Consider the following 461,373-nt stretch of genomic DNA (forward strand, 5'->3'; position numbering starts at 1 on the left):
GACGACGTGCTCACGGCTGCACTCCAGGCGATGCGGTGGACGGCCCCGTGGTGACAGGGTTGGTCTGCACAGCGGGGTTCACCTGTACCGCGCCACCGTTCATAACCGGATTCGTCTGCACGGCGGGATTTGCAGGCACGGCGCCACCGTTCATGACCGGAACAGGGGCGGAATTCGCCGGCGGTGCGATCTGCTGACGCCGCATCTGGTCGAGATTGAACAGATTCATCGCCGGCGATCCACCCTGGCTCGGACCGAGCGGCATCGGCGGGACCACTGGATCGTCGTTGTCCTTGATCAGGTTGTTGTCCGATTTGTACGCGCCCGTCACGCCCTGCACGTAGTCATAGCGGTTCGCCGTCACGGCCTGCGCGGTATCGCGATCGCTGATGATCACGGGGCGCAGAAACACCATCAGGTTGGTCTTCTGGCGGGTCTTCTGCTCCGAGCGAAACAGCTGGCCAAGCCACGGAATATCGCCCAGCAGCGGCACCTTGCTGTTGCTGACCTGGTAGTTGTCCTGCATCAGCCCGCCCAGCACGATGATCTCGCCGTTATCGGCAAGCACCGTCGATTGCAACGAACGCTTGGTGAACTGCGGGCCGGCCGGATTGGTCGCGACATTGGTCGTGCCGTTCACGATCGCCGAGTCTTCGGTGTAGAGCTGCAGCTTGAGAATTCCGCCCGAGGTGATCTGCGGCTTGATGTGCAATGTCAATCCCACGTCGACGCGGTCGTAGGTATTGAATGCCGAACTCGCGTTGCCGCTCGTGAGATTCGAATAGGAGCCCGTCTGGATCGGCACGTTCGTGCCGACCACGATCTTCGCTTCCTCGTTGTCGAGCGTGATGAGGTTAGGCGTGGACAGCACGTTGGCATCTGCGGTCTGCGAGAGTGCCTGCAACAGCGCGCCAAGCCCCTTCACGCCAAAAATGTTGTGTACCCAGCCGACGTTGAGACCCTGCTGGATACCCGAGCCGTTCGCGAGCGCGCCAACGAGTCCACCGGTGGCGCCAGTCGCCGCGGCCGCCGCCGTCAGATTGACGATGCTGTTGCCGTTGCCCGTCGCCAGATTGGTGCCGGCGAACACCTCGTTGTTCGCCACCTGCCATTGAATGCCGAGATTGGCGTTCGTATTCGAGTTCAACTCGACGATCAGCGCCTCGATATAGACCTGCGCGCGCCGTGCGTCGAGCTGGTCGATGACGTTGCGAACGCTTTGGTAGACCGGTTCAGGTGCGGTAATGATGAGGGAATTCGTCGACGGGTCGGCCGCGATCATGCCGCTCGAGCCACTGTCGTCGCCACCGCGCGCGTTGGCGATCAAACCGCCACCCTGGCCGACCGCGCCGCCGCTCGCACCCGACCCTGATCCCGATCCTCCCAGGCCGCTGCTGCTATTCGTCGAACCAGGCAGCGGTGGCACGCCCGGTGTGCCGGTCGAGTTGCTGCTGCCGGAGGAACCACCGAGGCCATTGCCGTTACCTTGACCGAAGCCCTGCGCACTCGATTTGTCGCTCGAAGCGCCTGTGTCGCCGCCGGCTTGCCCCAGCATGCCGCGCAGCACCTTCGCCAGATCGACCGCGTTCGCATTCGCCAAACGCACCACATGCATGTTGCCCGGCACTCGCGTGGCCGAATCGAGCCGTGCGATCAGCGCTTTCGCATCCTTGATACGCGACGCATTGGCCGCGCGCAGCAGCAACGCGTTGATGCGCGCATCGGCCGCGACCGACACCTTCAGCGTTGCGTCCGTGTTGCCGATGCTCGTGGGGTCGAGCATCTTCTGCACGATCGGTGCGAGATCGATCGCGCTTTCGTGCATGAGCGGCACAACCTCGACCTGCTGCGACTCGCCCGAATCGATGCCCGCGATGATCGACGCGACGCGGCGCACGTTGTCCGCGTAATCGGTAACAACCAGCGTATTGTCGTTCGCATAGGCGTTGATCGTATTGTTCGGCGTGATCAGCGGTCGCAGCACCGGCAACAGGTTGGTGGCCGATTCGTGCCGCAGACGAAACACCTGAGTGATGACGGTGTCGCCACGCGCCTTGGGTGCGTTGCCGACATAGGTAGGGACGCCTTGCAGCTTCGCGTCCGCTTCGGGCACCACCTTCAGGATGCCGTTGTCGGTCAGCAGCGCGAAGCCTTGCATGCGCAATGCGGCCTCCAGGGTCTTCAATGCCCGTTCCTTGCTGACCGGATTCTCGGAGACAAGATTCAACTGCCCCTTCACACGCGGGTCGACGATGATCGTCGTATCCGTTGCCGAGCCAATCGCCTTGGCTACCTGTCCGATATCGACGTTGGCGAAGTTCAACGTGACCTGGGCATGGACCGTCTGCGATAGCGCCGGAATCAACAAACCGAGCGTAAATGCGATGCGAGATACAGCATGGATACCGGAACGAAAACGTGTCATGGATCTGGTTCTATGCCGCTGTGCCCAATTTATAGGAAGCAGGCTCACCTCGTTGAGCACGCACGCTATCACCCGTTTCATGCGCGATAGGTATGCGGCCTTGAGCCTGCACTTTCGTCTGTTACGGTGCGGCAGCGTGAGCCCGTCCGTAGACAGCGAGGCAAGATTAAGCGGCCAAATAGCGACGACGTGTGACAAATCCTCAGCACAATTTTTTTGCATCGGTCGCAGCGCACGCTTCAAGCGTGTACGTACTGACAATCGTTCACCGAGTCGACTTGAGCGGCCGATAAGCTGATAAAGATCTTCATTCGATCCATCGCCGTGCTGCATCATTCGCGTACCGCACACGAGCGCCGACAATAACGACGACATCGAACAACATACGGCCAGCACATGACAGAGAAGCCGCTAGTCGATCATGCATTCCATCCGGAGCAAGACCGCCTGTTGACGGTTGAAGACTATCTGCGTGAATTTCCTGGCGACGAACAGACTGAGCGGCCCCTCGCGCGTTGTCCTTTGTGCGGTGAAGCGCTGCAAGTCATGCAGTCGCGTGGACGAAAGCATACGCACTACTTTTCGCACGCCGAAGGGGCGCTTGCACATTGCCCTCTGGTGACCGACGGTCTGCCGAATCCGATTCTGGTCACCGCGCAGCCGCCCAATATCGAACTTGAACGCAAACAGCGCGATATGTTCTCGCGGCACTGGCGCGCGCATTTGCATGCGATGCGGGAACACGTTCCGGAGTTGAGCGTCATACGCTTCATGCGTATTGTCGAACACGCCGACGTACTGCACCTATGGGCATGCCCCACGCTGATTCAGGCCGACGTGCCGTATATTTTTCTTGTTCTCGCCGAGTTCATTGCAAGAACGCCCGGCGCGCAGCACTCGGCATGGGTAAGGTTCTGGTTCGATGCAACGGTGCAGCGGATCGACGATCTGCGCAAACCGCGCGCAACGCCTCCACGCCTTTTCCGCTTGCACTACCGGGCCACGCGTTCTTCGATGTTTCCTGGCAGACGGCACCTGCTTCGATACAGTGAAGTGCCTATGACTGGCGATTTTCTGAATGCCTCGACACGTCTGATCCGGTCAGATGTACTCACCTTCGAGACATTTCTCGCGCAATCGGAAACGCAAGGTACGACAGTAACGAGCCAGGTGCGCTGAGGCGATGGTTGCATAGACACAAAACGGATATGAATAGTATTCCAGCCGCTTAAGATGCCTGATTGTTCGTTAGTTCATTAACGCAAATGACTTGAACGGTGTCGAATATTCATCATGCATTCGAATTCGATATTGGGTATTAATTCTCCGTACCATTTGTTGCCATTTCGACTCACGCAATTCACGGACACTTCACCGTCCGCGAGGGAACTCGAATCTATATTGATCAGGCGGTCAGGTTCCCTTCCGGCTGCGAAAAAATCCCTGGTTCGTTTTCCTTAAGGAATTGCGATGAAATCTAGCAAGCGTATCGTTTGTCAAGCTGTCCTGGCCGCCCTGTCGGCACTCGCAGCCTCCGCTGCAATGGCACAGACGGCACCGGCTCTGGTCGGTGGCGGCTCGTCGCTGGTTGCTCCGTCGATCGGCGCAGAAATCTCGATTTTCCCCGCTGCTGATGGTACGGCTTCGTACGCATCGGTTGGCTCGGGCAAGGGTCAGACTGCTTTCCTGAACAACGATGCTACCCAGTTCAGCCTTGCTTCGGGCACGGTTGTTCACTTCGCCAATAGCGATGCAGCGCTGTCGTCGACGCAGATCAACAACTACAAGTCGAGCACAATCGGCGCCAGCAGCGGTCCGCTGATTCAACTCCCGTACATCGTTACGCCGATCACGATTCCGCTGGTCAATGCACCGGCCGGTACGGGTCCGCAAACGACGACTGGTCAGGCTAACAGCGTCGCGCTGAACGACAACGACCTGTGCGGCATTTTCTCGGGCAAGCTGACCGACTGGAGCCAGGTCACGAACCCGGACAACAGCTCGGTCTATGCTGCCGGCCCGATCACGGTTGTGGTGCGCGGTGACGGTAGCGGCACGACCGATCTGCTCACGCGCCACCTGGCATCGGGTGTTTGCACGACCGGCACTGGCGGCAACTCGAACATCGCGTTCACGGAAACCCAAACGTTCAAGGCAACGCTGTTCCCGTCCGGCCTGCCGACCAACTTCGTCGAAGCGACGGGTAGCGGCGGCGTGGCTAGCGAACTTGCGACGCTGAAGACCGCAGGCAAAGCAGGTGTGGGTTATCTGAGCCCGGACTACACGAACTCGTTCCTCGCAACGTCGACGAGCGCACCGGCTGCGACGAACGCACTGGCTGTTGCCAGCCTGCGTAACACGTCGACGGGCGCTGACGTGGTGCCGACGTACGCGGCCGCTACCACGGCGCTAGGCACGGTCACTCCGCCGACGGGCACCGCCGCGGCCGACCAGACGCAGTGGGTGCCGAACTCGGCGAATCCTTCCGCAGGCTACCCGATCTCCGGCACGAGCCAAATCATCGTTAGCCAGTGCTACGCGAATCACAGCAACAGCCCGACGGTCAATGCTTCGGTCGTGGACTTCCTGAACCTGCACTACACGAACGCCAGCAACGCCGCAATCCTGCACGCCAATGGTTTCGATACGGTACCGACAAGCTATCAGTCCGCCATCAGCGCAGACTTCCTGAGCAACAGCAGCGGTCTGAAGCTGAACATCGGCAACAACTCGGTCTGTAGCGCAATCGCCGGTCGCTAATGGGTCGCTAGTGGTTTGAAGAGTTTCACCTTGTGAATATGCCGTGGCCTGGATTCATCGGGCCACGGTTTTCTTCATCGAGAATGCTCCGCCACGTGCCTGCATCTCCGCGGTCGAACTCGCCACGTGTCCCCGCGGTTCCGAACACTTCTATCCCACGTTGTCGAGTGTCTCGTGATTATCTTCAACCCGCCGCTCCCATATCCCGCCGTGAACGGTTTCCATCGAAGGTGTCTCGAACCACTGTTTTGGCGCAAGAATTTCAGCGCGCCGAACGCCCGGCAACACCTGTACATCGAAGATTTCCTCAACACCGTTGTAGAACTCCAGGATGCCCAGCAGCTTTCCACTCGCCAGTTCAATTGCGGCGACGCCAGCGACAAGCTTGCCCGCTTCTTCGATAGGCAATCCCTGCGGCCCGCGCTTCATGCGCAGCTTCGATAAGCCGACAAACAGCACGCCGCCGTACGCGGCCAACCCGTGCGTGAAGCCAGGCAGTTCTGCGACGACCCGCCTCGCGCCACTCACTTTATCGATGTGCAGCACATGACCACGGCCACCCTCGAGGACGTAAAGCTCGCCGTCGATCACACGCGGTGAATGTGGCATGGACAGTCCCGACGCAACGATACGGCCACTCGGCACCTCCATGACGATTCCTGAGTGCGCCATGCCCTCACGCCACCCGTAGGGCGCGTCAGTCTGACCCAACGCGGTGACAAACGATGCCTTGCGGTCGTGAAACGCCATCCCGTTCAGGTGACAACGGTCATCGCCAGAGAAGGCGCTGATGAACGGTGGCCGCCAGATCGGTGTGAAATTGAAGAAGCCATCGATCACGCAAAGACAGGAGAAGCGCGTGTTCACCGCGATAACACGCGGCCCGTCGAGCGCCATGTCGTGCAGATCACAATAGGCGGTGTAGTGCGACGTGCGAGGGACAAAAACGCTATCGTAGTAATCGGGGCGTTCGGGATATTGCCGGGCGATTGAACGAGCATTTGAAAATACCATCACTTCCCGCTGCGTCGCGATTGCCAGCCGATCGCCTTCGACGGCGAGCCCCATCGAGCGCGGCAACAGACAGGCCGATAATGTCGGGACACCCTGGTCGACACCGAGTAACGCAACACCCGATGGCCGCCGGCTCAAAGCCAGCGAACAATCAAGCGTTTCGAGTGTCGCGAGGAAGCGCCCCGTATCGCGCAAGTCGATCAGATCGGGCTGGTCCTCAACCCCGTTGCATTGCACCTCATCCTTCAGATCTGCTGCCGCCACTGTGAACTTCCTCTCTCAGGTTGAAGCGTTGTTTCAAAGGTTATATATGGCCGTGGTGTCCACCGTTCGCGCCCTCTGTCCGCCGCACGCCACCGCAATAGCCATCTGTTCATTGGCCTCGTGACTTCCGCTTCTTCTTCGAGTCATCCGAATCGTCCGAATCGAAGGAGTTCGAATTATCACCGAAACCCTCCACTTCCACCGATATCACCCAGCGCCGTCCCGACCCACCTGACGCATTGTTTCTCGCAAGGTCCTGCGCCATCTGGTTCGCCGCCGATGCAGTCGAACTCGCCGCCGTCAATGCGCCGGGATTGACCGATTGACTCACCGGCACACCGATGGATGTCCCTTGCACCTGAATATTGTCCGCGTTGACAACATGCAGCGCCGCGATGTTCAGATTTCCCGACACGCGAATGCCCGCGTCACCGGCATCGACCGTGCCGCGTGGCGCGACCAGCGTGGCGTCGCCCGTCGGCACGCCCGGCACGGTCTGCAATGTCGCGATGCCCGCGCCGGTCACCTCGCCGCGCGCGTCCACCGTGCAGTAATGGTTCGGGTCGCACACATAGTTCGGCGGCGGCACATCGGCCACCGACTTGGAGCCCTTGCCCGCATTGATGTCGCCATTCGAGCTCCAGATGGTCATGTTGCCACCCTGCTCGGTGAAAATCCGGCTTTGCGCGAGCAGGATGCTTTCGTCGGTGAAGATATTGACGTCGCCTTTCTCCAGCGTCAGGATGCCCTGTGTGCCGGGACCGGCAAGCACCAGACCCTTGCTATTGACGATCGCGGGCGGTGCCGACACGCTGCCAATCAGCGCCTCGCCGCCGGGTCCGAGAATGCTCACGTTGCCGCCCTGCTGGGTCTGGATGGTTGTGCTGCGAATGTCCAGATTGCCCGTGTGAACCAGCTTGGTTGCGCCGTTACTGCCACCCGTAAGATTGTTCTGTGTGTACCCGAATGAAGCCGGGAATAACGTGTTGAGTGCATCGTAGCCGCGCGAGTATTTCTGATAGTACGGACTCGCCGGATTGTTGTAATCCTGCCCGACCGTCGTCAAGACATTGAAGAGAACCTGCTCCGCGAACTGCTGCTGCACATAGGTCGGCAGCGCCTGGAATTGAGCCCATGCCGCCGCAGCCGTCAGCGTGCCGACGCCCTTCTGCGCCGCAGCTTTGTCCGCGGCCAGACCGGTATCGACGATCTGTCCGGCATCGTATTGCTCCATGAACGTGATCAGTGCCGCGGTGGAACCCGGCACGCCCGGAATCGAACTGGCCGGATTGATGTAGCCGGAAATGAAGGCGGCATTGTCGACGCCTGGGCCGATGCCGAACAACACCTGCACGTTCGCACTTTCATGTGGCAGGTTTGGATTGTTGGCATTGCCAACTGCGTCGATACCGGTCACCGGCGGGACAAACCCGTCGTTTCTCCCCGTAGAAATGAACGCCTGCTCCTGATTCGACAATGGCCCAATGTTGCGGCCCGCCTCTACGTCGAAGGTACCCGGTCCACCAAGCACCAGACTCGGGACAACGGGGTTAGTGGAAAGTGGCAGCGGCGTGTCATAGATATCACGCCCCGCGACAATGCGAGTGAGGTCGGACGACCGCAGGTTTTGCCCCAAAAACGCCAGATCCACGATGTCCAGGCCGGCCTGAATCAGCGCGGGTTTGTCGATCACAACGCTCACGTTCTGGTCGTAGAATCCTGCGTTTCTCGCTCCGGCCGGCTCAAGCACGCCATCGACGATGCTGCCGTTCACACTGTAGATGTGTGCCAGCTGGTTGTCACCGGCGTGCAACGGAGTCTGTGCGTGATCCGCGCTGTTCGTACTCGTCAAGCTGGGCACGGACGCCATCTGATTGGTCAGCGACGGCATGAGCGACGGATCGACGTCGAGCAAGCCAAATGCCGCCGGCGAGCCAGCGACGGACCCACTCTGATTCGACACGTTGATAGACTGGTCGGCGAGCAGATTCAGGTTGCCGGTAGCGGACGGAAATAGTTCTCCACCCGACGCGATTGTGATGCCGCCGGAAAACGCTGTCATCGCAATCGTTGCGGGCAACACCTGGGACTGGTCGAGCCCGCCACTCACCCCGCCGCCGATCAGCGACTGCCCTGCCACCAGGGAACCCAGTGTGCCGAGCTTGACGTCACCGGTAGTGGATGCGACGTTGACCGCCGAGTTCGCTGAGTAACTCTGAAAATCCGCATGCTGGCTATATTTGCCAATGACACTGTCTATGTACGACGGATTGTAAATGCCACCAATATCGGCGCCTTGCCGGGCGGTCACGTCGAGCGTGCCGTCCTGCGTCGCCAGCAGTGTTGAAACCGGAGCGATGGGCATGTTGACGGGGCGTTTGGTCCCAACGTTGTTTGCGATAAATTGCGTATAGGCAACCCCATCTGATGCGATCGCACCACCCGCCGTAATGGTGCCCGTGCCTTTGGCGACAAAGTAGTTACCGCTCAGAATGCTGCCACCCGCTGTCACGCTCAGATTCCCGCCACCCACGGTGACGGGTGCATTGTTGCTGTTCAGATACCATGTGGTCGGCAGCGACACAGCGAGATCGGTGATGCTGCCGCCCGCGTTCACGGAGATGTTGCCGCCTACGCTCATCACACCCTGGTCGAACGATCCAAAGTCGATAGATGTCGCCGCAAGCGGGATTGACGTCGTCTTGCCACCGCTGGATGTGACCGTCGGATTCGCCGTGATCTGCATCCATTGCCACCAGAACTGGCTGATGTTTGCACCCGCCACGCCCGTGACCGCGCCAGTCGCATCGATCGCATTCTCAATGCCGGTTATGTTGCCCTGAGCATGAATGGAAATGTCGCCGGCGGAATCCGGATTGACTGTGGGGGTAACGAGAATATCCGGGAGCGCTTGTGAAGGATTGCCTGTGACAATTGCTGCGCTGCTGCCAACGGTCGTATCTTTTGCCGGAGCACCCGCTGTATAGATGACGCCCGGAGCGGTGGAATCCAGCAATGCAATGTTGTTGCCCGCGGCGATATCGATTGAACCGGTGCCGGTGCGGATCATCGTCGGAGCGAGCAGCGCTACCTTGTTCGTATCGACATAGGCGAAATGGCCGTCAAGCGTCACGTCGCCACCGCCACTAGCTGTGTTGAACATCGAAGCCGCCTGCACCGAAAGCGGATTGGCGCTGGCGAGACTCGCACCGGACACGACCCGGAACGATGAGCTCGACCCACCGTTTAGCGACGCTGTACCAAGTGGCAGCCCGTTGCTGGACGTTGCAACAGGCGACGGGGTGTTGTCAGTCGGCACTGTGCCGACAGTAACAGTCGAAGGCGTAATCAACGCTGTAAGAACGACTGGAGGTGCCTCGATAGGTAATACCTGATATGGGAGCGCTCCATTGCCGGGAATAGCAAGCCACGTCGCGAGCTGTGTAACGAACGTATTGTACTGACTTAAATAAGCTTGATATGCACCTGGATTCTGCTGTTCCTGGGCTTTCGTCGGGACGGTTGGTGCAACAGGCTGGCCCGTGACTGGTGCATTACCACTGCGGGTGATGGCAGCCCCTGTCATCAAACTCCGCACCGATCCACCGGGAGTCGTCGCTTCTTCAATGTATTCCTTGTACATCCCATAGTACTGCGCGATTGCAGCAGGATCCCCTCCGGAAAATACGCTCGCTGCCGCTGGCGGCGTCAGCCCGCCGGCAAAGTACCGTCCATTTTCCTGAGCGATACTGTAGTACCCGTTAACCACCCCATAAGGGTCGACGAAGAATTCCGTGTACTCCGCCCCGGCACTCGAAGGCGCCGGTGGCACGACCGTAATCGTCTGCAAAGGCGGCGCCGTCGGATTCACAATCTGAAAGAACCCATCCGTCAAACTCGCATCCACCTGCACATCGTGCACAGCCCGGAACGTAATGTCCGGCGCTTGCCCATTGAAACGGAACGCGAGATTCGTCGGCGATGCGCCCGCGCCCAGATTCCAGTTCGTCAACACGGAGATATCGCCGTTGTTGATCGCTGTACTCGGGTTGTCGAGTTCGATGCCCGGCACCACATGAAAATTCGCCACATTCGTCGTGGCGAATTGCGCCGCGACACCGGTCAAGCCATTTTCGACGAAGCTCATCAGGGTACCAGGCACCGCCGCAGTGGCGTCGCCGTTCACATACCCATAGAAGCCCTGGTGATCGGCATTGGCCGTCGTCGGTGTAAAGAAGTCGTTTGCCAGATAGGTTTTCAGTTGCTGCGCGCTCGTCGGCGCAGCGAGCACGTTGCCGCTCTGATCCTTCCACGTCCCTGCAACCATGCCCGGTTGCCCCGCTCCCGCGACGCTATCGCCATACCATCCCGCCGGATCGACAACGCCGTCGAAGTGCTTCGCCCCCGTACTCGGATCGGTCGTGCTCCATACTGCGTACGCTTCCAGATTGACGCTGCGCGCATCCTTGATCTGCACGCCCGGTGTCAGCGTCACGTTCACGCCGCCGTTGTCCAGCAACGGCGCACGGAAGCTCACGGTGCCACCGGACAGTCCACCCGCCGTACCGCCCGTGACATCGATCACCGCGTTGCTGCCCAGTTTGATGACGCCGGAATTCGCTGCGGAAATATTCTCGTAGCCGTAAGTCGGATTCACCGTCACCGTGCTGCCCGGCGTGCCGGTCGTGTCGATGACAATGGTGCCGCCGCGCTGGGTCGCGCTCGAACCGGTCGCGATGAGCGAACCCTCGACGTCCACACCGCTCTTGCCGTACAGGCCGATTTGCCCACCGGCAACACCCGCAGCATTGACGGTACCGAGAATCTGCACATTGCCGTTGTTCGGGTCTTGTCCCCCTGCACCGCCATCGGCAGTCAACGCCACCTGATGCGCCGTCAGCGTATTCCCCGCCGACAAGATCAGATTTCCCGCCCCTGCCTGCACCGAAATTGCGCTATTCACACCGCTCGACGCCAGCGTGTGCGCAAGGTTGTCGAGATTCACGGCGCCGCCGGTGTCGAGCGAAAACGACCCACCCGCAAAGCCTGTGGCCGCGCCGCCCTTCAGCGTGCCATTCAGATTGACCGCCTGTTGCGGCGCCGACAAAGTCAGACTGCCCGCCGCCCCACCACCGCTCGCGCCCGAAAAGTCGAGCGTCGAACCGCTCAGCACGTTCACCGATCCAGCGTCGGCCGTCAGCGTGATCGCCCCGGCAGGCGCGTATTGCGTGACATCGAAAAACGCCTTCGAGACCCCCGCCGAACTGACCGTCGCGCTGCTGCCAATAGTCAGATCGCCGCTGGTCGCTTCGAGACTCACGTTGCCGGCAGGCGCGGCAATCTTCGCGCTATCGTTGAGCGTGCCGCCGATGAAGCTCCACGCGCCGCCCATCGACGTATTCGTCAACGCCGTGCCCGCCGCGCTATTGATTGTCAGCGCTCCGCTTGTCTTCAACGTAGACGCCGAACCGGTAGCCGCCAGATAAACCGGTGCATTGAGCGTGACCGGCAGCGCGCCGAAATCGAACGTGCCGGTGTTCTGCCCGACGATGCCCCCCGTCGCGTTCATCGTCACGTTGCCGAAGCCGGACACGGTCTTGTTGCCCGTACCGAGGTCGATCTCCTTCGCGTTGACGGTTAGTGTGCCGCTGCCGCTCACACCGCTCGGAACCGGCGCCACCGCTTCATTCGTGAACGCGACGGTCGTTCCATTAAGCGTGACCGAACCGCCATTGCTATTGAACGTGCCCGCGCTCAGATCGACGTTGTTGCCGAACGTCGCGTTGATATCGCCGACAAAGTTCATCGCCCCCAGGCTGCGCAACGTCAGTTGCTGTGCATTGGCGAGTTGCGCGAGACCGGCCGCGCCGATCACGAAACCGGGCAGGTTCGCGGCCGCGGCGCCCGTTGCGTTGGTGAACGTGATGGCGGAACCCGCGGCCGTGATTGCCTTGCCAGACAGTTGCGCGGTCGGGTCGACTTTCAGATTGCCCGACGAATCGAGCGTCAACGACTGCCCGCCCGTGAGCGTCGCGCCGGCACCGACGCTCAACACCCCGGTGCCCGAGGTATCGAGCCGCGAGACCATCACGGACGCGCCGTTCGAGACGCGCAGCAGCGCGCCGTCGCCGGAAATCGCAGCCGCGCCTGTCGTGCTGTTGGCAAGCTGGCCGATCGTGATCGGCACATCTTTCGCTGCCGGATAGTTGCCGCTCGCTGCAATCACGCTGCCCGCGTCCACGCGCAAACCGTTCGCCGCGTTCGGGTCGGTGCCGGTCGGGTCCGTCTTTGTCACCAGCAATACTTCCGGTCCCTGCAAGGCACTCGACGCGTTGTTCGACACCACCACGCTGTCGGCGATCGGCGTAATCGTGATGCCACTGCTGGTCTGGGTCCGCGTACCGCCGATCAGCAAACTGCCCGCATTCAGCGAATCGAGATCGCTGGCGCCGATCTGCAGATAACCGGACAACGCCGGGGCGCCGTTTCCGGTGATCTGAATGTCCTTCGACGCGATGTCGACTTCGGCAGGCGCACCGCCCGCCCCGGCCGCCGTGTTCAAGGTCGCGCCGAGCGTCAGTCCGCTGATTGCCGCAAGCGCCAGGCGGCCGCCGTCCACGGGCAGCAGCGGCGTTACTGTGCTGGCACCGGCACTCGCCGCGAGTGTCGGGAAGAACGCATTGGCGCCGCTCAGCGTGTATTGCGAATACTGCTGCCACACCTTGCCCGATTGCACATCGAACAGAAGCGGCGTGGCGCTGCGCGCGCCGCTGAGCGCATCGACGGAATAGCCCGCCACCATCGCCGTGCCGTCGGGAAGAACCTGCGCGGCGTTCGGCGTGACGGCTCCACTCGCGCTCGCCAGTGTGACCCGATAGGCACCCGGCAAGGTGGCGTATTTGCCGGGCAGCAACGTATAGACTCCCGCCGCCAGTCCCGGCACGCCTGACAGATAAACGGATTGACCCACCGCGCCGTTAAGCGCTGCCTGACCGACACCCGCGCTGAGCGTCGTGGTGCCCACGGTGCCGTTCGCATTCGTCAACGGTTGCAGGCTTTGGGCAAACGTCGGATCGTACGCGGCGACTGGCGACTGCGGGCCTGGCAGGATCGCGTAGACATTGCCGGCGTTGGCGTTCACCGGCAAAGCAACGCCGCTCGCCGTGCTTGCGTAGCTCACGTTGTATTGCGACAGCACATCGCGGCTGCCGCCGGTACCCGGCACCCATTCGGCCGCTTGCAGGTCGCCCCCGCCAGAGAGGTCGATCGACGCACCTGAGTTGAGCGCGACTTTGCTGCCGTTCACGCCGATGAACTTGGTAGGCGGCGCGCTCAGATCGGGCGCCGCGCTGCGGCTTGCGACCGGATTGAACTGCCACTCCACGCCGTCGACCGTCGTGCCGAACGGAATGATCGTACCGTCGTTGGAAACCGAGGTTACGCTGCCGTTGCCGAGCGTAACCGAGTCCGTCGCCACCAGCGGAAGACCGTTGAACTGCGCAACCGTCGTCGTGTTAGTCGGGTCGCCAACGCCGAATACCAGCGAGCCTGAAGGCGCGCGCACCGTTCCCGACTGCACGATCTGGTTCGCGTCGACAACGAGGCTGCCGCCCGCCGACAACGGTATGCCGGACGTGCCGTTGGGGAGGAACGTAATCGTGGTCGGCGCCGGTTTGCCGGTGGATGGATTGTTGGGCCCAACCGCGTCGATAATGAACGTGCTGCCCGTGGACGGATAAAGATCCGCCGCTTTGAAGGTCAGGTTGCCGGCGGTATAGAGCTCCCCGTTTTCCAACGCGTTGGGCGAACCGTTCGCGATGCTGGCAGTGGTCGAGCTCAGGCGGATATCGCCGCTGCTCGTGAAATTGGCTTGCGCGAAGTTGTTCAGCTGGAGCTGGTTTTCCAGATCGATGAACGACGCGTTGATATTCAGCGTGCCGTCGGCCAGCGCGGTGACCGGAGTCAAATCAGTGGCCTGGGAAGACTTGAGCGGGCCGTTCAGCACCACGTACGGCGCGTCGATCGTGACCGTCGGCGCGCCGATTGTCTGGGTGCCGCTGGCAAGCAGCGAGGCGAGCGTCGAGCGTTTGGCCGGATCGGACGCCACAAGCGTGGCAAGCTGGGCGCTGCTCAGCGCCACGATCTGGCCTGAAGTGACGGACACAGCGCGGCCCAGATTCAAATCTACATTGCCGACGAATGCGACCGGCACGGTTGCGAGCGTGCTGTTTTGACTGCCCAGCGCCAGCGTGGATATCCCCGATCCATCCAGACGATCCACGGAGAATTGCAGCACGCCGGTTTGGGTTCCGTCGAATTTCTGACCAGGAGCGAGACCGGTCGGCACGAGCGAGCCGCTCTGCTGCAGCGCGATCAACGAAGCACCCGGCTCGGAAAATTTGGCACCGCCACCCGGCTGGCTGGCGTTGCTGACCGGTTGCTGTTGTGCAAGCAGCGTCAGCGTTCCACCCTGCGCCTGCGCGGCACCCGGCTGCGCCTTCAGCGTGCCATCAAAATACAGCGCGCTGGACCCGACCAGCGTGATCGAGCCTGCATCGCTCCAGACGCTTTGCGGCGCGTACACGCCGGACGCCTGCGGTTCATCGAAAACCGCCGACGCACCCGAGACGTTGATGGTCGAGCCTGCCTGCGCAACAATCGCACCGGAGTCGTTCGAGATGTTCACGGTGCCGCCCGCCAGCACCTTGCCCGTGGTCGGCACTGCCGTGGCGAGTCCGGTCTTCACCGGTGCGGCAAGCGGATTGGTCAAGGCGACGCCGGACACGTCGAGCAGCGCATTCGCGCCCAGCCAGACAGACTTGGTCGGTGAAACGTCATTGCCGTTTGCAAGCTGGCCGCTCTGCACATACGGCGCCCCGGAAAACGTATCGCCGCTCAGCGTAATCGTGCCGCCCGGGGCAATGATCGATCCGAGTACCGTGACCTGTGCAGGCGAACCCAGACCGACGCTCGCGCCGGCGTCGGCATGGATCGATGCGCCTTCGCCGACTGTCACCGCGCCGCTCACGCCCGGGTAGCTGGGCAGAACACCGGACGGGCTCTGCCAGGACAGATAGCTGCCGGCCGTCATCACCAGACTGGTCGGCTGACGATGGAACGGATCCAGCACGCCCAGCGTGGTCAAACCGTTCGCTGCGAGATCCGCGCCGCTCACGGCCTGTTGCAAGCCAACCGCGTTAGGTACGCGGTTCAGTTGCGTAAGCTCAACGGTTGTGCCCGGCTCGATAGTTGCATCATAGGCAGCATTCAGCACGTACTTGCCGAAGCCTTGCTGCGAAAAGAAGTTCGCCGGCAGGAACAAATCCCACGCAGGCACCGCCGTTGGGTCGCCCCCTACCTGGAAACCCAATGCCTGCAGCGTCAACGTCCCACCGCCCGAGAAACCCTCGCTTCTGATCGTGCCGTCCATCGTGATGCGGCCCGCCGTGGGCTGCGAGCCGGGCAGCGTCACCAGCGTCCCGGGTGTGCCGAACTGCGTGCCCGTGTACGTCAGCAGCGATACATTGCCGCCGCGCCCCTGTGCGATGCCGTTCTGCATCAGCATTTGACCGTTGGCCAGCATTTCGCCGCCGCTCGACACGTCGAGCACACTGCCTTGTTGCAGGTCGATTGAGCCGGTTACATCGGTGAAGCTCGGATTCGAGGTCGAGCCGGACCGCGCGCTCGTCTCCACCGTCGATAGCGTAATGCTCCCGCCGTTGATGAACTGGCTGTTGCCCGATGTGGTGCCGGGTGTGCTTTGGGTATCGTTGTTGACCCACTGCCCTGCCGCGCTGATCAGCGCATCGGGGCCAACAACAATGTTGCCGCTGCTGGAAATCGTAATCGTACCGGCCGGTGCAACCAGTTCCCCCAGCACGTTGACCGTGCTGCCCTGCGCCGGGCTGGTCAGCGTAATCGAGCCACCGGGCTGCACCTTCAGTTGCGCGCCCTGCGCCACGACGATACCCTTGCCGCCGGTGCTATCTTCCGCAACGCTGACCTTCGCGAATCCGCCGTTGCTCAACGTGTCGACCGGCACCACTTTTGTGGCAAGCACATTGTTCGGATCGGTGCTGGCGAGTGTGGCAAGCGCACTCGTATTGAGCGGCGTGTTGCTCGAGAAACCAGGCGTGAGACTGTCCAGCGACGGCGCGCTGCCCTGAAGAATGACCGTACCCGATTCACCGGTGGTCGACGAAAGCACGGCCCCCTGGGTCGCCTGCGCGCCGACCACGCCAAGCGTAAACGCGCCGCCAGTCGGCTGCGCATTGCCTTGCACCTGTTTCGCCCCGCCGAACGCCTGCGCGCTGATATCGCCGTTGAGCACCATCGCGTCGGAGGCGAACACGTTGAGCGTGCCCGCATTGCCGCCGACGATGTAATCCGCCTGATACGCCCCGCCGGTCAGCAGCGGATTGCTCCAGGTATTCGTGACGCCCCAGCGCGGATGACGCTCGACGAACTGCCCCGCGATACCCACATACGTATCCAACGGATTCGCCTGGCCAATCGGCACGATCGCGCCGTTCGCATCGACAAGGCGCGTGGTATTGAGCATGCCGCCGTCGTAATGGACATACCCGCCGTTCAGGTTCATCGACGAACCGGACGCCGTCATCACCTGGGCACCGGCCAGGTTGATCGTGCCGCCGTTCGTCAGCAATTGATCGACCGAGCGGGGAATCAGGCTCACGTAGCCGGCCAGATTCAGGATCGGACTGCCGACCCATTGCAATCCGTCGGCATTGGTGCCGGACAGTGTGCTGTCGAACACCACGTTCTTCAAACCGAACAGGAAGCTGTTGCGCAACAAGGGCGAGTCGGCCAGCTCGTTCTGGCCGATCCGCGGCACGGTGACGAGCGTGGACGAGATCGGCAACTCGACGTTCGCAAGACCCGAGACGTCGATCGTGGCGCCCGTGTCGAGATAAATACGGCCCGCAACCGACGTATCCCCGGCAGGCTGACTGTCTCCTGCCGCTTTCGGCGTAAGCGCCGTGATCGACACGGTCGATCCGGGCGCTTCGATCAATGAACCGGACTGCAACCAGACCGACCCCGCCTTCATCGCGATGCTGCCCGCTGTGAAGGTCGTGCCCGGGCTGGAAGTAGCCGTTGCGCCGTCGGTATCAGGCAGGATCGCGGTGAGCGAGCCATTACCGAATACCAGTTGGCCCGCACGGTTCGTAGGGTCGCCGTTTGATCCCGTCACCACCGGCAATGCACCGGTATAAGCGGTTCCAGTTGGCGTGTTCGCGTTGTACTCATCGACCGTTGAAATGGTGATGCTGCCCGCCTGGTTGACGCTGGTCGTCGCAGCCACCACCCCATTCTGCGCGACGCTACTGCCAAGCAACGTGACATTGCCGCGTGCCGCCTGCACGATACCCGTATTCACCAGGCTGCCGGCCGGCGTGACGTCGACCGAATTGCCGTTGGTGGTCGGCACCCGCAGCGCGCCAGTCAACTCAGGCAGCAGCACCTGTGGGTTGGCCGGGTTCGGCGTCAACGCCACGCCGACGCCTGCCGCGAGTATCACCTGACCGCCCGTCGCCGTGATGCTGCCGCCGTTGGTCACATTGGGCGCCGCCACCAGCACGAAACCACCGTCGCTCGCCGTGCCGTTCGTGGCTGTCGAAATCGACGCGCCAGGCGCGATCATCACGGCGCCTGGCGTTTGATACTGGCTCGCGTTGGGTTCGGTAACCGTATTGCCAAGCCCTAATACTTCGTTCGGGCTTTGGTTGCCGCTTGCCTGCGGGTTGGTTCGCCCCGCTTCCAGCCCTGCCAGGCCGCCTGATTGCTGCAGAAACAACTGGTTGCTCTGAGCGATATCGGCAGGTGTCTGAAGCAGATGATTGTTCGTGTTCAGAAAATCCAGCGACGACGCTACCAGCGAATGCACGTTGACCTGCGAGCCCGCGCCGAACAGGATGCCGTTGCGGTTGATCACATACACCGAGCCTTGCGCTTTCATGTTGCCGAGAATCTGGCTCGGCGCGCCGCTCGGATCGTTAATGCGGTTCAGCACGACCCAGTTGTTCGCACCGTTGGTTTGCGCGCCGCCGGATTGATCGAAGTTGAGCGTGGTCTGTTTGCCGACGTTCATGGTCTGCCACGTCAGCACCGCGTTCTGGCCGGTCTGCTTCACGTCGACATTGACATGGCCGCTGCTATCGACGCTCTGTTGCGGCCCGTACGCATTGATCCACAGCACCGGATTGGAGGTATCGGTGTTCTGACTGACCAGGTTGCCGTTGCCGTCCTTCGCGAAGCTCACACCGGGCGCGACCTGCAGACCGCCGGCCGCCAGACCGTTCGGCACATTGGCGGCAGCGCCGGCTGCCGCGGCCGCCTGTTGCGCGGCGACTTGCGCCGCAATCACCGACGCGGCGCGGCCCAGATTCTGAATCGACGGCTTGCTGGCCTGCAGCGCCTGCTGTGGCGACACGCCCAGGTTCGGCACGCCCGCACCGCCCGCGCCGGCGCTACCGCCTGCGGCCATGCGCGCGCCGACCTGCCCCAGATTCACCATCCCCGCTGCGTGTGCATTCGCTGCCGCGCCGGCCGCTATCATCAGCGCCACGGCCTGGCAAATCGGCCGCAGAGCGATTCGCGATGCTTCGCGCGTGCGTGATGAACGTGAACGATGATTGGGCACGCTAGCTTTCATTGTCTATCCCTGAGCACTCTTGACTTGACGACCGTCCGCACAGCGCCTGGCTCGGCGCCAGTCCCCGAAACGGTCCCCCCGTATGCGGCACGCACGGCCGCATTGATCCACGGGAGGATAGGGATGCAGCGTGGCAGCGATATTTACGATGATCAGGACAATTGACAATGGCTTAAAGGTACGTACCTTCTGTCACTCTGCGTTAATCCGGGCGCGGCGCGTTCAAGCCCATATCAGTGACCGGTTTCATCGATTACGACGCACATAGATTGGCGAGCTCGCGTGCTGCGCGCGCGACGACCTCCCCCCAATCGCCTGGTTTGCGTTGACGAAAAAGTCGCGCGTGCGGATACCACGGGCTGTCTTCGCGTTCGAGCAACCAGCGCCAATCGGGCACGCCAGGCAGTAAAACCCAGAACGGTTTGCCCAGCGCGCCGGCCAGATGAACGACTGACGTATCGACCGAGATCACGAGATCGAGTGCATTCACCAGGGCGGCTGTATCCGAAAAGTCCTTCAGTTCGGTGCCGAAATGAATCAGGCGGCTGTCGGCCAGCGCCTGCGCGTCGCGCTCACGCACGAACTGATGCAGGCTGAAGAAGCTTGCGTGTTGCGTATAAAGCGGCGCGAGCATCTCCAGCGGAATCGAACGGTTCTGATCGTTGTTGTGCGCCGGATTGCCCGACCACGCGAGTCCGATTCTGAGTGTGCCGGGCCGAGCCGCGGCGTCGACCTTGCCGGCCCATATGCGGCTGCGGATCGTGTCCGCATGCAGGTATGCCGTGTCAGCGGCGGGAATGGTTTCGAGTTGCGTGCCGAGCGCGAACGGCACGCTTAGCAGCGGGCATTGCAGATCGAATGGCGGCAGCGGGTCACCGCTTGCAACCACTTCGCCCGCACCGTGCAGCGATTCCATCAGCGGCTTCAATGCAGCGGGCACCTCGAGGACGACACGAGCACCCCGTTCGGCAACCAGCCTTGCGTAGCGGCAAAACTGCAGCGTATCGCCATAACCCTGTTCGGCATGCAGCAGCACTGTCTTTCCCTCGACGGACGCCTCACCGCTCCAGAACGGTTGCCGCTCATGACGCCGATGCCGCGCAATCGCCGGATCGCGCCAGCGGTTTTCGTGCTGTTGCCATCCCGCTGCGAAGTCGCCGGTCAGCAGCAGGCAGAACGCTTCGGCCGCCTGTGCCGCGACCAGCTTGGGATCCAGTTCCTGTGCACGCCGATAGCATGTAATAGCCTCGGCGTGACGCTGCAACTGCTGCAGCGCGGAGCCACGCCTATACCATGCATGCCCCGTGTCGGGAGATGGCACGAGCGCCTGTTCGTAGCTGTCGAGCGCATCGTCATGGCGTCCGAGTTGCTGCAGGACGTTGCCCCGGCTCCACCAAAGTTCGGCGCTCGGCCCGGCGGCGGCAAGCGCCCGATCGTAGCTTTCCAGCGCGTCGGCATGACGCGCCATCAGATGCAGTGCGATGCCGCGGTTGCTGCTCGCGGCATCTAGCCCGGGCGCGCGCGCAAGCGCGCCGTCGAAGGCAACCAGCGCATCGGCATGCCGTTTCAGGCCTTCGAGCGCGTTACCGCGGCCAAGCCACGCAAGCGCATGATCCGGTTGCAGCGCCAGCAGGCGATCACAGCGCGCGAGCAAGGCGTCGTAGCGATGCAGATTGTCGAGCACTACACAGCCGTTATAGAGCGCGGCAACGTCAAGTGGATTCGCTTCGAGTATCTCGTCGTAGCAGGCGAGCGCATCTTCTTCCCGGCCCTGCAACTGAAGTACCCCGCCGCACGCGAGCAATACTTCGGGCGTCCCTGGGCGAATCACGAGTGCAGAGCGATACGCCTGCAATGCGCGTTCGTATTGTCCGAGGTCGCGCCACGCATGCGCGCTGTTCAGATGCGTGGCGTACTCATTCGGCGTGAAGGCCAGTGCGCGGTCGTAGCTGATCAACGCATCGGCCGGCCGGTTCAACGCGCGCAGCACATTGCCACGATTGCTCCACGCTTCCGGCAACGCGCTCGACACGGCGAGCGCCGCGTCATACGCGCTCAACGCTTCCCGGTACTGCTCAAGCGCCAGTCGCACATTGCCCAGCGCCACCAGCGCCGGTGCAAGCCGTGGTTCGAGCCGCAGCGCGCGATCGAGCACCGCCAGTGCTTCGTCGTTGCGGCCAAGCCGCACCAGCACCGCGCCGTGATTGCCCAGCGCCCATCCGTAACCGAGCCCCAGACTGAGCGAACGCGCAATCAACGGTTCGGCCGCCTCTGCATCACCATTGTGCAAATGCGCGACGCCCAGCAGATGCAACGCGTACGCGTTCGCGGGATCGATCGCCAGCACGGCACGATACCCGCGCTGCGCTTCCTCCAGTTGCCCACGCTCGTGCCGGCCCCGTGCGAACTGCAGCATCTGGTCGATCACCGGTTGTCCCGGCGTCGCGGCCGGTGACGTTAGCGGTTCCGCATGTTTGAATACCATAGCTTCACTCACGCGATGATGCGTTACCCGCCGCCACGGATCGCAGCGCTTCGCTCACACGCGACAGCACGCTGCCCCACTCGCCCGGCTCGGACTGCCGGAAAAGCCGCGTGTGCGGATACCACGGACTGTCGTCGCGATCGAACAGCCAGCGCCAGTCGGGCCAGTGCGGCAGCAACACCCAGCAGGGCTTACCGAGCGCGCCAGCCAGATGGGCGACCGACGTATCGACGCTCAGCACCAAATCCGTGAGTTCGATCAGCGCCGCGGTATCGGAGAAGTCGCGCACCTCGTCGCCGAAGTACCCAATGCCGAGCGAATCGAGTACCGCCCGGTCATCGTCACGCAGCGGTTTTTGCAGACTGATCCACTCGTACTCATCGGTGAGCAGGGGCCGCAATTGTTCCAGCGCGATCGAGCGGTTGTGGTCGTCCAGATGCTTCGGGTTGCCAGCCCACACAATGCCGATCCGCGGACGGTGCGCGGTGCCGAGTCGTGCGCGCCACTTGTCGACGAGCACCGGATCGGCCTGCAAATACGAGGGACTCGCTGGAATCGTGTCGAGCTCCGTCTGAAAGGCGCGCGGCAAGCTGAGCAGCGGACAATGCAGATCGAAAATCGGCAACGCATCGTCTTGCGCAACCAGTTCATCGACACCGTCGAGCCCGCGAAGCAGCGACTTCAATGCCGGCTGAACTTCGAGAACGACATGCGCGCCCAATGCTTTCACGAGCGGCGCATAACGGCAAAACTGCAGCGTGTCGCCGAAACCCTGCTCGGCATGAAGCAGAATCCGCTGATCGGCAAGCGATTGCGTGCCGTCCCATGTGGGATGCGCGAAGTCGCGTTTCTGCGAGCCGACCTGCGGCTCGCGCCAGCGCCATTCATATTCCGGCCAGCCGCGCGCAAAATCACCGGTGATCAGATACACGAAGGCTCGCGAAAAATGCGTATCGACGTCGTCAGGATCGATTTCGAGTACGCGTTCGAACGCTTCCAATGCTTCGCGGTGACGCTTCATCACCCGTAGCGTGTTGCCACGCTGAAACACCACCATCCGCTCGCGAGGCGCAAGCGCCACCGCCCGATCATGAGCGACCAGCGAGTCCTCATAACGCAATAGCCGATGCAACACGATCGCGTAACTGGACCATGCGGGGCCGTACTCCGAATCCAGTGCAAGCGCGCGTTCGCTGCTCTGCAATGCGTCGTCGATTCGCCGAAGCTGGCACAGCACGCGCGTGCGGTTGCATAGCGTCTCTACCGAGTTCGGCTCGATCAGCAACGCGGCGTCATAGCTCGCCAGTGCCGCGTCGAACTGCAACAGCTTCTGCTGGGCATTGCCACGATTGGCGAGCGCGAGCGCGTGGCCCGGTTGCCACGCAAGCACCCGCTCACAGCGGACTATCGCTTCGTCGTAACGTCTCAACCGCTCCAGCACGACTGAGCTGTTGTACAACGCGTCGATGTAATCGGGTTGCCAGGCGATCGACTCGTTGAGACCCGCGAGCGCCTCGTTCAACCTGCCGAGATCCGTCAGCACCATGCCGCGCAGGAACAGCAAACGCGCGTTGCCAGGCGAGATCCTCAGGGCGCGCTCGCACTGCTCGAGCGCCGCGTCGCTGCGTCCCATTTGCCTGAGCACGTCGCCGCAATATCCCATCACCTCCGGCGACGCCGGCTGCACTGCCCGCGCCCGCTCGAACGATGTCAACGCCTCCGGCAGTTGTCCCAGGGAAAGTGCGAGCGCCCCATGTCGGCAGAGCGCATCGACCAGCGTCGGCGCAACCTCCAGCACATCGTTCCACGCCGACAGCGCATCCTCAAGCCGGGCCATTTCTTCCAGCAGGCTTGCGCGCTGGGCGAGCGCTCGCAGATGAGCCGGGTTGAGCGTCACGGCCTCGGTCAGACAGTTCAACGCCTCGTCACGGCGCCCGAGATTCGTCAGCACTGAAGCGCGATTGGCTAACGCCAGTGCGGTGGGCGCAAGTTCAATAGCGCGCTCGAACGACACGTCGGCTTCTTCGATCCTGTTCTGCTGGAATTGCAGAACACCGAGACCGTGCCACGCCGGCGCATGATCCGGTGCATCGGCGATCACAATGCGATAGCCGCTCTCCGCCTCCGCGAAACTTCCGCGTTCGTGAGCGGCATGCGCGGCGCTGAAAACGTCCTGTGTGGCCGCACGCTGCGCGCTGTCCGGCAGATTCGTTTCCACGTCAACGGCCATGGCGCAGGCCCGTGGTGTCGTCGATCGCTCGGGACGTTTCTTCGAGCAGCGCCTGGGTGACGGATTCGACCGCCGAGGCCCAGTCACCCACTGTGGTTTGGCGGAACAGGCGCGCCGTCGGGTACCACGGGCTGTCGGGTCTGCCGCTCATCCAGCGCCAGTCGGAAGGCTCCGGCAGCAGCAGCCAGAGCGGCCGCCCTAATGCGCCCGCCAGATGCGCGACACCGGTATCGACCGCAATGACGAGATCGAGGCCGCTTACCAGCGCGGCCGTATCGGAGAAGTCGCGGATCTCGTTGGCCAGGTTGCGCAACGGCAGCGCGGCGAGTTCGGCCTTGTCGTCATCTCGCACGATTTTTTGCAGGCTGATCCAGTCGACGTCCGGCACCGCCTTCACGAGCGGCGCGAGACTCGCCAGCCGGATCGAACGATTCCGGTCGTTCAGATGCTGGGGATTGCCGGACCACACGACACCTACGCGTAAGCGCAGATCGTCGCCCAGCAGGTGCCGCCACTTCTCCACCATCTGGGGATCGGCGGCAAGATAAGGCGTGTGCGCCGGCAGCGTGGTCAGATCGGTGCCGAGCGCCAACGGCACGCTGAGCAGCGGGCAATGGAAATCGTAGGGCGGCAAAGGCTCGCCTTTCGAAAAGATCTGCGAGGGGCCGCGCAATGACGGCATCAGCAAGCGCAATGCCGGTTGCACTTCAAGCAAGACCTTCGCACCGCGTGCCACGATCGGCTCGACGAAGCGGGAGAACTGCAACGTGTCGCCGAAACCTTGCTCCGCGTGCAGCAGGATGGTCTTGCCGCTCAGGTCCTCGGCGCCCGACCAGCGCGGCGCGCTCAGATCATGACGTGCGTCCTTCGAAGCCGGATCGCGCCAGCGCCATTCATACTCGGGCCAGCCGCGCTCGAAGTCGCCTTGGCGCAGATAGACAAAGGCGCGCGCGCCATGTACGTCGAAGTGATCCGGCTCGATTGCAAGCGCCCGCTCGTAGGCTTCCAATGCTTCCTCGGGCCTGGCTACGTTCAGCAGCACGTTGCCGCGGTTCAGCCATGCAATCGTCGAACGCGGGTCGATCTCCAGCATGCGTTCGTTGGCCGCCAATGCCTCGTCGAACCGATGCAGATCCTGCAGCACGTTGCTGCGATTGCCCCATGCCGCAGCGAATGATGGATCGGCGGCAAGAACCCGGTCGAGGTCGGCGAGCGCTTCGTCGTAACGGCCAAGATGGCGCAGCGCCGTGCTGCGATTGCATAGCACGCTAGTGGATTGCGGATCGAGTAGAAGCGCAGCGTCGTAGTCGGCCAGCGCCGCCTTGTAGTCCTTCAACGCAAGCCGCGCATTTGCGCGGGTCGCCAGCGCCCTCGCGTGTTGCGATTGCAGCGCAAGCACGCGATCGCATCGCGCCACGACTTCCTGAACGTGACCCAGATGTTCGAGCGCCACGGCACTGTTGTAGAGCGCATCGATTAGATCCGGCTGTCCGGCGACTGCTTCATTGAAACTCGCCAAGGCCTCCCGTGCGCGTCCCATGTCGATCAGCAGCATGCCGCGCATGTTCAGAATGGCCGGGTGATTAGGCGCAATCTCCAAAGCGCGGTCATACGCGGCCAGCGCTTCGGCATGCCGGCCCAGCAGCTTGAGCACGTTGCCGCGATTGGTATGCGATTCGAAGGAACGGGGATCGACCGTCAACGCTGCCGCATAAGTATCCAGCGCCTCCTGATAGCGGCCAAGCACTCGCAATGCGCTGCCGCGATTGCACAACGCATCGAGCGTCATCGGTGCGACGGCGAGAGTCTGGTCGTAGGCGGTCACGGCTTGTTCGTAACGCCCCGCTTCGATCAGCGTATTGCCACGGCGCACCAGCGCGTGCAGATTGCGTGGATCGAGCTTAAGAGCCGCGTCGAAACATGCCAGCGCTTCGTCCACCTTGCCGCCGCTCGCGAGGACAGAGCCGAGATTGGCAAGCGCCAACGGTTGCGGCATGAGCTGCGTCGAGCGCCGCAGCAACGTCAGCGCGAGTTCGAGTTGTCCCTGCTGGGCGTGCAGCACGCCATACAGATGCAATGCTTCCGCGTCGTCCGGCTGGTCGGCCAGCAATGCTTCATAGGCCCGTTTCGCGTCGTCGAGGCGGCCGGTCTCATGCAAATGCGTCGCCTGCACGAGCGTCATGCGCGGTTCGGCATAGCCAACGTCCGTCCCTTCGTCAATCCGCGCGCCTGCCGGCGCCGGCTGGGTGGCCACGCCTTGCTGTCCGTTCTGCATTGTTTGCCTCGCTATTGCGGTGGGTTCGCGGTGGGTTGGCGATGCGTCTCAGGGAAGTCCGTTACGGCCTGACGCAGCGGCGACGTATTGCGATCAGAAAGATCGGCCATGATCGACTCGCAGGGCCGTTGCTCGTCGACAGAGATTAGCCGAGCTCGCATAACGGGCGTATGACGCAAGGTACGAACACCTTGGGTGCCGCGATTCGGATGGGCCGCGCATTGTTCAGTACATTCCGACACGTACCCTGCACATCTCGCGGCTACATTCAAGGTGTCCTGGCGCCGGGAGACCAATCCTTTGCGATCACACAAGCACACGCCTGGACATACGTCGAAACACGTCTGTTCTTTTGCACGACGCATTGCAGCTGCATGAATTGATCCAACTACCCGACCTATGGCCCGACTACGCGACGCGAGAGTGAAACGAAGCGGCAGGCATGCGTCAGGTTTTACGCTAATCGAAGTGCTGATCGCGCTCGCGATCGTCGCTATCGCACTGGGCGCCACGCTGCGGGCAATCGGTTCGTTGAGCAGCAACACCGAAGCCGCACGCACGCGGATGCTCGCGCTGTGGAGCGCGGACAATGCCTTGAGTGAACTGTTGATCACGCGGCAATGGCCGGACGTGGGCCGCCGTGTTTTTGCGTGCCCGCAAGGCGGGCAGGCGTTTATCTGCCGCGAAACCGTTTCGGCATCGGAAAGTCCATTGATCAGGGCAGTGACGGTTGCGGTCTATCCGAACGCGTCGACGGACGCCGAACTGGCGGCCATGGCGACCGTGGTCCAGAATGAAACTCGCTAATGAAACACGCTAGGCGAACCGGTCGTATCGGCAATCCAGGCTCCCGCGCTGGACAGTCTGCTTTCACGCTCATCGAGATGCTGGTCGCGATTGCACTGCTCGCGCTGGTAGCGGTTTTATGCTGGCGCGGTCTCGATGCCACGATCCGCACGCGCGAAGATGTCGTTTCGCACCTCACCCGCACACGCAATCTCGCGCGCTATTTCTCGCAGCTTCAATTCGATACGTTGAACATGGCCGCGCCGCAGGAGATCGGCGGTGCGCCCTTGCGCATTCTGCCGAACGAACTGGTGATCGTGCGTCATCTCGGCATTGGCAACGGTCCGACACGGTTGCAGATCGTGCGCTATCAACTCAAGAATCGCCAGTTGCTCCGCAGCGCATCGACCCCGCTCACCACGCTGACCGAAGTGAAGGACGCGGCGCTGCACATGGACGGCTTCGCCGGCGTGGTCGCGCTCGACGATGTACGTTCGATGAACGTCTTCGTGTGGATGGCGCCCGCGTGGACCGATCAGCAGCAGATCATCACCGACGCTTACGCACGATTTCTCAGACAGTACGCGGTCGGGACAATCAGCACTATCGGCATGCCGCTGCCGCGCGGCATTCGCTTTTCGATCTCGACGGGCAGTCCGGCGGTGGGGTTTGTCAGAACGATGCCGCTTGCGCAGTAAGCGCCGTGCTTTGCTGCACGGCGATCAGTTGCCGTGCGATGTCCCAGGCCATCATCGCCGAATCCGGACACCCGGAAATCTGCGCCGTTACCGTCGCGCCATCCACCAGGATCAGCAACTGCGCCGCGAGCCGCGCCGCGACCTCCAGCTCGAACAGATCCGCGAGCAGTTCGCCCAGCAGTGCCGTGACGTGCTGCTTCTGCGCCGCGGACGCACGATGAATCGCATCGCCATGATCGGGGAATTCGGAGGCGGCGTTAATGAACATGCAGCCGCAGAACGTCGCCTCCCTGAACCACGCCTCGTGCCAGAGAAACACCGCTCTGATTCGCTCCAGCGGTTGTTCATACTGGTTCACGTACGCGCGTAAGGATTCGGCCGCGCTTTCCTCACGCTGCTTCAGAACGGCCAGTACCAGCTCGGACTTCGACGCGAAGTGGTTATAGAGCGTCATCTTCGCGACGCCCGATTCCATGATGATCCGATCGACGCCCACGGCATGGTACCCCTCCTTCGCGAACAACTCGGTCGCCGTGTCGATCAACCGTTGCCGCTTGCCCGAGGGCGTCTTTTGCGTCAGTGACATGCTTCGATGAGTGGAGACAATGAGATCGGGCGAGATTCCTGAATTCACTTCGCGCTCATCGCCTCAGCCATGACCAGATGGGATTCGGACAGTAAATGTACCGCACGGCTCATTTCACACGAGTGAATCTGCAGATCGACCTGCGCGATGCTGGTATTCATTTCGATGTCTTTCAGCTTGCCAATCAGCTCTGCCCATTGCTCGATGGACACGAGACACGCAACAGGCCTTTGATGCCGCATCACGATCAAAGGCCGCGCGCATGCATCGCGCAGGGCCTTCGACGGATTCTTGCTTAGATCACGTGTGGTGATGGACAGTGCACCAAGTGTCGCCAGGTTTTCCATTTCAGCCCTCATAGCAATAGTCCGGCAGCAGCCGACGGATTGCGTCGTCTGCCGTGGTGCTTGCTGCTCTCTATGTTCTGATTTGTGTGGTTTTTTTTCGCCCGTTACCCGGTAAGGTCCGGTAACGAATTGAAACAACGCCGAGGCATTCTATACAGATGGGTCTGTTTAAGCGACAGGGAAGTTTGAGATTTTCGTTGAAATATTTTTTGCAGTTTGCTTTCTATCTGCCTTCAGTTTTTCAAATCTCGCCAGCTAAAACACATAGTGGGAAAAGGGTGCTCAAGTATGCTTTCAGCATGTTCTTCACCCGTCGGTTGTACGAACAATTTTTCATCCAGGTGCCATGAAAACGGCAGCCTGTCTCGGCGAACAAGCTGTTGTCATGGCTGCGCCACATCACCACGTCACGCTGTGTATGAGCCAATCCGTCCTCGCCAGGGAGATATGTCATGCTGACCGCTTGTGCTGGAATCGTGCCGCAATCCGCCACCGAACCTTACACCAGCGATAGCGATATCCCGCCGGCTTCAGCCGCTCAAACGCCCCCTGAGTCCACGCCGATCGACATTCAGGCAGTGCTCGGCGCGCATGCCGATTCGTTCCGGCACGCGGGCGTGCTCTCCGTGCGCAGCGGTTTGCAATGGCCGGTATCTGGCGGTGCTGCCACGCGTGCCATCGTCGTGACCGTCATGGCTGACAGATTGGCTGCGTTGCAAGCCGCGCTGCCGGAACAGATAGACGGCATCCCCGTCGACGTACGCGCCGCGGACGCGATGGAATCGATGCAGGCGCTGGACCCTTCACGATATTGCGCACTGGCCGATGCGCGTCACGAATTGCGCCAGCCCTATTTCGCGGACCAGGTATTCTTCGACAAAGAAGGCGCCCCACTCGCCAGTGCTCCGGCACCGCTCCTCGCATTCGCCGCTGCCCGGGCGCACAAGGAAGAGATTCCGTACACGCCCGCACCCGGCGCGAATCTCGATCCGGTGACCGGCCAGGTCACGCTGGTGCTGCATGCGAGCCCTGATGCCGGATGGGCTGAGCTATCGAATTTCATCGCCGGTGTTCGCGAAGAGCTGGTGGTGGGCATGTACGACTTCACCTCCGCGCACATTCTCACCGCGCTCGAGGACGCGCTTGCCGATGGCAAAAAGCTGACGCTGACGCTCGATCATCCCGCGAAGAATCCCACCGCCGATCAGACCGACGAGCAGACCCAGACCGATCTCTCGACCCGGCTCGGCGAGCGCTTCGCCGGCACCTGGGCCCTTACCAATGCCGACCCGAAGGCGCCCGTCTGGATCTATCCGAACGCGTACCACATCAAGGTCGCCGTGCGCGAAGACGATACCTTCTGGCTCTCCTCGGGCAACTGGAACAACAGCAATCAGCCGGAGATCGATCTGTCAGACGTGGCAGCCGCGCGCAAGCTCGCCGAGACGTCCGATCGCGACTGGCATGTGATTGTCACGAACAAGGCGTTGGCCGACACGTTCCGCGCGTTCCTGCAGCACGACTATACGGTCTCTCACGACGCGATCACGCAGGCCAGGGAGCAGCACATGGCTATTCAGGGTGCTGGAGCCGCGGGGCTCGAAGTGCCGATCGAAGCGTTCGCGACCGGCAGGGCTCCACATCAGTTCTTCGCGCCGAAGACATTGACCGAGAACGTGACGATACAACCGCTGCTCACACCCGATAACTATCAACCCAATGTTCTCGCGCTGATCGAGTCGACGCAGCAGCACTTTTACATGCAGACGCAATATATCCATCCGAGCGGACGCCCTGACGATGCGGAACATGACGCGCTGATTGCCGCGCTAAAGGCACTTGTCGAACGCGATCTGGACGTGCGCCTGATCACCAGCCAGTTTCAGAATGACGCATGGGTCGAGAAATTGATCGCGGCGGGCGTGCCGTCGTCCGTCCTGCGCCGGCAGGCGAACGTTCACAATAAAGGCATCGTCGTCGATGGAAACGTGGTTCTGGTCAGCAGCCAGAACTGGTCGGCGGACGGCACGCTGCGCAATCGCGATGCGGGCCTGATCATTCACAGTTCCGAAGCCGCCGCTTATTTCGAGCAGATTTTCCTGCACGACTGGAATTATCTGGCTTCACCGGTGGCGGGGAACTGAGGAGACTGGCAGAGCGCCAGGCCGGTACTGGAAATCAGCTCTGCAGAACAGATACGGCACAACGTGGCAACCCGCGTGCCACGTTGTGCCGTACAACACGCGCGATTCAACCGATCGCGAGCAGTCGCTCATGGAGCGCGTCATAGTACGCCGCACAGGTATTCAGACGCCACTGCGCGCCCGCATAGATGTCGTTCATTTGCGAAGGGTACTTGGTGGCGAGCGGCACGATGACGTTCGACAGCCAGCCTTCGGCATGCACCACGTCGATGGAAACGTGTTCGTCGTAGTAGTCCAGCTCGCCCTTCTCGCCCAGGCCGAGACGCCGACATCCGCGCGTGAGCTTTTCGTATTGCGTCGGGTCGAGCAGCTCGGTCACGGCCATCACGCCCAGCGACTTCAGACCCTGGCTGCGGTTCAGACCCGTCATCATGAACAGGTTGTAGCCGGCCAGTCCTTGCCAGCCGAGCAAGGACGCGTGATCGTCGTCGGCATGCGGAATGTCCACCGTGTGCAACAGGTGACGAAACAGGGAGACGTGGCTGCGTTGCGGATCGCCCTTGCCCGCTTCGTCCCAGAAGTTCTGTGACAACTCACCGCGCACGGCAGGGTCCGAGCCCAGCAGCGCGAGCACGATAAGATCGAAGAAGCGGATATTGAGCGCGCTATCGCTGCGGAAAAACGCCGACAGTTGCACGCGCGTGGCGTCTTTCTCAAGGAAATCGAATAGCGGATGCTTTGACGCGCGATGCTGCGCGGACACCGAGCAGATGGCCTCGGTCAGATCGCGTGCGGTACGCACACTGGGGTCGAGCCGCGTCGTGCCTAGCGCATCGGACGCGAGCCAGCGCCGTTCGATCGCGCCGCGCAAACGGATCAGATAGGGATTGAACTGGTTTGCACAGCGCTCGCTTGCGGCCGGCGCAACGTGGAGTTCGTACAGCGCGAAGAGCGTGGCGTGCACGTCCGCCAGCGCATCGTCCTCGCCGCGCTCGAATGCGGCCTCGAGCACCTCGTCGACTCGATGACGCAGCGCCGCGAATTCCTCGGGTTGGTCGTCGAAGTACAGCTCCAGGTCGGCCTCCTCAATCATGCTGCGAATGGCTGAGGCGAGATCTTCTGATTCAGCCAGACGGATCGGGGTGGATAACGATGAAGGTTCACGAAAAGGCAAACGGATCGCGTGTTCCGATTCGGCGTGGACGCTAAACATGGGGGCACTCCAGCGAGACATGTTATTTATGCATCCACGCGCACGCGATGGACGGCCTGACGCGATGTCAGGCCGACATTAGCGTGCGGTAAGCGTCAGTGCTTACGGATTGTCTCGGCGCCGCGTTGCGCTCGCATGTCTAAATGTACTTACAATCCGATTTCATCACCCTACCCGTTGCCGGGTCTTCAGATCGTCGAGATGAAAACCGGCGACGCTCTTGTACTGGTTCGCGATCTGACTCAGCTCCTCCGTGCTGACCACGTCTTCGATCCGCTCGAAGCGCTGTCCCTGCGTGCGCTCGTGGACCACCTGCAAAATCCGGTCAGGTGGCGCCTTGCGGTTCATCAGCACGACGTCGCCTGTTGCCTTGACGCGCGCCTGATCGTAGGCAAGCAGTGCCTCCTCGCAGACGCCCAGTTCCGCGCAACGGTCCGCCAGAAAGCGGGCGTCCAGAATCGCCTGCCCCGCGCCGTTCGAACCACGCGGAACCATGGGATGCGCCGCGTCGCCCAACAACGTGATGCGGCCGAAGGTCCAGCGCGGCAGCGGATCCTGATCGACCATCGGATACTCCAGGATCGTTTCCGTAGCTTCGATCATCGCGGCCACGTCGAGCCAGTCGAAATGCCAATCCGCGAAGGCCGGGAAGAAATCGGCGAGACGCCCTTTGCCGTTCCAGTCGCGACGCGCGGGTTGCGGCGCCTCGATCTCGGCAACCCAGTTCACCAATTGATTGCCCGCGCCATCCACGTTATCGCGGATCGGATAAATGACCATCTTGCCGTGCGTCAGCCAGCCGGCGCGCACCATGCTGCCACCGCTCAGGAACGGCGGCGCGACGATCGTGCCGCGCCACATGTTGAAACCGGAATAGCGCGGCGCGCCTTCGTCCGGATAGAACTGCTTGCGAATCGCCGAGTGAATCCCGTCGCACGCCACGATCGCCGCGCCGCTGGCGAGATGCTCGTGGCCGGCGCTATCGGTAAAACGCGCGCTCGCGCCGGTTTCGTCCTGGGTCGCGCCGATACAGCGGCGGTCTGTCACGACACTGTCCGGTCCCAGGCGCTCAAGCACCGCCTTGAGCAATACGCTCTGCAGGTCGCCGCGATGAATCGAGAATTGCGGATGCTCGTAACCGGCGAAACGCCCAGCCGGTTCGCGGTAGATCAACTGGCCGTGGCGATTGAAAAACACCGATTCCTGCGTCGTCACCCCCACTGCAGCCAATTCGGCGAGCAGATCGAGCTCCGCCAGTTCGCGCGTGGCATGCGGCAATAGGTTGATGCCGACCCCGAGCGGTCTGATTTCAGGCGCGGCCTCGAAAATGCGGCTCGCGATGCCTGCCTTGTGCAAGGTCAGCGCCAGCGTCAATCCGCCAATCCCAGCACCCACGATGACAACTTCACTGTCCTTTTTCATCTGTCTCCTCTTTCGTGTTGAGCGCGACGTGGCGCGCCGTTGAATCCGTCTCCCGCGCTGCCCGTTTATTCATCATTTGCGCAGACGTCTGCCTAAACCGTTTGCCGAAATATAGTGAGCCGTTTCTGCTTCGTCAAGCAGTTCATCCGGACAACCGAATTCATTTGACACGCTGATCAAGATTCAATATCTTTTGACATACGTCTGCCGATTATTTGCCAGAACGCATCAGACAAGCTCACGCATCGCCGGATAGACACACATCGTTCGGCGAGACGCGGCGGTTCCAGAAAAGGACAGGAGACATGCAATGAATACCGGCCTTCCCACGTCGGACAGAAAAGCTTTTTACGAGCAGATCCGCGAACTCAATATGACACCCCTATGGGAGTCACTCAGCACGCTGGTGCCGCATCAGCCCAATGGGCCCTGCGTGCCCGCGCTGTGGAAATGGCGCGACGTCCTGCCCTATATCGAACAGGCCGGCACATTGATCACGGCGGAAGAAGCCGTGCGCCGCGTACTCGTGCTGGAAAACCCCGCCCTGCCCGGCTACGCCAGCGTAACGCAATCGCTCTATGCCGGGCTGCAGCTGATTCTGCCGGGCGAGGTCGCGCCGGCTCACCGCCACGTGCAATCGGCGTTGCGCTTTATCGTCCATGGCCGTGGTGCCTATACAGCGGTCGACGGAGAACGCACCACCATGATGCCGGGCGATTTCATCATTACCCCAAGCTGGACCTGGCACGATCACGGCAACGACGGCATTGACGGTCACAGCGAACCGGTGGTTTGGCTCGACGGGCTGGATATTCCGATGATCCGCTTCTTCGACGCGGGTTTCGAGGAGAAAAGCGCGGCGATGTCGCAACGTGTGACGCGCCCGGAAGGCAATGCACTCGCGCGCTACGGACACAACCTGTTGCCGGTCGACTATCAGCCTTCATCGCCCACCTCGCCTATTTTCAGCTACCCATACGAGCGCACGCGCGAAGTGCTCGACCGGCTCTATCGCGACGGTGAAATCGACGCCTGGCATGGCGTCAAGCTGCGCTATGTCAACCCGGCAACCGGCGGCTGGCCGATGCCGACGCTTGCCACCTTCATGCAGTATCTGCCGGCCGGTTTCTCAGGCAAGCCGTTCCGCAGCACCGACGGCGCCGTGTATTCGGTCGTCGAGGGAACCGGACACGCGCTCATCGACGGCCAACGCTTCGAGTTCGGCCCGAAGGATCACTTCGTCGTGCCGTCGTGGAAAACGTTCACGCTGCATGCGAACGACGACGCGGTGCTGTTCAGCTTTTCCGACCGGCCGGTGCAAACCGCGCTCAACATCCTGCGCGAAGAAAAACTGGACGCGTGAGCGCGGCTCAGGCGAACGTACAAAACACAATCACCCATGGAGAATATTCAATGAGTCTGGTCTTTGAGTCCGCGCCCGCGGTAACGGTCCCGGTTGCCGGTTCGGACGACGCGTTTCCCGTGCGTCGCATTTACTGCGTCGGGCGCAACTACGCGGCCCATGCGCGCGAGATGGGCTTCGATCCCGACCGTGAGCCGCCGTTTTTCTTCTGCAAGCCGACCGACGCCATCGTCTATGTCGCACCGGGTACCACGGGCGAGTTTCCGTACCCGTCCGAAACGGACAACTGCCACTACGAAATGGAACTGGTGGCCGCAATCGGTAAGGGCGGCAAAAACATCGCCGTCAGCAGCGCGCTCGATCATGTGTTCGGCTACGCGCTCGGGCTCGATATGACGCGCCGCGATCTGCAGATGGAAATGCGCAAGATGGGCCGCCCATGGGACATCGGCAAGGCGTTCGATCACTCCGCGCCGATCGGCCCGTTGCATCGTGCCGAACAGACCGGACACCTGAAAGACGGCGCGATCTGGCTGAATGTCAATGGCACGTCGAAGCAACGCGCGGACGTCTCGCAACTGATCTGGTCGGTCGCGGAAACGATCGCGTACCTGTCGCGCTTCTTCGAACTGGTGCCGGGCGATCTGATCTATACCGGCACACCCGAAGGTGTCGGCGCGGTGCTCAAGGGCGACACGATGCACGGCGGCATCGACGGTCTCGGCGAACTCAAGGTCAAAGTAGTCTGAACGACTCAAGTCACAACGGAGCGTAATACGGCTTATGCCCGTTATGCTCCGTTCATCGAGGATATTCCGTGCAGCTTCACAATTTCTTCCGCAGCTCCGCTTCGTATCGGGTACGGATTGCGCTGGGCCTGAAAGGCCTGCCGTTCGACTACCTGCCGGTGCATCTGTCGCGCGACGGCGGCGAGCAGTTCGCGCCCGCCTATCGCTCGCTCAGCCCGGAGGCGCTCGTCCCCGTGCTCACAGATGGTGAGGTATCGCTTCATCAGTCGCTCGCGATCATCGAGTATCTGGACGAACTGCATCCCACGCCGCCGCTATTGCCTGGTGACCCTCTCGGCCGCGCCACCGTGCGTGCGCTGGCGCTCGACATTGCGTGCGACATCCATCCGCTCAACAATCTGCGTGTGCTCAATTACCTTGGCAACAAGGCTGGTTTGACACAGGAAGCGCGGGACGCCTGGTATCACCACTGGGTTCACACCGGTTTTTCCGCGCTGGAAACACGGTTGGCCCAGAGTCACACGACGGGTGAGTTCTGTTACGGCGACCAGCCCACGCTAGCCGATCTCACGCTCGTGCCCCAGGTTTTCAACGCGCAACGTTTTAACGTCGATCTGGGTGCCTATCCGGTGCTCGATCGCATCACGCAGCGCTGCCTGCAGTTGCCTGCGTTCGCCGCGGCTGCCCCGGCGCAACAGCCAGACGCACAGTAAGCTGCGCGGATGACGCCCGTCATCCGCCGTGCGTTGCTACCCACCGCTCACACTGCGCGATAATATCGGCCAGTCACGTTTGCCGCCCGAGCACGGGCGGCCCACTTCCAGATACGAGTCCATGGCAAAAAACTCCGTGGCGCGCGATCCGCGCCAGACTCCGCTCGACCGTCTGTACGCCCGCCCGGGTTTCATGATCCGGCGTGCCCATCAGATCTCGACCGACCTGTTCATCGAAGCCTGCGCGGCGCTCGACATGACGCCCAGCCAGTACGGCGTGCTCTATATCCTGTTCCACAGCGGCCCGCTCGAACAGATTGGCATTGCCCGCCTGATCGGCCTCGACCGCTCAACCACGGCGCTCGTCGTCAAGATCCTGAGCGAGCGCGGCCTGCTCGAAAAAACAAAAAGCGAAACCGATCAGCGCAAAGTGGAAATCTCGCTGACCGAAGCGGGCCGGCAGTGCTTTCGCCAATGCGAGCGCTACGCCCAGAAATCGGTCGATGCGTTGCTCGCACCGTTCGAGCCTGCCGAGCGCACGCAGTTTCTTGCGTTGCTCGACAAGTTCGTTTCGCACTTTAACGACAACACGCGCGTAACGCTGGGGTAAAACGGATCGGCGAGTTCTTACCCGCCGACCCGTCTATTACTCACGCCGCTCGTTGGAGAAACACGGCGGCGCCCACGGATTACTTCGCCGGTGCGGCGTCAAACCCGTACATCTGCGAATCGACACGCGGCACGATATGAATCCCGTTGCGTGCGGCGAACGTCGAAACCTGCAGATGAGTGGGGATGATCCCCACTTCGTCGTGCAACACCTTCGACGTTTCCTGGTAAAGCGCTTCACGCTTCGCATCGTCGACCGTTGCCAGCCCCGCATTCAGCGGCTTCCAGAAGTTCGGCGAATCGTACGTCTGGATGTTGATCTTGCGGAACGGATTGTTGGTCGGATTCGAGAACAGCGATTCGAGCTGCACGCCCATGTCGCCCGCATCCGCGCCCCAGCCGATCATGAAAAAGCCCAGTTGCAGCTGATTCACGCGCGAGATGAACGTGCCCATCGGTTGCGTCTCGACCTTGGTCTTGCAGCCAATGCGCGTCAGCATTTGCGCGACACCCTGGGCCAGTTGCGAATCGTTGACGTAGCGGTCGTTCGGCGCAAACAGCGTGAGCGAGAAGCACTCGGGGTAGCCTGCTTCGGCCAGCAGTTTCTTCGCTTCGTCCGGCTTGTACGGATCGGGCGGCAACGCCGGGTTGTAGCCGAACATCGTGCTCGGCACACTGTTCTGCGTCGCCACGCCCAGGCCTTGCAGAACACGATCGACCAGCACCTGGCGATTGATCGCGAGCGAGAACGCACGGCGCACGCGCACATCCTTGAACGGATTCTTGCCCAAGGGCTTGCCGTTGTTATCCGTGACGTACGGCGCGTTGTCGTTTAGCTGATTCATCACCCAGAAAACCATCAACGTGCTGGGTTTCGTGTAGACGGCAAGCTTCTTGTCCGCCTTGATCCGCGCAACGTCCGCGCTCGGCACGTCGATCACCGCATCGACGTCGCCCGACAGCATGGCTGCCACGCGCGCCGCCGCATTCGGCAGGATACGCACCGTCACCTTGTCATAGGCCGGCTTGTCGCCCCAGTACGCGTCGTTGCGGACGAGTTCGACGCGATCACCGCGCAAAAAGCGGGAAAACTTGTACGGCCCGGTGCCGACCAGACCCTTGCCGGTTTCGAAGTCGTCGCTCTTGAGCCCCTGCGTGTCTTTCTTCGACAGCATGAAGATCATCGACAGATAGTTGGGCAACACGGCCAGCGGTCGCGCTGTAGTCAGCTTGACCGTGTACGGATCGACCACCTGCACCTTGGTGATGTCTTTCGTGAAGACGCCGAAGGTAGCCGGCGAATTGGTCAGCGTATCGGGGCGCGCGAGCGAGTAGACCACGTCATCCGCCGTGAAAGGCGAGCCGTCCTGGAACTTGACGTTCTTGCGCAGCTTGATTTCCCACGTCTTGTCGTCAAGCGGTTTCCACGACTCGGCAAGCCCGGGTTGCAGGCGGCCGTCTGGCGACATGTCGATCAGCGGCTCGAACACATTACGCGCAACGTTGCGGTTGCCCGGCAAGTTGGCGAACTGCGGGTCGAGCGACGTGACGTCCGCGCTCACCCCATACTTGAATTCCGCTGCACCTGCATTCTGCTGCACAAATACGCTCGCGGCCAACGCACCAGCCATTACCGCCAGCCGGCCCAAGCCCCGCAATGTTGTTCCCATCTCCGTCTCCTATATGTGCAGAACCCGCAAGGGTACCCGCTTTATTGAGGGAGCCCTCAATGACTTGACGGCTCCCCTCTGAAAACAGCGCACCGAACTGAAACATCCGCGCATTAACGGCAACTGCGCGACTGCGTCACTTCGTGTTTACGAGCATCTTCGCCGCGCCAAATTTCTTTCTGTATAACTATATTATCGTTATACACTTCTATCGAAGTCAAGCACTGCTCAAGTTGATGACGGGCGATGCAGGACCGCCGTGCAGCCTTTCGTTTCCACAACGAAATGGTTGCGCGTGCAACACGTTGCGAGGCGGGAACAACTGCGAACGAAGCCTCGCAAAACATGCGGCATCTTCAACAAAACTGGCGCAGACTATTCATGGAAAGGAGACAAACAATGAGAAAAACCCTCGCGGTACCCCTTGCTGCGGTTTCACTTTGTACTTTTTCAGCGGGTGCGCAGGCGCAGAGCAGCGTAACGATTTACGGGATCGTCGATTCGGGCATCAGCTACGTAAGCAACAGCAACGGTCACTCCGCCTGGGTCTTCGATACGGGTGTACCTCAGGGCAACCGGCTCGGCTTCAAGGGCACCGAAGATCTGGGTGGTGGCCTGCAAGCGCTGTTTCGCCTTGAAAACGGTTTCAACCTGAACGACGGCAGCATGGGCCAGGGTGGCCTCATGTTCGGGCGCCAGGCTTACGTGGGTCTCGCGAACCAGATCGGCACGCTGACGCTCGGCCATCAATACGATTTCATGGGCGACATCATTGGCAACTATTCGATCGCCTACATTGCCGGCGTGTATGCGTTCCATCCGGGCGACTACGACCGCGTATCGGGCGACCGGCTGGATAACACGGTCAAATTCGTCAGCAACAATTTCGGCGGCTTCACCGCTGGCGCGATGTACGGCTTCGGCAATACGGCGGGCAACTTCCATCAGAACAGCTCGATGAGCTTCGGCCTGACCTACGATCATGGCCCGCTCAGTCTCGGCGCGGCCTATACGGACATCAATAACTTCCGCATCAATCCGACCAACGATCTGGGCGTCAACACGCTATTCGGCCAGCCGCTAACGGGTAGCGCGATCGTGGCCGACAGCATGAAAACATGGGGGCTCGGCGGCAGCTATTCGATCGGCAATGTTGGCATCATGGCGAACTACACCGGCACGCGGATCTCGTACATGGGCAATTCGGCGACACTGAGCACCGTGGAAGGCAGCTTGCTGTACCACTTCACACCGGCGCTGGTCGTGGGCGCGGGGTACGCCTATTCGAAGCTCGAGAGTTCGCACTGGGGCCAGACGTCGGTTGGGATCGACTACTTCCTGTCGAAACGCACCGACCTGTATGCTCAGGCGAACTATCAACTGGCGAGCGGTGACGGTACGCGCGCGGTCATTCTGGCACTGCCGACGTCGAGCACCAACAAGCAGCTCGTCGCTGGTGTTGGCATACGCCACAAGTTCTGACACGGGTTCAAATCGATTGATCGCGAGACGTGCCGCTCGATAGCGAGAGCCGAGCGGCACAATTTGATGCCGGCGCAAGCCGGCTTTTTTGCGCCGGCACACTAGAACTCATGCGCACAGATCGGCTCACATTTGTGCGGCCCACGAAAAAGCCCGGTGTGAATCGCACAGCATTGCTGCCATGCAATTCACACCGGGCCAGGCTTCAGGCGTGACGCGCCGTTAGTCGATCAGATCAGATCAGATGACAGGCCGCGAATTGTCCGTCGGCAGCGCGCTTCAGTTCGGGCACGGCCTCTTTGCAAACCGGCAACGCGTGTGGGCAGCGCGGATGGAAGTAACACCCCGAAGGCGGATTCAGCGGCGACGGAATCTCGCCCTTGATGGCATAGAAAGTCTTCTTGCGCTTGTCGAGCGACGGCACTTCCGCCAGCAATGCCTGCGTGTACGGATGCCGCGGATTCTGATAGACCTGCTCGGTGGGCCCCGATTCGACTATCTTGCCCAGGTACATCACGACAATGCGATCGGCGATATGACGCACCACACCCAGATCGTGGCTGATGAACAGATAGGTCAGCCCGAGCTCTTCACGCAGCTTGATAAACAGATTCAGCACCTGTGCCTGGATCGATACGTCCAGTGCCGCGACCGATTCATCGCAAACGAGAAACTTCGGATTCACCGACAGCGCCCGCGCGATACCAATGCGCGCGCGCTGGCCGCCGGAGAACTGATGAGCGAAACGGTCCATTGAATCCGGATCGAGACCCACCCGCTCAAACAGCGCGCCGACGAAGTCGCGCGTATCCGCCTTGCGAATGAAACCATGCACGTGCGCCCCTTCCGCCACGATATCCGCGGCCCGCATACGCGGATTCAGCGACGCGTACGGGTCCTGGAAAATCATCTGGATATCGAGTTCGGCGCGATTGCGCTCGCGCCGTCCGAGCGACGCCATGTCCGTATCCTGCCAGTAGCGTTGGCCGCTGGTCGGCCAGTAGACGCCCGCCGCGAGACGGCCGACCGTCGACTTGCCACAACCGGATTCGCCGACCAGACCGACCACCTCGCCCGCGCTGACGCTCAGGCTCAGATCGGTGACCGCATGCACGCCTTTCGGCGCTTGCCGTCCAGTGACTGCCCGGACAAAGCGGCCGGTCGCATCCTGTCTGGGCGCGAACGTCTTCGTAACGTTGCGCAATTCGAGCAGCGGGGTCATGCAATCTCCTCGTGTTCGTCGACGACGGGCCGGATACAGCGAACCATGTGGCCGTCGTGGTCAATCGATTCGGCAATCTCGTGCGCGCATTCGGGCACCGCGGATGAGCAGCGCGTACGGAACGCACAGCCGCCGCCCAATGCGAGCAGCGAAGGCGGTGCGCCCGGAATCTGCCGCAACATCACGCCTTTGGGATTGCGGCTCGGAATCGAATTCATCAAGCCGCGCGTGTACGGATGGCGCGGCGTATCGAGCACCTGATCGACGCTGCCGTATTCGGCAATCCTGCCGCCATACATCACGCACACGCGATCCGCGAGCCCCGCGACCACCGAAAGATCATGCGTGATCCAGATCAGCGCTGTGCCCGAGTTACGGCAGAGTTGCTGGATTTCGCCGAGAATCTGCGCCTGAATGGTGACGTCGAGCGCGGTGGTCGGTTCGTCGGCGATCACCACCTCGGGCCGGTTGATCAGTGCGATCGCAATCGCAACGCGCTGACGCATGCCGCCGGAGAACTGATGCGGATAACACTTCAGACGCTCGTCCGGTGCGGGGATGCCCACTTGCGCAAGCGCGGCGCGCGCTTCGTCGAGTGCCGCGCGACGGCTCATCGGCCGGTGCGCGAGCACCGCCTCGACCATTTGCGTGTCGATACGCAGCACGGGATTGAGCGTCATCATCGGATCCTGAAAGATCATCGAGATCCGGTTGCCGCGAATCTTGCGCCACTGCGCTTCGGTGCAGCCGGCCAGCTCCTCGCCCGCAAGCTTGATGCTGCCGCCCACCACCTTGCCGGGGGGATCGATCAAACCGAGGATCGAATAACCGGTTTGCGATTTGCCGGACCCCGACTCGCCCACCACGCCCAGAATCTCGCCGCGCGCGACGCTAAAACTCACACCGTTCACCGCTTTCACGATACCGCGCGGCGTCGTGAAGTGGGTGCACAGATTGTCCACCTGCAATGCGGGCTGAGTCATTTCTTCAACCTCGGGTTAAGCACATCGCGCAGGCGATCCGCCATCAGGTTCAGGCACAGCATCAGCAACAGCAGCGCGACGCCGGGGAAAACGCTGATCCAGTAGGAACCGGACAGCAGGTAGTTGTAGCCGTTCGAAATCAGCAGCCCGAGCGACGGCTCCGTAATGGGCAGCCCAAGGCCGAGAAACGACAGCGTCGCTTCGAGCGAGATCGTGGTCGCCATTTGCACGGTGGCGACCACCAGCAGCGGCGGCACGCAATTGGGCAGCACATGGCGGAAGATAATCCGCGTGTCGCTGAGCTTCAGGCAGCGCGCCGCTTCCACATACTCCTTGCGCAGCTCGACGAGCGCCGAGCCGCGCGCGGTACGCGCATACACCGCCCATTGAACCAGCACGAGTGCGTAGATGATCTTGTCGACGCCTTTGCCGAACGCCGCGATGAATACCAGCGCAATCAGAATCGAAGGAAACGAAAGCTGGATGTCGGCGAGCCGCATGATCAGCGCATCGACCTTGCGTCCGTAGAACGCGCCGACAAGACCCAGCGCGACACCGATCACCAACGCGAGCACGGTACAGGCGAGGCTCACATATAGACTCGTGCGCATGCCGAAGAGAATCGCGGAAAGCATGTCGCGTCCCTGGTCATCAGTGCCGAGCCAGTAGATGTGCGACCCCATCGACGCATGCGCGAGCGGCGGCAATTGCGAATCGCTCAGGTCGAGCTGTGCGAGATCATAGGGATTCTGCGGCGCAATCCACGGCGCGAATACCGCCAGCGCGGCAATCGCAAGGAATAGCACGAGCCCGATGAGTGCAAGTTTGCTCTGGCGGAATTCGCTCCACAGCGCGTTGAGTTGACCGCCCATGCGGGCAAATCGATGCGGGCGTTTCGCCGGCTTTACGGCGGAAACCGTGGAAACTGTGGAGTCTGCGGAATTGGCGGGTACAGCCGATTGAACTCGCGGTTCGGCCATGGTCGTTCCTGTAGTGGGTCCCATGTCAATTCACCTCCGTCGTCACCGAGATGCGCGGATCGAGCAGCGAATACAGAACGTCGACGACCAGATTGATCAGCATATAGATCGCCCCGACGGTCAGCAGATAGGCAATGACCACCGGGCGGTCGAGCGCGTTGATCGAATCGATCAGCAGTTTTCCCATGCCTGGCCACGCGAACACGGTTTCCGTGACGATCGAAAACGCGATCAGCCCGCCCAGGTTGATGCCGATCACCGTGACGAGCGGGATCATGATGTTCTTCAGAATATGCACGCCGACAATGCGCGATGCGCTCAGTCCTTTGGCTCGCGCGAATTTGACGTAGTCGGTCAATGCGGTTTCGCGCGTCGACGAATACGCGAGCCGGATAATCAGCGCGATGTTGAAGAGTGCGAGATTCAGCGCCGGCAGCAGCAGGTGCTTCCAGCCGTCGAGCGTCAGAAAGCTCACCTGCATGCCGAGCCATGACGTCGTCGTGCCGCGTCCGCCTGAAGGCAGCCAGCCAAGCAGCACCGAGCAGACCAGGATCAGGATCAGCCCGACCCAGAACGTCGGCAAGCTGAAACCGATCGTGGACGATGCGGTAATGAGGCGCGAGGAAAGTTTCTCGGGCCGCAATCCCGCGTACATGCCAAGCGGAATGCCGATGACGATGGCCATCAGCATGGCGATCACCGACAACTCGAGCGTCGCGGGCATACGCGTGACGATCATCTGCGCAACCGGCGCCCCGGTCAGGAACGACGTGCCGAAGTCACCGTGCAGCGAATGTGTGAGGAAGCGCCAGTACTGGAGCCACCACGGCTGATCCAGTCCGAGCGACGCGATGATGCGTGTGCGCATCTCGGGTGTGGCGCTGTCGGGGACCATCAGCGCAATCGGATCGCCCACCACGTAGACGCCGGCAAACACGAGCAGCGACATCGCCCAAAGCGCAAGGACGCTCTGGAACAGTCTCCGCAGAATAAACTCAAGCATGAATTGTCTCGCTCCAACGGGGGATCACTTCAAGCGACAGGACTTGTATTTGCCTGTTTGTGGCCACGGATGCTGCGGGCAGTCCGTGGCCGGGCTTTCTCGATAAGTATAATATAGTTTAATTTAGGTGAGTTTCCATCTCACGCGTTGACGACCACCAGTTCGCGCAGCGCCGTGAAGAACCGTTCGTTTTCCTGCGGCAATCCAACTGTAATGCGCAACCACTCGCCGAGCCCGTAGTCCACCACCTTGCGCACGATAATGCCGCGCCTGAGCAGTGCGTCGAACAGCTCGGCCGAATTCCCGACTTTGATCACGACGAAATTGCCCTGGCTTTTCACGTATGGGAGCCGCAGCGCGTCGCAGACTTCGTAGAACCGCTCGATGCCTTCACGATTCAGGCGATACGATTCGTTCAGGTAGTCGTCGTCGTTCAGCGCGGCGATGGCGGCGGCCTGCGCCAGTGAATTGACGTTGAACGTCTGCCGCACACGATTCAGAAGATCGGTGACGTAAGGCGTGGCGATTGCAAAGCCGACTCGCAAACCGGCAAGGCCGAACGCCTTCGAGAAGGTGCGCGACACAACGAGATTCGGATAACGCCGCACAAGCTCGGTACTGTCGTAGCGATGATGCGGTTCGAGATACTCGTTATAGGCCTCGTCCAGCAGCACGACCACGTTGGCCGGAATACGATCGAGAAACGAGGTGAGTTCGCCGACGCTGAAGAACGTACCGGTCGGGTTGTTCGGATTCGCGAGGTAGACCACGCGCGTATCGGCGTTGACCGCCTGCGCCATGGCGTCGAGATCGTGGCCGTAGTCTTTGGCGGGCACGGCGACCATGCGCGCGCCGGTTGCCTTGACCGCGTTCTGCCACGCCATGAACGCATATTGCGACGACACGGCATTGCAATCGCTACCCGGTTGCGCCGCTTGCAGGAACGCCCGCGCAACGAGTTCGAGAATGTCGCTCGAACCGTTGCCAAGCGTGATCCAGTTCCGTTCAACGTTGTACTTCTGGCCCAGCGCCACTTTCAGCGCATGACCGTTCGGATCGGGATAGCGAGCGCCGCTGTTGATGATCGCGTCGATTGCCGCGCGTGCTTTCGGCGGCATGCCGAGCGGATTTTCATTCGATGCGAGCTTGATGATGCTGGCTTCCGGCAGCCCGTATTCACGCGCCGTTTCTTCGATAGGCTTGCCTGCCTGATAAGGCTTCAACGAGCCGACGTAGGCCGGAGCGACAGGACGCAATTCGTTTGTCATGGGAATACCTTTGCTGACTTCGATAGAGGAATGAGAATGCGTGGCGCGCCGCCGGCGCGCCATGTTCGGCCACCGGGCGACTACAGGAACTTCGTCGGCCAGATCATCGTGCGCCAGATATGCGCCGACGGACTGCCGTCGAAGCCGAGCCCTTCCTTCGGCTGCCGGAAATTGCGTCCGATGATGTCGACGAAATCGTCGAGACTCACCACCGCGTTCGGATCGAACGAATAGATGTCGTGCAGCGTGATCGAGCGGCTCGACATGTACCACTTGTGATTGCGTGCGTACTCGTAGTCGCGTTTGATATATGGCTCGGGCTCGTAGTCCTTGCCGAAATAGCGCAGATACGCATCCGGGTACCCATAGCCCACCGATTCGTCCGCGAAAAACCGCAGCGCCTGGTGATACTGGATGGCCCAGCTGACCTCTTCGTCCACATACGGCGCGATCATCTGCGCGCCCCAGTAGCCATGATCGCCGCGAATGAAACCGGCCACGCTGATGTCGTGCAGCAGGCAGGCCAGCACGATTTTCTCGCTCTGCCCGGCTTTCAGCGCGTGCGTCGCACTTTGCAGCACATGATTGGCCGGCCCGAAGCGGTACTTGAAAAAGTCGATCAAGGTGGGTTTCGCCGGCATCTTCTGCAGACGCGGATCGTCACCCATCATGAAGTGGCCCGTGCCCGGCGGCGGCGCAATAGCCTGGGTCGGATCGCGGTCGCCCGAGGTGTAGATCACCGATTTCACCACGCGCCGGTCCAGCTCCGCGATCATCTTGTGTTCAAGCGCGTCGGCGCGCTCGGAAAGCGTAGGCTCGTGACCGCCTGCGGTTTGATTGCTCATTGCGTTTTGCTCCTCTGTCTCTTCTGTCTCTTCTGTCTCTTCTGTCTCTTCGGTGTCGAACCGTGCGTCTAGCGATTCCAGCCGTAAATATCGAGCGTCAGCTCGCCTGCGGCGATGCGCGCGAGTATTTCCGCTTCCTTGTCCTCGCGTTCGCGCGCGGCGCGCAAGGTCGCTTCGACCGATTCCTGCGCGAGCACCACTACGCCGTCCGCGTCGCCCACCACCAGATCGCCCGCCCGCACGGCGACATCGCCGATCCGCAACGGATGATTGATCCAGCCGCGTGCCGCGAAATCCTTGGTCGTGCCGCGAATACACAAGCCACGCGAGAACACCGGGAAACCGATGCGCGTGAGCAATTCGGCATCACGAACGCAGCCATCGATGACAAGACCCGCCACACCGCGCTCCTTGGCCGCCGTCGACATGACTTCACCCCAGTAGCCGGCTTCGTAGTAGTCGCTCGTGTACACCACCAGCACGTCGCCCGGCTGTGCGAGGACCAGCGCGCGATGCAGCCAGAGATTGTCGCCGGGCGGCGAATGCACGGTGAGCGCCGGGCCGCAGACACGGAACGCCGAACTGACCGGCTTGATCGCCGAAGGCAGCGCGCCCCGTTTGCTGGCGGCTTCAAGCAAGGTTGCCGAGGGAAAAGCGCGGGCCGCCTCGATCACGTTCGCGGCCGGCCGCTCAATCGATGCGGTGACCAGCGGCGAATCGATAAAAGGGTAGGACATGGTGTCTCCTGATGGATATTCTGATGAATCGCGCGACGTGGCGTCTTGAGTGTGGCCGCTCAGGCGCTCACTTTGGTCTGCAGCGCGTGATAGCGATGCTGCTTGCGCGCCTCGTCGAGCCGCATGCCTTGCCGCGCCGCTTCGCGAATCGCATGCTCCGCCGCGTGAATCTCTTCGGCCGCGGCCAGCACGCGATCTTCGTGAACCCGCGGAATCACGATCACGCCATCCGCGTCGCCGATCAGCAGGTCGCCCGGCAATACACGCGCGTTGCCGATATTGACCGGCACCTGGGTACTTTCGACCTGCACGCGGTCTTTACCGGTACGCATCCAGTGTCCCTTGCTGAACACAGGGTAACCCAGCGATAAACACAGGCTCACATCGCGGCAGATACCGTCAATGACGGTACCGGCAATTTTCCGCCGATGGGCGATTTCCGTGAGAATGTCGCCCCACACCGTGCAGTCTTCACGGCCCGCGTTATCCAGCACGATCACACCGCCTTCCGGCACGTCGTCGATATAGTCGCCGACAGTGCCGGGCGGCGTCGTCGGCGGCCCGTAAAGAATCGTGAAGGCGCGGCCGCACAGCCGGAAACTCGCATCGCGCGGCTTGATCCCGGTACATTGCCCGACAATGCCGAGGCGATCCAGCGCATCGCTCAGTGTCGCGGTATCGAGGCGCTGGGCGCGCTGCGCATTCCTGTCGTTGGCCTGGTTCGCGTTGTTCGCGTTGTTCGTCTCGCTCATGTTTATCCCCTGTCCTGCAGCATATATTCGTAGTCCGCACCCATCACCTGTGCGATGGGCACGCCATTGAGCAGCTTTTTCGCCATCGCCGCTTCCTTGCCGGCGATCTGCTCGGCAGCGGCAAGCACGCGTTCGGCGTCCGCGGCGGCGATAAAGATCACCGCGCTGTTGTCGGCGATGACGTAGTCACCCGGATAGACGCATACCCGCGCCACCATGATCGGCACATTGGTGCCGGCCTCGGCAACGCGATTGCGTGCCGTAAAGGCCGTCAATGCCCGCGCGAAAACCGGGAAATCGTATTGGCGCGCTTCATCGATATCGCGTACGGGGCCATCCGCAATCACGCCCTCGATGCCGCGCAACGAGGCGCCGAGCGAGAGAATGCCGCCCCAACTGCCCGCGTCGAGCCCCGTGTGCTGTTCGACCACGATCACATCGCCCTCGCCGGCGGATTCGATGGCCGTCGTGCCGAGATGGCGCGGCGCCCCGCCATGAGCGGCGGCGCTCACTTGCGCGGCTTCCACCAGCTTCACGGTCACGACCTTGCCGGCGATGCGGCGCGAGGTCGAACGCTGCGGCAAACCGGTAACCGTGCCGGTTAAACCGAGCTTGTCGAGTGCATCCGATACCGCGCAACAATCGAGCCGCTGCAGGCGTCGGGTGATGTCATCTGCTTGTTTCATGCGTGTCTGCTCCGTTCCTCATATTCGTTTTGTCTGCTACTGCCGCCCTGCTCGCTCATTCCCAGCAGGCAAACGCCATCCCCGAACCCGTGCCGGCTTCCGAGCGATAACAGGCGACATAGTCGATCAGCGTCATCTCGAGCGACGCGCTCGCGGCAAGACCGACAAGCGGCAACCAGCTCTTGATTTCTGACGTATTGCCGTTGAAATACGCTTCCGGAATATCGCGCAACGTGGCCTCGTCGCGCTCGGCGAGCGCGCCCAGCACGTGGCGATCGAGTGCTTCGTCGACCACGAAGTGACTCATGCCGCCAGATGCGACCACCACCACGCGAAGCGCCGACGGCAAGCGCCGGATCGCCGCGCCGAGCGCGTGACCGAGCGCGAGGCAGCGTGCGACGCGCGGCTGATTCGGCGGCACGCCCACGTTCAGAAACACGGGCACCGACGGCGGCGGCGCATCGCGCATCACGCGGCGATAGACGAAGCCGAACGCATGCGGAATGCCATGCTGGCGATCCTCGCTCTTCGGCAAGCGGTTCGACACGGCGATATCGAAACCGTCGTCGACGAGCGAGCGCACCAGCGTCGACGCATGATCCGGTGCGCCGGGATAAACCGCGCCTTCAGGCGGACAGTGGCCATCTTCCGCCTCGGCGATACCCGGCGGCAAACGGCGGCGCTGCTCGTCCGACAGCGGCAGGTTTTCGATCTGCTCACCGCCGAAAATCGTGATCGCCGGGGTCAGATCGTCCTTGAACACCTCGCGCTGATCGTTGCCGAGCACGATGACGAGATCGGCCTTCATCGCGTGGAAGCGTTCGGCAAGCGTATCGAGCGCGCGCTGGCAAGCCGCGTAGCGTTCCTGCCTGGACGCTTCGGTAACTGCCGCAGCAAAACCGGGGGCTCGTGCTTCCAGCAACGCCGCGTAGTCGTATGAACGCCCCTGAAACCAGTGCGATGGATTCTTCATATCCGCGCCGGCCCGCAAATGCCAGAGTTCGGGTGGCATCGACAGCAAGGGGCCGTGCGATGTGGCGATTGCCCCGATCATCGTTGCCATGCCGCGCTCCCATTGAGTGTGGTTTTCATCGCCAATGCGTTCAACGGGCCCCGGCTGTGCCAGCCGGTTGGTCGAGACGGAACACCTTGCGGGCGTTGCCTTCGAAAATCATCCGTTTCTCGTCGCCGCTCAACCACTCGAAACCTTCAATGATCGGACGAATGTCATCCAGCCAGCGGCCCGTCTGCGGATCCTTCACCGTGCCGACTCCCGGCCGCTCCGCACCGAAGATGCAGCGGTCCGCGCCGACCGTCTTGATGAGCAGACGCAACGCTTCTTCCGAGTACAGCACCGTGTCGTAGTAGAGACGGCGCAAGCTGTCGAGAAATGGTTCGCTCGCACGTCCAGGCCGCAGCGAAGGCGCCTGGAAGCGGCCGAATTGATACGGCACCGCGCCGCCGCCGTGCGAGACAACGATCTTCAACTGCGGGAAATCCTTGAAGACGCGCGAACGGGCGAGCGCCATCACCGCAATCGTTTCTTCATTGATGAAGTGCAGCGAATAGTTGTGCCGCTCCGAACGGCATCCAGCCGAATGCAGGTACGCGGGCACATCGAGCTCGACGAGCTTCTCATAGAGCGGATACCAGTATTCGTTGCCGAGGTCAGGCACCTCGTTGGTCGCAAGGCCCTCACTCGGGTCGGTATTCAGCAGCACGCCAACGAGACCGAGTTCCTTGATGCAGCGTTCGAGTTCAGGCAGCCATCCGCGCACCGGCTCGCCCCACGCCTGCGGCAAGCCGCCAATGCCGCGAAACGTCTGCGGCATCAGCCGCGCCTGTTGCGCGATCATGTCGTTGGTTTCCTCGGTGAACCAGTGGACGATCTTCGCGGGTTTTTCGCTATGCATCATCTGATACGGGCGCGGCGAGATCAGTTGCAAGTCCGTGCCGATGTCACGCAACTGCTCGACGTGCGACTTGGTGCCGAATGTCGGCGCATTGAGCACCGCCATCATTTCGTCGTCGCTGATCTGTGCGGTGCCACGGCCGTGCGCGCCGCGATGGGAAACAAGACCGGACTTCCAGACGTAGAGTGAATCCGGCGCGGTAACGTGCGCGTGCGCATCGATGATCATGAATGTCTCCGTTAATTAATGTGAGTTCAGGCCCGGATCGCTTGCGGATCGGGCTGCATGTATAGCGTCGGCGTCATCGGGATGAAGCTCGTGCGAACGATCTGGATGCGCTCCTGCATCAGATGGCGCGCCAGTTCGACCTCACCTTGGCACACCGCATTGAACAGGCGCCGATGCGAAGCGATCACACGATTCGCCGTGTCCGCACTCGTATAGGTGGCAAGCAAAGGTGTCAGCACAAAACGCAAGGCCTTGAACTGCGCGAGCAGAACCCGATTGCCGGAAGCCTCAACGAGTGCTTCGTGAAACCGCAGCGATGCATCGGTAAAGGTATCGAGTTGCTTGCGCGCGTCTTCCACACCATGCAACGTGTCACGCAGTGCTGTACGGTGCGCGACCGTCAGATTTTCGGCCGCTTTCTCCGCGGCCAGCACCTCGATCGCCATTTGCGCGTCGAACACTTCACTCGCGCCGGCACCGATGAGGCTCAGTTGTATCGAGAGTGCGTCGGCAAAACGCTCCGGGTTCGCACCGGCAATCCATACGCCGCCCTTCGCGCCCATGCGGATTTCCACGATGCCGACCGCTTCCAGCGTTCTCAACGCGTCGCGAGCAGCAGTGCGGCTCACATTGAATTGCTGTGCAAGCGATGCCTCGCTGCCCAGAAAATCGCCCGCCTTCACCTGCTTCGAGAACAGCGCCGCTCGCACTTGCGACGCGACACGCCATGAAAGCTTTTCCGTTTGCACGGACTCCCAGACTGTCGAAGTCCGAGCGGGTCTGGCATCGTGCGGAATATTCTCTTTCATCAGTCGTACGAATCGTATTGGCTAGTCCATGAGCAGGTTCTAAACCATGCCCGGCGGCTTCACTGCTTCGGGGGAATGTTGTTAACTATAATATATATAACTTTTCTGAGATTGGCCAGCGGCGATCGAGGTTCCGACCGCCGCTTTCGCGGCCCACTCAGGACACGGCTTGCTGAACGAACTTTGTGACCAGATACGCCTGCAAGCCTTCAATACCGTTTTCGGAGCCAATGCCGCTCTCCTTGACGCCGCCGAAAGGTACTTCCGGCCCTGAGACCAGCATGCTATTGATACCGATCATGCCGGCTTCGAGGCCATTCGACAGTTGCAGCGCGCGTCGGTCCGAGCCAGTGAATGCATAGGCCGCGAGGCCGTATTTCAACCGGTTGGCGCGCTCGAGCACTTCTTCGACGGTCTTGAAAGAACTGAACGGCACCACCGGACCGAACGGTTCTTCGTTCATGATCCGCGCCGTTTCGGGCACATCCGCGAGCACGGTCGGCGCGTAGAAGAATCCGGGGCGATTCAGACGCTGGCCGCCGAGCAGCAGGCGCGCACCGTGCGACACCGCATCCTTGACGAACTCGTCCGCCGCGGTGAGCCGGCGCGCGTTGGCAACCGGGCTCGCCTGGGTATCGGGCTCGAAGGCCGAGCCGACCTTAAGCTTCGCAGCGACCTCGACAAACTTGTCGATGAAGGCGCCGTAGACGCCCTCCTGAATGTAGAAACGCGTCGGCGAAATGCAGGCTTGCCCGGCCTGGCGAAACTTGGCATTGGCGGTCATCGTAGCGATACGCGCGACGTCGACGTCGTCGCAAACGATCATCGGCGCATGGCCGCCCAGTTCCATCACCAGCTTCTTCAGACCGTGCGCCGCGGCCAGCCCGGCGAGATGCTTGCCGACCGGAATCGACCCGGTGAACGCAACGGCCTTGATGACGTCCGACGCGATCAGATATTCCGATATCTTTGCCGGCACGCCGAACACCAGATTCAAGACGCCCGGGGGCAAACCCGCATCCTGAAAGCATCGCACCATCGCCGTGGTGGAGCCGGGCGTTTCTTCGGCCGCTTTCAGAATCACCGAGCACCCTGCCGCGAGCGCGGCCGCCACGGTGCGCGCCGGAATTCGCACGGGAAAATTCCAGGGCGTGAACGCCGCCACCGGTCCAACCGGCACCTTCAGCACGAGCTGGCGCGAATTCGGCAACGGCCCCGGCACCACACGCCCATAGGCGCGACGCCCTTCTTCCGCGAACCATTTGACGATATCCGCTGAGCTGTGCGCTTCCTGCAGGCCGTCGGCCAGCATCTTGCCGTGCTCGAAACTCATCAGCGTGCCAATCTCCTCGGCGCGTTCGTGCATCAGTGCAGCGGCCTTGTCGATGATGGCGGCCCGCTCCGCGGCACTCATGCGCGACCACGTGGCGAATCCGGCCGCCGCTGCGGCGAGCGCGTCGTCGAGGTCGGACTGGGTGGCAAGCGGCAACTGGGCGAGCACCGTTTCGTCAGCAGGATTGACGACCGGCTGCGTATCACGCCCTCCGGTGCGCCACTCCCCGTTGATGAACAGGCCAAGTTGAACGTCGTAACTTCTGGTTTGCATCTGCGTCTCCGATATCTGATGTCCGGTCGGCGCAAGGCGCCGCCGTGTGCTGTTTTCGCACCGTTACTGTAGCGCGGACCTCAGGGCTCCATGCCCATTGCATCGAGAAAAGCCTTCCTGACATGCTCCGGCTGGCCCGCCTGAAAGCGGAAATCCCGCAGGTGATGCTTCCACAAAGGATGATTCGCGATCTCCGCGCGCGTCATGCCCTCAACGAACGTGGCGCGCGCGGCAATCGGCAGTTGCACGCATTCATTGAGCTCCGGATCGCGGATGATGCCCTTCGGCTCGCCGCCGTTGGCGATCACGTCCAGTTCCTCGAAGAAGCGCCGGCGCAACATGACGATGCCGCGATCGCTGCTGCCCAGGTTTTCTTTGGTGCGATCGGCCACCACGCCCTGTCCCGCCCACGCGACAAAATCCTGATTCATCACGTGGCTTGTGATCCAGCGGCCGGTTTGCGGATCGGTCACCGGACCGTGCCAGGTCGGCACGCTCTTTTGCTCGTACGGCTCGCTCTCCTTCGGCACGCGGGTGAAAGCCCACGTCACGCTCAAGGTGCGCGAATCGTCCACCGGCACGCGCCACTCGAAATGTTCGCCGAGAAAGAATGCATTCGGCCACAGGCAGACCCGGCCGATCGACCAGAGCGGATCGTTCTCGTCCGCATCGCCGCGCAGGCGCTTGTAGATGAACCCATAGTCGAATTCGTCGAAATCGAGTTGTTTATGCGCGGGCGAGTACGGGCCCATCGCCCCATTCAGGCGCGTGGTCCAGTTGTTGTGCATCCATTCGAAGTGGATGGGATCGATCGAGTTCTCCTGGCATTGCAGCCAGTTGCACGGCACTTCGGAAATCACGATCTGCACGAAGCCGTTCTTCCAGGAGAACGGCTCCCAGTTCGGCACGAGCGGTGCAGGTTGCGGCCCAAGGTAGGCCCACAGCAGACCCGCCTTCTCCTCGACCGGATACGCCTTGATCTTCACGCGCTCTTTGAGTTTCAACTGCGGATTCGCCACGTCCTCGTACGGCTGCTCCGTGCATTTTCCGCCCTGGTCGTAGAGCCAGCCGTGATAGTTGCAGCGCAGTCCGCACTTTTCGACAAAGCCATAGGCGAGATCGGCGCGACGATGCGGACATTGACGGTCGATCAGGCCGAAGTTGCCGCTCAGGTCCTTGTACAGCACGAGGTCTTCGCCAAGCAGGCGCACCGGCTTGACCGCCACTTCGTCGAATTCGCTCACGCCGGCAATCGGCATCCAGTAACGGCGCAGCAACTCGCCCATCGGCTCGCCCGGCCCAACCTTCGTCAAGAGTTCGTTCTTCGCTTGGGACAGCATTCTTCAAGTCTCCATTGTTATCGCCCGGCCGGTGCATCGAGCTTACGAACGCTTCGGCAGCCTCGGCCGGCCATCATTTCTGTCGCGTCCAGCATCATGCTAATGATAATACACATTAGACATTATAGAAGCATCCATCCGTTCAATCGGTTCCTGCTTCACGCTTGTCGGTGCTGTTTCGATAATATATATTACACATCAAAGCACGCGCAACAGAATTTGCGTCTGCGCGGCGAGACAACTCCAGACGAGTCAACATGAAGAACGCTATGGACACACTAAAGGTGCAGCTTCGCGCGATCAGATACGAGGCGCCGACCATCAATACGTATGAATTTCACGCACCTGATGGCGCGCCGCTGCCGGGCTTCACGGCCGGGGCTCACATCGATCTCCACCTGCCCAACGGAATGATCCGCAGCTATTCGCTGTGCAATTCCCCGCAGGACACGCACCGCTATGTGATCGGCGTGAATCGCGATCCGTCGAGCCGCGGCGGCTCCGCCTGGGTGCATGAGACGCTGCGCGTGGGCGCCACGTTGACGATCGGTGCGCCCGCCAATAATTTCCCGCTGGTAGAAGATGCCGCGCATACGGTGCTCATCGCGGGGGGAATCGGCATCACGCCGCTCATGGGCATGATCCGTCGCATGGAAACACTGGGGCGATCGTGGGAGTTGCATTACTGCACGCGAACCCGCGAGGCCACCGCCTTCGTTGCTGCGTTGCGTCAGTACGGCTCGCGCGTCCAGTTTCATCACGACGGCGAGCCAGGTGGAGAGCGGCTCGATTTCGCCACGGTCCTGAAGCAGCACGACGAGCGCACGCACTTTTACTGCTGCGGCCCTTCGGCGATGTTGAAGGCGTTCGAGACCAGCGCTGCGAACTGTGGCGGCGGCGCACGTTTTCATGTCGAGTACTTCGCGGCCGGCGAAGCGCCCGCAACATCAGGCGGCTTTAACGTGCAACTCGCCCGCTCGGGCCGCATGATTCAGGTGAGCGCCGGCAAGACGATTCTCGACGTCCTGATCGCCGAAGGGATCGACATCACTTACTCCTGTTCGCAGGGCGTGTGCGGCACATGCGAAACGCGTGTGCTTGCGGGCGTGCCCGACCATCGCGACATGGTGCTGACGAAGAGTGAACAGGAGGCAAACCGGTCGATGATGATTTGCTGCTCGGGCAGCAAAAGCGAATGTCTGGTGCTCGACTTATGATCGCCGGATAGTGCAGCAGGAGATGCGAATTGTATAACCGTATGATTATTCAACGGCTATGCTAACATCGCGATCAGTCTTTCGGGGTCGCACCACGCCTTTCGTGCATGCGGCCTCCGCTCACCCCGTCGCAACGCTCAGGTCCGGAGATCCGAATTGAAAAAAGGTACTGTCGAAACTACGCCGCTGTGGGAACCGGTGCAGACGGAAACCTTATCCTGGCGCATCGTTTCACAAGTGCGCGCAGCTGTGTTTTCCGGTCAGATCAAGACGGGGGATTTTCTCGGCAGCGAAACGTCGCTGTCCGCCCAGTTCAACGTCAGCCGCATGGCCGCTCGCGATGCGCTGCGCACGCTCGAAGCAGTCGGCATTGTGGAAATCCGTATGGGCGCGAAAGGCGGCGCATGGATTGCGGAAGGCAATCCGGAGCGCTTCGCAGACGCGCTGGCCATTCAACTGCACCTGATCGGCGTGACGGGCGAGGAAATCTTCGACGCGCAAATGGCAATCGAGGTCACGTCGGCAGAACTTGCGGCGCAAAACGCCACCGGGGACGACCTCGGAAAGCTGAGCGCAATTCTGGCCGAACTCGACAAGCTGCGCGACGATCCGCTTGCGTTTACAGACGCGTCGCTGCGCTTTCATGAAGCGATTGTGGAGTCTTCGCACAACCGGGTGCTGCTCGCGCAATTCCGTGCGCTGCGGTTCGTGCTGCAACCGCTGCTCGCGCCGAACACCACGCATGCCATCGCCGCGCGCGTGATCCGCTCGCACAAGTCGGTACTCAATGCGATCGAAGCGCGAGACGGCGCCAAAGCACGCGAAATCATGCAGCAACGGGTGAAAGTGATCCGTTCACGCGTGTTGTCAGGCACCGCCGCTCAACACGCAGCCGACGACGAATAAAGTTCGCCCGTCACCGTCCGGCAATATGCCGATGCCATGATGATGCTTCGTACCCGCCCCTGCGGCTCGAGAACGTGCAGCCGGATGCGCTGCAGTCCGACACCGCCCGGGCGGGCGCGCCTCCCGCGCAAGCTTGCGCGGGAATCGTGACAGCCGGGTTTAGCCCTTCGCGGGACGTCCCGTCTTCACCGTCTCGAGCGACGACACGGCGGCAAGCAGGCGCTGCGGCGCTGCCGATTCCAGCATCATCAATCCTGCGCGCAGCAACTCGCTTTTCTTGACCGACACGCCGGCCTCAAGGCACTTCTGCTTGAGAGACGCGATCCTGTCGTAATCCGATTTCGGCATCGTGAAGCTGTCGCGCACGACTTTCTCTTTCTTCGGCGGCTTGGCTTTCCTGGCTTCAGGAGCAGCGGCCGGCGCAGTTTCGGCAGTGGCAGTACGCTTCGGCTTAGCCGCCTTCCTCGCGGCAGGCTTCGCTTCCGCTGCAGCCGAACTCTTTGCTTTAGCTTCTTTCTTAACAGCAGGCGCTGCTTCCACGGCAGCCGAACGCTTCGCCTTAACGGCCTTCTTGACCTCGGGCGCTGCTTCCGCCGGCGCTGGGCGCTTGGCTTTGGCGGCTTTCTTGACGGTCGGCGCTGCGTCCGCGGCTGCCGCGCGCTTCGCCTTAGCTGCTTTCTTGACGGCCGGCGCCGCTTCCGCCGCCTGTTCCGGTGCGGCTACCGGCTCCGCGCCATTCGCCGCGTGCTTAGCCGAGCTCTTCGGGAAATGGAACGCTTTCTTGGTGTGCTCTTTGGTGACAGGTGCCGACATGCTTACCTCCGCAGTAATAATGGTATAAACAGTATATACCGTTTATTGACTATCGGAGCAGACAGCACAGTGCCTTACACCCGATTCAGGATGCACTGAGCGGAATCAACCTCGGCTTCGTCAGGCTGTATGCGATTTGCCCGAACAGCGTATTCAGGCTGTTGGTTCCACCGGCGGCATTCGCACAGGTGTCGGAATAGAAATACGACGAGTTCGTCGCGATAGATTCCATCGTATTACAGGCCGTGAGTTTATCGTTGCCGTCACCGCAGCTCGGCGCCGACGCGGCCTCGCCACCCAGATATGCCACCGTGTAAATCAGGGTGCCCGTGTTGTTCTTGATGGTCGATGCCGCGTTGATGGCCGCCTGACACTCGCTTCCGTAGGTACTGCTATAGGTGCTGCCCAGCTGGCTCGTCGTTGAAGTCGCTATGCCGTCGCTAAGCAGAATGATCACGTTCTGTCCGGGTGGACTTTCCGTTGCCGCCGTGGCAGCCAGCGACGTTTGCGCCGCCGTGATCGCCTGCGCGTAGAACGTGCCCAGCCCGCCAGGCGCCGGCAGACCGCCGCAACTGCCGCCGCCCAGTGCCTGCACGATCGCGGAGCCGGTATTCGCCTGCTGGTTGCTGCCCAGATAGCCCGAACTCGCGGAGGCGTACTGATAGCTCGCACCGGAGGCCGAATAACTGCCGGCAATGGTCGGCGAATTTCCGCTGCACGAAAAATTGTATGTCGACGATGTTTGCGGCGGAAATGCCATCAATCCCACCTTGTCGCCGGCGTTCGTCAGGCCGGTCAGCAGTTTCAGCGCGCCCGCCTCGGCACACTGCAATCTCGTCTGCGCCACGCCCTTTGAGTTCGTGCAGTTACTGTCGGTAGTGGTGCTCATCGATCTTGTGGTGTCGAGGATGATCATGACGTTATAGAGCGCGGGCTCCGCCCCGCCGCCTGCCCCCGCCACGGAAGTTGCACTGATCGTTTGCGAGGTCATACCGAAGACCTTCGCGAAGAAAAGCGGCACCGTCGCTTGCTGGGTCACCTTGATGCCGTTGTATCCGGATGCCGCCTGTTTGTACGGCAGCGTGATGCTGGACAAGGTCAGGCCGGTTACCGTGGCGGTCGCCGGGTTGACGCCGCCGGGCATGGTATTGCTCTGCCCCGCCGTGAACGCTTGCGCGTCGCTGGCGGCCGTGGCCCATGGCTTGGTCCAGAGATCCACCGCCCCGGCCAGCGCTGCGGCGTCGGTTGCGCTCTGCAGGCGCCGTTGGCTGTACGCCAGATAGCCGTAGTCGACGGCCAGCGCCGCGAACCCCAAAAGAACGATCAGAGAAATCGCCACCACAACGGAGACGGCCCCGCGCTGGCGCGTCGGCGAGGCGTGATGCCCAAGGTTGTTTCTCATGATTGCATGCCCTCCCGGACGATTGAACCGCTCACGCTATTGCACGCGCTCCACTGCCGTGGCATTGAGCGCGGCCGGCATCATCGAATAGAGACCGGCCAGCGCTCCCTTGAACAGGGGAGAAAAATTACTGTAGGTAACGGTAACGGCCGCGGTTGCCACGGCCGTCCCGCTTGCGGCACTGGTCAGATCCGACGCACAAGCGGTGTCGCTGGTGCAGTTGCCGCCGTTGACCGTTGCGGTGATAGACAGGTTTCCAGTAGTCAGCACGGATGCCGATGCCTGCACCTGGGTTTGCGTTCCCGTATAGGGATTGGCGGTGCCACGCTGTGACGCAAAATAGCGCGCACCCGCCGATGCCGCGTTGGCGACCATCACGTAATTGCCGAGCAGCCAGCCGAACTGTGCAAGGCCGAGCGCAATCGCGAGGAGTATCGGAACGAGCAGGGCAAACTCGACCGCCGCGATTCCTTTCTGTTTCTTCAACGTCATGGCCGCACCCCACTCGCAAATTCGCGGTGATTGCCTACGTGACTCGCGCATTGCCGGAAGTCGTGCTTGCGCGGGTTTCATTGCACGAGCTCCGACATCCGCGCGCTCAAGCTGGACGGCATGATGGACTTGAGACCGTACAGCGCGCCGCTGAAAAGCGGTGCGAACGAGTAGCCAAGCGACACGCTCGCCTCGGTGCCCGCCGTCGGCGCCTGGGTCGACGTCCCCAGCGCGCTCGCGCACGTGCTGTCGCTGGAACAGGTTGTGCCGCCCACGCTCATCGTGATGGTCAGCGCGCTCTTCAATGCCGCCGTCGACGCGAGTATGGCCTGTTGCGTGTCCGTATAAGGCGTGGCGTAGCCGCGCTCCGATGCGAGCTGATGCGCTCCGAGCGACGCCGCATTCGTCAGCATCACGTAGTTATTCATGAGCCAGCCGAATTGCACCGTGCCGAACAGACACGCCAGCAGAATCGGCAATACAAGGGCAAACTCGACGGCTGCCCCGCCACGCTGATTCTTCCGTTTCATAGGTCCTCCCCGATCACCGATGAACGCGTCAAGACTTCCGAGCCCTGGCCGCTTCGTGGAACGCCGCGGGCTGTGATTGCGAACGCGCCGCCGTCATCCCCCCGAGCCCATCATGCTGGGCAGCAGAACCCGGTAGATATGAATCATGGCCGGCCCCATCAGGACCACGAGCAGCGCCGGGAAGATACAGAAGATGAGCGGAAACAGCAGTTTCAGCGCAATCTTGGCGGCCTTTTCCTCGGCGCGCATCCTTCGCCGGGTACGCAGCGTGTCGGACAGCACCCTCAGCGAAGTCCCCACGCTCGTGCCAAAGCGTTCAGCCTGAATCAGCACCGCGCTGAATGAATCGATATCCTCGACGCCCGCGCGCAAGGAGAAATTGCGCAGCGCTTTTTCTTTGGAAAAACCGGAGCGCATTTCAAGCAGCATCAGCTCAAGCTCGCTCGCCACCACCGGGCTGCGCATCCTGATCTCGTCGCCCACCTTCATGAGCGACGCGTCCAGACCGAGACCCGCCTCGACGCAGACGGTCAGCAGATCCAGCGTGTCGGGAAAGTCTTCCACCAGCACGCGTTTGCGCCAGGCAATGCGTTTGCTCAGCACCAGGTTGGGCAGGTACAGGCCGATGGCGCCAAGCGCGGTCAGAAGTATCAGACGCTCAAAGGTCGTCGCGGCACCGGACATGCTGACCAGCCCGAGCAACGCGAGCAAGGGCAACGCGATCGCCAAAGCAGTCTTGGCGGCGAAATAGATCGGCGCGGCACTGGGCGAGCGCCAGCCGGCATTCGCCAGATGCAGGCGCAGCGCGGACTGCTCCCAGCCGTCCTTCGGCACGGACAGTTTCGAAATGGGCTGGGAAATCTCCGCGATTTTCTCGAACCAGGACACATCCGGCGATTCGGTCGCCTGGTCGGCCCCGAAGGCGAGATTCGTGCCGCCGGCCTGCTCGATGCGGCGCCGCAGATCGCGCGGCGCGACAAGATGCATCGCGCCAAATGCGGCGACAAACACAACGGCGAACACACCGGCCAGCAACAGAATCTGTGTGGCGTTTAGCGTCTGCATGATTTCTCCCCGATAACGTGTCGTGTGCTGTGTCGCAAACCGGTGGCACTAGACCCGGATCTTGACGATGCGCCGCATCCAGAACGCACCTAACACCATGGATACGAGTACTGTTCCCAGCATTCTTACGCCCACCGGGTCCTGCCAAAGCACATCGAGAAAGCCCGGATTGCCCAGCATCATCAGCACGCCCGTGCCGAACGGCAGCAATCCGAGGATCCAGGCTGACAGCCGGCCTTCGGCAGAAAGCACACGCACCTTGTCGAACAGCTTGAATCGCTCGCGAATCAGCGCGGCGATCCCGTCGAGCACCTCCGAAAGATTGCCGCCGGTCTCGCGCTGAATCACCACCGCAATCACGAAGTAGCGCAGATCGCGGATCGGCACACGCGTGGCGAGATTCGTCAGGGCTTCGCTAATCGAAACGCCGTAGTTGATCTCGTCGAACGTGATGCGGAACTCACCGCTCATCGGCTCCGCGAACTCGGTGCCAACCATGTCGATCGCGCCGGTAAAGGCGTGCCCGGATCGCAGCGCGCGCGCCAGCATGTCGCAGACGTCCGGCAGTTGCCGCTCGAGCAGGCGCACGCGCTTGTTGCGCCGGCGCTGCACATACATGATGGGCAACAGGGTGGAGAGCGCGGCGCCAATCGCCGTGAAGAGCAGCGGCACCGCGAACAGCGTGCCCACGAGGAGCACGAGCGGCGGCAGAACGGCGCAGGTTCCAATGAGCCGGGCGACCGTCCATGTCACACCCGATTGCTGGAGAAACAGATCGATTGCATGCACGCGCGGCATCTGCAGCAGCAGCCTTGCGGGCAGCGACGAGCCGGCCAGCATGCGCGTCTTGAGAATCGAAAGCCGCTCCACGCTGACCTGTCCGCCCGCGGAAACCGCGCGAATTCGCGAATCGACCCGGCGCGCAACCGGTCCGTGCCGGCTGTTCCAGTACTCGTACGCGCCTTCCATGGCCAGCGCCACGGCGACGAACAGCAGAATGATCGACGCATAAAAGATCGGTGTCATGCGAGTCTCCTGAAACACAGGACAATCGGGTTACGCTCAGAAAGCATGGATGTCACGTCGTTTCGAAGCGCCGGGCCGGATCGTAGACATGGTCCGAAGGCGCGACGCCGAACGCCTGCAATCGCTCGGCGAATTTCGGCCGCACGCCGGTCGCGCTGAAATGCCCGCGAACACATCCCTTCGAATCGACACCGGAGCGCTTGAAAACGAAGATCTCCTGCATGTTGATCATGTCGCCTTCCATGCCGGTCAGCTCCGAAATGCTGACGATCTTGCGCCGGCCGTCGGTCAGCCGCGTGGCCTGCACGACCACTGAAATCGCCGAGGCAATCTGCTGGCGCATGGTTTTGGTCGGCAGCGAAAGACCGCCCAGGTTGATCATGTTTTCGAGGCGCGTCAGCGCGTCACGCGGGGTGTTGGCGTGGATCGTGGAGAGCGATCCCTCGTGCCCAGTGTTCATTGCATTGAGCATGTCGAGCGCCTCCGCTCCGCGCACTTCGCCCAGAATGATGCGATCCGGACGCATCCGCAGCGCATTGCGCACCAGCGTGCGCTGCGTAATCTCACCGCGCCCTTCGATGTTCGGTGAACGCGTTTCCAGTCTCAGCACGTGCTCCTGGCGCAGCTGCAGCTCCGCGGCGTCTTCGATCGTGACGATGCGTTCGTCGCCTGGAATGAAACCCGAAAGAACGTTCAGCAAGGTGGTCTTGCCGCTGCCCGTGCCGCCTGACACCAGAATGTTCACCTTGGCGCGCGCGAGCGCATCGAGGACCTCCGCCATCGGCGGCGTCAGGCTTTGCAGTTCGACGAGGTCGGCCACCTGAAGCGGATTGGCGGCGAAACGGCGGATCGACAGCAAGGGGCCGTCGACAGCGCATGGCCTGATGATCGCGTTCACGCGCGAACCATCTGGAAGACGCGCATCGACCATGGGGCTCGACTCGTCGATATGCCGCCCGACACCGGAGACGATTTTCTCGATCACCTTCATCAGGTGCGCGTCGTCGTAGAAGGTCACGTCGGTGGCTTCCAGGCGCCCTCTTCGCTCGACGTAGGTATGGCGATACGTATTCACCAGAATGTCGGACACGGTCGGGTCGCGCAACAGCGGCTCCAGTGGTCCGAAACCGAACATCTCGTCATGCACGTCGACAACGAGCTGCCTGCGTTCGAGATCGTTCGCCGGGGCTTTCTGATCCTCGAGAATGCGCCCGATCAGCGCGGCGATTTCCTGCCGGACCTGCTCGGGAGGCAAACGCGACAGGCGCTCCAGTTCGACGCGGTCAAGCACGGCCTGATGAACCTCGCGCTTCAGCTTCTGGTAGGCGGCGCGCATCATGCCACCCTGCAGATTCGCCGGGTCGGAAGCATCGCCCAAGGGTTGAGTGCGTTGCGCGGAAATCTGCTCACGAAGCGACATGATGGTCCCCTTTGTCCCTTTGGCCTTACATCATTTCAAGTTTCGGCGTGGCCTGACGGCCCAGCAGCCGCGAGAACACCGACGTGCGATTGGCGCGTCCCCGGCCCGGCGTCGATGCACCGCTGACGATGTTTTCCGCGAGCGTCTGCAAGGCGCGCGATACGCCGCTGTTGTGGGCCGTCTGCGATATCGGCAGTCCCTGGTTCATGGCGTCGGATACGACCACCGGGTCTTCCGGAATGACTTGCCATGCCTGCATACCCAGGACCTGTTCGAGCGCCGCGCGGGCGCGTTGGGCCTCACGCCCGTAGCGGTTCAGCAGCAAGCGCATCTGGTCGGGCGCGTACCCGAGCGAGCCGAGAATTTCCTGCAGCCGGCGGCCGGCCCGCACATGAGGCATGCTCGCCTGCAGCACGATATGGATCTGCTCGCTGCTGTCGAGCGCATGCATCGACAGTTGATTGATGGTCTGTCCAAGGTCGAAGAGCACGAAGTCGTAACGCGGCACGGCAACGCCCAGAATCCATTCGAGACGGTCTTCCTTGAGTTCGGCGGCCTTGATCGGGTCGCCCGCTCCCGCCAGGATGTGAAAGTTGTCGGTCACGTGTACGAGGCTCGCGTCGAAGAACGCGAGATCCATCCGCTCGATCTGCGAACAGACTTGCGGCAAGGTCGACGGCGGTGTTTCCTCGGATACGAGAAAGGCCGCGTCGGCGAACTGCTGGTTGAGGTCGATCAGCAAGACCCGCTTTTGCGCGAGGCTTGCAATCGCGTGCGCGACATTGCAGGCGATAAAGCTCGTGCCCGCACCGCCCTTGCACGACATGAACGACAGGATTCTGGTTTCGCGTGCATTGCCGGATCCGCCCTGGGTCTGCGCACGCCGCAGGGCGTCACCCAGCGAGCGCGGATCGACCGGCCAGCCGAGCACGTCGCGAAAGCCCGCACGCATCGCCGCGATCAAGGTCTGCGACGACGGATCGGGAATCACCAGGATGCAGGTGAGCCGCGCGTGAGCGTGGTGGAGTGTCTCGACGACGGAGAGTTCGACGTCGCTGAGCGACGCGGCGTCGACAATCAGGACATCGAAGGCATCGAGACTATCTCCCCGCTCGCTGAGCCGCGATGGCTTGCCGGTTGCCCGGGTGGCCCGGCAACCGCCACATTCGCCGATCAGACGCACGATCTGGGCGAGCCGCGTGCTGTCTTCAGAGAGAGCCAGGACATTGATCATGATGTTCTCAAATGGACAATCGAAGGTGACTGGCGACGGTTGCCGTCAGCCGGTAGTGCAAGCCCTGCGAACCCTGCAAGCTGAGCAGGCGCGAGGCAAGACGGCCGCCCGCGCCGAAGGCGGTCACTGACCACTGGCCCCGCCGCCATTGCCGCTGCCAATGCCGATCACGAATGCATTCGGCGTGGTGACAGGCGCCTGGAACGACTTGTCGTACGCGTCTTGCGCCGCCACGGCCGCCTTGCCGTCGACGCCCGGTGCCGACGGCGCATGCTCGCCCGCGTGCGGATCGATGATCTGCATCTGGGCGGCCGCGCGCGCCGCTTCGCCGAAATGTGCGTCCCACACCGGCGTGCTGGTCATGCAGCCGCCGAGCGCCGCGCCCAGTGCCAACATGAGTGCCGCACGACCCGCCAAAACGAAATGTTCGAGTTTCATGAGATTCCCCTGATCGCGCATCACTGTTGGTCGGCAAGATGGGTTTCGCCCGCTTTGGCGACCATCTTCTGGCCGGCCGGCACGGTGCCCCTGGCCGTGGTGGCAGTCGCTCCCATGCCCGTGACGGAGGGCGTTGCGGCAGCCGGCAGCGGCGTCGTTACGGGTACCACCGCGGGTACCGCCGCGGGTACCACGCCACCGTCCGGCGGACCGATCACGACCGGCGCCGGCTGGCCGGCCTGCGTATCGCGCGGCGGCAGCGCGGCCGGCGTGTTCGACCCCGCAGCGGGTGCCGGAGCAGGCGCTTGCGGCGCGTTCGGCGTCGTTGCAGCCGGCGCGGCGGGTTGAGGCTGACGGCCTTCCATATTGCCGGTGGCATACACGCCGGCATCCGAGGTCTGCCTGAAGCTGTCTGTCGGCAACGGATAGTCGTTGCTCGGCAGCGGTTTCACAAGATGCACGGTGATGATGAAAACGAGCTCCGTGCGATCCTGCTGGAATGACGTGCTGCGGAACAGCGCGCCCAGCACCGGCACTTCACCGAGGCCGGGAATTGCCTTGAGCGACCCCGTGATGTTGTTCTGGATCAGGCCGCCAATCGCAAAGCTCTCGCCGTCGTTCATCTGCACCGTGGTCGACGCGCGGCGCGTTGTGATGAGCGGCAGGATCGCCGACCCGCTGACGTTGGAGGCGGTGACCGTCACCCCGGTTGGCGAGAGTTCGGAGACTTCAGGCGCCACCTTCAGGTTGATCCGGCTGCCCGCCAGCACAGTCGGCGTGAACTTCAAACCCACACCGAACTCCTCTTCCTGCAGCGTGATCGTCGAGCCGCCGGTACCGTTGCTTTGCGGTACCGGAATGAAGACCCTGCCACCCGCAAGGAACGACGCCTCCTGACCGCTGAGGGTCACGAGGTTGGGTTCCGCGAGAATCTTGCCGAGGCTATCGGTCTTCTGGGCGTCGACCGCTACATTGAACGGCAGTTTGTTCGCCTTGCTGACGGCAATGCCGTTGCCCACCCCGGCCAGCAGGCTGCTTACCAGCGCGCCTGTCCACGAGCCGAAACCGCCCTGGATATTCACCGCTGCGCCGAGCTGGTTGAGCAGGGTCTTCGAGACCTCGGCGACCTTGACTTCGAGCATGACCTGTTGGGGCGAATCGACCGTCATCATGTTGATCACTTCGGATGCCTTACTGACGCTCGTGCTTTGCTGAGTGAGACTTGAAGCCCCGTTGCCGAAGTTCGCCGTACTCGCCTGCTGCTGTTGGGTAGGCTGCGCGCCCGCATAGGCGTTCGCGATCTCCATCGCCTGCTGGGCGGCTTGCGCGCCTGACACGCGGCCCGCCAGCACGAGGTTGCCGGCGGCAGTCGATACCCTGATGCCGCGCTCGGCGGGCAGCAGTTGCTGCAGGGTTCGCTGCAAGCCGTCCGCGTCGATATTGACGATCACATCGATGATCTGGCATTGGCCGCTGCGCCCCTGGACGATCATGTTGGTCGTGCCGACCGTCATGCCGACCAGATAGAGCGTGCGCGGCGAAACCAGCGTGGCCTGCGCGACAGTCGGATTGCCGAGCGTGCGATTGCGCGCCGGCTCGGCGAGCGGCACGAGGACCGACTTGCCCACGGCCACTGCAACGCTCGATTCGTCACGAATCTCCCCGCTGCAGTTGGGTCCGCTCAATGGCACCGCGCCGACCGACTTGCCGCTCGCCGTAGGACCCGACGGCATTGGCGACATGCTGATCATCATCGGCACCGGCCCGCGGCCCACCGGCAACGCTGCGTTCGCGCCACCTTTGCCCGGCGCGGGCATGCCGTTGATCTCCTGCGCGGCACCCTGTTGCGCGACCGCCATGCCGGCGCACAGCGCCGCGGCGAGTACCGTGCCGCTCAGCGAGCGGCGACGCGCGTAGCTGCCCGACGAGAACCCCAGTTCTGTTTTCATGTCTTTATGCCCCCGTTGCTCGATGCGTGTAAGCCGAGACTTTCGTTCTTGCCTTTGTCATGCCGGTCGCGATGCCTCGTTAAAAGGCACGCCACGGCCGGCCTAAAAACATTCGACGCTACCCGTCACGCCCGACAGCACGCCGACACAGTCGCGCTTCGGAGCCGGGCGGGCGGTATAACGCGCCCGCACCGGATGCACCGGCTCGACCACCGGCGCGGATGCAGGCACATCGAGCAAGGTGAGTTTGGTTGCGCCATCGGTCGAAGGTGTCTGCTTGTCGACCTGATTGCGCAGAACCAGCGACAGCGTGCCCACGCTGCGCGCGAGGTCGAGTTTCTCGGCCTGCTCGGGTGTCACTTCGAGCGTCACTGCATTGACGACCTTCGGCGCCGTGTCGTCGCGGCTCACCTGTTGAGCTACGGCGAGCACGAGGATCTGTTCCAGCACGATCTTCGAGATGCTCTGCTGGGCGTCGCTCGAGCCGGGTTTCTGCGTATTCACGATCACGTCGACGTAGTTGCCAGGCAACGCGAAACCGGCCACGCCGACCACATCGTTGACGCGCACCGTAATCGCCCGGCGGCCTGAGCCGATCACCGCAGAGAGGCCGCCCTTCGTGCCGATCGGTGCAAGCTTCGAATCGAGCACCGGTTCTCCCGGCGCGAGACTCGTCAGCACCACCCGCCCTTCAAGCGCCTTCTCGTCGGTGAAGGCGCCGGGTGGCACGCTGCCTGACGGCCAGTTGATCGTGCGGATAAGGGCGGGTGTCAGCGGCTCGCCGAGATTGACGACGCCCGCCGCCACGGCCACCGGCGTGACAGCGCTCGACGACGTCTGCAGCAGCCATCGCGAGGCCAGAACCACGGCAGCGAGACCCGCCAGCATGGCAAACGCAAGCATGACTAAAGCGCGACGATTTTTCATGGCAACACACTCCTGCATGGTTCATAAACACTTCCGGATTGACCGGATGCCCGCGTTCGATACGGCTGCCTAAAGTGATCGCGGCTGGCCGCGCACCACCTTTACGTCTTCTGCCTTCCTCACGCGGCTAGAAGGTCGCCGCGAACAACACACCCAGCGTGCCGGCCGCCATCGCGACACCGTAAGGAATTGCGCCCACCGATTCGGGTAGCGCGCTGCCGCTCGCCAGAACCTGTCGCGGCGCAGAACGCCACGAACCCACGATCTGCCGCAGATTGGCGATCAGTTGCCGGAAGCGCCCACGCCCTACCGCCAACCCGACCGACCACACGCCGCCGATCAGAAAGGTGGCGAGCGCAATACGGAAAGTCATGGCGGGGCCCACAAATGCGCCGATCGTCAGCAGCAGCTTCACGTCCCCTGCCGCCATGCCGCGCAGCAGATAGAACGGCAACAGCAGCGCGAAGCCACACGCGGCGCCCGACAGCCACGCCAGCCCACCGCTCGACGGTCCCTGCAACCCCACCTGTACGCAGAGCGCCGCGGCGAGGCCGATCGCAATGACACGATTCGGTATCCGGCGCGCGGCAATATCCGTGCTGGCCGCCACAATGACCAGCACGATCACGCATAGCGGCACGGGTTGCGGCGGCAGGGGTGGCAGTGTCATGAGAGGCCTCGCTCCATCGGACTCGTTTTTTTACTTCATGGCGGCAGCGACGACATCCGCTGCGCACCGAATAGAACGGGCCGTTCAGGTGGCCCGGTGCGATCTGCGCGCCCGGTCGCAAAACCAGGCCGAAGATCGGCGGACGAACATCGGGTTCGTCCGCCGGCGGACGCCCTAGACCGATCCCGCGATATCGCTGAAAACCGCTTTGAGGTTCGTGCCGAGCGTGGTTACCGTCCCGATGATGACCAGCGCGATCAGCGCGGCGAGCAGACCATATTCGATGGCCGATACGCCGTCTTCGTCGCGAACAAAACGTGCTGCCTGGGCGATGAAATTTTTCATGACAGACTCCTTCGTATATCTAAATAAAAACCCTTAACCACGATTGGTTTGAGGGGACGTACTGCCGGCACTACGAAAAACTGGCGATCAGTCGACAACCGCCGCTGTCCTGCCTGCGTTCACACTGCCGTTTTAAGTCCGCAGCTTCGAACCAGGCGAGACAAGCTTGCGGGTTGCCAGCGTGGCGATTCTTTTCCGGTCCGGCTGCTGCTTCGAATCGTCCGGCCGTCACGTCCTCGACTTGCGCCCCCAGTCCATAGCAAGGGTGGGGCCAGCAACACGGAAAGGCAGGAAATACAAGGCTCCCGGGCGAACGGCTTGCGGCACGGATTTAACACTCGCGCACGGAATGTCTCGCGGCCGCGACGTTTTTCAGCCTCGGCGAAAAATGGCGGGATCGCTGGAGAGGCGCACTGGCCGTGGTTTTGAGGAATTTGCTCAGGACATACCCTGATTCAGCACAGGCCTCAATTCCCCCGCAAACGGGCACGCCTCGCGAAGGGCATTTGCACAAACTGTCGCAGCGTTGAGACCGGTTAGCGCGCTTGCGCACATAAGCGTGTCCAATTTCGCCTCCGTGAAGCGTCTTTGATCGCCCTTGCCTCTCACGATGGAAAACGCCCTCTTGCAAGTCGATTAATTTTCTTCCAACAATGAGTGAACAAAGAACGCATGAACGAGACTCCCTAAGCGGACTTCCAGACCAGCGCTTAGGAATCTGAATCAACAATCTGAATGACCGGGTGCTTCACGGAATCTCATCCGGACAACACAGAAGGCGGGGATCATGTATGTTTCACAGCCTGGCGCTCGCGGCGGCGATCGCCCTGTTCACAATCTGCTCACAGCCGAACGCGTGCTTGTGTACAGCGCCGCGATGCTGGTGCTGTATGTGGTATTTCTCGCGATCTGGGCATGGGCGAGCAACGGCTTCACTGCCGGAGATGTCACGACACCAGGTATCGATTTTTCGGTTTTCTGGTCGGCCTCGTATGCGATGCTGCATGGCCCGGCATGGCAGGTTTACGACTACGCCTACTTCCAGAAAATCGAGGCGGCACTGTTCCAGCTCCCTCGCGCCAGTTTCCTCCCCTGGCTGTACCCGCCAACCTTCCTGGTGTTCATCAAGCCACTCGCGCTGGTGCCGCCTGTCGTTGCCTATTTCCTGTTTGTCGGTGTCAGCGCGCTGCTGTTCATCGTCGCCACACTCAAGCTTTCCCGGCTCACTGCCAGCATGGGCGGTTCACGTCGTGCCGGCTTGCTCGTTGCAGCCTGTCCGTGCGTCTTCGTAGCGGCCGTCTTCGGACAAAACTCGCTTCTGACCGCCGCGCTTGCCGTGCTCGCCGTCCACTGGCTCGCCCGGCATCCGGCGCGCGCCGGACTGTGTATCGGGTTGCTGGCCATCAAGCCGCAAATGGCCCTGCTGTTGCCGTTCGTGTTGATCGCGGCGCACGCGTGGCGAGCCCTTGGCGTTGCCGCGCTGAGCGCGGCCCTGTTCGGTGCGCTTAGCGTCGTGATCTGTGGTGTGCAGTCACTGCATCTGTTCATGCTCAGCACCTCGCTCGCACGCGAACTCATACTCGAACATGCTCGTCGTTACTGGCTGTCCTCGCCTACCACGTTTGCCGTTCTGCGTGAGGGCGGTGCACCGCTCACCGCAGCCTACGCAGCGGAAGCAGGCGTGGCGCTGATCGCCGTGGCGGCAGCCTGGCACATCTGGAAGACCACTCGCGACACCCGTCTGCGCGGCGCGACGCTGGCCGTTGCCACCCTGCTCGCGAATCCCTACGTGTGGCACTACGAACTGGCATGGCTCGGCATCGCTATCGCCTGTCTCACCGCAATCGGATTCGATCAGGGCTGGCGGCGCGGCGAACAGGCGGTGCTGGTGCTCGCCTGGCTACTGCCGGTGTATGAGTTCTTCAACCGTCTGGCCGGATTGCCGCAGATCGGACCGGTTGTCCTGTTACTGATGCTGTTGCTTATCCTGCGCCGCGCGCGGATCGCCGAGGAGGTGACGTCATGAACCCGCAGTCGTCGAACACGTTGCCATTGGATAGCCTGGCAGAACCGGCCGGATTGGCGCACAACCACGCCGCAAGCGGCGCACACTGGCTCGACCGTCGGCGCCTGGCGCTCTATTCGATGGCAGCTCTCGCCTGCTACGCCGTTTTCCTCGCGGTCTATCTATACCGCGTGATGTGGCAGCAACGCGCCGATTTTCCACCTCTGGCGATGGACTTCCTGCCATTCTGGAGCGCATCGTTCCTCACGCAGCACGGCCACGCCGTCGACGCCTACAACCTCAAGGCGCTGACCGATGTCGAGATGAACGCCGCGCCATATTTCCGCACGATGGGCAGCATTCTGCCGTGGCTGTATCCGCCCAATTCGCTGCTGATCATGTCGCCGCTGGCCCTCCTGCCGTTTCAGGCGGCCGCTGTGGCTTTCATTGCCGGCACGTTCGCGCTGTTCGCCAAAGCGATTCACTCGATCGTGCCGCGCCGGCAAACCGTACTCGTCACGCTGGCCTTCCCCGGCGTCGCGCTCGTTGCGGTGATGGGACAAAACGGCATGCTTACGGCGGCGCTGGCCGCGTCTGGACTGCTTGCGCTGAGGCGCCGGCCGGCGCTTGCGGGAGTATGTTTCGGATTGCTATGCATGAAACCGCATCTGGTCCTGCTATTTCCCTTTGCTTTGCTCTGCGCGCGTTCCTGGCGCGCATTGCTGGCGTTCACGCTGACAGCCGCGTCGACACTCGCGCTGGCTGCGCTCTTGTTCGGCCCCGCTACGTTTGCCGCGTTCCTGCACAACGCCGGCATGGCCGCCGGCTTTGTCGAGTCGGGGCGCGCCGCCATGGCGCGTGTGCCAACGGCCTTCGCCCTCGCGAAACTCGCGCACGCCCCCTCGACGCTTGCCTACGCAGCCCAGGCAATGAGTGCCGCGCTGGCAGTGGCTGCTGTCTGGTATGCGTGGCACCGGCAATGCGCCTATGCGCTGCGCGCCGCCACGCTGGTCTGCGCCAGCCTGCTTGTCAGTCCATACCTGTACGACTATGACCTCGCCTGGTACGGCGTGCTCATCGCCTGGTATTGCCGCTACGGCATCGGCCACGGATGGCGGCGCGGCGAACGCGAATGGCTGGTCGTTCTGTGGCTCGCGCCGTTGGCGGGCATGCTCATCATCACCCGCTTGCCGTTCCAGTTCCTGCCGCTTCTCACCGTGACGACGCTCGGCATGCTGGTACGGCGCATTGCACTCGAACGCAACCGTGCAGTGCCAACACGTTGCACCCAATACAACACATGAACGGAAGAAAATCGGGGAAATGCCATGTCCACTCCTGTCAGCAAACCATTGATCTCACTTGTCGTGCCGTTCTACAACGAGCATCAGGCAATCGACCACTTCTTCGCCGCCGTCGTGCCGATACTCGAATCGATCGAAGGCACGCGCTTCGAAATTGTCTGCGTCAACGACGGCAGTAACGACGGGACGCTCGACAAACTGGTCGCCGCCTGCGTGCAGGACAAACGCATCCGGGTTATCGATCTGTCACGCAACTTCGGCAAGGAAGCGGCTTTAACGGCCGGTATCGACGAAGCGGTCGGCGACGCCGTCATACCGATCGATGCGGACCTCCAGGATCCGCCCGGCCTGATCCCCGTGATGGTGGAACACTGGCGCGCGGGGGCCGAGGTCGTGGCCGCCAAACGCACCAACCGGGCCTGCGACACCTTCGCCAAACGCACGGCGGCGGGGCTCTATTACCGCGTGCACAATGCGCTTTCAGCTGTAAAGCTGCCCGAGAACGTCGGCGATTTTCGTCTGATCGACCGCCAGGTTGTCAACGCGCTGCGCAGCCTGCCTGAACGCCGGCGTTTCATGAAGGGCCTCTTTGCATGGGTCGGCTATCGAACCGTCATCGTCGAATACGAACGCGAGCCGCGCAGCGCGGGCCACTCGAAGTTTTCCGGGTGGAAACTGTGGAATTTCGCGCTCGAAGGCATCACGAGTTTCAGCACCGTGCCGTTGCGAAGCTGGACCTATATCGGTCTGTCGATCGCCACGCTGGCATTTTTCTACGGTGGTTTTATCGTTGCGCGCACGCTGTGGTCGGGCAATCCGGTCCCCGGCTACGCGTCGACGATCTCCCTGATGCTGTTCATGGGAGGGATCGAACTCATCGGTATCGGCGTGGTGGGCGAATACGTCGGCCGCATCTATGACGAGTCGAAGAAGCGCCCGATCTATCTGGTGCGGCGCCGCTATCAGGAGAAGACCAAGGTCAGTGTGCTGCATCGCGAGCGCCCACAGACACGCACCATCCACGCACCGCGTCCCGACGTCGTCCGCAGGCGCGTGGCGCCGGTCGCGCGAGTCGTTACGAACCGTCTCGATCGGCAAACAGGCTAGCAGCCGATCAGCGTATCGCCTGCCAACGCAAGGAGCCCATGATGTCCCCTGACGCGTATCTGGAAATGGCCGAAACCGAAGCGGAACACTGGTGGTTCCGCGGCCGGCGCGACGTATTGCAAACCGTACTGCGAAGTCTGGCGCTGCCGCCCGGAGCGCGCGTACTCGAAGTGGGTTCCGGCACGGGTGGCAACCTCGACATGCTGGCCGAGTTCGGCACAGTGAGCGGCCTCGAAATGGACGGCACGGCGCGCACGCTATGCTCGCAAAAAACCAGTGGACGCTTCGACATTCGTGCGGGACGCTGCCCGGAAGATGTCCCGTTCGGCGTTGAATCCAGCGAACGCTTCGATCTGATCTGCTTCTTCGATTGCCTCGAACACATCGCCGACGACGTTGCCTCGCTCGCGCGCATGCAGTCGTTGCTGGCGCCAGGCGGTGTCATCGTCGTGACGGTGCCGGCCTGCCAGTCTCTGTGGAGTGCTCACGATGTGTATCTGCGGCACTATCGGCGCTACAGCCGTGCTTCGCTCACGCAATGCATCCGCGCGGCGGGTTACGAAGTCGAGCGCCTGACGTATTTCAATTCGCTGCTGTTCCCCCTCGCCGTAGCCGCGCGCTGGTTCGACCGCGTGCTCAGGCGAAGCAGATCGACGGGTGACGCTGTTCCGGCCTCTGCACTCAATGCCATGCTCTATCGTCTGTTCAGCGCCGAACGTCATTGGCTTGCACATAGTTCGCTACCCTACGGAGTGTCCTTGCTCGCCATCCTGCGCGAACCGCGGGGAGAACGGCGGTGAACAGGGCCGAGCGGATCAAGGTACTGCGCTTTGGCGTGTCCGGCCTCTTTGCAACCGGCCTGCATGTCATTGTCGCCATGACGCTGATCCGGCGCGCCGGCACCGAGCCCGCGCTCGCAAACGCGCTCGCCTTCGCGTCTTCGACGGGATGCTCCTATCTCCTGAACACCTTCTGGAGTTTTTCGTCGTTTCCGGCGCTCGCGAATATCGGGCGCTTCGCGATGGTTTCTCTGGGCGGTCTCACGCTGACCGCGCTCGTCGCTCATGCCACGCAGGTCGCTGGAGGTGCTCCCGGATTGGGCATCGCCATGGTGGTTTGTGTGGTGCCCCCGGTTACGTTCATCGCGCATCGGGGGTGGACCTACCGGTGAGACGGTCGTTGCCGCAACCTTGCCGCAAGCTTTGCGGCAAGCCGCCGCCAGCGAGGCACGCAATCAGCGCCGTGCTCAGGCCGCCGCAACCGTATCGCCTGCGCAGACCACGCAATTTCTTCCGTTATGTTTAGCCGCGTATAGCGCCTGGTCCGCGGCATTCGTCAGTGCATCAAGTGACGCGGGACGTAAGCGCCGGCCGGTGGCGCACCCAATGCTCACGGTGAAACAGGGAACCGGCTCTGCAGACACGCCCGGTTGCCCATGCTCCACTTCGTCACGGATGGCTTCAGCAATCTCGGCGGCACCTCTTTCGTCAGTGTCCGGCAACACGACGACGAATTCCTCACCGCCATATCGCGCCGCGAGATCGCCGCGACGGCGCGTGTGCCGGCTGATGCACTCCGCGAGATGCTTCAATGCAACGTCGCCCTGGGCATGGCCATGCCGGTCGTTGTACTGCTTGAAGTTATCCGCATCGACGAACAGTACCGACAGGCAGTCATCGTTGCGCTGCAGCCTTCCCCACTCGTTTTCGAGGACCTCGTCGAGCGCGCGGCGATTTTTGAGTCCTGTCAGCGAATCGATTTGCGTCAGCTGCATCAGCAGCACCTGTGCTTTTGCGTAGTCCCGCAGCGCAAATGCGAGCAGCCAGACCACCGCGCAGAATGCAAGGCTGACCGACGACGCCGCGATCCCGACGATCCATGACAAGCGCCTCCACGAGGCCAGCACATCGCCTTGCGCCGGCGCCACGACCGCAATGAGCGGCGTGCCGGGAACGCGCTGGAACGTGTACAGACGAAGTATCCCGTCGGCGGTCGAGGGCGCGGCATAGAACCCGGAATCATGATTGACCATACGCGGAAAGGTCGGCGACGCACCGAAATTGACCGGCCGGGATGGGCTGAAAGGCGGATTTCTGGCGACCAGGGTGCCGTCGGTACGTACGATCGCCGTGATGCCGCGCGGCCCCACGTCCAGGTTTGCAAGAAGCCGCTTGAAATAGTTGGCGTCGATCGCGACGATCATTACGCCGCCGAATGTCCCATCCGGCCGGTTTATCCGTCTGGTCAGCGCAATCGACTCAGCGCCCGCCCGCGTTCGAGCCTGGTAGATATGTGAGACGTAAAGGCCAACATTCGGCGAGTCGCGATGAACCGTGAAATAGTCCCGATCGCTGAAATCCGCGTGGAACGCATTGGAACAGCAGCCATCGATCAGACGTCCGCGGTCATCGGTCACCCCCATACCGATGACGTACTCGGCCGCAGTCCGGTCAAACAGCAATTCGTGCCGCAAGCCGGGATCCATGTCCTGGATCGCGGGCTTGTCCAGCGCGGCAATCAGGCCGAGCAGGGAGTTGTTCGACGTATCGACGGTCCGGGCAATGTTGCTGACCAGAACGGCGGTGACGTTCCTGGACGTTTCATGAACATGTGCGATCGCTCCGTCGCGCGCCGCCATCAGTGTGACGAAGCTGATGGCCATCACGCCCAGCGACATGAGGGTACCTAGCGCACCGACGATCAAAGGATAGCGGCCTGCGAGCACCGCCAGCTTTCCTGTGGACAGAGAAACAGACACGGTAATGTTCTTGTGGATGCACTCGGTCCGGACCTCGCCGCCCCGCGGCCGTAGCAATGGGAACGAACAACGGTCGCGGATCCGGCGGCAAAGGATTGCCCGAGTGCCGTGAAAAGCCGATGACCGGGTTAACGGCAATGCCCGGGAAAAATCCAGCGCACCGACGCCCTCACACCGCCGCCACGCCCTACCTGTACCGGACACCATCCCCAAAACCGTACAGGTACTGTACCGGCATGCTTCGTTAAAATGCTCCAAAGGTTTTACTGACCGCCACCGGAGCCATCCATGATGTCTTACCTCAGCCTCAGCGCGCTGCCCGCCGGCATTCTGTTCGCGCTCGTCACCACGATCACGCCCGGTCCGAACAACACCATGCTGCTGGCCTCGGGCGTCAACTTCGGCTTTCGCCGCACGCTGCCGCATCTCTCCGGTATCAGTGCCGGGGTCGTCCTGTTGATGCTGTCGGTGGGAATCGGTCTGGGCGAAGCTTTCGTGCACTTCCCGGTGCTGTACACGGTGCTTGAAGTCGCGAGCGTCGCGTATCTGCTGTATCTCGCGTGGAAAATCGGCACGTCGGGAGAATTGAAGGTCAAGAAAGGCGATCACCGGCCCATGAAGTTCCATGAAGCCATCGCGTTTCAGTGGGTCAATCCGAAAGCGTGGATGATGGTGCTGACCGCCGCCACGACGATTCACCTGAGCCAGAGCACCAGCATGAACGCCATCGCGATGGCGGCGATCTTTTACGTGATCGGTTTTCCGTGCATCTGCCTGTGGGCCGGCTTCGGCACCGCGATGCGGCGCGTGTTGTCGGACCCGAAGCGGCTGCGCATTTTCAATGTGGCAATGGCGCTGCTGCTGGTGCTCTCGCTGTATCCCATCGCGCTGAAGCTGCTCGGTCTGTCCGCCTGAAAGCGGGCACGGCCGGCTAGATCTCGCCCCGCCCGATCCGTTCGATGAAACGCCATAATGCGTCGTCGGTCGAGTACGGCGCGTTGAAACGGAACCACGCGCTTGGGGCATCGTCGGGACGGAAGTAGGAGCCGGGCGCAAGCCAGATGCCATGCGTGAGCGCGGCGGTCGCCACTTCACCCGCGCGCTCCGCTTCGATCGGCAGCCGCGCCCACAGAAACAGGCCGGCTCGCGGCCGGTGGAACAGTTCAAGGCCAAGCGAATCGAGCCGCTCTTCGACGCTCGCATGCGCGAGCTTGAGCCGCTCGTTCACGGCTTCGACGTGACGCGCATAGCGCCCTTCAAGCAACACCTTGTCGACGATCCGCTCGATCGCTTCGGACGAGGTCAGCCCCACCGCCATTTTCGTGCGCGCCAGTTCACGCAATACCGCGCGCTCGGCGACCACGTAGCCGCAGCGCAATCCGGGCGTCACGGTCTTCGAAAAACCGCCCACGTAGAGCACGCGCTGCAAGCCCTCCATCGCCGCGAACAAAGGCGCGCCGGGCGGCGCCAGTTCGCGGCTGACGTCGTCTTCGATCACCCACATGCGCTGACGCTCGGCGATCTGCAGCAAGCGGAATGCCGCCGACATGCCGAAAGTCACGCCGGTCGGATTCTGCAACGTGGTGTTGACGAAAATCGCTTTCGGCTTGTGTTGTGCGACCAGCGTTTCGAGCACGTCGGTGTCGACACCCGCCGGCGTGCGCGGCACGCCATGCACCACCAGCCCCGCGAGCTTGAGAATCTGCAGCAGATTGCAATAACCCGGGTCTTCGACGATCACGGCGTCGCCCGCGCGCAGCAACGTGCGCACGATCAGATCCAGCCCTTGCGTCGCGCCCTGCGTGAGCAGCACGTTGGAGACGTCGACCGGCAAACCGCGCCGGTCGAGCTGCTCGGCGATCCGTTCGCGCAGCGGCGCAAAGCCGTACGGATGCCCGTAGTCGCCGAGACGCGCCGCCGGCACCCGGCTCATGGCCCGCAGCGCGTGCTGCAAGCCTGTTTCGTTGATCCACTCGTTGGGCAGCCAGCCGCCACCCGCCTTGATTGGCACCGAATGGTCGGCAAATACGTCGGACAGCAGCCAGGTCGCCGTCAGGCTCGGCGGTTGCCAGTCGGTTGGAGCGGCCCGCGCGGACTGCGAACGCGCCGCCACGCGGTAACCGGAGCCGCGCCGCGCCACGACGAGGCCCATCGAAACAAGACGGTTGTAGGCCTCGGTGACCGTGAAAGTGCTTAGTTCGTGGCTTTGCGCCAACTGCCGCACCGATGGCAACAGTGCGCCGGCACGCAGCGACTGCGCCTCAATCGCGCTCGCGAAGCCCTGCACCACCTGCTCGACGAGCGTGGGCGCGGCGCGCCGGTCGCGCTCTAGTTGTAGTTCGATCATGGTCGGGAATGAGGAGTCGGCACAGTTATCGCGTTTCCACCAACACAGTTAGCGCCACACCGCGTCAACTGTTTATGCCGCCATTAAACCGCGAACGCTACAGTTTTGGCTATGCCCCAAAGGAAGTCCCTTGGGGGACCACTTCGAGGAGAAAACCATGACTTCGCGCCCCGTCATCGACGACCTGTCGTCTTTCTGGATGCCCTTTACCGCGAACCGCCAGTTCAAGGCTGCGCCGCGCCTGCTGGAATCGGCCAAGGGGATGTACTACCGCACGACGGATGGGCGTGAAGTGCTCGACGGCTGCGCGGGTCTCTGGTGCGTGAACGCCGGCCACGGCCGTGACGAAATCGTCGCGGCGATCACCCAGCAACTGTCGACCCTCGATTTCGCGCCGACCTTCCAGATGGGCCACCCGCTGGCATTCGAAGCGGCCACGAAAGTCGCCGAACTGATGCCCGACGGCCTCGACCGCATCTTCTTCACGAACTCCGGCTCGGAATCGGTCGACACCGCCCTGAAAATCGCACTGGCGTACCACCGTTCGCGCGGCGAAGGCCAGCGCACCCGCCTGATCGGCCGTGAGCGCGGCTATCACGGCGTGGGCTTCGGCGGCATTTCGGTCGGCGGCATCGCCCCCAACCGCAAGACGTTTTCCGGCGCGCTGCTGCCGGCGGTCGATCACCTGCCGCACACGCACAACCTCGAACACAACGCGTTTTCGAAAGGCCAATCTGCCTGGGGCGCGCATCTGGCCGACGAACTCGAGCGCATTGTCACGCTGCACGATGCGTCGACGATCGCCGCCGTGATCGTCGAACCGGTGGCCGGCTCGACGGGCGTGCTGATTCCGCCGCAAGGCTACCTGCAGAAACTGCGCGAGATTTGCACGAAGCACGGCATCCTGCTGATTTTCGACGAAGTGATCACCGCTTTCGGCCGCGTCGGCAAGGCAACGGCGAGCGAATATTTCGGCGTGACGCCGGACCTGATCACGATGGCCAAGGCGATCAACAACGCTGCGATCCCGATGGGCGCGGTGGCCGCGAGCCGCACGATCCACGACACGATCGTCAACGGCGGCGCCCAGGGCGCGATCGAGCTGTTCCACGGCTACACGTATTCGGCTCACCCGGCTGCGGCCGCCGCCGCGGTTGCGACGCTCGACCTGTATCGCCGTGAAGGCCTGTTCGAGCGCGCGGCGACGATGGCGCCGAAGTTCGAAGCCGCCGCTCACTCGCTGCGCGGTGCGAAGCATGTGAAGGACGTGCGCAACCTCGGCATGATCGCGGGCGTCGAACTCGAGCCGCGCGACGGCGCGCCGGGCGCGCGTGCTTACGAAGCGTTCGTGAAGTGCTTCGAGGCGGGCGTGCTGGTGCGCTTTACCGGCGACATCCTCGCGTTCTCGCCGCCGCTCATCATCGACGAAGAGCAGATCGCACACATCTTCAAGACCGTGGGCGACGTGCTGGCGACCGTGCAGTAAGTAAGGCTCGTGGAAAGATGCGGCGCGCGTGGGTGCGCGCGCTGCATCGCTGCTCACGCCCTTGCTTGCCGTCTTCTTGCGTCGGCATCGCCGCTGACATGGTCGAGCTTCGGCAGGCTCGCTGCGGTGCAGCGAAACCTTGGGAGATTATGCGGTAACGCTCGCGCGTGGCGTCTGGACGGCGTATGGTGGTGGCAAGGGTTGGCGCCGTGGTCCGGCCCGACGGGAGACGTCCATGAAGATACCTACCGTTCGCGCGGGCGCGCATATCGAAGGCGTGCATTGGGTTGCAGAATACGCTGAGGATGTTCACGAGATTCGTGTGTTTCGTGAAGGTCAGGAAGTGGATGTGCATAATGCGCCGTCGGCGTTGTTTGGGGATGAGGAAAATGCCGGGTCAAAGAGTACTGCCGACCATCGGGGGGTGGAGGCCGCGGTGCTGGCTTATTTGAGGCGGTTTGTGATTGAGCATGATGCTGAGGAATGAGAGTCAGGTTTGGGGCCTGCTCGGCGGGTTGTTGTTTGTTTGTGGGTTTGGTTTTTTCTTGTTTTGTTAGTGGTTTGTTTTGGTTGTGGTTTTGTGGTGTTGGCCTTTCCTTGCTCTGGTTTCTTTGGCCTTTCCTTGAATTGCTAATGGTCTATTAGCGTTGCCCCTGTGCGGGGCGGCACTTACTTTCTTTGCCGCCGCAAAGAAAGATAAGCAAAGAAAGCGGCTCACCCCGCCAGCTCATAAGCGGGTCCCCCGCACAGCCACAGTAGTGGTGCATCTGGAATCTGTGTTCTCGCACACTCCGCGTTAGCGACACAGCGCTCATTCGCTCCCACTCCGCACTGCGTGCGTCGCGGATGGGTCTGCATGGGAAACCCGAGGCTTCGTCTCGCGTGGCGGGGGCCATCGGCTTCGCCTCGGCGAGATGCTCCCGCACTCATTGGCGAACCCCACTTGGAATGAAATGGCGATGCACTGCATACGTTGCAGCGCGCGCAATTGTGCCCGCCGCGGCGATGCAACAACTAGCCAGGGAACTGTGCAGACCGTGGGGTGAACGCTTGAACTGTCGATGCCTTGCATTCATGGCAGGGCCACAGTCTCACCAGCGGCCGCGATGCAACGACGAATCAGGGATCCACACAAACCGCGCGAGCGCCAACTGGTTTTATGAAGTACCGTTCGGCGCGCGCAGCGCCGCCGGAAGTATGACGCCCTTGTCACGAGCGCCGAATGTGCGAAAACACAGATTCCAGATGCACCACTACCGCGGCTGTGCGGGGGACCCACTTATGAGCTGGCGGGGTGAGCCGCTTTCTTTGCTTATCTTTCTTTGCGGCGGCAAAGAAAGTAAGTGCCGCCCCGCACAGGGGCAACGCTAATAGACCAATAACACAACAAGGAAAGGCCAAAGAAGTAAGCGCACAGACGAGTAAGCGCCGCGCAGGCAACCAGATGAAGAAAAGGCCAACGCCATAAGCAAACAACCAAAGCGCCGCGCAGGCCCAAAAAAAACTACTCTGCACCCCTCATCTTCTTAACCTCCGAATCCGACGGCTGCACACTAGCCCCATCAACATACCGATAAGAAGTCATCACCCCCTTCCCATCCTTAAGCCCGGTAACACCGACAAAAGCCCCCATCGTCGACTGATTATCCTGAGCCCGATAAGTAATCGGCCCGAAGGGCGTATCCACCCCTAACCCCTTGAACGCGGCGGCAAGCTTATCCGGATCAGTCGAGCCAGCCTTCCTGATCCCATCCGCAATCGACATCAACGCCGAATACCCCACCACCGACCCAAGCCGCGGATAGTCGTGGTACTTCGCCTGATACGCATCCACAAACTTTTTGTTCGCCGCCGTATCGATCGAATACCACGGATAACCCGTCACGATCCAGCCAGTCGGCGCCTCCGCCCCCAAGGGATCAAGGTAATCCGGCTCGCCCGTCAGCAACGACACGACACTGCGGTCCTTGAACAAGCCACGCGTATTGCCCTCACGCACAAACTTGCCGAGATCGGCGCCAAACAGCACGTTGAAAATCGCATCCGGCTTCGCATCGGCAATCGCCTGCGTGACCGCGCCCGCATCGACATTCCCCAACGGCGTCGCCTGCTCGGCGACAAACTGCACGTCCGGTTGCGCCGCCGTCATCAGCTTCTTGAACGTCGCCACCGCCGATTGCCCGTACTCATAGTTCGGATACACGAGCGCCCAGCGCTTCTTCTTCAGCTTCACCGCCTCCGGCACCAGCATCGCGACTTGCATGTACGTCGAAGGACGCAGACGGTAGGTGTATTTGTTCCCATCGGCCCAAACAATCTTGTCGGTCAACGGCTCGGCCGCAAGGAAGAAAATCTTCTTCTGCTTCGCGAAGTCGGTCAGCGCAAGACCCGTGTTCGACAGGAAACCGCCAAACAGCAATTGCACCTGCTCACGCGCAATCAACTCCTGCGCGACGCGGATCGTGTCGCCCGGATTGCCGTTGTCGTCGCGCGACACTACTTCGAGCTGTTTGCCGAGCACGCCGCCCGCCGCATTCACCTGGTCGAGCGCAAGATTCCAGCCGTTCTTGTAAGGCCCGAGAAAGGCGGGCTGCGCCTTGTAGCTGTTGATTTCGCCGATCTTGATCGTCTGCTGGGCGCTCGCGCCAAAGGCCGCGAACGATACAAGCGTTGAAACCGTGAGGCGAGAGATCCATCCTGCGCGCGTAGTCATGCGTTTCTCCGTTATCAAAAGGATTGCGGGAATGCGGTCGTTTTTATCAAGCGTTCAAGCGTATCGCGATGCTTCGGCGAGCCGTGTTGCAACCTGTACTGCAAGTGCTGCTGTGAATGCCGCGGCAAACCTTGCTGCAATGCGTGCGGCGGCTTCACTCCGCCCGCGGCGTCGCGCGGATTCTGGCGACGCTTGCTGTGACGTCCTGCCAGGCCGGTTTGCCGCCGGCGAATTGCTGACGCAGGTATGAGACAAGCTCGGCGACCTGGGCGTCGTTGAAACTGTCGCGGTAAGCCGGCATCGTACCGAGTTCGGGGCGCGCAGGCGAGCCGATACCATCGAGAATCACACGAATCAGATTATCAGGCGTCGTGCTGTGCAGATTCGTGTTAAGCGCCAGCGAGGGATGCGCGCCGAACAGCTGCGGCCCGCTGCCCGTGTGATGGCAGGCGGCACACGCGCCGTCGAATAGACGTGCGCCGAGCCCGCTTGCCGTACCCGTTATCGTACTGGCCTGTTCGTATTGACGCGCCATCGCCGCCGGATCGGCGTTGGCCTCGAGCGGATTCAACGAAGCCAGATACGTGGCCATCGCGCGAATATCGCTGTCGGGCAAGGCCGTCAGATCGCCGACGACCGGCGCCATCGGCCCGGCCGCGACACCATGCAGCGGCGCGTGACCGTAGCGCAGATAGCTGAACAGTTCGTCTTCGCTCCAGGGAACGGGCGCGTTGGAGAGCGCCGACAGCGCGGGCGCTTCCCACCCTTCGGCCATGCCGCCGCCCATGAACGCGGTGCCGGTTTTCTCGGCGCCGAATGCATTGCGCGGGGTATGGCACGCGCTGCAATGGCCGAGGCCGTTCACGAGATACGCCCCGCGATTCCATTGCGCGCTTTGCGCCGCATCGGCGGGCAACGGGTTACGGCCAAGGAAAAGCCCATTCCATGCGGCCATCAACGGCCGCAAGCTGAACGGATACGCCAGCTTCGTTTCCGGCGTACGGGCGCGCACCGGCGTTTGCGCCATCAGATACGCGTAAAGCGCCTTGAGGTCGTCGTCGGAAGTGTTTTTGAACGACGTGTAGGGAAACACAGGATACAGACGATGCCCGTCGCGGCTGATACCTTGCCGCATCGCTCGCACGAATGCGTCGAGCGACCATGTGCCAATGCCCGTCTGCCCATCGGGCGTGATGTTTGTGCTGTACACGGTGCCGAACGGCGTATCGAGCGGTTTGCCGCCCGCGTTCGGCACGCCGTTGTGCGCGGTGTGGCAAACCGCGCAATTGCCGAGCGATGCGAGCAGTTTGCCGCGCGCCACCAGTTCGGGTGCGAACGCACTCGCGAGCGGTGGCGTAATCGGCGCCATGGCTTGCGGCGCCATGGCCAGCACGCCCAACCAGCCGGCTGCGCCCGCGGCGATGGTGCCGAAAAAACCAAGCCGGCGGCGCTTCTTCCGACGCGCCGCGGCTTCCTCGGCTTGCGCATCGGCAAGCGCGGCGCGAATCGTCTCGGGCGTGAACGGCGGCCGGCGAAAACGCACGCCGGTCGCGTCGTAGAGCGCGTTGGCGATCGCCGCCGCGCCAGGCAGCGAAGCCGATTCTCCGGTGCCCATAGGCGGCTCGCCGTGACGCGGCATCATCACCACGTCGATCACCGGTACTTCGCGGAAAGTCAGAATCGGATACGCGCCCCACTCCTGACTCGTCACCGCGTTATCGCTGAACGTCACGCGTTCTTTCAACGCGCGGCTGGTTGCCTGGATCACATTGCCGTGTATCTGATGACGTACGCCATCGGGATTCACCATTATGCCGGTGTCCTGCCCGACCACCACACGCGTCACGGCAAGCTCGCCGCTCTTGCGATTGACTTCGACATCGGCGACCCAGGCGGACCATGCCGCGCCGAACCCCGGGAATTTGCTGTGCACATAACGGGCGTAAGCAAAGCCTCTACCGCGTGCAACGTCGCCCTCGTCCTGAGTTTCCTCTTTCGACGCGCTAGTACGCGCTTGCCAGCCGGCTTTCTCGGCGACCGCCTTGACGAGATCGATCGCACGCGGATCGGTAAGATGTTTCAGCCGAAACTCAACGGGATCGACGCCGGCTTCTGCCGCGAGTTCGTCGATGAAAGACTCATGCGCGAACGTATTCGGCAACGCGGACACACCTCTTAGCCAGGACGCGCGCACGATCGGCGGCGTGTCGTCGCAGACAATGCGCATGGTCCGGTAGTCGTATGGCGGCACCGACGTGCGGTCGCCCATTTCGAGGACCTGCGGCTCTGCAGAGAGGGTTCCGGTGAGCAATAGCGCCAACGTAGGGGCGTCGTTCGATGGATAGCGCGTGGCGAAATCATATGCCGCGAGTTCGCCCTGCGCGCTCAACGCGCCGCGCACATCCATCAACTGCGCAGCGCCTTTGGGCTCCCAGGCATGCTCGTCTTCGCGCGATAGTTGCACACGCACCGGGCTGCCGGTCGCGCGCGAGAGCAGCGCGGCATCGGCGGCAACATCGTCCGCACAATTGCGCCCGTAGCACCCTGCCGCTTCCATGCGCACGATTTCGATGTGCGCTTCATCCAGTGCCATCAGCAACGCGAGATCGGCGCGCAACGAATGAGGATTCTGCGTGCCCGACCAGACCTTCAGCTTCGCATCCCGGTAATCGGCCACCGCGCACGAGGGCCCAATCGACGCATGCATCTGAAACGGCCATACATAGGTGCGTTCCAGCGTTCGGGCAGGATCTTGCGCGAGCACTGCGTCGACATCGCCCTCGATCACCAGATCGCGCCGTTTGGCCGGATTGGCCCTTAGTGCGGCTTCCACTTCCTCGCTGGTTTCTAGCGGCGGCAAACCCTCTACGGTTTTCCACCGTACATTCAATCGCTTCACAGCCTGCTGCGCGATCTCTTCGCGCCCAGCGACGATACCGACGAAATCGCGAATCACCACTACCTTGACGATGCCGGGCAAGTCACGAATAGAATCTTCATCGACATGCAGCAAGCTATTGCCGATGAACTCGCCCTGCGCGACACCCGCATACGGCGGCCGGACGACTCGGCCGTGCAACATGCCGGGCACGCGCACGTCGTGCACGAAGCTCAATTCGCCCGTGGCTTTCGCGGGGATATCGACACGCGGCGAGCTTTTACCGACGATCCTGTACGTGTCGGGTGATTTCAAGGGCGCATCGGTGGCGAGCGTCAATTCGATGCGCCGGCCGGTTATCAATTCGCCGTAGCTCAGGCTTTTGCCCGTATCGCCGTCGCGCTGAAAAACCACGCCGTCGCGCACATCGAGCTGCTCCGCGCTGACCTCCAAACGCGCCGCCGCTTCCGTCAGCAGATATTGCCGCGCTTGCGCCGCTGCGTGCCGCAACGGCACCGCCGATATCTGGATCGTCGCGCTCGCGATCGTGGGCCCCTGATTCGGCACTTCATTCGTATGGCCAAGCACGATCGACACGCGCGTCAACGGCACATCCAGTTCTTCCGCAACAATCTGCGCGAGCGCCGTGCCAATACCCGTACCGAGATCGACGTGACCGTTGAACGCCACCACGCTGCCGTCGTCGCGCACAACAAGAAACATGTCCGCTTCGGTCGGCACGAACGAAGAGCGCGACCCCGGTTGCCCCGCCGCCGCGCGCACCGGCGCTTGCGGCGGCCGCGTGACGATCAGCACATTCTGCGCGTCGTAGAGTTGCTGCCGCGACGGCGGTGCGGACCGGCGATCGACACTGAAATCCGGCCCGGTCATACGCGCGCTCCCTGATCCGGCGCCGGTTGCGCGGCGAGCAATTGCGCAGCACGCTGCACCGCACGCACGATCTCGACGTGCGTGCCGCACCGGCAGAGGTTGCGCGACAACTCCCGCCGAATCGTCTCGACACCTGGATTCGGATCGCGATCGAGCAACGCTTTGGCGGTCATGATCATGCCGTTCAGGCAATAGCCGCACTGCGCGGCCTGTTCTTCGATAAAGGCCTGTTGCACCGGATGCAGCGCGGCACGCGTACCCAATCCCTCAAGCGTGGTGATCTCGCGGCCCAGCGCAACCTTCGCGGTCGTCACGCACGAACGCGTCGGCACGCCGTCGAGCAACACCGTACACGCACCGCATTCGCCGAGACCACAGCCGAACTTGGGCCCATTCAACGCGAGGTCGTTACGCAGCAGATACAGCAGTGGCGTGTCGGCAGCGGCGCCGACCAGATAGATCGCGCCGTTGACATGCAGCGCAAGCGGTGTCGGGCGGTTCATGACCATGCCGGCCACGCCGTGCGGCGCGCGTTCAAAGCACCACCGGCACTTCGGTCGCCGGTGGTGTATTGCGGCTGCGCCGGCAGCGGATCAATCCGTCGATCATCACCATGCCGACGCCAGGAATATCGCCGAGTTGCACACTTTCCAGCAGCGTATCGGCCGCCGTGTGCTGCGCACGGTCCATGAAGACGAGGTCGGCGGGACGGCCCACTTCGATCAACCCCTGACGCAGATTGCGTTGCCGCGCGGTGTTGCCGGTCGCGAAACAGAAGGCGATTTCCGCGGGGACATCGGCGAGGCTCGAAATCAGCGCGATCATCCGCAGAATGCCGAGCGGCTGCACGCCGGAACCCGCCGGGCTATCCGTGCCGAGAATGATCCGATGCGGACACTTCAACTCGATCGCATGGCGCGCGGTAAGCAAGGCGATCCGTTCGTTGCCGTTGTGAACGATCTCCAGCGCGCGGCTCGATTGCTCGCACAGATCGCACACGTGCCGGTAGGACAGCGACGTATGGCCGCCGTTAATGTGGCCGATCACGTCCGCGTCGGCGGCGAGCACCACGTCGCGATCGATCAGACCCGAGCCCGGAATCGACGGACCGCCCGTGTGAATCGTGCTTTGAATGCCATACTTGCGTGCCCAGGCGACCATCTGTGCCGCTTCCTCGCCGCCCTTCACACTGCCGAGACCGACTTCGCCGAGCAGCTTCACGCCCGCTTCCGAGAGCTCCTTGAAGTCCTCTTCGACCATGCCCTTCTCGATCACCGGCGCGCCCGCCATCACCTTGACGCCGCCACCGACACCCGCGCCACGCATCCCTTCAAACGAACGTTGAGCGGTAATCGCGAGCGCTTTTACGCCGACCACATCTTTCGGACGACCAGGCAAATGCACCTCGCCGGCGGAAATCATGGTCGTCACGCCGCCGTTCAGATTCGATTCGATCCAGCCCATCTGATTCTGCCGCGGCGTCCAGTCGCCGAACACCGGGTGCACGTGAGAATCGATCAGACCCGGCGCGACCGTGGTGCCTTTGCAGTCGACGGTCGTCCGCGCGCCCTCGAGGTCGCAATCTTTTTCGCGGCCGAGCGCGACGATCACGCCGTCGTCGATCACCAGCGTGTTCGCGTCGAGAATCGGCTTATCGATGTCGCCGGATAACAGCAGACCGATGTTCGTTACGGCGACCTTGCCCGACAAGCCTGTCAACGTCTCTGCTGCCATCTGCCTCTCCTTTCGCAACGATTGCCCGGCACGGCTTGCGCGCACACCTTGCACGCTTCATGCGCCGATGGAATCACACGCTCAGATAAGCGCGCCTCACTGTTTCGTTCTTTGCGAGTTCGCCGATCGTGCCGCTAAAGCGGATCTGCCCTTTTTCGAGGACATACGCGCGGTCACTGACCAGCTCGGCGAAATGCAGGTTCTGTTCGGATAACAGAATCGACAGCCCTTCGCGCTTGAGTTCGAGAATCATGTTCGCCATCTGTTCGACGATCACCGGTGCGACGCCTTCGGATGGCTCGTCGAGCAGCACCAGATACGGATTGCCCATCAGCGTGCGCGAGACGGTAAGCATCTGCTGCTCGCCGCCGCTCATCTGGCCACCGGGGCGTTTCGGCATTTCACCGAGATTGGGGAACAGGCGGAACAACTTTTCCGGCGTCCATTGCGGTGCGCCTTCGCGCGGCGGCTGACGGCCGGTGTCGAGGTTTTCCATCACCGTCAGATCGGCAAACACGCGGCGGTCTTCCGGCACGAACCCCATGCCCATGCGAGCGATACGATAAGGCGCTAGCGCAGTGATGTTTTGCCCGCGAAAACGCACTTCGCCCTGACGGCGCGGCAGCAGGCCCATCACCGCTTTCATCGTCGTAGATTTGCCGGCGCCGTTGCGGCCCATCAGCGCGACCACTTCGCCGCGGCCGACTTCGAGGCCCACGTCGAACAGAATGTGCGCGCGGCCATAGAACGCATTGAGGCCGGAGACCTTGAGCATCGGCTCGCTCATTGCAGCGCTCCTTGTCCGTGCTGGCCGCCTGCCGCTTCATGCAGCGGCGCACGAGGCTGGAAGGTTTTGCCGGTGCCGAAATAGACTTCCTGCACGCGTGCGTCGTTGCGGATCGTTTCGGCGTCGCCTTCGGCGATCAGCTTGCCGCGCGCGAGCACGATCATGCGATCGGCGTAGGCGAATACGACGTCCATGCTGTGCTCGGTAAACAGCACGCCGATTTTGTGCTCGGTGACCAGACGCTTGGTCAGCGCCATCAACTCGTTGCGTTCCTTGGGCGCCATGCCGGCGGTGGGTTCGTCCATCAGCAGCAGCTTCGGGCGGTTCGCCAGCGCGATCGCGAGTTCCACGCGTTTGACGTCTCCGTACGCGAGCACGCCGCAGGCGCGCTTCGCGTCGGCGCCCATGCCGACCTGTTCGAGCAGCGTCATGGCTTCATCGGCATAGCGCGAGCCCGCGGATTTCCACAGACCGAATGTCTTGCGTTCGCGTGAAACGAGCGCCATCTGCACGTTCTCGAGCACGGTCATCGAATTGAAGGTCGCGGCAATCTGAAACGTGCGGCCGACGCCCAGCCGCCAGATATCGCGTGGCCGCATGCCGACCAGTTCGCGATCGTCGAGGCGAATCGAGCCGGACGAAGGCTGCAGTTGCCCGTTGACCATGTTGAAACAGGTCGACTTGCCCGCGCCATTCGGCCCCAGCAGCGCCAGCAGTTGACCTGCTTCAAGATCGAAGGACACGTTGTCCACCGCCTTCAGACCGCCGAACGACCTGGAAAGGCCGGACACGCGCAGCAAGCTCATAGCCCCTCCTTGATCGCCGTACCCCGGGATGGCGATGGAGCACGCTCTTCCGCCTTATCCACCGTATCGTCGCCAAACCGCTCACGAATAAAGCCGACGATACCCTGCGGAAACGCGATCACCAGCAGCAGGATCGCGAAGCCCAGCAACGCCTGCCAATAATCGGTTTGCCGCGCGACTGTGTCCTGCAGCCACGTGAACACGGCAGCGCCGACGATCGGCCCGGTCAAGGTCTGCAAGCCGCCGAGCAGCACCATCACGAGGCCATCCACGGAACGGCTCACGCTGATCACCTCCGGTGAAATCGTCCCTTTGGAGAAGGCATAAAGCGATCCGGCAAGCCCGCAAAACAGCGACGCAACGACAAACGCCGCCCACTGCACGCGTTTCACGTCGATACCGATCGCCTCGGCACGCAGCACCGAATCGCGCGACGCCCGCATCGCGTAGCCAAGCGGTAAGAACAGCATCTTGCGCAGCAGCCCTACCCCCAATACCGCACAGGCGAGCGTCAAATAATAGAAAGCCACCGGCGAGGACAACCAGTTCGACGGCCACAAGCCGAGAATGCCGTTGCTCCCACCCGTTACATCGTCCCATTGGAATACCACCGACCAGACGATCTGCGCGAACGCGAGCGTCAGCATCGCGAGATAGACGCCTGAAAGCCGCACGCAAAACCAGCCGAACACGAGCGCGCCCGCCACCGCGAGCAAGGGGCCGAGCAGCAACGCGGCTTCCATCGGCAGATTCAACACCTTGAGAAACAGCGCGGCGCCGTAAGCGCCCAGGCCGAAGTACGCGGCGTGGCCGAACGAATGCATGCCGCCAGGGCCCATGATGAAATGCAGACTCGTTGCGAAAAGCACAGCGATCAGAATTTCGACCAGCAGCACAGGCATGTAGGGAAACGCATTGGCCGCAAGCGGCGCGAGTACCAGCACGAGCAAGGCAATCGCCGCCAGCCATTTCAGACGCTTGCCCGCGGGCCTCAACGGCGCTTCAGGCGCGGCCATGCCGCGCACCGCGGCGCTCGCCTTGCCTAGCAGGCCCCAGGGCCGCACCACCAGCACCACGGCCATCACGACAAATTCTGCAACGAGCGTAAAGCGGCTCAACGAGAGATCGACCCCGAACACCGACACATGGCCGATGCCGATGCAAAGCGCCTTGATCTCGGCGATCAGCAAGGCCGCGACGAACGCGCCCGGAATCGAGCCCATGCCGCCGACCACGACGACCACGAACGCATTGCCGATCGTCTCCAGATCCAGCGACAGATTCGCCGACATCCGCGGCCCTTGCAGCGCTCCGCCCAAACCAGCGAGAAACGCGCCGACGAAAAACACGCCGGTAAACAGCCATGCCTGATTGATGCCGAGCGCGCCGAGCATCTCGCGGTCCTGTGTCGCGGCGCGCACCAGCGTGCCCCAACGGGTACGCGTCAACGCATACCAGAGCAGCAGCAACACCACCGGCCCGATCACGATCAGCGCGATGTCGTAAGTGGGCAGCGGATGCCCGAGAAATTCGACCGCGCCGGCCAGATGCGGCGCGCGCGGTCCGAACAGGTCCTCCGGGCCCCACAGCCATAGCGCGGCGTCGCGAAAGATCAGCACCAGCGCGAACGTCGCCAACAGATGAAACAACTCAGGGGCCTGGTAGATGCGCCGTAACACGATCATTTCGACCAGCGCGCCGAGCACCGCCACCACCAGGGCGGCAGCCAGCACAGACAGCCAGAACCCGCCCGCCGTATGACCGAAGCGGCTCGTAATGCTATACGCGACGTAAATGCCGAACATATAGAACGAGCCGTGCGCGAAGTTGACGATGCGCGTCACGCCGAAGATCAGCGACAAACCGGCGGCAACGAGAAACAGCGTCGACGCGTCGGCGAGTCCGTTGACCAGCTGTACCAGCAAATTCGAAAGCATCGCGACCCTTGAAAAAACTCAGCGCAAACCGTCTTCGCCCTTGATCTCACTTACCTGCAGGCCGCCGATGCGCGGCAGCGGCCGGCCCGAGGCCGTCACGGCGACGGCCACGACGATCTCGTTGGCGCGTGGCGCGTCCGAGACCCGCGCCTCGATCGCGTCGAAATGACTGCGCACGAAGGCGGCGTCCTTGTGGCCGAGCGGCACGTCGATCGCCGTGCCGAGCGTACCCATTTTCTTCGCCGACGGCACGAGCGCCGCGCCCTTTTCGACGGCGGCTCGCAGCGGCGCACCGAGTTTGGGATGCAGGATCGCCGCCGCATGCTCGAGTTCGCCCGCTTCGCCGACAATCGCGGCCTTGCCATAGCTTTGCGCCTCGCCCGGTTTAATGCCCAGCGCGTCGACGCATTTGTTGCCAAGCAGCGCCCCCAGTTCCTCGCCCGCTTCGATCAGCGCGTCGAGCTTCGCCTCATAACGGCCCGCGTAGGGATTATCGATCACCGCGATCGCGACCGCGCGGCGGGCCGGCGGATCGATAGTCTGCCCCATTTCAATGCGTGTTTCATCGACCTGCACGATCAGCTTGCGAAGCTTGATTGCCATTTCATTCTCCGGGTTTCGATGCGTGTTCTGCCTGACTGCATCGGCTCATTGCACGAGCGCATTGCGTCAACTTGATGTCTCACCACCTTGGATGGATCAAGCGCCGCTCAGCGCAAGCCGTCCTTGCCCACAATCGCCTCCTTCGCAAGCCCGCCGACCCGCGCATGCACGCGCTGGCCCGTGCTCATCACGAGGATATACACCAGTTCGTCCGCGGCAGGGGCGCCGGGCACCCGCACTTCGATTGCATCGAAATGACTGCGCACGTAGCTCGCGTTGACATGCGTCAGCGGCACGTCGAGCGCGGTGGACGGCGCGCCGACTTTCTTGGTCGACGGCACGATGGCGTTGGTCGGTACGCCATTTTTCTCGAGCAATTCACGCATCGCATAGCCGCCGGGCACATGCCACAGCGCGCCATGCTCGAGTTCGCCACGCGAGCCGACGATTGCACCCTTACCGTAGCTTTCAATCGACGCATGCGGCACCGCCATCGCCGCCAGCAGCCGTTGCGCCATGTCGAAGCCGATCGGCTTGAGCGCTTCCATGGCGTGTTCGATTCTGGCTTCGTAGCGGCCGGCGAACGGATTCGTCATCACCGCGGCAATCGCGCCGCGCCGCAGCGGCTCTGCGGGTGCGGGGCCGAACTCGTGAAAAATGTCTTCGACGTGCGTCAGCACGCGGCGTATTTCGAACACGGAGCCTCCATTGTCATTTCAGCGCGATTCCCGAACAACGCGCCCTGGTAATGCGTACCCGCCACACGCGCCCGTCCTTGCAGGAACAGCGCGGCGCCTTCGATCAAACCTTGTTCCAGCAACCGCCGCGCCGTATCGACACCACGGGCCAGCGCGAAATCGATCAACGGTTGGGGCAAGGAGGGCACGTCGACCGTCACGAGCATGTCGCCCAGATCGCTGTCGTCCTTCAAAGAGGAGGCCGGCCGGCGCGCGATGCGCGCATGGTCGAGATTGACCGCGTTAGCGATTATCGTCGCGGCAGCGTCGGCGGTGGCGGCGTTGCGGGCGAGCACCGTCACGCTGTCGGCGATACCAAGGCTGAAGCTGCGCCCGCGCCAGCCGCTGGTCGCGATGCCGCGAATCGGCAAGGCGGCCCCAAGCGTCAGGTTGGCGTCCAAAGCCAGATCGTCCGAGAGCCGCGCACCGGAGAACGCCGCCAGATCGGCGAACACGCCCACGCGGTACTGTTGCCCTTCAGTCATATGGAGGGCGATGTCGCCGCCGTTGTTGATGAAGGCTCGCGCTATGCCTTCGCGCGCGAACGCCGTGATCAGCTCATCCGCGACGCTGCCGGCAACGGCCGCCATCGGCGTGATGTAACGCGCACGGTGAGGGTGGCACGCGTTCCACATGCGGCGCGCAACGGGTCCCTTCAGCGCGCAGTCAGCTGGCGACACATGGCTCGGTACAGGCTGCCGCAGCAGCGTCAACTCGCCGACCAGTTCAGGCAACAACTCGACAAAGCGCGCCCAGCAGACCTCATACGCGGCTTGCACCGCCGAGGGCTCGCCGTCCGCGCTGAGGATCAGATCGATCGGCCCATGCTGCCAATGCCAGCGGGCCGCGTCGAGCTGGGTGCGAGTTGCGTTCATGGGGTTCGTCGGGTTTGTCGTACCGGTCATGGAGTGGCAGTTAGCCGAGCGTCGGCGGCATGGCAGGTGGCCACGGATTGTCCGGATTGCGCGCCAGCGTTCTGCGCGCGAGCGGCGCCCCTTCCGTATGATCCGGCCCGTTCGCCAGGACGCTTGCCAACGAACGCACCGCGTCGAGATGGCCGCCGAGATCGCGATACGCGTCGTACGTCATGGTGAATTCGATCGGCGCGACGATCGCGGGCGTCGGTACGGTGCCAAACGATCGGTCCGGCATGCGCGAAACATCCACCATCACGGTGATGCCGCCGCCCGGCCATACATAGGCGGGCGCTCCGCCACAGGTGACGTTGACCCGTTTCTGTTTGATGGCGCGCGTGAGCAGGACCGGATTTTCCGTTGCGCCCGCTCGCAAGCTGCCGCCCGCGCCGCCGAGAAACAGCACCGTCGCAAGTGAGGGCTCGCAGTTCTCGCCGATCCGTTCGACCGTGCGGCGCACGGCGTCCGGCATGGCCGCGATACGCGGCACGAGGTTCTGATCGAGCTCATACCACTGCGCGTGTTCGCCGGTGGTGGACACCATCAGTAAGCGCATACCCGGCTTCGCCACGGCAGGATCGAAACCTTCGACAATGGCGAGCGGGTCCTGAATGTCGGTGCCGCCCCAACCCGTGCCAGGATTGGCGACCTGGAAATAGCGGCCCGGCGTCGATTTGCGTCCGCGAATCTTCAGACCTGAGCGCGTCATGCCGAGGCAGCGGCCCGCCTGGTGTTCAGTCAGCACGCCGGTGATGTGATCGTCGACCACCACCACTTCGTCGGCGTGACCGAACCACTGCTTGGCGAAGATACCAATGGTGGCAGACCCGCAGCCCACCCGCATGCGCTGCTCTTCCACGCCGTCGACAATCGGCGCCGCGCCTGCCCGGATCGCGAGACTCGCCCCGCCGTCGATGGTCAACTCCACCGCTTCCTTGTTGCCGAGCGCGAGCATCATGTCGCACGTGACACGGCCTTCTTTCTTGCTGCCGCCGGTCAGGTGATGAACGCCGCCGAGGCTCAGCATCTGCGAGCCGTATTCGGCCGTGGTCACATGGCCGACGATCTCGCCGTGACAGCGCACGTTCGATTGCTCCGGCCCAAGAAAGCGGTCGGTATCGATCTTCACCTTGAAACTGCAGTAGCTGAAAATGCCCTCGGTAACGACCGTCACCATGTCGACGTCGTCGAGCTTCGAGGCAACAATGAAAGGCGCGGGCTTGTAGTCGGGATACGTGGACGATGCGCCAACGCCGGTAACGAACAGCCCCTGTTGCGCAGCCAGATCGTGTACTTCAGACGATGCACCAAATTCGACCGTGGCCTGTGCGCTGCTCGCGCTCGCCTCGGGCAGAGGGACGCGCGACAGAAACACCACGGGGTCGACACGAATCAGCCGCCCGTCCGCATTCGCATAACGATCGCACGCGCCCGTGCGGCCTGCCGATATCTGGCACAACACCGGACATGCATTGCATTCGATCTTGTTCGACGCCATGCGCTCGCTGCGCGGCATCGCTTTCTCGAGCACGGTCGGACCTGGTGTCGAGGCGGTTTCGCCGTCGACGCGCTCCGCACCGAAATCGACCTTCGTATGTTCTGTCATGGTGGGGTTCCCATACGACGACATTACAATCGATCCTGCCCGGCTGACGAATCGCCCCTGTTCAAAGGGACTTTCGCGTGATCCGCATTTTTTCCATGTTGCGGTCACTCACCGTTCGTGTAGTATCTGCTACACCAAACTTGCATGAAATCTACTCGATCAAAATAGACTGCGCAACGAGTTTCCCGGTGAAGGCCCGAATGCTGCGACGCGGCATAGCCATACGAATCGCGCTTCAAATCTACGCCGAAGCACGTGATCGTGCCGGGCATTTCGTCACGCCTGATCTGGGCTGTATGATGAAGACGCGCCGTGTTCGAGCGTACCTGAGTGTGACTGCGTGTGACTGTGATTGACTTAGCGGTTGCGGCACATGCCGTTCAACCCGACGCTAACAAAGAGATCCGAGACCGCCATGAGTCCCACTGCTGCCCGTAAGCCGGGCGCTATCGGCATCCGAGCGAAACAGGCGCAAGACACCCGCGCCAAGATACTCAAAGCGGCCATCAAGGTCTTTGCCAAGCAAGGCTTTGCAAGCGGCCGGGTTGAAAGTATTTCGAAGGCCGCGCGTTCGCACGACCGGATGATCTATTACTACTTCGGCAGCAAGGAGCAGTTGTTTGTCGAGGTCCTGGAGACGATCTACACGCAGTTCAACGAAGCCGAAAGCAGGCTCGATCTCGATCTGGACGATCCCGTGCATGGCCTCGAACAGATGGTCGAATTCGTCTGGCAGTACTACCTGGATCATCCCGAGTTCGTCACGCTGCTGTCGAGCGAGAATCTGCACCAGGGCAAGCACGCGAAGAAATCGTCGAAGCTGAAGGAGATTTCCGGCTACGCGATTTCGGTCGTGCAGAAGTTGCTGGACGCGGGCAAGGCGCAAAACGTCTTTCGTGACGACGTCAAAGCGCGTGATGTGTACCTGATGATCGCGTCGCTCGGCTATTTCTATAACGCCAATCAATACACGCTGGGTGCGTTTCTCGGTGAACCGCTGATGGACAAGGCCGCCCTCGCGCATTGGCACGAGGTCATCAAGGACACGGTGTTGCGCGCGGTGCGCCTGCAGTTGCCGGCCGACACCGCGGTGAAAAAAGAGAGCAGGATTGCCTGAAGCGCGTTTCGTCTGACGTACGCTTCAGGCTGCCATTAAGGCTTCGCCGCTGCGGCGTCGTCTTCGCGGAACAGTTTATCGGCCAGGTGGAAGGCCGAGTTGGCTGCCGGCACGCCGCAATAGATCGCGGTTTGCAACAGGACTTCCTTGATCTGCTCACGCGTCACGCCGTTGTTTTTCGCGGCGCGCAGATGCAATGCGAGCTCTTCGCTGCGATTGAGCGCGACCATCATCGCGATGGTCAGCAGGCTGCGCGTGTGCCGCGGCAAACCTTCGCGCGTCCAGATTTCGCCCCATGCGTAGCGGGTGATCAGATTCTGGAACTCCTCCGTCAACTCCGTGCGATTCGCAAGCGAGCGGTCTACGTGCGCGCTGCCCAGCACCGCGCGACGCACGCCGAGTCCGGCTTCGTAGCGGTCTTCGTCGTTCATTTCTGCTCCGTCAGGAAGTCGAGCACGGTCTTCGTGAAGATCTCGGCCTTCTCGATGTTGGAAATGTGCGCGGCGTCCAGTTCGACATAACGCGCGCCCGGAAGCGCTTGCGCCAGTTCACGGCCCTGGGCCGGCGTGGCGGCCAGATCGTGCGTGCCGCTGATCACCAGCGCGGGCACCTTGATGCCGGGGACCTCGGGGCGCAGATCGGTGGCGTCGATGGCCTCGCAATTCGATGCGTAGCCTTCCTTGTCGGTGTGAACGAACACGTCGCGGATCATGGCCAGCACCACCGGTTCGCGTTCGATGTACTCGGCGGTGAACCAGCGCGGCAAGACCGCGTCGGCCAGCGCGAGCATGCCTTCCGTGCGGGCCCGCGCGGCGCGCGGCACCCACACTTCCGGCGACCCGATGCGCGCCGCCGTGTTGCACAGCACGACGCGCTCGAGACGGTTCGCGTGACGCGCGGCCAGGGCGACGCCGGTGAGACCGCCCATCGACACGCCGCAGAAATTCGCGCGTGTGATTTTCAGCGTGTCCATCAGACCGAGCACGTCGCCGGCTAATTGTTCGATCGTGTACGGCCCCTTCGGCGCTTCCGAATGACCATGACCGCGCGTGTCGTAGCGCAGCACGCGGAAGTGTCTGGACAGCGCCGCGACCTGCGGCGTCCACATCGACAGATCGCTGCCGAGTGAATTCGACAACACGATCCACGGCGCGTTGCCGTGGCGGTCACCGTCGATTCGATAGTGCAGCTCGGTACCGTTGACTGCGGCGTAAGGCATGCCGGTTACTCCCTGGAAGTGGCGCGTTTGGCGCGCGTGTGATGAAGTGCCAGCGCGGCGTCCACGTAAGCGTGGGCCTGGCCGACGTATTGGGCGGGATCGAGCAGTTGCTGCAGGCGTTCGATCGAGAGATGTTCGGTCACGGCGGGGTCCGCCGCGAGCACGTCGAAAAGCGTCTTGTGTTCGGCGATCGCCGCTTTCGAGGCCCGCTCGACCAGATGATGCGCCTCGAGCCGGCCGATGCTGTCGCCGAGCGCGAGCATCACCGCTTCGCCGAGGATCAACCCGTGCGTGACGTTGAGATTGACGGCGAGACGCGGCACATTCACGTTGAGTCCCGCAGCAATCTGTTCGATGTTGGCGAGCGCGCCGCCGGCGAGGCGCGCGAGGTCCGGCAGCGCGTCCCATTCGGCTTGCCAGCCGCCGAGCGCGCGCTCATGCTCCTGCACCATGCCGGCGAATACCGTAGCCACCAGGCCCGGGGCGCGCGTCGCGGCCGTCAGCACCGCGGCGCAGCCGACCGGGTTGCGCTTGTGCGGCATGGTCGACGAACCGCCCTTGCCCGCTGCGGCGGGCTCGGCCAGTTCGTCGATTTCGGTTTGCATCTGCAGGGAAATATCGCGCGCGATTTTGCCGAGCGTGCCGATCAGCATGCCGAACAGCGATGCGGTTTCGGCGATGCGATCGCGTTGCGTGTGCCATGGCAAGGTGGGCACCGCAAGTTTGAGTTCCTGAGCCAGCGATTGCGTCACAAGCGGCGCCGCGTCGCGCAGACTCGCCAGCGTGCCGGCCGCGCCACCGAATTGCAGCACCAGCACGCGCGCACGCAATGCATCGAGCCGCTCACGATGACGCAGCAGCGCGTCGAGCCACTGCGCGAATTTCAGGCCGAGCGTGATGGGCAGCGCCTGCTGCAACCAGGTGCGGCCGATCATCGGCGTCGCGCGATGGGTAGCCGCGAGTTTCGCCAACGCATCGCAGGTGGCTTGCAAGCCGTTGTCGAGTAAATCGAAGGTGTCGCGCAATTGCAGCACCGTCGCCGTATCGATGATGTCCTGACTCGTCGCGCCCCAATGGACATACTTGGACGCTTCCGCATCCACCGCTTTGACACGCGCGGTGAGTTGTTTGACGAGGGGAATCGCGAGATTGCCACCGAGCGCCGCGTCGCGCGCCAGCGCGTCGGCGTCGAGTTGATCGGCCTGACAGGCGCCCTCGATTGCGGCCACGGCGCGGTGCGGAATCACGTTGTGCGCAGCCGATGCGCGCGCGAGCGCGGCTTCGACGTCAAGCATCCGTTGCAGCGTGGCACGCGGCGCCCAGATGTCGTTCATCGGCTGCGTGCCGCAAAGAAGGCCGGTGAGACGGGCGCTGGAGTCGAGCATGATGGCGTCGATGAGGGAGTCGAAAGTAAAGGTTTCGCCGGAGCTGCCTGGACACCTGGTGCGGCGTGTCCCGGCTCGCTATCTATCGAGAGCGTACCGCACACGGCGTTGCGGCGCATTGGGCGCCAAACATCACCACGACGGCGGAGTGGATACGCATCGCTGCCGTATCTGGCGTATGGGCGTATGTGCTGCGCCTATGTGTCGTGCCGGCGTGCCGTTGTGCCGTTGTACTGTCGTGGCACGTGCCATGTGCCATGTGCCATGTGCGGCAAGCGTGCTCCATACGCGTTCCGGTGGACGGCGCAGGGAGCGAGCGCGTTCGCTGCCTCGCCAGCGTTCCGGCTTCTCTGCACAAGGCCGGCGTCTGCACGCCTGCCTTGTGCAGCGATGCTCAGGCCGCGCGAGTTGCTTGCGTGCCGTCGATCAACGGTACGCCGGTCAGTTTGTGCAGCGCGTCGAAGTCGATATCCGAGAAGATCTCCCGCACGACAAGACCCTTATCGGTGACGTCGATCATCGCCAGGTCCGTATAGATGCGGTCGACGCAATTCACACCCGTGACCGGATACGAGCATTGTGCCGCGATCTTGCTTTCGCCCTGCTTGGTCAAATGTTCCATCATCACGTAGACCTGCTTCGCGCCGATGGCGAGGTCCATGGCGCCGCCTACTGCCGGAATCGCGTCGGGCGCGCCGGTGTGCCAGTTCGCCAGATCGCCTTTTGCCGACACCTGAAACGCGCCGAGCACGCAGAAATCCAGATGGCCGCCGCGCATCATCGCGAACGAGTCCGCGTGATGGAAGTAGGCACCGCCCGTGAGCAGCGTGACGTGCTGCTTGCCGGCATTGATCAGTTCGTCGTCTTCCTCGCCCTTTGCGGGTGCCGGGCCCATGCCGAGCAGGCCGTTTTCGCTGTGCAGGAAGATTTCCTTGTCGGCGGCGAGATGGTTGGCCACCAGCGTGGGCACGCCGATGCCGAGGTTGACGAAAGCGCCTTCAGGAATATCCTGGGCAACGCGCTTGGCCATTTCATCGCGGGTCAGTTTTTTCATGTCGGTCTCCTCAGGCGGCGGTCGCGGATGCAAGCTCGGCTTGATGCACGGCTTGCGGCACTTCGATGACGCGTTGCACGAAGATGCCCGGCGTGATGATGTTTTCCGGATCGAGCTCACCGAGCGGCACCACTTTCGACACCTGCACGATGGCTGTTTTTGCTGCGCTCGCCATGATCGGGCCGAAGTTGCGCGCGGTCTTGCGATACACCAGATTGCCCCAGCGGTCGCCTTTGAACGCCTTGATCAGCGCGAAGTCGGCATGGAGCGGCCACTCCAGCACGTAATGCTTGCCGTCGATCAGACGGGTTTCCTTGCCTTCGGCGAGTTTGGTGCCATAGCCGGTGGGCGTGAAGAACCCGCCGATGCCCGCGCCTGCTGCGCGAATGCGTTCCGCGAGGTTGCCTTGCGGCACCAGTTCGAGTTCGATTTCGCCGGCGCGATAGAGCGCGTCGAACACATACGAATCGGTTTGACGCGGGAACGAGCAGATGATCTTGCGCACCCGTTTGGCTTTGAGCAGCGCCGCGAGGCCGATATCGCCGTTGCCGGCGTTGTTGTTGACGATGGTGAGTTCGCGCGCGCCCTGTTCGATAAGCGCATCGATCAGTTCGGACGGCATACCGGCCGTGCCGAAGCCGCCGATCATGACGGTCGCGCCGTCGTGGACATCGGCAACCGCCGATTGAAGTGACTCGAAAATTTTGTTGATCATGTCGAATTTCCTTTGGGGGCGCTGCGTACCGGTGGGCTTTTTGCCTTGGCAGGCAGGGGCTTGTACGGGACGGTCTCCGGGCCTGGGCTGGCGATGGCTCGCTGGTAGGTGGTGCGGGCTGGCGCCTTTGGTTTGTTTGCTGTCGAATTTTGTTCTATATGTGAACATGGATTCGATTAGCGAACGTTCTGGCAATTATGGTTGCCCTTTGGGCAGGTTGTCAAGGCGGGGGATTCCCCGTAAGGATTGGGGGTTTTTGCCTGCGTGGCAGGGGTGAGTTTGGTTTTTTTTGGGGCTGATTGCCTGCGCGGCGCTTTGGTTGTGGTTTTATGGTTTTGGCCTTTCCTTGTTTTGTTAGTGGTTTATTAGTGTTGCCCCTGTGCGGGGCGGCACCTACTTTTCTTTGCCTGCCGCAAAGAAAAGATAGGCAAAAGAAAGCGGCTCAAACCGCCAGCTCATAAGCGGGTCCCCCGCGCAGCCACGGTAGTGGTGCATCTGGAATCTGTGTTCTCGCACACTCCGCGCTCGCGACAAAGGACTCATCCGCTCCCACTCCGCACTGCGTGCGTCGCGGATGGGTCTGCATGGGAAACCGGGGGGTCGTTTCGCGTCGCGGGGGCCATCGGCTTCGCCTCGGCGACGCGCCCCCGCCTCATTAGCTACCCCTTCAATTAGCTACCCCCTTCAATGAGTGGCGATGCGCTTCATTCACTGTGCAGCCGCAGTTGTGACCGCTGCGGCATGCAGCGACGAATCGGAGAACTCAGCAAACCGTGGGAGCGAGTGCTTGAAATGGCGCTACCGCGCCTTCACTACACGGCCGCAGCTATGCCAGCGGCCGTGATGAACGACGAGCCTGGGAACTCGATAAGCGTCGGGAGCAAACGCGTAGCAGGCGGTTTTATGAAGAACCGTTCGGCGCGCGCAGCGCCGCCGGAGGTATGACGCCCTTGTCACTCACGCCGAATGTGCGAGAACACAGATTCCAGATGCACCACTACCGCAACTGTGCGGGGGACCCGCTTATGAGCTGGCGGTTTAAGCCGCTTTCTTTTGCCTATCTTTTCTTTGCGGCAGGCAAAGAAAAGTAGGTGCCGCCCCGCACAGGGGCAACGCTAATAGACCACTAAGAAAACAAGGAAAGGCCAAAGAAGAAGCCAAACCAAAGAAAGCCCAACACCCAAAGAACACAAACAAAAAACCGCCGAGCAGGCAAAAAAACCACTATCCAAAACCAAGATTATTAAACTACCCTCTATCCAGATTCCCAATACCCCCCCAAAAAGCGCCGCAGGCAAAAAACCAGCATGCCCGACACAAACCTGGATCTAAACCTGATCCCCTACCTGGTAGCGATGGAGGACACCCGCAATGTCAGCCGCGCAGCGGACCAGCTCGGCGTCAGCCAACCCCGCGTCAGCACCGCGCTAGGCCGCCTGCGGGAATACTTCGACGATCCGCTCTTCGTCAGAACCTCCAAGGGCATGGAACCCACCCCGCGCGCGCTCGCCATTCTCCCCGCCGCCCGTGACGCGCTTCTGCGGATCGAGAAAGGCATGCTCGACGTGCAGGACTTCGATCCGGCCACAAGCACCCACACCTTCTCCATTGCCCTCTCCGACGTCGGCGAAATCGTCTTTCTGCCGCGGCTGCTGCAACTCTTCGCCGAACGCGCGCCGCATGCGAATCTGCGCTCCGTCTCGCTCCCGCCCTCGCACGTGGAACGCGGACTCGAATCGGGCGACGTCGATCTGGCGGTAGGCTATTTTCCCGATCTGTCAGGCAACAACTTCTTCCAGCAACGGCTTTTCACCCATCGATTCATCTGTCTGATGCGCACGGGGCATCCCCTTTCAAAGGCGCCGCTCACGCTGCCGCAATACGTGGCGTCGGGCCACGCCGTAGTGCGTGCCGAAGGTCGCAGCCAGGAAGTCCTCGAGCACTACCTGGAAAAGAAACGGATCAAACGCCGCGCGGTACTCGAAACGCCGCACTTCATGAGTCTGCCGTTCATCCTCGCGCGCACCGATCTGCTTGCGACCGTGCCGCACGCCATCGGCTTCGCGTACGTGTCGGAGCACGCGTCGATCACGCTGGTCGAGCCGCCGCTGCCGTTGCCACGCTTCGATCTGCGCCAGCATTGGCATCGCAAGTTCCATAACGATCCGCGCGGAAGCTGGCTGCGCGGCATCGTCGCCGAGCTCTTCAACGACGATATGGACGAGTGGCCAAAGTAAGCCCACGCCCCGTCAGCGGAAGGGACATCGACACGATACGGCGTAAAACATGGAACAATGGCCGCTACTCATTGAACCCGCGCGCTGCGTTTAGCGTCGACGCGCGCCCCGGAGGAACGACGGATGGCCAGCAGCAAAGCAAAGAAAACCAAATCCACGGCCGCTGTGGAGCGTCCCAGCCGCGAAGAGGCTGAAGCAGCCGTACGCGTGCTGCTGCGTTGGGCCGGCGACAATCCCGAGCGCGAAGGTCTGATCGATACGCCATCGCGCGTAGTGCGCTCCTATGAGGAGTTCTACGCGGGTTATCAGGTCGATCCGCGCGAGATCCTCGCCCGCACCTTCTCCGAAGTGGACGGCTACGACGAAATGATCGTGCTGAAAGATATCCGCTTCGAAAGCTATTGCGAACACCACATGGTGCCGATCATCGGGCGGGCACATGTTGCGTATCTTCCCGAGCATCGGGTGGTCGGCATTTCCAAGCTCGCACGCCTTGTCGATGCCTTCGCCAAACGTCTGCAGATCCAGGAAAAGATGACCGTGCAGATCGCCGATACGTTGAACGAAGTGCTGCAGCCCGCGGGCGTCGGCGTGATTCTCGAAGCCGCGCATCAATGCATGTCCACGCGGGGCGTGCACAAGGCCGGTGTCACGATGGTCACCTCGCGCATGCTGGGCACGTTCCGTACCGATCCGTCGACGCGTCGCGAGTTTTTGTCGATCGTGGGCAATCCCGGGGTGGTGGCCGTCGCCAACACCTGAATTGCGATCCGGTCGCGCCGCACAGCAGGCTGCGGCGTTGGCCCCCCAGTTCGCACCTTTCCGCACCGCGCCGTCCCCGCGGCTCAGGCCGCCGCTCCACCGCCTCTTCAGGCCGTGCCGCGAGCAGTACGGCGCGCAGTACGCATCTGGCCGAAGGTGGCCAGCAAGACTGCGCCCAGCACACACGCGACACCCGCAAGTTGCGCCGTGCTGACCGGTTCCCGCAGCACGGCAGCGGCCAATGCCACCGCGCTCACCGGCACAAGTGCGGTCATGAGTCCGGCTTCGGCGCCGCTGATGCGCGCCGCACCCGCATACCAGAGAACGAAGCCGGCCACGGTCGGCACAAGTGCGTAGTACAGCACACCGCTTAGCGCATCCGCACTGAATGGCACGCTCCAGGGCCGCTCGAAGCACGCCGGTACGATCGCCACCGCGAAGCCGATGCCGCACATCAACGCCGACAGCGGCAGCGGCGCGACCGGTGTGCGCAACTTGCGGTTGAGCAGAATGAAGAGCGCCTCGCAGACAATCGCCGCAAACACCAGCGCGTTACCGGCCAGCGAACGGGCCGCATGCGGCGCGGTGAAATCGTCGATATGCACGGTACACGCCAGCACGCCCAGGGTCGCAAGCACGATCGCACCGAGCAAGGCGGGCGCGGGGCGCTCACCCAGCGCGAGCATGGCCACCACGCCGGACACGGCAGGCAGGGTGCCCGCAATCACGCCGGCATCGGCGGCCGAGGCGAGCTTCATCCCGCTGATGAGCAACACCGTATAACCGACACTGCCCGCTCCCGCCTGGGCAATCACGAGCGCCGTATCGTGCCGGTCGAGACGGGGCCAGCGCACACCACGCCAGCGCATCACCAGCACAAACAGGGGAAAAGCGATGGCAAAACGCAACGCGGTCGCGCTGAACGGCGGCAGCCCGCCGGCGATCGATTTGCTGACGACAACGGTGCTGCCGACCCCGATCATCGCCAGCGCGCAATACACATAGCCGAGATACCGTGAATTCATGTTGCGGTCCTGTTCCTGTGAACGAACAGGCAGATTAGGGGCGGCCAACACCTGTGGTCTTGAACGAAATTGCAGAGAACGCATCTGCCGGCGCCCCAGCGCGGGCCGTCAGCTTGACAAAATACTGGCTCCGGTCAGGCATGAATCCGGCTTACAGTCAGGTGGCAACAACGGCGTTCCAGCAACGCCCATCGAGTATCCTGATCAAAATAGAATCCCGTCACAGCGGCGAGTCGACCGCAAACAACAGGAGTTCCGCAATTGGTAGCGTTTCCGTCGGCGGCGGTTTCAACCTGGGGCGGCGCAGTCGTCTTTCTCAACGTGCTGTTGACACGCCTCGGGCTGCCAATCCCGGCGGTCCCCGTGCTGCTCTTCGCGGGCTCCGCGATTGCCGCCGGCACGCTGTCGTTCTGGCCGATCCTCGTGGCCGCCGTACTCGGCGCGCTCATCGGCGACGGCACGTGGTTCGCCGCTGGCCGTATCTATGGACGCAAGTTGATCGCCGCCTTGAGCCGGATCTCCCCGGCGGTCGACTCGAGGCTCGAGACGGCCCGCTCGCTATTCGAGCGCTTCGGCGTGCCGCTCGTGTCGATCTCGAAGTTCGTCCCCGGACTCGGACTCATCACCCCGCCGCTCATGGGCACGACCGCCGTGGACAGCCGCATCTACGCGATGTGGGACCTCATCGGCGCTCTGGCGTGGGCCACCTTCTGGCTGCTGGGCGGCGCCGCGGCGGAACGGCAGTTGCATATGCTGCTCGCCTTCGTCAGAGCGCGCGGCGGCACCGTGATCGACGTCCTGCTGGCCGCGGCATTGCTCTATCTGCTGTACCGCCTGCACCAGCGGCGCCGCGAGCGGCGCCGTCTCAGAGCCTCCGCCTCCGCGCCCGCCTCGCAAGCAGCGGCAACCGCCGCCGGATGGCGCCGCATCATGCCGCGCAAGATCCTGGATGCCCGTCCCGCCCCAGTGGCAGATAATGCGCTGCGCCCTCTTCCCGGCGTGCTGGCGCTCGACCCGCGCTCGCCTGAACAGATCGACGCCGCGCTGCTCGCTTATGACATGGTGATTTACTGCATTTGCCCGGATAGCGCGACCGCTGTCGAGATCACGCAACGCATGCGCCTGAGCGGCTACACGCGGATTCGCGCCCTGAGGGGCGGCCTCGATGCCTGGCAAAGGCGCGGATTTCCCGTCGAACCACCGGTGGCGGCGAATGAATCGACCACCGGCAAACGCGCGCCGGCACGACGCGGTGAGGCAGGCGGCACGGTGACGCTGCGCGGGTTCGCGCCACGGCGCGGCAAAAGCGCGTGCGAAGTCCCTGAATGATCACCAGCCCGGCGCTCAAGCGCCGTCACATGTGAGGCGTTGCCATCGCAAGCCGGGGTTCATGGCGGCGAACCCTGCGCCACCGGCCGCCCCGCCGATATGGCCGAGTTGACCCGGTTGCGCCCTGCTGCCTTGGCGGCATACAACTGCCGGTCGGCAGCGGCCAGCAGATCGAGCGCATTCGCACCGTCCGCCGGCACACAGGTCGCGCAACCGATGCTCACCGTGACAGCGACCGCCTCACCAGCGCGATGCACGACGCGCAGACTCTGCACCTTGCTGCGAATTAGCTCGGCGACGTTCAGCGCGCCTTCGGCGTTTGTATCCGGCAAGATAACGGCAAACTCCTCGCCGCCGTATCGCGCCACCAGATCCACCGGGCGCAGCACCGTGGCGGAGATGCATTCGGCCACGGCGGTCAACGCCTCGTCGCCGCTCGCGTGACCGTACACGTCGTTGAAATGCTTGAAATGATCGATGTCGATGAACAGCGCCGATAGCGATTGCCCGGAGCGCCGCGCGCGTCGCCATTCTTCGTCGAGGCGCTTGTCGAGCACGCGGCGATTACTGAGTCCGGTAAGCGGGTCAGTGGCGGCCAGACGCATCAGCGCCGCCTGCGCGCGCGACTTGTCGCGCAAGGCGAAAGCGAGCAGCCACGAGACCATGACGAATACCGCGCCGAAGGCGAGCGTCAACACGCCGGCAATCGTGCTGCGGCGGCGCCATGGCGCGAGCACCTCATCCACGGAAGGTGCCACGGCCGCAATCAGCGGTGTGCCCGGCACGCGTGCATAGGTGAACATCCGGCGCACGCCATCCACTGCCGAGTTCGCGATATACGAGCCCGAACTATGGGCGGCCATTACCTGAAAAGTCGGCGACCTCGCGATGCTCGAGCCGATATCGTGCGAAGAAAACGGCTTGCGCGCAAGCAAGGTGCCGTCGTCCATCACGATGAACACAGAACCCAGTTCTCCAGTATTGATCCGATCCAGCAGATGCTGAAAGTACTCGATGCGAATCGCCAGAAGCGCAACGCCGCCAAACCGCCCATCGGCTTCGTTGATGCGCCGTGTGAGACCGATCGAGAGTTTGCCGTCGCGCAGCCGTGAGCGATACGGATGGGATAAATACAGCCCGACAGCAGGACTGCGTTGATGCACCACGAAGTAGTCACGGTCGCCCAGATTCACCGAGGCGTCGATCTCGTCGTTCTGCGAGGCGATCACCCGACCGTCCGGACCGAGCACATAGGCGCCGCCGAGGTAGCCCGCGGTGGTGGCGCGGTCGAATAGCACGGCGCGCCGCAAGCCGGGCGGCAGCGCCCATGTGGCAGGATCGCGTGCCCCGTCCACCATCGCGTCCAGCGACAAATCGTAGATCTCGACATTTCGCTCGAGATCGGTGGAAATGATCGAGACGAGGTTTTGTGCCGTTTCGCGCGCATGATCGAGCGCGTCGGCACGGCCGCTGCTGAGCGTCAGCAACGTCAAACCGGCCATCGCCACGGCGACCAGAGTGCCCGCCACGCCCGCGAAAAACGGGTGGTTGCCGACGTAGCGCGCCACATCTGCACCACCGGCGCGCGTCATGAATCGCAACCGTCGGCGCAGCGAAAGCGTTTGATGTGCCACGTGCGCATCGCCTCCTTCGCAAAGCGTCCGCCTGACGCATCAGATACGGACGTACAGCCAATCGGGTTATTCGCGCCGCTTCGCCCAAGCGTGCGGCCGCCCTTTACGCCTGACTACAGTTTGCGCAGCAGTCCCGCCGCGGCGCGCATCCGGCGTTTGCGCTCTTTCCTGAACCAATCGAGCGCGGCATCGGTGTCGCCGGATCCGGCCAGCAAACCCAGGTTATCGCGCAGCAGCATCTCGCTCGTGACGATATCGTTTAGCGTACCGAAACGCTTCTGAATCTGCTTTAACCGCTTCAGGACTGCTTTATGGTTGCCGCTCAGAACCGGCTCGAAAAACTCGAGCAGATAGCGCACCTTTTTTCCCGCCTTCCTGACCTCGTGAAACGAGGCGTAATTCGAGCGCTTCGCGCGAGACGCCCGCTTGATGCGCTTTTTCAGCGAACGCTCAGAAGCGGCCACGCGCTGATCGACGAATGTTTGCAACGGTACGCGTTCGTGAGCCGTGTTCAATTCCTTACTGGCGCTGGTCAGCGCGTCTTGCAACAGACGTTTGACGTCCGCGTTCGAAAGCGTTTCACGGCTTGTCTCCAGCGCGCCGCCGCGCGCCTCCTCGAGCTTCGGCGCCAGCTCGTGCGCAACGCGCTCACCCCCGGCACCCTCGGCAATCAGCTCGATGAGAATGTCCCAATCCCGCGTCTTGCCGGCCGCCGTAGCCAGATACTTATATAGCGCCCGCTGGCGCGTATTTTCGCCTTTGTCCAGCAGGGGCTCGAACGCCCACCACAACGAGCGCAACCGCCGCAGCGATACGCGCAGTTTGTGGAGCGCTTCGGGTGAGGTGTCTTCATGCACCTCATGGGCTTGTTCAATCGCCGCATCGACAAGGGGCGCCGCGTACGAAGCAAATGCCGCCTGCGCCGAAGGCACTGCTTCGGCCGGCTTGCCATGCGCAGCCTGTTTGTCGACCTTGCGACTAGCTTGCATCACCGGACATCCTTCGAAGGTCCATTTATGTCAGCCTAGCAAAAAAAGGTCCCAGTGGATATCGGCCGGCGCGTCGCCTAAACTGCACGAGGATGACCCGGGAAAATGCACCATGCATGGGATGCAATCCGCCGCACGTCGCCACGGCCACCGGATCATGCAATGCCATACGAGTCCCATGCGACCCTTGCAGCAGTTGAACCTGTCAGCCCATTCCGTGGCGCGAATGTGTTTCGCGTCTAGTTTTTTTCGGACCACTTATCATTACTGAACGCCGCGCAAGTGGCAGCCGATCCCGTAGCGCCAATCTCCACGCACTTCCCGCAAACGCCCGTCCCGCATAGTTGTCACGCCATTGTCATCATTACGTCACACAGGCACCGCAGGATCGGCAGTTCCGCGATAACTTTTTGGGGCTTATGCCATGCCGGAACTTTCGTACCCGCAACCGGGCGCCGCCAGTGGGAAAGGGCGCAATATAGGCCTGATCGTCTTCCTGGTCGTGATTGCGATTGGCGCCATTTATTGCGCCATGCACCTGGCAACCGATCTACAACCGGTTCGCGAAGGCTCCGCCCTGCCCTATTTCCTGCTCGGCGTTGCGCTCCTGATCGCACTCGGCTTCGAATTCGTCAACGGCTTCCATGACACGGCCAACGCGGTCGCCACCGTGATCTACACACATTCGCTCGCACCGAACTTTGCGGTGATCTGGTCCGGCACCTGGAATTTCCTCGGTGTGCTGACCTCAACGGGCGCGGTTGCGTTCGGTGTTCTGCAACTCCTGCCCGTCGAGCTGATTCTGCAAGTGGGCAGCAGTGCGGGTTTCGCGATGGTCTTCGCCCTGCTGATCGCCGCGATCATCTGGAATCTGGGCACCTGGTATTTCGGACTGCCGTCGTCGAGTTCGCATACGCTGATCGGCTCGATCATCGGCGTAGGTCTGATGAATCAGCTGATGCACGGCGCGAACGGCACGAGCGGCGTGGACTGGAATCAGGCGCTCGGCGTGGGCAAGTCGTTGCTGTTTTCGCCGCTGGTCGGCTTTCTCGCGTCCGCCTTGCTGCTGCTGATCCTCAAGGCCGTGGTACGCATTCCCGCGCTGTATGCGGAGCCGAAGGGCAAGAAGCCGCCGCCGTTCTGGATCCGCAGCCTGCTGATTCTGACCTGTACGGGCGTTTCGTTCGCACACGGTTCGAACGACGGGCAGAAAGGCATGGGTCTCATCATGCTGATCCTGATCGGCACGGTGCCGACGGCGTACGCGCTGAACAAGGCGGTCACGCCGGCGGAAACGCAGACCTTCATCGCGGTGGCGCAACACGCGTCGACCGTACTTGGCAAATACACGCAGGGCGTGGCACCGTCCGCCAATCCACGCGCCGAAGTTGAAGCGTACGTACGCAGCCGCCAGTTGACGCCCGCCACCGTGCCGGCCTTGCAGCAACTCACCACGCTGATCGGCCAGCAGGTCGGCGCATCCGGATCGATGGCAGCCGTGCCGCAAAACATCGTCGATAACGTGCGCAACAATATGTATGTTGCGTCCGAAGCGATTCGCCTGATGGACAAGAGCAAACAGCCGGCCTTCGCCCCGGACGACGCCAAAGCGATCGACAACTTCAAGGCGCAAACCGATCACGCCACCAAGTTCATTCCGACATGGGTCAAGGTTGCGGTCGCCATCGCACTGGGCCTCGGTACGATGGTCGGCTGGAAACGCATTGTGGTCACGGTCGGCGAGAAAATCGGCAAGCAGCATCTGACCTACGGACAGGGCGCCTCGGCTGAAGTGGTGGCGATGCTGACCATCGGTGCAGCCGACATGTACGGCTTGCCGGTCTCGACCACGCACGTGCTGTCCTCAGGTGTAGCCGGCACGATGGCGGCCAACGGTTCCGGCTTGCAATGGGGCACCGTGCGCAGCCTGATCCTCGCCTGGGTGCTCACGCTGCCGGTTTCGATCGCGCTGGCAGGCGGCCTGTACTGGGTGTTCCGGATGGTATTCTGAAACGGCTGAAACGGCTGAAAGCGCCGGAACCGCTATAGCCGGCCGCAAGGCCGGCCACTGTGAAGACAAAAAAAGCGCGGCTCCACGCCGCGCTTTTTTCATTCCACCGGGCCGAAACCCGGAACACCGAGCTCGATCAATACACCTCGGGCACGATCATCGACGGCGGCACCGGCTGGCGGCTGTATTCGTCGTGATAGACCCGCGCCGGCAATTCGACTGTCGGGTGTTCGATCTCGTGGTACGGCACCTGGCTCAGCAGATGGTGAATGCAGTTCAGGCGCGCGCGTTTCTTGTCGACCGCCTGCACGACCCACCACGGCGCTTCGGGAATGTGCGAGCGCTGCAGCATGACTTCCTTCGCCTGCGTATACGCTTCCCAACGGCGCCGGCTTTCCAGATCCATCGGACTGAGTTTCCACTGCTTCAGCGGGTCGTGGATACGGTTCTGAAAGCGGATTTCCTGCTCTTCGTCGGTAATCGAAAACCAGTACTTGAGAATCTGCACGCCGCTGCGTGCCAGCATCTTTTCGAATTCCGGCACCGAGCGGAAAAACTCTTCATACTCGTCGTCGGTGCAGAAATTCATCACACGTTCGACGCCCGCCCGGTTGTACCAGCTGCGATCGAACAGCACCATTTCGCCGCCGGCCGGCAGATGCGACACGTAACGCTGGAAATACCACTGCGTGCGTTCGCGGTTGTTCGGCGCCGGCAGCGCCGCCACGCGGCACACGCGCGGATTGAGCCGCTGCGTGATGCGCTTGATCGCGCCGCCCTTGCCGGCTGCGTCGCGCCCCTCAAAAATCACCACCAGGCGATGGCCAGTCTGGACAATCCAGTCCTGCAGTTTGACGAGCTCGCCCTGCAGGCGGAACAGCTCGCGGAAATACATTTTGCGCGCCTCGCGGTGCTCGGGCGTGAAACCGTCCGCACCGTCGATGATACGGTCGTCGACCTCCATTTCGAGCTCTTCGTCGTACGCGTCGATGAGATCTTCCTCGAAACGGCGTTGCCGTTCTGCCATGACTTCGGCCTCGGGTCTCGGATCCAGCTCTTTCATTAGGACTCTCCTGGCAACGGAAATGATTAGGCGCGCGGCGCATACGCGTCGCGAACGGGTTCGATTATCGAAGCGCGAGGTGTCAGCCGTGTTACCAGCGCGGCGGCCAGAAATCCTGCGGCGCGCGCTTCACCTGCGGCCTGCGCGCCTTCTGGTAAGCCATCATAGCGAGTTTTGCGCGGCCGCCCAGTGCTAACGCAATGGCTTCGCGAAGCTGAGTTCGTGCCCGTCAGGATCGGTAATGTGAAAATAGCGCTCGCCCCACGGCGCATCGGACGGTTCGAGCGACGGTTTCAAACCCGCCGCGAGTGCCTTCCGGTAGAGCGCGTCGACATCCGACACATAGACGATCACGCGGCCCCACCAGCGGACCGGCGCGCGCGTGTCGACAATCAGGTTCAGATACGAACCGCCAAATGCGAATGACGTGAACGCTTCGTGCGAACCGCCGAATTTGATCGGAAAGCCAAGCGCTTGGTAAAACAGCACCGCGCGCGGCATATCGTGAGTGGCGAGCGTGATGGCGCTGAGCGACTCGATGCGTGGAGCCGGCTCCGCCGGATCTGTCCGCACACCTGACGAGGCCGCGGCTGACGTGGTAGGCGAGTTCATGGCGGCTACCTCCTTGTTGGCATGGTAACGCCGGACGGGCGTGCATGGGGTTCGGGCATGGGCGCCGGCGTGGCCCGACCCAGGAACGTATTCCGCCGCCGGCCCCGGCCTCGCCCCCCGCCGCGCCCGCACTTGAAAACCCTTCCACCGCCCTGCATCTGGATTCCCGTTTATCCGGAGCATCGCCATGGGAAGCCGTCCACGCTTCATCGATGACCTGTCGCGCGCCGCATCCGACGCCCCCGGGCCCGATCCCCTCACCGTTTTAACCGACGACGCCCTGCTCGACGCCTATTCCCGCACCGTAGTCGGCGCGCTGGAACGCGTTCAGCAGGCAGTCGCCTTCATTTCCGTCGAACGCCGGCTGCCCGGCGCGCCCGCCGGGCACGATCGCCGCGGCACGCGCGGCGGCACCGGCTCGGGTTTTCTGTTCACGCCCGACGGCTATCTGCTCACCAACAGCCACGTCGTGCATGGCGCCACGCATATCACTGTGACGCTCGCCGATGGCGCGAAATTCGACGCCGACCTGGTCGGCGACGATCCCGGCAGCGATCTGGCCGTCCTGCGCATCGGTTCGCCGGAACCGTTGCCGCATGTCGAACTCGGCGAATCGTCGAAGCTGCGGGTCGGCCAGATCGCGATCGCGGTGGGCAATCCGCTCGGCCTCGCGCAAACCGTAACGACCGGCGTGGTCTCGGCGCTTGGCCGCTCGTTACGCTCGAACTCGGGCCGTATGATCTACGACGTGATCCAGACGGATGCCGCGCTCAATCCCGGCAATTCGGGCGGCCCATTGATCAATTCGGCGGGCCAGGTGATCGGCGTGAACACCGCGATCATTCCCGGCGCACAGGCGATCTGTTTCGCCACCGCGATCGATACGGCCAAGTGGGTAATCATGCAGATCTTCACGCACGGCCGCGTGCGGCGCGCGTACATCGGCGTGGCTGGCACCACGCGGCCGCTGTCGCGCCGCGTGCAGCGCTATTTCAGCCTGAACTCGGAGAGCGGCGTGCACGTCATGGAAATCGTCAAAGGCAGCCCCGCCGCGCTCGGTGGTCTGCGCACCGACGACACGATCGTCGCAATCGATGCGCTTGCGGTGCAAGACGTCGATGGACTGCAACGCACGCTCGACGCCTCGCGTATCGACAAACCCGTCAACGTGACGGTGTTGCGCGGCGCGCAACGGCTCGAATTGACCTTGACGCCGGTCGAACAGACAAGCTGACCAGGCGCTTGTACAGCGGCTCAATCAAACTTCACGCGCCGTTCGTCTCGCGAATAAAAAAGCCTCACACTCAAACGAGCATGAGGCTTTTTTTCTGCATGCGGCGCATCAGTAAAGATGCGCCGCGCAGATGCACTCAACCGATCTGACTCAACCGATTTGACTCAACCGTTCACTGGATCACCCGTGCAACACCACGGCCACGCGGATCGCTTGCGGCTTCCGGCGTATTTCCATTCACCTTGATCGCCTGAATGTCGCCGCTGAAATCCTGCCCCTCCAGCTTGTAGCCCTTGGCTTCGATCTGCTTGGCGAGCTCGCCGTCGATCGGCTTGTACGGCTCCCAGAAGATCGTGTTCGGCGGCAACAGTTGGTGATGGAAACGCATCGCAGCCACCGCGTCCTGCAACGGCATGTTGAAGTCGTAAATGTTGTTGATCACCTGGAAGATCGACGTGAAGATGCGCGAGCCACCCGGCGTGCCGATGACGAGCGATACCTTGCCGTCCTTGGTCAGAATCGTCGGCGTCATCGACGACAGCGGGCGCTTTTTTGGATCGATCGAATTCGCGTCGCTGCCCACCACGCCAAACTGGTTCGCGACGCCCGGCTTCGCGGAGAAGTCATCCATCTCGTCGTTCAGCACGATACCCGTGCGATCCGCCACTACGCCCGAGCCGAAGTAGCCGTTGATGGTGTACGTGTTCGACACGGCATTGCCCCACTTGTCGATCACCGAGAAGTGCGTGGTTTCCGCTTTCTCCGGCATCGAGGTGCCGAGCCCCGGCTGGATGCTCTTCGTATCAGACGGCGTAGTGGGGTTCACTTCCGCGGCACGCTTCGCGATGTACGCGTCGTCGGTCAGTTGCGCGACCGGCACCTTGTAAAAGTCCGGATCGCCGAGATACTGCGCACGATCGGCGAACACGCGTTTCTCGATTTCCGCGATCAGGTGGACATATTGCGCGGAATTGAGCGTGACGTCCTTGAAGTCGGGCGCAATGTCGGCCTTCATCTTCAGCAACTGCACAAGACCGATACCGCCCGAGCTCGGGGGCGGCGCGGTAATCACGTGATAGCCGTTCCAGTCGGCCTGGACGGGCTGTCGCCACACCGCCTTGTACTGCTGCAGATCGGCCTTCGTAATCAGACCGTGGCCGCGCATGGACGCCGCGATCAGATCAGCCGTCTTGCCCGAGTAGAAGTCTTTCGCGCCCTGATCCGAAATGCGCTGCAGCACCGCGGCGAGATCCGGTTGCTTGAAGTTGACGCCCTGCTTCAGATTCCCGAAGTAGGTGTCGAAGTTGGTCTTGCCGGCAAAGTCTTTCGCCGCGTCGTCACGGCGTTGCTGCAATTGCTCGCTGACTATGAAGCCGTCGCGTGCGTAGTGAATGGCCGGCGCGAGCACCTGCTTCCATTTGAGCTTGCCGAAGCGGCGCTGCGCTTGCCACATGCCGTCGACGGTGCCCGGCACGCCTACCGCGCGATAGCCGAACAGGCTCATGTTCTTGATGACCTCGCCCTTGTCGTCGAGGTACATGTTCTTCGTCGCGGCGAGTGGCGCGCGTTCGCGATAGTCGAGGAAGTACGGCTTGCCGTCGACATACAGCGTCATGAAACCGCCGCCGCCGATGTTGCCCGCTTCCGGATACGTCACGGCAAGCGTGAAGGCAATCGCGACTGCCGCGTCGACGGCGTTGCCGCCTTCCTTGAAGATCTGTTCCGCGGCGTCGGCGCTGTACTTGTCGGCGACCGCAATCGCGGAAGCCGTGAGAATTGCCGGCTGCGCTTTTTCGGGCGCTTTGGCAAAGGCCGGTGTGGCTTCGAGAAAACTGCTTGAAACGGATACGAGCGCGACCAGCGCGAGCCCGCTAACGGACGATTTGGCATTGTGCAACAACTTCATTAGCTCTCCTCCATGACGGCTTCTTCATCTGACGAAAACACAAGCTGTCTTGGGCTTATAACACGCGGAGCAATCGTTTGCGAAGCCGTTGCACGAACATGGTGCATGCTGCAGCACACAAAAACCGCGCTACAGGATGACGACAATTGCCATGGGTAACTCTGTTCGAATCGGCCTTGAACGCAGTTAATGCGCCGCACCACAAGTCGCAGTGCGGCGCGAACTGGTCACTCAGGCGGACCCTCTGCTGCCGCGCGCGATTTCATCGCCGGCACCTTGCGGCAAACGCGCGGTCACCGGAATCGACAGGAACGAGAAGAGGCCGACCACGATGAACGCGGGCCAGAAGTCAGAGAACACGATGCTCGAATGTCCCTGCACGTTATGCGAGATTTGCAGCACGATGCCGGCAATCGTCACACCGAGTCCCAGGGAAATCTGCTGGATCACGCTCGCCACACTTGTCGCGCGGCCGACGTCGCGGCTCGGAATATCCGCGTACGCCAAGGTATTCAACGAGGTGAACTGCAACGACGGGAAGAAGCCGCCGAACAGCACCACACACCAGATCAGCCAATGCGGCGTGCCAGGAAAGAACAGCCCGTAGACGGCAATGGCGAGACCCGCGCAGCCGGCATTGAACATCAGCACCGTGCGAAAACCGAAGCGGCCGAGAATGCGCGACGCGGCCGCCTTCATGAAGATCGAGCCGAACGCGGACGCACAGGTGATCGACCCCGACTTGAACGCGGTCATGCCGAGGCCTTCCTGCAACGCAAGCGGCAACAGAAAGGGCACCGCGCCGAGACCGATGCGAAACAGCGAGCCGCCCACCACGCTGGCGTGAAAACTCGGAATACGCAACAGCCGCAGATCTAGCACCGGCAGCTCGACGCGGTTCGCGTACAGCACGTAAATCACCAGAAGCACCACGCCGATCGCGCACATGCCGACCGATACCGTGTTCGACACCAGTTCGCCGCCGACCAGCGAGAGCCCCAGCATGAACAGCGACGCCCCGCTCGCGGACAACACGAACCCGGTCCAGTCGAGCCGGCCGGGATGCGCTTCGCGCACGTTGGCAATGTGCTTGTTCGCGAGCCAGATGCCCAGCAGGCCAATCGGAATGTTGATGAAGAAAATCAGGCGCCAGTGCAGATACGTCGTAATGAAGCCACCGAGCGGCGGGCCCACTACCGGCCCGAGCAGCGCCGGTACCGTCAGATAGTTGACCGCGCGGATGAAGTCCGACTTGGGTACCGAGCGGAAAATAATGATGCGCCCCACCGGCACCATCATCGCGCCGCCGACGCCTTGCACGAAGCGCGCAACCACGAAGGTACCAAGCGACGTGGACGCCGCGCACATCAGCGAACCCGCCATGAAGATGCCGATTGCCGTGCGAAACACCGTACGCGAACCGAAGCGGTCGGCGACCCAGCCGCAAATGGGAATGAAAACACCGAGGCCGATGACGTAGGCCGTCACGGCAAGCTTGAGGGTGATGGGGTCCTGGCCGAGATCGCGTGCCAGAACTGGCAGCGACGTCACGATGACCGTGCCGTCCATGTTTTCCATGAACATCGCACATGCGACGATCAGCGGAACAATGAAAGTGCCTAAAGCGAGAGGCATTGGCATGACGACGGGTTGCAAGGCCGCCGGTGTAAAGGGGCAATTATCGCACCGCAACGACAACAGATGTTGTTGAACGAAGCCCTTTCGTAACCGCGCTACCCACATTAATCGCGCGTTGTTATCCGGCTCCCATTAATTGAGCGTGCAACGAAGCGGCGCGAACTACGGAAAACAGGAATGGATAAGGAGGGAGAACGCGACGCGATGGTGAGCCGGCCTGAAACCGGCTCACCATGCAATTCAGAAACAAACCTTAGCGCGATGCGCTGACGAGCGGTTGCAGCAGCGGCAGAATCTCAGTGCTTGCGCGAGCGACGTCGTTCGGGAAGTCGATCTCGATCCACGGCGAGCCGGTCACGTCGGCCGTATCGAACACCTGGCTGCGCTCCAGCAGCAGGTCGCGCACCGCTTCTTCGTGCGGCATGTTGGCCCGGCCGCTATCCACGTAGCCCGCAACGATCTGCGTGAAACGTTGCGCGGTTTCCTGGCGGAAACGGAAGAAGCCCACCGATTCGCCAATCGTGTCGTACTCGAGATTGACGGCGAGCTGCTTGCGCAATTCGACCGGCACGCCGTCTTTCAGGCACAGCTTGACGGGCTCGTCGCCCGCTTCGAAATCGCGGTCGATCAACAGGCGGTTGACTGTCTCGCCGGCCACCAGCGCGCTCAGAATGCGCTCGTCGTAAAGCACGTCGGCGTCCATCAGGAGCACGTCGCCGCCGCGTGTCAGCGCCTCGGCCACTGTGTGCACCGTCAGCACGCTGCCCAGGTCGTAACGCGGGTTCAGCACGGTTTCCACCTTATGCGGCCAGTTGATCCGCTCCAGTTCCGCCTGCACCGATTCCGGCTGAAAACCCAGCGCCAGCACGACGTCGGTCACGCCGGCTGTTTCAAGCATCTGCAAATGCCGTTCGAGCAGGCTCATGCCGTCGAACTGCAACAGGCACTTCGGGAACTGTGCCTGCGGCGGTTGCTGGAGACGCAGGCCTAGGCCCGCTGCGAGGATGATGGCACGCATGCGCAGTCCTTTGAAAAAAATCGGAAATTAATCGACAACCGGTACGCGCCCCGTGGCGCGCCGCCGTTGCCAGTTTCGTTCGCTGAAGTGCAACACCAGGAGCCCCGGCAAACCCAGCAGGATTTCACGTGCGCGCTTGGCGAGCGACAACGCCAGCGCCGCATCCGGCGGCAAGCCCACGAGCGGCGCGAGCAGCAGATAACCGCCTTCCTGCACGCCGAGCGAGCCCGGGATCATGAACGCTGCGCCACGAATCGCCTGGCCGAGGCTTTCGAGCAGCAGTGCGTCGACCCAGTCGACCGGATGGCCGAGAAACCGCAGCGCGAGCCACACTTCCACCGTGCCGACGATCCAGCCCGCCAGACTCAGCGCAAAGCTCGCCGCGACGCGGCCGCGCTCGCGGTAAAGCCCCTGCACGGCGGCGTCGACGGCTTCGGCGCGCGTCATCAGCGACGACCAGTCGCGCTTGCCGAACACCTTGGAGAGCGCGCCCAGCAGACGGCCGAACAGACCACGCCGCTGCGCATAGTAGAAGCCCGCGATCAGCGCGCCCAGCACGCCGGTGGCGATCAGCATGGCCGCTCGCAGATCGTGAAGCGCGCCATGCGTGGCGTAAGCACTGAACAACAGCAACCCGAGCAGCGCGAAGACGATTTGTGCAAGCGCCTGCGCGGTGGTGCTGACGGTAAGGGCGGCGGCCGCGTCGCGCATGCGCATGCCGCGCTGGGACAGTTGCCGCACCATCACTACCGGGCCGCCGATCTGGCCGGCCGGCAACAGGCTATTCACCGATTCGCCGATCCAGCGCGCAAACAATGCATCGCGCAGCGTGACGTCGTGATGCACGCCGTCGTGCCGGCGCCGGAACAGCACCGAGATCGCGCCGGCATCGAGCGCCAGCGGCACGAGGTGAAACGCCGCGACGAGCACAAGCCCCCAGCCTGCCGCGGCCAGCGCCGAGGCAACAGAACCGAAACCCTGCCACGCGAGCAAGCCGACAAAAAGCGCCGTCCCGATCGACAGCAGAATCAGGGCCACGCGTGTCATGCGTGGTCCTTGCCGCGATTCGTCATTTGACGGAAGACCTGACGGAAACCGAAGTACGCGATCGCGTCCTTCATGTTGGAGATGAAACGGCGCCACGGCCGCATGTTCGGATCGGTGACGTATTCGAAAGTCAGCGATACGCGCATTTCGTTCGCGCCAGCCGGCGTGATGCGATGACGCAGCTTGTCGCCGTCGAAAAACACCAGGCCGCCCGGCGGAATCTGCACCGAACCCGGCTGATCCGGCACGTCCGGATTGCACGTATGCAATTCGTAGTCGAGCCGGCACGACGATTCGTCGATCACGCCGAGCAGCAGCGTGTAGCGGCGGCCGTCATAGTACGAAGTATCGTAGTGCCAGCCGATGTGATCGCCGGCGCGCGTGTAGTAATACAGCGCATACGCATGCGGATCGTCCACGGGCGACACCTGCAGCTTGTCGCCGCTGAGCTGCTCGAGCCAGCCGATCAACTCCTTCGAGCGATACAGTTCGGCGATGAACGGCGCGAGCCGGTCAATCGTATGGCGGCTCACGCTGCCGCCCTGCTTGTGGCCCGGCAGATAGTTGCGGTTCACTTCGTCGAGCAGACCGCGCGCACTCTGCACGAGCTGGGCGGTGACTTCGGGCGCGAGGAAATCTTCCAGATACAGGAACGCGCCCTGACCGGTGAAATCCTTGGCGAGACGTGGCGTGTTGAAAGTCCGCGTGCGGCTTGCCACCGCGCGATCGGCATTCGGCGCAGGCGTGGCCGATGTGGCCGACGTGGCCGGCCCGCCCGGCAGCGAGGCTGGCGAACGTTCAACTGAGACTGCTGGGATCACGTCGTCTTCGGCGTGCATACTCATTCACTGGCCCACATTTGACTGGTTTCAGACGCCGTGGCGGCGACAGCCGCCGAGTGCGCTGTGCGGCGCGAGACGCGCCAATAGTCGACCACGACCCAGGCGGCAAAGAGCGGCGCACCGATCGACGCCACCACCACGAACGGCGTAACGACGCTCGTGAGCGTGACGATGGGCAGCAGATACAGCACGTCTTCGGTTTCGAAACCGCCGACCGACGCCTGCTTGGTACCGGCCTTACCCGCCATGTCCTCGATGCGCATGCGCAGGAAGAAAATCAATGCAACCGCGACGCCTGCCACGGCACCGAGCCATCCCGGCGAAACTTTCAATGAGCCGACATGCGCGCTACCAACGCCCATGCCGACGAACAACATGACGGTCACGAGCGCGTCGCACGCCAGATCGTAAAAATGACCGATGCGGCTCGATTTTCCGCCGATGCGCGCGAGCTCTCCATCTGTGTGGTCGACGAAGTTCGACAGCACGATCAGAAAGGCACCCGCATTGGTCCACGCAAATCCGCCATGTGCGAGGCAAAGTGCGCCAGCTACACCAATTAGCAGGCGCAGCGTGGTCAGATGATTCGGGGTGACCCAGGTGTTGACGAGCGGCGTGACAAGCCGGCGGGCGAGCCTCGCATCCCAGGTCCTTGGGGCCGGAACGTTCAATGGAATTTTTGGTCGGGAATTCATAACCCGGAAATATATACGGGATCGCGAAAGCGTGCTTCGTTCCTTAACGTTTTCTTAAGGACCAACGGTGGCTATCACGGGCTGGTCGCCGCGCAAATTATGCCGAATCACGTTACAGTGCGATTCCAGTTGCGCCTGTCACGACGAATCACCTCGATGCGCAACGTCTTTCGGGTCGCGACATTTGGCCGCCACCCGTTGCGAACACACTACATCGAACGCGGGTCGTTATTCACGCCTATGAAATGCCTGTTTTTCTCCGCACTCCTTGCACTGACCACAGCGGTGCTGCCGCTAACCAGCCACGCCGCTGTCCTCGACACACCGCTCACCTGCAATGAGAGCGGTCATCAGTTCATTGCCGATCTCGCCGATCAGCAATTGATCGACCCGAAACCGACACGGGTCGAAAGCAACTCCATCAATGCGTTTTCGCCGACACGGGGCGCCGATCTGAGCGCCTTCGGCTTTCACGTTTTCGCGGTGGTCGGCTACGAAAAAGACGATCCGATGTTTCGCGTCGGCGACGGCGAACCGGTAGCCCGCTCGGCCTATGGCGTCGTGGTGTTCGGCAGCGAATCGAAGGTGCAGAGCGCGCTCACGGCGGCCGGCAGCACGGCGATCGTGCACCGGGTCGCGCCGCTCATCACGGCGATCTTCTGTAAACGAAGCTGAGGCGGCACCGGGCCGTTCGCCCAATGCCGCCTCGCTGCCCTGCTCCCCCTTACAGCTTGATGCCCGCAGGGTCTGCCGTCAGATACCCCACCGTCGCGCCGAAGCGGTCCTTATAGTTCGCCCGCACGAGCGGGTCGAGCGTCGATTGGACCTTATCGTGCAACGGTGTTTCCCAATCGCCGACGTGCTGGAAGTTGCTCATCACGTAGGTCCAGCCGTTGATTTCGTCAACCGCGTGCAGGCCCGTCGACTCCGCGCCCGCCGGGCACGACAACACGCGCGCGAGCGTCTTCGTGTCGACGTTATAAGCCCACAGGAAATTGTTGACGTGCATGCCGCTGTCTTCGCCGATAAAGAGCGTGCGCAGTTTCTCGGAGAACTTCAGGTTGTCCGGATTCGCGATGCGATCCGGATTCGCCGTGTTGCCGAGCGCGTCGGCGGTCGACAGGTCCTCGCCGACCAGCGCCGCGGGCGCGGCCATGTCCACCGGCACCCAATCGCTGTTGATCGCACTGCCGCTGCGGTCGCGCTGGCCGCCCTTCATATTCAGCGCGTAGACCGCACCGGCGTTGATGGCCTTGTCGACCGCGACATCGGTCGAGGCCGCGTTGCCGCGCACCATCGATTTCTCGACACGCGACATCGCCGAATACAGCACCTTGTCCTTGATATTGACCGTCGTGCCTTCGAGCTTCGTGAAACCCATGCTGCCGCCCGCCAACGCCGCGTAGCGGTGCGTTTCGAGGAAGGTCGCGGCCTTGGTCATACCCGGTTTGACGCGTACCCAGTTGAAGGTGCCGTTGTAGTTGATCCTGGTGTATGTCGAATCGGCCGGATCCTTGGTCGCGATATCCATGATGTCGCTCGCGCGCAACTGGTTGGCGAGCGCTTCGATTTCGTCGCTGGTCGCGTGGCCCAGATTGATCCAGGAGAGCGTCGCGGCACCCGCGCCGGTCGACGAAGTCTGCGTCCACTTCGCGACATATAGCGTACCGGCCGACAGATCGGCCTCGCGATCGGCGATGAACATGAAAAGGCCGCCATTGGTGGCATCGTCGCCCATCAGCACGGTGCGCTTGTCCGGCATCACCTGAATCAGCTCGTGCGAGATGCGGCCGAGGCAGTAGTGCTTCCTGATCGTGCCGGTGCCGTCGGGATTCACGGTCACTTCCGGCAGATGACCATAGTGGTACGGGTTGGCCGTGGTTTCGTTGCCGAACAGGCTGCGGCTGAAGCCCTTGAACTGGCTATTGGTCGCGATCGTGGAAGCGTCCGGCTCGTACTCTTCGCTCGACAGATGCGTATTCCACGGCGAGAGGCTCGCGCCGCAGGTGATCCACAAGCCATGTGCCTTCGACGTATCGACGTTGGAGTAGCCCACCAGCGTGAGCTTGCCGGTAGCCGGATCCTGATCGAGCGTGAGCACGGCAATCGGCGAAGGCAGTTGACCGTACATCGACTTCAGACTCTGATCGCGGGTCGTGTACTCGAACTGCACGACGGCGAATACCGCATTGCCCTTGAGTCCCTTGACCGTCGGCTTGTCGAGGCGGATCAGCGAACTGCCGTCCGGACAATCCGAGTAGAACTGACGCTCCTTACCCGCAACCGATTTATCGATGATCGGCTGATTGTTGATGTCGAAGTAGCCGCCGGCCAGGATCGTCCCGCCCTTGATGTTCGGCACCATATCGCCGGTCACGAAGAACGGCTGGTAGGCGAGCTTGAACGAGCGGCTGCTGCCGTCGCTCAGTTGCACCGTGAGGGTCGAGCCGACCGTGGTTGTCGCCATCGCGGCGGGGTTCGCCAGCGTCGGCGCCGCCATGGCGTTGAATGCCGCCGAAACGAAGTTGGCCACCGGTTTGGCCGGCGTCACCGGGTCGCTGCCGCCGCCGCAGGCGCTCAGCATCGACGCTGTGGCGAGACCGCCTAACGGCAGCATCGGCACGCCAGCGAATATTTTCAGGGCCTTGCGGCGGGAAAGGTCGAACGGCTCTGCCATGTTGTCGTGATCCAGTGTTTGGGTAGCGTGGGTGAATGCACAGCCGGCACGCACTCAGACCCAAAACCACATGGTTCACGCTCGCGCCGCTATGACGCGAGGATTTTATGAAGTCAATGTGAAAGTATATTGACAGGCTTTAGTAATATTTTGTTTGGCTGCCTGTCAGCAAAGCTTTGCTATCGCCGGCTTAGCCCGGGCGGCGAAATTCGTTCTCGACCCACGCAGCGGCGCTCGCCTTGCTCAGCTTGAAGTTCGGCGCGACCTGCACTTGCGCGAGCTGTTCGCCGAATGTGTCGAGCGCGGTTAGCAGGGCGTACGGCTCGTCTTCGTCGGGGACGATGTCGAGTGTGATGTCGAGTTCGTCATTGCCATCCGCGCTGGCCACGCGCACTTCTTTATGCAACTGGGCGCGCAACTGCTGCTCATGGCGGCGCAGCACCTCAGACGCGGTTTTCACGAGCGTGTTGAACGCCGATGTGTCGAGCGGCTTCGGATCTTTCTTGTTGCGGCCCATCGTCCACGGACCGACGAGCGCCGGTTCCGCTTCGCCGTCCTTGATCATTTCGACGGCCCAGCCTTCATCGTCTTCGTTCTTGATGACGCGTGCGGTCCAGCCGTCGTCGCGCCACAGACGCGCTTCGTGCAGGACTTCGGGCTGAATGTCGTCAAGGTGCCCGGGCGTGGCTTCGTGGATTTCGGGCGCGCCTTCCGTCGTGGGGATAGCAGTGGTGTCGGACGAAGGAAGGGGGGTATCGGTCATTACAGGTTTACTCACGTTCGCGGGGCGGAAACACATCTCAAGCCTGCGATTCTACCCGTCCCACGCACGCCGAATCCGCCCTCTGACGAATGGATAAGCCGGGGCAAGCTCCCCGCCACCCGAAATAATGCATTTCGTTACGTACGGGAACTTATTAATCCATTATGCAGATTTCAAAAAAAAACGCGGCCCGAAAGCCGCGTATGAAAAGATGAAAAAGACACCCCTGGTCAAGGGGTAAGCTGAATTGTAGATCCCTAAATAACCGATATATATCGCACTAACTGGAAGAGTGCATTGCAGAAAACAGAACAAATAAAAGTTCACGAGACAATACCCTAAAAGCCTTACCGGATATGACACAGCCAGATCGTCGCGATCGAGCAACATCCGCAATTTGACAGATAGTTACAGCACGATCCGATTCAAAGATTTTTTCTTTATTTACTCGCACTTACGAAATTACAAGTCAGTCATTGCGAATTAGAAAAATCATTGTTGTGCCATACGCGCTTAAAGATATTAATAGCAGGAATACACTGCCCAGCGGATCGTCAGGCAGCCGGGGCAATCGGCTGCAAACACTGGAATGCGATTCTCTACGCACTGTCCCGGAGTTATCTAAACATGAAAAAAACCCTCATCGCAGCAGGTCTCATGGGCGCGTTCGCCATCACCGCTCACGCACAGAGCAGCGTGACGCTGTACGGCACACTGGACGCAGGCCTCGTCTACTCGAACAACCAGGGCGGCCACAGCAACTGGCAACAAGGCAGCGGTTCGGTGTCGAACACCTACTTCGGTCTGCGCGGCAGCGAAGACCTGGGCGGCGGCCTGCATGCCATTTTCACGTTGGAAGACGGCTTCAATCTGAACAACGGCCAGTTCTCGGAAAGCAGCACGATGTTCAACCGTCAGGCTTTCGTCGGACTGAAGAGCGATCAATACGGCGCGCTGACGCTCGGCCGCCAGTACGATTCCGTGGTCGATTACCTCGCACCGCTGTCCGAAGCAGGCGCGGGCTACGGTAACAACCTCGCCGCTCACCCGTTCGATAACGACAATCTCGACAACTCGTTCTCGATCAAGAATGCCGTGAAGTACACGAGCGCGAACTATGCCGGCCTCAAATTCGGCGGCTTGTACGGCTTCAGCAACTCGGCCGGCCAGTTCTCGAACAACCGCGCATGGAGCGCCGGTGCTTCGTACGACAACGGCCCGCTGAGCGTGGCCGCCGCTTACCTGCAACTGAACAACTCGGGCAGCTCGAATCTGAGCGGCGCCGTGTCGCAAGGCGACGGCACCGCGGCTGTGGCGGCGAACCTGCAGCGCACGTTCGGCGCGGGTATCAACTACACGTACGGTCCGGCAACGGCCGGCTTCGTGTACACGCATACGCAACTGGACGGCATCAGCGGCGTCGACGTCGGCGGCGTGACGCTGCCCGGCGTGGCGGGCACGAACCTGCATCTGGACAACTATGAGTTGAACGGTAAATACGCACTCACGCCGGCATTGAGCCTTGCCGCATCCTATACGTTCACCGACGGCAAGATGTCGGGTTCGAACGGCTCGGGTGACCCGAAGTGGCACACGGTGTCGCTGCAAGGCGACTACTCGCTGAGCAAGCGGACCGACGTGTATGTGGAAGGCGTGTACCAGCACGCGTCGGGCGAGCTCGGCAACTTCGGTGCGAACGTGGCGGCGATCAACACGCTCGCGCCGTCGTCGACCGGCAACCAGGTTGCCGCGGCCGTCGGCCTGCGTCACCGCTTCTAGGTTTTTCTCTTTGCTCTGATAGAAGAACGTGTAGAGCGGCGCACCCATCCGCTCTGCAGCCAAAGCCGCGCGTGACACGATCACGCGCGGTTTTTTTCATGGGGCTTACGTTCTCACATTTCCGCGTAGTCATGGTGACGGAGGAAGCGCGCCGTGGGTATACTGAGCCCGGCTGCCTTCCTTGCCTCAACGTTGTTATGTCGTTACGTCGTAACGTCGTTGCGGTTGAACGGCGGTTTCGTCGCGAAGCATGACGTCGCGTTCAAGCGCGTCGCGTTTCGCCCGCGCCCCAAGTTCCCGCGCACCACCGGGGACGCCGACGACCGAACCATGAAAAGACTTCTCCTGCTTGCTCCCGCTGCTGCCGTCACTGCTTTTCTCGCTGCGTGCGGTTCCTCCAGCGGTCCCGCGCGCGACGCATCCCAACCGATGATGTACGTGTCTTCACAACGCGCCCCGGCTTATATCGCCGATTGCCTCGAAGGCAAGCTCTCACGCATGCGGATCTCGCGCGTAGGCGAGGCGACCGAGATCGCCGTCGGCTCCGATTCGAACAACTCGTATTTCGTCACGCTCACGCCGTTCAACGCCGGCTCGGTCATCAAGGTGATGCACCCCGCGAATGCACCGGACGATCCACCTGAACCGGAAATGCGCTTCGATATTGCGCGCTGTGCGACCTCCTGAGTTTTCGGTCACACGGCTGCGTTGCTGAAGACCACACTGAAGGCCACGCCGATGCGCGATTTTTTATGTCGTGCGTCGGCTATTTTTTTATCCGCTCATCTGCGAACATAGCCGCCCTTTAGCTTTTATCCGGCGCACTGCGTCGTGAGCTTCGATGGCATCTAACAAGGCACATCACGCGACCGGGTTCGCAGCCGGCGTTATCGCGGCGGCGGTTGTCGCGCGCATCGGCGGTGGCGGTTCGTTTCATATCGGCGTGGTGTTGAGCTTCATCGCCGGGGTGTCAGGGAGTACGGCGCCGGACTGGCTGGAGGTGGCGTGGTGGTCGCGCGCGCGAAGGCTGTGGATTACGCATCGCACGTTGACGCATTGGGGGGTGGCGTGGGTCGCGTTGCTCGCGGTTTCCTATCATTGGCTTGGGCGGTCTGGGTATGCTGCGCCCGCGTTTGGGTTTGCTTGTGGTGGGGTGATGCATTTGCTGGCCGATTGGCCTAATCCTCTTGGGGTGCCGTGGGTCGCTCGGCGGCACTCATTGAATCTTTGGAATAGTGGGCACTGTGATTTGATTGTTGTTGCGGTTTCGTGGGTTGTGGCTTTTTTTGTTGGTGAGCATTTCTGGTTGCATGGGGTTTCGGTTTTGCGGTTTTTGAAGGTGGGGTGAGGGTTTGTTTTTTTTTGCCTTCGCGGTGCTTGTTTTGTCTGTGTTCTTTATGGTGTTGGCCTTTCCTTGCTTTGTTAGTGGTCTATTAGTGTTGCCCCTGTGCGGGGCGGCACCTACTTTTCTTTGCCTGCCGCAAAGAAAAGATAGGCAAAAGAAAGCGGCTTAAACCGCCAGCTCTTAAGCGGGTCCCCCGCACAGCCACGGTAGTGGTGCATCTGGAATCTGTGTTCTCGCACATTCGGCGTGAGTGACAAGGGCGTCATACCTCCGGCGGCGCTGCGCGCGCCGATGGGTTACTCACTTGTGCCACTGGTTGGTTGTGTGGGCGCCAACGGGTTATTCGCTTGTGTCGTTGGTCGCTTGTGTTGTTGGTCGCTTGTGTTGTTGGTCGCTTATGCGCGCGTCGCAGACGCGTAGTTCGCGGGGGTGATGCCCAGCAATCGGACGAATGCCCGGGTCATGTGGCTCTGGTCGGCGAATCCCGCGGCGGCGGCTGCGTCCGCCAACGGTGCGCCGCGCGCGATCAGTTGTCTCGCAAGGATCACGCGGCGCTGCATCCGGTATGCGTGCGGTGGTAGTCCCATCTCGTGCGCGAAACCGCGCAGCATCTGGAAACGGCTCATGCCACTCTCCGCCGCGAGATCGGCTAGCGTCAGCGGGGATGAAGGGTCGTCGTCAATGCGAGCCCTCGCTCGTGCAATCGGACCCAGTTGCTGCGTCAACCGTGAACATGCCCGCGTGGTCGCGTGAGTTCGGATCAGATACCCCAGCAACTCAAGCATCGCCTCCTCCCGCACCAGATCGTCCGGCACGGTGTGCGCTTCCACCGATACCGCGAAGAGACGCTCGAACAGCACGTTCAGCAACGGGTCGTGGACCGCCGGTTGCGTCAGTTCAATCTCGCGCGCAGCCGCACCGTTTAACTCGACTGCAACGTCGGATAACATCGCCGGCTCGAAATACAACATGCGCCATGCGCGGCCACGCTCGTCCAGCGGGCTGCCGTCGTGCACCTCCCCCGGATTCACCATGATCGCGTCGCTCGCCCGCGCTTCGACCACGCCGCGCCCGCTCGCCGAACGATGCCCGCCAGCCACGATTACGCCCACACCAAACCGGTCGTGCGAATGGCGCGGAAACGAATGCGCCGTCTCGGCCACCGTCGCTTCAACGCCGGCAATCGCGCAACGAGGCATGTGGACGCGGCCGCGCAACATGGTTCGCCTTGTCAGAAGGTCAGACGTGAAGGAGCAGGCCGCGCGGCACGATACGCGCGCTTCTGCGCAGCGATAACGCGCCTCGCGTTGCATGGCGAACCGCTGAGCGCTACGCGCGCCAATTCACGCGGCACAGCGCGCAACGACACGCGAGCCGGGCCGCTCATCAACCACGCCCCTCGTCCGTGCGCTCGCCTTCGCGGATCTTGCCCTGCGACACGCTGCTGCCCGGCGGCACGCTATGCGTGAGCCACACGTTGCCGCCGATCACCGAGCCGCGCCCAATCGTCACGCGGCCGAGAATCGTCGCGCCGGCGTAAATCACGACGTCGTCTTCAACGATCGGGTGACGCGCGTTGCCCTTGATCAGCGTGCCGTCAAGGTCGGCGGCGAAGCTCTTCGCACCGAGCGTCACCGCCTGATAGACCCGCACACGCTCGCCGATGATCGCGGTCTCGCCGATCACCACGCCCGTGCCGTGATCGATAAAGAAACTCGGCCCGATGGTCGCGCCAGGGTGAATGTCAATGCCGGTCGCCGAATGCGCGATCTCGTTGATGAAGCGCGCAAGCAAGGGCACGCCGAGGCGATGCAACGCGTGCGCCAGACGATGGTGCGTCATCGCCCACACGCCCGGATAACACAGCAGAATTTCCGTGATGTGCTGGGCGGCCGGGTCGCCCGTGAAAGCCGCCTGAATATCGCTGACCAGCAACGCGCGAATACCGGGCAACTGCGTGCCGAATTCCCGTGCGACGTTGTACGCGCGTTCCTTCAGATCCGCATCGGGCGTCTCCCCGAACTCGGGCAAAAATCGCAAGGCGCGCCGTATCTGCTCGGCAAGCAGGCGCAACGTGCTTTCGAGTGTATGGCCAACGTAGTAGTCGACCGTTTCGTCAGTCAGATCGGGAGCGCCGTAGTGCGTGGGAAACAGCGCCGCGCGCAAGCCGGTGACAATCGCGATCACCGCTTCGCGTGACGGCAACTCGCGAATGCCGAGCGGATGCCGCGTGCGATGCAATTCTTCACGCGAAGCGCGCAAGTCGGCGACGATCTGTTCGAGGCCCCAGTTGTGGGCAGGCACGTTAGGCATAAAAGGACAGCGCCGTGCGCGAGGCACGGTTCAGAGTGATTGTCCCGAGAGATTACCGCGTTTTGCCGCGGCCCGCGCAGCGCCGCTTCGCGCGGCCGCGCGGCATGGTGGCTGCTTCAGATGGTCACGCTGCTCGCGTCGATCCAGCGCACCGCCCAGTCGCGCGCGTGCGCGATAGCGGCCACTTCGTCAGGAAAACGCAAGTCGGTGGGAAAAAAACGGTTAGCAACCAGTTCGCCGTCGCTCGAGCGGGAAATCACTACATAAGGTTGCCAAGTACCATCGCCCGCGCGCGCAGGCGCGCAGTTCAGCAAATAGCCGCGATGTGTGAATGCAGCATCAAAGTGCATGTGTCACCCGCCCTGACGGCCCCGTAAGATGTTCTGAGTAGCGCTGATGTTCATTGTCGGCCATGTAAAAACAACCGGACGCATGTCGCTCACACATGTCGTCAATTTAACCGCGCTTCACTTGTCGGAGTAAGATCATACTCTGTAGAAAATAGGCGTCCATTAAAAAAAAACGAAAGGATTCCTCGACGCAATCGCCAGGCGAAATGCCCGCATACGTCAGTGCACATAACCGCGAGGCAACCGCGGCGCGCGCATTACAAACTCACCGCACGAAGACATTGTGCGGAGCAGGAACGGAGTTTGCCGCACTTCAACCATGTCCTCTTCAACGGAGAATGCATGATGAACAGCGATATCAACAAGCCAGCAGACGCCGGCAACCAGCCGCGCACCACCGGTCCACGCACGACTGAACTGCACAACGACCGCACGCATGACAGCACCGTCGACACCGACGGCAAAAACCTCGAGGCCGCCCGCATCGCCGGCCACAGCCCGATCTCGCCAGACGAAATCACCACGAGCAATGCCACCCTGATCAACAGCGTGCCCGAGGCACACGACGGCATGGCCGGCTTCGACAGCCGGGTTGGCGGGAACCACCTGCTGCTGGCGCTCGAACCGGGCTGCACGGTCATCGACAAAGGCATGGTCGAGCCGCTAGGACTCGATTCGGCCGACGATCCGTTCGACGACCCGCGCTCGATCCGCAGCCGTCGCGAACGCGGCCGCATTCACTACGCCCTTAATCATTTACGGCCCACTCGCGTAATCGAATTACATCGGTCGAAATAGGTATTGGAACTGCGGGTATTCCAAGTACCGCGCCTCTGCGTTTGAATTGCGCCGCCCGCGCCGATTAATCAGTCAATTCCAAAGCGCGCGCCGTTTGAATGACGGTGCGCGTTTCTTCATGGATTAGAAACTCCGGGTTGCAGGACCTGCAAGCCGAACAGACTATTTCCGCCCGTCGAACGCCGACACAATCGACGGCAGATTCACTACCCAACGGAGCAGCAGATGAAAAAGATCGTCGTGATTGGCGCAACAGGTACGGTCGGCCGCGCGGTCAGCGCAGCATTGAAAGCTCGCCATGAAGTTATCGAAGTAGGCGCGACGCGCGGCCAGTATCGCGTCGACACTACCGACCCGGCCAGCATCGAGCGCCTCTTTGGCGAGATCGGCAAGGTCGACGGCATCGTCACCGCGACCGGCAAGCTGCATTTCGGCCCATTGCCGGAGATGAGCGTCGAGCAATTCTGGGTCGGCCTGCGCGACAAGCTGATGGGTCAGATCAACGTGGTGCTGGGCGCCCAGCGGTACGTCAACGACGGCGGCTCGTTCACGCTGACGAGCGGCATTGTCGGCGACGAGCCGATTCGCGAAGGCGCGAACGCAACCACCGTCAATCTGGCCCTGGAAGGTTTCGTGCGCGGCGCCGCGATCGAATTGCCGCGCGGCATCCGCATCAACGTGGTGAGCCCGACGGTGCTGACCGAAGCGCTCGACGCATTTGCACCCTACTTCCGCGGCTTCGAGCCGGTGAGCGCCGAACGCGCTGCGCAGGCTTATCTGCGCAGCGTTGAAGGCGCGCAAACCGGCCGGGTGTATCGGGTGGGGTATTGAGCCTGCTGAGCCCGCTGCAGGCTCGTTGAATCCCGGGCTTGCCGCCTGCCTGCGCCCATGTCGGTCTATGTCCGTTTGCGCGCCGCAGCACCGGGATTCGGCGTCTCAGTGTTTCTGTTCCTTCACACGCGACACGATCTGCGTCGGGCTGACGAATTGCAGTGCGATCAGCACCCAGATCAGCGTGATCGCCATGTAGATCATCGCCATCGCATCGATCGATTGCGGGGCGCGCACGCCGGTTGAAAACACCGCGTAGTACAAGGCGACCACGAGCGTTTGCGTCGCGGGGCCCGCCGTAAAGAATGTCAGCTCGAACATGCCGATGGTGCGCACCAGCACGAGCAGCCCGGCGGCCAGCATGCCCGGCACCAGCAAGGGCAGCAGGACATAGCGGAAATAGCGGAACGTGTTGGCGCCGAAAATGCGCGCCGCCGCTTCGAGATTGGGATCGATCTGCTCGATGAACGGGGTCATCACCAGGATCACGAACGGCAGCGCCGGCACGAGATTCGCCAGAATCACGCCGCCCAGCGTGCCCGCGAGACCGACCTTGTACATCACCGTCGCCATCGGGATGCCGTAGGTGACGGGCGGCACCATCAAGGGCAGCAGGAAAATCAGCATCGCCACGCGTTTGCCAGGAAACTGCACGCGGGCGAGCGCATACGCCGCGGGCACGCCGAGCACAACCGACAACACCACCACCGCGCCAACCACTTCGACGGTGACCCACAACACGCTCGCCAACTGGAAATCGCTCCACGCCTGCGCGTACCAATGTAGCGTAAAGCCTTGCGGCAACAACGTGCCGAACCAGCGGGTCGCCACCGAATTCACCGCGACGGTCGCAATCAGCAACACCACGTTGACGAGAAAAAACACCATCGCGCCCCACACCAGTACACGCCAGATGCGCCCCGGCACACTGGCGCGTTGTTGTGCTCGCTTGCCGGGTTGCTGCGCGCCACCGTTGTTTCCGTTCGATGTGAACGCGAAGTCCGCAGTAGCCTCGGCGCGGTGATCGTCAGCCATCAGCCTTTGCCTCCCGTCGTCGGACCGCTGTAGAAGAAGCGGCGCGCGCCGAGCATGGCGGCAACCACCAGCAGTTGCACGAAACCCATCACCATCGCGATCGTGGAAGCCAGAGAATAGTCGTAGCTTTCGAACGCGGCTTCAGCCGCGGCTATCGACATCACACGCGTCGGGCCGGCGGGCACCCCGAGCAACACGGCCGATGGAAACACCGAGAACGCCTGTACGAACGACAAACACGCGGCCATCGTTAAACCCGGCACCAGCAGCGGCAGATAGATGCGACGAAACTGCTGCCACGGACTCGCGCCGAGTGTGGCAGCGGCGCTCGCGAGCGTCGGATCGATGCCGGTCACGTATGACAGCGTCAACAGAAACGCAAACGGAAAGCCCGATACGATCAGCGAGATCAGCACACCCCAGAAGTTATGCGTCAGACGCACTTCGCCGGCGTAGAGATGCAGACCTTGCAAGGCCTGCGAAAACCAGCCGTTCGGACCGAAGTATGTGAGCATGCCGTCGGCGATCAGCACGGTGCCGAGCGTGACGGGAATCACCAGCAGCGTCGTGACGAGTTTCTGGTAGCGCGAGTTGCGGCGCAACGCGAACGCCACCGGAACCGACACGCCGACGTTGATCAGCGTGGCGGGCACAGCAAGCTTGAGTGTGACGAGAATGGTCGGCCACATCGACGTGTCGGTGAAGAACGTCAGATAGTTGGCCCACAGGCCGCCACCGTTCATCGGTTTGAACGACAGCATCAAGCCGTACGCAAACGGGTAGATAAACAACGCGGCGATAAAGATCAGAGCCGGTGCGACCAGCCATGCTTTAGCATCGCGCGGCGCAACGGGTACGCGTGGCGGCGACAGCGTGGGCGTGTTCATGCAGCCTCTGCGTCATAGACCAGCGTGCGCGACGGCGGCACACGCAGACTAATGCGTTCACCCTCCTCGAATTCGCCGGCGATGCGCGCCCACACATCGCCGAACGCGGTCTTCACCCGCAGCAGCGAATCGTGCCCGCCGTATTCCACAGTGCTCACGAGAGCCTCGAAGGCGTTTTCCGAGTCCGGTGCCGTGCGCTCCATGTCCTCCGGGCGCAAGGCGACGCTCACGCGCTTGCCGTTGAAACCGACCATCGGCGTACCGGTCAGACGCACGCCATTCGCGCTCACCGCAACCCTATCGCCTTGCGTGCCTTCGAGCACAAATTCGGCCACGTTGCGATAACCCATGAAACGCGCGACATGCAAATTCCGCGGCCGCGTGTAGACCTCTTTCGGCGTGCCGATCTGCTGCACCACCCCCTCTTTCATCACGACGATGCGATCGGCCATGGAAAGCGCTTCGTCCTGATCGTGCGTCACGTAGAGCGTCGCGCGTTCGAGCTGGCTGTGGATGCGGCGAATCTCGGCACGCATTTCAATGCGCAGTTTCGTATCGAGATTCGACAGCGGTTCGTCCATCAGAATCAGCGGCGGTTCGATCACGATCGCGCGCGCAATCGCCACGCGCTGCTGCTGACCGCCGGAAAGCTGTCCCGGCAATTTGCGCTCATGCCCGACCAGTTGGACGAGCTCCAGCGCTTCGCGCGCACGGCGCATGGCTTCGCTCTTGCCGACACCGCGCATCTTCAATCCGAAGCCGACGTTGTCGAGCACACTCATATGCGGAAACAGCGCGTAATTCTGGAACACCATGCCGAAGCCGCGTTTTTCCGGGGGCAGCACGTCGATGCGTTGATCGTCGAGCCAGATGCCGCCGCCGCTCAATGGCTGCAAACCGGCGATGCAATTGAGCGCCGTTGATTTACCACAGCCCGAAGGTCCGAGCAGCGCGATGAATTCGCCACGCTGGATATTCAGATCGAGACCTTGCAACGCCGCGACCGCCTGGCCCTCCGCATTCGTGAAACTGCGGCTCACCGAATCGAGCCGCAACTGCTCAAAGTGATGGTTCATCGGGATTTCCTGATACGCGTGGCGCCTCGTGCACGAATCGCGGCGACGGCCTGAACGAAAGGATCCGCGTGCTCACGCGCCGCCTGCCGCGCGCTGCCTACCGGCTCTTCTGCGCGCCGATATCGCTGTCCCATTTCCTGAAAGCCGCGACCATCGCGGTGGCGCTGAGCGGCACAACATGCGGACGCTCGGCCAGCAGTTTCGCGTACTCCGGCCGGCCATACTTCTTCAGCACGTCCTGGCTGTGTGCGGGCGCCTGCTCGACGCTCACACCCTTGATCGCCGGTCCGGGGTAGAAATAACCGTCGTCATAGGTCATGGCCTGCTGCGCGGGTTCGAGCATGAAGTTCATCAACTTGTAGAGCACGTCGAGCTTTTCCTTCGGCACGCCCTTCGGAATCACCATGTAGTGCGCGTCGTTCACCCACGTCATGTTGTCGAATGCCTGCACGCGGAATTCCGCCGGCACGATGCCGAGCGCACGCGGATTGATGTCCCAGCCCGTCACGGTAACGGTCATGTCGCGTGAGCCTTCACCCAGCTCCTTCATCACCGCCGACGTGCCGCCCGGATAGTAAGGAATGCAATCGTTCAGCTGCTTGAGGAAGGCCCATGTCTTGTCCCAGCCGTGAACCGGGTCCTGCGGATCCTTGTCGCCGAGCACGTAAGGCAAACCCATCAGGAACGTGCGGCCTGGACCGGAGTTCGCCGGCCGCGCGTAGATCAGCTTGTCCGGATGCGCCTTGCACCATTGCAGGAGTTGTTCAGGTGTTTTGGGAGGATCGCTGACTTTGGCGGGGTTGTATTCGATTAACGGACCCGCCGGCATATACGCAACTTCGAGACCGAAGCCCTGTGCGAGATCCTGCATCTTGCGTGGGCCAGGCGCGTACTTGTCGAGCACGCCGGGGAAAGCCGCCGCATTGTCCGGCAAGAGCTTCATCCAGAGATTCTGTTCGATACCCGCGGCCAACGCGTCGGTGCCAGTCAGCACGAGATCGATATCGGAGCGGCCGGCAGCCTGCATTGCCTTGATCTTGCCGGGCAACTGCGGCGCGGGTGCATTGGTGAACGTGAGATTGGCGACGAGATTCGGATACTTCGCCTTGAAGGCCTCGAAGCCCTTCTGCGTGAGTTGAAGATCGCCGGCCACGTCGACGATATTGAGCGTTACCGGATCGGCCGCGTGCGCGACAGATGCAAATGCGGCAATTGCCAGGAGACTTGCGGACACCAGCCTGAGCGCCACCCTGCCTGAAACAGTCATTGCGTCTCCTCGCTTCTTGGTATGGAAGTCCGCCGGCCAGATGTGCTGCTGGCGGTGTCTTTCTACCCATGGAACATAGCGAAGCGGAACTGCCGATGTCAAGCAAATACTCGCCACGGCGCTTTGCCCGTCAATCTGGTTATTCCGGCAAGGAACCCTTGTGGCTCAATGGTTTGCGTGATTTATCCAAGGGCAAACCCGGAGTTTGACCCTCGGTCGATCAACGAGTTGTCAGGCAACGTGAAGTTGCATAGCGCATCAAGCGGCGCGCACTCATCCGCCCTGCACACCCTGCGTGTTCACGTAGAGCGAGTACAGGCCGTGACTTGCCGCCATGAACAAGCGGTTGCGATGGCGTCCGCCGAAGCACACGTTCGCGCAGCGCTCCGGCAACGCGATATGGCCGATCGGCTCGCCTTGCGGCGTGAAAACGCGCACGCCGTCGAGTTCGTCGGTACCCATGCCCCAGCCGCACCAGAGATTGCCGTGCGTGTCGACGCGAAAGCCGTCCGGCGTGCCCGCGCCGGCGTCGATCAGCACGCGGTTATTCGACAGCACAGCGCCATCGCGACCAGTTTCGACGTCGAACGCACGGATCTTGCGCGGCTCGCCACGCGATTCGACGACGTACAGCAACGACTCATCCGGCGAGAATGCGAGACCGTTCGGACCCAGCACGTCGTCGGCGACCATGGTCACCTCGCCAGTTTGGCCGTCGATGCGGTACACGCACGCCGGCAACTCCGATTCCTGGCGCTCGCCCTCATAAAAACTGTCGATACCGAAGGTCGGATCGCTGAACCAGATCGAACCGTCCGACTTCACGATCACGTCATTCGGCGAATTGAAGCGCTTGCCGCGATAGCGGTCGGCGAGCACGGTAATCGAACCGTCATACTCGGTGCGCGTGACGCGCCGCGTGAGGTGTTCACAGCTGACGAGGCGCCCCAGGCGATCGCGCGTGTGGCCGTTCGCATTGTTCGACGACTGGCGAAACGTGGTCACGGCGCCGTTCGTTTCATCCCAGCGCAGGATGCGGTCGTTGGGAATGTCGCTCCACAGCAGATAACGGCCATCGCCGAACCAGACGGGTCCCTCCGACCAGCGCGCGCCCTGATACAGACACTCGACGGAAGCAGACGCAAGGATCAGCGATTTGAAGCGCGGATCGAGCAGGCGGATGGAGGGATCGGGATAGCGTCGGCTGATGTCGGTCATGCTTGGGCTTTGGATGATGGAAGTTGATAGAAAAGCAACCGATGCGCGGGGCCTCGTGCACGCCGCACGCGGGGCCGCGACCCTACTGGATGTTCAAGCTAACACCAGCGTCGCAATGTCGTCAAACAACCTGAATGTGAGCGGCATTGCGTAACCTCGACCCGAAGCCGATATGAAACCGACACGAAGCAGACGAAGTTAGCGAAGTTGGCAAAGCCAGCGCGGCGCTTTTGTAAGACAATAGCGCGGCAGCGCGTACATGGGTGAATAACGGTGGGCTAAACGGAAATTGACGATCTGGAAATCAGAGTCGTTTGGCGTGGGATTCCGGCTAAACGTTACCCAGAGTGGTTTGACAATAATGTTGTCAATCAAAAGCATCAAAAACGACACTACGAGAAAATTACCCACTTTTTCGACCCGTGAATGTTAATCGGGCCAAAGAAATCCGTTATAAAGAGTAATTCGTTCGCCTCTTTACAGACCCCGCGCGGGTGGCGTTTCTTTAGAAATCGCCCCTGGCTCGCGGGATAATTTTGGTGATAGATTGTGAAGATAAAAACAGCCGGGCGGATCACCGCACCGCAATTCACCGCAACGGGACGTTTGCGAGTCCGAGAGAACACAAATTGTCGCTACATTTTATCGAGGAAATGGCGCCACTACTGAACGCCGCGGATGAAGCGGAATGGTTCGGTGCGATCGCGGGCCTTGCTGAAACGTGGGGTTTCGACAAGCTGCTGATCGCCATGTTGCCGCGCCCCACCATTCGCCTTGAAGACGCCTATGTGAGGAGCACCTACTCCCCCACGTGGCGGCGCACGTACGACGAGCAGGGACTCGTCCACATCGACCCGACAGTCTCGCATTGCGCAACGCGCGCCACGCCGCTGATCTGGTCGCCGGACATTTTCACCACGGCCCAGCAACAGTCGATGTATGAGGAAGCCCGCGCGCACGGCCTGCGCGCCGGCGTGACTTTGCCGATTCATGGACCGAACCAGGAAGCCGGCATGATGTGCTTCGTCAACGACAGCAATCCGAGCGACGCATTCTGGCGTCATGTCAATGTTGCGTTGCCGAATCTGGTGTTATTGCGCGATCTGGTGATCGATACCAGTCAGCGCCATTTGAATACGCACACTCAGAGTTTATTGCCCAAGCTCACGCCTCGCGAACGCGAGTGCCTGAAATGGACCGCCCGCGGCAAATCCACGTGGGAAATCTCCCATATCCTGAACTGTTCGGAAGCCGTGGTGAACTTCCACATGAAGAACATCAGGACGAAATTCGGTGTGAATTCGCGGCGCGCGGCGGCCGTAATCGCCGCGCAGCTGGGGCTTATTGACCCGGGTTGAGCAAAGCGGCAGCGTCGCGGCTGTACAGGACCCGTTCGGCCCGGCCAAGATCCGCGTCCGAAACGGTCTTGGTGAAATAAAGGCCCAGCAGGATCGATACGGGCGCGGGGATTTCAGCGCCCGATTCGAACCGGCTGCCACGCGACTGCGTCACGCCAAAGCGTGCCCAGAAGCGGCGTTGGCTCTCTTTTTTCTTCTTGCGGTAGGCAATGATCAGAACCCGATCTACCACCGATGAAGGCTCCGCCGGGCGGCTTTGGACGGAGGGTTGCACCTGCCAGTGATTGTCGAGAAGTTCCATTTTTCGGTCCGGTCGGTTGAGTACTGCTGCTTGTCTCGAATTCTGCGTTATCCGATAAGCATCCACACCTATCCAGGTAGGTAGGTGGCAGAACGATTCAAAATGCATAAGTTTTCTTGCGTATTGGGTACCCCAACACGTTCAGGAGAACGTCATGCAAACAGCGATTCGGATTGGAATGCGGCAAGAATTTGACAATGCGGACATCAACGAGATGTATCGCCTGCGAGCCCGGGTGTTCCACGGGAGGCTCGGATGGGACATCCCGACCATTGCGGGCATGGAGATTGACGGCTACGACGCCCTGGGGCCGCACTACATGCTGATTCAGGGCGATGATCGGCATGTGCGGGGCTGTTGGCGCCTGATGCCCACCGAAGGGCCGAACATGCTGAAGGACACTTTCCCGCAATTGCTGCATGGCGCGGACGCCCCGGTCGGACGGCATATCTGGGAGCTGAGCCGGTTCGCGATCGAAACCAGCGGCGAGGAGCAGTCGTTCGGTTTTGCGGACCTGACCATGCAGGCGATTCACGAACTGGTGACGTTCGCCGACCGGATGGGCATCACACGTTACGTCACCGTGACCACCACACCGATCGAACGGCTGCTGCGCAAGACGGGCATCGACATCAGCCGGCTCGGGTCCCCTCTGCAGATCGGCGTGGAACGGGCCGTGGCGCTCGATATTGCGGTTAGTCCGAAAACCCGCACCGCCCTGTTCGGGCCAATGGCTGCTGCCGCCTGACGGCTGGACGCGGCATTGGCGCCGGCTCGCGGTTGCGTGCCTGACCAGCCGGTGTTGCCCTGGCGCGACGGAGGAGCAGCGGTTATCTGTTAGTTGCGGCCCGCTGGGGGAGACGCGCGGGACATCAGGAGCCGAACATCCGGTCGAGCGCATTCTCGAGATGCGTGCGCATCGCCCTTGCTGCAGCGGGACTGTCCTTGCGGCGGATCGCCTCGAGCACGGCCAGATGCTCGTCCTGCACGAGCCGCTGGCGCTCCACCGTCTTCACGAGCGACAGATTGCGTGACAGGTTCATGCTGAACAGAATCTGTTCTTCGATAAACGACATGACCGTGATGAAAAACGGGTTCTTCGAGGCGCGCGCCACCGCCAGATGGAACATGAAATCGTCCTGCGCACCAATTCCCCGGGTTTCCACGATGCGCTCCAACTGGTCCCACGCATGCTGGATTGCGGCAATGTCGTCGGAGTCGGCCTTGAGCGCCGCCTGCCCAGCCGCGCCCGCCTCGGTCACGATGCGAAATTCATAGCAGCGGCGGATGTCGGACAGCGTTTCGAGCGGCGCGAAGCGGCGCACATCCGGATCCGGCCGCCGCGCAACCGTGGTGCCTGAGCCGTGCCGCGTCATGATGATCCCGTCCGCCCGCAAGCGCGCGAGCGCCTCGCGCACGGTCGGCCGTGAAGTCGCAAAGCGTTCGGCCAGCGCATGCTCGGTAGGCAGCCGCTCGCCTTCCTTGTACTCGCCTTCAAGGATGCGATTCAGGATGTCGCCGTAGATCTTGTCGGGCAAACCCGTTGTTTTGCGCTCGTTCATCAGCGGTGCTGAAGCAGCTTGTCTGAATAGGTTCCGATTGTAAGGCAAACCTGGCCCTATCTTGATTTGATATATGCGCTTTGGCTCGACAGGAATGCCGCAAACGCGCACTGCGCGGTGCTCATCGCGCGAAGCATCACCATCTCAAAATTTGACAAAAGTTTGATTTACATCCTGTCTCAATACATCTTTTTCAGCGATCATTTAAGCTCGCATCAGTAATCCAATCGTCAATGAGCCCGGCCAGTTGTATGGCCGCGGCATCCGAATCCTTAGACGCGGAGTCGATATGTACACACGCATCCTTGTAGCGGTCGACGGCAGCCACACCTCGCGCCGTGCGTTCGAAGCAGCACTCGCGCTCGCAAAATCCACCGGTGCCGTCATGCAGCCGTTCTACGTCGTCGAAAACACGCCGATGTATTTCGAAGCGCCCGGCTACGACCCTTCCGTGCTGCGTAACCGCCTGGTTGAAGAGGGCAAGGAACTCGGCGCGGAGTTCGCCGCGGCCATGGCCGCGCAAGGCGTCAAGGGTGAGCTCGCCGTAAGCGAAGCGTCCTCGCTCGACGACGTTTCGGTGGTTGTACTGAAAGCTGCTGCAGACTTCAACGCCGATTTGCTGGTGATGGGCACGCATGGCCGCCGTGGTTTTCAGCGTCTGATTCTCGGCAGCGTCGCCGAGCGCTGCGTGCGCCAGGCAACCTTGCCCGTTCTGCTGATTCCGTCCGCGGCAGGCAAGACCGGTGAAGGCACCTGAACGCGTAGCGGCGCGCTGTGCATCTGCATGTGGTGCCTCACGCGGCAGCACATGTAGCGCACCATCTCAAAAACTAGAGCGGACTACATAGCAGTCCAAAACCACAAGCAGCAACGCAAGGGTGATATCGCTCAAGAGGACTAACTGCGCGAACGCGTCATTTTGTCGCTAAACGGGGGGCATGGGCGGTGGGACAATCAGTTATCACCCTTACAAACGGCTGCAAACCATGCTTACTCCTACCGCTATGACTCACTCGGCCGGCGCTGCCGATTCCACTGTGATTTCGTCGCCGGCGGGTGGCCTCCGTCGTGCCGCGCCGACTCGGGCAACAGCGCGCACCGCCGCGCGCTGCTCGAGCTGTTCGATGCGGGCGCTCTGCATGCCACAAGGGCTCTCGCCTGACGAACTCACCAAACTCGAAGCGCTCATCTGCACCGCGCGCTCGGTGCGGCGCGGTGAAGCGCTCTATCGCAGCGGCGATCGTTTCGACAACATTTACGCGGTCCGTTCCGGTTCCATGAAAACCGTCATGGCGCACCGTGACGGCCGCGAACAGGTCACCGGGCTGCGCCTCGCCGGCGAAGCACTCGGCCTCGACGGCATTAGCGAAGACATGCACGCATGCAGCGCCGTCGCGCTTGAAGACAGCACCGTTTGTATCGTGCCCTACCCTGCCCTCAAGTCCCTGTGCCGCGAAATCAGCTCCATGCAGGAACGCCTGCACAAGCTGCTGGGCGAACAGATCGTCCGCGAAGCTGGGCAGATGATGGTGCTCGGCTCACTTTCAGCGGACGAACGCGTGGCGGCATTTCTGCTCGACGTGTCGGAACGCAATGCGCAGCGCGGCTATTCGTCGGCGGAATTCAACTTGCGCATGACACGCGAAGACATGGGCAGCTATCTGGGCATGACGCTCGAAACCGTGAGCCGTACCCTGTCAAGATTTCAAAAGCGCGGTCTGATCGACACACAAGGCAAACACATCAGGATCGTCGACCTGGAAGGCTTGCAGAAAGTGTAAGCCACAGGCGCGGGGCCCGGCCCGCGCCGCCACCTCCGCGTCCATCTGCTTTTTGACGCGCATTCGCCTTGGCATGGCTCCTGCGAGCGGGTACAGTCTTTAGTCCGTCCCCCGCAAGGAGACCTGGCGAAATGAATCGCGACCCCGCCCCGCATCACCCGCTTGTCCAGCGCCTGATCGAAGCGCGTCAAGTGACCGACGCGCTGTTTTCCATCGTCAAACCCGAATTTCTGTATGACCGGCCGATCCGCGAGCGCCACCGGATTGTGTTTTATATCGGCCATCTGGAAGCTTTCGATCGTAATCTTTTCGATCAGCGCCTGTGCGATCTGCCGGCGTTCGATCCGCACCTCGACCAGCTATTCGCGTTCGGGATCGATCCCGTCGACGGCGGCTTTCCGACCGATCAACCCCGTGACTGGCCATCGCTCGAAGCCGTACGCGGTTACGGATTGCGCGCCCGCGAGCAGATCGACCGCGAGCTCGCTGCACTGAGCGACTCAGCGGGTGTCGAGCGCCACCGTGCGCAAGCGGGCACGGCCGAGCAGTTGCTGAACGTCGCGATCGAACATCGCCTGATGCATGCTGAAACGCTTGCGTACATGCTGCATCAGTTGCCGCTTGCACAAAAGATCGCCCCATTGCACGAAACGGCGCTGAGCCGTTCGGAACCAGGTGAGGCGTTATCCTCGATGGTCAGCGTGCCTGCGGGCCCAACGGTGCTCGGCATGACGCGTGAGAGTGGGCGTTTCGGTTGGGACAATGAGTTCGGCGAAATACGCGTCGACGTGCCGGAGTTCGAGATCGATCGCCACATGGTGACGAACGGCGCATTTCGTGCATTCATCGAGGCAGGCGGCTATCGGGAATCGAAGTGGTGGAGCGCCGCAGACTGGGCCTGGAAGGAAGCAGAACATATCGAGCACCCCGCCGGCTGGTCGCAACGAACCGGAGGCGATCAGGACGGCGCATGGATGCTGCGCACAATGTTCGACGAAGTGCCGCTGCCGCTCGACTGGCCGGTTTATGTGAGTCACGCCGAGGCGAGTGCCTACGCGCGCTGGGCCGGCAAGGCGCTGCCCAGCGAAGCACAGTGGCAACGCGCGGCACATGGCGCGCCGCACGCGGCGTCAGGCAATTTCGATTTTCGCAGCTGGAATCCGCAGCCGGTCGATGCGTATCCCGACAACGTCAGCGCATTCGGCGTAGAAGGCCAATTCGGCAATGGCTGGGAGTGGACCTCCACGGTGTTCGACGCCCTGCCGGGGTTTGAGGCGTTTCCATTCTATCCGGGCTACTCCGCGAACTTTTTCGACGGACAGCACTATGTGCTCAAGGGCGGCTCGGCGCGCACCGCGCAGTGCATGTTGCGGCCGGCTTTCCGCAACTGGTTTCAAGCGCACTATCAGCATGTGTATGCGGGGTTCCGATGCGTCAAGGGTTGAGCATACTATCGCCGGGACCTCGTGCCGGCGTCCCGGTCGCCCATCCGTCTACTCATCAGAACCGATGCCGGATCCCTGCCGCAATCAGCAACTGGTTGCTACCCGTCGACGGCGCAGGCGTGTTAATGACCGCAGGTGCGCCCGCGGACGCACCCTGGTAGAGCGTCTCGACATACGTGTCGGTACGCTTCGAGAGTTGGTAGTCAGCCTGCAGCGCGCCCTGATTCCAATGCGCACCCGAGCCCTTCGTGTATGTGTACATGCCGGCCAGCGACACGGTGGGCGTCAACTGATACACACCGTTCACCTCATAGTTGCTGAACCCCACCGACGGCGCGGCCGCTCCGGAATCAGCGTTGCTCACGCCGCTATACGTCGAACGCGACCACGCCGCGCCTAACGTGAACTGGCCAATCGCATAGCTGGCCCCCACGCCATAGGTATTCTGCGTCTGCACGTTCGCCTGGAACACGTCGTGATTGACACCCGGCAGGCCGACCGCGTCATACGCGCCGCCCGCCGTGTTGCCCCGGCCGTTGACATGCAGCCACGCCGCGCCGGCGTTGAACGCTCCATTCTGGTAGTTCGCACCCAGGCTGTACGCGCGGTTGTTCGCGAACTGGCCGGCACCATTTGAAAACGCATACATGCCGCCGAAACTCAAACCGCCGAGTGTCGGGCTCGCATATTTGACCGAATTACGGGCGAGGTATGAGTTGTTGGCATTGTCATTGTCAAACGGGTGGGCAAATGCAGTCCCGCCGTTGGCGCCCGTCAGCGTGAACGGCGCGAAATAGTCATGGATTGAATCGTACTGGTGGCCCAGGGTGACCGTGCCGTACGTGTCGTTTCCCAGACCGACATAGTAGGGGTGATCGTTGAGCGCCGCGCCTGTCTGCGTCGAGAACCCATGTTCCAGACGGAAAATCGCCTTGGTACCGCCACCGAGGTCTTCTGAACCCTGCAAGCCCCAGTAGCTCCCATCGATCAGTCCCGAGGTGGCCTGGTATTGCGCATGGCCGCCCACGTTGCTCAAATACGCGAGACCTGCATCAATTTCACCGTACAGCGTTACGCTGCTTTGCGCCTGCGCATACCCGCTTACAAACGTAAGCACTGCTGCGCAGATCGAGGCACGGAAAAATGGATTGTTTTTGTTGTTCGACATGTGGGAAACCTTTTTAAAATTGATTAGTTAAACGAAGGGTGATTTGTCGCTGGCTCCCGCCAGCGACAACACAGGCAAATGGCTCAGTACCACCGCCCATAGCGGCGGATGTAGACCGTCTTGACGATCTGGGTGAGCATCATGTAACCCACCATGGTGGCGATGAACCAGGCCCAGTAGCTGGGCGCCAGTGCGGTGAAACCGAGCGTGTCAGCCAGCGGCGAGAACGGCAGCCAGCAGCCGACCGCGATCGCCGTAAAGGTCGACAGCAACACGGGCAATGCGGCCGTGCTCTGCAGGAACGGAATCTTTTGCGTACGCAGCATGTGTACGACGAGTGTCTGGGACACGAGACCTTCGACGAACCAGCCCGAGTTCATGATGATCTGGCCGCCGTTGCCACCGTGAGCGTGATACAACGCACCCGCGCCGAACACGGTCCACATCAGGATGTAGGTCGTAATATCGAACACCGACGACGTCGGCCCAAGCCAGACCATGAAGCGTCCAATGTTGCCCGCTTCCCATTTACGCGGCTTCTTCAGGAATTCGGGGTCCATCTTGTCCCAGGGCAGGAACATCTGGGACAGGTCGTAGATCAGGTTCTGGATCAGCAACTGCATTGCAAGCATCGGTTCCCACGGCAGGAATGCGCTCGCCACCAGCACCGAGAACACGTTGCCGAAGTTCGAACTCGCTGTCATGTTCAGATACTTGAGGATATTGCCGAAGGTCTCACGGCCCTTGATCACCCCCTCCTCCAGCACCATCAGGCTCTTCTCCAGCAGGATGATGTCGGCGGTCTCCTTGGCAATGTCCGCACCGCTATCAACCGAAATCCCGACGTCGGCGTCCCGTAGCGCAGGAGCATCATTGATGCCGTCGCCGAGAAAACCCACCGTGTGGCCATTCGCCTGCAACGCCTTCACGACACGTGCCTTCTGTAGCGGCGCGAGCTTCGCGAACACCGTCGTGCGTTCGACCACTTCGCCGAGCCGGTCGTCATCCATGTGCTCGATATCGCGCCCGAGAAGCGGCGTGCCTGGGTCGAGACCCACATCCCGGCAAACCTTCGACGCGACGATCGGGTTGTCTCCCGTGAGCACCTTCACGGCAACGCCGTTTTCGTGCAGTGCGCGAATCGCAGGCGCCGCGGAATCCTTCGGCGGATCGAGGAACGTCAGGAAACCGCGCACCACCAGCCTTGCCTCGTCCGACGTCCGGTACTGCAGTTTTGCCTGTGTCTGAGGTATCTCGCGCGTGGCGACAACCAGTACCCGGTAGCCGTCCTCGTTGTATTCCTGCGAACGCGCGATCAGGTTTTCGCGCTCCTTCGCACCCAGCTCGCGAATCGCGTCGCCGTCCTGAATGTGCGTGGAAACCATCAGCATTTCCTCGACCGCACCCTTCGACACCATCAGTTGAGCGCCGCTAGCGCGCCCGACGATCACCGACAAACGCCGCCGGACAAAATCGAAGGGGAGTTCGTCGACCTTCGAGTAATGAGTCAGTTTCGCAGCGGTGCCCGCATCGTTAGCATGATTGACGACCGCAATATCGATCAGATTCTTTTGTCCGCTCTGATGAAAACTGTTGAGCCAGGCGAGCTCCAGGATGTGTGGGTCCTTGTCACCATGAATATCGAGGTGATGTTCAAGGATGATCTTGTCCTGCGTGAGTGTGCCGGTCTTGTCGGTACACAGCACATCCATTGCCCCGAAGTTCTGCACGGAATTCAGACGCTTGACCACAACCTTGCGGCGCGCCATCGCAACCGCCCCTTTCGCCAGGTTGGCCGATACGATCATGGGCAGCATTTCGGGAGTCAAGCCCACCGCGACCGCAAGCGCGAACGTCAGCGCGGAAAGCCAGTCGCCCTTTGTGAGGCCGTTGATCATGAATACGACCGGCACCATGACCAGCATGAAACGGATCAGCAGCCACGACACGCTGCTCACGCCGCGATCGAAACTGGTTTCGATCCGCTTGCGGCTGGTCACGTTCTGCGCGAGTGCGCCAAAGTACGTGTCGGCTCCCGTGGCGACCACAACCGCGGTCGCCGTACCGCTCACAACATTCGTACCCATGAAACAGATGTTGGCCAACTCGAGCGGATCGGCCTGGCCACCCGAACCGGCATCCGCCGATTTCTCCATGACGGCGCCAAGCGTGTCGTACTTTTCGACCGGCAGCGCTTCGCCGGTAAGTGCCGCCTGACTGATGAACAGATCGCGTGACTGGACGAGGCGGATATCGGCGGGAATCATGTCGCCGGCCTGCAGGCTGACGATATCGCCGACAACCAGATTGGACATCGCAATTTCGCGCTTTTCGGGCTTCCCCGATTGCGATGCGCGGCGCACAACGGTTGCCGTCGTACGCACCATGGATTTGAGTCGCTCAGCCGCTTTGCTCGAGCGGTATTCCTGGAAAAATCGCAGCAGACTGCTGACCGTCACCATGGTGAGCAGAATGCTGATGCCGGTCCAGTCGCGATCGTCCGGAGCGGCGAAGTAAACATCGGTCAGGTAACTGATCCCCGCGAGTACGAGCAGTACGATCACGAACGGATTCTTGAAGGCCAGCAGCAACTGCACAAGGACATGAGGTGGCTTGTCATGTGCGACTTCATTCGGCCCATTCTGATGCAAACGCTCCTCAGCGTCGGTCTCGACAAGGCCATCCAGCGAGCTTTGCGTATGCAGCAGCGTGGTGTTGATACTGTTGTTGGCCTCAGTGACGATGCGCGCGGAATGCTTGCGCTCGTTAGCAGTGGACGTGGTGATAAATCCCCGCTGCTTACGCGGGGACGGGTGAGAACGGTAAGAATGCTTGGACATAGTTTTCCCCGTGTCGGGCGACCACTGGCCGCCGCGGCACTTCTTTTTTCAAGGTGATTTTCTATGGCTGAGTGACCTGGCCCCGGAGTACGACGGAGCAGGCACTGGCACGTGCCGGATCGCTATCCGGCACGAAGCGACGTCAGCGCGCGCGGCTCCAGAACCCAGTCCACCAGCGGGCAATAGCCGTTGGCGTTTTGTGTTCGTGGATACGCGGCGTCAGCGGTGAGTCGTGGTGCGTGCGAGCCTCACGAATGCGAGGCAACTCGGGTACGAGAAGAGCGAAATGCATGATGTTCCTCCGTCCGGGCAGTTGCCCGGAGGTCGTTCAGGTGCACCGGCTGGAAGGCCGGCACCACGACGCCAAAGCTCAAGGAGAGAAAGGCGAGGAACGGTGTGGACTTCCTTCAGGCGGAAAGAAAGCTTGAATCGTGTAAGGGGCAAGAGTCACTGTCGGGCATGAGTTCTCCTTTCTCGCGCTGTCTGCACGAGCATGTCTTTTCAACCACGCGCTACGCGAATTGCGCAGGCGTGAGCAATCACCGTCGCGAGTCAGGCTCATGACGTCCTTCAAGCGGACGAGCGAAATCACGCGCGTCGACGCGGTACTAAATAAGGTGCGTGGGAAGTATTGCGAAACTACGGCGCGCACCATCCTGCCTGCTGGCGGGACGGCGGCTAAAAGAGGCGGGCGTCCTGTCGGTCAGGCAGACAAACTTTTCGAAGATCGACTACTGCTACTGTCCAAGGCATTAGCCCCTTAATGAGAACGGACGAATGGTAATAGTCGTGCCAGTCGATGTCAACCCGGAAAACGTCATTTTGAAATGCCTGTTGGCCGGAAAAAATGGAGCCGGAAAAGTGCGGCTTCAAACGCTCTGTCGCCGAGTGGCGCTGCCGGTGAACGAATGCTTACGGCGTACTGTGCAAATCGCGATGCCGAGCTACGGATACAAATCGATGATCGGCATATCATTCGGCATCCTTAGCTTGATGACCGGCTGAATGGATACCGGGACCAGCACCGCTGCCCTCAGTGACTCACGCCGGTCACCAGTTGCAACGGCGTTTCAATCACCGGCGACAGTTCGCTTTGCTTTCTCTTTTCGGTAACCGCCTTCAACGCCACGTCCACGCCGAACACAGCCTGGCGATCCGCAAACTGATTCATCGTCGCCAGCACGCGGCCGTCGGCGAGCAATGGTTTGATCGCATCGCCGTCGTTATACCCGGTGACATAAACGCCGCCGGTTCTCCCCGCATCACGAATGGCATCCACCGCGCCCATGGCCATATTGTCGTTTCCACACATCAGCGCACGGATCTGCGGATAGTCGCCCAACATCTTCGACGCGACGTCCCGTCCCTTCCCATAGTCCCAGTCGCCGGACTGTATGGCGACGATCTGCATGCCGGCCGCCGTCATTGCGTCTTTGCTGCCGGCTGTACGTTGCTGCGCATTGCGATCGTCGGAACTCCCTTCGATGATCCCGACCTGATCGCCCGCCTTGAGCCGCTCAGCAAGATAATCGCCCACCTGCTTCGCGCCTTTGCGGTTATTCGGGCCGACGAAAGGCACGCGGATGTGGGCCGCATCCTGCGACGCGTCGTCGAGCGGGTTGTCGATAGTGACCATGATGATGCCGGCTTTGATCCCCCGCGCCACGACCGCTGTCAGCGCCTTCGAGTCAGTGGGCGCGAGGACAATGGCGTCCATCCTGGCTTTGATCAGTTCGTCCACCATTCGGATCTGTGCGGCGGTGTCGCCTTCCGTTGCGGTTCCCAGCATGGTCAAGCCGAACTGCGATGCATAGTGCTTCTGATAGTTCTGCGCAGCGTTCACCATCGCCACCGTGAACGGATCGGACATCGACTTCAACACGAGGGCGATCTTCAGCTTGCCGCCCTGCATTGCATCGACACGAGCCGTACCTGTCAGGCCTGCCGCGGCCAGTGTGGCGGCAACCAGCACGCGGCGGCGCATCCTCTGCGTCATTGAATTTCTCTCCTTGGGCTACACGCACGATTGCTTGCACCACGTTCGCCCACAAAACGGATCAAACCGCCGCCAATGATGCTATGCCCCAATCGCCGACGCCCGTTAGCTGCCGCAACACGGCAACGATTTCGTCGAACAACGGCCGGTTGTCAATATCCTCGCTCAGACAACGCTCCTTTAGCACCACCAACTTCGCCGCCATGTCCGCGTTCGCATCCAATTCGTTGCATCGCTCAATCAGTTCCTCGAGCAGACAACCATACGCCCTGACTTCGAGGCGCTGCAACGCAATACTGAAGTCCCGATCTTCGGCGCCATGGAACGACGCCGCGCCAAAATCGCCCAGCAATGCGCTGCCACACCCGCGGTGCAGAATATTGTGCGCGTACAGGTCCCCATGCATCACACCTCGACGATGCAGATGAGACGCCGCCGACGCGATGCCGCATGCAATGCGTAAAACCGCAGCCAGCTCGAAGCGCGTGCCCGCGCCATAGACATCGCGCGTGCACGACTCGAGGCTCGGTGGGCCGCCGAGGTTGGTGAACTGCGGATCGATCAGTTCCATCACCAGGCCATGTGTATCAGCCGGATGATCCTTCACCTTGCCCACTACCGGAATAAGGTTCGGATGATCGCCGGCACGGATGCAGGCCGCCATCTCGCAGTCGGGCAAGCCATCGCTCGTTACCGCGCCCTTGAACATTTTGACGGCCACCGGCCTCTTCGTATCGTCATGGCGGGTAGTTAGCGCCGCGCGATAAATGATGCCGGATGCGCCCTCGCCTAACTGCGCTTCCAGTTTCAAGGCATCCCACCGAATATCCGCAATCGGCGTATCGGTCAGCGCCGCCGTCTCCAGCGCTTCGCTGAATGGATTGCCGGCGTACGCCAGCCACGAAAGCCTCGGCAGGCGCAGCAACCAGGCGGGCAGTTCGCCGAGTTGATTGGCCGCGAGACGCAGCAGTTCGAGCCGCGAGCAGGTTGCCAACGCCTCGGGCAGTGCGCGCAACCGGTTGCCGGCAAGCATCAGCTTCTGCAGTTGCGAACAAGCGCCGATTTCAGGCGGCAGTACCTCGATTTCGTTGTCGGTGAGGACCAGCCAACGCAACAAGGGCGGCAACGATTTGCCTGAAACCTCGTGGATGCGATTGGCCTTGAAACCGACCATGCTCAGCTGCGAACATTGCCCGAGGACCTCCGGTAATTCAGTAAACAGGTTGTCGGAAGCAAAGATGATGCGCAGCTTGCTCAGCCGGGGCAAATCATCGGGCAGCGTCGAGAGCGCGTTACCGGACAGATCGAGAATCTCCAGCGTGTCGGCCAGATCGAAAATCTCACGCGGAAATTCGCTCAGGCCGCACGCCAGTGTGAGTCGGCGGGTACCCGCAAGTTGTCCGGCTCGCAGTTGTTCTAGGGTGGTGGTCACAGTCGTAGAGAAAATATCCGGCCGCCGGTGGGCGAAGCGTCGAGGGTATCAATTCTACTGAGTCCCAGGCCGCGCGCGGAATTGGATAGCAAGATCCGGCGTGACCTCAGCGGGAACAATGTTTAAGCTGTGAGGTATCGGAGTGTCGAGGCGCCGCGAGTTCGCAGCCTCGCGTCAAGCCGTCCCAAGCTCCAGCCAGCCAGGAACCCAGCACCATGACATACGCCTACAAGTTGATGAATTCACCCGTCGGCGAGTTGAAGCTCGTTGCGAGCGGCAACCGGCTCGCCGCCATTCTGTGGGAGAACGACAAACCGAACCGGGTGCGTCTGCCGGACATGACGGAAGCAAATGATCGCCCGGTCCTGCTCGAAACCGAGCGGCAACTGAACGAATATTTTGCGGGCACGAGAGAACGGTTCGACCTCGAACTGGACTTCCAGGGAACGGAGTTTCAGAAGAAGGTTTGGGCGGCGCTCCTCACGATCCCGTTCGGCGAGACACGCAGCTACTCGGACATCGCCACGCAAATCGGCAACATCAACGCGGTGCGGGCCGTGGGCGCGGCAAACGGCAGAAATCCGATCTCGATCGTGGCGCCGTGTCATCGCGTGATCGGCGCATCCGGCGATCTGACCGGCTTTGCCGGCGGGCTGGCAAACAAGATGTTTCTTCTGTCGCTAGAAGCCGGGCAGACTTCGCTGGAAGCTGCGGCGGATTCAGCGACGGCTTCGGTGGCGGCTTCCAGCACTGCTGCAATAGCGGCCGGCCAGGAACCGCCGGCGAAACCGGCACGCCCGGCACCAGGCCGCGGGATGCAGACCTCGCTATTTGGAAACTGAGCGAAAACTGATCGCCAGCAGAGCGGCAACGAAGCCGATGCGAGGACACCCCGTTGGCTTCAGGCGGTTGCGTTGAATGCCTCGTGATAGGTCACATTGCCCGCGGGCCAGACGCCGCCCAGTAAAATCGCCTGAAAATACTCGGGCGGCACACCCGGCAGCACCAGGCGAGGCGTGGCAGTGAAACCGAAACGTCCATAGTAGGCGGGGTCGCCGAGAACCACGCAGCCGCTGGCACCCAGCCGCTGCAATTCGGCCAGCGCCGCCTCCATCAATTGCGATCCGATACCCTGCCCCTGGTGATGGGGCAACACCGAGACCGGACCCAAACCGTACCACCCTGCTGCACCGTCGGAGATGGAGACCGGCGACAGCGCAATGTGTCCGACGATCCCCTCTTCATCTTGCGCGACCAGCGAAATCGACAGTTGCCGGGCACGCCGTAACGCATTCACGATGAAATGCTCGGCGCCATTCGTGTGCGGGGCATGCTCAAACGCGGCGATCGTGAGTTGCTCGATTGCCGGCACATCGGCGGGCAATTCGGCTCGTATCCTGAGTGAGGGAGTGTGGGAGTCTTTGTTCATGTTGAAGCGAGTCTCGTCGTCGATCATCGCGCGAAGCGCCTTGAACAGCGCCGTTGCGTCCGTGTACTTCCTGCCATATCCGAGATTGAATTCATAATCGAAATCTTCAGGGTTTTTCCCCTGATTGTGCTGAAGCAGCGTTTCAAGTTTATCCAATGCCTTAACGGCCCGTGCCTCCGGTGAGGCGGCGTTATCGTACTCGTCCCATAGCGACAGGATGCCATCCTGTGTCGATGCATCGAGCGCGCGGGTCAGTATCACCAGATCGCGCCGCTCCTGTTCGCTCTTGTTCGGACACGCATGCTGCTCGGTCGCCGGAACGTCCCCATGAAGTGCTTCGCCCAGATCGTGGATCACGCACATCTTCAGAACCCTGACGAAATCCAGATCGCCCAATTCCGCTTCGAAGGTGATCGCCATCAGACACAAGCGCCAGCTGTGTTCCGCGGTGCTCTCATTGCGGCCCGACGAAGTGTGCGCAGTTCTCAGCACGTCTTTGAGTTTTTCCGCTTCGCGCAGAAACGCGAGTTTTCCCTGCAGATTTTCGATGCTCACGTGACTCTCTCCGGCAGTCGCCTATGCGACCTGTCCTGTCGATTCAACACACTGGATTAGCATGATGTCCCGCTACCGATCGTACCGGTATGGCGTTTCGCAGTACACGCATAAGATATGCGCCGCGCGAGAGCGACAGTTTGGCGATGAATTCAGCTAGAGCGTTTCGACAAGACGCACGGCTTTGCCGTCGGAGAGCGTCATACGGGTCCAGCGGCAACGGCTTTCGAGAATCGGCACATGCGGCGAATGATTCACACCGCTGCCGAACTCCAACGGCGCTGGCGCGAGCACGCTGCGCCAACCCAGATCGTCTAGCAAAAGCTCTTGCGCCACGATCTCCGGCGTTGCGTAGCGCCACAATGAACGCCCAAAAAGAGCGCCGGGAGGAATACCGAATTGAGCGGCGCGTGCCGACGAACATGCCAGCAGACGATGCGTGAGATCGCAGACCAGATGTACTTCACGCGGGCTTTCGGTGACAAGTCGCTCAAGCGCGCGATCCGCGGCTGATTCGAGACGCGCCGCCAGCAATCTTTCCACCCTCGCTCGCTCTGCCGGCTCCATCTCCTGAATGCCGGCTTCCCATCGCGAGATGGTCGATTGGGCCACACCGAACATCTCGGCCGCGTGCGTTTGCTTCACGCGATGCAGCAAGCGCCAGCGCTTCAGTGCGATTCCGAGTGCGAGAGGAGTGAGGGTCAGGCTGTCCATACTCGTGAGATTGTACCCGTCGGCCAAATCGTCCCGAAGCTGGCGAGACACTCGACACCGACACCGGCGCATAAAGCGCCTATTCTTAAGATGCCCATTGGGCATCAACCAGGGAGAACAACATGCGCATGCTTCTCAACGTCAGGATACCGCACGAACCATTCAACACGCTGGTGCGAGAAGGCACCGCCGGCGCAGTGATAGGGAAAATACTTGAGGAATTGAAACCGGAAGCCGCTTACTTCACCAATCAGGATGGAGCGCGTGGCGCAGTACTCGTGGTGAACCTCGAGGATCCATCGGGAATCCCGGCACTAGCGGAACCGTGGTTTCTGCAATTCAACGCCGATATCGAACTGCGCGTCGCCATGGTGGCGGAAGATCTCATGAAAGCCAATCTGGACAATCTCGGGGCGAAATGGAAATAGCGTACCCACGTATCAAACGGCAGGTTTGCGGCCAGCGGCTCATCAAATACGCCGCTGGCGGCACCACATAAACAGTCTCGACGATCGCGCTCTGCTCAGAAGTTGCTGAAGAAAGCCCGGGCGGCGAGCATGCAGAACGACGCGACCAGTTCACCGTGATAGGCCTGAAGCACCGCTGAGGCGCCGCCATCGGTTGCGCCGCCCGCAACGGCCTGATTGGCGAGCGTCGCTTTCGCACTGGCAAAACCCTGCTTGATCGGTGCGTATGGATCATTGGGCCCAGCGATTGGCGAGTCCACATCCAGCACGGAGGTGAGGCTCGCCGGCACTTTCGCGTTCTGCCAATAGGCCTGCTCGATGCGAGCATTGAAGAAAAACACCGTGGGATCCGAGCCGCCGCCGCACAGCAGAACCGGCGCGCGCGGCAACCAGTTGCGCAAGTCATTGCGCTTGAATGCCTGGCGCAGCGGTTGCATGGGATTTGCCGCCGGCGTCATGGCAACCGTGGTGTTGGGAAACGCGCCATCGGGATTGGCCGCGGCGTCCTCCAGAAGACTCAGACGATAGGCGTTGCGCACGAGATTGGCGTTGCCGAAGCCCGCGGCGAACACGGGGGTGAGCGACGGCGGTGTGAGCGGCGGCGAGGTCGGCGGCGTCATCGATGCATATTGCGGCGCGGGAGGAACGCTGTTGAAGAGTTGCGCCGAGGGCAGTTTGCCTTTCGCAAACAGCGTGTCGAGCGGCTGCACGTTGGGCAGGAGATTCTCGATACCCGCGGCATAGGCCGCTTCGTAGAAATCGCCCGGTTTGCGATAGATGTTCTCGTACGCATGCTGATAGCTGGTCACGATCAGGGGCGTGAATAGCGTGGAGCCCAGGTTCACCTCGCCTTCGACGAGCGCGTCGGCGGTGGCGGCTAGCGCATAGGGACCCGATCCCGGCGCGGATGCCGTGACCTTGACACCCGCTGCCTGCAAAGCACGATGCGTGGCCAATGCCACGAAACCGCCCTGCGAATAACCGGTGACGAAGAGCTTACCGTTCTCGCGCGCCCTTCGTTCAGGCCTCATTTCCCCCAACGCCAGCCGTGCCGCGCGAAGCGAATCGATCACATCGGCGGATTGCTGATCGGCGTTCAGGTAGGGGTGGTACGTGAGATCGGAGCCCGCATAGCCCGCGTAGTTGGTTGCCACCACGACATAGCCCTGGGCCGCATACATGGCGGCCACGCTGATGCCCTCGCCCGCACCATCGCTATTGCCCGGATCGGTCTGCGTGATGTCGGCGATGTTGTAGTTGCGGTATGCGGTCGTGCCGTGCGCGTAGAGCATCAACGGACGCGGCCCGCTGCATGCCGCCGACCGTCCACCCGGGATCATCAGGGCGCCGCTGGCGGTCGTGGGTTCGCCCGCGCCGCCGATGGTCCGGTAGCGGAAGGTCACGATCTCCACGTTGCAGGCGGGCGCGCCGGCGATCTGCTCGAGTTGCTGACCGGATGCGTTCGATGCAAGCAATTTCGAAAACGCCGCGGCACTGAGCCGTAGCGTGACTCGATGATCGAGCAGCTGTCCGCGGGCGTTGCACCCCGCTTCGCAAGCGGAGCCCGCTTGCACATAAGCACTGACGCCCAACGTGGAACATGTCAGCAGCACAAGGGCCGCGTTTCGCATCGCTACAGGCATGTGAGGCTCCGTCTTGTTGGTATTGATTACGGCGGTTGGGCTGCCTTCAGAGTGAATTGAGTATAGGTAAACAGATTGGCGATCAGGTCGCGACTTGCGCGTATTGAGCCGGCGCTGCCGGCGCTCGCCGTACAGCGCCGGCGCGCCTGTCTTTGTGCCTGTCAGTTCTTCCAGAGCGTGCGGCCGAAGAACGTCAGCGTGCGGTCCCAGGCCTGCTGCGACCAGACCGGATCGAACTGGGTCCGGGAGATACGGCCCGGCCCGACTGCCGTTTCATTGGCGAACGAGTGCTGCGCAAGATAGCGATGAAATTCGACGTCGACATTGGCCGCGATCAGCTTGGCCTCCAATGCATCGACCGTCTCAGCGGCGAAGAACTCGTCTTGCGTCGCCCAATGGCCCATGACGGGAACCTTGATCTTCGACGCGTCGATGTACTCGAGCGGAGGGAAGCCGTACCACACCACGGCAGCCGCCACGTCGGGGATATTGCATAGCGCAAGCCAGGTGAGTGCGCCACCCATGCAATAACCGGTCACGCCGACGCTCACCGCCTGCTGCTTCAGATACTCGACGGCGCCCCGCACGTCCTGCGCAGCGGCGTCGCCGAAGTTGAGCCCGCTCATCAGATGGTGCGCCTCCTCTTCTTCCACCGTGGATTTGCCGCGGTAAAGATCGGGCACCAGCGCCAGATAGCCGGCTTGCGCGAGCCGGTCCGCCACGCCGCGGATCTGGTCGTTCAACCCCCACCATTCCTGAATCACGACAATGGCAGGCGCGCCTTCCAGCTTCTGCGGCCTGGCCAGATAACCCTGAACTTCCTTGCCGTCCGGGCGGCTAAACGTGATCATCGATCCGCTGGTCTGTTTCATCAGTTGCTCCTCGAGGTAGGCGAAGCCGTTAGCATAGCGCCAGTGCGACGGGCACTGCTGAATTCAGGTTTTGCTTAAAACCACTCACAATATCTCGTGCAATGTTTTCACGAGCGTGCATAGGCACCTCTGCATTCGGCCCGGTTTTCCTCCCGGCCGCATGCTTTCTGGATCGCCTATTCGCAAAGTATTGTCACTAACCGGTGAGTACAGCTTCTGCAGGACTTGTTACTAGCCGACAATAACGCCCAATTGACTCTCTACGTGATCACAACATCCCGCATTAGCATGGAATGAAATTCAGCCAAGGAAATCCCTACATCAACGTCAGGATTTCCTGACGTTGAATTGGGTGACATCCGATCAACAAATTTTTTTGGTGCATTTATGCTCAACCGAGGCTTTTAGTTTATGATCTCTCCCCAGCGAAGTCGGCCAACTAAAAAGAGAACCCTGTTCTGCAAAGCCCCGGCGCGAAATTGTTAAATTTTAGTATGCGGCAAAAATGCCCGCCACTCGCACTGAATTCGTAAAATTGACTGACTACCGTCTCTCAGGTTCTGGCATGCAATCCTCGGACGCCAGAGTCTTTTCAGCCGACACACTGTGTCGGCTTTTTTTTTGCGGATTAGCCGCAGAAATAAACTCTCCCATCCGGCTGATTTCCGAAAGCATTAATTAAACGGAAAAATTAAATCTCCCGCAAACCTTTGCGAGATTAAATTATTTTCGGAGAAGCCCAGCCATATGGGCTTCATGCGAACGCCACGAAACTCGACAAAAACCCGACAAATCTACACACTGGAATTAAGAGATAAGAAAGAGTTATCTTTCCTGTAAAAAGACGCGGGGCATCTATTTGTATTATGAATAGATCGATGCCAGTTAGAGCGGCGCCTGATCGGTTTTCCATACTGACTAAAGCTTCAGTTGTGACCGTTCAGACGCCTTGCCTGAGTCAACACGATGATGTCTAGCGTGGGAATGCCGCCAGGAATCCGGATACTCTCGCAAGCCCCGCTTCAAGCACATGCCGATTATTCGCGTACCCAATGCGCACGTAGCCTTCCATATCGAGCGCACTGCCCGGTGTGAACATCACGCCGGTTTGTTCAATCAGCGCAGTGCAAAATTCCAGCGACGAGATCGGCAAGTCGTACCTCAGCAGCGCGGTCGTTCCCGACTTCGGCTTGATGTACGACATAGCCGGCTCCTGCGCCACCCAGGCGTCCAGAATCGCCAGATTGGTGCGTACGATGTCATGGTTGCGGGCAAGAATCGCCGCACGGTTTTCGAGCGCGATCGAAGCGAAATGATCGTCGATCATGCCGACACTGATCATGTTGTAGTCGCGATGAATCGCAACGGCACGAATCAGATCCTTCGGGCCGGCAATCCAGCCCAGCCGGAGACCGGCGAGCGAATACGTTTTGGACATGCTGCCGGTACTGATGCCACGCTCATAGACGTCGGCAATCGAAGCCGTGTAGCCAGTGCCGACCTGATCCGTCCCGCGATAGACCTCGTCGCAAAGCACATAGGCACCACAGGACCTCGCAATCTCGCCGATCTCCGTCAGAAACTGCTCGCCCATCAACGAACCGGTTGGGTTGTTCGGATTGTTGATCGCGATGAGCCGGGTTTTGTCGTTCACCAGACGCCGGAGCTCGGCAAGATCCGGAAGAAAACCGTTTTCTTCACGCAGCTTCAGAATCCGCACGTCCGCGCCGTAGCTCTCGGGAATCGAATAGTGCTGCTGATAGGTGGGCAGCACGGAGATCACCGTGTCGCCGGGTTCCACCAGCGTCTGATAGACCAGCGCATTGCCCCCGATCGCGCCATGCGTGACGATCAGGTTGGCGGGCGTTTGACGCGAGTACATCGCCGCGATCGCCTCACGCAGCCGCGTCGAGCCTTCAATCGCGCCGTACGTCAGTTTGAGCGGCCTTAGCTCGTCGAGAATGGTGTCCTGCTTGCCCGCGAGCGTGAGCAACTGGTCCATGGTCAACGATTCGACACAGGTCTCGGCCAGGTTGTACTCGCATTGGTTCTCGTAGAGATCCATCCAGCGCTCGACACCGAAGTCTTTGATCTTCATTTCAGTCTCCTTCGTGATTCGGCTCAATAGTGATTCATCGACGGAACGGGCCCGCTACAGCCGCTTACCGGAACCGCTCAGGGCGAAACGGATAGGGGTCGGCGCAAGGCGCGGCGCCCGTCATCATCTCCGCCAGCAAACGGCCCGTCACGGGACCGAGTGTCAATCCGTGGTGGTTATGGCCAAACGCGAACCAGAGTCCCCGATGGCGAGGCGCGCGTCCGATCACGGGCCGCATGTCCGGCGTACAAGGACGCAAGCCGAGCCATGGCGCGTCGTCCAGGCGGCGGCCCAGACCGAATACCGGCCGGGCGGCGCTTTCCGCGCGCGCGAGTTGAATCCCGGTTGGCGGCGCATCGCGGCGGGCGATTTCGACGCCTGTCGTCAAACGCAAGCGGCCTTCCATTGGGGCCACGACGTACCCTCTTTCCGTGTCCACGAGCGGTACCGAGAGCATCGGCTTCGTGGCCGCGTAGTGCATGTGATAACCGCGTTTCGCGCGCAGCGGTATGCGATAGCCGAGTGGCGCAAAAACTTTATCGGACCACGGGCCAAGCGCCACGACAACCTCATTGGCGCTGATCCTGCCTTGCTCGGTCTGCACAGTCCATGCATCTGCCTCCAGACGTAACGTGCTTGCCTGTGCGCTCAGAAACGTGCCGCCGCCCTCCTCGAACAGGCGCGCATAACCCTTCGTCAACGCGCCCGGATTGGAAATACTCTTCGGGTCCTGCCAATGCAAGGCGCCGCAAAAACCGGCGCCTAAACCCGGTTCGTGCGCCAGCAGTTGCGCGGCATCGAGCTGCGTCATGCGCAATCCGTGTGCCCTCGCCGTGACTTCGGCCGCTGATGCCTGCCGTTCATATGCCGCGGGCGTGCGGAATGCCTCGAGCCAGCCGCCGTCGTGCGCGAGGTTCTGGAGGCCTGCACGCTCGATCAGCACGTCGTGTTCGACGACGCTTTGCCGGATCAAGGGCAGCATGTCGCGGGCGGCCGCTTCCACCCGCTCTGGGGACGACTCCCACCAGAATCGCGCGAGCCACGTGGCAAAAGACGGCAAGGCCTTGTAGTCCCAGTACAGGTCGGTCGAACGATTGCGCACGTAGCGCAGCAGCGTTCCCAGATCGCGTGGAAAGGCATAAGGGAGCACCGACGAACGCTCGATCAGACCTGCATTGCCGAAACTGGTTTCCTCGCCGGGGCCGCGCCGATCCACCAGCGCCACGCGGCGTCCGCGATCCTGCAGATGCAACGCTGACGACACGCCGACGATCCCGGCGCCCAGCACGATCACATCGAAATCCATAAGTTACTTCGCGATGATGTCGCGCTTGAAATACTTCTGCGAAAGATTGCTGAGCGTACCGTCCTTCTTCAAAGCGTCGAGCGCGGCGTCGATCTTGCCCGCCAACGCCTTGTCGCCCTTACGCAAACCAAAACCCGTCCCTTCGCCAAGCGTTGCCGGATCGCTGAGCGGCTGGCCGACAATCGCATAGTCCTTGCCTGAGGGTTTGTTCAGAAAACCATCCTCAACGGTCTGCGCTTCCTGGACGGCGGCATCCAGTCGTCCGGCAACGAGGTCGGCATACACCTGATCCTGGTCCTGATACGAGACGATCGATACGCCTGCATTCGCCCAGTGGCGCTTGAGGAAATCTTCCTGCGACGATCCCTGCAGGACACCGACATGTTTGCCCTGCAGGTGCTTCACATCCGGCAGTAAGGACGAACCACGCTTTGCCACCATCACGATCGGCACCACGTAGATCGGCGGCGTGAAATCAATGGACTGTTTGCGCTTGTCCGTGATGTTCATTGCGGAGTTGATCACATCGAATTTGCGCGCCTGCAGAGCGGGAATCAGACCGTCGAACGCGTTTTCCACCCACTCGCATTTCACACCCATCTTTGCACAAACCGCATTGCCGACATCAACGTCGAATCCCTGCAGTTGCCCTGTCGGCGACTTGCTCTCGAACGGCGGATACGCCGCCTCGATGCCGAAACGCAAGGTGCTTTGCGTCTCCGCGCTCACGGTGCCGACCGAACCGATTAACGCAGCCGCGACGAGAAGTGACAGTGAAAGCTTCAGAGGCATGATGGTTCCCAGTATGGTTGAAGGGTCGCGAATTCAGGGCGAGAGCGGTCGCAAAACGTCGCAAAACGTCACACACGGCGCAGCGCCGGGAGACCGCGTGAGAAGCAAATGAGACCGGCTTCTCACACTCTCTCTGGAACAACAGTCTATTCTGGACATTGGCAATTGCAAGCAATTTTCAAAAATAAAAGTCCAGACTGGACTTTTTTGACTTTAGAATCGTGCTGACGCCGCACGCCGGCAACGATCTGGAGAGCAAGCCCATGAGCAGCACAGACCAAGTATTCCCGTTGATCGTCCAACAGGACGCAGTGCGCAAAGCCCTGCCCCACCTCGATGTGCGCGGCGCGCTGACACGCATGTTTCTCGCGCTTGCCAACGACGCCGCGGTGCAACCGCCTCAGACCTTCACCCCTTTTCCGCAAGGGGCTGGCGATTTCATCACCTACCTCGGGGTCATGGCGCAAGCCAAAGTGTTCGGAGCCAAGTTGTCGCCGTATATCGTGACAGAATCGAAACCGGTCATCACGGCGTGGACTGCGCTGATGTCGATGGAAACAGGGCAGCCCTTGATGTGGTGCGATGCCGGATTGCTCACCGTCGAGCGTACCGCCGGTGCGAGCGCACTAGCAGTGGATCATCTTGCGGCACCGGATGCGCGCCGGCTCGCCATCGTCGGTGCGGGCGCGGTGGGACAGGCCCATCTGCGCCATCTCGCGGCGCTAAGGCCGTGGGACCTGATCAGTGTGTTTTCACCCGAGCTTGGTGGAAACGAGGCACGGCGCGCGGCAATCGGCGCTCTCGATGAGCGTGCGCTGGTTTGCGCCACGCTTGAAGATTGTTTGCGCGATGCGGACGTGGTGGCGTTGTGCACGTCCTCAGGCACACCGGTCCTTTCGCAAGGCATGCTGACAAAGCCGGCGCTCATTACGTCGATCAGCACGAACGTCGCGAATGCTCACGAAATTCCGCCTGCATGGCTGCCGAACATGGATGTCTATTGCGACTACCGGCCAACCACGCCTGCCAGTGCGGGGGAAATGAAGCTGGCGGCGCAGTTGCATGACTGGTCGCCGGAAAACGTGCTGGGCGATCTGCCTGAACTGGTGTCCGGCATCGCCAGAAAACCCTCCGGGCAACGGCACGCTTTCTTTCGCTCAATTGGACTCGGACTTGAAGACGTGGCGATTGCCAACGAACTATTCAGACACCTGGCTGGGCGGCGCAGCGACATGGCAGAATGACGCACAACATGCGGATTAGCAGCACCGTGATGCAACACGTTGCAGACTTTCCGCCCTCTGGAATCTCCCCGTCCCTATGCGAAAGACTAAGACAACAGCCGCACGCAGGCTCCTTCTGGATCGATACGGCCGCGTCGCCGACGGTATCGCGCTGCTCTTTTTCCCCTACGTTGAAGTCGTGATTCATGACTTGCAAAGCCAGACGGTTGCTTACATCGCGAACAACCTGTCCAAGCGCGAACTGGGTGACGAATCGGCACTGGAAGAAATCGACCATTCGGTGGAGTCAGGCACAGTCGGTCCATACGAAAAGATCAACTGGGACGGCCGGCGGATGCGCTGTGTCAGCACCGTACTCTTCGACGATGCAGGTGCCGCCGTTGGTGTGATGTGCGTGAACTACAACATTGCGGTCTTCGAAGACATGAAGCATGTCATCGACCGGGTGATCTCCGGCGCGGGCGTGGTCAAGCAGCCCGAGGAGTTGTTCAAGGACGACTGGCAGGAACGCATCAACACGTTCCTTCACGCATGGCTTCAGGAACGCCAGCTGGCATTGAACTCGCTGACCCGCGACCATCGCAGGGAACTGGTCGAAGCTCTTTGGGAAGAAGGCGCGTTCAAGGGAAAGAGTGCCGCCAACTACGTGGCAAACGTGCTGGGAATGGGGCGCGCAACCGTGTATCAGCACATCAGAGATCTGCGAGATGCCGCAGTCTGAGTGGATCGGCGCGCTACCGTGTCACCCGTAGCGCGCCGATACTAGCCGGCCTTATTGGCCCGTATAGCCGACTGGAACAGTCGCGTTGGCCTTGGCGACCGTCGCGTTGTTCGACACGATGTACTGCGGCACTTCGGTGAGGGTCAGCGTGACCTGGCCGTTGGTATAGGCAAGCGTGCTGGTATTGCCGTAGCCATCGATCTTCGTCACATTGCCCGACGTACCGGCGCTGTCGACCTGAAGCGTATAGCTCGTCGAGTAGGTCTGGCTATAGAGACCACCGCTCGCCGGCCACTGCGCATTGCTGTGCGCCCATGCAGCCGTCACCACCTTGCCGTTGCCGAGTTGCTGGAACGCATACGCAAAGGTACCGGATGGCGCACTCGTGATCCGGCCCAATGTATTCGTGCCGTCCAGCACACGCGTCATCGTGGCGAAGGCCATCGCTTCGGGCTTCGGCGAAAGGTTCGACGCACCGTACGCGCCTTGAGCGTCATTCAGGTCGAAGAACGTGCCGTATCCCACTTCGCCGGGATAATCCGCACCGTAGAAGAGCGTCGTCAACTGTGCGCCACCACCCAGCACAATGATGTGCGAGCGCACGCCAACCGCGGCCTGGGCAAACAACTGGTTCTGCGACGGTACCGTCGGACCATAGTTAAGACCCGGATCGTAACTCGTGCCCTGTTCGGTGACGAACAGCTTCATGTTCGGCTTGCCGGCCTGCATCACCGAACGCAGCTGCGTCATCTGGTTATCGAGCGCGTTTGCCTGGTTCGCCGTGCTCGGATCGGAGTCCTGCAATTCAGGCGGATGAGCCGGATAGGTACCCGCATTCCAGTAGCCATGCGTCGAGACCGCATCGATGTAATTCCACAGGCCGAGCGCACCGAACGTCTGCAGATAACCCGTTGTGCAGGTGGTGCAATTCGCGGGGAACGGATTGGTGGGACCCATCACGACGGCATTCGGATCGGTCGAATGAAGGCCCTGGTACGCGGCCTTGTACATGGCGACGAAGTTAGCATTGCTGTCCGCCCAGCCGAGGCTCGGCTCCCACGTCACCTGATAGTAGTTGCTCTGCTGGTTCGGGTAGTTTGCCGCGCGAATCAGGCTCGTATCGGTACCGACCTTGGCCATGAAGCTCTGGAACTCCGGCATGTTCGACGGTGCATAGTAGCTGTCGTTGAATTGACCCGTCTTCGAATCCCAGGCAGGCAATCCATCGAGACGCACGATGCGCATCTGATCAGGATTCGCCTTGTAGAACGGATCGAGATCGTTCACGCTCGGCGTGTACGTGTTGGGACCGTTGGGCTCCATCGCCGAAACTTCACGGTCGTCGATGGTCCATGAGACGCCCATATCGTGCAGCGCGGCGATGTTCCCATTGAAGCCCTGCATGCCGAAGCGGTGCTGATCCTGATGGGCATACGTGACGGTACCCAGTACCGGCGTCAGGTTCGGCAACACGCCGAACGTCGCGATACCCACCGGACGCGTACCGCTGTTTGGCAACGTGCCGCCGTTCGAGCGCAGTGTCGCGGTCAGCGCGCCATAGCCGGACCATGTCGACGTGCACGGAATCGAGTTGGTTTGCACGCCCGCGCTAACCGCAAAACTGCCCTGCGTCTTGATCGCGCCATTCGAATCTGCCACGGACCAGACGACCGTATCCGCGCCCGGCGCGTTTGTCGTAATCGCGAGCTTGAACGGTGTGTTGTTCTGGAAAATACGCAGACCGTCGGTGTTGGGGGTGTCGGCGCTGATCACACCGTTGGCGGTTCCGCCGGCGGTATGTGTTGGCGTGCCGCAGGAGAGCGTGGAGCTGCCCGGCGTTGGCGTTGGCGTTGGCGTCGGCGTTGGCGTTGGCGTTGGCGTTGGCGTTGGCGTTGGCGTTGGCGTTGGCGTTGGCGTTGGCGTTGGCGTTGGCGTCGGTGTCGGTGTCGGTGTCGGTGTCGGTGTCGGTGTCGGTGTCGGTGTCGGCGTCGGCGTCGGCGTTGGAGCCGGCGTCGGGCTAGCGGCAACCGCTCTCACCCAACACGATTTGCCATAGCCGAATGCGGGATCCGTCTGCGAGACCGCGCCGACATAGCATCCCACCCCGTTGCTGAATGTAGCGGGGGCCGTCAGCATGGTCGACGGCGCATTGGGCGGAACTGCACCGAACACCACCGAGCCTGTCCCGAGGAATTTGCAGGTGCCGTTCTCTTGCGCGCACAACTTGTATTGCAGTCCGGCGACGGTGATGGTGCTCGTTGCTGCCTGCACGTTTTCCGCGCCGAACCATGCCAGCACGGTTGCTGCCGCAACTCCTAGAAGTTTGAAGTTTCTCGTCATTGTCGATGTGTGTCTCTGAAAATCAGGTTATCCCCGAGGATTGAGCAGGATCGAACCAGGCCGTCCCGCCTTGACGTTGTTTGTGTACAGAGAGAGTTGAAGCGGCGAACGCCATGAAAGCGCTCATTGCTGATGAAGCTGATGCTTCCGATGTGCTGTTACCCGCCGGCAGACACGGCCAGGCATTCGAACGTGCGCCGGGCGCCGCCATGCCACAGCGCGCTCAACGTTTTCGATCTGCCATCCATCAACGGATAATTATTACGTATTACTTACTATTAACAAAAAATCTGCGCGATGAAGTTCTATCAGTGATTTACGGAGAACCTGGTCGCCCGATATCAGCCGAGGCAAATCCAGAACACGACAGGTGCGTCCGGAATACGAAATTAATTAGGTTTCGAGCCCAATTCCGGCACTGCAAAACCTGTGAAAGTCGCTGACAGGTAGCGTCAAAGTCGCTCGACTCATTCGCAACCCATTTGTTTGAGAGGCACTGATCCAGTGCCGCGAAAACGCCTGCCCACGCAACCTTTACTTGATCGACGCAGTTCTCGGCGCACGTCCGGCATTACTTACAGCCAGTTCTTTGGCAGACGAATTATAAACGTTTCATCTGCGTAACATCACCACGAACGGGGATGATAAGTAGTAGTTCAAAGAATCTTCCGGAAAACGTCCCGACGATTTTCCAAAGGAGGGGAAACGGAAAATCTCTGCCTCACCGGGAGGCGGAAAACGCAAATCTTTGACTTCGATTGAAGAAAAATAAATCGGTAAAAGAGAGAACGGCGTCCGCCATTTTTATATTATTAATATCAATAGGCGTGAGAGATAAATGCGCGGTCAGCGAGAACCAGGCGGTGCGAATTCAACGAGGCGTAGAACGCGCACCGCCTCTTTTCATCTGATCATAGTCTTCAAAGTAAACCGGTCAAGGCGTCCAGCGGTAAACAATGACGCTCGATCCGTTGTAGTTGTCTTTCGTGATCACGTACTCACCGGCCGATCGAAGGTACGCCCTGAGGCCATACATCGAATCCACGTCGTTGCCCACGTCCACCGCACCCGCGCTCGAGTTGATCAGCGTCGTATCGAGATTGCCCGTGGTGAGATTGAAGGCGTCGATGTTGGGCACCGTATGCACGTAGCCAACAAAAAGGTAGTTCCCGGCAGCCGTGATCGACTTGGGATTGGCACTCGTGAGATTGATTACCGGATTGGGCCGCGTCGTGTTGCCCGCACTCCAGCCGTGATACACCTCGATCCTCGATTGCATCGCCGTCCAGTCCCAACTCCCGGCAATACCTTGCGCGAGGATCATGGTGTCGCTCTCCGGCAAGTAGATGATGCGCGCCAAAGGCCGGATGCTCTGCGGAATGGAGATGGCGATTCCAGGTCCCCATGTCGGCTTGCCTTCGCCATCGAAACTCGTCAACGGGTAGTGGTAGATGTGATTGGTCCTGTCCAGGCCGGCCCACACGTCTCCCCTGCTATCGATGCAAAATCCGCCTGTGACCGATCGGGTCGTGTTGAACGCCGGACCAGGAATCGACGCGTCCGGAATGGCGATATAGCCACTCGCCGCGTTGAAATGGAAGAAGTAGAAGATGCCGGGATTCTGGCCGGACGCCACGAGAATCCGGTTTCCACCAACGCTGACGAGCTGACCGAAGTGCTCATCGCGCTGCGTATCGTTCATGTTGAGGCGCGGATCGGACGGATAGGTGAACGGATCGACGGTATTCGCAACGAATGTGCCTCCGGCAGTGCCGGTATAAATGTTGGTGCCGCCATAGAAGTAAGCAGCGTCCGTAAGCGGATCCGGCGCGGCGACAGCCTCGAAGTTGAGGGACTGCAGCTTCCATTGCAGATTGCCGCCACTGTCATACGCGTGGATGTCGGTGCCGCCGTTGCGGCCGAGGTCCCAGCCACCGCCCCACGGATTGTTGAGCACATACAGATTGCCGGCTGCATCTTTACCGATACCGACAACACGCGTGAAACGCTTGTCTCCAACCTGACCTTTGATGCCGGCGGTGCTATCAAGATAGCCGCCCTGAATGCCGAACGTGCCGGCCAGCGTCGGCGTACCCGAGATGTTGTAGCGCTTGATGTTCATGTCGGGACCCTGATCCCCAACCATCAGCTGTCCTGAGGATGCATCGAAATACAGCGCGGATGGTTGCGAGGCCGCGGGCATCTGGATCGTGTTCAGCAAAGCGCCGCCGGAACTGAATTCGACGATCGCTCCTGCGCTTTGCTGCGCCACCCAGAGATTTCCCGCACCATCCAGGGCGAGTGCGCCGGGACTCGCTACGTTGATGTCCTGCTGCCATACGCCGTCGGTCGTATAGACCCGGACGCGATTACCCAGAAAATCGCTCGCATAAAGGAGTGAACCGGTTGTCGCGAGTCCGGTGATGACGTCGGCTCGCTTGACGGCGGTCCACGTGCTGACAGGAATGAGGAGATCGCGCTTCTGAGTCGCGCGGTTGTATCGTCCTACCGCGCCGCTGCCGTATTTGGTGCTGTACTGCAGCGCGGCGAAGATCGACGTGGCGTTCCCCGTGATGGCGCCACCCTGAAACTCGCTGTTGATCCCGATGGAACCGATGCTCTTGCCGTTCTGGTAGATCGCGACCCCACCCTCGTTTTCATCCCACATGGAGGCCGTGTAGATCACGCCTTCGGGCGCGACCCACATTGAGCGCGCGGTGTTGCCCACATGCGTGGCGAGCGTTCCGAATGTGTTTGCCAGCCAGTCGGTGCTGTACTGTGCCTGACATGCTGGCGCAAACACAATCGTCACAGCGATCACTGCGATTGCCACGCCATGCAGCGCGGCGCGAATTCGTTTTTTAACCATGGGCAATGCTCTCCTGACAGTAGTCCTTCGATAACATTGCTCACCGTATCATCGAGTAAAGCGTGAAAAATGCGGTCAGCATTTTTTTCGACTATTTGCCAGGTTTGCGAGGGTCGTTCAAGCTGGTGCCGCTACGTATCGCACAGTCACGGTGCATGCCTGTCATGCTCCGGAAACAATCAGTCAGGCCCTGACGGAGTCCGGCTTCAGCATGTCCATGAAGGCCCGGACTTTAGCGCTCAGCAGACGGCGCGAACTATAAAGCGCCCAGATCTCCACAGGCGCCCCCACTTCCGCTCCCCAGCAAACGAGCCGTCCCGCTCGCACATCCTGCTCGACCAGCAAGCGCGGCAGGAGCGCTGCGCCTACGCCCTGCAGCACCGCCTCGCGCACCATCAATAGCGACGACATCCGCAGTACCGGCATCGGCTTGATGAGCCTCGCACCACCGCCTTCCGTCCGCACGTTCCAGAGGACCCCAGGTGGCGTCGCAATGAACATGGCGGCCGGCACCTCAAGCGCCTCAGTTTCGCTTGCGGACGTCGACGGTATCGACATGCCCGGCGAAGCGACCAGGAGACGCTCGTCACCCAGAATGCGCCGCCCCACGAGTTGCTCGTCATGCGGTGGATCGATACGGATCACCAGGTCATAGCCGTCCTCCACCGGATCCGCGACGCGGTCTTCCGCGATGATCTCGAGTTCGACCTGCGGATAGGCCAGCGCAAAACGCGCGGCGATCTGGCACAGCAGGACATGCGCGAACACAACCGGTGCGCTGATACGCAAGCGCCCGCGCGGCACCGGCGCGCGCGACGCAACCGCTTCGCCCGCTTCCTGAATCTCCGTCATGAGTCCGCGCGTGCGCTCGTGGAGCGCGAGGCCTTCCTCGGTGAGACGCAATCTGCGTGCGCCGCGCTCGATCAGCCGCACGCCGAGGTCTTCTTCCAGCTCGGCCACGCGCCGCGACAGCGTGGCCTTGGGACGGTCGAGCGCGCGGCTGGCCGGTCCGAAGCCGCCGTGCAATGCAACGGCATTGAAATCCGCCAGCGAGGTCAAATCCATGATCGTTCCATTTATGAGACGAGGCGTCCTGATTCTGTCACTTTCGGCCACTCAATGGAACGACTATTGTTCGTCTCACGGACTAACCCGGTCCATTCAACCCCAGGAGAAAATCATGGCAATCCTCGTAACTGGCAGCACAGGCGTGATCGGCAAGCAGGTTCTCGACCATCTGAACGGCAGCGGCGTCGAAGTGCGAGCGCTGACCCGCTCGCCGGAAAAGGCCCAATTCCCCGCTGGCGTCACCGCGGTCAAGGGCGACCTGTCCGACATCGACGCAGTACGGCGCGCGATGAACGGCGTCAGCACCGTGTTCCTGCTCGCCCCCAACGCCGCGGACGAGCTGACGCAGGCTCTGCAGTCCCTCAGCGTCGCGCGGGAAGCCGGCGTGAAAGGCATTGTTTATCTGTCGGTCTTCAAGGGCGCGGAATATGTCGACGTGCCCCACTTCACCGGCAAGCACACGGTGGAGCGCATGATCGAGCACACCGGTCTGCCGGCGACGGTGTTACGCCCCGCCTATTTCATCCAGAACGATGTCCGGCAGAAAGACCCATTGCTGACGCACGGTGTCTACGGCATGCCGATTGGCAACAAGGGGATTTCGATGGTCGATGTGCGCGATATCGGCGAGGCCGCGGCACGTGAACTCCTGCGCCGCGAGCGCGCTGCCAGTCCGCTGCCGCGTGAGACGTACGAACTCGTCGGCCCCGACGCGCTAACCTCCGACACCATCGCCGCGATCTGGGCCGAGGCGCTGGGGCGTCCGGTCCGCTACGGTGGCGACGATCTCGATACCCTCGAACAGCGTCTCAAGGCGGTCGCACCAGGCTGGCTCGCCTACGACATGCGTCTGATGATGCGCCGGTATCAACTGGACGGCGCGGTCGCATCGCACGCTGAAGTGGAACGCCTCGCCGCGCTGCTCGGCCGGCAACCGAGATCGTATCGGGACTTCGCGGTTGCCACGGCCGCCGCATGGGCGAAGGGCTGATTGATCGGGACAGGTGAACGTCGCTATCCGAGGAAAGGCTCGCGTGTGAACCGCGGGCGGGGCTGAAAAGTCCCGCCCGTTTGCACGCCTGTGTTGAGTCGGGTCCGGAGTCATCGCCTGGAAACCGAACGCTTTGGCGTTATCGGGCGCGGCCTCAATGCCCGCCGCAGAAAACGGCGGTGAGAAAAAGCGGCACGACTTCACGAATGCTTGCATTGCTGCCGGCCTGTCGCACGCTCGCCTCGACCGACGTGGCAGAGCCTCTCACCACCACGCCATAAGTTGCGGCCTTGAGCGGCTGGCCGCTGCCCTGTTTGAAGATTGGATCGTTCTGCGCATACCCGAAAACGGCCGAGACGTGAAAGCCGAACGCCGTCAGATTGCTGCCACGCGCGGGACGAAATGCGTTGACCGAGTTCGCCTCAATGCGCATTGGCTTTGGATCGATCGACTGCTCGTCCAGAAGCGGAGCAATGAAATCGTGCGGGTTCGACTGGCAGTTCAGTTGAGTATCCAGCGCGTAGGCATTGCACACGGCTGAAGATAATCCCACGCCCAGCGACGCAAGGGCGATTAGCATGCGGAGAGCGGACGGTTTCATCGTAGTAGCGCGATCGTTCTGCTGGATTGCCTCGAGAGAAGCTCGAGAACATAAGGTAGCAGATCGTTGAGATTTCAGAATCGTACCGCTCGCCCGGCGAGTCTGTGCGGTGACGCTCAAACCGCTCAAACCGCTCAAAGCCGGCGAGCGGCAGGCGGCATCCCCCGCAGCACGACTCGCGTGGCCGGCGGCTGCGCGCACCCTGCTATGCTTTACGCGAAGCCAGTCTGCCACGCGAGGACCCGACGCGCGGGGCTATTGCCCTCCCGCGCCAAACCAGACCCACCCATGACCCGCTCCTCACATTACGACCTCCAATCATTACGCGTTTTCATCGTCGTCGCGGAACTCGGCAGCCTGACAAAAGCGGCCGAGCGTACCTGCCTGACGTTGTCGGCGGTCAGCAAACGCATGACCGATCTGGAACACAGCATCGATTGCACGCTGATGCTCCGGCAGCCGCGTGGCATCGAACTGACACCCGCCGGCCATGGGCTGCTCGCGCATGCGAGGCAGGTTGTCGAGCGCGTGAACCGCATGGCCAACGAAATGAGCGACTATGCTGCCGGCGTGCGCGGACATGTGCGGGTCTGGGCCAACACGTCATCGGTCATCCAGTTCCTGCCGCAAGACGTCGAGGCGTTTCTCTCCAGCAACCCCGGCGTGAAGATATCGCTCGAAGAGCGATTGAGCGACGAAATCGTCGCGGCAATCCGCAGCGGCGACGCCGACATCGGCATATTTGCGGACAACGTGCTCTCGCCGGCTATCCACAAGGCCAGGTATCGCGAGGACAGACTCGTGCTGCTGGTGCCGGCCGGCCACCCCCTCGCCTCGCTCGAAGAAGTCCCCTTCGCCGATACCCTCGACTTCGAGTACGTCGGCCTGAACGAAGGCAGTTCGCTGCTCGCGCGGCTGCTAGACGCCGCATTCAGCGCGGACCGGGTGCTCAAGCTGCGCATCCAGGTACACAGCTTTGACGGCATCTGCCGGATGATCGAACACGGGCTCGGCATCGGCATCTTGCCCGAGGGCGCCGTGCGTTCGGAACTTCTCGCGGCAGGTCTGCGCGCCGTGAAACTCACCGACGCATGGGCGCATCGAGCGTTGTGGATCGGCACGCTATCGCGCGAAACGTTGTCGCCTGAAGCGTTGCGCCTGTTCGACTTCATGTCCGGCCACACCGAGGCTTAAGTTCGCCGACCCTTTCCATTCTGGAAAGGGTCGTTGAGAATCCATTGATTTTCAGCACGCGCGGGTTGTCGCACAGTGAGCGTCAAGAAACGACGTTTGCAAGGAGACAACCATGACGAAGCCGCTCGAAGGCGTTCGCGTGCTCGAAATGGGCCAGCTCATCGCGGGCCCCTTCGCTGGAAAAATGCTCGCCGAGTTCGGCGCGCATGTCATCAAGATCGAACCGCCCGGCACGGGCGACCCGCTGCGCAAATGGCGCCTGCTGCATGAAGGCACGTCCGTCTGGTGGGCAGCGCAATCACGTAACAAGGAATCCGTCACGCTCGATCTTCGTTCGCCCGAAGGTCAGGACGTGGTTCGCCAGTTGGTCATGCAAAGCGATGTGCTGATCGAAAACTTTCGTCCCGGCACACTCGAGAAATGGGGCCTCGGTTGGGATGAACTGCATACCCTGAATCCACGCCTCGTCATGCTGCGCGTCTCGGGCTATGGGCAGACCGGCCCCTACCGCGACCGTCCGGGCTTCGGCGTCATCGGCGAAGCAATGGGCGGCTTGCGGCATCTCAGCGGCGAAACTGGCCGCACGCCCGTGCGCGTGGGCATATCCATCGGCGATTCCCTGTCTGCCTTGCACGGCGTGATCGGCATCCTGCTCGCGCTGCGCCATCGCGACCAGCACGGCGGCGCTGGCCAGATGATCGACGTCGCGCTCTACGAGTCGGTGTTCAACATGATGGAAAGCCTGCTGCCTGAGTACTCGGCGTTCGGTGCCGTGCGTCAGGCGGCGGGCAGCAGCCTGCCTGGGATCGCGCCGTCGAACGCATACCGCTGCAGCGACAGCAAATATGCGCTGATCGCCGGTAATGGCGACAGCATCTTCCGGCGTCTGATGGAACTGATCGGCCGTCAGGATCTCGCCGACGATCCCGCACTCGCTCAAAACGACGGCCGCGTAAAGAACGTCGAGCGGCTGGATGCCGCGATCGCCGAGTGGACCGGCCGCCACACGCTCGACGAAGTGCTAACCGCACTCAACGAAGCACGCATTCCCGCCGGAAAAATCTACGACGTCGCCGACATCGCGAACGACCCGCACTACCACGCACGCGACATGATTCTCGACGCCCAGCTCTCCGACGGCACACCGGTGCAGGTCCCCGGAATCGTGCCGAAGCTGAGCGCAACGCCGGGCGCAGTGAACACCTGTGCGCCCACGCTCGGACAGCACACCGACAAGGTGCTGGAAAACCTCGGCATCGGCACGGCGACCCGCGACACCTGGCGCGCGCGCGGCATCATCTGAACAGGAGCACGGCATGAGCAGCAAACGTCTGTATATCCAGGAAGTCGCGACCCGCGACGGCTTCCAGAACGAGGCGAAGTTCGTCGACACCGACGCCAAGATCGAACTGATCGATCGTCTGAGCGCGTGTGGTTACGCCAGGATCGAGGTGACCTCGTTCACCTCGCCGAAAGCGATTCCGGCTTTACGCGACGCCGAAGCCGTGATGCAACGGATCGCACGGCATCAAGGCGTCGTCTACACCGTGCTCGTGCCAAATCTGCGCGGCGCCGAGCGCGCGCTGTCGTGCGGTGTCGATGAAGTCAATCTCGTGATGTCCGTCAGCGAGCATCACAACCGCGCGAACCTGCGCATGAGTCGCGAGCAGTCGTTCGCACAGTTGCGCGACGTCATCGGCGTGGTCAGGCAAACGAACGTGGCCATCAACGTGTCGCTGTCCACCGCGATGGGCTGCCCGATGGAAGGCGATATCGAACAGTCTGACGTGCTGGACTGGATGCAACGCTTCGCCGATCTCGGCGTGCATGGCGTGACCTTGTGCGACACCACCGGCATGGCTTACCCGTCGCAGGTCGGCGCGCTCTGCGCCGCCGCGCGCGAGCGTTTCGCCGCGCTCGAACTCACGCTGCACTTTCACAGCACGCGCGGCATGGCGCTCGCCAACACGCTCGCCGCGCTGGAGGCCGGTATCGACCGCTTCGACGCCTCGCTCGGCGGCCTCGGCGGGTGCCCCTACGCGCCAGGCGCAACGGGCAATGTCTGCACCGAGGAGCTGGTGCACATGCTCGAACTCGACGGCTACGACACGGGCGTCGATCTCGCGGCAGTGTTGTCCGCCTCCGCCCTGCTTCCTGGACTGATCGGCCACGACGTGCCGAGCCAGTTGCTCAAGGCCGGACGGCGCCTGGACCTGCACGCGATGCCCTGCATCGCGGCCGACGGACAGCCGGAACAACACGCACTTTCTTCAGGAACATGACATGGCGCTCATCGACCATCTTGACCACCTCGTCCTCACTTGCGTCGACTTCGCTGCAACGAAGCGGTTTTATACCAAAGTCATGCAGATGCAACTTGAAACCTTCGGGGAAGGACGGACTGCATTTCGCTTCGGCAATCAGAAGATCAACGTTCACGTGCGCGGCGCCGAATTCGAGCCGAAGGCTCATGTTCCCGTACCGGGCGCGCTCGACCTGTGCTTCATCGCCACGGTGCCGCTCGACGACGTGATTGCGCATCTCGCGCGCTGTCAATGGCCGATCGTCGAAGGCCCGGTTGCGCGTACAGGCGCCACGCAAAAGATCCGCTCCGTATATGTGCGAGACCCCGATCTGAATCTGATCGAGATTTCCGAACTGGTGGGGTGACGTGATGATGCCCCGCCACTCACGATCCGGCGATTTGCACGCGCCGTCCAGCGGACTGAACGGCATGCCTTTATGTCCGGCGCGGCTTGGCTCGGAGGGTCGATGAACATCGTCCTGCTCGACAGCGGCACCTTGCCCGTGCCGCTCACGCCACCTGCCTGGGCGAGCGAGTGGTCCGCTCGCCCGGCCACGCGCGCTGCCGAGGTGGTCCATGCGCTCGAAGACGCCGTCATCGCGATCACGAACAAAGTACCTATCCGCGCGGCCGATCTGAAACGTCTGCCGAAACTCCGCTTTATCTGCATCGCCGCAACGGGCTTCGATTGCATCGATATCGACGCCTGCCGCGAGTCCGGCGTGGTCGTATCCAACGTGCCGGGCTATTCGGCACAGAGTGTGTCCGAGTGGGCACTCGCGTCGATCTTCGCATTGCGGCGCAATCTGTTCGCTTATCGTGAGGCCGCTCGCATTGCCTGGCCCGGGTCGCCGAATTTCTGCGTGCACGGTGCGCCGATTCTCGACATCGCCGGCTCGACGCTTGGCATTATCGGGCGCGGCGCGATCGGCAATTCGCTCGCCCGGCTGGCCCGCGCGGTCGGAATGAACGTGGTGTTTGCGGAGCACCGCGGACGGACCACGATTCGCGAAGGCTTCACGTCATTTGACGACGTGGTGCGATCCGCCGACGTTATCTCGCTTCATTGCCCGCTGACCGACGCAACACGCAACCTGATCGACGCAGCCACGCTGCGCACCATGAAACGCGGCGCACTGCTCGTGAACAGCGCGCGTGGCGGTCTTGTCGATTCGGCAGCACTGGCCGAGACGCTCATGAGCGCTCACCTCGGCGGCGCGGCGCTCGACGTACTCCCGCAGGAACCGCCCGATCCGCATGAGCCCCTGCTCACGTGCGCGCATCCCAACCTTATCGTTACGCCGCACATCAGCTGGGCGGCGACACATGCCGCGAACCGGCTCAATGCCGGCATCGAAGCCAACCTCGCTGCGTTCCATGCGGGCGCACCGATCAACGTGGTGAACGGCGCATAAGCCGACCCGGAAATAAAGTAACGGAGACAAGCATGACCATCAGCAATCTGGACGTGGGCGCAGATGCAAGCGCCCATTCGCGCAATGCCTCAGCGCAACCGGCCGCCGCCGACGATATTCCCTCTCATCATGTTCAAGCCAACACCCTGGGCGGCTGGATGGACAACATGCCAGCGGGCTCGCTGCATCGATTTGTCGTGTGGGTTGTCGGCATAGGCTTGTTCTTCGATATGTTCGAAATTTTCCTGGTCAGCTCGATCGGCGCGGCGTTGCAGGGGGAATACGGTATCGACAGGCACAGCACCGACTTCAAGTTGCTGCTGGCCTCGGCGTTTATCGGCATGTTCTTTGGTGCATTCTTTCTGGGCAGCATGGCCGACCGGATCGGCCGGCGTAAAGCGTTCCTGTTCAACCTCATCTGGTACAGCGGTTTTTCGCTGATCGGCGCATTCTCGGTCAACGCCGAAATGCTGGTTATCTGCCGCTTTCTCACCGGAATCGGCGTAGGGGCGATCTATCCGGTTGCCGATAGTTTCCTGTCCGAAATTCTGCCCAAGGAACGACGCGGGCGAATGGCCGCCTGGGCCTACACGGCATCGTACGTCGCGGTGCCGCTGGTTGGGTTCCTCGCGCTTTGGCTCAATCCTCTGCACTTTGGCGCCGTGGCGGGCTGGCGCGTGATTCTGGTGATCGGCAGCCTGGGCGCAGTGCTGGTTCTGCTCGTGCAACATAAGTTGCCCGAAAGCCCGCGCTGGCTATTGGCGCAGGGCCGCGTAGACGAGGCTCACGCGATGCTCCGGCGTTTTGCGCACAGTGCCGGGGTTACCGTGCAGGTCATCGCGCCTGAAACGACCGTCAAGCGCAATCCGATGCGATTGACCGAGCGCATTGCCTTGCTACGCCGTCCGCCCTACAACAAGCGCTACCTGATGTTGACCATCTTCCATCTGCTTCAGGGATTTGGCTACTATGGGTTCGGCACACTGGCGGCCACGGTGGTGAAAAGCCGCGGCTTTGACGTCACGGACGGAACGCTTTTTATTGCTCTATCGTTTCTCGGCTACCCGGTCGGGTCTCTGTTGTCGATTCCGCTACTCAACTGGATCGAGCGCCGGACGCTGGTTATCGGCGCCATATTGTCAATTGCGGTTTTTGGGCTGGGGTTCGCCTACTCCAACAATTCAGCGCTGATCGTTCTCTTCGGCGTGTTGACGACCTGTGCTTCGAATGTGTTCAGCAATGCGTACCATGTCTATCAATCCGAGATCTTTCCAGCCAGTGTTCGCTCAACCGCGATCGGCAGCACCTATTCGTTGTCCCGCATTGTTAGCGGCATGCTGCCATTCATATTGCTTCCCGTATTGAACCAGCAAGGAGCCGGTGCCATGTTCGGTATCATCGCGGCGGCCCTGCTAGTCGTGGCATTCACGGTGCGAATCCTCGGCCCTCGCACCACACGGCGAAGCCTGGATGAAATCAACCCGGGTTGAGCCAGCCGTCGTATGTCGCTTCATTCCTGAAAGCCGCGCCGAGCCTTCGATGCGCGCCGCAATCCCGGCCGATATTCATCGGACCGGGGTCGACGGGCGCGCGTCGACCCCACACCCGCATCAGGAAAGATGGTGTACTTCCTGGAGGCCATAAACCGGCGTCGCGATTCCCTCCATGCGCGCCTTCAACTGCAGCGATAAATACTGGGAGTAATGGCGGGACTGATGCAGGTTCCCGCCGTGGAACCACAAGGCGGCCTGCTGCGTGGGTTTCCACATGTTCCGTTGCTCGCCTTCCCACGGTCCCGGGTCTTTCGTCGTATTCGAACCGAGCCCCCATACCTTGCCCACCTTATCCGCCACTTCCCGCGAGATGAGATCGGCGGCCCAGCCGTTCATCGATCCATAGCCGGTCGCATAGACAACGAGATCCGCCGCAAGCTCGGTGCCGTCGCTTAACACGACAGAGTGCTCCTTCAATTCGGCCACATCCACGCCGCTCTTCAGTTTGATCTTGCCGTCAGCCACAAGGTCGGCGGCGCCCACGTCGATGTAATAGCCCGACCCGCGCCGCAGATACTTCATGAAAAGGCCCGAGTCGTCGTCCCCGAAGTCGAGCATGAAGCCTCGTTTTTCCAGACGATCATAGAACGCCGCGTCGCGCTCCCTGATCGCGTCGAACACGGGCTTCTGAAACGTGTGCAGGATCTTGTACGGGATCGACGCAAACGTCAGATCGGCTTTCGAGGTCGTCATGCCCGACGCCACCGCGCGCTCGGAATAAAGGTCCCCGAGAGCAAGCTCCATCAGCGAATCTGACTTGACGATATGCGTGGACGAACGCTGAACCATCGTGACGTCGACGCCCGCCTCCCATAGCGCCGCGCAGATATCGTGCGACGAATTGTTCGCGCCGATCACCACGACTTTCTTACCCTTGTACGCGTCCGGCCCGGGATGTTTCGACGAGTGATGCTGTTCGCCCTTGAACACGTCCATGCCTTTGAACGAAGGGATATTCGGCTTACCCGACATGCCCGTGGCCAGCACGAGCTGTTTGGGCCGCAGCGTCAGCGTCTCGCCGTCGTGCTCGACCTCGACCACCCATTCGGCCGCCGCTTCGTCATAGCGCGCGGACTTGCAGGTGGTCGACCCCCAGTAGTTCAACTCCATGACCTTGGTGTACATCTCGAGCCAGTCGCCGATCTTGTCCTTGGGTGTGAAAACCGGCCAGTTGTCCGGGAACGGCAGATAAGGCATATGGTCGTACCAGACCGGATCATGCAGACACAGTGACTTGTAGCGGTTGCGCCACTGATCGCCAGGACGGGGATTTTTATCGACGATGATCGTCGGCACGCCCAACTGCCGCAGACGCGCGCCCAGTCCAATCCCACCCTGCCCGCCCCCCACGATCAGGCAGTAGGGTTGTTCCGCACGCCCTAGCGCCCGCGCTTCGGCTTCACGGCGTTCCTTCCAGCTGATCCGATCCGTGCGTGCGCCATGTTCCGCGCCCATCGGACGGCGCTGGCCCTTGGGTTCCTCATGGCCTTTCAGTTCAGCCATCGTCGTCAACAAGGTCCAGATGAGACCGTCTTTCAGGCGGATAAAACCGCTGCCGCGGGCAACCTCAGTCTCGAACGTGATCCACGCCTGTGCGATACCGTCGGCTTCGGTCGGCGCTTCGTTTTCGGCAATCCTCAGCCGCGTGGGTTTAACGGCGTCGAGTTGAGCGTCGAGCATGGCGCCGATCTGATCACGGCCCTCCATGGTTTTAATATTCCACGTGAAAGCAACCAGGTCGCGCCAGTAGCACTCCGGTTGAAACAACGCGACGGCCGCAGCGGTATCGCCGCGTTTAAGCGCCGATTCCAGGGACTCCAGAACATGTGTAATGGTCTGGCTTGCATTATTTTCAGGCATGGTTGCTCCTCCATTCGATACGGATTAAAGAAACGTCGAAGTAATGCGCGGGTTCTTTGCCCGCTGGATAAGCGCGGACCGCTATCGCCGGTGTGGCGGGACAATGCCGAACTTCGCGATCCGTCTGTAAAGCGTCGCGCGCGAGATGCCGAGAGTCCGGGCGGTCTCGTCGGGGTGCCATTTCGCATCCGTCAGGGCGACGACGATACGCTCGCGCTCAAGGGCGTCGATCTCGGTGAGTGTGGGTTGGGCCGCGCGGGCGGGATCCCGGGGCTTCGGCGCCGCTTGCCGTTGCGCCCGGATGACGGGTGGACGAACACGTGCATGAAGCGGCGAGCCGCTGCCCACCAGCTTCATCGAAACCATGTCGCGGCCGGGCCTGACATCGAGCAGACGTTCGGCGCGAACATCGAATAGTTCGGAGACGGATCGCGGCAGCTGGTCGAGACCCGGCACACACTCCTTGGCCCGGCGGTTTGCCGCGACCGCATTTCCATGCACGTCGAAGGCGATCAGAATCTCCGGCTGAGCCTCCACGTAGTGGCGATTCCGGTGCGCCAGCAAAACCCAGTAATGCGTGGTCGCGTTGAGGAAAAAACTATCCTCGATCAACACCGCGCTGTGACGCACGATGTGGTTGATCAGGCGCTGGCTTTCGCGTTCGTCGGGTGAGCGGATCGCCGACGCATCCAGCACGCCGATCAATTCGCCTTCCAGGCCGAAGATAGGCGAGGCGCTGCAGGTCAACGTGGTAAACGCGGCGCGAAAATGATCTGTCTTGTGAACGGTGATCGGTTGCGAATCGAGCAGCACGGCCGCCACGCCACAGGTTCCCTCTTCCTGTTCGGACCAGCAGGAACCCCAATAAAGACCCGCGCGTTTGAAGTCGTGGCGCCGATCCCGGTCGACGCGATAATCTATCGTCACGCCTTTCGCGTCGGTGAGCATCACGCAGTAGTCCGCTTCGCGTACTGTCTCGTGCAGACGCGAAAGGCATTCGCCGGAGGCCCGCAAAACCGATTCTTCCCGGTGTTGTACGTCGCGTAGCTCCGGCGCGCTCAGAATGCGCGGACCTTTTGTCAGACCAGGATCGAGATGATATTGCTCGAGCGAGCGCCAGTACGATGAGGCCAGTCGCGCGGTATCGCCGCCGCGATCAGGCGTTCGGCCTTCGATCAACCTGCGGATCCGGTCGATGTGTCTCACCTGCGGAACATAAGGCATGAATGTCTCCGGTCTGCTCTGCGCACATCGTCAGGTGGCGCGCTCAGGATGACTTTTAGCATGCGTGTTCCGGAAGATCACACCGCAGTGCAGCATCACATCGAATGAGACTTTTGTCTCAGCGCTTTTATTGTGGGGGCGGAGTGCGGTTCGATTTCCGCCGTACTGAAGAAGGGGCGGCGTGGTGCCCCCTGCTAGAATGCATGCCCCTTTTCTCTGGAGACGCATATGTCCTGGTTCATCTATGAAGTGCCCGAATACAATGAAGACGGGGCGCGCATCGAACCCTTCAGCGACCTGCGTAGCCGCGTCCAGAAAGTGAGTGGACAGGCAATGGTCGACGAGCTGGAAAGCGTCCGCGAGAACGCCGCGAAGACAGCGGATACACCAGCGCACCCGCTACGCGCCGCGGACAATCCTCACGTATTTCCGATCCCGTACGCCGACTCCATGATCCTGGTCGGGTTCATTTTCGAATTGAAACGGGAAGCCCGGGCCCTGGTGGTGTCGCCCGTGGAAATGCCCTGGCTGAAAGACGCCTAAGCATACGTCGGCCACACGTCGGCAGCGCGCCGCCCGCGCGTGATGCATGAAGCGTCACGTGTACCGCGCGAGAAACATATCGGCGGCCGATTCCGCGACGTGCCGTTGTTTGTCCGCACCAAGAGGTGGCTGGCCCATCGTTACCTGGGGCCAGAAGGCGAACGCTTTTACGAGGGCCTGCAACTGCTGCGAAGCACATACCGGGTCCGGCGTCTTGAGACGGCCGTCGGCAGCGGCCGCGCGAATCCACACCGTCAAGTCCTCCTCCCGCTCGCCCATGCGGGTCACCATCTCCCGCGCACGCTCCGGCGAATGAATGCCTGCCGCGATCGCAACGCGCGCGAGGGCCAGGAACGCCTCGTTATTCAACAGGCTCAACTTCTTGAACAGAAGCTGGAGCAACTGCGCACGCAGTGGATGCACGGCGGAATAAGCCGGCGCCTCCCCCGTGTCACTCGATTCCCACAACTGCCGCAGAATCGCGGCGAATAGCGCTTCCTTGCTGGGGAAATGGTTGTAGACCGTCCGCTTCGAGACGCTCGCGCGCGCGGCGATGCGGTCCATGCTGGTCGCGTCGAAGCCGGCCGCGAGAAATTCTTCGATCGCCGCCGCAATGACGGCGGCCCGCTTGCGGTCGGTCAGGCGAATGGGGGGATCACTGGCGTTCATGGCTAAATTTTACACCGGGCAGTTTACTTTTCTCGAAAATAAACTACACTCGACAGTCTACTTTCTGCATCGAGGCGGTCTGCATGACATCGTTCACCGGTTCTATCCGCCGCATCTTCGGCCTGACGGCGGCGCAACGCGGGCGCGAATTGTTCGACATGTCGGCTCAGCATGACGGCGAGCGCTTCCGGAACGTCAAGCCGCGTCCCGTTGAAGGTGTCGGCAAGACCCTGGGCATCGCGTGGAATCTGCTGTTCAGGAAGCCGGACGGCACGGTGCCGGCGGGCGCGCTGCCCGTGGACCCGTTATCGCGCGAGCAACTCGACGCCGCGCCGGACCGCAGCCTGTATCGCCTCGGGCATTCGACCATGCTGCTCAAGCTGCGCGGCCAGTTCTGGCTGACGGACCCCGTCTTCTCCGAGCGTGCCTCGCCGTTCCGGCGCTTCGGCCCGAAGCGCTTCCACGCGCCGCCCATTGCACTCGAAGACTTGCCGCCGTTGCGCGGCGTGATTCTGTCGCACGATCACTACGACCACCTGGACCGCGAGACGGTCCTGGCGCTCGTCGGCAGGACGAGCGTGTTTCTGACGCCGCTGGGTGTCGGCGACCGTCTGATCGAGTGGGGTATCGAGGCGTCGAAGGTCCGTCAGTTCGACTGGTGGCAGGGCGTCGAAATCGACGGCCTCGCATTTACCGCGACACCGGCGCAGCATTTCTCGGGCCGCAGTCTGTTCGATGGCAACAGCACGTTGTGGGCCTCGTGGGTGATCGTCGATGACGCGCTCCGCGTATTCTTCAGCGGCGACACGGGTTACTTCGACGGCTTCAAGGCCATCGGCGAACGGCTCGGTCCATTCGACGTGACGCTGCTCGAAACCGGCGCCTACGATCCTCAATGGCCGTACGTCCACATGCAGCCCGACGAGACCGTACAGGCACACGTCGATCTGCGCGGCCGCTGGCTGGTGCCGGTTCACAACGGCACCTTCGATCTGGCGATGCATCGCTGGCAGGAGCCGTACGAGCGCGTGGTCGGGCTCACCGCGGCGCGTGGCATTGCGCTCGCGACGCCGCGCATGGGCGAGCGACTGGATCTGGGCGCGCCACATCGCGGCGGAAAGTGGTGGCGCGAGGTTGCTGACGTTGCGCAGGCCCCCGCGGCGTCACGGCGCTGGTTCTGCCGCGAGAGCCGGCAAGCGAACTCGTAAGGCTCGCGGCTCATCATCGGCGATTGACCATGGGCGCTCGCGGCCGCTTGCGTCGCCATCGACCGTCATGGCGAGGGAATGAAAACGGTGCGCTGACGGCTATCGGGAACGCCCCAATGTGCGCCGAGATCAGCGAGAGGAACAGCCTCGGTCGCGATCTGCAAACCCGCGCGTGCGGTCGCATCGAACACCTGCTGCATCGTGTGCAGCACGCGCGGTAAAGGCAGGCTGCCGATACCGCTGCCCAACAGCGAAATCGGCGCCGAGCGCAGCACGGCGGCGGGCAGAAGAAGATCGGCGCCGCTGATCGCGCCGATCTGGACGAAGCGCAGCGGTGCATCTTCAGCCAGGGTTCGCGCCGCGGCGATCAGCAGCGAGAGCGCGCTGGCGCCCCACACATAATCCAGCACCACGTCGACGCCCTCATGGAATTGCGATGCGAATGCATGGCTCAGCGCGTCGGCGTCCTGCTCCAACGAAATCGCGACATCCGCGCCGGCATGCTTGAGCGACGCCAGCACGGCCGCGTTACGACCCGTTGCGATGATTTTCCCAGCGCCAAGATGCTTTGCGATCTGGACAGCAAGCCGGCCCGACGTGCCCGTCGCGCCGTTGATCAGCACGGTCTCGCCCGCCACGAACCTGGCCCGCTCGACAAGTGCCGCCCACGACGACATGCCCGGAATAGCGATGGCGGCAGCCGTAACGTCGTCGACCGTATCGGGCAACAGCACGCAATTCGCTTCGGACACGAGGCACTGCTGCGCCATCGCGCCGAACGGCGCCTGCGGCCAGAAGAAATACACGCGTTGGCCATCTTCGCAACGCCCGGCGCCGTCGAGTCCCGCTACGAACGGGAACGTCCCCTTCGATGAATAGTGCGAGCCCGACGCTTTGGAGCGCGTGACGTGACTCAGCGCGGACGCCGTCACGTCGACGACACGGTGACCCGGACGGGGATCGGGGCGATCGAAATCGGCGTAAACAGGCGGTTCGCCCGCCGCTTTGACGACTGCAGCTTTCATGTTGTTGATTCCTTGAATTCGAAGTGAAACCGGCGTGCCGCTCAGCGGGCGCCGCCCTGAATGTTGATCGATGAGTTGACCGATGAGTTGATCGCTGAGCTGATCGCTGAGCCGATCCATTCGCGCAGCCTGGCGTCGCGAATCTCAAGTACATCGAACAGACCCACGGCGCGCAGCGCCGGCAGCGCCGCGACGATGTCCGTGGCGGCCACGGCGCGCGCCGCGTCAGTGCTGGCCGGATCGGTCCAGACTCGTGCATTGGCCAGAAAAGCGGCGACTGTACCCTTGCGGACCGTCGCACCATTGATATCGACCTGATCGACGTGGTCGGGGAGAACGTGTTCGGCTCGCATCGCGCGGCACTCCGGTGTTGTGTAAGTAGAAGCCAGTCTAGTGGTGCAGACCCGGCCCGTCTCCGGTATAAAGGTCATTCGATACCGGATTCCTGCCACGCTCTCATCATGACTACCCGCCTGATTCGACCGGATCTCGTGACCTCGCCCGACGGCCCGTTCCTTGCCGCGGCCGAACTGACGCAAAGCGAATCGCGCACGACGTCGTTGCACAGTCATGCGCGCGGACAGCTCATGGGTGCGTTGAGCGGGCTCGTATCGGTCGGGCTCGACAAACAGCAATGGGTCGTGCCCGCCACCCACGCGATCTGGATTCCACCGCATTGCGCCCACTCGGTACGCTCTTACGGCCCCTTCTCGGGGTGGAGCGTTTTCATTACCGAGGAGCGCTGCGAGTCGCTGCCGCGCCAGGCCCGCGCAATCAAGGCGACGCCCTTGCTGCGCGAGGCGGTGCGGCGCGCAGCAAGCTGGCCGGGCATCGAACTCGATCAGACGCAGACGCGCATTGCGGAGGTCATCGTCGATGAGCTCGCTGCGTCGAAAGAGGAATCGCTAGGCCTGCCGAGTCCCACCGATGCGCGGCTCGTCCGCATCACGGACGCGCTCGCCAGCGACCTGGCAGACAACCGCCGCCTCGAAGAGTGGGCGACATGGGCCGGTCTCGCGCCGCGAACGTTGAGCCGTCGTTTTCTGAGCGAAACAGGCATGACTTTCGCGCAATGGCGCCAGCAGGCCCGCCTGCTGCGCGCGCTGGAGCTGGTTGCGGACAGCGTTCCCGTCACCACGATTGCGCTCGAACTCGGCTACGAGAACGTCAGCGCCTTTATCGACATGTTTCGCCGGGCACTGGGCACCACACCCGGGCGCTACCCGGCAGTTGCCGCGCCAGAGCATCACCGTAGTGGCTAATTCGAAGCCGTATTCGCGACGCAGACAATATTTCCTTGCGTGAATCGTCTACAGACGTATGGAACCGCCGCGCACCCCAAACTCGACGATCGAACGCGATAACGACATCACCGCAACTGTGTTGCGTGAGCGGTCGAAACTCGGCAATTTCATCCGGCGCCGCGTGCACGATCAGGGCGAGGCCGAAGACATCCTGCAGGATGTCTTTCACGAGTTCGTACAAGCCTACCGGCTCCCCGCACCGATCGAACAGGTCAGCGCGTGGCTGTTCCGGGTGGCGCGAAACCGCATCATCGACCGCTTTCGCAAGCGTCGCGAGCAACCGTTGGCCGACATCGCCGACAACCAGGACGACCCGGACAACCTCGACTACCGGCTGGATCTCGCCCTGCCTGCCACCGACGCCGGCCCGGAAGCGGTCTATGCAAGGTCGAGGCTGCTGGAAGCCCTGCAAGCCGCGCTCGACGAATTGCCGCCGGATCAGCGCGACGTCTTCGTCGCTCATGAACTCGAAGGGCGCAGCTTCAAGGAGCTGGCATCCGGGAGCGGCGTCGGCGTGAACACACTATTGGCACGCAAGCGCTACGCGGTATTGCATCTGCGCGTTCGCCTGCAGGCCGTCTACGACGAACTGGATATCTAAAAGGAGCAACTAGATGAGATTCAAACTGAGATGCTTCGGCAAGGCACTGTTGGTTCTGGTGGGTATTGCCGTGCTGGGATGGATGGTGATGACGCTATGGAACTGGGTTGTCCCCGCGCTATTCATCAGTGCCCGTGCGATCGACTTTCCGCACGCGCTAGGCCTGCTGGTCCTGAGCCGGATTCTGTTTGGCGGATTTCGCGGGCATGGCGGCTGGCATGGACGCCGCCATTGGCGCCGTTGGGAACGGATGACGCCGGAGGAACGCGAAAACTTTCAGAAGAACCTGTCGTCCTTTGACGGCAAGCGCCACGAGGATCAAGCATGAGCCACACCTCTACATCCGCCTGCAAGCAGCCTGCGGGCGTGATTGCGCCAGTGGTCAATCTCAGGCGCTGCGAAGGCAAGGGTGATTGCGCGGTTGTCTGCCCCGAAAACGTGTTCGAAATCCGCCGGATCGACACGGCCGACTATCAGGAGTTGGGTGCGTTGAACAGATTCAAGCTGCGCGTGCACGGCATGAAAGTCGCGTACACGCCCAACGCCGATGCATGCCGGGCATGTGGCCTGTGTGTGACCGCATGCCCCGAACGTGCCATTACGTTAGCCAGGATCGGGGCGCCGTAACGTCGCGCATTGCCGCGCATCACTCAGGAAACCGCGAGACGGGACCGCAAGCGCCGCGGTCTCAACTCAGTGAATCCATTCCCGATTGCTGATAATTCTGAATCCCGACTTTATCGATCAAGGCCAGATTCGTTTCGAGCCAGTCGATATGATCTTCAGTGTCGTCGAGAATATGAGTGATGATGTCGCGCGAGACAAAGTCGCGAACCGTCTCACAGTATGCGATCGCTTCCTTACAAGTGGTCTGCGACGCCTGCTCGAGCTTGAGGTCGCACTCAAGGATTTCTTTCGTGTCCTCACCAATCAGCAACTTATGCAGGTCCTGCAGATTGGGTAAGCCGTCCAGCATGAAGATGCGCTCGATCAACAGGTCCGCATGCTTCATCTCGCCGATCGATTCGTCATACTCGTGCTTCTCAAGGCTTTTCAGGCCCCAATGCCCGTACATTCTGGCATGCAGGAAATACTGATTGATCGCGCTCAGTTCATTCTTCAACTGAGCGTTCAGATACTCGAGAACCTTGGGGTCTCCTTGCATATCGCCTCCTTGAAGGGTGACGTCCCGAGAGAAATGCGCGGGGCGTTGCCCAGGCATCCTGTTCCGTCTGATGCGAGCTGGCGCTTAAGCGTCGACGCGCGAATGGCCGTTGCCACCAGTCCAGCATAGTGTATTGCCTCAGCAACGTTAAAAATGAGAACCGGAATCGTTAGCAGTAGATTCGTTCGCCGTTGATACTCGCGAAGACATGGGATTGCGCATCAATCACGATCCGGGCGAGCCTCCTACGGCTGGAGAGATCACGTTGCCGGCCCGGTTGCGCGTGGGCTAACGTTGTGTGTCGTAGAGCCGGTCCGGGACGAAGAACGCGGTGACGCCGCTCAGAAAGAACACTCCGCCGACCACCAGAAATCCGGCGCCGATAGACAGCTGGGTGGCAATGTAGCCAATCACGATTGGGGCCGCGCCTGCGCAGAAGCGCCCGAGGTTATAAGAGCCACCCACGGCTGTCCCGCGGATAGCGGTAGGGAAACTCTCGGACATGAAGGTGCCGATCGTACCCAGCGGCACGCCATACAGAAACCCGAAAATGAGCATGAGGTAGGCAATGTTGTCGCGCGTATGCCAGAAAATGATCACCGGCAGGAAGAGCGCGGCACCCACACAGCCGAGCACATAAACACCACGCCGGCTCCAGCGGTCGCCTAGCCATCCCGCAACGATCTTGCCAATGAAGGCGACCACGAAAGTGCCAATCATGTAGCCCGCCATCGCACCGAATTTGATGTGCAGTTCCTTTTCCAGGTATGTCGGCAGCCAGTTGTTCAGGCCGTAAAATCCGGAAAGTGCGAACACGGACGCCAAGGTCCACAGGATGAACAAGCTTCGCGATTGACGGTTACTGAAGATCAGATAGTAGCGGTTGGTGCGATGTCCGCGCTCGTCCTTCCCGCCAGTCGCGCGGCTCGCCTGCCATGCCGCCGGTTCGGGCACGGCAAACTTTATCGCCAGCGCCAGCAGCACCGGCAGTGCCGAAACGTAATAGAGCGTGCGCCAGCCGTAGTGCGGCAAGATCCAGTTGCTCAGCGAAATGACGACGATATAGCCCGCGGAAATGCCGGTTTGCAGAACGCCGAGAATCAGTGAGCGCCGCTCGGTGGGCACGTATTCGGCAACCAGCGTGGAAACCAGCACCATGCAACCGATCCCCAACGAACTGATAAACCGCACCACCGCAAACTCGAGAAAGCTGTGCGTCAACCCGAGCAGCCCCGCGCCGAGCGAAAAAAGCGCCAGCGCCCAGGCCACCACCCGAACCCGTCCGAGGCGATCACTGGCCCAGCCGCCGAGAATGCCGCCAATGGCCATGCCAAGCAGCGTCAAGCTGCCCAAGGCGCCCGCTTCGACATTGCTCAAACCAAACTCGTCCTTGATCCGCGTGAGCGTCAGACCGTACATCATGACGTCCGCACCATCGGCCAGTAAGGCCAGGTAGCTGAGGACGAAGACCAGCACCCAGGTGTTCGAGGATTCGGAGGATTGGGTCAAGATTGTTCTTGCCGGTAAGTGATCGTCGTGATGTCAAAGGTGCGTGGCGCTACCGGCATATGCCCTGGCTTGTGCCCGATTGCACCTGATCAGCGCGGGCGCAAGGAAGGCGCCGATCAGCAGGCCTATGTTTTCGTGCTGGCCCGTGTACCACCCTTCCTTATGGGTGAGGTTCATCGTGCCGACGCATACCCCGTCGTACGCGACCGGAATATTCAGGATCGACCCGAGGCCCATGCCGGTCATTACCGCATGATCGTCGAACGCTTCCCGGATGCCCTGGGTCGTTTCCGCGCGAAATGGCCTGAGATCCCGCAATACCTGGCTTGCCCACACGGTGCCGGTTTTTTGCTTACGGCCTCCAACTGGGTACACGTCCGGCATGTTTGTATAAACGCGCTCGACTTCCTCGCGTTGCGCGTCGTAGGACATGATCGTGAAAAGGCCGAAACCGATTACGCTCGCAGCCAGGGCGTGAACCGCACGAAAAATCTCCATGGGCTGGTTTCGCAGCCGCATGACGACGGCAAGCCGTTCAAGGTCTGAAATGTCCAGTGCATGTGGAACTGGCACGATTGGATCGATCGGATTGGCTAGCATGATCGCGCTGTCAATGGGTTGCGATGGGTTGCAATCGGTTGCAATCGGTTGAAATGATGGACACTACTCAGCCGCGCATTTCGGTGGAACCGAGCGAGCCATGCAAATCCAGCGGCTGGTCCGCGCCGCCCTCCTCGATCTCTTCGAGCGACCGGTTACGGGTCTCGATACCCAGGAAGAACACGACACAGGCTCCCACGAGCAACACCGTGGTAGTCATGGCAAACACGCCCAGGAATCCGAATACCGGATAGACAAGGCCCACCAGAATGGGGGCACTCACGGAGCCGATGCGGCCGAACGACGAGGACGATCCTGTACCGGTTGCACGCACGGCAGTCGGAAAGACTTCAGGGGTATACGCATACACGCCGGCAAACGCGCCGTTCATGAAGAACGACAGGCAAATCCCCGCAGCCATGATTTGCAAGCTGGTGTGGGAAAACGCAAGCGTGATCGCGGCAATCCCGCCCAATAGCATGTATGACGCCACCACACCTTTGCGGCCGAGCCGTTCGTTGAGCCATGCGGCCGAGAAATAGCCGGGAATCTGCGCCCCGTAGATTGCGATCGAATAACCAAAGCTTTTCGTCATGGTGAGCCCCTCCTTCAGGAGCAGGCTCGGAATCCACGAGAAAAACGAGTAATACGCGAACGCGACCGAGAACCACATCAACCAGCTCACGGTAGTCGTACGCGCCAGCCGCGGCGACCACAGCGTCAGCACATTCCCAAGCGCATGGCCCTTTGCAGGCGCGGATGCAGGCGTATTACCGGAGAAGGCAACGGGTGCCAGACTGATTCCCTTACCTGCAAACCACGACTCGATTGCACTCACAATGGTGTTCGCCTCAGCGACCCGCCCCTGGCTTTCAAGCCAACGCGGCGATTCAGGCAAGGTTCTTCGCCACCAGAGGAGCATGACGACAGGCAACGAAGTCGCCACCGCCAGGTAGCGCCAGCCGTCCGCAAAGTTACGCACGACGGTGAAGCCGAGAATGGATGAGCCCAGATAGCCGAACGACATGAAACCGACCAGCGCGCCGCAAAAAATGCCTCGATAGCGCCGTGGCACGAACTCGGCCAGAAACGGTGCGATCACGACGGTCTCGGCGCCTGATCCAAAGCCCGCGACAACCCGCAACGCGAAGAACGTGTGCCAGTCTGTGGCCGTCGCGCTCGCGAGCGATGCGCAGCAATAAATCGCCAGCGCGCTCATCATGATGCGACGCCGGCCAATCACATCCGCGAGCACGCCCGATAGAAAGGCGCCAAAAAAATACCCAATGTAAGTACTGCTCGCGACGAGCCCCGTCTGCGCACTCGTCAGGTGCCAGAGCTTGCTCACGACGGGTAGCAGAAACGCAAGCGACGACGAATCGAGCCCGTCGAACATATATCCGAGCCCGCCAATCAGCAGAAGCTTGCGATGAAAACCCGACAACGGCAATCGCTCGAGACGGGCAGCAATAGCAGACACGACTGTTCTCCCTGACGGAAATGAATACGGTTTCCGGGCTTCGAAACTTATCGCCCGATTGCGTATGCCTGCATTTGACGCGGTGTTGCGGCGCCACGCATCAGACCGTTTCTGATCCCGACCGCACACACGCGGCCGAGCGACCAGGGTTCGGCCAGGCTCAGGTCATGCCCACGCTCACGCAATTGCGCAAGCGTGTGCTCCGGGAAACTGGACTCGGCGGACATCTTGCCCAGTTGCATCGAGCGCGGATAAAACGAACCGGGGAAATGCGCGGTCTGAAACGAAGGCGAATCCACGGCCGCCTGGAAATTCATGCCGGCGTGCACGTGCCTGAGAAACAGCTGGATCGACCACTGATCCTGCTGGTCGCCGCCCGGTGTGCCAAACGCCGCGTAGGGTTTGCCGTCACGCGTAACCAGCGTGGGCGAGAGCGTGGTACGGGGGCGGCGTCCCGGGCCGAGCGAGGACGGCAGCCCCTCCTCCATCCAGAACATTTGCGCGCGCGTGGTGACGTTAAAACCGAGACCGGGCACGGCAGGCGAGGCTTGCAACCAGCCGCCCGATGGCGTTGCCGAGACCATATTGCCCCAGCGATCCACCACATCAAGATGAACCGTATCGCCACGCAGTTCCGGCAGGGGAGCAAACGTCGGCTCGCCCTGGCCGAAGCCGCCGGACTGCTGCCGCCCTGCGTTGGCCATGATGAGTTCGGCACGTCGCGCGCTGTCGCCGAGGGCGCCAGGGCGGAATTCGAACGACGCCCGGTTGGGATCGATCAGTCGGCGGCGTTCGTCGTTGTAGGTGTCACTCAGAAGCACGTCCATGGGCACATGCGCAAAGGCCGGGTCGCCGTAAAACACTTCACGATCGGCGAACGCAAGCTTTGAGCATTCGATGATGGTGTGTACGAAATCGGCGCCCATCGGGTCCATCGCCCCGAGATCGAAACCTTTGAGAAGCGCGAGCTGCTGCAGGAACATCGGCCCCTGGCCCCACGGGCCGGTCTTGTGAACACGCAAGCCCTCGTAGTCGTATGAAACCGGATCTTCATAGGACGGCTCCCAACGCGCGAGATCGTCCGCGTTGAGCAAACCATGGTTGCGCTGGCCCGAGGTGTCGAGCACTGCCGTTGAGCGGAAGTATTGGTCGATAGCGTCGGCCACGAAGCCGCGATAAAAGACTTTGCGCGCAAGCTCGCATTGCTCGGCACGATCGCCATGCGTGTTCGCCTCCGCCAGAATGCGCCGGTATGTCTGCGCAATCGCGGGATTCGCAAACAACCGGTTCGGCATAGGCGCGTCCCCGTCGTGCAGCCATTGCTCAGCCGAAGTCGGCCATTCGGTCCGGAAAAAGTCCTTGATTGCCAGGATCGACGAGCTCATGCGCGGCAGAACCGGATAGCCATTTTCCGCATAGCCGATCGCGTAGCTCAGGACGTCTTCGAGCGGCAGCTGGCCATAGTCGCGCAGCATAAGCATCCAGGCGCCAAATGCGCCAGGCACTACGGCAGGCAGCAAGCCCGTGCCGGGAACGACTTCGAGACCCAACTCACGCATGCGCGCGATCGTCATTGCCGCCGGCGTCACGCCCTGCCCGCACAAAACGCGCACACGTTCTTCGCGGGCACTGTAGAAGACGACCGGCAGCTCGCCGCCAGGACCATTCAGATGCGGCTCCACGATCTGCAGAACGAAACCTGCAGCGGCGGCCGCATCGAACGCATTGCCCCCTTTCTCCAGAACGGCCATGGCCGATGCACTCGCCAGCCAGTGTGTCGAGGCCACCATGCCGAATGTGCCAATCAGCTCCGGACGGGTTGTAAACGACATGCGCCACTCCTTTTGCAATGATCAAAGATCGATCACGGTTGAACCAATTCATATTGGTACCAACATCTCAAGCCATGAGATTACGGCGAACGGTTCCAGGTTGCACCAAGCGTTAACCCGATAATCAGAATAGAATAACAATAAAAAAGAATCGACTGCCATCACCTCAACCGGGTCAGGCATGGTATCGTTTGAACCAATGTTTATTGGTTCAAACGGGAAAGATGGAAAAATCGATACTGGACAGGCTGCTGGACTATATTGCCGACCATCGACTCAAGGACGGCGATGCGCTGCCCCCTGAAAGAAAACTCGCCGAAGATCTGAAGGTCAGCCGCAGGGAACTGCGTTCGTCGCTTGCCTCGCTGGAGGCTTCCGGACGTGTGTGGCGCGGCGTCGGCCGCGGTACCTATCTGGGCGCTAGGCCGCTGAAGTTCGCCCCGACGCTGCGCGGACTTCGCGCGGGCGCCAGTCCGGCGGACATTGCGGAAATGCGCCTGCTGTTCGAACCGGCGCTCGCGCAGCTAGCCGCGACGAAAGCCAGCCGGGACGACCTGCTGGAACTTGAAAAATGCGCACGAAAAAATGCCGCGGCAAAAAATGATGAAGAGTGGCAACAATGGGATCATCGATTTCATTTGCTCATCGGGCAGGCCACACGCAATCCCGCGCTCATCTCCCTGATGGAAGTGATCAATGGCATGCGCGTCAAACCTGACGTGCGCGAGAAGACGTCCGCCCAGGAAACACGGGGGTTTTTTGCCCAGCAGCACCAGGATATTGTGAGTGCGATGAAGGCTCGCGACGGCGAAGCCGCGGCCCGCTGCATGCGCGAGCACCTGCTCAGCGTTCAATGGCGCGCTTCCGCGAGAAGCGACGAGGCGGCGCGCCGCCACGATTGAGCAAGCCGCGCGGCCTGTCTTCGATACCGATCGATCAGCTTGCCGTACCTGAACCTACGTTTCTCTCGACACTTATGGTCGACTGGCCTTGCGCCCGGTGCCTGGCACTGAACAGACTGACGAACTGTTCAAAACCCTGGATCGGCAGCGGCTTGCAAAAGAGGAAACCTTGATAGGCATGGCATCCCGCTACCGCAAGGAAATCTCTTTGCGCTTCGGTTTCAACGCCTTCGGCGATGACACCCAGATTAAAGCTTCGCGCAAGCGCCACGATGGTTCGCGCGATGTCGGCGTCGTTGGGGTCGACCAGAATGTCGCGCACAAACGACCGGTCAATCTTCAGTTGATCCAACGGCAATCTCTTCAGATAGGCGAGCGACGAGTAGCCCGTCCCGAAGTCGTCCAGCGAGAACGTCACGCCTCGAGCACGAAGCGCACTCATTTTTTCAATAATGTCCTGTACGTTCTCGACCAGAACGCTTTCGGTCAGTTCAAGCTTGAGCCGGTCCGCCCTCGCCCCAGTCTGATTGATGACCTCGAGTACGCCGTCCACGAAGTCAGGCTCGCGAAATTGCCGGGCGCTGACGTTCACTGCCACGGACAGATGCGCCATCGACGGGCACGTCGCCCACACCGCCAGCTGAGCGCATGCGGACGCCAGCACCTTTCGCCCCATCTCGAGAATCAGTCCGGACTCCTCCGCGAGCGGGATAAACTCGCCCGGAGGGATCAGGCCGCGCTCAGGATGCGCCCAGCGCACCAGCGCTTCCGCACCGGTGATGTAATTGCCGTCGACAACCTGCGCCTGATAGTGAAGAACAATCCGGTTCTCCTCGATGGCATTGCGCAGCCCGACCTCCAGCTCGGCACGTTTGAGCACCGCCGTTTGCATCGCGGGGTCGAAGAAACACATGGCATTGCGGCCGCGCTCCTTCGATTGATACATGGCCAGATCGGCCTGCTTGAAAAGCTCGTCGATGGAGGTCTGCTCCCCGCTGAATACCGTGACGCCTATGCTGGCGGTGCTCCGGAACTGGACACCGTTGAGCTCGTAGGCGAATCCCAGCACGGAGAGAATTCTTTCCCCCACCGCCTCGGTTTCCATTGTCGCCACGGCCTCGTCCGGACTCAGATTGCCCAATACGACAACGAACTCGTCGCCGCCGACGCGGGCAACCGTGTCTGCCTCATTGACGCTATTCGACAGACGATGTGCGACCTGCCGCAGGAGCAGATCGCCTTTGTCGTGCCCGAGCGTGTCGTTCAGCGTTTTGAAGTGGTCGAGATCGATGAACATCAGGGCGCCGCAGACCCTGTTCTCGCGGCTGACCACCATGGATTGCCTTAGCCGGTCCAGCAGCAGCGCGCGATTGGGCAGGCGTGTGAGCGTGTCATAGAAGGCCAGCTCGCGGATTTTCTCCTCCGACTTCTTGCGCTCGGTGATATCGCGGCCGCTGGTACGGAAACCGATGAAGTCTCCCCGCTGATTGCTGATCGGAACCCAGGAGACCGACAGCCACAGCAGCGAACCATCCTTGCGCACGCAACGAAACTCGAGATCCTCGCCGCGAGAGCCCTGCAGCCCCTTCTTGAATTCCGGCGCAACGCGAATCAGGTCCTCCGGATGAATCAGCGTGCGGGCGAAGTCGGACATCGCCATGCACTCGGCGACGGTATACCCCGTGTAATACTCGACCGAAGGATTGATCCAGCGAGGCTTGCCGTCCTGCCCCCACCAGATCTCCAGGTTCACCGTGCAGTCGGCAATGGCACGAAACTTCTCTTCGTTCTCGCGCAACTCCCGCGTCATCGCCGAGGCTAGCCGCATAGCGCGCTCGCGCCCCGTCATCATGAGCCAGGTCAAAAGCGCCAACAGGAGACTCAAACCCGTGCCGGTGCCTGCAATCAACACCTCCGCATTGCGTCCCAGGCGGGAGCGAAACTCGTCGGAGGCGCTCATCAGGAGCGTCCAGTCATGCCCGTCCACAACGAGATATTCGTTTGCGCTGATGATCGCGGGCGCGCGCCGGTTGCCTGGTTCGGCAGTGCGATGCAGCAGCGCTGCGTCCAATGGCTCAACCCCGTCGTAAATGGCCAGCGAGACGCCGGGCGGCTGTTCGCCGTAGAGACTGGCCATCACGTCGTGCATCTGGAACGAGGCATAGACCCAACCGACAATGTTCGCCCGGCGTTGCGCGAGGTCGTCCTGCGCCTTGCCGGCGGCGTAGATCGGCAGGTACATGATGAAACCTGGCCGGGAGTCCGGGTCCACGTCGATCGTGAGGCGCACTTTCCCCGACAGGGCCGCCATGCCGGAATCGCGGGCCTTCTCCATCGCGGCGCGGCGCACCGGTTCGTCCCAGGCGTCAAGACCGGGCGAGCTGCGCGCGATGCCGATAAAGGGCTCACGTTGAATGATTGGGGCATAAGCCGCGCGTGGCCCGTCGGGACGAATCGCGTAGTCGGCAACGCCGCTCTGACGCATGCCCGCTATGTGGGCCGCCTTACGCGCCGCGGGCACCCATTCGATCACACCGACGCCGTGGATCCCGGAAAAGTTCGCGTCGAGATTGAGCGCGTTCACATAACGCCGGAACCTGTCGCGATCGATCGTTCCGTTCGCGGCAAACAGGCTCTGCACGCCGCGCAACATCAGCTCATAGGTCGCCATGCGCTGCTCGACGCGGCCTACCGCATCACTCACGGTGTACTCAAACTGGCTGCGAAGCTCTTTGCGACTCGCCTGCCGTTCGTGATTCCAGACGATCCAGGTCACGCAGAGCGATGCGGATAAAACCAGCAACGGCAGCAGGATGGCGCGCACCCGGATCACGGTGACGCCTTGAAGTTGACCATGGAATCGGCCAGATCCGGCCTGAAGTACTTTTCGAAGATCCGCCGCACCGTTCCGTCCGCACGCATTTCATCTACCAGCGCCCGCCACTTCTCCCGTTCGCCGGCCGGGAGCGCCTTCTTCGACATGATCAGGCCGTGCGGCACCGAGGGATCGTTAAACTCGACGATCGTCGTCATGTCACGGATCTTTTTCTCATCCAGCGCGGGGTAATCGAAGGGTTCGATAATCATGCCCTGGATCTGTCGAAGAATAAGCGCCTGGTAGAGCGGCTCGAGCCCCCCCGCGAGGCTGACCCGGTTTTCCGCCGTCAGCCTGTCGACCAGTTCGTTGGCCGACGCGCTATAGCGAAAACTGCGGATTACGCCGAGCTGGGCTTGCCGGTTGCGCTCGAAGTCGGCGACGTTGCGGATGCCGGCGTCCTTGCGTACGAGCAGATAGTATTTATTACTGAAGTACCACGCAAACGACGCGTATTGATTGCGCTCGTCGTTCGCGATTCCAGACAGGCTGAAATCGAGCGCGCCCGACTCGATCAGTTTCCAGATACGTGCCCGTGACATCAGACTGACCTTGATCTGGCAACCGCTGCGCCGGATCAGCTCGTCGGCAAAGTCTTTGTCGATGCCGCTGTCGGTGTCGAGCGAATAGAGCAGGCCATGGTCATGCAATCCGAGCGTGAACGGCCGGGAGCAATCCGGGCCGCCCGCAACGGCATTGCTTACGAAACACGCTGCCAACAAGACCCCGCCAAGCCAGTTTCGAATCACAACGCCTCCGTAGCGGAATGACGCCTGGTTATATTCTCGCCGGGCCATAATCCGCCGGCATGTTCAGGCAGGTCTATTTTGCTCATACCCTACTTTTATCACAGAATCCGGGACACTTTTCTGACCCAATGCGCGGCCGGTGTGCGACGCCCCACCCAACTATCCAGGCGAAATCGGACCGGACGTACATGACATCCATTGACCGTGCAGCCCCGCCACTCAAAGACGAAGTACAGGCAGCCATCGAAGGCGATTCTGAAAGGTAGAGCCGGTAGCATGCGAAACACGCTTGCGAACCCTCCTTTCAATCACGCATCACTTACATTTCATTTTCCATGGCTACCTACATCCTACTCGGCGGCGGCTTGGCCGTGGCTTTGCTGATTGCGGCATGGGGCATCTGGAAACTCAGATAGCGGAAGATCGCTTACGCGCAAGACGTTGCGGCAGGACGCGAAGGGCTTCGCCCTGCGCCCGCGAGTCCCGCGGGTTGGCCCGGGAGTTTGCCCCTGGTTCGCTCGCAATTTGCGTCAAACGCAGCAGTCGCTGTCATCAATACGCCGCGCGCCTACGGAAATATCCGTAGACCGCGCGTCCGCGGCAACCCTCAACCTGAATCCCCTATGTCCTCCACTGCTCTCAGCGCAGCCTCCTCTGCAAAAAAAGCTGCGCCCGGCCTTGTGCTCGGCGCCATCGGGGTCGTGTTCGGCGACATCGGAACCAGCCCGCTCTATACGCTGCGCGAATGCCTGAAGGCAGCGGGCGGCATCACGCAAACCAATGTGTTCGGTATTGTGTCGCTGATTCTGTGGTCGATCATCATTGTCGTCACGCTGAAGTACGTCAGCTTCGTGATGCGTGCGGACAACGAAGGTGAAGGCGGCATCCTGGCGCTCACCGCGCTTGCATCCGGCGTCGCGCCCGCACGATTGCGCAACGTTCTGCTAACGCTTGGGGTGTTCGGCGCGGCCATGTTCTACGGCGATTCGATGATCACGCCGGCCATTTCGGTGATATCCGCCGTGGAAGGCGTGACGCTCGTGGACCCGCATCTGACCGAATGGATTGTTCCCATCTCGCTCGTCATCCTTACCGGCCTGTTCAAAATCCAGAAACGCGGCACGGGCGCGGTCGGCCAGGTTTTCGGACCGGTGATGATCGTATGGTTCGTCACGCTGGCGGTGCTCGGCATCTCCCATATCGTCACGCATACGGCTATCGTGCGGGCCGTGTCGCCGCTCTATGCAATCGCATTCGTCGCGCACGCGCCGGCCACCGCCTTCGTGGTGCTGGGTTCGGTCTTCCTCGCGCTGACCGGCGGCGAGGCGCTCTATGCCGACATGGGTCATTTCGGCAAGAAGCCGATCACGCTCGCGTGGCTGTTTCTCGTGCTGCCGAGCCTGGTGCTGAACTATTTCGGTCAGGCGGCACTGGTTCTGGAAAAGCCCTCAGCGATTGCTCAACCGTTTTTTCAGTCCGCGCCTGACTGGGCGCTGGTGCCGCTGGTCGTGCTCGCCACGGCGGCCACTATCATCGCGTCGCAGGCCGTTATCTCGGGCGCTTTTTCGATGACCAAGCAGGCCGTGCAACTCGGTTTTCTGCCGCGCATCCCGGTCGTGCACACGTCGACGCACGAGATCGGCCAGGTGTATGTCCCGTTCATCAACGTCACGCTTTACGCGGCCGTGGTTTTTCTGGTGGTGTTCTTCAAATCCTCTGACAATCTGGCGGCGGCTTACGGCATTGCCGTGGCATCGACCATGCTGCTGACCACCTTGCTGATGTACTTCATCACTCACTGCCTGTGGCATTGGAAGCCGCTCGCAACGGCGGCTGTCATCGGGCCCCTCGCTCTCGTCGACGCGGTGTTCGTGTCGAGCAACATCAGCAAGGTGCTTGAAGGCGGCTGGTTTCCGCTGCTCGCCGGGGGCGCGCTGTTTACCGTAATGACAACCTGGCACAAAGGACGTGAAACGGTTGTCGACCGGATGAAAACCGACAATATGCCGCTGGTGGCCCTGATCCAATCCCTCTGCGGCGGCGAGCACTCGCCACCCCGCGTGAACGGCACGGCCGTCTTTCCGGGCGGGGTCGTGGACATGGCGCCCTCCGCGTTTCTGCATAACCTGAAGCACAACGGCGTCATGCATCAGGTCAACATCTTCCTTGCGGGCACGACGGACAACGTGCCTCATGTTCCTGACGAGCGCAAAGCGACGGTAGTCGACCTTGGGCACGGCTGCTACGCCGTCACGGTTCACTACGGCTTCATGGAGATTCCGAACGTCCCCTTCATTCTCGAACTGGCGCAGAAACAGATGCCGAACTGGAACTACGAAGCCGCAGATACGTCGTTCTTCCTCGCGCGCGACACCGTCATGGCGACCGGCGAAAGCAAATCGATGCCGCTCTGGCGCGAGAAGCTGTTCGCGTTTCTTGCCAGAAACGCGGCACAGGCGGCCGAGTACTACAGCCTGCCCGCTAACCGTGTGGTGGAAATGGGCGGTCAGATCAATATCTGAGCACCGGCGTCTCCTTGCCGTTCAGCATGGGCCGACCTCGCTCATGAACGGACACGGCAAGGAGTACGACTTGATCGGTACAGCGAACTTCTCCGCCCAGTCATCCCGCGTCCAGCATTCGCAATACGGCATTGCCTTCGTCCGTAATCGCGAACCTGGCTTCACCCGGTTCCGAGCCGACCAGCCGGGCCAGCCCGGCTTCGCGAAGCGCGAGCACATCCTCAGTTGCGGCCCTCACCTCAACCGGTGTTTGAAGCAGCACCAGCAGCGTCGCCAGTTCATGTGCACTCAGGCAACGCCGTGCCTCGGGCGTGTCGTTGCGTTCAATGACCTTCATGGTCAACCTCCTGTCCGGCGCAGACTCTTTTCAGGTTTCACCTGCGTGTCGTCCTTACGACGGCATGCAGATGTGACGGTGGCCTGACGCGGCAGCGTCAGGAGAACCACCAGCTAAGCCGCAACGAGCGGCCCAACTCATCGGCGATGGAAGACGTGCACAGCATCGCGACCAGCGCGAACGCGGCTACCGTGACGGCGACAATCGCGTACCCGGTAGGCGTGAGCGGATTACCTGCATAGGCCACGCGAAGGGCGGAGCGCGCGGCCAGTTTCCCGGCGCGGCGCAGATGACTTACCGCTGCCGACCGACGGCTTGCATCGGCAACGCCGGCGCGCGCTGCTGCCGGAGCCGGCGTGGAAACAGCCATCAGATGCGCGCGGGCGGCAACCCGCAGTGGGTGTGGCGCACGCACGGCGCCACCGAAAAACACAACGAATGATTTGACGAACATAAGCGCACCCCCGTCCTGCCCGGACATAGCGGGCGACGTGTGACGACGTGACTGCATCTCGCAAGCGGACTGGCGACGACTGGCGAAAAGCGGCCAAACAAAGGGAGCGTGCTGCTGACGGACCGGCAGGGAGCCAGTCGGTAATGAAGCGCGCTAACCCGACAAAAGCGAGTTAGCGGCGAAGGAGTGATCCTGCGGCGGCTATCTCGCGGTGACTTCGCCGGTGCAGACCGGCATCGAACTTCCACTACTAGAGCATGTGTCCACGAGGGACTCCTTTTGATGAGACGGGCGGATTGTATTCGGCTCTCGCCAGAAACTGCAAGTAAAAAAACCTGCAGGAAATCGCAGCCCGAATCGCCTGACCAGAGTCGCGCGCCAACCGATTCTGTTTCCGGCATCCTTTTTTCAAATGCCAATCACGCCCCGCAACGGCGGCTCTTTCCTGTCAATTTTGAAAGGAAGTGAGGCTAAAAAATTATATTGGCTCTGCTTAGCGAATCATGTTGACTTCAGATTCGCACGACGCCTAAAATTCAAAAATCTTGACAAACGGGGCTAATGCCTTGGACACCTGCAGTAGTCGACCTTCGAATAGTTTCGCTGCCTGACCGGCAGGACGTCCGCGCTCTCTTCATCCAGCCGCCGTCTTGCCTTCAGGCAGACGGTGCGCGCCGTAGTTACCTTCTCCGTGCACCTTTGTTAGCGCCATACAGCTGCGGCATTGTCGCGTCCTTTCGCGTCCTTCCGTATCCATATGGCACCGCGTCGCGAGCATCGACTCGCGGCAGCGTCCGTTCGCGCCTTGCCGATTTTCAGTGGCGCAGACGGACGCGTGAATAGGCACGCCCGTCACAAACATGCGTGCCAAAACGTAGACAAGGAGCCGCCATGCCGGACAGTGACAGTTATCCCTTATGCCGCACACCTCACCCTTTGCCTGAGGAAAGCGAGTAGACGTTCGTCGGTACGCGCATAGCGCGCCCGGCCTCCAGGTCTGCTGGCTTTCCGCGAACCGCGTTAAGCCAAACGCATGGAGAAATATCATGAACTTCGGCCTCCTTCTGTCACAACTGCCGCACGTCGAAGAATCGCGCGTCCACTACGACGCCATGCTGGCGCTGCATGCCAACGAACCGCACAAGCTCGCTGCGTTCTGGCAGCGCCTTAAAGCACTCGTTTCTTAATCTCCCGCGCCCTTTCCGCCATACGCAAGCGACGCCGTCGATCGACGACACACGCCCTTACGTATGCCGGAGGTGCGCAATTTCATCATCGCCCTTTTAATAACCAGAATCAGGGAAGAAAGAAAAATGGCCACTCCAGCTACCAACGTCTCACCACCACGCAGCGCCGTGCTTGACTCGGCGCATATCGGCGACATCAAGGGCGCGCTGGGCACGATCGCCCACCACGACACCGCGCCGCGCACCAACTGGTGGGCGCGCTTCCGAACACTGCTCGCGATCCTCGGTCCTGGCCTGATCGTGATGGTCGGCGATAACGACGCCGGCGCCTTTGGCACATACACCCAGGCCGGGCAGAACTACGGGACCACGTTGCTGTGGACCATGCTGTTGCTGGTGCCGGTCCTGTTCGTCAATCAGGAAATGGTGCTGCGCCTCGGCGCGGTCACGGGCGTGGGTCATGCCCGTCTTATCTTCGAACGCTTCGGCAAGTTCTGGGGTGCGTTCAGCGTCGTCGATCTGTTCATCCTCAACGCGCTGACCATCGTGACCGAGTTCATCGGTATCACCTTCGTCCTCGACTTCTTTGGCATCTCGAAGATTCTGGGGGTCTGCATTGCCGCGGCGCTCACCATGGCCGCCGTCAGTACGGGCAATTTCAGGCGCTTCGAACGCTTCGCGGTCGTACTGTGTCTGCTGAGTTTGCTGCTGGTGCCCGTGCTGGTGTCGATTCACCCGCCGGTCGGTCAGATGACGCGCGATTTCTTCATTCCGAACTGGCCCGCTCATTCGAAACTGAGCGATGTGATGCTGCTCGTCATCGGTATCGTCGGCACGACGGTCGCACCGTGGCAACTGTTCTTCCAGCAAAGCTACGTGGTCGATAAGCGCATCACGCCGCGCTTCATGAAGTACGAAAAAGCCGACCTGTGGATTGGCATTGTGTTCGTGCTGATCGGCGCAGTGGCGATGATTTCGTTCTGTGCCGCGCTGTACGCCGGCAAGCCTGAGTTCGGCAATTTCACGGACGCAGGGGGCGTGATCGCCGGTCTGGAGAAATACGCAGGCCGCACCTCGGCCACGCTCTTCGCCGTCGCACTCCTCGACGCGTGCATCATCGGCGCAGCCGCGGTGTCGCTGTCGACCGCCTACGCTATCGGCGACGTGTTCAAGATTCGCCACTCGCTGCATCGTCCCGTGTCGGACGCCAAGGGTTTCTATCTGGTCTACTTCGGCATTGTTGCGGCCGCGGCAGCGCTGGTGCTGATTCCCGGCAGCCCGCTCGGTTTGCTGACTGAAGCCGTGCAAACGCTCGCGGGCGTCCTGCTGCCTAGCGCCACAGTGTTTCTGCTGCTGTTGTGCAATGACCGCGCCGTTCTCGGTCCGTGGGTCAATTCGAAGAAGCTCAATCTGTTTACAGGCGCCGTGATCTGGGTGCTGGTGATGCTCTCCATCATCCTCACCGCGTCGGTCGTCTATCCGGACATCACCGGTGAAACGATTCTGGAGACACTCGCTGGCGGGACACTCCTCGCGGTCTTTGGCTATGCCGCCACGATCGGAGTTCGTCGAGTCCGCCGCGAAGCCTCGGACGCAAACGTGCAGCAGTATCCGAAGAATGCCCGCGATACGTGGCGCATGCCGCCGCTGGAAGAACTGCCGCCGCCCAATCTCACGCTGACCAAGCGTGTCTGGATGGGTGTGCTGCGAGGCTATCTGGTCGTGGCCGTCGGCCTTGTCGTTCTGAAGGTCGTGCAGATGACGCTGCTGAAGTAAAGCAAGCGTGAGTCCGAGCCGTCTGCGGATCGGACTCACGCAGACCAACCGGGCACGCTGCAATAAACCGCTTTCCTGCACGCTCCGACCTTTTGCGTTGAACCCTGCATCTTTCCGGACAACACGAACGGACGTGGGCGTCGCTCACAGGAGGTGCCGCGATGAAGCGCTCATACGTCAAACGCGCTGTTGCACTTGTTCTGCTTTCGACCGGGGTGATGACACTGCTGGCACTCGCGTCTCCGTACAAGACCTGCCTGCCCCCCGTTGTGAATACCGCGTCCGTCTCCACGGACAGCCCGCCTGCCAGCACAATGCCACGCAAGGTGTCGTCGCACTGCCTCATCTACGGGAAGTACTGCGTGGGAGAGGCGCTTCGTGGCCGATAAGCGTCGAACGTCTGTGAAACGCTGAATAAATAGTCATCAACAGACGTCATATATCAACTTGCATCGACTCTGCCGTGCCCGCGTGCACGGCATTTTTTCGTCCTGAGTGCCTTTAAATTAGTCACGGATAGGGGGAAACCCGTATAATTCAGGATAAGAGGTCAGACAACTAGTGGACTCACTCGCCGTCAAGACCCTGGCCCGCATGCGCGGCGCCTGCCCTGAAAAGCCCTCCTTTCCCAGACCCGTGAACCCGACTGCGACTGCCCTGCCGTTCCGAAACGCCCTGCTAGCGATGCTCGGCATCGGCCTTGTCAACATGCTGGTCGCGCTCGACCAGACCGTGGTCAGTACCGCGCTGCCTTCGATCGTCGCCGAACTGCACGGCTTCGAGTACTACGCATGGATCGCCAGCGCGTACCTGCTGGCTTCGGTGGTGACCGTTCCTGTGTTCGGCCGCCTCGGCGACTACTTCGGCCGCAAGCGTTTCGTGATCGCCGCGGTCATCACATTCACGGTGGCGTCGGTGCTCTGCGGCGTCGCGAACGACATGCTGTTCCTCGTGATCGCGCGCGGCCTGCAAGGCGTCGGCGGCGGGATGATGGTGGGCACCGCGTTCGCGTCGATCCCGGATCTGTTTCCCGATCCACGCGCGCGGGTGCGCTGGCAGGTGGTGATGGCAGCCGCGTACGGGATCGGCACCGCGGCGGGTCCGTCGCTGGGCGGCTGGATGAGCGAGCATTGGGGCTGGCGCTCCACCTTCCTGATCAACCTGCCGGTCGGCATCGCGGCACTCTATTTCATCTGGGCGCATCTGCCCAACTTCCAGCGGCCCCACGAGGGCGAGGTCAAGATCGACTGGCTCGGCGCGGCGCTGGTCGCCATCGCGCTGGGCGGCCTGCAGGCTTTCATCGAAGCCGTGCCGAAACACGGCCTGACGACCGGCAACCTGGTATTGGCGGCCTTCGTGATCGCGAGCGCCATTGCGTTGCTGCTGTGCGAGAAGCGCGCCACCCATCCGATCATTCCGCTCGACCTGTTCAAGGATGCGCAACTCGTCACGCTGTTCATACTCGGCTTTCTGTCCGGCTTCGTGATGTTTTCGCTGATCTTCTTCGCGCCGCTGCTGCTGCAGGGCGGCTTCGGGCTGTCGCCGCAACAGGCCGGCCTGCTCGCCACGCCGATCGCCGCCTGTATCGCGCTCGGCAGCCTGCTGAATACGCGCATCGTGATTCACATGAAGAAACCCACGCGAATTCTGTCGATCGGCTTCGCGCTGCTGCTGTTCGCGGCGATCGCGCTGGCGTTTGCCAATCCGGACACACCGCACGTGTGGATCGAATTGCCGATGGCGGCCGTCGGCATCGGTCTGGGTTTCATCCTGAACAATCTGAATGTGTTCGGCCAGGAGATTGCCGGGCGCGAACGCTTCGGCATCACGACAGCACTGCTGCAGTCCACGCGGATGGTGGGCGGCATGCTGGGTACCAGCATCGTGGCCACCGTGGTGCAGCATCACTATCGCGACGTGGTGACGCGCACGATGAGCGTGCTCGGCGAGCCGGCCGTATCGCAGTGGCAGCCGCGTTTCGTCGATCTGCGCATCCTGATCGACGAAGCGTCGCGTCTGAAACTGATTGCGGATATGAAACCGTCAGGCCTCAATACCCTCGCATTGATCGACACGGCGCGCGATGCGCTAGTGCAGTCGATTCATATCGGCGTGTGGCTGACGGCAGTGGCGGCACTGGCGGCCGCACTGCTCGTGCAGCGCATTTCGCACGTGGTGTTTCGCAAGAGCTGAGCGCGACGAAGCTGCGATCGTCAATCGCGGCTCTGCCTGTTCCGCTTATTGCATCGCATATTGCATCGCTTGCTGCATCATTCACTGCGCGCCGAGCTTCCTGATCAGCACGTCGAGTTGCGCCATTTCTTCTTCGGTCAGATCGGTCAACGGCGCGCGCACCGGACCCGCGCTGTGGCCGACCAGCTTCGCGCCTGCCTTCACGATACTGACCGCATAGCCCTGGCGGCGATTGCGGATCGCCAGATACGGCAGGAAGAATTCGTCGATCAGCCTGCCGACAGTCGCGTGGTCGTCCGCGGCAATCGCGCGATAGAAATCCATCGCCGTCTTCGGGATGAAGTTGAAGACTGCCGATGAGTACACCGGCACACCCATCGCCTTATAAGCCGCCGCGTAGATTTCCGCGGTCGGCAGGCCACCAAGGTACGAGAAGCGATCGCCGAGCCGCCGGCGAATCGTCACCATGTTCTCGATTTCACCCACGCCGTCCTTGAAACCGATCAGGTTCGGGCAACTGTCCGCGAGACGTTCGAGCATGTCCGCATTCAGCTTCGAATTCGCGCGGTTATAGACGATCACGCCGATGTTCTTCACCGCCTTGCAGACCTGCTCGACGTGCGCGGCAATCCCCTCCTGCGACGCCTCGGTCAGATAATGCGGCATCAGCAGCACGCCGCTTGCCCCAAGACGTTCGGCCTCCTGCGCATAGTCGATCGCCACGCGTGTCGGGCCGCCCGCGCCGGCGAGAATCGGCACCTTGCCTCGGCACGTCGCGGTCGCCGTGCGCACCACGTTCGTGTAGTCGTCTCGGGTCAGCGAAAAAAATTCGCCCGTGCCGCCTGCTGCAAACAATGCCGTCGCGCCATACGGCGCGAGCCATTCGAGGCGCCCGGCATAGGTATCGGCGCGGAAATCGCCCTGCTCGTCGAAGTCGGTCACCGGAAAGGACAGCAGGCCTTCGGAGACGATCGCTTTGAGTTCTTGAGGTGAAGTCATGACGTGTATGGCGTGATAGCGTGAATTGTCGGTGAAAACGGGCGGCCGCACGGCGGGCCGCTCAAATCATGAAAGCGTGAAAAACTCAGCGCACCAGACACGGGCGCTTGTTATCGAACTTCCAGTTCGGAATCAGGTACTGCATGGCCACGCCGTCGTCGCGCGCGCCAAGACCGTGTTGCTGATACAGCGCGTGCGCTTTCTCGATCTCGTCCATATCCAGCTCGACACCGAGGCCCGCGGTCTGAGGCACCTTGACCTTGCCGCCGACGATCTGCAGCGGCTCGCGCGTCAGGCGCTGACCGTCCTGCCAGATCCAGTGCGTATCGATCGCCGTGATCTTGCCGGGTGCCGCAGCCGCGACATGCGTGAACATCGCGAGCGAGATGTCGAAGTGATTGTTCGAGTGCGAACCCCAGGTCAGCCCCCACTCGTTGCACATCTGCGCCACCCGCACCGAGCCCTGCATGGTCCAGAAATGCGGATCGGCAAGCGGAATATCCACCGACTGCAACTGGATCGCGTGACCCATCTGACGCCAGTCGGTCGCGATCATGTTGGTCGCCGTCGGCAAACCGGTCGCCCGGCGGAATTCGGCCATCACCTCGCGGCCTGAATAGCCGTTTTCCGCGCCGCACGGATCTTCCGCGTAAGCCAGCACGTCGTGCTTGTCGCGGCACAGGCGCACCGCTTCCGCAAGCGACCATGCGCCATTCGGATCGAGTGTGACGCGGGCGTTGGGGAAACGCTCGGCAAGCGCCGTGACCGCTTCGATTTCAGCGTCGCCGGGCAATACGCCGCCCTTGAGCTTGAAATCGTTGAAGCCGTAGCGCGCCTGCGCCGCCTCGGCGAGCCGCACGACTGCCTCGGGCGTCAGCGCTTGTTCAGTACGCACGCGCTCCCAGTCATCATGCCCATCCGCGCCGCTCGCATAGGGCAGATCGGTTTTCTGGCGGTCGCCGATATAGAACAGGTAACCGAGCATTTCCACTTCGTCGCGCTGCTGGCCTTCGCCGAGCAGTGCCGCAACGGGTACGCCCAGGTGCTGACCGAGCAGGTCGAGCAAGGCGGCTTCGAGCGCCGTCACCGCGTGAATGGTGGTGCGCAGATCGAATGTCTGCAGACCGCGGCCACCGGCATCGCGGTCGGCGAACTGGGTCCGCGCTTTGTTCAGGATAGCTTGAAGATTACCGATCGACTGACCGACCACCAGCGGACGCGCGTCGTCGATGGTCTGGCGGATGCTCTCGCCGCCCGGCACTTCGCCGACGCCGGTATGTCCTGCGCTGTCGCGCAGAATCACGATATTGCGCGTGAAGAACGGGCCATGCGCGCCGCTCAGATTCATCAGCATGCTGTCACGGCCGGCGACGGGCACAACGCGCAGCTCGGTCACGATCGGCGTGGCGTTCGATTGGGATGAGTTCGTGGACATGATAGGAAGACCAGGTAAGTTAGTGAGCCGACTGGCGGTGGTCGATCGACATTTCAATGCGCTTTGCTATGGAGCGGCTCCGGCAACGCGTCGCGGTTCACACGGCGATTGCGGGTCAGGAAGCCGGCCGCCGCCGCGATCAGCGAAGCCACGCCCAGGCCGTACAGTCCGCCGGTGATCGAGCCGGTGTGCTGTTGCAGATAGCCGAAGGTCGCCGGCGCGAAGAAGCCGCCGAGGTTGCCGACCGAATTGATCAACGCGATCACGGCAGCGGCAACGCGTGCGTCCAGATAACCCTGCGGAATCGGCCAGAAGAGCGATGACGCGGCCTTGAAACCGATCGCCGAGAAGCAGATAGCCACAAACGACACAACCGGATTCGCCGACGTGGAGGCGAACAGCCCGCACGCCGCAATGACGAGCGCTACCGCCAGCCACGCCTGCTGGAAACGCCATTTCGCCGACAACACCGCGAAGCAGTACATCGCGACCATGGCGATGAGCCACGGGATGGTATTGAACATGCCGACTTCGAAATCCGAGAGTCCGCCCATCTTGCGGATGATGGTCGGAAGCCAGAAGGTCGCTGCGTAGATCGTCAGTTGAATCGCAAAGTACAGAAAACAGAATAGGAGAATCTGCGGGTCTTTCAGCAGCTTCATCGGGGGCAGATGCGCGCCGCCGTGCGCCTCGCGCTCGGTCTGTTCCGCGGCGATCGAGCTTTCGAGGACGGACTGCTCCTCGGCCGTCAGCCACGAGGCATCGCGAATACGGGACTTCAGCAGCATCCAGCTGACACCGCACAGCACGATCGAAAAGCCGCCTTCAATGAGAAACATCCATTGCCAGCCCTGCAAGCCAAGACCGCGAATGGACAGCAGACTGCCGGTGATCGGCCCGGACAGCACCGACGCAAGCGCGGAGCCCGAGAGAAAAACCGCCACGGCCTTGCCGCGCTCCTTCTGCGGCAGCCATTGGGTGAAGTAAAACACCACACCGGGAAAGAAGCCGGCTTCAGCGATACCGAGCAGGAAGCGCAACACGTAGAAGGAGGTATCGTTCCAGACAAATGCCATGGCGCCCGCGACCAGCCCCCAGGTTCCCATGATGCGGGTCAGCCAGGCGCGCGCGCCATACTTCTGCATCAACACGTTCGACGGCACTTCGAACAGCGCGTAGCCGACAAAGAACAAACCGCTCCCCAGCCCGTAGGCGGCAGCGCCGATGCCGAGGTCCGTCTGCATGTGCGAATTGACGAAGCCGATGTTCACGCGGTCGATATAGTTCGCGATGAACATGATCAGAAACAGCGGCAGGATGTGCCGCTTGACCTTCGAGACCGCGGACTCGAGCGGGTCGGCGGCGGTGGTGAGAGCAGATGTCAAGGTTGTCTCCAGTTCCGGCCACTCTGGCGGCCCGCTTCGACACATGTGATATGTTGTCTGACGACAGTCTACCCGCTTCTTTCCATCGATTCCAACAGGGTGTTTACCCTGCTACACGATACGCATCCACGCTCTATGTGAGGGAAAACGGCAGCAGGCGCGGCATTTTACTGCCGTAGGGAGCAGATCAAAATAAGACGTCCGACAACAAAGCCGAGTCCTACGCCGGGAGACCCATGCGCTATCCCACGCCTCACCCGCGAACGCGAGATTCGAGTCGTGATCATTCTGACTGACGCTATGATGGCTATGTCGAGCCGTCATATGACGTCACTCGCACCCGCAACGTGTGTATTTTCAGCCGATTAGTCAACAAGCCTATAAATGAGCAGCCTAACTGAGAAGGTGGTGGCCACCCTTTCCGATGAAATCCGCCGCGGCGCCCTGAGGCCCGGAGACCGCATCCCGACAGAAGTCGCCATGATGAAGCAGCTCTCGGTGAGCCGCTCGGTGGTTCGCGAGGCGATCTCGCGCCTGCAAGCGGCCAAGGTGGTCGAGACGCGTCACGGCATCGGCACGTTCGTTCTGGCGCCGGCTACGGAACAGCCGATGCAACTGGCCGCAGCCGATCTCTCCAGCATGCTGGACGTGATGGCAATCATCGAATTTCGCATCGATGTGGAGGCTGCTTCGGCCGCGCTCGCGGCGGCGCGGCGCACCGAGCAGAATCTCAAACAGATTCGCGCGGCGCTGGAACGCTTCGAATCCGAACTCGAACGGGGAAGTACGGACACGCTCGCGCACGACATCGAGTTTCATCTGCAGATCGCCCGCGCGAGCGGCAACCGCTACTTCTTCGACGTGCTCAGTCAACTCGGCCGCGCGGTGAGCCCGCGCACACGGCTCGGCTCAGCCGAGATCGCGGAACTCGACCACATCGAGACGCTGCGCACCGTGCTCAGCGAGCATCAGATGATTTACCGGGCCATCGAACGTCAGGACGCCGACGACGCGCGCGCCGCGATGCGCATGCATCTGAGTAACAGCCGCGAGCGGCTGCGGCGGGCGCACGCGTTGAGCAAAGCGGGCGGCTGAGCCGAATGCCCGGTTTGTCCGACAGCCTTTGCCGGCTCGCCGCTTCAGCCCGCCCGAGAACGCGGACAATTTAAGGGGCCGGCGCGGTTCCACCCACCGCCGGGGCCTCCAGGTCCAGCCCCATCAAAGCCGAACTCAGTGATTTGCCATGCGCATCCAGCGCCAGCGAACGCGTCACCCCTCCCCCGAGCGCCTGGCCGAGCACGAAGTTGAACGCGGCGATACCGGGCAATTCATAACGCACGACTTCGCCGCGCACCACCTCGGCGAGATGCGCCTTGACACACTCCGCGGTCAACACCGCTCGCAGATGCTCGTAGTGCTTCGCGTCATAACAGATGACCGAGATATTCAGCGTATTGCCTTTGTCGCCGGTCCGCGAATGAGCAAGCTCACGTAGTTTCATGTCACGCCTCCACGAGCGAGAAGGTGGGTTTGGCGTGCTCACGCGGCAGCAACACCGATTGCACCGCGACGACTTCGCGCGCCGATTTGGTCACGCCACCGCCACCGGCCGGGCCATTGGTGTAAAGCGTCTCCACTTCATTGCCGATCCGCACCGCTTGCGCGAGCGAATCCGTGCGTCCCGCGACCCGCGCGCGCACTTCATAGGGTTCGGCATAACCCCCGCCCAAGGTTTCGCCATGCAAGGCATTCACACCGATCAGATCGAAGCGCAATTCGCGCGTATCCACCCCGGTCAGGCTGAGCCTTTCCCGCACGATATCGAGCGCGAGCCGGGCACGCGCCAGCGCGCCGGGACCGCCATATGAAATCTGCCCCTCGCCGATATAGCCATCGAAGTAAGCAACCGACACCTTCAGCGTATCGGTACGCGGCGTGCCACGTCCGCCGCTCACGCGAACACGATCCGGCGCTTCCTGCGCGACACGCACCTGCGTGAAATCGGCGACCACGTCCGGTTGCAGATAGCGCCGCGGATCGTGAATCTCATACAGCAGTTGTTCCTTGCAGGTGGCTTCGGTCACCCGGCCGCCGGCTTGGGCAAGCTTGGTGATGACCACCGAACCGTCCTCGTCCACTTCGGCAATGGGAAAACCGAGCTTCGCCAGATTCGGGACGTCCTTGAAACCCGGGTCCGCAAAATAGCCACCGGTGATTTGTCCCGCGCATTCGAGCAGATGGCCGGTCACGGTCGCCTGCCCAAGCGTCTGCCAGTCGTCCATGCGCCAGCCGAATTCATGGATCAGCGGCGCGACGAACAACGACGGATCGGCGACGCGTCCGGTCAGCACGATCTGCGCGCCGGCCGCCAGCGCCTCGACAATCGCGGCCGCGCCAAGATAGGCATTCGCGGACACGAGGCGATCCTTATATGCAGCGACGCTGTCCCCTGACTCCTCGAAACGGAAATTGCCTTGCCGCACGACGTCGAGTACATCGTCGCCGGTGACAGCGGCAATCTTCACCGGACCGAGACCGAGCGAGCGCACGATCCCGGCAGTCTTCTTCGCCGCTGCAAGCGGATTGGCCGCGCCCATGTTCGAGATGATCCGCACGCCGTTGCCCGGACCCCGCATGGCAGCGGGAAGCACGGCCGCCATGCGCGCTTCGAGCAACGGGTCGTAGCCCTGTTCGGGGTCTTTGCTGCGCGCCTGCTGCGCGATCGCGATGGTGCGTTCGGCGAGGCACTCGAATACCAGGTAATCAAGCGCGCCGTATTCCGCCAGTTCGACCGCGGGTTCGATACGGTCGCCGGAATACCCCGCACCCGCGCCTATTCGTACGGTTCGCACCGTTCGCTTATGTGGAGTCGCTGTCATGATGGTCGCATCCGTTCAGTGAGGCCACGCGGCTCACAGTGAAAATATCCCCAGCACGACGCAGGCAATCGTCATCACGATCGAGGCGCCGAACAGCAAGGGGAACGTAAATTTCTGGTGATCGGCGAGATCGATGCCGCACAGGCCGACCACGAGAAACGTCGCCGGCGTGAGCGGGCTGACCGGAAAGCCGGTCGTCATCTGGCCGAGCAGCGCGGCCTGGCCGACATGCACGGCCGGCACGCCGAGCTGGCCGGCCACTTCCGCAATCACCGGCAGCACACCGAAGTAAAACGAGTCCGGGTCGAATAGCATGCTGAGCGGCATCGACAGCAAGCCGAGTGCGACCGGAATGTGGCCCGCCATCGCGGGCGGCACGAAGCCGACGGCCGCCTGGGCCATCGCCTTCAGCATGCCGCTGCCCTGCATCACGCCGGTGAACACGCCGGCGGCCAGCAGAATGCCGGCCATCATCAACGCGGCGCGCGCATGCGCGTCGATCCGCTTACGCTGCATGTCGACGTTCGGGTAGTTCACCATCAACGCGATGCAAAGCCCGACCATGAACATGATCGCCGGCGGGATCTTTTCGCCCATCACGACCATCGTGCCAAGTACGACCAGCGTGAGGACGATGTTGAACCAGAAGTTTTTCGGCCGGCGCAGGGCTTGCTCCTCGGGCGTCAACTGGCGCTCCGGCATCGGCACGGAAGTGCTCGCGGCGGTGAGGCCGAGCCGTTTTTCCTCGCACCGGCCGAGCCAGAACGCCATGCCGAAGACGAACACGAGTCCGATCAGCTGCACCGGGATCAACGGATTGAACAGCGCCGAAATCGGCAGATGCAGCGACGCCGACGCGCGGATCATCGGCCCTGTCCACGGCAGAAAGTTGATGCCGGCGGCCATCGAAACGGCCGCGGCCAGCACGCGCCGGTCCATCTCCAGACGATCGTAAAGCGGCAGCATCGCGGGAATCGTGACGAGAAAACACACCGCGCCGGAACCGTCCAGGTGAATCAGCAGCGCCAGCAAGGTGGTGCCCATCACGATCCGCGTGGGCCGCGTGCCGACGGCACGCAAGATTCGGTCGATGATCGGATCGAGCGTGCCGGCGTCGGTGATGGTGCCGAAGTAAAGAATCGCGAAGACGAACATCCCGACCACGGGTGCGAGACTCTTGAGCCCGTCGATCACGAACTTGCTTGTCTGAAAGCCGAAACCGCCGAGCAATGACGCCGCAATCGGCACGATGATGAGCGCTACCAGCGGCGACATCCGTTTCGACAGAATCGCGCCCAGCAGCACGGCAATGGTAGCCAGCCCCAGTAGTGGCAGCATGTGCTTGTCTCCAGTGTTGTTTTTTACTGCGATCGAGCGTAAGTTCGAGGCAACAATAAATCAATTGAAATGAATTGATCGCAGCAATTACAAACCATTATGGATTTGAATCTTCGGGACATCCGCGCGTTTATCGCCGTCGCGCAAACGGGCAGCTTCACGCGTGCGGCGGCGCGCTTGCACCTGTCACAACCGGCCTTGACGGTGCAGATTCGCCGGCTCGAGGAAACCGTCGGCATGCGCCTGTTCGATCGCAACAGCCGCAATGTCGCGCTCACGCCGACCGGCCGCGAGCTGCTGCCGCTGCTGCAGAAGTCGCTGCACGATATGGAGCATGTGCTGATCGACGCGCGTGCGCTCGGCGAAGGAAGCAGCGGCACGGTGCGCATCGCGTGTCTGCCGACTTTCGCGGCCAGTGTCTTGCCCGAACTCGTGCAGAACATGAAGAAGGCCGTGCCGCGCGTGAGCTTCCATGTGCGCGACGTGGTCGCCAGCATGGTCAACACGCTGGTGCGCAACGAGGAGGTCGATATCGGGCTGACCGGCGGCGAACTGGACGATAGCGCCTTCGAGGTGCTGCACGCGGGCATCGATCGCCTGGTGGCGGTTTTTCCGAAGCGCCACGCGCTGGCGCGGCGGCGGCGCATCACGCTGGCCGACCTCGCCGCGGTGCCGCTCGTGCTGACGGCGCCAGGCACGAGCGTGCGGGCGGTGGTCGATAGCGCCTTTGCCAACGCCCGCTGTGCGCCGGAGATCGCCTGCGAGCCGACCTACATGATGAGCGCCGTCGCAATGGTGCGCGCCGGGCTCGGCGTGACCATCCTGCCGGCATCGGCTCGCGAGGTCAGAGCGGAGCCTGAACTGGTGGTGCGTCCCGTCGACGATCCCGCGTTCACCCGCCCGATCGCGCTCATCAGGAAGCGCGGCAGGACCCTGCCGCCGGTCACGGAAACCTTCGTCGCCATGCTGATCGGCAAGCTCGATTGACCCCCACACGCATTCAATGATCCAATCGACCATGCAACCGGACTAAGACAAAGTCTTATGCAGCACGCCGGATGAACCGGCCACCCAGGGGGAGTCAGGCACGTGTCGAATGGACAGGTTCTTACCTTGCGCTACCGGTCGGCCAGGTGGTTTGGCGGGACCCGCAAATGGATCGCGTGGACGATCGGCCGGCATCCCTTGCTAGCGGGCCTGTGCGGCATGCTCGCCGCCACCGTGCTGGCCGCCCTGACGTTCGTCGCGCTCTATAACAGCCGCGAGGACGAATTCCGCCATGCCATGGACAATTCGCGCAACCTCGTCGCGATTATCAGCCGTGACCTTGCGCGCAATGTCGCCCTTTACGACCTGTCGTTGCGCGGCGTGGCGACGGAGGCCGAGCGCCCGGAAACATGGACCCTGTCGCCCTATCTGCGTCAGCGCGTGCTGTTCGATCGCGGACTGGGTTCGCCGATCTCGGGCGATGCTTACGTCGTCGATGCGCAAGGTCATGTCAAAGCGTCGAAAAGCGGCAACACCTATCCTGGCCTGTCGTTCGCGGATCGTGACTATTTCACCGTGCAACAGAAGAACCCCGCGGTGGGCCTCTACATTTCGCACCCCTATCAGTCGCAAGTCCGTGACGGCGCGCTGGCGGTGGCACTGTCGAGGCGCATCGATACAGCCAATGGCGCATTCGACGGGATCGCGCTAGTCAGCGTCCGGATCGAATACTTCGAGCATCTGCTCGACAACATCGACCTCGGTCCCAACGGCGGCGGCTTTATCGTGCTCGACAACGGCACCCTCCTCGCGAGCCGGCCGCCGGCGCGTCTCGGCATCGGCTCGAACTATGCGAATACGGCGAATTTCCCCGGCATTGCGAGCCACCAGTCCGGCAGCTTCGTTTCGGACGGCTCACTGGATGGCGTCTCACGCCTGTACACCTATGCGCACGTGCCGGGCACGCCGCTGATCGTCGGCATCGCGCCGGCGGTGGAAGACGTGCTGACCGACTGGCGCAAACGCAACATGCTGGCCGGCGCAATGACGGTCCTGTTCGGCGGCGCCTACGTGGTCGTCGCCTGGCTGTTTGCTTTCGCGCTGCGCGACAAGGTGCTGGCCGAAGCTGAATTGCAACGCATTGCCGAAACCGATGCATTGACCGGCTTGAGCAACCGCCGCGCATTCGACCAGCGGCTCGCGCAGGAATGGCGGCGTTCGCAGCGCGAGCAGACGCCGCTCTCGCTGCTCTTCATCGACATCGATTATTTCAAGCGCCTGAACGACACCTATGGCCACGCCACCGGCGACGAAGTATTGGCCGCGGTAGCCGAGCGCATCATGTCGGGCACCCGGCGCGCGGTGGATCTTGCCGCGCGCTACGGCGGCGAGGAGTTCGCGGTGGTGTTGCCGAATACATCGCTCGAAGGCGCGTTCAAGGTCGCGGAAACGATCCGCGAGCGCGTCGCGGCGGCAAGGCTCGAGAACAGGGACACGGAGCCCGGGCACGTAACGATCAGCATAGGTTGCGCGTCATGCAAGCCGCCCGAGGGCGGCAGCCCCGCCGCCCTGCTTGCCGCGGCCGATACGCAGTTGTACGCCGCCAAAGCCGGTGGACGCAACCGCGTGGCATGACAGGCGCGCACCGTGTCAGTGCGCGCCACTGGGCATTACCCGGTTTGAATATCGTTTGATTTCCGGCAGGCAGGCTTTGGGACTCGAATAGAACCCGAATCGCCTCGCTATTCATTCGTTTTAATCGAAAAGACTCACATTAATATTAGTGTTGCGCGGACGCGAGGATAACGTTCGCGCGCATTTTCCAAAAACCGCCGAAAATCCAAAAAATGATAATCAGTCGATTTCGAACGCTCGTGGTGGCCACTGCCTCGTTCGCCATGGTCGTTCCAGCATACGCAGGCTTAGGCGGCACACCGACCTATCCCGTGACCGCCAGCAGTACCAGTGCAGGGGCACTGAGTCAGGGCGGCGCCGCGGTGGCGCGCTTCGCGGCAAGCGCCAATGCGGCTACGCCGGCTTACACCGTGAGCCAGACCACGCTGCCGTCGGGCACGGTGGTGAACGAGTACATCACGGCGGGCAACACCGTGTTCGCATTGAGCTGGGAAGGCCCGACCATGCCGCCGCTCAAGACGCTGCTCGCCACTTACTTCCCGTCTTACGTGCAAGGCCTCACCGATGCGCACACAGCGCAAGGCGGCGGCTACGGCGCCGCGGTCGTGCATCAGTCGGCGCTGGTCGTGGAGACCGGTGGCCACATGGGTGCCTTCGCGGGGCGAGCCTATCTCCCGCAAGCGTTGCCGCAGGGCGTAAGCGCTGACGACATCAAGTAAGTCTGTTAAAAATCAATCGAGAGAATAAAAGTGCGCAAAATCGCATGGATCATTGCCGCGGCGCTCGGACTCAGTCTGGCCGGTTGCGGTGGGGGTGGCGGGGGTAGCAGCGGCGGTAACAGCAGCACGGCGGCAAATGCACCGGCCGCCGCCAGTTCGCCCGCAGCGCCGAGCGGAACCAGTTCTTCGTCGAACAGCAATAACTCGACGCCCAACGTACTCGCGGTGGACGCCTCGGCGGTGCCGACCCCGGTCGGCCCCGGCAATACGATTGGGGTCACGGTGAGCGGAACGGGCATCCACAATCAGCCGATGGTCAACGTCACCATCTGTGCCAACAACACTAACGCCACCGGCGCCTGCACGATCATCCCCAACGTGATCGTCGATACCGCATCGTTCGGCTTGCGTCTGGTTCGCTCCGCGATTCCGACAGCGACCTTCAATCTACTGCAAGCCGAAACCGTAGGCAGCAGCCAGCCACTCGCCGAATGCGCGTTGTTCGGCAGCGGCTACGCGTGGGGTACCGTCCATTTCGCGGACGTGGCGCTTTCGGGTGAGATCGCCCAGAACGTCCCCATCCAGGTGATCGGCGACAGCACGCTGACGACACCCGCCCCGACCGAATGCCAGGTTGGCCGCGCGCTCGTCACCACGGGCGACCTCGGTGCTAACGGCATTCTCGGCATCGGCGTGAGTCCGACCGACTGCGGCCTCGCGTGCCAGCAGGGCCCTGTGTCGACGTTCTACTACACCAACGCCGGCGTCAACACCGCGGTGCCTCTTGCCGGACAAATCACCAATCCGGTTTCCATGTTCCCGCAGGACAACAACGGCGTGATTCTGGAGATGGCCCAGGTGTCGGACAGCGGCAGCCCGACCGCTCAAGGTACGCTGGTGTTCGGCATCGACACGCAGGCCAACAACGCGCTGTCCGGCACGAGCGCCACGCTGATCAGGACGAACGGGAACGGCGACTTCACGTCGAGCTACAGCGGGACCACGCAGACCAAAACGTTCTTCGATTCCGGCTCGACGGTAATGTTCTTCCCGGACCTGACCATTCCGATCGACAGTTCGACCGGGTACTACATCCCCACTGCAACGGTGGGCCGGAGCTCGACGCTGGTGGGCGCCACCCCGGCGAGCGTGGCACTCGGTTTCAATATCGCAAACGGCGCGCTGCTGAACGCATCGGGGAACAACGCGTTCAACAACCTCGGTATCTATATGACGCGGGTGTTCGACTTCGGCATGCCGTTCTTCTATGGCCGGCACGTGTACTACGGCATTACGGGCAAGCCGTCCACGGGCGGCGGCACGGGGCCTTATGTAGCGTACGTGTCGAACTAGGCGGCGGGGAGCGTCCCGCGCGGTGGAGATCGGTGCGCGCATCGATATCCATTTGTGCGGGACACCTGAATCCGCGAACGAGCCGAAGCGCTCAAGTTCTTCATTTTTTTGCCGATATGGATGCTTGGCGCAGAATCACTCACAGCCGCGCCGGCCTCTTCACCACCCGCAAATGAAAATGAAGAACATCGTAAGCCGACGCGCGGCGGCCGTCGCCGCCGCATTGTGCCTGAGCGCGTGCGCGCATGATCCCGCTCCAGTCGCCGCAGCGGCAATCGCTACAACAGTCGGCTCGCAGTCCGGTTCGGCCGCGAGCGTTACCGCGAATGTGCCGCCGGACGTGCTCGCCACTTGCCAGCGTATTCCTGCGGCAATGGATAGCGGCCATCCGGCCGACGCGAACCGTCTCGCGAACGAATGTCTTGCTTCGCACAGCCTGCCGGTTGCGTTGCGCGAACAGGTGCTGCAGGAACTCACGCTCATCAATATGGCGCTTCGGGACGATCGGGCCGCGCTCGATTCGCAGTTGGCCGCGATCGAACTGATGCCGGCGCCAACCGACGTGCAACTGCTGTTGCTCGCCCATCTATATGGAACCAATCAGCGCAACGACGAGAGTCTCGCGACGCTCGAGCGGATTCGGGCAGCGCATGAGATCACGCACGACCTCGATTTGACGGACGGCGCGTCCTACTATCAGGAACTCGGCTCCGCGCTGGCAACAAAGAAGCGTTATCAGGAATCCATCGACGCGTTCACCAAAGGCCTCGCGTTGCAACCGGCCTTTTCGGATATCTATCACCGACGCGCCGTCGTACGCGAGGTATCCGGCGACGCCGCCGGCGCGCGGGCAGACTACGTGCAGTTCGCCCGCTGGGCGTCCGACCGGGAAATCGATGCGACGGTGCGCGCGAAACTTGCCTCGCTTGGCATCGATCTCGCGCACGAACGACGCCATCCGTTCGGCGATACTAATCCGCTCTACAACATGGCAGCCGAACAGGTCGAAAAAGGACGCCAGTCGCTCAAGTCCTCCACGACGCCACTGGCTAAAGCCGAGGCCTACAGCGACATTTCGGCATTCTCGGACGGCATCGGCCGGCATCTCGACGCACTGGCGGCGATCGACAAGGCGATCGCACTCGCACCGGACAACGTGAGCTACAAACAGTCGAAGGTCACGACACTGGTCGATCTGAATCGTATCGATGCCGCCCTCGCGTATGCCGCACCGCTGCGCAAGCGGGCCCATGAAGAAGCGGCCGCGGCGGCCAACCCTGCCGCGGTCTACAGCACGTACCGCGAGGTCTCGGGTTCGGCAGCGCTCGCCTACATACAGCAGGGCAAGTGGCCGGAAGCAATCGACGCACTGGCCGATAGCGCCAAGGGTGCGGAGCCCGCCGACCAGGACTACATGGCAACGCTTTATCTGTACGTGCGCGCAAGAAGCGCCGGCGCCGCGCCCGCCAATGCCTACTTCGACGGCTATATCCGGCATGCGTCGCAACCGGTCTTCGGGAGCTATCGCCGCTGGCTGCTGCTGTACATGCAGGGCAAACTGCCGGTCTCGCAGGTGTACATGCAGGTCGTCATGCTCACGGAGCCGGTCGCCATCCAGAACGCGCTCGCCGAGACATGGTTCGTGGCCGCGGCCTATGAGCGATACGTGAAACACGACGACAACGCTGCACGCGCGTTTGTCGACCGTCTGAACGACCTCCAGCCCTATGGAACCAACGAGTGGATGATGGTCCAGCGAGGCGGTGCGTGACAGTTGCATCCGTCAGCCGCTTTCATCGCGCGCGGCCTGTCGTATCGCGAATGCGTTCGACGCTGTCGCCGCTGTGGCGGCTCCCGTCGCTTGCGCTAACGGCAGTCGCCGCCGTGGCGCCGCACGTCGCCAACGCCATGCCGTCGATCGCTCAGGACGCCGCCCGTCCGGCGTTTTCGTTCGCAGCCGTACCGTTCGCGCCGTTCAGCGACCCGACCACGCCTTGCGTATTGCGCTTCGCCGCCGCTCAGGAATGGGCCGCCTCGCCGCTCGCGAAACCCGCGCAACTGCTCGCGGCCTGCCGGGCGGAGGCGGCTGCCGGTAATCTCGACGCGCGTCTCGTCTATGGGCAAATGGTGCTGTTCGGCTTCGCGGCACGCCCCGACGATGCCGGTCTCGCCATCCTGACGCAGACCGCGCTCGACGGTTCGCCTGCCACGCAGCGCGTGGTCGGCGCGCTTTACCACGACGGCTCGCGCGTGCCGAGGGACTATGCCAGCGCACGCCGCTGGCTCGCGCTCGCGTCGGACAATGGCGACGGCGCCGCGGCCGACATGCTCGGCCTGATGGACTACAACGGCGAAGGCGCAGCGGTCGACTTCGCCTCCGCGTACGCGGCCTTCGCGCGCTCGGCTGAAAATGGCGACCCGAGTGGCGCGACCCATGCCGGTCAATTGCTGGCGAGCGGCCGGCAAGGCGTGTCTCGCGACGTTCAGGGCAGCGTTACGTGGTTCATTCAAGGCGCGACGCACGGCGACGCCAAGGGCGCGTTTCTGCTCGGCATCGCGCTGTTGCGCGGCTGGGGTGTCACACAGGATGTCAGCAACGCAGCGGGCTGGCTCAACGTCGCGGTGACGCGGAACTACACCGAGGCGTACGCCGCGCTCGCCGATCTTTATCTGAGTGGTACAGGCGTTTCGCGCGACAACCAACGCGGCTTTGCGCTGATGTCGACTGCCGCGCGGCGCGGCTCGATCTACGCGCAGCGTCGGCTTGGCGAACTCTATGCGACCGGCGTCGGCACCACGCGCAACGCCGCACTGGCGCGCGTATGGCATCGAAAGGCCGCGCTCGAAGGCGACGCCATGGCGCAATTCGACCTGGCCGTCGAGTACCGCTTCGGGCTTGGCGGCCCGATCGATCTGGATGCCGCAATCGGATGGATGCGCGGCGCCGCGCGGGCAGGCGTGGCCTCGGCCCAGAACGATCTCGGCGTGATGCTGCAGCGTGGCGAAGGCGAAGCGCGCAATCCCGTCGAAGCGAAGCAGTGGTATGAACAGGCGTCCGCGCAAGGACTCGGAGTCGCGTCGTTCAATCTCGCGTCGCTCGCCCAAAGCGGGCTCGGCATGCCGAAGGACCTGGCGCTCGCCTTCCAGCTCGCACGCACGGGCGCTGAGCGTGGCTATGCGCCATCCGCCGTGATGGTCGGCAAGATGCTGTTCACCGGCGAAAGCGTGCCGGTCGATAAAGCGCAGGCGCTGGTCTGGTATCGCAAGGCAGCGGACCTCGGCAACGTCGAAGGTGAACGCGTAACGGGCTGGCAGTACTTTTACGGCGTCGGCACCCCGCGCGACGAAGCGCTCGGCGAACACTATCTGGAACTCGCCGCGCAAGCCGGCGATCCACAGGCGCAGACCATGCTTGGCCTCGCGCTGCTCGCGCGTCCGTCATCGACCAGCAAGGACAGCGGAAAGGCATGGCTGGTCAAGGCCGCCGCGCAGAAATTCGGCCCCGCTTACGCCGCCATGGGCAGCCTCTACGCCAAGGGCGAAGGCATAACGCCCGATCAGGCGAGCGCGGTCAAATGGTTCACACGTGGCGCGCAATCCAACGATCTCGTCTCGCAGCGCGTGTTGTGCCTCGCCTACGCGAACGGCTCGGGCGTCGCCCGCGATGCGGCAGCCGCGCAACGCTGGTGCCGCGCTGCCGCGCAGGCGGGCGATGTCCTCGCGATGCGTCAGTTGGCTGTCGGCGTGTCCACCGGCAACGACACGACCGCCCGCGAGCGGGTCTACTGGCAATGGCGCCTCGCGAATAACGGCGACGCCGTCTACGAATCGATCCTCGGTGACGCGTACGACCAGGGCGATGGCGTAACGGCCGACTTCGGTGCCGCGATGTACTGGTTCCGCCGCGCCGCGGCACAGGGCAATGCCTCAGCACAAGCCTCGCTCGCGTGGCATCTGTTCACCGGACTCGGCGGTGAGCGGGATGAACACGAGGCCTTTGCATGGGCCAGCCGGGCGGCGGACCGCAGTTCGGCTGCGATGGAAATGGTGGGCGACGCCTATCTGAGCGGACGCGGTGTCGCGCAAGACCTCTCGCTTGCACGCGAATGGCTCGAAAAGGCCGCGGCGGCGGGTTCGTGTGAAGCGGCGAACGATCTCGCGAATCTGTACGACACCGGCGCGGGCACTTCGGTGCCGCGCGACGACGCACACGCGGTCGGCTGGCATCGCAAAGCCGCCGCGTTGGGATGCGATTCGGCAACCATCGCGCTTGCCCTGCGCGCACAGGCCGCGGATGCCACCCATTCGCTCACCCAGCGCTCGACGCATTGGCTCGCCCTCACCACCGACGATACCCGAGCGGCGACGAGCAGCGGCTTACGGGCCTCTGCCGCTGCAGGCGATAGCGACGCGACATGGAGCGCACTCTCGGCGCTCAACAAGGCCCTGCTGGGCGAACCCTTGCGCCAATACGAGACCGGCATCCGTTTCCTCGCGGGCGACGGCGTGACGCGCGACGAGGCGCTCGGCGACGCGTGGCTGCAGCGTGCCCAGGCGAGCTTTGCCGCCAAACCGGGCTTGCGTGTTTATGCCGACGCCGCCAGGATTGTCGAGCAGCGCGTCGGCGCCGGGCTCACGGCGGCGCAACGGGAGCGGGCGCATCAGTTGGCGGCAAATCTGATCGCCACGGTTCCTGCCAGCGTGGCCGGGATTGAAGCGCACTGAAATCGAAATCGCGAACTATCAGTCAGCGCTGCTAATAAATCCCCATCGCCCCTTCAATACTGCGCACCATTGAAACCAGCCGCGGCCCGACATCGCCTTCCAGCTGATTCTCTTTCAACAGATAGGACGGCACCCCGCAGTTGAACACCAGGATCTCGCCGTCGGCCGAAGGTTTCATTGGCACGGCGACGGCGTGCACTTCCTGGCGCAAGTCGCCGTACGAAACGCAGAAGCCGCGCTCATAGAAGTAATCAATGCTGCTCATCACGCGCTCGCGAAACGTATTCCATTCATTCGGCGCCTTCACCGCGATCTCATTGCAGAGCGCCTCGCGCCGCTCAGCCGGGAGCGCCGCAAGCAGCGCGCGGCCCATTGCGGTTCGCACGATCGGATAACTCAGGCCGATATCCGCTGGAAGGCCCAAAGGCGTCGTGCTGCGGCTGCTTTCCAGGTAGACGACATTGAGCCGGTCGCGCATGCCGAGCGAGACCGAGCCGCGAATCTGATCCGCCAGGTCCTTCATCGAAGCTCGCGCGATCTGCCGCACGCTCAAGCTCGCGAGCAACGGATAGCTCAACGACAGCACGGCCGACCCGAGCTGAAACTTGTTGTTCATACGATTGACGCGCAAGTAGCCGAGGCGCGTGAGCGTGTAGGTAAAGCGCGAGATCGTGGCCTTGGTCATCCCCGTGCGCGCCGCCAGCTCCGCATTGCCGAGTTGCGATTCGCGCGGCGTAAAGCAATGCAGGATGTCGAGGCCGCGCGCCAAGGTGGTGGCGAACTGCCGGTCGCCTTCGAACTCGTCGGGCTCGTAGCGCGCCTTCGAATCCAGATAGTCGCTTGCCAGCGCCGCCGGCGCGGAATGCCTGCTGTTGGCTGCCATGATCGTCTCCCTTCAGATAGCCGATTTTGCGCCCGCTGTTCAGCATATCCAAACTCTGTTCTGCAGAGTCGAACAAATCATGCCGGATACCTGTAAATCTTCGATAGTGAAGTCATAAATCGACTCACATGACGGAGACAAGCATGACCAGCCATCCCACGCCTTTCGATTCGATGCTCGCCGATGTCGCGCGTTTCGTTCGTGAAGAAGCGATACCGCGCGAAAACGAGATCGAGCAGGCCGACGCCGTGCCGGCGGATCTCGTCGAGCGCATGCGCGCACTCGGCTATTTCGGCTGGAGCATTCCGCGCGATTTCGGCGGCGCGGGGCTTTCGACCGAACAACTCGTACGCGGCGCATTCGAGCTTTCGCAAGCCTCGGTGGCATTCCGCGCGCGAGTCGGCACCAATACCGGCATCGGCTCGGAAGCACTCGTGGCCGACGGCACCGCTGAGCAGAAGCAACGCTATCTGCCGCGCCTCGCGTCGGGCGAGCTAACCGGCGCGTTCGCGTTGACCGAAGCGGAAGCCGGCTCGGATGCCACCGCCTTGCGCACCACCGCGCGACGCGACGGCGATCATTACATCCTCGACGGCACCAAGTGTTTCATTACCAACGCGCCGATCGCGGACCTGTTCACGGTGATGGCCCGCACCGATCCGGCCACGCCAGGCGCTGCCGGCATTTCCGCGTTTCTCGTCGAACGCGGCATGCCAGGGCTCTCTACCAGCGCGCCTTACGACAAGATGGGTCAGGCCGGTTCGCCAGTCGGCGACGTGGTGTTCAAGGCGTGCCGCGTGCCCGCGGCCAATCTGATCGGCGGCGTCGAAGGCCAGGGCTTCCGTACCGCGATGAAGGTATTGAACAAGCAACGCATTCATCTCGCCGCGCTGTGCACGGGTCCGGCCATGCGGATGCTCGAAGAAGCCGTTGCCTACACATCGAAACGCGAACAGTTCGGCCAGCCTGTCGCCGGGTTCCAGCTCGTGCAGGCGCTGATCGCCGAATGCCAGACCGAAATCTTCGCCGCGCGCTCGATGATTCTCGAAACCGCTCGCCAACGCGATGCGGGCAAGGACGTCGCACTGGAAGCGTCGATGTGCAAGATGTTCGCCTCTGAAATGTGCGGCCGCGTCGCGGATCGCGCGGTCCAGATGCTCGGTGGACGCGGCTACCTCGCGGGCAACGCAATCGAGCGGTTCTACCGCGACGTGCGCGCGTTCCGCATTTACGAAGGCACCACGCAGATTCATCAGTTGAACATCGCGAAGATCACGCTGCGGCGCGCCGCTGAACGCAATCAGGCACAGCCCAAGGACAGCGCGCATGCCGATGCTGCGCGTGCCGCATGAACACCGCCATGAACAAAGTCATGAACCCAGCCGTGCACGCCGCAGATACGCTCGACATTCAACGGCTCGTCGAGCCGCGCTCGATCGCGATCATCGGCGCCTCGAACGATCCGAAGTCGATCAGCGGCCAGCCCATGCGCTTTCTGATGCAGCACGGTTATCAGGGGGCGCTGTACCCGGTGAATCCGAAGTATGCGCAGATCGACGGCGTAGCGTGCCACGCCAGCATCGCCGCATTGCCCGCTGCGCCCGATCTCGCGCTGATCCTCGTCGCGGCGCGCCGCGTGCCCGGCATGCTGCGCCAATGTGGCGAAAAAGGAATCCGCTTCGCGATCATCTACAGTTCCGGATTCGCTGAAGCGGGCGAAGCCGGCGCTGCCTTACAACGCGAATGCGCGGAAGTCGCGAAAGCGTTCGGCATCCGCGTGATCGGCCCGAACTGCCAGGGCCTGGTTAGCACCGGCGCGGGCGTCTACGCCGGATTCGGCGCACCGTTCGGTGTCGATTACCGGCGCGGCGGCCTGTCGTTGATTTCGCAAAGCGGCGGGTTCGGCTGCGCGCTGCTGCTGATGGCCGACGAACTCGGCATCGGCTTGCGGCATTTCATCACCACCGGCAATGAGGCCGACGTCAGCCTGCTCGATCTGGTCGATGCCTGTATCGCCGACCCGCAGACGTCGCTGATCGCCGCGTATATCGAAGGCCTGAAAGATGCGCGGCGTCTCGTCGACGTTGCCAACCGCGCGCTCGATGCCGGCAAACCGCTGCTCGCATGGAAAGTCGGCAACACCGCTGACGGCGCCAAGGCGGCCGCGTCGCACACGGCGAATCTGGGCGGCGCCTCAGCGCTCTATCGCACGGCATTCCGCCAGACCGGCGTAATCGAAGTCACCGATGTCGCCGACCTCGGCGACTACGCCCGCGCGTTCGAAGCCAAACGTCTGCCGCGCGGCAACCGGATCGCGGTCGTCACGCTCTCGGGCGGCGCCGGCATTCTGATTACCGATGCCTGCGCTGAACGTGGCATGTCCGTGCCCCCGTTGTCGGCCGCGACGCTCGAGCGGCTCAAACCCATCGTGCCCGCGTTTGCTTCGCTGAACAATCCGGTCGATCTCACGGCGGGCATCCTCGCCGAGCCGAAGATTTTTGCCGACGCGCTGCAGATCATTGCCGACGATCCGGACATCGATTCCATCGCGATCATGGCCGCTGCGGCGAGCGGCGACGTCGCCCGCGCGATGGCCGAGGCGATCGTGCGTGTCTACGACGCCACGGCCAAGCCGATGATGCTCGCCTGGAACGCACGCCGCGACATGGCGCGTGAAGCTTACGAGATGATCGAAGCGCACGGCGTGCCGCTGTACGCCACCCCCGTGCGTTGCGGACGCGCGTTCGCGGCCTTGTCGGACTATGCCCAGGCACAGCGAAAGCGTGCCGCGGCACGCCGCGCCGAACCGCTCGCGCAGGCGCGCTACGAGGTCGAACACGCGCGCGCGCTGCTGGCTGCCGGCCAGGGCGACCTGACCGAACACACGTCGCAGGCGCTGCTGCGCGACTACGGCATCGAGACGCCGAAGAGCGGGCTCGCCCATCACCGCGACGAGGCATGCGCGATCGCGCGGTCGATCGGCTTTCCGCTCGTGATCAAGGTGCAATCGCCAGACATTGCGCACAAGACGGAAGCCGGCGCCGTGCGGGTCGGCATTCGCGATGAAGCCACGCTTGCCGACGCCTTCGACGAAATCGTCACCAATGCGCGCCGCCATGTACCTCACGCGAGAATCGAAGGCGTGCTGGTGCAGGAAGAAATCCGCGACGCGTTTGAGATGATCGTCGGCATCGAGAACGATGCGTCGTTTGGGCCGGCTGTGATGTGCGGCCTCGGCGGAATCTATGCCGAAGTGCTGAAGGACGTGACGTTCCGGCTCGCACCCGTCACGCACGCCGACGCTCACGCGATGATCCGCGAACTGCGCGCCTTCGCGATGCTCGATGGCGCGCGCGGCAAACCGCCGGGCGACATCGAGGCGCTCGTCGAAACGATCGTCGCGCTCTCGGCCATGGCGCTCGACCAGCAGGCGCACCTGAAGGAACTGGATATCAATCCGCTCTTCGTGCTGCCTGCCGGCAAGGGCGTGCGGGCCGGCGACGCCTTGGCGCGCTGCCTGCCGCGCGCGGGCGCCGCGCATCGTGCGGCCGACGGCACGCACGAAAGCGAGCATTGCGCGGCGAGCGTCGTGGACGGATAGTGACGCGGTGCCGGACCGCTTTGAGATCGGACGTCGCCGGCTTGCCTCACAACACGCACGGCGACGCTCACCGCAGTGGGTATTCTTCGCGAGACCATCATGCACGGCTATTCGCATTCAGGCACAACGACTCCCGGCGACATCACCCCGGCCGAAGTCGAACGCACTTATCGCAAGATCTTTTTCCGGCTGATCCCGTTGCTGTTTCTCTGCTACGTAATCAGCTATATCGACCGCGTCAACATCAGCTTCGCCAAGCTGCAGTTCATGCACGACCTCGGCTTCTCGGAGTCGACCTACGGGCTGGGCGCGGGGCTTTTCTTCATCGGCTACGTACTGTTCGAAGTCCCGAGCAATCTGTGGATGCAGCGCGTCGGCGCACGCCGCACGCTGTTGCGCATCATGTTCGCGTGGGGACTGGTGTCGAGTCTGATGATGTTCGTACGCACGCCGACGCAGTTCTACGCCATGCGTTTTCTGCTCGGCGTGACCGAAGCGGGTTTCTTCCCCGGCATCATCTTTTATCTGAGCTGCTGGTTTCCTGGCGCGCGGCGCGCACGCGTGACCGCATTCCTGATGATGGCCACGGCGGTGGCGGGCATTGTCGGCGGCCCGATGTCCGGATTCATCATGACGCGGCTGGCGGGTGTCGGCGGCTTGCCGGGCTGGCAGTGGCTATTCCTTCTGGAAGGCGTGCCTGCCGTGACGCTCGGCATCGCCGCGTTCCTCATGCTCGGCGATAAACCGGACGACGTGAACTGGCTCGACGCGCGCGAAAAGGCGCTGGTGTCGCGCGAACTCGCCGCCGATGAGAAGACCAAACAAAGCGGTCATCTCGACGGACTGCGCGGCGCGCTCGCCAACCCACGCGTGTATTTCGCGGCGCTCGTCTATTTCGCGGTGATGATGCCCTTCAACGCGATCGGCTTCTGGGCGCCAACTGTCATTCGCGACATGGGCGTCGCGAACGTGCTCGACGTCGGGCTATTGTCGGCGCTCGTTTTTATTGCGGCGGCACTCGGCACCTATGTGGTCGGCGCCAGTTCCGACCGGACCATGGAGCGGCGCTGGCACATCGCCGCGAGCGCCTGCGTGACTGCACTCGCGTTCGCGCTCCTGCCCGCCGCCGGCCATAACGTCGCGCTCGGTGTCGGCTTGCTGGCACTGGCGGCGGCTGCGTCCTACGGCGCCTTTGTGGTGTTCTGGACGATTCCGCAGACCTTCTTGCCGCGTTCATCGGCGGCGGGCGGTATTGCGATGATCACAAGCCTCGGCGGCACCGGCGGCTTCGTGAGTCCGGCGTTCGTCGGTTGGGTCAAGACGCAGACCGGCAGCGCGCAGTTCGGACTGATTGGATTGGCCGTGGTGCTGCTGGCCGGGGTTGTGTTGATGCTCGTGGTGTTTCCCGCGCCGGGCAGGGGCGTTTCGAACGCCACGTCGGCAGGTAATTCGAATGCGTCGGCACAGCACGGACTCGGGCAGACGAATCATTGAAATACGTGGCGGTTGCGGTTGCGGTTGCGGTGACCTGATGCGCCGTTCGAGCGCGAGAATTCGTAGCCCGGTTGATTTTCTGGTGACGGCGCGGGCAACCTGATGGATCCTTGGGTTGCCACGCTCATCTGGCTCACCAGGCTCACCAGGACAACACCGCTCATGGAATTCCACGACGACGATCTCACCCATTTCGAAGCCCACGGTGCGGCCCCGCTGCCCGCTTCGAGCGATCAAGGCTACGTCGAGCACGAAGGGGCGCGAATCTGGTACGCGTCATACGGAACCGGCACGCCGGTCATCCTGCTGCACGGCGGTCTGGGGCATAGCGGCAACTGGGGCTATCAGGTGCCGGCGCTGGTCGGCTCCGGGCACCGCGTGGTCGTGATCGACAGCCGCGGCCACGGCCGCAGCACCCGCGACGCGCGTCCCTATAAGTATGAGCTGATGGCCTCCGACGTTCTGGCCGTGATGGACACGTTGCAGCTCGAGCGCGCCGCGATGGCAGGTTGGAGCGACGGCGCCTGCATCGCGATGGTGTTGGGTCACCACGCCCCCGAGCGGGTTGCGGGCGTGTTCTTCTTCGGTTGCAACATGGATCCGGGCGGGACCAAAGAATTCGTGCCGACGCCGCTTATCGACCGGTGTTTCGCGCGGCATGCCAAAGACTATGCGCAGCTCTCGGCCACGCCCGGCGACTTCGACGCATTCGTTGGCGCGGTCAGCGAAATGATGAGAACCGAGCCGAACTATTCCGCCCACGATCTGGCGAGGATTCGCGTGCCGGTTGCGATCGTCCAGAGCGAACACGACGAGTTCATCAAGCCGGAGCACGCCGACTACCTTGCCCGCAGTATTCCCGGCGCGGCGTTGCTTCTCCTGCCGGGCGTGAGTCATTTCGCTCCGCTGCAACGGCTGGCGCAATTCAACAGCGCCCTGCTCGGGTTTCTGAGGCAGATTCTTCCCTGAACGGAGCGATTCACCCGCCGCGTTTCGCCGTGCCGCGAACGCACGGCGCCCCACTATTTGGCCAGGACGCCAAAATTTCACGATGTGGCATGAGTCCTTGCTTCGTAAAAAATCGTGGTGCGTGGCACAAATTCGCCATTTCGCAATGTCGCCCCACGTTGCACATCGTAAAATGAAAGACGCAAGTCTTTATTTTTAAACAATATTTTTTGATCGAGCGAACCGTCTAACAGCCCCTTGCGCCGTGACTTGCTGACGTAGACTCTTTTACAAGAGCCGACGCTTCATAGGACGCAGCGAAAAGGGTGCAGTGAAAGACGGGACGAAGCGCAGTCGCAGCGAGTCCCCCGCCCCTACCTGAAGCCGCCACGGCACAGCGGTTTTTAATTGGCAATTGGGAGACTAAAAATGAAAGGCTTTCGCTTTGGATCGACCCAGGGAGCGTTCTACATTTTGCCGGCCCAGGATGGTTGGGAGGCAACCTACGGCAACGAGACGCTTGGTGAATTTTCCTGCCCGGAACAGGCTGCCGATGAAGTCGCACGCGGCCTGAGCTGCCCGCAACTCACGGAAGTCGACACATCGACGCTCGAAATTCCTGAAAAGCTCAGCGAATGGGAAATCGTTCACGTGTGAAGGCTGGCATGACCGATTCCGTACGCGTAGAAACGACGATGGCGCTCCTAAGGAGCGCCATCGTCTTGTTTGCGGCTTATTTCCGTGCTTGCTTCGGTACTTCGAACGGCAGTCTCAGCACCTCATGCAACGCCGCATGCAGAACCTCGATCAGAACCTCAAGCGAGCGCGTCCACGATCTTGTTCAGCGTGGCGCTCGGGCGCATGGCCTTGCTCGTCAGTTCGACATTCGGACGGTAGTAACCGCCGATATCCACCGGCTTGCCTTGCGCCGCACCCAGCTCCTCGATGATCTTCGCTTCGTTGTCGGCCATCGCCTTGGCCACGCCGGCGAACTGCGCCTGCAACGCGGCATCTTCGGTTTGCGCGGCAAGCGCTTCAGCCCAGTACATGGCCAGGTAGAAGTGGCTGCCGCGGTTGTCGATACCGCCAATCTTGCGCGCCGGCGACTTGTCGTTGTCGAGGAACTTGCCGGTTGCCTGATCCAGCGTCTTTGCCAGAACCTGCGCCTTCGGGTTGTGATACGCGCCGCTCAGGTGTTCGAGCGAAGCCGCCAACGCGAGGAATTCGCCGAGCGAATCCCAACGCAGGAAGCCTTCTTCAACCAGTTGCTGAACGTGCTTCGGCGCCGAACCACCCGCGCCGGTTTCGAACATGCCGCCGCCGGCCATCAGCGGAACGATCGACAGCATCTTCGCGCTGGTGCCCAGTTCCATGATCGGGAACAGGTCGGTCAGGTAGTCGCGCAGCACGTTGCCGGTAACCGAAATCGTGTCCTTGCCGGCGCGGATGCGTTCGATCGAGAACTTCGTTGCTTCAACCGGCGTCATCACGCGGATATCCAGACCGTTGGTGTCGTGGTCCTTCAGGTATTGCTCGACCTTCTTGATGATCTGCGCGTCGTGCGCGCGCGCTGCGTCCAGCCAGAAAATAGCCGGCGTGCCGGTGGCGCGGGCGCGGTTCACCGCGAGCTTGACCCAGTCCTGAACCGGAGCGTCTTTGGTCTGGCACATGCGCCAGACGTCGCCGGCTTCAACCGGTTGCTCGATCAGCACCTTACCTTCCGCGTCGGTCACGCGAACCACACCGCTCGCCGGAATCTGGAACGTCTTGTCGTGTGAACCGTATTCTTCAGCGGCTTGCGCCATCAGGCCGACGTTCGGCACCGTGCCCATGGTGACCGGGTCGAAGGCGCCGTTCTTCTTGCAGTCTTCAATCACCGCCTGGTAGACGCCGGCGTAGCAACGGTCCGGAATCACAGCCTTGGCGTCGTGCAGCGCGCCGTCCGCGCCCCACATCTTGCCCGACTCGCGAATCATGGCCGGCATGGACGCGTCGACGATCACGTCGCTCGGCACGTGCAGGCTGGTGATGCCCTTGTCCGAGTTGACCATGGCCAGTTGCGGGCGTTGCGCGTACTGCGCCTTGATGTCGGCTTCAATCGCTTCGCGCGTTTGCTCCGGCAGGTCCTTCAGGCGCGCGTACAGGTCGCCGATACCGTTGTTCGGGTTGAAACCCGCTTGCGCCAGCGCGTCGGCGTGCTTGGTCAGCACGTCTTTGTAGAACACCGAAACCACGTGACCGAAGATGATCGGATCCGACACCTTCATCATGGTCGCCTTCAGGTGCACCGAAAACAGCACGCCCTTCGCCTTCGCGTCGGCGATTTCCGCTTCGATGAAGCTGCGCAGCGCGTTCCTGGAGAGCACCGAAGCGTCGATGATCTCGCCGGCTTGCACGGCCGTCTTTTCTTTCAGGACTTTGGTCGAGCCGTCGGCGGTGGTCAGTTCGATCTTCACCGCGCCGGCTGCTGCGATCAGCGCCGATTTTTCGCTGCCGTAGAAGTCGCCGCCGCTCATGTGCGCCACGTGCGACTTCGAGTCCGCGCTCCACTTGCCCATCTTGTGCGGATGCTTGCGTGCGTAATTCTTGACCGACAACGGCGCGCGGCGATCCGAATTGCCTTCGCGCAGCACCGGGTTCACGGCGCTGCCCTTGATCTTGTCGTAGCGGGCCTTGACGTCTTTCTCTTCGTCGGTCTTCGCTTCGTCCGGATAGGACGGCAGCTTGAAGCCCTGATCGCGCAGTTCGGCAATCGCAGCCTTCAGTTGCGGCACCGAAGCGCTGATGTTCGGCAGCTTGACGATGTTCGCTTCCGGACGCGTGGTGAGTCCACCCAGTTCCGCCAGATCGTCGGAACCCTTCTGTTCCGCGGTCAGGTAGTCCGGAAATGCAGCGATGATCCGGCCGGCAAGCGAGATATCGCGCGTTTCAACGATCACGTCGGACGAGCGCGTGAACGCCTTGACGATCGGCAGCAGCGAATAAGTCGCCAGAGCAGGCGCTTCGTCGGTCAGGGTGTAGATGATCTTCGGCGATGTGGACATGTTTTGATGCTTTGCTAGGTGAAGTGGTAGACAGAGCGTTCGTGGCGCTGAGCCCGCGAGTTGCGACGAAGCAGCAAAAACGCAGCGCGACCCACGGCACTACTTTTTACGGCTCGACCGTGAGTATATGCGTGTTTTCCTCTACTCGCTGCTAAACAAACATATTGCCGAACCGCCGCGAACGGGGTCGAGTCCCGCCAGATAAGGCTTACAGCCATTTGCCCTATGTCTTAAGACAGATGTCTTATAGATGACCTGAGATGAAAGCATATTGTTAATGCGAATCAGATGCATTACCATTCGTGCGAAATCGAAGCCTGAACTACCTGTTTACTCACCATCCGCATCGAGCGATGCCGTTTCGCACATCTTTGGTGCGCGACGGTGCCGCGCTGCCTAACTCGAACAATATGCAGAATCTCTTTGTCGTCAGCCGCCCCGCGCGGCCAACGTTGATGCGCGGCCACCGCCGTGCACCGTCTCTACTCAGCGCGGGGCTGTTCGTCAGCGTCGGTCTGTCGTTGTCCACGCTTTCGTCATCCGGATGGGCGCAGGCCGCGGCAAGCGACGCCGCCGCCACGCTGCCGGCCGTGAGCGTCTCGGCCACGAAAGACGCGAGCGTGGAGCAGGCCGACACCGTCGGCGCCGGCGCCCTGGGCAGGCGCAAGGCAGTGGATACGCCGTTTTCGACCCGCACCGTGACGAGCGAGGAAGGCAAGGATCTGTTCGCGACAACCTCGAACGATCTGTTCAAGTACGACCCGGCCGTGTCGGTCAGCAACGACAATGCGCTCGGCGAAAACTCGATGTTCCAGGTGCGCGGCATGCCGATCGACACGCTGAACAGCATCAAGGTGGACGGCCAGACGTTCCCGTCCTGGGACACCGACCTGCCGCTCGAACCGTTCGAGCAGGTGGAATTGCTCAAGGGCCTGTCCGGCTTCATGTATGGCTTCGGCTCGCCGGGCGGCATCGTCAACTTCGTGCTGAAACGGCCGACTGACGACCCGTATCGCAGCGTGTCGGTCGGCTACCGGTCGGCCGGCGTATTCACCGAGGCGATCGATCTGGGCGGCCGCTTCGGCAACGACAACCGTTTCGGCTATCGCCTGAACCTCGTCAACGAGGACGGCAATACCGCCGAGCAGAACGGCCATATTCGCCGCCAGGTCGCCTCGCTCGCGCTGGATTTCCGCATCACGCCGGACCTGACCTGGACGGTCGACGCCTTCTATCAGAAGCGCAAAACCAACGGCACGCTGTTCGGCATGGGCTTCGCGAGCGGTCTGGGGATTCCCGACGCGAGCACCGTCACCCATGCGCTGACGCAGCCGCAGAATTACTACCAGACCGAGATGGCCTCGTTCGGCACGGGCCTCGATTACCGCCTCTCGGAGAACTGGCATGCGAGCGTGAAGTACCGCTTTGCCAAGGAGAACCGCACCAACTCGGATAGCTTCCTGTTCGTCAACGACGCCGCGGGTAACTATTCGAACACGCTCTATGCGGCGCTGACGCGCTACTTCTATCAGAACGTCGACGCGATGGTGCAGGGCAAGTTCAACACCGGCAGCATCAAGCACGACGTCGTGGCCGGCGCGAGCTACCAGACGCAAACCGCCGAGTACAGCAACAGCACGGGTTGGAACAATGGCTATTTCCTCGGCACCGGCAATCTGTACAGCAGCACCTTGCTGACCAACGACGAAGTCAGCATCGGCTCGGAGCTCTATCGCCAACAACGCATCACGCAGGCCGCGTTGTACGCGAGCGATACCATGCAATTCACCTCGCGCCTGTCGGCACTGGTCGGCGTGCGGTACACGCAATTCCGCCAGCATCAGTACGATCCGTCGAGCGCCGTCACATCGCAGTACAGCGCGAATCCGGTCACGCCGACCTTCGCGCTGATGTTCAAAACCGACCCGTATTCGACGGTGTATGCGAGCTATGTCCAGTCACTCGAACAGGGCGGCGCCGCGTCGAACACCAACCTCAACTACCCGGCCACATACGGCCCGTTGAGAAGCAAGCAGTACGAAATCGGCTTCAAGACGGATCATGCCAGGTGGGGCGCCAACCTCGCGCTGTTCCGCGTCGACCAGGGCTACAACTACACGAATACGGCCAACATGTTCGTGCAGGACGGCACCAAGCGCTACACCGGCATCGACGCGAGCGGCTGGCTCGCGTTGACGAGCGAATGGCGCGTGATGGGCGGCATGATGTGGCTCGATACGAAGGCCGTCGATATCGACGACCCGAGCATCGAGGGCAAGCGCATTTATGGCGCACCGCGCTTCACGTTCACGGGCCGCGTGGAGTACAACCCGTCTTATCTGCGTCCGCTGACGCTGGCGTTCGGCGGCAAGTATGTCGGCAATCAGGCGGTCGACGCGGCCAATACGCAGTTCGTGCCGGCCTACACCACCTTCGATCTGAGCGGCCGGTATGAGACGAAGATCGCCGGCAAGGACGTGACGTTGCGCGCGGGGATCAACAACATGTTCAACCGCCGCTACTGGACCACGGCGTGGGGCTCCTTTGTCTCGCCTTCGCCGACGCGCACGGCCGTGGCAAGCGCGACGATGCAGTTCTAGGCACTATGTGCAGATCAGGGCGCCCTCGCCGGGTGCCCTGACCATGGCGGGAATCCCGGCCACCAGCGCATCGATCGCATAGCGCGTTTTCAAGGGCAGATAGCGGCTCTTCGGCCACACCACGTGGATGTCCTGCTGAGGCCGGAAACAGTTCTCCATGACCGCGACCAGTTGGCCCGTTTGCACATAGCGGGTCAGCAACCAGCACGGCAGCCACGCCAGACCAAAGCCTGCAATCGCAGCGTCCACGATTCCCTGCATGTCGTCAAAGCCGAGCTGCGGCTCGACTTGCGCACGGCGGATTTGCCCGTCGACATCCACCACGTCCCACGGTTGAATCACACCCGCGCACATATAGGCGATGATCGCGTGTCCGCGCAACTCGTCCACGTTACGGGGCTTGCCGCGTTGCGCGAGATAGGAAGGCGCCGCGCCGATGCTCGCGTATTGCACGCCTAGCCGGCGCGCCGCAAGACTCGCGCTATCGGGCAGCGGACCAATCCGCACGACCAGATCGAAGCCCTCCTCCACCACGTCCACGAAGCGGTCGCTGATCGAAATATCGACCTTCAGTTGCGGATGCCTGCGCGCGAGTTCGAGCAGAACCGGCGCCGCGCAGTGATGGCCGAAGGCCTGTGGCACGCTGACCCGCAGACGCCCTTTAGGTTCGCGCCGCCCTGAATCCAGATCGGCTTCGGCCGCCTCGAGTTCGGCCAATGCACGTACGCAGCGGTCGTAATACGCTTGTCCGTCTTCGGTGAGACTCTGGCTGCGCGTGGTGCGATTGAGCAGGCGCACGCCGAGGCGCTTTTCGAGCCGCACGATCACCTTGCCGACCGCCGAACGCGTCAGGTTCATGCGCTCTGCCGCCAAAGCAAAACTGCCGGTTTCGACGACACGCACGAACGTCGTCACGCCATCAAGAATGTCGCTCATACCCTCACCTTATTGGTTCCCCATAAGACACATTCACGGGACTAAACAGCGTCAATAGGGACAGGAATTCCCTTCTATATTACACACTCTCTGGTGGCCAAGGCCATCGACTATCGAGGTGAATTCCTATGTCCAGCGAACCGGCGCAAACGGCAACCCGCTTTTCCATCCGCAAGAACACCCTGGCGCTGGGCGCCGTGTGTCTTGCTTCACTGATGTTCGGCCTTGAAATTTCGAGCGTGCCGGTGATCCTGCCTACCCTGGAGCGTGTGCTGCACGGCGACTTCAAGGGTATGCAATGGATCATGAACGCGTACACGCTTGCGGTAACCACGGTACTGATGGCGACCGGCACGCTCGCGGACCGCTTCGGCCGCCGGCGGATTTTCGTCATTGGTATTGCGCTGTTTGGCCTGACTTCGCTAATTTGCGGCCTCGCGCAGAGCGTGCCGACACTGATTGTCGGGCGCCTGCTGCAAGGCGCGAGTGGCGGCGCGATGTTGATATGCCAGGTCGCCGTGCTCTCGCACCAGTTCAACGAGGGCCCCGAGCGCGCCAGGGCGTTCAGCGCGTGGGGCATCATTCTCGGCATCGGGCTGGGTTTTGGGCCGATCATTGGCGGCATGATCGTGGCGGTATCGGGCTGGCAATGGGTCTTCTGGGTGCATGCGTTGCTCGCCATCGTGACCCTGGCGCTGGTTTTCGGCGGCGTGCAGGAGTCGCGCGATCCGCATGCGCATACGCTCGACGTGGCCGGCATCGCCACACTGTCGCTGGCGGTTTTCGGTCTGGTGTACTTCATCACGCAGGGCCCCGGCCTCGGCTTCACGAGCCCTCGCGCGATATTCATTATCGTGGCGACGGTGCTTGCTTTCGTGGCATTCCTGTACGCGGAGCGATTCAGCGCACGTCCGATGTTCGATTTTTCAGTATTCAGGATTCCGCAGTTTTCAGGTGCCTTGATGGGCTCCGCGGGCATGAACTTCAGTTTCTGGCCCTTCATGATTTACATACCGATCTACTTCCAGATCGGACTTGGCTACGACAGCATGACTGCGGGGTTGGCGTTGCTTGCGTACACGCTGCCGACGCTGCTGTTTCCCCCGCTTGGCGAACGCCTCATATTGCGCTATGGCTCGGGAATCGCGATTCCTGGTGGCCTCTTCGTCATCGGCCTTGGTTTCATGTTGATGAAGTACGGCAGCAGCGTCGCGCATCCGGACGCACTGACGATGTTGCCTGGCTGCATACTCGCCGGCGCCGGTCTCGGCCTGACCAATACGCCGGTCACCAACACGACAACTGGTGCGGTTCCTGCGGAGCGAGCGGGCATGGCATCCGGTATTGACATGAGTGCACGGATGATTACGCTCGCGATCAACATTGCGTTGATGGGGGCGATCCTGATAGCCGGCATCCTGTTCCACCTGAAGGCGAGACTCCCCGCGACGATCGACGCCGGGCTGCTTGCACGACTCGCCGAGAAAATTGCCGCGGGCGATGTGGAAGCGGTCAGAGCGGGAATACCGGCGTTAGCGCAAATCGATCCCACGGGAGCGGCAATTCACGCGGCATTGATCGACGGCTTCGGCTGGGTGATGTTATATGGTGGCGTTGGCGTATGGGTGCTCGCGGCGCTCAGTTTCGTGATTTCAGGCAGCGCATCGCGGCACTTAAGAAATGTAGAAACCGCCCCGCCCCAACAAGTCGCCCACTGCGACTCGCGCTAAAACACCAACAAGAACGGGCCGCACAAGGCGGCCCGCGGGCGGCCCGAGCCCATCCGGGCGCATTTACTTAAATCACGACAATACTTCGCAACCCGAACAATCGGCGCAAAGGAAGTGCGCTTCGGCGCGCGCAGCGCCGCCGGAAGTATGACGGCCTTGTCACCAGAGCGGAATGTGCGAGAGCACAGATTCCAGATGCACCACTACCGTGACTGCGCGGGGGACCCGCTTATGAGCTGGCGGGGTGAGCCGCTTTCTTTGCTTATCTTTCTTTGCGGCGGCAAAGAAAGTAAGTGCCGCCCCGCACAGGGGCAACACTAATAGACCACGAACACAGCAAGGAAAGGCCAACGCCGTGGACTCACAAACAAAACCGACCAATAAGAAAACAAGAAAAAACCAAAGAAAAAGCCAAGAACAAGAACAGACCAACAAACAATTCCCTCATCACAACTCTTGACACTTTCCCCACCACATCATAAAGTCTGCCTGCAGATCTAGATAAGAGACTATCTGTAAGATGGTCTCTTGCGCGTAAACGGAACGCATCCGAATACGCACTCGCGATTTGCTCCGCGAACAGCACCGGCCTCTTACAGAAAAACTAAAGGAGACCGATTGTGCAGACGATCGCGATTAAGATTCGTGGCATTGACGATGTTATTTCATTCATCGATTCATGTTCAGGCATTCCCGGTAGAGCCGGCGTTATCTGGTGGCTCGCGCTCGGTGGCCTGTTTCTAGACGCATTCTCCAATTCCGCTTTGAGCGCGGGCCTCGGGCCCATGACGCGAGATCTCCATCTCGGCGCGCCTCAAATCGCGCTCATGACCTCGTTTGCGTCCTGGGTTGCCATCGCCTTTAACCCGATCGGCGGCTGGATGGCCGATCGCTGGGGGCGTATCCGTCCTTTGGTTCTCGCCAAACTGCTCGCGGTGATCGGCGCCGTGCTGGTCGTATTCGCACCTGGCTTCGAAGTCATTCTGGCAGGCCGTTTCTTTGTCGGCATGGCATATGGAATCGACTTCGCGATTGCCATGGCGATGCTCGCCGAGTTCACGCCCGTCAAGCTGAAGAGCCGCCTGAATGCCTGGCAGGGCATGTGGTACACCGCCGTCTGCTCCAACCTGCTGCTCGCCCTGCTCTTTCAATCGTGGCACGTGGGCGATTCGATCTGGCGTTATTCGGTAGCGGCAACGGCCTTGTTCGGCGCCGCGATCCTCGTGCTGCAACTGGTGTTTCTGGTCGAGAGTCCGATCTGGCTGGCGCGCAAGGAACGTCTCGTGGACGCCGCCGCCGCGATGAGCCGCATCTACGGGCGCACCTTCCGCGCCGCGCCTCTCGAAGAACGCGTGCCAGTGCTGAATCAGGCCACACGCGGGCTCGCCAACGTCGCCCTGATCTTTCGCGGCATCTATCTGCCACGCACGCTGCTCGCCGCCACCGTTCAGGTCGGCCAGTCGATTCAGTACTTCGCGATTGGCTGGTATCTGCCGTTGATCAGCGCGGCCCTGTTCGGCAAGGATTTCGTCTACGCCACACTCGGCGCATTGCTCTTCAACGTGTTCGGCATCTTCGGCGGTTTCATGTCGCCGGTCATCGGCAAACGATTCGGCTTGCGGCGCGCATCCGCATTCGGCTTCGCCGCGGTGTTCGTGATGCTGCTGGTACTCGGCCTGTTCGGCTCGAAAATGCCGCTGTGGCTCGCGGTCATCGTGCCCTCACTATTCATTCTGTTTCACTCTTCGGGACCTGGCGCAAACGGCAAGAGCCTGTCTTCGTTGTCGTTTCGCAGTGAGATTCGCGCGGGTGCCAATGGCGTGATCGGCGCATTAGGTTCGATCGGCGCCGCGCTGGGCCTGCTGGTGTTTCCGCTGTTCCGTGAGCACTACGGCCTCGACAGGACCTTCCTGATTCTGGCGATCGTTCCCCTGGTGGCGAGCGTGATCTGCTTCGTCATCAAGTGGGACCCGACGCGCACCACCGTCACCCCCGACAACGAACCCGATGCGCCGCAATTCAAAGGCGATACCAAGGACGCATCCGTATTCATGACCCCGGCAATCGAGAAATCCCAGCCATGATCAGCAATCGAAACGTTATTCTCGCAATCGACGAGGGGACGTCCGGCACGCGCGCGGCAGTCGTCGACGCCGACGGGCAGGTCTCCTGTCTGGCGTACCTGCCGCTCAGCGTCGACAGCCCGCGACCGGGCGTCGTCGAGCAGGACGCCAACGCCATCCTCGAGAAAACCATCGCGGTGTGTCGCGCGACGCTGGCACTCGCGGCGAACGAGCAGCTGAACGTGGTCGCATTGGCCATTGCAACGCAACGTGCCACCGCCGTGCTGTGGGACACCCACACCGGCCGCGCGCTGGTGCCCGCGATGGTCTGGCAGGACACGCGCCACGCAAGCGAACTGGACCAACTGGCCGCGAAGTGGGACAGCACGCTGATAGAACGCGTGGGGCGCCCTGCCGGCGTACGCTCGCCGTACCTGTGGGCAGCCCATCACCTGCAGAAGACGCCCTCCGTGATCCTCGCTCAGCGCGAGCGCCGCCTCGCGTTCGGCACGATCGACACGTGGCTGCTCTGGCATCTGTCGAACGAACGCGTGTGCGTGACGACGCCGACCAACGCGACCTCGGCGAGCGCGTATCTGCTTGCCGAGCACCGCTATTGCCTCGACTGGATCGACGCGCTTGGCTTCCCGCAATCGCTCCTGCCGGAGCTTCGTCAGGACGCCGATGAATTCGGCCGCACGCGCGCCGAACTGCTCGGCATCGACGTGCCGATTCTCGCTTGCGCCGGCGATCAGCTCGCGGGCGCCGTAGGGCTCGGTTGCCTCGATCGTGGCCAATCGATGTGCGTGCACGGTACCGGCAGCTTCGTCGATCTGCTGGTGGGCACGCAGGTCCCGCCGGTTACAGACACTTCGCACGACGGCACGCTGACGATGACCGCGCGCCGCCAGCACAACGTCTCGCACTATTCGCTCGAAACCTTCGTTGCGACCACCGGCTCGGCGCTGAACTGGATCTGCGAGAAATTGCACTGGTTCGACAATCCCGCGCAGATCAGCACCCTCGCCGCGACGGTTAACTCGGCGCGCGGCGTGACCTTCCTGCCCGCCTTGACCGGTTTGCGCGTGCCGCAATTGCAGCCCAAGGCGCGCGCCTCGCTCAGCGGCATTTCCATCGCCACGACGCAAGCGGAAATCGCCTACGCGATTCTCGAAGGCATCGCGCATTCGGTCGCGCTGTGCATCGACGCAAACCAGGCGATCGCCGACGTCGAAGCCTCCGAACTGGTGGTCGGCGGCGGTCTGTCGGGCAGCGACGTGCTATTGCAGATTCAGGCCGATCTGAGCGGCATGCCGGTGCGGCGCATGCATGAAAGCGATCGCGCAAGCCTGCGCGGCGCCGCGTTTCTCGCGGGCTCGTCGGGCCTGCTGTGGAATTCGCTGCAGCAGGCGCGCGCCACCGCCGTCACCGACGCGGTGTTCGAGCCGTCAGCGGATTCAGGCGCGCGCGCAAAGCGGCGCGCCTCCTGGCAGGCAAGGGTCGAGGCCGAACTCGCCCATGCCCGTGCATTTGATAATGGTTGTGGGGACTGATACACATGTTGTTTATTCCATCCAGAAAGGCCTCGAAAGAACGCGCCGACATGACCGGCACCGAGCCCCTGCGCATGGTGCGCGGCGAGCAGCTCGACCGCCTCGGCAGTGAAACCTTCGACATCGTGATCGTGGGCGGCGGCGTAACCGGCGCCTATGCCGCACTCGACGCGAGCTTGCGTGGCTATCGTGTGGCCCTGCTGGAAAAGAGCGATTTCGCCTCGGGCACGTCGTCGAAGTCATCGAAGATGGTGCACGGCGGCCTGCGTTATATCGAGCAAGGCAATCTTGGGCTGGTGCGTCACTCGTTGCTGGAACGGCAGCGTCTGCGCAGAAACGCACGGCACCTGGTGCAACGCCTGCCGTTCCTGTTTCCCGTCATGGAGAAGGACGGCGTGTTCGACAAGCGGCTCGCCAAAGCATTCGAGAGTCTTCTGTGGACCTATGACATCGCGGGCGGCTGGCGCGAAGGCATCCTGCATCAGAAGCTCAGCAAGGCGGAAGTGCTGTCGCACTGCCCCACCTTCAACGAAGAGAACCTCACCGGCGGCTTCATGTATTTCGACGCGCGCGTAGACGACGCACGCCTTACGTTGAATCTCGCGCGCACGGCGGCGTTCCATGGCGCGGCCGTCGTCAATCACGCGAAGGTCGTCGAGATCACGCGCGACGGACACGGCAGTGTCGACGGCGTGATCGTGCATGCGGACGACCGCGAGATTCGCGTGCGCGGCGGCGTGGTGGTGATGGCCACCGGCGTCTGGCTGCGCGACTGGAACGGCCGCAAGAAAGACGATCCGGCTGCCTTGCAGATCCGCCCCGCGAAGGGGGTCCACGTCGCGATTCCGTGGCTGAAGATTCGCAACGACTGCACGGTGACGATTCCCGTGCCGGGCCGCAGCCGACGCGCGACGATCACGCGCTGGGGCAACGTGTCCTATCTCGGCACTACCGACGAAGACTATCAAGGCAATCTCGACGACGTCTGCTGCACGCGCCAGGAACTGGACTTCCTGATCGAAGGCGCACGCTCGGCATTGAAGACCGACCTGCAGGCCGAAGACGTAGTGGGCAGCATCGCCGGCTGCCGGCCGCTGGTCGGGCCGCCCGGCGGAAAGACGCTGGAAATGAAGCGCAATCATGAGATTCATACCGCGCCGGACGGACTCGTCACCATCGTCGGCGGCAAGCTCACGACCTCGCGGCACATGGCCGAACAGACCATCGACGCCGCGCAGAAAGTTATCGGCAAACGCGCGAAATGCCGCACGAAGTCGGCGTATCTGCTCGGTGCGGCGGGCTACGACGCGCAAGCGATCGTCGCCTCGGGCGGCTTGTCCGCGCAACTGGGTGAACGCTACGGCACGGAAGCGCGTTTCGTCACCGACATTCTCGAGCGCGATTCGAGCTTGCTGAAGCCGATCGTCGAAGGCTTGCCGTACACCGAGGCGGAAGTGCTCTACGCCGTCAGACACGAACTCGCCGGCAACGTGGACGACGTGCTGTCGCGCCGCATCCGCGCGCGCCTGATGGCGCGCGATGCATCGGCACGCGCCGCCGCGCGGGTGGGCGAAATTTTACAGACGGAGCTCGGCTTGTCCGATGCGCTCGTCGCAAAGCAGGTGAGCGACTACGTCGCCGCCGTCGAACACGAAAAGTCTGTTCTTATGGGAGAAACCGAATGATCAGCAAGGAAGCAATCAAGCGTGGCTATAACCGTGGCAACTATATCGTCGGCGCGCACACCCCGCCGGCTTACGCCGCCACGCTCAAGGACATCATCAAGGAATCGACGGGCGAAGCCGGTCTGCAACGCGACCCGGTCGAGGTCAGCGAACAGCACATCGGCGCACTGCGCGAGGTAGCCGACGAAGTGCTCACGCTTGCCTCCGACGTCGTCGCATGGACGCGCGACTGGTGGGCCGCCTCGATGGTGACGGAAACCGCCGGCAAACCGGCCACGCCGCACGCGGTCATCGTCCGCGTCTCGAAGGTCGAACAGATTCAGGCGGTCATGCGTATCGCCCATGCCGCTTCGCTTCCGGTGACGGTGTCGGCGGGGCGCAGCAACGTGACCGGTGCGGCGCTGCCCGTGCGCGGCGGCATCGTGCTGGACGTGTGTGAACTGAATCGCCTCGTCGGCTTCGATCGCGAGAGCCAGATCGTCGAAGTCGAAGCCGGCATGTTCGGCGACATCTTCGAGGAAACCATTCAGCGCGACTACGGTATGACGATGGGCCATTGGCCGTCGTCGTATGCGATCAGCACGGTCGGCGGATGGGTGGCCTGCCGTGGCGCGGGCCAGCTCTCGACACGCTACGGCAAGATCGAAGACATGGTGTTCGGCATGGACGTGGTGCTCGCTGACGGCAGTCTGATCAGCGTGGGCGGCTATTCGCGCGCGGCGGTCGGTCCCGATCTGCAGCAGCTTTTCATCGGCTCCGAAGGCACACTCGGCGTGATCGTGCGCGTGCGTCTGAAGTTGCATCGCCTGCCGGATTACGGCCGCGCGATTGCCTATGGCTTCCAGACCTTCGCGATCGGACTCGAAGCATGCCGCCAGATCATGCAGCAAGGCGCGAATCCGGCCGCCCTGCGCCTCTATGACGAACTCGAAAGCGGCGTGCAATTCGGGCTGCCGGAATCGAACGTACTGCTGATCGCCGACGAAGGTCCGCGCGAAATGGTCGAAGCCGTGCTGACGATCAGCGAACGCGTCTGCCAGGAACTGGGCGGGAAACTGGACGACAAGGTCATCTTCGAGAAGTGGCTCGACACGCGCTACCTTACCGGCAAGAGCGCGGAAGGTTTCAAACGCAGCCCGGGCTTTGTGGCCGATACGCTGGAAATGGTCGGCCCGTGGAAGGACCTGCCGGGTATCTATGCCGACGTGGTGGCCGCCATCAACGCGGTCCCCGGCACGCTGGCCGGTTCGGCGCACCAGTCGCATGCGTATGTGGACGGGGCGTGTCTGTACTTCTCGTTGCGCGGCGAGGTCGAAGTCGAGCATCGCGCGAAGTGGTATCGCGCCGCATGGGACGCCGCCAACGCGGTGCTCATCAAATACAATGCAGCGTTGAGCCACCATCACGGCGTCGGCCTGTTGCGCGCGCCGTATATGAGCGAATCGCTCGGTAGCGCATTCCCGGTTCTGCAGGCAGTCAAGCGCACGCTCGACCCGAAGAACATTCTCAATCCCGGCAAGCTTGGCCTGACTGACGAGCAAGCTCAAGACGCGAAGCAGTAATCACATGGATAAGTCACTTGGGGCGCGCCTCACGCGCCACCCGGTCATTGCAACGCTGTTCGGCATCGAGCAGATCGACATCTTTCTGAAAAGCGCCGCTGAAATCTCGATCGTCGCGAATGTCGAATTGCGCAAACTGCACCCGGTGGTCGCGGCCCTGACGAAAGCCGGCAAGTATGTCATCGTCAACATCGACAGCTGCGACGGGCTCTCGCAAGATAAAGGCGGCGTGGAGTATCTGGCGGACATCGGCGTCACCAGCCTCGTCTCGACCCGGGTGGCGACTATCCAGCGCGGCAATCGGGCCGGTCTCGTCACGATGCAGAAAGTGTTCGTGACGGACCGCTCGACCTGGCCGCGCAGCGTGAAGGCATTGGAGCAAAGCGATCCGAATCTGGTACAACTGATGCCGGCGCCCATGCTCTCGCATCTGTCCGCGCAAGACCGCAAGGCTTTGCCGCCGATCGTCGCCTCGGGCTTCGTCTGCAACAAGGGCGACGTGTTCGATGCGTTGAAGAAAGGCGCGGTCGCGGTCTCCACCAGCGACAGCGAATTGTGGAATCTGGATCCTGAACGTTGAACATCCCATCTAGTTGGAGTTATCGATGGCTAATGCTTACCTGCAGGTAATCGCGCATTTTTTCGCCAAACCCGGCAACGGCGATGCGATTGTGCAGCCCCTCACGGAACTCGCGGTGGCAACCCGCGCGGAGCCGAAGAATCTCTACTACGAATTCTTCCGTTCGCCGGTCGATCCCGATCACTTCGTGATTCTCGAGCAGTACAGCGAAGCCGATGGCCTCGCCGTGCATCGCGAGACGCCGCACTTCCAGCGCCTTGGCTTCGGTACGATCATTCCGCTGCTCGAACGGCGTGAAGTCACGAGCCATATGGTGCCTGGAGACGCAGCATGATGAACGCATTCCGGTTTCAAACCGTGCCGACCATGGTCCTCGAATTCGGCGCGGCACGCCGTCTCGGCGCTTTGCTGCGCGCGCAATTTCCGTCGCTCACGCGCCTGTGCGTGGTGACGGACGGTTTTCTTCACAAGAGTGGGCTGCTGAATCCGGCGCTCGCCGATCTCGCGGCGCACGGCTGGAACGCCACCGTGATCGACGACGTGATCGCCGATCCGCCCGAGCACATCGTGCTCGAAGCAACGTCGCGCGCACGCGAGGCTGGCGCGGAGATCGTGCTGGGGCTCGGCGGCGGTTCGTCGATGGACGTGGCCAAGCTGATCGCCGTGCTGGCTCCGCAGCAGGAGCAGCCGCTCAGCGAGATGTATGGCGTAAACAGGATCACTGTGTCGCGCTTGCCGCTCGTACAGATGCCGACCACCGCGGGCACCGGCTCGGAAGTCACGGCCGTGTCGATCGTGACGGTGGGCGAGGCGAAGAAGATGGGCGTGGTCGCGCCGCAACTGGTCGCCGATCTGGCCATTCTCGACGCGGAACTCACGCTCGGACTGCCGGTTGCCGCAACGGCGGCCACCGGCATCGACGCGATGGTTCACGCGATCGAGGCGTACACGTCCGCGCATTTGAAGAACCCGGTGTCGGACATGCTGGCGGTGAAGGCGCTCGAGCTGCTGTCGCGCAATCTGTTGCCCGCCTGCGAAAACGGCCAGAATCGCGCGGCGCGCGAAGCGATGTTGCTCGGCGCGGCGTTCGCCGGTCAGGCGTTCGCCAATTCGCCGGTGGCCGCGGTGCATGCGCTCGCGTATCCGATCGGCGGCATTTATCACGTCCCGCACGGTCTTTCGAACGCGCTCGTGCTGCCGCACGTGTTGCGGTTCAACGCTCAGGCTGCGGCGCATTTGTACGCCGAGCTCGCGGACGTGGTCGTGCCGGGGTTGACGGGCAGCGCCGAAAGCAAGACGCAAGCGTTGATCGAACGGCTCGAGCAGATGATCGCCGCGACCGCGATCCCGGCCCGGTTGCGCGATGTCGGCATAGAACGTAGCGGGCTCGAGCGGATGGCGAGCGACGCCATGTTGCAAACACGGCTTCTGGTGAACAACCCCCACCCTGTTACCGAGGCCGATGCGCTGGCGATTTACACCGCCGCGTTTTAATCGTCGGCGTAGCGCGTTGCCTGGAGCAGGAGTCGCCGTGCGTGGTGTTTGGCGGCGGCTCCGCGTCGTTACGCAAACAGGACACGTTACGTAGCATGCAGGTGGAACACGGCGCATGCGTTCCAGTTAAAAACGCGTTTGCGCCGCGATTAGTTCTTCAGATTTAAATTTCCTCCGGCATATATGCGCCGAATCGCAGAGATGACGCGATAACTCACATTTGGCGTGCAATTTGCAGTGATACCCCCACCAATAGTTTTTCTACGGGGACATCATGCAAAAATTCGCCGGTCGGACAGTCATCGCTGTCGCGACATCAACATTACTCGCGCTCTACGGTTGTGGATCGACCATTACTTCCCCCGGCACCGGGCTTGGTGGCGGAGGACTGGGGGGCACGTCGGGGTCCAGCTCGGGCGGCACTTCGGGCGGCTCGTCGGGATCAAGTTCGGGCGGCTCCTCCGGGTCCAGCTCCGGCGGCTCGTCGGGATCCAGCAGTTCGGGTACAAGTAGCTCTGGCACGAGCAGCTCCGGTACCAGCAGTTCGGGTACAAGCAGCTCCGGTACGAGCAGCTCTGGCACAAGCAGCTCTGGCACAAGCAGCTCTGGCACAAGCAGCTCGGGTACAAGCAGCTCGGGCACAAGCAGCTCGGGCACAAGCAGCTCGGGCACAAGCAGCTCAGGTACAAGCAGCTCGGGTACAAGCAGCTCGGGCACAAGCAGCTCAGGTACAAGCAGCTCGGGCACCAGCAGCTCCGGCACCAGCAGCTCCGGCACCAGCAGCTCGGGCACAAGCAGCTCCGGCACAAGCAGCTCGGGCACCAGCAGCTCCGGCACCAGCAGTTCCGGCACCAGCAGTTCCGGTACAAGCAGTTCCGGCACCAGCAGCTCGGGTACGAGCAGCTCCGGCACCAGCAGCTCCGGCACCAGCAGTTCCGGTACGAGCAGTTCCGGTACGAGCAGCTCCGGCACCAGCAGCTCCGGCACCAGCAGCTCGGGTACGTCAGGCACCTCCTCCACCCCGATCGGCAATGTCGTCACCCAAGGCGGCAACCTCATCACGGCCGTGGGTACGACCGTCGCCGATACCGGGTCCAAGATCACCGGCACCTCAATCCCTGGCGTCAACGGTGCAACGACTTCGAGTCTCGGCGCCGCAATCACCGATCTCGGCAACGGCGTCAAGGTGCTCGGCAACGGCACGGCCGCAGGCCTCGGCACGCTGGGCAGTTCGACCAATCCGCTTGGCCCGACCCTGACCTCCGCATCGGGTCTCGTTAGCAATACAGGCGCGGCCGTCACTGCCGTCGGCGGTGTGGTGACGAGCCTCGGAACCGGGCCGCTCGCGCCGCTCGCCCCTGTTACGTCGACTCTCGGCGCGGTTGTAGGCGGTGTCGGCAACGGCGTTGTCAAAGTTGGCGCCGGACTGAACTCGGCACTGACCAGCGCACCGGTTCAGCAGCTCGAAACCCAACTGAGCACGGTCATCAATCCGATCACGCTGGTGGTTTCGAATACGACGCAGACCATCGGCAACGCCACAGGTCTCGGCGCGCCGCTCAACGGCTTGCTGAGCACCATCGGCAACGGACTCGATTCGGCCGGCCAGAAAGTGTCGGGCGCAACCGGCGATCAGATCGGCAAAGATGTCGGCGGCATCGTAAGCCAGTTGGGCAAAACGGTCACGAGCACGGGCGGGCTGCTGACGGGTGCGACGACCAATCCGTTGGCGCCGATCGCCGGCCTGCTCGGGCCGCTCGGCGGACTGGGCGGACTTGGTGGAACAGGTAGCGGCGGCATCGGCATTCCGCCGCTGACCGGCCTGATCGGCAACCTCGGTTCGCTCGGCGGGACCGGCGGCAGCAGCGGCAACCCGCTCGCGCCAGTCACCGGACTGCTCGGCGGCCTGGGTTCGCTTGGCGGCACCTCCGGCACCGGCGGTCCGCTTGCACCGGTCACCGGACTTCTCGGCAGCCTGGGTTCGCTCGGCGGTACGTCAAGCGCCGGCGGTCCGCTTGCACCGGTCACCGGCCTTGTCACGACGCTGACCTCGACGCTGACTTCGACACTGGGCGGCGCAGCCGGCAAGACCTCGCCGCTCGCACCGGTCACGGGTGTCGTGAGCGGCCTGACCGGCGGCACTGGCAGTACGGGTAGCGGTTCGACGGGCAACGCGAATCTGCTGGCGCCGGTGACGAATCTTGTCACCGGATTGCTCGGCGGCGCACCCGCCAAATAAGCCGCAGTAAGCGGCAACTCGGCACAGCGGCCGGGACTTACAAAATCAAAAGCCCGGCCGCTCTCTATGTCATGAATACGAGGATGACATGAACTCCACTCTGGATAACGTAGCGCACGTGGAAGAACAGCGGCCGCGTTCGGCGACGCCGTTTTCCGTAGGTCTGCTTGGCATCACCATCGGCCTGTTGACGCTCTGGCTCCTGCGCGACAACACCACGCTGGACGGCGCAGCGCGCAGCACTGCCGCATGTCTCGCGATCATCGCAACGATCGCCCTATACGAACTGTTTGTCGCGCGTGCGTATTTGCGCCCAAGCGCCGGACTTGCCGGCCAGGCGGTTCGGCGGCTCAGTATCGCGCGCGTGGCGTTGCGTCTTGCCGCGCTCGCTTCCGTGTATGTCGGCATCGGTCTGCTCTACTGGCTGTTGCCCGAATATCACGGCACGTTCTACAACCCCTTCTGGTCGCTGATCCGTACGCTCGCACCGTATCTGATCGTGGCCGCGCCGTTTTACTTTGCGTGGATGGACAGACGCCAGCGCGAAGTCGACGACGCCTACATGTTGTGGGGCCGTCTCGTGTTTCTCGGGCAGCGCCCGGGCAACTGGAAGCCCGTGCGGGAAATGCTGGCAGGCTGGATGGTGAAAGCGTTCTTCCTGCCGCTGATGATCACCTACCTTTCCACCGATGCGGACCACATCGGCGCATCGCTTGCGAGCGCCATGAACGCGCCGTTCTCGCTCGCGACGTTCAGGTTCATGTACGACCTGTCCTTCACGATGGACCTGATGTTCGGCACGGTAGGCTATCTGTGCACGCTGCGCATTCTCGATACTCACGTGCGCAGCGCGGAGCCCACCACGCTCGGCTGGCTGGTTGCACTCGTCTGTTATCAGCCGTTCTGGTCGCTGATCTCGGGTCAGTACATTCACTACCAGGGCGCGATGTTCTGGGACAACTGGCTGATATCCGTGCCGATTGTCCGAATCGTCTGGGGCAGCGCGATTATCGCCCTGGTCTTCTGCTACGCGCTTTCTACCGTTGCGTTCGGCTTGCGGTTTTCGAACCTGACCAATCGCGGCATCATCACCTCGGGCCCCTATCGCTTCACGAAGCATCCCGCCTACATCACGAAGAATCTCTCGTTCTGGATGGTCTCGGTGCCGTTCATCGAACCGTTGGGCTGGCAAGTCGCGCTCACGCACTGCGCTGCGCTGACGGCCGTGAATCTGCTGTATTTCGCGCGCGCCAAAACCGAGGAGCGGCATTTGATGAACGATCCCGACTACCGGGCTTACGCAGAATGGATCGAAAAGAACGGCTTGTTCGCCAGAATCGGCCGCGCGTTTAAATAAGACGTTTATTCTACAAATGCGTTGGAGTGCATTTTCTGCAGTGCACCATTCTTCACATGAATAAGAATGGTGACTGCAATTTTTACCGCTCTCAACCGCTCACGACCGCCCACAGCCAGTTACGCATGGAGGCAGACGATAGCGCCGCCCGGCGTCCACTTTTCCGCGGGCAACGGGTGTTCGCCGCTGCGCTATTGCACTCGGGACGTTACGTAACGTCTCGCGTGCTGTTCATGATTCGCGGTTGAGCTCCAGCAGCGTGGCCAGCCCGGCTTTCGGGCGGGCGAACAGGAAGCCTTGCGCCAACGCTTGCGGCCACGCGCTCAACCATTGCAACTGCGCCTGGGTCTCGACGCCGTTCACCACGACCCGCACATCGAGCGCGTGAAGCAGATCCAGTAACGCCGACAGCACCGCACAGGCACGCGGATCACGCGGAACCGTGGCCATCAATTCAGGCGCGATCGTCACCGTGTCCACGTCGAGTGCGCCGAGTAGCGCGAGTGACGACGCGCCGTTGCCCCACCTGCCCACTGAAATGGCGGCGCCTGCGGACCGCAGTCCGGCCGTCAGGGTGCGCAAAGACAACAGACGTGCGGCATCCGCGCTGTCGGGCACGTCGATTTCGAGCAGATTGGCCGGCACGCCATATGAGCGCGCGATACGCGTGAGGTCGTCGGCAAACGATTCGCTCATGGCCACCTGCGCCGGCACCGTGATCGCGACCGGCAACGGCGCCATCTTCGAAGCGAGGCAGTCGCGCAACTCACGGCACACGCCGTCGATAACGAACAAGCTCATCTCCTGCGCGACCTGCGGGTGCTCGAGGGGCATCATGAAAATGCCGGGAAGCAGCAGCCCATAGTCGGGATGCGTCCATCTCACCTGCGCTTCGAGGCGCGCCAGCGCGCCGCCTGCCACGCGATAAGCGCCTTGAAACACGAGATGAAATTCTCCCGCGCGCAGACCTTGCTGGACGCGGCTTTCGAGTTCGCTCAGCGCCACAGGATCGTCGCGCGAGTCGTCCCAATCGGTCTGCTCGACGCAGGCGTTACGCGCGCCGAATGTAGTTGCAAGCGAGACGGGTTGTTCATAGTCGAGCGTTAGCATGGCAGAGGCGCAATTTTTTAACCTGGCTAACGCACGCACATGTCGTGCCAAGTGTTGCGTTCGCTGCGCAATCTAACGGCGGCCATGACCGATAAACCCTATGGGTCAATGGTTTAAGGCAATACAGATTGAATCTGCCGAGGCGTGATTCCCATCCCCAAACGTTTGTTTGAGTACGCGTGTTACGTAGCGTTCCGCATTGACGTTACGCTGCGTCACGCGGAGTATTGAACGTGTCGATTACCACACGAGCATTGCTCCACAACGAGAGATCGAGACATGCATCATGAATAACGATGCGATTAACGATCGGTAAAATTCAGACTCTCGCACTGCAGCAATAAAATTTGACCGATAAAAAAAGATTTACTAGTATCGGCACAAACGCAGCATGCAACGACTGCGCATTCCTCACACAGTCATTCAAGGCGGCCGATGCTTCAGATCCCCCTCACCGACGCCGATTGGGCGCGAGTTCAGAGTCTCTTTCCCACGACTTCGCCCGGTCGCGGACGTCCTCGTCGCAGCGATCGCGAGATCCTCAACGCGATACTCTGGGTGCAGCAAACAAAAGAAAAATGGCACAGGCTTCCTGCAACTTTTCCACCACAGCAGACTTGTTATCTTCGGTATATGACATGGAAAAAAACGGGCGTTCTAGATCTGGTGAATGAACGTCTCCCGTTGTGCGATCGGGCGTTGTCAACGTGCTGAATTAGCGGCAAACACTGCTTTACATACCCTATCGATTCAGAAGCGATCCGCGGTATCACGGATCGCTTCTGTGAGCGCGCGCGCCCTGCGGCGCGTCAGCTCCTGCCGTTCATTCGATCCATCACAGCCAGCAGATCGGTGAGCGACTGCTTGCACTCCGCTGCATTTGGCGTACTGGCGCGCAACGCGCTCAGCGCGCGGTCGATTGCCTTGTCGACGAGGTGCCAGTCAGCCGCGGCACGAGGCTTCAGCGAAGGCTCGGCATCGTCCCACGCGAATTCCAGGTCCTTGATGCGTGCCTTGCCACCCGCGAGATTGCCTTTGTCGACCAGTGTTGCCGTGTCAGCGACGATCTTGCGGAACGAGGACAGATCGCCGAGTTTCGACACCTTGACGGCTTCTGCCGCCTCTGCCGACGAAAGGCCGATCCCGCCCCCTTCGCGATGTCCAAAACTGATCGCCGAGATAGCGATGAAAGAAGCGATGACGGCTTTGTTGAGAGTGCGTTGATTCATGATTGTTCTCTTCTGTTTAACCCAATAGACGATTGAAAATGAACTACGTATCGAGCGAAACGCGCTCACGATTCGCGTACTGCAACAGCATTGACAGACCGCTTTTCGACGACACTCGCGAAGATCACCAGCACGACGATGGCACTCAGGAATAGAACGCTCGTATTGATCGTGCCGAGGCCAACACCGCCATAGGCACGGGACTGAGAAAGCAGGTCACCGAACGCGGCGCCGAGAGGCCGCGTCAGAATGTAGGCAAGCCAGAAAGTCAGCACCGGATTCGCACCGACGTAAAACGCGACACACACCAGCGCGATCAACGAGCCGAATACCACGGCGCCCAACATGAAGCCGAGCCCCAGGGCCTCTGTCGCGAGATCGCCGGCTGCGGTGCCCAGCGCGAACGTGAACAGCACGGTAGCCCAGTAGAAAAGCTCCCGGCGCGTCGTGTAGATGGTATGAATCGACAGGGTCCGCTCGCTGCGATACCAGAGTGCGAACACCACGGCCAGCGCGAGAGAAAATGCGATCGTGCTGTATTGCAGACCGACGCCGAGCTTGTCGGTCAGTGCATCGGTAATCTGCGTGCCGACCACACTGACCAGCACCACCGTCAACCAATAAATCCACGGTTCATACTTGCGCATGCGAAGCTGCCCAGTCAGGGCGGCAATCAACAATGTGAGCATCATCGCGCCGGTGAGCGCGGTACCGAGCCCCACGTGCACAGCCAGATAATCCGCGCCGGTTTCTCCAACGGTGGTCGCCATGATCTTGATCGCCCAGAAGACAAGTGTTGCCCCCGGCACTTTGTTGCCCATTCCGGCAACGCGATAATTCGATGTCGCTAGCAAGTGAGTTCTCCCATCGGTCAGCACTGGTTTGACGTTGCAAGCAGGCGCGTTTGCGCGCACTCAACGCGACGCATAGTGCAATGCCGATGCTTATGAAAACCTTACGTGAGATACCGATCAGATCACTGGAATGCGGGGATAAAACGAGTGGATGAGAAAACCTTAAGTAACGCTTAAGAGAGGTGCTACGTCTGCTCACCGTGGAGGCCGCCACCAGGGTGCTCTGATGCACCCAGGTAAACGGAAAACGCCGCGTGCATGTTCGATGCACGCGGCGTCTATAGCGTAAGTCTTCAGAAGCGCGTGCGGATGCCCGTCGTCAACTCCAACTGGTTCTTCGCGCCAAATGTCGTTGCCACAACATAGCCGTTGTGCAGTTTCATGTAGTCGCCGGCGACGTAAAGCTCGGTACGCTTCGACAGGTGATAGAACACCGATGCGTACAAGGTTTCCTTGTAGCCGCTGCCGGTGCCGGTATCCGGATCGAAACTCAGGTTGGCATTGGCGATGCTGCCCGAGGTGTCGAACGCGGCGTTCGACGTGTGCATCTGCTGATAGCCAAGTTCGTAGTCGAGCGGACCCTTCGGCGCCAGCTTGAACGACACCGTCCACGCATTGTCGCGGCGTTGACCCAACGCTCCCTGATCGCCGGTGTAGTGGAAATAGCCGGCATTCACGCGGAAGATGCTGTACGTGTAATTACCGCCCACCGAATAGGCCTTGTTGGTGAAGCCGTTATTGTTGACGTGGTTGTAGAACGACGACACATTGAACGGACCACCGCTATAGCCGAGCGCGACGGCATACGTGGCATTGTTGCCGAAGCTCGTCTTGTTGCCGAACGCATAGCCCGCCGACGCGAAAATACCGTTATCCCACAGCTTCTTCCAGACGAGGCCGTTCTCGTAGCGGGTGCCTGTTGCGCTACCCGCGTAGAAGATCAGTTGCTTGAAGTTGTTGGTATTGGTCCAGCCACCCTCTTCCGTACTCAACCTCGCGCCCGTGTACGGGTCGCCGTAGATCGCGGCCGCGTCGCGTGCAATCGTGTTCTGGAACCCGGCGGTGAACTTACCGAAGGTGTCGCTTTCCACGCCCACCCATGCGTCGCGATCGAAGATCTGACCCGGGTCTTCCATGGCGCCGTCGCTCACGCGGTACTCCGCTTCCAATCTGAAGATCGCCTTCACGCCGCCACCCAGATCTTCCGCGCCCTTCATGCCGAACCGGCTGCCGCTGAACCACGGCTCGCCGTTGATACCCATTGAAACCACGTGCTTGCCGTCTGCATTCGCGTTGGTCTGATAAGACACCGCGCTCAGATCCATCAAGCCGTAAAGCTGTACGTTCGATTGCGCGTGAGCGCTACCCACTGCCAATGCGCCGGCGCTCGCCACCAGCAACACGCTGCTTTTTCTTACCATCGTCTCCTCCGATCCTGCTGCGTTGAATTGATCTGTTATCCATTTGAGTAGCAGAACCAAGGATAGTCAGACCAACCCTTCACGCCTCTTTCGCAGGAGTACGGGAAACGTCGGTGAAAACACTAGAAGCAACGAAGTTGACAGAATCCGATCGATCTATTCAAGACTGCAGAATACAGATCGATGGTTTTACAACGCCTCGGCAAAAACGTCGCGAGGCACCTCCTCGCGCAAGATGTAGCCGAGCCCGCGCAAGGTCATGATTTTTGCACTGGAGCCGGCAAGATGCTTGCGCAAGCGGTGAATGTAGATGTCGATGGCGTCAGCGCTGGGTTCGTCGTCGAGCGCGAAGACTTTGTCGATCAGCGTGGACTTTGAGACTGTCTTGCCCTGCTTGAGCATCAGCGTTTCGAGGATCGCATGTTCGCGCCGCCGCAACGGCAACGGCTCATTCTGTAATACGAATTCGCGGGAATCGAACAGGTAGCGCAGATCGCCGCAGTCGATCGATTGCCCTTTGTCGCCGGCCGCCTGACGGCGGATCAACGCCTTGATGCGCGCCACCAGTTCACGCGCGTCAAAGGGTTTGACGACATAATCGTCCGCACCGGCCGAGAAGCAGGCTACTTTGTCGTCGGTCGAGCCGTTGGCGGTAAGCATCAGCACCGGCACGTTGTCGCGTTTGCGACGCAGCCGCGCCAGCACGTCCTTACCGCTCATGCCCGGCAAGCGCAGATCGAGCAGCACCGCGTCGTAGCACTGCAGGCCGAGCAACGTCTCCGCGCGCACACCGTCCTGCGCCCAGTCAATCGCGAAATTTTCGACCTGCATCAGGTTCATCACCCAGCGGGCGAGATCGGCGTCGTCTTCAACGAGCAGCAGTTTCATCTGTCTTCCCTCATTTGGCCGCGTATCAAGCCGCCGCCGACCATAGCCGCATCTCGACGGTGGCGACCAGGCCAACGCCGCCCTCTCCCGGTTCGAGCGTGACGGTGCCGCCTTGACGGTGAGCAATCTCGCGCACGATCGGCAATCCGAGACCCGTTCCGTCGGCATGACTCGACGCGCGATAGAAACGTTCGAACACGCGCGCTCTCGCTTCGGCTCCGATACCCGGTCCGTTGTCGATCACACGCACAATCGCCCGGTCATGACTGCGCTCGGCGTGTACGGTGACGCGCCCGCCGGGCTGCGTATAGCGCAACGCGTTGTCGACGAGATTGGTGACGAGCGCCGCGGTCAATGCCTCGTCACCGGTTACATGCAGACCATCGTCCAGTTCGGCGCCCAGATCGATTTCACGCGACTGCGCGAATGCAATCAGCTCCTCCAGCACGCCAGCGATCAATGCGCTCAGGTCGATCTTTTCGCGCGTGCTGGACGGCACCGCGGACTCGGCCTGAGCAAGCAGCAGGAGTTTGTTGGTCAAGGTGGTCAGCTTGCGGCTGCTTTTATGCATGCCGGCCAGTGCTTCGGTGAGCGGCACATCGCGATTCTCTCGCTGCCGGGCGAACTGGATCTGCGCCACCAGCAACGCGAGCGGCGTACGCAACTGATGCGCGGCGTCGGAAATGAATTGCCGTTGCGTCGCGGCTTGCTGGCCCATTCGCGCGATGCACTGATTGATCGCTTCGACGATCGGCCTCAATTCGACATGCAGGCGCGCCACGCGTATCGGTTCGAGTTGCGATGCGTTGCGATCCGCCACGTCGTCTTTCACCTTCATCAACGGCCGCAGTTCGAAGGTCAGCCCGAGATAGACGAACACCATGGCCAGCACCAGGGTGAGCACCTCGCCGAACAACTGCGGGCGCAACAGACGCCACAGCATCGCGTCGCGCGAGCCTTCGGTCTTCGCGACCGCTACGATGACTGACTCGGTACGCCCCGAGTCGTAGAGTTGCCGCACGTAAGCAGCTGCCCGCATGGGCCGGCCATCGTCGAGACGGGTGTAGTAGAGCATCGGGACATCGCTCACCCCGCGCGGCACGGATAACTCAGGGTTGCCGGCCACCAGCCGATGGTCGCTCGCTTCGACGCGATAGAACACACTGTCCTGCTCCGGCGACTCGAACAGCTCGAGCGCGGCCGGCGGAATCTGGATCGAAACGCTGCCGTTATCCCAATCGATGTCCTCGCCAATGATACGCATCGACGATAGCAACGCGTTGTCCTGAACGAGGTCGGCCGTGGTTTGCGCGTTGCGGTACGAAATCAGACCGGAAATGGAAACGAACGCCGCCAGCGGCAACAGGAGCCACCACAGCAAGCGTCCGCGCAAACTGCCTGAAAACACGATTCGTCGCCCCTCTTCTCTGAAAACCGGCGCACCTCACGGCGGGCTTTGATGGACGCCTGCCAAAAATTCTAGGTGCGCGAATCCTTCCCCAAGCTTTCGCGCATGCGTTTCTTGTGCCGATTGCGGGTTTGTCCCGACTCCTTCAGACTCCTTCCGACTCTTCCCGACTCCTTCCAGATCCGCCGCCTGGAGGCGGCTGATTCAATCGGGCTGCGGGCCTTCGTGCGGCGCGCGCGGAAACGAGACCGTTACATGCACGCCTTTGCCGCCTTCACCCGGTTTGAGTACGATCTCCGCGTGATGTGCATCCGCGATTTCGCGCACGATGGCGAGACCCAGCCCGGTCCCTTCAGTATCCACAGATGCCCGGAAAAACGGTTCGAATACGCGGCTGCGCGACTCGGCCGGAATGCCGGGGCCATCGTCCAGCACCGACACGGCAACGGCATCCGCACGTGCGTTGACCGCCACCGTGACGTGCCCACCGCTGCCGGTATAGCGGATTGCGTTCTCAGCGAGATTGGCGATCAGCGCCTGAAGCAGGCCGCGATGTCCGCCCACCGGTGAGGGGCCGTTCAATTCCGCGCCCAGATCGATGTTCCGGGCCTGCGCGAGCAGCGCAAGGTCTTCCACCACTTCCATTGCCAGCGCCGCCAGATCAACCGTTTCCACCGCCAGTTGCCGGTTGTCGGCAGCCTCGGCCTGCGCAAGCAACAGCAGCTTGTTGGTGAGTCCGACCATCGAACGGTTGCTGCGGTGCATTGCGGCAAGCGCTTCGTCGAGTGCGGGATTCAGGCCGTCCTGCTGACGCGCGAACTGCAATTGCGTGCCGAGCAGCGTGAGCGGCGTGCGCAACTGGTGCGCGGCGTCGGCGATAAAACGCCGTTGCGCGGCCACCTGCACACCGAGCCGCGCAATACACTGATTGATCGCCTCGACGATGGGCCGCAACTCGGTATGCAGGCGCTCGACGCGAATTGGTTCGAGCTGCATGGGGTCGCGGTCGGCGACGTCTTCCTTGACTTTCATCAGCGGCCGCAACTCGAAGGTCAGGCCGATGCAGACCAGTGCGACCGCCAGCACGATCATTTCGATCTGCCGAACAAGTTGCGGCTGCCACAATTGCTGCGCCATCGCGTCGCGCGAACGCACCGTCTTGCCCACCGTCACCCGCACCCGGTGCGTCGCACCATTGTCGTACATCAAGCGTACAAGGCTGACCGCGCGCACGGGCTGGCCATGAAATTCGGCATCGTAGTGATCGGTGAGGTCGGACGGGAGTGCCGAAGGCCGCGGGAAATCCGGTGTGCCCGCCAGCAGGCGGCCATTGTCGACCCGCACGCTGTAGAACACCTGATCGCGATACGGCGACACAAATACTTCAAGCGCGGCGGGCGGCACGTCCACGCGCAGAAAGCCGTCCACCCACTCCACTTCACCCGCAATCATGCGCGCCGACGAGATCAACTGGTTGTCCTGCACCAGATCCGCGGTGCGCCGCGCGTTGTCGTACTCCGCCTTGCCGGTAACGAACACGTACAACGCGAGCGGCACCAGCAGCCACCACAGCAGGCGCATGCGCAGGCTATTGGTCATCTTCTTTCTTGCGCAGCAGGTAGCCCAGCCCACGCAACGTGACGATCGCCGCGGAGCTGCCGTCGAGCTTCTTGCGCAGCCGCGAGATATAGATTTCGACCGCGTCTTCGCTCGGCTCGTCCGCGAGCGTGAAGATCGCGTCGACCAGCGCCGGCTTGGTCACTGTCTTGCCCAGGCGCAGGATCAGCGTTTCGAGCACCGAGCGCTCGCGCGGCGTGACATTGAGCGGCGCGCCCTTCAGCGTGAACTGACGCGTATCGATGTCGAACGTGAGATCGCCGCAGATCACCTCGCTGGCTTTGGACGGCGACTGACGCCGGATCGCCACCTTGATTCGCGCAATCAGCTCGCGCACTTCGAAAGGCTTGACCAGGTAGTCGTCCGCGCCGGCGCCGAGCAACTCCACTTTTTCGTCGATCGAACCGCTCGCGGTCAGGATCAGCACCGGCGTAGCGTCGCCGCGCTGACGCAGACGGCGCAGCACGTTCTTGCCCGACAGCTTCGGCAGATTCAGATCGAGCAGGATCACATCGTAGTGATTGGTGCGCAGCAAACGGTCAGCAGCATCACCGTCCTGCACGGCGTCGAGCGCGAACGCCTCCTGCTCCAGCATCTTCGCGAGCCAGTGCGCAAGCGTCGGGTTGTCTTCGATAAGCAGCAGCTTCATGGCGGGAACGGCGAATTGGGAAATTCAATGCGCGGCAAAAGTCAGGAGGCCGATTGTGCCGTAAAACAAGGGCTTTGCGCGCGGCTTCCGTGTTTCGCGGCCTACGTGATGGGGTTTGCCTGAGGATGGCGGGACGGTTGCGGCACATTCTCGGGTTAACACCCATAATTTGCCCCCAGCCCCGAAAGCTGCCAGAAGGTTTCCGATTTCTATAATCGCCGTCATTCATCCAGAAAGCGCCGCATCCGCAGATAGCGGCGACCAAACCTAAGGAGACTGCTTCATGCGTACCTTGCGCCAGATTGCCGCTGTGTCAGGTGTTGCGTTCACCCTTGCCGCCGCTTCGGCCGCGGCTCATGCCGAGAAACTGACGATCATGGTCGGCGGCGCCACCAAGATCATCTATCTGCCCGCCAAGCTCACGGAACAGCTCGGCTACTTCAAGGACGAAGGCCTCGACGTCGAAATCCTCTCGCAACCGGCCGGCGTGGACGCTGAAAACGAACTGCTCGCGGGCGCGGTGCAAGGCGTGGTGGGCTTCTACGATCACACCATCGATCTGCAGAGCAAGGGCAAGGAAGTCCAGGCGCTGGTGATTTTCGGCCAGGTGCCAGGTGAAGTGGAAATGGTCTCCACCAAGGCCTCCGAAACATTCAAGAGCATGGCCGACTCGAAGGGCAAGACGCTCGGCGTAACCGGCCTCGGCTCGTCGACCAGCTTCCTCACGCAATACCTCGCGCAGCGCGCGGGCGTGCCGTCCACGCAATACACGCTGCTGCCGGTCGGCGCGGACAACAGCTTTATCGCGGCCATCAAGCAGAACCGCATCGACGCGGGCATGACCACCGAGCCGACTGTCTCGCAGCTGCTGAAGACCGGCGACGCCAAGGTGCTGGTCGATATGCGCACGCTCGAAGGCACGCGCGCCGCGCTCGGCGGCACGTATCCGGCGTCGAGCTTCTACGTGCAACGGGCATGGGCCGAGTCGCACAAGGACGACGCCGCGAAACTCGCGCACGCGTTCGCGAAAACGCTGAACTTCATCGCGACACACAGCGCGGAAGAGATCGCCGCGAAAATGCCGAAGGACTACTACGGCAACAACAAGGACCTGTACGTCGGCGCACTGAAGGCCTCGCTGCCGATGTTCACGAAGGACGGCAAGATGCCCGCCGACGGCCCGGACACGGTCCTGAAGGTGCTGTCGGCCTTCAATCCTTCGGTGAAGGGCAAGCATATCGACCTCGCCAAGACCTACACCAACGACTACGTGTCGACCGCGGTCAAGACCGCGGCGAAGTAACGCCCGCGACGTCACGCCTATTCAACATCAAAGAGAACTGCGAGGCACCAGCCGATGAATCAACCCATGTCACGCGATACGCCCGCCATCGAAATGCGCAACGTATCGTGCCGTTTCATTTCTCCCGACGGCAAGGCGACTATCGCGTTGCGCGACTTCAGCATGTCGGTGGCACGCGGTGAGTTCGTCGCCGTGGTCGGCCCGACGGGTTGCGGCAAGTCGACCACGCTCAGCATGATCACCGGCTTGCTGAAGCCGACCACCGGCGAAGTGCGCGTGATGGGCGCGCCGGTGGACGGCATCGATCCGCGCATCGGCTTCGTGTTTCAGGCCGATGCGGTGTTTCCGTGGCGCTCGGTGCTCGATAACGTGGCTGCGGGGCCGCTGTATCGCGGCCGCTCGAAATCCGCTGCGTACGACGAAGCCAACGAATGGCTGCGCCGCGTGGGCCTCGACAAGTTCGGCAAGCACTATCCGCATCAACTGTCCGGCGGTATGAGAAAGCGCGTGGCGCTCGCGCAAACCTTCATCAACAAGCCGGAAATCCTGCTGATGGACGAGCCCTTCTCGGCGCTCGACATGCAAACGCGCACGCTGATGCAGGACGAACTGCTGCAACTGTGGGGCGGCGCCGGTTCAGTGGTGTTCGTCACGCACGATCTGGAAGAAGCGATTGCGCTCGCCGACCGCGTATTCGTGCTGACGGCGCGCCCGGCCACGCTGAAGAAAGTGTACGAAATCGATCTGCCGCGTCCGCGCGTCACGTCGGAGATTCGCTACGAACCGCGTTTCATCGAAATCTCGCGCGACATCTGGCATGACCTGCGCGAAGAAGTGCAGATCGGTTAATCAAGGAACGGCATACATGTCTACAACCCCTCAACAAGTGATGCCTTCGGGTATCGATCCCGTGACGCTCGCCCAGGTCGAGCGTGTCGCGCAAAAACGCATCCGGCAACGCCAGGCGCTGGTGATCGCACTGCGCATTGTCGTGCTGGTGGTTGTGCTCGGCGGGTGGGAACTGTCCGCGCGCCTGAAGTGGATCGATCCGTTCTTCTTCTCGATGCCGAGCGCGATTTTCGATCAGATCGTCGACTGGTTCGTGAACGGCACGTCGCAAGGCCCCCTGCTGACACAGGTGTGGGTCACGCTTGAAGAAACCGGGCTTGGCTTCATTATCGGTTCGGTGGCGGGCGTGTTCTGCGGCATTGTGCTCGGCCGCAACAAACTGCTCTCCGATGTGTTCAGCCTCTACATCAAGATCGCCAACTCGATTCCGCGCGTGGTGCTCGGCTCGGTGTTCGTGATTGCGCTGGGTCTTGGCATGGCTTCGAAGGTGGCGCTGGCGGTGGTGATGGTGTTCTTCGTCGTGTTCGCCAACGCGTTTCAGGGCGTGCGTGAAGCGGACCGCTACATGATCGCGAATGCGCAGATTCTGGGTGCGTCACGCCGTCAGGTGACGACTTCGGTGGTGATTCCGTCGGCGTTGAGCTGGATTCTTGCGAGTCTGCACGTGAGCTTCGGCTTTGCACTGGTCGGTGCGGTGGTGGGCGAGTTCCTCGGTTCGAAACAAGGTATCGGCTTGCTGATTTCCACGGCGCAAGGCGCGTTCAACGCAAGCGGCGTGTTCGCGGCAATGATCGTGCTGGCGGTGGTCGCACTGGCTGCTGACTACCTGTTGACCGCGCTCGAACAGCGGCTGTTGAAGTGGCGGCCCGCAGCGGTTTGAGTTGACCACCGGGTCGTATGAAAAGAAAGGGCGCCAGTGGCGCCCTTTTTTATTGCAAATTTCGCAACAAACATTAGCTGAATTGATGATTACTCCGGCCAGATCGCAAAACTACAATGCAATCACTGACTACGAACAAGAACGCTCGTAGCAACACAAAGACCGAACTGGAGGTAGTTCATCATGAAATCGCTCATTCAAGCCGTTGTTATCGCCGCTGTGCTGGCCGCTCCTGTTGCCTCGTTTGCGCAGTCCAACCAGCCCGTGACCCGCGCCCAGGTGCGTGCAGAACTGATTCAACTCGAAAAGGCCGGCTACCAGCCGGGCCGCGCCGACCCGTACTACCCGGCTGACATTCAGGCTGCGCAAAACCGTGTCGTCGCGCAAAACGGTACCGCGCAATCCACGGAAAGCAGCTTCGGCGGCGTGGTGAGCGGTTCGTCGCAAGCGGGTCACCCGGTTCCGGTGAACGGTCCGAAATCGGTTTATTTCGGCAACTAAGCTGAAACCGAGCTGCAGCCGAACCGCAAACAAGTTGTCCAGCGGAACAAACCATAGAGGCCTGGCTCCCTGCCCTATCGGCCGCTAAGCGCGCAAAACAGCCGCGCGCCCTGATGCAAAACGAACTGGCCCGCGACCGAGCATCCCCGATCGCGGGCCAGTTCTGTATTCGATACCTCCGTCATCGGGCTCCCGATGACTTCGCCTGGGCCTTCATGGTCTGGGCGCTTTTTCTATGTGTAGCGCTACATCTCGCGGGAGCGCTTCGCAGCGCCGGGCCGCCTGCGTTATTCGCGAGCGATCAGATCGCCCACCTGGCCACGCCCCGTGACAAGACAGCTCGACAGGAAATTTTCACCCTGGCTGCTGGCCCCGGCGTCACCAAAGCCCTTTTTCAATGCGTTCGCCTTGACCATTTCCGCGCCTTGGTGGCACGTTATTGTTCCCATTTCTCCGGCTTGTGCACGCATCAGCGCCCTATCCGCCATCAAATAGCCAAGCAACAGCACTACGGCAATATTGAACGCCTGTCTCATGGATCGTCTCCTCTTTTGAAGAGACTAACGCGAACCATCGACACAGGATGCTAGGGGTTTCCCGATTGCCGGCTATTCAATGATGCAGATTAAGCGAAGACGCATTTCCACGTGAATGCGCTATGCGGCGTGGCTGGATCGGATGCGGCCACATGGGTTCATGCAAATCGGAACGGCCGGGTGCCGGGTTGTACGTGCTTCGGATTCTGCTCGAACAGCAGGTCGGTCGCGAACGCGTATACGTGGAGAAAGAGGAATGAAGGACAACCGGCATGGGCGCGAACCTTCACGCGCCCTTCACCTTACTTGCTGGGCAATTTGCACGGATAACTAACTATCCATCGAGCAAGCCCGGCCACTCAGAGCCGGGCTTCGATCTGCCTGATGCGCTTTTCAACCGATGCTCGCACGAGACCATTCGAAGGCACCAGCAACAGTGACGACGCGATGATTCCATACACCTGATTGCGCCGGACCTTGGAGACCTTGGCCGGATCGAGCCAGGCATCGTTATCCACCAGCAGCAGCAGTGTGTCCAGGCCGATCAGGATCGGCCACAAACAGGCAAGACGCAAACGCACCGACCACGCGGGAATCGCGAGCGTGTAGTCGAGAGCCTCGCGGAAATGATCCAGCGCGCGGCGCACGAGTTCGATCATCAAAGGCCTCGCACGAACCGAATTAGCCGGCAGCAGGAGATCTTGCGCGCTCAGGCCGTGTTGATCGAGCATGGTCTGCGGCAGGTAACAGCGGCCGATCCGCAAATCCTTGCCGCAATCCCGCAGCACGTTGGTCATCTGCAGCGCCTTGCCGAAACGCACGCCGCGGCGCGCCATGGTTTCGGGCCGCTCGCTCAGCGTGCCGGGCATGTGCGCGTAAGTCATCGTGGTCCAGAATTCGCCCACGCAGCCCGCCACCAGATAGGTATAACGGTCAAGTTCCGCGTATTCGCGCAGCGCGGCGATCAGGCCAGAACGTTCGTCGGGAAACGCACGAAGGTCGAATTCCATGCCCTCGGTCAGCGTCGATACGATTTCGCGGACGGCCTTGCGGTCGGACTCGCTCAGTTGCGAGAGCACCTCGAGTGCCGGTCCAAGCGATTCCAGCAGAACCTTTTCATCGGACTGGACCTGCTGGCCCGCCACTTCGGCAGCCATGCGCTGGAACAGCGCGCCGTCGTCCGGCGCACCGTTCACCTGGTCGCGCAGCGACAGCAGCAACGCAAGGCGTTGCTCGGGGGAAATCAGCGAGGTGTCCGCAATGGTGTCGGCCGCGCGCGCCAGCAGGTACGCAAGGCCGATCGGATCGCGCATCCCGGCGGGCAGCACGCGCAGGGTGAGGTAGAAGGAGCGTGAAACGCCTTTCAGGAGCGGGCCGAGAAGAAAGGCCCGGGTCGGATTCGGCATGGATGGGATCGTATCGGTAGTAGGCAAAAATCAGGTGCTGCGGAATTGTATACGGCGAACCGCCTTTGCCTCATGCTCCATCCTTCGTTACATCAAGTTGAAAAACTCACCCACACGCTGGCGATCGCTACCGGCCGGTCCCGCCCGCGCACGCTCATCAACATCACACACCTATTGCACGCTATCCGCCAACGGGACGGGACGTCGGGCCTAATCCATTGCCTGCACAGCGCGGTGTCACCATGAACGGGAACGTGAATTGCTGGCATGGTGAGATTGAGAGGTACATGTTCCGCCTGATTTCAGTTGCAAGCTGTGGCTTCTCCGCGCTTTGAACGACATATCGACAATGACCCTCCACCAAACTCAGGCACCCTCCGGCCCGGCGTGGAAACGCATGTCGCCGATCCTGACGAGGTCCGGGGTCTGGTCTGCGGCAAGGTCTGTCTGCGGTAAGGCTGACCGTCCATGAAAACCATCCTGATCGTGGACGACGAAATCGACATCCTCACGGTCTGGCTCCTGTTGCTGGAGCGGCACGGCTACACCGTGCTGACGGCGATCAACGGCGCCGCGGCGCTTGAGCAGATCCACCGGACCCGGCCCGACATCGTCGTGTCTGACTGCATGATGCCGGTCATGTCGGGGCCGCAACTGTGCGCCGCATTGAACGACGACCCCGATCTGCGCGCCATTCCTATCCTCCTGTGCAGTTCGGCCGCCGAGATCCCCGCGCAGCCGAATCCCACCATCGAATACGCCCGCAAGCCGCTTTCGTTCGCCACCCTTCTCGCGACGCTGGAGCGGATCGCGGCTTGATGGCTAGGTAAAACCCCGAATTCCTGTCAGTCACGACACAGATTAATCTCGGCACATTCATTAAATAGAACGTCGTTCTGTTAGACAGAACGACATGAGCAAGAGACCCCTGAAGGAGAATTCCATGGCAAGCCTGCCGCTCGACGCACCCGGCGCGTCGCCCACTTCAAGCACCGGCGCGCAGGCGCTCACGCCGGGCATCAACGCGCGCATCGACCGTCTGCCCGCAACGCGCACGATATGGATGCTGGTGTTCCTGCTGTCGATCGGTGGCTGGTTCGAGTTCTACGACCTGTTTTTCACCGCGTATGTCGGCCCAGGTCTCGTCAAGAGCGGCCTCTATGCGACGACAACCGCATCGTTCTTCGGGGTGTCCGGGTTGGGCGCTTTCGTGGCGGCGTCATTCGCCGGGCTCTTCATCGGTACGTTCTTTCTGGCGGGTCTGGCAGATCGCTATGGCCGCAGAACCGTGTTTACCGTTTCGCTGCTGTGGTATTCCGCGGCCACGCTGATCATGGCGCTGCAAACCACCGCGCCGGCCATCAACCTGTGGCGCCTGATCGCCGGCATCGGCGTGGGTGTCGAACTGGTGACGATCGACACCTATGTCAGCGAACTCGTGCCGAAACATCTGCGCGGCCGGGCCTTCGCTTTTGTTCATCTGGTGCAGTACACCGCGGTGCCGTCGGTCGCCCTGCTCGCGTGGTGGCTGGTGCCGCAAACACCATTCGGTGTGGACGGCTGGCGCTGGGTCGTGATCATCGGCGCATTCGGCGCGGTGATTGTGTGGGCAATCCGCCGGCGTGTGCCGGAAAGCCCGCGTTGGCTCGCACAGCAAGGCCGCGCCGCCGAAGCGGAACAGGTTTTGCAGGCGCTCGAAGCAAAGGTCACGAAGCAATATGGCAAGCCACTGCCCGCACCTGTACCGTCCATCGAGCCTGCCACCACCAAGGCCGCCTTCCGCGAAATCTGGCAACCGCCGTATCGCAAGCGCGCGATCACGATGCTCGTATTTAACCTGTTCCAGGCGATCGGCTTCTACGGTTTCGCGTCATGGGTGCCGACGCTGCTGGTCTCCAAGGGCGTGACGATCACGCACAGTCTGCTGTACTCGTTCGTCATTGCGATCTCGAATCCGTTTGGACCGCTAATCGGTATGGCGATTGCGGACCGCATCGAACGCAAGACGCTGATCGTGCTGTCGGCACTCGGTATCGCCGTGTTCGGCAGCCTGTTTGCGACGCAGACCTCGCCCGCCATGCTGATGACGCTCGGTGTGCTGATCACGCTGTGCGGAACCTTGCTCTCGGTCGGCTATCACGCGTACCAGACCGAACTGTTCCCGACCCGCTTGCGGGCACGCGCCGTCGGCTTCGTTTACTCGATGTCGCGCTTATCCGCGATGTTCTCCGGCTTCATGATCGCCTTCGCGCTGCGCCACTTCCAGGTGCCTGGCGTATTCGCGCTGATCACGTTTTCGATGGTGATGGTGATGGGTGCGATCGGCTTCTTCGGACCACGGACCAACAATCGCAATCTCGACGAAATTTCGCATTGAGCGCAACTGAGCGTATTGAACAAGAGGCTTCAAAGATGACACTGCCCTTAGCTGGAGTGCGGGTACTGGATTTATCGAATGTTTTGGCGGGACCGTTTTGCGCGTATCAACTCGCGCTGCTCGGCGCGGACGTGATCAAGGTCGAGCATCCCGAGGGGGGCGATCTTGCCCGGCGTCTGGGCGCCGACAAGGAAGCGTCGATGCGCAACATGGGAGCGTCCTTCGTTGCGGTGAATGCCGGCAAACAGTCCCTCACGCTCAATCTGAAAGACCCGCGCGGCAAGACCATTTTGCGCGAGCTCGTCAAAACGGCGGACGTGCTGGTCGAAAACTTCCGGCCCGGCGTCATGACACGGCTCGGCCTCGATTTCGACGCGTTGCGCGAGGTGAATCCCAAGCTCGTGTACTGCGCGATCTCCGGCTTCGGCATGGACGGCGAGTTTTCGAAACGTCCCGCCTACGACCAGATCATTCAGGGCATTTCGGGTGTGATGAGCGTGACCGGCGACGCCGGCAGTGCACCGTTGCGCGTCGGCTATCCGGTGTCGGACACCGTGGGCGGTCTCACGGCCGCGTTCGGCATTTGCGCCGCGCTGATCGATGCCCGCGCGAGCGGCCACGGCCGCATGCTCGACGTCTCGATGCTGGAAGCCACGCTGGCGACGATGGGCTGGGTTGTCTCGAACTATCTGAACGCCGGTGTCACGCCCGAGCCGATGGGTAACGAGAACTTCACCGCCGCGCCTTCGGGCACCTTCAAAACCGGCGACGGGCCGCTCAATATCGCCGCGAACGAGAACAAGCAGTTCGCGAGCCTGTGCCACCTGATTGGCCGCCCCGATCTGCTCGACGACACGCGCTTTTCCGAACGCAACGCGCGCAAGGTGAATCGCGCGGCATTGAAGGCCGAAATCGAAGCGGCGCTGGCAAGCGACAGCGCGACAAACTGGGAAGCTAAATTCTTCGAAGCAGGCGTGCCGGCCGGGCGCGTCATGTCGGTGCCGGAGATCCTCGCGCACCCGCATCTGGAATCGCGCGAGTTCATCCGCGAATTCGCCGGCAACGGCACGACTGAACGGCAACGCGTCACCCGCGCGGGCTTTCGTCTCTCCGATGCCGACACAGCGCCGGCCACCCCCGCGCCCGTTCTGTCGGCTCACACGCGCGAGCATCTCGCCGCGCTCGGCTATGACGACGCACAAATCGACCATCTACGCTCCGAGGGAGTGATCTGAACATGACGCAAGCATTCGACCCCGCGAGGCTCGCCGCCGAGTACTGGAGCACCTCGATCATCGATATTCATCCTGGCTCGATCAAGGTGCGGGGTTTTCCGATTCAGGAGTTGATCGGCAACGTCAGTTTTCCGCAGATGATCTGGCTGATGCTGCGCGGCGAACTGCCGGATGCCGCGCAAGCGCGTTTGTTCGAAGCGGCGCTGGTGGCATCGGTGGATCATGGCCCGCACGCCCCGTCGATAGCGATCTCACGCATGGCGACCAGTTGCGGTTTGCCGTTGAACGGCGCGATGGCCTCGGCGATCAATGCGCTCGATGACGTGCATGGCGGCGCCGGTCAGCAGGCGGTCGAACTGTACGATTCGATCGCAGCACTAATGGATGCAGGCGCCACGCTGGAAGACGCCGTCGCCCAGGGTGTCGATGCGTTTACCGCTGAACGCGGCAAGTATCTGCCCGGCTTCGGACACCGCTTCCATCCAGTCGATCCGCGGGCAATCCGGCTTCTCGCGCTCGTGGACGAAAGCGTCGAACAACGAAGTATTGACGGACGATACGCCGCCATTGCGCGCGGCATCGAGGCCTTGCTCAAGCAGCGCAAGAACAAACCGGTGCCGATGAATATCGACGGCGCAACCGCCGTGATCTATGCGGAACTCGGCTTTGCGCCGGAGTTGGCACGCGGCGTGTTCTGCCTGTCACGTGCGGTCGGCATTCTGTCGCATGCGTGGGAACAACGCGGACGCAACGAGCGCAACAAAGGCCCGATGCCGCGCCAGATGAACTATACCTACACGGGCAAGCCCGAGCGTCACCTGTCCTGAACCGCGGCCGCGCGCCGCTGCGCGTTGCGCATCGCGCGCGAGTCGCCACCTAACGCATCCGTGGCGCGCGCGGCGCAATCGAACAACGCGTCGAGATTGTGTTCGAAAAACGCCTGATCGATACGCGAGCTTGGACCTGCCAGCGTCAGCACGCCTCGCAAACTTTGACGCACACCGAATACCGGCATTGAGATCCCCGCCGTTTCCCGATCGCGCTCGCCGATCGACACACAGTAGAAGTCCTCGCGAATCTTCTCGTACGGCGCGCCTGGCGCGCCGCCGAATGCCAGCAACGCATGCCCGCCCGAGCCGCTTTCGAGAGGCAGCACGTCACCCTCGCGCACGTGAAAACGCACCGCATGCGTGGAGTCGACGCGATGCAGGCACACGCGCACTGCTTCGTCACGCACATAGAAGGACACGCTTTCGCCGCTCGTTTCCGCGAGATCGCGCATCAGCGGCACGAGAATATCGCCGACGTTCAGGCTGCGCTGATACAGCGCGCCGAGCATGAAGGTCGCGGAACCGAGTTGATAGCGGCCGTCGTCCAGACGCAGCAGCAGGCGGTGCTGGATCAACGAGCCCGCGAGCCGCAACAGCGTGCTCTTGTAGAGCCCCGTGCGCGCCGCGAGCTCCGCGAGCGTGAGCGCGGCGTCGTCCGGCCTGAAGGCGAACAGGATCGCGCAGGCACGATCGATGACGGCAACGCCCTCGGTTTCCTTTGAGTTTGATTTGTCCGCAGGCGTTGGCATGAATTAGCGTCGCTCACTGGCTTCATATCGAAGCTGAAATTTTACGCCAAGTTGCGTGCGATAACGCATGCCCGGTCAACGCACGCTTCGATCAAACCGACGCCACCACCAATGCGCCGACATTGGCGATAGCTGCATTGCTGCGCGCCGCATCGCCGCTCGTGCCGGTGAGGTAGACCGTCACGAGAATCGGCCCGCGCCCTGGTGGCCAAAGAATCGCGATGTCGTTTGCCGTGCCATGATCGCCGGTGCCGGTTTTATCGCCCACGCCCCAATCCTTCGGCAGCTTCGCGCGAATCCGTTCGCCGCCGGTTTGATTGGCAGCCAGCCAGGCCAGCAGTTGCGCACGTGAGGGCGAGGACAAACGCTCGCCCAGCAGCAGTTCGCGCAGATTGCCGAGCATGGCGCCTGGTGTGGTGGTATCGCGCGGATCGCCGGGCGTCGCTTCGTTCACCGTCGGCTCGTTACGGTCCAGACGCGTGACGCCATCGCCGATACTGCGCGCGAACGCGGTCACAGCGGCGGGACCGCCCAAGCTTGCCAGCAGCAGATTGGCCGCGGTGTTGTCGCTGAGCGTAAGGGCCGCCTTGCACAAGTCGGCGACGCTCATCCCTGCGTCACCGGTGCGCTCGCGCGTGTGCTGGCCGGTGGCCGGCGAGTACGGCACCAGATCGCTGTTCGAAAACACAACGCGCCGGTCCAGATCCTCCTGACCGTGGTCCACGCGCGTCAGCACAAGCCCCGCCGCCAGCAGCTTGAACGTGCTGCACATCGGAAAGCGCTCGTCCGTGCGCAAACCGGCATGCAAGCCGGACATCGTGTCGAGAATCGAAACGCCGAGCCGCCCACCGCTTTCCACCTCGATCTGCGCGAGCCGCTGGCGGATCGCCTCCACTCCGCTTGCGCCGCCACCCTGCCTCGCGGCGCCCGTTTTTGCCACTTTCCCGAACGCGCCGCCGCTAGCAAGCGCAACCCCAGCTATCGAGACACCGAGCATCGCACCTGCGAATTTCCGTCTTGTGATCATCGCCGCTCCTTATGTGAAGCCGCAACTATCGACGTTCCCCCGCCGGTTGGCAAACGATGATAAGTTAGTCGGTCCCCTAGAAAAACTTGTGCCTTCGCCATGAGACCGAATCTCCCGTTGAATGCGCTGCGTGCCTTCGAGTCGTCCGCGCGGCATCTGAGCTTTACGCGCGCCGCGCTCGAGTTGAACGTCACCCAGGCGGCCGTGAGCCAGCAGGTCAGGACGCTGGAGGAGCGGCTCGGCACTGCGCTATTCAAGCGTTTACCGCGCGGACTGGCGATGACGGACGAGGGCCTCGCGCTACGCCCTGTCCTCACCGACGCGTTCGATCGCATCGAAGCCGTGCTCAAGCAGTTCGAAGGCGGCCACTTTCATGAGGTATTGACGCTCGGCGTGGTGGGGACCTTCGCGGTGGGCTGGCTGATGCCGCGGCTCAAGTCGTTTCGCGAAGCGCATCCGTTTGTCGAGCTGCGTCTGCTGACGAACAACAATCTGGTCGACCTCGCCACGGAAGGCCTCGACTTCGCGATTCGTTTCGGCGACGGCACCTGGCCAGGCTCGCTCGCCACCCGGTTGCTGCACGCGCCGCTCGCGATTCTGTGCGCACCTGAAATCGCCAGACGTCTGTCCGAACCGGCTGACCTCGCCAATGAAACCTTGCTGCGCTCCTACCGGGTCGATGACTGGACAAGCTGGTTCGCGGCCGCCGGCATCCCGCCCCGGCCGATTCGCGGCCCCGTGTTCGATTCATCGCGGCTGATGGCGGAAGCGGCCATGCAGGGTGCGGGTATCGCACTGGCGCCCGCGCTGATGTTCGATCACGAGATCAATACGGGCCGGCTGGTGCGCCCATTCGAAGTGGAAGTTCATGCCGGCAGCTACTGGCTGACGTGGCTGAAGGGTAAGCCGATGACACCGGCCATGCAGTTATTCAGTCAGTGGATCAGCAAGGAGGCGGCTTCGTTCGGACCAGGCTAGCAAACTGCCGCGTGGCGATAGCCATTCATGGCGGGCCGTTCGGCTTGCGGCGGAAACACATTCCATGAGCCGTCGTCATGACGGAAGAAAAAGATCGACAGCAGACCGCCGGGGCGCAATGCTTCCACGCAGACGTAGCGCTGGCGCTGAGACCCGCGGTGGCAAAACCGCACAACGCGCGCGGGCATCGACGGTGTCGGCGCGAGCCATTTATCGACGGCCCAGTGCAAGGTCTTTTCTGCCGTAACCATGATGTGCTCCTTGAATCCGTTATTCGTTTATTCCTTCAGTTCCTGAACTCGCTCTGTCCGTTCGCGTTCGCTCAGGCGAGCTGGACGGCAGTCTGACTATTCTTTGCAGCACGCTCGACAAACGCCTTCACCAGACACACCAGCGTGAGCACGCCGGCGTGCGGGTGCCTCAGGCAGCAATGCACCTGTTCGCTGCGGCTTTCGCCAAGCAGACACCACGCGCAGAAGTGCTCGCAGTTATTCGTAAGCAGGCGGTACTGGTTTTCTCCGAGGCGGGAGCGCGCACGGCGCACGGCTTCATCGCCGACATAGCGGGCGCTCGGAGTCGCGCGGATCGTCAATGCATGGCCGGCCGCGAAGCGGGTCAATTCCACCTCTTCCACCGGACCGCGATGCGCCGAACTCGCAAAGCCCGCGTAATGAACTACGCGGCCATTGCCGACGTAAATGCCGTGATGCTCATAGCCTTGCCGTTGCGTGACGAGATGTGCGCCGATCGGCAGGTCGATAGTCGGCGCTTCGTCGCATTGCGCGTCGCGCTCTTCGCTGCTCGCCGGAAGAAAGTGGGTGTTCATGGCTGGCCTCGCTTCAATATCCAACACTGTTGCGAGATCTTTTGCATCATCCGGGCCATGCGAGCGAAAGCCTTGATTTAAAGGGCTCGCAGGAATTTCCAGCAATGTTGGGCCCAGCAAGTGTCCGTTGTGAGCCGACAGAAATCGCGCCGATGTGTTGGTCTGCGTCGATCGTTCTGAAGCGCCGGCAGAGCGGTCTCGCCTGCCAGTGCGAACGTCACGAGACCTGCCTGAGGTGTTGGGTCCCACACCGGTATGCGCGCCCGGATGTTGGGTACCTCCCGACCCTTGCGCCCCCGCGTGAACCGGCGCTGCATGTATAAGCGTCTGGAATCGCCGCGCAATCAATGCGTTACGTGAAAGCGTGCGCACGCGTCGCAAATTGGCATGGCATTTGCACCATTACGCCCAATTCCTTTTCAATCACGCGCTCAACGCACGCTGCCAACCGGAGAACGACATGGCTTCCATCACGGTGAACGACCTCTCCCTCAACCTCGCGCTCGACCGTAAAGCGATGGCGGCGATCCGCGGCGGCGGCGGTGCGCCCTGGGTATACGGCTGGATTCAGCCCTATGTGCGGGAAACGCCGAGCATTGGTCCGGTTGTGAACCTGTACGACATTTCGAACAACTTCTATGCTAACCAGATGATCAACACGTTCCAGTCGGTGGATGTGCGCAACACCGGCGCGAACTCGAACATCAACGTCTCCCCGGACGCACGCAGCAGAAACGATACGGTGTAGCTCTTGTGACTTGTCCAAGCCAATTTCGATGGAAGTCGTCCGCGCGTTCCGACGTCGGACGCGTGCGTGAGGTCAACGAAGACGCCTGCCTCGACCAGCCCGAACCCGGGCGCTGGGCCGTCGCCGATGGCATGGGTGGACACGCGGTCGGCGATCTGGCGAGCCGTCTCGTGATCGACGCGCTGAGCCGCCTGACGCCGCCGCTTGCCATGAAAACCGGCATCGCCGACGCGCGCTCGCGACTGCAAACAGCCAATCGTCAGTTGCGGGATGAAGCCGCGCGCCGCCAGGTGCAACGGATCGGCAGCACGGTTATCGTACTGCTCGCGTGCGACCGCTTCTGCGGCTACCTGTGGGCCGGCGACAGCCGCCTCTATCTGTATCGCGACGGACAATTGCGGCAACTCACGCGCGATCATAGTCAGGTGGAAGAGCTCAAGTCCCTCGGCGTGATTACCGACGAACAGGCGCGGCATCATCCGGCGCAGCACATGATTACGCGCGCGGTCGGCGCAACCGATGTGCTCGAACTCGATGACGATGCAATCGAAGTTGCGGATGGTGACGTCTTCCTGCTATGCAGCGACGGGCTCAGCAACGAAGTCAGCGATGCGGAAATACTGGCGGTGCTGACCTCGGTGGCATGTGAGCGCGCGTCCGACGAGCTGGTTGAACTGGCCATTGCTCACGGTGGACGCGACAATGTCACCGCGGTGGTGGTGCACGCGGAGGATCCGTATGCGTCGGACAAGACTCTGCTGAACCCCGCGCCTTGAAGAAGGTGCTTTCAACTATCAGCGTCTTCGTCGTCTTGCTCGTCACTGCCGTTCCTGTCCGCAGGCGGCGCGTTACGGTTGCGAAAATCCTTTGAATGCAGGCCATGCTTCTTCAGCAGCATTTGCAGATGCGAGCGGTTCATATCGATGCGCCGGGCCAGTTCCGCAACGGTGCCGCTCACCTCCCGAAGGCCGCGCTCCAGGAAGGCTTTCTCGGCATCGTCGCTCGCGGCGCGCTTCGCCTCGCTTAGCGACATCAGATTCGCCACGCTAATCGGCTCCTGCCCCGTCGCCGTGCCCGCGTGGGACAGCGCCGCGGCTGAACCGGGCATGGCCGGCCGCATATCCACCGGCAGATGGTCGATATCCGCCATCTCCCCGGCCAGACACGACACGCGATACATCACGTTGCGCAGTTCGCGAATATTGCCGGGGTATGCGTAGCTCAGCAGAAAGTCCCTCAGACGCGGCGTCAATCTGACGGGCCTGCGTTTCAGCGTGCCGGCGGCCTCGTCGCCGAACCATGCAATCAGCAGTGCAATCTCATCGCGCCTCTCGCGCAGCGGCGGCAACGTCACGTGAATCACACTGAGACGGTAGAACAAATCCTCGCGGAACTTACCCTCTTCGCTGAGTTGCCGTAGATTGCGATTGGTCGCCGCGACGATACGCGTATCGACCGCAATCGTTTCATCCGAGCCCACGCGCTGGATCTCGTGAGCTTCCAGCACACGCAGCAGTTTCACCTGCCCAGCCAGCGGCAACTCGCCGATCTCGTCGAGAAAGATCGTACCGGTATGCGCGCTTTCGAATTTTCCCTTGCGGTCATTCGAAGCCCCCGTAAACGCGCCCTTGCGATGGCCGAACAATTCCGACTCCAGCAGATTGTCCGGAATCGCCCCGCAATTGACGGAGATGAACGGTTTGTCGGAGCGCGAGCCATTCGCGTGAATCACCTTCGCCATCAACTCCTTGCCCGTCCCGCTTTCGCCATCGATCAATACCGGCAAATCGGTCGGCGCCGCCTTCTCGGCAATTTCGAGCGATTCGAGCAAACGCGGATTGTCGCCGAAGGTCCCTTCGAAAATGAAACTGCGTTCGATCAACGCTTTCCTGCGCGCACCTCGCGACTGGTCGGCAGAAGCGCCAGGTTCCGCGGCCGTCGCGGCCTGGACAAAACGCTCCTTGTGCGAGAGCTGCATGACCTCGTCACGTAACGAGGTGGCTTGCCGGAGCAGCTTGTCGATATCGGCGCGTTCGAGCCGTGAGGACCAGCGCAGCGTCGAGCGCAGAATCTCGATGCGTTCGATCAGGCCCGCGTACGAAATCGCCGGGCTGAGCTCTTCTACCTGGTCGAGTATCTTCATCACGCACTCAACTGTTTCTGGACCAACTGGTAATACATGCCGCCACGCTGGATCAGTTCATCGTGACGGCCCTGTTCAACGATCGCCCCTTCGTACAGCACCAGAATCTTGTCCGCACGCATGATGGTGCTGAGCCGATGCGCGATGATCACCGCGGTTCGCCCCTGCAGAATATCGTGCATGTTGCCGAGGATATTGCTTTCCGATTGCGAATCCAGTGCTGAGGTTGCCTCGTCGAAAACCAGCAGACGCGGATCGTGGTACAGCGCCCGCGCGATGCACAACCGCTGGATTTGCCCACCCGACAAGCCAATGCCACGTTCGCCGACAATCTGCTCATAGCCGAGCGGCATCTTGCTGATGAACGCGTGCGCGTCGGCCATTTTTGCGACTTCCTCGATGCGGCGCCGTTCGGGTGCGTCGTCACCGCTCGCTATGTTCTCGGCAATCGTGCCGGAAAACAGCAGATTGCTCTGCATCACATAGCCGATCTGCGCGCGGTAATAGGCCTTATCGACCACGCCGAGGTCATAGCCGTCGATCGTCATCTTGCCCTCGGTCGGCGCGTAGAAACCGACCAGCAACTTAGCAAGCGTCGTCTTGCCGGAGCCGCTGCGGCCCACAATCGCCACCAGTTCGCCGGGCTTGATGTCGAAGCTGATATTTTCCAGCACGTACGCCGAGTCGTTTTCGCCGTAGCGGAAATAGACGCCGTTGAGGCTGATTTCGCCCTGTAACTCAGGCAGCATCACGCGTGACGGTAAGTCCTGCGGTTTCTGTTCCGGCTCGATGTCGAGCACGTCGCCAAGGCGCTCCATCGCCACGCCCGCGTCGTTCAACATGCTCCATAAACCCACCAGGCCCATCAGCGGACCCAGTACGCTGCCCATGAAGGCATTGAAAGCGATCAACTGACCGATGGTCATTTCGCGCGCCAGTACCAGATTCGCGCCCACCCAAAGAATCGCAATCGTGGTCGCCGCGTTCAGCAACTGGCTGCCAAGCCCAACCAGAATGTTGAAGGCGTGCGCCCGGTATTGCACCTCGAGTGCCTTCGCGTATTTCTTCTCCCAGCGCAAACGTACCGGCCGTTCAATACCCATGCCTTTGACGGTTTCGACACCGGCGAGCGCTTCCATCAGAAATGATTTCGATTCGGTCGACGCCGTGAATACCTCACGCGCGTAGTTCTTGATCTTCGGCGTGGCCAGCGCGGTCAGCGCCATGATCGGTATCACGAACGCGATCAGCACCAGCGTCATCTTCACGTTGTAGACGAACATGATGGTGAAGTAGATAAACACCATCAGCAGATTCAACGCGGTGGTCACCGTGGACTCGGTGAGGAAGGCGCGGATAGTCTGGTTCTCCTGAAAACGCGCGAAGATGTCGCCGGTCTTGCGTTTGGCGAAAAACGAGAACGGTAGCGACATGGTGTGCTTGAAGAACTGGGACATCATCGCGAAATCCATGTTGCGCACCATGAAATTGGCGAGATACGCGCGAATCGACGACATCAACTGCGAGAACACGTTGGCGATAATCAGGCCGCCGATCAGCAAATGCAGCAGACTGACGTTCTGATGCACGATCACCCCGTCGAGGATGTTCTGAATAATGAGCGGCGGAATCACGCCGAGCACCTGAATAACGAACGTGGCAAGGAACAGGTGGCCGAGAATCTTCCTGTACGGGCTGAGATAGCCGACAAACCGTATCCACGGCGAACGCGCGGCCGATATGTGCAGGAGATCCGGGCCACCGGTAAAGAGCAGACACGTGCCGCTCCAGCCACGCTCGAAATCCTCCACCGTCATTTTCCTGAAACCGAGCGCCGGGTCGGCGACCCACACGTAGTCTTTCGACAGCCCATACACCACGACGTAGTGGTACCCCTCCCAATGCACAATGAAGGGCAGCTCGAAACCGCGCAATGAGTCGAATGTGCATTGCACGCCGCGCGCGGTGAAGCCGAGCGATTCGCCCGCGCGTGCAAGACTGTCGAGCGTCGCGCCTTGCGTCGTCACGTTGGCGAGTTCGCGCAGCTTGCCGAGCGTCATCGGAATGTTGTAGTGGCGGCATACCATGGCAAGACACGCCGCGCCGCAATCCATTTCCTCCGCCTGCTCGACCAGCGCGAAGCGCTTGATGACCTTCTCGCCGAACTCCGGTTTGGTCTGCAGATCGAGCATCAGCGGCAACTTGCGCCGCTGTTCGAGGCGCTTTTGCCGTTGCAATTCGCGGTCGCCATAACGGATCCGCTCATCCAGAACTTCACGCAGCTTCGGATTGCGCTCCAGAATGAAATGAACCGTGCGCTCGGGGATCACCAGCAGCCGCGTATCGATCGCCGCTACGACCGACGCCATCTGCTCCTGTCGCATCAAGCAAGCTTTCTCGCCGAAGATTTCGCCTTCGCCTAGTGTCGCGAGCGTGTAGTCATGGCCCTCTTCATGACGGACAATGCGCACCTCGCCCTGCCGCACCACGTAGAGCCGCCGGTCGTCACGTCCGTCCTGCCTGAGAATCTCCTTGCCGGCGGCCACCCGTTTCACGCCGACGCTGCGCACATATTCTTCGAGTTCGGCCTTATTGAGCTTGCCGCGCAGATCGAATAATTGCGCGACGAAACCACCGGCCGAGTTGATTGCCACGTAGCTCGCGACGAATGCCAACGCGGCCTGATTGACGGCGAGCACGGGTTCGATCGCGGCGCGCGGAATGAACAACAACTCGGTTTTTGCCGACGCCCGCACCGAAGCCTCATGCACATAGGCGCGCAACATCGCAATATCGGCGAAAATTTCGCCGGTCTTGCGCACACCCATGCTGGTTTCCTTGCCATGTTCCTCGGTAAAGATGCGTACCGAACCCGAGCGGACGACGTAGAGGCCGTCGGCCGTTTCGCCTGCCGAGCACACCGTTTCGCCGAACGAATAGAAGCGTGCCTGCGCGTATTCGGCGAGACGCTCGATCTCGTCGCGCGAAAATGGCGAGAGGATTTCCACCGAGGTGAGAAACTCAGCGGTGGAGGGCGCGGTCTGGGGTGCATCCATAAGTGTGCGGGCCTCGATTCGGCTGTGCGTAGCCTTGCTTTACCTTGCGTCCCGATGTTGCGTTGCGCGTATGCTGCGATGCGCATGCGATTGCGAGGTACGCGATGAGCGCGGTTAGCGCGGTTAGCGCGGTTAGCGCGCTTCGATCACATGCTCCTGCGCGCGCGCAATCAACCAGTTTTCGCGCAGCAGCCGTCTGACTTCAGCGGCCACGTCCGCGTCGAGCGTTGCCGGATATTTCGCCGTTACGGCGAAAATCTCGAAACACGAGCGATCCGCCGACGGAAACGGTCCGAGCAGATCGCCCACCGCCGCGTTGAAAATCTTCGCTTCGATGTCCGGCTTCAACGATCCGCGCAACACTTTCCCGATCACGCCACCGGCTTCGCGCGTATCCGCAATCGAATGCTCGCGCGCCATGTCGGCAAAGCTGTCGGGATCGTCATGCAGGTACGAGATCATTTCCTTCGCCTTGCCTTCGCTGTCGAGCACGATATGGCTCACCTCGATCGCATCGAATTTCGGCGAATTCAGTGCGAAGTAGTCCTTGATCGCTGCCTCGTTGCCAACCACGTCGAGCATCTTCTCCTGATACAGCCCGTCCGTAATGAAGGCTTCGAATTCGTCGAGATTCACGCCGAGCGCATCGAGGTACTGATTCATATCCGTCGCGCGATGCAAGCCGCGCACACGGCGGAACTGATCGGCGCGCTGCTGGATGTCATCTGCCGTGACCGCAATACCCTGTTTCTTCGCCGCATGCACCGTGAGCTTGTCGCGCACGATCTGCTCGATCAGGCTTTCGAACTGGCCGGTCAATTTCAGAAGACGAATAAACTCGGAAACGTCCACGACTTCGTCGTCGATTCGCACTATCGCAGTCATGTCATCCGCTCCTTTAATTGACCTGTAACCCGCGCGCTCAACCTGCTACCTGCCTGAACGGATCAAGACCCAGATCGATCAGGCGCCGTTCGCGCACCACGATTTCCGCGCTCGCCGTCATGCCATAGCGCAGCGGATAGCGGGTGTCGGCGATCTGGTAGTAGTTCTTCTCGAGCGTCACGCGGCCTTCGTACACCGGCTGCTTGTCCTGCACGGACGGCTTGGTAGCCGGCGAAATATAGGCAAGCGTGCCGTTGATCAATCCGTAGCGCTGGTACGGAAACGCGTTGAACTTCAGTTTCACCGGCTGGCCCTCGTGCAGAAACGCGCGATCGTGCTCCGCGATTTCGATCTTCAGCACCGGTTTCGCATCTTTCGGCGCGATGCCGCCGAGCGGTGCGTTTGCCTGAACCTTGTCGCCTCGCTGCGTGGAGGTCACGTCGGTGATAACACCGGAGACCGGCGCGAGGATCAGCAAAAAATTATCCTTGTCGATGTTCTCGAAGCGGATCCGCGCGGCAGCATCGGCCACGAGACGCGCGCTCTGCAATTGCAGGCGCACCTTGTCTTCCGCGTCGGTGATGTCACGAACCGCGGAGTCGTACTGGAGCTGCAGGTCGGTGGTCTGCTGTCCGCTGGTTTCCAGTTGTGCATTGGCCTGCGCGTATTCATGGCTCAGGCGGAAATCCAGCTCCGCGAGTTTCGATTGCGCGACACGGTAGGCGTTATCCGCTTCCAGCGCGGCGGTCCGTTTCTGCTCCACCTGCAATTCGGCGATACCGCCGCCACCTGGCTGTGCGAAGAGCTGCGAATAGCGGTCCAGTTCCTGATGCGCCGCCTCACGCGTGCGGCGCGCGTTGTCGAGTACGCTGCGCGCCTCGTCGAGTTCAGCCTTCTGGCCTTCAGCGAGCTTCGTCGTACCTTCGGAAACGCGATTTTCGTGCAGATGCGCTTCCACCTCCATCTGCGCCTTCAGCGCGGCCGCCTTGCGCTCCATTAGCGCCTTCTTCTCAGGGAACTGTTTCCAGTCACGCTCGGCGTCTTCCAGTTTGAGCTGCGCCTGCAACGCGTTGCTCGCAGCCTCGATCGCGCCGCGCGCATTCAGCCGCGCCAGCACGTCGCCCTTCGATACGGGTTGCCCCTCGGCGATGTACAGGTCGGCAAGCTCACCGTCGATCGGCGCATAGATGCGGCGGACCTCCGATTCCGGCGAGAGCGTGCCTTGCGCGCTGACGATCACATCCGCCCGCCCCACGAACGACCACAGCAAGCCGGCCACCACCAGCGCGACCATCGCCCAGATCAGCGCGCGGGCGAGCCGCACCGGCTCCGCGGTCAGAATTGCGATGCCCTCGACGCTGTGATCCTCAAGCGCCTCCGACAACGGTCTAGGGTGATTGTCGCGCTTCACTCTGCTCGCCTCCAATCAACGCCAGCTTCGCCTTCAGCAGTCCAGGGTCCAGCACCATGCGCAACTCGGTCAGCGAGCGGCGTTGCAGATCCGCCTCGGCGTCGATATCCGCCAGCAGCCTGTCAAAATCGGCGGGATGATCCGCCTTCAGTTGCGTATAGATGCGCATGCCCTGTTGCGCGGCAGCTTGCGCATCGGAGAGCAGGCGCGCCTCGCTACGAAAGCCCGGCGAAATCCCTGCTTCCAGCCGTTGCGTGCCGCCGATCGGACCATTCGCCCGATACTGTTTCCAGAGGCTCTGTGCGCGCAGCAGCAGGTCTTGCGCGCGCGCCAGCGCTTTGTCGTGCAAAGCGGCGACGTCTTTCTGGATCGATTGCACGAACCACGCATCCGCCATCGGATCGAGACTGGCGTAGAACGACAGCAGGCGTTGGTCGTAATCCTTGCCGCTGCGCGTCTTCTGCAAGTCGGCGAACTGATCGAGCAGCGCTTTTTTATGCGCCAGTTCCGCTGCGACCACGTCCGACCACGGCCCAGCAGGCATGGCCTGCAAGTCACTTAGTGTCTGCTGGGTATCGCCGCGCTGCCACGCCGCGCTCGCCGCGTCATGACGGCGGATGAGGTCCGCCGACGGCAGACGGCTCGCGGCCAGGTGCTGGAACTGCGCCTGAAATGGCGGAGTACCGAACTGCACCGTTTTCAGCAACGCGAGCAACGGCGTCAATTGCCGGCCAAGCGCGGCGTTCAGCACGTCTGTGTAGTGGCGCAAATCTTCCCGTACGCGATCGAGACCCGCGAGACGCGGATAGCGCTGCGCATAATCGTCGAGGACAGCAGGCAGTGCGTCGGGTTTATCGCGCGCCAACTCGGCGCGGATGGTGCCGTTCAGGCGGTCTATGGCGGCGACATACACCGAGTCGTCGCTTTCCAGTTTGCGCAGATGACTCAGCGCCTGCGCGTAAGGCTCCGCGAAAACAGGCACATATGAGGCGATACGGTCGAGCGCGCGCTGATGGCCTCTCGCGTCGTCATCCCAGCGCTGCAGCAGGCCGCTGATGGTGGTCTCGTCGGCGTACATGCGAATTGGCGCCTCTACGCCGCCGCGCCCCGTCACGAAACGCTCCAGATCGCCTACCCATTGCAATTCACGGACCAGAGAAGCGGCGTCCGCATTGTTCGCACTCAACGATCTCATCTCCTTGAGCAGCGCGTCGGCCTGATCGAACTGCGCCTTTTGCAACACGTTCAACCACCCGGAGAGTTTCGCCTTCAGCAGCGCTTCGCTCGCCAACGCGCTGATTTTCGTGTCGGTGGGGTGGTTTGCCAGATAACCGTTTGCGAGCGTCACCGCGCTGCTGTAATCGCCGCTCGCCAGCATGTTCCTCAGATCGCGCTCGGATGAACCGCGCATGTAGAGCGTCAATGCGATGACCACCAGCGCGGCGAAGGCCGCGCCGCTCCACCACACAGCACGACGCTCCATCGAGTGATCGCCTGCCGCAAAGGCCTTGCTGAGCTCACCCGCGAGCAGGCGCCAACGCTGCGGCCGGCCTTTCGCAGCGTTCGTGCCATGTGGGCCATTCGAGCCTTGCTTGCCGTTTGTTTTGCTGGTTCTGCTGGTGCCGCTGCTTACGTTCGCACCGGCTGTCTGCGTGTCGCGCTTCGCGTGCGTGGAAGCGGCCTGTGCCGCCTCATTCACTTCGTCTTCCTGCTGCAGCCCGGGGTCGACACAGAAGATATCGAGGAACGAATGCGCCGCGCCGACGAAGGTGGTCTTGTCGGCATCGGCAGCTTCGCCGGCGGCTGGATCGAGGGATAGCTGGGTCACGGTCGGCTCGACATCAGAGAGTTCTTTCAGTGTCACCCTGTAGACGAAGTGATCGCCGCCAAATGCAAGGACGTCCCCCTCCATAAGCGGCACTGCAGTTTCGTCGAGCCGCTTTCCGCCTACGAATGTGCCGTTGGTACTGCCGAGATCTTCCAGATAGAGTTCGCCGCCCCTCAGAAAGATGTGCGCATGACGCCGCGAAATGTAATTGACCTGATGCGGATAGCGATCCTTATAGCGGGAGAAAATCTCGTCCGCCTTGCTGATAAGAAACGGAAACGCCTGCACGTCGATTGGCTGAAGCCCAAGGTCGTCGCGCTGCGGCACCAGCAGCAGTCCGGGCGCCGGCGCCACGGTCGAGGCGCAGACGATCCGCGCGCGCGGATCGACACTGACCCGATAGCAGAGCTCACCGCCGAAGCACAACTCGTCGCCGGAGCGCACTCTTGCGGGTGTTTGCCGCACCGCAACGCCGTTGAGCGTGGTGCCGTTCTTGCTGCCGAGGTCGGCAACATAGACGGCTCCGTGCTCCGTGAAAATCCGCGCATGTCGGCGCGACAGGCGAGCAATCCGCTCGGCCGGATAGTCGGTAAACGGTGTGTCGCTTCGACCGATCGCAAACAGGCTGTCGACAATCCGGATCGCGTCGAGCGCAGGACGCTGCGCGGACGCAACCGGCGACAGCACCACGTCGAACATGGCGCCTAATGTCGCGCGCATCTCAGCAATCGGAGTTTCGCCGTCTGTCATTTTATCTGCATCACTAATCGTTTACCCGCTGCGTCCATCGCACAGCAGGAACGGAAAGAAGAACTACGGCGAGCAGTGGATTTTGTAACGAACCGAGCAGCGCCCGGCTCCTTACAAATTTTAAGTCACGCATGGCCAGTGTCAATTTCCACATCGCCGCTTGCACGGGCCATTCATGCGCCATATGCAGTCGAAATACGCCACATGCGCCCAGTCCCGGATTAGCTCAGTGTTCCTTTACTTCCGCTTGCACATCCACGCTCGGCCAGCCACCACCCAGTGCCTTGTAGAGCAACACCGTGTCGGACAAAATCAACTGATGGTTGGCGAGCAGTTCCTGCTGCGCTTCCAGCAAGGTCCGTTCAGTTTCGAAAACTTCCAGTTGCGACACCACGCCGAGGCGCAACTGCGACTGAATCTGATCGGCAACGATCTGCAGCCGCGACACCTCCTGCTGCAACTCCACCCGTTGCGCCTTGTGTGAGTTCAGATTGACCAGCGCGTTTTCCACTTCCTCGAAGGCACCCATCACCGCGACCCGGTACTGTTGTTCAGCGACCGTGGACTGCGCCTGCGTGACTTTCACATGAGCCCGCACGCCGGGATCGAGAAGTGGAATGTCGATGCTGGGCATGAATCCGTAGGTGAACGACTTCAGCAAATCGGTTAGCGCGAAGCTAGCGGTGCCACCGTGGCCGGTAAGGTTGATAGTGGGCAGTTGCGCGAGCTTGGCCTCGCCGACGAGGTTATAGGCTTCCAGTACTCTGAATTCGGCAGCCACCACGTCGGGACGTCGCGCCAGCAGTTGCGCAGGCAAGCCGTCGGGCACAACCGGTAGTTGCACACGTTGCTGCAGATGCCCTTTCGGCAACTGGAATTCGCCCGCCGGCACGCCGAGAAGCGTGCACAGTGCGTTGTTCGCGAGATCGCGCGAGCGGCGCAGTTCGAGCAATTGATTCGTCAGGCGGTTGATTTCGGCCTGCTGGCGCAGCACCTGGGTTTGCGGTATGAGGCCGTTGTGGCGTTGGCCTTCGTAAATCGTGAGAATCTGCCGGTTCGTGACGAGCGTCTGTTGCTGCTGCTCGATCTGATCGTCGAATTGCAGGATCTGGAAATAGGTACTCGATACGTTCGCCACCAGTTCCAGATAACCAGCGCGCCAATCTGCCTCGCTTGCGTGAAATTCGGCCTTTTGTGCCTGCACGCCCTTCTCCACCTTGCCCCAGATATCGATGTCCCAACTCACCTGTGTCGCGACGTTGTACTGTTTGGCAAACGTCTGACCCGTACTCTTTTCGAAATCAGCACCGCCGCCGAGGTCCATGGTCGGCAACGCACCCGCTTTGGCTTCGCCGATCTGCGTGCTGGCTACGTCGATACGCGCCGCCAGTACCTTGATATCGAAGTTGCCTGCAATCGCTTTCGCGACCAGCGTGTCCAGATACGGATCATGGAAGCCTTTCCACCAGTCCGGCTCGATGGTCGCGGCCGCCGATACCGGTGAGCCTTTCTGATCTGACCACGACGCCTTGGCGGGCGTATCGGGCCGCTTGTAGTCGGGCATGCTGACGTCGATACATGCGCACAGCGACAGCGCGCAGATCGTTGCGGCGCAGAGTCCGCGCAACGCGTTGAAAGAGCGCTGATGAACCATTGAAGCAGGCAACGCTGACACGATTTTCTCCGATGACACCCGCTACGCCGCACGAGAAGAACGCGCTGTTCAAGTAAAGCAGGCCCTGCCCGGCTTCACCATCAAAGCGGTACAGGAAGGTCGGCGCGGGGAAGGAGCGGTGAGGCTGGGGTCGTGTGGAAAGGACGATTGGATGCGGAATCTTTTTGACGCACTGAGCTTGCGCGTCCCGCGGAGACCCGGAGGTCTCCGCGGCGGCCTGTGCCGTTCAATACACGTTGATGTTGTTGCTCGAGCTCACATGCGGGTCGATCGTGGTCGTCACGCCGGCAACGAACGCTGCATTGTTGCCGTTGGCATTCTGAACGTTCATCGTCGTGCTGATCAGCTGTGTGGCGTCGATGGTCTTGCTGTTGTTCGGTGCATACACGGGCGAGAAGTTGAGAAACGACGACGACGACGGATAGCCATAGCCAAGGCCGAGGCCACCACGCACGGCGCTCATGGCCTTGCTGTCGAGTTGAGCGGTGGTGGACAGATCTTTGATCATCAGCGTGTTCATGGTAAATCTCCTGGAAGGGAAACAGCACAGTCTTGCGGTTGGGTTCGAGCATCTTGTCTGCTCGAGCGTCACTAACGCATGGGCTGTGCCAGTTTTCGTTTCCGATCCTAAGAAATCTCCAGAATGGCTGTAGATAAAGGATTTCCGGGAAGGTACGCCGCTCGACACCATGCGGCGGTTACGCGGCGCAAAATCTTAACTGGTGGATCGCAGCCAACAATGCGCGCGGCGGTGTTGGCTGCGGCGTGACACGGAAGCGGGCAAGCCGCGTTGTGTCGATATCCCGATGCCCCGCTAGCGCGCAATGACCGTGATCTTCTTCGAGTACACCGGCGGATTGTGGGGCATATGCATGTCATCGCCCATCAACAGCTGCAACGTGTGCTTACCGGGCGGCAGTTGAATCATCGTTTCCGTTTCGCCCGCGCCGAAATGCAGATGGTTGCGGTCATTGGGAATTTCCTGATCCATCGGCGGCAGGTCAGTATCGATCAGCAGATGGTGGTGCCCCGTGTTCGGATACTTGACGCCTTTCGGCGCCACGCCCATATAGCGCAATCCGAACCACACCCGGAAAGGCTTATTGGCGGCCACGACCTGTCCATTGTTCGGATAGCCGATGTAGGCGTACGCGCCGGCGGGCGACGGTGTCGCGCCGGCCATCGCACTATCCGGCAATGCCAGTGACGTCAATGTCGCCAGTGCCACGAGCGCCGCGAGCGCAATAATCCTGTCCATGCTGGTCTCTCCGTCCTGAAGAACCCGTCCTGAATGAACGGGACAGCTAGTCTTTTAGTACGGTGATGGTGATCTTCTTCGAATACACGGGGGGTACGTGCGGCACGTGATTGTGGTCGCCGAGAATCAGCTGCAAGGTGTGCTTGCCCGGTGGCAACTCAATGCGTGCATCCGTCTCACCCGCGCCGAAGTGCAGGTGATTTCGATCAGACGGAATTTCCTGGTCGAGCGGCGGCAGGTCGGTATCGATCAGCAGATGGTGGTGCCCCGTGTTCGGAATCGCCACACCCTTTGGACATACGCCCATGTTGCGCAGTCCCATGCGAACCCACAGTTTTCCGCCGTGAATCACCGCGCCGTCGGCCGGCCAGATGATGTATTCCTCCGCGCCCGGCGGCGAAGGTGTTTGTTCGGCACGCGCGGAGCCAGGCAGTGACGCGACACAGAGCAGGAGAACAAGCGTGGCGAACCAGGCGGTGCAGAGCGCAGCGAGCGACACCTTCGTTTCATGACGTATGTCGACGAGCACGCCGGGTGTGAGGATTCTTCTCATTGCGCACTCTCCCGAAGAATGGCCATTGCCGCCTCGGCCGCGCACAGCGCGGGCCGGACGCTCCGGCTGGATGTCGCAAACGCCTGCGTACTTCCACGTGAGTTCACGTGACGGGTTCACGTCATTCGTCGATGAGCGGCAGCACTAATAAAACGGAAGTACTGCCCTACTTTGTGAATTAGCTTAGGACGTAACTTGCCAAAAAGATACGCCACGCTCGTTAACCGAATAACGCATTGAAGGCGTGCGGACCATTGTGACGTGCAAAGCACGTGCTATCGTTGTTCATAGGTTGTCGATGGATTGCCGATGATGGTGCCGACGCAGCAGCCGGTCCACTTCAACGGCTGCTGCGGGCTTCGTGGTCGTCGAATACCTATGTTCTGTCCGGAACAAACAGGATATGAATATGTGGCGAACATTCCTGCTGGTGTGCATGGCCGGGGTAATTCAGGCGCATTGTGGCAGCGTTTGTGTCGCGGCGCAGCGTGACGACGCGATGCCTGGCGCGACCAGTACACGTACGACAGCTACATTCAGCGCACCGCTCACATTTCAAAGGAGCAGTCCGCAGCCTGCGCGCATCGCGCTGGTGATCGGCAATGGCGCGTACGATCATCACGCGGACCCGCTCAGCAATAATGCGCCGCGCGATGCCGAAGCCATGCGCGACACGCTGCATGCGCTCGGTTTCGAAGTCATCTTGCGCATTGATGCGACGCCGCAGCAGATGCGGCAAGCCATCGGCGAATTCCGCCAACGTCTGCGCGAAGGCGGCACAGGACTCTTCTATTTCGCTGGACACGGTTTGCAGATCGGACGGCAAACGTTGCTTGTTCCCGCAGGCCTCGATGCACGCGCGCCGGCACGGCTCGTTAGCGAAGGAGTCGATCTGAATGCCATATTGCAGGCGATGGGCGCGCCGCGTCCCGACGCACTCAATCTCCTGATTCTCGATACATGCCTGAACAACCCCTTCTCCGCTGACGTATCGCTCGAAACGGTCACCTTGCCCGCCAATACCCTGGTCGCGTATGCCACACAACCAGGTGGCTTTGCGGCAGATACCGCACATCACGGCGTGTACACGAACGCGTTGCTGCACGCGCTCAACGATTCTGCTTCATCACAGGCTCTTACGCGATTGCTTGAAGGTGTAGCGGCGAGGGTAAGTGAGGTGACCGATGGCGAACAAACGCCGCGGATTGTTTCGTCGTTTGCTGAAGACGCGAACCTGAGCAACCTGCCAGGTCGCGGCGCTGGCGCGAAGGTCGCCTCCGCTACCGTCGACGATCCCATTGTCGCGCTTCACAGCAGAGGCATTCTGCCAAAGGACAGCAGCGAGCAATACGAAATCACTTTCTGGAATTCCATCAAGGACAGCAACTATCCCGGCGATTACGAGGCCTATCTGAAGGCCTATCCGAACGGGCGCTTCGCCACACTTGCCCATGCACGCATTGACCGGCTGCGAGCCGCGGCATCCGCGAGCGCGCCACCTGTTGCGCCGGCAGCCACGCCCTCTGTCGCGCCACCGGTCGCACAGTCACCACAAGCCCCGCACTCACCGCCACCCGCTAGCGCGGTAACGCAAGATCACTCGCACGCTGCCGCGCCGGCAACGACGCCGGCTGTCGCATCCACGGCATCTTCCACACCGGCGGTCGTGCAGAAAACCATCACGCACCCGCCGAGTGCCGGTGAAAGCCACGACTGTGCCACCTGTCCGATCATGATCGCGCTACCGGCGGGCGCTTTCTCGATGGGCAGCAACACGGACGACCCCTCTGAAAAACCCGTCCATCACGTGACCATCAGTGCGCCGTTCGCGATCGGCAAATACGAGGTGACTGTCGAGCAATGGAATGCGTGCGTCGCGGCGAACGCCTGTCCAAAGTTGACTCCGGAAAGCAATACGAACAAAACGGCGCCGGCACGCGACCTCAGTTGGGACGACGCGCAACAGTACGTGAAGTGGCTGGGTAAAACGACCGGCAAGCCGTACCGCCTGCCCACCGAGGCCGAATGGGAGTACGCGGACCGCGGCGGCACCACCACGGCCTACTGGTGGGGCGATCAGATGCGCAAGGGCAACGCCAATTGCACGGATTGCGGCCTCCCCTGGCACAAGGAAGGGCCCGAAACCGTGGGTTCGTTTGCACCGAATCCGGTCGGTTTGTATGACATGAACGGCAGCGTCTGGGAATGGGTGGCCGATTGCTGGCACAACTCCTACCAGGGCGCACCCGCCGACGGCCGCGCGTGGGACAGCCCCAGCTGCGACATGCGGGTGATTCGCGGCGGTTCGTGGCGCGAAGGCGGGGGCTACATGCTGAGCGCGACACGCTTCAAGTACAGCGCGAGTGTGCGCCAATCGCAGGATGGCTTCAGAGTGGTGAAGGATCTCAAGTAACGCGAAAGCGGGTACGGCAGCTTGCGTTGCCTGTCCCTAAGGGGTGCGCGGCTTCGTGGTGATCGGTGCGAAGTCGGCGACGATATGATCCTGGCCGTATTTGCCGGCGATCTGCGCGAGCCGCGTATCGAGTGCGCGCAGATAGTCGGCACGTGATTCGCTTTCGGGCCGCGGTTTGTCGAATAGCTGCGCCGGCGTAATCAGAAGCACCACCATCTCTGCTCCAAACGGCTTCGAAATAATCCAGTCACCCGCGCTGCCGATAGTGGCTGCGTAGTGAGGAGGCGCCTGATTGTCTTTGGCGCGCGGGCTCGGCACCATGTGTACGACGCTGCCGTCGAGCTGATAGTAGTCGAGGTTCACGTACGTGTCGTAACCGGGCGTCGTCACGTCGACGACCAGTGGATCGCCCTCACTCAACTGACCGCCGGGCGGCCGCACGTGCAGCGACGCGACGTGACCTGCTTGCCAGTTGCGGATCCAGTACGGGGCGAGCGCTTTGATCGTGTCGCATTGATCGTCCGCGAGCGGCTCGACCTGGAGCGTCAGCGCATCGACGCCCGGCAGTGCCGATAGTGTGTCCTGCAGATGCGCCGCGCCGTAGCGTTGCGAAATGTAGCCGCGCACAGTCAACGAGTGGTCCTGTGCCGAAGCGGATAACGCCGAGCACGGCACCTGCTCCAGCAGCGGTGTGACGGCGCCTAAGGTCAGCGCAGGCTCGGGCGCGGGCGGCGCTGAAGATGGCTCAGGCGACGCCGCTGAAGCGCGCTGGTCCGCGGATGCTTCCGAAGCACCCGCAGCCGGCTGGGTCCCGCTCTGACGATTCGGTGCCGAACGCAAGGCAAACACACTGACGATCGCGGCACACACCACCGCCAAACCCGCGAAGCCCGTCTTGACCAGGGTGCCCGACTTCTCCGCGCGCGCCTCGTCATCGAACTCGGTAATGAAACGCGCGACACTCGGCATGCGCGTGTTACGGTCGAACGACAGTGCGGCACGCAATGCGCGCCACTGCTTCGCATCGAGATCGGGTGGCCGCTGCGGCTTGAAGTCCGCATTGCGAGCCTGTGTCGCCGATAACCGGTCGAACGGATGGTGGCCGGTCAACAACTCGTATGTGATGCAGCCGAGCGCGTAAATGTCGTCGCGCGGGTCCGGCTCGCGATGCTCGATCATTTCCGGGCTCGCATAGGCTGGCGTCAACGCACCGAGACTGCCGGGGTCAAAGACCGTTGCATCGCTCTCCTCCTCCGGCCGCTGAAACACGCGGGCAATGCCAAAGTCGATGACCTTCACCTCGGCATTCGTCGTGAGAAAGACGTTGGCGGGCTTGAAATCGCAATGCACAAAGCCGTGTTCGTGCGCGTAGGCGAGCGCATTGCACATGCCCCGCACTATCGGCAGTGCCGCGCGAACCGGCATTCCCTTATAGCCTGGCGTGCGCAATAGCTGGCTCAGCGGCTTGCCGGTGAGGTACTCCATCGTCAGGTAGACGATCGGCCCGTCGCGGTCGAAGTCGTACACCGTGATGATGTTGCGGTGCGCCAGCACCTGAGCCTTGCGCGCCTCGCGCTGCAGCGCGACGAGGGAATTCGGATTGCCGCGGAACTGGACGTTCAGCACTTTGATCGCAACATGCGGCTTGCGATCCGACGCTTCGAGTTTGCGCAAATCGAGCGCCTTGTACACCGTGCCCATTCCGCCGACACCGAGACACTCCTCGAGAACGAAGCGGTTGTTCAGCGTATCGCCTGTGCCTTTAATCTGGTCATATCCCGGTGCACCGGGCGCGCTCGCTGCGCTTGCTGAACCTGCCGGGTTTGCCGCGCTCGCCGGGCGTACCGAGGATATCTCGACGGTGGTCTGTATGCCGGTTTCCTCGCCACCGGCCGCCACGTTCGACACACGCAACTGCTCGATGCGCCGTCGCACTTCGGCATAGAGATCGTCAGGCAGGGGGCTCTTGCGGTGCGCTACGCCGAGCATCTCCAGCAGCTGCGTAGGACCATATCCTTCGGTCGTCAACGTGCTGTCGAGTTGAGCGACGAACTCATCACGTGATAGCTCGCCGCTCTGATAGTCGCGAATTGCGTGCGCAAGGCTAGCCATGTGTGCGAAGCGTCCCCGCTGCCATTGGGCCGGATCGCATGCGACCGAAGCCCATCGGGCCAATAGAAAACCTGTCGTAACCAGTTACATGTGCCGCTTCGATACTAGTCCCCGACCCGCGCTTTCGCAAACCAGGATTGCCCCGCTGCGTACACCGCCTGCGAGTGTCTCGCGACATCCAACAGGATCCGGCGCGCTGTTGGGAGCGCGCCATCAGTTTGCGTTCGTTTGTTTGTGGCCGTGCTGCGGCTTCGAGGTGGCGGCATGACGCGCAAGCCTTGTACATCATGGCTTCGTCAATTTTATTAGGAGGTGCGAATAAAACTGGCACAGCCCATGCATTAGTGACGCTCGAGCAGACAAGATGCTCGAACCCAACCGCAAGACTGTGACCTTCCCTTCCAGGAGATTGACCATGAACACGCTGATGATCAAAGACCTTTCCATCACCGAACAACTCGACAGCAAGGCCATGCGCGCCGTGCGTGGCGGCCTCGGCTACGGCTTCGGCTACCCCAGCAGCACGTCGTACACGAACATCAGCCCGGTGTTCGCGCCGAACAACAGCAAGCAGGTCAGCGCCACGCAGTTGATCAGCAACGAGATGAACATCCAGAGCGCCAACGGCAACAACGTGGCGTTCGCCACCGGCCTCACTTCGACGATCAATCCCTGCGTCACGTCGAGCAACAACATCAACGTTTGAAGCCTGATTCGGCGAAGCGGAAAGGCCCTCGGCAATTTCCGCTTCGCGCCGATCACGCCCGTCTTCCGCGCACCTTTGGAGAATCACCATGTCATCCCTCACGATTCGCGATCTATCCCGCACCCGCGAGCTCGACCGCCACGCAATGTCGGCGGTGGCCGGCGGCACCGGCAGCAGCGTGCCCGGTCTGGCTTCCGTAGCCAGCCTTGGCGGCATCGCCAATGTCAACGTCAAGGTCGACCAGAACCTCACCCAGGTACAGACCGTCAACGTTGCCGCCCTCAACAACATCGGCGTGATCGGCGCCGGCTTCGTGCCGCTGAATCTGAACGTCAGCCCTTCGCTGTGGGGCGCCAATTACGCCAACGTTTAACGGCGCGCAGTAGCGAAGAACCGGGGACTTCCCTACTGCTGCCTGTTCACATCCAACAGGCGGGCTGCAAGCAGATTTCCTATACTGATACTGCGACGAGACCTGCTCACATCCAGAGACAAAGACATACCCGGGCGACGGATGGAGGATCGCATCAACCGCCAGCTCAATCGTTTCACCGGAGCCACCATGGCAAAGCTCGTTATCAAGGACCTCACCGAGAGCGTCGAACTCGACCGCCAGGCGATGGCGGCCATTGTTGGCGGCGCGCGGATCGGTGCGCGTTCGAGCATCGCCCTGCAGGTGGTACCAGCGCCCACGCGGGTCGTCGACTATCCACCCGGTTTTCCGGCGGCACGTCAGACGATTTCCGATGCTTCCGGCGCTCCGGTGCCGCTCAATTCGCCACGCAGATAGCCTTCGGCCCAGACATTCGCAGCAATGGGACGCGTCTGACGTGCGTGCGCGTTTCGTTCGATACACTTGTGCCTGTTCGGCGTGCCACTCGAATGCGTGCCGGTCGTACCGGCGTACTCCATGGCGCGCTTCGAACCAGGCTTCGAACCAGATTGGTACCGACATCGTCCACAACCGTATTAAGAGCTCCTTCCTGTAGGACGCACGAGCGGCCTGCAATTGGAAACAAACACGACTGCCATGCGCTCCCTGTGGCCGCCGGCCTGTTCGATTGGTCTGGTGAATATCCGCGCCTCGCGCTGTAGTCGCGCACTCACCTATGATGTTTAGGACGCCACGTGGTTTTGTGTCAGTTTCCGATAGCACGCGTTATCGGACAGCATCCTGGCGCGAAAGGGTTCGAAGCGCGAGCGCGTGCGGAAACGTAGCGCAGCGCGAGTGGCAATAACGGCGCACCACGAGCCGGCATCGCCAAACCAGCCTGGAGACATGCAATGAAATTTATCGTGCAATGGAATGGCTTGCCAACTGCGGAAAACGCCGTCATCGAGCGCTTCATGAAAACCGGTGGCAAGGCGCCTGAAGGCGTCAAACTGCTCGGACGCTGGCATGCGATCGGTGGATTGCATGGCTTTGCGGTTGTCGAGGCGGAAGACACCCGTGGACTGTCGGCGCTGGCGCTCGAATGGAGTGACCTGCTGACGCTGAGCGTCTGCCCCGCAATGACGGACGAGGACCTCGGCGCGGCATTGAGCGCGCATCAGGCCGCGCGAAAGTAGATACGCAACCAGGACGGCCATGACACCCAGCCTTGACACGCCTCTACCCAACGGACAACTTCTGCCGTTTCGCGAATCGCTGCTGGCGATGCTGGGTATCGCCTCTGTCTCGATGCTGGTGGCGCTCGATCAAACCATTGTCGGCACCGCGCTGCCACGTATCGTCGCCGATCTCAAGGGGTTCGATCTATACGCATGGGTCGCAACGGCTTACATGCTGGCTTCGGTCATTACCATTCCGATCTTCGGGCGGCTGGGCGATCTGTTCGGCCGTAAGCCGTTCCTGATCGCCGCGATTCTGTTGTTTACCGGCGCATCGGTACTGTGCGGGTTCGCCAACAGCATGCTGTTGCTGGTGATTTCTCGCGGTTTTCAGGGGATAGGCGGCGGCATTCTGATCGGCACGGTGTTTGCCACCGTCGCCGATCTGTTCCCCAATCCGAAGCTGCGCCTGCGCTGGCTCGTGTTCGTGACGTCCGCGTTCGGACTCGCCAATATGGTCGGGCCAACACTCGGGGGCATGCTCACACAGTACGGCGGCTGGAGGCTGGTGTTTTTCGTCAACGTGCCGGTTGGCATCGTGTCCTTGCTGTTTGTGCAGTACTTTTTGCCATCGCTACGTCATCTGCGGCGCAAGGGTCCCGTGCGTCTGGATTGGCTCGGCGCGTTCGTGATCGCAATCACGTTCGGTGCGTTGCAATTGCTGATCGAACTGTTTCCGAAGTACGGCGTCGACACGATAACGATCGTGCTGGCCGTCGTTGCAGCGAGCTTTGCATTAACGCTATGGCTGTGGGAGCGAAGGATCGCGTATCCGATCATTCCGGTGGATATGCTGTTGGATCGCAAGCTCTCCGCGCTCTTCGCGATGTCGGTGCTTGGCGGTTTCGCGCTATTTTCGCTGGTGTTTTACGTGCCGCTGCTGTTTCAAGGCGGCTATGCGATGTCCGCGCACGACTCCGGCATGCTGATCACACCGCTGCTGCTCGGCACGACGGTGGGTAGCGTGGTGAACAATCGGATCGTCACCCGGATTCGCCGCGCGAACGGCATCATGTATGCCGGGTTCGCGCTATCTGCGCTGGCGTGTCTGAGCGTGATCGTGCTTAGGGGTACCGAGCCGCATCTGGTGTGGATGTCGTGCATGGGAATCAGCGGACTCGGACTCGGTCTGGTGGCGACGAGCCTGACAGTCTGTTCGCAACAGATCGTTGCGCGCGACCAGCTCGGCGCGGCCACGGCGCTGCTGCAATCGCTGCGGACTTTCGGCGGAATGCTGGGCACGGTGATGACGGGCGCCTTGCTTGGACATCTCTACACGCAGGGCGTGCATCGCTCGCTCGCGTCGTATCAGGCGACGCAGTGGTTCAAATCGTTTGCAAGCCCCGAGCTGCTAGTGGACCGCGCGGAGCAGGCGACGTTGATCAATCGCCTGGTAAGCGCCGGGCATGCGGGCGACGCCATGATGAACTCCGCACGGGACGCGCTTGTGCAATCGATTCATATCGGCATATTGGTCGCGGGCGCGGCCGCGTTGGTGGGGTTGTGCCTTGCGTGGTTTGTGCCGCCGGTGCGGATCGGTTATCCGGAGGAAGAGTTGGAGACGGGCGCAGGAGCGGCCCAAGCTGACGAACTTCCGTCGCGGGGGCATGTGCTTTAGGCGAGGTTCGCTTTCACCGCTGCAATCATGGTGCAGGCAATGTATGGACCGGCGCCGTCAAACCGGCCCGACCATCCGCCCTCTGTTCTTCTGCCTGCGTTCTGGGGTTTGGAGGCACTAACTTGCGCTGTTTGACACCTGTCATGCCGAAGCGCTTTCGCGAATGAAAGCGACCTCGTTACCATGTCAATCAGCCAGCTTGCAAAACCCTCTGCGATAGAAATAGACCTGAAATCAAAGGGCAATTTGCTGCGCCGCCCACGCGAAATTCGATCAGAAACCTTGACCTGGCGATTCTGTTTTCTTACTATGAGCCTCGACGTTTGCGCAGCGACTATGAACTTGTACTTACAAAAAGCGCGCACATAAAAAAACCAAAGCTAAATACCGAGGTCTTTCGGGGCTCTTGCATGACAATGGATGAAGACATCGCGCACGTTGCGCGTGTGATGGCGCCATCGCTGCGCGCCTTTCGTGGTGAACCTGTACTGCCGCCATCCTATTGGCGAAAACGACTACAACGCATACAGGACGAATTTCCCCTGACTCAATTGCAGACGTTCCAGATCAAGCATTTGCTTGGAGAGTTGGATCGGTTTGAGGCGGAAGCGCAGCCGGGGACCTGCGCGAGCAGACCATATTGAAGGCGTATCCATCGTAATCAAAGCGATGGCAGCCAGCATGCTCGTCTCCCACCAAGACATGCCGGTACTCCCGAACTGATCCAGGATGGAGGCGTTCGGGTTGATCGACTATTCGCGCTTCGCAGCCAGTCTGCAAAAGAATGGCGTCAGTCATCCAGTCGCAAGAAACCGATTTACTCAACCTCGGCCTCTGTGGAACGCGCCGCGGATGTCAAGGGGTGTTCCCCTTAACCGTAACGTAGTAACACGTCCCCCCGTAACACTCCCCCGTCCCAGCCACAGCGGACGGCTCTCCCGTTTGGCTAACTCCATGTCGCCAAACGCCAAACGCGCGTAGCCAGGTCCTTGACACTTAAGAGCCGCCGATGCTCCGCCACGCGAGCAACATGGCACGCAACCTGCTTTCATCAATGACAAAGGGACGACGGGGAGTCCTTGCCAATCTGGCGATGGAAATCACTTTCCGTGGCTCGACTCAAGCGCATATCCCGTTTCCTGCAATCATTGAAGCGTGCCCATATGCATCGAGCCACTTACCTGTCCGCACAACCCGATCCTCGGCGTCACATTCGCTCACTAAGGCTTTCACGTCCAGCATGGCTTCTGATCGTGCTTTGCAACGCGGGAACGGCATACTCGCAAACGAACTGGATCTCGTCGCCTGCCGATAAGGGTTCGTACGCCGCAACGTATGGGTCGTATAGCGACGACACGTCCGACACCGCGAGCGACTACACGGCGTTGGCGACTCGTCGGTCGGGCCCGTCTTCGTCGCCCAACGCCTCGTCGGCAAGGACATATCAAGGCAGCCAGTCAAGACAATCCGCGAGTGCCGCCTCTCGCAGCACACTCGGCTCCAGCTTTCAGGGAGCGGCTTCGCGTGCGGCCCAGAACAAGAACCGCTCCACAACCGATCTGACTTCCGGCGACTACCTGAGCCGGTCGGACATGGACAGGTTCTCGTATATGGGCACGGCCCCGTCACCCGGCGCGGACGCACGCACGACCGGCGGCACGAAACGCTCATCGAAAAACATCGGCGCGGTTGCATCAGACATCTATCCGGGTGGCCAATCCTCGGCAACCAGGGCGGACGCGAGCGCGACTGGCAATAAGAGCCGCTCGCTGGACATCATTAACGCAGTGGCCCCGGGAATCTATCCGGGCGACCAATACAGCACAACGAACGACGCTTCAGCGATCTATACGCCAGCGTGGAAAGTCGACCCGTATCCCGTTTATTAATGCAAGCAGTATGGAATACGCTTCGGGATTGAATACTTTGATCTGTTCCCGCTTTAAACGCACAGGCAAAGCAATACAACGATAAAGACCATCCGATGACTGGACCAGGTAGGGCAGTCCGAATTACCAAAGAATCACCGGGGAGAGAGAAATGACACGTCAGCGTCGATACGCCCAACGCACCCAAACAAGGGTCTTCATCCGACAGCGCCCGTCATAGCGCGCTGATCGCTCAAGCGGGACGTTCAATCCGGCACACCGCCTTTCAGGCACATCACGTGTCCTGCTTTGTCATGTCCCGACGTTTTGACATCCTGAATAACCATTCAACCTGAATCTCGACCATGTAGGGCAGATGCACATCTGACCTGATCGCCAACTTATACGAAAATCGACCATGACAGACAACGCATTGCCATCCAGAAATACTCTTCAATTGCTGAGCCGCACTAATCTGCTCAGTCATGAAGATAATGTTTTCGACATGATCAACACAACACAAAGCGTTGCAGAACACCCCATTGTCGTTTCGTGGGTGAATGCGCACGCTGTGATGCTCGCCAAGAACAATCCTGCCTTTTCTGAAACGCTATCGCGATCGGATCTTATTTTCCGCGACGGCATCGGAGTCTCCATTCTTTTGCGCATGCTTGGGATCGATCCGCGCGGCAACATGAACGGTACGGACCTTATTCCCCATATCGTTCGCGCTTATCGAGGGCGGTCGATTGCGCTGTTCGGCACCGCCGAGCCGTATCTGTCGCAAGCCGCGGAAGCCTTTGGCCGAGAGGGCGCGCGAGTCGTCGCAACGATGGATGGGTTTCAGGATCCGCAAACGTATGTCGAATGTCTCAAAGGGATCGACGTGGATCTGGTGGTATTGGGGATGGGCATGCCCAAGCAGGAAGGTGTCGCCGCGTTGCTGGCCGAGCACATCGCCAGGCCTTGCGTGATTCTCAACGGCGGCGCGATCCTCGACTTCATGGCGGGGCGCTTTCCACGCGCGCCGCGCGTGTGGCGTCAGATGAAACTGGAATGGCTGTTCCGCCTGATTCTCGAACCCAAGCGACTATGGCGCCGTTATCTGCTGGGCGGTGTGAGCTTCGTCGCGCATGCGATGCAAACTGTGATTGCCGCTCGCATGGAACGCGGGTTGTAGATTGGCGGGTGCGCTGCGTCATTCCCTGTCGCTGCGCACCCAACCCACGCGGCGACCGGCAAGCAGGCTGAAATACATCGGCACCTTGCGCAGCATATACAGCGGAATATATAACGCGTCCGATCCGGCAAGCAGGTCGCGTCCGCTCGTCCACCATGCCATGACGATCGCACTCACCATCAAACACAACGATGTGCATTGAATCAGCACAGGAATCATGCTGCCACCAAATGCATAAAAACACGCGCTGAGCGCGAAGCATGCGATCTCCGCGAACACCAGCAAGGTCAGTGGTACCACAACGAGGTCAAGTGCCGACGCCAGACACGTCCACGAGCGACGTATGATCGCCGCTAGCAGCAGACGCGGGAGCATATGTGCAATCGTGCTTAGATGCCCCTGCTCCCAACGTTTTCGTTGCGCGTGGTGTCCTCTATCCGAAGGCGGCAGCGGACTGGTCACAAGCGCTTCTGGACAATAGAGCGGTGGCCGGCCGGCTAGTGTCAGGTCGATCCCAAGTGCGAGATCTTCGACGATATTCGACGTCGCGAGTTGAACTTCGGACAGCACCTTCCATGGAAACGCCATTCCGCTGCCATTTAGTGAACAAGGCGCAGCGAGCGCAAGATTGCCAAGCGGCCGAATGTGGTTTTTCAACCGCACCGCAAACGCCGATACGCGCGCACCAAGGCCTGCGGACGGATGTGCGTTCAATACATAGCGCGCCTGAACCGGGCGCGTTGTGGCATAGGCTAGCTTCGCCAACCGGTCGATTGCGCCCGGTGCGACCTGGCAATCGGCGTCGATGAAGATCACGACGTCGGGAGCGCCCGACTGTGCGAGATGAGCAACACCATAATCCAGCGCGAAGCCCTTGCCCCTGCGCTGCAAGTCGTCGCGAACGAGTACCTCCGCACCCGCGTTCCGGCCGACGTCGGCGGTGTCGTCTGTGCAGTTGTCTGCGATCACGAGGACACGATCCTGCTCACGCAGTTGCGGTAATACTGTGGCCAGCAACTGTGCAAGCATCTTCGTTTCATTGTGTGCGGGCACGACGACAGCGACTTGCGGCGGTGCGGCAAACTCGTCCACACCTGACGATCGTCGCTTGAAGGTCCCAACTATCACCTGAACGAACAGCGTCACCGAAGGAACCGCGACGATCAGAACAGCAACCGTCAACATTGCATTCACAGTCTCGCTCATCACCATCCCCTCACGCTCGACGGCTCAACGTGTCCCGCGAAAAGCCGTGCCAGCAGTCCCGCCTCCCGCGCCTGATCGTGGCGCTCCTTGATCAGGTGCCGCCCACGATTGCCCATTTCCGAATGCGTGTCTTCATGTGCGGCAATGCATTGCCGAATCGCGCCAGACAGTGACTCGACCGAGCCAGGCGAGTAAAGCCAGCCGGTTTTATCCGTCTGCACGAGTTCTGGAATCGCAGCGATATCCGCGGCAATCACAGCGCGCCCTAGCGACATGGCCTCCATGATCACGATCGGCAGGCCTTCGGCAAAACTGCCCAGCACCAGGCCACGCCCTCCAATCAGCGCATCGCGGACGCCTTCGGTGTCCTTCCAGCCCGTAATTTGCACGGCATGTTCGATCCCTTCGTGGCGAATCAACGCCTCGATTTCAGCGCGCATTTCGCCATCGCCGATCAGCACCAGTTCGAGCTCGGGAATATCGTCGATGACATTCGCCAGTGCTCTAACCAGCAACATGTGACCTTTCTGCGCCGCAAGACGGCCGACACACACGAGCCGCCTGGGATGCGCAGGCGTCGCATAGCCGCTCACACCGAACGACGCGTCGATCCCGCACCGGACAATCACCACTTTCTGCCAGTCCTCATACGCGCACCATCGATAGATCTGACTCGCGCAGAAATCGCTGATTGCTATGACGAACTTCGCATGCCGCACTTTCTTGGCGAGCTTGATGAATTCAGGCTTATCAAACTCGTCAGGCCCGTGGACCGTAAAGCTATAAGGAACACCTGACAGTGTCGACGCGTGCATCGCCAGCTCGGTCGAATTGGTGCCGAAATGCGCATGCATATGGCTGATGCCCTGACCTTTCATCAGACGCGCGAGAAGGCATGCTTCGGCCAGGGTGATGAGGTGCAGTGCAGCACTGCGATCGCTTTTTCGTACCATCCCCAGCGTGTGGCCGAACGCTCGAAAGAAACGCCCCGTATTGGCAATCAGTTGATAAAGCACAGCGAGCAGCAGCGGCAGCAGTCCACCACGAAGCAGGTATTCGGTCAGGTTGCGCTCCGCGATATCAGTGGGGTCCACCACATTCTCGGTCCATCCGCGTATCGCGTAGCGGCACACCTGCACACCCTGACTCTCCAGTGCAAGGATTTCCCGCCGGACAAAGCTATGGCTGACCTTAGGGTATTGATTGATCACGTATGCAACTTTCATTTTTATTCCCCGCCCTCTTACCTTCAGGTACAACGCCGATATCTATAAAGCTTTGAGTACTTGCAGGCGTATCGCAGCAGCAGGCCCCGGACGCTTCAGCACATGAACCGCGCAAAGCGGTGCACCGTCGCGCGGCACGGTGATCCAGTCGGTTTCGCCCGGTCTGAGCGCGCGCGTTGTTGCGAGGCGCTGCGCGCCATCTCCAGTCCTGATCTCGAACGACGCCTCACATTCGCCCGCACCGGACGCGATGACCCTGTAGACGCTTCCCGCTTGCGGGTTCGTGTACCAGCGCATCGCGTTTTGCCATTTGAACCACCCTGCCGGCAACGCGTCCACTCTCGGGTAAAGAAGTTTTCGACACACAAGTGGCTGATCGGACGCGGGTAGTGTGAGCAGTCCGCTTGCTGTGTCGAAATCACAATCGGGCCGGCCGGTGCCGTTTGCAAAGGTCCACGGTCCGCGCATAGACAGCAGGTTCATGTCCGCCCACGCTTCGGGTGCAAATCTCGCGCCGTTCGCGTCGACCCATCCTTTGACGGATAACACCGGTCGCAACGCATCGCGTATGCGTGTCAAATCCGCCGCCCAACCGCTGTCCCACGCGCCGATCGCGTTTCGCGACTGCGACCATGTACCACCGATTTCGCCATAGAACGCAAAAGTGCCGAAGGTCTGATCAACAAGGCGAGCGCCGAAAGTCTTCAGCGTGCGGGCAATAGCTCGCGCGTGCGGAAACGCTAGACCCGCTTCGTCGAAATCCTGCGGCAACATCAGCAGCGTGCCCATCGCGAACGGCCCCGTGTAACGACTGCCACCATCGCGGTCTTCCAGCGTCGCCGGGAAAATCGGTCCGCTGCGCAGCACGTTGGCATCGGCCGCTACGGCTATTGCATGAGACAGCTCAAACGATTCAGCCTCGTGAATACGTAACAGCCCTCCCGCAGTCGATACGCCTGCAGCGCGCGGTCCATCGGGTCTTTCGGGCGAACCCCAACCGCTACCGTTTGCCTCGACAACCGTGTACTTTTTGGCGCGCCACGTCTGGGCGTCGGCGTCGTACTTCATGCCGTAGAGCGAGTGAATCAGTCCGCTCACGCGATCATGAATCTCGCAGTGACCATCAGTGCCCGTGGCCGGTTGCGTACCCGCCGGAAAATGCGGAATCACCACCTTGCGATTGCGCAGTTCATCGGCCACCCACGGCCCGCGAGCGTCTTGCGCACCGGCAATACTGACCGCTGGATCGGACGACGTTGCCTCGAACACGCGACTTGAAAACTGTCCTTGCTCCAGATACGCCCGGTTATTCGTTGCGGGGATGGCCGTATTCCCAAGCACAGGACTCAACGGCTTCGCATTCCACAACGAGCGAGGCGAGAAGGGTTTTTCGAACAGATCCACTGACTTCGGTTGCGTCTTTGCGTGCGCGACCATGCTACTCAATGACGCGAACCCGCCAACCATCGGTGCAATCGCTATCGATGCCGCAACCCGCCGTCGAACCATGTCCGTTTGCACGTCACCGCTCCAGTCGAAGACCTGCAAGCTCACGTCCCTTGCCTCACGGCAAGCACGTGGACCAGCCGCTTCCTGATACCGTCGATGCGGTACCTGATCAGCACCTTGAGCGCTGCAGCCCACGCTCCGAGCGTCGCCTGAATTCGCACGGCGAAAGACAACTCAGCGCGCGAGAGGCCGTTGCGCAACGACGCAGCGGCCAACCGGTACTCAGGCATCAGTAAATAAGGCCCGGCAAAATGGCAGATCGCGGGATGCACCAGACCACCCTGCCGCTCGAAGCTGCAATAGCCGAGGATTGGATCGATACTCAGCTTGCCTTTCAATCCGGTCGGTGTGCGCATCAGGCGTCCGCCATCCCGGTACAGATTCAGGAATCCGAGTTTCGACAGCGCAAGCGCGATCACCGTTTCATCGCCCGGTCCGCCACGGTCGAATGCCCTTAAGCCGTATTGCCGATAGTCGTGGAAGTACTCACGTGCCGCTGAAAACACCGCAGTCGCTTCCGGTGAGCGCCTGAAATAGTAGACACCGCCGTTAAACTTGGGAAACGCTTCGCCGCCGACCTTCGTCAGCGCGAAGCGCAAGTCGTCGACATACTCGTCCGTGCCGTCGATCGGGGTCAACAGATCACAGATCGGCGTGATCGGATAGCGGCGAATCTCGTCGAGTTCCTTGCCGAAGTCACGTACCGCGATGCAGTCCGAGTCGATGAAAAACGTCTCTTCGAATGGCGAATAGCGATCGAGCAGCAGCTTTTGCGCGGTGGCGACCGGCATCGAGTGATCAACCGGAATCAGGACGTCGCAGTACGCGCGCATCGTTTCGCTATCGGACACAATTGCAATCGGTACGCCCGGCATATTGCGCCGCAGCGACAACGATAAGGTTTCGGCCTGCTTCAGATACCGACTCGCACCGATCGCGATCGTAATGAAACCCATGCCCTGGAATCGCGCCGCATTCCCTGTCGCGTCATGCATCGTATATGCGCCCATCACGTCACTCCAACGAGGTTCAACAGATCAACGCCCGTAAAGAACGGACTGCTCATGGCGGCCTTAAGCACGGATCGCACTCAATACTTTCAGTGCACTGTGGCGAATATTCGCGCGCAGAATTCTTAGAAACAGTGCAGGTGACGCGCGCCATTTGAACAGCCGAAACCAGTCTTCGAATGTCGGACGCGTGCCGTAGAACGGCGAGAAGATTTGCATGTACAGACGGTGATGAAGATGCCGCGGCACATCCCGATGCTTGCTCGATATCACATCGAACGCGCGTCGCAGTGAATGAGTGTTGGCGGAAATGCGGTCGCGTCGGGGGTCGACGTAGCAGACGTAGGTCGCGTCTTTCTCTCTGAGTGCGGCGCCATGCGACTGAATCAGCCGCATGAACATCTCGAGATCCTGCCAGGCCGGAAGATCCTTGTCGTAGCCGCCTATCTTCAGAATCCGCTCGAGCGGACAGAAAATCTGGTTGCCGATGAAATTATGCGTGAACAGGTCCGTGTAGCTGACTGAGTCTTTCCGGTCCGCCGTGACGGTCGCGTTGACACCATCTGTCATCACACTCTCGGTGAAAATACACGAGATGGATTGGGCCGCATCACCTAGCGACTCCCATTTCGCTACCAGCAACGCGATCCGGTCGGGCAAAAACTCGTCGTCGTCGTCGAGGCCAGTGACGTATTGCGCGTTGGCGAGACGAATCGCGAGGTTCCGCGCGGACGGCGCGCCCATCGACTTTTCCGCGTGGAACACGGTTAGACGCGGTTCACGGGCGGCGAGTGCGTCGAGGAACTGACGCGTGTCGTCGGTCGAGCCGTCGTTCACGACGACTACGGCAATGTTGGTGTACGTCTGCCGGAACACTGACGCGAGCGCTCTCTCCAGCAAAACCCGACGGTTCTTCGTCGGAACGATGATCGCAACCTGTGCGCCCGTGTTCGCGTTCAACCTCGCGACTGGCGTCCGCGCGGACCGTGATGCACCATCTAACGGCGCACCCTTGATGAGCCGTAGATTAGCGCGCATGGCTGTAGTACGCAGAGCCATACTTGACTCGCTGCTGCGGGATATCGGTCAGAAGCGCGCCCTTGATCGACACGCCCGCATGGAGAAGACGATTCGCCGTCTCCGTCACTTCGCCGAGCGGGCTATGGCCGAAACGGAACACCAGCAACGACACGCCCGCGTGCTTGCAGATGAGTGCTGGATCGGTGACGGCGAGTACCGGCGGAGTATCGATAATCACCACATCGTATGCCGCTGAACATTCGTTGAGGATCGTCGTAAAGCGCTCGCGCAACAACAACTCAGACGGATTCTTTTCGTCCGAGCCCCGCGGCAGCACATCGATACCAGGCAGCACGTCGCGAACAATGCCGCCGCGCAACTCAAGACCACGGATCACGTCCGACAAACCCGGCGAACGCGGCATGCCCAGCACGGTATCGACAACGCCGCGTCGCATGTCGCCGTCGATCAGCAATACGCGCTTGTCGCCGCTCGCAAGCACCGCAGCGAGGTTTAGCGCGATGAACGATTTACCCGCTTCGGGACGTGGGCCGGTCAGTGCGATGATGTTGTTGGACGCTTCGCCAAGACCGAATTTCAGTGCTGTACGCAGACTGCGAATGCCTTCTACCGCGATATCGTCCGGGGCAGCCAGCGCCAGTACGTTGGCGTTGCCCGGCAGGTTGCGGCTGAGTCGCCGGTTCATGCGACGCTGCGCGAAGCTTCGCGGCACCGCCGCAAACACCGGCACACCGAGCGCCATTTCGATCTCGTTCGCGGTCTCGACGCCGCCAAAGACGGCGCGTCTCACGAATGACAACCCTATGCCCACGAACAGCCCCAGTAAGGCCGTAATCGCAACAATGATCGAGCTCTTCGGCCATACCGGCGTCTCCGGCGTCACGGCGACATCGACAAGCCGCACATTGCCGAGTTGCCCCGCCTTCGTGATCCGCAATTGCTCGGCACTATCGAGCAAGTTCATATAAAGCTCCGTGTCGACACGGACATCACGCAGCAGACGCAGTGCGGATTGCTCGGTTGCCGGCAGCCCCGCGACATCTTTACTCAGCGTCTCCTGTTGACCTTGCAGCGCCGTGATCTGCGAATCGAGCGCAACGACTGCAGGATGCGTGTCCGCAAAGCGCTGACTCATTTCCAGCCGGCGTTGCTGAAGTTCGGTGAGTTTCGACTTGTTATCGACAACCTGCTGCAGCAGCAAGCGCTCTTCTTCCGAGATGTTCGCCGTGCCTTTCTTGTTGCGGAAATCGTTGTAGCGGGTCTCCGCCTGCTCCAACTCCTTGCGCAACTCCGGCAGTTGATGATCCAGAAACTCCAGTGATTTCTCCGCGTCCGCGGACTTGCGATCGATGTTTTGCTGTAAATACGCCTGAGCCAGAGAATTGACGATGTCGGCGGTGCGGGTTGCATCGGTGCCATCGAGCGATAGCTTGATGATGTCGGCCTGCTTGCTCTTCTCATCGATCTTCAATGCTTTTTGCAGCGCGGCGGTCGCCTTGAGCGGCGAAGTGCGCACCAACCGGAACTCCGTGCCCGGTCTGGCAATCAGTCGATCGACCCTCAACTCGACAAACCGGCCGTGCGCCAGCGTGCCTGCCGTGCCGTGCAACACAGGCTCACGGTCTGCGTCGAATAGATCGTATGCACCGTTTTCCCTTGCAACAAGCGTGTAACGGGTGTCGTAGTCGTCACGCGGCACGTCGAAGACGGACACGGTGATCTTCTCGCCTCCCCACGCGAATCTCGACAGTCCCGGAAGAGGTGACGCGAGCGTTTCGCTTCCGTCGAAACGTGCGATCGCTGCACCGATTACCGGGAAATAGCGCGGAGAAGCGTTGATGTCCAGATGCAGTTTATGGACGGCCTGATCGGCCACCAGCCGCGACTTGAGGACTTCGATTTCAGAGGCCGCCGTCTGCTTGGTATCGAAGATCGAGGCGAGCCCATTCAATGCACCTTGCGCGGGATTGATACTCTCTTCGATCTGGAACATCGCGTCCGCACGATAGACCGGACTCGCGAGCATCGAATACGCGAGAGCGGCGCATGCGCCCGCAATGGTCCACGCCACGATCGTCTTCCATTTCTCGCGGAGCACGGAGAGATAGTCGGACAAGTCGATCTCGTCATCGCCGGCCGGTGCGATACGGTGGGGTTTATGAATTAGTTGCATGTGCTTGAATAGGTGGAATTGCCGATCAACTCGAGCCAATGTTCGAGACCGCATTCGATCTGGCCGAGGCATGCTTCGAATGCATCACGCCCTAACCGGTAGGGATCGACAACGTCGATCTGTTCTTTGTGTCCGAGCCGGTACACCTTTCCAATCGCAAATGGATGGGCAATCTCGATGCGCTTGCATTGCGCCCGCGTCATCGCGAGCACGATCTGCGCGGATCTGACGTGATCCAGTTCGAGTTGTCGGCCAACATGCGCGCCGATATCAATCCCGCGTTCCGCCATCAGGCTTCGTGCAAGCGGATCGGCGCGCTCACCGACCAGCGCACTCAACCCCGCCGAGATCACCTCGACACCCGGCAACGCATGCGCAAGAAGACCTTGCGCCATCGGGCTGCGGCAAATATTGCCTTCGCAGACGATAAGAATTTCGCTGATCATTTGGCTATCAACGCACCGGTAAGCGCCGCATTAATGCCCGGCAGCAGCAGTTGAAGGACACGGCTAAAGCGCACCAGACCGTTACCGTCCACGTACACGACATCGCGCGGCTGCAAGTCGAACTGGTTGGCCAGCACCATCGAAACTGGGGATTGCCCATCGAGATGGAAGATCTTGATATCGCTTTGGTCCTTGCCGCGAATCACATAGATTTGTGCTGCATCGGCGCTCGCGGTGTTGATGCTGCCCGCCTGCGCAAGCGCATCGCTTAGGGTGAGCATGCCGGACTTCATCGGTACAGCCGTGGTCGGATGATTGACTTCGCCCATCACATAGACGCCGTTGTCGTCACGGGCCACCACGCGCAGCAGATCACCGCCCTTCAACACGATGTCCGCGGGGTTGATACCCTTCGCGATCATCTGCGACAGATCGAGCCGGTACTTCGCCCCGTCTCTGACGAGGATCATGCGACTCTGGTCGGCTGAGGTCGCGAAGCCTCCGGCCCGCCCGATCGCTTCATACAAGGTCATCTGGATATCGTTGACCGGCTGCGGGCCAGGCACCTTGACCTCGCCATCGACATAGACCTGCTGCGACCGGTACGACGCGACACGCACCGTCAATTGCGGCTTGACGAAGGCCTTGGCGAGCTGCGCATAAAGATCGACTCGCAATTGCTCGACCGTTTTGCCGGCCGCTGGCAGATTGCCAACATAGGGAAATTGCACGTTGCCGAGGCTGTCAATGACAAAACCTTGCGGCGGATCGTTCGGACGGTTCGCAGTAGGCGCTGTTTGCGTTCCCAACGCAGCATTGAGCTCGGGGTGGTCCCACACCGTGATCTGCAGCACGTCCCCCACGCCAAGCCGGTACGCGCCCGCCTTCGTGAACAACGTCTGACTCTCTTCGACGCTCTTTTGAGCATCGGCATCCTGCATCTGCCGAATCAACGTGAGGTCGACGGGCGTAATGGGAATACCTAGATCCGACGCGGGAGCGGCTTCGCCCGCACTGACTGCCGGCACGCTGGGCGATCTCCCCATCTTCATGCCCGGCGCAACAGCGCATGCGCCTAATGTTGCCGTGATTGCGGCGCAGGCAGCCGCGCGAGCCAACAGGCGTAGAAACGGCCTGACGCTAATCCCCGTGGATAAATAGTAATTCACCAACGCCTCGTATTTTATTTAGAGCTACTGTCTCGCCTGACCGCCAGTCGCGCGGATGGAGCAGCATCTCTTCTCTCATGCAACCCGAACGTCAAACAGCAACGATCGGCCCCCGATACACATCTTGACCTGGCAGGCGTCGCCGCCGGTGAATCGCCTGGTCAGCGTGGCAACAACCATGCGGGTATCAAATCCGTGTTTGAACCCGTCCAGCTTTTGGTCTGAAATTCTGTTTCTATCTGCATCCACTCAACCTTCCCTGTCCCAGCTTCCGTCAAACACACGTCAATGCAAGCCTGGTTGGAAGCGGAAAATTCGTTACGGTGCCCTCTAATGCAGGAAACGTGCCATCGGCACGGACATTGACAGAGGAATCGGGCGAGTAGGTCCGATCCCTCAGGGATGAGGGGCTTCGCCGATTTCTGTTCAACCCGGTATCGAAGAGATCTGATGCGGCGCTAAAACGTTACGTGACATCACTTGCGCATAGCCCACGTTGTTACGTAACCCCTTAACCGGCCTTCTCATGGCTCATCTATCACACGCGTTTCAAACGCGCTTCTGCGCAACGCTTGAATACAGCAGCCCTTCCGCCTGAACATCGTCATGCGGGTTTTCCTTATTCATTCGCACAGTTGAAGGAGCGCCTGAAAACCACGTCCGCTGGGCGAAGACAGCACAGGAAACAGATTGGTACGGATGTTGCGTACGAAGACTCAGCTTTTGAAAAGCGCTGCGTCGGGTACGTCATCAGGTTTTACGAGGGCGATGGGGTTTGCCAACCGGATGACGCACGAAGCATCCATAAATAAATATCGACACCGCGAGTACTATGAAAATAACCATTGTCGGCACCGGATACGTGGGCCTTGTAACTGCCGCGTGCCTCGCAGAACTCGGCAATGAGGTCTTTTGCCTCGATGTCGACGCGTACAAGATCGATGCGCTCAATAACGGTCATATTCCGATTCACGAACCTGGCCTCGATGCGATCATCAACCGGAATCGCTCCGCCGGGCGGATTAGCTTTTCGACCGATATCCGGGCCAGCGTCGAACATGGAGACCTGCAGTTCATTGCTGTCGGCACACCGTCCGATGAGGACGGCTCCGCGGATCTCCAGTACGTGCTGACGGCCGCACGCAATATCGGCCGCTATATGACCGGCTTCAAGGTAATCGTCGATAAATCCACCGTACCGGTTGGGACGGGTGAAAAAGTGCGACGCGTGATCGAACAGGAACTGACGCGACGCGAGATCGACGAGCCGGCGCAAACGTTCTCGGTGATTTCGAATCCGGAATTCCTCAAGGAAGGCGCGGCGGTCGAAGACTTCATGCGGCCCGACCGAATCGTGATCGGCGTCGAAGCAGACGCCGCGAACAGCCGCCGTGCCGGTGACATGATGCGTCGCCTGTATGCGCCATTCAACCGCAACCACGAACGTACGCTGTATATGGATATCCGGTCGGCGGAATTCACGAAGTACGCAGCCAATGCAATGCTCGCAACGCGCATCTCGTTCATGAACGAGATGGCCAATCTGTCCGATCGGATCGGCGCCGATATCGAAGCGGTGCGACGCGGGATCGGCGCAGATCCGCGCATCGGCTATCACTTTCTATACGCCGGCTGTGGCTACGGCGGCTCGTGCTTTCCGAAAGACGTTCGCGCATTGATTTCAACGGGGCATGAAGCCGGCGAGGATCTGAAAATTCTCAGCGCGGTCGAATCCGTGAACGAACGTCAGAAGGACGTGTTGATCCGCAAGATAACTCGCGCCTACGGCGACGATCTGTCTGCGATGACATTTGCGGTCTGGGGACTCGCGTTCAAGCCGAATACCGACGACATGCGCGAAGCGCCGAGCCGACGCCTCATCACCGATCTGCTCGCACGCGGCGCGCGGATCCGCGCATACGATCCGGTCGCGATGGTCACGGCGCGGGCCGTCCTGGAAGATGATCTCGCACGGCAGCCCGGCGCGTTCTCCAGACTGACGTTCGCGGCCAACCCCATCGAGACGGTCGAGAATGCGGACGCACTCGTCGTCGTAACCGAATGGAAAGAGTTCAGGAGCCCAGACTTCGACGAACTGCGCCGTGCGATGAAAGCGCCGGTCATTTTCGACGGTCGCAATCTCTATGAGCCGCAACAGACGCGCGAGCGGGGCTTCGTGCATCACGCGATTGGCCGCTCGGGCGCGCGGGTAGCGGCGCCGGAAGTATCGACGCACTAACGCTGCGAGAGTCGAACCATGTCCAATCTGAACCACACGATTCGCAAGAGCATCGTCGCGAACTTTGTCGGGCGTTACAGCAATACGGTTGTCCAACTGGTGGTGACTGCCGTGCTGGCGCGCCTGTTGAATCCGTCCGACTTCGGGGTGATCGCCGTGCTGACGGTCCTCGTCACATTCTTTTCGTTCATCAGCGAGATGGGACTGGGGCCAGCCATCGTCCAATTCGAACTGAAACGCGAACAGCTATCCGCACTGTTCTGGCTAACGGTGTTCGTCGGCTCAGTGCTGTCGATGATTTTCGTATTCGGCGGACCGCTTCTCGCGGCCTTCTATCACGAACCGCGCTACACACCGATCGCGAAAATTCTGGCGCTCAACATCGCGCTGTCATGCTGGGGTATCGTGCCGTTCGCGATACTTCGCAAGCAGTTGAAGTTTAAAGAGATCGTGATGGTAGAGATTGCCTCCGCGATTCTCTCCGGCTGTGTGGGTATCGCTACGGCATACGCGAACTTCGGCGTGTTCGCGCTCGCCTTGAAAGGCGCGTCCTATGCGTGCGGTATGTTCGGGTTCTGCCTTGTCGCGAGCCGGTTCAATCCGTTCAAGCGACCGATCTTCCGCGGCATGACGCAAATCCTGTCGTACTCGGTTTATCAGTTCTTCTTCAACCTGACCAACTACTTCACGAAGAACCTCGACAAGCTCATCGTGGGACGGCTGATGGGAAGCAACGCGCTTGGCCTCTACGACATGTCCTACCGATTGATGCTGCTACCCAATGCCAATCTGACGCAAATCATTTCGCCTGCGCTTCAACCCATCTATGCAGCCCACCAGAACGACAAGGCTACGGTCTTTTCTTCATACCAAACGGTGATCCGCGCGTTGCTGATCGCAGGCGGCTTTGCCGGCGTCGGATGCTTCTTGTGTACTAACGAAATCATCTTCCTGGCTTATGGCCAGAAGTGGGCGCTCGCGGCACCAATCTTTTCTATCCTGAGCCTGTCGATCGCGATACAGGTCGTGCTATCCAGCATCGGCGCGATTTTCCAGGCCATCGGACGCACGGATCTGCTTTCCTTTTCAGGAACACTAAGTGCAGCCTGCAGTATCGGCGCGATGGTGCTGGGAGCGCTATCGGGCAGTCTGGTTGTGTTTGCGTCCATGGTGTCGGCCAGCTTCGTGATCAACGGCTTGATGAGCTTCTACATTCTCGCGCGCCGCGGATTCGGCACCTCGCTGCTTGCGCTATTCCGGCCGTCGATCGGATGTCTGAGCGGAATCGCGCTGCTGCTCGTCGTATGCGCTGCGGTGAGAATGACAACTAACGCATTCGAATTCAACCCGATCCTTCTTGCCGTGAAGATCATCGGTGTAACGGGTGCTTACGCCGCGATTCTGCATGTCACGGGTGACCTCCGGTTTCTGCTGAATACGCTGTCACGCCGGCCGGCGCGCCCTTCCGCGCTCAAGCCGGACGCGGGTCAAGTTGGCGAAGTCATCTAAACAGCAGTGACGCGGACGGGCTGTGGGCCATCGGCGGCAGCAAACCGAGGACAAAAAATAAAATGACATTGATCAGACGAACGTTGTACGCAATCATCATCATCCGTTCAGCATTGGACGTCGTGTTCGAATCACTCAGACTCGACGAGGGCGGCATGTCGCCAGGCGCCGTATTAAACGGCCTCATCATCATGCTGGGACTCGTGGTGCTGCTTCGCAAAGGCCTGTCGATGCCCCGCACGCCGTTGCTCTTCTGGATTGCGTATCTTGGCTACTCGCTGCTTTCACTGCTACATTCACCGGATTTTTTCGAAGGATTCCGGTTATTTCTCGGCCAGTTCTCGGCCGCGATGATTTTCTTCATCGCAGCGAATGTGATCACGACTCGAAAGCATGCCGAAGAATTGATCAAGTACGTGATCTACTCGTCGTTTACCGTGTCTTTTTTCGCGATCATCCAGTACGTGTTTATTGACAAGCTCAGCGGCCGGTTGCAATCCACGTTCGAACACCCGAACATCCTTGCGTTCTATCTCGTGCTGGTCATTCTTGCGCTGTTCTACCTGCCGCAGATCAACCCGCAGACAAAGAACCCGCGTTGGAAAATGATCAGACTCGTCTACGTGCCCTTCTTGCTGATCATGCTTGTTCTGACCGAAACACGCAGTGCGTGGATCGCTATCATGGCAGCATTTCTTTTGTATTCGACGCTGATCAACCGGAAAATGCTGTTCTGTTTGATACTGGTGCCGCCACTGCTACTCGTGCCGGCCATTTCGGACCGACTGACTGACCTCGGCACGAGCGGCTCCGTGCAGGACGTGCAAAGCGGTGTGCAGCTCGACTCCTACTCATGGCGGCAACTGCTGTGGCAATACGCGTTGATCGATTCCAGCGACGCGCGAACGGCAGGCAAAGGATTGGGTTCGTTCAGAAGCAACTCGCAACGCTTCTTCCCGCTGGAAGATACCGCCGACGCACACAGCGCCTATATACAGACGCTATACGAAACCGGTGTGATCGGACTTGCTCTGTATATTGCGGTGTTCGGTGCCAATCTCATCACAATCTGGAAGACCCGGATAAACCGGAAATCCGCGATGATCGCGATCGGGCTGATCGTGTGCTATCTGCTGGAAAGTTACTCGGATAACACGCTCTACTACCTTAGCTACAACTGGTATTTCTGGGCGTTCATCGGATGTCATCTGGCAATTTCCGTGCGGGAGAAGCGCGCGGTCCGCGCGCTGCCGCCACCAGCCGGACCCGTGATGGAAGGGGTGTTCAGCGTCGAACAACGATCCGCCGGATAGCCATATTGCAAATGGACGACATCGTCAGGCAAGACGTGATCCAATTCGCGGGATAAGCGGCTGAGGTGAACATGCAGCTCAACGCGATTCTTCATGGTTGAGCGATGTATCGCAGGCATGTCGTGTTTGCAGCGGGCCTCTCCCGGATCGATCATCTCGTGTGCCGGCTTGAAGTGCTGCATTAGACGTATGACGTGTAAGCAATCAACTACATCGAGCGCGCGTACCGTCATACTCCTTGGCGCCCATGACGGATCACTTTGTGAAGTTACGATCCGTCATGGATTTGCGAAAAGGGTTCTCTACGATGCGGCAAACAGCGTTACTTCGTCGTAGTGCCCGTCCCGGTACTCCCCCCTGTCCCACCCGTCGCCCCATTGCTCCCACTCGGGATCGGCGACGCTGCGCCTGCCGCCAGCGCGGCGGTAACCAATGACGGCGCCGGCTGCCCATTACTCAAGATCGCGCCAGCCGTCAGCAACGTGTCGAGATCCGCATCTGCTCCCGGCGTGCCCGGTGTAAACGAAACCGTCAGGAACGAAGAGGAAGAAAGCGTGATCCCATACAGTTTTTTGATCAGTGTCGCGACTCCCGCCTCAGCATTCGCGATCACCGTGCTGTTCGACAGCGCGCTCTGATACGAAGCGTTGGAAGATATCCCCGAGAGCAATCCGCTGGAGGTCGTGCCTAACTGCCCCGCCAGATAGTCCAGCAGCAACTCCGTCAGCGGAGTTATGTTGAACGTGCCCGTGCCGGCTGCAAACGAGTGGATCGTAGTCGCGCCGCCGTTCGCCGTGATCGCGCAAGGACCGTCGAACGCGAACGTCGCCGAATAGCCACCGTTGGAATTGGCCGTCGTGCTGCCTGAGCCGTTCTTGCACGTCAGCGTGATACTTGCGTTAGACAGCGCCGCGCCGACAGCGGCAGTACCACTCACCGTTCCGCCCGGCGAACTGCCACTGTCGGTTCCACCACCACATGCGACCAGCGCACTGGCAGCAAGCACCATCGATCCGAACTGCAGCGTGCGCAGCGTGGCGCCGTTTAGAAGCTTCATCGCCTATCCCCAAAGAAAGTCATTCACAATTGACCGGCACCAATGCCCGTCCGTCGCTTACACCCTGAAAGCCACTTCCGCAGACACCGTGTGAAAACGCGGCGCCCGTCGATACAGCAGGCAGACTCGTTTGCGGCTTCGGCTTCGTCGCGTCACTGCCGGGTCGCCCGTAACGCAGATACGCATCGCGCATCCTGTAAAGCTGAGTGGAGAAGTACTCGCCGCTAAAGCGACCCTGATTCAGCAGGTATTGCTGCGTGCTGTACGGGAAGGCCATATTCTCGGCCGCGTTGGTCGCCAGATAATTCGTCGATCCAACCCGCGTGCGGAAGTCGAGCCCGAACTGTTCCGAGCCATACACCTGAGTGATCCCGGGTTTCATGCCCTGGCGCAACGTCAGCGGGAAGCTGATTGCGGCGCCCACAAACGTGCCCTGGCCGCTATGTTCGCCATGCACGCTCACCGATACATCGTCGAACCAGCGTGTCAGCGTCGCTTCCGGCCCCTTGTCCCCACCGACAAAGCGCGCCACGCCCGCTTCGATCCATAGCTTCCAGGACGGCTGCACCCAGCGATAAGTCAACTCGGCATTCTTCTCACTCGGCAATTCGTCATGGCCCGGCTCATGGTGCAAATAGGCGAGCCGCAAACGGATCAGATCGGGGCGCCCGGGCACGAACACCGTGGTTTCGTTCTGCACACCGACATACGAGTAGTCGAATTTGCCGATCGATGCCACGTTGAACACCTGCGGCATGATCCAGAAGCTTTGTGCCAATGCGATCGCGTTCAGGCCGCCGCGCAAGCGGTAATCGCTAAACACGCGGCCCTCGTCCATGTTCTTCGTGTTGTAGATCGGCGCGATGTAGCTCGCGTAGAATTCCGCGCCTCGCCATAGCGGCACGAATCCTTGAATGTTAGCGCCGAGCGAGATGTCGAAGTTGCCGTACTCGGTGCCGTACAGGTAGCTGACGATCGGCTCGATCTGAATTCGCGTCAGTCCATGCGTGTGCTCGTTGCCATGCCACGTGATCGAATCTGCGTTGTACGTCGGACGCGCGCGCATCGTCAGTGAGGCATTTGCGGCCGCCGGCGCGCCGCCCTCAACAAACTGCGCAAATGCATCACGATCAACAATGACTTCACCTACCGGCTCGTTGGCCTTCTTGATGACTACGTGAATCTTGTCGGTGCCATGCGGCGCATTCACACTCGCCACGCCAAGCACAATGCCGAGCGCGTCAGCTTCGTTCTGGTTGTAGCGGTGGTTCTCGTATTCCACCACCAGATCGCGACCGCTCACCCCAACACGCACACGTTCGAGACCGGCAGCAAAGAGTTGCGCGGCGATTTCGTCGAGCGCGGATGTGTCCAGCGCTTCCGGAATGGCAGAAGACGGCGCATCCGGCGATTTAGCCGCCGTCACGTCGCTCAGCATCACAGACGCATACGACTGCAGCGGCGGAACATACCTGATTGGCGCGGCGGCCAGTGCGGTATTGCTAAGGGTGACAGCGCGTGTATCCACCGGTTGCAGGCTGGCGAGGCGGATCGGGTCACTATCATCGGCATCCACGGTCTGGGCTGCCGGTGCTTGCGGGCGTTCGCACAAACCGCCTGCGCAACGCGCACTACTGAAACGTTTGCCCAGCGGAATCTGAATGCCAACCGAGAACGACGTGCGCGGCGAAACGCCGTCCGTCGAACGGATCGAGCGCATGAAAGTGCCGATCACGTTCGCATCGGCGAGCCAACTAATACGCGGAGACTGATAACGCACACCCGCATAGGGCGTCTTCGAATCGTCTTCTGCCAGTAGCGACAAGCCTGTGTTCCACAGCGAGACTTGCGCGCCGCCAAACAGACCGTCGAGGCGATCACCCTGTCCGTAACCGGCAGTCAACGTCACTGGCCCAAGCGCTTGCGACACCACACCGTATTTCGAGCGGAAGAAATGCGTCTGGCCGCCGATGTCGGTCACGCCGAATGCGATGCTCGGCTGATACTTGAAAAACTTCGGTACCTCTAGCTTGACGTCTGCCATCAGGTGGCGAAACAGATTGTGGTCCGCGCCGCTGAAAGGTGCCTGGACATCAGCCGGGTAATTGGCGAGTCCGCCGGACACCTCGACATAAGGCAGCAAACCCACTGCGCCCCAGTACACCTGCGCACCCGTCGCCCGTTTTCCGTAGCGCGGGTCAATGTAATTGTTGTACTGCGCCTCCACCGTCCCTTCGGGCAGTGCGAACGCATATGGAATCGCCAAACCACCCGCCTGCCCGAGCGCATTGAGCGCAGGGTCGGCTGCTCGCGCTGAAGTGCAGAACGCCAAAGCCGCAGCAAGCGCCAGCATGCTCGGTGCCGATCGGAGCTGTTGTCCGCGTAGTTTCATGGCCATATGTTTTTTATTGTGTGCAGGTGTCAGTACGCGTTGCTATGAACCAGACCCTTCGCTATCGTCGCCGCAACAATTCGCATGTCGAGCCCAAACGACCAATTGCGTAGGTAATACAGATCGTGTTCGACGCGTCCTTGCATCTTCTCGATCTGGTCTGTCTCTCCCCGAAATCCGTTGATCTGCGCCCATCCCGTGATCCCTGGCTTGATGCGGTACCGATGGATGTAGCCGTTCACCACTTTCTGATAAAGCTCGTCATGTTCAATCGCATGGGGCCGCGGTCCAACTACGGACATATCGCCCCGCAGTACATTTAAGAATTGAGGTAACTCATCGAGGCTGGTACGCCGGAGAAACGCACCCACTCGTGTAATACGCGGATCTCCCCGCGTGGCCTGTTTCAGCACGCCCGTTTCCACGGCGTGGGGGCGCATTGAGCGGAACTTGTAGATTTTGAAAATGCGCCCATCCGCACCCTTGCGCTTCTGCGTGAAAAACACCGGTCCGCGCGAGGACAGCTTGATGGCAATCGCAATCGCTATGAGTAGCGGCGCAAGCGCAATCAGCGCACACGCTGCGAACACGCGATCAAAGATATCTTTCTTCACCAGCGCATGAGCCGACACCGGCGAGGCGACGAGGTTGATCGCCGGCATTCCGATCAGATCGATCATGCCGCTATCGAACAGCGCCACACTGCGCATATCGGGTACAAAGCGCACATTCACGAGGTCGTCGCGAAACTCAGCCACAAAGCGCGAGATCGTGCGTTCTTCGGAAAGCGGCAACGCAAGCCACAACTCCTGCACATCGTGAGATCTCACGTAGGCGGAAAACTTGGAGATATCGTCGTACACCGGTACGCCTGAGCCTATCGTTCCCATCACCGGCCGCACATCAAAGGCTGCCACTGCGCGAAATCCGCTGGCCGTTGAACCCTCGATGTTGCGCACGACCTGATGACAATGCGGCCCGCATCCCACCACCGCGACCCGCCGGAGATTCATCCCTGCAAGCCGAACGCGTGCGAGCACGGCATGCACGACCAGACGCGACACAATCAGCACGCCACCCGTGATCGCCATCCAATAGGCAAACCAGAGACGCGAGATGAAATCCGTGCGATGCAGCGAGAACATCAACACCAGACCGCAGCCTTGAACCACGAGCCACGCCAACGATACCTGCCCGGCCATTCGCAGCATGGCCCGCCCACGCCATGAACTGTAGACACCGAATACTGGGAACAGAACCAACGTAAAAGCAGCGGCAAACGCAACGAACGCGGTATCGATACGGCTTTGCGTAATATCCTCAAATCGCACTTGCGATGCAGCCAGCGCCCCGAGGACGACGAGTGTCACATCGAGCAAGCGCGCGATCAGGCTTTGCAACCCCGGTATTGTTCTTTTTTGCTGCACAAAATTCGCCGTATCCATTCTTATCCCCGCGTTGGTCTCTCACGCCAAACGTTCTTGTCGAGCTGCTCAACTTGTGTTCGCTTCGACAGCTTTTCTCTCTCGTACTTCAACCACCACTCTCTTCGCGGCAGCAAGATCCCCCGGCACGCGAAGAAGCGCGCAATGCAAACCCTCTGGATTTCACTCATCCAGCGCGAAACTAAACGACTGGACGTTACTGAACGGCGATGGGGGATTTCCTGCAAGCCGCTCGCACCCGCCTAACGTGGGCACTCAGGCAAAAACGCCGCAACGACGGGATCCGGACGAAAGATCACACCGCTTGTGCGTTGAGGATACCGGCCTGATAACCCCCGACCAGGCCGGTTGCTGACTCGAACTTCACCACCACTTACTGCTCGTCTTGTCTCTCTTGTGCACTGCGCAACCTTTTAAGCAGTAAGCATGCCAATCGACAGATTTCCTCTAAACCTGGCAATGAAACAAGCGTTTGCCGTTGTTATATATGAACTTTTTCATGGCGCGAACTTCCGCCAAGGCCCGAAATAAATTGGGAAATGTGCCAGGTAACGCCCTCGTTACGTAACACCGCCCGTAACGACCCCGCCCGGTCATGCATCAAAAATGTCATCTTTGCGGAGAGTCATAAGCGTGCAATGATGGGATGTTCAGCAATCTCATACAGCGAGATCGGATCGGATTGCCAGGCAGACGTCCAGTAAGTCCCGATCGTAGACGCTCTTGCGCGGAACAAGCGACGGCGCCACAATTGCGTCCATCCAATTTCTGCACCATGCCGACGAACCTTCGATCCTTACGCCAGGATCGAGTAGTAAAAAGGCGCATACAGCAGGCAAAGTTCGCCGCCGTCAAATGGAATTGGTCGCGGTATGCGGGGAGAGTGCCCTTCTATCCGTTTTTTTCACATTGTTCGATATCCGAAACTTCAGGATAATCCACTCCAGATAGCGTTATTTTTTCGATGTTCCGCATGACCGGCGATACCGTCTTTCTGCGACGTGCGTTGACCGTGCGCGTACGATGAGGGGCTGTCCAGGACACCGAATTACGGTCGGCATTAAAATTATCGCAGAGGAATTCGTGCCACTATTTTCCGTTATCGTACCGATATACAACGTTCGTCAGTACGTGGCCGATGCGTTGAAAAGCATTTCGGACCAGTCACTTGCGGATTTCGAGGCCATTGTTGTTGACGACGGCTCAACCGACGGCAGCGGCGAGATAGCCGACGCTTTTTGCTTGAGCGATCCCCGTTTCAGGTACGTTCGCCAGACAAACGGCGGGGCGTCTGTTGCTCGCAATACTGGTATGTCGATAGCAGAAGGCCAGTTCATCTATTACATGGACGGTGACGATCTTCTGGTAGAAGACGCGCTAGCCGTATGCTTTCGCGAACTTACCACCCACGACGCCGATGTCGTCCTTTTTTGCGCGGACGTGTTTCCGGCGGAAGCTCCCGCATATGAACGCTATCGCGACTACTATCAGCGTCCACAGTTGCAGTCTCCGCTTTCGTCCGATGCGTTTGTCATCGAGTCGTTGAGACAGAATCGATATTTCGTTTCGCCATGTTGCTACGTTGCGCGACGCTCCGTTATTGGGGATCTGCGATTCGTCGAAGGCGTTATCTATGAAGATAACCACTTCTTTGCTGCCATGCTCTTGAACAGAAAATTGAAGGTCACCGTTTCATATCGCAATCTATTTCTACGTCGACTTCGGCCACATTCCGTCATGTTGTCTGGGCGGACCATGAAGAATTACGAGAGTATCTATCGCGTGGTACAGGAAATGTCCGCTTTGAGTTTTGCTGCGGTGGAGGCGGTTGCTCGGACTCGTGTGAAGACGGAACTTATCGGCGGCATGCTTCGGGAATTGTGTTTCACCAGTGCGATACTCGGTGCTGGACTTCGAATCCGCCTTAAGAATGTCAGCGCAACGTATCACGTAGCAAGACGCGTCGACCTTCGGTTGCTGACGGCAAAACGCCTGCTACTCTCGTTGCTTCCGGAATTGTATTTGCTGCGGGATAAACTCCGGCTCATCAAGGGTTCCTAACCAGGGAATTCCGCCGCCGCGTTCAGCTTTCCGAACGCGGCCGTCAACCGCACAGGACCATATGGCTCTGGTGCGTCTGAAGATACATAGCTGGTGCAAATTGTGCCGTGACACGGCATTCTCCGCTCCCGGGCACATGCCTTGCTGCCTCCACCGCATCGATACTGCCTTTCGCGAGCTCGCTCAACGGCGCGCTGCGTGGCTGTCGTGACAGGCAGGTTCTGTCAATCCAAGCGGAGGTGATGACTATGTTGGGAACTATTCTTCTGGTTGTGCTGATCCTTCTCCTCATCGGTGCGCTTCCGACGTGGCCACATAGCCGCGCATGGGGTTATGGGCCGACTGGCGGCCTCGGGATCGTGGTGATTGTCGTGATCGTGCTGGTCCTCACCGGCGTGATCTAGCCGGGTCGAAGTACTCGGATCAGCAGTTCGAACCGGGCCGGCCGCCGGATATCCATGCAGTTCGCGACCTGGATATCCGGCGGCCTCCTGATTCTGGTAGTCAATGGACGTTCACTTCGCCGGACGATAACGGCTAGCCGCCGCCATAGCCACTTACCAGTTGCTCGAACACGTCGGCATCCCCCATTTGACCGCCCTTGAGCATGATCTCCATGCCATCGAGATCGCTCCGGTCGGCATGCAAGCGGCAAACAGTGACACCCGCCGACAAGGGCGCGAGATACGACAGCCCCCATGCATCGAGTGCGCGCACGGCGAAGCTCGATGTATCCCCGCCTGCAATCCCGATGCGCTGCAGTCTCACTTTGCCGAGTACCGCTTTCAGTAGTGCGGCATTCGCGTGGGCGAGTGACGGCATCGCGCTGCGGGCATCATCGGCTGATACGTGCGCCATGTGGCGCGTCGTGAAAGCGAGTACATTGCGCCCGTCGCGCAACGGCCCGGCGATCGCGGCGACGCGCGAGGCCAGATAGTCCGGCGCCGCTTCGCCTGTCATCTTCAGCGGGTCCAGTTCCACACGCAGATAAGACTGCGCCGCAGCGATCTGCATCGCGCTTAAGGGGGAAAGACTGCCGGCCAGCACGAACACGGGACCTCGCGCGCGAGCCAGCGATGCGGGCGCGGCAGCAACGTCGCCACCTTCAGCCGTATCGGCGAGCGCATAGGCATAAGCCTGAGCCACACTGCTCGCACCAACCGCAAGCAGTGGTGCCTGTGTCGCGGCATGACGGGCGATCAGGCGGCCAATTGCCTGCAAATGCGAATCGTCGAGTACGTCGAATAGCACAGCGTCCGGGTTCGATTCGAGCAGGCAATCCAGCTCGGTTTGCAGCGCGGCGTCATCGCGCGTGTAGCAACGCCAATCGATCGATTGCACATTGTTCAATCCCTGCCGCTGCAGATGAACTCGCAAATCCGCTTCATTCATCGGCGTGACAGGGTGACGGCTCATGGTTGGGTGACGGTCGATTCTGTAAATCGACAGTTGATGCGCATCCGCGCCGCCCCCCGCGAACAGTTCGCCGAACACGCAATAGCGACGCAGATTCGGTTGACCACCCACTATGGCCACGAGTGAATTCGCGCAGTACTCGCGCAATGTGCGAATCGCCACCCCGATGCTGCCGGTCTGCGGCGCGCTATCGAAGGTCGAGCACACTTTGTAGTGCATCACACGCACGCCTAACGCGGCGAACGCCGCACCCACGCGCGCAAGCTCCTGATGCTGCGCGTGCGGCGCCATGGCCCGCGCGGCACCCGCGATACCCACCGCGTCGAGGCGGCCCAGCACCGAGAGCCGCGTGGCATCGGGCGGAGCGAAGAACAGCATGGTGCGCAAACCGGCGCGGGCGAGATGAGCGAGCGTGTCGGTCGCCCCCGTAAAGTCGTCGCCGTAGAAGCCATAAGCGGGACCCTCGCCACCCATCCCGCTCATGTCATTCGCCTCCCGGAGATCGCTCACGTACGGCCACCGAAGAATTCCAACGCACGCCGCAGTTCCGGCATGTGTTCGGCGTAGCGCTCCAGCGGCGCGCGCGCCTGCACCGCCTCCCATGCCTGTCGAACACTCGTGACGCCTGCCGCAGGGCCGTCCGGATGCGCAAGGATGCCGCCGCCCGACATGAACAGCAAGTCGGTGGAACTCACGGCGTCGAAAGTCGCCGGCACCGTGCCCGCCCATTGTCCTGACGAAAAAGCCGGCAGCACGGCATCGTCGCAACCCGGCGCGAGCGGCGCAGCACAATCGCGCGCGGACTCGATCACTTCGGTATCGCTCTGCGCGAATTTACCGGCGAGACCATGCACGTGCATATGGTCGACTCCCGTCAATCGCCAGAGCATCTGATACGCCTGAAACGACATGCCAAGCGCCGGATCGCGCGACATCATGCCGTAGCCGTTTCGATGCGCGTGCAGCACGAGCGGCGTTGCGCGGCGCAATGTCTGGATTGCCGAAAATCCGCACCAGTTGATGCTGGCCATCACGCAACTGCCGCCCTCCTGCTCGACAAGTTCCGCATGACGGCGCATGGCGTCGAGGTCATCGGTGATATTGAATGCGACCATGACGGGGCGGCCACTGCGCTCGCGATAGTCGCGCACGACCCTCATCACCGCACGCACGCGCTCGGCGAGCGGAGCATGCACGGGATTCGCACACACTTCGTCATCCTTGATGAAATCGACGCCTGCTTCACATAACTCGCGCACCAGCGCTGCGGTTTCTTCAGCGCTCAAACCAACGTTCGGTTTGATGATGGTGCCGATCATCGGTCTGCCCGCGACGTGCGTCAGCGCCCGCGTCCCGGCTACGCCATGACGCGGCAATTCGAAGCGCACGCGATATGAGGCCGGCAGGCGCAACGACAACAACCGCATACCTGTGACTTCGCCCAGGTCATACAGATTGCCGGCAACGGTCGCAGCGAGCGTCGGCAGATTCGCGCCGATGTTGGCCAGAGGAAACGACAACGTGACCCGAGCGCGCCGCCACGGTCCCGATGCGCCCTGACGCGCGAGCCAGGCGCTCGGCAAACTCGGCTGGGCGGCGGCCTCGAGTTCGTCGATGCGCACGACGCTCGCGCGGCTGCGTGCGCGTAACGCATCGGACTCATTCGCGACCCGCACAAAGGTGCCGCTCGACTGTTCACCTGCCATCACATCGGCAACGCGCGCGGGATCGAGCGGCGTCTCGATCAGATAGTCGGCTTCGAGGCAATCGTCGTTTACGGTTTGCCGTTGCAATGTCGCGTTCATAGCGTGCTCAGATCGGGAAACCGGCGCACCGGATCACGGCCGTCCCAGCCGCGTGAGGCCGCATGGATCATGTCGAACAGTTTGCCTTTCGGCCCGGCGATCTCCGACAACTCGATCACCGTGCCCGGATGATTTTCAGTGTCGAAGTAAACAAAGCGCCCGTTGCGTCCCACTTCGCCACTCATCGCGACTTTGAAACCCTGCTCCTGCAAACGGGCAAGGTCGGCGTCGAATGACGTGGTCCAGTACGCGTTGTGCTGCAAGCCGGTGTGCCCCGCGGCGAGAAAATCGCGGTACATGGATGGCGCATCGTTGCGTGTCTGAATCAGCTCGACCTGCAGCGATCCGGAGTTCGCCAGCGCCACCGAGTTATGTACATCGAACGATTGTCCGCGGTACCGGTAATTCTCGATCGGCACGCGTTCGTTGTAGAACCACGGACCTACGCCGAGTACGCGGCTCCAGTAATCCATCGCGGCCTCGATATCGCGCACCACGTAACCCGCCTGACGAATCTCGCCAAAGAAACGACTCATGAAACTCTCCCGATGCTGCCAGTTTTGAAAGACGAGCGACGCCCCGGCGCCGCGCGAACGCAGCGCCCGAATGTCGAACCTGTAACGAGATCTAAAAGAGACCTTAGAGAAAACCGATGGAAATCCAGGGAATCGCCGCGATCAGGATCAGGCCGGCGATCAAAGCCCCCATATAGCCGACAATCGGACGAATGCCCGCATCGGGATTGACCTTGCTGATCGCACACGCCGAGTAGTAGCCGACCCCGAACGGTGGCGAGAACAGCCCCACGCCCATCGACAGAATCACGACGATCGCGTAGTGCACTTCATTGACGCCCGCGATCCGCGCAATCGGAAACAGCAGCGGTCCGAACAGCACGATGGAGGGGATTCCTTCGAGCACACTGCCGAGCATCACGAACACAACGATCGACACCGCAAGAAAGCCATACGCGCCGCCAGGCATCGCGCCCATGAGCTGCGCGAGGTCCTGCGAGAAGCCGGACTGCGTCAGCGCCCAGGCCATGGCCGTCGCGCAACCGATAATGAACAGGATTGCACCAGACAAGGTCGCCGCATCCACCAGCATGCGTCCGAGACGCTTCCATTCGAACCGCCGGTAGACGAGCAAGCCGATCACCATCGAATACGCGATGCCGATGGTCGACACTTCAGTCGCTGTCGCCACGCCTTCAACCACCGCCATTCTGATCACGAACGGCAACGCCAGCGCGGGCAGCGAGACGATGAACAGGCGCCCGATCTGGCGCCTGCTGAAACGCTGCGCGCCGCTTAAGTCCTCTTTACGGTAGCGCCACCACACCACCACGCACAGAATCAACGCAAGCACGGCGCCCGGCAGCATCCCTGCGGTGAAGAGCGCGGAGATCGACAGGCCGGTCACCGAACCGATCGTAATCAGCACAATGCTCGGCGGGATGGTTTCGCTTTGCGCGCCCGTGGTGGCCAGCAGCGCGACCAGATCGCCTTCTGAAGCGCCGCGTTTTTTCATTTCCGGGAACAGCACCGGTGCAATCGCCGCCATGTCGGCGACTTTCGAGCCGGAAATGCCCGATACCAGATACATCGCACCGATCAGCACGAACGACAAACCGCCGTGCACGTGACCGACGAGACTCGCGAGAAACTCGATCATCGCTCGCGCCATGCCGGTCATTTCGATCAGCAAGCCGAGAAACACAAACAGCGGCACCGCCAGCAACACCAGATGAGACATGCCCTCATCCATGCGGCCGACCACGACTTCGAGCGGCGTAAAGGTCGAAAGCCCGAGATAGCCGAAGGTGGCAAGAGCGAAAGAGAAACCGATAGGTACACCTGAAAAAATACCGATCCCCACCACGCCGACGAAGAAGATCACCAGGTTGGTCTTGCCGAGCGTCTGCAACCATGGACCGGCGAACCCAGCCACGACACCCAATAGCGCGGCAATCACGAGCACGATCAGCACATCGCGCATGCGGCTTACCTGCGCAAGACGAATCAAGCCGACGATCAGCATCAGCGCGGCGCCGATCGGCAACGCGAGCGCGCGCCATGCATTGCTGATCTCCAGCGCGGGCGTGATGATCGCCGCCTCGCCGGATGCATAGTCGTATGCAGGTCCGATCAACAGCGCCAGCAATGCAATCGATGCAGCAATCGCGAGCGTATCGACGAATGCACGCCGCTGCGGCGAAAGACGGCTGACGAACGCCGTCATCCGCATATGCTCGCCGCGCCGCAACGCGAGTACGGCGCCGAGCATGGCGAGCCACAGGAACAGAATCCCGGCAAGTTCGTCCGACCACACCAGCGGTTGATGCAGCGCATAGCGGCAGATCACACCCGCCAGCATCACGACGATCTCCACCGCCAGCAGCGCCGCCGCACAGACTTCGACGAGCGCAATCAGGCCACGATCGAAGCTTCGCAGCCAGCGGCGCGGCATGCTCGCCACATGCGCCGCGACGGCCGCCTCGGCAGGATTCAATGCGTGATTCGACATACGGATGCCTCCTCGCGGCCGCTCGCCGCGCTTCGTCTCATGCTCACCGATGTGCCGCACGGTGCGGACTCAGCGTTCACGGCTGATAGTCAAGCCAGCTTGCCGACCGATTGTTCGAGCAGGTCCCACGCCTGCGTGCCGAACTTGCTCTTCCATTCCGCGTAAAAACCCGCTTGACGCAGCGCCGCGCGGAACGTATCCGGTGCCGGACGGTTGACTGCGAGTCCTTTGCTTTGCAGATCCGCGACGGCAGCGTCGTTGAGCTTGCGAACGTCGTCGCGTTGCTTCAGCGCGCCCTGATTGAATGCATCGCTGGCGATGCCCTGCAGGTCCTTCGGCAAACGCTGCCACGCACGCTGGTTCAAGACGAACCAGTAGCCGTCCCACATGTGGTTAGTCAACGAGCAATACTTTTGCACTTCGTAGAGCTTCGCGACCTGCACGATCGGCAGCGGATTTTCCTGTGCGTCGACGATATGCGTTTGCAGTGACGAATAGACTTCGCTGAATTGCAGGCTGGTCGGCGCCGCGCCGAGGCCCTTGAACATGTCGATGCTAAGCGGGCTCACCGGCACGCGGATCTTCAGACCGCGCATGTTCTGCGCGCTGGTAATCGGGCCGTTGCTGGTGGTGGTCTGACGAAAACCGTTGTCCCACATCTTTTCGAACGACTCGAGCCCGGCCTTCTGCATCGCGGCACGCACGTAGGCGCCGAGCTTGCCGTCCATCGCGCTCCACACCTGGTTGTAGTCGCTGAAGGCAAAGCCGACCGCATTGATCGCCACCGATGGCGCCAGCGTAGAGACCACCAGCGCCGACGGCGTGAACATCTCGATGCCGCCGCTACGCACTTGCGCGAGCATGTCGGTATCCCCGCCCAGCTGGTTGTTAGGGAATATCCGAATCTCCATGCGCCCCTTCGACGCCTCTTTGATCTGATTGGCCGCTTCCTGCGAGCGCACGTTCAGCGGATGCGTGAGCGGCAGATTGTTGCCGTACTTGAACACGAATTCCGGGCCGGACGCCGCGCGCACGATTGCCGGAAAGCCCAGCGCGCCGGCTACCGGCACGGCGGCAGCGGCACGCAGCACCGTGCGTCTCGCGAGGTTGGTCATTTGGGTGTCTCCTTGCTTATAATTGATGTGACTGTCGAATCCATCAAAAACCATCATCGCTCACCGACACCGCCTTGATTTCCGGTCACTGCGTGTCAGTCTTCGTGCGATAGCTGCAAGACTAGGCGTGCGCGGCAATCGCTGTCAAACCGCGAATCTGATGGTTTTTGATTGATTTCCACTCTGCGAAGGACGGCTATGTCCGAACCGCTTCTCCTCACGGCAGCTGCCCGGGCACGCATTCCCGACATTGCGCGTGCCGCCGGCGTCTCGACCGCCACCGTGGATCGCGTGCTCAATGGCCGCGAAGGCGTACGCGCCCTCACCGCGCAACGCGTCCTTCTGGCGGCCGCGCAGCTCGGCTATCTGCCGGCACCGGAAACGCCCTCGGCGCCTGCGCCAAAACCGATGCGCATTGCCTTCCTTCTGCCTGCCGGCACCAATCGCTATCTGCACATGCTCGGCGACTACATCGACTTCGCGCACGATCAGTGGAACGCGTTGGACATGAAATGCCGCGTCCACTACGTCGAGAGTTTCAATCCGAAAGAACTCGCCGACCGTCTGCTGCATTACGGACAACGTGCGGATGGCGTGGTGTTCATGGCGCTCGAGCATCCCGTCGTACGCGATGCAGTGAATACGCTGGCCGATCAGGGTGTGCCGGCGATTACGCTGATTTCCGATTTGTCGAATGCGCGGCGGCTGGCGTATGTGGGCATCGACAATCGTTCTGCCGGACGCACGGCTGCGTTGCTGCTGGGACGCTTCATGGGACCACGGCCGAGTGGGAAAATCGCAATGCTGGCCGGTAGTCTCAACTATCGCGGACATGAGGAACGCGAGATCGGTTTTCTGCACCTGATCGAATCGACGTTTCCGCAAGTGCGGGTCATTGGCCTGCGAGAGGGACACGACGACAGCGATCGCAACTATGCGCAGACGCGCAAGCTGCTGGAACAGCATCCTGATCTCGCGGGAATTTATAACAGCGGCGGTGGATCGGACGGTGTCGCGCGCGCGATTGTCGAAGCACGTTCCGAGCAGAAGATTCTGTTTGTCGGGCACGGACTGACGCCTGACACGAGAGCACTACTGATAGACGGAACGATGGATGCATTGATCACACAAACACCGCAGGCCATGGTGGGGAATTGTTTGCGGATTTTCCGCAACGTGCGCGAGAAGCGCGATGCGCTGAGTGACATTAAGCCCGTGCAGTTCAGCATTGTGCTGCGGGAGAATCTGCCGTAACAGGCGCGCGTTTGAAGCGAGGGTTTGAACCTTGCCCGCAGGTCCGCAACGACGGTCGAATAGCGTCAGGCACAGCGGATGCTCAGTCTCCATGGTATTCAAACATCGATACGAAAGGAGATCACATCATGCCTTACCTTCTCGGCTGGCTTCTTGGCGTCCCGCTGATCGTACTGGTTATCCTGTACCTCATTTTCCACTAACCCTTTCCCACATAGACAGTTCACCTGAAGGCATTTCCGCGCGGCGCCGCATGACCCGGCGGCCGCGTGTCCCAAGATGCGCGCACTCTGGTGCCGCCGTCTCCCGCTTGCACGACGTAACGTGCGCGCAACCACGCCTTTTCACTTGCACTGTACAAAACGGTGCGTAAAACTAGGTCCCCTAGTCCGCGAAAAATGCCATATCTGCACGCGCACGCACAGACTGCGTACGAGCAAGGAGGGACCGATGGCAAGCAACGAATACACGCTCTCACATCAGGACGTGGTGAAGGCCGTGATCATTCATCAGAATATTCATGAGGGTTTCTGGACGCTGAATATAAATTTCAACGTCGCGGCCACTCATGGTCCGCAAGTGCCGGACCCCTGCCTCGCCGTGACGATCAAGGGTATTGGCATCATGCGGGCTTCGTCTACCGATCCGCTCGCCGTCAACGCGGCGCTCGTCAATCCGGCGGTGCCTGAACGTGTTGAAAGCCCGGAGCCTGCCGTGCATATCGCGGCCGCGGTCAACGGCACGCATGAAGGCGGCATGCAGTTCTGTCGCGACGTCTATCGCAGTGTCGCGGTGCAAAGCGCGGTCAGAGCGCCGGGCAAACCCGGTTGAGCGCGATCAGCGAACCGCCGCCATCAACGCGCCCATGCCGACCAGCAAACTGCCCATCAGGCGATTGACCGCACGCAGCCGCTTCGGCCGTTGCAGCACCGTGCGCAGGCGGTGCGAAAACACCGCCGTGGATGCCACGCCTAGCGCGAACACCAGCGCAAACGTCGCGGCCAGCAAGAGATATTGCTGATTCGCGGACCAGTGCACCTCATCCGAAGGCGCACTGATGAACTGCGGGAAAAACGACGGAAAGAACAACAGCGTCTTCGGGTTGAGACCGGACGTAGCGAACCCGCGCCAGAACAGACTGCGTTGCTGATCCGCGTCAGCGGACGCCGCGAGACTCCCGCTGCGCCATTGCTTGCAGCCGAGATACACGAGATAGATCGCACCGGCCCAGCGTAGTGCGATCAGCGCACGCGCGTCGATCAGCAGCAACGAATTCAGACAGAGCGCGGTGAACGCCAGTTGCAATAGCACGGCGCAGGTGCCACCCCACACGCAGGGCAAAGCGGCTCGCCAGCCGGCGCAGAGCGCCTGACTCATCGTCAGTACATTGACCGGACCAGGGGAATAAACAAGTACGAGGGAAGCGAGGAGAAATGAAACGTACAGCTGGATCGACATCGGTAGGCCAGGTTACGGCTTTGCCAGTCGGGCGTGCCGCCGTCACGCCCGAAGATCGTTCAAGCAGGACGTGCGGACACTCGGTGCTGGCAAGCATTCGGTTAAGAAAATGCCCCATGCCCGGCGAGCGCGTCTTCCCGCGCTGGTAACGCCGGAATTCGCCCGCGTGCCGCCTCCCTGTGGAGGCGGCGAGACACCGGATGGCAGCTTGTGGCCGCGCAAGACCGCAGGCCTGAAGCCCGCGGCCCGGACGGTTGTCCCGGGCATGAATGCACCCTGAAAATATACCCGGAGGCAGGCTGGATATGCTTCCTAAAGCAATGCAATCATCCCCCACCATCAGGATAATCTTCCTTTATAATGATATTTATCTGAATAATCTTCCACAAATACCATGACCACCCGAAATCGCCCACTGGACAACCAGGATCGGAAGATCATGCGCGAGTTGCAGAAGAACGCACGCCTGAGCAATGCCGAGTTGGCCGAACTGGTCGGCATGTCGACCACGGCATGCTGGAATCGCACGCGTCAATTGGAAACCGAGGGGTACATCCGCGGCTACGTCGCGTTGCTCGATCAGCAGAAGCTTGGCTTCGCCGACGTCGTGCTGCTGGAAGTCACACTCGACCGTCACGACGACGACGCCCTTGCCCGCTTCGGCGCCGAACTAGCGCTGTTGACCGAAGTGCTGGAAGCGTACCTGGTGTCGGGCGACTACGACTATCTGGTGAAGGTGGCGGTCGACGGCACGGCGGGCTACGAGCGTTTTCTGCGCGAGAAGCTCTACAAGATCGCCGGCATCCGCCATAGCCGCTCGATGTTCGCGCTCCGTTGCATGAAGAGCATTCCGTCGGTTGCGATCTGATCAGGCGATACCGCTCAGCTTCAATGCATCGATAGTCATGTGTGCTCCGAGTGCAATCAGAACCACACCCATCGCCCAGCGTTGAACCAGAAGGAATCCCGGGCGACGGGAGAGGAACGTCGCCATGCTGCCGGAGCAGACGGCCACGAAGCCATTGACGGATGCGAACGCGACAATCAGCAACGAACCGAGCACGAGCGATTGCCTGAAAACGCTGCCGTCCTGGTAGTCGATGAATTGCGGCAGGAGCGATAGAAAGATCATCGCGAGTTTGGGATTCAACAGGCTGGTCGTTGCGCCCATTGCCAGAAGCCGGCGAGGCCGCTCGCGAGGCAGATCGCGAACCTCCAGCGGAGAGCGGCCACCAGGCTTCACAGCCTGCCACGCCAGATAGAACAGATACGCAGCGCCGGCCGCGCCCAGCACACTGGCTGCATAAGTCACGCTCAGGAAAAGTGCCGTGATGCCGAACGCCGCGCCGAACATATAGAAGAGGTAGCCGAGCATGACGCCCGCAAGCGATATCAGTCCGGCCCTGCGCCCTTGCGCGATCGAGCGCGACATCACATAGACCATGTTCGGGCCTGGCGTCACAGCAAGCATGCCGCCGACCGCCAGAAATCCATAAATCGATGCCGTACCGTGCATTTTCGCGGGCTCCCTTCTTCAAGTGCTCAGCGTGAGTGGTATCAGTATCGGTTCGATGCATACTCCAGTAAAACGAATTAAACTGAATCTATTGCTCAGATTTTCTGACGAACCTGAAAACTGATTAACGTGAAGACAACGTGAAGAAACTCGATCTGGACGTGCTGGAAATGGTGGTGGCGGTCGCCGATACAGGATCGTTTGCCGGAGGTGCGCAGTCCGTGCACCGCTCGCCCTCGGCGGTGAGCATGCAGATCAAGGCGCTTGAAGATGCGCTGGGAAAACCGCTCTTCGTGCGAAGCACCCGTAACGTCGCGATCACCGCGGAGGGCAAGACGCTTCTGGACTATGGCCGTCGAATGCTGGCAATGCGGGAGGAAGCATGGGCCTCGGTGGTTCGTCCGGAGATGAAGGGCCGCGTCACCATCGGCGTGCCCGACGACTATGCCTCATCCTTGTTGCCCCCCGTTCTGGGCAAGTTCGCGATTGCTCATCCACGTGTGGAGATTCGGGTAATCGGTCTGCCCAGCAATGCACTCGTTCCATTGCTCAAAGACAACACGGTCGACCTGGCCTGTTTCACGAAAACCAAGGGCGTGGTGGGCGAATTCATCCGCTTCGAGCCGATGGTGTGGGCCGGGTCGCCCGCAAGAAAAGTGTGGAAGGAGCGGCCACTTCCGCTTGCCGTTTTCGAGCACGGCAGTACGGCGCGCGCCTATGCCGTCAGCGCGCTGCAGCGTGAAAACATCAAGTATCGGATGTCCTACGAAAGCCCGAGTTTGCTGGGCGTGATCAGCATGGTCGAAGCGGGGCTTGCGATAGCGCCCCTCGCACGATGCAGCGTGCCGGCGCACCTCGTTCAGCTATCGCAGAACGAAGGGTTGCCGCCATTGAATGAACTTGAAGTCATCCTTGCCCGCAGTGCCCGGTCCGCGCGACCACCCTGCGATTTTCTCGCTGAACAGATTCTGGCCGGGTTGAGAATCTGAGGCGGACTACGCCGCCTTGCCGATCGGGAGCGTTGCCGCTGCGCCGGCTTAACCTGTCGCGCAGCAGAAACACCCACGTCTTCAGTGTTTATGGTGCAGCCAGTCCTTGATCGGATGCGCATGCAGCCAGCGTGCAACCGGCTGGTCATTCGGCTGGTCCTTGTGTTCCCGCCTGTAGCGTGCGGTTGTAATTACCACGAGGCAGAGCACCACCACGATTCCTACTACGAAACTCATCATCGATTGAGTCATGGCAACCTCCTTTGAGGTCAAGACCATGCTTACATTTTAGGCGATGGGAGAAATAGCAACACGCTCCAGCACGCTTATCGGCCCGAGCCCCCTGATAACTTGCATCTGCGCTGCGTCTCGCACGAAGAGCGATCCCGCGAATCCCAGCGCATTCACCGAAACGCCCTCCACGCGCTCCGAGGAACGTGGCACGAGCAGCATCCATCGCGAGGTGACAAGCAGGTTGTACGGTGCTGACGGGTGCAGTTCGCCATTCACCTCGATTGCGTGCAGGCCGGCCGCTCCGAGCAACGCGTGGTAGCAATCGAGCGCGGCGTGTGCGGCTTGCGCGGCTTGCGTGGAAGCGGCAGGACCTTGTTCCAGATAGGCAAACGCATGCCGGAAAGGCAGAGTGGGCAATTTGCCAATCGATCCGTCCATATCCGCAAACTCGAGAACAGACTCTATGGGAATCGGCGGACCGGATTCCGCAAGCGGCAGCGGCACGATCTGCAGATGCTTGTGGTTTTGACTCGCGCCGGCTTGCGCGCCGCCATTGTAAAAACCCAGACCGTCGAACTCGGCCAGACATGCAGCTAACGCAGCAAAGTCAGCGAGTTCGAGCAACGTATCCTGCGACTTGAAGCAACGGGTAACAATCAGCAGATGATGGTCGATGACGTTGAATTTGTTCAGCAATGCGACGTGTGTGTCCGAGATATCCGCCACAAAGAGGTCGGGATCATAAGGAAGGAACGGATTGAACGCGTTGCGCGCTTTCCCCTTGTCGGCTTTGTTGGCTCCGGGCACCTGCCGCGCTTGCTCCTTGCGAGCGAGGCTCGAGACCTGGCGGATCAGAAAGCGTATGCCGCGATCTTCGATTAGCGTTTGGATTGTCTCGATTGGCCGCAGCGCACCACAACGCAGCGCATGCTCAGTCTGGCGCAGAATGGCTGGCCATAGAGTGCCGGGCTGGAGCGACGGATGGTCCACGCTCAGGCAGACTGGCAAGTACTTCGTGGAATAAGCGCCATCGCAGCTACGCCTTGTACCCGATGGCACGTAACAGATCCTTGCGCCATTGAACGCCCTCCTCGTTTTCCACGCCGAGCGGCGGGAACCCGTCGACCACACCCAGGATACCGCGCCCCTGGTCGGTCTCGGCGAGCAGAACCTGTGTGGGATTCGCCGTCGCGCAGAAAATCCGGCATACCTCCGGCACAGCCTTTATCGCGTTCAGGACATTGACCGGGAAAAAACCATCGCCGAGAAAGACGACGAAGCAGTGGCCCGCGGCAATGGTCATGGCATTCTGGCAAGCCAACTCGATCAGGTCGGTGTCGGTGCCGGAGCGCCGCACGAGGCGACTACCCGACGCTTCACAAAAGGCCAAACCAAACTTGATACCTGGCACGGTACCGACCATGGCCTCATGCAGATCCTCGACGGATTTAATGAAGTGGCTTTGCCCCAGGATGAAATTCGTCGCTTCGGGTTTGACGACTGTTACCGTAAGCAGTTGCATAGCGGACCTCGCGCTGCGGCGCTGGAAACACCAAGGGGAGGCTGCTTTCGCCAGCGGGCGACTGCCTTCCACAATCAAGCCTAGTACGAACCCGCCGTCAGTGAAAGCGCGAGTCGCGGACTGCAGCGTCGTGGTCAGCAGGCATCGCGCGAGAAGTGACACATAACCGCGCATTTGCTGCACTAGAATGAATTTTCACGGTACTGGATCGTGCTGGCGAATCGTACCTGGCCAGCGCGGGTGGGATTCGTGTTGGAGGAAAAAACAATGCCGACGTACCAATATCGTTGCGAGAAGTGCGGCGAGTTGTTCGAGCACGCTGAACATCTCGCTGAACATGAGAGCGCTCATCCGCGCTGCCCGAAGTGCGGGAGCGAAACGTGCCAGCACGTACCAACGCCATTTGTCGCCGTGACATCCCGAAAGAGCTGAGCGCTCTCACCTCGCGTCAGTAGCGGCGTTCCATTTCCGCAGACGACGTGCGCGGCTAAAGTGCAGAGCCGCGCGCGGGCGTAAGCATGTGCTCACGACATACACGCGGCCGGGCGCCTGCTGCGGGCGTCTGCTGTTACCGCCGGTCGGGCAGCAGAATTCGCTCGTCCACCTGACGAATGTCGGTGTGGCCACAAAACGCCATGGTGATGTCCAGCTCCTTGTGGATGATCTCCAGGCACCGTGTGACACCGGCCTCTCCCATCGCCCCCAGCCCGTAGAGGAAGCTGCGCCCGATCAGCGTGCCTTTCGCGCCGAGCGCGACGGCTTTCAGCACGTCCTGTCCGCTGCGCACGCCGCCGTCCATCCACACTTCAATGCGCGAACCGACCTCGCGTGCGATCTCAGGGAGCGCCGCGATCGATGACGGCGCGCCGTCGAGTTGACGTCCGCCGTGGTTGGAGACGATCAACGCGTCAGCGCCGCTGTCGGCGGCAAGGCGCGCATCTTCGGCGTCCATGATGCCTTTCAGAATGAGCTTGCCGCCCCATTGCTTCTTGACCCATTCGACGTCCGCCCAACTCAGCGTCGGATCGAACTGCTCGGCGGTCCACGAGCCGAGGGAGGACAGATCGCCCACACCCTTCGCATGCCCGACGATATTGCCGAAGGTGCGCCGCGAGGTGCCCAGCATGCCCAGGCACCAGCGCGGTTTGGTCGCGAGATTGATGAGGTTCGCGGGCGTCAGCTTTGGCGGCGCCGAGAGCCCGTTCTTGAGGTCCTTGTGGCGCTGACCGAGGATCTGCAGATCCAGCGTCAGCATCAAGGCGCTGCACCCTGCCGCGCGAGCGCGTTCGATCAGACGCACGATGAAATCGCGGTCGCGCATCATATAAAGCTGGAACCAGAACGGCTTGGTGGTCTGGGCCGCAACGTCCTCGATCGAACAGATGCTCATCGTGGACAAGGTGAACGGCACGCCGAACTTCTCCGCCGCACGCGCAGCGAGGATTTCACCGTCGGCATGCTGCATGCCGGTCAGCCCCGTCGGTGCGAGCGCCACCGGCATGGCGGCCGCCTGACCGGCCATTTCCGTGTGCGTGGTGCGGCCCGCCATGTTGACCGCCACACGCTGGCGCAGCTTCAGGCGCTGGAAATCGCTTTCATTGGCGCGGTAGGTGCTTTCGGTCCACGAGCCGCTGTCGGCGTAGTCGTAGAACATGCGCGGCACACGCCGTTGAGCGAGCACGCGTAAATCTTCGATGCAGGTGATGACAGGCACGATTTCTCTCAGCGCAGGGAACAAGGGCACGAGTGTACGTTGTGGCGACCGTCGCCCGGTATTCCGGTTATTCCTAAGGACAATTCAATCAGGCCTCACGCAAAGGCTTCTGGCACGCGGCCAGCGCCGCCCCGGCCGCCAATAGCAACGCGGAATAAACGAGTCCGCGCGCAAGACCGGCGCCGTCCGAAACCCAGCCGATCACCATCGGCCCGACGATCTGCCCAAACGCAAACACGATCGTAAATGCGCTGATGCCCTTGGCCCAGTGACTGACCGGCAAATTGTGGCGCACGAAAGCCGTGGTCGACGCAACCGCCGAGAGAAAGGTCGCGCCGAACAGCACACCTGAGACGAACGCTACCCATGGTTGCGTGAACAACGCGGGCAGCAGCGTCGCCACCGCGAGCAACGCGTTGAGTATCGCGAGCGCATGGCCGCCATGCATCCGGTCGAGCAGACCGGACCACAGGCGTGCCGATACCACGGTCGCCACACCGAGCAACAGGTAGAAGCCCGTCACCACCGCCGCGCTCATGCCCGCGTTGCGCAGCAGCGCGACGATGAACGTCATGTAGCCGATATAGCCGACACCGAACAACCCGTAGCCCGCCAGCGCGAGGCTGAAGCGCGGCCAACGCGGCGCCTCGGCGGTATCGGACGCATGCGCGGCGGAAGACCCGACCGCATGGATGTTTTCGATTTTCCTCGCGGCGCCGATGGCAATCGCGGCAAATGCCGCGCACGCAGCCGCCAATGCGAACCACGCAAACTGCCAGCCATGCGCGACGTTGAGAATCGTCACGGGCACCAGCACCGACGAAGCGACGATGCCCCAGCCGGTCCCGCCGTAATACAAGCCGAGCACCAATCCCGCCTCGTGCGGCCTCGCAGACGCAAGCCGCGCCGCCAGCACGCCGCCGCTGATGAAAATCGCCGCGCTGCTCACGCCGGTGATCACGCGCAACGCGAGCAGCGAATGCGTGTCGGCCAGCAAACCGCCGATGGCCATCAGAAGCGCCGTAGCCGCACAACCGGCGCCGAACAACCCGCCGGCCGGCCAGCGGCGCGCGAGCCTCGGAAAGGCGAGCGCGCCGAGCAGATAGCCCAGCGCATTGGCGGTGTTCATCGCGCCAGCTTGCGCGAAGCTCCAGCCGAGGTCGAGTTTCATCGACGGCAACAGCAGCGCGTACGCAAAGCGGGCAAGGCCGAGCGCGATCGCACTGCCCAAGGACAGGCCGACGGCCAGCATCAAGGTGGGCAGGCGCTGCGCCGCTTCGGTGGAATAGAGCGTCGGGGCGGTGTCTCGAATTTTTGTTGGCATTGGCTAGCGTGGGTAGACAAGGATGCGGCAGGCTGGCTGCGGCATTTCGCCATCATAGCTGGGGGCGCCCCGCGCGGTTGACCGTTAGTTGCAGATCAGCGCCCGACGCGTGGCTGCAAGGCCTCCACGCCGCCCGCAGCCTGGGCCAATCCGCGGCGCTGCGGTATGTCCAATTCATTTTCTAAATGCGAATGATTTGCATTTACTGACAAATTGGCCCATCATGCGATCCATACCATCCGCCGAATACCAAAATCATGATCACGCTCGACATCAGCCGCCCTGAAACCGAAAGCGAACGCACTGCCACAGCATCACCCTCCGCCGCCGGATCCAGCACGGCAGCCGCGCTTGAAATGCTGCTGTCGCGCCAGTCCCACTGGCCGCTCACCGAGCCGGGGCCGGCTAACACCGAGCTCGATCTGATCTTCGACGCCGCCTTGCGCGCGCCCGATCACGGCAATCTGCGGCCATGGCGCTTCGTCACGATTCGCGGCGACGCACGCGAGCAGCTCGGCGACGTGCTGGTCGACCTCGCCTGCGCCCGTTCGCCCGGCGAGCCGCGCTCGGCGCATGCACACCGGCGCCAGAAGGCATTCGCAGCGCCACTCGTGATCGCGCTCGGCGCGGCGCTCTCGGTTCATTCGAAAGTCCCGGAAATCGAGCAATTGCTGGCGGTGGGCGCCGCCACGATGAACATGCTGAATGCCATCCACGCACTCGGCTACGGCGGCTTCTGGGCCACCGGACCGGACTCCTACGAACCCGGACTGCACGACGCGCTGGGCTTCGCGCCGAACGAGCGGCTGTTGGGATTCCTGTTTGTCGGCACGCCTAAAACACCGGGTCAGGCACCGGCACGTCCGGCGCGCAGCGAACACGTACGCGAATGGCTGCAGGCGCAGCCCGCAAAAACTTGAAGGACGCCCTGACGCGAATCCTGCGTCATCGCCTATCCGTCGCAAGCGACATGCGCTGGCCTGCGACGTGGCTCTCATCCGATCAGGCCGGCGCGACTCTTTGGACCGTGTCCATTCAGGAGCATCGATGAATTTCCGCTCTCAATACAGCAGCCGTCCCGAACTGGTCGACGACCACGTCACGGATACCACCGACGCGCCCGATCGCACGGTCCTCAGCGCGGTACGCACCTGGCTGCGCCCGGCCTGCGAAACGGCGCGCGGCGGCGTGCACTGGCGCGACATCTTGCGCGGCGTGGGCTTGCGTCAGGACGGCATCGAACATTTCGATCTGCTGATGCGTTCGCTCATGCACGTGTCCTACCGTCCGCTCGACATGCGATGCCGCTGCGCCAGCGACCTCGGCAAGGACGAAGCCGTGATTCTGCAAACCATCGCGCTGCTGCAAAAAACGCACAGCGGCGCAGCGTTGCGCATGTTGAACGAATGGCTGCCGGCGCCGGCCGTCAGTGGCGTGTTGAAGCTGATCCGCTGGTTCGCCATCGACCTGCTCGACGCCGGCATCGAGCTCGACGTGCAAGCGCGCCGCGTCACGTATATGCATTGAGGGACGAAGCGTATGCCGTTGGAACTCGCTTATTCCACGCCCCCGCGCGTGCGCGACAGCCTCGATCCGCAAGCGACGAAGCACGCCGGCGCCCTGCGCGCGGATCAAACTGCTCAAGGCGCACACGCTACCGTCCAGGCCATTGCGCCGGAATTCGTCTCTCATCCGCTGACCCGCCACTATCCGGCCGGCATCGCCACGCCACGCGCGGGTGAGTTGCATCTGTGGCGGTTCCGCTGTGAATGGCTGCCGGTGCCGGTCCAGGAGGGCGACGCGTGGCTCTCGAAGGTAGAACGCGAACGCGCACGGCTTCATCCGAATTCGGCGCTGCGCAAGCGCTTTATCAGCACGCGCGTGGTGACGCGCTGGATCGTCGCGAATCTGTTCGACTGCGAACCGCATGCCGTCGATTTGCAGGACGACGGCAACGAAAAACTGCGCGCACGCCACCCGCATGATGGTCGCGGCATCACGATCGATATTGCGTACGGCGGCATCTGGATCGTGATCGGCATTGCCTCGGCAACGCTGGGCTTGAGCGTCGTCGTCCCCTCGCCTGGCGCCGCGCTCGACGACACGCCAGAAGGCGCACGCCGGCGCGCCCGTTACGGCAGCTTGTGCAATGCGTTGCGCTATGCACCCGTCGATATCGATCTGGATCTGCTGTCGGGCGACGCTGCGGTCGGCGCATTCGATCTGGCCGAACATGGTCGCTGGCAGGTGCTCGATTTGCCGATGTCGGGCAAAATTCGCGCGGCAGTCGCACTTGCGCAGTGCGTCACGCAAGTGCATGCAATTGGCTGGCCGAAGGCGTTGGTGTTCGGCGAATCAGGCAAGTAGACGCTACTCGCGTCACGCGCGCCTTCTATCGCGCGAAGATGTTCGCCGACCACGCCACGCACGCGACATAACCGGCCGGAGCCGCGACCCAACGCGCGGCGATCTCGCGCATGTCATCGGGAATCTGATTGCGCAGTGTCACCTGCATACTGTCGCGCGGCAGCACCGTCAGATGCTGCAAACCGCGCGTGATGCCTACGCCCGTTGTTTTTACGAGCGCTTCTTTCGCGACCCATGCGTCGTAAAACGCAGTGATTTTCCGCTCAACGTCGAGCTGCCCGATCCATGCCGCTTCGCGCGCGTCGAGCGTTAGCGATGCAATCGAACGCCAATCGAATGATTCGCTGCGTTGTTCGATATCGACGCCGACACGCCGGACCGGTGACATCACGATCAGTCCATGCGCGCCCGCATGCGAGACGTTGAAGTCGTATGCGTCGGAATCGGCGAGACGGGGACGGTGGTTTTCATCGAGCTTGAAGCGGACTGCGTGTGCCGCGATCCCGAGATGTCGCGCGAGTTGTTCGCGTAGAGCCACGCGCACAGTGGCAAAACGCAGCGCGTCTTCGTGGCGGCGAAAGTTCGCGGCTCTGGCGCGCTCTTCGTCGCTGAGCGGCGCGAAAACGGCATCGTCCAGCAAGGTGTCGAAAGCGAAATCGACCCGCCACAACGAAACATCGGACGGACCGTCATGCGGCAATGGAACGGGTTCGATTGAATACATCGTGAAGGTTCGGACGTTGGATGCGGGCATAAAGGACCATACGCGGGACTATGCGCGACTCTACCCGATATGACGTTCAAACCGGTTCTATCTCCTGCCGCGAACAGGGGATCGCGGAGAAGATGCGCTCACCGGTGGTGGCGGACTCTTCTTCCTCCGTGTCGCGCCAATCGCACCCGACCCGGCGGCCAGCAGGATACGGCGGAAAGTAGGACATTCCATATGACTCGGTGCGGGGCAAACGGCAGCGTGCCGCAAACCATCACGCATGGCGCTCAGTTTGCGGATCGTCCTGTCCAGTTCGTCCGCCTTGGCCACGAGCATCTGCCGATCGATGCGCGGCTGGCCGTCCGGCGTGAACATCAGCGCAATCTCGTCCAGCGAGAAACCCGCGGCGCGCCCCAAGGCGATCAAGGCCAACCGGTCCAGCACGCCGGCATCGAAGAGGCGGCGCAGCCCTCGCCTGCCGGTGGACGCAATCAGCCCTTTTTCCTCATAGAATCGCAGCGTCGATGCCGGAATACCGGATTGCTGCGCCACCTCGGCGATGTCTAGCGTGATCATCCCTTGACCTCAAGTCGACTTGAACTTGCATAGTGTAGCTTCCGCTCCCCGAGGGCAAACACAGGACAACGACCATGGAAGCCAATCACCAGAACGCAAATACACAGGCGGCGCTTTGGAACGGCAGCTCCGGACGCGCCTGGGTGGCAGCGCAGCAGGTGCTCGACCAGATGTTCAAGCCTTTCGAAGATTTGCTCGTCGACGACATCGGCGCCGAGCCGGGGTTACGTGTACTCGACGTCGGCTGCGGTACTGGCAGCACGACCCTGGCCGCCGCGCGGCGGCTTGGCGCGAGGGGCCAGTGCATCGGCGCCGACATTTCAGCGCCGATGATTGCCGCCGCCCGGGCGCGCGCCGAGCGGGTCGGCTCGACGGCGAGCTTCATCTGTGCGGACGCGCAAACCTACGCCTTCGAGCCCGCGAGCTTCGACAGGATCATGTCGCGCCTCGGCGTCATGTTCTTCGACGATCCGCTCGCGGCCTTCACGAACCTGCGGCGTGCCGCCAGCGACGACGCCGAGCTGCGCTGCATTGTCTGGCGAAGTGCCGCGGACAATCCGTTCATGACCATCGCCGAGCGCGCCGCCGCGCCGCTGCTGCCGGATCTGCCGGCTCGCCAGCCGGGCGCGCCGGGACAGTTCGCTTTCGCCGACCCACGCAAGGTGTCGTCCATCCTGGAACAGAGTGGCTGGACCGGGATCGACGTCCAGCCGCTCGATGTGGATTGCACGCTGCCCGAGAACGAACTGATCGGCTACTTCACCCGGCTTGGCCCGGTCGGGTCGGTCCTTCAGAACGCGGACGAACAGACCCGCGCGCAAGTGATCGAAACTGTCCGCGCCGCCTTTGAACCCTATGTGCACGGCGCCGAAGTTCGCTACACCGCCGCCTGCTGGATGGTCGGCGCTCGGGCGCCGTCCGCGTGAACAGCGCCGCATGGAGACATGCCTTAGATGCGCTTCATTTCCTTCGGCACGCCGAGCAGCAACGCCACGCCGCTGACGAACAGCAGCGCGGTCAGCAGATACAACGCGTTGTCCATGCTGCCGGTGTGCGTCTTGATCAGACCGATCACCCACGGACTGACAATCCCGCTCGTAATGCCGATGCTGCTGATCAGCGCAATCCCGGCAGCCGCTGCCGTGCCGGACAGATAACCCGACGGCACGGTCCAGAAAATCGGCAACGCGGCAAAGATCAGCACGGCAGCCACCGAGAGAATCGCGAGCATCGCCGGAAAGCTGCTCAGATGCAGTGTCAGAAGCGAGAGCGCGATACCGCCGCCGATCGTGCAAACCGCGAAGTGCCGGCGTCGTTCGCCACGGCGGTCCGAGTGACGCGCAATCAGAATCAGGCCCACAGCGCCGACCGCATTCGGAATCACGGTGTACAGGCTGATCGCCAGCACATCGTGAACACCGAAGTCGCGAATCATCAGCGGCATCCAGAAATTCAGCGTGAGCGAGGCACAGGTGAGCGAGAAGTAGATGAACGCAAACAGATAGACCCGAGGATTGCGCAGCGCCTGCATGACGGAACGCGATGAATGTGCGTCCGATGAAGCACGCCGATCTTCATCGCGTTGCGCGATCAGTTGCGCCTTCTCGGCGGCGGTGAGCCAGCTTGCGTGCTGCGGGCCGTCGAGCAGATAGAACGCGGCGAGCAAGCCAAGTACGATAGCCGGCGCGCCTTCGATCACGAACATCCACTGCCAGCCGAACAGCCCCATCACGCCACCCATATCGCGCATGATCCAGCCGGACACGAGGCCGCCGAGTACGCCCGCCACCGCGACGCCCGCGAAGAAAATCGACAGCACAGCCGCACGCCGCCGCGCCGGGTACCAGTAAGTCAAATACAGCACGATGCCGGGAAAGAACCCCGCTTCGAACACGCCGAGCATGAAACGCAGCACGTAGAAGTGCGTGGGCTTCGACACCAGCATCATGCCGACCGATGCAATGCCCCACAGCAGCATGATCCGCGTGAAGGTCCGGCGCGCGCCGAAACGCGCCAGCAGCATATTGCTCGGCACCTCGCACAACACGTAGCCGATATAAAAGACCGCCGCGCCCAAACCGTACATGGCGTCGCTGAAACCGAGGTCGTGCTTCATCTGCAACTGCGCGAAGCCGATATTGATGCGGTCGAGAAACGACACCACGTAACACAGGAACAGAAACGGAATAATCCGCATCGAGACCTTGCGATATAACAGATCGTCGTGCACAGCAGCGGAAGCGCCCGGCGCGAGCGTAGGGGCGAGGGATTGGCTCATCGGTTATCTCCAAACGTGAGGGTCCAACGGACCCGCTGGGTCCGGCGTCTTGATGCGCCGCGTTTCTGTTTTCTACGGGAACGAAACGGCATGCGACGGTATTGGTTCGCCGCGCGCCGTGGTGAATTGCGCGCGGCTCGAACGGCCACGCACGTACAGCGTTTCTATTACTACCGCTTGCGGTAACTCGTGTTCAGGCGGCCAGCGAATGCGCCTGTGCGCCTTGCGCCGAAACGTCGGCCACACCGGCCCGCGCGTGCTGCATCGCTTCGAGCAGCGTCACGTGATCGCCAATATGGTTGGCGAGCAGCAGGATCAGCTGCGCATTGGCCGACTGACTCTGCGCGTCGTCCAGATCGCGATGCATGTCGATCAGCGCCTCGTAAAAGTCGTCGGGGCGGGCGAGATTGGGTTGCGTGTTCAATGCCATGACTGTCTCCTGCTCTTTTCTTTTGCCGATGTGCCGGGTGTGTCTGCCTTCAGGCCGTGCCTTCCACGCACAACGCACGCTTCAACGCGGCTTCCACAAAGTTCACGTCGAGTTGCCGGCGGCGCGCGCAGACGTGTTGATCCGGGCGAATCAGATAGAACGTGCCCGGTTGAGCGTCGTAACGTGCGGCGGCAAGACCGTCGACGTCGTGCACCACCTTCGCGTCCGAGGCCACCGCAACCTGCCCATCACCACTCGTCACCACGACGAGCTTCAGCGGAACCGGCCCGCTTCGCAATGTATCCAGCGCGGCTTGCGTCGGCTGATCGATGCCTTGCGCGCCGCAGAACAGCACGCCCGTGAATTGCTGGCCGAGTTGCTGCAACAGCCATGCGGGTTGCCCGGCTGCATCAACCGGCGCATCGACACACGATGCCCCCGGCACCATCGGACCTTCGAAGCTGTCGCTGTCCAATGTGTTCAGCGGAGAATCACGCAGCACCGCCGGCACCGACAGGCGGCCGCTGTTCGTCAACTGGCGCGCGAATGGATGATGCCGTGCGAGCTTCAGCACCGCATCGCGGAACACGCGGCTCACCGGACTCTTCGGCGTAATGAAATCGGTCGATCGCGTGGAGTTGCGGATGTTTTCATCCGCGGCGAATTCGCGCTCGCTTGCGTACGTGTCGAGCAAGGTGTCGGATGCTTTGCCTTCGAGCACCATCGCCAGTTTCCATGCGAGGTTCTCCGCGTCCTGCACGCCGCTATTCGCACCGCGCGCGCCGAACGGCGACACGCCATGCGCGGAATCGCCCGCGAACAACACGTTGCCGTGGCGGAAGCGGTCCATGCGCAAACACGAAAACGTATAGACGCTGACCCATTCCAGCTCGAACTTCGCATCCGGCCCGAGCAATGCGCGCACCCGCGGAATCACACGCTCCGGCGTTTTTTCCAGCACCGGATCGGCGTCCCAGCCCAACTGGAAATCGATCCGCCACACGTTATCCGGCTGACGATGCAACAGCACCGACTGATTCGGATGAAACGGCGGATCGAACCAGAACCACCGTTCGGTCGGAAACTCCGCTTCCATCTTCACGTCGGCGATCAGGAAACGGTCTTTGAAGGTGACACCCTTACTGTCGAGCCCCATCAGATTGCGCATCGGGCTGCGCGAGCCGTCGGCGGCCACCACATAGCGGCCGCATAACGGGTACTGACCATCGGGCGTGTCGATAGTCAGCGTCACGCCGGCGTCCTGTGCGCCCGGCGTGCCGCTTTGCTGCACGCCTACCACTTTGCTCTTCCAGCGGATCTCGAGATTCGGCATCTCCTGCGCGCGCTCGAGCAGAAAGCCTTCAACGTAGTACTGCTGCAGATTGATGAACGCGGGCCGATGATGACCCGCCTCCGGCTGCAGATTGAACGTGTACACCAGTTCATCTTTCAGGAACACCTTGCCGACATTCCAGCTGATGCCCTTGTCCACCATGCGCTGCCCGCAGCCGAGCCGGTCGAAGATATCGAGCGAACGCTTCGAAAAGCAGATCGCCCGCGAACCGGTGGACAACGAACAATCGTCGTCGACCAGCACGACCGGCACGCCCTGCTGCGCGATATCGATCGCGGTAGCGAGGCCCACCGGCCCTGCGCCGACCACGATCACGGGATAGGGCGCCTGATCAGCGCCGCTTTGCCCGCTTTGTTCACGGCACGGCTGGTAGTCGAACGACAGCGTCTGGTAGTTGATGCTCATCTTGTGTCTCCGTCCTTCTCTGCTCTGCTTGACGCTTTCCGGCGTTTCTTTGCGGTGATCAGGTTTGTGATCGGGCTTCTACTCAGGCTTCCAATCGAGCCTCAATCAGGCTTGCAGCGCGTCCCACATCTCCTTGTCGCGCTGCGCAGTCCAGATGCGCGGATGCGTGATGCCGCTCGCTTCGTCGAAGGCGCGCGAAACGTCGAACGGCAGGCAGTGCTCGTAGATGAACACGTGGCCGAACTTCGGATCCATGGCCTTGCGCGTGTGCGCCATTGCGGCCTTCAGATCGAGCTTCTGTTCGACGGCTTCTCGGCCTTGTTGCAGCAGCGTGGTCACGAAGTCTTTCGTGTAATCGAGGCCTTTGTCGACGTCTTGCGGCGTGGTCAAGGCAGGACCGCGGCCCGGCACCAGTTTTTCGGCCTTCAACGCACGCAGCGCTTCAAGCGTGGCCGGCCATTGTTCGAGTTGCGCGTCGCCGCAATAGCAGGCTGCGTCGTATTCGACCAGGTCGCCGGAGAACAGCACCTTTTGCGAGGGCAGCCACACCACCGTATCGCCCTTCGTGTGGCCCGCGCCCAGATGCGCGATACGCACTTCGAGCTTGCCGAGGAACAGCGTCATTTCCTTTTCGAACACCAGCGTCGGCCACGTCAGGCCCGGCACCGTTTCGACGCCGGCAAAGAGGCGCGGAAAGCGTTCGATTTCCGACTTCATGTCCGCTTCGCCGCGCTCGACGATCATCTCGTACGTGCCGCGGCTCGCAATCACTTCCTGCGCGCCTTCCTCGAAATACGCCGACGCGCCCAGCACGCGCACCGCGTGGTAGTGGGACAGCACAACGTATTTGATCGGTTTGTCGGTGACGCTGCGAATCTTCGCGATGAGGTCCTGCGCCATGGCCGGCGTGGCGGTGGTGTCGACGATCAGCACGCCGTCGTCGCCGATGATCACGCCCGAGTTCGGATCGCCTTCAGCGGTGTACGCGTAGGCGTTATCGGACAGCTTGGTCCACGTGACTTTCTTGACTTCCAGATCGGCCTGGGATGCGAATGCCTTTGCCATGCTTAGTCTCCCTCAAAAGTTGAATGTGAGGCGAGACGGCCGGCTGCGCATGCGGATTTCAAATGCGCGGGGCTGGCTGTATTGGGGGTTGTCTCGCCCCGTTTTGACTCTGTGACTGCACCGGTATGTCGGGGTGAATGCATCTTATGGCCGCGCCAGTTTATTTGTCAATAGCGAAATGTATCGCTATACGCAAATCACAGGGCGTCTAAGATGAGGACAGGATGGCGCGGGCTTTCGCGCAGGCCATCGGCTAACATGGACCCTTTTTACGGACGAGCGCGGGTGTGAGCAAAGCAGCGAAACCGGCCACCGGCAAAGGCGCGGGCGGCACCGAGACGGCAGATGGCGGCAAGACGCAGCGCGGGATTCAGAGCGTTGAAGTGGGCGGCCGCGTGTTGCTGGCGCTCGCACAGGCACGCAGTCCGCTTGCATTGTCCGATCTCGCCACCGCCGCGCAGATCGCGCCGGGGCAAGCGCACGCCTATCTGGTGAGCCTGAGCCGCCTGGGTCTGATCAAACGCGACGAGTTGTCGGGCCGTTACGAGCCCGGCCCGCTGTCGTTGCGGCTTGGTTTGATGCATCTGGAGAACCAGCCGGCGTTTCGCGCCGCCGTGCCGCGTGTGGCGGCATTGGCCGAAGCCATTGGGTTTAGCGTCGCCATCTGTATTGCCGGGCCGCAAGGGCCGACCATCGTCCGCTATGAGCACGCGGGCTTTCCGCTGCATGTGAATCTGCATGTGGGGACGGTGATGTCGCTGCCGGCCACCTCGACCGGACGCGTGTTTTGCGCTTATCTGCCACGCGAGGCGCTGGCGGTAATGTGGGCGAATCAGTCGGGCTCGCTGGATAGCGCCATGACCCCGCCTGACGAAAACGCCGCCTTCGAGGCCGCTTTGAACGAGATTCGCGCACGCGGACTCGCATTCAGCGTCGACGCACCGAGTCCGGGCATCAGCAGTTTGAGCACGCCGGTGCTCGACGCCAACGGCCACTTGTGCCTCGCGCTGACCGCCATCGGTTCGACCGGCTCGATCGACGTCGCCGCCAATGGCCCGACGGCCCGCGCGCTACTGGCCGCCGCTCATGACATCAGCGCTGAACTGGCGGCAGCGCCCTCCTTGTTTGCTTCCTCCGCATCGTGACTGATTCTCTCGACACCTCTTCTGCTGCCTCCACCGCTTCCGCCGATGCGAAACCGCAGCGCGGCATCCAGTCGCTCGACAGCACCGGTGAACTGCTTGGCGCTCTGGTTTCGGCCGCACGTCCATTGAGCTTGCGCGACCTTGCAGCGGCGGCCGGCATGCCGCCGGCCAAAGCGTTTCCGCATCTGGTGAGTCTGCTCAAGATCGGCCTGCTCAGTCGCGATGCGGCCGGTTGCTTCGAAGCCGGGCCTCTAGCGCTGGAGCTTGGCTTGATCGGCTTACAGCGTTTGTCGCCGACGCGCGAAGCCGAGCCGGAAGTGGTCGAACTGGCGGCCTCGACGGGCATGAGCGTCGCGATGGCGGTGCTCGGCCCACTCGGACCGACCGTCGTGCGGCTGGAGGAATCGGCGCGGCCGCTGCACGTGAGCCTGCGGGTCGGCACAGTGATGTCGCTGGTGAACACGGCGATTGGGCGGGTGTTTGCCGCGTATGTCGCGGACGATGTGCGCAATGGTTTGCTGGCGCAGGATCATTTGCGGCTGGCGGGGGCCGACGCGGCGCAGATTTTTGCCGGGACGGCGGACGGTTCATCCACCGTGGGTCGCCAAGACGTTGCGCCCGCGCTGCCGCAGTTGACGAGAGCCTACGCGCAGCGGCTCACGCAAATTCGCACGGACGGTATCGACACCGCCTTGAGCCGGCCGGTGCCGGGCATCAACACCCTGGCTGCGCCGGTGTTGGACCATACCGGCAGCATCTGCCTCGTGCTCGCGCTAATGGGGCCGACCGGCAGCTTCGACAGCGAGCTTGCGGGCGGCCCGGCGCAGACCCTGCTTGCCGCAACGCAGAGGTTGTCGCGGCGGTTTGGGTGGATGGCGGTGGCGGGCGGTGCCTGAAAAAGCCGCCTTAAGGGCGAGAAAGTAATCGTTTTTTTGAAAAATAGGGGTTTTGTAATCGTTTTGCGAGGCTCGTAATCGAAACGATGCGCAAACGCCGTATAATCGTTTTTTTGGAAAACAGGCATTTTGTAATCGTTTTGAGAGTCGAATAATCGAAACTCAGCGAAATAGAGTGTCCTCGCGCGCCCCAGCCACCCCAGATCGAAAATCATGCCGCAGATCGGTTATCAATGGCTATCCAACACGTACGGCGTCGTGCCGGTTCACCCTTTCGCTGTTCGTAGCGAAATCGGGCGGATCCGCTCCACGTCCACCGACGAGGACATTCGCCGGGAGGTTTACCCCGAACCTTACCGGCCGGCCGCCAGCCTGACCGATAACCTGACCTTTGCCTTCAGGTACGAGGGCATCCATCTGGAATTCCTCGCACGGCTCTATGCATTACAAGCCGTGCGGCACGAACTCGAGGCATGGATTGTCCGCGAACCCACGGGCGCGTATGCGCGCCGCGCCTGCTTCTTCTATGAATGGTTAATGCCGGAACCGTTGAACGCGCCAGGTGCCTCCCGCGGTAACTATGTCGATGCATTGAATCCCGAAGACTTCATCGTAGGCACGCCGGTCAACAACACACGTTGGCGCATACGCGACAATCTGCCGGGAAATCGTGATTTCTGCCCAGTCATTCGACGTGTCGAAGCAGTCCAGCGCGCCGAAGCTTATGACCTTGCCGCACCGTTGGCCGAACTGGAAGCGGCCTACGGCATCGATCTGATCTTGCGCAGCGCCGTCTGGCTGACGGTCAAAGAAAGCCGCGCAAGCTTCCTGATCGAACACGAGCAGGATCGAGAGGATCGAATCCGCCGCTTTGCTGCGGTCATGGAAAGCGAATGCGGACAGCATGCGAATCCGTTCGATGCTGAAACGCTCGATGTCTTGCAACGCGGCATCCTCGGGCAGTCAGCCTTGCGTTACGGCATCCGTCGCTCGCCGGTGTACGTCGGACATGTCGCGCGCTATCAGCCAGTAGTCGACTACATCGCGCCGCCTTGGGAACACATCGACAGGATGCTTGCAGGGTTGAGCCGCTTCCTGGAACGCACCGCCGAGGGGGCGCCGATCGTACGTGCGGCCGCGGCGTCGTTCGGCTTCGTCTACGTGCATCCCATGGCGGACGGCAATGGCCGCATTTCACGCTTCCTGATCAACGACATTCTGCGTCGCGACGGCGCGGTGCCCGCGCCTATCATCTTGCCGGTGTCCGCAACAATCACCCATAGCACGCGTGATCGCGCCGCTTACGACAAAGTGCTCGAACGCTTTTCGCGTCCGCTGATGAAACACTATGCGGACCAGTACTCGTTCGGCAAGACCGAGATCGCGCAGGACGGTGTCGAATACAACCTGCATTTTCAGGCCTATAACGACGCGCTGCCCGCCTGGCGCTACCCTGATCTGACCGCGCACGTCATCTATCTTGCTGACGTGATCGACGTGACGCTAACGCACGAAATGCGCGCCGAAGCGCGCTTTCTGCACGCCAACGACAAAGCACGGCGCGCCATCAAGGAGTTTCTCGAAGCGCCGGACAACGATCTGGACAGCATCATTCGCAGCGTCCGGCAAAACGACAACAGTGTGTCGAACAACCTGCGCAAGCGCTATCCGCTACTCAATGATCGGCCTGCGTTGGGTGCGCAGATCGTGCAAGCTATTACCGAAGCATTTTCGGACGAAAACGATCGCTAAGCTCTCACCGATACAAGATCACTTGCCACCACCTTCACCGCGCCGCGCCTTCACCTTCCGATAGCGCCACACGCCCACACCGATCACACCCGCGGCGATCAACAACCCGAGCAACGCCGCCCGTTTCTTATTGCGCCCAGCATCGCGCTTTACGTCGCGCCACGCCTGCGTATAAGTGAACGTCGCCGCGGCCCGGAAATCCGGTTCGGGGCACTGCGCGCCGAACGGCCCGCCGAAGTCGACGTAAGCCCCCTCCTTGACATAGCGCTGATAAAAACCGAGCGCGCGCGACGGATCGTCGTTGTGCATCCAGTCCGTCCCACGGCACAACACGGCGGCGAACGCCTGCGAACGCGGCGGCAATCCATCCGCCGCTTTGCCGATGTAGTCGGCAGCGATGTCGCGGTAGTGAAAACGCGTCAGCGGTTTGCTCTCGCTGGCCGCATAGCGGCGCTTCTCGTCAGCGGTGACGAACGGTCCAGCGAGATCCTCCTGCGCACGCGCCGCCGGCGTATCCGGCACCGCGGCCGCACTGGCCGCGCCTGCATCGGAGGCCCGATTCAGACGCGGAGCAACAACGCCTGAGCGTCCCGATCCGCCTGCGAACGCACCGTCGACGTCGTGATAGTCCGGCCCTTGCTCGTAGCCCATCAACTCCATGCCGTACTGCTTCGCGAGCGTCGCCGCGTCGAACCAGCCATGCGCGCGGTTGGTACGCATCCACGCATGCTGCGCCTCGTCGAGCGCGGCTGCATAGTCGCGTGCGAGCTTGCGAAGCTGCAATTGCTTGCGGGTCGTCTGGCCGCCTTCCCAACTGAAGGTGCTGTAGCGCGGATCGTTGTCGGCAGGAAAATACGGTAGCGCTTCGTCGATCCGGCCATCGCGCACGAGACGGCGCGCGAGCATATAACGCAAGGTATCGGCGGTGGTCTGGCGCAACGCATAGTAGGCATCCGCGCCCGTGTCGGACGCCGGCACCGGCGGCACCGCCGATGCCGGTACACGCGCATCGACGAAGTGTTTCAGTTCGTCCGTGGTGAGCACGCGCTCGGCGATATAGGCCATGTCGCTGCCGTAGGCGACCTCGGAGACGGAATCGTCATCCATGCCGCCCTTGTCCTGCCGTGACGCCGCGTCGAACAGATAGCCGAGTGCCTCGACATACTGGCCGCGCGAGAGCGTCAGCACCGCCTGCTCGCCCTTGATCAACAGCGCGCCGGCCGATTCGACGCTCGAATCGGCGGTGGGGAATGCTTTGGAAGCCTGCGCATAAGCCTGCACGGCAGCCGCCGTATCGCCACGGCGTAAGGCAAGCTTTGCGCTCACCCAGCTTGCGAGTGCGCTGTGCTCACGCGTCACCAGCGCACTGGCGAAATCGTAACGGCCGACTCGATAGGCGAGCGCGGCGAGGCGGTCGGCGCCCGCCACATGATCGATGCCCCGTTGCTCGATCGCCTCGACCAGCGACGCCAACGCCGGGTTGGCTTTGATGCGCTTGTCGCCGCGAGCGGCATCGGCATAACCGGTGGGGCCGTAACTGTTGTCGTAGCCGCCGTAGTACTCGGACGCGCTCGCCGGTTGATCGTCGACGATCTCGCCTTCACGCGCGAGCGCATACGCGACCAGAAGACGTTGCGCGACCGGGTCGTCGATCAGCGACGCGACGCGCGCCTTCCCGGCGAGAGCCCACGCAGCGATGAAGCGCATGGATTGCAAGCCGCTGCTGCCACCGCGTGCCGCCTGTTGCGCATAGAGGTTGATGGCCTGTTTCAGATTCGCCGGCGTGATCGCCGCCGCGCACGGCGTGCTATTCAGAAAACTGCGGTAGTCGCATTGTTTGCCGGTTTTCTTGTTGTGCAGATAAGTGAGCGCTTCGTCGCCGAAGCTGGCCACGGCAAGGCCTTCGGGATCGGGGGCGCCGTTCGCCGCAAGCGTGCGCGCTTTTGCGTAGGCAGCCGGTAACGCTGCCGTGAGGGCCGCGCAGGCGTCGCCGCCCGTACAGTCGTCCGCCCGTGCCTGGGCGATCGCCGCAAGCTCGGTCGCGGCGGCTACCGCGCGTGGGGCGCCGGTGGAAGCGGGTAATGCTAGGACCGCATCGAGCCGGGTCGCCGCGCGGCTGAGTAGCGGTTCGCGGGCGGCGCAGCTGGATTGGGCGGCTGGTGTGTTTGCTGCGTTGGTTGCGTTGGTTGCGTTGGTTGCGGGTGAGGCGTCGGACGCGGCCGCATCTGAAGCGGCTGCATTTGCGCTGGATGCAACCGCATCCGGCGCTGCGTTTGCCGTGCTCGTGCAAGCCGCCAGCGCGTGCGCAAAATCGACGTCCGCGGCAGCAAAGAGCCGCTGCGCATCCGGCACGCCCGCGCCCATTGCGTACGCGGTGTCACCATCCGCGGCCTTGGCCATCGCAGCGAGCGTCGCGATCTGTTCTGGCGAGAGACCCGCCAACACCGCCTTGGCAGGATCGGCCGGCTGCTGCCCCGCCGGCACGTGCACCGCTTCAGGCGCGAGCAGATGATCGGCCGGCGTCACGAGACGCGCAGCCTCGTACGCAAACGAATTGTTCGGCGTGCCGGACAGCGTACCGGCGCGATTGTCGAGCAACTGCAGCGGGAAAAACGGTCCGCACGCATGGACGATCACCGCGCCAGCCAGCAACGCGAATCCGCCACCGAACGCAAGATATTTACGGTTCAACATGAACAGAGACCTTTTTGTTATCGACTTCGCCGCAGCGAAGCCAACCGATGTCGCGGCGCATTCCGGCACGCAGCAAACCGGGTTGAACGCGGCGCAGCAGCATGCCGTGCGCGTCGTAGTCGAGTGCGTAGCCGTTGATGCCGTCGGCGGCTTCGCATGAGGCATCGGCGCGCACGACAGCGGGCAGCGGCGCGTCGGCATTGCCGCCGCTGACGAGTGAGACGTCGAAGAGACCCGGTTGCTGCGCGCTTTGGCGCACGTCGGCGGCAATGGCGGCCGTCAGCGGCGCGCGCGTAAGCACGGCACGCCAGGTGGCGAGACTCCAGGCGCGTTCGTCGGCATCGGTGGGGAGACGGAACCAGACGACGCCCTTGAGTCCGGGCAACGCATCACGCTCGATCTGAGCGACGAAAGCGCCGATCTGCTCCGGTTGCGCGACGAGTTCGTGCGAGACGCCTTGCGCGAAGCCGTTGGCGAGCAACATCGGCCGCTCGCTTTCGATGCCGGCCACGCGGCCGTCGTCGCCCCATGTCACGCGCGAACCGTAAGTCGGCAACGCGACGCGCCACGGACGCTTCGTACGCTGTGAGAACTCGCGCAGCCACGCACGCGCCTGCGTCGGATCGAACAGACCTCGCGCCGGGTTCATGACCGCGTGCACCTGCAGAATGGATTCGTCCGGTTGGGCCAGCAGCGCGTCGAGCGCGGGGCTGTCGAGCCAGGTGGGCAATGCGGTGATCGCCAGTTTGACGGCGGGATCGAGTTGCGCGCGCAGCGCGGCGAGGAATTGTGTATAAGCGGCGAGCCTGGACGTCGCGCAGTCATGATCGATTTCGACCGCCGCAAGCGGGACGCCGCGCTGCTTCCAGTCGGCGGCAAGCTTGACGATGCGCGCGACAGGCAGCGTGTTCAGGTCGTCGAGTTGGCCGTCGATCCGGATGACGGCGATTACTGGCGCATGCGTTGCGGCGAGGGTCGTCCAATCGGGCGAAACGACGGTCCAGTCATCTTTGGCGTCTTTTTCCGCGGCGAGCACATGCCATGTCTGGATCAAATCGCGGCTTTGCTCGACCGCCGACGTGACGGACGGTGTCCATTTGCGTTGCCAGAGATAGGCGTCGTTCGAGAGCGGCGTGGGCGGCTTGCTGCAAGCGCTGATGAACATCAGCGTCGACACCAGCAGCGACACAGTGCAAGCAGCGAGCGCGCCACGCACTCGCCGCCGCATCGTCGCTGTCCCGCCGTCATTCATAGTGCAAGGCTTTGGGCACGCGGTAAGCGCTACCGTCGTATTCGAGCGTGGTGGTGCTGCGCTTCGAAGAGCGATCGGTCGATACGCAGTCTTTGCTCGTCTGCTTGCTGACGCTTTCCTTCGAGGTTTCGCCGACGCGCAGTGTCGCGTAACCCGCGCTGTTGGCCGGACCGATGGCGAGCGTGCGCGTGGTGGCCGAGAATGTGCCGGCGCAATTGCCGTCCCATTCGCCGGAGTTGTTCTGGACAGCCAGATCGTCGACCACCCGGCGCAGCGTATGACCGTCCAGCACATACAGACTCAGCGCCTGACCCTCGTACGGATTGACGCGCGACGCGCCCTCGTAGGTCACGCGAACGCCGAACGCACGCAATTGCGGCGTGAGTTGATAGCGCGCCGTGTCCAGATCGATCTGACTGAAGCGGATCGCGTCCGAGCTGATCGCGGACGGTTCATAGGCATGCGCGATGATTGCACCCGACTTGCTGTCGGCGACCAGCACTTCGACGTCGTACTCGCCTTCGTCGTCTGTATTGCCTGCTTGCGGAAGTGCTTGCACGGCCAACGTCAGTGAAGGGTCCGCGGGCCAGACTTTGCATGCTGCATGCTCGGTGTCGAGTTGCCGGCCGGGATGCAAGGTCTTCATCCATGTGGACAGCTGCGACTGGCAGCCGGCGGTGGCGTCAGTACCGGCGTGGGCGAGCAGGGGCAAGCACAGCAGGGCTGAAGCAATGAGCTTTTTCATTTTCCCTTCGGGTGTCGTTTAACAATGCGTTCTTACGATACGCATCGGACAATGCGCGGTGCATTGACGGATTCAGCCAGTCCGGCGGATTTTATGGTGCGCGCGGTTCGTTGTAAAACGATGACGCGAAAACGATGCCGCACTCTGTCAATATCGTGTTGACCCGGCCCCAAGGGCCAGCCTCATGATGCGAGTGGTCAGCAAACACAGAGGTGACTCATGCATTGTTCCACTCCCTATCTGAATGCTTCCGAAGCCGCGCGGCAGCTCGGCGTCTCGACCAAGGCCTTGCGGCTCTACGAGCAGCGCGGCCTGGTCACGCCATCACGCACGGTTGCCGGGTATCGCAGCTATGGCCCGGGCGAAATGACTCGCGCGGCGGAAATCGTGGCCCTGCGCTCGCTTGGCCTTAGCCTCGCCCAGGTGGCACAGGTGCTGGAAGGCGACCCTCAAAGTCTGGAGCCCGCCCTGGCGTCCCACGAAGCGAAGCTTGAAGCGGGCATTCGCCAGCTTGTGGACACGATTGCGAAGGTCAGGGGGCTACGCGCGGGTCTCGCCGAGGGCCGGGCGCCTGCCGACGGAGAACTGACACGCCTGCTCAATCCTGGCGTCACATCCGGCACGGCCTTCGACCTTCCCTGGCCATGGGGTGGCGAGCGGTTCGAACTTCGCGAGATCCGGCCGCTGAACTACATCATTGGCCCGTTGGGAAGCGGTAAGACGCGCCTGGCACTGTGCCTTGCGGAGAAGCTGCCGAATGCCGCGTTCCTTGGCCTTGAGCGGATACAGGATGGCCATGCCGCAGCGCTAGCCCGCATGGCAGCGGACGTGGCGCTCAAATCACGAGTAGATCGGACGTTGGCGTGGCTCATCGGCGAGGGCGCTGTGGAATCGGAAGCGCTCACCACCTTGCTTGTCGAACTGGAATCCGAAGGGCCGGCCACGCTTGTCGTCGACATGGTGGAGCAAGGGCTGGATCAGGCCACGCAGGAAGCGTTGATCGTCCATCTGCGTCAACGCGCTAAAGCAGGCGGCCGCGCACTGTTTCTGATGACGCGCTCTTCCGCGATCCTGGATCTGGCCGCAATCGGCCCGGACGAATCCATTATTCTGTGCCCGGCCAATCACAGCCCGCCCACGCTCGTCGCCGCTTATCCGGGCACGCCAGGATACGAGGCCGTTGCGACCTGTCTGGCTTCGCCGGAAGTTCGAGCACGCACGGCGGGGATGATCGCATGGCGGCCTGAAGCAGCCTGACGCCTCAGGCACTTTTCACACGCGGGTCACACGCGAGTCACACGTTTTATGCACTCGCCGCAGGGCTCGGGGAGCGGACCATCCAGGTCAATCCCCTCTCGCCTCGGGCTCATGCGACGACAAGCGGGCCTTCGCATGCCGCATCTTTTCAAGCGTCTTGGGGCCGGCCTTCAACGCGACGCCGATCGCCAGCGCGTCCATGATGCACAGATGCACGAGCCGCGACACGCCTGGCGTATTCGGATCGACCGGACTCGGCACGCGCAGCAGCAACGGAATATCGACCAACCAGGCGAGCCGCGAGCCGACGTTGGTCAGTGCAATCGTCGTCGCGCCACGCTCCTTGGCAATCTGAATGCTTTCATTCACTTCGACGCTGCGGCCCGAGTGCGAAATCGCGAACGCTACGTCGCCCGGCTCCATCAGACCCGCGTAAAGACGTTGCAGATGACCGTCGGTAAACGCGGTAGCCGCGATATCCAGGCGCAAGAACCTCAACGCCGCATCTTGCGCGACGAGTCCCGAGCCCGAGCCCACGCCGAAGAAGAAAACCCGCCCCGCGCTCGACAAGGCCGCAATCGCGCTCTCGAACACCGCCGGGTCCAGCGCGCCGCATGCATGGGTAATTCCATCGACGGCGGCTTCCCCCACCTTGTCCATCAACGTACGCGCATCGTCGTCACGCGCCACCGCGGTCGACGCATACGGCACCCCGCCCGCCACGCTCTGCGCCAATTGCATCTTGAAGTCGCGCAGACCATGCGCACCGATCGCGCGGCAAAAGCGCGTGACGGAAGGCTCGGACACGTCCGCGCGCTGCGCGAGTTCAGTGATGCTCGCGCGCATCGCAAAGTCGACGTCGCTCAGCACCATGTCGGCGACTTTGCGCTCGGCGGGCCGCAAACTGGCTAGTGCGCCGCGGATGTGGGGAATCAAGTTCGGTGCGGACACCCGGTGTTCCTTAAGGGTTAAATGAATCCGCGTCGCGTCGCAGCTTCAATCAGCTTGAATCAACCTCAAGCGGCAACACGCGGTTCAGACCAGCCTGCGTCCACTCTCCGTATCGAACAGATGAATATGCTCGGCCGGCAGGCGCAGCGTGACGCGCTGACCGGGCTCGACTTTCGAGCGCTGGCGAGTCGTCACGCACCACGTGCTGCCGCCTATTTTCCCGTACAAGTGGGTCTCGGCGCCAGTCGGCTCCACCACTTCGACTTCCATCGTGGCGTCCGGCCTGTCAGCCATGGTTTCGATATGTTCGGGGCGCACGCCAAGCGTGACCTTCGCGCCGACCACCGCTGACGCCGGGGTGCCTTCCAGCACGATCTGGCCGCCGTCGGTCAGTTTTAGCGCGAAACCCTGCCCTTCCACACGATTGACCAGCACGCCTTCCGCGAAATTCATCGACGGCGAGCCGAGGAAGCTCGCGACGAACAGATTGGCCGGATGGTCGTACAGTTCCAGCGGACGCCCGATCTGTTCGATCCGCCCCGCGTTCATCACGACGATGCGGTCGGCCATGGTCATGGCTTCGATCTGATCGTGCGTGACGTAGATCACCGTATTCTTCAGACGCTGATGCAGCGCCTTGATTTCCGTGCGCATCTGCACGCGCAGTTTGGCGTCGAGATTGGACAGCGGTTCGTCGAACAGAAACAACGACGGCTCGCGCACCACCGCGCGGCCCATCGCCACCCGCTGACGCTGACCGCCCGATAGCGCACGCGGCAAACGATCCAGATAGCCGCCGAGATTCAGCATCTTCGCGGCGGCCTCGATCCGCGGCTTGAAGCTCGCCGACGACTCCTTGCGAATCCGCGGCCCGAACGCGATGTTTTCGTAGACCGAAAGATGCGGATAGAGCGCGTAGCTCTGGAACACCATCGAGATATTGCGCTGTTGCGGCGCGAGCGTATTCGCGCGCGTGCCGCCGATCATCAGATCGCCGCCGCTGATTTCCTCGAGCCCCGCCACCATGCGCATCAGCGTGCTCTTGCCGCAACCCGACGGGCCGACCAGCACGACGAACTCGCCGTCATCGATGTCGAGGTCGATGCCGTGCACCACTTGCGTGTCGCCATAGCGTTTGAAGATGCCGCTCAGTTGCACTGCTGCCATGCTGTCCTCATCGTCTTACTGCATCGTCTTGCCGCCCTGTTGCGCCGAACAGGGAACAGGCCGCGCCATCGGGTTAAAGCGGGTTAAAGCGGGTTAAATCAGGTTAAAGCGGGGCAAATCAATTCAAAGCGATTCCAGCGTCAGTTCTTCCGCCATCAAGCGGTTGCCGGCCATCAGCCCACCGTCGACCGGCAACGCGACGCCGGTAATCACACGCGCCATTGGCGAGGCGAGAAACATCACCGCATCGGCGATGTCGTCGGGCGTCGCGAAGTCGCGCAACGGGTACCACTTCTTCAGATCCTCGAAGACCTGCGGATTCTTGTCGACGCGCGCCTGCCACGCCTGCGTCTTCACCGTGCCCGGACAGACGATGTTCGCGCGGATGCCAAAGCGGCCCAGCTCGATCGCCAGCGCCTTCGTGTAGCTGATGAGCCCCGCCTTTGCCGCGCTATATGCCGGATGCCCGAGCGCGGCCATGCCGTTCACCGATCCGATCAGCACCAGCGCGCCCTTCTGCCGTTCGATCATCGAGGCGCGCACCGCTTCCACCGTGTGATACGTGCCGTTCAGATTCAGGTGGATGTCGCGCTGCCAACTGGCCGCATCGGTCGTAGCGAGCGTCATCCCCTTGGCGGCGCCCGCGTTGGCGACCAGCACGTCCACCGGACCGCGCGCCTTGACCGCAACGGCCACCGCCTGCTGCACTGCGGCAGCGTCGCCGAGATCGACCGCGATCGGCGTGACATGCGCCTCGCCGAGTTGCGCCACCAGGGTGCGAAGGGCCGTCGCGTCGATATCGAGCGCCAGCACGGTGTCGCCCTGCTCCACGAAGCGCTTGCACAACACGCTGCCAATCCCGCCGCAAGCGCCCGTCACCAACACCACACGATTCATGTCCGACCTCGCTCCTCAACCGCGTTGCAACACCGGTTTAGCGTGTAAATTTCCTACAAATCCGGTGTCGCGCAGTTGTCTAGTCATCCCGAAGATTGGATATTCGTGACTTCGCGTTACGCAGAATACCCCTGCTTTACAGCATCTTATGCACAAAACCCGCCAAGAAAAAATATGGCAGACCCTACGTGACAAGCTATTTTGCGTCATGTAGGATTTTTTCAAACAATTTCAACCAACGCGGCCGGCGACGGCAGCAGACCACCCCCACCACCATCGGATGGGACCGGAGCAAGCACTAACCCGCTAACTCCGATCGACACAGGAGAGAGAGAAATGTCGTTGCATGCCCGTGCTTCCCTCGCGCTCGGCAAAGTTGCCGTGGCGCTCGCGTTTGCAGGTATCGCCGTCGCGGCTCACGCCGACACGGTTCGCGTGACGGTCGCGCACTACAGCGATGCGACCGCGCCGTACTTCGAAAAGATGGCCCGTAACTTCGAGAAAGCCAATCCCGGCACGACGATCAAGATCGAAGACGTGAACTGGGACACGCTGCAACAGAAACTGCAAACGGACATCTCCGGCGGCGCCAACGCCGATCTGGCGATCGTCGGTACGCGCTGGCTGCTCGACTTCGTCAAGGACGACGTAGCCGAGCCGCTCGACGGCTACATGGACGCCAGCTTCAAGAGCCGCTTCATTGGTCCGTTCCTCGCACCGGGCGAGATCAACGGCAAGGTGTATGGCCTGCCGATCGCCGCTTCCGCGCGGGCGCTTTACTACAACAAGGATCTGCTGGCGAAAGTCGGCTATCCCGACGGCCCGAAAACGTGGAATGACGTGATCGACGCGTCGAAGAAACTGAAGGCACAAGGCATTGCCGGCTTCGGTTTGCAAGGCAAGGAAATCGAAACCGACGTCTACTATTACTACGCGCTGTGGACCAATGGCGGCGACGTGGTCGGCAAGGACGGCAAGGCAGCGTTCAATTCGCCGGCCGGCATCAAGGCCGCTACGCTCTACAAGACCATGATCGACCAGGGTTTGACGCAGCCTGGCGTGACCGGCTACAGCCGTGAAGACGTGCAGAACCTGTTCAAGCAGGGCCGTGTGGCGATGATGATCTCCGCACCGTTCCTCGCCAAGCAGATCAAGAAGGAAGCACCGAATCTGAAGTACGGCATCGATCCGATCCCGATGGGCACGACGCACGCCACGTATGCGGTGACTGACTCGATCGTGATGTTCAAGAACTCGAAGGTGAAGAAGTCCGCCTGGAAGTTCCTCGACTATCTGTTCACGAAGGAACCGCGCGTCGAGTTCACGACGACCGAAGGTTTCCTGCCGACCACCAAGGCCGAGGCAACCGATCCGGCATTCAACGATCCGGACACCAAAGCTTTCGTCGCGCTGCTGCCGACGGCTCACTTCGCGCCGACCGTGACCGGTTGGGAAGACACCGCGAAGGCTGTGACCGATGCAATGCAATCGATCTACCTGGGCAAGGCAACGCCCGCCGACGCTTTGAATGCCGCGGCAACGCAGGCGAACAAGTCGCTCGGCAAGTGAAACGCGTAGTCTCGTAGCGATTCGCTGAAATTTGCTGAACACGGAACGCGCGCCGCCGTTACGAAGGCGGCGCGCGTTTCGGTTGTCATGGATGTAATGCACTATCCGGCCCATCCCGTCGCGCCTCTTTTTCAATGAGGACGCGTCTTACGATCGAGCACGCATGAGCCGTTCCGCTTCTTCGCGCCTGCAGGCGCCCTGGTTGCTGATTGCGCCGAGTCTGGTATTGGCGCTTTTCATCATCAGCTATCCAATTTTCAACATCGTGTGGCAATCGCTGCACGACGTCTCGCGCTTCGGCGCGATCCGCGATTTCACCGGACTGCAGAACTTCATTACGATTTTCACCGACCCAGCGTTTCTCGCTGCTGCTAAGCGGACGATTGTCTGGACCGTGTGCGTGGTGGGCGGCACGGTGCTGATTTCGGTGCCGGTCGCGCTGATTCTGAATCAGGACTTCTATGGACGCGGCGTGGCGCGCACGATTGTGATGCTGCCGTGGTCCGTCTCCCTGACGATGACCGCCGTGGTGTGGCGCTGGGCCTTCAACGACGACTACGGCATGGTCAATGTGACGTTGCAACGGCTGGGCTTGATCAACGGTCCGATACATTGGCTCGCGACGCCGGAGCTCGCGTTTCCGGTGGAGATCGCGGTTGGTATTCTGGTGTCGATTCCATTTACGGTGACGATTCTGCTGGGCGGATTGTCGTCGGTGCCGGGTGACATTTACGAAGCCGCGCGCATGGATGGCGCCAGTGCGTGGCAGCAGTTTCGCAAGCTGACGATGCCGCTCCTGCGGCCGTTCATCAACATGACGATTCTGTTGAACGTGATCTACGTGTTCAATTCTTTCCCGATCATCTGGGTGATGACGCAAGGCGGGCCGGATAACGGCACGCATATTCTTGTCACGTATCTCTATGAGCTTGGGTTCCGGCTGGGCCGTCCCGGCGAAGCCGCGGCGGTATCGCTGATCATGCTCGTCATGCTGTTCGTTTTCTCGATCGCTTATCTGCGCCTGCAGCCCGCGAAAGAAGGAGAGACGTCATGAGTCTCAGCGTCAAGATGAAGCGCTCGCTGTGGTGCTGGTTGGCACTGTCGCCGTTGATTGTGGCGGTGCTGTTTCCGTTTGCTGTGATGCTGTTTACTGCTTTGAAGCCGGCTACGGAGATCTTTGTTTATCCGGCGCGGTGGTTGCCTGTGCATTGGCAGTGGAGCAATTTTTCGGATATGTGGGTTGCGGCTAACTTTGGGGTCGCGCTGAGGAATAGCTGTGTGATCAGCTTTTTGTCGACTGCGTTGGCGCTGGCTGTGAGCTTGCCGGCGGCTTATGCGTTGGCCAGGTTTCCGTTTCGTGGGAAAGGGTTGTATTCGCAGTTTCTGCTGGTGACGCAGATGTTGTCGCCAATCTTGCTGGTGGTTGGCTTGTTCCGGCTCGCAGCGATGATTCCTTATGGGGATGGGAATCTGGTTGACTCCAAGATTGGCGTCATCGTTTCTTATGCGGCTTTTAACATCGCGTTTGCGGTTTGGATGTTGTCTTCTTACTTTCAGACGGTGCCGAGGGATCTGGAGGAGTCGGCGTGGTTGGAGGGGTGTGGGAGGACCAGGGCTGTTTTTAAGGTTTTTCTACCGCTTGCCGTGCCAGCGATTGTTGTTACTGCGATCTTTACGTTTATCAATGCGTGGAATGAGTTTGCGGTGGTTTATACGTTGATTCGGTCGCCGGAGAATAAGACTCTTACCGTTCAAGTGACCGATATGGTGGCTGGGAAGTATGTTGTTGAGTGGCATTTGGTGATGGCCGCTACTCTCTGTGCGACTTTGCCGGTTTCTGTTGTGTTTGCCTGGTTGCAGCGGTTCCTGGTTAAGGGGTTGGCTTTGGGGGCGGTGAAGTAGGTTTTTTGAGGCGTGGTCGGGTTGGCTGCTGCTGTGAAACCGTTCTGGTGGACCAGCGCCGCCGTTCGGCGCTATCCGCAACGCAGCTTATCAAGTGGTCCCATTCGATATTTGCAAACGGCTGATATTCGGCCTTAGCCGGCGGTCGTCCGTCGAAGCGGATATGCCGGCTCTCTGAGGCTCACCGGTCGTTGGTCAAGCGCCATCGGCGAACGACCGCTACCGAGTTCAACGAATGGGTAGTTTCGACCCGATACGGACAGCCACGTAATTCGCTCTGAACGTCCGTTAGTGCGCGACAATCGCACGAATTTTCGATGTCGAGCGGAACGAAGGTCATGAAAAAGCTAGGCCCGCTACGCGCGTCTGGAGACGAGCCGGATGCACGCTGACCGAATAACTACCGTGCTGACTCCCGGCGAGAGCGATTGGCCCTACCCATCGAACATGCCGTCGCATGTGAGTTTCGTTGTTCCAATTGAGCAGCCGACTGTAGCCGTTAGGGAGGGCTGGGCACGATGGCGGCCATCGTGCCCTTATAGTGATCAAACGCCGCAATTATGTTTGCTAGCAGCGGATGAAAACCGGTCCAGTCCAACTCTTTCGCTTTGGGTGCGACAAATTCGAATGCAAATGGTGCTTTTCCGACAGATGTCGAACTGTCCGCATCCTTTGAAAAATCAAACGTCTTGCCGTTGTGTCCTTTTGCGAGATCCAACGGAGAGAATAGACCTTCGGTATCCATTTTATCCAAGCCATTTCGAGGCACTAGTACGACATAAAGATTCCCAAAGACGTGGATGAAAGGGTCATCCCGGTCGCACGCTTTACCCGAACAGTCTTTTATTGCCTTCAAGACTTCCGTGGCGCCGCTATCATTATCCACGACAAACACCACCGGTTTATCGCCGCATGGTGATTGAAATTTTTTTGATTCCTTGTGGTACGTTCTGATTAAATTGCTTAAGTTAGGGCCACCGCCACTTGCCACGCCAAGTATTGCCGCCGTCGAGAAATTCGGCATATACACATGCTCTTTCTTTTTATGTTTTCGGTCGTATTTGAAAAACTGGAATGCCAAAATATCTTTTCCAGCGTCATTCTTTTTTATTAGCTGCGGAAACACCGCTTTGCTTTGATGAACCGCACTGCTTATATAGACAATGTCGGTCTTTCCTTCACAAACTACCAATGGTGTAGTAGTTCTGTAAAAGCGAGTATAGAGCAAAAATTTTCGGTATATTGTCAAATTCCGTAGCGGCAACGGATCAGGGGTCGTTTTCCCAGACAACTGGTACGGAGGGAGATGATTGTGAGGATTGTTTTTCAACTCGGTTCGAAAAACGCTGTCGACGGAATGAATGAATCCGAGCATCCCATGCAATTGCTCCGGCGTTCCATCTTTTTCGGAAACAATTTCGTTACCGTCTCCACCCTTAAGGGTCGATCTAATTTTATAGCTTCCGCGATTAACCAAGGAAAAAACATAAGCGCGTACCAGGTGTCGATATTCAGAGGTTACATTAACCTTCTCATTGACGACGAGCCCCGTGACTTGCTGTCGAGAGTTCTTGCATTGCATCCTCGTTTTTCCATCGTTAATCACGAAGCCGCACAGCGCAACTAATCTGCGAAGCTCCTTCCCGAGTACCCATTTATCCGAAGTCGATTTATCAAGAAAGCCTATTTGCGATGGAAATTCTTTTTTATTTGTGGAAAACGTGATATCGTCCGCATATCTCGTATAATGACATCCATTCTTCTGGGCAAGGCGAGATAAATGGGAGTCTAGAATCCCAGCGATAAGATTTGAAATAACGGGAGAGCAAGGACTTCCCTGAGGTAGCACTCCGTCAACACATGCAATATGTGCTATCGTGGTCGCGACATCTCTGTGAAATTTAAAATTCCTGTCATTAATTAGAAAGCCACGAATTCTTTGCCCTGTGATTGTGGGGAAAAAATCCTGCAGATCAAGATTGAGAACATATCGCTTGTTTCGGTGTGCCGAAGCATTTGTCAATATGCTTTTATTGGGGCAAAACCCATGCGAGGATTGGTTCTCTCGGCCAGTGATTCTGCTAACATCAGAAATGCAGTTCTGAAGCCGGTTTGCAAGTCTTCGCTGGAGTGATTTAAGCTCTTTTATCGGCGCGCGAATTTCACGGGTCCCGCCGCTCCGTTTCGGAATGGAAAAGGTTGCGTACTTGCCTGCATCCTTTTTTACGTACAGAAGGTACGTAAGGTGCTGATGCTTGATATCAAGTAGGTTCGCAAGCGCTTCACGTGAATGTGCCGCTTGAAAGCGCTCTAAGGTCGTTATTTCCGGAACCAACATCGAGAAAGTGGCCTCGCAGACACTCAATCGCCAAGCGGCGATATCGTACAGGTCATCGTCTCCTCGTCAGGTGCATACGAGGGCATAGGTCCTCACATTGTTGCCAAGTGCCACGATTACATGGCAGAAATTCTGTCTGCGAGACCGAGGAAGATTGTAACGGATTATTCAGGAGCGTTCTATTTGCAGTTGAAATTACGCGCGCCAACCTAGCCTGATTTAAGAGCCGTTCCAATTCTTGGCAATTGGGCCATCAACACGAGGGCACGCAGATTCTCCCGGCAGTCTGCGAGCATGCAGTGCCCCTTGGTGCGCGAGTAAGTAATGTCTCTTACCTGCGCGAAGCGGACCTTTGAATGTCCGACAGGGTCGTTGGTCCAACGCCCGGAATTGGCCGTTAGTACGCGTCCACGCAGCTCGTCCGAAAGCTGCCGGTGAGGATCCAACGTTCACTCTGCGGGACGCTCATCGAGCCGGTACTAACGGCCATAAAGCGACGGTCGTTCGACGGCGGCTTATGATTGGAACTCGACGCGTTGCGGTCGCTTGACCCATTCGGCATCGACTACGGGGCATCACCCGCAAACGGTAGACCCTCTAGGTGCTCTTTGCTGTCGCGTCGCTTCATGGCACGATCTATGTTGCGAACAAATGGGCAGGGAGATGCCAGTGATTTCAATCGGGGATATCTACGACAAGGATATAAATTTCCTCTTCGGATCAGGGGCGTCCATTGGCCTGCTTCCGACGCTGCAGCTCCAGATGCGAACAGGCGTAGGCGAAGCGAGGTACTCGCTTGAGGAGTTGGCCACTAAGTTCGAGCAGGACGATGGTGACCGCCGGCGCCTCGTGCCGCTGTTCATGCACTACTACTCGTCTTGCATCAGACCCGCGGAACGGCTCACCCTCGAGACCGCTGTCAGCACCGAAGCGGGCGCGCAGACCATCAAAAACTACCGAACCTTCCTGACCACGGCGTTGGAGATGGTGAGTCGCCGCAAGGCACTCGACAGACGCTGCAATATCTTCACGACAAACTACGACGGGTGTTTCCCGCTGGTGGCCGACGAACTCATCAAAGAAGGGCGCACTGACTTCGTGCTGAATGACGGTGCTCGCGGTTTCAGCAAACGCATCTTGCACGCCCGCAATTTTGGGTCGTATCTGTGCCAGACAGGCGTCTTCGGGCGCTACCAAAGCAGCACTCCCCAGGTCAACCTGATCCACCTCCACGGGTCGGTCTACTGGAGCAAGGCAGGCTCGGCGATCCAGGTCAGCTACGACACGGAGGACCGTGAAGACCTGCTCGATGCCGGCACCGCCGAATTACTGCAGCCGTTCTCCGCCGCGCTAAACAACCCTGATGCCGAACTTGCTCAGTTGCCCGGCACCGGAATCGACAACGAGGTGCTGGAGGCGTTCTGGGCGAAGTACGAGCGCATGCCCATCGTAAATCCGACCAAGTGGAAATTCCACGAGACGGTGTACGAGGAGCATTACTACCAGATGCTGCGCCTGCTCAGCTATGAGCTAGAGAAGCAAAACGCTGTGCTTATCACCTTCGGCTTCTCCTTCGCAGACGAGCACATCCTCAACCTCGTCATGCGGTCCCTCTCCAACCCAGGGCTGCAGGTCTTCATTTGCTGCTACAACACGTCTGGGCGCGCAGCCATGGAAGAAAAGTTCAAAGGCCATCGCAACGTGAAGTGTTTGGCTCTGGACGGCGAGAACATGGACTTCACCGCCTTCAATCAGAGGGTGCTGGTCTGGCCGGAGGCTGTTGCCTCGACGCCAGCGGTGGCTCCGCCGCTTCCCGCGGACTCCGCTGTGCCTGCTGTGCACGGTAACGGTGAGGACTTGGTCTTATGAGCATCCGTGTTGGCGAGGTCATTGCCGTTCAAGGGACCAGGGTGGTTCTGAAGATCGACGAGCAGTCCAGCAAGGAGACACTCTTCCACGACGGCGACAAGTACAAGGGAGTCTCTATCCGAGAGTACCTGTCGATCCAGCGCGGTTTCCGCGACATCATCTGCATGGTCGAGGGTGAGTACCTGGACGAGAGCCGGGTTGAAACGCGGGACGGCAAAGCAACCTTCATTCGCAAGGTAGAGGCCAGGCCCATCGGCTTCTTCGACCGTAGCGGCTTCACGCAGGGCATCAAGTTTCTGCCGATGATCCAGGATGCGGCCTACCTGCTGACCGAAGACCGCATTAGGTCTATCTTCGACCGTAAGGCCGACAGCAGCTTCAAGATCGGGCAGATGCTCAAGGAAGAGATTGCGGTCGGGCTGCCTTGGAAGCGGCTGTTCAACAGCCATATCGGCATATTCGGGAACACAGGCAGCGGGAAGTCGAACACACTGGCCAAGCTCTACACTGTGTTGTTCGACCAAAAGCTGCCGCGCATCGCGGGGAAGAGCCGTTTCGTCATCCTCGACTTCAACGGCGAGTACGGGGGGGAACAACTCGCACCTGCGGCCCATAAAAAGGTGTATCAACTGTCGACTCAGGAGCAGCCCGGCGGCGCCAATGCTGGGGACAAGTTTCCCTTGGCACCTACAGAGTTCTGGGACCTTGAGACCCTTTCGCTCTTGTTCCAGGCCACGATGAACACCCAGCGTCCGTTCCTAAGCCGAGTTCTTACGGGTAAGGCGCGGTTTGACGATCAGCAAGGTTCGCTTGACACATACGCGAAGAGCAAATTCCGGCAGGCGTTTTGTGCGGGCGAGGTCAGGCCTGCAACGCTTGACTTGATGCGGGTCGTGGCGCGGCGAATTAACAACCAGGCTTTGGATGATTTGCTCAGGCAGGTGAACTGGCATCAGCGGGCCGGCAGATTCACGCGCAACGGTGTGTTCTTCGATGCGGAAGGGGAAAACTATCACCACCATATCGCTCCTATCGTAGACGCGCTGGATACCTCCGCACTGGATGACTTCGATCAGTTGATCGTCCGGGTCAACCTGCAACTGATGTCCGACCTGAATGCCGGGTTCGTCCAGTTCGAGCACATTCAACCCCTGCTCAAGCGCGTGGAGTCCTCGCTGAAGAGCATGCGCCGGGTACTGAGCATCGCGAATGTAGCGGTAGACGAGAAGGTCTTGACCGTGATTTCCTTGCGCCGGTGCAACAACGAGGTCAAGAAGGTCCTGCCGTTGCTGTTCGCGAAGCACTACTACAACGCCCATAAGACGACGGTGGCTAACCCTCCAGACCGCACCGTCCATCTCATAGTCGATGAGGCGCACAACATCCTTTCCGAGCAGTCAACGCGGGAGAGTGAGAGCTGGAGGGACTACCGGCTCGAACTCTTCGAGGAAATCATTAAGGAGGGCCGCAAGTTCGGCATTTTCGTAACCATTGCTAGCCAGCGTCCGGCTGACATATCGCCAACCATCGTCTCGCAGTTGCACAACTTCTTCATCCATCGCTTGGTGAACGACAGAGACCTGTTTCTCATCGACAACACCATCTCTACGCTGGACGCCTTATCGCGCAGTCTCATCCCTGGACTGTCCCAAGGGTGCTGCGTGGTCACTGGAACCGCGTTTGAGCTTCCGATGATCATCCAGGTGGATCGCTTGCCAACCGACAAGCAGCCAGCCAGCGAGGACGTTGATCTTGAAAAGCTATGGAGCGAGGCCCCGGCGGTCTAGCGCCATAAAAATCTGGTGAATTAGGTTTCTGCGGATTCCCGCGCAGGACGGGTTGTTGGATACGAGCGATTTTCGTCACTCAACTCCTTAGCGGCACCGATGACAGACAAGACGTTGCACACGAGGGATCGATTGTGGTCCCTCGATTGATTCGTGGAATCTTGGTAGCAAATTGATGGAAGAGAGTGGCCGCCAGCGTAACGATTTCAACAGCCGCTATGCGACTGTCACCGGACTTCCTCGCCGGAATATTGAACGACGGCAAAGGGTCGTGAAGACTCCCTCGTCAACAGAGATAGGAGACATTCGCTGGCACGGGTTTGCGAATGTCCGTGAAGGGAACTTGAGCCGCCGCAGAGCCGTTGATCGGCGACCATCGGCTTAGGCCGAACAACTGACTTTCATGTGGTGGTTGAATTCGGCCGCTCTTCAACGAGGCTTATCATTGACACGATGCTGCATGATTAACAACGGTCTTTTTTGTAAGCTAACCGCCGCGGCGCCGCGATGAATAAAGGATCCAGACCTGTTACCAGCTTTGCACTCGGCGGGTCAGAGTTTTTCAAAAGCTACCGGTGAAGATCATCAGCTTCATATCGAGAACTACCAAAACGCTGCGGCTTCTGAAGGGAGCCACGAACACGCCCGGCGATGCCTGCCATTAATAGGCTAGAACACAATGCAGCCGGCATACAGTATCTACCGATACAACTGAGACGAAAGATGAAGAAGCTATTGACCCTCGCCGTATCGGTTTTGCTGCTGGTTAGCGGGCTGCTTCTCCAGCAAAGAGCGTTCGCTGATAGCGCGACTCCCGACGCAAGCACGAAAGCGTTTTACGCTTGGTATATCAAGCTGGAATCCAAAGACACCTATCCTTTGCTGGACAAGGGCATCTATGTTTACGTGACCAAAACCACGGTCGACAGACTCCGAAGCGCATACCGCCACAACAGGCTGCCAGGAGACGCCGACTATTTCACGAAGGTTCAGGACTACGACGAACAGGACTGGTCGAACAACATCGCAACACATCAAGCGATCATGCTCGACGACGTTGCGGTTGTTCCGGTTACTTTCGGCTCGAAAGACAAGATCAGTGTGTTGGTGTTTCTGCGCAAGCAAGGCGACGGATGGAAGATCACGAAAGTCGATGACACGCTCGATTATCAATAGTCACGCTTAACACCCGCGGCCGGTTGCAGTCAAAAGGATTGCAGCTACCCCAACAATCCGATGTCGTCCACGCTCCGGCAACGGATATTCCCAGTCTCGTCGTACACCACGATGTCGAATCCTTCGCTTGACGCGGGCGGGACGAAATGGCGGGTGATTAGCTCATACTGCGCTTCGGATGTCTGGAACGGGTGTTCGCCTGACGCGTTCCTCGTCCTTAGACGAGCTTTGCAAACTTCATCGCTCACATCCAGATAGTGAAGCCGATGATCGCACCCGGCGGTCCGAAATAGAGAGTGTCCCCATGCACGGGTGTTGGTTGTATTAAACGGGAAATCCAGAACCACCGACGTTCCCGCCGAAAGGAGCGCTTGAATGTGGTCAGTGAGGACGGCCTTAACGCGTCCGGCACAGCGCACATAGTCTGCGAGGGTATGGATTTCGCCCGGATAAAGATGTGCCATCCATACATCTTCGCTGATCAGGATCGCCCGCTGGTCCTTCACCAGGCGGGCGGTCAGCGTGGACTTGCCCGAGGCAATTTTGCCGCAGACCATATGGAGAACGGCTGCGTTATTAGCGGCAACACCCTCAACTCCCCTGCTCTCACTCGTCATTTCCAGGCACTCCGATTAAGGCCCAGAAAGCAAAAACCCGCCTTCTGGGCGGGTTGTGATTGCGTATGGTCAACCCAATAGCTATCCCGCCGAGACTGTCGCGGCGCTAATAATCGAGTTGATCTGAGATTGGTTCATGTGTCAAAGCATACGGCAGTGGATGAATCGAGACAAGCAAGACTTGCACTGAATAGTCCAATCACCAGGAAACGACCAAAGCAAAGTGTCCCTCGTGGCTAAAGTCCGCCATAGAAAAGCCGATATCAGGTAATGGAAGCAAGCAGACGCTCGACGCCCGCGTTAAATAAATGCGATTTGATACTGATTGCGTAACGCGAGACACAACGCGGGCGCTCCTGTGTCGAAGCGAACGGTTATCGCAAGAGCGAAAATCTTGCAACCGGCAATCGAAGAGCTATGGCGTCATTTACTTCAGCTTGTCCGGTCGAAGATGCTCAATAAGCCACGTTAGAGCGAGCAAATCCGAGCGAACTTCCCGCAGCACTTTCAACAACAACGCCGGGGCGCAAAGGGCATCCAGGATGACCACGCGACCGCCAGCCACCAGATAAACATCATGCACTTTCGTCACATCGCCGCGGTTTGCGCGGCCGTCCCTTTGTTCGGTTGCGCGCCTTTCCACGATTCCCGTCCCGTCGCACAACAGCAATCCGATCTACGCGCCGCAACAGACGCATTGGTCGGCACCTACGACGTCGTCGACAGCCGGCAGAACAACCGTCACTTCACGAGCGTCGTGGTTCGCAAGTCCACTAGCGCGTACGGTCCGGACGTGACGATGATTAACGAGGCCTCTCAGGCTGCCGTCCTGCGAGGCAGCAAAAAGTGCCTCGGCTATGTTGTGCCGGCTCGATCATATGCATCCGTAATGTGCGACTCACCGGCCTACGGAGTCAATTTCTACAACCTTGGTTCGGTAACGGATTTGGACCAGACGGTCAAAGATGGTGGCGTCATCAAAATGTTTCCGGACATGACGGTCCCGCCGGGCGATTTCCTTCTGGAATACGCCGAAGACATGAACGGTCGGGTGCATTATCTCGTCCTGTCGAAGAAAACGACACCCTGAACCAAGTTCACCATCGTGTTTCTTGATGGGACGAGTCTTCCAGGAATGTTGAGATCTATATCGGCATCGCGGAGAAAGTCAAATAATCGACGGCGTGCAAGCAAGGAAACCAGAGTCGTCCGACTGTCCCCGAACTTGTGGTTAACGAGACACGTGACGTCGGAAACTGAATGTCGGTCAGGTGACTGACGTTTTCAGCCTGTCAGCGCCTAGGCAACGACGGATACAAGTAAACAGACATGACAACAACCGAAAATACAGTAGCCGAAAGCGTTGCAGCGCCCAGCGGCGAGATCGCAGGGTTTTGGCGTAGGACGGCGGCGTTTGCTATCGACTGCCTCCTGCTTGGTCTGATCGGGTTGGCGCTCGCCGTCTTATTCTTTGACCAGTTGGCCACAATCGGACAGTGGGGACGGTTGATTGGATTTCTAATTGGCTCGATCTATTTCGGCCTGATGGAAGGCCACGCCGGCAGGTGCCAGTCACTCGGAAAGCAGGCGTTAAAAATTAAGGTCGTCAGGTGTAACGCGGACGGGATTGCAACGCTGAGCGTGACACAAGCGTGTCTACGCTATGCAATTGTTGCTGTTCCGACCGTTCTCGGCGGTATAGGGTTTATCGACCTTCCAGTGCTGAGTTCGCCCAATACGGCATGGATCGTGTGGGTTAACTCATTCGTCGTATTTCTATGGGGTGCGGCACTGCTATATCTGCTTGCATTCAACCGACCAAGCCGACAATCGTTGCAAGACCTGGCGGTATCGAGTGTCGTCGTCCGACAGTCCACGCAGCAGGCACAAGTTGTTCAGGTTCGCAGGAAGCACTGGGTCGCGCTGGGTGCGTTCGCCGGCCTCATACTGCTCGCGAGTCCGCTCGCAAACCGGTTTCTAGCGTCGAAGCTAGCGGATCTGGAGCAAATCCAGCGTGCAACGTTGTCGATCCCCTCGGTCCGGCAAAGCAGTGTCACGGCGAATAGCATCGTTCATGTCGGATCGTCGGGCGATGCACCTCACACCGTCACCACCATTTCTGTTGTGAGCGGCTCGCCGATGCTGCAAACCGAACAGGGTACACATGCGATAGCGCGAGCCGCTTTTGGTGCGTCGCCAATGCTCGCAAAACAGGACATCGTTACGATTGTTTCCGTTCGCGTTGTCGACCTCGGTATCGCCTCCTGGCGAAGACAGTATTTTGAAAGTTGGCCGGGCCGCCAATGGCCATCGAAGATGAAATCCCCATGAGCGTCGCGCCGCTCGACTTACGTCCTTTACCTGACGCGCGCGCCGTAAATGATCTTCGCGCAACTTCGTGGGATGCTGTGCAGTGGTCAACGGTCAGTTGGTGCAGCGAGGAAGTTCGTCGACAATTGCGCAAACCCTCACGCGCAAAGAGACCGCGATTCTCAAGAAACGACCATTACCGGAGTAACTCGCATGAGCTTTCACACGCAAGTTTGGGTCCATCCGTTCGACGGCGAAGCGCTGGCTATATCGAGCGTCCAGAATGAGATTACGAAGTCTCTTGATGAACGTGCTCTGAGCCACGATGTCCTGAAGAATTTGTTCGAAGCGTGTGGGTCGGCGCTGCCGGCGTCATCGCCCACTTTATTCTTTCTTGATAGCTGGTCGGTTGCCGATCTGTTCGGCGAAGTTGCTCGATGTCTACCGCACGCGTCGTTTGGGGTAAAGGGAGTCGGGGAAGAAACGCGTGACGTATGGGTGCGAGAGTATGCCGATGGAGCTGCGACGTTCGAGGCTGGGCCGTTCCATGAATGAGGTAGACGTTGGCAAACCACGTTCGAACATGCGACGTGGTGACGAACGTCTGCTGTCGAATTGATCCGGTGTGCGCAGTGGGTCGCTTGACGCAGATCGCAGATCGCAGATATGCAAGCTTCGGAAAGTATACGCATCGAGTGAAGTGACGCGCGGCCAATTTCAGAATTGATGCAGGCCTGCTTTTGCAGTTCGACGTTTTTGCTCAGACGATGGTCGCGGATGAAACCGTGCGGGGGTGTCCTCGTCATAACACTTCATCCGCGGCCATTCGGCTTGCACACAGCGATATGCAACGTTCGTCGTCAACTATTGACACCCTCCGGCAATCGGAAAAGCAACAACCTCTAAATAGATTGCATTGCCCGCCAAAATGACCGGTGCACGTCTCCCGTCGGCTCCCACTGCCCCGCTTCAAATCGCCGCGATCCCTAGCCGATTGTGAATCAGCATCTAAAGCGTGAGGGAATGGTAATGAATCCGAGCGCCGCCCACGGTTCGATCTTCCCGGACGAATGGCTCCAAATTCGCCCTCACTCGGGTCAACTCGTCCCCGAACAACGTTGATATTTCCGAAAGCTTGCCCGTGCCGATAGAGCCGATTGAGGTTCCGAGTCGTAGCCCGCGGCCACCTGCGACTAACCATCGGTCGTGGATGGGCGCCTTGGCACCGTCAGCGTAAGAAACACCAATGATCTTGGTCGTTGGAAGATCTTGATCCATCATTAAATTCCAGCGCTCCCAAAACGCTTCTGCCGTTAAAGCAGATTTTTCAGCCAAAAACCGTTTTGCCGTTATAATTGTTAAACTGCTCCCCGGACAATTGGACAGGACAAGTTTAAAAATATCAATTTCATCAGGTCCAAAATAGGGATCGCACAGCCAAACATCGCTATCACATAACGATAGCCACTCCCCTATAAAATCAAGTGCAGCTTCCCTATTATTCACACCGATCTGTACGGGCTCAATCTCCGAACTAGAAGTAATCTTTTTAGTTTTTCGAGCAGTAATTCGCGAAGTAATATTTTCCGCTAGCTCACATGTGAGCAAAACCTGTTCGACCAACGAATCCATTTGCTGCGAGCCTTGCTCACTCTTTGAAAACTTGCGCGCAAGATTCTCGATATGCCAAGCTAAAACAGGATATGCGTCAGAAAGCGGCAGAGACGAAGATCTGTGTAGGTAGCCAATCATCAATTCAGGGGCCTTCGTTTCAAGTCGCCCAGTCATTAATCCAGCAACATTCATCCAAGCCGCTTCCGGCAAGTGTTTGACCTCACTCTTAGCGATATCATCCGGACTCTTAGCGTTAGCAAGTTTCTTTTTCACCTTCAAGGTGCGAAGACGTTGACGCACTTCCAATCGAGCTGTAGCGCGCGCAGGGTCTTGATCGATCAGTTCAAGTAATTCGTTTGCAAATTCAGGGCTGATTTTTTCCGCAATATCGACAATTCGACGTCGGCTTTGTTTTGCGATGTCCTCATCGTGAGCTTTAAGCGTCATCAGCATTGCCGATCGCAGTTGCTCTTTCGCAAGGTTTACACCAGCCCCTCTCGCGTTCTTAGAGACTTGAATGAGTCTATTTATTTGATCAATTGGAGAGGGTAGCGTTTTAAAAAGCTCGTTTACCTCGGTTCTCAGAAGCGACGGCAACGAGTCAAATTTTGTCGGAACTAATTCCGCAAGTTCATACAGTACGAACCCTGCATCTGCCGCGTTAGGGATCGCACGGCCTCGAGTAGCCAAAGCCTGCCATTCAGTTATTTTCGTGTCTTCGCGGAGCGTCAAAATACAAGCTTCGCACAGAATTAAATAACCGTCATGTTTAATATTCTCAACATCCGGCAAATTTTCCCTAAAAAAAGTCGACAATCGAGTAGCAAGATCCTCACGTTGATTTCGCGTAAAACTTGTTTTGTTTACTTTCGAGGTAATAGTGGAACAAAGTTCATTTATGCACCAATAAATAGAATTATCGGTTTTAAGAGTTTCAATCAACGTGCAGGTCGATAGAGCATCACCATAGGTGATGCGAAATTTGTTAACTGCTTCGTCGAGCGATGGATCGCTTTTCGTTTCCCGCCTTAGTATCAAGTCGACCGTTTCTAACGATGCTGCCTCAGCATCGGCTAGGCTAAGCTCCTTGGCATAAGTTAGGGCAAGTTGCTGTTGGGTACAATACAAACTCGGGAAAGATAATTTTATTAGATACCGATGCAAATACTCGGATGAGCGACGTGCATCTTCTATTGCAGGAAGGGATTTGCTTTTCAGTAGTTTTAATGCTATATCAGCCCGGTCAGCCGTCCAAGCTTTACTCGCAAGATCACCGATAAGATCAATGCGGGCCGGGATTGACGGCACAAGATCTGCCAAGCGCAAAAACCGATCTAGCGGATCATCAATAACACACTTTGCGTTTAACGCACCGTGAAGTGCCCGAACGGCCAATCCAAGGCAAGCCATGAGGATAACAAAAAAATCATAAGTACAATATTCACTATTGTTGCGGAACTGTGAACCCCGCCCGTAATACGCATCGGCTAGAACCGGGGCTACTTTTGCCAACGACGAGGCCATTGCAAATGCAGGATTAACTCGGAGCCATGAGGCGCTGGCGAGAGCCAAGTCAGAGTCAAAAAGATCTAAGGACGGCATCGGACCTGGACATGAGGAGTTTGCCCAGATTTCGATTAAACGCGGCGTTATCCCGACTCGGAAGTCGGGATTGGGGCATTCCGCAATCGCAACAGCAAGCAAAGTAATCGAGTGCTCTTCAAGCACATATTTACGTTTGGATATAACTCTAACGAATCGCCCAAGCGCAGTATCCCTTGTTGCTCGTGTGTGAACTCTGGCAAGAGTATCCAATACGTTGCTTACGGTATCTCCCATTACACCGTCTTCATACAGCGCTTCCGCCACTTCACCGTATGCCAAATCGCGCCTTCCCATGAGGTTTAACCTTGCGCAGATAGACCACGCACCCGGCAAGTCTGTATTGGCAAACGCGCGCAATGCACCCTTGACTATTAGAAAGTGATCCGCCGAGTTTTCAAGGACTTGAGTAAGCAAACTCTGCAGATCCAATGTGATAAGTGCGCGAAAGCCCTGTTCAGCTTCGATACGAGCGTCCGGATCCATCAATCGAAGACCCTCAAGCAAAATAGCAAAACACTCGAGCTTAACCTCGGCATTATCCACACCGGTTAGTTCGAGATAAGTATCTACGACTCGCTCTATAGCCTTTTTTTCATCACCAAATGCCATTTCAGCGTGAGCAAGCGTTACTTGCAGGGACACGGAGTCGATCGACAAAGATGAGTCTTTTATAAGGCCGCGCTGACTATCTACCCGTCGAATCAAAGTCTCGACACGCGGAGATTTGGGTGCATAAGCGAGAGGTAGTGACAAGTTTCTAAGATCGCTCATCTTCGGACTGTACGCGGAGTCGTCGATCATGTAGTTGAGCGCGTACTCGACTACTTCGATGGCGTCCACGTCCTGTCTGTGACTGGACGCCCAAAAGCAAAGAAACGGCAGACGACGAACCGCGTCGAGCATTTGTGCAGAGGAGATAACCTGTGCGCTGGACATTGACGAAACGAGCGAGATCAGTTCCGAGATAAATCCTTGCATTTTTTCGTCGGAAATCTGCTTGCTGGCTTCATTTAGCGATGCTATGTTTTTCTCACCTTGACCCTTCGTTGCCGCAATTGCGAGACGAGCTACTGCGAACTGTTTATCCATCGTGTTGCCAGCATGCTCGGTCGCACCCACAACTATCGATAGAGCCAATCCTGCATCTACCGCCACCAATTCCGAGGCGATATCGATCGCGCGATCACCCAGATCAGCGAAATCAATCAATGACGCTGATTCCTTGATGAGCCTCAGAACCTCGACGTCGCATGGCTCTCCGGATTCCACTAGCTGCCGCGCATAAGTGCATAGAAAAGCAAAACGCTCCTCTCGTACCACCGAGTCTTGCGCGAGACCAAGTGCCGCCGCCGGACGCCCAAGAGCCACCAGCGCACGAATTTCCGCCTTCGCGCCCTCGGCACCTGCAAGACTTGCAAAGAGACTTCTCTTAATCGAAAAACCAAATACATCCGTTGCTTCTTTCAATAAGACCGCTGACTTAACACCAAGCTCTGCGCGAGTGCGAAGTGAGGCTATGGAGGAAGTACTGTCAAGCAAATGACTAAAATGTTCAGATGAAAGAAGTCTTACCAACTCGCGCGTTTGGCCAACTTGTTGATAATAAGTTGGCAGAAAGCGAAGAGCCACATGACTTTGTGGATTTGCGACCAGATATTCGATTTGTGAAGTCAGCGCCTCGCTTTTCATCGATGAAAGAATGTTACTAGCAAAGCGCCGATGTGCTTCCGAAGCAAACTCGACTTCATGCGTTGAATTGTTGATACTGATAAACGAAAATGTCTCGATTAATTTATCAAGTGCCGCCTTTTCCAAGCGTGCAACCTCAAGCAACTCGATTATCGGCAATTGTCTATTTGAAAATGCGAGAATTGCCAAGAGCCGTCTGGAGTCGTGAGTCAGCTGATCTATCGGCGCATATTCAAGTCGAATAAATTCAAGATATTTTGATGGCTCAGATTGAAATATTTCCTCAACCGAGACTCCAGTGTTTACAAGCCGCTTCACCGAAGCGAGTCGCGCCGGGATTCCGTCACACAATTTATATAAGGCTCCCAACTCATCCTCAGACAAATTGATGTCACCTAGAAAATCTTTCGTCTCTCCAAGGGAGAATTTCAACTGCTGATAATAACGAGCCTGAATTTTATGGATAAATGGCTCAAAATCCACTTGCTTCCCAACAACTAAAAATTTGAAATGTTCCCAACCGATCGGCAAAATCTCTTTAAAGATTGCATCAATTGCTCGAAAATCCTCCTTGGTGATCTGATGCAATCCGTCAATTGCGAAATAAAAAGGCTTTGACCGGCTTGCTCGACGACGAAGCCTGAACTGAAGTCTGTTAAATTCACTCTCATCGATCACATCCTTGTCGAATGAGACGCCGTCAAGATAGTATGTATACTGCTCCGCCAAGACAAGCCTGATGAAATCGGCACTATACGCGATACGGCTCGCCGGCTTAATAAACAAAGCAAATGAATTTTCCGGATTTGCCATGCAAAGCTGAGCGGCGGTAGTCGTCGTGCCACAACCTTCCTCGCTTTCCAAAAATAATACTGAAGTTTCATTTAACAAACTAGCGATTGTATCGATAAACGCACGCCTACCGACCAGCTTTGTTTTCGAAAAATCGGGAAACTCCCTCGCTGCCATGTATGGAAAAAACGGTTGGCCTTCGTTTTTTTGTGCGTCCACGTACTTAACCCCAGTTTGATGTTGTGTAGTTGCTTTTCAATAAGTAATGTACCCCATCTGCAATATCTGGTGGAGACATTCACTTAAAAGAATTGTCTTTTCAGAGAGCTGAACTACTGGTGGTTGCCTGCGAAGGATGGCCCGCCGATGGTGGACGGCGGCCGCACGCAAGAGAATCTCTGTCACATGGACGACATGCGTGTCGCTGCAACAACCCAGCAACCAAAATCTCCTCCAGGTCTTGCGGAATTGGCCTTAGCACGCGTGTGTCATTTGAAGCCTTACCCAATCACTTAGCCTGCCGGGTTGAACGCTACACCGCCGCCATGACTTATAATCATTAAGCCATCGGGAAACACCCGACGGCCGGGTTTGACAGCCTGTGATCGTAACCGCACACCCGCTCAGGCGGGTCGTGCGTCTACCTCTGCACGTCTATATTTCAATGGGCGGGCCTTGGTGGGGGAGCCGCAAGGCTCGCCGGTTCGTTACGATCCCGGTCTGTCAACCTCACTTCGTGCCCGCTCACCCACTTCCCCAAGCAAGCGAGTGTCGGGCGATCCAGGAAGTATCAGGGAGGTCGCACCATGAGCAGCAAACCTACAAAAAAATCTCAACCCGCTTCACGCCCGTCTGTCGACGCGCTCCAGTACGAAAAGCTTGCGCTCTCCACCTTCGATCTATGCAACCGGCAGTTGAGTCAACTAAACACGCTGATTACACTTGCGTCCTCGATATGTAGGAATCCTGCCATCACGAGCGACGAAAGACGACGTCAGCAGACCATGCTTGAATTGCTTGTCGACACAGCAGAGCAATATCAGCGGGAACTCGAATGTGACCGCGAGCTCTACCAGGTGATCGCGCTCGATGCGAAGGGCATCCCTCAAAGTCGCATCACCGCGAACCGCGCAGCGCGTCTCCTTGCAGAGGCATCACAAATAGCGAGGCAGGAAACGCTGGCATCCACGAAGCCAAGTCTGAGCAAACAGACGTCACGCTCGACGAACGTAGAAGCAGACGCGACTCAACAATCGGTTCCCGTGCCGCACTAACCGTCGAAAACTGAACGACCTCAACCGTTCAGATTCGCAGGATGCCTGCCCGCAGCCACAAACATGATACGAACGCCACAAGCAGATGTGGGCAGGCGCCATATAAACCTAAGCACTTGTCCCGTGCCGCCTGGACCCCGCGCGCACTCGATGAACGCTGGGCGCCGGGCTGCTCAGCGTCTGGACGATCAGTTGCTGGTTCACCACCCTCTTCCGGGCTGGAATCCGGTGACGGCCACTACCCTATATAGGTAACGTTGCCGCCTTCGATCGCGTTTGCGAGGCTGCAGCGGTTCTTGGTGAAGCGGTTGGCGTTGAGGGCGTGAAGTCACGCCTTGAAATACTCCTTCGGGGATTTTTTACGAACCCGCCTTTTTTAATTACATAGCTTATTATTCCAGCAACAAAGCTGCGTTACTCTTACGGCAACTGCAGGCGCACTCCACATATCTTAAACAGCAGGCTTAATGACTCATGTCGACTGAATCTACAAGCGGCGAATCGCAGCCACCAGAAAAGGAAGAACAGACAGTTTTTCAATGGGCCGCCAAGGCCTTGGAGACCCATGCCAAAGGATTCCAGTATTCCGATAAAACAACATCGTTTGACTGCGGCGTCGCCCACGGGCTTGAAGACTTCACACGGGCTACGACCCAGACATCAATGGGAGAGGAGCATCGAACCTCTGCCGTTGTGGGCTTCATCGCAGCACATCTTTCCTGGTACAACTTGCTGGCCGAGATGTCGAAGGCTCCGCGGGCATTGAACTGTCAATGGGGTTCGTTTAAGAAAAGTGAAGAGACTCTAAATGGGTCTGATTTCGGGGTAGCGATCGAAATCGGCCCCGTCGACGGACGAGAAGGTCGCTTCTACAATCTGAGCTTTTTTCAGGCAAAAAATGGCTCTACGACCAAGCGGCCAGAGAGCGACGCGGAGGACAGGGAAGGTTTCGACATCAATCAGCCTCACACTGACTACGCGAAAACACCACGTGAAGCTGATGAAAGACTTGCAGCCTGGCTGGGAATCGACAATCAATCGACCCCATGGGAATCCTGGTTGGAAGTTCCCTCGCGGATGATGCATTCGCCGGACATCAAGCAGAATCACCAGATCGTTAAGCTGGCAGTGACAAATGCATATCTCACGCAATTGAACAATAAATCTCTGCCTCCTGCGCACCAAGACGAACAAGGCAGGACGAGCGCGGTAGAGCCTTCATACGTTCACTACGTAATATGGCGGAACTATGAACGTCCTGCGCGAATTGTTTCTCTGAACGCGATTAAATCACACCTTGCGAAACGAGAATTGAAGGATTTGACCATTGCGAGCGGCATCAAAGATCCCACATTGCATTTTGACCCGAAGCGTGCCACAAAAGCATTTGGTGATTTCCTACGTAGCGGACAAAACGCCAACGCAGTCGGCTGGGCTCTTATAGAGAAGCAGGACGTTATCGAAATGGTAAAAAATTGGCCTACCATCGGCACACGCTGGATGATTGTCGAGACACGCAGCGGAGGACTGGCCAATGAACTCGGCCTTGCATCACAGATCAATCGCGATCCCTATCGCGGCGAGCCAGTATCTATTCCCTCACCTGAAGCAACGCCCACGAATACGCCAGGAATGAAATGAGCATGCAATTCTAGTCCACTCCCCTACGCAACCCCATGCCGCAAGACCCCACCGATTCCGTCCTACCCGGCCCGCTCCTCATCGTCGAGGACGAGCCACCCATGCAAGCCCGGCTGCGAGCGATCCTCGCCACTCTCGGCTACACAGACGACATCCTGTCTTTCGCCGGCAGCATCGCCGAAGCCAACGCACTACTAGCCACCCAACCCTTCGCAATGCTGCTAGTCGACGTCGGACTCCCTGACGGTAACGGCATCGACCTGATCCGTGCCTTGCATGGGCAGGATGAGGCATTACCGATTCTGGTAATCTCCGCCTGGAGCACCGAGCAGGTGATCGTGACCGCCCTCCAGGCAGGTGCAACCGGCTACCTGCTCAAGGAACGCGACGACGTTGAAATCGCGATGTCGATCCGCAGCGCGCTGCGCGGCGGCGCGCCCATCGATCCGTTCGTTGCCCGACGTATTCTCGATCTGACCGGCTTCGCCAGGCGCCCTAACGCAACCCAGGCGAAACCGCCGACGCGCTCGCCGCTCAGCCCGAGAGAAATCGAAATCCTGGTGCTGGTCAACAAAGGGCTCACCAATCGTGAGATTTCCGATGTGCTATCCCTGTCCAGGCTAACGGTCGAATGTCACGTCAAGAACATCTACAAGAAACTGGCGGTCAACTCTCGCACGCAGGCCGTATTCGAAGCCCGTACGCATGGCTTGTTGCCCTGATCTGCACCCTCGTTGCGCTCCACGCTGGCGCGGCAACCGCCGGGCCGACGGCCCCCCCGGACACCCTCACCCATCTGCGTATCGAAGCGGCCCGCTCGGACTGGCAGGCCGATAGCCCGCCATCGACAGGCTGGGTTCCGGTAACGCTGCCCGACGACTGGTCCTCACGCTGGCCCGAGTTCGACGGCGTAGTCTGGTATCGGCTCTCATGGCAGCAAGCGGACGTAGCGCATCCTGCCGCGTTGATGCTCAACTACCTGAACATGGCCGGGGCGACTTATCTCAACGGCAGCTTGCTCACCCGCGACCGGCATCTGGTTGAACCGTTGACGCGCGCCTGGAACGTACCGCGCTACCAGGTCCTGAGCCCACCCTTGCTGCGCGAAGGCACCAATACGCTGCTCATCCGCGTGTCGGGGCTCTCGCAGTATCAACCCGGACTTGGAAACGTGTCGATTGGCGATCCAGCCGTGCTTGAACGTCGTTACGAAACCGAATACTGGCTGCGCCACGATCTGCAACTCTCCAGCCTTGCAGTAACAGCCACGCTCGGGTGCTTCTTTTTCGCGTTATGGCTGATGCGGCGGCAGGAAGCCGTCTATGGCTGGTTCAGTTTGATGTCGATCGCCTGGTGGTGGGTGGCGCTCAATCAGCTGGCAACGAGTCCATGGCCGTTTGCCAGCACGGACGCCTGGGAAAGCGCTAACTCGATCGCGTTGATGATTTACAGCGCCGCATTCACGATGTTCTCGATACGGTTTTGCGAGCGACGTTTGCCGCGCATCGAGACCGCACTCTGGCTACTCGTGGCCGCGGGCACCGCAGTCATGCTCGTGACTCCGCATAGCAATGCGGGCACCACGCGCGCTATCGTGACGATCGCGCAGGCCTGTAACTTCTTTGCGACCTGCTTTGTTTTTCTCTACGTCGCGTGGCGTCACGGCCGCACCGATCATCGCATCCTGTCGATTTGCATCGCCATTTTCCTGGCCGCCGGGATGCATGACCTGCTGACGTTCCTCGGCATCCTGCACGACAATCGCTACTACTCCGCCCTCACCTCGCAATTGCAGATGATCGGTATGGCGCTCGTGCTGGCCTGGAATTTCGTCGCCAATCTGCGCCGTATCGAGCGCTTCAACGAGGAGTTGAACATCACCGTCGAAGCGGCCAGGGCCGAACTGGCGAACACGCTGCACCGCGAGCACGAACTCGAAGTGGTCAACGTCCGGCTCAACGAACGGCTCAATCTCGCCCACGATCTCCACGACGGGTTAGGCGGCACGCTTGTCAGCAGCATCGCCACCCTCGAGCACGCGCCCCACGGCATCCCATCCGGACGCTTCCTGTCGATTCTGAAAGAACTGCGCGACGATCTGCGCATCATCATCGACACGGCCTCTAACCAGCGGCCCGGCGAGGCCTCGCTGGCCGATCAGATTGGTCCGCTGCGGCACCGGCTCACGAACTTGCTAGAGAGCCACGGCATAGCATGCCGCTGGTCGATTAGCGGTCTTGACCAATGCTATCTGCCGGCGTCGAAAAGCATCGACGTCATGCGGATTCTTCAGGAAGCGCTGACCAACGTCTTCAGACACAGCCGCGCAAGCCAGGTTGAGATCGACCTGCACAGCGACGAGCAGGAACTCGCGCTCGCCGTTCGCGACAATGGAATCGGCTTCGATCCCGCCGCGCTTGAGCAGCATGCCGGGACCGGCATGCGCAGTATGCAGGCGCGTGCGGCGCGGCTGGGTGGAACGCTGCACATTCGATCCGCTGGCGGCGTGACCGTATTGGATATGCAGGTCGCGCGAACCGAGACCGAGCGCCTTCAATAGGCAGCAAGCTCGCCCTCTTTTCATAGCGATGCTGCCTCATCGCGCGCGTACAGCATCGGCACTGACACCAGGGCGCACGTCGAATATCGCGTGCTATGCTTGACTCAGTAACCTGTCTGCAAGAAAACAACCCGCATCCGTGTCGAGAACAAGGCAAGCGCCATCCAGAACGCTGCACGGATCGGTACAAGACTGCGCCGGACACGACCGCGATCGCCGACCATGGACTACCGTCATCTGCAACAGCGCAAGAGCTTGCACGGTCGCATTGTGCAGGAGCTCGGCATGGATATCGTCGGCGGGAAAGTACAGCCGGGTCAACGCCTGCCCGCCGAGACGGTCCTGTGCGAGCGCTATGGCGTGAGCCGCCCCGTGCTGCGCGAAGCCACCCGTGTGCTGGTGGCAAAAGGGCTGGTGGTGTCGAAACCGCGTGTGGGCAGTGTGGTGAAACCTCGCGCGGATTGGCACATGCTCGATCCGGATGTCCTCTTCTGGACGATCAACAGTGTTCCCGAGGGCGAGTTCTTCGGTTCGCTGCTGACCGTGCGCCGCGTGATCGAACCCGCGGCCGCGGCACTCGCAGCCACGGCCGCGACAAGCGAGGATCTTGCGCGCATTGCATTGGCTTACGAACAGATGGAACGCGCGCAAACCGCCAGCGCGCTGCTGAATCCGGATCTCGAGTTTCACCGCGCCATCATGGCCGCCACGCATAACGACCTGCTGGCCTATATCGGCAACATGCTCTCGCTTGCCTTGTCGGAATCGATCAAGCTGACGAGCCGCCATCCCGACACGCACGCGCTGTCATTGCCGCGTCACAAGGCGATTCTCACCGCAATCCAGAGCCGTGACCCGCTAGGCGCGCGACAGGCAAGCCTTGTGCAGCTCGACAATGCGCGCGCGGACGCCGAAAGCGTTCTGGAAACCGGCGGCCAGTTTCAGACGCAACCCTGATCCGAACGCCAGGGGCCGAGCGTAACGGACGCCCCCGTCACTCCCCTTTCGTGTAGTAAGTTGATAGTCATACTATTCAACCGGCTCATCATGCAGACCGATTTGACCAGTTATGACCCGCGCATAACGAGGCCGGTCTGTTCCATCATCGTGTTGCGCCGCACCGCCGGACACGCAGACGAAAGGCCGCGCTGCACCGCAAAAATTTAATTAGTCCGACTAGTTAAGGGTATACATCGATTAGTAGGTAAAACAGCGTGATATAGCATTTTCTGGTGGGTAGTCATGCGTACGCGCGTGCACGTGGGTTTCATGAAAGGAATGATGCCCGGCTCCGGTGCTTTTCTTGCCGGGGCTTTTCCTGCTTGCGCCGTCGTGAACAGTGAAGTGTTCAATAATTGAGAGACGGGAGATTGAAATGGCGCAAGCGAAGGAAGACAAGGACGAAGTGCAAGGCACGCGTCGGGGATTGTTGCAGGGCGCGGGCCTCTCCGCGGCACTCGCGCTCATGGGCGGCATGGGTGGCATGATCACGCCGGCCATGGCGGCCGAAGGCGGTTCGTTCCCGGCCCACAAGCGGTGGAAAATCGTATTCGTCAACCACGTCACGACGAATCCGTTCTTCGTTCCCACGCAATACGGCATTCAGGATGCCACTGCCATGCTGGGAATGGACTACCAGTGGACCGGCTCGGCCAATGCCGACATCGGCGAAATGGTCAACGCGGTCAACGCTGCGATCGCCGCGAAGGCCGACGCAATCGCCGTACCGATCGTCGATCCGAAAGCGTTCGACAAACCCATCCAGGCCGCGCTCGACGCCGGCATTCCCGTATTCGCTTATAACGCCGATGCGCCTTCAGGTTCGACGAATCCGCGCCTGGCCTATATCGGTCAGGATCTCTATCTTTCTGGCTATCAGATGGGCGAGCGAATTTCGAACCTCATCGACAGCGGCCTCGTCGCGCTCTTCATCGCCACGCCGGGCCAGCTCAACATTCAACCACGGCTTGACGGCGCCGCAGCGGCGATCAAGAAATCGGGCAAGAAGATCGACGTGCAGACCATCGCAACCGGCGCGACCGTCAACGAAGAACTATCGAAGATCAAGTCCTTCTTTCTCGGTCACCAGGATCTCAAAGGCATGTTCGCGGTGGACGCGGGCAGCACCCAGGGTGTCGCCGAGGTGATGAAAGAATCCAACCTGCCCTCCAAAGGCGTGCACGGTGGTGGCTTCGATCTATTGCCGCGCACGGTCGATCTGATTCACGAGGGCTTTCTTGACTTCACGATCGATCAGCAGCCGTACGTGCAGGGCTTTTATACGGTCGTGGAGGCGTTTACCTTCCTCGCCTCCGGTGGGCTGGTTGGACCGGCCAATGTCAACACGGGACTGAAATTCGTCACCAAGGGCACCGTCGATCCGTATCTGAGCACGTCGACGCGTTATGAAGGCAAGAGCACGAAAGCCCAGATCGTGCCACACACGGGTGCAATCAAAGGGTGACCTCTCCCGTGACGGACGTTCAAAAAACCACGATACGTCCGAGGCGCTGGTCAGGCGCACTCGGACGGTCAAGCGAAATTCGCATCTTTGCGGTTGCGCTGATCCTCAGCATCTACTTCGAGAGCGTCAACCATGACTTCCTGCTGACCAGCGCAAGTCTTCAGAATCTCTCCCAGTTCATCGCGCCGGTCGCAATCATTGCCTTTGGCGAAATCATGCTGATGATCGGTGGGGAGATCGATCTTTCCGCCGGAATGGTCTTTGCATTTGCGCCGTTCATCATGTATTTCGCCATCGAGGCGGGTGTGCCCGCATGGCTCGCGATAATTATCGGCGTGATTGCAGCGGGCATCGTCGGTTTGATTAACGGCGCGGTGACGGTGTACCTGCGCATCCCCTCCTTCGTGACGACGCTCGGCACCCTGTTCTTCGTGAACGGCCTCACGCTGACGATCTCGCGGGGTACGCCGGTTTCACCGCCGGAAGATTCCGCGTTAGCGGCGTTTATGGGCGGATGGGGATACAGCGAGATCATCTGGACACTGGCCATCGCCGCCTTCATGCATGTGCTGCTTCGTCATACACGCTGGGGTTTGCATACGATCGCATCAGGAGCGAATCAGCTCGGCGCGAGCGAAGCCGGGATACAGGTTAGACGCCTGAAGCTCGGTAACTTCGTTCTTGCCGCGCTACTTGCCGGATTGACCGGAATTCTGGAAGGTTTTCGTATCACGTCGATCGATCCGCAAGCGGGCGGCAACCAGATCATGTTTCTTGCGGTGGCCGCCGCAGTGATTGGCGGCACGCCGCTCGCCGGTGGATCGGGCACGATCATCGGCGGGTTGATCGGCGCGGCGGTACTGGGCATTCTCAACGACGGCTTCACGCTGATCGGCATCAACGCCTTCACCTTCAACATGATTCTCGGCGCGGCAATTCTCGGGGCCATGATCTTCAACATCCACGTGGTTCGTCTCGCGCGCAAGGGAGAGTTGTGATGGCCGAGGTGCATGGGGTGCCGGAGGCGCTGCGCGGCGAAGATATCGTCAAGCGTTTTGGCGCTGTCACCGCGCTCGATGGCGTGTCGCTAACGCTCAGACAAGGCGAGATTCTTGGCGTGCTTGGCGACAACGGCGCTGGCAAATCGACGTTGATCAAGATTCTGACGGGGTTTCATCAGCAGACCAGCGGCAAGCTGTTCGTGGGTGGTGAGGAGACCTTGCTTCGTTCCGTCGATCACGCCCGTTCGCTAGGCATTGAATGCGTCTACCAGGATCTGGCGCTGGCCAATTCGCTGAGCATCTATCACAACATGTTCCTGAACCGGGAGATCATTCGGCGGGGGCCGTTTCGTTTGTTGAACAATCGCGCGATGCGTGAGCGCGCCGCTGAGTGTCTTGAGGAAATCGGTGTGCATGTGCCTTCGGTCGATCTGCCGGTCGAGCAGCTTTCCGGTGGACAGCGGCAGGCTATCGCGGTCGCTCGTGCGGTCAATTCGAATGCGAAGATCCTGCTGCTCGATGAACCGCTCGCCGCGATGGGTGCCCGCGAGGCTGGACTGATTATCGATCTGATTCTTCGGCTCAAGAACAAAGGCGGCTTGTCGATTGTCATGATCATGCACAACTATGCGCAGACACTCGATATCGCGGATCGGGTGATGCTGATGCAGCGTGGACGGGTGACTTATCAGCGGGAAGCGGCCAGTACGTCGGTCGAGGAGCTGATGGATATCGTGCGGCGAGAGTATCGGGCAATGCGGGCGGCGGGCTAACGGCGAACCGTCGCACCCGCCTTAACCAGTACAACGAATCTGACTGCTAGTTGCAGGTGTTAACGGTGGGGCCGTGTGCGCCGCACCGGATAACGTCCCATACCGCTTTGCTCGTAAAGTAGCCCCCGTGCGCCGACACCGGGTTTTCGACGATAAGAAAGCGAGTCGCGTTTCGCACATAGACGTTCACGAATTGCAACGGGTCGCGTTCATACTCCGGGGGAATCGACCATGACAGCAGGTCATTCGTATCACTGAACGCCACAACGTCGAGTTTGCGACTCGTATCCGGGTTCTCTTTCAACGTAGTATGCGGCGCGGACTCGGCCTTCGCTAAAGCAAGAAGGCAGATGACGTCCGTGCACGGCCCCTGATCCGCAGCCGCAGCCGCGGCCGGCTGCATCCCCACACCGACCACCGCCGGCTTGCGAGTCGCAGTCTTCGACGTATCCTGCGCCGTGATATTGGCCATTCCGAGGAATGTGAGCTGGTTGGCCATCATGTAGATGACGGGTGTATTCCCCAAAATGCCATGCACGTAATCCTTGGCGCCGGGGAATTCCAGCGTGAGCGCCGATTGATCCACACCCGGCGCGTTCTTTCCCAGCAGACCTAGCAGCGTGTCATAAAGCAGCCTGCTGCCGAGGCTATGCGTCACGAAGACATACAGCGTTCCCGGATCTACGTGCGCCGTCCTCCAATCGCATACGGGATTGGGGGCCGCCGGATTGAGCGGCGCGACCTCTTGCCCTGTTAATGCATGACACAGCGCATCCGCCATGCCCAGTTGCATGACGGTGTGGTACTGGCCCATGTAGATGGCAGCGTCCGCCAGTTTCCGATCCAGAATGTTTTCCTTTATGACGCGATTCAGTAGCACTCGTGAGGGCGGCTGCGCCGGGTCGCCACCATCGATGTTCAAGCACGAAAAAATCCCAGGCTCGGTGAAATCTTCCCGGAGCCGGTCATTCTTGACCCACTGCGTCAGCGGCGACCACGTCACCTCGATGGCTTCGAGGGGTATGTTTGCAGGCGTATACGTGAAGTGCTGCGTTCTGAGCGCAACGAAGGATTGGTCGTCGTATGGATGTGGCGTCCCCTTCGGAGGCGTCAGAAATTCGTTGCTGTATATCCAGGGCTGCGTGACAGGCTCACCTGTTCCCGGGTCGAGACCAATCTTGCGCGCCATGCCATTACCGAGCCAGCCTTCGTTCTTACTGTCGCCGCTGAGTGCGTATCCTGGGCAGAAGTCACCCACTCCGTGGACGAAGATCAGTTTGATGTTCGTTACGTCTTTCCCGACATACATACTTAGTGGCTTTACGGTGCCCGTTGGATTGCCGAATGGATCGCCAGGCAGATATACGGCGGGGGTTGAGCACGCCGAAAGCAGTACGAACGGTAACGCGATTGCACATGCGACGGCCGGGTTTTTCAAACGGATTTTGAGGCCGGTGATTCGACAAAACAGCTGGATAATCTTGTTCATTATGTCCTCACTGTTTTCAACAGATGCTGCAACGAGGTCGGCTACGTCGCGGCGTAACGCGCTGGAACGACTCGATAGCGAACGATCTGGCAGGTGGCAAACCCGGCGCATGCGGCAAGCAAAACAAAAGTGCCCAACACCGGATAGCGTTTATTCGCCACGACCTGTCTCATTCCGCCCCCCAGTGCCACCATCCACAGTCAATGTAGCGAGACCGGCCATCACGATGTGGACCGCGATGGATTACCGAAACGGTATTTTTCGAGAATCACGGCACGTTTACCGCCGTGGTGCTCCTCGGCGATTAAGGAGATCAAGTTCTTAAGCGCTCCCTGTTCGACGTCCTGTTATCGTCATTCTGTACGTACTGCCTATGGATATAGGCGACTTGAAGAGTCTGTTCAAGCACTATCTGTTATCCGGGGCTCGCGTGCGTATTTGACACGCGCTAGACCTTCGCCTACTTTAAAGAAGCTGCCGTAAGAGCAATAACTTTCCATCGAAGAACGAAAGCTCTCCGGAGACCAGAATGCCAGTCCCTACCCAGGATCCGTTCTCCAGCGACGGCAGGACCGTGTTTCGTCGTCGCCCGGCGAAAAAACGGCGGTCACGCTCCATTCCACAAATCGCAAAACGGAAAGTCCTGCCGTGGATAACGCTCGTCCTCGGCCTTCTCCTGGGTATAGGGGTCGTAGTTTCAATCTACGAGGGCGTTTACCAGCCGGATGGATTCACCATCACTACGATAGATGTGCCGAAAACGCTTCTGGAACGTGGCCTTTCTTCGACCGCTGTTTCTGAACGATTAAGCGACAACCTGCAGAAAATCGTTGCCGATGCTTCACAACAACTTCAGGGTCCACCCAGAGAACCACCCGACATTACGATTCCCACCACGGGCATGTCGACCCAGAAGTTCGTAGCATGGATAAATTCTTACCTTCCCGACAGCTGGCACCATTCAATCAATGGAGAAATCATTTCCAACGACTTAACCGACAAGTCGTTCACCGTTGCCTTCAGAATGAATGGAAGGGCGTTGCGGACACAGACCATCTATGCAAACGATATAAACCGCGGGCTCGATCATGCGATGCGGCAAATTTCCATGGACATCATGGAGAAGATCGACCTGTATCTGGCTACGACGGCTTTCATCGTAGATGGGCGCTATGACGAAGCCGAGGATCGCGTGGACGAGATCCTGTCTACGTATCCGCCGGATAGCCACAAAATCCAGGCCGCCTGGAATCTGAAAGGCTATCTTGCTGAGAAGCACTGGGACACCGTTGCGGCCAAAAAATACTACCGCATTGCAAATACCTCGACCTCAATGGACAACCTCGCCGGTATCGAATTCAATGAATGCATGAACGGTTCGGCAACCTGCGATCTGGAAGAGATAAAAAGCATTTATCAAAAGGCCGTGGATCTCAAACCAGAATCAGCCTACGCGCACTATGCGTTGGGCAACTACCTCTATGAGACGGGCTTTGTAGTATGCGATAGCGAGAAAAGAAAGAACGTGTATCTTCAGTCCGAGCGCGAACTTTCCAACGCAATTCACCTGGATGGAACAGATGCAAATGCCTATGCCGGAATGGGGCTAATAAACTATTTCAAATATGATTCTTCTGGGCGCTCCGTGTCGCTGGGCTACCTTGCGGCAGCAGTTCGACGAAACGCAACAGACGATAACCGGAAGAGCCAACTGTCACTCCTCAGAATCATCGAACAGGATCCGCGAGCGAAATTATTCGCGGCTCGAAACGGCGAGGACAACATGCTAAGAAATGTCGCGGCGCGCGACAGCACGTGCGCAAATGGTGAATCCAGATAGAAGGAGGACGATAGCGTCACAAGGCGGTTGATTGGGAAGACGTGTTCCCCAGAAATCGGTGGACTGCGCGTGCGCCACCGAGCCGACGAGCACCAGCGTCACGACGAATCCGCGAATCTTTGCTATTGCTGACTTCGTCAGATATCCGAATAATTTGTTTCCGCAGACGATCGCCGCAGCCAAACCGTACGAGCGGTGGCAGTTGACTGCTTGCATACTCCGCATCGTCTATTCGAAATGCTGCGCGGCAAAGCTACTGCAGCTTCCAGAGTATCGCCGCGATCGTGCCTTCGTCCTGGAAAGCGCTCAGCACGTCCGGAATGCCCGTGATCGGGACATTGTTCACGGTCAGAAAGAACACGATCCGCCGGCCGCTCTGCGCGTCGATGTAACCGGCGAGCGCCTGCCCTTTCAGAATCGGCGTTTTGGGCGCGGACGGGTACACGCCGACGTAGGTGCCCGTTTTCGCATGCACCTGGCCTTTCGCACCCGCCAGCGTCGCGTCGGCTTCGAAGTTCGTGATCGTCGTGAGCGATCCATCGACGCCCAGCGCGGGCATCGAATCGAAATACGTCGCAAAATCCGGCTCCGAGCGCATGCCGCGTAGCATCGCAATGACGGCCACGCCATTTGCGGTCGTGTCGCCACCGCCGCTTCCGTCGATGAAGTGATACTGGCTCGGCGAAATGTTGAACGTCGACGACAACTCGCTCTGTTCCGTTGCGAGCGAGGCGGCCATCGTCGTCGAGCCATTCTTCGCGAGCCCGAACAGCATCAGGGTCACGTCGGCGCCGATGTTATAGCTGACTTTATTCACATACCGGACATCCTGTGCGAATGGCGCGGACGTGAGTTGCGCCACCTGCTGCGCGCTCGAATACGAACCTTGCGCGGGCAGCAACTGCACCGGGTTGACCTCGACAGGCGCCGCGGTCACCGTCACGCCGGCGCGGGCCAGCGCCTCGATGAACACCGTGCGCGCATAGTTGGACGGCTCGGTCACGCGGAACGTGCGGATCAACGGATACGCATCGGTCAGAGCGGGCACCAGGCCCGCCGGTACGTTGCCGCTCACATTGCCCACACAATTCGGCGACCCGATGCACGGCGGAAGCTCCGGCGTGAGCTCGATGTCCAGCGCCGATGTCGCACCACCCGTCGTCAGGGTCGATTGCACGGCGAACGCCGTGGACTTCGGACGCCAGTCGAATGGAACGGCCGAGCCTTCCGCGCTCTGATTGAGCGTGACGTCGATCAGATCGTCGTTGACGAAGATCGGCCGCACATCGAACTCCTCGCGGAAATCGAACGGTTCAAAAAGACGGTCGTCGATCACGACATCGCCGTTGACCGTCTTGATGCCCGCAGCGGCGACCTGTGCCGCAAGCGAGTCGTACCCGGCAAGCGGGTCGGGGGTGGACAGCACCGCATTACCCAACGAATTGGCTTCGTTGTGATCGAAAGTGGTGAGTGCGATCGTGCCGTCAGGATTGGCCCGGCCGCCCATCGTCAGATCGCCGCTCGCAACCAGGATCAGATTGCCGTTGAGCGTGCCGCTCGCATCGACCGTGCCCTGCCGGTAAACCGGCGTGACGAACTGGTGCTGTGCGCCGAGTGCATTGAGCGCGTTACCGGTCGAAAAGACCTTGCGCACCGAGGCTATGAACATCTGTGCGCTGGAGTTGAGATCGTAGATCACGCGCCCGGAATCGAAGTCGACCACCTGCATCGACCAGCTCGCATTGCTATACGCAGGCTTTTGCATCACCTGCATGATCGAAGCAGGGACCGCCGTACTCGAATTGACCGAGCCGTCGCACGACACCAGCAGAACTGCAGTCGCAATCACGGCCCAGCGTTTGCACTGCAGGTTGATTGTCGCGTTCATCGCAGGTCTCCAGGTTCGATCTATCTTGTGCGATTCGAACAGATCAGATCAAGGTCTACCCTCGTCCGGCACCTCTGCAGCCTTGCTGAGCTCGCCAATCAGAATTTGCGCGATCGAATTGGCGGGCGCGCGTCCATCGGGCGATTCGGCGCTCGTGGTCCATGTGACGATGGTCGTTTGCGTCGCCGGGTCGTATCCCATGAAGGTGTTGAAGCCGGGAATCTCGCCGGTGTGGCCATAGAACGTGCCGAACCTGGCGAGACCGAGGCAGTAACTCGCAGAGTTCGGATTCGACGGCACGATCGGCGTGCAACTGGCCAGCCGCATCGCCTGCATATCGGCGTTCAGATAGCCGCCTCCGACCATCCGCTGGACGTAGGCGGCCAGCTCTTCCACGGTCGATATACCGGAGCCGGCCGTCCAGGCCCACGACGTGTTCACGCCGGTCACATCGGTTGGCTGCAGCGTGCCGTTCTTCGCGGCCGCCTGGCGTTCGGGGGACAGCACCGAGCTTGTGGCCGTCTCTGCATTCGTGCCCCACTGATAGCCATGCGGCGCCGGCGCCGGCAGCGACGTATCGTTCTGCGGCGGCATAAAGGTCTCAGTTAGACCGAGCGGCGCGAAGAGACGCGCTTCCATTGCGTCGGCGGCGCTCATTCCCGTGATTTGCTCGATGATGAGCCCGAGCAGCACGGTATTTGTGTTCGAGTAGCCAAAAGCCGTGCCGGGCGCAAAATCCTCTGGCTGGCTAAACGAGATGCCGAGCAATTCGTCAGTGGTCCACACTTTGTTCGGTTGCGCATCGAGCGTCTGATTGAAGGTGAGATCTCTCGAGTAATTGTAGAGTCCGCTTTGCATCGACAGGAGTTGCCCGATCGTGATCACGCCGCCGTTGGGCACATTCGCGACGAACTTGCTGACAGGGTCACTCAGGCTCAGCTTCCCCTCCTGCACCAGTTGCAGAATCACGGTACCTGTCCAGGTTTTGGTCACACTGCCGACGCGAAAGTGCGCGTCTGTCGGAATCGGCGTGTTGGTGCCTCGCACGGCGGTGCCGAACGATTCGAGCCAGTTGCCGCTCGGCGATTGCACGTACACGACGGCGCCGGCCGTCAACGTGTCCGCGAGCAGTTGGTTGATCTGCGGACGGGCTGCCGTGACATAAGCCGGTTCGGCGGACAACGAGCTGCCGCCACACCCGGAAAGCGTGAGTCCGATGGTCAGTGCGAGGACATGTACGCAGACTGCGAACGCAGACTCCGTGTGTAAGCACAAGCGGGAGATAGTCATTGATTTTCCCGTTTCGATCGTGCCGCAATGCCTACCTGAAAGCGGATCGACAGGTGACTGGCATCTGCCCGGCAGGCGCGTCGATTCACCAACGAGCGTCAACCGTCCGATAAAGCCGCGCGGCGCTGCCATGCCGGAATGGCAGGGCAGCGGCTTTACTCGCTTTCAGTTTCTCGCTAAACAACTATAGGATGTAGCACGCGTGTATGAATGCAGTTGATGCAAACATTGCGATTCGGGAAGGGAAATCTGACCGAAAAAGGCGATGCGAGTCGCGTCGGTCTGTCGAAGGGCCATTCGTCACGTACCGCCTCATGCAAAGAGCAATACGACGGAGGCACTAACGCGCCTTCATTTCCCGCTATTCGTCGATGGAATGCATTTCGCCCTGGCCGCGCAGCCAGGCATGATCAGCAAGCGCGAGCATTTCTCTGTCGCCTCGGCTATCGCCATACACATAGAGCACACGCGGCCGCTCGTTACTGAACCATTGTTGCAATCTCCGCACTTTCTCGGGTCCCCAACAGTTCGGCGAGGCGAAGCGGCCGGAAAAGCGGTCGTCACGAAACTCAAGCTCGGTTGCGAGCACTGCGTCGAATCCCACTCCCTTGGCCCAGGCTCTTAGATAAAGCGCAGGAGACGCGCTCACCAGCACGAGTTGGTGACCACGTCGCTTATGCGCCTGGATTCTCTCGACCATCTCAGGTCGGATAAGGGCCGGCAATCTATGCTCCACGTATTGCCGCGCGGCGTCCTCGAGTTTTGGCCGAGGCATGGCACCGATCGTCGCGGCAAGAAAACGCGCTTTCGCGACGCCACGGTCGGACATGCCGATCAGCATGCCAGCCATCCATGGTGCCGAGCAAATCGCACCATAAACCAGGCGTGGACTGCCAACCGTATAGTGAACGAAATCACGCAGGCTGTCCGATACGGTGATGGTGCCGTCGAAGTCGAACGCGGCAACAACCCGCCCCCCGCTGGATGGAGATCTCTCCAGATTGGCAGTATTGCGTTGGTCGCTTGATTGGCGCTCAGCGCGCAGTTGCACGATCGAAGCGCTTTCAGTCACGAAACGTCATCCCCAAAGAAGTTATTCCTGAATCACGTCGATCCGTTCAGCACGCTTCCGAGAAGAAGCCGCTAAACAGTGTGACGTCGATACAAAGCCAGAGACGCCGCGAGTCCAAGCAACACAGCGCCGCAAGACCGTTCGAGCCATAGCGCTCCCGCCTCCTTCAGCAAGCGGATTAGCCGCGAGCCGAGCAGCGAATAGCCGAACATGATCGCGCAATCCAGCGTCGCGAACGTTATGGCGAGTGCCACATACTGCGGCGCAAGCGGTGCGGAGGGTGCTATGAACTGGGGCAGAAATGCGGTGAAGAACAGGTATCCCTTCGGGTTCGTGACCGCAGTCAGGAAGCTCTTGAGGAAAATCGCGGAGTTGCTGTCGCGGCTCACTTCTCCCTGCACGCTGGCGATGTTCAACGAACCCTTCGACATCAGGAGCCGGACGCCAATGTAAGCGAGGTAGACCACACCCACCCATTTGACCACGGCAAACCAGAACGCCGACGCTGCCAGCAGTGCACCAAGACCAAGCGCCACCGCGAAAATCAACACGAAGTCGGATGCGACCGCTCCAGCGAACCCATACGCGGCGCGGCGAAGACCATAGCGGGAGCCATTGGTCAGCGCGAGCAGAACCGTCGGTCCGGGCGTGACGATACCGACAAAAGCCACAGCGGCAAAAATTAGCAACGTACTTTCACGCATGACCGTCTTCTCCGTTGTAAATGAGCGGGATACGTCAACTACCCAGGCATCTGCAAATCAACGCTCGACTTTCGACATCACCGCCGTCGCCGGATCATACCGATAGCCCTTCTGCGAAAGCCGCTCGGCCATCGTCGCGCCGATAAGTTTCTGCTGCGCATCCCGCGATATCAATTCGCTATCCGGCTTGAAGCGCTCGAGTTCAGCCGAGAGCTTGCGAATGAGCGCCACTTCCCCTGTGCTGCGCGAGTCGATGAACAGGAGTTTCTCGTTCGCCGAGCCGAGCCGGTCCTTGAGATCTTTCGCGTGCTCCACCCACTGTTCAGCAATTGCGCGAAGTTCGTTAAAAGCCTTCTCATGCGCTTTGGCCTGCGCCGCGATCTGGCGTTGCAACTCGGCGATCTCTTCCGTCGAAGCAGATTCGGCTGCCTGATTGGCAAGCTGATGACTGCGCCGCGCTTCTTCCGCGCGAGCCTTCTCGACTTCTGCGAGACGCTGCGCCAACATCGACGCGTGCTGCTCGGCGGCCTCTGCCCGCTCCTTTACAGCAGACGCATTCTGCGAAACCTGGGCCACTTCAGCGACAGCCGCCGCTTTCGCCGCCGTCATTGCGCCGAGCTGTTCCTTCGCCTCCTCGAGTTGACGGGCAAGGCCTTGCAGTTCGTCGCGCTGAGCCGATGCCTCGTCGCCCCGTTCGGCGCTTGCCTGACGCTCCGCTGCGAGCGCGCTGCGCGCCTCACTCAGTTCAGCCTCGATCGCGGCAACCCGCGCCAAACTTTCATTCGCCTGCGTCGCAGCCGCTTCTGCGCGCGATGATGCCGCGCCGGCCTCCTGCGACCATCGTTCCGCTTCGGCCAGCTTCGCCTGCTCGACCTCTGCGAGGCGTTGCTGCAAGGTCGCCGCATGCTGCTCCGCGGCCTCTGCCTGCGCCTTTGCCGCAGAGGCGTCTTGTGCAACCCGGGACAGTTCCGCGCTCGCTGCAGAGGCCTCCTGCGAGACACGCGCCAGTTCAGTATGGGTGGCAGCAGCATCCTGCGAAACCCGCGCCAGTTCGGCATGGGTGGCCGACGAATCCTGCGAAACCCGCGCTATCTCAGCATCCGCCGCCGCTTTCGCGTCAGTCATCGCGCTAACCTGCTCCCGCGCCGCCTCAAGCTCCCGACTCACACGCTGCAGTTCGCCAAGTTGAGCCGACGCTTCCTCGCTCCGTGTCGCGCTCGTCTGACGCTCTGTTGCCAGCGCGGTGCGCGCCTCATCCAGTTCAGCCTGCAACGCGGCGGCCCGCGCGAGGCCTTCGCTCACCTGCGTGGCAGCCGCTTCTGCCCGCGACGCCGCCGCGCTCGACTCCTGGGCCCACCGATCCGCTTCCGCCGACTTCGCCTGCTCGACTTCTGTGAGGCGTTGCTGCAAGGTCGCCGCATGCTGCTCCGCGGTCTCTGCCTGCGCCTTTGCCGCAGAGATGTCTTGTGCAACCCGGGCCAGTTCCGCGCTCGCTGCAAATGCCTCCTGCGAGACACGCGCCAGTTCAGCATGCGTGGCAGACGCATCCTGCGAAACCCATGCGAGCTCAGCATCCGCCGCCGCTTTCGCCTCAGTCATCGCGCCAACCTGCTCCCGCGCCGCCTCGAGCTCCCGATTCACGCGCTGCAATTCGTCGAACTGAATCGCGGCTTCCTCACGACGCGCCGCGCTGGTCTGGCGCTCCGCTTCAAGCGCATTGCGCGCCTCATCCCGTTCAGCTTCCAGGCCGGCGACCCGCGCGAGACTCTCGTTCGCCTGCGCCGCAGCCGCTTCCGCGCGCTGTGACGCCGTGCTCGCCTCCTGCAACGCTTTGTCCGCCTCCGCCGACTTCGCCTGGCAGTCGAAGCCCAGCAAGCCGATCTCTTGCCGAGCCTCGTCGAGCTCCTGCTTCATCCGCGCGATTTCGTCGTTCTGGTTCGACACGGCAGCGGCCAGCTCTCCACGCGCCTTGCGCTCCTCGTCAAGTTCCGCCCTGAGGTGCTCCAGCGCGGCCTGTTCCGCCGACACACGCTGCGCGAGGTCCTCGGCCCGAGCCTCGCCGGCTTCGGCTCGGCCCGTCGCGGCGGCAAGTTCCGCGCTGAGCCGCGCGGACGTACCCTCAGCGACGCTCAGTGCATTCGTCAGCGCAATGTGCCGCTCACGCTCGGTCGCCATTTCTTCGGCCGACTTCTGGTACTCGGTTAGAACCTCATCCCGTTCCGCACGAACCGCGTCCAGTTGCTGGTTCACGGCACTCAGGTGCTGACTGATCGCTCTGTCGGCTTCGCCCTGGGCGGCCATCCAGAGCCGGTCCGCAGCGCTCATCATGGTTTCGGCAATGTGCTCCGGCAATCCGGCCTGCACCTGCATGGGCGGCATAACGGGCGCAACGGGGTGTCGCGCTTCACGCCAGCGTTGTAAGGCCGCCGCGATGGCAACAATCGACCCGCCGGGAATCTCCGGCCAAACGGTCACTGCGGAAACTTTCCGGCCTTCCTCGACCATGCGATCCGCGATTTCCGCGACCCGTTCATCCGTGGTTGTGTCTGCGTCCGTGAACATAAGCGCCTCAAAGCTCAATATGGCTTGCCAGAAAATAGAGTACCCAATACGTTACTCTATTCGAGCGTATTCCCAATGAAAGGACTGCGGATTGACTCATACCGCGTGGGCAAGCAGGGCCGCGGGTTCGGTGATGGCAGTCACAAAAACCGATCATCTGCGCCTGACAAATCCCTGACGCCTCATGATGGCTGACCTGACCCATACCCTCCCGGCGCCGTTGCCGGCGCGGTCAGGTCTTCGTCCGAAGGCGGGTATGCCGCCTCCTTGCCGGCGGGTATGCCGGTCGATTCGGCAATCTCAACCCGCAAACTGCCTTGATTATTCCAGTACGCCCAGCTGGCGTCGTTGGCAAAGCAATACAGGTACCCCGAATAGGGCGCCTTGAACTCCACTTCCTTGCCGATTCTGAAGTAGAAGGGTTGAGGCGGCTCGCCGGCCTCGTCCGGTTCCCCGGGATATGAAATCGCACCGCAGAGTTCGAACCAGTTCGCCCCCTTGACCCGCTTGGACCATGCAAACAGACGTTGCAGCCAGTTACCCGGCGTTCCCTCCGCGCCCGATGCGCTATCCCCATCCAGCCACGTTTGACCTTCAGGCACCTTGAAGCGGTAACGCACCCCTGCCCTCATGAAAATACCTGTCCAGTTCCACAACGGGCTGGCGAAAACCCGCACCTGGACCTGCACTGCGGGGTTGATGTTGGGTCGATAGGGGGCCTGAAAGATGGGCGGACTCGCCTGCCGTGCCAATGCCAGCTCCGAGATCGATTCGGAACATATGCGTGAACCCTTCGCCAGATAGGGAAAGGACCGCGGACGAAAGCCGATCTTCCTGTAAAAGCCCGTGAGCGAGTTGTGCAGTACGCCATGTACCGCGGCAGGCGACAACGGGTCCGCATGGGCTAACTGCTTCAGCATGTCTGACTGGAACACGGCACCACATTTCGCGGCCTCGGAAATCATCCATTTGAGCGTGGCGTCGGAAAGGCCGGTCTCCTTGTAGCCGCCTCCAACGTCGGCATGCACGCCGGGGAACCACACTTGCGTCACGCGCACCGGATCGCAGCCATCCGCGTCGGTCCACAAGGTTGGAAAGAAGTTGTTGCGCTGCTCATCGATGGCAAGGGCTTGTACCGCGCGTTCGACCTCTGGCGAAAGCCGCGTGTCATGAAATTCGAAACGCTGTCTGCCGAGACCGAACAATTCCGCAATTGCGGGGACGCCGAGCGCGCCCACCGTCTCCCACACACCCAGGAAGCGTATGGGTGGCGGTTTGCCATGCGCGAGGCGGAATCGCTCCTGCCGGCTGAGGTTTTCCGGTACTTTTGGGTCGAGCCGGTACAGGTTCCACGCCTCCTTGACGAGCGCCCAGGTTGCCGCGTGAGGAAGTCCACAGTGATGCAGCATGCCCACCAGGCTTCGAGCCGTGAACGCGCCACGAGAGAAGCCAATCACGAAGATTTCAGACCTTTCTTCGTAGTGGTCGGACAGCCACTTGTACGCGGTTCGAATATCCCGGGAGAGACCAAGTCCTAGCACGCCATCTATGACGCGGCGTACCCGCCCCTCGTTAGCGCCGATGCCGACGTGATAGTACCGGAGCTGCTCGACACCCTCTTCCCCGTGGTCGCTCAACGCGTTGAAAAAGCGAACAACGTTGGTTGGAACGGGTACCCCCTGAAACTCATCGCTATCCGAGTTCCATGTGCCGTCACAACAAACGAAAAGTCTTTTCATGTTTGTGGTCCTTCTCGTCCTGCGAGACGTTGATCACGCAGTGCAACAACTGTCACCTCATATCTCGACACGCGAGCCCAACTCGATCACCCGGTTCGCGGTCAGCTTGAAATAAGCCGCAAGGTTGCCGATATTGTGCGCCATCACGCTGAACAGGCGCTCGCGCCAAACCGGCATGCCCTTGCCTCCGGTCGCCACCACGGTGGCACGACTGAGGAAATAGGACACCTGTGCCGGATCGACCACCAGGCCTTTCGGCTCGCAGTCGCGCAGCGCTTGCGGCAGATTCGCCTCGTCCTTGAAGCCGTAGGCCACGACAACGGTGTGGCAGTCATGGCCCAGCGGCGTGATTGTCACGCGCTGTTCGCGCGGCACATAAGGCACATCCTGATTGGTCACGTGCACGAATAGCGCACGCTCGTGCAGCACATGGTTGTGCGCCAGGTTGTTGACCAGCGCGTGAGGCACGGCGTTGACGTCGATGTTCAGAAACACGGCGGTGCCAGGCACGCGGATCGTTTCCTTCGCGAACAGACTCTCCAGGTACGTGGCCAGCGGCAGCGAACCCGCATGGGTGCGAGCCTCGTCGATCATCAGTCCACGGCCGCGGTACCAGGTGGACATGACGATGAACATGATGGCGCCCAGCAGCAGCGGGAACCATCCGCCATCCACGAACTTGAGCAGGTTGGCCGAGAAGAACGCGAGGTCGATCACGAAGAAGAAGCCCGTGGCGAGCACGCACAGCAACCAGTTGTAGTGCCACGCGTAGCGCACCACATAGAACGTCAGGAAAGTGGTGATCATCATGGTGCCCGTTACGGCGATACCGTAGGCCGAACCCAGCGCCGTGGAAGACCCGAAACCCAGCACGGCGCCCACCACCGCGATCAGCAGCAGCCAGTTGATGGCGGGTACGTAGATCTGGCCGACCTCGCGTTCAGAGGTGTAGACAATGCCCATGCGCGGCATGAAGCCGAGTTGCATGGCCTGCTTGGTCATCGAAAACGCGCCGCTGATCACCGCCTGCGAGGCGATCACGGTCGCTACCGTGGCCAGCACCACCATCGGGAACAGCGTCGCCGTCGGGAAGAGGTGAAAGAAGGGGTTGTCCACGGCCTTGGCGTCCGACAGCAGCAGCGCGCCCTGGCCCAGATAGTTGAGCGCCAGCGCGGGCAGCACCAGCGCGAACCACGACAGGCGGATCGGCGGCGCGCCGAAGTGACCCATGTCGGCATACAGCGCCTCGGCGCCGGTCAGCGCCAGCACCACCGCGCCGAGCGAGACAAACGCGCGCCAGCCGTTGCGCAGCAGAAATTCGAGGCCCATGAACGGATTGAAAGCATCCAGAATGGCCGGCGCGCGACCGATGTTCAGCAGCCCCACCACCGCAATCACGCCAAACCACAGCACCATCACCGGCCCGAACACCGCGCCGATGCCCGCCGTGCCATGCCGCTGCATCAGGAACAAGGCGATCAGCACGACCAGCGCGATCGACACCACGAAGGGCTTGAGCTGCGGCTCCGCCACTTGCAGCCCTTCCACCGCGCTGAGCACCGAGATGGCCGGCGTGATGACGCCGTCGCCATAGAACAGAGCCGCGCCGAACACACCGGCCAGCAACAGGCCGTTGCGCAGACGGGGCCGGTCCATCACCGAGCTGGAGGCCAGCGCCAGCAGCGCCATGATGCCGCCCTCGCCGTGGTTGTGGGCGCGCATGATCAGCGTCACGTACTTGAGCGTCACCACGATAATCAGCGACCAGATGATGAGCGACACCACGCCCAGCACGTTGAAGCGGTTGAGCACGAGCCCGTGACTCGAATCGAATACGGTGCTCATGGTGTAGAGCGGGCTGGTGCCGATGTCGCCGAACACAATGCCGATGGCGGCCAGCGCCAGTTTGGGCATCGACCCGTGACCGTGACCGGTTTCCGCGGAATGGCCGGCCTTGCCGCCCGCTTGCGGGCCTGAAGACGATTCCATGAATGGCTCCTTCTCAGTGAGTGAGGGCCCCCGCCAACGATCGGCGCGCCGTCGCGCGCGCCTGGCGGCCGGTCGCCCGCATGGGGCTGATCAACGGCCTGCCTATCGATAACAGCGTATAAAAAAAAGGGCGCGTTTCAAAGCACTGCTAATACGGATATCCATGAATATCGGCTGGCGGCTGTATCGGGCGGGATCCGGCGAAGTCGCTCGTGTTCTGGCGTCATGCGTCGGAGCCCGTTTGTCTTAGCCTGCTTCCGGGTCTTCATCCATGATGAGCAAAAACAGCGTCGCCTGGGATGAGATGTTCAGCTTCCTGTAAAGATTGCGCCGGTGAACCTTGGCGGTGGCCGGTGAGACGCCGAGTTGCCGAGCCATGTTTTTGGTCGAATGGCCCGCCAGAATCATCAGCGCGACTTCAATCTCGCGATTCGTCAGCGATGTATTGGAGCGCTTGCGCAACGCCTGTTCGAAGTGAAGCTGCCGGTCGGGTCCTGCGGGGGAGTTCACGGGCGGCGGGAGCGCCGCTGTCTGTGCCGACAACGCGTGGCACATCAACGGAAGCAACCATGCTCCGTATAGGCAGAGGGTGCCGATTTCGGTCGAACTGAAGCGGCGTTCGCTACCCAGCGAGACGGACAATGTTCCGCCCGTTGGCAGCGGCGCCAGGAACTGCACCTCGTCTTCCAGCACGTTCACCGAAAAATAGCGGCGAAAGTATTCGGTTTCCCTGAAATGATCGGGCGCCACTTCGTCGAGGCAATACACACCCGGACTGATCGGCCCCAGGCTGAACTGATAGAAAGGGTCCAGTAAGTAGACGCTATTCAAATACCCTTTGAACAGTTCGTCGTGCGGCGTGCGCGCCTGGATTTCCGCAATTACTTGAGGCGTTGCGTTGGGCCAGAAGATCACGACCACCCAGTTGTCGACGTGAACCACTTTGCGCAACAGATCGATCAGCGCATGCCAGAACTGTTTGTCGTCGAGTTTTTCGACCAGACGTCCAAGCCGCTGATGAAATGCGACGTCCGATACTTCAAGCTGCATGCCGGTCTCCCCCAACTACCCCCAAGAGGGTAGGCCGCATTATCGTTCTAGCCCTTCGGCCTGATTTTCACTCGCCGCACCCCACCCTACCATCTCCGTACCCCGACGCATGCGCGCCGACAGGCTTGCTCACGACGAGCAACACAGGAGAACAGTATGGGTATCAGAGACATCGGTGTTCGAGTTGGTCACGGCACGCCCGGTCCCTTTAACAGCATCACCGACGTGCAAGGCGTGCGAGTCGGTCATCGTACCCTGGTCGAAAATCGGGCAGAAGCTTCGATCCGAACCGGCGTGACGATCATCGAACCGCGCCCTGGCATCGCGCGGTTCGAACCATGTTTTGCCGGCTGTCACGTGCTCAATGGAAACGGCGATGCCACCGGTCTGGAATGGATACGCGAATCCGGCCTGCTGACCACGCCCATTGCCTACACCAACACGCACAGCGTCGGCGTGGTTCGCGATGCGCTGGTCGCCGCCGAACGTGCATCGGTCGGCAATAGCCAATACTGGTGCATGCCGGTGGTGCTGGAAACCTTCGACGGCGTGCTGAACGACATCTGGGGGCAGCACGTCAGCGCGACGCATGTCCACGAGGCACAGTCGCAGGCCCGCAGCGGCCCTGTCGCCGAGGGGTCGGTTGGCGGCGGCACCGGCATGATCTGCCATGAATTCAAAGGGGGGATCGGAACAGCCTCGCGCAAGCTCGCAGCGCAGGACGGCGGCTGGACCGTCGGCGCGCTGGTCCAGGCGAACTACGGCCGTCGCGACGCACTGCGTGTCGCCGGTTATCCGGTCGGAGACGTGCTACGCGATCTGCCCTCGCCATTCGACAGACGTCAGGCGGGCGTGCCCGGAATGGGGTCGATCGTGGTGACGCTGGCGACCGACGCGCCGCTTCTTCCCAATCAGTGCGAGCAGCTTGCCCGACGCGCAGGCATTGGATTAGCCCGGGTGGGCGGCGGCACCGAATATTCCAGCGGCGACATCTTCATCGCCTTCTCGGTTGGCAATCGCGGCATACCGCCGGCGGACTACGGCAAGGCGAGCGAACCCGTTATCACCCTGCGCAGCGTTAGTCACGATTTCATTTCTCCGTTATTCGTCGCAGCGGCTGAAGCGGTCGAAGAGGCCATCCTCAACGCGCTGGTTGCCGCAGAGGATATGCATGGACAAGGCGTTCATGTTCCCGCGCTCGGCGCCGCCCGTCTGCTGAAAGCGCTGGAACAGGTCGGCTGGCGCCGCGGCGTCGATCAGACGAACCGCCCATTCGCTGACTGACGCGTCTTCCCCCTTGCATGACTTCCTTCATTCAATCCGAAAGGTCACTATGACATCCCGCCATCTCGTCACTGTCGTCACTGGAATCCTCGTAGCATCGGGAATGCTGGCGGCAACCGCCAACCACGCCAACGCCGAAGAACTGAACGTCTACAACTGGTCGGACAATATCGCCGACGACACCGTGTCGGGATTCGAAAAGGAAACCGGGATTCACACGCGATACGACGTCTATGACGGCGACGACACCTTGCAGGCCAAGTTGCTAAGCGGCTCATCGGGCTACGACATCGTGGTGCCATCGTCCAGCTATGCCGGCAAGCAGATTGAAGCAGGTGTGTATCGAAAGCTCGACAAGAGCAAGATTCCAAACCTCGTCAATCTCGATCCCACGCTCATGAAAATGCTTGCGTCGGCCGATCCGGGCAATCAATACACTGTGCCCTGGTCATGGGGAACCGACGGCATCGGCTACAACGTCACGAAAGTGACGCAAATATTGGGCAAGGACGCGCCCTACGACAGCTGGGATTTGCTGTTCGATCCGCAATATGTATCGAAGCTGAAGAGCTGCGGCGTTTCCGTGCTCGATTCCGCGGAGGACGCATTCTCGGTTGGGTTGATCTACCTGCATAAGGATCCCAACAGCACCAATCCCGCGGACTATCAGGCTGTGTACAAGCTGCTCAAAACCATCCGCCCGTACATCACCCAGTTCAATTCTTCCGGCTATATCAATGATCTGGCTAATAACGACGTCTGCATTGCGCTGGCGTGGTCAGGCGACGTCGGGATCGCGAAGCGCCGCGCGGAAGAAGCCCACCGCGCCTATGAGATTCGCTACGTCATTCCCAAAGGCGATGGTGTGCTGTGGTTCGATCTGATGGGGGTTCCTAAGGATGCGCCTCACCCTGAAGCCGCCATGCAATGGATCAACTACATCCTTCAGCCCAAGGTTAGTGCGGCGATCACCAATCAGGTCTTCTATCCGAACGCTAACGCGGCGGCGCGTACTTACGTGAAGCCGGCCATCCTCGATAACGAAGCGGTCTACCCTCGCGGTGAAAAGATGAAATCGCTCGTTCTGTCACTGCCGTTGCCGGCCGATATCCTGCGTCTTCAGAACCGGCTGTGGACACAACTCAAGTCGGGACGATAACGTCGATGCGCATCGAGCCGCGCAAGCGGCCATTGCACGCGGCTGCCGACGACAACCCGACTCACCGCTCGATTGCGTGCGTCGGCCGGGTCGTCCTTACTGACCGTAGACGTCGAAGTCGAAATACTTTTTCGCGATTCTGTCGTAGGTGCCGTCCGCGCGAATGTCGGCGATCGCCTTGTCGATCTTCGCCTTCAGGTCGGTATCTTCCTTGCGCAAACCGATCGCGGTGCCGGTTCCCAGCGTCTTTGCATCGTAGAGCGCATTGCCGGCGAACGCGAAGTCCTTGCCGCGCGGTGTGCGCAGAAATCCGACCTCGGCCTGCACAGCGTTCTGCAGCGATGCGTCGATACGGCCCGATATCAGGTCCGAGTAGACGAGATCCTGATCCTGGTAGGACGAGATCACCGCACCAGCCGGCTCCCAGTAAGTCTTTGCATACGTTTCCTGGATCGAGCCCTGCTCGACGCCGATTCGCTTGCCTTTTAGCGCGTCCGGCGCCGGCACGATCGTCGAACCTTTCTTCGCGACAAGGCGTGTCGGAATACGGAATACCTTCGACGAAAACGCGATCTGCGTCTGACGCGCCGGCGTCATTGACATGGTCGATAGCACGCCGTCGAACTTGCGGCCCTTCAATGCGGGAATCATCCCGTCGAAGGCGTTCTCGACCCACACGCATTGCGCGTTCAGGCGGCGGCAGATCTCATTGCCCAGGTCGATGTCGAAGCCGATGAGCTTGCCGTCAGCGGCTTTCGATTCGAACGGCGGATAGCTCGCGTCGACGCCGAACCGCACGGTCGACCAATCCTTCGCGATGGCGCTGCCGGACGATACGGCGAGCAGCGCAATCGTCAGGGTTGCAAGCATGGATTTCATGTTTTTCCTTTCATCGTTCTTTAAAGACATGCGCGCGTGAATGAACAACGGCAAACATGCGGTGAGCACGCCGCCATGCCATGACCTGTTCTCAGAGCGTTATCCGGCGCGCAGCGCCCGACATTCGACCTTAATCCGTTCGTCCTTACAAATGCATTAAACAAATCACTTCATGCATACGACGCATACATTGAAGCTGCTGCGGTGTTTAAGAGCCGCGACTTCACAGCAAATCCAAACACGCGTTTCCAACACGTGGCTCGATACATCGGACTCCGTATTATGACGATTCATACTTTCGTCTGAACTATCCGCGCGGAAGGATAGCGTAACGGCGAGGTTACGTTCGATGTGGCGGGAACACGTAACGTCCGGGACGTAACACGCCCGAAGATGTGCCGTCATTGTGTTTCGCACTCCATCGGGTCTACCTCGCTCAGCAAGGCCTCGCTCCACGATACGCCACTCAATGTCGGTGCTTTCGACACGCCAATCGTGACTCGCTGGATCGCCGGCGCATTGGCTCGGAACTTGCAGCGGCAAAATGCCCGAGCAAGCCATATCCGAGCATGGCGCTACCGTAGCCGGCTCTAAAACTAAACGAAGGCGACGCACACACACGCGCTGTCGGGCTTAAAGCAACCGTTTTTGCAAGACCGATCAGCGGTTTTCCGGGGGCACTGATTACACCTTTGACCAATCAGGACGCGATTTCATCGCGAAAGGACTAATCATGGCTCCGTTCAAACGCACTCTCGTTGCGTCGGCAAGCGCACTCGTATGGTGGTCGCTAGCCACGTCAGCTCATGCTGGAGATGTCACGTCCACTCCGCCCACTTCAATGACGCAAGGCGGCGGATGGATGACCACCGGGCAACCGGGATCGGGATTCTCATGGACAGGAGGAAGCGGCACACCCACTGGGTGGACCGGCAGTGGTTCGGGTGTCAGTAGCGGGTCTGGCTTTGGCGGCAGCACGACCTGGGGCGGCGTGACGGTTTCGGGCTCGGGGTACGGCGGCGGCTTTGCAGGTGGTGGCGGTTATGGTGGTTACGGCGGTGGGTATGGAGACGGCGGCTCGGGTGGTTATGGTGGTGGCTCCGGGAACGGCGGCGGCTCTGGGAACGGCGGTGGTTCGGGTGGGTCCGGCGGCTCGGGTGGCGCTGGTGGCTCGGGTGGCTCGGGTGGCTCGGGTGGCTCTGGCGGCTCCGGCGGCTCTGGTGGGTCCGGTGGGTCCGGTGGGTCCGGTGGGTCCGGTGGGTCCGGCGGGTCCGGCGGCTCTGGAGACGGTGGGCACGGCGGTTCGGGTGGCGGCGGAAACGGCGGCGGCTCCGGAGACGGTGGTCATGGTGGCTCGGGTGGTTCAGGCGGCTCCGGTGGCTCTGGTGGCAATGGCGGCTCGGGTGGTTCTGGAAACGGCGGCCATGGTGGTTGGGGTGGCGGGAACGGCGGCGGCTCCGGAGACGGCGGCAATGGTGGCTCGGGTGGTTCAGGCGGCTCGGGTGGCTCTGGTGGCAATGGCGGCTCGGGTGGCTCTGGAAACGGCGGCCACGGCGGCGGTTCCGGAGACGGCGGACATGGCGGCTCAGGCGGCTCAGGCGGTTCCGGCGGTTCCGGAGGCTCGGGCGGCTCAGGTGGCTCCGGAGACGGTGGTCACGGCGGCTCGGGTGGCGGATACGGCGGCGGATCTGGAAACGGCGGTCACAATGGCGGAGGCACCTCGGGAGGAGGCTCCGGCAACGGCAGCGGCAACCAGACCACCAGTGGCCTCCTTGACCCGATCGTGAATCTGGTCGTCAGCGTCGGCGCCATTAGCGTGCCTATCTTGCCAATTACCGTGGGGAACAACAGCGGCAGCGGAAACGGCAACGGCGTGGGCAACGGCGCACTCGGCGGTTCAAAGGGCGTGACTGGCGGATCGAGCGGACATAGCAACGGCGGTCTGCTCGCACCTGTCACAGCACTGCTCGGCGGCCTGTCGTTGGGCTCGGTGAGCGGCAGCTCGCAAGGCAGCAGCGGTCCCCTCGCACCGGTGACCACCTTGCTCGGCGGACTGACCGGCAACCTGGGCGGCGGCACCTCGCAAGGCAGCGGTCCCCTCGCACCGGTCACCACCTTGCTCGGTGGACTGACCGGCGGCCTGGGCGGCGGCACCTCGCAAGGCGGCGGTCTTCTCGCTCCGGTGACCACCTTGCTCGGCGGACTGACTGGCGGTTTGGGAGGCGGCACCTCACACGGTTCGTCGTCAAACTCCACAAGCAGTCCGGTGGCGCCCCTGACCAACCTGGTCGGGACACTCACGGGTGCACTCGGTGGCGCAAGCGGCGGCTCGTCTCCGCTCGCTCCGTTGACGAACCTGCTCGGCGGCCTCACGGGTGGACTCGGCGGCACCAGCCCGCAGACGCCGCCCAAGCACTAAGCTCGCAACGCGTGGTGCCCCCAAAACACCACGCAAGCGACATCATGGGTGCAATACAAAGCAACCTGCCGGACCTGACCAGCATCACAATTTTGCGACGTCAGGCCCGGCACTTGCCGACGCGCCGACATGACTCAACGTAAAGAACCGCGGCCACACGTTCGCAGGTGGCGCGCACGTCATTACTCCGGTCTCGCCTTAGCCTTGTCATCAGGCATCACGAGATCGCGCTCGACCAGTTCGAGCTTCAGTGGCGCATCCGCCGACAGCTTCTTCTTCGGCACCACTCGACGCCAGCTTCCGTTCGAATCGGGGTTCCGGTAGAACGCGACAACACCCACGTACTGCGTATCCGGCTGCATCGGTTGCGACACGCTTGCGGAAGCGCCAGGATTGACTACAGTCGCGACGTTGTCCCGCAGATCCTGCGCGAGGACGGTCTTGTCGTTTTTCAGCAGATCGTCATACGAGGCTTTGTCGAAGAGATTGCGATCCTTGAGTTGGTACACGCGCACGGCAACTGACGTCGAGCGCATGGCTTCGTCGGGATTGAGCGCGGCGCGCGCGCTGAGGTCGACGTTCAGCACCTTGACCTGTTTATAGAAAACCGCGTGATACGCATTCGCGGACGAGTCCGACACCGCTTGCCATGCGCCACACCCGCCCAGAATCAGACTGGCGGCAAGAAACGTGGCGGTTATCGTAATCGGGCGGAAAGACATGAGCACTCCAGATTCAGTCAGGCGACGCAAGAAATGGGTTCGGCTCCGGCGCCGGAAACGCTTCGTAAGAACCGAGCGCGATGGTAATGAGACGTTCGTTATCCGAAGGAAGAACCGTGGTCCAGGCAAGACGTGGCGCCGGGCCCGCGCACGTCGTGCCGATCCTCGGCGCGGGTGCGACGCGCGACGAGACTTCCATGCGCAGGAACACGTCGGCCTTCGTACCGGCGTATAGCCGGATAAAAGCCATCAGTTCGCGGTGCAGCCACGCGCCAGGCAACAGGTCGTGGGCCTGTTCCGCGCTCGCTAGCCGCAATGTCACGCGCGCGGCCCGGCTTCGGTATGTGAGGCGCGTGCCCAATACGTAAGCGCCGCCGAGGCCGCGACGCCTGCACTCGCCCGGTACACTGCCCGCACTCGCGGCGGATGTGAGCGGTTGAGGCTTACCTGCCCGCTTGATGACCGGAAAGAACTCGTCGACGCGCACATCGACACCGGGCACGGCCAGCGCAACGACACCCGCCAGACCTTCAGGCGTGCGTGTGCGTTGGATCAGCAGCCCCAACAGCGCGAGGACCCGCGAGTCGGGCAGCCCGGCGCGCGCGGGCTTGCCACCCCAGCCGAAACCCGCCAGCGACAGCAGCTTGCGCGAATGCGCGTCGGTACCGCCGGGACGGAAGCCGATCGGATAGCGATACTTTTTCCACGCACGGTACAGCAGCGTGACAAACCGGTGATTGAACTGATCGAGAAACGCTTCGAGCGCTTCGTGTCCTTCCGTTCGCAACACGATGTCGTCGATCATGTGTGACGGCATAGCCGCGTCGACGCCGTACAGGCCCATGAACGTCGTGCGTACGGTCGGCGGTGCGTCGGGTCCGTACGTGAAGCCCTCCTCGTCAAACTCGACCGAGGCGATCTCACCGGCCGGAAAACCGACGCGAGCGCGCGGACGGAATCTCACCGGTTCGTGTTCCGGCGTGTCGCGCGTACCGAAGCCGGGCAGTTCCGGCACGCGCACTTCGAGCAACTGGCATAGCTGCATGAAGTTCATCATCGGCGCACGTGCCAGCAGCGCCGCGACCAGCGGCTCCAGGTTACCAGGCGGCGCCTGTGGTTTCAGCGTCATAGCGGGGAGCGCAGCGCCTTGCTGCGCGGCCATTCGGTGCGTTGCTGCGAAGGCAGGCTCACAATCGCAAGCTTCGTGAACAGGTTGATTTCCGCATACAGCGCGAAGAACCGGTGCAGCAGTTCGCCGAACAGCATCACGTCGCCGGCGCCGGCGAATGCGTGACTATCGAGCGTGACCTCGATCAGCACACCCCGTTCGACTGACCCACCCGACACCTCCTCGAGCAATTCCTCCGACACGTGCAGGATGCCCGCGAGCCGCCGGCGGTTCAGCTCGTCGTTGGTCCAGTCATAGAGCGCCAGCGCACCGCGCAGCACTTCCGCGTCCATCATCGACAGAAAGTTCGGCGCGAGGTGCGACAGCACCCGCCACTGGAAGCGGTCACCGGTTGGCGGATAGAGCGGCAGCGTGGGCGCCGCAAGATTGCGCACGGCCGAGACGTTCGGTGTGCTCTCGCCCAGCTCGTTGATGTTTGCTTCGCGCAGGCCCTTTCTCGGCAGCATGCCGTTCGTGCCCGTCACACGTAGCGACAGGTTTTCCGCCGGCAGATTCTCCATCGTCTCCCATGCGTGGCCGCCGAGGATAATCCACGTGTCGTGCAGGCCGGTCACGCCCTGCCTCACGCGCGTATGGAAGTACCGTTCCGGCGCCTCATGGCGCAACATCCCGCCGCGGTGCCGGAAGGTCGCGAACGGCACATACTCGTAACGCTGCGCACTGGCATGATCGAACGATTCGATTGCGTCGACTGAGTAAGTTTCCACATTGGCCCCCTGGTGGCCCGCGGCGACGACCCGGTACTCCGTCTCGTGATGATTGACGTCGATCGGTTCAGCGTCGAGTGGAAAGAGATTGATGACCGGCGTGCAGAAGAGTCGCACGTTCTCCACCGTGAAGCGCTGGTCAGACGGGTAGCCCTGTTTGAGCAGGATTTCCAGTTCGAAGCTAAAAGCGTTCTCGGGCAGCTTTGCCACATCAAGACCGCACAGGTCGACGAACAGAAACTTCTCGCGGAACGTGAAATATTCCAGCAGCAACTGATACTTGTACAAAGCAGTCACGAGCGGCCAGACGCTCAAATCGATCGAGATCAAGTGGTACAAGATCGACGATGCGGGCAAGGAGAAGGAATACTTCAACACCAGGCTCGATAACGTGAAGGTCGTCGCGGTCAAGCCGAAGATGCTCGACATCAAGAACCCGGCCTATGAGAAACACAACCACCTCGAAGACGTCGAACTGCGCTACGAGAAGATTACGTGGTCGTACAAGGACGGCAACATCATTCACGCCGACAGCTGGAACGAACGCTCGTAAAGCGTTTCGGACAACCGGCACCGCTCACCTGATCGTCCGGATCAGAATGCGTGCCGGTCGTTTTCGCCAGTCGCCTTGCGTGGGCTGGCACCTTGTTCTCGTCGCCCAAAACCGTTCGGGTTTCAGGCATTTTTTGTCATCTGAAGGAGCATGCAATGCCAGTGGGCCCTTCTCTATACGACAAGCTGCTGGGCCAGATCGGCGGTGAACCGCTGGACGCGCATGACGACAGGACACTTGAAATTCTGAGCGTCCAGCAGAACATCCGCCGCATTCTCAACACACGGGCAGGTGCACTCAAACACCTGCCTGCTTACGGCTTACCCGATCTGACGAACATCTATAAGGCACTGCCCGCTTCGGCGCATCTGCTCAAACAGCAGATGGAATCGACCTTGCTGGTGTATGAGCCGCGTATCCGGTCAATCGACGTGGAGTACATCGACAACGCCGATCCCGGCATCCTGGTGAGCTACGAAATGACGTGCCACCTGAAGAAAGCCGGACTGGTGCGGTTCGGAACATACTTCGAACCGCCGGGCCGCATGCGCGTGCAGCGGATTCAGGGAGAACGCTGAACCGGGCCAGTCAGTATTGAGTGCATCGGACCCGCCCACCACCGCCCTGACCCCGACTCAGCGACCGCAAAGCGCCTTCCTCGCGCTTACAGACGAGCGACATCGACGATGGCATCGGCGAATGCCTTGGGCGCTTCCTGCGGCAGGTTATGCCCGATCCCTCCGTCGATATTCCTGTGCAGATACTTGCCGGTGAACTTCTTCGCGTAGGCTGCCGGATCGGGGTGCGGTGCGCCGTTGGCATCACCCTCCATCGTGATGGTGGGCACCGAGATGGACGGCGCCTTTGCCAGACGTGCTTCCAGTTCGTCGTATTGCGCCTCGCCCTTGACCAGCCCCAGGCGCCACCGGTAATTGTGAATCACCACCGCGACGTGATCGGGATTGTTGAACGACTCGGCCGAACGCTCGAACGTCGCGTCGTCGAAATTCCATTTTGGCGACGCGGTGTGCCAGATCAGCTTGTTGAAGTCGTGGCGATTCGCTTCATACCCCGCATAGCCGCGCTCCGTGGCGAAATAGAACTGATACCACCAGGCCAGTTCCGCCTTCGGCGGCAGCGGCGTCCGGTTGGCTTCCTGGCTGCCGATCAGATAACCGCTTACCGAGACCATCGCCTTGCACCGCTGCGGCCACAGGGCGGCAATGATATTCACCGTGCGCGCGCCCCAATCGAAGCCGCCAAAGATCGCCTGATCGATCTTCAATGCGTCCATCAATGCAATGATGTCGACGGCAACCACCGCCTGCTGACCGTTGCGAGGCGTATCCGCGGACAGGAACCGCGTGGAGCCATAGCCCCGCAAATACGGCACGATGACCCGGTAGCCCGCCGCCGCCAGCAGCGGCGTGACCTCGGCAAAACTATAGATATCGTAGGGCCAGCCGTGCAGCAGGATCACTACCGGTCCATTCTGCGGGCCGGCTTCCGCATAGCCGATACTGAGTGTCCCGGCGTTGACCTGGCGAATGTTGTCGAAAGAAGCAGCGCGGGTTCCCGCTTTCGTACCGGATGGCGTGCCGCTCGACTGTGCCTGTGCGAGTCCGCTCAAACCCAACTCCATCAAACTGATACCAGCAACTGTCGTCCCAAGCAGACGACGACGTCGCGTATTGATCTGGTCCGGCATCGTTGATTCTCCTCATAGATTATCTACACAGGCGTAGTGCCGATTCGCACAAGCCCTCGATTGATATTGATCGGCCTCGCGGCCTGGCATGAACGCATGTCTGAATTGCAGCACCAGACAATCTGGCCAGGAAGTATTAGAACCCCCGAACGTATCTGACTTATGTCGGCGAGGAGCGCCAGCGCAACCCCATGTATCTGCCACCAGCGCTGATACATAGGGATACAAAGACGGCTGGGCCGCTAACGGAGTCTAGTTGAAGCCTTTCAGCACAAGCCTGGCTTCCAGGCCGCCGTCGGGCCGGTTGTGCAACGACAAAACCGCGTCCATCGCCAAAGCGAGTTGCCGTGCAATCGCAAGGCCCAGCCCGGTACCGCCGGTGCCGCGATTACGCGATCCTTCCAGCCGGTAGAACGGCTCGAACACGGCTTCGAGCGACTCCGCCGGAATACCTGGGCCACGATCGAGTACTGAAACCGTCACCTGCCCTTCCCGCGAGGCGGCGACCCTGATCTCAGCCGATCCACCGAACTTCAGTGCGTTATCGACAAGATTGCCCACGATCCTGCGCAACGCCTGAGGGCGCGTCACCAGTGCCGTGTCAATTCGCCCATGCAACGAAACGTCCTTGCCGGCATCGACATAGTCGAACACGAGGCTGTCGAACAGCGCATCCGGATCGATACGAAGCGGCGCCTCACTGGCACCGTGCATGGTGCGCGCATACGTGACGCCTTCCTTGACCATCGCTTCCATTTCCTGCAGGTCCTGCTGCAGCTTGGCCCCTTGTGCGCTGTCGTCCATCACGTCGATGCGCAACCGCATGCGGGTAATCGGCGTTTGCAGGTCGTGCGAAATCGCCGCGAGGATCTGCAGGCGTTCGGTCATGTATAGCCTGATGCGATCCTGCATGGCGTTGAACGCGCGCGCGGCGCGCGCCACTTCGTCCGGTCCGTCTTCGGGCAGGCGTTCCGCTTTCAGATCGGGGCCTAGCGTGTCGGCTGCGCGCGCCAGGTGGCTCAACGGGCGTGTCGCCAGCCGTACCGCCAGCCAGCAGCATGCGGCCAATACCACGAGTTGCAGCACCAGCACCCACGACAACCAGGGCGAAAGCGGCGCGCCAGGCATGGGGTGGTAGTCGATCGTGAGGGGCGTGCCGTCACTCAACTGCAGATGGACCTGCAGGCGGTCGGGGTCGCCCGGGACGGCATTGGCCGTCAGCGCATAGCGCTTGCCGATGCCGTCCGCAATCGATTGAGCCACTCTCGCCGAGAGTTTCGCATCCGGAGGCGCGCCGGCGACCCCCACGCCCAGATTGAAGGTGTAGGTGCGTCGTGCCAGCCTTGGCAGCCATTCGGCGCGTTCGTTAGCCGGCAAATGATCGAGCAGCGCGACGGAACTGGTGACCTCGCGTTCGATGTAACCCATCATCACGTTCGTCATGGTCTGGTCCCGTTCCGTCATGGTGAGCCAGACCGAAAGCGTTTGCACCAGTGCGAGGCTGACAAAGAGAATCAGCGCAAGCCGCGTAAACAGCGTACGCGGCCAATGCAGCAATGCCTTCGGCTTCATGCGTCGCCTTCGATCATGGTCACAGCCGCCGAGAATACATAGCCCTCGCTACGCAGCGTCTTGATGTAACGCGGCTCGCGCGCCACATCCTGCAGGCGCTGCCGCAAGCGGCTAACCAGCAGGTCGATCGAACGGTCGAACGGGTCGGCCTGGCGGCCCTGGGTCAGATTGAGCAATTGATCCCGCGTGAGCACGCGCTGTGGGTGATCGAGAAACACGCGCAGCAAGCGATACTCCGCGCCGCTCAGGGCGACCATGGTGCCCTCGGCGTCGAGCAGATGGCGTGCGGTGGTGTCGAGCCGCCAGTCGCCGAAGCCGATCATCGGCGCGGTTTCCGTCACCTGCATGCCGGGCGGCAGCATCCGCGCGCGGCGTAGCACGGAACGGATGCGCGCGAGCAGCTCGCGCACGGCGAACGGCTTGGACAGGTAGTCGTCCGCGCCCATTTCCAGTCCGACAATGCGATCCGCTTCTTCACTGCGGGCGGTCAGCATGAGCACCGGCACGGAACGGAACTTGCCCGCGCGCAGTTCCCGGCACAGCACAAGGCCGTCTTCGCCGGGCAGCATCAGGTCCAGCACGATCAGATCCGGCGCGCCCTGTTCGAGGACCGCGCGCATCTGTCGGCCGTTGGCGGCCAGCGAAACGCGCATGCCGTTCTTCTCGAGATAGGTGGCGAGCAATTCGCGGATGCCCCGATCGTCGTCGACGATCAGGACGTGGTCGGTGTTTTCCATCAATGGATCAATCCTTTCGACGATTGACGCGCACCCGGTTCACGTTGACCAGCGAACAGTGCACGGGGTGTGCGAGTTCCGCCGCCAATCCGCCCGCCAGGAAGGCGAGAATCGCCATCATCCGTCTCATGCATCCTCCACGACGGACAGGCTGGCGCCATTGGCCACGCTGGCCTCCAGCGTATACGGATCGACGCCCTCCAGGCAACCGATGTTGACCCGCCACAACTGTGGATCCCTGCGCGTCTGATGGAACGGATAAATACCGCAGTGCTTGCAGAAGTAGTGTTTCGCGGTGCGCGTGTTGAACTGGTAGAGGGTCAGCGCGTCCTCACCCTGCAGGATATTCAGTTCACCCGCGGCAAACGGCGGCGTCATCAGCGCGCCCTTGCGCCGGCACAGGCTGCAGTTGCAACGTCCAGCGGGCACGACTTCGGTACGGACTTCAAATTTCACGGTCCCGCAATGACAGGATCCTTTCAGCAATTCGGTACTCATGTGGCGCTCCGCAGTAGGTATGGCTGCTTTATAGCCCAGCACGCGCGACGCTTTGTATCCCAATGTATCTGGACGTTCCCCTGACACAAAACATTGCAGCCAGGCCCCCTCGGCGACACAAGCCAGATACGAACGGGCGTTCCAATGCAGCCATGCTCACCACTGAACTGCCCGGCGCGACGCCAAGGCCAACGGCCGGCGCGCCGCCCGGGCCCAACCCTGAAAGGACGCTGACATGCTCTCCCGACTCAAAACCACGGCTACCGTCGCCCTGTTCGCCGCAACGCTCGCCACCGGCGCCGCCGCAATCGCAACGCTCGTCGCAAGTCCCGCAGCCAGCGCTGCCGCCAGTTCCATCGCAGAGCAGGGCAACGGGAACACGAGCGCACCTGAATTCACCGGCATCGACAAATGGCTCAATAGCGATCCCCTGACCATGCAGCAATTGCGGGGCAAGGTTGTACTGGTCGATTTCTGGACCTACACGTGTATCAACTGCATTCACGTGCTGCCCTACGTCAAGACCTGGAATCAGAAATACAAGGATCAGGGCCTCGTAGTGGTCGGCGTCCACACGCCCGAATACCCGTTCGAGCGCGACACGGGCAACGTCAAGGCCGCCATCAAGCAATTCGGCATTACATACCCGGTCGCGCAGGACAACGGCTACGCAACCTGGCGCGCCTACGACAACCAGTATTGGCCCGCGTTCTATCTGGTCGATAAGAAAGGCCACGTGGTCTACACGCACTTCGGCGAAGGCGACTACGAACAGACCGAGGCGAAGATCAAGGCCTTGCTCGCGGAAAACCCGTGATTCGTATCGCAATGTATCTGGGCATCGAAGCGATACAGAACATTGCAATTAACCCGGTTTCCCGACACAAGCCAGATACGTCGGCACGTTTTAATGCATCAACGCCGGACGCAAGAGGCAAGCAATCCCGGAGATGACGGACCGAACTGCTGCCCTTGCTGCCTGAACTCCCGGCGCCTTCCTTTTATTTGACTAGTTCTCGGAGAACGACATGAAAACCTCAATGATCGCCTTGGCCTTCGCCGCATTCGCAACCGCTGGTTTGGCTCACGCTTCCGGTGCGCCGGCAGCGAGCACGGATCAAGCAGGCGCCGCACAGGTTCAGCAATGGAACCCGAACCAAACCGGCGCAATGCAGAAGACGCGCGCCGAAGTTCGCCACGAGCTGGTGCAAGCCGAGCGCGATGGCCAGCTCGCCTACCTCAGCAATCTGTATCGGGGCAGCTAACTGGTTGAACATCATCGGGTTAAATTCCGTTTTAAGTACGTTAAGTAATCCTCTTTGTTAAAGATGCTTCATCCGTTCCAGCAGACCCACGCCAGGTGCTCCCGGCGTGGGTCTGTTGCCTTCGATAGCCCGTGATGCCGTGTTGCCATTGATCGGGAATATCGCTCTACCATTGATCGGGAACTCCATGTCAGACACCGTTTTACCGCAATCATCATCTCGCCGCCGTTTTGTTGGTGCGGCAGCTGCGGCCGTTGCCGCAGGCTCGCTGAGCCAGCTCGCTCTTGCAGAAACGAATCAGGCGATGACGGAAGTCATCCCACCGGCGAACGGCGACAAAACCGCTATTCGTCCACTCCGCGTGCATGTGCCGGAATCGCAACTGATCGACTTGCGCAGGCGTATCAAAGCGACGAGGTGGCCCGAGCGGGAAACAGTCACCGACGATTCGCAAGGCGTACCGCTCGCGATGATTCAGGAATTCACGCGCCATTGGGCGAGCGATTACGATTGGCGCAAGTGCGAGGCAAAACTGAACGCCCTGCCGCAGTTTGTGACCGAGATCGACGGGCTGGATATTCATTTCATCCACGTCCGCTCGAAACATGAAAACGCGCTGCCGCTCATCGTCACGCACGGGTGGCCTGGGTCGGTCATCGAGATGCTGAAAATTATCGACCCGCTGACCAATCCCACGGCATATGGCGCGAGCGCATTGGATGCGTTTCATCTGGTCATTCCGTCTTTGCCGGGCTACGGATTCTCCGGCAAACCGGTCACGACTGGCTGGGGTCCTGAGCGCACCGCGCGTGCCTGGGTCGTACTCATGAAGCGCCTCGGCTACGAAAGATTCGCAGCGCAAGGCGGCGACCTGGGTGGCATCGTCGCGAATGTGATGGGTAAGCAGGCGCCGCCTGAACTGCTGGGTATCCACGTCAACTTCCCTGCAACCGTTCCACCCGAGATCGCCAAAGCGCTCCAGGCGGGCGACCCGCCGCCGCCCGGCCTCTCTGACGACGAAAAGCATGCTTACGAGCAGTTGAGCAGCGCGGCCAGGAAGCGGCGCGCCTATGCGCTGGAGATGGGAACACGCCCGCAAACGCTTTACGGCCTGTCGGACTCACCCGTTGCTTTGGCAAGCTGGTTGCTCGATCACGGTGACGGTTATGTTCAGCCGGCGGCAGCGCTCACCTCGGCCGTGTTCGGACGACCCGTCAACGGAGAATCCGCGGGAGACCTGACACGTAACGATCTCCTCGACGACATCACGCTCTACTGGCTGACAAACACAGGAATTTCCGCGGCGCGCTTCTATTGGGAGTCGCACTTCAACTTCCTCGCCGCCGCCGACGTGTCCGTCCCGGCTGCCGTGAGCGTCTTCCCCCGCGAAAACTATCAGGCCCCGCGGAGTTGGACGGAGCGGGCGTATCACAATCTCATCTATTACAACCGGCTCGACAAAGGCGGACATTTTGCGGCTTGGGAACAGCCGCGACTATTCGCCGAAGAGGTTCGCGCGGGTTTGAGACCGCTGCGCGGATAGCGGATCACTACACGGCCTGGACGGACGTGACGTGACGTGACGACACGAGACGCGACGGTTGCGCGGCGACGTCATCGACGCGCTACAGCGTAGCCGTCACTCCGCCGTCCACGTAAAGAATGTGGCCGTTCACGAAGTTCGACGCGTTGCTCGCCAGGAACACGGCGGCGCCGACGAGATCTTCCACATCGCCCCAACGCCGCGAAGGCGTTCGCCCGATCAGCCAACTGCTGAACGTTTCATCCTTGACGAGCGCCTCGGTCAGTTCCGTCTTGAAGTAGCCCGGCCCCAGGCCGTTGACCTGAATTCCGTGCTGCCCCCAGTCGATCGCCATACCCTTTGTGAGCATCTTCACCGCGCCCTTGCTCGCGGTATAGGCCGCAATGTTGGGACGGCCCAGTTCGCTTTGCACCGAACAGATGTTGACGATCTTGCCGCGCTTGCGGGCAATCATATGCCGCGCTACCGCCTGGCCAACCAGGAACACACTGTCGACATTGGTCTTCATCAGTTCTTCCCATTGAGCATGGGAGAACTGGTCGAGCGGCGCGCGGCGCTGCATGCCCGCGTTGTTCACGAGAATGTCGATCGCACCGATCTCGCGCTCGATATCGGCCACCGCGGTTTCGACCTCGCTCGCCGACGTTACGTCGAAACTCGCGGCATGCACGGCCGCGCCTTCGTCACGCAAACGGCTGACAGCCTCCGCCAATCTGGCCGCGCTGCGGCCATTCAGAATGACTTCAGCACCGGCGCCGGCCAATCCCCTGGCAAGCGCATAGCCAATACCCGTACTCGACCCGGTAATCAGGGCGCGCCGCCCCGACAGATCAAACATCTTCAGATTGCTGTTCAACTCAACTCCTCTTTGACTCTGCTTCGTCCGTTTTCTTTCCAGCACCGTGTGCGGCCCTTAGCCATTGCATGACATCTTTCATACTACACTCGCCGTCCTGCAGGGCAGAAAGATAGAGCACGCCGGCTTCTCCAGCGGGCGACTCGAGATTCATGAATTGATCCGCAACGAGTGTCGCTGGAAACTTGTGATCAAGCCGTCCAGCGACCCGCGCAACCGCCTCGGAGAAACTGATGTCGAGAAAGACAAATCTCAGACCTGCAACGCGTGTGCGCAAGCGCTTGCGATAGCTGCGTCTCAACGCGGAACAGGACAGCACGGCCGATCCCTGGATAGTCGTCATCCGCTCGGCAAGGCGGTCCAGCCACGGCTCCCGGTCACTGTCGCACAACGCGATTCCCCGGCACATCTTGTCCTGGCTTTCCGCTGAGTGATACTCGTCCCCCTCGATAAAATCGCCCTCGAGTGCAACGGCCAACTTGCGCGCCAGCGTCGACTTTCCCGAGCCCGAGACGCCCATCACCACTATTTTATGAATCACGTTGCACATTCCAGCCACCTTGTTCCGGCATGCAATCCGCGGAATCGCGCCGGCCATTCAACCGGCAGGCGGTGCGCAAACCAGATCGCACCGCCCCCTACACGCCTTCTGCTTCAGGACACCGGCGTGAACTTGAGCTGATCGATCGGTGTGACCTTGTCGGTTCGGATCAGACCATACGGCGTCTTCGGTCCGAGCCACTTGTTGAAGATATTGCTCATCTCGCCGCTCTGCTCCATCGACGCCAGCGCCTTGTTGACCGCACCCAGCATGGCCGTCTCGTTCTTGCGCAGGCCCACCGCGATCGGCTCGATCAGCATCGGTTCCGACGCAATCGCCACCGCGCCGTCCGTGCCATCCACCTGCTTCGCGATCTTTATCGCGGTCATCTGATTGGTCACGAAACCCTTGACCTTGTTCTGCTCAAGCGCGAGAAACGCCGAACTCGTATCGTGGAAGGTCACCGCCTGGCCATCCTTGATCGAGATGGGAATCGACTGGGCGGACGTCGAACCGTCGGCGGCACTGATTTTTTGACCCGTGAAATCGCCCAGTTTCTTGTTCGCGTCGGCTTTCTTCACGACAAGAACTTCTTTGGTGGAGTAATACGAGTCGCTAAAGGCAATCTGCGTCGCGCGAGTTTTGGTGTACGCCAGGTTTGCGACCACAATGTCGACGCGCCCCAGTTTCAGCTGCGGAATCCGCGCCTCGACAGCCAAAGGCTCGAGCTTCGCCTTCACGCCCAGTTGTTTTGCCACGGCGTTGCACAGGTCCACGTCCATGCCTTCGAGCTGACGCGTCTGGGCGTTGGGATACGAGAACGGCTCGACGTTCGAATACACGCCGCAGCTCACTTCGCCGCGGCTCTTGATATCGGCCAGTTGATCAGCATGAGCCGGCGCAACCGATGCAAGCGCACCGCCAACAACCAACATCCCCGTCAAAATCTTCTTTACCTGCATCGTGATGCTCCTGAAGTTTATGTGTAAAGCAATCAACTGCTGATCAAAGGTGGACAATCCGGTTCTATCCCGCGAAAGCCGTACCGCCTGCACCGCCCGGCCTCAATGCATGCGAAGATCGGACAGGAATCTCTGCGCGCGCGGGTGTCTGGGGCGCAAAAAGAACTCCTCCGGTTCTGCCGTTTCGAGAATCTTCCCGGCATCCATAAACCAGACGCGATCGGCGACCTCGCGTGCAAATCCCATCTCATGCGTGACGCACATCATCGTCATGCCTTCCTGCGCGAGACTCTTCATCACGCTCAGCACTTCGCCGACCATCTCCGGGTCGAGCGCGCTGGTGGGTTCGTCGAACAGCATCGCCGGCGGGTCCATCGCCAGCGCTCTTGCAATTGCAACGCGTTGCTGCTGGCCACCCGACAGTTGCGGCGGAAAAGCGCTGGCCTTGTTCGACAAGCCGACGCGCGAGAGCAAATCTGCCGCTTTGCGTTCCGCATCCGCGCGCTTCAGGCCGTTCACGCGCATCGGCGAAAGCGTGATGTTGTCGAGCACAGACAGATGCGGAAACAGGTTGAATTGCTGAAACACGAAACCGACGCGGCTGCGGTACGCATTCAGACGCAACTTCCTGTCGTGAATGTTTTGACCGTCGAAGAAGATCTCCCCGCGGTTGATCTCCTCGAGCCGGTTGACAGTGCGAATCAAGGTCGACTTACCCGACCCGGACGGCCCACAGACCACCACGACTTCGCCCTTGCGAACTTCGGCGTTCACGTCCACGAGCGCGTGATATTCGCCGTACCATTTGTCGACACTGGAAAATTTGATCATGCGAATGACCTCGAAGTAATTGAACGTCTAGTTCTCGGTTGGCAGCGGATCGGTCAGCGCAACCGCGCCGGCCTTCTGCGCCTTCGTGAATCTACCGGCCCGCCTGCGTGTCACGCGCCGCTCCAGGTACTGCGCAAGCTGCGTGAGCGCGTAACAGAGGGCGAAGTAGCTCAGCGCAAGAATCAGATACACAGGGAACGGTTTCGTCAGCAGCCGGTTATTGATCTGATCCGCCGCGAAAGAGATCTCCTGAACGTTGATGATGTAACCAAGCGAGGTCTCCTTAACCGTCGAGACGAACTGCGTGACCATGCTCGGCACCACGTTGTAAAGCGCCTGCGGCAGGATCACCGCGCGCATGGTCTTCATATAGCTCATGCCGAGTGCTCTCGACGCTTCGGTCTGCCCCTTCGGCAGTCCCTCGATGCCCGCGCGGATGATTTCCCCCAGATAGGCGGAGTCATAGATAACCAGCGCGCACAGCATCGTGACAAACCCGGTAACCGGAAAACCGGTCAGAACGGGCACGAGGAAGTACACCCAGAAGATCACCATAAGGAGCGGAATGCCCCGCACCATGTAAACGAGACCCGTAGCCGGCGCTCGCAGAATCCGGTAAGGGCTGATGCGTGCCAGTGCGACCAGGATGCCCAGTGGAAACGCGATGACGAGCGCCGAAAGCGACAGTAGTATCGTCAGCACGATGCCGCCTAGCGGACCGTGCGGATACTGTCCGATGAGCAGCAGAGTCCAGTTGTCGCGCAGAATGTCGAACATGTCACTTCACTCCCGGAATGCGGTAGTGCGTCGCGATTCTGGCGCCGCACAACATGATGACGAGGGAGAGGCCGAGATACACCACCGTCGCGACGAAGTACGATTCAAAGGACAGGAAGGTTTCATTCTCGATCTTGCGCGTGACATACGTCAGCTCGGCCGCGCCGATCGCCATCGCAAGGCTGGTGTTCTTGAACAGCAATACCGCGTGATTGACCATTGGCGGAATCGCATTGCGCAGCGCCTGCGGCAGCACGACGAAACGCATGCCATTCAGGAAGTTCAAGCCCAGCGCGCGCGACGCTTCGTACTGGCCGTAGGGAATCGCCCGCAAGCCGCTGCGGATATCTTCCGAGAGATAAGCCGCGCTGCACAAACCGATCGCCACAACCGCAAAAATGAACTGGCCGTTATAGTTGTTCAGCAGTGTCTGCAACGAGTCCGGCAGGATGTTCGAAATGCCGAAATACCAGAACAGAATCTGGACCAGCATCGGCACATTGCGGTGATAGGCCACGAACGACGCGACGAACGCCGTCGCAAGACGGTTGTTGGTCAGGCGGATCAGCGTGAGAAGAATGCCCACGGTCAGCGAGAGAAGCCACGCCAGCGCCGCCATCGCGAGGGTGAGCTCGATCCCATGGAGAAACAGCGCGCCATAGTCGCCTTGCAGCACCGTTGCCAGGTCAAAATGAAGTTTCATGTAGCACGTCCCAATGAATCGGATCGAAGCGACGATCCCGGTCTGACTCGACCTGCGGCACCATCGTTATCCCGCCGGAAGTCGTCGTTGGCTTCCGTGTTGAGTTGATACTAGCTCGCGAAAAAAGGCTGTTGCAGAGGCCTTTCTTCTGGTGCAATAAGTTTCGGGAATGATGGCTCGGGACGGCTTTCAGCCGCGGTATAGCGGTGGTTCTGCATGGTGGTTGTCTCCAGTATGCGGCGCCTCTGCGGGCGCCTCATCGGTTGATGCGCCCCCCCTTGAGCGGAGCGCTTACTGTTGCCGGATAACGGTGCAACAACGCCGGGGAGCAAGGGCGGCGCAGCGTGCCGCGCCGCTCTCCGCTCAGGCTGTCGCGGTCGGGCGCGTCAGCACCTGCGGGTTCACAGGCGTGGGCGGTTTGCCCGCCGACGCACCGAACCCCAGGGCAGCAATCAAATTGTCTGCGCAAAGCGCCGCCATCGCGCGCCGCGTACTGACCGACGCACTGCCGATATGCGGCGTCAACACCACATTCTTTTGCGCAAGCAGCGCCGGACAGACAAGCGGTTCGCCCTCGAAAACATCCAGACCGGCCGCCGCGATGCTGCCTTCGTCGAGCGCCACCGCGAGGGCGGCATCGTCCACCACGCCGCCGCGTGCGATATTGGTCAGCGTCGCGGACGATTTCATCTGCTTGAGCTCCGCCGCGCCGATCGCATGGTGCGAGCTGGCCGAGTAAGGCACCACGATGATGAGGTGATCCGCCTCGCGCAACAGCGTTTCCTTGTCAACATAGCGTGCCCGGCAATTCTCCTCGACATCCGGCGCCAGCGGCGAGCGGTTGTGATAGATCACACGCATGCCAAAGCCGAATGCGCCGCGCCGCGCGATCGCCTGCCCGATACGCCCCATGCCGAGAATGCCGAGCGTCGAGCCGTGCACGTCGCTGCCGACGAACATGTCGTAACGCCCGGTTTTGGTCCATTCGCCGGCGCGCAGAAAGTGTTCCGACTCGGTGATGCGCCGCGCGGTGGCCATCATCAGCGCGAAGCCGAAATCGGCGGTGGTATCGGTGAGGACGTCCGGCGTATTCGTCACCAGCACGCCACGCGCGGTACAGGCTTCCACATCGACATTGTTGTAGCCCACACCGATATTGCACACGGCCTTCAACTGCGGACAGGCGTCGAGCAAGGTCGCGTCGATCCGGTCGCTGCCTGCCGTCATGGCGCCCACTTTCCCTTGCAGGCGGGCAATCAGCTCAGGCTGCGTCCAGATCGTGTCGTCCGGATTGTCGGTCACGTCGAAATTCGCGCGCAGGCGATCGACGATGTCCGGAAACGACGCACGGGTAACCAGTACCGATGCATGCATGAAAAACCTCCTTGTTGGGCTCTGATGAACGATCGTCTCGCGCGAACGTCGCGCAAGGGTCAAGCGGGTTAGCCGAATGCGCCGACCTCGTGGGTCACCGCAGTCGATATTTCGCGAATGCAATCGAATAGCCGCGACATCGGCACAAAAATCTCGGCGTGCTCGCGCGCGTAGGGTCCGGTCGCGCGGGGTCCTGCCGGCTCGGCGTAGTCGAAGGCAATCGAGTGATCGGCGTTCTCCGGGAATATCTCCGCCAGCAAGGGCAAGACCGCCGGCATGTCGAGGCCGATGATCGCGCTGTGCAATCCTTCCGCCGTCACACCCGGACGCGGCGCGAACTCGGGAATGTGCGTGGCATGCAGCCAGATCCGATGAATCAGCGCGAGCCGCAGCGCGTGCAGCAGCGTTTCCCGATCGCTCATCCCCACACGCTCCGGCCATGCGGCGCGCAGGGCGAGATCGTCGGCGAGCGCGCGGCGAAACATCGCCTGTAAAGCGGCCGATGCGCCAGGCCGATCGAGCGTCGAGGCGACCGCAAGCAACGCGACGCGATGATCTTCGTCCGCGGCATGAAGCGCGCGATCGAGCCACATGCCGGGGTCCAGTGTCGAGACGACCGCTCGAAGCACTTCGATGTCCGAATGGGTGAGCGCACAGCGCGCAAAGTCGAGCGCGCGGCGAAAGCGGCGGCTGCCGTTGCGCATCTGCGTGAACACCTCGGGTTGCCGGGCGGCCGCCGCGCCGAGCCCGTGTAATGTGTTCGCGCACCAGCCGAACTGCTGCAAGATCGCGTTGTTCGGAATGGCCCGCAACTCGCGCGGATGATTGATACGCGTGCGCGCGGCCGCGCCGTCGCTCTGCCGCGCGGCGGGCCGCGATCCTGTACGGTCCAGCAGCGCCGGGCCGAATGCACCGAGAATCGCGGTGTACCCAGCGTCTTCGACGAGCTCCGTCATCGTGGCGCGGATCGAACCGAAGAAGTCGCTTGCAAAGTCCGGATCGGCGTAGATGGGATCGTCAACCGGGCCGACCGGTCGATGGAATGCGTGCTCAGCGAGGCGCGCGACAGTCGCGAGGGCCAGTTCACGCGTACCGAACAGCAGATAACCGTCGCCACCCTGAAACGCGCTTTCTTCGCGGACCGGATGGCCCGCGTCGTTGAGCGCGTGCCGTGACGCCGTTGGAGAAAGATACTTGAGACGGTCGGCCAGCGAGCCAGGATGCGCGCCCCGCCCAATGCTCTCGCCATGCGTGTCGAACAGCACGACCTCGACACCGTGAATGCCGTGCCGTGCGAGTGTCTGTGCAATCTTCAGCCGCAGCCGTTCAATCAGAAAGCTGGCGGCCAATTGGCCGACATAGCGCCCGGAGTCGGAGTAGCCGAACTGCAATGCGATACGTCCATGCAGTTGCACATAGGCGCGGTAATGCGCGCTATTGAGCGCTTCGTCGAGCACATGCGCGCCATGTTCGAGCGCTTCCGCCGTTTCGAACAGCGGGCTGATTTCGATGTGCCGTTCAACGCCAAACAGCTTCGCGAGCCACAAAGCGGTGAGCAGGGTGTAGCCGCTTTCGGTCTCCGCGATCAGGAGACGCACCGGCGTCGAGCTGTCGATATGCTTCACCAGTTGCGCGACCGTCATCATCATCCGCACCGCCGTGGCCTGCTCGACCAGCAGCGAGCCGAAGTCGACCGGAACGGCTTCCACCTTGTCGAGCGCCACATTGATTGCGGCCAGCATGGCGCGGCGATGCGAAGGTGCATCCACGGGATCGACAATGTTCAGGCGATGACGCGCTGCATTGTGCAACTGGGTGGCATTCAGGCGGACGTGCGTATGGGCGAGCGCCAAGCCATGCGCGGCGAGACCCGCGCGCGCGACGCACAAAGCGAGCCGTTCGCTGCCGGCCGCCTGTGCGATTGCGTCTTCGAACAGCGCGAGCAACGGTGCCGACGAAACGCATGCTTCGTCGCGACGCTCGATCAGGGTCCGCGCGAAATGCGACACGCGTTGCGGGTCCGGGCTCGACGGGCATGCCGCGATCTGCAAATCGAGCGCCGCGAGCGCGGTGTCGACGCGGCACGAGAGCGGCCGCGCGCTCGCAATTTCCAGCAGTTGCGTACGAAGCCGCGCCAGCTGAAGACGCTTGATATGCAGCCGCAGGCGCAAGGTATCCCACCAGCCGATGTCCGTGCGCCCATCCGTGTCGTAGCCGACCCACGTCGAAATCACCAGCGGCCGCGGAACCAGGGTTGTCCAGCGCTCGGGCCATGCGTCGCGCGCCGCCGATAACAACGCGGCGTTGAAGCGATCCAGCGCATCACGGCCGTTGGCGATCGCGACAGCAGCCTGCTCGAATTCGTCGACCAGCGTGACCGGTAGAGGCCGGTGCGATTCGAACCGCTCCAGCATGGCGCCGCACGCGTGTTCCGCGAGATGCCGCCCGACCTGCGGCGGCAGCGCAAACGTTGGATGGCCCGTAAATACCGCGGCATAGCGCGTGCGCTCCAGCTGAGCACGAAACTCGTCCCATCCGAGTTTGTCTTTCGAAGCGCCCGAAAACAGCACGTTGCGCGCAACCTCGGCCAACGCGTTTTCATTCACGTCCGGATCGACACTGCCGACGTAGCGTGCAAGACGCGCGGCACGATCCGAGAACGCCTGGTCGCGAAGGTAGCGGATCAGCGCCACGACAGCATCGTGGTCGATCTCATCGCTCTCGATCCGCCGCATGACGTCGAACGCGATCGACAGAACCGGATTGCCGAACGGATCGCCGCTCACCCGGGCGCGGGTGCGGGCTACCAGTGCGAACAGCTGGTCTGCCAGGGCGGCGGGATTCGAAGACATGCTGACACTTACTCGTCGTGGTCGGCCGGATTGCGCTTGATCGTCGTCAGGCCGCCCGGCACCTGCAGCGTGGGCAGAATCTCCATATTGCTGATGTTGACGGCGAGCGGCGCGGCGATCGCAAAGGCGATGGCATCGGCAATATCGGACGGCAGCGGCAATTCGAAGCCGTCGATAAACTGCTTGCGCGCCGCCTCAATGTCGCCGTGCACGTGGCCAAAGATATCGGTGGCGACCCGGCCCGGACAGATCTCCGTCACACGCACACGCTTACCGGTCGCGTCCACGCGCAGTTGGCGCGACAACGCATGAATGCCGGCTTTCGTCGCGTGATAAATGGAGTTGCCGTTGAAATTGTAGATCGCCGCGATCGAACTGATGTTGACGATATGACCGCGATCGCGCGCCACCATGCCCGGCATGGTCAGCCGCACGAGATGCAGAACCGCTTGCAGATTGACTTCCACCTGCACGTCGATGTCTTCGACACCCGCGTCGAGAATCGAACCCTTGCGCGATACGCCGGCGTTGTTCACGACGATATCGAACGGCACGTCCTGTGTGAGCTTCGTGACGGCCGGCAGATCGCACACGTCGATCGCGTGCGGGATGCAACCGGTTCGCTCGGCCAGCTCGTTCAGACGATCAGCGTTGCGGGCGAGCGCGTGCACTTCGAGTCCTTCGCGGCAGAAGCGCTCGACGATCGCAGCGCCCATTCCGGTCGAAGCGCCTGTCACCAGCGCGGTCTTATAGTCTGAAAACGGCATGAGTAACCTCTATCTTGTTCTGAACGGTCGCCCTTCGAGGCGTGCGATGAGCCTGTTACCAATGTATACGCCGGGAAAACACGGAGCAAAGACGGATTGGCTTTGTAGCGATAAGACTGGCTTATGGTTGGACGGCGGGTTGAACCGCGGGCCGGCCTGCGAGTTGAACCACCCGCCCTGCCCAACGCCGATTGCCCGCCGCGGCGCCTAGCGAACGAGTTGCGACACGGGCACGACCCGTCCGCCCGCCGATTCGATCACACCGCGCACCGTGCGCGCGAGTTCGACGGCGCCGGGCGTATCGCCGTGCAGCAGGATCGACTGGACCGCAACCTTGAGCTTATTGCCCGTGATCGTCGTAATCGTGCCCTCTTCGAGTAACGCTTTAACGCGCACCAGGACGGCGGCACGGTCCTTGATGACCGCGCCGTCCAGCTTGCGCGACACCAGTGCGCCCTGATCGTCGTAGGCACGGTCGGCAAGGAACGTGTTCGCCGTACGGATCCCGATGCGCTCGGCGGCCCGTTCGATCTCCGTATTCGTGGACACGCTGATGATCAGATCGCGATCGAATTCCGCAACCGCCCGCACGAGCGGCTCCGCCAGTTCATACGACGCTGCCGCCATATTGCCGAGCGCGCCGTGAAAACTCATGTGCGTGACGTGATGTCCCGCCGCTTTCGCGATGCCCGCGAGCGCGCCCAGTTGATACACCACGTAATTCGCCAGTTCGAGCGGGTCCGCCTGAATCTGCCGCCGGCCGAACCCCATCAGGTCGGGAAAGCCGACATGCGCGCCTACATCGATCTGGCGCGCCAACGCCATGCGCACCGTCTTGTCCATAATGACCGGGTCGCCCGCGTGATAGCCGCATGCGACGTTCGCAGACGAAACGATATCGAGCATCGCTTCGTCTTCGCCCATCCGGTACGGCCCGAAGCCTTCGCCCAGGTCCGCGTTCAGATCGATTTCCACAATCCACTCTCCATTCTTCAGGCGCTCCGTGCCGGTAATCCGCAGCGGGCAACGCCGGCTCAATTTCAATTGTCGATACGTCTACGCCAACGGCGAAAGCTCCATCAAACGGGTTCCATAGCCAACCGTCGCACCATGCGCGGCGGCGATCCGTTTGACCACGCCTGCCACTGGCGCGACCACCGGCACGCACAGCTGCGCAATCTGCAGCAGGCCGACGATCTCGCCGGCCTTCACCGGCACGCCTTCATTGACCATCGGCGTTGAACGCGCCGGATGCGTGGTCAGAAAGATGCCGGCCGACTTCGCGGTGATGCCGACGGACTGTTCGTTCGCCAAACTTTCCGGCGTGCCCGTGCGCCCCGTCCGGATGACAGGCGCGGCCGCCGTCGCCGCCGCGTCCACGCCCGCAACGCAGGAAACCTGCTCCATCGTCAAACGAACCGTCGCCCCGGGTTTGCTGATTTCGATGAACTCGATATCGACGGCTGCCAGCCACGACGTGATTTGCCGAAGCTCGCCGATATCCACTTCGATTTTTTGTGTCATGTTTCAGTGTCGGGAGGGACGGAACAGCGCAATAAGATTGCGCACCTTGACGAGATAGCCTTGCAGCTCTTCCAGCGCGATAACGGCGTCCGCATACGTCGTCTGAACGAAGCGAATCTTCGTACCAATGCGCGCTTGTGCAAGCCGCCACAAATCGGCTTCGATCACGGTGCCGATCTTCGGATAGCCGCCCGAAGGCTGCGCGTCCCGAAGCTGGATGATCGGCTGTCCGCTATGCGGCACCTGGATCACACCCGGCACGATCCCATGTGAACGCTTTTCGATCGCGTGCGCCGCAACCAGAGTCGGACCGGCCAGGCGATAGCCGTACCGGTCGCTCTGCGGCGTCACTTTCCAGCCATCGCGCCAGAACGCTTCCAGCGATTCCGGCTGATAGCAGTCGTATTCCGCGGCAGGCAGCACGCGCACCACGGTTTCGCCTGCGTCCGCGGCGGGCAGGGCTAATGGAGCCGGCAACGCGTACTCGGGCGGTACGGTGCCGAATCCCGTCGCGTTGGCGGGATCCTGCAGCATGGCCGGGCTTGCCGCGCCGGCCAGTCCGAGGGCCTTCACCACATCGCCCTTCTGCAACTGGCGGCCGTTGTAGCCGCCGAACTGGCCGCGCAATTGCGTACTGCGCGAACCGAGCACCACGGGCACATCCACGCCGCCCGCCAGCGACAGATAGCAGCGAGTGCCGCTAGTCGGCACGCCGATCGTCAACACGTCGCCCTGTTTCGCCTGCACGGTCCACCACGGCAGCACCGGACGGTCGCCCAGGTGAGCCGAACAATCCGCGCCGGTGACGGCGAACGCAAGGTCTTCGAGGAAGCGGATACGGAACGGAAACATCGGGATCTCTATGCCGGCCGCGTCGTCCGGATTGCCAAGCAATAGATTACCGATCGCGAGCGCGAGGCGGTCCATCGCGCCGGCCGTCCCAACGCCGTAACGCAGATAGCCTTCACGCCCCTGGTCCTGCACCGTCGCGAGTGCGGCCGAAGACAAGATCTCGATCATGGAACAATCCTCTCGACGCGAAAACGGATCATGTCGCCGGGCGCGAGCGTCGCCGGATTGTCACGCGCGGGGTCGAAAAACGACATCGACGTATGACCGATGGTGTTCCAGCCGCTCGGTCCCGCCGATGCCGAGACTCCCGTCTGCACGCCGCCGATCGACACCGCGCCGCCGGGCAGGCCCAGCACCGGCACCTTGCGTCGCGGCGTGGCGATACGCGGGTCCATTCCGCCCAGATAGCAGTAACCCGGATGGCTGCCGAGCGCATAGACCGTATAGAGCGGGGCGCAGTGCAACTGCACGACCTCGTCGACAGACAAGCCGGTGTGATTCACCACGTCCTGCAGATGCGGTCCGAACTCGCCGCCATATTCCACCGGCAACTCCACCACCTTCCCTTCGATCTGCAATTCGCTCGCCGTGGCCCATGCGCTGCGCAACGCCGTGCCGAAGGAATCCGGGTCTGCCGGCGGCGTGGAAAACGTCAGCATCAGATTCGTCACGCCCGGCACCGCTTCGCGTACGCCTGCCCAGGATTCGACCTCGCGGGCCAGCGTCCAGATGCGGCGCTGCGTGCGCAGATCGAGTGCGCCCGGTGCTTCGAACAGCATGGCCGTCGTGCCCAGCATGCTGATGCAAAGCGGCTGCTCCGATTCATCCTGTTTCATTGCAAGGGCGGTCCTCTGTGAATCCCGTCGCAGCCGTCCGACTGCGTCCGCGTGCACGATCGACGCATGTTCAACCGTCAGCGTCATGTCTGTTTCCTCTTGGCGAGCCAGCGCTCCAGATGATGAATGTCGACCCCGCCCGCAACGAATCCTTCGTCCTCGAGCATGGCCTGATGCAATGGCACGTTGGTGCGAATGCCTTCGACGCGCATCTCCGAGAGTGCGAGGCGCATGCGCGCCAGCGCCTCTTCACGGGTTGCGCCGTGCGTGATCACCTTGGCGATCAACGAATCGTAATAGGGCGGCACGAGCGCGCCGCCGCTCATATGCGAGTCCACCCGTACACCGTTGCCACCCGGCAGTTCCCACACGGAAATCTTCCCCGGGCAAGGCGCGAATGTGAATGGGTCCTCGGCGTTGATCCGGCATTCCAGCGAATGACCCAGCGGGCGAATGTCCGATTGACGAAGGGTCAACGCGTGCCCCTGGGCGATCCGGATCTGTTCGCGCACGATGTCGATACCCGAGGTCATCTCCGTCACGGGATGCTCGACCTGCAAGCGCGTGTTCATTTCGATGAAATAGAACTGGCCATTCTCGAACAGGAATTCGAAGGTACCCGCGCCGCGATAATTCGTCTGCCGGCAGGCTTCGACGCAACGCTCGCCTACTTGCCGGATCAGCGCCGGATCGATGCCAGGCGCGGGCGCCTCTTCCAGCACCTTCTGATGACGCCGTTGCAGCGAACAGTCACGCGAACCGAGCCACAACGCGTTGCCATGCGTATCGCACAAGACCTGAATTTCAACGTGACGCGGATGCTCGAGAAACTTCTCGACATAAAGCTCGGGTTTGCCAAACGCGCGGCGCGCTTCCTCGCGCGTCACCGACACGGCCTCGAGCAACTGTTCGGGGCCCGGCACGACGCGCATGCCTCGGCCGCCACCGCCACCCGCCGCCTTGACGATCACCGGATAGCCGATTTCATCGGCCGCTCGCAGGATCTGCGCCGGGTCGTCCGGCAGACCGCCGTCCGGCCCCGGAACACAGGGCACACCCGCTGCACGCATGGCCCGTTTGGCGGCGACTTTGTCGCCCATGATCCGAATGGACTCGGGTTCAGGGCCGATGAACACCATGCCCGCCGCCTCGACCTGTGCGGCAAACTCGGCGTTTTCCGAAAGAAAGCCGTAACCGGGATGAATCGCCTGTGCGCCGCTCACGTGCGCCGCAAAGAGAATCGCGCTCCGGTTCAGATAACTCTGGCCAGGTGCGGCAGGACCGATGCACAGCGCCTCGTCGGCGAGCCGCACATAGCGTGCCTCGGCGTCGGCCTCGGAATGCACCGCAACGGTTTTAAGGCCCAGTTCACGACAGGCGCGCTGGATTCGAAGCGCGATCTCGCCACGATTGGCAATCAGTACCTTGTTGAACATGGTCGATCAGCCGATCCGGAACAGTGGTTGCCCGGACTCCACTTCGCTGCCAGGCGTCACCAGAATTTCCAGAATGGCGCCGCTGAGCTCGGACTCGATCGCGTTGAACATCTTCATGGCTTCGATCGTGCAGAGCACCTGCCCTGCTTCGATCGTGTCGCCGAGGTTCACGAAAGGCGCCTCGCCGGGCGCCGGTGTCAGATGAACCACGCCGAACATGGGGGCGCACACGAGTTGCGCTTCAGTTTTTTTGCTTGCCTGGGTTGCGGGCGCCACGCGGGCCGGGTCGACTGACGACGCCGGTTCGGCGCTCAGCGCCTCGCCACCCTGAACGCCTGAGGCGGACGCCGTGGTTGCCGGCTCATCGCCCGATGGCGCATCTGCCCGCTTGCCTCGCTGTTTCGCCTTCACGAGCTTGACACGTTCCTCGCCCTCGATGACTTCGAGCTTGGCTAGCGGCGATTCCGCCAGCAGGTCGATCAGCGCCTTAATCTTCTGGAGATCCATCTTTGAGTCCGTGGCCGGTTGGACGCACGCCGGTCGACTGGCGTGCGCGAAGCGCCGTTGGGGCAGCATGACAGCCGATTCGATCTCCGGTTGCCTCGCCCGCGTAACGGCTAGCCTCGTCGCTCCGGCTCACTGCGAACCGGGCGATTGACGATGGACTCAATGTATCCGGCGCATAAAAATTGCGCCAAGACGGTTTGGCTTTGTAGCGATAAGGTGCGCTTATGTATCGGCGCCGGACTCGAAGCGCACGTCGAGCGCGAGGTCGCCGGCCAGTTCCAGCAGGATGTCCTTGACGGCCGCAGCCGGCTCGGAAAGCGGCAGGTGGTCGGACAGACAGACCGACAGAGGAATCTTGATGACGGGCGAAACGATCCGGCATTGCACGACGTCACCCGCCGCCGCCACGACCCGCGCGGTGGAATCGGGCAGGATAGTCGCGCCGATACCCGCGCTCACCGCCGCCGACAGCGTCGACGCGGATTCGATTTCAGCCACCACCTTGGGGATCATCTGCACGCGCGCGAAGCCCTCGTCGACGTACTTGCGCAGATAGTTGTACGGACGCGGCAGCAGCAAGGGCACGTCGCGCAATTCGGTCACGCCGATCTGCTCCTGCGTGATCCCCATGCTGCGCGGCGCGACGAGGAACAGTTCCTCATTCATCAGAAGCTGGAACGACAGACCATGCACGGGCTTGTCGCCGTACAGCACGGCCATGTCCATGCGCCCGTTCATGATCAGCTCGCTCAGCGTGGTGCCGAAATTCTCGTTGATGTAGAGAAGGATATCCGGATGACGGGCACGCACGGTACGTAACAGCGGCAACGACAACGCCGAGGCACCGGTGCCGGGCGCGAGTCCGACCGACACCTGGCCTGACAGCGTCTGACCGGCGCTCTTGACGTCGGCCTGGGCCTGTTCGTACTGGCGCAGGATCAACTGGGCGTGGCGATACAGCGTTGCGCCCGCCTCAGTGGCCGTAACACCCCGCTTGGTCCGCACGAGCAGTTGTTGCTGAAACTCGTCTTCGAGCGTGATCAACTGCTGGCTCAGCGCCGGCTGGGCGATATGAAGCACCTCGGCGGCTTGCGTCAGGCTGCCGATATCGACGATCTTCACGAAGTACTTCAAACGCCGCAGGTTCACGGTAGTCGCGTCTCAACATTAGGGGATGGCAACAATGATAGGGCAAGCGCCGTCCGCCGCACAGTGCCTAAAAAATCTTCCGGCGCGCCCTAGCCGCGCGGGAAAGCCTGCGTATCAGCGTATTCCCGCATGGACTCCGGTCAGCAAAAGCCAGACGCGCACGCGATGCGCCGCGTCATAAGTGGATGTTATTGCGCCAGCGGAAAGACGTCTTGGCTGGAACTTTTTCGCACGCTTAATGTGAAGCCTCATCAAAAGCCGTTGAGGAGTCCAGTGTGAGTGCATCGCGAATTGCCGCCCGCGTCCAGCGAATCAAACCTTCGCCGAGCAGCGCCGCGGCTGACCGGGCCGCGGAATTGCGGCGTCAGGGCAAAACCATCGTCAACCTCGTGGTCGGCGAACCCGATTTCGACACGCCGGCGCACATTCGCCAAGCCGCCTTCGAAGCGATGGAGCGTGGCGAAACACGCTACACGCAAACGGCGGGCACCCCGGCGCTGCGCGCCGCCATCGCGGCAAAGCTGCAACGCGAGAACGGTCTCTCATACGATCCGAAGCACATCATCGTGACGTGCGGCGCCAAGCACGCCATCTTCAACGCGCTCGCCGTCACCGTGGAAGCGGGCGATCAAGTCCTGATTCCCGCCCCGTACTGGGTGTCCTACCCGGACATGGCGCTCGCCTGCGACGGCGACCCGGTGGTCGTGCCCTGCACCGAGGAGGACGGCTTCAAACTGACGCCGGCCAACCTCGAAGCGGCGATCACGCCACGCACGCGCTGGCTGATCATCAATTCGCCGACCAATCCGACCGGCGCGACCTATAGCGCCGAAGAACTGCGCGGCCTGGCGGACGTGTTGCTGCGTTACCCGCAGGTGCTGGTGATGATGGACGACATCTACGAGCACATCCGCTTCGAAGGTGAAGCGTCGCAACACCTGCTGTCGATCGAACCCGAGCTCGGTTCGCGCACCCTGGTCGTCAACGGTGTGTCCAAGACGTATGCGATGACCGGCTGGCGCATTGGCTACGCGGCCGGCCCAGCCGACCTGATCGCCGCCATGGACACGCTCCAGTCCCAATCCACCAGCAACGCCAGTTCGATCAGTCAGGCCGCCGCGCTCGCGGCGCTGAATGGCGATCAGACGTTCGTGCAGCAATCGGTGCAGACCTACAAGGCGCGCCGCGACCGCGCGCTCGAAGCGCTCAACGCGATTCCCGGCATCAGTTGCAAAACGCCGGGCGGCGCCTTCTATCTGTATGTCAATTGCGGCGGCGTGATCGGCCGCACCACGCCGCAAGGCAAGCGCCTCGAGGGCGACGCGGATGTCGTTCTGTATCTGCTCGAGCACGCCGGCGTCGCTCTGGTTGCCGGTTCGGCCTACGGCGTTTCACCTTTCTTCCGGATGTCGATCGCCACGCGTGTCGAGACTATCGATGAAGGTTGCCGGAAGATTGCAGCCGCAGTTGCGGCACTGACCTGAGAGCATGGCGACGACGCAAATACATCGCTCAGCGTAGCGTCGTCGCTTTGCAAAAATAAATGCCGCGCCAAGAGGACGCGGCAGTCGGCTTGGAGTTTCAACTTTTCGTCAATCTGCAAGGGGATCTATTCGTGAAAAAGCATACTTTAGGCATACTAACTGGTTTTGGATTGGCAATCTCCGGAATCGCACACGCGCAGTCGAGTGTCACCTTATACGGCATCATCGACGAGGCGGTGCGCTACGACACCCACCAGAACAAGTCCGGCGGGAAGCTTTTCACGATGGGCAGCGGCGGCCAGATCCAGGGTAGCCGCTGGGGCCTGCAGGGAACCGAGGATCTTGGCGGCGGCCTGGCGGCCATTTTCCAGCTCGAAGGCGGCTTCACACCGAATACCGGTGTGACACAGCAATCCACGCCGTCCGGCACGGCGCGCCTGTTCGGCCGCACCGCGCTGGTCGGGCTGAGCAGTACCGCCTACGGCACGTTGACGATGGGCCGCCAATACACGCTGGTGCATGAAATGGGGTGGACGCACGATATCTATGCGTTCGCCAATTACACCGGCACGGTCGGCTTTCAGGGCGCCGGACTCACCGGTGGCGGGCGTCTGGACAACACCGTGCGCTATACCTCGCCGACGCTCGCCGGCTTCACGCTCAAGGGTGCCTACACGTTCGGCGGGGTAGCGGGCAGTATTCATCAGAACTCGTCGCCGGCTGTCAGCCTCTCCTATGACAAAGGCCCCTTGAGCGTCGGCGCGGCCTACCAGGTCGTCAACGACATTGGTGGCCTGACGCCTGCAACCAGCACCTATGGCAGCACCTACTTCGGCGTGACGATTCCGGACAGCTCGCAAAAGATCTTCACCGCGGGCGCAACCTATAAGTTCGGCGCGGCGAAGGTGTTCGCTTCGTACATCTACAGTCACGTCTATCCGGCCGATTATCGCAACGACTCGTTCTCCACCGCGCTCCAGTACTACATCACGCCCGCACTCGTGCTGGATCTGCCGTTCTACATCGACTTCGTCCATCACGCGGGCCAGAGCGGCACGCGTATCACCGGCGGTCCGACGTTCGATTATTTCCTCAGCAAGCGCACCGACGTCTATGTCGGCGTGGACTACAACCACCTCACCGGCGCATGGACGACCCTCGCCGCCGCTTCCGGCTCCAATCAACCGTTCTACGGCTACAACTCGCTGTTCGAAGCCACGATCGGTTTGCGTCACAAGTTCTAGGACTTGATGCGCTTTTTGCCCTGCTTTTTGCCTCGCTAACCGTCTGTCCGGTGTCCCCCGGCGCCGGCAGACCGCTCCAAAGGCCAGGCTACATCGGGACGTGAGGTCCTGTCCCGATCGTCAACGCGTGGCGCCTCAATCAGAAGGCGGCCCTCGATCCGCCCATTTCGTCCATCCATCCCAGGAGGAACACTCATGAATATCGGCATTCCTGCCGAAAGCCGCGCCGGCGAGACGCGTGTCGCCGGCACGCCGGAAACAGTCAAGAAACTCACCGCACAGGGGCATACCGTTCTGGTGCAAAGCACGGCCGGCGAGCGGGCCCATTTCCCAGACACGGCTTACGAACAGGCCGGTGCAAGGATCGTCGGCCCTGCTGAAGCATTGACCGCCGATCTCGTACTGAAGGTGCAGACCCCGACCGAAGTCGAACTTCAGCACATGAGGCGTGGCGCGATTCTCGTCGGCATGCTCAACCCGTTCGACGTGGATCAGGTCGCCCGGATTCTCGCCGCGGGCGTAGCCGCGTTCGCACTGGAATCGATCCCGCGTACCACTCGCGCGCAAAGCATGGACGTGCTGTCGTCACAAGCCAATATCGCCGGCTACAAGGCCGTGCTGCTGGCGGCGAGCGTGTATCAACGGTTCATGCCCATGCTGATGACGGCCGCCGGCACCGTCAAGGCGGCACGCGTACTCGTGCTCGGCGCGGGTGTCGCGGGCCTGCAGGCGATCGCCACGGCAAAACGGCTGGGCGCGGTGATCGAAGCGTCGGATGTGCGCCCCGCCGTCAAGGAGCAAGTCGAATCGCTGGGCGCGAGGTTTCTCGACGTCCCCTGCGAAACCGACGAAGAGCGTGAAGCGGCCCAGGGCGCAGGCGGCTATGCACGCCCAATGCCGGCCTCGTGGATCGCACGTCAGAGCGCTTTGGTCCACGAACGGGCCAAACAGGCGGATATCGTGATTACGACTGCGCTGATTCCCGGCCGCACGGCCCCTACGCTGCTCGCCGAAGAGACGGTACGCGAGATGAAACCGGGCTCGGTGATCGTCGATCTGGCGGCCGGCAAAGGGAGCAGCGTGGGCGACCGGCACGGCGGCAATTGTCCGCTGACCGAAGCGGATGCGGTGGTGCTGCGCCACGGCGTCCATATCGCAGGCTATACGAATCTGCCGGCCATGGTCGCGACAGATGCCTCTTCGCTCTACGCGCGCAACGTATTCGATTTTCTGAAACTGATCATCGATACGGACGGCAATCTGAAGATCGATACCGGCGACGATATCGTCGCGGCCACCTTGCTGGGTCACGATGCTTCGATGCTGAAAACGGCATAAAGAGACCGCCATGGAACTCATCACTCATACCACCACCAATCTCATCATCTTCGTTCTGGCGATCTATGTCGGTTACCACGTGGTCTGGAACGTAACGCCTGCCCTGCATACGCCGCTGATGGCCGTCACCAACGCGATATCCGCGATTGTCATTGTCGGCGCCATGCTGGCGGCGGGACTGACCGTGGGCGGCGCGGGCAAGGCATTCGGCGCGCTCGCCGTGGCGCTCGCGGCGGTCAACGTATTCGGCGGCTTTCTCGTGACGCGCCGCATGCTTGAAATGTTCAGGAAAAAAGAGCCTAAAAAGGCCGCCGCAAACGAAGCCCATGGAGTCTCGCGATGAGCATGAATGTCGTCACCTTGTTGTACCTCGTCGCCTCCGTGTGCTTCATTCAGGCGCTCAAAGGGCTGTCGAATCCCAAGAGCGCCCGGCTCGGCAATGCCTTCGGCATGGTCGGCATGGCGCTCGCCATTCTGACGACCGTCGCGCTGATTGCAAAACAGGCGCCCTCGCTCGGCTCCGATCTGATGCTCGGGCTGACCGTGCTCGTCGTCGCGCTCATCATCGGCGGTGCGGTCGGCACCGTGGTTGCCGCGCGCGTCGAGATGACCAGAATGCCCGAGTTGATTGCAGCCATGCACTCGTTGATCGGGCTGGCCGCCGTTTGCATCGCCTATGCGGTGGTCGCCGAGCCGTCCGCTTTCGGACTGGCCGCGAGCGGCGGCGAACTGCCCTATGGCAATCGCGTCGAACTGTTCATTGGCACCTTTATCGGCGCGATTACCTTTTCCGGATCGGTGATCGCGTTCGGCAAGCTGTCGGGCAAATACAGGTTCCGCCTGTTTCAGGGCGCACCGGTCGTCTATCGCGGACAGCATGCACTCAATCTCGCACTCGCCATCGCGATGGCCGGCTTCGGAATCGCGTTCTTTCTGACCCAGTCATGGCTGCCGTTCATCGTCATGACGGCGATCGCGTTCGCACTCGGCGTGCTGATCATCATTCCGATCGGCGGCGCCGACATGCCGGTGGTCGTCTCGATGCTCAACTCGTACTCGGGCTGGGCCGCCGCGGGCATCGGCTTCTCGCTGAACAACCCCATGCTGATCATTGCCGGATCGCTGGTCGGCTCGTCGGGCGCCATTCTTTCATACATCATGTGCCGGGCGATGAACCGCTCGTTCTTCAGCGTGCTGCTCGGTGGCTTCGGGGCGGAAGCCGCGGCTGAGGGCGGCGCAAAGCGGGAACAGCGGCCGGTCAAATCGGGTTCCGCCGACGACGCCGCGTTCCTGCTCGGCAATGCGGAATCGGTCGTGATCGTGCCGGGCTATGGTCTCGCGGTCGCACGAGCACAGCATGCGCTGAAGGAGTTGACCGACAAGCTGACCAGCAAAGGCATCGACGTCCGCTATGCGATTCACCCGGTGGCCGGCCGGATGCCGGGTCATATGAACGTGCTGCTCGCCGAAGCGGAAGTGCCGTACGATCAGGTGTTCGAAATGGAGGATATCAACGCGGAGTTCGGCCAGACCGACGTCGTGCTCGTGCTCGGCGCCAACGACGTGGTCAATCCCGCCGCGAAAACAGACCCGGGTTCGCCGATCGCCGGCATGCCGATTCTGGAGGCCTATAAGGCGCGCACCGTGATCGTCAACAAGCGGTCGATGGCATCGGGCTACGCGGGTCTCGACAATGATCTGTTCTATATGGACAAAACGATGATGGTGTTTTCGGACGCCAGGAAGGTCATCGAGAACATGACCCGCGCGCTCGAATAAGCATCCATAAGCGACGATTATCGGCCCAGACAACATCGCTCTTTGTCGAACGGGGTATCAGGCGCTACCGTATAGCGTGCTGACCCCGCATTCACCGTTATAGGTCTCTACCATGCATGCACTCGTGATTCACGCACCACTCGATCTGCGCATCGAGGACGTTCCCACGCCCGAACCGGAGGCCAACCAGTTGCTCGTACGGGTTCGGGCCGGCGGTATCTGCGGGTCCGATCTTCACTACTTCAATCATGGCGGTTTCGGCACGATTCGTATCAAGGAGCCCATGGTGCTCGGCCATGAAGTCTCGGGTGCCGTCTCGCGTGCGGGATCCGGCGTGACGGACATGCCGGCCGGCACGCGGATCTCCATCAGCCCGAGCCGGCCCTGTGGCCTGTGCCAGTACTGTCAGCAAGGGCTGCAGAACCACTGCCTGGATATGCGCTACTACGGCAGCGCGATGCGCACGCCGCACGTACAGGGCGCTTTCCGCCAGGAGATCGTGATCGACCGTTCGCAGGCGCACGTCGTGGCGGACTCGTTGAGCGATGCGGAAGCCGCGATGGCCGAACCGCTCTCGGTCGCACTTCACGCCGTTCGGCGCGCGGGTCCGTTGCTCGGTAAACGGGTACTCGTCACAGGATGCGGCCCGATCGGCGCGTTGATCGTAGCGGCCGCGCGCAGAGCGGGCGCGGCGACGATCGTGGCAACCGACGTCAATACACTGCCGCTCGACAGCGCGAAAAAGGTCGGCGCCGACCTCGCGTTCAATATCGCGGAGACGCCGGACGCGCTCACGCCGTTCGCCGCCGACAAAGGCAGCTTCGACGTTCTGTTCGAGGCAAGCGGCAACGCAGCGGCCTTGCGCGGCGCATTCGACGTGCTCAAACCACGCGGCGTGATCGTCCAGGTCGGCCTCGGTGGCGACATCTCCTTGCCGATCAATGTGATTGTCGCCAAGGAATTCGATCTGCGTGGGGCGTTCCGCTTTCACGAAGAGTTCGCAGTCGCTGTCGAACTGCTGAACAAGGGATTGATCGACGTGAAGCCGTTGATCTCCGGCATCTTCCCGTATCAGGATTCGGTCAAGGCGTTCCAGACGGCGGGTGACCGTTCGAAAGCGATGAAGGTGCTGGTGAGCTTCGATTGATCGCGGCGCGCGTCAGGCGGCGGCTAACGCGCCAAGCCGCGTTAGCCGCCGGGCGTTCATTCATGGCGCAACCACGACTGTCACAGGCCGTAAAAAAACCGACGTCTGCCATGCAGACGTCGGTTTTCGCCCTTCTGCTCCTACGCTGCTCAGTTATTGCAGCGTGCTTCGAGCGCGTCGATAAACGCGCGGTTCCAGCGGCCTTCCTTCATCGCTCGCATGGTTTCGGCTTCCGCTTCCAGAACGGCCAGCGCTTTTTCGATGACATGATCGGCGTCATCCTGCGGGATAGCCAGCAAGCCGTCCTGATCGCCGACCACGATGTCCCCCGGATTCACCACCATTCCGCCGACCGACACCGGCACATTGATCTCTCCCGGGCCGTCTTTGTATGGTCCCCGGTGCGTAACCCCACGCGCGTAAACGGGAAAATCCCGCTCGCGAATTTCCGCGACATCGCGGATCGCGCCATCGACGACCAGGCCGACAACGCCGATATGGGCTGCGTAGAACGACAGAATCCCTCCGACGACGGCATTGTTGAGATCGCCGCCCGCGTCCACGACCAGCACGTCACCCGGACGGCAAAACTCCAGAGCGCGCAGATACGTCAGGTTATCCCCGCCCCGTGAGCGCACGGTCACCGCGGTGCCCGCCATCGTTTTCTTGCCGGGCCGTTGATAGGGATGCAGTCCCACACTGCCGATGTTGCGATGCATGTTGTCGCTGAGTGCAGAGACGGGAATATCACGCAATGCGGTAAGGATCTTGCCGGCAGCCTGAGGCGCCGAGGGATTTTTCCTGATGGCTTTGTACATGGTCGATCTTCGCTTCCGGGTAGAGGGGAGCGGCTCATGCAGGTCAGAAACGAGCACGCACGGCACCGCTGTCACACGGCTATAACGGTATATCTCCCCCACTCATCGCGCCAAGACGGGTTCGCTCTTGCACGATAGGAAACGCTTATGAAACGCAATTGCCGCGACTAGACGCCGGCCAGTGCGGGCAGATCGATCTCGTACGACGCGCGCTCGCGCCGGCCGCCGATGCGCGGTTGACGTACCACCTCGCTCAGATGCGCCGCGCTCTCGACGCGCCTCGGCAGGCTCGCCGGATAGCGGGCGTTTTTCTTCTCGAGAATCGCCCGGCTCAGAAATCCGGGGCTATACGCATTGAGCAGGTGGGCGTGGTGCGCTTCGATGTAGGCCGCGATCCGCGCCTCCTCGCCATCGATCGTGGCCAGCAATGCAAGCGTGCTCGCATCCCAACGGAAGCGCAGACCGAGTTCATCGAAAGCGCTGTTGTATGCGCACAGTTGCGCTTCGACTTCCGCAGCATGCGCGCGCTCATAAGCGTCGAACTGGGACGGGTTCATGATCGTCTCCTTCAGGAAATTGGCATGACCAAGAATAGGAGGACAAATCAATAAACAATAGTTAAAGTTTTTTCGAAAAACGATAGCTATTTATGTATACATTGGTTTTCCCGCGGTGGAGCGACCGAATCGGGATACACGGACGGCTGCGCTGCGCCTCTCGCCACGCTTCAGCTAAAGGCACCAAGTCCATCCATTCGCCATGCTGAATGCAAACCATAAAATGTTTTAATTTTTACTTATCGCTGTTCGCGCGCAGCATCCCCTCAGACGCGCTCCACGCCCAACACCTGTCACCCGTTGTCGTGCGATCGGCGGCTAAAGCTTTTCGTTAGTGCAATTCCCCTGGCCGACCACTGGCGCTTCATTGCCCGCAGAACAATCGGCAAAGAAGCGATTCGATCACGTCAGTCCAACGCGCCACTCGAGCGCGACGGAACTATAGGAGACGAATGACATGGGACATTTCAAGGCATCCCAGAGCGGCAGTACAGCGTTCAGGCATCACCGCTGGGTGCAACTGGCGATCGGCATCGTATGCATGGGACTCGTCGCGAATCTGCAATATGCGTGGACCTTGTTCGTCGTACCAATGGACAACGCGCACCACTGGGGTCAGGCAGCCATCCAGACCGCCTTCACGGTCTTCATCGTCACCGAAACCTGGCTCGTGCCCGTCGAAGGCTGGCTCGTCGATAAGTTCGGGCCGCGTCCGGTTGTGATCGGCGGTTCAGTATGCGCGGCGCTCGGCTGGATCATCGACGCGCATGCGAGCAGTCTCGCCGAGCTCTACATCGCGGCAGTCATCGCCGGTATCGGCGCGGGCTGCGTCTATGGTACCTGCGTGGGCACGGCGCTCAAATGGTTTCCGGACAAACGCGGTCTCGCGGCCGGTTTGACCGCCGCAGGTTTCGGCGCCGGCGCGGCCGTCACCGTGATTCCCATCGCCGACATGATTCAACGCTCGGGTTACGAGCACACGTTCATGTTCTTCGGCATCTTCCAGGGTGTCTGCATTCTGTTGCTCGCCACCCTGCTGATACGACCGAAACCGCCCGCAAGCGCGGTCGCGGCCAAACGCGTGGTTGCCAGCAAGATCGACTACACGCCGGGCGAGATGATTCGTTCACCACTCTTCTGGGTGCTGTATCTGATGTTCGTATTCGTCGCGGCCGGCGGCATCATCGCCACCGCGCAGCTTGGGCCGATTGCGAAGGAATACGGCTTTGCCAAACTGCCGGTGAATCTGCTGGGCGTCACGCTGCCGCTGCTCACCATGACGCTGTCGATCGACAATCTGTGCAACGGCTTTACGCGCCCGTTGTGCGGTTTCCTGTCGGACCGCATTGGCCGCGAGAACACCATGTTCATGATCTTTCTCGGCGAAGGCGTAGCGCTCCTAGGGCTCATGCAGTTCGGCCATAACCCCTACGCATTCATGTTCTTCGCCGCCGCCGTGTTCCTGTGCTGGGGCGAGATCTTCTCGATCTTCCCGGCAACCTGCGCGGACACGTTCGGCAGCAAATACGCCGCGGCCAATGCCGGCACGCTCTATACCGCGAAGGGCACCGCGTCGATGCTGGTGCCGATCGCATCGGTGCTGTCGGCCAACGGCGGCTGGAGCACCGTGTTCATCTCGGCGGCGGTGATTTCGATCGCCGCGGCCGTGTCCGCGAAGTTCATTCTCGCCCCCATGAGAAAGCGCTGGATCGAGAACTCGGGCGCGCCGGCCGGCGCAGTCATCGCCGAAGCACGGTTGCAGCCGTTGCCTGGCGGTTCGCCTGAATAAACAACACCGTGAGCGCGCAACTCACGACGAATCCCACGAAGCCCCGTGACCAAGGAGACACATCATGGCAGAAGCCGATAGGCCCGCAGCAGAAGCGACCCCGACGCAACAGGCAACCGAGACGACCGATGGATTTCACCTCGTCATCGACGCGCTGAAACTGAACGACATCGACACGATCTTTGGTCTTGTCGGTATCCCGATCACCGATCTCGCGCGGCTTGCGCAAGCCGAAGGGATGCGTTTCATCGGTTTTCGGCATGAACAGCACGCGGGCAACGCAGCGGCCATTAGCGGTTTCATGACGCAGAAACCGGGGATCTGTCTGACGGTATCGGCGCCGGGTTTTCTCAACGGCCTGACCGCGCTCGCCAACGCCACCACCAACTGCTTCCCGATGATCCTGATCAGTGGTTCGAGCGAGCGCGAGATTGTCGATTTGCAGCAGGGCGATTACGAGGAAATGGATCAGCTAAATGCCGCCAAGCCGTATGCGAAGGCCGCGTACCGCGTGCTGCACGCCGAAGACATCGGCATCGGCGTGGCGCGTGCGATCCGCGCGGCGGTGTCGGGCCGCCCGGGCGGCGTATATCTGGATTTGCCGGCCAAACTGCTCGCGCAGACGATGGATGCCGTGAAGGCGCAGCAGTCGCTGGTCAAGGTGGTCGACGCCGCGCCGCGTCAGTTGCCGGCGCCGGAATCGATTAGCCGTGCGATCGACGTGCTCAGGAGCGCAAAGCGTCCGCTGATTCTGCTCGGCAAGGGCGCCGCATACGCGCAGGCAGACGCCGAAATCCGCGCGTTCGTCGAGCAAAGCGGCATTCCGTATCTGCCGATGTCGATGGCCAAGGGGCTGTTGCCCGATACGCACGAGCAATCGGCTTCGGCGGCGCGCTCATTCGTCCTGCAGGAAGCCGACGTTGTCGTGCTGATCGGCGCGCGCTTGAACTGGCTGCTCTCGCACGGCAAGGGAAAAACGTGGGGCGCAGCGCCGAAGAAATTCGTCCAGGTCGATATTTCACCGACAGAAATCGACAGCAATGTCGCGATTGCCGCGCCCGTGATCGGCGATATCGGCTCGTGCGTGGCGGCCTTGCGCGCCGGCCTCGATGCGGGATTTTTGAAGCCGGACGCGGAATGGATCGGCGCGATTGCCGGGCGCAAGAGCAAGAACCTCGCAAAGATGGCGGCCACGCTCGACCAGAACCCCTCGCCGATGAATTTCCACAGCGCGTTGCGTGCGATCCGCGATGTGCTGAAGACGCGCCCGGATATCAACGTCGTCAACGAAGGCGCGAATACGCTCGATTACGCGCGCAGCATCATCGATATGTATGAGCCGCGCAAACGCTTCGATTCCGGCACGTGGGGAATCATGGGTATCGGCATGGGCTTCGCGATCGGTGCGGCTGTGACCAGCGGCAAACCGGTTGTCGCGATCGAAGGCGACAGCGCGTTCGGTTTCAGCGGCATGGAACTCGAAACCATCTGCCGCTACGACTTGCCGGTTTGCACGATCGTGTTCAACAACAACGGCGTGTATCGCGGCACCGACGTGAACCCAACGGGCGGCAAAGACGTCGCACCCACCGTCTTCGTGAAGGGTGCGCGCTACGACAGGATGATCGAAGCATTCGGCGGTGTGGGCCACCACGCCACCACGCCGGAAGAGCTGACGAAGGCATTACTCGAAGCGATCGCCTCGGGCAAACCGACCTTGATCAATGCCGTGATCGATGAAGCAGCCGGCACCGAAAGCGGCCGCCTGACCAATCTGAATCCGCAAAGCGCGGCGATGAAAAAGTGATCCAGCGTAACCACGGAGAAACCAAAGTGACCAAACCTCTCGAAGGCATCAAGATCATCGACTTCACCCACGTGCAGGCCGGCCCTGCATGCACCCAGTTGCTCGCCTGGTTCGGCGCCGACGTGGTCAAGGTCGAACGGCCAGGCTCGGGCGACGTGACGCGCAATCAGTTGCGCGATATCCCCGACGCCGACGCGCTCTACTTCACCATGCTCAACAGCAACAAAAAGTCGCTGACGCTGGACACGAAAAAACCCGAGGGCAAGGAGATACTCGAAAAACTGGTCCGTGAATCCGACGTGCTGGTCGAGAATTTCGGACCGGGCGCGTTGGACCGGATGGGGTTTTCCTGGGAGCGCCTGAACGAACTCAACCCGAAGATGATCGTCGCGTCAGTGAAAGGCTTCAGCGACGGCCACCACTACGACGACCTGAAGGTCTACGAAAACGTCGCGCAATGCGCCGGTGGCGCGGCCTCCACCACCGGCTTCTGGGACGGTCCGCCGACCATCAGCGCGGCCGCGCTCGGCGACAGCAACACCGGCATGCATCTGGCCATCGGCATTCTGACCGCGCTGCTTGGACGCGACAAAACCGGCAAAGGCCAGAAGGTCGCGGTATCGATGCAGGACAGCGTGCTGAACCTGTGCCGCGTGAAACTGCGGGACCAGCAACGCCTGGAACGCGTGGGCTATCTCGAGGAATACCCGCAGTATCCGCACGGCGAGTTCAGCGACGTGGTGCCGCGCGGCGGCAATGCGGGTGGCGGCGGTCAGCCGGGCTGGGTACTCAAGTGCAAGGGCTGGGAGACGGATCCGAACGCGTACATCTACTTCACGATCCAGGGCCACGCGTGGGAGCCGATCTGCAAGGCGCTCGGCAAACCCGAGTGGATCAGCGACCCGGCCTACAAGACCGCCGAAGCGCGTCAACCGCATATCTTCGAGATCTTCGGAACCATCGAAGCATGGCTTGCCGACAAGACCAAATTCGAAGCCGTCGATATTCTGCGCAAGTTCGACATTCCATGTGCGCCGGTGTTGACGATGAAGGAACTGGCCAACGATCCCTCGCTGCGCGCGAGCGGCACGATCGTTGAAGTGCCGCACAAGAAACGCGGTTCGTACCTGACGGTCGGCAGTCCGATCAAGTTCTCGGATATGAAGCCGGAGGTCACCGCCTCGCCTCTGCTCGGCGAACATACGGACGAAGTACTGGCAAGTCTTGGCTACAGCAAGCAGGACATCTTCAATCTGCGTGAAATCAAGGCGGTTTAGCGATTGAACCGTGTCAGGCCGTATGCCCGTGTGTATGCTCGGGCCTGTGGATACGGCGACCTTCGCGGGCGCCGTATCCACGTAGCCAATTCAAGAATCCGTGTTTTACAGTCCGGGGCGCACCATGCAAACAAGCATCGACTTCGAGCAACTCGTCAGCGTAATCGGCGACGCGATCATCATTTCGGATGCCGACGGCAGCATCACATTGTGGAACCCCGCGGCCGAGCGCATGTTCGGCTTTACACAAAGCGAGGCGCTGGGAAATTCGCTGGACCTGATCATTCCGGAACGTCTGCGCGGCCGCCATTGGGACGGCTATCACAAGACCATGGCAACGGGCGAAACCCGCTATGGCAATGACGTGCTGCGTGTGCCCGCCGTGCATAAGGACGGGCGCGCGCTATCGATTGCCTTCACGGTTGCGTTGCTGCATTCGCCGCAAAACGAACTCACCGGCATCGTCGCCGTGATCCGCGACGAAACCAGCCGCTTCCAGGAGGATCGCTTGCTGCGCAAGCGCCTCACGGAACTGGAAGCGGCCGCACGCGCGTAGACGGCGCAAAACGCGGCCGCCGGCGGCGTCACCGCGCCGGACAGGCCGCCGCCTGACGCATCACTGCACCTGTCGTATCACTCGACAGGTGGTTCGCCTTCGCCACGCGTTCTCGCGGGCTTGTCTCCCGCTTCGTCACGTTTTGGCATCTTGCTTTTTTCGTTATCGCTGTGCTTCACCGGCTGCGGATGCCTGAGTTTTTCGTCGACGTCAATCATGATTCCCCTCCCTCGCCTTTGCTGATCACCCCGCTGTGATCAGGGGCCAACAGCGCAATGCGGCAAAAATCACGCGGCTGCGACTTCACCGGCATCAGCCACTTCGCCGCCCCGAATCAGGGCCACGCTAGTCGCCTTTGCCGGATGCCGAAATATCTCATGTTGTGATGTTCGACCGATCTCTCAGGCTCGTCAAGAGGGCCATCCGGCCATGCTGCCAGGTCAGACGTCCATATATGTCACGTCGTGATATACAATGAAATCAAAGATTCACATGAGAGTGCGCGATGGCCCCGTTCAACCGGATACTTCTCTGCTACGACGCCACACCGGAGGGGCGGCTCGCGCTGCGCTACGGTGCGGCCTTGGCGCAGCAGTTGCAAGCTGAAACCCATCTGCTCTCGATTTTCGACTGCACACACTGGTCGGGCGGATTCGACGTTCTGTCGTCGATGAAATTCGAGTTCGATGAGCAGGCGGCGCAGGAAACCCTACGCGAAGGAATTGACTGGCTGCACACGTGGGGTGTGACCGCGACGGGACACTATTCAGTTGGCAATGCGATAGATCAGATTTCCCGCCTGGCGGATTCATTGAGCGTGGACCTGATCGTCATCGGACATCATCCACACGGCTTTTTTGCGCGCTGGTGGACAGGAGAGAACCACGCCTTGCTGCTCGACCGCGTCTCTTGCGGCGTCCTGTTCAAGGTGGCCGCCTGAAAGGCCGGCATGTTTTCGAATCGGGAGGAGAAAATGATAATGGATCTGATGGTACAGATCGCAGTGTCGGCCGCAGTGCTGGTGATGGTGATTCTTTTCGTTATCGCCCAGGACAGCCGGCCCAACTCCCGTGAGCGGATTCTGCGGCATGCAGCCGGCAAGCACTGGTGGAACCGCACGCGTCACGAGCCGTGACGCGGCTGGCGGCATCAACTCGCGCGGCAGTCCAGCCTCTACAGCCCCCAGATGATGTCGGCGTTATGTTTGCTGGCTTCCCGCATCATGTCGAGAAATGGCCAGGCCCGCTGTGACAGCCCGCTGCCGGATTCCTGACGGCGTTCGCGGGAATATTGCAGCGATTCGAGGGCAATCTCCGCTTTTTCATCGTCCGAAATCGCCGCTTCAAGACGGCTGATTGCACGCGGCAGCTCGTCATGGAGGATAACCCCACGCGTATCGAGCCGCTTGCCCACAAGACCCAGCAGATACTGGGCAAGATCTCTAAGCATCACAACATCGGGCGTAGCAGGCGATTGAAACGTGATCAGCATAATGGCTCCTTGCTTCGATCTGCATCGCGCCATCGCACCGGAAAGCCTTTCGGACTCACCCAGCGGGATTAGCGCAGCGCATCTTTCGCACCATGGCGCAGCGCGACCCGGCAACCGGCGGTCATGTCCCACAGCAACGGCCGGGGCCTCCACGATGACCGGCTTTGCGCATCGGCGCGAGACACAGCATCCCCAAAGGCGTGTGCCATCCGGGTAAATCATCTTTGTAGTTTCATCCGGACTACGCCTGTTCAAGAACCGGCCACCAGAAGGCCTGCCTTCATTTTATATCACAACATGATCCAATCAAGTGGAAATTAGCGTCAGTTGGAGCACCTGCGTGTCACACGCGGAACAAGTCCGACTCGCGCGTCAGCGAAAATCTGTCGGATTACCGTGACGAGGCGCGTACTTTTATATCACAATGAAATATAATCATGACGACACGTTCTTTCGCTTCGTAGGGATTTGGCCTTAAGGTGTGGTGCCGTCCTACGTGATACCCACCATCTTTCCTACTCGAACCTTGTCCCGCACTTTGTCCCGCTCTTTGTCCCATTACGCTGTGATCCGCTGGTTTTCCGGCTTTGCCCCCCATCCCATCGCGGTCCGCTGGCCCGAGCGCTTCAGATCGTGCCTCGGCGCATTGCTTGGCATTGCGTTCACTGGCGGGACCATGCACCTCCTGCTAGGGCCGGCGGCAAGCATTCCGCTGCTCGTGGCGCCCATGGGCGCTTCGGCGGTGCTGCTGTTCGGCGTGCCGGCCAGTCCACTCGCGCAACCGTGGTCCATCATCGGCGGCAATATCGTTTCCGCGACGGTCGGCGTGGCCTGCGCAAACTGGATTGCGGATCCGGTGGGCGCCGCCGCTCTGGCCGTCGCGCTCGCAATCTGCGCGATGTTCGCGCTACGGTGCGTGCACCCGCCGTCGGGCGCGGTCGCCCTCACCGCGGTTCTGGGCGGCCCGGTGGTGCACGCACTGGGCTACCGCTTCGTGCTCGAACCGATTGCAATCCAGTCAGTGGCGCTGCTGTGCGCCGCAATCGCCTATCACGCGGCTACCGGGCACCGATACCCGCACGTCGCCCAGAGTTCGAACAGAAGCGCGGCAGCATCGGCTGCGGCGCCGAACGAAGGTTTCACGCGCGCGGATCTCGAGTCGGTGTTGAACCGGCGCGGGGAATTGCTCGATATCGACACGGACGATCTGGAATCCCTGTTGCGCGACGTGCAGCTGCAGGCCTATGCCCGCACGTTCAATGAACTGACCTGCGCGGACATCATGTCGCGTTCGCTGGTTGCGGTGTCGGCCACCACGAGAGCGTCTGCCGCCTGGAGCCTGCTGAAACAGCGCCGCATCAAGGCACTCCCGGTCACTGATGAAAGGCAGCACGTGATCGGCATCGTGACCCGCGCCGATCTCGTCGACAAACGCGCGTTCAGCAAAGTGTCCGGCCTGTCGTCGCCGCTGCAACGCTGGTTCCGGCGCAGCATCACCCCGGCGCCGCTGGTCGGCGCCCTGATGAACGTAGACGTCCACACGGTCGAGGCGGCGACCCCAATCGTCGAACTGGTGCCGGTGTTCGCGAACTACGGGCACCACCATATCCCTGTTCTGGACGCAAATCAGCGGCTTGCGGGAATGATCACGCAGGCCGACCTCATCGCCGGGTTGTATCGGCAGGCTTACGCCCAGCAACGACGCGCGGCATAGCGCGATCACGAAGTAGCGCGATCACGCAACCCTGCGCCGAACACGCGCATACATATCACGTCATGATATAATTTACATCTTGCCAATTTCTTCCCAGAACGCCGATGAAAACACTCACTCGTGGCCTGACCAAAGCGGACTTCGCACAACTGTCCGAGTTTCGCTACCAGATGCGGCGCTTCGAGCGTTTTTCCGAGCAGGCCGCCCAGGGCGAAGGCATTACGCCATTGCAATATCTGCTGCTGCTGCATATCAAGGGTTATCCGGAGCGCGACTGGGCCACTGTCGGCGAGCTGGCCGAACGGCTCCAGGCGCAGCACCACGGCGTAGTCGCGCTGGTGTCCCGCTGTGAGGCGCTCGATCTGGTCCGCCGGAAGGTCAGTGAGACGGATCGCCGCCAGGTCGAAGTTCATCTGTTGAAAGCGGGCGAGCTGGTGCTTGCCCGTCTCGCCGAAATGCACCGTGCCGAACTGAAGTCGCTCGAAGGCGCGTTTAATGTTCCCAGGATTGATTTTTGAGTCACCATGAGTCTCGATACCCATAAACGCGATTTCTCCTCCAACGCACGGCTTCCCGGCATTTCCGCACTCGCTGCGGGAATCGGCGCCCTTAGCACGCTCGCCGCGTTCGTGCTGCTGAGCCTGATTCATCTGTTCACGAATCTGTTCTTCTTCCAGCAGTTTTCGTTTGCGGACCGTTCGCCGGCCGGCAACACGCTGGGTATCTGGGTGGTGGTTATCCCGGTGATCGGCGGTCTCATCGTCGGTTTCATGGCCCGTTATGGATCGGAGAAGATTCGCGGGCACGGCATTCCCGAAGCGATCGAAGCCATTCTGTTCGGCAAGAGCCGCATGTCGCCGAAAGTGGCGATTCTCAAGCCTCTCTCGTCCGGCATCGTGATCGGCAGCGGTGGGCCGTTCGGTGCGGAAGGCCCGATCATCATGACCGGCGGCGCACTGGGATCGCTGATCGCGCAATGCGTGAAGGTCACCTCCGCTGAACGCAAGACGCTACTGGTTGCCGGCGCGGCGGCGGGCATGACCGCCGTCTTCGGCACACCCGTGGCCGCGGTCCTGCTCGCGGTCGAGCTGCTGCTGTTCGAATGGCGTCCGCGCAGTTTTCTGCCGGTCGCCCTCGCGTGCGCGGTCGCCGGGTTTGCACGCGCGGCATTCTTCGGCACGGGGCCGCTGTTTCCGCTCGAAACTGCGCCTCCCGGCGCGCTGTCGCTCGTGTCCTGCGTCATCGCGGGGCTGATGTCCGGTGCGCTCGCATCGGGTCTTTCGGCCGCGTTGTACAAGACTGAAGATCTGTTCGGCAAGCTGCCCATCCACTGGATGTGGTGGCCTGCGCTCGGCGGCCTCGTCATCGGTATCGGCGGCTTTATCGAACCTCGCGCGTTGGGGGTCGGCTACGACGTGATCGGCGATCTGCTGCACCAGCACATTGCCATCCAGATCGCGCTGGCGATCCTGGTGGTGAAAGCGATCATCTGGGTCGTGGCGCTGGGCTCGGGCACCTCGGGCGGCGTCCTTGCACCGTTGCTGATGCTCGGCGCGGGGCTCGGTGTCGTGTTCGGCCATGTGCTGCCGGGCGGCGAGCCTGCCCTGTGGCCGCTCGTTTTCATGGCAGCCACGCTCGGCGCCACGCTGGGGGCACCGCTGACAGCAATCGTGTTCGCCTTCGGACTTACGCACGACAGCAATGCCTTGCTGCCGCTGCTCGCCGCAACACTGATCGCGCACGGGTTTGCAACGGTCGTCATGAAGCGCTCGATCATGACCGAGAAGATTGCCCGGCGCGGTTATCACATTTACCGGGAATACGGCGTCGATCCGCTCGAGCGCCACCACGTCGACGAAGTGATGTCACGTACGGTCGAAACCATCGACGGCGGGATATCCGTGAGCGAAGCGCTGGAAACATACTTCGGCACAACACAGAAACATCGCGCCTATCCAGTCGTGCACCAGGGCGCGCTTGCGGGCGTGGTCGATCGCGCGGTACTGGAAAAAATTCGCAATGACGAGACAGAGCATGCACTCGACTCGCGCCTCTACGAAGTGTTGCGCCACCGTTCGCCCACTTTTGCATTGCCTAGCGAAACCTGCCGGCTCGTAGCAACGCGGCTCGCGGTACACGGCCTCGAACGCTTGCCCGTGGTCACGGATACCGCAACCTTGCAACTGATCGGCATTGTGTCGCGCAGCGATCTGGTCAAGCCGTCTCTTGCCCACTTCGACGAAGAACACAAGAAGGAACGCTTCCGGCGCTTGCGGATCTCCACCGGCAAGCGGCACTTCCCGCCGGTGCCCTGAGTCGACTGGCAATCATCTGCCGCGCCAGATAGGCGCTTCTTCCGTGCCCCTTCGGGGGCACACCCTCCTGCCTTGTCCGCCAGTTTCGCAAGCGCATATACATCACGAAGTGATATATAATGAATTCGTGCGATGCGCAGCGATGCAATCTCATCGCTGCGCTACGGCATGCATGAGCGGCGGCCCTCCGAACGGTTGAGCATCCGCCGTCAGGCTGCCGGATAGCAAGGTCTCCTGAACCGGAGCAAATAACGATATGTCTGCATTCGGGCGCATTCTCCTGTGTTATGACGCAACCCGTGAAGGGCGCCGCGCGCTACGTCATGGCGCGTCATTAGCGGAGCAGATGAAGGCTGAAACGCACCTGCTTGCCGTTCTGAACAACCCGGCGTGGTCGCAGGGGGCAGACATTGCGTCTGCCGTACCGTTCGATACGCTGGAGCAATCCGCAAGAGAGATACTCCGCGATGGTGTCGAAAAACTCGCTGCGCGAGGCGTCATCGCAACGCCCCACTTCGCCATTGGCGACCCTCTGGACCATATCCCGTTCTTTGCCCGTGAGTTGAAAGTTGACCTCATTGTCGTGGGGCATCGACCCAGCGGGCCAGTCCGTCGATGGTGGAGCGGCAAGAACGATAGATTGCTGCTGGACAGGGTTTCCTGCGCGGTACTGGTCGCCATGGACCCGGACGACGAGAATGCTTACGAGTCATCCGAGGCATTCTCCGCACATGCATAAAGGCATCGGGCAAAGCGCGTAGCCGAAAGCTTCGGGTGCGCGACATCCTTGCGATGCCCGAATTTCGCGCGATATAGCCTTCGGGTGTTACTTACCACGCCCGCTCGACACCAGCTTTTTCACACGGCGCACCATACTCACGAGCACGCCGTCGGGCTTGTTCGCCGACTGCCGTCTGTGCGGCATATGCTGAAGATCATCCCAGTCTTCTTGCAACGCACGCGCATGATCGGCCGCGTCGAATGGCCATTCGACCACCACCGCTCTCAAGACCGCCGCGCGCGGGCCCGTCTCGGCGCTGTCTATATACGCGTTAATCGCCAACGCTTCCTGCTCCGCCGTTCGCTGGGAATCGGCGACAATGAAGTCGTTAAGTCCTTCGATATGAACGCACCACAACCGTTCGCCCACGTCCTGTCTCCGCTGTTTTCGCGCTGTCTCCGCACTGTCTCCGTTTGTTCACGCCACCGCTCTTAGCCGCTCCCACTTCAAATCCGAAAAACAGGGGCCTTGCGTGGCTTCACTGAACTTCACGTCGTTGTGTTCGCCGTTCCATTCCATGACCTGAACGCTTTCGTCTGCATCGACGGTCACATCCCATCCTATGCATCGGGCAAAAGGAACCTTCTTATGAAGATCGAGGACCATCGCAACACACTGCGCAAATGCCGGAATCTTCACACCTGAAAAGCAAACGCCCGAATCTGGATGCGCAGCGATCGCGCCCCAGTCGTTCATGTAACCCTCACGCCCCAGTTCACCGGTAGTCAGATCGACCGGCACGCAGATGTCGTGATCGCTCTGAACGTGCGTGTCGTCCGCTCTTCCCAGCCGGAAAAAACAGGCTCGAATAGAGATGCGGCCGGCATCATCTACGACTGTCGTAAAGCGCAACGTGGCAACTGGCTTCGACGCGAAAGCATTGAACACGCGGTGCTGGGTGATGAACTTCTGAATAACCCCATTGCCAAGCGATTTGATGGCCTCGCGGTCGAAATGCTCTCTATCGAAGAGGTACACGCCCTTACCCTGGCCTGACCCATCGAGCTTGAACACGACTCGGTCGCACTGCGCGAACACAGCGCTCTCGAGTTCGGGCTCTGGAATCACAATGCCTGTGTCCGTAAAGAACAGACCATTGGCGAAGTAAGCGATGTCCGGGAACGCATCGCTGCGGAAGATCAGACGCGATATCGGCTTCAGATCGGATAGCTTGCCGTACGAGCCTTTCATGCTAGGCACGACCACACTCCCGTAGTAGTTGTCCGGAATCCAACCCTCCTTGAACGTGCCACTGAATGCCGTGTAGACACGCAGCCACGGCGCGTAAACAGCACTCCCGAATATATCGCGCGCGTAAGTATCGGCCAGCTTCAGATTCGCCGGATCGGCCTGTCCATATTTCTTCTGCAGAAACCGCAGCACCTGCCCAGCCTGGGCGCCATGATTCCGGTGAAACCTGAATTGAGCCGCTCTTTTCAACGACCGCCTGACCATGCGCTCGACATCGAATGACATCATCTCCATCCTTGAACCCGCTAACGCCAACCTTCGCACTACTTCCTGTACCGTATTACTGGGACCTCGATCTAAGCTCAGTAAGCATTAGGATGATGAAGCCCCTTGAATACAGTCGCGAAAATGATCTTTACGTCGAGTCTGAATGACCAGTTCCTGAGGTAATACAAATCGTGCGCGACACGACCCTCCATCTTTTCGATGCGATCGGTCTCGCCGCGAAAGCCGTTAATCTGCGCCCACCCGGTAATGCCGGGCTTGATGCGGTAACGATGGATGTATCCGGAGACAATGTTCTGGTAGAGATCGTCGTGCTCGAGCGCATGGGGGCGGGGTCCCACCACCGACATATCGCCGCGCAGCACGTTAAAGAACTGCGGCAACTCATCCAGACTCGTACGACGAAGGAATCCCCCCACCCTGGTGATGCGCGGATCACCACGCGTCGCCTGCTCGAGCACACCGCGCTTCTGTTCATGCAGACGCATGGTGCGAAACTTGAAGATGGTGAAGACGCGTCCGTCCGCGCCTTTGCGACTCTGTTTGAAAAACACCGGCCCAGGTGAACTCAGCTTGACCGCAATGGCACAGGCAAGCAGGATGGGTGACACCGCGATCAGCGCGCCCAGTGCAAAGAGACGGTCAAACAACTCCTTCTGCACCAATGCGTTGGGCGGCAACGGTGACGCGGCCAGATTGATGGTCGGCACGCCCAGCAAGTCCGTAACACTGCCCTCAAACAGCGCTAACGTACGCACGTCGGGCATGAAACGTATATTGATCAGATCGTTGCGGAACTCATTGACCAGCGTGAGAATCGTGCGTTCCTCGGTCAATGGCAATGCGAGCCAGACTTCTCCGATCTGTCGTTCACGAACGTATCGAGCAAAGCTTCCATGCTCTTTAAAGACGCGCACCGCGGTCGTGGCCACCGTCGTGGTATCGGAGCGCACGTTATACAGCGCGTTTGGCCTGAACCCCGCGGCCGGATTCACCTCCATCTTGCGAATGATCTCGTCGCAGTGGTCCCCGCACGCCGCCACGGCAACCTGCTGCAAGTTCAGGCCCGCGTTGCGCGCCCGGCCAAGCACCATGTGCGTCACTATGCGGCCGGCAATCATCAGGCCGCCGGCAATGCCCGTCCAGTATGCAAACCATAGACGCGAGACGAAGTCGATCCGATGCAGCGAGAACATCAGCGCCATCGCGCAGATCTGCACCACGAGCCAGCCGAGTGCGACCTGACCCACCAACGCTCTTTTGGAGCGTCCGCGCCACGACTCGTACACACCGAGTGCTGGAAACACAGCCAGTGAAAACGCCGCGGCGAAAGCGACGAACGCAAAATAGAAACCTCGTTGAGAAGCATCGTCGAAGCGGATCCGGGAGGCCACGAGTGCGCCGGTCAGAATCATCGCCACGTCGAACAATCTTGCCAGTAGACCAGTAATCAATCGCATCACAGCCTCTTAGTGCATGCACCCAGATACCGGAGCCGATTCAACCGCACCGTCCGTACTTATCGTCGAATCTGACGATGTCGTCCTCGCCGAGGTACGTTCCCGACTGCACCTCGATGATCTGAAGCGGCACGCAGCCGGGATTTTCCAGACGATGGCGTATGCCAAGCGGAATGTAGGTCGATTCGTTTTCGCCGAGAAGAAACTGTTCTTCCCCGCGGGTGACAAGCGCTGTGCCGCTTACGACGACCCAATGTTCCGCGCGATGGTGATGCATCTGCAACGACAGACGCGCGCCCGGCATGACGACAATCCGCTTCACCTGGAAACGATCGCCATGATCGATCGAATCGTAAAAGCCCCACGGCCGGCGGACCTTTCTGTGCGCGTCGGCCTCCGGCGACTTGTCGCGCTTGATGCGTGACACCAGACCTTTGATATCCTGCACATGCGAGCGGTCGGCGACCAGCACGGCGTCGTCGGTATCGACGACGATCATGTTGTTCGTGCCGACACACGCCACCAGCCTGCCGCCCTGCGAACGCGCATAGGTGGCGGTTGCGCCTTCGAACAGCACGCGTCCGTTCGATGCATTGCCGCACTCGTCCTTTTCCATTGCCTGCCAGACCGCATCCCACGAACCGAGATCCGACCAGCCCGCTTCGAGCGGCACCACGATTGCGCTGAATGGCGAATCGGGTTTGCCAAGATGCTCCATCACCGCGTAATCGATCGAATCGGATGGCGAACGCAGGAATCCGGCGGCATCGGGAATGACACACTCATCCGTTTTTTTGGCGCCTTGATATGCCTCGACACACGCCGCATGTATCGCCGGCTGGAACCGCTCGATAACGGCCAGCCAGACGGACGAACGGACCACGAACATGCCGCTGTTCCACCAGTAATTGCCGGATTCGATATATTGCGCGGCGAGTTCCGCAGCAGGCTTCTCGACAAAGCGCTCGATGCGATGCGCACCATCCGGCAGTGCCTCACCGAGGCGGATATAACCAAATGCTGTATCGGCTCGGTCAGGCGGAATGCCTAGCGTGGCGATCTCACCCTTCAGCGCATGACGTGCGGCAATTTCGATCGACTGGTGAAGCGCATCCAGATCCGCAATGGCATGGTCCGCGGGCATGGCGACCAGGATGGCATCCTGTCCATCAGCGCACGCCGCGAGCGCAGCAAGCGTGAGCGCCGGTGCCGTGTCCCGGCGAGCCGGTTCGACGATGATGCGCGCATTCACGCCAATCTCCCGAGCCTGCTCGTAGGTCGCGAAGTAGTGCTCGGCCCCGCACACAACGAGCGGATCCTCCGCGATCTCCCAGGTTGCGCTGAAACCCGCCATCCGACCCATCGTGGCCTGGAGCAAACTCTGGTTGCCGATCACGTCGATCAACTGCTTTGGGAACTGCTCACGCGACACCGGCCACAGGCGAGTACCCGACCCGCCGGCGAGAATCACTTGCACGAGCGGCGGAAAATCCACCACCACCTGATCGGCCGCTTCACTATCCATCTCGCCAGTAACTACCGTAACGTTGCTCATTTAAAGCTCCTTTACATTGAAACCAGCTGGTGGACGAAGTCTTAACGTCCGCGCACAGCACGCTGTACCGTCGCACGCGTCGCTGGTTTCTTCTGTGATCAATGACAGGACGACTAAGTCAGGCGGACAAAGCCAGCGGTTCAACTCGCGGCAACAAAGGCACACGCGTTGACCATCGATCTGGCCCGACCGGAAAGCGTGGATAGCATTGCGTTTCGATCGCCACTGCATGTCGTTCAATAGTCACGACATGCATCGACTTCTACCGACAAGCTAGCGCCAAAGAACAGTACTTGATGAGCTTCATCATAGTCAGGCTACGCTGCACCACAGCATTTATGGCGCGATCCGTTGAGGTTTTGGCTCAGGTCGTTGGACC

At 61.1% G+C, this 461,373-nt stretch carries 386 protein-coding genes and 5 pseudogenes; 167 read left to right on the forward strand and 224 right to left on the reverse strand.

Annotated features, from left to right (window positions below; all coding sequences use genetic code 11):
* Nucleotides 1-10: 10 nt before the first annotated feature.
* Nucleotides 11-2,425 (reverse strand): type II secretion system secretin GspD, encoded by a 2,415-nt coding sequence (gspD, locus tag BCY88_RS00005; RefSeq protein WP_120342231.1) that lies wholly within the window; start codon nt 2,423-2,425, stop codon nt 11-13.
* Nucleotides 2,426-2,821: 396 nt separating this feature from the next.
* Here gspD and BCY88_RS00010 point away from each other — a divergent pair, with 396 nt between their 5' ends.
* On the forward strand, nt 2,822-3,604 hold the full coding sequence (locus BCY88_RS00010) for a cupredoxin domain-containing protein (protein WP_120342232.1): 783 nt from the start codon (nt 2,822-2,824) through the stop codon (nt 3,602-3,604).
* 291 nt (nt 3,605-3,895) lie between these two features.
* Nucleotides 3,896-5,185, forward strand: coding sequence for a substrate-binding domain-containing protein (locus BCY88_RS00015; protein WP_120342233.1), 1,290 nt, complete (start codon nt 3,896-3,898; stop codon nt 5,183-5,185).
* Between the two features lie 150 nt (nt 5,186-5,335).
* On the opposite strand, the gene BCY88_RS00020 is transcribed toward BCY88_RS00015, so the two are convergent.
* From BCY88_RS00020 to BCY88_RS00040, 5 genes are all read right to left on the reverse strand, one after another.
* A complete protein-coding gene (locus BCY88_RS00020; RefSeq protein WP_120342234.1) occupies nt 5,336-6,463 on the reverse strand; it encodes a TIGR03032 family protein in 1,128 nt (375 codons plus the stop codon).
* Nucleotides 6,464-6,572: 109 nt separating this feature from the next.
* Complete coding sequence (locus BCY88_RS00025; protein ID WP_310796087.1) at nt 6,573-19,139, reverse strand: filamentous haemagglutinin family protein; 12,567 nt, start codon at nt 19,137-19,139, stop codon at nt 6,573-6,575.
* Nucleotides 19,140-19,392: 253 nt separating this feature from the next.
* Complete coding sequence (locus tag BCY88_RS00030) at nt 19,393-21,624, reverse strand: tetratricopeptide repeat protein (RefSeq protein WP_120342235.1); 2,232 nt, start codon at nt 21,622-21,624, stop codon at nt 19,393-19,395.
* 4 nt (nt 21,625-21,628) lie between these two features.
* Nucleotides 21,629-23,854, reverse strand: a complete 2,226-nt coding sequence (locus BCY88_RS00035; RefSeq protein ID WP_120342236.1) for a tetratricopeptide repeat protein — start codon at nt 23,852-23,854, stop codon at nt 21,629-21,631.
* Nucleotides 23,844-26,129 (reverse strand): tetratricopeptide repeat protein, encoded by a 2,286-nt coding sequence (locus BCY88_RS00040; RefSeq protein WP_259461168.1) that lies wholly within the window; start codon nt 26,127-26,129, stop codon nt 23,844-23,846. The genes BCY88_RS00035 and BCY88_RS00040 overlap by 11 nt, the downstream gene beginning before the upstream one ends.
* A 399-nt stretch (nt 26,130-26,528) precedes the next feature.
* Here BCY88_RS00040 and gspI point away from each other — a divergent pair, with 399 nt between their 5' ends.
* Both gspI and BCY88_RS00050 read left to right on the forward strand, forming a co-directional pair.
* Nucleotides 26,529-26,936 (forward strand): type II secretion system minor pseudopilin GspI, encoded by a 408-nt coding sequence (gene gspI / locus BCY88_RS00045; protein WP_120342237.1) that lies wholly within the window; start codon nt 26,529-26,531, stop codon nt 26,934-26,936.
* Nucleotides 26,936-27,613 carry a PulJ/GspJ family protein gene (locus BCY88_RS00050; protein ID WP_120342238.1) on the forward strand — a complete coding sequence of 226 codons (678 nt, stop codon included), beginning with the start codon at nt 26,936-26,938 and terminating at the stop codon, nt 27,611-27,613. The genes gspI and BCY88_RS00050 overlap by 1 nt, the downstream gene beginning before the upstream one ends.
* On the opposite strand, the gene BCY88_RS00055 is transcribed toward BCY88_RS00050, so the two are convergent.
* Nucleotides 27,588-28,199: a TetR/AcrR family transcriptional regulator gene (locus BCY88_RS00055; protein ID WP_120342239.1), complete on the reverse strand. Its 612-nt coding sequence runs from the start codon at nt 28,197-28,199 to the stop codon at nt 27,588-27,590. The genes BCY88_RS00050 and BCY88_RS00055 overlap by 26 nt on opposite strands.
* 44 nt (nt 28,200-28,243) lie before the next feature.
* Nucleotides 28,244-28,546 carry a type II toxin-antitoxin system Phd/YefM family antitoxin gene (locus BCY88_RS00060; protein ID WP_183081223.1) on the reverse strand — a complete coding sequence of 101 codons (303 nt, stop codon included), beginning with the start codon at nt 28,544-28,546 and terminating at the stop codon, nt 28,244-28,246.
* Between the two features lie 452 nt (nt 28,547-28,998).
* On the opposite strand from BCY88_RS00060, the gene BCY88_RS00070 reads away from it, so the two are divergent.
* A complete protein-coding gene (locus BCY88_RS00070) occupies nt 28,999-30,690 on the forward strand; it encodes a phospholipase D-like domain-containing protein (RefSeq protein ID WP_120342242.1) in 1,692 nt (563 codons plus the stop codon).
* Nucleotides 30,691-30,796: 106 nt separating this feature from the next.
* Here BCY88_RS00070 and BCY88_RS00075 read toward each other — a convergent pair whose 3' ends face one another.
* Both BCY88_RS00075 and BCY88_RS00080 read right to left on the reverse strand, forming a co-directional pair.
* Nucleotides 30,797-31,903, reverse strand: a complete 1,107-nt coding sequence (locus BCY88_RS00075) for an iron-containing redox enzyme family protein (RefSeq protein WP_120342243.1) — start codon at nt 31,901-31,903, stop codon at nt 30,797-30,799.
* A 165-nt stretch (nt 31,904-32,068) separates the two neighbouring features.
* On the reverse strand, nt 32,069-33,325 hold the full coding sequence (locus BCY88_RS00080) for a flavin-dependent oxidoreductase (protein WP_120342244.1): 1,257 nt from the start codon (nt 33,323-33,325) through the stop codon (nt 32,069-32,071).
* A gap of 310 nt (nt 33,326-33,635) precedes the next feature.
* Here BCY88_RS00080 and gtdA point away from each other — a divergent pair, with 310 nt between their 5' ends.
* The 4 genes from gtdA (at nt 33,636) to BCY88_RS00100 (ending at nt 36,760) form a co-directional block, all read left to right on the forward strand.
* Nucleotides 33,636-34,688, forward strand: coding sequence for a gentisate 1,2-dioxygenase (gtdA, locus tag BCY88_RS00085; RefSeq protein ID WP_120342245.1), 1,053 nt, complete (start codon nt 33,636-33,638; stop codon nt 34,686-34,688).
* 50 nt (nt 34,689-34,738) lie between these two features.
* Entirely contained in the window at nt 34,739-35,437 is a 699-nt protein-coding gene (locus BCY88_RS00090; protein ID WP_120342246.1) for a fumarylacetoacetate hydrolase family protein, read from the forward strand.
* A gap of 68 nt (nt 35,438-35,505) precedes the next feature.
* Complete coding sequence (maiA, locus tag BCY88_RS00095; protein WP_120342247.1) at nt 35,506-36,150, forward strand: maleylacetoacetate isomerase; 645 nt, start codon at nt 35,506-35,508, stop codon at nt 36,148-36,150.
* 121 nt (nt 36,151-36,271) lie between these two features.
* Entirely contained in the window at nt 36,272-36,760 is a 489-nt protein-coding gene (locus BCY88_RS00100; RefSeq protein ID WP_120342248.1) for a MarR family winged helix-turn-helix transcriptional regulator, read from the forward strand.
* Nucleotides 36,761-36,839: 79 nt separating this feature from the next.
* Here BCY88_RS00100 and BCY88_RS00105 read toward each other — a convergent pair whose 3' ends face one another.
* On the reverse strand, nt 36,840-38,429 hold the full coding sequence (locus BCY88_RS00105; RefSeq protein WP_120342249.1) for an ABC transporter substrate-binding protein: 1,590 nt from the start codon (nt 38,427-38,429) through the stop codon (nt 36,840-36,842).
* A gap of 399 nt (nt 38,430-38,828) precedes the next feature.
* Between BCY88_RS00105 and BCY88_RS00110 the strand changes: the two genes are divergently transcribed.
* On the forward strand, nt 38,829-39,911 hold the full coding sequence (locus BCY88_RS00110) for a porin (RefSeq protein WP_183081224.1): 1,083 nt from the start codon (nt 38,829-38,831) through the stop codon (nt 39,909-39,911).
* Nucleotides 39,912-40,146: 235 nt separating this feature from the next.
* Here the strand turns inward: BCY88_RS00110 and BCY88_RS00115 are convergent, their stop codons facing one another.
* From BCY88_RS00115 to BCY88_RS00180, 14 genes are all read right to left on the reverse strand, one after another.
* Nucleotides 40,147-41,133, reverse strand: coding sequence for an ABC transporter ATP-binding protein (locus BCY88_RS00115; RefSeq protein WP_120342251.1), 987 nt, complete (start codon nt 41,131-41,133; stop codon nt 40,147-40,149).
* Nucleotides 41,130-42,116: an ABC transporter ATP-binding protein gene (locus BCY88_RS00120; protein WP_120342252.1), complete on the reverse strand. Its 987-nt coding sequence runs from the start codon at nt 42,114-42,116 to the stop codon at nt 41,130-41,132. The genes BCY88_RS00115 and BCY88_RS00120 overlap by 4 nt, the downstream gene beginning before the upstream one ends.
* Nucleotides 42,113-42,988 carry an ABC transporter permease gene (locus BCY88_RS00125; protein WP_120342253.1) on the reverse strand — a complete coding sequence of 292 codons (876 nt, stop codon included), beginning with the start codon at nt 42,986-42,988 and terminating at the stop codon, nt 42,113-42,115. The genes BCY88_RS00120 and BCY88_RS00125 overlap by 4 nt, the downstream gene beginning before the upstream one ends.
* Before the next feature lie 133 nt (nt 42,989-43,121).
* On the reverse strand, nt 43,122-44,099 hold the full coding sequence (locus BCY88_RS00130; RefSeq protein ID WP_120342254.1) for an ABC transporter permease: 978 nt from the start codon (nt 44,097-44,099) through the stop codon (nt 43,122-43,124).
* A 140-nt stretch (nt 44,100-44,239) separates the two neighbouring features.
* A complete protein-coding gene (hisC, locus tag BCY88_RS00135) occupies nt 44,240-45,367 on the reverse strand; it encodes a histidinol-phosphate transaminase (RefSeq protein WP_120342255.1) in 1,128 nt (375 codons plus the stop codon).
* A gap of 80 nt (nt 45,368-45,447) precedes the next feature.
* Entirely contained in the window at nt 45,448-46,212 is a 765-nt protein-coding gene (locus tag BCY88_RS00140; protein ID WP_120342256.1) for an HD domain-containing protein, read from the reverse strand.
* A 68-nt stretch (nt 46,213-46,280) separates the two neighbouring features.
* Nucleotides 46,281-46,949 (reverse strand): 4-carboxy-4-hydroxy-2-oxoadipate aldolase/oxaloacetate decarboxylase, encoded by a 669-nt coding sequence (locus BCY88_RS00145; RefSeq protein WP_120342257.1) that lies wholly within the window; start codon nt 46,947-46,949, stop codon nt 46,281-46,283.
* Nucleotides 46,950-47,008: 59 nt separating this feature from the next.
* Nucleotides 47,009-47,701 (reverse strand): RraA family protein, encoded by a 693-nt coding sequence (locus BCY88_RS00150; protein ID WP_120342258.1) that lies wholly within the window; start codon nt 47,699-47,701, stop codon nt 47,009-47,011.
* A 2-nt stretch (nt 47,702-47,703) separates the two neighbouring features.
* Complete coding sequence (locus BCY88_RS00155) at nt 47,704-48,387, reverse strand: RraA family protein (RefSeq protein ID WP_120342259.1); 684 nt, start codon at nt 48,385-48,387, stop codon at nt 47,704-47,706.
* A 55-nt stretch (nt 48,388-48,442) separates the two neighbouring features.
* Nucleotides 48,443-49,450 carry a DODA-type extradiol aromatic ring-opening family dioxygenase gene (locus tag BCY88_RS00160; RefSeq protein ID WP_120342260.1) on the reverse strand — a complete coding sequence of 336 codons (1,008 nt, stop codon included), beginning with the start codon at nt 49,448-49,450 and terminating at the stop codon, nt 48,443-48,445.
* A 40-nt stretch (nt 49,451-49,490) separates the two neighbouring features.
* A complete protein-coding gene (locus BCY88_RS00165; protein WP_120342261.1) occupies nt 49,491-50,528 on the reverse strand; it encodes an amidohydrolase family protein in 1,038 nt (345 codons plus the stop codon).
* A 26-nt stretch (nt 50,529-50,554) separates the two neighbouring features.
* A complete protein-coding gene (locus tag BCY88_RS00170; RefSeq protein WP_120342262.1) occupies nt 50,555-51,337 on the reverse strand; it encodes a FadR/GntR family transcriptional regulator in 783 nt (260 codons plus the stop codon).
* A 157-nt stretch (nt 51,338-51,494) separates the two neighbouring features.
* Nucleotides 51,495-52,943, reverse strand: a complete 1,449-nt coding sequence (locus BCY88_RS00175; protein WP_120342263.1) for an NAD-dependent succinate-semialdehyde dehydrogenase — start codon at nt 52,941-52,943, stop codon at nt 51,495-51,497.
* 80 nt (nt 52,944-53,023) lie between these two features.
* Nucleotides 53,024-54,283: an aromatic ring-hydroxylating oxygenase subunit alpha gene (locus BCY88_RS00180; protein ID WP_120342264.1), complete on the reverse strand. Its 1,260-nt coding sequence runs from the start codon at nt 54,281-54,283 to the stop codon at nt 53,024-53,026.
* Nucleotides 54,284-54,552: 269 nt separating this feature from the next.
* On the opposite strand from BCY88_RS00180, the gene BCY88_RS00185 reads away from it, so the two are divergent.
* Together BCY88_RS00185 and BCY88_RS00190 are read left to right on the forward strand one after the other, a co-directional pair.
* On the forward strand, nt 54,553-55,500 hold the full coding sequence (locus BCY88_RS00185; RefSeq protein WP_259461169.1) for a PDR/VanB family oxidoreductase: 948 nt from the start codon (nt 54,553-54,555) through the stop codon (nt 55,498-55,500).
* Nucleotides 55,501-55,656: 156 nt separating this feature from the next.
* A complete protein-coding gene (locus tag BCY88_RS00190; RefSeq protein ID WP_120342266.1) occupies nt 55,657-56,406 on the forward strand; it encodes a FadR/GntR family transcriptional regulator in 750 nt (249 codons plus the stop codon).
* Nucleotides 56,407-56,565: 159 nt separating this feature from the next.
* Here the strand turns inward: BCY88_RS00190 and BCY88_RS40655 are convergent, their stop codons facing one another.
* The 8 genes from BCY88_RS40655 to BCY88_RS00230 all read right to left on the reverse strand — a co-directional run bounded on the left by BCY88_RS40655 (nt 56,566) and on the right by BCY88_RS00230 (nt 64,388).
* Nucleotides 56,566-57,219, reverse strand: a complete 654-nt coding sequence (locus tag BCY88_RS40655) for a hypothetical protein (protein WP_120342267.1) — start codon at nt 57,217-57,219, stop codon at nt 56,566-56,568.
* A gap of 85 nt (nt 57,220-57,304) precedes the next feature.
* Complete coding sequence (locus BCY88_RS00200) at nt 57,305-58,621, reverse strand: vWA domain-containing protein (RefSeq protein WP_120342268.1); 1,317 nt, start codon at nt 58,619-58,621, stop codon at nt 57,305-57,307.
* Between the two features lie 36 nt (nt 58,622-58,657).
* A complete protein-coding gene (locus BCY88_RS00205; RefSeq protein ID WP_183081225.1) occupies nt 58,658-59,113 on the reverse strand; it encodes a TadE/TadG family type IV pilus assembly protein in 456 nt (151 codons plus the stop codon).
* A 77-nt stretch (nt 59,114-59,190) separates the two neighbouring features.
* Complete coding sequence (locus BCY88_RS00210) at nt 59,191-59,643, reverse strand: TadE/TadG family type IV pilus assembly protein (protein WP_120342270.1); 453 nt, start codon at nt 59,641-59,643, stop codon at nt 59,191-59,193.
* A 93-nt stretch (nt 59,644-59,736) separates the two neighbouring features.
* A complete protein-coding gene (locus BCY88_RS00215) occupies nt 59,737-60,708 on the reverse strand; it encodes a type II secretion system F family protein (RefSeq protein WP_120342271.1) in 972 nt (323 codons plus the stop codon).
* A 48-nt stretch (nt 60,709-60,756) separates the two neighbouring features.
* Nucleotides 60,757-61,734: a type II secretion system F family protein gene (locus BCY88_RS00220; RefSeq protein ID WP_120342272.1), complete on the reverse strand. Its 978-nt coding sequence runs from the start codon at nt 61,732-61,734 to the stop codon at nt 60,757-60,759.
* Nucleotides 61,735-61,786: 52 nt separating this feature from the next.
* The gene (locus BCY88_RS00225; RefSeq protein WP_120342273.1) at nt 61,787-63,154 is read right to left on the reverse strand and encodes a TadA family conjugal transfer-associated ATPase; all 1,368 of its coding nucleotides are present in this window, start codon (nt 63,152-63,154) and stop codon (nt 61,787-61,789) included.
* Nucleotides 63,155-63,179: 25 nt separating this feature from the next.
* Complete coding sequence (locus BCY88_RS00230) at nt 63,180-64,388, reverse strand: CpaE/TadZ family protein (protein WP_120342274.1); 1,209 nt, start codon at nt 64,386-64,388, stop codon at nt 63,180-63,182.
* Between BCY88_RS00230 and BCY88_RS40165 the strand changes: the two genes are divergently transcribed.
* The gene (locus BCY88_RS40165; protein WP_259461170.1) at nt 64,387-64,518 is read left to right on the forward strand and encodes a hypothetical protein; all 132 of its coding nucleotides are present in this window, start codon (nt 64,387-64,389) and stop codon (nt 64,516-64,518) included. The two genes, BCY88_RS00230 and BCY88_RS40165, sit on opposite strands and share 2 nt — an antisense overlap.
* On the opposite strand, the gene BCY88_RS00235 is transcribed toward BCY88_RS40165, so the two are convergent.
* The 5 genes from BCY88_RS00235 to BCY88_RS00255 all read right to left on the reverse strand — a co-directional run bounded on the left by BCY88_RS00235 (nt 64,512) and on the right by BCY88_RS00255 (nt 68,717).
* Nucleotides 64,512-64,826, reverse strand: coding sequence for a hypothetical protein (locus tag BCY88_RS00235; protein ID WP_120342745.1), 315 nt, complete (start codon nt 64,824-64,826; stop codon nt 64,512-64,514). The two genes, BCY88_RS40165 and BCY88_RS00235, sit on opposite strands and share 7 nt — an antisense overlap.
* Before the next feature lie 20 nt (nt 64,827-64,846).
* Nucleotides 64,847-66,775: a type II and III secretion system protein family protein gene (locus BCY88_RS00240; protein WP_259461171.1), complete on the reverse strand. Its 1,929-nt coding sequence runs from the start codon at nt 66,773-66,775 to the stop codon at nt 64,847-64,849.
* Between the two features lie 102 nt (nt 66,776-66,877).
* On the reverse strand, nt 66,878-67,702 hold the full coding sequence (gene cpaB / locus BCY88_RS00245) for a Flp pilus assembly protein CpaB (protein ID WP_120342275.1): 825 nt from the start codon (nt 67,700-67,702) through the stop codon (nt 66,878-66,880).
* A 127-nt stretch (nt 67,703-67,829) separates the two neighbouring features.
* The gene (locus BCY88_RS00250; protein ID WP_120342276.1) at nt 67,830-68,372 is read right to left on the reverse strand and encodes an A24 family peptidase; all 543 of its coding nucleotides are present in this window, start codon (nt 68,370-68,372) and stop codon (nt 67,830-67,832) included.
* Nucleotides 68,373-68,546: 174 nt separating this feature from the next.
* A complete protein-coding gene (locus tag BCY88_RS00255; RefSeq protein ID WP_028198397.1) occupies nt 68,547-68,717 on the reverse strand; it encodes a Flp family type IVb pilin in 171 nt (56 codons plus the stop codon).
* 787 nt (nt 68,718-69,504) lie between these two features.
* Here BCY88_RS00255 and BCY88_RS00260 point away from each other — a divergent pair.
* Genes BCY88_RS00260 through BCY88_RS00280 form a run of 5 tightly spaced genes read left to right on the forward strand, consistent with a single transcriptional unit; the run spans nt 69,505 to nt 74,304 of the window.
* A complete protein-coding gene (locus BCY88_RS00260; RefSeq protein ID WP_259461172.1) occupies nt 69,505-70,743 on the forward strand; it encodes a glycosyltransferase family 87 protein in 1,239 nt (412 codons plus the stop codon).
* Entirely contained in the window at nt 70,740-72,026 is a 1,287-nt protein-coding gene (locus BCY88_RS00265; protein WP_120342277.1) for a glycosyltransferase family 87 protein, read from the forward strand. Before BCY88_RS00260 ends, BCY88_RS00265 begins: the two co-directional genes overlap by 4 nt.
* A gap of 24 nt (nt 72,027-72,050) precedes the next feature.
* On the forward strand, nt 72,051-73,133 hold the full coding sequence (locus BCY88_RS00270; protein ID WP_120342278.1) for a glycosyltransferase family 2 protein: 1,083 nt from the start codon (nt 72,051-72,053) through the stop codon (nt 73,131-73,133).
* Between the two features lie 41 nt (nt 73,134-73,174).
* Nucleotides 73,175-73,933, forward strand: a complete 759-nt coding sequence (locus tag BCY88_RS00275) for a class I SAM-dependent methyltransferase (RefSeq protein WP_120342279.1) — start codon at nt 73,175-73,177, stop codon at nt 73,931-73,933.
* Nucleotides 73,930-74,304 (forward strand): GtrA family protein, encoded by a 375-nt coding sequence (locus BCY88_RS00280; RefSeq protein WP_120342280.1) that lies wholly within the window; start codon nt 73,930-73,932, stop codon nt 74,302-74,304. The genes BCY88_RS00275 and BCY88_RS00280 overlap by 4 nt, the downstream gene beginning before the upstream one ends.
* A 75-nt stretch (nt 74,305-74,379) precedes the next feature.
* Here the strand turns inward: BCY88_RS00280 and BCY88_RS00285 are convergent, their stop codons facing one another.
* Nucleotides 74,380-75,810 carry a GGDEF domain-containing protein gene (locus tag BCY88_RS00285; protein ID WP_183081254.1) on the reverse strand — a complete coding sequence of 477 codons (1,431 nt, stop codon included), beginning with the start codon at nt 75,808-75,810 and terminating at the stop codon, nt 74,380-74,382.
* Between the two features lie 372 nt (nt 75,811-76,182).
* Here BCY88_RS00285 and BCY88_RS00290 point away from each other — a divergent pair, with 372 nt between their 5' ends.
* The gene (locus tag BCY88_RS00290) at nt 76,183-76,806 is read left to right on the forward strand and encodes a LysE family translocator (protein ID WP_120342748.1); all 624 of its coding nucleotides are present in this window, start codon (nt 76,183-76,185) and stop codon (nt 76,804-76,806) included.
* A gap of 16 nt (nt 76,807-76,822) precedes the next feature.
* On the opposite strand, the gene BCY88_RS00295 is transcribed toward BCY88_RS00290, so the two are convergent.
* Nucleotides 76,823-78,238, reverse strand: a complete 1,416-nt coding sequence (locus BCY88_RS00295; RefSeq protein WP_120342281.1) for an aminotransferase-like domain-containing protein — start codon at nt 78,236-78,238, stop codon at nt 76,823-76,825.
* Between the two features lie 157 nt (nt 78,239-78,395).
* On the opposite strand from BCY88_RS00295, the gene aptA reads away from it, so the two are divergent.
* Nucleotides 78,396-79,724, forward strand: a complete 1,329-nt coding sequence (gene aptA, locus BCY88_RS00300; RefSeq protein WP_120342282.1) for an omega-aminotransferase AptA — start codon at nt 78,396-78,398, stop codon at nt 79,722-79,724.
* A gap of 235 nt (nt 79,725-79,959) precedes the next feature.
* On the forward strand, nt 79,960-80,211 hold the full coding sequence (locus tag BCY88_RS00305; protein WP_120342283.1) for a hypothetical protein: 252 nt from the start codon (nt 79,960-79,962) through the stop codon (nt 80,209-80,211).
* Between the two features lie 1,017 nt (nt 80,212-81,228).
* Here BCY88_RS00305 and BCY88_RS00315 read toward each other — a convergent pair.
* The 11 genes from BCY88_RS00315 to BCY88_RS00365 all read right to left on the reverse strand — a co-directional run bounded on the left by BCY88_RS00315 (nt 81,229) and on the right by BCY88_RS00365 (nt 95,330).
* Nucleotides 81,229-82,437 carry an ABC transporter substrate-binding protein gene (locus BCY88_RS00315; RefSeq protein WP_120342284.1) on the reverse strand — a complete coding sequence of 403 codons (1,209 nt, stop codon included), beginning with the start codon at nt 82,435-82,437 and terminating at the stop codon, nt 81,229-81,231.
* Nucleotides 82,438-82,591: 154 nt separating this feature from the next.
* The gene (locus BCY88_RS00320) at nt 82,592-86,206 is read right to left on the reverse strand and encodes a molybdopterin cofactor-binding domain-containing protein (protein ID WP_120342285.1); all 3,615 of its coding nucleotides are present in this window, start codon (nt 86,204-86,206) and stop codon (nt 82,592-82,594) included.
* The gene (locus tag BCY88_RS00325; protein WP_120342749.1) at nt 86,203-86,709 is read right to left on the reverse strand and encodes a (2Fe-2S)-binding protein; all 507 of its coding nucleotides are present in this window, start codon (nt 86,707-86,709) and stop codon (nt 86,203-86,205) included. The genes BCY88_RS00320 and BCY88_RS00325 overlap by 4 nt, the downstream gene beginning before the upstream one ends.
* Nucleotides 86,710-86,740: 31 nt before the next feature.
* Nucleotides 86,741-87,940, reverse strand: coding sequence for an amidohydrolase family protein (locus BCY88_RS00330; protein WP_120342286.1), 1,200 nt, complete (start codon nt 87,938-87,940; stop codon nt 86,741-86,743).
* A gap of 73 nt (nt 87,941-88,013) precedes the next feature.
* Nucleotides 88,014-88,727, reverse strand: coding sequence for an ABC transporter ATP-binding protein (locus BCY88_RS00335; RefSeq protein WP_120342287.1), 714 nt, complete (start codon nt 88,725-88,727; stop codon nt 88,014-88,016).
* Nucleotides 88,724-89,533 (reverse strand): ABC transporter ATP-binding protein, encoded by an 810-nt coding sequence (locus BCY88_RS00340; RefSeq protein WP_120342288.1) that lies wholly within the window; start codon nt 89,531-89,533, stop codon nt 88,724-88,726. Before BCY88_RS00340 ends, BCY88_RS00335 begins: the two co-directional genes overlap by 4 nt.
* Complete coding sequence (locus BCY88_RS00345) at nt 89,530-91,470, reverse strand: ABC transporter permease (RefSeq protein WP_120342289.1); 1,941 nt, start codon at nt 91,468-91,470, stop codon at nt 89,530-89,532. The genes BCY88_RS00340 and BCY88_RS00345 overlap by 4 nt, the downstream gene beginning before the upstream one ends.
* A gap of 18 nt (nt 91,471-91,488) precedes the next feature.
* Nucleotides 91,489-92,073, reverse strand: coding sequence for an amino acid synthesis family protein (locus BCY88_RS00350; RefSeq protein ID WP_120342290.1), 585 nt, complete (start codon nt 92,071-92,073; stop codon nt 91,489-91,491).
* Nucleotides 92,074-92,180: 107 nt separating this feature from the next.
* Nucleotides 92,181-92,771, reverse strand: coding sequence for an amino acid synthesis family protein (locus tag BCY88_RS00355; protein WP_120342291.1), 591 nt, complete (start codon nt 92,769-92,771; stop codon nt 92,181-92,183).
* Complete coding sequence (locus tag BCY88_RS00360) at nt 92,747-93,685, reverse strand: UPF0280 family protein (RefSeq protein ID WP_120342292.1); 939 nt, start codon at nt 93,683-93,685, stop codon at nt 92,747-92,749. The genes BCY88_RS00355 and BCY88_RS00360 overlap by 25 nt, the downstream gene beginning before the upstream one ends.
* A gap of 40 nt (nt 93,686-93,725) precedes the next feature.
* Entirely contained in the window at nt 93,726-95,330 is a 1,605-nt protein-coding gene (locus tag BCY88_RS00365) for a 6-hydroxynicotinate reductase (RefSeq protein ID WP_120342293.1), read from the reverse strand.
* Between the two features lie 415 nt (nt 95,331-95,745).
* Between BCY88_RS00365 and BCY88_RS00370 the strand changes: the two genes are divergently transcribed.
* Nucleotides 95,746-96,447 (forward strand): TetR family transcriptional regulator, encoded by a 702-nt coding sequence (locus BCY88_RS00370; protein WP_120342294.1) that lies wholly within the window; start codon nt 95,746-95,748, stop codon nt 96,445-96,447.
* Between the two features lie 35 nt (nt 96,448-96,482).
* Here BCY88_RS00370 and pcaC read toward each other — a convergent pair whose 3' ends face one another.
* The 5 genes from pcaC to BCY88_RS00395 form a co-directional block, all read right to left on the reverse strand.
* A complete protein-coding gene (pcaC, locus tag BCY88_RS00375; RefSeq protein ID WP_120342295.1) occupies nt 96,483-96,878 on the reverse strand; it encodes a 4-carboxymuconolactone decarboxylase in 396 nt (131 codons plus the stop codon).
* Complete coding sequence (pcaD, locus tag BCY88_RS00380; protein WP_120342296.1) at nt 96,875-97,666, reverse strand: 3-oxoadipate enol-lactonase; 792 nt, start codon at nt 97,664-97,666, stop codon at nt 96,875-96,877. Before pcaD ends, pcaC begins: the two co-directional genes overlap by 4 nt.
* Nucleotides 97,667-97,671: 5 nt before the next feature.
* Nucleotides 97,672-99,051, reverse strand: a complete 1,380-nt coding sequence (locus BCY88_RS00385) for a 3-carboxy-cis,cis-muconate cycloisomerase (protein WP_120342297.1) — start codon at nt 99,049-99,051, stop codon at nt 97,672-97,674.
* 394 nt (nt 99,052-99,445) lie between these two features.
* Entirely contained in the window at nt 99,446-100,105 is a 660-nt protein-coding gene (locus BCY88_RS00390) for a 3-oxoacid CoA-transferase subunit B (RefSeq protein ID WP_120342298.1), read from the reverse strand.
* A gap of 10 nt (nt 100,106-100,115) precedes the next feature.
* Nucleotides 100,116-100,820 (reverse strand): 3-oxoacid CoA-transferase subunit A, encoded by a 705-nt coding sequence (locus BCY88_RS00395; protein ID WP_120342299.1) that lies wholly within the window; start codon nt 100,818-100,820, stop codon nt 100,116-100,118.
* Nucleotides 100,821-102,127: 1,307 nt separating this feature from the next.
* On the opposite strand from BCY88_RS00395, the gene BCY88_RS00400 reads away from it, so the two are divergent.
* Nucleotides 102,128-103,057 carry a LysR family transcriptional regulator gene (locus tag BCY88_RS00400; protein WP_120342300.1) on the forward strand — a complete coding sequence of 310 codons (930 nt, stop codon included), beginning with the start codon at nt 102,128-102,130 and terminating at the stop codon, nt 103,055-103,057.
* A gap of 123 nt (nt 103,058-103,180) precedes the next feature.
* A complete protein-coding gene (folE, locus tag BCY88_RS00405) occupies nt 103,181-103,819 on the forward strand; it encodes a GTP cyclohydrolase I FolE (protein ID WP_120342301.1) in 639 nt (212 codons plus the stop codon).
* Between the two features lie 107 nt (nt 103,820-103,926).
* Here folE and BCY88_RS00410 read toward each other — a convergent pair whose 3' ends face one another.
* Nucleotides 103,927-104,844, reverse strand: a complete 918-nt coding sequence (locus tag BCY88_RS00410; RefSeq protein WP_120342302.1) for a DMT family transporter — start codon at nt 104,842-104,844, stop codon at nt 103,927-103,929.
* Nucleotides 104,845-105,105: 261 nt separating this feature from the next.
* On the opposite strand from BCY88_RS00410, the gene BCY88_RS00415 reads away from it, so the two are divergent.
* The gene (locus BCY88_RS00415) at nt 105,106-106,173 is read left to right on the forward strand and encodes a VTT domain-containing protein (RefSeq protein WP_120342303.1); all 1,068 of its coding nucleotides are present in this window, start codon (nt 105,106-105,108) and stop codon (nt 106,171-106,173) included.
* Between the two features lie 59 nt (nt 106,174-106,232).
* Here the strand turns inward: BCY88_RS00415 and BCY88_RS00420 are convergent, their stop codons facing one another.
* Together BCY88_RS00420 and BCY88_RS00425 are read right to left on the reverse strand one after the other, a co-directional pair.
* Nucleotides 106,233-107,807 carry a diguanylate cyclase gene (locus BCY88_RS00420; RefSeq protein ID WP_120342304.1) on the reverse strand — a complete coding sequence of 525 codons (1,575 nt, stop codon included), beginning with the start codon at nt 107,805-107,807 and terminating at the stop codon, nt 106,233-106,235.
* Between the two features lie 113 nt (nt 107,808-107,920).
* Nucleotides 107,921-108,796, reverse strand: coding sequence for a CHAD domain-containing protein (locus BCY88_RS00425; RefSeq protein WP_120342305.1), 876 nt, complete (start codon nt 108,794-108,796; stop codon nt 107,921-107,923).
* Nucleotides 108,797-109,220: 424 nt separating this feature from the next.
* Here BCY88_RS00425 and BCY88_RS00430 point away from each other — a divergent pair, with 424 nt between their 5' ends.
* A complete protein-coding gene (locus tag BCY88_RS00430; RefSeq protein ID WP_120342306.1) occupies nt 109,221-110,807 on the forward strand; it encodes an inorganic phosphate transporter in 1,587 nt (528 codons plus the stop codon).
* Nucleotides 110,808-110,943: 136 nt separating this feature from the next.
* Here BCY88_RS00430 and ppk2 read toward each other — a convergent pair whose 3' ends face one another.
* Nucleotides 110,944-111,870, reverse strand: a complete 927-nt coding sequence (gene ppk2 / locus BCY88_RS00435; RefSeq protein WP_120342307.1) for a polyphosphate kinase 2 — start codon at nt 111,868-111,870, stop codon at nt 110,944-110,946.
* Between the two features lie 192 nt (nt 111,871-112,062).
* Nucleotides 112,063-112,482, reverse strand: coding sequence for a VOC family protein (locus tag BCY88_RS00440; protein WP_120342308.1), 420 nt, complete (start codon nt 112,480-112,482; stop codon nt 112,063-112,065).
* A gap of 187 nt (nt 112,483-112,669) precedes the next feature.
* Between BCY88_RS00440 and BCY88_RS00445 the strand changes: the two genes are divergently transcribed.
* Nucleotides 112,670-113,716 carry a S1C family serine protease gene (locus tag BCY88_RS00445; RefSeq protein ID WP_120342309.1) on the forward strand — a complete coding sequence of 349 codons (1,047 nt, stop codon included), beginning with the start codon at nt 112,670-112,672 and terminating at the stop codon, nt 113,714-113,716.
* Nucleotides 113,717-113,888: 172 nt separating this feature from the next.
* On the opposite strand, the gene ggt is transcribed toward BCY88_RS00445, so the two are convergent.
* From ggt to BCY88_RS00475, 6 genes are all read right to left on the reverse strand, one after another.
* The gene (ggt, locus tag BCY88_RS00450; RefSeq protein WP_120342310.1) at nt 113,889-115,622 is read right to left on the reverse strand and encodes a gamma-glutamyltransferase; all 1,734 of its coding nucleotides are present in this window, start codon (nt 115,620-115,622) and stop codon (nt 113,889-113,891) included.
* Nucleotides 115,623-115,853: 231 nt separating this feature from the next.
* Nucleotides 115,854-117,257 (reverse strand): MFS transporter, encoded by a 1,404-nt coding sequence (locus BCY88_RS00455; RefSeq protein ID WP_120342311.1) that lies wholly within the window; start codon nt 117,255-117,257, stop codon nt 115,854-115,856.
* 256 nt (nt 117,258-117,513) lie between these two features.
* Nucleotides 117,514-118,278 carry a phosphocholine cytidylyltransferase family protein gene (locus tag BCY88_RS00460; protein ID WP_120342312.1) on the reverse strand — a complete coding sequence of 255 codons (765 nt, stop codon included), beginning with the start codon at nt 118,276-118,278 and terminating at the stop codon, nt 117,514-117,516.
* A 27-nt stretch (nt 118,279-118,305) separates the two neighbouring features.
* Complete coding sequence (locus tag BCY88_RS00465; protein ID WP_120342313.1) at nt 118,306-119,325, reverse strand: flippase-like domain-containing protein; 1,020 nt, start codon at nt 119,323-119,325, stop codon at nt 118,306-118,308.
* The gene (locus BCY88_RS00470; RefSeq protein ID WP_120342314.1) at nt 119,322-120,170 is read right to left on the reverse strand and encodes a HalD/BesD family halogenase; all 849 of its coding nucleotides are present in this window, start codon (nt 120,168-120,170) and stop codon (nt 119,322-119,324) included. The genes BCY88_RS00465 and BCY88_RS00470 overlap by 4 nt, the downstream gene beginning before the upstream one ends.
* Nucleotides 120,167-120,862 (reverse strand): CDP-alcohol phosphatidyltransferase family protein, encoded by a 696-nt coding sequence (locus BCY88_RS00475; protein ID WP_120342315.1) that lies wholly within the window; start codon nt 120,860-120,862, stop codon nt 120,167-120,169. Before BCY88_RS00475 ends, BCY88_RS00470 begins: the two co-directional genes overlap by 4 nt.
* Nucleotides 120,863-121,102: 240 nt before the next feature.
* Between BCY88_RS00475 and BCY88_RS00480 the strand changes: the two genes are divergently transcribed.
* Nucleotides 121,103-121,537, forward strand: coding sequence for a hypothetical protein (locus tag BCY88_RS00480; RefSeq protein WP_120342750.1), 435 nt, complete (start codon nt 121,103-121,105; stop codon nt 121,535-121,537).
* 49 nt (nt 121,538-121,586) lie between these two features.
* Here the strand turns inward: BCY88_RS00480 and BCY88_RS00485 are convergent, their stop codons facing one another.
* Nucleotides 121,587-123,539, reverse strand: coding sequence for a PhoX family protein (locus BCY88_RS00485; RefSeq protein ID WP_120342316.1), 1,953 nt, complete (start codon nt 123,537-123,539; stop codon nt 121,587-121,589).
* Between the two features lie 190 nt (nt 123,540-123,729).
* Entirely contained in the window at nt 123,730-124,302 is a 573-nt protein-coding gene (locus tag BCY88_RS00490) for a hypothetical protein (RefSeq protein WP_120342317.1), read from the reverse strand.
* A 627-nt stretch (nt 124,303-124,929) separates the two neighbouring features.
* Here BCY88_RS00490 and BCY88_RS00495 point away from each other — a divergent pair.
* The 3 genes from BCY88_RS00495 (at nt 124,930) to BCY88_RS00505 (ending at nt 127,429) form a co-directional block, all read left to right on the forward strand.
* Complete coding sequence (locus tag BCY88_RS00495; protein WP_120342318.1) at nt 124,930-126,081, forward strand: porin; 1,152 nt, start codon at nt 124,930-124,932, stop codon at nt 126,079-126,081.
* Nucleotides 126,082-126,411: 330 nt separating this feature from the next.
* Nucleotides 126,412-126,768: a sugar ABC transporter ATPase gene (locus tag BCY88_RS00500; RefSeq protein ID WP_183081226.1), complete on the forward strand. Its 357-nt coding sequence runs from the start codon at nt 126,412-126,414 to the stop codon at nt 126,766-126,768.
* Nucleotides 126,769-126,922: 154 nt separating this feature from the next.
* Nucleotides 126,923-127,429 carry a metal-dependent hydrolase gene (locus BCY88_RS00505; protein WP_120342320.1) on the forward strand — a complete coding sequence of 169 codons (507 nt, stop codon included), beginning with the start codon at nt 126,923-126,925 and terminating at the stop codon, nt 127,427-127,429.
* 392 nt (nt 127,430-127,821) lie between these two features.
* On the opposite strand, the gene BCY88_RS00510 is transcribed toward BCY88_RS00505, so the two are convergent.
* From BCY88_RS00510 to BCY88_RS00520, 3 genes are all read right to left on the reverse strand, one after another.
* Nucleotides 127,822-128,646 (reverse strand): AraC family transcriptional regulator, encoded by an 825-nt coding sequence (locus BCY88_RS00510; RefSeq protein ID WP_120342321.1) that lies wholly within the window; start codon nt 128,644-128,646, stop codon nt 127,822-127,824.
* Nucleotides 128,647-128,812: 166 nt separating this feature from the next.
* The gene (gene epsC / locus BCY88_RS00515) at nt 128,813-129,739 is read right to left on the reverse strand and encodes a serine O-acetyltransferase EpsC (RefSeq protein WP_120342322.1); all 927 of its coding nucleotides are present in this window, start codon (nt 129,737-129,739) and stop codon (nt 128,813-128,815) included.
* Nucleotides 129,740-129,855: 116 nt separating this feature from the next.
* Nucleotides 129,856-130,089: a hypothetical protein gene (locus tag BCY88_RS00520; RefSeq protein ID WP_030099888.1), complete on the reverse strand. Its 234-nt coding sequence runs from the start codon at nt 130,087-130,089 to the stop codon at nt 129,856-129,858.
* Nucleotides 130,090-130,434: 345 nt separating this feature from the next.
* Between BCY88_RS00520 and BCY88_RS00525 the strand changes: the two genes are divergently transcribed.
* Entirely contained in the window at nt 130,435-130,887 is a 453-nt protein-coding gene (locus BCY88_RS00525) for a DUF3005 domain-containing protein (protein WP_120342751.1), read from the forward strand.
* A gap of 225 nt (nt 130,888-131,112) precedes the next feature.
* Nucleotides 131,113-131,718: a short chain dehydrogenase gene (locus BCY88_RS00530; protein ID WP_120342323.1), complete on the forward strand. Its 606-nt coding sequence runs from the start codon at nt 131,113-131,115 to the stop codon at nt 131,716-131,718.
* Nucleotides 131,719-131,823: 105 nt separating this feature from the next.
* Here the strand turns inward: BCY88_RS00530 and BCY88_RS00535 are convergent, their stop codons facing one another.
* From BCY88_RS00535 to BCY88_RS00550, 4 genes are all read right to left on the reverse strand, one after another.
* Nucleotides 131,824-132,606 (reverse strand): ABC transporter permease, encoded by a 783-nt coding sequence (locus tag BCY88_RS00535; RefSeq protein ID WP_404935665.1) that lies wholly within the window; start codon nt 132,604-132,606, stop codon nt 131,824-131,826.
* Between the two features lie 146 nt (nt 132,607-132,752).
* Nucleotides 132,753-133,640 carry an ABC transporter permease gene (locus tag BCY88_RS00540; protein WP_120342325.1) on the reverse strand — a complete coding sequence of 296 codons (888 nt, stop codon included), beginning with the start codon at nt 133,638-133,640 and terminating at the stop codon, nt 132,753-132,755.
* A complete protein-coding gene (locus BCY88_RS00545) occupies nt 133,637-134,716 on the reverse strand; it encodes an ABC transporter ATP-binding protein (RefSeq protein WP_120342326.1) in 1,080 nt (359 codons plus the stop codon). Before BCY88_RS00545 ends, BCY88_RS00540 begins: the two co-directional genes overlap by 4 nt.
* A gap of 97 nt (nt 134,717-134,813) precedes the next feature.
* Entirely contained in the window at nt 134,814-135,983 is a 1,170-nt protein-coding gene (locus tag BCY88_RS00550) for an extracellular solute-binding protein (RefSeq protein ID WP_120342327.1), read from the reverse strand.
* 68 nt (nt 135,984-136,051) lie between these two features.
* On the opposite strand from BCY88_RS00550, the gene BCY88_RS39735 reads away from it, so the two are divergent.
* Nucleotides 136,052-136,192: a hypothetical protein gene (locus BCY88_RS39735; protein ID WP_183081227.1), complete on the forward strand. Its 141-nt coding sequence runs from the start codon at nt 136,052-136,054 to the stop codon at nt 136,190-136,192.
* Between the two features lie 64 nt (nt 136,193-136,256).
* On the opposite strand, the gene BCY88_RS00555 is transcribed toward BCY88_RS39735, so the two are convergent.
* Nucleotides 136,257-137,201: an SMP-30/gluconolactonase/LRE family protein gene (locus BCY88_RS00555; RefSeq protein ID WP_120342328.1), complete on the reverse strand. Its 945-nt coding sequence runs from the start codon at nt 137,199-137,201 to the stop codon at nt 136,257-136,259.
* 653 nt (nt 137,202-137,854) lie between these two features.
* On the opposite strand from BCY88_RS00555, the gene BCY88_RS00560 reads away from it, so the two are divergent.
* Nucleotides 137,855-138,559: a helix-turn-helix transcriptional regulator gene (locus BCY88_RS00560; protein ID WP_120342329.1), complete on the forward strand. Its 705-nt coding sequence runs from the start codon at nt 137,855-137,857 to the stop codon at nt 138,557-138,559.
* Here BCY88_RS00560 and BCY88_RS00565 read toward each other — a convergent pair.
* Complete coding sequence (locus BCY88_RS00565; protein WP_120342330.1) at nt 138,543-138,860, reverse strand: helix-turn-helix domain-containing protein; 318 nt, start codon at nt 138,858-138,860, stop codon at nt 138,543-138,545. The genes BCY88_RS00560 and BCY88_RS00565 overlap by 17 nt on opposite strands.
* A gap of 154 nt (nt 138,861-139,014) precedes the next feature.
* Here BCY88_RS00565 and BCY88_RS00570 point away from each other — a divergent pair, with 154 nt between their 5' ends.
* Nucleotides 139,015-139,608: an acyl-homoserine-lactone synthase gene (locus BCY88_RS00570; RefSeq protein WP_093637295.1), complete on the forward strand. Its 594-nt coding sequence runs from the start codon at nt 139,015-139,017 to the stop codon at nt 139,606-139,608.
* A gap of 124 nt (nt 139,609-139,732) precedes the next feature.
* Here the strand turns inward: BCY88_RS00570 and BCY88_RS00575 are convergent, their stop codons facing one another.
* Nucleotides 139,733-140,422: a FadR/GntR family transcriptional regulator gene (locus BCY88_RS00575; protein ID WP_120342331.1), complete on the reverse strand. Its 690-nt coding sequence runs from the start codon at nt 140,420-140,422 to the stop codon at nt 139,733-139,735.
* A 289-nt stretch (nt 140,423-140,711) separates the two neighbouring features.
* On the opposite strand from BCY88_RS00575, the gene BCY88_RS00580 reads away from it, so the two are divergent.
* The 3 genes from BCY88_RS00580 (at nt 140,712) to BCY88_RS00590 (ending at nt 143,648) form a co-directional block, all read left to right on the forward strand.
* Nucleotides 140,712-141,179, forward strand: coding sequence for a universal stress protein (locus BCY88_RS00580; RefSeq protein ID WP_120342332.1), 468 nt, complete (start codon nt 140,712-140,714; stop codon nt 141,177-141,179).
* A 367-nt stretch (nt 141,180-141,546) separates the two neighbouring features.
* On the forward strand, nt 141,547-142,203 hold the full coding sequence (locus tag BCY88_RS00585; RefSeq protein ID WP_120342752.1) for a helix-turn-helix domain-containing protein: 657 nt from the start codon (nt 141,547-141,549) through the stop codon (nt 142,201-142,203).
* Between the two features lie 131 nt (nt 142,204-142,334).
* On the forward strand, nt 142,335-143,648 hold the full coding sequence (locus BCY88_RS00590) for an SUMF1/EgtB/PvdO family nonheme iron enzyme (RefSeq protein ID WP_120342333.1): 1,314 nt from the start codon (nt 142,335-142,337) through the stop codon (nt 143,646-143,648).
* Between the two features lie 55 nt (nt 143,649-143,703).
* Here the strand turns inward: BCY88_RS00590 and BCY88_RS00595 are convergent, their stop codons facing one another.
* The gene (locus BCY88_RS00595; RefSeq protein ID WP_120342334.1) at nt 143,704-144,816 is read right to left on the reverse strand and encodes a porin; all 1,113 of its coding nucleotides are present in this window, start codon (nt 144,814-144,816) and stop codon (nt 143,704-143,706) included.
* 83 nt (nt 144,817-144,899) lie between these two features.
* Nucleotides 144,900-147,656 (reverse strand): magnesium-translocating P-type ATPase, encoded by a 2,757-nt coding sequence (gene mgtA / locus BCY88_RS00600; RefSeq protein ID WP_120342335.1) that lies wholly within the window; start codon nt 147,654-147,656, stop codon nt 144,900-144,902.
* Nucleotides 147,657-148,433: 777 nt separating this feature from the next.
* On the opposite strand from mgtA, the gene BCY88_RS00605 reads away from it, so the two are divergent.
* On the forward strand, nt 148,434-148,661 hold the full coding sequence (locus BCY88_RS00605; RefSeq protein ID WP_120342336.1) for a hypothetical protein: 228 nt from the start codon (nt 148,434-148,436) through the stop codon (nt 148,659-148,661).
* A 28-nt stretch (nt 148,662-148,689) separates the two neighbouring features.
* On the opposite strand, the gene BCY88_RS00610 is transcribed toward BCY88_RS00605, so the two are convergent.
* Both BCY88_RS00610 and BCY88_RS00615 read right to left on the reverse strand, forming a co-directional pair.
* On the reverse strand, nt 148,690-149,652 hold the full coding sequence (locus tag BCY88_RS00610) for a substrate-binding domain-containing protein (RefSeq protein ID WP_120342337.1): 963 nt from the start codon (nt 149,650-149,652) through the stop codon (nt 148,690-148,692).
* A 61-nt stretch (nt 149,653-149,713) separates the two neighbouring features.
* Nucleotides 149,714-151,084 (reverse strand): protein kinase, encoded by a 1,371-nt coding sequence (locus BCY88_RS00615; RefSeq protein WP_120342338.1) that lies wholly within the window; start codon nt 151,082-151,084, stop codon nt 149,714-149,716.
* Nucleotides 151,085-151,299: 215 nt separating this feature from the next.
* On the opposite strand from BCY88_RS00615, the gene BCY88_RS00620 reads away from it, so the two are divergent.
* The gene (locus BCY88_RS00620) at nt 151,300-151,926 is read left to right on the forward strand and encodes a methylated-DNA--[protein]-cysteine S-methyltransferase (protein WP_120342339.1); all 627 of its coding nucleotides are present in this window, start codon (nt 151,300-151,302) and stop codon (nt 151,924-151,926) included.
* Nucleotides 151,927-151,985: 59 nt separating this feature from the next.
* Here the strand turns inward: BCY88_RS00620 and BCY88_RS40065 are convergent, their stop codons facing one another.
* The 3 genes and pseudogenes from BCY88_RS40065 to BCY88_RS00630 all read right to left on the reverse strand — a co-directional run bounded on the left by BCY88_RS40065 (nt 151,986) and on the right by BCY88_RS00630 (nt 153,782).
* Entirely contained in the window at nt 151,986-152,513 is a 528-nt protein-coding gene (locus tag BCY88_RS40065) for a GNAT family N-acetyltransferase (RefSeq protein WP_220669646.1), read from the reverse strand.
* Nucleotides 152,511-153,068: pseudogene (locus BCY88_RS40070) on the reverse strand (HD domain-containing protein); the annotation flags it as partial. The gene BCY88_RS40065 and the pseudogene BCY88_RS40070, both read right to left, overlap by 3 nt.
* Before the next feature lie 156 nt (nt 153,069-153,224).
* A complete protein-coding gene (locus BCY88_RS00630) occupies nt 153,225-153,782 on the reverse strand; it encodes a helix-turn-helix domain-containing protein (protein ID WP_183081229.1) in 558 nt (185 codons plus the stop codon).
* Nucleotides 153,783-153,904: 122 nt separating this feature from the next.
* Between BCY88_RS00630 and BCY88_RS00635 the strand changes: the two genes are divergently transcribed.
* Entirely contained in the window at nt 153,905-154,210 is a 306-nt protein-coding gene (locus tag BCY88_RS00635; RefSeq protein WP_120342342.1) for a panthothenate synthetase, read from the forward strand.
* A gap of 95 nt (nt 154,211-154,305) precedes the next feature.
* Here the strand turns inward: BCY88_RS00635 and BCY88_RS00640 are convergent, their stop codons facing one another.
* The 5 genes from BCY88_RS00640 to BCY88_RS00660 form a co-directional block, all read right to left on the reverse strand.
* Nucleotides 154,306-155,892 carry an alpha/beta hydrolase family protein gene (locus BCY88_RS00640; protein ID WP_120342343.1) on the reverse strand — a complete coding sequence of 529 codons (1,587 nt, stop codon included), beginning with the start codon at nt 155,890-155,892 and terminating at the stop codon, nt 154,306-154,308.
* A gap of 161 nt (nt 155,893-156,053) precedes the next feature.
* Complete coding sequence (locus BCY88_RS00645) at nt 156,054-156,764, reverse strand: dienelactone hydrolase family protein (protein ID WP_120342344.1); 711 nt, start codon at nt 156,762-156,764, stop codon at nt 156,054-156,056.
* Nucleotides 156,765-157,737: 973 nt separating this feature from the next.
* Nucleotides 157,738-158,862, reverse strand: a complete 1,125-nt coding sequence (locus tag BCY88_RS00650) for an aminotransferase (protein WP_120342345.1) — start codon at nt 158,860-158,862, stop codon at nt 157,738-157,740.
* Nucleotides 158,863-158,926: 64 nt separating this feature from the next.
* Nucleotides 158,927-160,168: an NAD(P)/FAD-dependent oxidoreductase gene (locus BCY88_RS00655; protein ID WP_120342346.1), complete on the reverse strand. Its 1,242-nt coding sequence runs from the start codon at nt 160,166-160,168 to the stop codon at nt 158,927-158,929.
* Nucleotides 160,169-160,171: 3 nt separating this feature from the next.
* The gene (locus BCY88_RS00660) at nt 160,172-160,960 is read right to left on the reverse strand and encodes an ABC transporter substrate-binding protein (protein WP_120342347.1); all 789 of its coding nucleotides are present in this window, start codon (nt 160,958-160,960) and stop codon (nt 160,172-160,174) included.
* Nucleotides 160,961-161,223: 263 nt separating this feature from the next.
* Between BCY88_RS00660 and BCY88_RS00665 the strand changes: the two genes are divergently transcribed.
* Together BCY88_RS00665 and BCY88_RS00670 are read left to right on the forward strand one after the other, a co-directional pair.
* Nucleotides 161,224-162,204: an ornithine cyclodeaminase family protein gene (locus tag BCY88_RS00665; RefSeq protein ID WP_120342348.1), complete on the forward strand. Its 981-nt coding sequence runs from the start codon at nt 161,224-161,226 to the stop codon at nt 162,202-162,204.
* 76 nt (nt 162,205-162,280) lie between these two features.
* Nucleotides 162,281-162,925 carry a helix-turn-helix transcriptional regulator gene (locus BCY88_RS00670; protein ID WP_120342349.1) on the forward strand — a complete coding sequence of 215 codons (645 nt, stop codon included), beginning with the start codon at nt 162,281-162,283 and terminating at the stop codon, nt 162,923-162,925.
* A gap of 51 nt (nt 162,926-162,976) precedes the next feature.
* On the opposite strand, the gene BCY88_RS00675 is transcribed toward BCY88_RS00670, so the two are convergent.
* Nucleotides 162,977-164,698, reverse strand: coding sequence for a glycoside hydrolase family protein (locus BCY88_RS00675; protein WP_120342350.1), 1,722 nt, complete (start codon nt 164,696-164,698; stop codon nt 162,977-162,979).
* Nucleotides 164,699-164,763: 65 nt separating this feature from the next.
* Between BCY88_RS00675 and BCY88_RS40170 the strand changes: the two genes are divergently transcribed.
* The gene (locus BCY88_RS40170; RefSeq protein ID WP_259461173.1) at nt 164,764-164,946 is read left to right on the forward strand and encodes a hypothetical protein; all 183 of its coding nucleotides are present in this window, start codon (nt 164,764-164,766) and stop codon (nt 164,944-164,946) included.
* A gap of 1,253 nt (nt 164,947-166,199) precedes the next feature.
* Here the strand turns inward: BCY88_RS40170 and BCY88_RS00685 are convergent.
* Complete coding sequence (locus tag BCY88_RS00685; protein ID WP_120342351.1) at nt 166,200-168,134, reverse strand: SMP-30/gluconolactonase/LRE family protein; 1,935 nt, start codon at nt 168,132-168,134, stop codon at nt 166,200-166,202.
* Nucleotides 168,135-168,317: 183 nt separating this feature from the next.
* Nucleotides 168,318-169,199 carry a LysR family transcriptional regulator gene (locus BCY88_RS00690; protein ID WP_120342352.1) on the reverse strand — a complete coding sequence of 294 codons (882 nt, stop codon included), beginning with the start codon at nt 169,197-169,199 and terminating at the stop codon, nt 168,318-168,320.
* A gap of 115 nt (nt 169,200-169,314) precedes the next feature.
* Here BCY88_RS00690 and BCY88_RS00695 point away from each other — a divergent pair, with 115 nt between their 5' ends.
* Complete coding sequence (locus tag BCY88_RS00695) at nt 169,315-170,193, forward strand: NmrA/HSCARG family protein (protein ID WP_120342353.1); 879 nt, start codon at nt 169,315-169,317, stop codon at nt 170,191-170,193.
* 154 nt (nt 170,194-170,347) lie between these two features.
* Here BCY88_RS00695 and BCY88_RS00700 read toward each other — a convergent pair whose 3' ends face one another.
* The gene (locus tag BCY88_RS00700) at nt 170,348-170,914 is read right to left on the reverse strand and encodes a hypothetical protein (RefSeq protein WP_310796091.1); all 567 of its coding nucleotides are present in this window, start codon (nt 170,912-170,914) and stop codon (nt 170,348-170,350) included.
* Nucleotides 170,915-171,082: 168 nt separating this feature from the next.
* On the opposite strand from BCY88_RS00700, the gene BCY88_RS00705 reads away from it, so the two are divergent.
* The 6 genes from BCY88_RS00705 to BCY88_RS00730 all read left to right on the forward strand — a co-directional run bounded on the left by BCY88_RS00705 (nt 171,083) and on the right by BCY88_RS00730 (nt 177,198).
* Nucleotides 171,083-171,988: a LysR family transcriptional regulator gene (locus BCY88_RS00705; protein ID WP_120342355.1), complete on the forward strand. Its 906-nt coding sequence runs from the start codon at nt 171,083-171,085 to the stop codon at nt 171,986-171,988.
* A 112-nt stretch (nt 171,989-172,100) separates the two neighbouring features.
* Nucleotides 172,101-173,291 (forward strand): CaiB/BaiF CoA transferase family protein, encoded by a 1,191-nt coding sequence (locus tag BCY88_RS00710; protein ID WP_120342356.1) that lies wholly within the window; start codon nt 172,101-172,103, stop codon nt 173,289-173,291.
* A 13-nt stretch (nt 173,292-173,304) separates the two neighbouring features.
* Nucleotides 173,305-174,270 carry a hydroxymethylglutaryl-CoA lyase gene (locus BCY88_RS00715; protein WP_120342357.1) on the forward strand — a complete coding sequence of 322 codons (966 nt, stop codon included), beginning with the start codon at nt 173,305-173,307 and terminating at the stop codon, nt 174,268-174,270.
* Nucleotide 174,271: 1 nt separating this feature from the next.
* Nucleotides 174,272-174,658: a VOC family protein gene (locus tag BCY88_RS00720; RefSeq protein WP_120342358.1), complete on the forward strand. Its 387-nt coding sequence runs from the start codon at nt 174,272-174,274 to the stop codon at nt 174,656-174,658.
* Between the two features lie 102 nt (nt 174,659-174,760).
* Nucleotides 174,761-175,708, forward strand: coding sequence for a D-2-hydroxyacid dehydrogenase (locus BCY88_RS00725; protein ID WP_120342359.1), 948 nt, complete (start codon nt 174,761-174,763; stop codon nt 175,706-175,708).
* 32 nt (nt 175,709-175,740) lie between these two features.
* The gene (locus BCY88_RS00730) at nt 175,741-177,198 is read left to right on the forward strand and encodes an MFS transporter (RefSeq protein ID WP_120342360.1); all 1,458 of its coding nucleotides are present in this window, start codon (nt 175,741-175,743) and stop codon (nt 177,196-177,198) included.
* Nucleotides 177,199-177,318: 120 nt separating this feature from the next.
* Here the strand turns inward: BCY88_RS00730 and BCY88_RS00735 are convergent, their stop codons facing one another.
* Together BCY88_RS00735 and BCY88_RS00740 are read right to left on the reverse strand one after the other, a co-directional pair.
* Nucleotides 177,319-179,121 (reverse strand): NAD(P)/FAD-dependent oxidoreductase, encoded by a 1,803-nt coding sequence (locus BCY88_RS00735; protein WP_120342361.1) that lies wholly within the window; start codon nt 179,119-179,121, stop codon nt 177,319-177,321.
* 81 nt (nt 179,122-179,202) lie between these two features.
* Entirely contained in the window at nt 179,203-180,345 is a 1,143-nt protein-coding gene (locus BCY88_RS00740; protein WP_120342362.1) for a sigma-54-dependent Fis family transcriptional regulator, read from the reverse strand.
* Nucleotides 180,346-180,573: 228 nt separating this feature from the next.
* On the opposite strand from BCY88_RS00740, the gene BCY88_RS00745 reads away from it, so the two are divergent.
* Nucleotides 180,574-180,888: a helicase gene (locus BCY88_RS00745; RefSeq protein ID WP_120342363.1), complete on the forward strand. Its 315-nt coding sequence runs from the start codon at nt 180,574-180,576 to the stop codon at nt 180,886-180,888.
* Nucleotides 180,889-180,942: 54 nt separating this feature from the next.
* Here the strand turns inward: BCY88_RS00745 and BCY88_RS00750 are convergent, their stop codons facing one another.
* The gene (locus BCY88_RS00750; RefSeq protein WP_120342364.1) at nt 180,943-181,557 is read right to left on the reverse strand and encodes a TetR/AcrR family transcriptional regulator; all 615 of its coding nucleotides are present in this window, start codon (nt 181,555-181,557) and stop codon (nt 180,943-180,945) included.
* Nucleotides 181,558-181,640: 83 nt separating this feature from the next.
* On the opposite strand from BCY88_RS00750, the gene BCY88_RS00755 reads away from it, so the two are divergent.
* Nucleotides 181,641-182,765 (forward strand): MBL fold metallo-hydrolase, encoded by a 1,125-nt coding sequence (locus tag BCY88_RS00755; RefSeq protein ID WP_120342365.1) that lies wholly within the window; start codon nt 181,641-181,643, stop codon nt 182,763-182,765.
* Nucleotides 182,766-182,830: 65 nt separating this feature from the next.
* On the opposite strand, the gene BCY88_RS00760 is transcribed toward BCY88_RS00755, so the two are convergent.
* Both BCY88_RS00760 and BCY88_RS00765 read right to left on the reverse strand, forming a co-directional pair.
* Nucleotides 182,831-183,790, reverse strand: coding sequence for a quinone oxidoreductase family protein (locus BCY88_RS00760; protein WP_120342366.1), 960 nt, complete (start codon nt 183,788-183,790; stop codon nt 182,831-182,833).
* Between the two features lie 41 nt (nt 183,791-183,831).
* Nucleotides 183,832-184,143 (reverse strand): hypothetical protein, encoded by a 312-nt coding sequence (locus BCY88_RS00765; RefSeq protein ID WP_120342367.1) that lies wholly within the window; start codon nt 184,141-184,143, stop codon nt 183,832-183,834.
* A 108-nt stretch (nt 184,144-184,251) separates the two neighbouring features.
* Between BCY88_RS00765 and BCY88_RS00770 the strand changes: the two genes are divergently transcribed.
* Genes BCY88_RS00770 through BCY88_RS00785 form a run of 4 tightly spaced genes read left to right on the forward strand, consistent with a single transcriptional unit; the run spans nt 184,252 to nt 186,322 of the window.
* A complete protein-coding gene (locus BCY88_RS00770) occupies nt 184,252-185,052 on the forward strand; it encodes an AraC family transcriptional regulator (RefSeq protein WP_120342368.1) in 801 nt (266 codons plus the stop codon).
* Between the two features lie 58 nt (nt 185,053-185,110).
* Complete coding sequence (locus BCY88_RS00775; RefSeq protein ID WP_120342369.1) at nt 185,111-185,695, forward strand: RNA polymerase sigma factor; 585 nt, start codon at nt 185,111-185,113, stop codon at nt 185,693-185,695.
* Between the two features lie 13 nt (nt 185,696-185,708).
* Nucleotides 185,709-186,023, forward strand: a complete 315-nt coding sequence (locus BCY88_RS00780) for a hypothetical protein (protein ID WP_120342370.1) — start codon at nt 185,709-185,711, stop codon at nt 186,021-186,023.
* A complete protein-coding gene (locus tag BCY88_RS00785) occupies nt 186,020-186,322 on the forward strand; it encodes a 4Fe-4S dicluster domain-containing protein (protein ID WP_120342371.1) in 303 nt (100 codons plus the stop codon). The genes BCY88_RS00780 and BCY88_RS00785 overlap by 4 nt, the downstream gene beginning before the upstream one ends.
* Before the next feature lie 61 nt (nt 186,323-186,383).
* Here the strand turns inward: BCY88_RS00785 and bfr are convergent, their stop codons facing one another.
* From bfr to BCY88_RS00810, 5 genes are all read right to left on the reverse strand, one after another.
* The gene (bfr, locus tag BCY88_RS00790; RefSeq protein WP_120342372.1) at nt 186,384-186,860 is read right to left on the reverse strand and encodes a bacterioferritin; all 477 of its coding nucleotides are present in this window, start codon (nt 186,858-186,860) and stop codon (nt 186,384-186,386) included.
* A 288-nt stretch (nt 186,861-187,148) separates the two neighbouring features.
* Nucleotides 187,149-188,369 carry an MFS transporter gene (locus tag BCY88_RS00795; protein WP_259461174.1) on the reverse strand — a complete coding sequence of 407 codons (1,221 nt, stop codon included), beginning with the start codon at nt 188,367-188,369 and terminating at the stop codon, nt 187,149-187,151.
* Between the two features lie 33 nt (nt 188,370-188,402).
* Nucleotides 188,403-188,969, reverse strand: coding sequence for a type III PLP-dependent enzyme domain-containing protein (locus BCY88_RS00800; protein WP_120342374.1), 567 nt, complete (start codon nt 188,967-188,969; stop codon nt 188,403-188,405).
* 67 nt (nt 188,970-189,036) lie between these two features.
* Nucleotides 189,037-190,449, reverse strand: a complete 1,413-nt coding sequence (locus tag BCY88_RS00805; protein ID WP_259461175.1) for an MFS transporter — start codon at nt 190,447-190,449, stop codon at nt 189,037-189,039.
* Nucleotides 190,450-190,496: 47 nt separating this feature from the next.
* Entirely contained in the window at nt 190,497-192,281 is a 1,785-nt protein-coding gene (locus BCY88_RS00810) for a gamma-glutamyltransferase family protein (RefSeq protein WP_120342375.1), read from the reverse strand.
* Between the two features lie 224 nt (nt 192,282-192,505).
* On the opposite strand from BCY88_RS00810, the gene BCY88_RS00815 reads away from it, so the two are divergent.
* Nucleotides 192,506-193,183 carry a FadR/GntR family transcriptional regulator gene (locus BCY88_RS00815; protein WP_120342376.1) on the forward strand — a complete coding sequence of 226 codons (678 nt, stop codon included), beginning with the start codon at nt 192,506-192,508 and terminating at the stop codon, nt 193,181-193,183.
* A gap of 34 nt (nt 193,184-193,217) precedes the next feature.
* Here BCY88_RS00815 and BCY88_RS00820 read toward each other — a convergent pair whose 3' ends face one another.
* Both BCY88_RS00820 and BCY88_RS00825 read right to left on the reverse strand, forming a co-directional pair.
* Nucleotides 193,218-196,016 (reverse strand): bifunctional diguanylate cyclase/phosphodiesterase, encoded by a 2,799-nt coding sequence (locus tag BCY88_RS00820; RefSeq protein ID WP_120342377.1) that lies wholly within the window; start codon nt 196,014-196,016, stop codon nt 193,218-193,220.
* Nucleotides 196,013-196,807, reverse strand: coding sequence for a substrate-binding periplasmic protein (locus tag BCY88_RS00825; RefSeq protein ID WP_259461176.1), 795 nt, complete (start codon nt 196,805-196,807; stop codon nt 196,013-196,015). Before BCY88_RS00825 ends, BCY88_RS00820 begins: the two co-directional genes overlap by 4 nt.
* A 623-nt stretch (nt 196,808-197,430) precedes the next feature.
* Here BCY88_RS00825 and BCY88_RS00830 point away from each other — a divergent pair.
* On the forward strand, nt 197,431-199,329 hold the full coding sequence (locus tag BCY88_RS00830; RefSeq protein ID WP_120342379.1) for a potassium transporter Kup: 1,899 nt from the start codon (nt 197,431-197,433) through the stop codon (nt 199,327-199,329).
* Nucleotides 199,330-199,429: 100 nt separating this feature from the next.
* On the opposite strand, the gene BCY88_RS00835 is transcribed toward BCY88_RS00830, so the two are convergent.
* Together BCY88_RS00835 and BCY88_RS00840 are read right to left on the reverse strand one after the other, a co-directional pair.
* Nucleotides 199,430-199,666 (reverse strand): hypothetical protein, encoded by a 237-nt coding sequence (locus BCY88_RS00835; RefSeq protein ID WP_120342380.1) that lies wholly within the window; start codon nt 199,664-199,666, stop codon nt 199,430-199,432.
* A 97-nt stretch (nt 199,667-199,763) separates the two neighbouring features.
* On the reverse strand, nt 199,764-200,120 hold the full coding sequence (locus tag BCY88_RS00840; protein ID WP_147408485.1) for a hypothetical protein: 357 nt from the start codon (nt 200,118-200,120) through the stop codon (nt 199,764-199,766).
* 1,046 nt (nt 200,121-201,166) lie between these two features.
* On the opposite strand from BCY88_RS00840, the gene BCY88_RS39740 reads away from it, so the two are divergent.
* The 3 genes from BCY88_RS39740 to BCY88_RS00850 all read left to right on the forward strand — a co-directional run bounded on the left by BCY88_RS39740 (nt 201,167) and on the right by BCY88_RS00850 (nt 205,276).
* Nucleotides 201,167-201,307, forward strand: coding sequence for a hypothetical protein (locus tag BCY88_RS39740; protein ID WP_183081230.1), 141 nt, complete (start codon nt 201,167-201,169; stop codon nt 201,305-201,307).
* A 126-nt stretch (nt 201,308-201,433) separates the two neighbouring features.
* Complete coding sequence (locus BCY88_RS00845) at nt 201,434-203,083, forward strand: NRAMP family divalent metal transporter (RefSeq protein ID WP_120342382.1); 1,650 nt, start codon at nt 201,434-201,436, stop codon at nt 203,081-203,083.
* A gap of 684 nt (nt 203,084-203,767) precedes the next feature.
* Nucleotides 203,768-205,276 carry an MFS transporter gene (locus tag BCY88_RS00850; RefSeq protein WP_120342383.1) on the forward strand — a complete coding sequence of 503 codons (1,509 nt, stop codon included), beginning with the start codon at nt 203,768-203,770 and terminating at the stop codon, nt 205,274-205,276.
* Nucleotides 205,277-205,357: 81 nt separating this feature from the next.
* Here the strand turns inward: BCY88_RS00850 and kdgD are convergent, their stop codons facing one another.
* The 3 genes from kdgD to BCY88_RS00865 all read right to left on the reverse strand — a co-directional run bounded on the left by kdgD (nt 205,358) and on the right by BCY88_RS00865 (nt 209,095).
* Nucleotides 205,358-206,275, reverse strand: a complete 918-nt coding sequence (gene kdgD, locus BCY88_RS00855; RefSeq protein ID WP_120342754.1) for a 5-dehydro-4-deoxyglucarate dehydratase — start codon at nt 206,273-206,275, stop codon at nt 205,358-205,360.
* 85 nt (nt 206,276-206,360) lie between these two features.
* The gene (gudD, locus tag BCY88_RS00860; protein WP_120342384.1) at nt 206,361-207,710 is read right to left on the reverse strand and encodes a glucarate dehydratase; all 1,350 of its coding nucleotides are present in this window, start codon (nt 207,708-207,710) and stop codon (nt 206,361-206,363) included.
* A gap of 53 nt (nt 207,711-207,763) precedes the next feature.
* On the reverse strand, nt 207,764-209,095 hold the full coding sequence (locus BCY88_RS00865; RefSeq protein WP_120342385.1) for an MFS transporter: 1,332 nt from the start codon (nt 209,093-209,095) through the stop codon (nt 207,764-207,766).
* Between the two features lie 384 nt (nt 209,096-209,479).
* On the opposite strand from BCY88_RS00865, the gene BCY88_RS00870 reads away from it, so the two are divergent.
* Nucleotides 209,480-210,190, forward strand: coding sequence for a FadR/GntR family transcriptional regulator (locus BCY88_RS00870; RefSeq protein WP_120342386.1), 711 nt, complete (start codon nt 209,480-209,482; stop codon nt 210,188-210,190).
* A gap of 70 nt (nt 210,191-210,260) precedes the next feature.
* On the opposite strand, the gene BCY88_RS00875 is transcribed toward BCY88_RS00870, so the two are convergent.
* Genes BCY88_RS00875 through BCY88_RS00885 form a run of 3 tightly spaced genes read right to left on the reverse strand, consistent with a single transcriptional unit; the run spans nt 210,261 to nt 213,312 of the window.
* Complete coding sequence (locus BCY88_RS00875; RefSeq protein WP_120342387.1) at nt 210,261-210,596, reverse strand: AtuA-related protein; 336 nt, start codon at nt 210,594-210,596, stop codon at nt 210,261-210,263.
* 1 nt (nt 210,597) lies between these two features.
* A complete protein-coding gene (locus tag BCY88_RS00880) occupies nt 210,598-211,974 on the reverse strand; it encodes an acyclic terpene utilization AtuA family protein (RefSeq protein WP_120342388.1) in 1,377 nt (458 codons plus the stop codon).
* 33 nt (nt 211,975-212,007) lie between these two features.
* Nucleotides 212,008-213,312 carry a CitMHS family transporter gene (locus BCY88_RS00885; protein ID WP_120342389.1) on the reverse strand — a complete coding sequence of 435 codons (1,305 nt, stop codon included), beginning with the start codon at nt 213,310-213,312 and terminating at the stop codon, nt 212,008-212,010.
* Nucleotides 213,313-213,411: 99 nt separating this feature from the next.
* On the opposite strand from BCY88_RS00885, the gene BCY88_RS00890 reads away from it, so the two are divergent.
* From BCY88_RS00890 to BCY88_RS00915, 6 genes are all read left to right on the forward strand, one after another.
* Nucleotides 213,412-214,299: a LysR family transcriptional regulator gene (locus tag BCY88_RS00890; protein ID WP_120342390.1), complete on the forward strand. Its 888-nt coding sequence runs from the start codon at nt 213,412-213,414 to the stop codon at nt 214,297-214,299.
* A gap of 102 nt (nt 214,300-214,401) precedes the next feature.
* Complete coding sequence (locus BCY88_RS00895; protein ID WP_259461177.1) at nt 214,402-215,934, forward strand: sensor domain-containing diguanylate cyclase; 1,533 nt, start codon at nt 214,402-214,404, stop codon at nt 215,932-215,934.
* Nucleotides 215,935-216,197: 263 nt separating this feature from the next.
* Nucleotides 216,198-216,653: a DUF2844 domain-containing protein gene (locus BCY88_RS00900; protein ID WP_259461178.1), complete on the forward strand. Its 456-nt coding sequence runs from the start codon at nt 216,198-216,200 to the stop codon at nt 216,651-216,653.
* Between the two features lie 30 nt (nt 216,654-216,683).
* Nucleotides 216,684-218,006: a DUF3443 family protein gene (locus BCY88_RS00905; RefSeq protein WP_120342393.1), complete on the forward strand. Its 1,323-nt coding sequence runs from the start codon at nt 216,684-216,686 to the stop codon at nt 218,004-218,006.
* 178 nt (nt 218,007-218,184) lie between these two features.
* Nucleotides 218,185-219,777 (forward strand): tetratricopeptide repeat protein, encoded by a 1,593-nt coding sequence (locus BCY88_RS00910; RefSeq protein ID WP_183081231.1) that lies wholly within the window; start codon nt 218,185-218,187, stop codon nt 219,775-219,777.
* Nucleotides 219,774-222,731 (forward strand): tetratricopeptide repeat protein, encoded by a 2,958-nt coding sequence (locus BCY88_RS00915; protein ID WP_259461179.1) that lies wholly within the window; start codon nt 219,774-219,776, stop codon nt 222,729-222,731. Before BCY88_RS00910 ends, BCY88_RS00915 begins: the two co-directional genes overlap by 4 nt.
* Before the next feature lie 31 nt (nt 222,732-222,762).
* Here the strand turns inward: BCY88_RS00915 and BCY88_RS00920 are convergent, their stop codons facing one another.
* A complete protein-coding gene (locus tag BCY88_RS00920; protein ID WP_183081232.1) occupies nt 222,763-223,614 on the reverse strand; it encodes an IclR family transcriptional regulator in 852 nt (283 codons plus the stop codon).
* A gap of 143 nt (nt 223,615-223,757) precedes the next feature.
* Between BCY88_RS00920 and BCY88_RS00925 the strand changes: the two genes are divergently transcribed.
* From BCY88_RS00925 to BCY88_RS00935, 3 genes are all read left to right on the forward strand, one after another.
* Nucleotides 223,758-224,966, forward strand: a complete 1,209-nt coding sequence (locus tag BCY88_RS00925; RefSeq protein ID WP_120342396.1) for an acyl-CoA dehydrogenase family protein — start codon at nt 223,758-223,760, stop codon at nt 224,964-224,966.
* Nucleotides 224,967-224,974: 8 nt separating this feature from the next.
* On the forward strand, nt 224,975-227,215 hold the full coding sequence (locus BCY88_RS00930; protein WP_259461180.1) for an acetate--CoA ligase family protein: 2,241 nt from the start codon (nt 224,975-224,977) through the stop codon (nt 227,213-227,215).
* A gap of 99 nt (nt 227,216-227,314) precedes the next feature.
* Nucleotides 227,315-228,709, forward strand: coding sequence for an MFS transporter (locus BCY88_RS00935; protein ID WP_120342757.1), 1,395 nt, complete (start codon nt 227,315-227,317; stop codon nt 228,707-228,709).
* On the opposite strand, the gene BCY88_RS39745 is transcribed toward BCY88_RS00935, so the two are convergent.
* Complete coding sequence (locus BCY88_RS39745; RefSeq protein WP_183081233.1) at nt 228,703-228,873, reverse strand: hypothetical protein; 171 nt, start codon at nt 228,871-228,873, stop codon at nt 228,703-228,705. The two genes, BCY88_RS00935 and BCY88_RS39745, sit on opposite strands and share 7 nt — an antisense overlap.
* Here BCY88_RS39745 and BCY88_RS00940 point away from each other — a divergent pair.
* On the forward strand, nt 228,872-229,678 hold the full coding sequence (locus BCY88_RS00940) for an alpha/beta fold hydrolase (RefSeq protein WP_120342397.1): 807 nt from the start codon (nt 228,872-228,874) through the stop codon (nt 229,676-229,678). The genes BCY88_RS39745 and BCY88_RS00940 overlap by 2 nt on opposite strands.
* Before the next feature lie 408 nt (nt 229,679-230,086).
* Nucleotides 230,087-230,314 (forward strand): hypothetical protein, encoded by a 228-nt coding sequence (locus BCY88_RS00945; protein WP_120342398.1) that lies wholly within the window; start codon nt 230,087-230,089, stop codon nt 230,312-230,314.
* 158 nt (nt 230,315-230,472) lie between these two features.
* Here the strand turns inward: BCY88_RS00945 and BCY88_RS00950 are convergent, their stop codons facing one another.
* The gene (locus tag BCY88_RS00950) at nt 230,473-232,701 is read right to left on the reverse strand and encodes an NADP-dependent isocitrate dehydrogenase (protein ID WP_120342399.1); all 2,229 of its coding nucleotides are present in this window, start codon (nt 232,699-232,701) and stop codon (nt 230,473-230,475) included.
* 410 nt (nt 232,702-233,111) lie between these two features.
* Between BCY88_RS00950 and BCY88_RS00955 the strand changes: the two genes are divergently transcribed.
* Entirely contained in the window at nt 233,112-235,301 is a 2,190-nt protein-coding gene (locus BCY88_RS00955) for a TonB-dependent siderophore receptor (protein WP_120342758.1), read from the forward strand.
* A 3-nt stretch (nt 235,302-235,304) separates the two neighbouring features.
* Here BCY88_RS00955 and BCY88_RS00960 read toward each other — a convergent pair whose 3' ends face one another.
* Nucleotides 235,305-236,237 carry a LysR family transcriptional regulator gene (locus tag BCY88_RS00960; RefSeq protein ID WP_120342400.1) on the reverse strand — a complete coding sequence of 311 codons (933 nt, stop codon included), beginning with the start codon at nt 236,235-236,237 and terminating at the stop codon, nt 235,305-235,307.
* Nucleotides 236,238-236,365: 128 nt separating this feature from the next.
* On the opposite strand from BCY88_RS00960, the gene BCY88_RS00965 reads away from it, so the two are divergent.
* From BCY88_RS00965 to BCY88_RS01015, 10 genes and pseudogenes are all read left to right on the forward strand, one after another.
* The gene (locus BCY88_RS00965) at nt 236,366-237,967 is read left to right on the forward strand and encodes an MFS transporter (RefSeq protein WP_120342401.1); all 1,602 of its coding nucleotides are present in this window, start codon (nt 236,366-236,368) and stop codon (nt 237,965-237,967) included.
* Between the two features lie 620 nt (nt 237,968-238,587).
* A complete protein-coding gene (locus BCY88_RS00975) occupies nt 238,588-240,051 on the forward strand; it encodes an MFS transporter (protein ID WP_120342402.1) in 1,464 nt (487 codons plus the stop codon).
* A complete protein-coding gene (locus BCY88_RS00980) occupies nt 240,048-241,583 on the forward strand; it encodes an FGGY family carbohydrate kinase (RefSeq protein WP_120342403.1) in 1,536 nt (511 codons plus the stop codon). The genes BCY88_RS00975 and BCY88_RS00980 overlap by 4 nt, the downstream gene beginning before the upstream one ends.
* A gap of 5 nt (nt 241,584-241,588) precedes the next feature.
* Nucleotides 241,589-243,268, forward strand: a complete 1,680-nt coding sequence (locus BCY88_RS00985) for a glycerol-3-phosphate dehydrogenase/oxidase (RefSeq protein WP_120342404.1) — start codon at nt 241,589-241,591, stop codon at nt 243,266-243,268.
* Nucleotides 243,265-244,830 carry an FAD-binding oxidoreductase gene (locus BCY88_RS00990; protein ID WP_120342405.1) on the forward strand — a complete coding sequence of 522 codons (1,566 nt, stop codon included), beginning with the start codon at nt 243,265-243,267 and terminating at the stop codon, nt 244,828-244,830. The genes BCY88_RS00985 and BCY88_RS00990 overlap by 4 nt, the downstream gene beginning before the upstream one ends.
* A 4-nt stretch (nt 244,831-244,834) precedes the next feature.
* The gene (locus BCY88_RS00995) at nt 244,835-245,410 is read left to right on the forward strand and encodes a glycerol-3-phosphate responsive antiterminator (protein ID WP_120342406.1); all 576 of its coding nucleotides are present in this window, start codon (nt 244,835-244,837) and stop codon (nt 245,408-245,410) included.
* A 25-nt stretch (nt 245,411-245,435) separates the two neighbouring features.
* A complete protein-coding gene (locus BCY88_RS01000) occupies nt 245,436-245,744 on the forward strand; it encodes a putative quinol monooxygenase (RefSeq protein ID WP_120342407.1) in 309 nt (102 codons plus the stop codon).
* Nucleotides 245,744-246,904, forward strand: a complete 1,161-nt coding sequence (locus tag BCY88_RS01005) for an iron-containing alcohol dehydrogenase (RefSeq protein WP_120342759.1) — start codon at nt 245,744-245,746, stop codon at nt 246,902-246,904. The genes BCY88_RS01000 and BCY88_RS01005 overlap by 1 nt, the downstream gene beginning before the upstream one ends.
* A 790-nt stretch (nt 246,905-247,694) precedes the next feature.
* Nucleotides 247,695-249,143, forward strand: a pseudogene (locus tag BCY88_RS40775) (collagen-like triple helix repeat-containing protein); the annotation flags it as partial.
* An 88-nt stretch (nt 249,144-249,231) separates the two neighbouring features.
* Entirely contained in the window at nt 249,232-250,500 is a 1,269-nt protein-coding gene (locus BCY88_RS01015; RefSeq protein ID WP_120342409.1) for an isoprenylcysteine carboxylmethyltransferase family protein, read from the forward strand.
* A 231-nt stretch (nt 250,501-250,731) separates the two neighbouring features.
* On the opposite strand, the gene BCY88_RS01020 is transcribed toward BCY88_RS01015, so the two are convergent.
* Nucleotides 250,732-251,610, reverse strand: a complete 879-nt coding sequence (locus BCY88_RS01020) for an EAL domain-containing protein (protein ID WP_120342410.1) — start codon at nt 251,608-251,610, stop codon at nt 250,732-250,734.
* Between the two features lie 435 nt (nt 251,611-252,045).
* On the opposite strand from BCY88_RS01020, the gene BCY88_RS01025 reads away from it, so the two are divergent.
* On the forward strand, nt 252,046-252,324 hold the full coding sequence (locus BCY88_RS01025) for a transposase (RefSeq protein WP_120342411.1): 279 nt from the start codon (nt 252,046-252,048) through the stop codon (nt 252,322-252,324).
* A 95-nt stretch (nt 252,325-252,419) separates the two neighbouring features.
* Here the strand turns inward: BCY88_RS01025 and BCY88_RS01030 are convergent, their stop codons facing one another.
* The 7 genes from BCY88_RS01030 to BCY88_RS01060 all read right to left on the reverse strand — a co-directional run bounded on the left by BCY88_RS01030 (nt 252,420) and on the right by BCY88_RS01060 (nt 259,676).
* The gene (locus BCY88_RS01030) at nt 252,420-252,839 is read right to left on the reverse strand and encodes a histidine kinase (protein ID WP_183081234.1); all 420 of its coding nucleotides are present in this window, start codon (nt 252,837-252,839) and stop codon (nt 252,420-252,422) included.
* Between the two features lie 65 nt (nt 252,840-252,904).
* Nucleotides 252,905-253,660 (reverse strand): COG4705 family protein, encoded by a 756-nt coding sequence (locus BCY88_RS01035; protein ID WP_120342412.1) that lies wholly within the window; start codon nt 253,658-253,660, stop codon nt 252,905-252,907.
* Nucleotides 253,661-253,986: 326 nt separating this feature from the next.
* Nucleotides 253,987-255,114, reverse strand: coding sequence for a porin (locus BCY88_RS01040; protein WP_120342413.1), 1,128 nt, complete (start codon nt 255,112-255,114; stop codon nt 253,987-253,989).
* Nucleotides 255,115-255,303: 189 nt separating this feature from the next.
* On the reverse strand, nt 255,304-256,002 hold the full coding sequence (locus tag BCY88_RS01045) for a response regulator (protein ID WP_120342414.1): 699 nt from the start codon (nt 256,000-256,002) through the stop codon (nt 255,304-255,306).
* Nucleotides 256,003-256,027: 25 nt separating this feature from the next.
* On the reverse strand, nt 256,028-257,410 hold the full coding sequence (locus tag BCY88_RS01050) for a sensor histidine kinase (RefSeq protein WP_120342415.1): 1,383 nt from the start codon (nt 257,408-257,410) through the stop codon (nt 256,028-256,030).
* 204 nt (nt 257,411-257,614) lie between these two features.
* Nucleotides 257,615-259,009 carry a sensor histidine kinase gene (locus BCY88_RS01055; RefSeq protein WP_120342416.1) on the reverse strand — a complete coding sequence of 465 codons (1,395 nt, stop codon included), beginning with the start codon at nt 259,007-259,009 and terminating at the stop codon, nt 257,615-257,617.
* The gene (locus BCY88_RS01060; protein WP_120342417.1) at nt 258,999-259,676 is read right to left on the reverse strand and encodes a response regulator; all 678 of its coding nucleotides are present in this window, start codon (nt 259,674-259,676) and stop codon (nt 258,999-259,001) included. The genes BCY88_RS01055 and BCY88_RS01060 overlap by 11 nt, the downstream gene beginning before the upstream one ends.
* Before the next feature lie 283 nt (nt 259,677-259,959).
* On the opposite strand from BCY88_RS01060, the gene BCY88_RS01065 reads away from it, so the two are divergent.
* The 4 genes from BCY88_RS01065 (at nt 259,960) to BCY88_RS01080 (ending at nt 263,209) form a co-directional block, all read left to right on the forward strand.
* Nucleotides 259,960-260,979: an ABC transporter substrate-binding protein gene (locus BCY88_RS01065; RefSeq protein ID WP_120342418.1), complete on the forward strand. Its 1,020-nt coding sequence runs from the start codon at nt 259,960-259,962 to the stop codon at nt 260,977-260,979.
* Between the two features lie 54 nt (nt 260,980-261,033).
* Nucleotides 261,034-261,828: an ABC transporter ATP-binding protein gene (locus BCY88_RS01070; RefSeq protein WP_120342419.1), complete on the forward strand. Its 795-nt coding sequence runs from the start codon at nt 261,034-261,036 to the stop codon at nt 261,826-261,828.
* A 16-nt stretch (nt 261,829-261,844) separates the two neighbouring features.
* Entirely contained in the window at nt 261,845-262,708 is an 864-nt protein-coding gene (locus tag BCY88_RS01075) for an ABC transporter permease (protein WP_120342420.1), read from the forward strand.
* Nucleotides 262,709-262,891: 183 nt separating this feature from the next.
* Complete coding sequence (locus BCY88_RS01080; RefSeq protein ID WP_120342421.1) at nt 262,892-263,209, forward strand: DUF4148 domain-containing protein; 318 nt, start codon at nt 262,892-262,894, stop codon at nt 263,207-263,209.
* 287 nt (nt 263,210-263,496) lie between these two features.
* Here the strand turns inward: BCY88_RS01080 and BCY88_RS01085 are convergent, their stop codons facing one another.
* Both BCY88_RS01085 and BCY88_RS01090 read right to left on the reverse strand, forming a co-directional pair.
* Entirely contained in the window at nt 263,497-263,745 is a 249-nt protein-coding gene (locus BCY88_RS01085; protein ID WP_120342422.1) for a hypothetical protein, read from the reverse strand.
* 359 nt (nt 263,746-264,104) lie between these two features.
* A complete protein-coding gene (locus BCY88_RS01090) occupies nt 264,105-265,151 on the reverse strand; it encodes a phytoene/squalene synthase family protein (protein WP_120342423.1) in 1,047 nt (348 codons plus the stop codon).
* Nucleotides 265,152-265,619: 468 nt separating this feature from the next.
* Here BCY88_RS01090 and BCY88_RS01095 point away from each other — a divergent pair, with 468 nt between their 5' ends.
* The 4 genes from BCY88_RS01095 (at nt 265,620) to BCY88_RS01110 (ending at nt 269,590) form a co-directional block, all read left to right on the forward strand.
* Nucleotides 265,620-265,970 carry a response regulator gene (locus tag BCY88_RS01095; protein WP_120342424.1) on the forward strand — a complete coding sequence of 117 codons (351 nt, stop codon included), beginning with the start codon at nt 265,620-265,622 and terminating at the stop codon, nt 265,968-265,970.
* A gap of 124 nt (nt 265,971-266,094) precedes the next feature.
* Nucleotides 266,095-267,528 carry an MFS transporter gene (locus tag BCY88_RS01100; RefSeq protein ID WP_120342425.1) on the forward strand — a complete coding sequence of 478 codons (1,434 nt, stop codon included), beginning with the start codon at nt 266,095-266,097 and terminating at the stop codon, nt 267,526-267,528.
* Nucleotides 267,529-267,563: 35 nt separating this feature from the next.
* A complete protein-coding gene (locus BCY88_RS01105) occupies nt 267,564-268,763 on the forward strand; it encodes a CaiB/BaiF CoA transferase family protein (protein WP_120342426.1) in 1,200 nt (399 codons plus the stop codon).
* 2 nt (nt 268,764-268,765) lie between these two features.
* On the forward strand, nt 268,766-269,590 hold the full coding sequence (locus BCY88_RS01110) for a citryl-CoA lyase (protein WP_120342427.1): 825 nt from the start codon (nt 268,766-268,768) through the stop codon (nt 269,588-269,590).
* On the opposite strand, the gene BCY88_RS01115 is transcribed toward BCY88_RS01110, so the two are convergent.
* Both BCY88_RS01115 and bla read right to left on the reverse strand, forming a co-directional pair.
* A complete protein-coding gene (locus BCY88_RS01115; protein WP_120342428.1) occupies nt 269,578-270,342 on the reverse strand; it encodes an IclR family transcriptional regulator in 765 nt (254 codons plus the stop codon). The two genes, BCY88_RS01110 and BCY88_RS01115, sit on opposite strands and share 13 nt — an antisense overlap.
* A 91-nt stretch (nt 270,343-270,433) precedes the next feature.
* A complete protein-coding gene (bla, locus tag BCY88_RS01120) occupies nt 270,434-271,369 on the reverse strand; it encodes a class A beta-lactamase (RefSeq protein ID WP_120342429.1) in 936 nt (311 codons plus the stop codon).
* A 99-nt stretch (nt 271,370-271,468) separates the two neighbouring features.
* On the opposite strand from bla, the gene BCY88_RS01125 reads away from it, so the two are divergent.
* A complete protein-coding gene (locus BCY88_RS01125) occupies nt 271,469-272,347 on the forward strand; it encodes a LysR family transcriptional regulator (protein ID WP_120342430.1) in 879 nt (292 codons plus the stop codon).
* On the opposite strand, the gene BCY88_RS01130 is transcribed toward BCY88_RS01125, so the two are convergent.
* Both BCY88_RS01130 and BCY88_RS01135 read right to left on the reverse strand, forming a co-directional pair.
* Entirely contained in the window at nt 272,344-272,598 is a 255-nt protein-coding gene (locus BCY88_RS01130; protein WP_120342431.1) for a hypothetical protein, read from the reverse strand. The genes BCY88_RS01125 and BCY88_RS01130 overlap by 4 nt on opposite strands.
* Before the next feature lie 71 nt (nt 272,599-272,669).
* A complete protein-coding gene (locus tag BCY88_RS01135) occupies nt 272,670-273,173 on the reverse strand; it encodes a lecithin retinol acyltransferase family protein (protein ID WP_120342432.1) in 504 nt (167 codons plus the stop codon).
* Between the two features lie 460 nt (nt 273,174-273,633).
* Between BCY88_RS01135 and BCY88_RS01140 the strand changes: the two genes are divergently transcribed.
* Complete coding sequence (locus BCY88_RS01140; protein WP_054035641.1) at nt 273,634-273,921, forward strand: hypothetical protein; 288 nt, start codon at nt 273,634-273,636, stop codon at nt 273,919-273,921.
* A 5-nt stretch (nt 273,922-273,926) separates the two neighbouring features.
* Nucleotides 273,927-274,697: a PP2C family protein-serine/threonine phosphatase gene (locus BCY88_RS01145; RefSeq protein ID WP_120342433.1), complete on the forward strand. Its 771-nt coding sequence runs from the start codon at nt 273,927-273,929 to the stop codon at nt 274,695-274,697.
* An 11-nt stretch (nt 274,698-274,708) separates the two neighbouring features.
* Here BCY88_RS01145 and BCY88_RS01150 read toward each other — a convergent pair whose 3' ends face one another.
* The 9 genes from BCY88_RS01150 to BCY88_RS01190 all read right to left on the reverse strand — a co-directional run bounded on the left by BCY88_RS01150 (nt 274,709) and on the right by BCY88_RS01190 (nt 287,480).
* Nucleotides 274,709-276,067: a sigma-54 interaction domain-containing protein gene (locus BCY88_RS01150; protein WP_120342434.1), complete on the reverse strand. Its 1,359-nt coding sequence runs from the start codon at nt 276,065-276,067 to the stop codon at nt 274,709-274,711.
* Nucleotides 276,064-279,120 (reverse strand): peptidase domain-containing ABC transporter, encoded by a 3,057-nt coding sequence (locus BCY88_RS01155; RefSeq protein WP_120342435.1) that lies wholly within the window; start codon nt 279,118-279,120, stop codon nt 276,064-276,066. Before BCY88_RS01155 ends, BCY88_RS01150 begins: the two co-directional genes overlap by 4 nt.
* Before the next feature lie 132 nt (nt 279,121-279,252).
* Nucleotides 279,253-280,005, reverse strand: coding sequence for a peptidylprolyl isomerase (locus BCY88_RS01160; protein ID WP_120342436.1), 753 nt, complete (start codon nt 280,003-280,005; stop codon nt 279,253-279,255).
* A gap of 37 nt (nt 280,006-280,042) precedes the next feature.
* Entirely contained in the window at nt 280,043-281,416 is a 1,374-nt protein-coding gene (locus tag BCY88_RS01165; RefSeq protein ID WP_120342437.1) for a beta-barrel domain-containing protein, read from the reverse strand.
* Nucleotides 281,394-283,994 (reverse strand): FHA domain-containing protein, encoded by a 2,601-nt coding sequence (locus BCY88_RS01170; RefSeq protein WP_120342438.1) that lies wholly within the window; start codon nt 283,992-283,994, stop codon nt 281,394-281,396. The genes BCY88_RS01165 and BCY88_RS01170 overlap by 23 nt, the downstream gene beginning before the upstream one ends.
* A 226-nt stretch (nt 283,995-284,220) precedes the next feature.
* Entirely contained in the window at nt 284,221-285,648 is a 1,428-nt protein-coding gene (locus BCY88_RS01175; RefSeq protein WP_120342439.1) for an efflux transporter outer membrane subunit, read from the reverse strand.
* Nucleotides 285,649-285,895: 247 nt separating this feature from the next.
* Nucleotides 285,896-286,189, reverse strand: a complete 294-nt coding sequence (locus BCY88_RS01180; RefSeq protein ID WP_120342440.1) for a hypothetical protein — start codon at nt 286,187-286,189, stop codon at nt 285,896-285,898.
* Nucleotides 286,190-286,483: 294 nt separating this feature from the next.
* Nucleotides 286,484-286,927, reverse strand: a complete 444-nt coding sequence (locus tag BCY88_RS01185; RefSeq protein ID WP_120342441.1) for a DUF4399 domain-containing protein — start codon at nt 286,925-286,927, stop codon at nt 286,484-286,486.
* A 46-nt stretch (nt 286,928-286,973) separates the two neighbouring features.
* On the reverse strand, nt 286,974-287,480 hold the full coding sequence (locus tag BCY88_RS01190; protein WP_120342442.1) for a DUF4399 domain-containing protein: 507 nt from the start codon (nt 287,478-287,480) through the stop codon (nt 286,974-286,976).
* A gap of 499 nt (nt 287,481-287,979) precedes the next feature.
* On the opposite strand from BCY88_RS01190, the pseudogene BCY88_RS40780 reads away from it, so the two are divergent.
* Nucleotides 287,980-288,639: pseudogene (locus BCY88_RS40780) on the forward strand (caspase family protein); the annotation flags it as partial.
* An 18-nt stretch (nt 288,640-288,657) separates the two neighbouring features.
* On the forward strand, nt 288,658-289,893 hold the full coding sequence (locus BCY88_RS40785; protein ID WP_404935666.1) for a formylglycine-generating enzyme family protein: 1,236 nt from the start codon (nt 288,658-288,660) through the stop codon (nt 289,891-289,893).
* Nucleotides 289,894-289,929: 36 nt separating this feature from the next.
* Here BCY88_RS40785 and BCY88_RS01200 read toward each other — a convergent pair whose 3' ends face one another.
* The gene (locus BCY88_RS01200; RefSeq protein WP_120342444.1) at nt 289,930-292,005 is read right to left on the reverse strand and encodes a serine/threonine protein kinase; all 2,076 of its coding nucleotides are present in this window, start codon (nt 292,003-292,005) and stop codon (nt 289,930-289,932) included.
* A gap of 415 nt (nt 292,006-292,420) precedes the next feature.
* Here BCY88_RS01200 and BCY88_RS01205 point away from each other — a divergent pair, with 415 nt between their 5' ends.
* The 5 genes from BCY88_RS01205 to BCY88_RS01225 all read left to right on the forward strand — a co-directional run bounded on the left by BCY88_RS01205 (nt 292,421) and on the right by BCY88_RS01225 (nt 295,940).
* Complete coding sequence (locus BCY88_RS01205) at nt 292,421-292,711, forward strand: hypothetical protein (RefSeq protein ID WP_120342445.1); 291 nt, start codon at nt 292,421-292,423, stop codon at nt 292,709-292,711.
* Nucleotides 292,712-292,799: 88 nt separating this feature from the next.
* Nucleotides 292,800-293,084 (forward strand): hypothetical protein, encoded by a 285-nt coding sequence (locus tag BCY88_RS01210; protein WP_120342446.1) that lies wholly within the window; start codon nt 292,800-292,802, stop codon nt 293,082-293,084.
* Between the two features lie 189 nt (nt 293,085-293,273).
* Nucleotides 293,274-293,501, forward strand: a complete 228-nt coding sequence (locus BCY88_RS01215) for a hypothetical protein (RefSeq protein WP_120342760.1) — start codon at nt 293,274-293,276, stop codon at nt 293,499-293,501.
* Between the two features lie 494 nt (nt 293,502-293,995).
* Complete coding sequence (locus BCY88_RS01220; protein WP_120342447.1) at nt 293,996-294,280, forward strand: DUF3303 domain-containing protein; 285 nt, start codon at nt 293,996-293,998, stop codon at nt 294,278-294,280.
* 19 nt (nt 294,281-294,299) lie between these two features.
* Nucleotides 294,300-295,940 carry an MFS transporter gene (locus tag BCY88_RS01225; protein WP_120342448.1) on the forward strand — a complete coding sequence of 547 codons (1,641 nt, stop codon included), beginning with the start codon at nt 294,300-294,302 and terminating at the stop codon, nt 295,938-295,940.
* 515 nt (nt 295,941-296,455) lie between these two features.
* Here the strand turns inward: BCY88_RS01225 and BCY88_RS39750 are convergent.
* Complete coding sequence (locus tag BCY88_RS39750; RefSeq protein ID WP_183081235.1) at nt 296,456-296,623, reverse strand: hypothetical protein; 168 nt, start codon at nt 296,621-296,623, stop codon at nt 296,456-296,458.
* 570 nt (nt 296,624-297,193) lie between these two features.
* Here BCY88_RS39750 and BCY88_RS39500 point away from each other — a divergent pair.
* Both BCY88_RS39500 and BCY88_RS01240 read left to right on the forward strand, forming a co-directional pair.
* A complete protein-coding gene (locus BCY88_RS39500; RefSeq protein WP_147408486.1) occupies nt 297,194-297,829 on the forward strand; it encodes a hypothetical protein in 636 nt (211 codons plus the stop codon).
* Between the two features lie 397 nt (nt 297,830-298,226).
* Nucleotides 298,227-298,988: a WecB/TagA/CpsF family glycosyltransferase gene (locus BCY88_RS01240; RefSeq protein WP_120342450.1), complete on the forward strand. Its 762-nt coding sequence runs from the start codon at nt 298,227-298,229 to the stop codon at nt 298,986-298,988.
* Between the two features lie 18 nt (nt 298,989-299,006).
* Here BCY88_RS01240 and BCY88_RS01245 read toward each other — a convergent pair whose 3' ends face one another.
* The 8 genes from BCY88_RS01245 to BCY88_RS01280 all read right to left on the reverse strand — a co-directional run bounded on the left by BCY88_RS01245 (nt 299,007) and on the right by BCY88_RS01280 (nt 308,645).
* Nucleotides 299,007-300,194 carry a glycosyltransferase family 2 protein gene (locus tag BCY88_RS01245; RefSeq protein ID WP_183081236.1) on the reverse strand — a complete coding sequence of 396 codons (1,188 nt, stop codon included), beginning with the start codon at nt 300,192-300,194 and terminating at the stop codon, nt 299,007-299,009.
* Nucleotides 300,194-301,420: a glycosyltransferase family 4 protein gene (locus BCY88_RS01250; protein WP_120342452.1), complete on the reverse strand. Its 1,227-nt coding sequence runs from the start codon at nt 301,418-301,420 to the stop codon at nt 300,194-300,196. Before BCY88_RS01250 ends, BCY88_RS01245 begins: the two co-directional genes overlap by 1 nt.
* 42 nt (nt 301,421-301,462) lie before the next feature.
* Nucleotides 301,463-302,974 (reverse strand): hypothetical protein, encoded by a 1,512-nt coding sequence (locus BCY88_RS01255; RefSeq protein WP_120342453.1) that lies wholly within the window; start codon nt 302,972-302,974, stop codon nt 301,463-301,465.
* Complete coding sequence (locus BCY88_RS01260; protein ID WP_120342454.1) at nt 302,971-303,939, reverse strand: hypothetical protein; 969 nt, start codon at nt 303,937-303,939, stop codon at nt 302,971-302,973. Before BCY88_RS01260 ends, BCY88_RS01255 begins: the two co-directional genes overlap by 4 nt.
* Nucleotides 303,940-304,002: 63 nt before the next feature.
* Nucleotides 304,003-304,899: a glycosyltransferase family 2 protein gene (locus tag BCY88_RS01265; RefSeq protein WP_183081237.1), complete on the reverse strand. Its 897-nt coding sequence runs from the start codon at nt 304,897-304,899 to the stop codon at nt 304,003-304,005.
* 67 nt (nt 304,900-304,966) lie between these two features.
* A complete protein-coding gene (locus BCY88_RS01270) occupies nt 304,967-307,153 on the reverse strand; it encodes a polysaccharide biosynthesis tyrosine autokinase (RefSeq protein ID WP_120342456.1) in 2,187 nt (728 codons plus the stop codon).
* Nucleotides 307,144-307,599: a low molecular weight protein-tyrosine-phosphatase gene (locus BCY88_RS01275; RefSeq protein ID WP_120342457.1), complete on the reverse strand. Its 456-nt coding sequence runs from the start codon at nt 307,597-307,599 to the stop codon at nt 307,144-307,146. The genes BCY88_RS01270 and BCY88_RS01275 overlap by 10 nt, the downstream gene beginning before the upstream one ends.
* Entirely contained in the window at nt 307,596-308,645 is a 1,050-nt protein-coding gene (locus BCY88_RS01280) for a polysaccharide biosynthesis/export family protein (RefSeq protein WP_259461181.1), read from the reverse strand. The genes BCY88_RS01275 and BCY88_RS01280 overlap by 4 nt, the downstream gene beginning before the upstream one ends.
* 955 nt (nt 308,646-309,600) lie before the next feature.
* Between BCY88_RS01280 and BCY88_RS01285 the strand changes: the two genes are divergently transcribed.
* The 3 genes from BCY88_RS01285 to BCY88_RS01295 all read left to right on the forward strand — a co-directional run bounded on the left by BCY88_RS01285 (nt 309,601) and on the right by BCY88_RS01295 (nt 313,829).
* On the forward strand, nt 309,601-311,007 hold the full coding sequence (locus tag BCY88_RS01285) for a UDP-glucose dehydrogenase family protein (RefSeq protein WP_120342459.1): 1,407 nt from the start codon (nt 309,601-309,603) through the stop codon (nt 311,005-311,007).
* A gap of 18 nt (nt 311,008-311,025) precedes the next feature.
* Complete coding sequence (locus BCY88_RS01290) at nt 311,026-312,516, forward strand: lipopolysaccharide biosynthesis protein (RefSeq protein WP_120342460.1); 1,491 nt, start codon at nt 311,026-311,028, stop codon at nt 312,514-312,516.
* A 62-nt stretch (nt 312,517-312,578) separates the two neighbouring features.
* Nucleotides 312,579-313,829, forward strand: a complete 1,251-nt coding sequence (locus BCY88_RS01295; RefSeq protein ID WP_120342461.1) for an O-antigen ligase family protein — start codon at nt 312,579-312,581, stop codon at nt 313,827-313,829.
* Nucleotides 313,830-314,151: 322 nt separating this feature from the next.
* On the opposite strand, the gene BCY88_RS01300 is transcribed toward BCY88_RS01295, so the two are convergent.
* From BCY88_RS01300 to BCY88_RS01310, 3 genes are read right to left on the reverse strand one after another with little or no spacing between them, the layout of a single operon-like run.
* Nucleotides 314,152-314,886, reverse strand: a complete 735-nt coding sequence (locus tag BCY88_RS01300; RefSeq protein WP_120342462.1) for a carboxypeptidase regulatory-like domain-containing protein — start codon at nt 314,884-314,886, stop codon at nt 314,152-314,154.
* A 19-nt stretch (nt 314,887-314,905) separates the two neighbouring features.
* Nucleotides 314,906-317,284: a YjbH domain-containing protein gene (locus tag BCY88_RS01305; protein ID WP_120342463.1), complete on the reverse strand. Its 2,379-nt coding sequence runs from the start codon at nt 317,282-317,284 to the stop codon at nt 314,906-314,908.
* Between the two features lie 23 nt (nt 317,285-317,307).
* Nucleotides 317,308-318,687, reverse strand: coding sequence for an undecaprenyl-phosphate glucose phosphotransferase (locus BCY88_RS01310; RefSeq protein ID WP_120342761.1), 1,380 nt, complete (start codon nt 318,685-318,687; stop codon nt 317,308-317,310).
* A 1,119-nt stretch (nt 318,688-319,806) separates the two neighbouring features.
* Here BCY88_RS01310 and BCY88_RS01315 point away from each other — a divergent pair.
* Both BCY88_RS01315 and BCY88_RS01320 read left to right on the forward strand, forming a co-directional pair.
* Nucleotides 319,807-320,784 (forward strand): glycosyltransferase family 2 protein, encoded by a 978-nt coding sequence (locus BCY88_RS01315; RefSeq protein ID WP_120342762.1) that lies wholly within the window; start codon nt 319,807-319,809, stop codon nt 320,782-320,784.
* 248 nt (nt 320,785-321,032) lie between these two features.
* Nucleotides 321,033-321,188, forward strand: coding sequence for a DUF3309 family protein (locus BCY88_RS01320; protein WP_120342464.1), 156 nt, complete (start codon nt 321,033-321,035; stop codon nt 321,186-321,188).
* A 133-nt stretch (nt 321,189-321,321) separates the two neighbouring features.
* Here the strand turns inward: BCY88_RS01320 and BCY88_RS01325 are convergent, their stop codons facing one another.
* From BCY88_RS01325 to BCY88_RS01345, 5 genes are all read right to left on the reverse strand, one after another.
* Nucleotides 321,322-322,683, reverse strand: a complete 1,362-nt coding sequence (locus BCY88_RS01325; RefSeq protein ID WP_120342465.1) for a four-carbon acid sugar kinase family protein — start codon at nt 322,681-322,683, stop codon at nt 321,322-321,324.
* A gap of 23 nt (nt 322,684-322,706) precedes the next feature.
* On the reverse strand, nt 322,707-324,005 hold the full coding sequence (locus BCY88_RS01330; protein ID WP_120342466.1) for a ribulose-bisphosphate carboxylase large subunit family protein: 1,299 nt from the start codon (nt 324,003-324,005) through the stop codon (nt 322,707-322,709).
* Entirely contained in the window at nt 324,002-324,541 is a 540-nt protein-coding gene (locus tag BCY88_RS01335) for a VOC family protein (protein WP_120342467.1), read from the reverse strand. The genes BCY88_RS01330 and BCY88_RS01335 overlap by 4 nt, the downstream gene beginning before the upstream one ends.
* 103 nt (nt 324,542-324,644) lie before the next feature.
* On the reverse strand, nt 324,645-326,531 hold the full coding sequence (locus BCY88_RS01340; RefSeq protein WP_120342468.1) for a TRAP transporter large permease: 1,887 nt from the start codon (nt 326,529-326,531) through the stop codon (nt 324,645-324,647).
* Nucleotides 326,532-326,620: 89 nt separating this feature from the next.
* The gene (locus BCY88_RS01345) at nt 326,621-327,646 is read right to left on the reverse strand and encodes a TRAP transporter substrate-binding protein (RefSeq protein ID WP_120342469.1); all 1,026 of its coding nucleotides are present in this window, start codon (nt 327,644-327,646) and stop codon (nt 326,621-326,623) included.
* Between the two features lie 198 nt (nt 327,647-327,844).
* Here BCY88_RS01345 and BCY88_RS01350 point away from each other — a divergent pair, with 198 nt between their 5' ends.
* Both BCY88_RS01350 and BCY88_RS01360 read left to right on the forward strand, forming a co-directional pair.
* Nucleotides 327,845-328,900, forward strand: coding sequence for a LacI family DNA-binding transcriptional regulator (locus BCY88_RS01350; protein WP_120342470.1), 1,056 nt, complete (start codon nt 327,845-327,847; stop codon nt 328,898-328,900).
* 450 nt (nt 328,901-329,350) lie between these two features.
* On the forward strand, nt 329,351-329,731 hold the full coding sequence (locus BCY88_RS01360) for a hypothetical protein (RefSeq protein ID WP_120342472.1): 381 nt from the start codon (nt 329,351-329,353) through the stop codon (nt 329,729-329,731).
* A 6-nt stretch (nt 329,732-329,737) separates the two neighbouring features.
* On the opposite strand, the gene BCY88_RS01365 is transcribed toward BCY88_RS01360, so the two are convergent.
* Nucleotides 329,738-330,358, reverse strand: coding sequence for a LysE family translocator (locus tag BCY88_RS01365; RefSeq protein ID WP_120342473.1), 621 nt, complete (start codon nt 330,356-330,358; stop codon nt 329,738-329,740).
* 394 nt (nt 330,359-330,752) lie between these two features.
* On the opposite strand from BCY88_RS01365, the gene BCY88_RS01370 reads away from it, so the two are divergent.
* Nucleotides 330,753-331,226, forward strand: a complete 474-nt coding sequence (locus BCY88_RS01370; protein WP_120342474.1) for an Lrp/AsnC family transcriptional regulator — start codon at nt 330,753-330,755, stop codon at nt 331,224-331,226.
* Here BCY88_RS01370 and BCY88_RS01375 read toward each other — a convergent pair whose 3' ends face one another.
* Nucleotides 331,227-331,874, reverse strand: coding sequence for a LysE family translocator (locus tag BCY88_RS01375; RefSeq protein ID WP_120342475.1), 648 nt, complete (start codon nt 331,872-331,874; stop codon nt 331,227-331,229).
* 140 nt (nt 331,875-332,014) lie between these two features.
* Here BCY88_RS01375 and BCY88_RS01380 point away from each other — a divergent pair, with 140 nt between their 5' ends.
* Entirely contained in the window at nt 332,015-332,863 is an 849-nt protein-coding gene (locus BCY88_RS01380; RefSeq protein ID WP_120342476.1) for a LysR substrate-binding domain-containing protein, read from the forward strand.
* An 81-nt stretch (nt 332,864-332,944) separates the two neighbouring features.
* Here BCY88_RS01380 and BCY88_RS39755 read toward each other — a convergent pair whose 3' ends face one another.
* From BCY88_RS39755 to BCY88_RS01390, 3 genes are read right to left on the reverse strand one after another with little or no spacing between them, the layout of a single operon-like run.
* A complete protein-coding gene (locus BCY88_RS39755) occupies nt 332,945-333,115 on the reverse strand; it encodes a hypothetical protein (protein WP_183081239.1) in 171 nt (56 codons plus the stop codon).
* A gap of 36 nt (nt 333,116-333,151) precedes the next feature.
* A complete protein-coding gene (locus BCY88_RS01385; protein ID WP_120342477.1) occupies nt 333,152-334,087 on the reverse strand; it encodes an ATP adenylyltransferase family protein in 936 nt (311 codons plus the stop codon).
* Between the two features lie 46 nt (nt 334,088-334,133).
* Nucleotides 334,134-334,619, reverse strand: a complete 486-nt coding sequence (locus tag BCY88_RS01390; protein WP_120342763.1) for an adenosine-specific kinase — start codon at nt 334,617-334,619, stop codon at nt 334,134-334,136.
* A gap of 267 nt (nt 334,620-334,886) precedes the next feature.
* Here BCY88_RS01390 and BCY88_RS01395 point away from each other — a divergent pair, with 267 nt between their 5' ends.
* The gene (locus BCY88_RS01395) at nt 334,887-335,051 is read left to right on the forward strand and encodes an FmdB family zinc ribbon protein (protein ID WP_120342478.1); all 165 of its coding nucleotides are present in this window, start codon (nt 334,887-334,889) and stop codon (nt 335,049-335,051) included.
* Between the two features lie 136 nt (nt 335,052-335,187).
* On the opposite strand, the gene BCY88_RS01400 is transcribed toward BCY88_RS01395, so the two are convergent.
* Nucleotides 335,188-336,333, reverse strand: coding sequence for an alpha-hydroxy acid oxidase (locus tag BCY88_RS01400; protein ID WP_120342479.1), 1,146 nt, complete (start codon nt 336,331-336,333; stop codon nt 335,188-335,190).
* 88 nt (nt 336,334-336,421) lie between these two features.
* Nucleotides 336,422-337,657: a YbfB/YjiJ family MFS transporter gene (locus BCY88_RS01405; RefSeq protein WP_120342480.1), complete on the reverse strand. Its 1,236-nt coding sequence runs from the start codon at nt 337,655-337,657 to the stop codon at nt 336,422-336,424.
* A gap of 257 nt (nt 337,658-337,914) precedes the next feature.
* Between BCY88_RS01405 and BCY88_RS01410 the strand changes: the two genes are divergently transcribed.
* The 3 genes from BCY88_RS01410 to BCY88_RS01420 all read left to right on the forward strand — a co-directional run bounded on the left by BCY88_RS01410 (nt 337,915) and on the right by BCY88_RS01420 (nt 340,024).
* Nucleotides 337,915-338,577: a nitroreductase family protein gene (locus BCY88_RS01410; protein WP_120342481.1), complete on the forward strand. Its 663-nt coding sequence runs from the start codon at nt 337,915-337,917 to the stop codon at nt 338,575-338,577.
* A 127-nt stretch (nt 338,578-338,704) separates the two neighbouring features.
* Complete coding sequence (locus BCY88_RS01415) at nt 338,705-339,184, forward strand: hypothetical protein (RefSeq protein WP_120342482.1); 480 nt, start codon at nt 338,705-338,707, stop codon at nt 339,182-339,184.
* 12 nt (nt 339,185-339,196) lie between these two features.
* Nucleotides 339,197-340,024, forward strand: coding sequence for a hypothetical protein (locus BCY88_RS01420; RefSeq protein ID WP_120342483.1), 828 nt, complete (start codon nt 339,197-339,199; stop codon nt 340,022-340,024).
* Between the two features lie 25 nt (nt 340,025-340,049).
* Here BCY88_RS01420 and BCY88_RS01425 read toward each other — a convergent pair whose 3' ends face one another.
* Together BCY88_RS01425 and BCY88_RS01430 are read right to left on the reverse strand one after the other, a co-directional pair.
* Nucleotides 340,050-340,748, reverse strand: coding sequence for a 4'-phosphopantetheinyl transferase family protein (locus tag BCY88_RS01425; protein WP_120342484.1), 699 nt, complete (start codon nt 340,746-340,748; stop codon nt 340,050-340,052).
* A gap of 87 nt (nt 340,749-340,835) precedes the next feature.
* Entirely contained in the window at nt 340,836-341,312 is a 477-nt protein-coding gene (locus BCY88_RS01430; protein ID WP_120342485.1) for a helix-turn-helix domain-containing protein, read from the reverse strand.
* Between the two features lie 74 nt (nt 341,313-341,386).
* Here BCY88_RS01430 and BCY88_RS01435 point away from each other — a divergent pair, with 74 nt between their 5' ends.
* Nucleotides 341,387-342,238 carry a class I SAM-dependent methyltransferase gene (locus tag BCY88_RS01435; RefSeq protein ID WP_120342486.1) on the forward strand — a complete coding sequence of 284 codons (852 nt, stop codon included), beginning with the start codon at nt 341,387-341,389 and terminating at the stop codon, nt 342,236-342,238.
* Between the two features lie 23 nt (nt 342,239-342,261).
* Here BCY88_RS01435 and BCY88_RS01440 read toward each other — a convergent pair whose 3' ends face one another.
* The 4 genes from BCY88_RS01440 to BCY88_RS01455 form a co-directional block, all read right to left on the reverse strand.
* Complete coding sequence (locus tag BCY88_RS01440) at nt 342,262-343,590, reverse strand: MFS transporter (protein WP_120342487.1); 1,329 nt, start codon at nt 343,588-343,590, stop codon at nt 342,262-342,264.
* A gap of 193 nt (nt 343,591-343,783) precedes the next feature.
* Nucleotides 343,784-344,020, reverse strand: coding sequence for a DUF2783 domain-containing protein (locus BCY88_RS01445; protein WP_120342488.1), 237 nt, complete (start codon nt 344,018-344,020; stop codon nt 343,784-343,786).
* Between the two features lie 49 nt (nt 344,021-344,069).
* Complete coding sequence (locus BCY88_RS01450; protein WP_120342489.1) at nt 344,070-345,779, reverse strand: FAD-dependent oxidoreductase; 1,710 nt, start codon at nt 345,777-345,779, stop codon at nt 344,070-344,072.
* Nucleotides 345,780-345,884: 105 nt separating this feature from the next.
* Nucleotides 345,885-346,844: an MBL fold metallo-hydrolase gene (locus BCY88_RS01455; protein WP_120342490.1), complete on the reverse strand. Its 960-nt coding sequence runs from the start codon at nt 346,842-346,844 to the stop codon at nt 345,885-345,887.
* A gap of 287 nt (nt 346,845-347,131) precedes the next feature.
* On the opposite strand from BCY88_RS01455, the gene BCY88_RS01460 reads away from it, so the two are divergent.
* From BCY88_RS01460 to BCY88_RS01470, 3 genes are all read left to right on the forward strand, one after another.
* The gene (locus tag BCY88_RS01460) at nt 347,132-347,989 is read left to right on the forward strand and encodes an IclR family transcriptional regulator (RefSeq protein WP_120342491.1); all 858 of its coding nucleotides are present in this window, start codon (nt 347,132-347,134) and stop codon (nt 347,987-347,989) included.
* Complete coding sequence (locus BCY88_RS01465; protein WP_120342492.1) at nt 347,986-348,885, forward strand: IclR family transcriptional regulator; 900 nt, start codon at nt 347,986-347,988, stop codon at nt 348,883-348,885. The genes BCY88_RS01460 and BCY88_RS01465 overlap by 4 nt, the downstream gene beginning before the upstream one ends.
* Before the next feature lie 213 nt (nt 348,886-349,098).
* Nucleotides 349,099-350,637 carry a Fic family protein gene (locus BCY88_RS01470; RefSeq protein ID WP_120342493.1) on the forward strand — a complete coding sequence of 513 codons (1,539 nt, stop codon included), beginning with the start codon at nt 349,099-349,101 and terminating at the stop codon, nt 350,635-350,637.
* Nucleotides 350,638-350,655: 18 nt separating this feature from the next.
* Here BCY88_RS01470 and BCY88_RS01475 read toward each other — a convergent pair whose 3' ends face one another.
* The 3 genes from BCY88_RS01475 to BCY88_RS01485 are packed head-to-tail and all read right to left on the reverse strand — an operon-like array spanning nt 350,656 to nt 355,328.
* A complete protein-coding gene (locus BCY88_RS01475; protein ID WP_120342494.1) occupies nt 350,656-353,331 on the reverse strand; it encodes a hypothetical protein in 2,676 nt (891 codons plus the stop codon).
* Nucleotides 353,318-354,559: a DUF3142 domain-containing protein gene (locus BCY88_RS01480; RefSeq protein ID WP_259461183.1), complete on the reverse strand. Its 1,242-nt coding sequence runs from the start codon at nt 354,557-354,559 to the stop codon at nt 353,318-353,320. Before BCY88_RS01480 ends, BCY88_RS01475 begins: the two co-directional genes overlap by 14 nt.
* Before the next feature lie 16 nt (nt 354,560-354,575).
* Entirely contained in the window at nt 354,576-355,328 is a 753-nt protein-coding gene (locus BCY88_RS01485) for a PA3715 family protein (RefSeq protein ID WP_120342495.1), read from the reverse strand.
* A 219-nt stretch (nt 355,329-355,547) separates the two neighbouring features.
* On the opposite strand from BCY88_RS01485, the gene BCY88_RS01490 reads away from it, so the two are divergent.
* A complete protein-coding gene (locus BCY88_RS01490) occupies nt 355,548-356,585 on the forward strand; it encodes a MerR family transcriptional regulator (protein WP_120342496.1) in 1,038 nt (345 codons plus the stop codon).
* An 87-nt stretch (nt 356,586-356,672) separates the two neighbouring features.
* Here BCY88_RS01490 and BCY88_RS01495 read toward each other — a convergent pair whose 3' ends face one another.
* The 3 genes from BCY88_RS01495 to BCY88_RS01505 form a co-directional block, all read right to left on the reverse strand.
* A complete protein-coding gene (locus BCY88_RS01495) occupies nt 356,673-357,536 on the reverse strand; it encodes a MurR/RpiR family transcriptional regulator (protein WP_120342497.1) in 864 nt (287 codons plus the stop codon).
* A gap of 84 nt (nt 357,537-357,620) precedes the next feature.
* On the reverse strand, nt 357,621-358,703 hold the full coding sequence (locus tag BCY88_RS01500; RefSeq protein WP_120342498.1) for an ABC transporter ATP-binding protein: 1,083 nt from the start codon (nt 358,701-358,703) through the stop codon (nt 357,621-357,623).
* 123 nt (nt 358,704-358,826) lie between these two features.
* Nucleotides 358,827-359,600 (reverse strand): SDR family oxidoreductase, encoded by a 774-nt coding sequence (locus BCY88_RS01505; protein ID WP_120342499.1) that lies wholly within the window; start codon nt 359,598-359,600, stop codon nt 358,827-358,829.
* A 336-nt stretch (nt 359,601-359,936) separates the two neighbouring features.
* Between BCY88_RS01505 and BCY88_RS01510 the strand changes: the two genes are divergently transcribed.
* The 3 genes from BCY88_RS01510 (at nt 359,937) to BCY88_RS01520 (ending at nt 363,071) form a co-directional block, all read left to right on the forward strand.
* Nucleotides 359,937-361,169, forward strand: coding sequence for an ABC transporter substrate-binding protein (locus tag BCY88_RS01510; protein ID WP_120342500.1), 1,233 nt, complete (start codon nt 359,937-359,939; stop codon nt 361,167-361,169).
* A gap of 163 nt (nt 361,170-361,332) precedes the next feature.
* Nucleotides 361,333-362,223: a carbohydrate ABC transporter permease gene (locus BCY88_RS01515; RefSeq protein WP_120342501.1), complete on the forward strand. Its 891-nt coding sequence runs from the start codon at nt 361,333-361,335 to the stop codon at nt 362,221-362,223.
* Nucleotides 362,220-363,071, forward strand: a complete 852-nt coding sequence (locus BCY88_RS01520) for a carbohydrate ABC transporter permease (RefSeq protein WP_120342502.1) — start codon at nt 362,220-362,222, stop codon at nt 363,069-363,071. Before BCY88_RS01515 ends, BCY88_RS01520 begins: the two co-directional genes overlap by 4 nt.
* A gap of 499 nt (nt 363,072-363,570) precedes the next feature.
* Here the strand turns inward: BCY88_RS01520 and BCY88_RS01525 are convergent, their stop codons facing one another.
* Nucleotides 363,571-365,409: a retron Ec67 family RNA-directed DNA polymerase/endonuclease gene (locus BCY88_RS01525; RefSeq protein WP_147408487.1), complete on the reverse strand. Its 1,839-nt coding sequence runs from the start codon at nt 365,407-365,409 to the stop codon at nt 363,571-363,573.
* Between the two features lie 669 nt (nt 365,410-366,078).
* Between BCY88_RS01525 and BCY88_RS01530 the strand changes: the two genes are divergently transcribed.
* The 3 genes from BCY88_RS01530 to BCY88_RS01540 all read left to right on the forward strand — a co-directional run bounded on the left by BCY88_RS01530 (nt 366,079) and on the right by BCY88_RS01540 (nt 370,241).
* Entirely contained in the window at nt 366,079-367,278 is a 1,200-nt protein-coding gene (locus tag BCY88_RS01530) for an SIR2 family protein (protein ID WP_120342765.1), read from the forward strand.
* Complete coding sequence (locus tag BCY88_RS01535; RefSeq protein ID WP_120342504.1) at nt 367,275-369,065, forward strand: ATP-binding protein; 1,791 nt, start codon at nt 367,275-367,277, stop codon at nt 369,063-369,065. Before BCY88_RS01530 ends, BCY88_RS01535 begins: the two co-directional genes overlap by 4 nt.
* A 723-nt stretch (nt 369,066-369,788) precedes the next feature.
* On the forward strand, nt 369,789-370,241 hold the full coding sequence (locus tag BCY88_RS01540) for a DUF3828 domain-containing protein (RefSeq protein ID WP_120342505.1): 453 nt from the start codon (nt 369,789-369,791) through the stop codon (nt 370,239-370,241).
* A gap of 44 nt (nt 370,242-370,285) precedes the next feature.
* Here the strand turns inward: BCY88_RS01540 and BCY88_RS01545 are convergent, their stop codons facing one another.
* Nucleotides 370,286-370,858 (reverse strand): P-loop nucleotide/nucleoside kinase family protein, encoded by a 573-nt coding sequence (locus BCY88_RS01545; protein WP_120342506.1) that lies wholly within the window; start codon nt 370,856-370,858, stop codon nt 370,286-370,288.
* Between the two features lie 577 nt (nt 370,859-371,435).
* On the opposite strand from BCY88_RS01545, the gene BCY88_RS01550 reads away from it, so the two are divergent.
* The 3 genes from BCY88_RS01550 (at nt 371,436) to BCY88_RS01560 (ending at nt 373,723) form a co-directional block, all read left to right on the forward strand.
* Nucleotides 371,436-371,948 carry a hypothetical protein gene (locus tag BCY88_RS01550; protein ID WP_120342507.1) on the forward strand — a complete coding sequence of 171 codons (513 nt, stop codon included), beginning with the start codon at nt 371,436-371,438 and terminating at the stop codon, nt 371,946-371,948.
* Between the two features lie 239 nt (nt 371,949-372,187).
* Complete coding sequence (locus tag BCY88_RS01555; RefSeq protein WP_120342508.1) at nt 372,188-373,189, forward strand: RDD family protein; 1,002 nt, start codon at nt 372,188-372,190, stop codon at nt 373,187-373,189.
* Nucleotides 373,190-373,381: 192 nt separating this feature from the next.
* Nucleotides 373,382-373,723 (forward strand): hypothetical protein, encoded by a 342-nt coding sequence (locus BCY88_RS01560; RefSeq protein WP_120342509.1) that lies wholly within the window; start codon nt 373,382-373,384, stop codon nt 373,721-373,723.
* A 453-nt stretch (nt 373,724-374,176) separates the two neighbouring features.
* Here BCY88_RS01560 and BCY88_RS01565 read toward each other — a convergent pair whose 3' ends face one another.
* Nucleotides 374,177-379,087: a hypothetical protein gene (locus BCY88_RS01565; RefSeq protein WP_147408488.1), complete on the reverse strand. Its 4,911-nt coding sequence runs from the start codon at nt 379,085-379,087 to the stop codon at nt 374,177-374,179.
* Nucleotides 379,088-379,674: 587 nt separating this feature from the next.
* Between BCY88_RS01565 and BCY88_RS01570 the strand changes: the two genes are divergently transcribed.
* The 8 genes from BCY88_RS01570 to BCY88_RS01605 all read left to right on the forward strand — a co-directional run bounded on the left by BCY88_RS01570 (nt 379,675) and on the right by BCY88_RS01605 (nt 388,581).
* Nucleotides 379,675-380,142, forward strand: coding sequence for a hypothetical protein (locus BCY88_RS01570; protein ID WP_120342511.1), 468 nt, complete (start codon nt 379,675-379,677; stop codon nt 380,140-380,142).
* Between the two features lie 474 nt (nt 380,143-380,616).
* On the forward strand, nt 380,617-381,783 hold the full coding sequence (locus BCY88_RS01575) for a hypothetical protein (protein ID WP_120342512.1): 1,167 nt from the start codon (nt 380,617-380,619) through the stop codon (nt 381,781-381,783).
* Between the two features lie 101 nt (nt 381,784-381,884).
* Nucleotides 381,885-382,505: a LuxR C-terminal-related transcriptional regulator gene (locus BCY88_RS01580; protein ID WP_404935661.1), complete on the forward strand. Its 621-nt coding sequence runs from the start codon at nt 381,885-381,887 to the stop codon at nt 382,503-382,505.
* A complete protein-coding gene (locus BCY88_RS01585; protein WP_120342514.1) occupies nt 382,415-384,343 on the forward strand; it encodes a sensor histidine kinase in 1,929 nt (642 codons plus the stop codon). Before BCY88_RS01580 ends, BCY88_RS01585 begins: the two co-directional genes overlap by 91 nt.
* 222 nt (nt 384,344-384,565) lie before the next feature.
* Complete coding sequence (locus BCY88_RS01590) at nt 384,566-385,300, forward strand: FadR/GntR family transcriptional regulator (protein WP_120342515.1); 735 nt, start codon at nt 384,566-384,568, stop codon at nt 385,298-385,300.
* Nucleotides 385,301-385,718: 418 nt separating this feature from the next.
* On the forward strand, nt 385,719-386,807 hold the full coding sequence (locus BCY88_RS01595; protein WP_120342516.1) for a sugar ABC transporter substrate-binding protein: 1,089 nt from the start codon (nt 385,719-385,721) through the stop codon (nt 386,805-386,807).
* A gap of 32 nt (nt 386,808-386,839) precedes the next feature.
* Nucleotides 386,840-387,805, forward strand: a complete 966-nt coding sequence (locus tag BCY88_RS01600) for an ABC transporter permease (RefSeq protein WP_404935667.1) — start codon at nt 386,840-386,842, stop codon at nt 387,803-387,805.
* Nucleotides 387,805-388,581: an ATP-binding cassette domain-containing protein gene (locus BCY88_RS01605; protein ID WP_183081240.1), complete on the forward strand. Its 777-nt coding sequence runs from the start codon at nt 387,805-387,807 to the stop codon at nt 388,579-388,581. Before BCY88_RS01600 ends, BCY88_RS01605 begins: the two co-directional genes overlap by 1 nt.
* A gap of 46 nt (nt 388,582-388,627) precedes the next feature.
* On the opposite strand, the gene BCY88_RS01610 is transcribed toward BCY88_RS01605, so the two are convergent.
* Entirely contained in the window at nt 388,628-390,070 is a 1,443-nt protein-coding gene (locus tag BCY88_RS01610) for a hypothetical protein (RefSeq protein ID WP_120342518.1), read from the reverse strand.
* A gap of 529 nt (nt 390,071-390,599) precedes the next feature.
* On the opposite strand from BCY88_RS01610, the gene BCY88_RS01615 reads away from it, so the two are divergent.
* On the forward strand, nt 390,600-391,910 hold the full coding sequence (locus BCY88_RS01615) for a tetratricopeptide repeat protein (RefSeq protein WP_120342519.1): 1,311 nt from the start codon (nt 390,600-390,602) through the stop codon (nt 391,908-391,910).
* 253 nt (nt 391,911-392,163) lie between these two features.
* Here BCY88_RS01615 and BCY88_RS01625 read toward each other — a convergent pair whose 3' ends face one another.
* The 8 genes from BCY88_RS01625 to BCY88_RS01660 all read right to left on the reverse strand — a co-directional run bounded on the left by BCY88_RS01625 (nt 392,164) and on the right by BCY88_RS01660 (nt 404,204).
* Nucleotides 392,164-393,798 carry a D-alanyl-D-alanine carboxypeptidase/D-alanyl-D-alanine-endopeptidase gene (locus tag BCY88_RS01625; RefSeq protein WP_120342520.1) on the reverse strand — a complete coding sequence of 545 codons (1,635 nt, stop codon included), beginning with the start codon at nt 393,796-393,798 and terminating at the stop codon, nt 392,164-392,166.
* A 48-nt stretch (nt 393,799-393,846) separates the two neighbouring features.
* Complete coding sequence (locus BCY88_RS01630) at nt 393,847-395,088, reverse strand: serine hydrolase domain-containing protein (protein ID WP_120342767.1); 1,242 nt, start codon at nt 395,086-395,088, stop codon at nt 393,847-393,849.
* Nucleotides 395,089-395,449: 361 nt separating this feature from the next.
* The gene (locus BCY88_RS01635) at nt 395,450-396,088 is read right to left on the reverse strand and encodes an HAD family hydrolase (protein ID WP_120342768.1); all 639 of its coding nucleotides are present in this window, start codon (nt 396,086-396,088) and stop codon (nt 395,450-395,452) included.
* A 143-nt stretch (nt 396,089-396,231) separates the two neighbouring features.
* Nucleotides 396,232-396,864, reverse strand: a complete 633-nt coding sequence (locus tag BCY88_RS01640; protein ID WP_120342521.1) for a LysE family translocator — start codon at nt 396,862-396,864, stop codon at nt 396,232-396,234.
* 57 nt (nt 396,865-396,921) lie between these two features.
* Entirely contained in the window at nt 396,922-399,426 is a 2,505-nt protein-coding gene (locus BCY88_RS01645; RefSeq protein ID WP_120342522.1) for a DNA-binding protein, read from the reverse strand.
* Nucleotides 399,427-399,608: 182 nt separating this feature from the next.
* Complete coding sequence (locus tag BCY88_RS01650; protein WP_120342523.1) at nt 399,609-401,165, reverse strand: DUF2235 domain-containing protein; 1,557 nt, start codon at nt 401,163-401,165, stop codon at nt 399,609-399,611.
* 57 nt (nt 401,166-401,222) lie between these two features.
* Complete coding sequence (locus BCY88_RS01655) at nt 401,223-403,079, reverse strand: potassium transporter Kup (RefSeq protein WP_120342769.1); 1,857 nt, start codon at nt 403,077-403,079, stop codon at nt 401,223-401,225.
* Between the two features lie 321 nt (nt 403,080-403,400).
* Nucleotides 403,401-404,204, reverse strand: coding sequence for a helix-turn-helix transcriptional regulator (locus tag BCY88_RS01660; RefSeq protein ID WP_120342524.1), 804 nt, complete (start codon nt 404,202-404,204; stop codon nt 403,401-403,403).
* A gap of 156 nt (nt 404,205-404,360) precedes the next feature.
* On the opposite strand from BCY88_RS01660, the gene BCY88_RS01665 reads away from it, so the two are divergent.
* A complete protein-coding gene (locus BCY88_RS01665) occupies nt 404,361-405,488 on the forward strand; it encodes a DmpA family aminopeptidase (RefSeq protein ID WP_120342525.1) in 1,128 nt (375 codons plus the stop codon).
* 49 nt (nt 405,489-405,537) lie between these two features.
* The gene (locus BCY88_RS01670; protein ID WP_120342526.1) at nt 405,538-406,647 is read left to right on the forward strand and encodes a polyamine ABC transporter substrate-binding protein; all 1,110 of its coding nucleotides are present in this window, start codon (nt 405,538-405,540) and stop codon (nt 406,645-406,647) included.
* Nucleotides 406,648-406,743: 96 nt separating this feature from the next.
* Here BCY88_RS01670 and BCY88_RS01675 read toward each other — a convergent pair whose 3' ends face one another.
* The gene (locus tag BCY88_RS01675) at nt 406,744-407,526 is read right to left on the reverse strand and encodes an ABC transporter substrate-binding protein (protein WP_120342527.1); all 783 of its coding nucleotides are present in this window, start codon (nt 407,524-407,526) and stop codon (nt 406,744-406,746) included.
* Between the two features lie 733 nt (nt 407,527-408,259).
* Here BCY88_RS01675 and BCY88_RS40670 point away from each other — a divergent pair.
* The gene (locus BCY88_RS40670; protein ID WP_183081241.1) at nt 408,260-409,945 is read left to right on the forward strand and encodes a hypothetical protein; all 1,686 of its coding nucleotides are present in this window, start codon (nt 408,260-408,262) and stop codon (nt 409,943-409,945) included.
* 182 nt (nt 409,946-410,127) lie between these two features.
* Here BCY88_RS40670 and tssJ read toward each other — a convergent pair whose 3' ends face one another.
* The 3 genes and pseudogenes from tssJ to tssF form a co-directional block, all read right to left on the reverse strand.
* Nucleotides 410,128-410,667: a type VI secretion system lipoprotein TssJ gene (gene tssJ, locus BCY88_RS01700; protein WP_120342530.1), complete on the reverse strand. Its 540-nt coding sequence runs from the start codon at nt 410,665-410,667 to the stop codon at nt 410,128-410,130.
* Between the two features lie 13 nt (nt 410,668-410,680).
* Nucleotides 410,681-411,796, reverse strand: coding sequence for a type VI secretion system baseplate subunit TssG (tssG, locus tag BCY88_RS01705; protein ID WP_404935662.1), 1,116 nt, complete (start codon nt 411,794-411,796; stop codon nt 410,681-410,683).
* A pseudogene (gene tssF, locus BCY88_RS01710) lies at nt 411,793-412,845 on the reverse strand (type VI secretion system baseplate subunit TssF); the annotation flags it as partial. The pseudogene tssF and the gene tssG, both read right to left, overlap by 4 nt.
* Between tssF and tssD the strand changes: the two are divergent.
* Nucleotides 412,841-413,116 (forward strand): annotated as a pseudogene (gene tssD / locus BCY88_RS01715) (type VI secretion system tube protein TssD); the annotation flags it as partial. The pseudogenes tssF and tssD sit on opposite strands and share 5 nt — an antisense overlap.
* A gap of 155 nt (nt 413,117-413,271) precedes the next feature.
* Entirely contained in the window at nt 413,272-413,694 is a 423-nt protein-coding gene (gene tssE / locus BCY88_RS01720; RefSeq protein ID WP_120342532.1) for a type VI secretion system baseplate subunit TssE, read from the forward strand.
* Nucleotides 413,695-413,780: 86 nt separating this feature from the next.
* On the opposite strand, the gene BCY88_RS01725 is transcribed toward tssE, so the two are convergent.
* The 5 genes from BCY88_RS01725 to BCY88_RS01740 form a co-directional block, all read right to left on the reverse strand.
* Complete coding sequence (locus BCY88_RS01725; protein ID WP_120342533.1) at nt 413,781-414,824, reverse strand: alpha/beta fold hydrolase; 1,044 nt, start codon at nt 414,822-414,824, stop codon at nt 413,781-413,783.
* Between the two features lie 252 nt (nt 414,825-415,076).
* Nucleotides 415,077-416,396 (reverse strand): ATP-binding protein, encoded by a 1,320-nt coding sequence (locus BCY88_RS01730; RefSeq protein WP_120342534.1) that lies wholly within the window; start codon nt 416,394-416,396, stop codon nt 415,077-415,079.
* Nucleotides 416,393-417,133, reverse strand: coding sequence for a response regulator (locus BCY88_RS01735; protein ID WP_120342535.1), 741 nt, complete (start codon nt 417,131-417,133; stop codon nt 416,393-416,395). The genes BCY88_RS01730 and BCY88_RS01735 overlap by 4 nt, the downstream gene beginning before the upstream one ends.
* Nucleotides 417,134-417,140: 7 nt before the next feature.
* Nucleotides 417,141-417,263, reverse strand: coding sequence for a hypothetical protein (locus BCY88_RS40180; RefSeq protein ID WP_259461187.1), 123 nt, complete (start codon nt 417,261-417,263; stop codon nt 417,141-417,143).
* Entirely contained in the window at nt 417,260-417,631 is a 372-nt protein-coding gene (locus BCY88_RS01740; RefSeq protein WP_120342536.1) for a GFA family protein, read from the reverse strand. Before BCY88_RS01740 ends, BCY88_RS40180 begins: the two co-directional genes overlap by 4 nt.
* Before the next feature lie 235 nt (nt 417,632-417,866).
* On the opposite strand from BCY88_RS01740, the gene BCY88_RS01745 reads away from it, so the two are divergent.
* From BCY88_RS01745 to BCY88_RS01755, 3 genes are all read left to right on the forward strand, one after another.
* On the forward strand, nt 417,867-418,448 hold the full coding sequence (locus BCY88_RS01745; RefSeq protein ID WP_120342537.1) for a thioredoxin family protein: 582 nt from the start codon (nt 417,867-417,869) through the stop codon (nt 418,446-418,448).
* Nucleotides 418,449-418,659: 211 nt separating this feature from the next.
* On the forward strand, nt 418,660-418,896 hold the full coding sequence (locus BCY88_RS01750; RefSeq protein ID WP_120342538.1) for a DUF4148 domain-containing protein: 237 nt from the start codon (nt 418,660-418,662) through the stop codon (nt 418,894-418,896).
* Between the two features lie 187 nt (nt 418,897-419,083).
* Complete coding sequence (locus BCY88_RS01755; RefSeq protein WP_120342539.1) at nt 419,084-420,439, forward strand: epoxide hydrolase family protein; 1,356 nt, start codon at nt 419,084-419,086, stop codon at nt 420,437-420,439.
* An 82-nt stretch (nt 420,440-420,521) separates the two neighbouring features.
* Here the strand turns inward: BCY88_RS01755 and BCY88_RS01760 are convergent, their stop codons facing one another.
* The 16 genes from BCY88_RS01760 to nac form a co-directional block, all read right to left on the reverse strand.
* Complete coding sequence (locus tag BCY88_RS01760) at nt 420,522-421,277, reverse strand: glucose 1-dehydrogenase (RefSeq protein WP_120342770.1); 756 nt, start codon at nt 421,275-421,277, stop codon at nt 420,522-420,524.
* 19 nt (nt 421,278-421,296) lie between these two features.
* Nucleotides 421,297-421,845, reverse strand: a complete 549-nt coding sequence (locus BCY88_RS01765) for a gluconokinase (protein ID WP_120342540.1) — start codon at nt 421,843-421,845, stop codon at nt 421,297-421,299.
* A 104-nt stretch (nt 421,846-421,949) separates the two neighbouring features.
* The gene (locus BCY88_RS01770) at nt 421,950-422,798 is read right to left on the reverse strand and encodes a transporter substrate-binding domain-containing protein (protein WP_183081243.1); all 849 of its coding nucleotides are present in this window, start codon (nt 422,796-422,798) and stop codon (nt 421,950-421,952) included.
* A gap of 102 nt (nt 422,799-422,900) precedes the next feature.
* Entirely contained in the window at nt 422,901-423,629 is a 729-nt protein-coding gene (locus BCY88_RS01775) for an amino acid ABC transporter ATP-binding protein (RefSeq protein ID WP_120342541.1), read from the reverse strand.
* Nucleotides 423,630-423,656: 27 nt separating this feature from the next.
* Entirely contained in the window at nt 423,657-424,406 is a 750-nt protein-coding gene (locus BCY88_RS01780; RefSeq protein WP_120342542.1) for an amino acid ABC transporter permease, read from the reverse strand.
* A 1-nt stretch (nt 424,407) separates the two neighbouring features.
* Complete coding sequence (locus BCY88_RS01785) at nt 424,408-425,109, reverse strand: amino acid ABC transporter permease (protein WP_120342543.1); 702 nt, start codon at nt 425,107-425,109, stop codon at nt 424,408-424,410.
* 363 nt (nt 425,110-425,472) lie between these two features.
* The gene (locus BCY88_RS01790; RefSeq protein ID WP_120342544.1) at nt 425,473-426,483 is read right to left on the reverse strand and encodes a 2-hydroxyacid dehydrogenase; all 1,011 of its coding nucleotides are present in this window, start codon (nt 426,481-426,483) and stop codon (nt 425,473-425,475) included.
* Between the two features lie 68 nt (nt 426,484-426,551).
* The gene (locus BCY88_RS01795; protein ID WP_120342545.1) at nt 426,552-429,335 is read right to left on the reverse strand and encodes a phosphoenolpyruvate carboxylase; all 2,784 of its coding nucleotides are present in this window, start codon (nt 429,333-429,335) and stop codon (nt 426,552-426,554) included.
* Between the two features lie 8 nt (nt 429,336-429,343).
* The gene (locus tag BCY88_RS01800) at nt 429,344-430,102 is read right to left on the reverse strand and encodes an SDR family oxidoreductase (RefSeq protein WP_120342546.1); all 759 of its coding nucleotides are present in this window, start codon (nt 430,100-430,102) and stop codon (nt 429,344-429,346) included.
* A gap of 207 nt (nt 430,103-430,309) precedes the next feature.
* Complete coding sequence (locus tag BCY88_RS01805; protein WP_120342547.1) at nt 430,310-431,077, reverse strand: LamB/YcsF family protein; 768 nt, start codon at nt 431,075-431,077, stop codon at nt 430,310-430,312.
* Nucleotides 431,078-431,158: 81 nt separating this feature from the next.
* Nucleotides 431,159-431,626: a biotin/lipoyl-containing protein gene (locus tag BCY88_RS01810; protein WP_120342548.1), complete on the reverse strand. Its 468-nt coding sequence runs from the start codon at nt 431,624-431,626 to the stop codon at nt 431,159-431,161.
* A gap of 3 nt (nt 431,627-431,629) precedes the next feature.
* Nucleotides 431,630-432,646 carry a 5-oxoprolinase subunit C family protein gene (locus BCY88_RS01815; RefSeq protein WP_120342549.1) on the reverse strand — a complete coding sequence of 339 codons (1,017 nt, stop codon included), beginning with the start codon at nt 432,644-432,646 and terminating at the stop codon, nt 431,630-431,632.
* Nucleotides 432,643-433,314, reverse strand: coding sequence for a 5-oxoprolinase subunit PxpB (pxpB, locus tag BCY88_RS01820; protein WP_259461188.1), 672 nt, complete (start codon nt 433,312-433,314; stop codon nt 432,643-432,645). The genes BCY88_RS01815 and pxpB overlap by 4 nt, the downstream gene beginning before the upstream one ends.
* An 83-nt stretch (nt 433,315-433,397) precedes the next feature.
* Entirely contained in the window at nt 433,398-434,750 is a 1,353-nt protein-coding gene (gene accC / locus BCY88_RS01825) for an acetyl-CoA carboxylase biotin carboxylase subunit (RefSeq protein WP_120342551.1), read from the reverse strand.
* Nucleotides 434,751-434,756: 6 nt separating this feature from the next.
* Nucleotides 434,757-435,257 (reverse strand): acetyl-CoA carboxylase biotin carboxyl carrier protein, encoded by a 501-nt coding sequence (gene accB / locus BCY88_RS01830; protein ID WP_120342552.1) that lies wholly within the window; start codon nt 435,255-435,257, stop codon nt 434,757-434,759.
* A gap of 222 nt (nt 435,258-435,479) precedes the next feature.
* Nucleotides 435,480-436,406 (reverse strand): nitrogen assimilation transcriptional regulator NAC, encoded by a 927-nt coding sequence (gene nac, locus BCY88_RS01835; RefSeq protein WP_120342553.1) that lies wholly within the window; start codon nt 436,404-436,406, stop codon nt 435,480-435,482.
* A 275-nt stretch (nt 436,407-436,681) separates the two neighbouring features.
* Between nac and BCY88_RS01840 the strand changes: the two genes are divergently transcribed.
* The 6 genes from BCY88_RS01840 (at nt 436,682) to BCY88_RS01865 (ending at nt 443,398) form a co-directional block, all read left to right on the forward strand.
* Nucleotides 436,682-437,890: an aspartate transaminase gene (locus BCY88_RS01840; protein WP_120342554.1), complete on the forward strand. Its 1,209-nt coding sequence runs from the start codon at nt 436,682-436,684 to the stop codon at nt 437,888-437,890.
* Nucleotides 437,891-438,060: 170 nt separating this feature from the next.
* Nucleotides 438,061-439,134, forward strand: coding sequence for a porin (locus tag BCY88_RS01845; protein ID WP_259461189.1), 1,074 nt, complete (start codon nt 438,061-438,063; stop codon nt 439,132-439,134).
* A gap of 195 nt (nt 439,135-439,329) precedes the next feature.
* A complete protein-coding gene (locus BCY88_RS01850) occupies nt 439,330-440,472 on the forward strand; it encodes a Re/Si-specific NAD(P)(+) transhydrogenase subunit alpha (protein ID WP_120342556.1) in 1,143 nt (380 codons plus the stop codon).
* Between the two features lie 10 nt (nt 440,473-440,482).
* On the forward strand, nt 440,483-440,815 hold the full coding sequence (locus tag BCY88_RS01855) for an NAD(P) transhydrogenase subunit alpha part 2 (protein WP_120342557.1): 333 nt from the start codon (nt 440,483-440,485) through the stop codon (nt 440,813-440,815).
* On the forward strand, nt 440,812-442,251 hold the full coding sequence (locus tag BCY88_RS01860; protein ID WP_120342558.1) for an NAD(P)(+) transhydrogenase (Re/Si-specific) subunit beta: 1,440 nt from the start codon (nt 440,812-440,814) through the stop codon (nt 442,249-442,251). Before BCY88_RS01855 ends, BCY88_RS01860 begins: the two co-directional genes overlap by 4 nt.
* Nucleotides 442,252-442,363: 112 nt before the next feature.
* The gene (locus BCY88_RS01865; RefSeq protein ID WP_120342559.1) at nt 442,364-443,398 is read left to right on the forward strand and encodes an L-idonate 5-dehydrogenase; all 1,035 of its coding nucleotides are present in this window, start codon (nt 442,364-442,366) and stop codon (nt 443,396-443,398) included.
* 149 nt (nt 443,399-443,547) lie between these two features.
* On the opposite strand, the gene BCY88_RS01870 is transcribed toward BCY88_RS01865, so the two are convergent.
* Together BCY88_RS01870 and BCY88_RS01875 are read right to left on the reverse strand one after the other, a co-directional pair.
* The gene (locus BCY88_RS01870; RefSeq protein WP_120342560.1) at nt 443,548-444,216 is read right to left on the reverse strand and encodes an RraA family protein; all 669 of its coding nucleotides are present in this window, start codon (nt 444,214-444,216) and stop codon (nt 443,548-443,550) included.
* 167 nt (nt 444,217-444,383) lie between these two features.
* On the reverse strand, nt 444,384-444,773 hold the full coding sequence (locus tag BCY88_RS01875; RefSeq protein WP_120342561.1) for a hypothetical protein: 390 nt from the start codon (nt 444,771-444,773) through the stop codon (nt 444,384-444,386).
* 457 nt (nt 444,774-445,230) lie between these two features.
* Here BCY88_RS01875 and oxlT point away from each other — a divergent pair, with 457 nt between their 5' ends.
* From oxlT to BCY88_RS01895, 4 genes are all read left to right on the forward strand, one after another.
* On the forward strand, nt 445,231-446,562 hold the full coding sequence (oxlT, locus tag BCY88_RS01880; RefSeq protein ID WP_120342562.1) for an oxalate/formate MFS antiporter: 1,332 nt from the start codon (nt 445,231-445,233) through the stop codon (nt 446,560-446,562).
* Nucleotides 446,563-446,626: 64 nt separating this feature from the next.
* Nucleotides 446,627-448,369 carry an oxalyl-CoA decarboxylase gene (gene oxc / locus BCY88_RS01885; protein WP_120342563.1) on the forward strand — a complete coding sequence of 581 codons (1,743 nt, stop codon included), beginning with the start codon at nt 446,627-446,629 and terminating at the stop codon, nt 448,367-448,369.
* Between the two features lie 26 nt (nt 448,370-448,395).
* On the forward strand, nt 448,396-449,646 hold the full coding sequence (frc, locus tag BCY88_RS01890; protein WP_120342772.1) for a formyl-CoA transferase: 1,251 nt from the start codon (nt 448,396-448,398) through the stop codon (nt 449,644-449,646).
* Between the two features lie 124 nt (nt 449,647-449,770).
* The gene (locus BCY88_RS01895) at nt 449,771-450,202 is read left to right on the forward strand and encodes a PAS domain-containing protein (protein WP_120342564.1); all 432 of its coding nucleotides are present in this window, start codon (nt 449,771-449,773) and stop codon (nt 450,200-450,202) included.
* A gap of 77 nt (nt 450,203-450,279) precedes the next feature.
* Here the strand turns inward: BCY88_RS01895 and BCY88_RS39765 are convergent, their stop codons facing one another.
* Nucleotides 450,280-450,420 carry a hypothetical protein gene (locus tag BCY88_RS39765; protein ID WP_183081244.1) on the reverse strand — a complete coding sequence of 47 codons (141 nt, stop codon included), beginning with the start codon at nt 450,418-450,420 and terminating at the stop codon, nt 450,280-450,282.
* 287 nt (nt 450,421-450,707) lie between these two features.
* On the opposite strand from BCY88_RS39765, the gene BCY88_RS01900 reads away from it, so the two are divergent.
* Both BCY88_RS01900 and BCY88_RS39770 read left to right on the forward strand, forming a co-directional pair.
* The gene (locus BCY88_RS01900; RefSeq protein ID WP_120342565.1) at nt 450,708-451,142 is read left to right on the forward strand and encodes a universal stress protein; all 435 of its coding nucleotides are present in this window, start codon (nt 450,708-450,710) and stop codon (nt 451,140-451,142) included.
* A 39-nt stretch (nt 451,143-451,181) separates the two neighbouring features.
* A complete protein-coding gene (locus tag BCY88_RS39770) occupies nt 451,182-451,337 on the forward strand; it encodes a hypothetical protein (protein ID WP_183081245.1) in 156 nt (51 codons plus the stop codon).
* A gap of 38 nt (nt 451,338-451,375) precedes the next feature.
* On the opposite strand, the gene BCY88_RS01905 is transcribed toward BCY88_RS39770, so the two are convergent.
* Nucleotides 451,376-451,693, reverse strand: a complete 318-nt coding sequence (locus tag BCY88_RS01905; protein ID WP_120342566.1) for a DUF1840 domain-containing protein — start codon at nt 451,691-451,693, stop codon at nt 451,376-451,378.
* A gap of 550 nt (nt 451,694-452,243) precedes the next feature.
* Here BCY88_RS01905 and BCY88_RS01910 point away from each other — a divergent pair.
* From BCY88_RS01910 to BCY88_RS01925, 4 genes are all read left to right on the forward strand, one after another.
* Nucleotides 452,244-453,407 carry an HPP family protein gene (locus BCY88_RS01910; protein ID WP_120342567.1) on the forward strand — a complete coding sequence of 388 codons (1,164 nt, stop codon included), beginning with the start codon at nt 452,244-452,246 and terminating at the stop codon, nt 453,405-453,407.
* Nucleotides 453,408-453,511: 104 nt separating this feature from the next.
* The gene (locus BCY88_RS01915) at nt 453,512-453,925 is read left to right on the forward strand and encodes a MarR family winged helix-turn-helix transcriptional regulator (protein WP_120342568.1); all 414 of its coding nucleotides are present in this window, start codon (nt 453,512-453,514) and stop codon (nt 453,923-453,925) included.
* Nucleotides 453,926-453,931: 6 nt separating this feature from the next.
* On the forward strand, nt 453,932-455,722 hold the full coding sequence (locus BCY88_RS01920) for a chloride channel protein (protein ID WP_120342569.1): 1,791 nt from the start codon (nt 453,932-453,934) through the stop codon (nt 455,720-455,722).
* A gap of 256 nt (nt 455,723-455,978) precedes the next feature.
* On the forward strand, nt 455,979-456,461 hold the full coding sequence (locus BCY88_RS01925; RefSeq protein WP_120342570.1) for a universal stress protein: 483 nt from the start codon (nt 455,979-455,981) through the stop codon (nt 456,459-456,461).
* Between the two features lie 87 nt (nt 456,462-456,548).
* Here the strand turns inward: BCY88_RS01925 and BCY88_RS01930 are convergent, their stop codons facing one another.
* From BCY88_RS01930 to BCY88_RS01945, 4 genes are all read right to left on the reverse strand, one after another.
* Nucleotides 456,549-456,872, reverse strand: a complete 324-nt coding sequence (locus tag BCY88_RS01930) for a hypothetical protein (RefSeq protein ID WP_120342571.1) — start codon at nt 456,870-456,872, stop codon at nt 456,549-456,551.
* Nucleotides 456,873-456,920: 48 nt separating this feature from the next.
* Nucleotides 456,921-457,979 carry a sugar-transfer associated ATP-grasp domain-containing protein gene (locus BCY88_RS01935; RefSeq protein WP_404935663.1) on the reverse strand — a complete coding sequence of 353 codons (1,059 nt, stop codon included), beginning with the start codon at nt 457,977-457,979 and terminating at the stop codon, nt 456,921-456,923.
* A 77-nt stretch (nt 457,980-458,056) separates the two neighbouring features.
* A complete protein-coding gene (locus BCY88_RS01940) occupies nt 458,057-459,439 on the reverse strand; it encodes an undecaprenyl-phosphate glucose phosphotransferase (RefSeq protein ID WP_120342572.1) in 1,383 nt (460 codons plus the stop codon).
* A gap of 40 nt (nt 459,440-459,479) precedes the next feature.
* Entirely contained in the window at nt 459,480-460,964 is a 1,485-nt protein-coding gene (locus tag BCY88_RS01945) for a mannose-1-phosphate guanylyltransferase/mannose-6-phosphate isomerase (protein ID WP_259461211.1), read from the reverse strand.
* Nucleotides 460,965-461,373: the final 409 nt, after the last annotated feature.

It is taken from the genome of Paraburkholderia fungorum (assembly GCF_003610895.1).
In the GTDB taxonomy this organism is placed as follows: Bacteria; Pseudomonadota; Gammaproteobacteria; order Burkholderiales; family Burkholderiaceae; genus Paraburkholderia; species Paraburkholderia fungorum_B.

What these genes read in the sequence shown, in the direction of transcription:
- BCY88_RS01125 (WP_120342430.1), top strand. Translation starts at nt 271,469, where the DNA reads ATGAGACCGAATCTCCCGTTGAATGCGCTGCGTGCCTTCGAGTCGTCC.
- BCY88_RS00645 (WP_120342344.1), bottom strand. Translation starts at nt 156,764, where the DNA reads ATGAAACAGACCAGCGGATCGATGATCACGTTTAGCCGCCCGGACGGC.
- BCY88_RS01260 (WP_120342454.1), bottom strand. Translation starts at nt 303,939, where the DNA reads ATGGGCGCATATACGATGCATGACGCGACAGGGAATGCGGCGCGATTC.
- BCY88_RS00335 (WP_120342287.1), bottom strand. Translation starts at nt 88,727, where the DNA reads ATGAGCGAGCCGATGCTCAAGGTCTCCGGCCTCAATGCGTTCTATGGC.
- BCY88_RS00925 (WP_120342396.1), top strand. Translation starts at nt 223,758, where the DNA reads ATGACCAGCCATCCCACGCCTTTCGATTCGATGCTCGCCGATGTCGCG.
- BCY88_RS00035 (WP_120342236.1), bottom strand. Translation starts at nt 23,854, where the DNA reads ATGGCCGTTGACGTGGAAACGAATCTGCCGGACAGCGCGCAGCGTGCG.
- BCY88_RS39740 (WP_183081230.1), top strand. Translation starts at nt 201,167, where the DNA reads ATGAACTTCGGCCTCCTTCTGTCACAACTGCCGCACGTCGAAGAATCG.
- BCY88_RS00730 (WP_120342360.1), top strand. Translation starts at nt 175,741, where the DNA reads ATGACCATCAGCAATCTGGACGTGGGCGCAGATGCAAGCGCCCATTCG.
- BCY88_RS01790 (WP_120342544.1), bottom strand. Translation starts at nt 426,483, where the DNA reads ATGCATGCATCGGTACTGGTTACCCGTGCGTCGTTTCCGGACATCGTC.
- BCY88_RS00410 (WP_120342302.1), bottom strand. Translation starts at nt 104,844, where the DNA reads ATGAATTCACGGTATCTCGGCTATGTGTATTGCGCGCTGGCGATGATC.
- BCY88_RS01055 (WP_120342416.1), bottom strand. Translation starts at nt 259,009, where the DNA reads ATGACCAATAGCCTGCGCATGCGCCTGCTGTGGTGGCTGCTGGTGCCG.
- BCY88_RS01795 (WP_120342545.1), bottom strand. Translation starts at nt 429,335, where the DNA reads ATGTCTTCGAATCCCGCCGCCCTGGCAGACCAGCTGTTCGCACTGGTA.
- BCY88_RS01105 (WP_120342426.1), top strand. Translation starts at nt 267,564, where the DNA reads ATGACACTGCCCTTAGCTGGAGTGCGGGTACTGGATTTATCGAATGTT.
- BCY88_RS00145 (WP_120342257.1), bottom strand. Translation starts at nt 46,949, where the DNA reads ATGTCCTACCCTTTTATCGATTCGCCGCTGGTCACCGCATCGATTGAG.
- BCY88_RS01205 (WP_120342445.1), top strand. Translation starts at nt 292,421, where the DNA reads ATGAACACGCTGATGATCAAAGACCTTTCCATCACCGAACAACTCGAC.
- BCY88_RS01070 (WP_120342419.1), top strand. Translation starts at nt 261,034, where the DNA reads ATGAATCAACCCATGTCACGCGATACGCCCGCCATCGAAATGCGCAAC.
- BCY88_RS01670 (WP_120342526.1), top strand. Translation starts at nt 405,538, where the DNA reads ATGACATCCCGCCATCTCGTCACTGTCGTCACTGGAATCCTCGTAGCA.
- BCY88_RS01395 (WP_120342478.1), top strand. Translation starts at nt 334,887, where the DNA reads ATGCCGACGTACCAATATCGTTGCGAGAAGTGCGGCGAGTTGTTCGAG.
- BCY88_RS00490 (WP_120342317.1), bottom strand. Translation starts at nt 124,302, where the DNA reads ATGACCGATACCCCCCTTCCTTCGTCCGACACCACTGCTATCCCCACG.
- BCY88_RS00845 (WP_120342382.1), top strand. Translation starts at nt 201,434, where the DNA reads ATGGCCACTCCAGCTACCAACGTCTCACCACCACGCAGCGCCGTGCTT.
- BCY88_RS01250 (WP_120342452.1), bottom strand. Translation starts at nt 301,420, where the DNA reads ATGAAAGTTGCATACGTGATCAATCAATACCCTAAGGTCAGCCATAGC.
- BCY88_RS00910 (WP_183081231.1), top strand. Translation starts at nt 218,185, where the DNA reads ATGAAGAACATCGTAAGCCGACGCGCGGCGGCCGTCGCCGCCGCATTG.
- BCY88_RS01610 (WP_120342518.1), bottom strand. Translation starts at nt 390,070, where the DNA reads ATGAACAAGATTATCCAGCTGTTTTGTCGAATCACCGGCCTCAAAATC.
- BCY88_RS01485 (WP_120342495.1), bottom strand. Translation starts at nt 355,328, where the DNA reads ATGAAAAAGCTCATTGCTTCAGCCCTGCTGTGCTTGCCCCTGCTCGCC.
- BCY88_RS01215 (WP_120342760.1), top strand. Translation starts at nt 293,274, where the DNA reads ATGGCAAAGCTCGTTATCAAGGACCTCACCGAGAGCGTCGAACTCGAC.
- BCY88_RS00580 (WP_120342332.1), top strand. Translation starts at nt 140,712, where the DNA reads ATGTACACACGCATCCTTGTAGCGGTCGACGGCAGCCACACCTCGCGC.
- BCY88_RS01800 (WP_120342546.1), bottom strand. Translation starts at nt 430,102, where the DNA reads ATGCCGTTTTCAGACTATAAGACCGCGCTGGTGACAGGCGCTTCGACC.
- BCY88_RS00080 (WP_120342244.1), bottom strand. Translation starts at nt 33,325, where the DNA reads ATGAAAAAGGACAGTGAAGTTGTCATCGTGGGTGCTGGGATTGGCGGA.
- oxc (WP_120342563.1), top strand. Translation starts at nt 446,627, where the DNA reads ATGGCAGAAGCCGATAGGCCCGCAGCAGAAGCGACCCCGACGCAACAG.
- BCY88_RS00650 (WP_120342345.1), bottom strand. Translation starts at nt 158,862, where the DNA reads ATGAAGATCAAAGACTTCGGTGTCGAGCGCTGGATGGATCTCTACGAG.
- BCY88_RS00775 (WP_120342369.1), top strand. Translation starts at nt 185,111, where the DNA reads ATGGAACCGCCGCGCACCCCAAACTCGACGATCGAACGCGATAACGAC.
- BCY88_RS00050 (WP_120342238.1), top strand. Translation starts at nt 26,936, where the DNA reads ATGAAACACGCTAGGCGAACCGGTCGTATCGGCAATCCAGGCTCCCGC.
- BCY88_RS01090 (WP_120342423.1), bottom strand. Translation starts at nt 265,151, where the DNA reads ATGCCGAATCCGACCCGGGCCTTTCTTCTCGGCCCGCTCCTGAAAGGC.
- BCY88_RS00550 (WP_120342327.1), bottom strand. Translation starts at nt 135,983, where the DNA reads ATGACTGTTTCAGGCAGGGTGGCGCTCAGGCTGGTGTCCGCAAGTCTC.
- BCY88_RS01640 (WP_120342521.1), bottom strand. Translation starts at nt 396,864, where the DNA reads ATGCGTGAAAGTACGTTGCTAATTTTTGCCGCTGTGGCTTTTGTCGGT.
- BCY88_RS01360 (WP_120342472.1), top strand. Translation starts at nt 329,351, where the DNA reads ATGGCAAGCAACGAATACACGCTCTCACATCAGGACGTGGTGAAGGCC.
- BCY88_RS00480 (WP_120342750.1), top strand. Translation starts at nt 121,103, where the DNA reads ATGAAATGCCTGTTTTTCTCCGCACTCCTTGCACTGACCACAGCGGTG.
- BCY88_RS39735 (WP_183081227.1), top strand. Translation starts at nt 136,052, where the DNA reads ATGGAACATAGCGAAGCGGAACTGCCGATGTCAAGCAAATACTCGCCA.
- BCY88_RS01875 (WP_120342561.1), bottom strand. Translation starts at nt 444,773, where the DNA reads ATGAACCCGTCCCAGTTCGACGCTTATGAGCGCGCGCATGCTGCGGAA.
- BCY88_RS01545 (WP_120342506.1), bottom strand. Translation starts at nt 370,858, where the DNA reads ATGACGAGTGAGAGCAGGGGAGTTGAGGGTGTTGCCGCTAATAACGCA.
- BCY88_RS01595 (WP_120342516.1), top strand. Translation starts at nt 385,719, where the DNA reads ATGGCGCAAGCGAAGGAAGACAAGGACGAAGTGCAAGGCACGCGTCGG.
- BCY88_RS01370 (WP_120342474.1), top strand. Translation starts at nt 330,753, where the DNA reads ATGACCACCCGAAATCGCCCACTGGACAACCAGGATCGGAAGATCATG.
- BCY88_RS01655 (WP_120342769.1), bottom strand. Translation starts at nt 403,079, where the DNA reads ATGCCCAAACTGGCGCTGGCCGCCATCGGCATTGTGTTCGGCGACATC.
- BCY88_RS00015 (WP_120342233.1), top strand. Translation starts at nt 3,896, where the DNA reads ATGAAATCTAGCAAGCGTATCGTTTGTCAAGCTGTCCTGGCCGCCCTG.
- BCY88_RS01540 (WP_120342505.1), top strand. Translation starts at nt 369,789, where the DNA reads ATGAAGAAGCTATTGACCCTCGCCGTATCGGTTTTGCTGCTGGTTAGC.
- BCY88_RS00755 (WP_120342365.1), top strand. Translation starts at nt 181,641, where the DNA reads ATGACATCGTTCACCGGTTCTATCCGCCGCATCTTCGGCCTGACGGCG.
- BCY88_RS00760 (WP_120342366.1), bottom strand. Translation starts at nt 183,790, where the DNA reads ATGAAAGCTGCAGTCGTCAAAGCGGCGGGCGAACCGCCTGTTTACGCC.
- BCY88_RS00990 (WP_120342405.1), top strand. Translation starts at nt 243,265, where the DNA reads ATGATCAGCAAGGAAGCAATCAAGCGTGGCTATAACCGTGGCAACTAT.
- BCY88_RS01415 (WP_120342482.1), top strand. Translation starts at nt 338,705, where the DNA reads ATGAATTTCCGCTCTCAATACAGCAGCCGTCCCGAACTGGTCGACGAC.
- tssE (WP_120342532.1), top strand. Translation starts at nt 413,272, where the DNA reads ATGCCAGTGGGCCCTTCTCTATACGACAAGCTGCTGGGCCAGATCGGC.
- BCY88_RS01100 (WP_120342425.1), top strand. Translation starts at nt 266,095, where the DNA reads ATGGCAAGCCTGCCGCTCGACGCACCCGGCGCGTCGCCCACTTCAAGC.
- BCY88_RS00535 (WP_404935665.1), bottom strand. Translation starts at nt 132,606, where the DNA reads ATGGTGTTTTTTCTCGTCAACGTGGTGTTGCTGATTGCGACCGTCGCG.
- BCY88_RS01470 (WP_120342493.1), top strand. Translation starts at nt 349,099, where the DNA reads ATGCCGCAGATCGGTTATCAATGGCTATCCAACACGTACGGCGTCGTG.
- BCY88_RS00495 (WP_120342318.1), top strand. Translation starts at nt 124,930, where the DNA reads ATGAAAAAAACCCTCATCGCAGCAGGTCTCATGGGCGCGTTCGCCATC.
- BCY88_RS00660 (WP_120342347.1), bottom strand. Translation starts at nt 160,960, where the DNA reads ATGCCTCTGAAGCTTTCACTGTCACTTCTCGTCGCGGCTGCGTTAATC.
- gtdA (WP_120342245.1), top strand. Translation starts at nt 33,636, where the DNA reads ATGAATACCGGCCTTCCCACGTCGGACAGAAAAGCTTTTTACGAGCAG.
- BCY88_RS01080 (WP_120342421.1), top strand. Translation starts at nt 262,892, where the DNA reads ATGAAATCGCTCATTCAAGCCGTTGTTATCGCCGCTGTGCTGGCCGCT.
- BCY88_RS01420 (WP_120342483.1), top strand. Translation starts at nt 339,197, where the DNA reads ATGCCGTTGGAACTCGCTTATTCCACGCCCCCGCGCGTGCGCGACAGC.
- BCY88_RS00470 (WP_120342314.1), bottom strand. Translation starts at nt 120,170, where the DNA reads ATGAGTATGCACGCCGAAGACGACGTGATCCCAGCAGTCTCAGTTGAA.
- BCY88_RS00440 (WP_120342308.1), bottom strand. Translation starts at nt 112,482, where the DNA reads ATGAACTCGCCTACCACGTCAGCCGCGGCCTCGTCAGGTGTGCGGACA.
- BCY88_RS00685 (WP_120342351.1), bottom strand. Translation starts at nt 168,134, where the DNA reads ATGGTTAAAAAACGAATTCGCGCCGCGCTGCATGGCGTGGCAATCGCA.
- BCY88_RS00250 (WP_120342276.1), bottom strand. Translation starts at nt 68,372, where the DNA reads ATGACACTGCCACCCCTGCCGCCGCAACCCGTGCCGCTATGCGTGATC.
- BCY88_RS00735 (WP_120342361.1), bottom strand. Translation starts at nt 179,121, where the DNA reads ATGCCTGAAAATAATGCAAGCCAGACCATTACACATGTTCTGGAGTCC.
- BCY88_RS01555 (WP_120342508.1), top strand. Translation starts at nt 372,188, where the DNA reads ATGACAACAACCGAAAATACAGTAGCCGAAAGCGTTGCAGCGCCCAGC.
- ppk2 (WP_120342307.1), bottom strand. Translation starts at nt 111,870, where the DNA reads ATGAAAGAGCTGGATCCGAGACCCGAGGCCGAAGTCATGGCAGAACGG.
- bfr (WP_120342372.1), bottom strand. Translation starts at nt 186,860, where the DNA reads ATGCAAGGAGACCCCAAGGTTCTCGAGTATCTGAACGCTCAGTTGAAG.
- BCY88_RS00745 (WP_120342363.1), top strand. Translation starts at nt 180,574, where the DNA reads ATGTCCTGGTTCATCTATGAAGTGCCCGAATACAATGAAGACGGGGCG.
- BCY88_RS00220 (WP_120342272.1), bottom strand. Translation starts at nt 61,734, where the DNA reads ATGACACCGATCTTTTATGCGTCGATCATTCTGCTGTTCGTCGCCGTG.
- BCY88_RS01340 (WP_120342468.1), bottom strand. Translation starts at nt 326,531, where the DNA reads ATGTCGAATCACGCATTGAATCCTGCCGAGGCGGCCGTCGCGGCGCAT.
- BCY88_RS00075 (WP_120342243.1), bottom strand. Translation starts at nt 31,903, where the DNA reads ATGTTTAGCGTCCACGCCGAATCGGAACACGCGATCCGTTTGCCTTTT.
- BCY88_RS00930 (WP_259461180.1), top strand. Translation starts at nt 224,975, where the DNA reads ATGAACAAAGTCATGAACCCAGCCGTGCACGCCGCAGATACGCTCGAC.
- BCY88_RS00750 (WP_120342364.1), bottom strand. Translation starts at nt 181,557, where the DNA reads ATGAACGCCAGTGATCCCCCCATTCGCCTGACCGACCGCAAGCGGGCC.
- cpaB (WP_120342275.1), bottom strand. Translation starts at nt 67,702, where the DNA reads ATGAAAAATCGTCGCGCTTTAGTCATGCTTGCGTTTGCCATGCTGGCG.
- BCY88_RS00695 (WP_120342353.1), top strand. Translation starts at nt 169,315, where the DNA reads ATGGCAATCCTCGTAACTGGCAGCACAGGCGTGATCGGCAAGCAGGTT.
- BCY88_RS01525 (WP_147408487.1), bottom strand. Translation starts at nt 365,409, where the DNA reads ATGTTGGTTCCGGAAATAACGACCTTAGAGCGCTTTCAAGCGGCACAT.
- BCY88_RS00560 (WP_120342329.1), top strand. Translation starts at nt 137,855, where the DNA reads ATGGCGCCACTACTGAACGCCGCGGATGAAGCGGAATGGTTCGGTGCG.
- BCY88_RS00010 (WP_120342232.1), top strand. Translation starts at nt 2,822, where the DNA reads ATGACAGAGAAGCCGCTAGTCGATCATGCATTCCATCCGGAGCAAGAC.
- BCY88_RS00565 (WP_120342330.1), bottom strand. Translation starts at nt 138,860, where the DNA reads ATGGAACTTCTCGACAATCACTGGCAGGTGCAACCCTCCGTCCAAAGC.
- BCY88_RS00530 (WP_120342323.1), top strand. Translation starts at nt 131,113, where the DNA reads ATGAAAAAGATCGTCGTGATTGGCGCAACAGGTACGGTCGGCCGCGCG.
- BCY88_RS01190 (WP_120342442.1), bottom strand. Translation starts at nt 287,480, where the DNA reads ATGAGAAGAATCCTCACACCCGGCGTGCTCGTCGACATACGTCATGAA.
- BCY88_RS00115 (WP_120342251.1), bottom strand. Translation starts at nt 41,133, where the DNA reads ATGACCCCGCTGCTCGAATTGCGCAACGTTACGAAGACGTTCGCGCCC.
- hisC (WP_120342255.1), bottom strand. Translation starts at nt 45,367, where the DNA reads ATGACAAACGAATTGCGTCCTGTCGCTCCGGCCTACGTCGGCTCGTTG.
- BCY88_RS01000 (WP_120342407.1), top strand. Translation starts at nt 245,436, where the DNA reads ATGGCTAATGCTTACCTGCAGGTAATCGCGCATTTTTTCGCCAAACCC.
- BCY88_RS00705 (WP_120342355.1), top strand. Translation starts at nt 171,083, where the DNA reads ATGACCCGCTCCTCACATTACGACCTCCAATCATTACGCGTTTTCATC.
- BCY88_RS01435 (WP_120342486.1), top strand. Translation starts at nt 341,387, where the DNA reads ATGGAAGCCAATCACCAGAACGCAAATACACAGGCGGCGCTTTGGAAC.
- BCY88_RS01275 (WP_120342457.1), bottom strand. Translation starts at nt 307,599, where the DNA reads ATGATCAGCGAAATTCTTATCGTCTGCGAAGGCAATATTTGCCGCAGC.
- BCY88_RS00665 (WP_120342348.1), top strand. Translation starts at nt 161,224, where the DNA reads ATGAGCAGCACAGACCAAGTATTCCCGTTGATCGTCCAACAGGACGCA.
- BCY88_RS00545 (WP_120342326.1), bottom strand. Translation starts at nt 134,716, where the DNA reads ATGAACCATCACTTTGAGCAGTTGCGGCTCGATTCGGTGAGCCGCAGT.
- BCY88_RS01940 (WP_120342572.1), bottom strand. Translation starts at nt 459,439, where the DNA reads ATGCGATTGATTACTGGTCTACTGGCAAGATTGTTCGACGTGGCGATG.
- BCY88_RS00670 (WP_120342349.1), top strand. Translation starts at nt 162,281, where the DNA reads ATGCGAAAGACTAAGACAACAGCCGCACGCAGGCTCCTTCTGGATCGA.
- BCY88_RS01220 (WP_120342447.1), top strand. Translation starts at nt 293,996, where the DNA reads ATGAAATTTATCGTGCAATGGAATGGCTTGCCAACTGCGGAAAACGCC.
- BCY88_RS01855 (WP_120342557.1), top strand. Translation starts at nt 440,483, where the DNA reads ATGGAACTCATCACTCATACCACCACCAATCTCATCATCTTCGTTCTG.
- BCY88_RS00370 (WP_120342294.1), top strand. Translation starts at nt 95,746, where the DNA reads ATGAGTCCCACTGCTGCCCGTAAGCCGGGCGCTATCGGCATCCGAGCG.
- BCY88_RS00585 (WP_120342752.1), top strand. Translation starts at nt 141,547, where the DNA reads ATGCGGGCGCTCTGCATGCCACAAGGGCTCTCGCCTGACGAACTCACC.
- BCY88_RS00725 (WP_120342359.1), top strand. Translation starts at nt 174,761, where the DNA reads ATGAACATCGTCCTGCTCGACAGCGGCACCTTGCCCGTGCCGCTCACG.
- BCY88_RS01300 (WP_120342462.1), bottom strand. Translation starts at nt 314,886, where the DNA reads ATGAAGCTTCTAAACGGCGCCACGCTGCGCACGCTGCAGTTCGGATCG.
- BCY88_RS01740 (WP_120342536.1), bottom strand. Translation starts at nt 417,631, where the DNA reads ATGAGTACCGAATTGCTGAAAGGATCCTGTCATTGCGGGACCGTGAAA.
- BCY88_RS00155 (WP_120342259.1), bottom strand. Translation starts at nt 48,387, where the DNA reads ATGAAACAAGCAGATGACATCACCCGACGCCTGCAGCGGCTCGATTGT.
- ggt (WP_120342310.1), bottom strand. Translation starts at nt 115,622, where the DNA reads ATGAAGTTGTTGCACAATGCCAAATCGTCCGTTAGCGGGCTCGCGCTG.
- BCY88_RS01735 (WP_120342535.1), bottom strand. Translation starts at nt 417,133, where the DNA reads ATGGAAAACACCGACCACGTCCTGATCGTCGACGACGATCGGGGCATC.
- BCY88_RS00985 (WP_120342404.1), top strand. Translation starts at nt 241,589, where the DNA reads ATGTTGTTTATTCCATCCAGAAAGGCCTCGAAAGAACGCGCCGACATG.
- BCY88_RS00595 (WP_120342334.1), bottom strand. Translation starts at nt 144,816, where the DNA reads ATGTCGAACAACAAAAACAATCCATTTTTCCGTGCCTCGATCTGCGCA.
- BCY88_RS00605 (WP_120342336.1), top strand. Translation starts at nt 148,434, where the DNA reads ATGGTAATAGTCGTGCCAGTCGATGTCAACCCGGAAAACGTCATTTTG.
- epsC (WP_120342322.1), bottom strand. Translation starts at nt 129,739, where the DNA reads ATGCCTAACGTGCCTGCCCACAACTGGGGCCTCGAACAGATCGTCGCC.
- BCY88_RS01155 (WP_120342435.1), bottom strand. Translation starts at nt 279,120, where the DNA reads ATGGATGCACCCCAGACCGCGCCCTCCACCGCTGAGTTTCTCACCTCG.
- BCY88_RS01935 (WP_404935663.1), bottom strand. Translation starts at nt 457,979, where the DNA reads ATGTCATTCGATGTCGAGCGCATGGTCAGGCGGTCGTTGAAAAGAGCG.
- BCY88_RS01440 (WP_120342487.1), bottom strand. Translation starts at nt 343,590, where the DNA reads ATGAGCCAATCCCTCGCCCCTACGCTCGCGCCGGGCGCTTCCGCTGCT.
- BCY88_RS00575 (WP_120342331.1), bottom strand. Translation starts at nt 140,422, where the DNA reads ATGAACGAGCGCAAAACAACGGGTTTGCCCGACAAGATCTACGGCGAC.
- BCY88_RS01025 (WP_120342411.1), top strand. Translation starts at nt 252,046, where the DNA reads ATGCTTCAGATCCCCCTCACCGACGCCGATTGGGCGCGAGTTCAGAGT.
- BCY88_RS00500 (WP_183081226.1), top strand. Translation starts at nt 126,412, where the DNA reads ATGAAAAGACTTCTCCTGCTTGCTCCCGCTGCTGCCGTCACTGCTTTT.
- BCY88_RS01905 (WP_120342566.1), bottom strand. Translation starts at nt 451,693, where the DNA reads ATGCTGATCACGTTTCAATCGCCTGCTACGCCCGATGTTGTGATGCTT.
- BCY88_RS00090 (WP_120342246.1), top strand. Translation starts at nt 34,739, where the DNA reads ATGAGTCTGGTCTTTGAGTCCGCGCCCGCGGTAACGGTCCCGGTTGCC.
- BCY88_RS01480 (WP_259461183.1), bottom strand. Translation starts at nt 354,559, where the DNA reads ATGCGGCGGCGAGTGCGTGGCGCGCTCGCTGCTTGCACTGTGTCGCTG.
- BCY88_RS00900 (WP_259461178.1), top strand. Translation starts at nt 216,198, where the DNA reads ATGGTCGTTCCAGCATACGCAGGCTTAGGCGGCACACCGACCTATCCC.
- BCY88_RS01745 (WP_120342537.1), top strand. Translation starts at nt 417,867, where the DNA reads ATGCTCTCCCGACTCAAAACCACGGCTACCGTCGCCCTGTTCGCCGCA.
- BCY88_RS00255 (WP_028198397.1), bottom strand. Translation starts at nt 68,717, where the DNA reads ATGAAAAATTTCATCGCCCAGGCAGCACGTTTTGTTCGCGACGAAGAC.
- BCY88_RS00885 (WP_120342389.1), bottom strand. Translation starts at nt 213,312, where the DNA reads ATGCTGCCACTACTGGGGCTGGCTACCATTGCCGTGCTGCTGGGCGCG.
- BCY88_RS01660 (WP_120342524.1), bottom strand. Translation starts at nt 404,204, where the DNA reads ATGCAGCTTGAAGTATCGGACGTCGCATTTCATCAGCGGCTTGGACGT.
- BCY88_RS00060 (WP_183081223.1), bottom strand. Translation starts at nt 28,546, where the DNA reads ATGGAAAACCTGGCGACACTTGGTGCACTGTCCATCACCACACGTGAT.
- BCY88_RS01750 (WP_120342538.1), top strand. Translation starts at nt 418,660, where the DNA reads ATGAAAACCTCAATGATCGCCTTGGCCTTCGCCGCATTCGCAACCGCT.
- BCY88_RS01730 (WP_120342534.1), bottom strand. Translation starts at nt 416,396, where the DNA reads ATGAAGCCGAAGGCATTGCTGCATTGGCCGCGTACGCTGTTTACGCGG.
- BCY88_RS00105 (WP_120342249.1), bottom strand. Translation starts at nt 38,429, where the DNA reads ATGGGAACAACATTGCGGGGCTTGGGCCGGCTGGCGGTAATGGCTGGT.
- BCY88_RS00950 (WP_120342399.1), bottom strand. Translation starts at nt 232,701, where the DNA reads ATGTCCACATCGCCGAAGATCATCTACACCCTGACCGACGAAGCGCCT.
- BCY88_RS00260 (WP_259461172.1), top strand. Translation starts at nt 69,505, where the DNA reads ATGTATGTTTCACAGCCTGGCGCTCGCGGCGGCGATCGCCCTGTTCAC.
- BCY88_RS01075 (WP_120342420.1), top strand. Translation starts at nt 261,845, where the DNA reads ATGTCTACAACCCCTCAACAAGTGATGCCTTCGGGTATCGATCCCGTG.
- BCY88_RS01425 (WP_120342484.1), bottom strand. Translation starts at nt 340,748, where the DNA reads ATGTATTCAATCGAACCCGTTCCATTGCCGCATGACGGTCCGTCCGAT.
- BCY88_RS40180 (WP_259461187.1), bottom strand. Translation starts at nt 417,263, where the DNA reads ATGAGACGGATGATGGCGATTCTCGCCTTCCTGGCGGGCGGATTGGCG.
- accC (WP_120342551.1), bottom strand. Translation starts at nt 434,750, where the DNA reads ATGTTCAACAAGGTACTGATTGCCAATCGTGGCGAGATCGCGCTTCGA.
- BCY88_RS01020 (WP_120342410.1), bottom strand. Translation starts at nt 251,610, where the DNA reads ATGCTAACGCTCGACTATGAACAACCCGTCTCGCTTGCAACTACATTC.
- BCY88_RS00995 (WP_120342406.1), top strand. Translation starts at nt 244,835, where the DNA reads ATGGATAAGTCACTTGGGGCGCGCCTCACGCGCCACCCGGTCATTGCA.
- BCY88_RS01200 (WP_120342444.1), bottom strand. Translation starts at nt 292,005, where the DNA reads ATGGCTAGCCTTGCGCACGCAATTCGCGACTATCAGAGCGGCGAGCTA.
- BCY88_RS00175 (WP_120342263.1), bottom strand. Translation starts at nt 52,943, where the DNA reads ATGCAAACCAGAAGTTACGACGTTCAACTTGGCCTGTTCATCAACGGG.
- BCY88_RS01755 (WP_120342539.1), top strand. Translation starts at nt 419,084, where the DNA reads ATGTCAGACACCGTTTTACCGCAATCATCATCTCGCCGCCGTTTTGTT.
- BCY88_RS39765 (WP_183081244.1), bottom strand. Translation starts at nt 450,420, where the DNA reads ATGATTGACGTCGACGAAAAACTCAGGCATCCGCAGCCGGTGAAGCAC.
- BCY88_RS01520 (WP_120342502.1), top strand. Translation starts at nt 362,220, where the DNA reads ATGAGTCTCAGCGTCAAGATGAAGCGCTCGCTGTGGTGCTGGTTGGCA.
- BCY88_RS00780 (WP_120342370.1), top strand. Translation starts at nt 185,709, where the DNA reads ATGAGATTCAAACTGAGATGCTTCGGCAAGGCACTGTTGGTTCTGGTG.
- BCY88_RS00690 (WP_120342352.1), bottom strand. Translation starts at nt 169,199, where the DNA reads ATGGATTTGACCTCGCTGGCGGATTTCAATGCCGTTGCATTGCACGGC.
- BCY88_RS00200 (WP_120342268.1), bottom strand. Translation starts at nt 58,621, where the DNA reads ATGAGAAACAACCTTGGGCATCACGCCTCGCCGACGCGCCAGCGCGGG.
- BCY88_RS01865 (WP_120342559.1), top strand. Translation starts at nt 442,364, where the DNA reads ATGCATGCACTCGTGATTCACGCACCACTCGATCTGCGCATCGAGGAC.
- BCY88_RS00235 (WP_120342745.1), bottom strand. Translation starts at nt 64,826, where the DNA reads ATGAAACTCGAACATTTCGTTTTGGCGGGTCGTGCGGCACTCATGTTG.
- BCY88_RS01590 (WP_120342515.1), top strand. Translation starts at nt 384,566, where the DNA reads ATGGACTACCGTCATCTGCAACAGCGCAAGAGCTTGCACGGTCGCATT.
- BCY88_RS00390 (WP_120342298.1), bottom strand. Translation starts at nt 100,105, where the DNA reads ATGAAAAAACTGACCCGCGATGAAATGGCCAAGCGCGTTGCCCAGGAT.
- BCY88_RS00385 (WP_120342297.1), bottom strand. Translation starts at nt 99,051, where the DNA reads ATGCTCGACTCCAGCGCCCGTCTCACCGGCCTTCTTTGCGGCACGCAG.
- BCY88_RS00225 (WP_120342273.1), bottom strand. Translation starts at nt 63,154, where the DNA reads ATGTCGCTTCGTGAGCAGATTTCCGCGCAACGCACTCAACCCTTGGGC.
- BCY88_RS01110 (WP_120342427.1), top strand. Translation starts at nt 268,766, where the DNA reads ATGACGCAAGCATTCGACCCCGCGAGGCTCGCCGCCGAGTACTGGAGC.
- BCY88_RS00120 (WP_120342252.1), bottom strand. Translation starts at nt 42,116, where the DNA reads ATGACTCAGCCCGCATTGCAGGTGGACAATCTGTGCACCCACTTCACG.
- BCY88_RS00100 (WP_120342248.1), top strand. Translation starts at nt 36,272, where the DNA reads ATGGCAAAAAACTCCGTGGCGCGCGATCCGCGCCAGACTCCGCTCGAC.
- BCY88_RS00340 (WP_120342288.1), bottom strand. Translation starts at nt 89,533, where the DNA reads ATGAGCTTGCTGCGCGTGTCCGGCCTTTCCAGGTCGTTCGGCGGTCTG.
- BCY88_RS01850 (WP_120342556.1), top strand. Translation starts at nt 439,330, where the DNA reads ATGAATATCGGCATTCCTGCCGAAAGCCGCGCCGGCGAGACGCGTGTC.
- BCY88_RS01535 (WP_120342504.1), top strand. Translation starts at nt 367,275, where the DNA reads ATGAGCATCCGTGTTGGCGAGGTCATTGCCGTTCAAGGGACCAGGGTG.
- BCY88_RS01900 (WP_120342565.1), top strand. Translation starts at nt 450,708, where the DNA reads ATGGCCCCGTTCAACCGGATACTTCTCTGCTACGACGCCACACCGGAG.
- BCY88_RS01330 (WP_120342466.1), bottom strand. Translation starts at nt 324,005, where the DNA reads ATGAACGCGACATTGCAACGGCAAACCGTAAACGACGATTGCCTCGAA.
- BCY88_RS00810 (WP_120342375.1), bottom strand. Translation starts at nt 192,281, where the DNA reads ATGTCGTTTACAACCCGTCCGGAGCTGATTGGCACATTCGGCATGGTG.
- BCY88_RS00980 (WP_120342403.1), top strand. Translation starts at nt 240,048, where the DNA reads ATGATCAGCAATCGAAACGTTATTCTCGCAATCGACGAGGGGACGTCC.
- BCY88_RS00830 (WP_120342379.1), top strand. Translation starts at nt 197,431, where the DNA reads ATGTCCTCCACTGCTCTCAGCGCAGCCTCCTCTGCAAAAAAAGCTGCG.
- BCY88_RS01645 (WP_120342522.1), bottom strand. Translation starts at nt 399,426, where the DNA reads ATGTTCACGGACGCAGACACAACCACGGATGAACGGGTCGCGGAAATC.
- BCY88_RS00835 (WP_120342380.1), bottom strand. Translation starts at nt 199,666, where the DNA reads ATGAAGGTCATTGAACGCAACGACACGCCCGAGGCACGGCGTTGCCTG.
- BCY88_RS01185 (WP_120342441.1), bottom strand. Translation starts at nt 286,927, where the DNA reads ATGGACAGGATTATTGCGCTCGCGGCGCTCGTGGCACTGGCGACATTG.
- BCY88_RS00715 (WP_120342357.1), top strand. Translation starts at nt 173,305, where the DNA reads ATGAGCAGCAAACGTCTGTATATCCAGGAAGTCGCGACCCGCGACGGC.
- BCY88_RS01140 (WP_054035641.1), top strand. Translation starts at nt 273,634, where the DNA reads ATGGCTTCCATCACGGTGAACGACCTCTCCCTCAACCTCGCGCTCGAC.
- BCY88_RS00295 (WP_120342281.1), bottom strand. Translation starts at nt 78,238, where the DNA reads ATGATCGAACTACAACTAGAGCGCGACCGGCGCGCCGCGCCCACGCTC.
- BCY88_RS01810 (WP_120342548.1), bottom strand. Translation starts at nt 431,626, where the DNA reads ATGACACAAAAAATCGAAGTGGATATCGGCGAGCTTCGGCAAATCACG.
- bla (WP_120342429.1), bottom strand. Translation starts at nt 271,369, where the DNA reads ATGATCACAAGACGGAAATTCGCAGGTGCGATGCTCGGTGTCTCGATA.
- BCY88_RS00315 (WP_120342284.1), bottom strand. Translation starts at nt 82,437, where the DNA reads ATGACTACGCGCGCAGGATGGATCTCTCGCCTCACGGTTTCAACGCTT.
- BCY88_RS00330 (WP_120342286.1), bottom strand. Translation starts at nt 87,940, where the DNA reads ATGGCAGCAGAGACGTTGACAGGCTTGTCGGGCAAGGTCGCCGTAACG.
- BCY88_RS01490 (WP_120342496.1), top strand. Translation starts at nt 355,548, where the DNA reads ATGCATTGTTCCACTCCCTATCTGAATGCTTCCGAAGCCGCGCGGCAG.
- BCY88_RS00215 (WP_120342271.1), bottom strand. Translation starts at nt 60,708, where the DNA reads ATGCAGACGCTAAACGCCACACAGATTCTGTTGCTGGCCGGTGTGTTC.
- BCY88_RS00160 (WP_120342260.1), bottom strand. Translation starts at nt 49,450, where the DNA reads ATGGCAACGATGATCGGGGCAATCGCCACATCGCACGGCCCCTTGCTG.
- BCY88_RS00205 (WP_183081225.1), bottom strand. Translation starts at nt 59,113, where the DNA reads ATGACGTTGAAGAAACAGAAAGGAATCGCGGCGGTCGAGTTTGCCCTG.
- BCY88_RS01515 (WP_120342501.1), top strand. Translation starts at nt 361,333, where the DNA reads ATGAGCCGTTCCGCTTCTTCGCGCCTGCAGGCGCCCTGGTTGCTGATT.
- BCY88_RS00765 (WP_120342367.1), bottom strand. Translation starts at nt 184,143, where the DNA reads ATGCGAGCCGAACACGTTCTCCCCGACCACGTCGATCAGGTCGATATC.
- BCY88_RS01760 (WP_120342770.1), bottom strand. Translation starts at nt 421,277, where the DNA reads ATGTTTGATCTGTCGGGGCGGCGCGCCCTGATTACCGGGTCGAGTACG.
- BCY88_RS01475 (WP_120342494.1), bottom strand. Translation starts at nt 353,331, where the DNA reads ATGTTGAACCGTAAATATCTTGCGTTCGGTGGCGGATTCGCGTTGCTG.
- BCY88_RS40670 (WP_183081241.1), top strand. Translation starts at nt 408,260, where the DNA reads ATGGCTCCGTTCAAACGCACTCTCGTTGCGTCGGCAAGCGCACTCGTA.
- BCY88_RS00770 (WP_120342368.1), top strand. Translation starts at nt 184,252, where the DNA reads ATGACTACCCGCCTGATTCGACCGGATCTCGTGACCTCGCCCGACGGC.
- BCY88_RS00350 (WP_120342290.1), bottom strand. Translation starts at nt 92,073, where the DNA reads ATGGCAATCAAGCTTCGCAAGCTGATCGTGCAGGTCGATGAAACACGC.
- BCY88_RS01405 (WP_120342480.1), bottom strand. Translation starts at nt 337,657, where the DNA reads ATGCCAACAAAAATTCGAGACACCGCCCCGACGCTCTATTCCACCGAA.
- BCY88_RS01775 (WP_120342541.1), bottom strand. Translation starts at nt 423,629, where the DNA reads ATGATCAAATTTTCCAGTGTCGACAAATGGTACGGCGAATATCACGCG.
- BCY88_RS01765 (WP_120342540.1), bottom strand. Translation starts at nt 421,845, where the DNA reads ATGTGCAACGTGATTCATAAAATAGTGGTGATGGGCGTCTCGGGCTCG.
- pcaC (WP_120342295.1), bottom strand. Translation starts at nt 96,878, where the DNA reads ATGAACGACGAAGACCGCTACGAAGCCGGACTCGGCGTGCGTCGCGCG.
- BCY88_RS01450 (WP_120342489.1), bottom strand. Translation starts at nt 345,779, where the DNA reads ATGAGCATCAACTACCAGACGCTGTCGTTCGACTACCAGCCGTGCCGT.
- BCY88_RS01605 (WP_183081240.1), top strand. Translation starts at nt 387,805, where the DNA reads ATGGCCGAGGTGCATGGGGTGCCGGAGGCGCTGCGCGGCGAAGATATC.
- BCY88_RS00570 (WP_093637295.1), top strand. Translation starts at nt 139,015, where the DNA reads ATGCAAACAGCGATTCGGATTGGAATGCGGCAAGAATTTGACAATGCG.
- BCY88_RS00940 (WP_120342397.1), top strand. Translation starts at nt 228,872, where the DNA reads ATGGAATTCCACGACGACGATCTCACCCATTTCGAAGCCCACGGTGCG.
- BCY88_RS00655 (WP_120342346.1), bottom strand. Translation starts at nt 160,168, where the DNA reads ATGGATTTCGATGTGATCGTGCTGGGCGCCGGGATCGTCGGCGTGTCG.
- BCY88_RS01625 (WP_120342520.1), bottom strand. Translation starts at nt 393,798, where the DNA reads ATGAACGCGACAATCAACCTGCAGTGCAAACGCTGGGCCGTGATTGCG.
- BCY88_RS01410 (WP_120342481.1), top strand. Translation starts at nt 337,915, where the DNA reads ATGATCACGCTCGACATCAGCCGCCCTGAAACCGAAAGCGAACGCACT.
- BCY88_RS00265 (WP_120342277.1), top strand. Translation starts at nt 70,740, where the DNA reads ATGAACCCGCAGTCGTCGAACACGTTGCCATTGGATAGCCTGGCAGAA.
- BCY88_RS01650 (WP_120342523.1), bottom strand. Translation starts at nt 401,165, where the DNA reads ATGAAAAGACTTTTCGTTTGTTGTGACGGCACATGGAACTCGGATAGC.
- BCY88_RS01030 (WP_183081234.1), bottom strand. Translation starts at nt 252,839, where the DNA reads ATGAATCAACGCACTCTCAACAAAGCCGTCATCGCTTCTTTCATCGCT.
- BCY88_RS01945 (WP_259461211.1), bottom strand. Translation starts at nt 460,964, where the DNA reads ATGGATAGTGAAGCGGCCGATCAGGTGGTGGTGGATTTTCCGCCGCTC.
- BCY88_RS01295 (WP_120342461.1), top strand. Translation starts at nt 312,579, where the DNA reads ATGACATTGATCAGACGAACGTTGTACGCAATCATCATCATCCGTTCA.
- BCY88_RS01500 (WP_120342498.1), bottom strand. Translation starts at nt 358,703, where the DNA reads ATGGCAGCAGTGCAACTGAGCGGCATCTTCAAACGCTATGGCGACACG.
- BCY88_RS01280 (WP_259461181.1), bottom strand. Translation starts at nt 308,645, where the DNA reads ATGGGGAGATCGCCCAGCGTGCCGGCAGTCAGTGCGGGCGAAGCCGCT.
- kdgD (WP_120342754.1), bottom strand. Translation starts at nt 206,275, where the DNA reads ATGACTTCACCTCAAGAACTCAAAGCGATCGTCTCCGAAGGCCTGCTG.
- BCY88_RS00025 (WP_310796087.1), bottom strand. Translation starts at nt 19,139, where the DNA reads ATGAAAGCTAGCGTGCCCAATCATCGTTCACGTTCATCACGCACGCGC.
- BCY88_RS00510 (WP_120342321.1), bottom strand. Translation starts at nt 128,646, where the DNA reads ATGTTGCGCGGCCGCGTCCACATGCCTCGTTGCGCGATTGCCGGCGTT.
- BCY88_RS01210 (WP_120342446.1), top strand. Translation starts at nt 292,800, where the DNA reads ATGTCATCCCTCACGATTCGCGATCTATCCCGCACCCGCGAGCTCGAC.
- BCY88_RS01350 (WP_120342470.1), top strand. Translation starts at nt 327,845, where the DNA reads ATGTCCGAACCGCTTCTCCTCACGGCAGCTGCCCGGGCACGCATTCCC.
- BCY88_RS00620 (WP_120342339.1), top strand. Translation starts at nt 151,300, where the DNA reads ATGACATACGCCTACAAGTTGATGAATTCACCCGTCGGCGAGTTGAAG.
- BCY88_RS00230 (WP_120342274.1), bottom strand. Translation starts at nt 64,388, where the DNA reads ATGATCAATGTCCTGGCTCTCTCTGAAGACAGCACGCGGCTCGCCCAG.
- BCY88_RS01630 (WP_120342767.1), bottom strand. Translation starts at nt 395,088, where the DNA reads ATGACTATCTCCCGCTTGTGCTTACACACGGAGTCTGCGTTCGCAGTC.
- BCY88_RS01815 (WP_120342549.1), bottom strand. Translation starts at nt 432,646, where the DNA reads ATGATCGAGATCTTGTCTTCGGCCGCACTCGCGACGGTGCAGGACCAG.
- BCY88_RS01270 (WP_120342456.1), bottom strand. Translation starts at nt 307,153, where the DNA reads ATGCAACTAATTCATAAACCCCACCGTATCGCACCGGCCGGCGATGAC.
- BCY88_RS01870 (WP_120342560.1), bottom strand. Translation starts at nt 444,216, where the DNA reads ATGTACAAAGCCATCAGGAAAAATCCCTCGGCGCCTCAGGCTGCCGGC.
- BCY88_RS00165 (WP_120342261.1), bottom strand. Translation starts at nt 50,528, where the DNA reads ATGATCATCGATGCGCACGCGCACGTTACCGCGCCGGATTCACTCTAC.
- tssJ (WP_120342530.1), bottom strand. Translation starts at nt 410,667, where the DNA reads ATGTCTTTCCGCCCGATTACGATAACCGCCACGTTTCTTGCCGCCAGT.
- BCY88_RS01665 (WP_120342525.1), top strand. Translation starts at nt 404,361, where the DNA reads ATGGGTATCAGAGACATCGGTGTTCGAGTTGGTCACGGCACGCCCGGT.
- BCY88_RS00525 (WP_120342751.1), top strand. Translation starts at nt 130,435, where the DNA reads ATGAACAGCGATATCAACAAGCCAGCAGACGCCGGCAACCAGCCGCGC.
- BCY88_RS00800 (WP_120342374.1), bottom strand. Translation starts at nt 188,969, where the DNA reads ATGCTAGCCAATCCGATCGATCCAATCGTGCCAGTTCCACATGCACTG.
- tssG (WP_404935662.1), bottom strand. Translation starts at nt 411,796, where the DNA reads ATGACGCTGAAACCACAGGCGCCGCCTGGTAACCTGGAGCCGCTGGTC.
- BCY88_RS00290 (WP_120342748.1), top strand. Translation starts at nt 76,183, where the DNA reads ATGTCTTACCTCAGCCTCAGCGCGCTGCCCGCCGGCATTCTGTTCGCG.
- BCY88_RS01180 (WP_120342440.1), bottom strand. Translation starts at nt 286,189, where the DNA reads ATGAACACGCTGATGATCAAAGATCTGTCCACCACCGCTCAACTCGAC.
- BCY88_RS01925 (WP_120342570.1), top strand. Translation starts at nt 455,979, where the DNA reads ATGTCTGCATTCGGGCGCATTCTCCTGTGTTATGACGCAACCCGTGAA.
- BCY88_RS01240 (WP_120342450.1), top strand. Translation starts at nt 298,227, where the DNA reads ATGACAGACAACGCATTGCCATCCAGAAATACTCTTCAATTGCTGAGC.
- BCY88_RS00610 (WP_120342337.1), bottom strand. Translation starts at nt 149,652, where the DNA reads ATGACGCAGAGGATGCGCCGCCGCGTGCTGGTTGCCGCCACACTGGCC.
- BCY88_RS00395 (WP_120342299.1), bottom strand. Translation starts at nt 100,820, where the DNA reads ATGATCAACAAAATTTTCGAGTCACTTCAATCGGCGGTTGCCGATGTC.
- BCY88_RS01035 (WP_120342412.1), bottom strand. Translation starts at nt 253,660, where the DNA reads ATGGGCAACAAAGTGCCGGGGGCAACACTTGTCTTCTGGGCGATCAAG.
- BCY88_RS00445 (WP_120342309.1), top strand. Translation starts at nt 112,670, where the DNA reads ATGGGAAGCCGTCCACGCTTCATCGATGACCTGTCGCGCGCCGCATCC.
- BCY88_RS01560 (WP_120342509.1), top strand. Translation starts at nt 373,382, where the DNA reads ATGAGCTTTCACACGCAAGTTTGGGTCCATCCGTTCGACGGCGAAGCG.
- BCY88_RS00270 (WP_120342278.1), top strand. Translation starts at nt 72,051, where the DNA reads ATGTCCACTCCTGTCAGCAAACCATTGATCTCACTTGTCGTGCCGTTC.
- BCY88_RS01115 (WP_120342428.1), bottom strand. Translation starts at nt 270,342, where the DNA reads ATGCCAACGCCTGCGGACAAATCAAACTCAAAGGAAACCGAGGGCGTT.
- BCY88_RS00055 (WP_120342239.1), bottom strand. Translation starts at nt 28,199, where the DNA reads ATGTCACTGACGCAAAAGACGCCCTCGGGCAAGCGGCAACGGTTGATC.
- BCY88_RS01675 (WP_120342527.1), bottom strand. Translation starts at nt 407,526, where the DNA reads ATGAAATCCATGCTTGCAACCCTGACGATTGCGCTGCTCGCCGTATCG.
- BCY88_RS00130 (WP_120342254.1), bottom strand. Translation starts at nt 44,099, where the DNA reads ATGCTTGAGTTTATTCTGCGGAGACTGTTCCAGAGCGTCCTTGCGCTT.
- BCY88_RS39745 (WP_183081233.1), bottom strand. Translation starts at nt 228,873, where the DNA reads ATGAGCGGTGTTGTCCTGGTGAGCCTGGTGAGCCAGATGAGCGTGGCA.
- BCY88_RS00635 (WP_120342342.1), top strand. Translation starts at nt 153,905, where the DNA reads ATGCGCATGCTTCTCAACGTCAGGATACCGCACGAACCATTCAACACG.
- BCY88_RS39755 (WP_183081239.1), bottom strand. Translation starts at nt 333,115, where the DNA reads ATGACTCAATCGATGATGAGTTTCGTAGTAGGAATCGTGGTGGTGCTC.
- BCY88_RS00140 (WP_120342256.1), bottom strand. Translation starts at nt 46,212, where the DNA reads ATGAGCAATCAAACCGCAGGCGGTCACGAGCCTACGCTTTCCGAGCGC.
- BCY88_RS01085 (WP_120342422.1), bottom strand. Translation starts at nt 263,745, where the DNA reads ATGAGACAGGCGTTCAATATTGCCGTAGTGCTGTTGCTTGGCTATTTG.
- BCY88_RS01580 (WP_404935661.1), top strand. Translation starts at nt 381,885, where the DNA reads ATGCAAGCCCGGCTGCGAGCGATCCTCGCCACTCTCGGCTACACAGAC.
- BCY88_RS00345 (WP_120342289.1), bottom strand. Translation starts at nt 91,470, where the DNA reads ATGCTTTCGAATTTGCTGGTACAGCTGGTCAACGGACTCGCCGACGCG.
- BCY88_RS01170 (WP_120342438.1), bottom strand. Translation starts at nt 283,994, where the DNA reads ATGACAGACGGCGAAACTCCGATTGCTGAGATGCGCGCGACATTAGGC.
- BCY88_RS00170 (WP_120342262.1), bottom strand. Translation starts at nt 51,337, where the DNA reads ATGAAAGAGAATATTCCGCACGATGCCAGACCCGCTCGGACTTCGACA.
- BCY88_RS01505 (WP_120342499.1), bottom strand. Translation starts at nt 359,600, where the DNA reads ATGAATCGTGTGGTGTTGGTGACGGGCGCTTGCGGCGGGATTGGCAGC.
- BCY88_RS00850 (WP_120342383.1), top strand. Translation starts at nt 203,768, where the DNA reads ATGCTCGGCATCGGCCTTGTCAACATGCTGGTCGCGCTCGACCAGACC.
- BCY88_RS00320 (WP_120342285.1), bottom strand. Translation starts at nt 86,206, where the DNA reads ATGACCGGGCCGGATTTCAGTGTCGATCGCCGGTCCGCACCGCCGTCG.
- BCY88_RS00965 (WP_120342401.1), top strand. Translation starts at nt 236,366, where the DNA reads ATGTCCAGCGAACCGGCGCAAACGGCAACCCGCTTTTCCATCCGCAAG.
- BCY88_RS01305 (WP_120342463.1), bottom strand. Translation starts at nt 317,284, where the DNA reads ATGGCCATGAAACTACGCGGACAACAGCTCCGATCGGCACCGAGCATG.
- BCY88_RS00240 (WP_259461171.1), bottom strand. Translation starts at nt 66,775, where the DNA reads ATGAAAACAGAACTGGGGTTCTCGTCGGGCAGCTACGCGCGTCGCCGC.
- BCY88_RS01095 (WP_120342424.1), top strand. Translation starts at nt 265,620, where the DNA reads ATGAAAACCATCCTGATCGTGGACGACGAAATCGACATCCTCACGGTC.
- BCY88_RS00555 (WP_120342328.1), bottom strand. Translation starts at nt 137,201, where the DNA reads ATGACCGACATCAGCCGACGCTATCCCGATCCCTCCATCCGCCTGCTC.
- BCY88_RS39770 (WP_183081245.1), top strand. Translation starts at nt 451,182, where the DNA reads ATGGATCTGATGGTACAGATCGCAGTGTCGGCCGCAGTGCTGGTGATG.
- BCY88_RS01860 (WP_120342558.1), top strand. Translation starts at nt 440,812, where the DNA reads ATGAGCATGAATGTCGTCACCTTGTTGTACCTCGTCGCCTCCGTGTGC.
- BCY88_RS01455 (WP_120342490.1), bottom strand. Translation starts at nt 346,844, where the DNA reads ATGGCAAAGGCATTCGCATCCCAGGCCGATCTGGAAGTCAAGAAAGTC.
- BCY88_RS01135 (WP_120342432.1), bottom strand. Translation starts at nt 273,173, where the DNA reads ATGAACACCCACTTTCTTCCGGCGAGCAGCGAAGAGCGCGACGCGCAA.
- gudD (WP_120342384.1), bottom strand. Translation starts at nt 207,710, where the DNA reads ATGTCCACGAACTCATCCCAATCGAACGCCACGCCGATCGTGACCGAG.
- BCY88_RS01245 (WP_183081236.1), bottom strand. Translation starts at nt 300,194, where the DNA reads ATGAGCGAGACTGTGAATGCAATGTTGACGGTTGCTGTTCTGATCGTC.
- BCY88_RS00815 (WP_120342376.1), top strand. Translation starts at nt 192,506, where the DNA reads ATGGAAAAATCGATACTGGACAGGCTGCTGGACTATATTGCCGACCAT.
- BCY88_RS00185 (WP_259461169.1), top strand. Translation starts at nt 54,553, where the DNA reads ATGGACACACTAAAGGTGCAGCTTCGCGCGATCAGATACGAGGCGCCG.
- BCY88_RS00720 (WP_120342358.1), top strand. Translation starts at nt 174,272, where the DNA reads ATGGCGCTCATCGACCATCTTGACCACCTCGTCCTCACTTGCGTCGAC.
- BCY88_RS01510 (WP_120342500.1), top strand. Translation starts at nt 359,937, where the DNA reads ATGTCGTTGCATGCCCGTGCTTCCCTCGCGCTCGGCAAAGTTGCCGTG.
- pxpB (WP_259461188.1), bottom strand. Translation starts at nt 433,314, where the DNA reads ATGAAACAGGATGAATCGGAGCAGCCGCTTTGCATCAGCATGCTGGGC.
- BCY88_RS00945 (WP_120342398.1), top strand. Translation starts at nt 230,087, where the DNA reads ATGAAAGGCTTTCGCTTTGGATCGACCCAGGGAGCGTTCTACATTTTG.
- BCY88_RS01365 (WP_120342473.1), bottom strand. Translation starts at nt 330,358, where the DNA reads ATGTCGATCCAGCTGTACGTTTCATTTCTCCTCGCTTCCCTCGTACTT.
- BCY88_RS01615 (WP_120342519.1), top strand. Translation starts at nt 390,600, where the DNA reads ATGCCAGTCCCTACCCAGGATCCGTTCTCCAGCGACGGCAGGACCGTG.
- BCY88_RS01045 (WP_120342414.1), bottom strand. Translation starts at nt 256,002, where the DNA reads ATGAAACTGCTGCTCGTTGAAGACGACGCCGATCTCGCCCGCTGGGTG.
- BCY88_RS00070 (WP_120342242.1), top strand. Translation starts at nt 28,999, where the DNA reads ATGCTGACCGCTTGTGCTGGAATCGTGCCGCAATCCGCCACCGAACCT.
- BCY88_RS40065 (WP_220669646.1), bottom strand. Translation starts at nt 152,513, where the DNA reads ATGAACAAAGACTCCCACACTCCCTCACTCAGGATACGAGCCGAATTG.
- BCY88_RS00305 (WP_120342283.1), top strand. Translation starts at nt 79,960, where the DNA reads ATGAAGATACCTACCGTTCGCGCGGGCGCGCATATCGAAGGCGTGCAT.
- BCY88_RS00920 (WP_183081232.1), bottom strand. Translation starts at nt 223,614, where the DNA reads ATGGCAGCCAACAGCAGGCATTCCGCGCCGGCGGCGCTGGCAAGCGAC.
- BCY88_RS01040 (WP_120342413.1), bottom strand. Translation starts at nt 255,114, where the DNA reads ATGGTAAGAAAAAGCAGCGTGTTGCTGGTGGCGAGCGCCGGCGCATTG.
- BCY88_RS00125 (WP_120342253.1), bottom strand. Translation starts at nt 42,988, where the DNA reads ATGGGCGGTCAACTCAACGCGCTGTGGAGCGAATTCCGCCAGAGCAAA.
- BCY88_RS00460 (WP_120342312.1), bottom strand. Translation starts at nt 118,278, where the DNA reads ATGCGTGCCATCATCCTCGCAGCGGGCCTAGGCCTGCGTCTCCAGCAA.
- BCY88_RS00210 (WP_120342270.1), bottom strand. Translation starts at nt 59,643, where the DNA reads ATGAAACGGAAGAATCAGCGTGGCGGGGCAGCCGTCGAGTTTGCCCTT.
- BCY88_RS00325 (WP_120342749.1), bottom strand. Translation starts at nt 86,709, where the DNA reads ATGAACCGCCCGACACCGCTTGCGCTGCATGTCAACGGCGCGATCTAT.
- BCY88_RS01060 (WP_120342417.1), bottom strand. Translation starts at nt 259,676, where the DNA reads ATGAAGCTGCTGCTTATCGAAGACAACCCGACGCTTGCGCACTGGCTC.
- BCY88_RS00475 (WP_120342315.1), bottom strand. Translation starts at nt 120,862, where the DNA reads ATGAATTCCCGACCAAAAATTCCATTGAACGTTCCGGCCCCAAGGACC.
- BCY88_RS39750 (WP_183081235.1), bottom strand. Translation starts at nt 296,623, where the DNA reads ATGCTGGCTGCCATCGCTTTGATTACGATGGATACGCCTTCAATATGG.
- folE (WP_120342301.1), top strand. Translation starts at nt 103,181, where the DNA reads ATGGCCAGCAGCAAAGCAAAGAAAACCAAATCCACGGCCGCTGTGGAG.
- BCY88_RS01390 (WP_120342763.1), bottom strand. Translation starts at nt 334,619, where the DNA reads ATGCAACTGCTTACGGTAACAGTCGTCAAACCCGAAGCGACGAATTTC.
- BCY88_RS01445 (WP_120342488.1), bottom strand. Translation starts at nt 344,020, where the DNA reads ATGGCATTGAACACGCAACCCAATCTCGCCCGCCCCGACGACTTTTAC.
- BCY88_RS00630 (WP_183081229.1), bottom strand. Translation starts at nt 153,782, where the DNA reads ATGGACAGCCTGACCCTCACTCCTCTCGCACTCGGAATCGCACTGAAG.
- BCY88_RS01325 (WP_120342465.1), bottom strand. Translation starts at nt 322,683, where the DNA reads ATGAGCGGGATGGGTGGCGAGGGTCCCGCTTATGGCTTCTACGGCGAC.
- BCY88_RS01285 (WP_120342459.1), top strand. Translation starts at nt 309,601, where the DNA reads ATGAAAATAACCATTGTCGGCACCGGATACGTGGGCCTTGTAACTGCC.
- BCY88_RS01575 (WP_120342512.1), top strand. Translation starts at nt 380,617, where the DNA reads ATGTCGACTGAATCTACAAGCGGCGAATCGCAGCCACCAGAAAAGGAA.
- BCY88_RS00040 (WP_259461168.1), bottom strand. Translation starts at nt 26,129, where the DNA reads ATGCAGAACGGACAGCAAGGCGTGGCCACCCAGCCGGCGCCGGCAGGC.
- BCY88_RS00740 (WP_120342362.1), bottom strand. Translation starts at nt 180,345, where the DNA reads ATGCCTTATGTTCCGCAGGTGAGACACATCGACCGGATCCGCAGGTTG.
- BCY88_RS01160 (WP_120342436.1), bottom strand. Translation starts at nt 280,005, where the DNA reads ATGACTGCGATAGTGCGAATCGACGACGAAGTCGTGGACGTTTCCGAG.
- BCY88_RS00840 (WP_147408485.1), bottom strand. Translation starts at nt 200,120, where the DNA reads ATGTTCGTCAAATCATTCGTTGTGTTTTTCGGTGGCGCCGTGCGTGCG.
- BCY88_RS00180 (WP_120342264.1), bottom strand. Translation starts at nt 54,283, where the DNA reads ATGCTGTCCCAAGCGAAGAACGAACTCTTGACGAAGGTTGGGCCGGGC.
- BCY88_RS00455 (WP_120342311.1), bottom strand. Translation starts at nt 117,257, where the DNA reads ATGCCTCTCGCTTTAGGCACTTTCATTGTTCCGCTGATCGTCGCATGT.
- BCY88_RS00275 (WP_120342279.1), top strand. Translation starts at nt 73,175, where the DNA reads ATGTCCCCTGACGCGTATCTGGAAATGGCCGAAACCGAAGCGGAACAC.
- BCY88_RS00785 (WP_120342371.1), top strand. Translation starts at nt 186,020, where the DNA reads ATGAGCCACACCTCTACATCCGCCTGCAAGCAGCCTGCGGGCGTGATT.
- BCY88_RS00360 (WP_120342292.1), bottom strand. Translation starts at nt 93,685, where the DNA reads ATGAACGCAACTCGCACCCAGCTCGACGCGGCCCGCTGGCATTGGCAG.
- BCY88_RS00110 (WP_183081224.1), top strand. Translation starts at nt 38,829, where the DNA reads ATGAGAAAAACCCTCGCGGTACCCCTTGCTGCGGTTTCACTTTGTACT.
- gspI (WP_120342237.1), top strand. Translation starts at nt 26,529, where the DNA reads ATGGCCCGACTACGCGACGCGAGAGTGAAACGAAGCGGCAGGCATGCG.
- BCY88_RS01785 (WP_120342543.1), bottom strand. Translation starts at nt 425,109, where the DNA reads ATGAAACTTCATTTTGACCTGGCAACGGTGCTGCAAGGCGACTATGGC.
- BCY88_RS40165 (WP_259461170.1), top strand. Translation starts at nt 64,387, where the DNA reads ATGATGTTCTCAAATGGACAATCGAAGGTGACTGGCGACGGTTGCCGT.
- BCY88_RS00540 (WP_120342325.1), bottom strand. Translation starts at nt 133,640, where the DNA reads ATGAACACGCCCACGCTGTCGCCGCCACGCGTACCCGTTGCGCCGCGC.
- BCY88_RS00150 (WP_120342258.1), bottom strand. Translation starts at nt 47,701, where the DNA reads ATGAGCGAGACGAACAACGCGAACAACGCGAACCAGGCCAACGACAGG.
- BCY88_RS00960 (WP_120342400.1), bottom strand. Translation starts at nt 236,237, where the DNA reads ATGAGCGACATTCTTGATGGCGTGACGACGTTCGTGCGTGTCGTCGAA.
- BCY88_RS00465 (WP_120342313.1), bottom strand. Translation starts at nt 119,325, where the DNA reads ATGACACGCGTGGCCCTGATTCTGCTGTCGATCGGGACGGCGCTTTTT.
- BCY88_RS00935 (WP_120342757.1), top strand. Translation starts at nt 227,315, where the DNA reads ATGCACGGCTATTCGCATTCAGGCACAACGACTCCCGGCGACATCACC.
- BCY88_RS01920 (WP_120342569.1), top strand. Translation starts at nt 453,932, where the DNA reads ATGAGTCTCGATACCCATAAACGCGATTTCTCCTCCAACGCACGGCTT.
- BCY88_RS00710 (WP_120342356.1), top strand. Translation starts at nt 172,101, where the DNA reads ATGACGAAGCCGCTCGAAGGCGTTCGCGTGCTCGAAATGGGCCAGCTC.
- pcaD (WP_120342296.1), bottom strand. Translation starts at nt 97,666, where the DNA reads ATGCCTTACGCCGCAGTCAACGGTACCGAGCTGCACTATCGAATCGAC.
- BCY88_RS01175 (WP_120342439.1), bottom strand. Translation starts at nt 285,648, where the DNA reads ATGGTTCATCAGCGCTCTTTCAACGCGTTGCGCGGACTCTGCGCCGCA.
- BCY88_RS01290 (WP_120342460.1), top strand. Translation starts at nt 311,026, where the DNA reads ATGTCCAATCTGAACCACACGATTCGCAAGAGCATCGTCGCGAACTTT.
- BCY88_RS01335 (WP_120342467.1), bottom strand. Translation starts at nt 324,541, where the DNA reads ATGAGTCGTTTCTTTGGCGAGATTCGTCAGGCGGGTTACGTGGTGCGC.
- accB (WP_120342552.1), bottom strand. Translation starts at nt 435,257, where the DNA reads ATGGATCTCCAGAAGATTAAGGCGCTGATCGACCTGCTGGCGGAATCG.
- BCY88_RS00875 (WP_120342387.1), bottom strand. Translation starts at nt 210,596, where the DNA reads ATGAAACTACGTGAGCTTGCTCATTCGCGGACCGGCGACAAAGGCAAT.
- BCY88_RS01065 (WP_120342418.1), top strand. Translation starts at nt 259,960, where the DNA reads ATGCGTACCTTGCGCCAGATTGCCGCTGTGTCAGGTGTTGCGTTCACC.
- BCY88_RS01375 (WP_120342475.1), bottom strand. Translation starts at nt 331,874, where the DNA reads ATGCACGGTACGGCATCGATTTATGGATTTCTGGCGGTCGGCGGCATG.
- BCY88_RS00505 (WP_120342320.1), top strand. Translation starts at nt 126,923, where the DNA reads ATGGCATCTAACAAGGCACATCACGCGACCGGGTTCGCAGCCGGCGTT.
- BCY88_RS01570 (WP_120342511.1), top strand. Translation starts at nt 379,675, where the DNA reads ATGAGCAGCAAACCTACAAAAAAATCTCAACCCGCTTCACGCCCGTCT.
- mgtA (WP_120342335.1), bottom strand. Translation starts at nt 147,656, where the DNA reads ATGTCCAAGCATTCTTACCGTTCTCACCCGTCCCCGCGTAAGCAGCGG.
- BCY88_RS00030 (WP_120342235.1), bottom strand. Translation starts at nt 21,624, where the DNA reads ATGGTATTCAAACATGCGGAACCGCTAACGTCACCGGCCGCGACGCCG.
- BCY88_RS00590 (WP_120342333.1), top strand. Translation starts at nt 142,335, where the DNA reads ATGAATCGCGACCCCGCCCCGCATCACCCGCTTGTCCAGCGCCTGATC.
- BCY88_RS01130 (WP_120342431.1), bottom strand. Translation starts at nt 272,598, where the DNA reads ATGGTTACGGCAGAAAAGACCTTGCACTGGGCCGTCGATAAATGGCTC.
- BCY88_RS01430 (WP_120342485.1), bottom strand. Translation starts at nt 341,312, where the DNA reads ATGATCACGCTAGACATCGCCGAGGTGGCGCAGCAATCCGGTATTCCG.
- gspD (WP_120342231.1), bottom strand. Translation starts at nt 2,425, where the DNA reads ATGACACGTTTTCGTTCCGGTATCCATGCTGTATCTCGCATCGCATTT.
- BCY88_RS01725 (WP_120342533.1), bottom strand. Translation starts at nt 414,824, where the DNA reads ATGCCGGACCAGATCAATACGCGACGTCGTCGTCTGCTTGGGACGACA.
- BCY88_RS00870 (WP_120342386.1), top strand. Translation starts at nt 209,480, where the DNA reads ATGAGCAGCCTAACTGAGAAGGTGGTGGCCACCCTTTCCGATGAAATC.
- BCY88_RS00485 (WP_120342316.1), bottom strand. Translation starts at nt 123,539, where the DNA reads ATGGCAGAGCCGTTCGACCTTTCCCGCCGCAAGGCCCTGAAAATATTC.
- BCY88_RS01770 (WP_183081243.1), bottom strand. Translation starts at nt 422,798, where the DNA reads ATGCAGGTAAAGAAGATTTTGACGGGGATGTTGGTTGTTGGCGGTGCG.
- BCY88_RS00955 (WP_120342758.1), top strand. Translation starts at nt 233,112, where the DNA reads ATGCAGAATCTCTTTGTCGTCAGCCGCCCCGCGCGGCCAACGTTGATG.
- BCY88_RS01320 (WP_120342464.1), top strand. Translation starts at nt 321,033, where the DNA reads ATGTTGGGAACTATTCTTCTGGTTGTGCTGATCCTTCTCCTCATCGGT.
- BCY88_RS01585 (WP_120342514.1), top strand. Translation starts at nt 382,415, where the DNA reads ATGTCACGTCAAGAACATCTACAAGAAACTGGCGGTCAACTCTCGCAC.
- BCY88_RS01345 (WP_120342469.1), bottom strand. Translation starts at nt 327,646, where the DNA reads ATGACCAACCTCGCGAGACGCACGGTGCTGCGTGCCGCTGCCGCCGTG.
- BCY88_RS00890 (WP_120342390.1), top strand. Translation starts at nt 213,412, where the DNA reads ATGGATTTGAATCTTCGGGACATCCGCGCGTTTATCGCCGTCGCGCAA.
- BCY88_RS01895 (WP_120342564.1), top strand. Translation starts at nt 449,771, where the DNA reads ATGCAAACAAGCATCGACTTCGAGCAACTCGTCAGCGTAATCGGCGAC.
- BCY88_RS01550 (WP_120342507.1), top strand. Translation starts at nt 371,436, where the DNA reads ATGCACTTTCGTCACATCGCCGCGGTTTGCGCGGCCGTCCCTTTGTTC.
- BCY88_RS01015 (WP_120342409.1), top strand. Translation starts at nt 249,232, where the DNA reads ATGAACTCCACTCTGGATAACGTAGCGCACGTGGAAGAACAGCGGCCG.
- BCY88_RS00365 (WP_120342293.1), bottom strand. Translation starts at nt 95,330, where the DNA reads ATGACAGAACATACGAAGGTCGATTTCGGTGCGGAGCGCGTCGACGGC.
- BCY88_RS01005 (WP_120342759.1), top strand. Translation starts at nt 245,744, where the DNA reads ATGAACGCATTCCGGTTTCAAACCGTGCCGACCATGGTCCTCGAATTC.
- BCY88_RS00400 (WP_120342300.1), top strand. Translation starts at nt 102,128, where the DNA reads ATGCCCGACACAAACCTGGATCTAAACCTGATCCCCTACCTGGTAGCG.
- BCY88_RS00425 (WP_120342305.1), bottom strand. Translation starts at nt 108,796, where the DNA reads ATGCAAGCTAGTCGCAAGGTCGACAAACAGGCTGCGCATGGCAAGCCG.
- BCY88_RS01780 (WP_120342542.1), bottom strand. Translation starts at nt 424,406, where the DNA reads ATGTTCGACATTCTGCGCGACAACTGGACTCTGCTGCTCATCGGACAG.
- BCY88_RS00520 (WP_030099888.1), bottom strand. Translation starts at nt 130,089, where the DNA reads ATGCACTTTGATGCTGCATTCACACATCGCGGCTATTTGCTGAACTGC.
- BCY88_RS00430 (WP_120342306.1), top strand. Translation starts at nt 109,221, where the DNA reads ATGCCGGAACTTTCGTACCCGCAACCGGGCGCCGCCAGTGGGAAAGGG.
- BCY88_RS01915 (WP_120342568.1), top strand. Translation starts at nt 453,512, where the DNA reads ATGAAAACACTCACTCGTGGCCTGACCAAAGCGGACTTCGCACAACTG.
- oxlT (WP_120342562.1), top strand. Translation starts at nt 445,231, where the DNA reads ATGGGACATTTCAAGGCATCCCAGAGCGGCAGTACAGCGTTCAGGCAT.
- aptA (WP_120342282.1), top strand. Translation starts at nt 78,396, where the DNA reads ATGACTTCGCGCCCCGTCATCGACGACCTGTCGTCTTTCTGGATGCCC.
- BCY88_RS00880 (WP_120342388.1), bottom strand. Translation starts at nt 211,974, where the DNA reads ATGACAGCGACTCCACATAAGCGAACGGTGCGAACCGTACGAATAGGC.
- BCY88_RS40655 (WP_120342267.1), bottom strand. Translation starts at nt 57,219, where the DNA reads ATGTCGGCACCTGTCACCAAAGAGCACACCAAGAAAGCGTTCCATTTC.
- BCY88_RS01225 (WP_120342448.1), top strand. Translation starts at nt 294,300, where the DNA reads ATGACACCCAGCCTTGACACGCCTCTACCCAACGGACAACTTCTGCCG.
- BCY88_RS00640 (WP_120342343.1), bottom strand. Translation starts at nt 155,892, where the DNA reads ATGCCTGTAGCGATGCGAAACGCGGCCCTTGTGCTGCTGACATGTTCC.
- BCY88_RS00285 (WP_183081254.1), bottom strand. Translation starts at nt 75,810, where the DNA reads ATGTCGCTGGGCGTGATGGCCATCAGCTTCGTCACACTGATGGCGGCG.